This is a genomic window from Streptomyces camelliae, assembly GCF_027625935.1.
Lineage (GTDB): Bacteria > Actinomycetota > Actinomycetes > Streptomycetales > Streptomycetaceae > Streptomyces > Streptomyces camelliae.
In genome coordinates this window covers 1,944,184-2,405,556 of record NZ_CP115300.1, presented here as the reverse complement: position 1 = coordinate 2,405,556, position 461,373 = coordinate 1,944,184, and the positions used below count along the sequence as shown (strand labels likewise).

Genomic DNA, 461,373 nt, shown 5'->3' with positions numbered 1-461,373 from the left:
AGGAGTCGACGAAGCAGCCGACGCCCACCCGGTCGCCGACCTGGTACTTCGTGACACCGGGGCCGACCTCGGAGACGACACCGGCGATCTCGTGACCGGGGACCATCGGGAAGATGGCGGTACCCCAGCCCTCCTGGACCTGGTGGATGTCGGAGTGACAGATGCCGGCGAACTTGATGTCGATCAGCACGTCGAATTCGCCGACCGGGCGCCGCTCGATGGTGGTGCGCTCCAGCGGAGCCTTGGCGGCGGGCGCGGCGTAAGCAGCAACGGTGGTCATGAGGGGGGTCTCCTAGCAGTGCTCTCGTGCCCGGCTGCCTTCGGACCGGGCACGGTGACGAGCCTGCCTCGCCGCCGGGAAATGACCCAGGGCAGGAATGTGCCTACGTTCGCGGTTCCTACGACTGTCAGAGTCAGGCTCTTGCCCGGCGGCGCGCGAAATGTGCCATGTCCTCAAGAATCATGCGCTCAAGAATTCGGTTCGCTCACCGCCTCCTCATCATGGGGAAGACCACGAGAAGGCAAAGGGGGGATAAAAGTCTCCCTGTCGCGAGTGTGGCCGGTGATGCAAGACTTCCGGCGTGACCGGCCGCCGCTGCCAAGGTGCGCGCGGTTGCCCTTTCCCCGCGGCGGCGTTGATCCCGCGCCTGCTGCCCCGCTGTTGTTCACGACTGTCCCGTCCGTGATGCGAAGGCGTGCGTATGTCTGCTGACCTCTCTGAATCCGCTGTTCCACCCTCGACCGAATCGGGTGAGTCCTCCTCGGGACCCAGCCGGCGTACCGTCATCGCCACTGGTGTCGTGGTGGGCGGTGCCGTGGTGGCCGGAGGGACGTTCCTCGCCGGCTCCGAGGAGGCCACCGCCGCGGAAGCAGCGCGCTCCAGCCGGGTGTCCCTGACGGTCAACGGCACCCGCCGTACCGTGACGGTGGACAACCGCACCTCGCTGCTGGACCTGCTGCGCGAGCACCTCGACCTGACCGGCTCCAAGAAGGGCTGCAACGCCGGGGCCTGCGGGGCGTGCACGGTGCTGGTCGACGGACAGCGGGTCAACTCCTGCCTGACGCTGGCCGTGCGGCTGGAGGGCGCCGAGGTCACCACGATCGAGGGCCTGGCCAAGGGCGACGAACTGCACCCGCTGCAGCAGGCGTTCATCGACGAGGACGCCTACCAATGCGGTTACTGCACTCCAGGGCAGATCCTCTCCGGCGTCGGCTGCATCCAGGAGGGCCACACCGGTTCGCCGGAGGAGATCCGGGAGTGGATGAGCGGCAACATCTGCCGCTGCGGCTGCTACGTCAAGATCGTGCGCGCGGTCGAACAGACCGCGGGCCGGAAGTGAGGAGCGGCCACCATGCATCCCTTCTCCTACACCCGCGTCTCCGACACCCGTGAAGCGCTCAAGGCCGGTCGCGCAGGCGGTCGTTACATCGCCGGGGGGACCACGCTGGTCGACCTGATGCGGGAGACCGTCGAGCGCCCCGAGGCGCTGGTCGACATCTCCGGCCTGCCGCTCCGCGAAGTCACCGTCACCGAGCGCGGCGGCTTGCGCATCGGAGCGCTGGTGCGGATGGCCGAGGCCGCCGCGCACCCCAAGGTACGCACGCTGTATCCCGTCATTTCCCAGGCCCTGGAACTGAGCGCGTCCGCCCAGCTGCGGAACATGGCCACCATCGGTGGCAACATCATGCAGCGCACCCGGTGCACCTACTTCCGTGATGTGACCGCCGCCTGCAACAAGCGTGAGCCCGGCTCCGGTTGTGCGGCGCGGGAGGGCTTCAACCGGATGCACGCGATCCTCGGCACCTCCGACGCCTGCGTGGCCACCCACCCTTCCGACGTGGCCGTCGCCTTCGCTGCCCTGGAGGCAACGGTGCATCTCCTCGGCGCGGAGGGCGTGCGCACCCTGCCGTTCGCCGACTTCCTGCTACGGCCCGGCACGACCCCGAACCGTGAACAAGCTCTCAGAAAAGGCGAGTTGATCACGGCTGTGGAGATCCCAGCGCTTCCGCGTCCGCTCAAGTCCGGATACCTGAAGGTGCGCGACCGGCAGTCCTACGAGTTCGCCCTGACCTCGGCGGCGGTCGCGTTGCACGTCCGGCGCGGGGTCATCCAGGAGGCGAAGGTCGCCGCCGGTGGCGTGGGGACCGTGCCGTGGAAACTGCCCGCCGTCGAGCGGCACCTCGTCGGTGAGCGTCCCTCGGAGTCCCTGTGGACGTCCGCTGCCGCGAAGGCGGCGGACGGCGCCCGTCCCCTTCAGCACAACGGCTTCAAGGTCGAGCTGCTGAAACGGACCGTCGCACGCCAGCTGCGCATCGTAGGAGGTACGAAGTGAGCCCCCAGCCACAGGCAGCCGTGGGCGCGCCATTGTCCCGCGTGGACGGCCGCCTCAAGGTCACCGGAAAGGCGCTGTACGCCGCCGAACACGACCTCGAAGGTGTGGTGCATGCCGTCATCGTCGACGCGAGCATCGGACGCGGCCGTATCACCTCGATCGACACCGGTGACGCCGAGAAACAAACCGGTGTGCTGCGGGTGATCCATCACAGCAACGCGCCGACGCTGCCGTACCGCGACAACGCCGGATCCAACAACCCGCCCGGCCGCAGGCTCAGGGTCTTCCAGGACGATCGAGTGCTCTTCCACGGCCAGCCGGTCGCGGTCGTGGTGGCGAGCACGTTGGAGGCCGCGCAGCACGGGGCGAGCCTGGTGAAGGTCCGCTACGACGCCGAGCGGCCCTCGACCGACCTGCACGAGGCCGAGCCGGGCGCGCCGACGGACTACGCGCGCGGCGACGCGGAAGCCGGCCTGCGTTCCTCAGCCGTACGGCTGGACCTGACGTACGAGCTGGCCCGCAACCACCACAACCCGATGGAGCCGCACGCCACCATCGCCCGCTGGGACGGCGACAAGCTGACCGTCTGGGACAAGACCCAGTGGGTGATGGGCACACACGACGAGCTCGCCGCCGTGTTCGACCTGCCCGCGGACTCGGTGCGCGTGATCTCGCCGTTCGTCGGCGGCGGTTTCGGCAGCGGACTGCGCTGCTGGCCGCACACGGTCGTCGCCGCGCTGGCCGCGCGGGTGGCGCGACGCCCGGTCAAACTGGTGCTCAGCCGCAGGCAGATGTACTTCAGCACCGGCTTCAGGCCGTCATACGAGTACCGGCTGCGGCTCGGCAGCGACCGGCGAGGCCGGCTGAACGCCGCGATCCACGACATCGACGCCGAGACCTCGTCGTACGAGACGTTCTTCGAGGCCGTCATGCCGGCAGGCCAGATGCTCTACAGCATGCCCAACGTCCGTCAGGCGTACCGGCGGGTGCCCCTCGACGTGAACACCCCTATCTGGATGCGCGGCCCCGGCTTCGCCTCGGCCTCATTCGTGATCGAGTCCGCGATGGACGAACTCGCACACGAACTCGACCTCGACCCGATCGAGTTGCGCCGGCGCAACGAGCCGAGCGAGGACGAGTCGACGAACGAGCCGTTCTCCACCCGACGGCTCAGTGAGTGCTACACGGTCGGCGCGCGTGAGTTCGGCTGGGACCGCCGTAACCCGAGGCCGCGCTCGACGCGGGACGGGGACTGGCTGGTCGGCCTGGGCATGGCCGCAGGTGTGTACGACCCGGGGCGGTATCCCGCGCAGGCGCGGGCCCGTCTGGACGCCGACGGCACCGCGGTGGTCGAAGCGGCCACCAGTGACATGGGGCCCGGCACCTACACCTCCCAGACCCAAGTGGCCGCGGACGCACTCGGGTTGACGATGCGCACGGTGACCTTCCGGCTGGGGGACTCCCTGTATCCGCCGACCTCGCCGCACGGCGGCTCGGCGACCATGGCCAGCGTCGGCTCGGCCGTCGTCGACGCCTGCAACAAGGTGCGGCAGCAGGCGATCCGGCTGGCCGTCGAGGACCGGGAGTCGCCGCTGTACGGCGTGAACGCGGACGACGTGGTGGTGCGGAACGGCCGACTGCACGTGCAGGCCAGCCCGGCGCGCGGGGAGACGTACAAGAGTCTGCTGGCCCGCAACGACCGCTCCCACCTGGAATCGAACGGCTCCTACGACGGGCCGGGCAGCGACCGGTCTGCCTACTTCGCCTACAACGCCACCTTCGCCGAGGTCGCCGTGGACGCGAACCTGGGTCTGGTGCGGGTGCGGCGGATGCTCGGCGTGTACGACGCGGGGCGGATCATCAGCCCCAAGCTGGCCGAGAGCCAGGCGTTCGGCGGCATCGTGGGCGGCATCGGCACGGCCCTGCTGGAGCACACGGTCACCGACCACCGGGACGGTCGGATCGTGAATGCCAGCCTGGCCGACTACCTCGTGCCCGTGAACGCCGACGTGCCCGAGATCAAGGCGATCTACCTGGACGGCGAGGACAACGCCGGCAACCTGCTGGGCGTCAAGGGACTCGGCGAGGTCGTCCAAGTGGGTGTGGCGGCCGCGATCGGCAACGCGGTCTTCAACGCCACCGGCCGACGGATCCGCCAACTACCCATCACCGCCGAGGCGTTGCTCTGACGACACCGCCTCCATGGGCGGGTCCGGCAGCCGAACTCCCCGTACGGCTGCCGGACCTCCCCGGGCCGCCGCCGCGCATGCGCCCCCGTGGACGCGGCGGCGGCCCTATCCACCTTCTGCGACAGCGACGTCTGTTCTGGAGCCCCCCATGCTGAACATCGCGGACACACTGCACCGCTGGTGCCGCGAGGAACGCCCCTTCGCCCTGGCCACGGTCGTCGACGTCACCGGCAGCGCACCCCTGCCCATCGGTACGTCGGTGGCGGTGCACGAGGACGGCAAGGTCATCGGCAGCATCTCCGGCGGCTGCGTCGAGGGCGCGGTGTACGAGCTGTGCCGGCAGGTGCTGGATGAGCAAGATGCGCCCCGGCGGGCCTGGTTCGGCTACTCCGACAACGACGCCTTTGCCGTGGGCCTGACCTGTGGCGGCGAGCTCGACGTCCTTGTCCAGCGCATCGACCCCGCCGCCCAGCCGCATCTCGGCGCGGCGCTCGCCGAGGCGGTCGAGGGTCGGCCTGCTGCCGTGGCACAGGTCGTGGACGGGCCCGAGGGATTGCTCGGCACCACTTTGAGCGTGCTCGGCGACAGTTGGATCGCCGACAGCACGCTCGGCGACGGGCCGACCGGGCGGGCGGTGGCGGACCGGGCCACCGCCCAACTGCGTACCGGACGCACCGCACTCCTCACCCTCGGCGGAGACGCCGACACCTGCCCCGAGAAGCTCTCCGTCCTCGTCCACGCGGCCGCCACCCGCCCCCGCATGCTGATCTTCGGCGCGATCGACTTCGCCGCCGCCCTCGCCCAGGCCGGCCGGTTCCTCGGCTACCACGTCACCGTGTGCGACGCCCGCCCCGTCTTCGCCACCGAAGCCCGCTTCCCGCACGCCGACGAGGTGGTCGTCGACTGGCCCCACCGCTACCTGGCCCAGACGGCCGTGGACGCCCGTACCGCCGTCTGCGTGCTGACCCACGACGCCAAGTTCGACATCCCCCTGCTCCAGCTCGCCCTCGATCTGCCCGTCGGCTACGTCGGCGCCATGGGCTCCCGCCGCACCCACGATGAACGTCTGCGCCGCCTGCGTGACGTCGGGGTCACTGATGGACAGTTGGATCGGCTGCACTCCCCGATCGGCCTCGACCTCGGTGCCCGCACCCCCGAGGAGACGGCCATCTCCATCACCGCCGAGATCATCGCCCACGCAAACCAGAGCACCGGCCTGCCTCTGGCAGGGGTCACCGGTCCGATCCACCGCGTTTCCGGTGCAGCTTCAGACAGTCATGCGGTGTGCGATCTTCTGTGAAACTCCTTTGACGGCGTGAGCGGAGCAGGAAGCACGGGGGCCTTGAGTGAGGTGCGGCGAGCGGGCGGCGGCATCGACCGGGTTGCGGCACGGCGAGGACGTCACCCTGGCTGACGAATCCGTGGCCCATCACCGTCGTTCGCTGCCGCTGGTTCATGCCGTCGCAGGGAAGAGGCGCTGGACGGCGGCGACGATGGCTGCCCGGCGGGCCGCCATGAAGGCGTCGCGTTCCTCGCCGAGGGGACCGAGGTTGTTCTGGGCCGCCCACGACAGAGCCAGCTGACTGACGAACACGAAGATGTCCTCCGCCTCCCACGCGGGATCGAGGTGGCCGGCCTCCTGCGCCTTGCGTACCAGCTCGATCTTGCGGCGCAGGGACTCCTGCACCGGGTCGTCGGAGGGAGCCTCCCCGGCCGGCAGCTCCAGCTGGCCCCACATCATCAGCCGGTGGCGTTCGGGATGACGGATGGCGTGGTCATGCATGCGGCCGGCGTAGCCCGGAAGGTCGGTGGGATCCAGGGGCACCGCTTCGGCCATGGCCGCGAGCTCCCGGCCGGCGACGAACCGGTAGAGCGCCTCCTTGCTGCGGAAGTACGCATAGACGCGTTCCTTGCTGGTGCGCGCCGCCTTTGCGATCCGCTCGACCCGCGCTCCCGCGATGCCATGACGGGCGAATTCGGCGGTGGCCGCGGAAATGATGCGGTCACTGGTGGCGTCGGTGACGCTGCTGCGGGAGGCCATGAGGCTCAGCTTACCCAACCGAACCGTTCGGTTTGGCGGCGGTGGCCGACGGCTGTATAGTCAAACCGAACCGTTTGGTTTGACTTATGGGAGTAGACCATGCAGCAGCGCAATCTGGGCCGCCAGGGCCTGACCGTCTCCGAGATCGGCTACGGCGCGATGGGCACCGCAGTCGGCTACGGCCCCTCGGACGACACTGGGTCGATCGCCGCGATCCGCCGCGCTCACGAGCTCGGCGTTACCCACTTCGACACCGCGGAGATGTACGGCTGGGGAGAGGGCGAGAAGCTGCTCGGCCACGCTCTGGCCCCCATCCGCGACGAGGTGACGATCGCGACGAAGTTCGGCCTCACGCCGACCTTCGCTCCGAACTCGAAGCCGGAGCACATCCGGGAGGTCGTCGAGAACAGCCTCCGCAACCTGAACATCGACGTGATCGACGTGCTCTACCAGCACGGCCCCGACCCGAGCGTCCCGATCGAGGACGTGGTCGGTGTGATGAAGGAGTTCGTCGACGCTGGCAAGGTCAAGTACCTCGGCCTGTCCAACACCGACACCGACGCCATCCGCCGCGCCCACGCCGTGCACCCGATCTCGGTCCTGCAGCACGAGTACTCGATCTTCGCCCACGACTCCGAGCGGTTCTTCCCCGTACTGGAGGAGCTCGGCATCGGGCTGGTCGCCTACTCCCCGCTCGCCCGCGGTTTCCTCAGCGGCGCGGTCAAGCCCCGTGAGCACTACGACGCGAGCGACTTCCGCCAGATGATTCCCTGGTGGGCCCCGGAGAACTTCGACCAGAATCTCTCCATCGCCAGCGAGCTCATTAAGCTCGCGGAGAGCAAGGGCGTCACCCTGTCCCAGCTCGCACTGGCCTGGCTGCTCGCGAAGAAGGACTACATCGTCCCGATCCCCGGCTCGCGCAACCCCGAGCGCGTCGCGCAGAACATCGCCGCCGCCGACCTCAGGCTGACCGCCGACGACCTCGCCCGCATCGACGAGATCGCGCCGGACGGCGGCATCGGCGGACGAGGTATGTAAACCCGCACCCGCACACCGGAGCCCGGCTGACCGCTGCGGGCAGGTAATCCGCACACGGCATGGGCCCAGCCCCTCTCGAGAGGACTGCGACGGCTTCGTTGCCCGGCAGGGCACATCCCGCCTGCTGTCTGCTGTTCGACAGGCGTGGTTCCCGTGGTCAGGCGACAGGAGGAGAGGCCGGCAGGTTCTGGTCGGCGGCCCAGGAGGCGAGGATGCGCAGTCGCTCGTGGGTGGGGGAGCCGGGTGCGGCCGTCCAGACGGTGAGGTGCTGGTCGGGGTCGGTGTTGGCGGTCAGGGTGTCCCAGTCCAGGACGAGTTCGTCGACCACCGGGTGGTTGAGGGTCTTCGTGCCCACGGTGCGGGCGGCGACGCGGTGGTCGCCCCACCACTGCGCGAACTGCTTGTCGCGTAGGGACAGTTCACCGACCAGCTCGATGAGGCGGGGGTCCTCGGGATACTGCGCGGCTTCCATCCGCAGCTGTGCCACGGCGAGCCGCGCGGAGGTCTGCCAGTCGGCGTACAGGGTGCGCATGGCCGGATCCGTGAAGATGATCCGCGGGTAGTTGCGGTGCTTCTCCGGGATCCGGGAGAAGTCGGTGACCAGCGCGGCCGCCAGCGCGTTCCAGGCCAGGATGTCCCCGCGCCGGCCCTGCACGATGGCCGGGGTGGCGGTGAGATCGTCCAGTACGCGCTGCAACTGCGGCTGGACCTTCTGCCGCCCCCGGCTGCGGGTGCGTGTGGTGATCTTGCCGGCGAGCTGGAAGAGATAGCCGCGTTCGTCGTCGTCGAGACGGAGCACCCGGGCGAGCGTGTCCAGCACGGGCGCGGACGCCTGCATACGGCCCTGTTCGAGACGTGTGTAGTAGTCGGTGCTGATGCTGGCGAGCTGGGCGACCTCTTCGCGGCGCAGCCCGGCGACCCGGCGCGGGCCGCCGTTGTCGGGCAGGCCGACAGTGCGCGGGCTCAGCTCGGCACGGCGCTTCTTGAGGAATTCTCCCAGCTCGTTGAGGGGGACATTGCCGGTCATGCCGGTCAGCATGACACCGAGCGCACCTGAGGAAGGAGGGAGAGTTTTCACCCAGGATGTATCCCTCCCCGGATGTCTTTCTCCGCTTTTCGCTCTCGCCTCGGCGTGTGAGGCTCGACATAGAACAGCTTGCGCGGTGATCCCGAGCGCCGTGCCGGCAAGGTCCTCCCAAGCCTGAGCGAAGCCCCTCCACCCGCAAGGACTCACCATGACGACCTTCGCCCTCGTCGGCGCCGGCCCCGGACTCGGGCTCGCCACCGCACGCCGATTCGGAGGCGTCGGACACGCCGTCGCCCTCATCTCCCGCAGTGCCGAGAAGCTGGACGCACTGACCGCCGAACTGGCCCGCGACGGCATCCAGGCGGGGGGCTTCACCGCCGACGTCCTCGACACCGAGTCACTGGACGCGGCCTTGTACGCGGCGGCAGCCGCCCTGGGTCCCATCGAGATCCTGCGGTACAGCCCCGTGCCCCGCGCCGACTTCATGAAGCCCGTCCTCGGGGCGACCGCCGACGACCTCGACGCACCCCTCGCCTTCTCCGTCAGGGGGCCGGTCACCGCGGTGAACGCCGTCCTGCCCGGCATGCGCCGACTCGGCCGCGGCACCCTGCTGTTCGTCAACGGCGGCAGCGCCGTACGCCCCCACCCGGACCGGGCCGGCACCTCGATCGCCTTCGCCGCCGAGAGCGCCTACGCGCGTATGCTCCACGACGCCCTCGCCGCGGAGAACATCCACGCCGCCCAGTTGATCATCCCGGGAGCCATCCGCCCCGACGCCGAGCACAGCAGCCCTGAGGTGCTGGCCGGCCGCCTGTACGACATCCACCTCAAGCGCGACGGCTTCCGCCACTACGCCGAGCCCCTGCCCGACTGATGCCCCTGGAGGATGCCGTGAGCCCGACCACCTGTTCCAGCCTTGCCCGCGCCGTCCCGACCGCCATACTGCTTGCAGTGACCGCCTGTACCGACGAGGCGCCCCCGTCCCCGTCTTCCCCGTCCTCGCCCTCCGCCTCCGCGTCACAGCGAACGCCGACGGCCACGGCACCAGCCTCACCGTCCGATGACAAGGGCACCGCCATGAACATCCGGGTCACCATCGAGGGCCACCGGGTCGACGCCACCCTGAACGACAGCGCCACGGCCCGCGACTTCGCCGCCCTGCTCCCGCTCGCGCTGAACCTGAGCGACTTCCACGAGACCGAGAAGATCGCTGACCTGCCCCGTCGGCTGTTCACCTCCGGCGCCCCGGACGCCGCCGAAGCCAAGCCCGGCGACCTGACGTACTACGCCCCCTGGGGCAACCTGGCCCTCTTCTACCGGGGCAGCGGCTCCAGCGACGCCGGCCTGATCATCCTCGGCAGCGTGCACGGCGACACCGAACGCCTCGCCACCGCCACCAAGGTCACCATCGAAACCGCCTCCTGACCCGGCTCACTCTCAACGGGAGAGAGACACGTGAACCCCGTCTACGACTTCACCGGCCAGGTCGCCCTCGTCACCGGCGCAGGCTCCGGCATGGGCCTGGCGACCGCCCGCGCCTTCGCCGAGGCCGGAGCCGCCGTCGCCCTCACCGACATCGACGAAGCCGCCCTGAACGCAGCCGTCAAGGAACTCACCGACTACGGCCACCGAGCACTCGCCCTCACCTGCGACGTCAGCGACGAGGACCAGGTGGCGGCTGCGGTCGACCGCACTGTCGAGACCTTCGGCCGTCTCGACATGGCCTACAACAACGCCGGCATCCAGATCCCGCCCAGCGACGCCGCCGACGAACCCGCCGAACGCTTCGACCGCGTCAACGCCATCAACCTCCGCGGTGTGTGGGCCTGTATGAAGCACGAGCTGCGGCATATGCGCGCCCAGGGCAGCGGCGCCATCGTCAACTGCTCCTCGCTCGGCGGCCTGGTCGGTCTCCCCGGCCGCGCCTCCTACCACGCCTCCAAACACGGCGTGATCGGCCTGACGACCAGTGCGGCCCTGGAGTACGCCCCGCGCGGCATCCGTATCAACGCCGTCTGCCCCGGCACCATCGATACCCCGATGGTCAGCGACATGATCGCCAAAGGGGAGCTGGATCGAGCCGAGGCCGAGGCCAACCAGCCCATCAATCGCCTCGGTACGGCCGATGAGATCGCCCAGGCGGTCCTGTGGCTGTGCAGTCCCGGCGCCGGCTTCGTGGTCGGTGTGGCGCTTCCTGTCGACGGCGGCTATGTCGCCCGATAGCAGCGTGGGAGCCGCCGTCACGCAACCGACGACGGCTCCCACGGCGGCATCAGACATCAGTAGACGGTAGAGCGGTCGAGGGGTGGAGGCTGACCAGTGCGGCAGTGCCCGGGTCGCAGGCGTTCCGTGCGGGGCGAACGAGGCGACGCCATCTTCGCGGACTGGGCCCGTGCCGTCGGGAGGTCGAAACCGATGGACAGGGCCCGCCGCCGCACCGTGTGGCGGCGGGCGTCTTCCACTACCGCCGCTGTCGCCCTGATGGCCCCGCGCCGCATGGTCACCACGTCATCCTCTCCGGACAAGCGGAGGAGGCCTGGCGGGACTGTTGTCGCCTTCAACATGCGCAGCGCCTTATCCGACCTTGGTGACCCAGAGTCTGGGGTCGGGGCACCGCCCCTCTCGGCAGAGCCCCCCCGCGCCGCCACTCGAAGGCGGCTGATGGCCGCCATGACGGGGAGTGCCTCCGGCCGCACACGACGCATTGACCTGTTGTCATGGGGCGCGAGCGTGCGTCCGCAGTGAGCGGGATCGGGCTGGTACAGGGTGTCTGTGCGTGGCGGCCTGTTCCGCCCGAGGAGGGGGGATGGACTGAAGGCCATGACGCTCGTTTGACGCTCTGGGCGTCCGTACGCAGGACGATGAGCCGAGAAACCGGCTGTGACCTGGGTCTTTCTGGGATCTGTTCGGGCCGACATCTTTCCGATGACGTCGCACGTGGAGTGCGTGGCGATTCTGGAGCCCGCAGCAAAGGGCCTCTGACCTGACCGAACAGCGTGATGTCCGCGAGATCGAGCTGGTCCAGCCAGGCACCGGTCCAGGCGACGTGAGACTCGTAGGTGTACGCCGCCGGGTCGACCGGCTTGTCCGAGCGGCCGAAACCGATCAGGCCGGGAACCAGGACGCGTCGGTCGGCTGCCACCAGGCCGGGAATCATCTTGCGGTAGAGATAACCCCACGTGGGCTCACTGTGAGCGAGGACCACCACCGGGCCGTCGGGCGGCCCCTCGTCGACGTAGTGCATGTCGATCGAGGCGGCTGGCCGGAGGGGGCAAGGGCGACCTCGTCGGCCTTCCAGGCTCTGCCGCCTCGCGGTAGTGCCGGCAACACCTACCGGGGTCTCCGGACTGTCACGCCACCGCGTTCAGCAGGTCGGCCAGGACGTCGGGCTTTTCCAGGGCGATGAAGTGGCCCGCTCCCGGCACCTGCGTGAAATCGGCGGCCGGCAGCAGTTCCCTGTTGGCTTCCCGGTCCGACCGCCGGGACCAGTCCTTCTCCCCGTAGACGAGGTGGATGGGTGCCTTGACCTCGGGGTAGCGCGAGCGGGCCGCGATGAGGCTGGGCAGGTTCTGGTACACGCCCCGGGCGACGGTCGGGTAGCCGGGGCGGCCGCCCACCCGGAGGAGCTCGTCCACATAGTCCTCCCGTAGAGCGGTCTTGTCGCCCAGGCCACCCTGCAGAATCCTGCGGAGGGCGGCCCTGGGTTCTACCCCGGCAATGACCGGGCCCACCCCCGGAGTGAGAACACCACTGATCACCACACGGGCGAGGAGGCCGGACCGGGCGATTCCGCCGCGGAAGTCGTAGGCATTCACCGCGACGACGCGCCGTACCCGCTCCGGCAGGTCGGCCGCGGCGGTCAGGGCGAGCACCGCCCCCATGGACTCCCCGGCCAACGTCACGTCACGGAGGTCGAGTTCGGTGAGGAGCCGTTCGACGCCGGCGCGCATCGCCAGCTCCTCGTACGACGCGCCGGGCACGATCTCGGAGTAGCCCATCCCCGGCAGATCAAGAGCGTACACGGTGTACTGGTCCGCGATCAGTGGGATGAGGTGGCGGAAGTGCTCGGCCTGTGTGCGCACGGTGTGCAGCAGGACCAGAGGGGCACCGGTACCCGCCTTGAGGTAGCGCAGGGTTCCCTCGCGGCCGTGGCGTCCTGCGCGCGGGGCGATGGTGTAGCTGTCGGTTCCGGGAAGGTGAAGCGTGGGACGTGGCTCTTGGGCGGGCATCTCGCCGACTCCTTGGGTGTGAACTGCGGATGGGTGACTCATAGTTCGGCCAGCAGTAACGGTGTGACGCCGATGGCACTCGGCTGGTGGCCACTGCTTCGGTGACTGCCGCCACGAGAGAAACCGATCGGTTTCCATTAAGGTAAACCGATCGGTTTCCATGCGCAAGCTCCAGGCGGGACGACCACCGAGCGCGTGACACCGTCGCGGTCCGGTGTCGTCATTCATGACCACGACCGGCCGCAGCCGCTTGCGCCCCGCTTCAGTGTGGCGTTCCGTACCCGTGAATCCCCGGGACGGTGAGTTCTCCGCCTGTCTGTCCGGTCTGGTCGATGTCGGCGTCGTTCAGGCTGAGTTGGAGCGTGGGACCGAGTTGCCCGATCGTGTCGTAGAGCCACTCCGGCACGGTGTCGGGGGTGAGGTGCAGGCGGAGGAGGGGCGGTGTGGGGATGTTTTCGACGCTGGAGAGGGTGCCCGTCAGGCTTTCGACATACATCGTGATGTCGTCGCCCCGGAGGGTGGATGTGGAGCCGGGCGCTGCGTCGATGTGCTGGATCTGCGGGCCGATGGGTACCGACATCTTCAGATCACGGATCCTGACCGCCGTTGCGGAGAACTTGAGCACCCGCTTGGGTCCGGCGGCCGTATCCACCGTCACCACGCCGTGGAAGACGAGGTCGTGCAGTTCGAGCCAGCTCCCCTTCATCTTCCATGGCTCGGCGGAGAATCGTCCCGCCCGCTTGTCCTCGGGGGCCTTGAGATCGCTGATGTCGCAGGTGCGAGCTGTTCCCCGGGCGGACTCCGGCCGGGGTGAGGGCTCGGCGGTCCGATGGCCGGGGGCAGGGGATGCGTGTGCCGTGGGAAACCGTGGGTCGGACGATGCTGTGGCCTTGGGTGTCCGAGTAGCCGGGCTCGGCGAGGGATTCCCGTGGGGTGACGGACTCTGTTGCTGAGTGCTGTCGTGGAGGAGGCCGCCCAGGACGTCCGCAAGGCCGGTGGTGGCGGAGGGCGTGCTCGGTGAGGGGGTGGGGACGGTGGTCGGTGCCGGAGCAGGCCCCATAGTGGACCGGACGGTTGAGCGTGAGGGAGCGCATGAGGATTTCAGAGCTCAGTAGCCGGTCCGGGGTGCCGGTGGCGACCATCAAGTACTACCGGCGGGAAGGGCTGCTCCCCGAGGGGCGCGCGCTGAACCCGACGGCGGTCGAGTACGGCGAGGAACACGTCCGGCGGCCCCGTCTGATCCGCTCCCTCGTCCAGCTCGGCGGGCTGTCCGTCGCCCGCACCCGCGAAGTGCTCGATGCCGTCGACCGTCCGCTGGGTGCGTTCGAGACCCTGGGTGTCGTCCACCATGCACTGCCCGTCCCCTCCGTGGACGGGAACGGGAAGAGCGGCAAGGGTCACGCCGGGCCGGATACCGATCGTGACGAGGCGGCGCCGGGCGAAGGAGCCGCCGCGAGGGTCGAGGCCCTCATCGAGAGCATGGGCTGGCAGATCTCCGACGAGTCGCCGCACCGACCGGCGCTCGCCGCAAGTCTCGCGGCGCTGAGGCGCGTTGGCGCCGACTACACCGCCGACGACCTCCTCCCTTACGCACGGCTCGCCACATCGACCGCGGACCTGGATTTCGCGCAGCTCGACGGAATCGAAGACCGCATCGCCCTCGCAGAGCGGGCGGTGGTTCTCACCGTGCTGTTCGAGCCGGTGGTCCGGCTTCTGCGGCGACTGGCCCAGGAGGACGCGAACCACCGTCGCCATCACCGCCGTGCGTGCAGTCGGAGCGGGCCGCCGGCGGGGTGACCGAGGCGCGGGCAGGCCGGTGCCGGTACCCCGCTCGCCGTATCCTCGCGCCTCGCGGCAGCCCGGTGCCGACCGGGCCCTTCGCGAGTGTGATCGGCCGAGCTGCGCGTCGTATCCACGTCTGCCCCGTTGCGGCACCGGACGGGGGGCGGGTTGGTGGGTGGCCCCGCTTGGCTGGCCTTGCGTGTGAAAACTGATCGACCGTGAGTTCATGAGCGTTCACCGACTGGGCGCAGACCGTGGCCGACAGCCAGGACGCCGCCGACTACCGCTCTAGGGTCACCGATTCCGAGAGCGCCTCCATGTGGCAGAGCATGATCTCTCTGCCCGGCTACAAGTCCGGCTACTGCGTGGCCGTCTGCCCCGCCGGCGAGGACGTCCTGGGCGAGTACCTGGACATCTTCGAGTTTGAATATGGAAACCGATCGGTTTACGATGAGTGTGAAACCGACCGGTTTCCTGTGTCGGTGATGGTCTGAACGTCATCCGGGAGCCGTCGCCGGCGGCAGACGGTCAGGAGCGCACCGTCCTCGGTCGGCCGTGTGTGCCGGTGGTTTCCGAGGGGCGCCGGCCTGCGATGGCACTGTCCGGTCTCCTCTCGATATGGCTGTGCTGTCGAGACCGGAGTAAGTCATGAGTGGGATTCATCCCTTCCGCGTACTGCGTGCCAAACCTCTGTGGATCACCAATGGCGTCATCACGGGCCTTCTCGCGCTGCTGTTCACTGTGTTCTACGTCGGCGCCAACATCGATCCGGTCGACCACATGAAGAAGCTGCCCGTCGGGCTGGTCAACGCCGACAACGGAGCCGGCGCCGGTGGCAAGCAGGTCAATCTGGGGGTGCAGATCACCGAGTCGATCAAGAAGTCCACCGCGAGCGGGGACGAGATCGACTGGAAGGTGATGGGCGAGAAGAAGGTGAAGGAGGAACTCGGAGAGGGCAAGCTGTACGGCGCCCTCGTCGTCCCCGCTGGCTTCACGGCCTCCACCTTTGCGCTGACCGGCACCGCGACCACCGGGACCCCGGCCCGCCCGACCCTGACGGTGCTGACCAATCAGTCCGCCGGCAGCCTGGGCTCCAGCCTGGCCCGGTCGGCGACGACGCGGGCGGCCGAGAGTGCCTCGCTCCAGGTGGGCAAGGAACTCGCCGCACGAACCGGGCAGGCGAAGCTGCCCGCCGCGGCGCGCGTCCTGCTGGCCGACCCGGCCGCCGTCACGGTCGAGGACGGCCATCCCCTCGCCCCGCGCAGCGGCCTGGGGCTGACGGCGTTCTACTACGCGCTCGTCCTGGTGGTCTGCGGCATGCTCTCCGCCAACGTCATCAGCGGGCAGGTGGACCATGCCCTCGGTTACACCCACAACGACATGGGCCCGCTGCGCCGGCACCGCCCGCTGATCCGGGCGACCCGGGTGCAGACCCTCGCCATCGGCAGCACCCTCATGGTCGGCCTGTCCCTGCTGATGGGCACCCTGGTCGCCGTGGGCGCGGTCGGCATCATGGGGATGGCCGCCTCACACCTGCCGCTGCTGTGGCTGTACTCGGTGTGCGCCATCGCGGTCTCCGGGATCGGCGCGCTCGCCCTCCTTGCGGCCTTCGGCACCCCCGGCATGCTGGTGGTCACGCTCGTCTTCATCGGTATGGCGGTGCCGACGGCCGGCGCCACCACCCCCATCGAAGCGCTGCCCGGCTTCTACCGCTTCCTGGCGGAGTTCGAGCCCCTGCGGCAGATCACCGGCGGCGTCCGCTCGATCCTGTACTACGACGCCCAGGCCGACGCCGGTCTGGGCCGGGGTTGGGTGATGATGGCCGCCGGCCTCGCGGCGGCCGCACTGTTCGGCTTCGGTGTGACGGGCTGGTACGACCGCAGGGGGCTGCACCGCATCCCCGCCGAGGCGAGGCCCGAGAAGACCGCCGCCCTGGCGTAGCGACGCCACGGCCCACCCCGGACGGGGCCACGGTGCGGAGTGGCCCCGGTGTGCGTCACCCTGCGGGACGGCAGGCGCGCACACCATCAGGGCTCGGCGACGGTACCTTTCCCCCGGGGGCCGTCGCCGAGCCTCTGTGCGGCCTTCAGGTGTCCGCTCCGTCGCGTGGGCAGCACCAGTCGTCCCGGTCAACCGCGTAAACCGATCGGTTTATATTTCGCCCGAATCGAGTTAACCTCACACTATGAGCACCGAAGTGAAGGCAAGTCCCCGAGAGCGGCTCCTGGAGGCGGCGGCCACACTCACCTACCGAGACGGCGTCGGCATCGGCATCGAGGCGCTGTGCAAGGCGGCGGGGGTGTCGAAGCGCTCCATGTACCAGCTGTTCGAGAGCAAGGACGAACTGCTGGCGGCGAGCCTGGAGCAACGCGCTTCCGCCTTCGTGGCGACACTGCTGCCCGCGGCGGACGACGGCCGCTCACCCCGCGAGCGGATCCTGCACGTCTTCGAACAGGTGGAACTACAGGCGGGTGCGCCCGAGTTCCGAGGTTGCCAGTACCTGGCCGTCCAGATCGAACTCAAGGACCAGAGCCACCCCGCGAGCCGGGTGGCCCACCGGGTCAAGGGAAACCTGACGGCCTTCTTCCGGGCCGAGGCCGAACAGGGCGGAGCGAGCGATCCGGACCTGCTGGCCCGACAGCTCAGCCTGGTCTTCGACGGCGCCAGCGCCCGCGCGGGGATCGGAGCCGACAACCTCACCGGGCTCATCGCCCCCACGGTGGCCACCCTGCTCGATGCGGCAGGCGTGCGCTGACGCACCACCTTTTCGAGCAGGCCCGGCGACCGATGCGCTCTCAGGGCTGACGCCTGTCTCCGGCAGTCGGAGCAGCTCCGACGGATCACGGCTTTGCTTTCCGGCAGTCGGGGGGAAGCCCGATGGCCGTAAGGGTGTTGATCAGCATGCCGTGCGCGAGGAAGGCCGTGGCCTCGTCGGTGTCTGCGCCCAGCGGCAGGCGCACGGTTTCCCAGAGCTTCATCCAGCCGACCCGGACGAGGTCGCCGATCTGGTCATCGCCCTGCGCCTCGGCGGCTGCCACGAGGGCGTATCCCTGCATCTGTATCAGCAGCGTTTCCGGGTGCGCGGAGATCAGTCGCGCGTAGGCGTTCGCCATGGCGCGGAGGGCCTGCTCGCCGCCCTCCACCCCTTCGGCTGCGCGCTCGAAAGCCAGCCGGGTGTCTTCCATGCTCCGCGTCAAGGCGGCGACGAATATCGCCCGCTTGCCCGGAAAGAGCCGGAAGAGGTACGGCTGCGTGACACCGGCGCGCTTGGCGATCACCTCGGTGGAGGTGCCGTAGTAACCCCTGAGGGCGAACTCGGCGATGGCTGCACGGATGACGCTCTGACGTCTCTCCTGCGCGCTGATCCTGCCCATGCCGCCATTCCTGCCTGGTGCCGGTCGGGTGGCTTCCTGGACTTGCAGTTGGAAACCGATCGGTTTACGGTAGCAGAAACCGATCGGTTTCTAGTGAGTCCGGGAGTCCATGATGAGCACGCATCGGCCGGTGGCACTCGTGACGGGTGCTTCATCCGGCATCGGGAAGGCAGCCGCGCTCGCGCTGGTCGAAGCGGGGTTCGACGTGGTCGGCACAAGTCGTGACACCTCCCGCGTCACCGCCCTCGACGTCGTGAACTTCCTTGACCTCGACGTGACCAGCGACGCGTCGGCCACCGCCGTGGTCCAGCGGGTGGTCGACCGGTTCGGGCGGATCGATGTCCTGGTCAACAACGCCGGCGTGGGCTTGATGGGGGCGGCCGAGGAGAACTCCGTCGCGCAGGCCCAGGTCGTCTTCGACGTCAACGTCTTCGGCGTGATGCGCATGGTGCAGGCGGTCCTGCCGCACATGCGCGACCGTGGACGCGGACGCATCATCAACCTCTCCTCCGTAGTCGGCTTCCTTCCTTCGCCGTACATGGCCGTCTACGCCGCGTCCAAGCACGCGATCGAGGGGTACTCCGAGTCCCTGGACCATGAGATCCGCGGGCACGGCGTACGGGCGCTTCTCGTCGAACCCGCCTACACCAGCACCGGATTCGAGGCCAACAGCCCGCGGCCCGACACGCCCCTGCAGGTGTACGCGGACCAGCGGCGCGCCTTCGACCGCATGATGGAAACAGCGATCAAGGACGGCGACGACCCCGCCGTCGTCGCCAAGGTGATCGTCGCGGCAGCGACCGACTCGAAGCCGAAGCTGCGCTACACCGCCGGTCCCCTGGCCGGACGCGCCAGCACACTGCGCCGCATCGCCCCTGCCGGGGTCTTCGACAAGCAGATCCGCAAGCTCAACCGGCTGGCCGGCTGACGCCTGCCCGCACCCAGTACACCCGCGAGAAAGAGACGTACAGGGAGCGGCACATGGCGCAGATCGAGATCGACTTCGATGTTCCGGCGCAGATGCGTGACGGCGTGGTGCCGCGTGCGGACGTCTACCGGCCCAGCGGCAGCGGACCGTGGCCGGTGCTGCTCAGTCGGCTGCCGTAGGGCAAGCACACGCCCATGATGGCCATGATGCTCGATCCCCTGGCGGCGGCCAGGCGCGGCTTCATGGTCGTCATCCAGGACACCCGCGGCCGGTTCGCCTCCGAGGGGGAGTGGGAGCCGTTCACCTACGAGGGGAGCGACGGCTACGACACCGTACGGTGGGCCGCTGCCCTCCCCGGCTCCAACGGCTCGGTCGGCATGATCGGTGGCAGCTAGTGGCTCGTCACGCAGCCTTGGCCTGGTAATCGATCCGTTGCTCGTCGGCCAGCAGACTGTCTCCAAGACCTGATCTTGGAGGTGGTCGTGGGACGTCGACCGAGTGTGTTCGTCCGGCCGGTCACGATGGACGAGGGCCGGAAGCTGCAGCGGATCAGCCGGACCGCGAAGGACCCGGTGAAACTCCGCCGGGCGATCGTGGTGCTGATGTCCGCCCAGGGCCAGACGGTCAAGGACATCTCCACGCTGATGCAGGTCGGCGAGGACTACGTCCGCGATGTCATCCACGCCTTCAACGAGCGGGGGTTCGACGCGCTGGACCCAAAATGGAGCGGGGGACGCCCCAAGACGATCAGTGACCAGGTGCGTGAGCACATCTGCCTGATCGCCCGGACATCCCCCGCCGACTGGAAGATCACCGCGTTCTCCACCTGGAGCCTGAGCAAGCTCGCCGAGCACCTCGTCAAGTATCAGGTGACCGCAGCCATCAGTCGGGAGACCCTGCGCCGGATCCTGCGCGCCGGCAAGGTCTCCTGGAAGACCACCACTACGTGGAAGGCGTCCACCGACCCGGAGTTCATCGCCAAGATGCACCGCATCCTGGCGCTCTACGACACCCCGCCGACGGACGGGCGGGTGATATGCGTCGACGAGTTCGGGCCGCTGAACCTGATGCCCCGCAAGGGCAAGGCCTGGGGGCTGGTGAGGCGTCCGCGCAGGCTGCGGGCCACCTACAACCGCTATGGCGGCGTGCGGCACATGCTCGCCGCCCTCGATCTGGCCACCGGCAAGCTGTACTACCGCATCCGCCCGCGCAAGCGCTGGCGCGAGTTCCTCGGCCTGCTCAAGACCCTGCGTGCGCGCTGGCCTGGGGAGAAGCTGTATGTGGTGCTGGACAACTTCTCCCCGCACAAGCATGCCCAAGTGCGGGCCTGGACCACGGACAACGACGTCGAATTGGTCTTCCTGCCGACCTACGGCTCCTGGCTGAACTGGATCGAGGCCGAGTTCGCGGCCCTGCGCTACTTCGCCCTGAACGGCACTGACCATCGCAGCCACGGCGAACAGAACGCGGCCATTGCAGCCTACGTCCGCTGGCGCAGTGCCCGCGCCGAGCCGAAGACGGCGTTCGCGCCCGACTCACCGATCAGGTCCTGGACCGATTACCCGACCAAGACTGCGTGACGAGCCACTAGTTCGGCAACACCCAGTGGATGGCGGCGCTCTCGAAGCCGCCGGAGCTCAAGGCGATCGCGCCGGTGATCACGTGGTCCGATCCGGACGACGGACTGTGGATGCGCGGCGGCGCGATCGAACTCGGCATCACCGCTCCCTGGTCCCTCATGCACGGCGCCGACACCCTGATGCGTCGCACCGGGCTCGACGGGCTCGTGAGCAGCATATCCGGGCTCGTGCAGGACCTCGACGGCCTCGCGACCGCCGGTTACGGGGAGCTGCCCGCCGGGCGGTTTCCCGCGTTCGCCCGCCACGACCTCCCCGAGCTGGGCTACGAGCGCTCCCGGCGGGAGCCCGACTGGGCGCGGTCCTGCCGCGTCGCGGGCCGGTACGACGAGGTCGACCTGCCCACCTTCCAGGTCGGCGGCTGGTACGACATCTTCAGTCAGGCCACGCTCGACTGGGCGCGGTCCTGCCGCGTCGCGGGCCGGTACGACGAGGTCGACCTGCCCACCTTCCAGGTCGGCGGCTGGTACGACATCTTCAGTCAGGCCACGCTCGATAACTTCACCGCCATGCGCAGGGCCGGCCGGTCCGGCACGCTGATCATGGGACCCTGGGCCCACACCAACTGGCGGCAGTTGGTCGGTGACGTCAGCTTCGGGTTCGGCGCGAACTCCGATTTCATGGGCATGCGGGGGCGCATGCATGACATGCAGTTCGACTGGTTCCAGCGCACGATCGGCGACGGTCAGGCTCTGGAGCCGGACACGGGCCAGGTGCCGCTGTTCGTCATGGGCATCAACCAGTGGCGCGAGGAGACCGAATGGCCCCTGTCACGGGCGGTGGACACCGACTTCCACCTGCGCGCGGACGGACGCCTGACCCCTGAGTCACCGTCCACCGCCGAGCAGCCCGAGGAGTTCACCTACGACCCCATGGATCCGGTGCCCACCACCGGCGGCGCGCTCCTGATGTCCGACGAGTTCCGCCCCGGGCCGCTCGACCAGACGGCCGTGGAAGCGCGCGAGGACGTCCTGGTCTTCACCACCGAACCGCTCGCCGAGGACGTCGAGGTGACCGGTCGCGTCCGGGTGGTGCTCTTCGCCGCCACGGACGGGCCCTCGACCGACTGGGTCCCGCGCCTGTGCGACGTCGATGAACACGGCGTCTCCCGGAATGTGGCCGACGGCGTCCTGCGGGGTACGGGCGGCGACACCGGGCGAGGTGGCCGAGCACGTCGTGGATCTGTGGTCGACCAGCATCGTCTTCCGGGCGGGTCACCGCATACGGGTCCAGGTCACCTCCAGCAACTTCCCGCGCTGGGACCGCAATCTCAACACGGGTGAACCCGAGGAGAGCGCGACCACGGCCCGAGTGGCCTGGCAGCACATCTTCCACGACTCCACCCGGCCGTCCCGCATCGTCCTGCCGGTGGTTCCGGCCCGGTGACAAGCGCTGCAGGTCCCATGGGCGAGGTGGCCGACGTCGTCTCGCCCGGACCTGCCTTCGCCAGGCCGCGGCCTCATTCGTGGACGGGGCCGCACGGGGACCTCGACGTGGCCGAGTGCTGCGTCCGTCGAGCCGCCCCATGTGGGCTGATCGTCTCCCGGCAGCTCCCCGGGCGCGGGCCGGGACACACGGAGGGTGCGGCCTGGCCGCACATGTCCTGCCCGTTGGGCCCTGCGGACGGGACGACGGCCTGGGACACACGGCTACTTCACTGATCAGTCACCTGAGGCGGTCAACCAACCGGCGAACCGATCGCAGCAGTGACCTCACACCCCGAGTCCCCGTCGCTGCCGAGGCCGTCAGCGGCCGCCCGAGTAGCTGCCGCCCCTGACTTCCCCGTGCCGTCGGAAGCCGGTCGCCCCTGATCGCCGCCCGGGTGAGCCCGTAAAGCCGTTGCGGGGCATCCATGCGACGCCGAGTCGTAGGGCAGCTACCCCTCATTCGCCGCCGGACTCCGGACCAGGTCATCGCTCCCCGTGGCTGCTGACGAGACACAACCATGACCCGACTTGCGCAAGGAAACCGATCGGTTTACGGTGAGCTGAAACCGATCGGTTTCCAACTCTTGGAGGTAGTCGTGACAGCAATCGAAGGCGCCACTGTCCTTGTCACCGGAGGCGGCCGGGGTATCGGCAAGATGCTGGTCGAGGAGCTCTATGGGCGCGGGGCCGGCAAGGTCTACGCCACGGCCCGTGACCCGCGCACGGTGACGCACCCCGGTGCCGTTCCGCTGGCTCTTGAGGTGACCGACCCCGCATCCGTGACGGCCGCCGCCGAGCAGGCCCAGGACGTCACCATCCTGATCAACAACGCCGGCGCCTCGGTCCGCGCCTCGTACCTCGACTCCCCGATGGAGGAGGTGCGCCGCGACCTGGAGACCAACTTCTACGGGCCGCTGCTGGTCACCCGGGCCTTCGTGCCGATCATCGAGCGCAACGGCGGGGGCCACATCCTCAACGTCCACTCCGCCCTGTCCTGGCTGGCCGACGGCACGCCCTACGGTGCCTCCAAGGCCGCCCTGTGGTCGCAGACGAACTCCCTGCGTCTGGAGTTGCAGCCGCGCGGCATCGCGGTGACCGGGCTCCACGTGGCCTACGTGGACACCGACATGACGTCGGGTCTCGACGCACCCAAGGCCGACCCCCGCGACGTCGCAGTGGCCGCCCTCGACGGCATGGAGGCGGGGGCGCACGAGGTGCTGGCCGACGACACCACCCGCTGGGTCAAGTCGCAGCTGTCCGCCGATCTGGCAGCCCTGTACCCGCAGTTGAACAACTAGTACGCACTTACCGATTTCAAGGTGATTCTCATGGAAAGTCCGCTCACCCACCGCTTTGTCAATGTGAACGGGGTCAGACTGCACATCGCCGAGCAGGGGCAGGGGCCGCTGGTCCTGCTGCTGCACGGCTGGCCGGAGAGCTGGTACTCCTGGCGTCACCAGTTCGGGGCGCTGGCAGCGGCCGGGTACCGGGTCGTCGCCCCGGACCAGCGCGGTTATGCCCGCAGCGAGCAGCCGTCGGACGTCACTTCGTACACCCTGCTTCACCTCGTCGGCGACGTCATCGCCCTGATCGAGGAACTCGGCGAGGAACAGGCGGTCGTCGTGGGTCACGACTGGGGCGCACCCGTCGCCTGGACCGCGGCGATGCTGCGCCCCGACAAGGTCCGTGCGGTGGCCGGGCTCAGCATTCCGCCGATCCTGCCCGGCGGGATGGTCCCGCCGTCGATCACCCGCACCCAGTACGGCGAGGGCTTCTACCAGGTCTACTTCCAGCAGCCGGGAGTCGCCGACGCCGAGTTCGCCAAGGACGTCCCGGAATCCTTCCGCCGCCTCCTGGTCGGTGCCTCGGGCGACAACCCGCTCGGCATGGAGCCCCGCCCGTTGGTCATACCCGACGGTCTGGGCCTGCTGGACACCATGCCGGTCTCGCCCGGCCTCCCGGCCTGGCTGACCGAGGAGGACATCCAGGCGTACGCCGAGGACTTCGCCCTCCACGGCGAGCAGGCGTTCACCGGAGCCTTCAACTGGTACCGGAACATCGAGCGCAACAACGAACTGCTCACTGCTTTCAGGGGGCGCGGGATCGACGTCCCCGCACTGTACGTGGTGGGAGACCGCGACATGGTCACCTCACTGCGCGGCCCGGACGGGGGCAGCTCGCTGAGCGAGATCCTCCGAGGCGAGGGCGGGCCGGGCAACCCACTGAACGCTGTCCCGCAACTGCACGACGTGGTGGTGCTACCGGGCTGTGGGCACTGGACGCAGCAGGAGCGTCCCGCGGAGACCAACGCCGCACTCCTGGACTTCCTCGCCCACATCGACGGCCCCGCGCCCCGATGACACTGCACAGAATCCGCCTGCCCGGCACGGTTCGGCGGGAGGAGGGCCCAAGGCCCGCGTGGCGGCCATCGAGCCAGGCGGCTTCGCCGTCATCGACCGCTTCCGGCGGGCATGGTCACCTCCGCGAGTCCGACCGAGACCCTGGCCAGCCACCGCGCCGAGCGGCGGCATAGACGCCCAAGCGACCGAAGCGGCCCAAGACGGTCGCCGGCCACTTCCTGTGGCTTTCCGTACAGCCGACTCACCCCAACCAGTCGAAGGAACCATTGATGTCAGAGCGCAGTCCCATCCTGATCACCGGAGCCGCCGGCCATATCGGTGGTGTGAGCCGAACGATCGTCGACAAGCTGCTGGAACAAGGGCACCCGGTGCGCGCGTTCGTGCGGCAGGACGACGACCGCGCGCAGGCACTCCGCCAGGCCGGCGCCGAGGTCTTCGTCGGAGACCTGCTCACCATCGCCGACGTGACAGCCGCGCTCAAGGGCTGCCGGCGCGTCTACTTCAGCATGAGCCTGTCGCCGTACTACACCGACGCCGTCAGCCTGATGGCCGCGGCGGCGCGGGCCCAGGGCGACATCGAGGTCTTCGTCAACATGTCCGAGTACGAGCAGTCGTTCATGACGTTCGAGAAGATGACCGCACCGGAGCAAGAACGGCGTGCATGGCTCGGCGGACTCGTCGCGGACTGGTCGCCGCAGCAGCGCGCCCACTGGGTCGCCGAGCGGGTGCTGGAGTGGTCCGGCCTCCCGACCGTCAACGTGCGGGCGGCCATGTTCGTCGAGAACCCCCTGATGACCTGGCTGGCCCTGGGCCCGCTGGGCAACGGTGAACTGCGCCTGCCCTTCGGCCACCACCGGCTCGCACCCATCGCGGGTTACGACGTCGCGGAGGCGTGCGCGAAGATCCTGGCCGACCCGGCGCCGCACATCTCCAAGTCCTACGAGCTCAACGGTCCGGAACTGAAGGACATGCACGGGTTCGCGGAGGACTTCGGGGCTGTGCTGGGACGTCAGGTCACCTACGTTCCCGAAGAGGTCGAGACCTGGAACGAGACCTATGTGGACCCTGCCCTGGCCGAGTTTCCGCACACCGCGGAGCACATGAAGACGCTCACCCGGCTGATCGGCGGCGGCGGGTACCGCGGCGTCACCGACCAGTTGCGAACCCTGCTCGGGCGCTCTCCGAAGACCGTGCGGGGGGCGCTGGAGAACCATCCGCGCATCCAGAAGCTGGCGACTGGCTGAGTCGCCGAGCGGTCGAACTGCGGTCATGAGCGAGGAGACGAGCGGTGATGTTGCCGGGATCTGTGGAGGAACAACCTTCACACTGGCGGTTGGAACGCGTCGACTTGGGAGAAGTACCCTACGCCGCGGCGCAGGCGGACATGGCCCGCTGGGTCGAGGAGCGCAAACAGGGACTCGCCGCGAACCGGCTCTTCCTGCTCACGCACCCTGCGGTGATCACCTACACCGCCCGGACGCCGAACGACCAACTGCCCGACGCCGCCTCGCCCATCGCCCTGGTGCAGACCAACCGCGGCGGACATGCCACCTACCACGGTCCCGGCCAGCTCATCGGCTACCTCGTGCTCAACGTGCGCGAGCTCGGTCCCCGTGGACTGATCCGCCGTGTCGAGCAGGCACTGATCGACGCACTGGACAGCCTCGGCTTCCCAGCGGTCCGCCGCGAGACGCCGCCGGGGTCGGAGAGCCTGGCGGGCGTGTGGACCCCCGATCACCGCAAACTCGCCTCGATCGGCATGCGCATCAGCGGGAGCGTCTCCAGCCACGGCTTCGCCCTCAACATCGACCCCGACCTGAGCGTCTACACGACCTTCACCGCCTGTGCCCTGCCCGGCGTCCGGATGACCTCCCTGGCCGAACTCGCCGCCGAACGGGGCCTGCCGATCCCCACCCATACCGAGGTGCGCGACACCGTCGCACGAGCAGTCACCGCACACCTGACACCAGGTTAGAAAACAGGAAAGGATGCCCGATGGCCGGCAAGAACAAGCTCGACGACCATCCCACCGTCGTCAAAGTCCGCCAGCGGCACGACCGCGGCCTCACCCGGCCCGCCGAGCCACTGGATGTGTCCTGGCTGCGGCAGCTGTGTCTCGACGCGGGTGCGGACGACGTCGGTTTCGTCGAGATCGACCGACCGGAGATCGGCGACCAGCGAGCGGACCTGGAAGCCGCGCTGCCGGGTGTCCGAGTGCTGATCAGCTTCGTGACCCGGATGAACCGGGAGAACATCCGCACTCCCTCACGCTCGGTCGCCAACCTGGAATTCCATCACACCGGCGACCACTCCAACGAGGTCGGCCGGCAAGTGGTGGGCAAGCTGGAGGCGATGGGCGTGCGCGCCCTCAACCCTGCGATGGGTTTTCCGATGGAGATGGACAAATTCCCCAGGAAAGCGTGGGTCGTCTCGCACAAGCCGGTTGCCGTGGCGGCCGGGCTCGGCAAGATGGGAATCCACCGCAACGTCATCCATCCCAAATTCGGCAACTTCATCCTGCTGGGCACCGTCCTCATCGACGCCGAGGTCAGCGAATACACCAGGCCCATCGAGTACAACCCCTGCCTGGAATGCAAGCTGTGCGTGACGGCCTGCCCGACCGGGGCGATCGCCTCCGACGGTCACTTCAACTTCTCGGCCTGCTACACGCACAACTACCGTGAGTTCATGGGTGGCTTCGGCGACTGGGCCGAACAGGTCGCCGAAAGCCGTAACGCCCATGACTACCGTTCGCGAGTGAGCGACAGTGAGAGCGCGTCCATGTGGCAAAGCCTCTCCTTCGGCGCCAACTACAAAGCCGCCTACTGCATGTCGGTCTGCCCGGCCGGCGAGGACGTCATCGGCCCCTGGCTGGACGATCGCAAGGCACATCTGACCCAGGTCGTGCGCCCGCTGCTGGACAAGGAGGAGACCGTCTACGTCGTCCCGGGTTCCGACGCCGAGCAGCACGTGGCGGACCGGTTCCCCAACAAGCGCACGAAGCATGTCGCGATGAGCTTGCGCGCGAACAGCATCGACGGTCTGGTGGAGGGCCTGCCGCTGATCTTTCAGCGCGAACAGGCCAGGGGCATGTCCGCCACCTATCACTTCACCTTCACCGGCGACGAGTCCCGGCAGATCACCGTGACCGTCCGCGACCGTGAACTCGACGTCGCCGACGGACATCACGGTGAGCCGGATCTCAGGATCACCGCCGACACGCGCACCTGGCTGCGTTTCCTCGCCAAGCCGTCGCTGTTGGCGTGGGCACTGGTGCGCAGGCAGATCAAGCTCCAGGGCCCGCCCCGACTGCTGCGCGACTTCGGCCGCTGCTTCCCGTCCTGATCGGTCAGAAAAGGACGCATCACCGAATCATCACTGTAAGAAATGGAAGGCCGATCATGAGCACACTCAGCACCGAAGTCGAACTCGACCTCGTGTTGGAACGTAAGGAAACGATGGCCGAAGGTGTCGTGCTGCTGACATTGCGCGACCCGGAAGACCGTACACTGCCGGAATGGCAGCCGGGAGCCCACATCGATCTGGTACTGCGAGCCGACTTGGTCCGGCAGTATTCACTGTGCGGGGACCCCGGGGATCGGCACCGCCTTCAGGTCGCGGTGCTGCGTGAACCGGAAAGCCGGGGCGGGTCGAGCTACGTGCACGACGTGCTCAAGGAAGGTGAGTCGGTACGCATCCGCGGGCCACGCAACCACTTTCCGCTCGTGAAGGCCAAAAACTACCTGTTCATCGCAGGCGGAATCGGGATCACCCCCATCCTGCCCATGGTGGCAGCCGTCAACGCGACCCGCGCCGACTGGCGCCTCGTCTACGGGGGCCGCACCCGAGCTTCGATGGCATTCGGTGAGACTCTGCAGCGGGCCTACGGAGAGCGGGTGAGCCTGCGGCCGCAGGATGAATACGGGCTGCTGGACCTGCCTTCGCTCCTCGGCAAGCCGCAACGGAAGACAGCCGTCTACGCCTGCGGTCCGGAACCGCTGCTCGCGGCGGTCGAGGCCGGCTGCGAGAAGTGGCCGAGCGGGTCTCTGCACCTGGAGCGCTTCGCCCCGAAGCAGGACGTCACAGCCGGGCCGCAGAGCAGCTTCGAGGTCGAGCTGGCCCGGTCCGGCAGGACGCTGGTGGTCTCTGAGGACATGTCCGTTCTTGAGGCCGTCGAAGCTGCCGGTGTGCCGGTGATGACCTCCTGCGAGGAGGGAATCTGCGGAACCTGCGAGACGAAGGTGTTGTCCGGGGAGATCGACCACCGCGACTCGGTCCTGGACGACCAGGAGCGCGCCGCAGGCGACACCATGATGATCTGCGTCTCCCGAGCCAAGGGCGACCGCCTGGTCCTCGACCTCTGAAACTCCTTGTCCCCCGATCGTGACGCTCGTTTGACGCTCCGAGGGCCTGAGTGCCCGCCAGAAGAGCCGGAAAATGCGGTCTGAGCTGGGATTTCTTCCCCCCTCGTGTCTCATGTGACATGTTTTCGATGACGCATCATGTGGAGTGCGTGGCGATTCTGGAGCCTACTGCAAAGGGCATCTGACCTGCTGTTTTGTATTCCAGATGGTCAGTTCGACTTGTTTTCGTTCGTAGATGGCGTCGACTGAGGTGCTGTTGTGCAGAACTGTCCGAACTGCAGCTTCAAGGGCCGGCGCGGGTCTCGCGGGCGGAGTGGTGATGCGGAATCCACAATCTTGACGCTCGGATGACGCTCGAATATTGGAAGTCCCAACCTCGCGGACCTCTCCGGCCCCGCGCCGTGAGGCCGGGGCCGTCGGCACGGCGCGAGGACTTCGGTTCGGGGGCGACTGCGCCTCGCCGGCGGCGGTGCGTGCCACTACCTCGTCGCACGCACCTTGGAACGAGAGCGCTGCCCCGATGCTCGTGACGAGAACGAGCCCCCCGCGCTCGTACGGCTCGCCGTACATGACTGCCTGACGCAGGCGCGTGTCGGTGGCGGAGACGGCCTCGCCGAGGTCAGCTTTGCCGGCGTCGTGCCTGCTGCTTGCCCTGACGGGCGGTTCGACCAGCGGGGCGGGCTCGCAGAAGCAGGAGAACAGCGGCGACCCCCCCTGCTGTCGTCGGCCGCTAGATCCAGCTACGGCCTCGGTGGTCGAAACGGAGCAGCACCCGAAGCGGGGGCACCCCACGGCGCAGCCGCACCGTGTCTGCGGCGCCGAGCGGAGCCAGTCGAGGCAGAGATTGGTGACGATCTTGGTCAGCCACGCTTCCGGGACCTCAACCCCTTCGCGGTCTGCGGCCTGCCAGCACAGGAGGGTGTCCTGCACGGCGTCCTCGGGGTCGGCGGCCGAGCCGAGCAGACGATACGCGAGTGAGGTCAGCCGCCCCCGGCCGGCCTTGAAGCGATCAGTGTCCGGGCTGTCCCTGCGAAGCAGCTGACGCAGCGCCCCTTACACCGGCCCGGTCAGGCGCGGTGGCCAGGCGGTGCTTGTGCTTCGGCATGCCGAAGGTCGGGCGATGCCCCACCGTGTCCTTGCGGAACCGCTTGCGTCGCTGGACGGCGAGCGCAGGTCCGAGGTGGTCGATGATGCGGTCGGCTGCGGACTTGGACACCCTGAACAGCGGCGCCAGCCGGCGCAGGGTCAGGTCAGTCCGCCAGTACGCGGCGACCAGCAGCACGCGGCCCTCGAGCGGCAGGCTCCACGGCCGGCCCTTGCGCACCGGATCCGCACCCTCGCGCCGCAACGCGGTGATCAGCTTGCCGAACTGACGCAGGCTCAGCCCGGTGAACGGGACAGGTTCTCGGAGTCAGCGGCGATGCCACGGCAGGGCCGCCGGGTAGGCGTCCTCCTCGCCGGCCTGCTTGAGGGAGGCGACCACGGTGGCGGTGATGGTGGCGAGTTGCTCCACCTGTTCGGGGCTGAGGGCGTCGAACACCACGCGGCGTACGGCAGCAACATGGCCGGGGGCGGCCTTGGTCATCAACTCCATGCCGGCATCGGTGAGTTCGGCCAGCTGTCCGCGTCCGTCGGCCGGATCCTCCCGGCGCCGCACGTAGCCCGACTCCTCCAGGCGGATCACCGCGCGCGTGAGGCGGCTGCGGGTGAACTTCAACTGCTCGGCGAGCAAGGACATCCCCAGGGCGCGGTCGGGTGCCACGGACAGGCGGGCCAGGAGGCTGTAGTCCGCGTGCGTCATGGCCGCGTCGCGCCGCAACTGCTGATCGAGGTAGTCGTTCAGCAGCGTCGAGCAGTCGAGGTAGTTGATCCAGGCTCGCAGCTCTTCGGGAGTGAGCCACCGGGGGGATGTCATGGTGGCCACTCTAACCGAGGTGTTTGCCTGATCAAACACTTCGGGGTAGCGTCCCATATGTTTGAGGAATCAAACGTCTGTCTTTCCGGCGCTGCACCTGTCGTTCTTGAGCTCTCCGCAGGAGGTCCCCATGCCCGGTTCCGTCCCCGAAGTCGTATCGTCCGCCCCGTCCGCCCCGCCCGCGCCGCGCTCCCGCCGCCTGACCGTGGTCGTGGGGCTTCTCGCGGCGGCTGTCGCGGCCGTCCTCGGAGACGTGGTGGTCGCGTTGCTCGCCCGCGCGGCGGGGGCGTCGGGCGATTTCGCTCCGCTGCACCCCGCCGCGTACGGGCCGCTGACGGCGTTCGGCGTCGTCCTCGGCGCCATGGGCTGGGCGGTCGTCCGTCGTGTCGCCAAGAACCCGGCGGGGCTGCTGCGGTGGCTGGTGCCCGTGTTCGTGGTCGTGTCGTTCGGGCCCGACCTGTCCCTCCTCGGTGGCGGTACGCCCGGCAGTGGGCCGCTGGCCGTCGCCGCGCTGATGGTGATGCATGTGGTGGTCGCGGTCGTCGCCGTCGCCGCCTATCGGCGCGTCCTGCCGCTGCCTGTCCGCTGACGCTGCCCGGCATGCGCGACGTGCCGGCTGCTGGCTGCCGACAGCCGACGGCCGCGGGTCCCGGAGGCCGGGACGACCGAGCTCCGGGACACCGCTGTTCGCGCCCAGGAACGGTCATGCACGTCTTCCGTCTGCGTGACGGTTGCCCGTCCCATCCACAGCGTGGATAACCCGGATACGGGATTCGGATCGCGCAGGGGATGGCACCGGCGCTTTGGTGCCCCCATAGTCGTCGCTACCGCACGCCGCTGTCCGGATGCCGCCGGCGTGCGAGCTTCCCCGGCATGCCGTGCGCCGTCGGCGCCGTGAGGCATGCCCACTCCCTTACGCCGCCCCCTGGAGTCGCCATGCCCGGTTCCGTGCCCCCGCCGCCTCACGCGGCGGTCGATGCCACCACTCCGTCAGCCGTCGCCGTCTCGGGCCCGGCCCATCTGCTGCGGGTGACCCTTCTGATGGCGGGCAGCTGTCTGCCGATCCTGGGGGCGGTGCTGATCGCCCCGGTACTGCCGAAGATGCAGGACCACTTCGCGTCGGTCCCGGGGGCCAAGGCGCTGGTGCCCCTCGCACTGACCGTCCCGGCGCTGGCGCTGGCGCTGCTGGCCCCGTTCGCCGGGGTGATCGTGGACCGGCTCGGCCGCAAGCGCCTGCTGGTCGTGGCGACCGTCCTGTACGCGCTGTTCGGCACGGCACCGCTGTGGCTGGACTCGCTGGGCGCCATCATCGCCAGCCGCGCCCTGGTCGGAGTCGCCGAGGCCGCGATCATGACCTGCTGCACGACTCTGATCGGCGACTACTACAGCGGTCACCGACGGGTGAAGTACCTCGCCCTGCAGACCATGTGCGCCTCCGCGTCGGCCACCGTCTTCTTCGTGCTCGGCGGCGCCGCCGGATCGGCGGGCTGGCGCGTGCCCTTCTGGGTCTACGCCGTGAGCCTGGCGCTCGCCCCGCTGATGGCAACCGCCCTGCCCAACCCGGCGGCCCGTGCGGACGGCGAGGAGACTCCGGCCGAGACGGAGGCCCGCCGCTCGTTCCCCTGGCGGCAGTTGGGCGGCATCTGTGCCCTCACCTTCTTCGGGGCGATGGTCTTCTACACCGTCCCGGTGGAGATGTCGTACCTGCTCGACGACCTCGGGGTGGAGAACACCGGCGTGATCGGACTGGCCACCGCGATCGCCAGTGCCGCGACCGTGGGCGGAGCGGTCGCCTTCGCCCGGCTCAAGCGTTCTCCCGACCCGATGCTGCCCGCCGTCTTCGCGGTCTGCGCGGTCGGCTTCGGGGTGATGTTCCTCGCGGGCAATGCCCCGCTGCTGGTCATCGGGGCGGTCGTCAACTGTGTGGGCACCGGCATGCTGCTGCCCGCCCTTCTCACCAGTGCCATGTCCCGCCTGGCGTTCGAGGACCGCGGCCGTGGGACGGGGTTGTGGATGACGGCCTTCTTCGGCGGTGAGTTCATCTGCCCGCTGGTGCTGCTCGCCGGGGAGTCCGCGGTCGGCAGTCTCGCCGGTGCGGTGGGCGTGCTGGGGCTGGCCGCCGCCCTCGTCGCCGCGGGGCTGTGGGCGGCCCGCCGCCGGGTGGGCGCCGTCGATCCCCGGCCGTTGCCGGAGCAGTTGGCCTGAGGGCGTGCGGGAAGACCACCGAGAGCGCGTCGATCACGGGCTGCCGCCGGGCCCGGTCAGAGCCGGCCCGGTCAGAGCCGGCCCGGCGGCAGCCCCGCGCTCTGGTCGACGGGCACGGCCTTCCCTGGGCCCTTGCCATGGCTGTAGCCGTTGCCCGCCAGCGTCGCGCCCACTTCCGCGGCCTTCTGCCGCAGCCAGATGTGGCCCGCGTCCTGAGCGTGCACCGGGTGCCACCACATCGCCTCCCGCACCGGTACCGCCTCGAAGGGGCAGGGCAGGACGCGCACCGCGGCCGATCGGACCGCCTTGCGTGCCAGGCGCTCCTGGATCATCGCGATCCGGCGGGTGCCCTCGACCATGAGGGGCAGCAGCTGAAAGGTCTGCACGGACACCTCCACCTGGGGACTGATCCCAATCATGCTGAGCTGGCGGGCGGCCGGGGCGTCGTAGGGACGCTGGTAGACGGCCCAGGGCAGACGCCCCAGCTGGTCCAGGGAGAGTTCGTCACCGATCTCGGGGTGATCGTCGGCGACCAGGAACAGCCAGCGGTCCTGGTGGAGGTCGACGGCGGGCAAGCCGTCGATGACGCCGTGCGGCATCAGCAGTCCGTCGACGGTGCTCAGCACCGCGGCGGTGTTCTCCACGATGGACGGTGCCGGGTGCTGGAAGGTGAGCCGGATGCCGGGCGCTTCCTCGTGCACGGTGCGGGCGAGTGCGGCACCGAACACGGCCGCCCCGTAGTCGGAGGCGAGCAGGGTGAACTCACGTGACTCCGCCGCCGGGTCGAAGTCGGCCTGGCTGGAGAAGACCCGCTCCAGCAGGTCGCACGCGGTGGCGCTGCGGTCGCGCAGGGCGGCGCCGAGCGGAGTCAGCTCGTAGGCGTTGCCGGTGCGGGCGAGCAATTCGTCGTCGAAATGGCGGCGCAGCCGGGACAGCGCGGCGCTCATGGCCGGCTGGCTGAGGCCGATGCGCTCGCCGGCCCGGGTGACATTGCGCTCCTCCAGCAGCGCGCGAAGGGCGAGGACCAGATTGAGGTCGAGTCGGGACAGGTTCACCGGCAACCACCTAGCAACGAGAGCCATCCATGACGTGGATTCGACACATCCACAGGATTAATTTCCGTGATTGGCCGATCGGGGTCAGAGTAGACCCCAACCCCGCAGGAGGAAATCAGATGGCAACGCTCGCGCAACCTGCCGGCCCGTTCGCGCTCGGCACGTTCTCCACTCAGGACGGGGAGCCGTTTCCCGGCCTCCTGGCCAATGACCGGGTACTCGATCTGCGCAGCGCCCTGGACTGGGCGCCGTCGGATCTGCGCGCAGTCCTGGAGCGGTGGGAGGAGACCCTCCCCGTCCTGCGCACCCTGGCGGACGACGACTCCCTCGGCCGGCGGCCACTGGAGGGCCTGCGCGTGCACGCCCCCATCGAGCCGCGGCAGATCTTCCAGTCCGGCGCCAACTACCGGCAGCACGTGATCGACCTGGAGGTCGCCCACCGCTCCCCGGACGACCCACGCACGGTCGAGGAGGCACGAGCGGAGATCGCCGCGGTCATGGACCGCCGGGCCGCCGAGGACCTGCCCTACGTGTTCATCGGCCTGCCCAGCGCGATCACGGGCCCCTACGACGACGTGGTCCTGCCCGCCTGGGCCGAAAAGCCGGACTGGGAGCTGGAGTTGGCGGCCGTCGTCGCCAAGCCCGCCTACCGGGTGACGGTCGAGGAGGCCCTGGAATACGTCGCCGGGTACACCATCGCCAACGACCTCACCGACCGCGCCACCGTGTTCCGCCGGGACATGCCCGCCATCGGCACCGACTGGCTGCGCTGCAAGAACGCTCCCGGTTTCACGCCGCTCGGCCCGTGGCTCGTACCTGCGGAGTCGATCGCGGACACCGGTGACCTGCGGGTCACGCTCAAGCTGAACGGCGAGACCATGCAGGACGAGTCCACCAAGGACATGCTCTTCGGAGTCGCCCGGCTGGTGTCGTACGCCTCGCAGACGGCTCAACTCCTGCCCGGTGACCTGGTGTTGACCGGCAGCCCGGCCGGCAACGGCATCCACTGGGGACGCCTGCTGCGCGACGGCGACGTCATGGAGGGTTCCATCACCGGTCTGGGCGTGCAGCGCACCCGCTGTGTCGCGGAGGGAACGGCATGAGCCTGGACCGCCGCGACCCGGAGGGCGCGATAGCCGAGGCCGCCAAGGCGTACTCCAACTGGGGGCGTTGGGGTGAGGACGACGTGCTCGGCACACTGAACTTCCTCGACGAGGCCAAGCGGCGCGAGGGCGCGGCGCTCGTGCGCCGCGGCGTGAGCTTCTCGCTGTCGCAGCGGTTCGACATGAACGGCCCGCAGAAGGGCTGGCGCCGGCGGACCAACCCGGTGCACACCATGCTCGACACGGGGACCGACGCGGCCCTCGGCAACCAGGGTTTCCCGCACGGCATCGGCGGCGCGGACGACGTGATCGCGATGCCGCTGCAGTGCTCCACCCAGTGGGACGGCCTCGGGCACATCTTCGACCACGGCAAGGCGTGGAACGGACGGGCCGCCGAGCAGGTGGTCACCTCCGACGGAGACCTTGTCACCGGCATCGAGCACATGGCGCCGTACGTCGCGGGACGCGGCGTGCTGCTCGACGTGGGCCTGGTCGTCGGCACGGGTGGGGGCACCTCCCGCTCCAGCGGAGCCGAGAGTGGGGGAGAGCTGCCCGACGGGTTCGCCATCACCGAGGAGCACCTGGAGCAGACCGCTGAAGCCCATGGGGTGACCGTCGGCCGCGGCGACATCGTGCTCGTCCGTACCGGACGTCTCGCCCGCGCCCGCCGCGACGGCTGGGGCGACTACGCGGGCGGCCCCGCGCCCGGCCTGTCGTTCACCACCGCCGGCTGGCTGCACGGCACCGAGATCGCCGCCATCGCCACCGACACCTGGGGTTTCGAGGTCCGCCCCAACGAGTTCGACAACGCCTTCCAGCCGCTGCACCAGGTCGTCATCCCCAACATGGGCCTGCTGATCGGCGAGATGTGGGACCTCGACGCACTCGCCGCCGACTGCGCCGACGACGGCGTGTACGAGTTCTGGCTCACCGCCGCTCCCCTCCTCATCACCGGAGCCGTCGGCTCCCCGGTCAATCCGATCGCCGTCAAGTAACCCGCACCACTGCCGGATGCGCCGTTCCCCGGACAGCAGCGGCGCATCCGGCCCCCACCGCTCCACCCGCTTCGCCGGGTGACCCGTCCCCACCTCTGGCCCGCACGCGCAGCGGGCGAGCCGCAGCCCCCGCCGCCCGAAGTCGCGCGGCCCAACCCCGGGAGGAATCCCCGACATGGCTGACAACCGCACTCTCTCCCAGCCTCCGGCCGGGGGCACACCCACCGTCCTGGTCATCGGCGGGGGCGCCTCAGGCAACGCCCTCACCATCCTGCTGCGCCGCGCCGGCATCGCCGTCGACCTGATCGAGGCCAAGCCGGACTGGAACGCCACCACCGGCTCCGGCATCACCCTCCAGGGCAACGCCCTGCGGGTCCTGCGCGAACTGGGCGTGTGGGAACAGGTGAAAGCCTCCGGATACGCCTTCGGCTCGCTGGGCGTGACCACCCCCGACGGCACCGTCCTGTTCGTCGCCGAAGACATCCAGACCGGCGGCGAGGACCTGCCCGCCACCCTCGGCATGCAGCGCCCCCAGCTGCAGCAGATCCTCATCGACACGGTCCGCGCCTCCGGCGCCGACGTTCGCCTTGGCACCACCGCCGAAGCGCTGGAGCAGGACGCCGACGGCGTGTCGGTGCGCTTCAGCGACGGCAGCGAGGGCCGCTACGACCTGGTGATCGGCGCCGACGGAGTCAACTCCGCCACCCGCGCCGCGATCGGCATCACGGACAAACCCGAGCCGACCGGCATGGCCATCTGGCGCATCGCCGCCCCGCGGCCCGAGAGCGTGACGCGCACCGACCTCGCCTACGGCGGCCCCGCCTACATCGCCGGCTACTGCCCCACCAGCGAGAACACCATCTACGCGTACGTCGTCGAAGGGTGCCGCGACCGCGCCTCCATCGACCCGGCCACCTACGCCGACGAGATGCGCCGCCTGGTGCAGAGCTACGGCGGGGTCTGGCCGGAGATCACCGAGCACATCACCGACCCGAAGAAGGTCAACTACACCTGGTTCGACCGCCTGCTGGTCGAGGACTCCTGGCACCGGGGCCGGGTCGTGCTCATCGGCGACGCCGCCCACTGCTGCCCGCCCACCATGGCCCAGGGCGCGGCCATGTCCCTGGAGGACGCCCTCGTCCTCGCCGAGCTGCTCAGCGGGGCCGTGGCCGACGGCCGGGACTGGGACGACGAGCTGCTCCAGGCCTATCACGACCGCCGCATTCCCCGGGTGCGCACCGTCGTCGAGGCGTCCATGCAGATCGGCCAGTGGCAGCTGGACGGTGTGCGCGACGCCGACATGGCCGGGCTGGTCGGCCGCACCATGAACCTCCTCAAGGTGCGCCCGTGACCACCACCGCATCCTCCGCGCCGACCATCGACGTCCACGCCCACCTCCTGCTCCCGGAGGTCGAGGAGGCCGTCGCCGGTCATCCCGGTCTCGCCGAGGCCCGCGCCCTCGACGCGCGCCGCAACGGCCCGGCGGCCCTGGCAGTGAACGGTCCGATGGTCGGCGCGCGCGTGCCGAAGCTGACGGACGCCGCGGTGCGCCTGACGGCCATGGACGCGCAGGGCGTGGACATCCAGCTGGTCAGCCCCTCGCCGTCCCACTACCACTACTGGGCCGAGCCCCAACTGGCCGAGAAGGTCTGCCGACTGGCCAACGAGGGCACCGCCGCACACTGTGCGAAGGCTCCCGACCGCCTGCACGGCCTGGGCCTGGTCCCGCTCCAGCATCCCGACCTCGCGGTCGGCCTGCTCGACCACGCCCTGGACCAAGGGCTGAGTGGGGTGGAGATCTCCTCCCACGCGCCCGGCCACGAACTGTCGGACCCGGCGTACGAAGCCTTCTGGTCCCGTGCGGAGGAGACAGGCGCCCTGGTCTTCCTGCACCCGTTCGGCTGCTCCCTCGACGAGCGCCTGGACCAGTGGTACCTGTCCAACACCGTCGGCCAGCCCACCGAGAACGCGGTCGCCCTCTCCCACCTGATCTTCTCCGGCGTCCTGGACCGTCATCCGGGCCTGAAGCTGATCGCGGCGCACGGCGGCGGCTACCTGCCCACCCACATCGGCCGCTCCGACCACGCCTGGCGGGCCCGTCCCGACGCCCGGGGCTGTGAGCGGGAACCGAGCAGCTATCTGAAGCAGCTGTACTTCGACTCCCTCGTCCACGACCCTCAGGTGCTGCGGGAGTTGCTGCGAGCGGTCGGCCCGGAACGGGTCCTGCTCGGCTCCGACTTCCCCTTCGACATGGGCACCGACGACCCGCTCGGCGCGCTGCGCGCCGCAGACCTGCCCGACACCGACTTCCACTCCGTCCGCGGCGGAAACGCCGCCGCTCTGCTCAACCTCGTCTGAGGAGCCCCCCCATGAGTAACCGCCTGCTCACCCACCTCCGCCACGTCGACCTCGCCGTGCCGGACTACGACAAGCAACTCGACTTCTACGCCGGAGTCTGGGGCCTGACCAAGGTCGCCGAGGACTCCGGCATCTCCTTCCTGGCCGCCGAGGGCAGCCCGGAGCAGTACGTCGTCCGGCTGCGCAAGGCCGAGGAGAAGCGCCTCGACCTCGTGTCCTACGGTGCCGCGAGCCCGGCCGACGTGGACACGCTCGCCGAGCAACTCCTCGCCGGGGGCGTCCAGCTGATCCACCAGCCGGGCAAGGTGGAAACACCCGGCGGCGGTTATGGCTTCCGCTTCTTCGACGTCGACGGGCGCACCATCGAGGTCTCGGCCGACGTCGAGGTGCGGCAGCACCGCAAGATCGAGGAGAAGGAGTCGATCCCGGTCAAGCTGTCGCACGTCGTCCTCAACTCGCCGGATCTGGACAAGACCAAGGCGTGGTACGAGAAGCACCTCGGCTTCCGGCTGTCCGACACGCTCGGCCATCCGCACATAGGCGACGTCATGCACTTCATGCGGATCAGCAACCAGCACCACTCCATGGCCATCGCCAAGGGCCCGCACACCTCGCTGCACCACATCTCCTTCGAGATGCGCGGAATCGACGAGTACATGCGCGGCTCCGGCCGTGTGATGCGCGCCGGCTTCCGGAAGATCTGGGGGCCGGGCCGGCACATGGCGGGCGACAACACGTTCACCTACTTCCTCGACCCGCACGGCAACACGGTGGAGTACACGACGGAGTTGGAGCTGCTGGACGAGGACACCTGGCACCCGCACGTCTACGACTTCTCGAAGCCCGAGGTCACCGACCAGTGGGGCACCGCCAACCCCATGAACGAACTGGTCACCAAGGAGTCCTTCAACGACGTCGACCGCGGCGTCTTCGTCGCTCCGCCGGTCTGATCGGCGGAGCCTTCAGTCCCCGGGGGTGCGGTTGCCCTGTCAACTGCCCTGACTCCCCTGCCGCACCCCCGGCCTTCGTGCCACCCCTCACACCGACAGCCGACAGGAAACTGCCATGCGTTTCGCCGCGTACGAGTACCGCAACCGACGCCACGTGGCCGTCGTCGCAGAGGACGGCACTCTCCACCCCCTGCCCGGCGTCAGCTCACTGACCGGCCTGCTCGCCGAGGGCGGCGGCCTGCCCGAACTGCTCGACGCGGGCTCCGCGATCCTCGACGTCCCGGCCGGCCCCCACATCTCCGACGTACGACTGCTGGCGCCGCTCCAGCCGCCCACCGTGCGGGACTTCGTCACCTTCGAGGAACACGTCGAGGGCGTACGGCGGTCCGTGGACGGGGCTGCCGGGGTACCGGAACGGTGGTACGCGGCCCCGACGTTCTACTTCGGCAACCCCTACGCGATGTACGGGCCGCACGACGACATCCCCATGCCGCCGGGGTCGAGCGTGCTCGACTTCGAGCTGGAGGTCGCCGCCGTGATCGGAAAGGAGGGCCGCGACCTCACGCCCGAGCAGGCCCGCGACCACATCGTCGGCTACACCGTCTTCAACGACTGGTCGGCACGGGACCTGCAGTCCGCCGAGATGAAGGTGGGCCTCGGCCCCTGCAAGGGCAAGGACACCGCCACCACGCTGGGTCCTTACCTGGTCACCGCCGACGAGCTGGGGAAGTACCGCGATGCGGACGGCTTCCTGCGCCTGGCGCTCACCGCCGAGATCAACGGCGAGGTCGTGGGCAAGGATCTGCTGTCCAACATGAGCTGGACCTTCGAGGAGATGGCCGCCTACGCCTCACGCGGCACGGTCGTCCGCCCCGGTGACGTCCTCGGTTCCGGGACCTGCGGAAACGGCGGCTGCCTCGCCGAGCTGTGGGGTGTACGGGGTGAGCAGTCCCCGCCTCCCCTGAAGCCCGGCGACACGGTCACCCTCACCGTCGAGGGCATCGGCTCCGTCTCCAACACCGTGGTGGCCGGCCCGGACCCCGTGACCGTTCCCGTCGCCCGACGCCGCACGAGGGAGCGGCCGTGACCGATCTCCATCCCAAACGGCTGCTCGGCAGGGTCGTCGTGGTCACGGGCGCGGCCGGTGGCCAGGGCGCCGCGGAGGCCGAGGCGCTGACCCGCGAGGGCGCCCGGGTGATCGCCACCGACGTCTCGGAGTCACCCGGCTGCCGCCGTCTCGACGTCACGAGCGAGAAGGGCTGGGCGGAACTCGCCGCCGACCTGCGTGAGGCGTACGGGCAGGTGCACGGTCTGGTCAACAACGCGGGCGTCACCTGGCGGGCCCGGATCGACGACGTACGCCCCGAGGACATGGCCCGCGTCCACGCGGTCAACGTCACCGGCCCGCTGCTGGGCATCCAGCACCTTGCCCCGCTGATGCCGCCCGGCTCCTCGATCGTGAACGTCGGCTCGTCCGCCGCGCTCACCGGCCACTACCCGGTCGCCTACACGGCCAGCAAGTGGGCGCTGCGAGGCCTGTCGAAGACCGCTGCCATGGAACTGGGGCCCCGCGGCATCCGCGTGAACACGATCCACCCCGGCTTCATCGAAACGGACATGACCGCCTCCGCGGCGCCCGGCTTCCGAGAGGCGAACGTCCGCGAGACACCGCTCGGCCGCACCGGAACCGTCGACGAGATCACCCCGCTCGTCGTCTTCCTTCTCTCCGGCGAGGCGTCCTTCATCACGGGGGCCGAGATACCGGTCGACGGCGGGCTCACCGTGCACGGCGGCGCCAAGTCGATCTCTGACGCCCTGCGCGCGGACGCCTGAACCGGCGACCACGCAGGACAGCCACGACAGAAAGGCCCTCTCTCTCATGGACAAGGTCCGCGCGAGCGCCGCCGAGGCGGTCGTCGACATCCCCGACGGCGCGTCGCTGGCCGTCGGCGGCTTCGGCCTCAGCGGCATCCCCGGCGTGCTCATCCAGGCACTCCACGCCCAGGGCACCACCGGCCTGGAGGTCGTGTCGAACAACTGCGGTGTGGACGGGCGCGGACTGGGAGTCCTGCTGGCCGACGGCCGGATCGCCCGTGTCACGGGCAGTTACGTGGGCGAGAACAAGGAGTTCGCCCGTCAGTACCTGTCGGGCGAGCTGGAGGTGGAGCTGGTGCCGCAGGGCACGCTGGCCGAACGGCTGCGCGCCGGGGGAGCGGGCATCCCCGCCTTCTACACCCCGGCAGGGGTGGGCACCCAGGTGGCCAGGGGAGGGCTGCCCTGGCGTTACCGGCCCGACGGCACGGTCGCGGTGGCCTCCCCGCCCAAGGAGACCCGCGACTTCGCGGGCCGCCGTCACGTCCTGGAGCACGGCATCACCACCGACTTCGCCCTCGTACGGGCCTGGCGCGGCGACCGCCACGGGAACCTGGTCTTCCGTAAGTCCGCCGCCAACTTCAACCCGCTGGCCGCGATGGCGGGCAGCATCACCGTCGCCGAGGTGGAGGAGCTCGTCGAGCCGGGCGCGCTGAGCCCGGACGAAATCCACCTGCCGGGCATCTTCGTCCAGCGGATCGTGGTCCTCACCCCGACCGAGGCCGCCGACAAGCAGATCGAGCACCTTTCCATTTCCGCGTCTTCGACACGAGGGGCCGTACGCGCATGAGCACCACCCTGGGAACGCGGCTGGGCTGGACACGGGACCAGATGGCCGCCCGCGCCGCCGCCGAACTCACCGACGGCTCCTACGTCAACCTCGGCATCGGCCTGCCCACCCTCATCCCCGGCCACTTGCCCCCGGACGTCCATGTGGTCCTGCACTCCGAGAACGGCATCCTGGGCACAGGCCCGTACCCGACCGAGGCCGAGGCCGACCCCGACCTGATCAACGCGGGCAAGGAGACCGTCACGGTGCTGCCCGGGGCCTCCTTCTTCGACTCGGCCCTGTCCTTCGGCATGATCCGGGGCGGCCACATCGACACTGCCGTGCTCGGCGCGATGCAGGTCTCCGCCGCAGGCGACCTGGCCAACTGGATGATCCCGGGCAAGATGGTCAAGGGCATGGGCGGCGCGATGGACCTCGTCCACGGCGCCCGCCGCGTCATCGTCCTGATGGAACACACCGCCAAGGACGGCAGCCCGAAGATCCTCACCGAATGCACCCTGCCGCTCACCGGCGAACAGTGCGTCCACCGCATCATCACCGACCTCGGCGTCCTCGACGTCACACCCGAGGGCCTCGCACTCGTGGAATGCGCACCGGATGTCACCGCCGAGGACATCGCCGCCCGCACCGATGCACCTCTGATCCGGAAGTCGTGAACCATGGACGCGTCGGCCGGGCAGGGATCACGGTTACTGCCCGCCCGACGTTCTGCGTCCTGTTCTCACCACCCCTGTCGCTGTTCTTCGCTCAGGGCGCGGGCCACCAGGGCACTGCCCGCCGGATCGTGGTGGGTCAGTACCTCGGTTTCGCCGCCATCCTCGCCGTCGCGGTAGCCGGGGCGTTCGGGGTGACGTTCCTGCCCGAGGCGGCCATCCCGTACCTGGGCCTGCTGCCCCTCGCCCTCGGCATGAAGGCGGCCTGGCGGACAGGGCGGCACGGCGACGACGGTGCCTGGTGGCGCGTCGTCGATCTGCCTGCGGAGGCGGAGCAGGAGGGTGACGCAGAGCAGGCCGGTGCCGTCGACGGTCAGGTCGGCTTCGAGGGGCGGGAACGGCTGATTCATCGGCTGTTCGCCGTCGGCGCGGTGCCGGGGCGCAGGGCCGGGTCCGAGGCCAGGTCCAGGCCGCGGGAGGCCACCAACCGGGCGGTGCCCTCGGCCAGCCGGTAGCACAGGCCCACGACTGCCGTGCGTTCGGCGGCGACCTGGTCGGCCAGTTCCCGGGAGCGTTCCATGAGGAAGTCGACGGTGTGCCGGACATGTGCGGCGATGTAGCCGTCGTCGTCGTTCACGCCGGCGGCCTGAGCGGCCAGTACGCTCGGCGTCACGCGCTCTATCACGTCCCGCAGGTATCCGCGGGCGGTCGTGCCGTCCGCCACGGCGGCGCGGGTTGCCGCGACCGCGCCGCAGGCGTCGTGGCCGAGGACCACGACCAGGGGGCAGCCGAGCACGCTCACCCCGTATTCGATGCTGCCCAGGACCTCTGGTCCCGCCGCGTGGCCGGCGGTGCGGACGACGAACAGGTCGCCCAGCCCCTGGTCGAAGATGATCTCGGCGGCCAGCCGGGAGTCGGAGCAGCCGAGCAGCACCGCGAACGGGCGCTGGGCCGAGGCCAGGTCGGCACGGCGGGCGGCGTCCTGGTGAGGGTGCTGGGACGTACCGGCGGCGAAGCGACGGTTGCCGGCCAGGAGATGGTCGAAGGCGTCGCGCGGGGTTGCCGGGGTGGTGTGACTCATGGCCGCAGGGTACGGCCGGACAAGGCTCGCTGATGCGGTAAGGCTCATTGCGGGCGCGGTGGGTTTTACGTCGTCGGAAGTATCGGCCGCCTTCAGGGATCTGGCCCAGGCCATGATCGCCGTCGGCGCGGTCTCGGCGGTCGCCGCGAAGGCGGCCCGCCGCCGGTGTCGTGTGCCTGAGCAGTTACGACGCGCCGGTGAGGAAGTCGGACGGCTGCAGTCTCGGCAACCGGGCGCTTCTCAACCGGGTTGGCGGGCCGCTTCCTGGCGGAGAGTGCGGATGATCTCGGTGGCGGCTGGTGGGCACGGTCCGGGAAGGCGGGCGAGGACCACCCGCCGGCGTTCAGCGGGGCCGCCCCGGACCTCGACCAGTCGCACGCCGGGTGGGACGGCGTCGGCCAGGCCGGGCGGCACGGTGGTGATACCGCATCCGGCCGCGACCAGTTGCAGCTTGGTCAGCCAATCACGGGCGGTGTGGACGATCCGGGGCCGCCCTGGCGCGCCGGGCCAGACGCCCATTGTCGGCTCGGCGGCGTTCGAGGGACCGGCGATCCAGTCCTGGTCGGCCAGCGCCTCCAACTCCACGGCGTCCTCGGCCGCGAGGGTGCTGCCGGCCGGCACCGCGAGCAGCAGCGTCGTCTCGCTGAGGGTCAGGTGTTCCAGGGGCGGAGCCTGGTCGTCCAGCGGCCGATACGGTGGCCGGGAGGAGAGGATTGCCAGGTCGACGGTGCGCGCCCGTAGCGCCCGAACCAGCGCCGGGGTCGTGGCTTCTCGTGTGGTGACTCTGATACGGGGATGCGTGCGGCGCAGCGTGGCCAGGGCCCGTGGCAGGATCAGCACCCCGGCGCTGGGGAAGGTGCCCAGGCGCACGGTGCCGCGCTCGGGCGGAAGGCCCTTGAGTTCGCGGTCTGCTGCGGCGACTGCGTCAAGCGCCACCACGGCGTGTCGCAGCAGGGTGAGCCCGGCGGCGGTCAGCGTGACACCGCCGGCCTGGCGGTCGAACAGTCGCTGTCCTGTGGCGCGTTCCAGCGCGGCGGCCTGCCGTGAGACGGCGGACTGCGTATAGCCGAGCTCGGTAGCCGCGGCGGTGAAGCTGCCGCGTTCAGCGATCTCGCGCAGCACCCGTAGGCCGGTGAGTGAGGGCTCCATGACGGTCAGGCATACCAGCCATGCCGGACTTTCGCTGGCCGCATGGAGTTGTCCGGACCTAGCGTTGCCGGTGCCGGCCGCGCAGATGAGTGCGACGGCGGATCCCGATACCCGAGGAGACCTGCCATGCCGTTCGTCGAGATCTACCTCCGCAAGGGCAAGACGCCGGAATTCCGCAAGGCCCTGTCCGAGGCAGTGCACGAGTCGATGCGGCAGGTGTTCCAGATCCCCGAGGACGACCTCTTCCACGTCGTGCACGACATGGAGCCCGGCGACATGCTGCAGGCGCCGACGTTCTTCGGTGTCGAGCGCAGCGCCGACTCGGTGATCATCCGGATGACGTTCAACCACCGGCCGCCCGCGCAGAAGGCCGAGCTGTTCGAAGCCGTCGCCGACCGCCTCGTCGAGGCTGTGGGGATGCGCCGCGAGGACGTCCTGCTGACCGTCCTGGAGACCGCCGCGGAGAACTGGTGGGTACAAGGACGGACCATCGATGCTGAGACCGGATTCGACACCCGGATGAGCCCCGAGGCCATGGCCGCCGGCCGGGTCGACTGACGCCGGCACCACTGCCGGGCCGGCACGGGTACGGCGAGGCACTCGGCGCCGGGAGCCCCTGCCCGCCTCGCCCCGGGCGACACGGCCCGGGCCCGCGCCTCGGCCATGGCGCCCACGACGCCTGCCTGGCCACCTTCGGCTCCGACCGCTACCGCGCCGCCGAGGCCCGGGGCTCCTCGACGGCATCGACGGCGCTTGATCGAGCACCTGGCCGCACGCCGCAGGGTTGGTCAAGCAGTCGGCGTGACGCCGACGAACGCGCCGTGGTCCCGGTTCCCCGCGCGGGGGACTGGGACCACGGCGTCCATGCTCTCGTCCGGTCACGCGGGCGGCCGGTTCGGTCCCGGACCTCTGAGGTCAGGCCGTGGCCTCGACCAGCCGCTTCATGCCGGGCTGGTCGGTCACGCAGCCCACCAGGCCGAGTGTCCGGGCCAGCGTCAGGTCGCGCTCGTCGTTGACGGTCCAGGCCATCACGTCGATGCCGGCGGCGCCGCACTTCTCCACGATGGCCCGGTTCACGTGGCGCAGGTCCACGCTGACCAGGGTGGAACCGACCTTCTGAGCGCGGCCGACGAAGGTGTCGCGGTGCGCGCTGGGGCCTGCCACCAGCACGGTGCGGGCCTGTGGCAGCAGGTTGTGGATCTCGGTCAGCGCCACGTCGTGGAACGACAGCACCGAGACCCGGTCCAGCAGGTCGCGGTCGGTGAGCACCTTGGCCAGTGACCGGGCGGCGGCCACGTCCTTGATCTCCGCCTGGATCGGCAGCGTCGGCCCGACGGCGTCCAGCACCTCCCCGAACGTGGGGATGCGCTCGCCGAGGCCGGCGTCGAGCTTCTTGAGCTTCCGCAGCTTCTGGTCGGCGATCGGACCGGAGCCGTTCGTCGTGCGGTCCAGGGTCTCGTCGTGCATGACGACCAGCTCGCCGTCCTTGCTCAGGTGCAGGTCCAGTTCGATGCCGTCCAGCCCCTCGCGTTCGGCCCGCAGGAAGGAGCGCAGGGTGTTCTCCGGCTCGGCGGCCATGACACCGCGGTGGCCGATGGTGAAGAAAGACACTCGGTTGCCGTCCTTGGGTGTGGTGGTCCGGGGCAGCCGCACGAGCGCCGTCCCGCCCGCCGAGCGGCGGGCGACCGCCCGTGGGACGCCCCAGCCTAATGGGCCCGTCCGGCCGCGCGCTCCGGGCCGCCTGGACCCGCACCGGAGCACAGCGCGAGTTGAGGGGGCGAGGCGCTAGGGGGTCGATGTCGAGCAGCTCGGGCGGCGACTACGGGCACGGCATGGCACGGCACTGCCGAGTGTCTTCAAGCACGAACGGCTACGCCGTGCCGCCTGGGCGGGGGACGGATGACAGCCGCCGGAGGGCTCCGCATCGTTCTCGTCGGCGTCGAGTACCGTTCTGGCGTGTCCATGCCTCCGGCGCCGCAGTCGCCGTATCAGACGCCCCTCTCCCCCTGGGGCGCCCCGCTCCCGGCCCCTCCGGAGAAGAGCCGGGTCGGCCTCATGGTCGGGATCATCGGCGGGGTCTTCCTCCTGATCGTGGCTCTCCTGACGACGCTGGTACTGGTCGGAAAGAAGATCGAGAGCGGCTTTCCGCGGGCCGAGTACGCCTTGACCGTGCCCAGGACAGTGCTCGACGGCGATGACGAGCTGACCAGGGACGAGTCCGCGACCCTGGGCAGGGCGATGGAGAGGAGTTGGAGGCACAGCTGGGATGCCGAGGCCGTCCACGGTCTCGTCGCGAGGTACCGCCCGGTCAGCGGCGACCGGGGCGAGCTCACCGTGACCGCCATGTACGGCCGGTTCAGGAACACCGCCGGGGTGCGCGCCCGCGTGCTGGCGGCCAACCGCGCCCGCGCCACCCAGGTGAAGGTGCTCGTGCCCCCGCAGGACGTCACCCCGTCCGGCTCCCGTGTCAGGGTCGACTGCGAGGTGCTGACCCGGACCTGGGGCGACGGGACGAAGCTCACCTACCCGGTCTGCGTCTGGGTGGACGGCAACACCTGGGCCCGGGTGGCGTACATGACCCTCGACACCGCGATGAACGTCGACCTGAAGAACGAGGCCAGGACCACGCTCCGGATCCGCTCCGAGATGGTGAGGCCGATCAGGTGACCGTTCCCGCCGCCCGTGTCCAGCCGCAGCAGGTCAGTGCGGGGGCCGGCGACAGAAACAATCGTCAATTACAAGTTGACGCCGAGGGGTCGTCAATTTACGATTGACGCATGAGCCCACTCGACATCAACCTCGCAGATCTGATCGCCCGTCTCGACGAGGAACTTCCCGGCGCCGACGAACTGGCCCGCATCAGCGAGGCGCGACTTCGCGCCCAGACGCTGTCCGACCTCGGTGACCAGCTCATCGATCACTACGTCAGCAAGGCCAAGCGGAGCGGCGCGTCATGGACCGAGATCGGCGACGCCATCGGGGTGTCCAAACAGGCCGCCCAGCAACGCCACGCGCCCGCCGCGTTCGAGCGGTTCACCAACCTGAACCGGCACAGCATCGTGCTGGCGCAGGAGGCCGCCCGAACCCACAAGCACGACTTCATCGGCACCGAACACATGCTGCTCGGCCTGCTCGGCGAACCGCGGGGCCTGGCGTACGAGGTGCTGGTGGCGAAAGCCGAGTCGGAGCAACGCGTCCGTGACGCGATCGAGGAAGCGATGCCGCCGGCCGGGGAGAAGGCGCTGCGGGGTCACATCGCGTTCCGTCCGGAGAGCAAGGAGGCCATCGAGCTGGCGCGCCGCGCGTCGGCCGACCTCGGTCACGACTGGGTCGGCACGGAACACACGCTGCTGGGTCTGATCCGGGTCGAGGAAAGCCCGGCCGCGCAGATCCTGCGCAACCTCGGCTTCACGTCGGACGAGCTGCATGAGACGGTCAAGACCGCGATCGCCGAACGGCTCGCCGTGCGCGACGAGCAGTAACGAAACGATCAGTCGCCGCGCAGGACCGAACCGCCACAGGCTTGCCACCCGCCATCGCCAAAAGCCTTGCGGTGCCCGGTGATGGCCGACGAACGTCAGGCCGGTGCACCGGGCAGGGCGCCCTGTCCGGTGACCGCGTTGCGGTTCAGCAGTGCTGCGCACCACCCCGTCGATCGCGACGACCGGCGCGCCTGAGCGCGCCAGGTGACGGGAGAAGAGGGCCGACAGGGTCGTCTTGCCGCCCACTTCCTGTATTGAAAATGGGTGCCATGAGCATTAGGTTGGGGCTGCGGCCGGACGCTGTCAAATCGGCAGAGCCTCAACTCGTCGACTGCTACAGCGTTTTGGGATGCCCATACGGAGGGGGAGCGGAGATGAGCGATGCCGCAGCCGCGCTCCTGGAAGGATCAGGTCAGTCCCACTGCTGGTCGGCGAGAGAGCTGACCGGCTGCGGCTTGCCGATGACGGCCAGGGCGATGAAGAAGCTGATCTGGCCGATCGCGATGGTGAGGGTGGCCAGCGCCTTCTCGTCGTAGTGCTTCGCGACCTCGGCGTACAGTTCGTCGGAGACGCGCTCCTTGCCCTGCGGCGCGGGCTGGAGGGTGGCCTCCACCAAGGCCAGGGCGGCACGTTCGGCGTCGCTGAAGTACGAGGCGTCCTGCCAGGACGAGACGGCGGTGATGCGCTCCTCGGACACCCCGGCCTTTCGCAGGAAGCCGGTGTTCAGGATCGTCAGATAGGTGTTGCCGACGATCTGCCCAGCACGCAGGTGGACAAGGCTCATCGTGGTGCGCGGCACCGAGCGGTTGCCGGTGGCCCTGAACAGAGCGGCGCTGATGTCGTTCAGCTCGGGTACGAACTCGGCCGGGTTCGGCATCCGGGAGATCGAGGTGTCCGTCACGACTGCACTCCTTCGCATCAACCTGATCAACAACTTCACCGCACTGACGAACCGGCTCACCAGGATGTGACAGGCACCCGGAAAAATTCTTTCCCGGCACGCTCCGGGCCTGGTCAGGGCGGTGCGTTCCGGGACAAGAGGGCGGCACGAACTCCGGCGCAGGCCTGAGGCCGTGATCTCGGCCGTACGACGGGCGGCGCCGCCGGAGTCCGTCAACGGCGGCGGCACCGGTCGTCTGGAGACCACGGCCTCCGAACCGCCGTCACCGACCTCGGCGCGGGCTCGGGCCTCTACGGGCCCGTCCTCTTCGACACCTGCCGAGGCTTCCTGCCCCGGCCGCCATGTTCTTGCGGTTCACCCGCCTCGAAGGCGCCGGCGAGGTCCAGACCCCGCTCACGGCCCTGACGCCGCGCACCTCACCGACGGACCATCGCCGGTCCGCCGGCACGTCGACCACGGCCGCTACGCGTTCGGGTCCGTGCTCCAGGTCGGCCATCACGGCGTCGATGGTGTCGACGAGCGGGGCGATGCCGACGTGTTCGGCGTCCATCGCGTCCAGCAGGGCCGGATCCCATGACGTCCTCAGGAGTTCGCCGATCCCGCCGATCCCGCCGATCCCGCCGATCCCGCCGAACCCTCCGTACCCCCCTCGAACGCGGCCAGGATCCGTTCCGCCGCCAGGGTTGCCGTCAACGTGCCCTCCCTGACCCGCTGTTCCAGGCCCGGCGCAGCCGCCCGTACCGCCGGAGCCGCGTGCAGGCGGCCGAGGAGTTCGTCGCGGACCATCGACCAGGTCCACTCCACCTGCTGGTCGCGGCGCTTGGCGGTGAGGCGGCCGGTGGAGTCCAGCAGGGTCCGGTGCTGCTCCAGGCGTTCCCACACCGTGTCCAGACCCGTGGACTCGCGGGCGCTGCAGTGCAGGACCGGCGGGGTCCAGAAAGCGTCCTTGCCGTGCATCAGGCGCAGGGCGCCGGTCAACTCCCGCGCGGCTGCCCGCGCGTCCCGCTCGTGGGGTCCGTCCGCCTTGTTGACGGCGATGACGTCGGCCAGTTCCAGGACGCCCTTCTTGATGCCCTGGAGCTGGTCGCCGGTGCGGGCGAGGGTCAGGAGCAGGAAGGTGTCGACCATGTCCGCGACCGTGGTCTCCGACTGGCCCACACCCACCGTCTCCACGAGGATCACGTCGTAGCCGGCCGCCTCCATCACGACCATCGACTCCCGGGTGGCCTTCGCGACCCCGCCCAGTGTGCCCGCGCTGGGGGAGGGGCGGACGAAGGCTGCCGGGTCCACCGACAGGCGCTCCATTCTGGTCTTGTCCCCCAGGATGGAGCCGCCCGTGCGGGTCGAGGAAGGGTCGACCGCGAGGACCGCGACCCGGTGGCCCAGTGACGTCAGCATCGTGCCGAACGCGTCGATGAACGTCGACTTGCCGACACCCGGCACCCCGCTCACACCGATCCGGCGTGCCCGGCCGCTGTGCGGCAGGAGCTGCGTCAGCAACTGCTGTGCCAGGACGCGGTGTTGGGGGCGAGTGGACTCCACCAGGGTGATGGCGCGGGCCACCAGTGCCCGCCTGCCGTCCAGCACGCCCTTCACATACGTGTCGAGATCGATCGATGCCACCCCGAGAGCCTCCGCTACAGCTCGTGGCCCAGGTCGGCCGACAGCCGCTTCACCAGGTCGTACGCCGCGTCCGGGATCACCGTCCCGGGCCCGAATACGGCCGCCGCGCCCATCTCCAGCAGCGTCGGCACGTCCTGCGGCGGGATCACTCCGCCGACGACGACCGTGATGTCCTCGCGGCCTTCCTCCGCCAGCTTCTCCCGCAGCGCCGGGACCAGGGTCAGGTGGCCGGCCGCCAGGGAGGACACCCCGACCACGTGGACGTCGGCCTCGACCGCCTGGCGGGCGACCTCCTCCGGCGTCTGGAACAGCGGGCCGACGTCGACGTCGAAGCCGAGGTCGGCGAAGGCGGTCGCGATCACCTTCTGGCCGCGGTCGTGGCCGTCCTGGCCCATCTTGGCGACCAGGATGCGCGGCCGCCGCCCCTCGGCCTCCTCGAAGGCGTCCACCAGGGCACGGGTGCGGTCGACGTTCGGGGACTCGCCTGCTTCGTTGCGGTACACCCCGGAGATCGTACGGATCTGGCTCGCGTGCCGGCCGTACACCTTCTCCAGAGCGTCCGAGATCTCGCCGACCGTCGCCTTGGCGCGGGCCGCGCGCACGGCCAGTTCCAGCAGGTTTCCGGTGCCCTCGGCGGCCCGGGTGAGGGCGTCGAGCGCGTCCTGGCAGGCCGTCTCGTCCCGTTCCGCCCGCAGCCGGCGCAGCTTCTCGATCTGCTGGGCGCGTACGGCCGAGTTGTCGACCTTGAGGACCTCGATCTGCTCGTCGTTCGCGACCCGGTACTTGTTCACGCCGATCACCGGCTGGCGGCCGGAGTCGATGCGGGCCTGGGTGCGGGCCGCGGCCTCCTCGACGCGGAGCTTCGGGATGCCCGCGTCGATGGCCTGGGCCATGCCGCCCGCCTGCTCGACCTCCTGGATGTGCTGCCAGGCCTTGCGGGCGAGGTCGTAGGTGAGCCGTTCGACGTACGCGCTGCCGCCCCAGGGGTCGATGACCCGGGTCGTGCCCGACTCCTGCTGGATGAGCAGCTGGGTGTTGCGGGCGATGCGCGCGGAGAAGTCCGTCGGCAGGGCGAGGGCCTCGTCCAGGGCGTTGGTGTGCAGCGACTGGGTGTGACCCTGGGTCGCCGCCATCGCCTCCACGGCCGTACGCGTGACGTTGTTGAACACGTCCTGCGCGGTCAGCGACCAGCCCGAGGTCTGGGAATGGGTGCGCAGCGAGAGGGACTTGGTGTTCTTCGGGTCGAACTGCGACACCAGCTTGGCCCACAGCAGCCGGGCCGCGCGGAGCTTGGCGATCTCCATGAAGAAGTTCATGCCGATCGCCCAGAAGAAGGACAGGCGCGGGGCGAACGCGTCCACGTCCAGGCCCGCCTCACGTCCCGCGCGGATGTACTCCACGCCGTCCGCGAGGGTGTACGCCAGCTCCAGGTCGGCCGTCGCGCCCGCCTCCTGGATGTGGTAGCCGGAGATGGAGATGGAGTTGTAGCGGGGCATCCGCTGCGAGGTGTACGCGAAGATGTCGGAGATGATCCGCATCGACGGCTTCGGCGGATAGATGTAGGTGTTGCGGACCATGAACTCCTTGAGGATGTCGTTCTGGATGGTCCCGGCCAGCTTCTCGGGCGGTACGCCCTGTTCCTCCGCCGCCACGATGTACAGCGCCAGCACCGGCAGCACGGCGCCGTTCATCGTCATCGACACCGTCATCCGGTCCAGCGGGATGCCGTCGAAGAGCCGGCGCATGTCGAGAATCGAGTCGATGGCCACGCCCGCCATGCCGACGTCACCGGTCACGCGCGGGTGGTCGCTGTCGTAACCCCGGTGCGTGGGCAGGTCGAAGGCGACGGACAGGCCCTTCTGACCGGCCGCCAGGTTGCGCCGGTAGAACGCGTTGGACTCCTCGGCGGTGGAGAAGCCCGCGTACTGGCGGATCGTCCAGGGCTGGTTGACGTACATCGTCGGGTACGGGCCGCGCAGATACGGCGCCATGCCCGGGTAGGTGCCCAGGAAGTCCAGGCCCTCCAGGTCACGGCCGGTGTAGAGCGGCTTGACCCCGATGCCCTCCGGGGTCTCCCACAGCGGCGCTTCGCCGCCGGCCGCCCGCTCGACGGCCGCCTGCCACTCCTCGGCGCTGCCGTCGGCGGCCGGGGTGCCCAGCTCGATGCCGGAGAAGTCGGGGATTCCCATCAGGACACTCCCATGCGGTCGAGGGTCGAGGACAGGATGTCCACGGCGTCGCAGCCCGTGAAGACATACGCGTCGATGCCGGCGTAGTCGCCCCGGCCGGCGAGGAACACCTGCCGGGCGCCGGCCGCGCGCAGCGACGCGGCGGTCTGCTCGGCCTGTTCGGCGTACCGGCCGTCGCCGGCGCACAGTACGGCCTCGGTGGCGCCGCTCTCCTCGAAGCTTCCCTCGGTGACCGGCTCGATGCCGCCCGCCTGGAAGAGGTTGGCGGCGAAGGTCGCGCGCGCGGTGTACTCGGCGGCCGGGCCGAGGGTGGCGAGGTAGATCCGGGGGCGGGCGCCGGTCGTCGCGAAGTGGGCGTCGGAGCGGGCGCGCAGCTCCTCGTACGCCTCGTCGCGGCGCACCCGGGGCAGTCCGCCGGACGGCGGCTCGGGCGCGGGCGCGCGCTCCACGGGCTTCTCCGACAGCAGCGGGAACTCACTGACGCCGGTGATGGGTTCGCGGCGCCTGGCGAGCTTCTTGGAACGCTCCGCCCAGGTCGTCGCGAGGTCGGTGCGCAGCCGGCCGGAGCGCAGCACGGCCGCCTGGCCGCCGTCGCGCTCGATCGACCGGAAGAACTCCCAGGCGGACCGGGCGAGTTCGTCGGTCAGCGTCTCGACGTACCAGGAACCGCCCGCCGGGTCGATGACCCGGGCCAGATGCGACTCCTCCACCAGGATGGTCGACGTGTTGCGGGCGATACGGCGGGCGAACGCGTCGGGCAGGCCGAGCGCGTGGTCGAACGGCAGCACGGTGACGGAGTCGGCGCCGCCCACCCCGGCGGCCAGTGTCGCGACCGTCGTGCGGAGCATGTTCACCCAGGGGTCGCGGCGGCTCATCATCACCGGCGAGGTCACCACGTGCTGCACCTGGGCGCCGGGCGCGCCGCAGACTTCCGCGACCCGGGCCCACAGCCGGCGCGCGGCGCGCAGCTTGGCGATGGTCAGGAACTGGTCGGCGGTGGCCGCGTAGCGGAACTCCAGCTGGGCGGCGGCCTGTTCGACGCCGAGGCCGGCCTCGGTCAGCTCGCGGAGGTAGGCCACGCCGGTGGCGAGGGAGGTGCCCAGCTCCTGCGCGGCCGAGCCGCCCGCCTCGTGGTACGGGAGCGCGTCGACGGTGAGGGCGCGCAGGCCCGGGTACCGCTCGGCGCAGCGCGCGGCCAGGGCGGCGTACGGCGCGAAGCCGAGGGCGGTACCGGTGCGGGCCTCGTAGCCGAGCGGGTCGCCGCCCAGGTTGCCGCGTACGGCCTCGCAGGCCACGCCCTTCTCGGCGTACAGCGCCAGCAGTGCCTCGGCGGCGGCCTCGGTGTCGCGGCCCGCGTCGAGGACGACCGGCGCCAGGTCGAGGTAGACACCGTCGAGGGCGCGGGGCAGGTCGGCGACCGGGAAGCCGCCCTCGCCGAGCACCAGCCACAGGGAGGTGCCGCCGTTCTCCAGGTCGGTCAGCACGGCGGCCGCTGTGTCGACGGGTGCCGCGTGCCGCTGCCGTACGTCCCAGCCGCCGGCGATGCTGCCCTCGGGGCGGCCGCCGCGCACATACGGGGCGAAGCCGGGCAGGCCGGCGTCGGGCGCGGCATCGCGCGCGGTGTAGAGGGGCCGGGTGCGCAGCCCGTCCTCCAGCGTCGTGGACAGGGCGTCCTCAGCTGCCGTGCCCGAGACTTCCTTGCCCGACTTGCGCAGTACGCCCTCGACCAGGCGTTGCCACTGCTCGTGCGTCGCGTCAGGGAACTCGGCGGCCAGTGAGAGCCCGTCGTCAGGCAGGACCGTCATGCTCGGATGCTAGGGCAGGGGGCTCAAGTGAGGGTGAAGTGCGGGCTGTGAGGTTTCCCTCCTTAGACCTGTGACCTGCGCCTCTCGTTCGGCAGTCGACGACTTTTCAGTCCTCTGTGTCCGCTACGTCCGGTACGAGCGCGCACATCGCCGCGCGCTGCTCGGTGCCCATCGAGTCGGCGAGGGCCTGCCGGACGGTCCCGGCGAGCAGGGTGGACGTCTCGCGCAGCAGCTCGCGCGCCTTGTCGGTGAGGGCGACCTCCACGCCCCGCTTGTCGCCGCACACGGAGCGGCGGCTGACCAGACCGGACCGCTGGAGGCAGGCGATCTGGTAGGTGAGCCGGGTCTTGGGGCGGCCGAGGAGGTCGGCGACCTGGGTCATGCGCAGTCCGGTGCGCGGCCGTTCGGCCAGCAGGCACAGGATCAGGAACTCGTCGTGGGAGACGTCGAGGGTCTCCTTCACGACCGTACGCATCCGCTGCTCCACCGCGCCGGTCGCCGCCAGCAGCACCATCCACGCGCGCAGCTCGTCCGGGAGCAGCCGCTCACCGCTCTCGGCCGAGGGACATGCGGGCTGGTCGGAGAGGGGTGCGTCGCCGGCTGTCATGGAGGAAGTCTACCTGTTGTGCAAATTTGGACGACTGGGTTGTTCAAAATTGGATGAGCGGCTAGCGTGGGGTTCGGCAGTTGTCCAAATTTGAATCACAAGTCGGGAGCACGATCATGACCGTCGCCGTGGAAACCGGTACCTGGCAGCTCGACCCCAGCGCGTCCACCGTGGCGCTGCGGCACAAAACCATGTGGGGCCTGGTCACCGTGAAGGGCGCGTTCACCGCGATCAGCGGCGGGGGCGAGGTGCACCCCGACGGCTCGGCCAGCGGCACCGTGACCCTGGACGCCGCCTCCCTGGACACCAAGCACACCAAGCGGGACACCCACCTGCGCTCGGCGGACTTCTTCGACACCGACCGGCACCCGGAGATCACCTTCGCCGTCCGCGGCGCCGACCGCCTCGACGCCGACGGCGTGCGGGTCACCGGTCAGCTGACCGTACGGGGCATCAGCCGGCCGCAGACCTTCACCGCGCGCCTGGCCTCGGCGGCGGGCGACGGGGTCACCCTGGAGGCCGAGTTCGCCGTGGACCGCGAGCAGTTCGGCATGGGCTGGAACCAGCTCGGCATGATGCGCGGCCTGACCACGGTGACGGCCACGCTGCGCTTCACGCGGACGCCGGCCTGAGGCTCCCGGGAAGCCCGACTCAGCCCTTCAGGCCCAGCTCGGCCCGTGTCACGTCCTTGGTGGAGAGCGTCTGCGGAGTCGCCGTGAAGGCGCGCAGCCGGAAGCGGGTGCTGTCCTTCGGGGGCAGCGGGAAGCTGCCGTCGGGCGCCCGCAGGACGACGGTCGCCGTGCTGTGCGCGGGGATCGTGGCCGGGCCGTGCGTGAGCGACCACCACTTGCTCATGCCCTGGCCCGTCGTGAGCATGTAGTGCGGAGTGAGCGCGCTGCCGCCGGAGTTGGTGACCTGCAGGGTCAGCGCCGACAGCGAGTGCGCCGAGTCGTGCCGGGCCTTCGCGATGCCCATGCGCAGCGGCGGCCTGCCGGTCACCGCCAGGGTCGCGCTGACCAGCGCGGGCAGCACCAGCACGACCACGGCCGCGGCCAGGGCCTGCTTGCGGCGCGGGCCCGTCAGCCACCGCGGCCGCGGCTGCCACGCGCCCGAGAACTCCGCCAGGGGCGTGGTGATCGCCGCCGCGAGCCACAGCGGCGTCATCAACAGGTAGTAGCCGTCCTGCGAGCGGGTCGCCAGGTAGAAGGCCAGCCAGGGCAGCACGGTCGCGGCCGGGCCGAGCCGCCGCACGAACAGCACGAACAGCGCCAGCAGAGCCGCGGCGAGCAGCATGCTCGCGTGGCCGTACCAGTCGAGCCGGTCGCTGCCGTGGGTGAAATACAGGGAGATGCCGACCAGGCCCTGCCCGTGCAGCACCGCGCCCTGGGTCAGCGGCAGGGCGATGCCCCGGATCCAGGGACCGGGCTCCGTCACGATCAAGTACGCGTTGATCAGCAGCCAGGTGAGGACCGCGATCCCCGTGATCCGCAGCACCACACGCGCCGCCTCCCGCCCGCCCAGCTCGCCCCGGCGCACGGCGTAGATGCCGGCCAGCAGGAACGGGGTCACGAACCACGGCAGTTGCTGAGCCGCGCACGCCGCGCCGAGACACGCGGCCCGGGCGATCCCCGAGGCGCCCAGCCGGCCCCCGGCGCCGAGCCGTGGCCAGCGCACGACCACCGGCACCAGCAGGACCAGGCCGACGATCGCGGGATAGCCCTGGCGGGCGTACATCGGCAGGAAGCCGAACCCCAGGAGGACCATCGTGGCCGCCGAGCGCCACGGCACCGGCAGCAGCCGCCACATCAGGACCGCGCCCACGACCAGCACGACGGTCACCGCCGCTGTCGCCGGGATGCCGCCGTGGCCCACCCAGAGGAACGGCAGGATGAGCAGCGGGGTCAGCGGCGGATAGCCGTACGTGAAGTCGTACCCGCCGTCTGTCGTCGGCGTCAGCGCGACGCTCGGGTCGCGGAACAGCCACGGCCAGGGGTTGTCGTACACCTGATGGCCGTTCATGATCTCGCGCGCGGCCTGGGTGCTCAGGACCGCCTCGTCGCCGCCGGCGTGGTTGAGCGCCCATGTGCACAGGACGAGTGCGATCGCCGTCACCAGGACCACCAGGTCGAGGCGGGCGAGCGAGCGCGCCCGGCGGACCGTGAGCGCGAGCACGCCGGTCACCAGGATCGCGGCGTAGCAGACGGAGATGACGGCCGCGAGGACCAGCCGGTGCGTGGCTGCCTGGGTCCACACCGTCCGGGTGCCGATGAACAGGCTGACGTCGGCGAGCAGGGTCAGTACGCGATGCCACTGCGCGGGCGCCCCGGGGGCATCGGCGCGTGGTCCCGGAGCGGCGGACACCGCCGACTGCGTCCGCCAGCCGGGTGTCACCTGCGGTGTTTCTGCCAAGTGCACGGGCCGGACGGTACCGGCGGCACATGAGCGCCAGATGGACGCATGTGAAAACTTCGATGAGGCAGAGGTGATCGGCGGGCGTAATCGCACATACAGCCCAGGTCGGGCAGTCGTGGGTCACCGGATCGGTCGCAGACCGTGTCGTTGTTGGGCCGAACGGGTGACTTGGCGTAAGAATTGACCGGTGCAGGCATTGAGTGCGAGTCAGGTCGGGGGGAGCCGGTGAGCCGTTACGACGTCACCGATGAACAGTGGGAAGGGCTCGCCCAGGTCGTGCCGCTGCGGGGCCGGGACGCCTGGCCGTCCGCGGTGGACCACCGCGCGCTGCCGGACGCCGAGACCGAGACCCGGCGCCGGTTCGTGGTCCTGCGTGTCAACGTCTTCGCGGACGCCCGCGAGGTCGCCGAGACCCTGATGGCCGGTGCGCCGGTCCTGCTCGACCTGTCCGGCGCGGAGACCGAGGTCGCCAAGCGCGTCCTCGACTTCAGCACGGGCGTCGTCTTCGGCCTGGGCAGCGGCATGCACCGCGTCGACCGGAACGTGTTCCTGCTCACCCCGCCCGGAACCGAGGTCAGCGGGCTGATGGAAGGGGCGGGGGTCTCGGAGGGCTGAGCCCCGCCGAGACCCCGCCCGCACGCCGAGTCCCCCGGCCGACGGCACGTCACCCGGCGGACGTCCCCCGATCGTAGGAAGGTCCGCAGGGCAAAACGGTTCGGCGGGGCGGCGGAGTTCTACCGTCCGCACATGGCCGTGTCTTCCGTCTCCGCCGAGCCTCCGGCGGCCGCCGCGTCCGGCGGGACCGTCCCCGCGCAGTCCCGTGTGTCCGGCGACGCCCGTGCGCCCGGCGGCGGCCTCGATGTGCGGGCCCGGATCACCGAGTTACGGCTGTCGGCGTTCGCCGGGCACCGGCGGGCCGGGTTCCCGCTCGGGCCCGTCACCCTGTTCGCGGGACCCAGCGGCACGGGGAAGACGACCGCGCTCATGGCGTACGAGGCGCTCGCCCGGCTCGGCAGCGGCGCCCCGCTCGCCCAGGCGTTCCCGGACCCGCTCGCCTGTGTGCCGCAGCGGGCGCGCCCCGACGCCGGAGGCCGGCGCGGCTTCCGGATCGGCTGTACGGCCGACGGCGTCGAGGGACCCGTCCGGCTCGACATCGCCGTACAGGCCGAACCCGCCCTCAGGATCGCGGGGGAGCGGCTGACCGCGGGCGGTGTCGTCCTGCTGCAGACCGCTCTGCGCGACCCGTCCCGCCGGACCGTCCAGGCCGCCTGGCACACCGCGGGCTCCGCCCCGGTGACCCGCGCCCCGCTGCCCGACGACCGCCTCGGCACCGCCCTGCTGCCCCTGCGCGTGGCCGGCAAGACGGACGGGCAGCGGCAGGTACTCGCCGCGGCCGAGCAGATGGTGGTCGCCCTGCGCTCCGTCTTCCCCTGCGATCCCCGCCCCGAGTACATGCGCACCCCCGTCCCCACCGGCTCCGGCCGGCTGCTGCAGGGCTGCGACAACCTCGCCGACGTGCTGTGGCGCACCCGCGCCGAGTGCGCCCGCCGGCACGGCCTGCTGGTCGAGGCGCTGCGCGCGGGCTGCGCCGGTCCGGTGACCGATCTGGTCGCCGAGCCGCTGTCCGACGGCACGGTACGGGCGCTGCTCGACCACGGAGACGGCTTCCGCACCGAGCTCGCCCGGCTCGGCGACGGCGAACTGCGCTATCTGGCCCTGACGTTGGTGCTGCTGACCGGCCCCGGCGTGCTGGACCTGGACGCCCCCGGCGAAGTGCCCGACGCGCTGCGCAGCCTCACCGTCCTCGCCGACGGCTTCGACCGCGGCCTGGACCCGGCACAGCGTCTCGCACTGCTGCGGACGGCGGCGCGGATGGGCGAGCGCGGGCACATCCGGTGCCTGGGCGCGGTGAGCGACGGCTCATGGGCCACCGGGGCCGACGGGGTGACCGTGGTGCACCTGGACCGGGAGAGCCGCGGTGATACACCTGGACCGTGACACAACCCCCTGACCTCGCCCGGCTCCAGCGCAGGCTCGCCGAGTTCGCCGCCGCGCGGAACTGGCAGCCCTACCACACCCCCAAGAACCTCGTCGCCGCCCTCTCGGTGGAGGCCTCCGAACTGGTCGAGATCTTCCAGTGGCTGACCCCGGAGGAGTCGGCACGGGTGATGGACGACCCCGGCACCGCGCACCGCGTCGAGGACGAGGTCGCCGATGTCCTCGCCTATCTGCTGCAGTTCTGCCAGACCCTCGGCATCGACCCCCTGGCGGCGCTGGACGCCAAGATCGACCGCAACGAGCGGCGGTTTCCGGTCGCCGGGGAGAAGAGTGGGCGGGAGCGGGGTCAACTGCCGGAATCCTGAACTCCGTTATCACGTTCCGTAGCAAAATCACCTGTCGAATCCGAATTGTTGTCCACAAATTTCCGTGTAGCACTGGCTTTTCGCCTCACACACCCTCACTCTGGGTAGTGGATACGGTAGTTCACGCGGACGTGCGAGAAAGCATGTGGAGGGACGGGGGCGACGTATGGATGCGATACGGCTCATCCTCGCGAGCAGGCGAGCCCTGGCGAACAGCGCGGACGCAGGCGAAATCATGGCGGAGGTCTGGCAGGCCCAGTCCCTGGCCCAGGCGATCGGCAGCCGGCTCGCGGTCTCCGGCCCGCCGGAGCTGCGCGGCGAGGCGCTCGGCCTGACGGAGCTGGCGGGCCGGGGCTGCGGCGTCCTCGACCCGCCCGAACTCGACCCCGGCGATCTGCGCGCCGCCCAGCTCACCGAGCTGGACGACGCCCGCGAGACCCTGCTCTGCCTCGGGGGTCTGCTCGGCGAGGTCGGCATCGCCCTGGTCGGTGTCGCGAGTTCCGCCGCCGACGAGACGACGTACTGGCAGTGCATGGAGGCCATCGACGCGGCCGACGAGTCCCGCGACCGCGTCCTGGAGATGCTGCGCAAACTGGCCGCGCGGGAGGAGGTGTTACGGGAGAGCGGGAACGAGAACAGCCCTTCCGGCGTGTGAGGACGAGAGGCGTAAGGCTCGAAGCGGGGTCTGGGGGCGGCCGCCCCCAGTACGGTGCCTCAGCCGAGGTCGGCTTCCTCGGTGCCGCTCTGACCGGCGTGCAGATCCGCCAGCTCCGACAGATCCGCGTTCAGCGCGGCCATCAGCTCTTCCATCTGCTCCAGCAGCCCCTTCGGCTGACCGGCGGAGCCACTCTCTTCGGACACTACGGCCTCCTCGGCCTCCGGCCCGGCAGGCCGGCGCGGTGACGCGCGACGGCGGCCACCGTCCGGCGCGGGTGCCGGACGGTCCGGCTCCGACGTCCCAACGATCATCACCGGGGCCGGTCACTGGCCCGCGCGGCGCCCACGGCGCCCCACCCCGATTTTCACCCGACCGGGGACCGCCGCACCTGGCGGTACCGGCGAGGTTGACGCGGGTCGCGGCAGGCAGGATGGGTGTATGGACCTTCGAATCTTCACCGAGCCCCAGCAGGGGGCCACCTACGACACCTTGCTCACCGTGGCGAAGGCCACCGAAGACCTCGGCTTCGACGCCTTCTTCCGCTCCGACCACTACCTCCGCATGGGCAGCACGGACGGCCTGCCCGGCCCCACGGACGCCTGGATCACCCTGGCCGGCCTCGCCCGTGAGACCCAGCGGATCCGCCTCGGCACACTGATGACGGCCGGCACCTTCCGGCTGCCCGGTGTGCTCGCCATCCAGGTCGCCCAGGTCGACCAGATGTCCGGCGGCCGGGTGGAGCTGGGCCTCGGCGCCGGCTGGTTCGAGGAGGAGCACAAGGCGTACGGCATCCCGTTCCCGAAGGAGAAGTTCGCCCGGCTGGAAGAGCAGCTCGCCATCGTCACCGGGCTGTGGGCCACCGAGGTCGGCAAGACCTTCGACTTCCACGGCACCTACTACGACCTGACCGAGTCGCCCGCGCTGCCCAAGCCCGCCCAGGGCAAGGTCCCGGTGCTCATCGGCGGCCACGGTGCGACGCGCACGCCGCGGCTGGCCGCGAAGTACGCCGACGAGTTCAACATCCCGTTCGCCTCCGTCGAGGACAGCGAGCGGCAGTTCGGCCGGGTGCGGGCCGCTGCCGAGGAGGCCGGCCGCCGCGCGGACGAGCTGACGTACTCCAACGCACTCGTGGTCTGCGTCGGCAAGGACGACCAGGAGGTCGCCCGGCGCGCCGCGGCGATCGGCCGTGAGGTGGAGGAGCTGAAGGCCAACGGCCTGGCGGGCTCCCCGGCCGAGGTCGTCGACAAGATCGGCCGGTACGCCGCGATCGGCTCCCGGCGGATCTACCTGCAGATCCTGGACCTGGCCGACCTGGACCACCTGGAACTGATCTCCGCCCAGGTGCAGTCGCAGCTGCCGTAAGGAGCCGGAGGGCATCCCGGTGTCCGGCACCGGTCCCGGGGATGCCCTCCTGGTGGCGGTATGTGATGGAGTATCGGCATGGGATCGGGCATCTACGTCCACGCGTTCCGTGACGGCGCCATCGTGCCGATGGACGCCGCGGCCGTCCGCGAGGTGCTGGCGCCGTACGCGCCGTACGACGTCCCGGACGGCGAGCCGGTCGAATGGGTGCGGGCCGCCGACGGCAGCGACGCCGACGTCTATCTGCACCACGGGGTGTCGTTCGACCGGCCGGGCCCCGGCGTGCTGGACATCGTCGCCGAACTGGCCCGCCGCACCGGCGCGGCGATCGTGCTGCCGACGGATCCCACGGTGATCGTGACCAGCGCGGCGGACGTACGGCATCTACCGCAGGAGCTGCGCGCGCGGGCGGTCGTGGTGCCGCCCGCCGCGCTGACCGGGCAGGCGATCGAACAGGTCGTCAGACCACGGCCGGAACCCCGGCGCCGGCCGATGCTGCCGCCGTTCCCCTACCACCCGGACCCGGTGGCCACCGGCTCGGTCACCGCCGCCGACGAGCCGTGCGTGTGCTGCGGACACGACCAGGGCTGGATCTACACCGGCCCGGTGCACGGCGAGGACGTACCGGACGGGCGCCTGTGCCCGTACTGCGTCGCGTACGGCACCGCGGCCAAGCGGCTCGGGGTGTTCTTCAACGACGTCGAGGCGGGCCGGATGCCGGACGAGGCGGCCCGGCAGATCTGCGAGCGCACCCCCGGCTTCGCCACCTGGCAGGACTGGGGCTGGCCGGCGCACTGCGGCGACGGCGCGGTGTTCCTCGGCACGGCGGGCGCCCGGGAACTGCGGCCCTACCCGGACGCGCTCGACGAGCTGCGCGGGCAGTGCGCCGAGTGGGGCTGGGCGGCCGGCCCCACCGAGGAGTTCCTCGCGGCGCTCGACCAGGACGGTCAGCCGACCGCGTACCTCTTCCGCTGCCGCATCTGCGGGACGCATCTCGCCCGGGCCGACTTCACCTGAGGCCGGACGCCCGGATGTGGGACCGCTGTGCACGACGTAGGGCGGAACTGTGGGCTCCATCACAGCGCCCAAGATCCGGGCCTGATCGGATGACCCCGTGCGCAAAGTCCTGCCTCTCGCCCTCGCCGGCCTCTTCGCCGTGTCGGCCTGCCAGTTCGCCGGTGGCGACGACGACCCCGCCGGCGAGGCCCGCCGTCTCAACACCAGGGCGGCTTTCCCGCTGCACGCGTACGTCCGGGACTCGGCCTCGCCCGGCGCCGAGGACGTCGACAGGGCCCAGTGGATCCTCGCCAAGACGTGCATGGTCCGGCTCGGCTTCACCGGCTTCGCGGTGCTCGACACCAAGAGCGTCGAGTCGACCTACCCGGAACGGCCGGGCACACTCGACCTCACCGCGTTCGGCGACGACAGCCCGTACGGAGTGGACGACCCCGACCTGGCGTCCGAGCACGGTTACCACGGCCGCAAGGCGGCGGACGCCCCCCAGAGCCGGCAGTGGCCCGTCGATCAATTCCTCGCCCTCACCGGCGAGTTCCAGCCCGGGGACAGCCGGCTCACACACGGACACCGCATCCCCGAGGGCGGCTGCCTGGGACAGGCGATGCGGACGATCTACGACGCTCCGCCCAAGGCGGCGAAGGTCGGCATCGTGAACCTCAGGAGTTACGACTCCCTGGCCATGCAGCTCTGGTACCAGTCCCACCAGGAGGCCCAGAAGGACCCGGCCTGGAAGAAGGCCGACCGCGCCTGGGCGGACTGCATGAAGAAGCAGGGTCTCCACTACTCCGACCCGGACAAGGCGGCCGCGGACTTCGCCTGGTACAGGACGGAGCAGCCCTCCGCCAAGGAGAAGAAGACGGCCGCCGCCGACGCGAGGTGCAAGCTCGACACCGGGTACATCCCGGCCGCCCACGCCCTCGACACGCGCACCCAGAAGGCCGCCATCGACAGGAACAAGCAGAAACTGGACGACCTGCGGGCCACACAGGAGCGGGCTCTGCGCAACGCCCGGACGATCATCGCCAAGGAGTCGTGACGAACGGGAAAACCGGTGGTCGCCGGGGTGGGAGCCCGGAACAATCGGACGCGTGTTCCTGACGATCTCGACGCGCGGCGACGCCGCCCACCCGGCCACCGACCTGGGATACCTGCTGCACAAGCACCCCGGCAAGGCGCAGAAGTTCTCCACGTCCTACGGCATCGCCCATGTCTTCTACCCGGAGGCGGACGATCAGCGCTGCACGGCCGCGCTGCTGCTGGAGATCGACACGGTCGCGCTGGTCCGGCGCGGCAAGGGCAAGGGCCGTGGCGGCGCGCCCGACGCGGCGCTCGCGCAGTACGTCAACGACCGCCCCTACGCGGCCTCCTCGCTGCTCGCGGTCGCGCTGAGCGGTGTCTTCTCCAGCGCCGTGCGCGGGGTGTGCGCCGCCCGTCCCGAACTCCCTGGTCAGACACGGCACTTGCGCATCGAGGTGCCCGCCCTGCCCGCACGGGGCGGTCCGGGTCTCGTGCACCGGCTCTTCGAGCCCCTCGGCTGGACGGTGTCCGCCGAGCCGGTGCCGCTCGACACCGAGTTCCCCGAGTGGGGCGACTCGCGCTACGTCCGGCTCGTCCTGGAGTCGGAGAAGCTGACCCTTGCCGAGGCGCTGCGCCATCTGTACGTGCTGCTGCCGGTCCTCGACGACGCCAAGCACTACTGGGTCGCCTCCGACGAGGTCGACAAACTGCTGCGCGCGGGCGAGGGCTGGCTGCCCGGACACCCCGAACAGCGGCTCATCACCACCCGGTATCTCACCCGCCGCTGGTCGCTGGCCCGGCAGGCGACCGAGCGGCTGGAGCTGGTCCGGCTCGCCGAGGCCGACGACAGCGAGGTCGAGGAGATCGACAACGCGGTCGCCGAGGAGACGGAGACCGAGGAGAAGCCGACCCCGCTCGCCGTCCAGCGCCGGGCGGCGATCCTCGCAGCGCTGCGCGCCCACGGCGCCGCCCGGGTGCTCGATCTCGGCTGCGGACAGGGCGAGTTGGTGCGGGAGCTGCTGAAGGACCCGCGGTTCACGGAGATCGTCGGACTCGACGTGTCCGCGCGGGCCCTCACGATCGCCGCGCGCCGGCTGAAGCTGGACCGCATGGGGGAGCGGCAGGCCTCCCGGGTCCGGCTCCTGCAGGGCTCCCTCGCCTACACCGACAAGCGTCTGAAGGGCTACGACGCGGCCGTGCTCAGCGAGGTGATCGAGCACCTCGACCTGCCCCGGCTGCCCGCCCTGGAGTACGCGGTGTTCGGCGCGGCCCGCCCCCGCACGGTCCTCGTGACCACCCCGAACGTCGAGTACAACGTCCGCTGGGAGACCCTGCCGGCCGGCCATGTCCGGCACGGCGACCACCGCTTCGAGTGGACCCGCGAGGAGTTCCGCGCCTGGGCCGGCCGCATCGCCGGACTCCACGGCTACGAGGTCGAGTTCGTCGCCGTGGGACCGGACGACCCCGAGGTCGGACCGCCCACCCAGATGGCCGTATTCGAAATGATCACACCCACGCTCGGCGCGAAGGAGGCGAAGGCGGCATGACCGGCAAGACCGACGGACGGGTCCTCCCCGTCACCGACCTCTCCCTCGTCGTCCTCGTCGGCGCCTCCGGCTCCGGCAAGTCCACCTTCGCCCGACGGCACTTCAAGCCCACCGAGGTGATCTCCTCCGACTTCTGCCGCGGCCTCGTCTCCGACGACGAGAACGACCAGAGCGCGACCCGGGACGCCTTCGACGTGCTGCACTACATCGCCGGCAAGCGGCTGGCCGCCGGCCGCCGCACGGTCGTGGACGCCACCAGCGTGCAGCAGGACAGCCGGCGGCAGCTGATCGAGCTGGCGCGGACGTACGACGTGCTGCCCATCGCCATCGTGCTCGACGTGCCCGAGGAGGTGTGTGCCGAGCGCAACGCGGCCCGCACCGACCGCGCCGACATGCCCCGCCGGGTCATCCAGCGGCACATCCGCGAACTGCGCCGCTCCGTCCGGCACTTGGAGCGCGAGGGCTTCCGCAAGGTGCACGTCCTGCGCGGAGTCGCGGAGGTCGACGCCGCCACCGTCGTCACCGAGAAGCGCTTCAACGACCTCACGCACCTCACCGGCCCGTTCGACATCATCGGCGACATCCACGGCTGCGCCGCCGAACTGGAGTCCCTGCTGGCCAAGTTGGGCTACGCGGACGGCGTGCACCCCGAGGGCCGTACCGCCGTCTTCGTCGGCGACCTGGTCGACCGTGGCCCCGACTCCCCGGGCGTGCTGCGCCGGGTGATGTCGATGGTCGGCTCCGGCAACGCGCTGTGCGTGCCGGGCAACCACGAGAACAAGTACGGCCGTCATCTCAAGGGCCGCAAGGTCCAGCACACCCACGGGCTCGCCGAGACCATCGCCCAGATGGAGGGCGAGAGCGAGGAGTTCCGGGCCGAGGTGCGCCGTTTCCTGGACGGGCTGGTCAGCCACTACGTCCTCGACGGCGGCAAGCTGGTCGTCTGCCACGCCGGCCTGCCCGAGAAGTACCACGGCCGCACCTCCGGCCGGGTCCGCTCGCACGCTCTGTACGGCGACACCACCGGCGAGACCGACGAGTTCGGACTGCCGGTGCGCTATCCCTGGGCGGAGGACTACCGGGGCCGCGCGGCCGTCGTCTACGGGCACACCCCGGTGCCGGAGGCGACCTGGCTCAACAACACCATCTGCCTGGACACCGGCGCCGTCTTCGGCGGCAAGCTCACCGCGCTGCGCTGGCCGGAGCGCGAGCTGGTGGACGTACCGGCCGAGCGGGTCTGGTACGAGCCGACGAGGCCGCTGCGCTCCGAGGCGCCCGGCGGGCACGACGGCCGGCCGCTGGACCTGGCCGACGTGTACGGCCGCAGGGCCGTGGAGACCCGGCACGCGGGCAGGGTCGCGGTGCGCGAGGAGAACGCGGCGGCGGCCCTGGAGGTCATGAGCCGGTTCGCGATCGACCCGCGACTGCTGCCGTATCTGCCGCCGACCATGGCGCCTACGGCGACATCGCAGATCGAGGGGTACCTGGAGCATCCGGCGGAGGCCTTCGCGCAGTACGCGCGGGACGGGGTCGAGCGGGTCGTGTGCGAGGAGAAGCACATGGGCTCGCGGGCCGTGGCCCTCGTGTGCCGGGACGCGGCGGCTGCCGCGCGGCGGTTCGGGGTGGATGGACCCACGGGTTTCCTCTACACCCGCACCGGGCGGCCGTTCTTCGACGACGAGCGGATGACCGAGGAGATCCTCGGCCGGCTGCGCTCGGCGATCGGGGGCGCCGGGCTCTGGGACGAACTGGCCACGGACTGGCTGCTGTTGGACGCCGAGCTGATGCCGTGGTCGCTGAAGGCCTCGGGTCTGCTGCGCGGTCAGTACGCGGCCGTGGGCGCGGCCGCGGGCGCGGTGTTCCCGGGCGCGCTGGCCGCCCTGGAGGCCGCCGCGGCGCGCGGCACCGACCTGGGCGGCCTGCTGGACCGCCAGCGCGAACGCGCCGCCGACGCGGCCGCGTTCACCGGCGCCTACCGCCGCTACTGCTGGACCACCGACGGCCTGGACGGCGTACGCCTGGCCCCCTTCCAGCTGCTGGCCGTCCAGGGCCGCAGCCTCGCCACGCTGCCGCACGACGAGCAACTGGCCCTGCTCGACAGGCTGGTGGAGCACGACGGCACCGGACTGCTGCAGACCACCAGAAGGCTGTACGTCGACACCGGCGAGGCGGAGTCGGTCCGCGCGGGCGTCGACTGGTGGCTGGAGATGACCGGCCGCGGCGGCGAGGGCATGGTGGTCAAGCCGCTCGGCGCGCTCGTCCGGGACGGCGACGGCAGGCTGGTCCAGCCCGGCATCAAGTGCCGGGGCCGGGAGTACCTGCGGATCATCTACGGCCCCGAGTACACCCGGCCGGACAACCTGGCCCGGCTGCGGGGGCGGTTCCTGAACCACAAGCGGTCCCTCGCCCTGCGCGAGTACGCCCTCGGCCTGGAGGCGCTGGACCGGCTCGCCGACGGGGAGCCGCTGTGGCGGGTGCACGAGGCCGTGTTCGGGGTGCTGGCCCTGGAGTCGGAGCCGGTGGACCCGCGGCTGTAGCCCGCGCGGGGGCGGCTACCCCACCAGCCGCAGCCGCTGCTCGCACACCCCGACGCGGACCGTCTGCCCCCAGGTCAGCTGGAGCGCGTCCGTCTCGATGCCGTCGCCGAAGGCGATGAGGCGGTCGGACTCGACGGTGACCGTCAGCCCCGCCGAGGCCGCGAGTTCGCCGGCCACCAGGCTCGTCCCGGTGGCCGGTGACGGCCAGGCCTCGCGGACGAACCACACCAGCCGGTCCTCGGTGGGGGAGGGCAGCGCGATCCGGCTGCCCCGCTCCTGCCACACGGAGCGGAGCCAGCCGGTCGCGCCGGTGCCGGTTCCCACCAGCACCCCGGAGGAAGCCTGGGCCTCGACGACACCCCCGTCGTCCTCCAGGCCCAGGCGGTATCGGGCGGTCTGATGACCGGCCGTGCCCAGGAAGATCTCGTTGAGCGCCAGGAGCCGCTGGGTGTCGTCGGCGACGGCCTCCACCATGGTGAGTTCGTCCACCGAAGAGCCCGAACCGCCCGCGGAGGCCAGCACCCTGGCCGCGTCGCCGGGCCGGTGCCGTACCAGCACACCCGGGTTGCGGCCGGGGTCGGTGTCGATGCCGATCACCGGCTGGCCGGTCAGGTACTTGGCGGCGTTCGCGACCAGCCCGTCCTGCCCGATCACCACGACCACGTCCTCGGGTGCGAACAGGAACCGGTCCAGGTCGCCCCGTTCCACCCGTGCCTGACGCCACGTCAACGGCACCGCCGAGGTCACCTCGGCCAGCGCGGCGCGGGCCCGGCGGTGGCGCGCGGCGACCTCCTCGATGTCCCGGCCCCGGGAGGCGAGGAAGAACGCGGCCTGGCCGTGCGTGCCGTGCCGGGCGACCAGCTCCTCGTACTCCGTGGTGCGGTGGACCAGCACGGCACGCGGGGCGAGGCTCATCGGGTTGCTCCGGGGGTGGGCCCGGGCCTGCTCGGGGCTGTGCTGCGGGGAATGGTGCGTGCCGAAGCGGAGTCTGCCGCCGGGGGACGTGAGCGAGGCGTCGAGGTCGAGGCAGAACCGCAGCGGGTGACCGCCCGGGTGAGCGAGGCGACGGCCACCGGGCCGGCCCCGGGCCGCGGCGGGGTGCCGGGCGTACGGCCGCCCCCCGGGGCCCGCCCGGTGGGTGGTGGCGGGGTGTCGGGCGTCTGGCCTGTTCTCGGGGCGTGCCGGGTGGGTGGTGGCGGGGTGTCGGGCGTCTGGCCTGTTCTCGGGGCGTGCCCGGCGGGCGGCGGCGGGGTACCGGGCGTCCGGCCGGCCCGCGGGGCGCGCCCGGCGCCCGGCGGCGGAGTGCGGATCATGCCGGCTCTCCGGGCGTGAGCCGGGTGAGCAGCCCGGTCAGCACGTCCGGTGCGACGGTCACGCTGTCGATGCGCGGCAGGTTCTCCGCCAGCCGGTCGGCGGTCAGCGCGCGCAGGGTCGTCGCCCCGTCGATCCCGGCCTCGGTGTGCACCCGCAGCCAGGCCGCCTGGGCCTCGGCCCGTGCCGCCCCGACCTCTCGCGCCGCGTCGGCCTCCACCCGCGCCAGCCGGACGGCCTTCGCCGCCTCGGCCTCGGCGAGCGCCACCGTACGCGCGGCCTCGGCCTGGCCCAGCCGCTCGGTACGCCGTGCTTCGGCCTCGGCCAGTTCGACCGCCCGGGCGGCCTCCGCCCGGGCCAGCCGTTCCGTCCGCTGTGCCTCGGCGTCGGCCAGCCGGACCTTCCGGGACGCCTCCGCCTGCGCGTGTACCGCGTCCGCCGCGGCCTGCTCCTCGGCCTCGCGCCGGGCGTTGGTGCCCCGCTGTTCGACCAACTGCTCTTCGCGGCGGGCGAGTTCGATGCGGCTGGCCAGCTCGTTCTCGGCGATGGTCCGCTCCCGCTCGACGGCCACGGCCCGGCGCTCGTAGGTCGCCCGGTCGGCCTCCTGCTGGATCTGCTCCCGGGCCGGTGTGCGCAGGGCGCGCTCCACCTCCGGCTCCGGTCTGAGCGCCATCACGCGGACGGCGACCACCTCGATGCCGGTGGCGGGCAGCCGCGGCTCGGCACCGAGTCCGGCCGCGACCCGCTCGCGCACCGCCGTGACGCCGTCGGCCAGCGCGGCCGCGAGCGGCGTACGCGCCAGGACGTCCAGCGCGTGCTGCTGCGCGGTCTCGGTCAGGAGGGTGCCCAGCTGCTCCAGCGGTGTGCCGCGCCAGGCGCCGGTGTCCGGGTCGACGGAGAAGTCCAGGCGGGCGGCGGCCACGGCCGGATCGGCGACGCGGTAGGTGACGGTCGCCTGCACGGACACGTCCTGGAAGTCGGCCGTACGGGCATGGAAGGTCATCGCCAACTCCCGGTCGTCGACCGGGACTTCGGAGATCGCCGCGGTGAGCGCACGGAACCAGAAGCTGAGCCCCGGCCCGTCGTGCAGCAGCGTCCCGCGCCGGTGGTGCCGGATGTGCGCCGTGGGCGCCCCGCGCAGATGACGCCAGCCCAGGCGCCGGGTGATGTCGGCCATGGAACCCCCTCTTTTTTCGTCATCGCGACGATAAGCGGAGACTCTGCTTCTCGTCAATAGGACGAGAAAAGCTGGGCGAACAAGAAGCGGCAGAAACCGGCGACAAGGGCGTGAACCCGGTCGGCTGCGGCCAGGATGGAGGCATGACCTACCGTGTCGACTCCGAGGCCGGGCGGCTGCGCCGCGTGATCCTGCACCGGCCCGACCTGGAGCTCAAAAGGCTCACCCCGAGCAACAAGGACGCCCTTCTCTTCGACGACGTGCTGTGGGTGCGCCGGGCGCGTGCCGAGCACGACGGGTTCGCCGACGTCCTGCGGGACCGCGGAGTCGCGGTCCACCTCTTCGGCGACCTGCTCACCGAGACCCTCCAGCTGCCCGAGGCCCGCGCGCTCGTCCTCGACCGGGTCTTCCATGAGAAGGAGTACGGCCCCCTCGCCACCGACCATCTGCGCGCCGCGTTCGCCGCCCTGCCCGCGCGGGAGCTGGCCGAGGCGCTCGTGGGCGGCATGACCAAGCGGGAGTTCCTTGCGGCGCACCCGGAGCCGACGTCCGTCCGCTTCCATGTGATGGACCTCGACGACTTCCTCCTCGGCCCCCTGCCCAACCACCTCTTCACCCGTGACACCTCCGCCTGGATCTACGACGGGGTCGCCATCAACGCCATGCGGCTGCCCGCCCGGCAGCGCGAGACCGTCCACTTCGAGGCGATCTACCGGCATCACCCGCTGTTCCGTGACGAAACGTTCCATGTCTGGTCGCAGGGCCAGGCCGACCACCCCTCCACCATCGAGGGCGGTGACGTCCTGGTGATCGGCAACGGCGCCGTCCTGGTCGGCATGAGCGAGCGCACCACCCCGCAGGCCGTGGAGATGCTGGCCCACCAGCTGTTCGCGGCCGGCTCCGCGCGCACCATCGTCGCGCTCGACATGCCCAAGCGGCGCGCCTTCATGCACCTGGACACCGTGATGACCATGGTCGACGGCGACACCTTCACCCAGTACGCGGGCCTCGGCATGCTGCGCTCGTACACCATCGAGCCGGGCGTCGGCGAGCGGGAGCTGAAGGTGACCGATCATCCCCCGGAGCACATGCACCGCGCCATCGCCGCCGCCCTCGGCCTCGGTGAGATCCGGGTATTGACCGCCACCCAGGACGTGCACGCAGCCGAACGCGAGCAGTGGGACGACGGTTGCAACGTGCTCGCCGTCGAACCCGGCGTCGTCATCGCCTACGAGCGCAACGCCACCACCAACACCCATCTGCGCAAGCAGGGTGTCGAGGTGATCGAGATCCCGGGCAGTGAGCTGGGGCGGGGCCGCGGCGGCCCCCGGTGCATGAGCTGCCCGGTGCAGCGGGACCCGGTCTGACCGGTGTGATGAAGCGGACGCCAGGAGGCTGTATAGAAATTCAGGAGGTCGTATAGAATTCCAGAGTCCTGTCCGCTCGTACCCCCGGAGCCCCCACCATGGCGACAGTCCCGACCGTCTTCACCGGCCGTCACTTCCTCAAGGAGCTCGACTTCACCGAGGAGGAGTTCCGCGGCCTGGTCGAGCTGGCGGCCGAGCTGAAGGCGGCCAAGAAGGCGGGGACCGAGACGCAGTACCTGACCGGCAAGAACATCGCGCTCGTCTTCGAGAAGACCTCGACGCGTACCCGCTGTGCGTTCGAGGTCGCCGCCGCCGACCAGGGCGCCCGCACGACCTACCTCGACCCGGCCGGCTCGCAGATCGGGCACAAGGAGTCCGTGAAGGACACCGCCCGCGTCCTCGGCCGGATGTTCGACGCCATCGAGTACCGCGGGCACGGCCAGGGGGTCGTCGAGGAGCTGGCCGCCCACGCCGGGGTCCCCGTCTACAACGGCCTCACCGACGAGTGGCACCCCACCCAGATGCTCGCCGACGTGCTCACCGTGACCGAGCACACCGACAAGCCGCTGAACGAGGTCGTCTTCGCCTACCTCGGTGACGCCCGCTACAACATGGGCAACTCCTACCTCGTCACCGGCGCCCTGCTCGGCATGGACGTCCGGATCGTCGCGCCCCGGGTGCTGTGGCCGGACGAGACGATCGTGCAGGTGGCCCGGCAGCTCGCCACCGCCTCCGGCGCCCGGGTCACGCTCACCGAGGACGTGAAGGAGGGCGTGCGCGGTGCCGACTTCCTCGCGACCGACGTCTGGGTGTCGATGGGCGAGCCCAAGGAGGTCTGGGACGAGCGCATCGCCCTGCTGGGCCCGTACGCCGTGACCATGGACGTCCTCGCCGCCACCGGCAACCCCGACGTGAAGTTCCTGCACTGCCTGCCGGCCTTCCATGACCTCGGCACCAAGGTCGGCCGCGAGATCCACGAGCGGTACGGACTGTCCGAGCTGGAGGTCACCGACGAGGTCTTCGAGTCCGAGCACTCGGTCGTCTTCGACGAGGCGGAGAACCGGATGCACACGATCAAGGCGGTCCTCGTGGCCACCCTGGCGGGTACGTCACAGGGCCTTGCCTGACCCTCCTCACCAGGCCTTGTCCTGATCGGCGGCCCGAAGCCACCCCTTTCGCGCCGCCGCCGCGACCTCACCCGGTCGCCCGCACCACCGAGAAGCGAGCACCGCCCGTATACCCGCTCCCCGTATCAAGCCGGACCTGGGTCCAGTTCGCCGTGTTCTTCGTGGTGGGCCTGGCGATCTACGCCGGCTACGGCCGCCGGCGCTCCACGCTCGCCGGGACGGCCCCCGAGATCACGCCGACGGCCGCCGCTGAGCGGGAACCACGGGCAGTGTGAACCACACCGCCTTGCCCGACGGGGTGGGGTGGTGACCGCAGGACGAGCTGAGGGTGCGGATCAGCAGCAGCCCGCGCCCGCCCTCCTGCCAGACGTCGGGCTGCTCGACCACCGGCGCGGTCAGCCGGCCCGGCGGCGCCGGGTCCGGGTCGTGCACCTCGACCTGGCAGCCGGTCGGCAGCAGTTGCACCACCAGCTCTATCGGGCCGCGCCCGGCGGTGTGCTCCACCGCGTTGGCCACCAGCTCGGCCGTGAGCAGCTCCGCGGTGTCACTGTCGGCCGTGTGCTCCACCTCGGCCAGGGCCGTACGCACCAGAGCGCGGGCCACGGGCACCGCGGCGGCGGTGTGCGGCAGCGCGATGCGCCAGGAGGCCGATTCGGTGGGGCGTTCGTGCAAGGCGAGTCCGTTCATGGAGCAGGTTGTCCTGCTTTCGACTGTAGGAATGGTACGGGCCCGGCCACTTCAGCCGATCGGCGGGCTTCGCCCGGGGCGTTCGGCCCCGGTACCGGGCGGCCTACCCAGCCGAACGGCCCGCCTCGCCCGCCCGTGCCCGCTGTTACGGCCCTGTCGCCGACCGGTGACGCACGTGACCGGGCTGGGCCGATCGGCGGACGGCGGACCTGCGTCTGTCGCGCACTCATGACGACAGTCACAAACAGGTGATAACTTCGTGGGACAGAGCAACGTACGGCACCGCCGCCCTAGGAGGCCGCACGTCATGAGTCCCTTCACCGGCTCCGCCGCCCGCACCTCCGACTGGGAGCATCTGCGGGTCCACCGCGCCGACGGGGTCGCCACCGTCACCCTCGCCCGCCCCGAGAAACTCAACGCGCTCACCTTCGGCGGCTACGCCGACCTGCGCGATCTGCTCGCCGAGCTGTCCCGGGAGCGCTCGGTGCGCGCCCTGGTGCTGGCCGGCGAGGGCCGCGGCTTCTGCTCCGGCGGAGACGTGGACGAGATCATCGGCGCCACCCTCTCGATGGACACCGCCCAGCTGCTCGACTTCAACCGGATGACCGGCCAGGTGGTGCGCGCGATCCGCGAATGCCCCTTCCCGGTGATCGCCGCGGTGCACGGGGTGGCGGCGGGCGCCGGAGCGGTGCTCGCCCTCGCGGCCGACTTCCGGGTGGCGGACCCCTCGGCCCGCTTCGCCTTCCTCTTCACCCGCGTCGGCCTGTCCGGCGGCGACATGGGCGCGGCCTATCTGCTGCCCCGGATCGTCGGCCTCGGCCACGCCACCCGGCTGCTCATGCTGGGCGAGCCGGTCCGCGCCCCCGAGGCGGAGCGCATCGGCCTGATCAGCGAGCTGACCGACGAGGGCCACGCCGACGCGGCGGCCCAGGACCTGGCCCGCCGCCTGGCCGACGGCCCAGCCCTGGCGCACGCCCAGACGAAGGCCCTGCTCACCGCCGAACTGGACATGCCGCTCGCCGCCTCGGTCGAACTGGACGCCTCGACCCAGGCGCTGCTGATGAACGGCGAGGACTACGCGGAGTTCCACGCGGCCTTCACGGAGAAGCGTCCGCCGAAGTGGCGGGGGAGGTGAGCCGTCGTGCGTGTGGCGATCATCGGCGGCGGGCCCGGAGGGTTGTACGCGGCCGCGTTGCTGAAGCGGCTCGACCCCGCCCGTGACATCACCCTCTGGGAGCGCAACGCCCCGGACGTCACCTTCGGCTTCGGAGTCGTCCTCTCCGACGAGACCCTCGGCGGCATCGAACACGCCGACCCGGTGGTCTACGAGGCCCTACGGCGGGACTTCGTGCGCTGGGACGACATCGACATCGTGCACCGGGGCACGACACACCGCTCCGGGGGACACGGTTTCGCCGCCCTCGGCAGGCACCGCCTCCTGGAGATCCTCCACGACCGCTGCCGCTCCCTCGGTGTGGACCTGCGCTTTCGCACCGAGGCGCCGCCCCCGGACGTGCTGTCGGCCGAGTACGACCTCGTCATCGCCGCCGACGGTGTGCACAGCGCCACCCGCGAGGCCTACGCCCCGGTGTTCCGCCCCCATGTGGCGACACACCACTGCCGCTATGTCTGGCTCGCCGCCGACTTCGCCTTCGACGCCTTCCGCTTCGACATCGCCGAGACCGAGCACGGCGTGATGCAGCTGCACGGCTACCCCTTCTCGGCCGCTGCCTCCACCGTCATCGTGGAGATGCGCGAGGAGGTGTGGCGGGCGGCGGGATTCGACGAGCTCGACACGGCGGAGTCCATCGGACGCTGCGCCAAGATCTTCTCCGAGGCGCTGCGCGGCCGCCCCCTGCGCTCCAACAACTCGGCCTGGACGACGTTCCGTACGGTGGTCAACGACCGCTGGTCGCACGGCAATGTCGTCCTGCTCGGTGACGCCGCCCACACCGCTCACTTCTCCATCGGCTCCGGCACCAAGCTCGCCGTCGAGGACGCGCTGGCCCTCGCCGCCTGCCTGGCGGAACAGCCCGACGTACCCAGGGCGTTGGCGGCGTACGAGGAGGAGCGCAGGCCCGTCGTCGCCTCCACCCAGCGGGCCGCCCGGGCCAGCCTGGAGTGGTTCGAGAACCTTCACCTGTACCGCGACCAGCCGCCCCGCCGCTTCGCGTTCAACCTGCTCACCCGCAGCCGCCGGGTCACCCACGACAACCTCCGGCTGCGCGACGCCCGCTTCACCGACGCCGTGGAGCGCGAGTTCGGCTGCCCGCCCGGCACGCCCCCGATGTTCACCCCGTTCCGGCTGCGCGGGCTGACCCTGCGCAACCGGGTCGTGGTGTCGCCGATGGACATGTACTCCGCCACCGACGGCGTACCCGGCGACTTCCACCTCGTCCACCTCGGCGCCCGCGCCCTCGGCGGGGCCGGGCTCGTCATGACCGAGATGGTGTGCGTGAGCGAGGAGGGCCGGATCACCCCGGGCTGTGCCGGTCTCTACACCGGCCGGCAGGCCGAGGCGTGGCGGCGGGTCACCGACTTCGTGCACACCCAGGCGCCGGGCACGGCGATCGGGGTGCAGCTCGGGCACTCCGGCCGCAAGGGCTCCACGAAGCTGATGTGGGAGGGCATCGACGAGCCGCTGCCCGAGGGCAACTGGCCGCTCGTCGCCGCCTCCCCGCTGCCGTACAAGCCGGGCAGCCAGACCCCGCGCCGGCTGTCGAGGGCCCAACTGACCGACATCCGCGAGCAGTTCGTGGCAGCCGCCTCGCGGGCCGCGCGGGCCGGGTTCGATCTGCTCGAACTGCACTGCGCCCACGGCTACCTGCTCTCCGGCTTCCTCTCCCCGCTCACCAACCACCGCACCGACGCCTACGGCGGCTCGGCGGAGAAGCGGCTGCGGTTCCCGCTGGAGGTCTTCGACGCCGTCCGCGCGGTGTGGCCGGCCGAGCGGCCGATGACGGTCCGTATCTCCGCCACCGACTGGGCCGAGGGCGGCACGAGTGCCGAGGACGCGGTCGGGATCGCCCGTGCCTTCGCCGCGCACGGCGCCGACGCGATCGACGTCTCCACCGGGCAGGTCGTCGCCGGGGAACGGCCGGAGTTCGGACGGTCGTACCAGACGCCGTTCGCCGACCGCATCCGGCACGAGGCACGCGTCCCGGTGATCGCGGTCGGCGCGATCTCCTCGTGGGACGACGTGAACTCCCTGATCCTCGCCGGCCGCACGGACCTGTGCGCGCTGGCCCGCCCGCATCTGTACGACCCGCACTGGACCCTGCACGCGGCGGCCGAGCAGGGCTACGACGGCCCGGGTGTCGTCTGGCCCGCGCCCTACCGGGCGGGCAGCCGCCGCCCCCAGACCGGCCGCACGGACGCCCCCAAGCCCCGGCTGACCCTGGACGGTTGATCAGGCGCGCACCGTCGGGTCTGCGCCCGACCCGCCTCACACCCCGGCGAACCGCGCCCCCGCGTCCCGCAGCCGCGCATGCAGCCCCCGGAAGACCTCCGCCGAACGCACGCCGGGCCAGCCCGTGGGCAGCAGGCGGGTGGGCAGGCCGGGGTCGGTGTAGGGCAGGTGGCGCCAGGAGTCGAGGGCGAGGAGGTAGTCGTGGTAGGCCTCCTCGGGCGGGGTGTCCGTGCGGCGCTCCCAGGCGCGCAGCACCGGGGCGTGCGCGTCCAGGAAGCGCTCGTGCTCCTTGGCGATCGCGGCCAGGTCCCACCAGCGGGCGACCGCCTCGGCCGTCGCCGCGAAGCCCAGGTGCTCGCCGCGGAAGAAGTCCACGTACGCGTCCAGGTGGAGCCGGCGCAGGGTGTGTTCCGTCTCCTCGTAGAGCCGGGCCGGGGCGATCCACACCCCGGGGGCGGCCGTGCCGAAGCCCAGGCCCGACAGCCGGGAGCGCAGCACATGCCGCTTCTGCCGCTCCGACTCGGGCACGGAGAAGACCGCCAGCACCCAGCCCTCGTCCTCGGGGGGCGCCGTCGCGTAGATACGGCGGTCGCCGTCGTCCAGCAACTGGCGTGCCTCGGGGGAGAGTTCGTAGCCGGCGGCGCCGCTGTCCGTGCGGGCCGGCAGCAGCAGCCCGCGCCGTTTGAGCCGGGACACGGAGGAGCGGACGGACGGCGCGTCCACGCCGACCGCGGCCAGCAGCCGGATCAGCTCGGCGACGGGCACGGGGCCGGGCATGAAGCGGCCGTACGCGCCGTAGAGCGTGACGATGAGGGACCGGGGGGCGTGCTGCTCGGACACGTTGATCATTTTAGGTCGTCGTCGTCACTGCTGGTCACCATCGATGCGCAGCCGGAACCGCTGGAGCTTGCCGGTGGCCGTGCGGGGCAGCGCGTCCAGGAAGACGAATGCGCGCGGGCATTTGTAGGGCGCCAGTTCGGCCAGCAGGAAGCGGCGCAGGGCCTCCGCGTCGCGCGGTGCCCCCGGGCGCAGCACCGTGTAGGCCACGGCGACCTGTCCGCGTGTCTCGTCCGGGCGGCCCACGACCGCCGTCTCCAGTACGTCCGGATGGCGCAGGAGCGCGTCCTCCACCTCCGGCCCGGCGATGTTGTACCCGGCGGAGATGATCATGTCGTCGGCGCGGGCCACATAGCGGAAGTAGCCGTCGGGCTCGCGGACATAGGTGTCGCCGGTGACGTTCCAGCCGCCGCGCACGTACACCCGCTGGCGCGGGTCGGCCAGATAACGGCAGCCCACCGGGCCGCGCACGGCCAGCAGACCGGGCTCGCCGTCGGGCACCGGGCGCCCCTCCGCGTCCTGCACCCGCGCCTGCCAGCCCGGCACCGGCACCCCCGTGGTCCCGGGTCTGATGTCCTCGTCGGCGGCGGAGACGAAGATGTGCAGCAGCTCGGTCGCGCCGATGCCGTTGATGAGCCTGAGGCCGGTGCGCTCGTGCCAGGCCCGCCAGGTGGCCGCGGGCAGGTTCTCGCCGGCCGACACGCAGCGCCGCAGAGATGAGATGTCGTGGCCGTCCAGCTCGTCCAGCATGGCGCGGTAGGCCGTCGGGGCGGTGAACAGCACCGAGACCCGGTGTCCGGCGAGCGCGGGCAGCAGGTGCCTGGGGCCGGCCTGCTCCAGCAGGAGGCTGCTGGCACCGGCCCGCATCGGGAAGACCACCAGCCCGCCGAGGCCGAAGGTGAAGCCGAGCGGGGGACTGCCGGCGAACACGTCGTCGGCGTGGGGGCGCAGCACATGCCGGGAGAAGGTGTCCGCTATGGCCAGCACATCCCGGTGGAAGTGCATGCACCCTTTCGGGCGACCCGTGGTCCCGGAGGTGAACGCGATCAGGGCGACGTCGTCGGCCGCGGTGTCCACCGCCGGGAAGGGCGTGCCGGGTACGGGACGGCGCAGGAGGTCGTCGGGGCCGTCACCGCCGTACGTCGTGATCCGCAGCCCGGGTATGTCGGCCTTCGCCAGGTCGTCCACCGACCGGATGTCGCACAACGCGTGCCGCACCAGGGCGATCTCGCACATGGTCGCCAGCTCGTGCGGGCGCTGCCGGTCCAGCACGGTGACCGCGACGGCGCCCGCCTTCAGCACGGCCAGCCAGCAGGCGGCGAGCCAGGGCGTGGTGGGGCCGCGCAACAGCACCCGGTTGCCGGGGACCACGCCGAGGTCGCCGGTGAGCACGTGCGCGACCCGGTCGACGTGCGCGCGCAGCTCGCCGTACGTCCAGCTGGGGCCCGCCGGGGTGTGGAAGACCGGGCGGTCCGGGTCGGTGTGGTCCAGGAGTTCGGCGGCGCAGTTCAGCCGGTCGGGGTAGCGCAGCTCCGGCAGGTCGAAGCGCAGCTCGGGCCACTCGTCCGGCGGGGGCAGATGGTCGCGCGCGAAGGTGTCGACGTGGGCCGAGACATGCATGGCGGTTCGCCCCCTTGCCGTGCCACGGGTACGTACGGGCTTTCCGGTGGGCTCGCGCATCGAGCGTATCGTCTTGGTGACGGCAGTCAAGCACACGCGATAACGTCGGGGAGACGGAGTACGGGCCGGGTGGTCCGAAGAGCGACGGGACCGGCCGTGCCGGCCGCTCCGGAAGCACGACGGGTGGGCCATGGCGGCCCGGCCCGGGAAGAAGGCGGGACGGGTCGTCGCGGCCCCTCCCGCACGGCGACGGGACGGGCCGTGACGGTCCGCCCCGGAGGGAGGACGGCGTGCCCGCATTCTCGCTCGAACCGGAACAGACCGCCTGGTGCGCCGAGCTGCGCGCGCTGGCCGGGCAGCTGCTGCGCCCCCTCGCCGACAAGGGCGAGCCGGGCCGCGTCAACCGGCCGCTCCTCACCGAACTCGGCCGACTCGGGCTGCTGGAGCGGCTGTTCACCTCCGGCGCGCTCGATCTGTGCCTGATGCGCGAGTCCCTCGCCCAGGCCTGCACCGAGGCCGAGACCGCCCTCGCCCTCCAGGGCCTCGGCGCCCATCCGGTGCACGCCCACGGCAGCCCGGCCCAGCGCGCGCGCTGGCTGCCCGGGGTCGCCGACGGCAGCGCGGTCGCCGCCTTCGCGCTGAGCGAGCCCGGGGCCGGTTCGGACGCGGCCGCGCGGTCCCTCGCGGCCGCGTCCGACGGCGCCGGCGGCTGGCGGCTGACCGGCGAGAAGTGCTGGATCTCCAACGCCCCCGAGGCCGACTTCTACACCGTCTTCGCCCGCACCACCCCGGGCGCCGGAGCCCGGGGCGTGACCGCGTTCCTGGTCCCGGCCGACCGGCCCGGACTCACCGGCAGCGCCCTGGAGATGCTCTCCCCGCACCCCGTCGGCGCCCTCGCCTTCGACGCCGTACCCGTCACCGCCGCCGACGTCCTCGGCGCGGTGGACCGCGGCTTCGCCGTCGCCATGGGCACCCTCAACCTCTTCCGGCCCAGCGTCGGCGCGTTCGCCGTCGGCATGGCCCAGGCCGCGCTCGACGCGACGGTCCGGCACACCCGCCGGCGCGAGGCCTTCCAAGGCCGGCTGATGGACCTTCAGGCGGTCGCCCACCAGGTCGCCGAGATGGCGCTGCGCACGGAGGCGGCCCGGCTGATGGTGTACGCGGCGGCCACGGCGTACGACCAGGGCGCGCCCGGCGTCCCCGGGCGGGCCGCGATGGCCAAGCTGCTCGCCACCGAGACCGCGCAGTACGTCGTCGACACCGCCGTCCAGCTGCACGGCGCCCGCGCCCTGCGCCGCGGCCACCTCCTCGAACACCTCTACCGCGAGGTGCGCGCACCCCGGGTCTACGAAGGGGCGAGCGAGGTCCAACGGGGCATCATCGCCAAGGAGTTGTACACCACCGCCGACGACCGGGAGGTCCGGTGAGCACCGAGCGCGTCAACCCGCCCGAGCTGTCCCCGCCCACGGGTTTCTCGCACGCCGTCGTCGCCGCCGGCTCCCGTGTGGTGTTCCTCGCGGGCCAGACCGCCCTCGACACCGACGGCAAGGTCACCGGCGACACGCTGCCCGAGCAGTTCGAGCAGGCGCTCGGCAACCTCCTGACCGCCCTGCGCGCGGCCGGCGGCACCCCCGCCGACCTCGCCCGGGTCACGGTCTACGCCACGGACGTCGCCGCGTACCGCGCCCACGCCGGCCGTCTGGGCCGCATCTGGCGGGACCTGGCGGGCCGCCACTATCCGGCGATGGCCGTCGTGGAGGTCGTACGGCTGTGGGACGAGCGGGCGATGGTGGAGCTGGACGGGTTCGCCGTACTGCCGTGACCGCGGCCGGCCTGTGCCGGGCCGCCGCCGCGGGGTGTACGGCGCCGGCGGGCGGGCGCGGAGCCGGGGCCGCGCCGTACGCGGATCAGACCGCCGCGGCGAGCCGGTCCGCCGGCACCCGGTGCGGCGGGACCACGCTGCCGTCCGGGTGCAGTTCGCCGGTGTCGTCGAAGACGATCGAGCCGTCGCACAGCAGGGTCCAGCCCTGTTCGGGACGGGCGGCCACCGCGTGGCGCAGGGTGGGGTCGGACGCGGGACGCGAGGACCGGCAGGAGCACATGGCGCACCTCCACAGCGACGTGTGAGGGGGCCGGCGGGATCGCCCGCCGCCCGTCATGCATAGACCATGCGCCCGTTGTGAACGCGCCGGAACCGCTCGCCGTGAAGCGTGACAACACCCGGACAACTCCCGGACGGTCCCATGACGCGCCACCGTTGGAGTGACGGTCACGCCGCTCGGTGCGGCCGCCCGGTATCCAGTGGATCCCTCTGCCCCAGGAAACCTCGACCCCCATGGAACCGGGAGGTACCCCATGCCCGTCCGTCCCGCCCTCGCCGCGGCCCTCGGCGCCGCCGCCCTGCTGTGCGCCGCCGCGGTCCCGGCCGGCGCCGACCCGGCCGAGACCGTCACCGTCGACCCCACCGGCTCGATCGCGGCCGACGGTACCGTCACGCTCTCCGGCACCTACCGCTGCCTTTCCGGCACCGGGCCGGTGCTCGTCAGCTCCTCGGTCAGCCAGAGCGACCCGCGCGTCAAGCACGGCATCGGCGGCAGCGCCGCCCGGTGCGACGGCGCCGAGCACCGCTGGCAGAACTCCGGCAAGGTCTCCCTGGAGACCCTCAAGGCCGGTGCCGCCCATGTGCAGGCCACGCTCCTGGAGATGCGGCCCGCGGGCATCGCCCTCATGCCCGTCTTCCACGCGATCGACGACCTGGACATCGCGCTCGTGAACCGGTGAGCGCCGGCGATGCGACGGGCGGCCCGCGGGGGAGCGGGCCGCCCGCGGCGTGACCGGGCCCGCCGCTCCCGCCCGGCGCGGCCGGGGAGGTGTCACATGCCGTGCATCTGCGCCTCGTCGCTGCAGGTGACGTGGAGGGTCAGATCGGCCGGACCGGCGTCGTGCCGCTCCTCGCTGCCGCCGTCCGGGCGGTGCTGCTCGTGCTGTTCATGCTGCGGCTTCGGCTTCGGCTTCTGCGGCTGCTGCGGCTGCTGCAACCACGTGGTCTTGCGCACGGTGACGATCCAGCCGCTGGCGTTGTCGTTCGGCCGGTTCTCCCACACGTCGGCGGGGGAGTCCTCGGACAGCCGGGTGCCCGTGCGGGCGCTCAGGGCGTAGCCACCGCCGTAGGCGTGCTGCTGTGGCGGGCAGAGCACCTCGTGGCGGGTGCCGTCGGCACCGCCAGGGATGAGCTGGCCGGTGATCTCGTGCGGCGGCTGCGGCGGGTCGGCGAGCGCGGTGGCCGGTGCGACGGCGCAGCCGAGCAGAGCGAGGGCTCCCGCCGCGGCGAGGGGGACACGGACACGGGTGGCGGTCATGCTGTTGGCTCCTCGGGACGTTCTCGGGAAAGGGGGACTGGCTCGCTCATTGGAGCCCGCCGGTCCGGCCCTCCTCAGACGGACACGCAGCGTTACCACCCATCGGGGTAAAACGGTCAATCTTTCGAGCAGATCGATCACGATCGCTACCGTGTGTGATTAACTGCGCATGTTCCGTCACTCTACGTGGTCGCCTCGTGCTGCTCCGTGCCAGCACGGCGTCCCGTGTTCCCCCGAGGAGCCCCATGTCCCGCAGAGGGATCCACCGCAGCCGGAGATGGACGTTCGCGGCCGGCTGCGCCGTGGTCGTCCTGTCCGTCACCGCCCCCGCCGCACTCGGCTCGACCCCGTCCGCCCGGCACGGTTTCGACCCCCATCCGGGCGGCGTACGCATCACCCGCGAGCAGATCGCGAAGGAGATCCGCCCCGAGGAGGTCAAGGCCCTCGGCCGGCCCCGTGCCGAGCAGCTGGCCCGCGACCGCATCGGCCTGCGCGCCGTCGACGCCGGTTATCCGCAGCCGATCCGCAACCGCAGCCTGAAGGAGCACACCGGCTCGCAGGCCGAGGCGAACGCGGCGTTCTCGGCCGCCCAGTCGGGCGAGTTCAAGCAGTACATCAAGAGCCCGGACTACGGCGACCACGTCGCCCTGCTGCCCACCGGCAAGGTGCTGCTGTTCTCCTTCGAGGCCGTCGAGGACAACCCGAACAAGGAGACCGCGCCCACCCAGGTCATCGGCCGTCAGAACGCGGGCCGCGCCTACGTCTGGACCCCGCCCGCACCCGACGACGACACGGGCACCGGCACCTTCAAGGCCGTACCGCCGCCGACGGTGGACATGGACGACGGCCTGAACGAACCGCGCCCCGCCCCGATCTTCTGCGCCGGACACGCCTACCTGCCCAACGGCATGGTCGGCATCTTCGGCGGCAACCTCGGCGGCAACCACGGCACCGGCGCCCACCTCGCCTTCGTCTTCGACCCCTGGACCGAGACCTGGCACCGGCAGCAGGACATGGCCGAGGGCCGCTGGTACCCCTCGGTCGTCACGGGCGCGGACGGCCGGCAGTTCATCACCTCCGGCCACGGGGACGTCGGCTGGGGCAAGCTCTCCAAGACGATCGAGCGCTTCCCGGCCAAGAACACCGCCGTGTCGTTCGACAAGTCGAGCGTCCCGGACAACCAGCAGCTCGACAAGTGGCAGATCAAGGCCGACTACGCCACCGACTACCCGCAGCTGTTCTCCCTGCGGGACGGCAGGATCTACGGCTTCGGGCGCGACTACAACCAGCAGTACGTCTTCGACCCGGCCACCGAGACCAGCCAGAAGCTGCCCGACCGCCCCGACGAGGAAGGGCGCAAGTACGGCTCCGCGGTGCCCCTGCCCAACCCCACCCCCGGCAACGGCCCCGACTCGGCGCTGATCCTCGGCGGCGACCGCAACAACCCGAAGACGTACCGGTTCTCGAACGGCAGCTGGACCCAGGACAGCTCACGCGCCTTCGGCCGCACCATGGACGACACGCTGATCTTCCCCGACGGCCGGCTGTGGACCGTCAACGGCGCCTTCGACATCCGCGACTACGGCAATGGCGAGTACAACCCCACCGCCGACGACAAGTGGCGCCAGACCGAGCTGCGCGGCACCGACGGCACCTGGAAGCTCGGCCCGCAGCAGCGGCTGCCGCGCGGCTACCACTCCAACGCGGTCATCCTGCCCGACGGCCGCATCATGATCACCGGCGACGAGCTCCAGGAGATCGCCAACAACCCGGACATCAAGTCCGGCATGAACGGCTCCATCGAGATCTTCAAGCCGCCGTATCTGAACCAGGGCGGCGAGCGGCCCGGACTGCGCACCGTGCCGGACGGGCCGATCGGGTACGACACCGACTTCCAGGTCGACACCACCAATCCCAGGCTGGCCCGCAAGGTCGTGCTGATGGCGCCCATCACCTCCACCCACTCGGTGGACACCAGCCAGCGCCGCATCGAGCTGCGGATCAACGCGCGGGCCGGCAACACGCTGGACCTGCAGAGCCCGCTGTCCGCCAAGGACGCCCCGCCCGGCTACTACCTGCTCTACGTCCTCGACGACCGAGGCGTGCCCAGCATCGGCAAGTGGGTGCAGCTGCGCCCCGGCGCCTGACCGCCCGAACCGTCCCCTGCCGCCGGACTCCCGGGCGCCCCGCCCACGGGCCGCCCGGGGACTTCCGGCCACCGAAGCACGTCCCCGTCCCCACACCACCAAGGGAGACCCCATGGCGCTGCGCGACAGCACCGAGATCCAGGGCGACATCCTCGCCGGGTTCAAGAAAGACAACATGACCCTGCTCTTCCTCCGCTTCGGCGACGCGGCCGCCGCCCGGAGCTGGCTGAAGGACCTGGTTCCGCAACTGGCGACGACCCAGCAGGTCGCCGCCTTCAACGAGAAGTTCAGCGAGGCCCGCCGCAACTCGATGGGCTCCGACCCGGCCATGAAAGCCACCTGGCTGGGCCTCAGCCTCACCTATCCCGGACTGACGGTCCTCACCGGCAAGCAGGACCTGCTGCCGGAGAACGACGGCATCGACACGGTCGGCGCCTTCGTCCAGGGTGCCGCCCGCCGTGCCAAGCCCCTGGGCGACGTCGACAACAACGCGCCCGACAAGTGGCTGTTCGGCGCCACCCAGAACCAGGTCACGCACGCCGTGCTCACCGTCGCCGCCGACGACAAGGGCGACCACGACAGGCAGCTCACGCGCCAGACGGATGCCGCCACCCGGGCCGGCATCGTGATCGTCCACGCGCAGCCCGGCGCCACCCTGCCCGAACCCCGGCGCGGCAAGGAGCACTTCGGCTTCAAGGACGGCGTCAGCGAACCGAACGTGGAGGGCATCGAGGAGAAGCCCGAGCCGGGCGCCCGGCTCCTCTCCGCCGACTTCTTCGTCCTCGGTGCCACCGGCAGTGCCCTGCCCGAGGGCGTGCCCGAGTGGATGCGCAACGGCTCCTTCCAGGTGGTACGGCGGCTCGGCCAGGACGTGCCCGGCTGGTGGGCGCAGGTCGGCACGGAGCTGAAGAAGCTGAAGGACGCCAAGGTGGTGGGGGAGAAGACGTCGACGGAATGGCTCGCCTCCCGCCTGGTCGGCCGCTGGCGGTGCGGCGCGTCGGTCCACAACCACCCCGGCGCCACCCGGGACCCGCTCCTCGACGACCCGAGCATCAAGCCGGACAACGTCATCAGCTACAAGAACGACCCCGACGGCGTGATCACCCCGCTCTTCTCCCACCTGCGCAAGACCAACCCGCGCGACGGGCTGATCGACGAGGGACCGGTGGACGAGCAGAAGTTCCTCGACCGCCGCCGCATCATCCGCCGCGGCATCCCCTACGGCGCCCCGTTCGACCCCACCTCCCCGGGCGGCGGCCCCGACGAGGAGCGCGGCCTGGTCTTCGTCTGCTATCAGGCCGACCTGGTCGAGCAGTTCGAGTTCATGCAGCGGAACTGGGTCAACACCCCCAACTTCCCGCCGGGCCGCAACCCCAAGCCCGGCCCGGACACGATGATCAGCGGGGTGCTCAGCAAGATCGGGAACGGTGACGTCGCCTTCGAGACCGAGACCGGCGGCGCACACAAGATCACCATGCTGAACTTCCGGCCCTTCGTGAACACCGAGGGCTCCCTCTACGCCTTCACCCCCTCGCTCTCCACCCTGCGCAAGCTCGGTGAGGGCCGGCTGGACGGTGCGGAGGGCGGACAGCGGCCGCAGCCGAAGGTCCAGCCCGGCCCGGTCGACGAGATCCTGCCCTGGATGGACGTCGAGGGCCGGTACTGGGTCTTCTCCGGCAACCAGGTCCGGGTCGTCGGCACCGGCGCCGAGGACGTGGACCAGCTCACCACCGGCTCGGACGACGCCACGGGGATCGTCTTCGGCGACCCTGTGGACCTGTCCACCTGGCCCGCGCTCCAGGGCGTGGAGCGGGTCGACGCGATCTGGCCGGTGCCGGACGAGCAGAGACTGAACGGCGAGAGCAGCTACTGGCTCTTCCACACCGTGAACGGCACCCAGGTCTACCGGCGGATCTGGATCGCTCTCAACAGCCGCCACAACAGCCGTACCAGCGGCGGCGACATGCCGCTCACCAACTGGCGGACGGCCTTCGGCGGAACCACCCGTGTCACCCATGTCGACGCGGTTCTCCCGGTGCCCGACATGCAGCACGTCAACGGCAAGTCGCAGTACTGGCTCTTCCACACCACCTCCGCGGGCCAGCGCTACCGGCTCGTCTCCGTCGCCGAGGAGCCGTACCACACGGACAGCCTCGACCGGGACGACCGTGAACCGTCCAAGTGGCAGTCCCTGAGCGGCATCGCCAAGGTGGACGCCTTCGGGTTCGTCCTCGGCAAGTACCGGGCCGGCGGCAAGACCTGGTGCTGGGTCCAGCACGACGGCGGCCAGTACCGCACGATCTCGATCGCCGACGGCTTCGGCCACCAGGACGAGCAGGTCCGCGGCTCGCGCCCGAACACCCCCTGGTTCCGTCGCGGCTGAGCCTTCCCCGCAGGTCAGTGGCCGCCCGGCCGGCGCAGGGCGGCCACGAACTTGTACCGGGACCCCCGGTACACCGAGCGCACCCACTCCACCGGGGTGCCCTCCGCGTCCCGCGAGTGGCGGGACAGCAGCAGCATCGGCAGCCCCACGTCGGTGCCGAGCAACTGCGCCTCGCGCGGGGTGGACAGCGAGGTCTCGATGGTCTCGTCGGCCTCCGCGAGATGGACGCCGTAGACCTCGGCGAGCGCGGTGTACAGCGAGGGCCGGGTCGTGAGCTCCCCGCGCAGGCCGGGGAAGCGGCGGGCCGACAGATGGGTCGCCTCGATCGCCATCGGCTCGCCGCCGGCCAGCCGCAGCCGCTCGATGCGCAGCACCCGTTCGCCGAGCCCGATGCCGAGCAGGCCCGAGAGCTTCTCGTCCGCCGGTATCTCCCCGATGTCCAGCACCTGCGAGGCCGGGGTGAGGCCCTGGGCGCGCATGTCCTCGGTGTGCGAGGTCAGCTGGAGCGTGCGGTACAGCTTGGGCTGGGCGACGAAGGTGCCCCTGCCCTGGATCCGGTCGAGGCGGCCCTCGCCCACGAGTTCGGTGAGCGCCTGCCGGATCGTGGTCCGTGAGGTGTCGAACCGGACCGCGAGCAGCCGCTCGGCGGGCACGGCCGAACCGGGCTGCAGAGCCTCGGTCATCGCGAGCAACTGCTGCTTGATCCGGTAGTACTTCGGCACGCGCGCGCTGCTGACGTCAGGGGTCATGCCTGCCTTCCCGGCTGTGTGAGTGGTCTCCCGTTATAGCGACCCGTCACGCATTGGTCTAGTCCAACCGGGAAAGCCCGGCAAAAGGGGGCGGAGTCCCTCCGGTGACGTTCTCGTAACGGCCTCCAGCGGCTTCTGGAGCCACCCTTGACACCCCGAAAGGTCTAGGCCAAGCTCCACCGTACTGGTCTACACCATTAGTGGCCAGGTCCCGAGCCCTACGTGCAACAGCGTCGTACGCAGGTCACCGCCGAGGGCGTGGGGGGTAAGCAGCATCCCTGAGGAGGGTGGCGTGAAGCGCAAGCTCGCTGCCGCGATCTCGATCGCGGGCATGATGGTCTCCGTTGCGGCGTGTGGCGGGAACGGCAAGGACAGCTCCAAGGACGCGGGACCGGACAGCTGGAAGGGCCAGACGCTCACGGTCTGGACCATGGACGGCTCCGCGCCCCCGCAGTGGTCCAAGGACGTCCAGGCCGCCTTCGAGAAGAAGACCGGCGCCAAGCTCAAGTTCGAGATCCAGAAGTGGGACGGGATCCAGCAGAAGATCACCACCGCCCTCTCCGAGGACAACCCGCCGGACGTCCTGGAGGTCGGCAACACCCAGACCCCCGCCTACGCGGCCACCGGCGGCCTCGCCGACCTCTCCGACGTCAAGACGGCGGTCGGCGCCGACTGGACGCCGTCGGTCTCGCAGTCCTCCGTCTACGACGGCAAGCAGTACGCCGCCCCCTGGTACTTCGCCAACCGTGTCGTCATCTACAACAAGGCGATCTGGGCGAAGGCCGGCATCACGAGCACCCCGAAGACCCGGGACGAGTTCCTCAAGGACCTGGACGCCATCGGCAAGAAGACCGACGCCGAGCCGCTCTACCTGCCGGGCCAGAACTGGTACTTCCTCGACGGCCTCATCATCGGCCAGGGCGGTGACCTGGTGAAGAAGCAGGGCAGCAAGTACGTCTCCAACCTCGCCGACCCCAAGGTCGCCGCGGCCATGGAGATCTACAAGAAGTACGCCTCCTACTCCAAGGCCCCCAAGGACAAGGACGAGGCCACCCCGCAGCAGGCCACCATCTTCGCCAAGGGCAAGACGGGTGCCTTCATCGGCATGGGCTGGGAGGCCGCCACCGCCATCCAGACCGACAAGGCCATCGAGAAGCAGATCGGCTACTTCACCATCCCGGGTGCCACGGCCGACAAGCCCGAGGGCGTCTTCCTCGGCGGCTCCAACCTCGCCGTCGCCCAGAACAGCAAGCACCAGTCCCTGGCCAAGGAGTTCCTGAAGATCGCCCTGTCCGACCCGTACGAGGGCGAACTGGCCAAGCTCAACGGGGTCATCCCGAACAAGACGGCCCTGCAGAGCAACCTCAAGGGCAACGGCGCCGCCGAGGCCGCCGCGCCCGCCGCAGCCGCCGGCGGCACCACCCCGCTGATCCCCGAGTGGGCCGCGGTGGAGAACACCCCGAACCCGATCAAGTCGTACATGACCGCGGTCCTGAACGGCAAGGACCCCGCGGCGGCCGCCAAGGACGTCGAGGGCGAGATCGACAAGCGACTGGCCCAGCAGAACTGATGACCCGCGCCGGGGGCGCCAGGGCCTGTCCGGCGGATCAGGCCGGCTTGAGGCAAGGGTGCCTCATAAGCACCGGTGAGCGGGGGCTGGTGCGTGCAGCTGCAAGGCGGAGGAGGGAGTCGACGCGTGGGGGTCCCCCCGCGCGAACCCCATTCGAGCGTGGGGGAGTCGGCGACCGACGGCAACGCCGCAGATGGGCGTGCCAGACCTCGCGATTCCGGCAGGATCCGCCGGACAGGCCCTAAGTGCCCCCGGCTCAGTCGTCCGTACGGCCGGTTCGGCCATGGAAGAGATGGCAACTCATGTCAGTGCAGACCCAGGGCACGGACACGGCCGGGGAGCCCGCTGTCCGCAAGGCCCGGATACCGAGGCCGCCACGGGGTGCGGATCGTGACCCCGCCTCCCCCGCCCGCCGCGGTGCCGGCGCCCCCTACCTGCTCGTCCTGCCCGCGCTGCTGGCCACGGTGGTCCTGCTCGGCTGGCCCCTGGTCAAGAACGGCATGCTGTCGTTCCAGAACCTCAACCCGCGGCAGCTCATCCAGCACCTCACCGAGTGGAACGGCGTCGAGAACTACCGGAGCGTCCTGAGTGAGCCGGAGTTCTGGCACGTCGTCGAGCGCTCGGTCTTCTTCACCGCCGTCAACGTCGTCCTCATCGTGGGGATCGGCACCCTGATCGGCCTGCTGCTGGCCCGGCTCGGCAAGAGGATGCGGCTGCTCCTCATGATCGGCCTCGTCCTCGCCTGGGCGATGCCCTACGTCGCGGCCACCACCGTCTACCAGTGGCTGTTCGCCCAGCGCTTCGGCGTCGTCAACTGGGTCCTCGACAGGCTCGGCTGGCACTCCATGGCCGACCACAACTGGCTGGGCAGCCAGTTCTCCACCTTCTTCGTGGTCATCGTGCTCATCGTGTGGCAGTCGGTCCCCTTCGTGGCGATCAACCTGTACGCCGCCACCACCACGATCCCCAAGGAGCTGTACGAGGCCGCCGCCCTGGACGGCGCCGGAGCCTGGCAGAGCTTCACCTCGGTCACCCTGCCCTTCCTGCGGCCGTTCCTGTACTCCACGACCTTCCTGGAGGTCATCTGGGTCTTCAAGTCGTTCACGCAGCTCTTCGCGATGAACGAGGGCGGACCCGACCGCCTCACCGAGACCCTGCCGATCTACGCCTATGTCGAGGGCGTCGGCAACCAGCACTTCGGGGTCGGCGCGGCGATCTCCTTCCTGACCATCGTGGCCCTGCTCGTCATCACCTCGTACTACCTGCGCATGGTGCTCAAGCAAGAGGAGGACGAGCTGTGAAGCGCTCGCTCTTCGGCCGTCTGTGGCCCAATGCGACCGCCGTCGTCCTGTTCGCCGGCTTCGTGTTCCCCGTCTACTGGATGTTCGCGACGGCCTTCAAGCCGACGGGCGACATCATCTCCGAGAACCCGGTGTGGTTCCCGACGAACATCACCCTCAGCCACTTCAAGAAGGCGGTCGACGCCGACCACTTCTGGACGCTGGTCGTCAACTCCGTGACGGTCACGGTCCTTTCGGTCGTCTTCTCCCTCGTCATCGCCCTGTTCGCGGCCTTCGCCCTGGCCCGGCTGCGGTTCAAGGGCCGGCGCGGTCTCATCGTGACGTTCATGCTGGCGCAGATGGCCCCCTGGGAGGTCATGATCATCGCCATCTACATGATCGTCCGCGACAACGACATGCTGAACAGCCTCGTCCCGCTCACCGTCTTCTACACGATGATGGTGCTCCCGCTGACCGTCCTGACGCTGCGCGGCTACGTCGCCGCCGTGCCCAAGGAGCTCGAAGAGTCCGCGATGGTCGACGGCTGCACCCGGGTCCAGGCCTTCCGCCGGGTGATCTTCCCGCTGCTCGCGCCCGGTCTGATGGCGACCTCGCTGTTCGGGTTCATCACCGCCTGGAACGAGTTCCCGCTCGTCCTGATCCTGAACAAGGACGTCGAGAAGCAGACCCTGCCGCTGTGGCTGTCGCAGTTCCAGACCGCGTTCGGCGACGACTGGGGCGCCACCATGGCCGCCTCGTCCCTGTTCGCGCTGCCCATCCTGATCCTCTTCATCTTCCTGCAACGCAAGGCTGTCAGCGGTCTCACCGACGGCGCCGTGAAGGGATGACCCCGCCGATGACCACACTCGCCACCGGCCCTGACACCCTGACGCGGGACGCCCTCGCGGTGCTGCAACCGGGGTTCGACGGCACCACCGCGCCGGACTGGGTGCGCCGCCGCCTCGGTGAGGGCCTCGCCTCCGTCGCCCTGTTCGGCCGCAACGTCGTCACCGAGAGCCAAGTCACCGCGCTCACCGCCCAGTTGCGCGCCGAACGGGACGATCTGCTGGTCGCCATCGACGAGGAGAGCGGCGACGTCACCCGCCTGGACGTGCGCACCGGCTCCGCCTTCCCCGGCAACCACGCCCTCGGCGCCGTCGACGACCCCGGCCTCACCCGGGCCGTCGCCCGCGAGCTGGGCCGGCGCCTGGCCGCCTGCGGCGTCACCTTCGACTGGGCGCCCTCCGCCGACGTCAACGCCAACCCCGACAACCCCGTGATCGGGGTGCGCTCCTTCGGCGCGAGCACCGACCTGGTCGCCCGGCACACCGCCGCCTGGGTCGAGGGCCTGCAGTCCACCGGCGTCGCCGCCTGCACCAAGCACTTCCCCGGCCACGGCGACACCAACGTCGACTCCCATCACGCCGTACCCCGCATCGACGTCGACGCCGACACCCTGTACGAGCGCGAACTGCCCCCGTTCCGCGCGGCGATCGCCGCCGGCACCCGGGCGATCATGAGCGCGCACATCCTCGTCCCGGCCCTCGACCCCGACCGGCCGGGCACCCTCTCCTCCCGCATCCTCACCGAACTGCTGCGCGGCGAACTCGGCTACCAAGGCCTGATCGTCACCGACGGCATGGAGATGCGTGCGATCTCCGGCACCTACGGCCTGGAACACGGCGTGGTCCTCGCCATCGCGGCCGGCGCCGACGCCATCTGCGTCGGCGGCGGACTGTGCGACGAGGGTACGGTCCTGGGGCTCCGGGACGCACTGGTGGCCGCCGTACGCTCCGGCGAACTGCCCGAGGAACGCCTCGCCGACGCGGCCGCCCGGGTGCGCGACCTCGCCCGGTGGACGGCCGAGGCCCGCGGCGCCGGCACGGACACCGCGCCCCACCCCGAGATCGGCCTGATCGCGGCCCGCCGCGCCCTGCGCGTGACCCGCACCGGCGCCGCATCGCCTCTCAACTCACCTTTGTACGTTGCCCAGTTCGAGCCCGTCCGCAACATCGCCGTCGGCGACCAGACCCCGTGGGGCGTGGCCGCCGAGCTGGAGCGACTGCTGCCCGGCACCACCGCCGGCTCCTTCACCGGCGACGGCGCCGCCTCGCAGGTGCTCGCCGCCGCCGACGGCCGCCGGATCGTCGCCGTGGTCCGCGACGAACATCGGCACCCCTGGATGGGCGCCGCCCTCGACACCCTGCTCGCCGCCCGCCCCGACACCGTCGTCGTCGAGATGGGCCTGCCGCAGGCCGCCCCGCGCGGCGCCCTGCACATCGCCACCTACGGTGCCGCCCGCGTCTGCGGTGTGGCGGCGGCCGAGGCCGTCGTCGCCGGCTGACCGAAGCGGCCCCCGCCGGCCGCCCGCGACGAAACGCGGGCGGCCCGCCCGATCTTGCTCTTTCGCCTTGCTCTTTTCCCGGATCGCAACCGCACTCGCTCGCCCTTGTTTTCCAGAGGAGTCGCATGCAGACGCCCCACCGTTCCTAGAGGCTGAGCGGGAGTGGGTCCTGTTGCCAGGACTCGTGCTCAGCCGGGCGCCCCGAACGGTGTTGGGCGTCCTGGTCCACCGCGTTCGCTCCGCGTCCGGCGCGCACGGATCGTGTCCGTGGTCCGGGGGTGCGGGGGCGGTTTTCCTCACGCCCGGGGAAACCCGGTGCGGCCTGGACGGTCCGATGCCCGCGCCCATCGCTCTGGTGGGTGCGGGGCGGTGCCGTCCGTCGCCGGATCGGGTGTCCCAGGGCGCGCCTGCCGATCGCCACGGCGGTCGCGTCGTGGCGAGTGGTCTTGCGGTTCTTGATGGTGAGGGTTTCTGCCAGTGCTGGGCGCCCCATGTGCTGGTGTAGGCGGGGTCGACCGCGATGACCGAGATGCCGAGTTCGGCCGCCATGCTGACCAGTCGGGCCCGGAGCCTGGACACCGGCATGCCGGAGATGAGCTTGCGGAAGACATTACGGCGGCCCTGTTTCTCACGGGTCTTCTCGGTGCTGAAGTCGAGGTCCTCGACCGCAATCGCGAGGCCGTGGCGCTTGGCCCAGTGCAGCAGGCGGATGAGCGCGTGGCGGACCTGGGCGTCGCGATGGGCTGCTGTGCCAGACAGTTCGAAGTAGAACCGGTGGGGTTCGCCGACGGGGTTGCCGTGCGGGTCGAGGCGCCAGGCGGCGAGGTGGTCGGCGTTGGTGTCCACGCCGACCAGCCCGTTCGCGCGGGCCGCCGCGAGGGGCACGGTCTTGACCGGCGGGTTCGTCCACGATGCGGTCAGGTACCAGCGGCCGCGGGCTGTGTCTTCATGGATGCGGTAGGCGACCGCCCGGTTCGCGGTGACGCGGTCGGCCCACTGCTCACCCCGGTGCGCGAACGCCACCCTCGCGGCCAGCACGTACCGGCCGTGCGAGGCGTTGGCCAGGTGCGCCAAAGGGGCGGGGAGCTTGATGCTCACCTAGCCGTCAGGGGTGACGCGGATGGTCTCGTTCCCGTGACGTTTCCCGGACTCGCCGTCCGCCGCGAGGAACCGGCGCTCGGCCTGCCACCGCGCACGCCACCGCTCCTCGCTGAGATCGGCGGCCTCCAGGTGGTGGCGGGTGTTCAGCAGCCGTTTCCCGCCGCGCACCACGCGCACGACACCGGCCTGCCACTCCGCCCGCGCGGCAGCCAGCCGGTCGGCCAGCACGTGCAGGCGGCGCGCCTTCGCATGCCACTCCCGCCTGCTGCGGTAACCGCCCGGCGCCCGCTTGCCGCCCTTCTCACCGAGCGGCAGGGACAGCCGGTGCCCGATCGTCGCGATCCCGGCTTCCAGGCTGTGAATGTGTGCGAGTTGACCGCGCCGGGCCAGCGCCCACTGATCGTGAGAGACCTTCGTGATCGACCCGGCCCACCGGGAGGAGCGCTCCTGCGTCAGCACGCGCTTGCGCTCGGCCCACTGTCTGCTGTCATGGTCCAGCCCCGCCGCGCACCCGCGCTTTGAGGTCACGGCAGGCGAGACTGCCGAGCAGATCACCGACCAGTCGCAGCACCTCCTCGTCCCCGGCACTCAGGTGCTTGATCCGGGCGCGGACCGCCACACCGGACGGCCTCAGGGCGACGAACGGCGCCGCCAACTCCCGCAACCCGCCCACGCCCTCCTCACCCCCCGTCCTCATGTCAGCCGAACATCCCGTCACCACACCCAACGACCACCACCGGAAAAGGTCACACATTCGATGAACGAACACACATTTTTACCTTCAAGGCTCGCCAGTCCCGTGGCCGAGACACTCACTCGTGCACGCCAGAACACACTCATCCGCAGCCCGTAGACAACAGTCCCGTCTCCGGTCTGACCCGCCGCGGACAGCCGGACGGCGGGGACGCGTACTGGCTCTACCTGAGCTGCGACCAGTTCAACGGCCCTTATGACTTGGACCAGTTGACGTACCAATTGGTCTTCTCTGGCCACGTGGACGAGCGCGAGTACGTGCCCGCGATCGTCGCCGGGCCCAGCTGCGACAGCGACGACGCCTACGGCGACGGCCGGCACCCGGTACTCGTTCCCGCGTCCCTCGCCTCCGGCGACCCGGTGTGGATCCTGTCCGACGGCGCCTACGCCACCAACTACATGACCCAGGGCTTCAACGGCATCCGCCCGCTGCCCTGCTCCTGCGTCCGAGGCCAGGAAGGACACCACTGACATGCGAGACCTCATACGGGGCATCACCGAAGCCGACTGGCCCCAGGTCGCGGCCCTGGAGGCCGGGGCGTACGCGGGCACCTCGCTGACGGAGGGCGAGGCCGGGCTGCGGTCCCGGGCCTCGCCGGGCACCAGCTTCGTCCTGGACCAGGGCGGCCGGATCGCGGGCTACGTGCTGGCCCTGCCCTACCCGATGTTCCACTACCCCGACCTGAACCGGCCCGAGCCGGCGGTCCACCCCTCCTCCAACCTCCACCTGCACGACCTCGTCGTCTCAACACCCCTGCGTCGCAGGGGACTTGGCACCCGTCTGGTCCGCCATCTCACGGACGTGGCCCGCACCCGCGGCTTCGCGACCATCTCGCTGATCGCGGTCACCGGCAAGGAGCCCTTCTGGCGCGCCCAGGGCTACCGCGCCCACCCCGAGGCGAGCCTGACCCTGGGCATGGCAACGGCCGTGGCCTCCGCCCTGATCGTGACCCTGACGGCGATCTGGATTCCCTGGCGCGCCCGGGAATCCACCGGCCCGCGGACGGGGGACCGTGCGTCCCTTCCGGCCCACGAGAACGCGTGGGGCACCCATGGCCCTCCGGTCGTAGGGATCAAGGCCGGCGGCTTCCGGCCGGCACCTCCGAGGCCGCCGCCGAGACCAGCATGTCGAGCGTGCCGGCGATGTCGGGGCGCCGGCCCATGCCCATGTGGTACACGGCCTGGACGCTGCGCCGTACCGGGGTGGTCAGGGTGTGGACGCTCAGCTCCGGGGAGGGGGCCGGCAGTGCCGGCCGGGGGATGAGGGCCACTCCCGCGCGGCGGGTGATCAGCGCCGTCAGCACCGTGAAGTCGTTCGCCACGGCCACCGGCCGGGGCACGAATCCGGCTGCCCCGCAGGCGCGTTGGGCCATCTCGTGACAGGCCGTCTCGGGGCCCGGCAGCAGCCACGGGGCGTCGGCGAAGTGCCCGAGTTCGGCGGGGGCATCCGCGGACAGGCCGTGGCGGGCGGCGTCGGCCGGATGGAGGACGAGCAGCACGGGCTCCTCGAACAGCGCGCGCTGCTCGCAGCCCGGGGGAAGCGGGCGGGGCACCAGGCTGTAGGTGTGCGTGACGGCGATGTCGACCTGGTGCTTGCGCAGCGCGGCCTCGGCGGCGTGCGGTTCGTGCTCCACGACCTGGATGACCGGGGCGTCGGGCGGGGGCACCTGGCCGGGGTCGGGCCAGAGCCGGGGGAGCAGCGCGCGGGCGGCGGTGGGGAACGCCGCGATGCGCACGCTGCCGCGCTCGCCGCGCCGCATCGCCGCCAGGTCGGACTCGGCGGCGGCCAGGTTGCCCAGCACCACATGGGCGTGATCGACGAGGCGCTGCCCCTCCGCCGTGAGTTCCAGCCTGCGCCCGCGCTTGAGCAGCAGCGGTACGCCGGCCTCCTTCTCCAGGGCGGCCAGCTGCTGGGACACCGCCGAACCGGTGAGATGCAGCGCCTCCGCGGTGGCCGCCACCGTGCCCCGCGCGGCGAACTCGGCGAGCAGACGCAGTCGACGCATGTCCAACAAGTAGCTCGGCGGGCACCGCCGCCCTGATCGTCGCCACGGTCCCGGCGATCAGCGCGCTGCTGGCCGCGGCCTTCCTCGGCGAGCGGCTCGGCCCGGCCAAGATCGCCGGATCCCGCTGCGCCCTCGCCGGTACGGCCCTCATCGCCCTGACGGGCGGCGAGAGCGGCCACACCGCGGCGGCCTGGACCGTCCTCGCGGCCGCCGTGGCGCAGGGCGTGTACCACTTCGCCATCAAGCCGCTGCTGCGCCGCTACAGCGGCTTCGAGGTCGCCGCCTACGCGATGGTGGCCGGAACCGTCCTGCTGCTCCCGCTCGCTCCCGCCACGGCGCGTGCCGTGCCGGCCGCCCCGGCCGGCGCCACCCTGGCGGCGCTGTACCTCGGGGTCCTGAAGCCGGCCGCCGGATTCGTGGTCTGGGGCTACGCCATCGCCCGGCTCACGGTCACCGCCGCCACCGCGGCGCTGTACCTGGTGCCCGTGACCGCCCTCGTCGTCGCGTACGTGTGGCTCGGTGAGACGCCCGGACCCGTGGAGTACCTCGGCGGAGCCGTCACCCTCGCCGGTGTCGCGCTGCTCCACAGCAGACCCCGGGCCGGCGGGTCCGGCGGCGATCGGACCGCCGCCCGGCTGAGGTGTCCCCGCCCCCGCTCGCCGCCCGGTCGAGGCAGAGGACGATCCACTCCGCCGCCTGCCGGGCCGGCAGTGCCTGGCGCACCTGCCGGCGGAGCATGTTCCGCGACCGGCCCTGGAGCAACGGAGAGCGAGCGGGCCGAACTTGTCGGTCATCCGGCAAGGGGCCGTTCGACAATCCGGCCTTCATCGAGGTTCCTGGCAATGGCTGACGAGACCTACCCGTTCTGCAAGATCTTTCCAACGCAGCGTGCACTGGCTGAGGACCTTGGGGCTGCCGTCCTCGGCGAAGTGTTCCCCCGAGACGATCAGCGTGGCGGGTGGGGTCAGGAGAGTCCCGACGCCCGGAGGACCGCCTGCAGCGCCTCGTCGTCGATACGGTGGCCGAGCCGTTCCAGAACCTCGGCTCCCTGACGCAAGGTGCCGCTTTCCATGGAGCGGCGGACGCCCGTGTCGAGTTCGTGCCAGAGCAGCGGGTTGGCGGTGAGGACGCGGGGGTCGAGTTCCAGCCGGTTGCCGTGGACGTCCCGCAGGACCAGGTGCGAGGAGACGCCGTCGTATTGCCGTACGGCCGTCAGCGCGTCCGTGCGGACCAGGCGCCGGCGCCAGGGCGTGCGGACCGCCAGCCAGCCGGGGCCCGCACTCACCCGCTGGGGAAGCAGGACGGCGCACACCGCGGCCGACAGGGTGAGCCAGAGCAGGGCGCGCAGGGGCGTCAGGCTTCCGGCGTCCCAGTCGACCAGGAGGCTCAGGGCGCAGAACAGCAGGGCGCAGCTCACCGCGAGCCGGGCGCTGCCACGCCAGTGGCGGTCGCCGGCCGAGCCTGGCGGTCCGCTCCGTCGCATGACGCCGACGCTAGGCGCCCGTACCGGGTCCGGCGACCGCTGCTGACGCGGTCCTAGCGCCTACGGGGCGAATCTTGACGGGATCCTGACGCCCGTAACGGAGGTCGGTCCTCAGCCGGTGTGGACGCGGGGGCGCAGGGCCCGGTTCGGTTCCGCCTCGCGCAGGACCTCTCGGGTGACCGGGGCGACCTCGCCCTGGCCGAAGAGGAAGAAGCGCAGGAAGTTGGCGAAGGGGTTGCCCTCGGTCCACTCGAAGTAGATGTGCGGGGTGCAGCCGGTCAGGTCCCGGGCGTGCAGCACGAGGGCCGCCAGGGCGTTGGATATGGAGGAGGACTCCATGGTCAGGACGCGGTAGCGGTCGTGCAGGACCTCACCGCGGACGGTCAGGCTCTCCTCCTCGAACTCGGAGGGGTCGGTGACCGTGACCTCGACGAAGACGAAGTCCTCCTGCTCGGGCATGTCGTTGTCGGCGCGGATCTGCTCGACCTTGTCGTGGTACTCGGCCTTGTCGCGCCGGCCCGGCTCGTTGGCGATGAAGCGGAGCTTGCGGCTGGCCATGTCCCGGATGAATCGTTCCGCCATGGGGTCCAGTTCGACCTGCGTGACACGCAGCTCGAAGGCGCGGGCCAGCCGGGACAGCAGCGAGACCAGGATGATGGCGACGATGAAGCAGGCACCGATCTTCACACCGTCCGGGCGCTCGACGATGTTGGCACCGGTGACATAGAGCAGGACCGCGGTCACCACCGAGAAGCCGATGAGCCACCCGCGCTCCTTGGCCCGGTGGGCGGCGATGGCCACCGCGATCGAGGCCGAGGACATCAGGACCAGCACACCCGTGGCGTAGGCGCCGCCCTGCGCATCGACACTGGCGTCGAAGAGCCAGGTGATCAGGAAGGAGATCAGGGTGAAGACGATCACCATGGGGCGCACGGCGCGCGCCCACTGCGGCGCCATGCCGTAGCGCGGCAGGTAGCGGGGCATGAGGTTGAGCAGGCCGGCCATGGCGGAGGCGCCGGCGAACCACAGGATCGCGATGGTCGACAGGTCGTAGATCGTGCCGAAGGTGCCGCCGAGGTATTCGTGCGCCATGTAGGCGAGCGCACGGCCGTTGGCCTGGCCGCCCGTCTTGAACTCCTTCGCCGGGATCAGCACCGTGGTGATGAAGCTGGTGGCGATCAGGTAGATGCTCATGATCACAGCAGCGGTGGTCAGCAGCTTCCTGGTGTCCCGGATCCGGCCCTTGGGGTTCTCCTCGGTGTCGTCCTGGTCTCCCTGGATGTGCGGCATGACCGCGACGCCGGTCTCGAAGCCGGACACACCGAGCGCCAGCTTCGGGAAGACCAGCAGAGACACGCCGATCATGGCGAAGATGTTTCCGTGCTCGGCGGTCAGACCGTGGGTCCAGTCGGTGACCACATGGCCCGCCGTGGCCACGTGCCACAGACCGACGGCCACCACGACCGCGTTCAGGCCCAGGTAGACCACCACCAGGACGACCGCGACACCGATCGCCTCCGTGAAGCCCTTGAGGAACACCGCTCCCAGCAAGGCGACGAGGAACAGCGTGACCAGCATCTGCTGGTTGTGCAGCAGGCTGTTCACATGTGGGTTCTCCACCAGGTGGGTGGAGGCGTCGGCCGCGGACAGGGTGATGGTGATGATGAAGTCGGTGGCGGCGAAACCGAGCAGCGCCAGGACGAACAGCTTGCCCTTCCAGAAGGACAGCAGCCTCTCCAGCATCGCGATCGAGCCCTCACCCCGGGGGCTCTCCACGGCCACCCGGCGGTAGACCGGGAGAACACCGAGGAGGGTGACCACGACGAGCACGACGGTGGCCACCGGAGACAGCAATCCGGCCGCCAGCGCTGCGATGCCCGGCTGGTAGCCGAGGGTGGAGAAGTAGTCCACGCCGGTCAGGCACATCACCCGCCACCAGCGCTGTCCCTTGTGCGGGGACCCCGCCTCGGCGTACGGCCCCTGCTGGTGTCCCGCCCGGTCGGACTGACCCTCCAGCATCCACGTCCGCAGTCGGCTCGGCGGCGGGTGTTCGGTGGTGGCCATCGACGTGCTCTCCAGGTGTGCGGCTCAGCGGCTCAGTTGGGGTCCGGCCATCCCACGGACGGCGGCATCAGCTAAGCAGAGAGTGGCCCATGGGCACATGAGCGATCTCACCGAGCGCGTCAAGCTTCCGTTAAGACCCGGTCGCACCACAACTGGCGGCACATCAGGATCAAGAGACAACCATTGCGCAGGCGCAGGCGCAGGCGCAGGCGCAGGCGCAGGCTGGGCGGCCGCCGTCAAAGTGCCGTCAAACAAAGCTGATTCGCCATCAGGGAGCCTCAAGACGGGACAGGAGTTCAGGCGGTGGACGCCGCCCTTGCGCTGCACGACCGCGGACAGCGCCGCGAGCCACGGCATCCGCACGGCGATGAGCGTGGCCGCGACGGCGATGGCGACGGCGTACAGCGGCCAGGTGCGGTCGCCCGTCGGCCAGCGCCCGCACCTCGGCCGGGAGGGCCGGCCCGATGAGGCCGAACACCACGCTCTCCAGGAGGAACACGACCGTGCCGTGCACGGCGTGCAGCTGGAGTCTCATGCGGGCGTTGGTGAGCCGGTCGCCCCGGCCTCCCAGGTTCACCCCGGCGACCACGCACGAGGTCACTCCGGAGGGGGCGGCAATGCGCCACCCGCGCGCGAAGGCTGCCGACCGGACTTCCCGGCACGCCGCCTTCACCCTGTCGGTCCAGGTCACGTCAGACCGGTGTCAAGGTGACCGGGTTCGGCGCCAAGGAAGCGCTAAGACGTGTCCCGCACGGTTCTGGGAGGGGCTTCCTCAGGAGCAGCCCCTTTCATCATGGGGGAGTTGATCCAGTGAGCGGAGCGCATCGGCGGCGATGAGTGACGTACGGCCCGGACGACTGAAGGTCTACCTCGGCGCGGCCCCAGGGGTCGGCAAGACCTACCGGATGCTCGACGAGGGGCGCCGCCGTGCCGCGCGCGGGGCAGACGTGGTGGTCGGCTTCGTGGAGTGCCACGGACGGCCGCACACGGAGGCGATGCTCGACGGCCTTGAGGCCGTCCCGCGTGCCTCCTGCAGGTACCGCGGCGGCGGCTTCGAGGAGATGGACCTGGCCGCGGTGCTCGCCCGGCGCCCCCAGGTGGCGATCGTCGACGAGTTCGCGCACACCAACGTCCCCGGGGACGGACGCAACGCCAAGCGGTGGCAGGACATCGACGCCCTGCTCGCCGTCGGCATCGATGTGATCACCGCGCTGAACATCCAGCACCTGGAGTCACTCAACGACGTCGTCGAGAAGATCACCGACGTCCCGCAGCACGAGACGGTCCCCGACGAGGTCGTACGCCGGGCCTGGCAGATCGAGCTGGTGGACATGCCCCCCGAGGGGCTGCGCCGCCGCATGGCGCACGGCAACATCTACCCGCCCGAGAAGGTCGACGCGGCTCTCGCCAACTACTTCCGGCCGGGCAATCTCACCGCTCTGCGACAGCTGGCCCTGCTGTGGGTGGCCGACCGGGTGGACGAGGCGCTGCAGGAGTACCGCTCGCAGCACGGCATCGGCGGGGTGTGGGAGACCCGGGAACGGGTGGTCGTCGCCCTGACCGGAGGGCCCGAGGGCGACACGCTGATCCGGCGGGCGGCGCGGATCGCCGCCCGGTCGGCCGGCGGGGACCTGCTCGCGGTGCACGTGGCCCGCAGCGACGGCCTGGCCGACGGGGTCTCGGCTGCCTCCCTCGCCCGGCAGCGCCGGCTGGTGGAGGACCTCGGCGGCAGCTACCACTCGGTCATCGGCGAGGATGTGTCCGCCACCCTGGTGGAGTTCGCCCGTGCCGGGAACGCCACCCAGCTCGTCCTCGGCACCAGCCGCCGCGGCCGGCTGCAGCGTTTCCTGACCGGACCCGGCACGGGCGAGACCGTGACCGAGCTGTCCGGCGACATCGACGTCCACCGTGTCACCCACGAACGGGCCGGACGCGGCACCCTCCTGCCCTCCCGGCGCCGCACCTTGTCCAGGGCCCGGCTGATCGCCGGCCCCGTGGCCGGGCTGGTGCTGCCCGTGCTGCTCACGGCCGTGCTCGCCCAGGTGCGCGGCACGCTGGACCTGACCAGCGAGGCGCTGTTGTTCCTGCTGGCCGTGGTCGGTGTGGCGTGCATAGGTGGGGTCGCCTCCGCAGTGGTCGCCTCGGTGACGGCGTCACTGCTGCTGAACTACTGGTTCATCCCGCCCATCGGCTCCTTCGCCCTGAAGGACGCCAACGCCGTTCTGGCGCCTTCCGTGTTCGCGGTCGTCGCGGCGACCGTGGCCGGGGTCGTGGACCGCTCGCTGCGGCTGTCCCGGCGCTCGGCCCGTGCCACCGCCGAGGCCGAGACCATGTCCTCGCTGGCCGGCACCATCGTGCGCGGCGAGGCGACCATTCCAGCCCTGCTGGAGCGGACCCGCGAGACCTTCGGCATGGAGTCGGCGGAACTGGCGGACGAGCCACCGGACACCGACGGCGCCACCTTCGTACCGGCCGGTCCGGGTGCGTACCTGGTGTTGCGCGGCCGTACCCTCTCCTCCTCCGAGCGGCGGGTGCTGGCCGCGTTCGCCGCGCACGTCGGCTCGGCGGTGGAGCGGGCCCGGCTGGCCGAGGCGGCGGCCGAGGTGGAGCCGGTGAAGGCCGCCGACCGGCTGCGCACAGCTCTGCTGCGGGCCGTCGGCCACGACCTGCGCACCCCGCTGGCCGCCGGCTGGGCCGCCGTCGGCTCGCTGCGCAGCCGCGACGTCGAGTTCTCGCCCGAGGACCGCGACGAGCTTCTCGCCACGGCCGACGAGTCCATGGCCAAGCTGAACCGCCTGGTGGAGAACCTGCTCGACCTCAGCCGTCTGGAGGCCGGCGCCCTCACCCTGAACCTGCGCCCGACCTCCCTGGACGAGGTCCTGCCCACGGCGCTCACCGACATCCCGGGGGTCGAGGTGACGGACGTGGAGGACATCCCGGCCGTGCTGGCCGACCCGCCGCTGCTGGAGCGGGTGATCGCCAACCTGGTCGGCAACGCCGCCCGCCACACCCCGCCGGGACAGAAGGTCGTGGTCACTGCCAGTGCCCTGGCGGGCCGGGTGGAGCTGCGGGTCGTGGACCGGGGGCCGGGACTGCCGCAGACCGATCGGGAGCGGATCTTCGAGCCGTTCCAGCGGCTCGGTGACAGCGACAACACCACCGGACTCGGTCTCGGCCTGGCCCTCGCCCGGGGCCTGACCGAGGCGATGAACGGCAGCCTCGGCCCCGAGGACACCCCTGGCGGCGGCCTGACCATGGTCGTCTCGCTGCCGTTCGCGGAGCAGGCCGTAGGGGTCGAGCCTGGCCCCTCAGGGCCCGGCCGGCCCTGACGGCCGGCCCGGCCGCCCCTTCGACATCAATGCCTCGGCGGACATCGAGACCGCGGTGCTGCTGCCGGTCGTCGGCGTGATCGTGTCGCGGCTCGCGGCTCGCGCCCGCAGGTCCGCACGGAGTTGACCGACCTGCTCGGCCTGCGCGCCTGCCGCTTCGAGTACGGCACCCGCATGGGACGCCCGCCGGACCCTGGCCGACCAGACGGAGGCCGCGCTGGACACCGGGCGGCTGGACATCCTCATGACGCGGACTGCGGTCACCGACCGGTATGGATCACCAGCCGTAAGAGTTCCGTCAAAGCCGTGGGCGCGGCCGTAAGGGGGCCGTCAACGGGTGACCGGATCCGGCCAGAGAGGCGGTTTCCTCTAAGCGTCCATGTTCCACAACCGAACCTCTTCAGGAGTCAACGATGGCCGATCTGGCCTTCGTCGCCATCATGGTCGCGGTCTTCGCGCTGGTGGCTCTCGTCGCCCGGGGGGTGACGAAGCTGTGACCGCCGAGAACATCGTCGGCCTGGTCGTGGCCGTCGCCCTGCTGGGTTACCTCGTCCTCGCCCTGATCTTCCCGGAGAGGTTCTGAGCGCAGACATGGGTCCCGTACTTGCTGACGTGCTCTTCGTGACCGCGCTGATCGGCGCGCTCGCGTTGGTGCACCGTCCCCTCGGCGACTACATGGCCGCCGTCTTCCAGTCCAAGAAGCACCTGCGCGTCGAGCGGTGGATATACCACTCCGTGGGAGCCGACCCCGATGCCGAGATGCGCTGGCCGGCCTATCTGCGCGGGGTGCTCTTCTTCTCCGCCGTCAGCGTGCTGTTCCTGTACCTGCTCCAGCGGGTGCAGGACAAGCTGCCGCTGTCGCTCGGTTTCAAGCCGATCAGCCCGGACCAGGCGTTCAACACGGCCGCCTCCTTCGTGTCCAACACGAACTGGCAGTCGTACTCGGGCGAGGTGGCGATGAGCCACGTCACCCAGACGATGGGTCTGGCCGTGCAGAACTTCGTGTCGGCGGCCGTCGGTATCGCGGTCGCGGTCGCGCTGGTGCGCGGCTTCGCCCGGTCCCGCACCGGCGACCTGGGCAACTTCTGGGCCGACCTGGTGCGCTGCATCATCCGGATCCTGGTCCCGCTCTCCGTGATCGCGGCCGTGGTCCTGATCGCCTGCGGTGCCATCCAGAACTTCGGCGACATCCACCACGTCACCACCCTCACCGGTCAGAAGCAGGCCATCAGCCCCGGCGCGGTGGCGTCGCAGGAGGCCATCAAGGACCTGGGCACCAACGGCGGTGGCTTCTTCAACGCCAACAGCGCGCACCCCTTCGAGAACCCCAACGGCTTCACCAACTGGCTGGAGATCTTCCTGCTGTTGGTGATCCCGTTCTCGCTGCCGCGCACCTTCGGCAAGATGGTCGGCTCGGTCAAGCAGGGCTACGCGATCCTCGCCGCGATGGGCATCATCTGGTTCCTCGCCGTGGTCGCCGTGACCTGGCTGGAGTACGCCCACCCGGGCACCGCCTCGCAGCTGGCGGGCGGCGCGATGGAGGGCAAGGAGCAGCGGTTCGGCGAGGGCAACTCATCGGCCTTCGCCGTGTCGACCACGATGACCTCCACCGGTTCGGTGGACGCCTTCCACGACTCCTTCGGCGGACTGTCCGGCGGTGTGCTGCTGCTCGGCATGATGCTGGGCGAGATCGCGCCCGGCGGCACCGGCTCCGGCCTCTACGGCATGCTGATCATGGCGATCATCGCCGTGTTCATCGCCGGTCTGATGGTGGGTCGTACGCCCGAATACCTGGGCAAGAAGATCGGCGCCCGCGAGATGAAGCTGGCCGCCGCCTACATCCTGGTCACTCCGGCCCTGGTGCTGATCGGCACGGCGCTGGCGATGGCACTGGGCAAGGGGCAGTCGGCGATGCTGAACTCCGGCGCGCACGGCTTCTCCGAGGTGCTGTACGCCTACACGTCCGCGTCCAACAACAACGGCTCCGCGTTCGCCGGATTCGCCGCGAACACCGAGTACCACAACACGATGCTCGGCCTGTGCATGCTGCTCGGCCGGTTCGTGCCCATGGTGTTCGTGCTGGCGCTGGCCGGCTCGCTCGCCGAGCAGCAGCCGATCCCGGCCACCGCGGGCACCCTGCGTACCGAGAAGCCGCTGTTCACCGGCCTGCTGGTGGGCGCGATCCTGATCATCACCGGTCTGACGTTCTTCCCGGCCCTCGCGCTGGGCCCGCTGGCCGAAGGGTTGGCGTGATGACCACCAACACCTCGAAGACAGAGACCGAGAAGCAGGACTCCATGTCCACACCCACCCTCGCGCCCCACCAGGACGCGCCGACCGGGCACAAGGCTCCCGAAGGCCGTGTCGGCGGCGGCCTGTTCGACCCCAAGCAACTGGTCACGTCACTGCCCGACGCCTTCCGCAAGCTCGACCCACGGGTGATGGTCAAGTCCCCCGTGATGTTCGTGGTCCTCGTCGGCTCCGTCCTGACCACGGTGTTCTCCTTCCAGCACCCGGGCGACTGGTTCGGCTGGACGATCAGCGCCTGGCTGTGGCTGACGGTGATCTTCGCCAATCTGGCGGAGGCGGTCGCCGAGGGCCGCGGCAAGGCGCAGGCCGACACTCTGCGCAAGGCCAAGACCGATACCGTCGCGCGCAGGCTGCTCGCGGACGGCACCTCCGAGGAGGAGGTGCCCGGCACCGAGCTGACCATCGGTGACCTGGTGGTCTGCGAGGCCGGCGACATCATCCCCGGTGACGGCGATGTCGTCGAGGGTGTCGCCTCGGTGGACGAGTCGGCCATCACCGGCGAGTCCGCTCCGGTCATCCGGGAGTCCGGCGGTGACCGGTCCGCGGTCACCGGCGGTACGAAGGTGCTGTCCGACCGGATCGTCATCAAGATCACGACGAAGCCCGGCGAGACCTTCATCGACCGGATGATCAACCTGGTCGAGGGCGCCGCCCGGCAGAAGACGCCCAACGAGATCGCGCTGAACATCCTGCTCGCCTCGCTGACGATCGTCTTCCTGCTCGCGGTGGCCACCCTGCCGCCGTTCGCCGACTACGCGCACTCCAAGCTGAGCATGGTCGTGCTGGTGGCCCTGCTGGTCTGTCTGATCCCGACCACGATCGGCGCCCTGTTGTCCGCGATCGGCATCGCGGGCATGGACCGGCTGGTGCAGCGCAATGTGCTCGCCATGTCGGGGCGTGCGGTCGAGGCCGCCGGTGACGTGTCGACCCTGCTGCTGGACAAGACCGGCACCATCACCCTCGGCAACCGTCAGGCCGCCGAGTTCGTGCCGGTGCGCGGGACGGCGGAGGCCGAGCTCGCGGACGCGGCCCAGCTGTCCTCGCTGGCCGACGAGACCCCCGAGGGCCGCTCCGTCGTCGTACTGGCGAAGGAGAAGTACGGGCTGCGCGAGCGGCACCAGGGCGAGCTGGCCGGTGCCGAGTGGATCGAGTTCACCGCCCAGACCCGCATGTCGGGCGTGGACGTGGACGGCCGGAAGATCCGCAAGGGTGCGACCGCCTCGGTCGTGGCCTGGGTGCGGGAGCAGGGTGGCGAAGTCGCCCAGGATGCCCAGGAGTTGACCGACCGCATCGCTCAGGCCGGTGGCACTCCGCTGCTGGTCGCGGTCGAGGATGCCGACGGCGCCCGCGTCCTGGGTGTCATCCACCTGAAGGACGTCGTCAAGGAGGGCATGCGGGAGCGGTTCGAGGAGCTGCGCCGCATGGGCATCAAGACGGTCATGATCACGGGTGACAACCCGCTGACCGCCAAGGCGATCGCCGAGGAGGCCGGCGTCGACGACTTCCTCGCCGAGGCCACCCCCGAGGACAAGATGGCCCTCATCAAGCGGGAGCAGGCCGGCGGCAAGCTGGTCGCGATGACCGGTGACGGTACGAACGACGCGCCCGCGCTCGCCCAGGCGGACGTCGGCGTGGCGATGAACACCGGTACGTCGGCCGCCAAGGAGGCCGGCAACATGGTCGACCTCGACTCCAACCCGACCAAGCTGATCGAGATCGTGGAGATCGGCAAGCAACTCCTCATCACGCGCGGCGCGTTGACGACGTTCTCCATCGCCAACGACGTCGCGAAGTACTTCGCGATCATCCCGGCGCTGTTCGCGGCGGTCTACCCGGGCCTGGACAAGCTGAACATCATGCACCTGGCCTCGCCCAACTCCGCGATCCTCTCCGCGGTCATCTTCAACGCGCTGATCATCGTCGCGCTGGTGCCGCTGTCCCTGAAGGGCGTGCAGTACAAGCCGGTCAGCGCCGACAAGATGCTCCGCAGGAACCTCGGCATCTACGGTCTGGGCGGCCTGATCGCGCCGTTCATCGGCATCAAGATCATCGACCTGCTCATCTCGCTCATCCCCGGGATCGGGTGAAGGACATGAACAACTCCTTTGTGAACTTCGGCCGTATGACGTGGGCCGCCCTGCGCATGCTGCTCGTCCTCACCGTCGTGACCGGCATCGTCTATCCCCTCGTCGTCACCGGCATCGGTCAGGCGGCCTTCCACACCAAGGCCGACGGTTCGATGGTCAAGGTCGACGGCAAGGAGGTCGGCTCCTCGCTGATCGGCCAGAGCTGGAACATCAAGGGCACCGACAAGCCGGACCCGAAGTGGTTCCAGGGACGGCCGTCCAACAGCAACTACGATCCGTTGGCCACCGGTTCCGGCCAGCTCAGCGCCAGTAACCCCAAGCTGGTGCAGATGGTGAAGGACGCGAAGAAGCAGGTCGCCGAGTTCAACGGCGTACCCCAGTCCGAGGTGCCCAAGGACGCGGTGACCGGCTCCGCCTCCGCGATCGACCCGGACATCTCCCCGGCCTATGCCGACATCCAGGTGGGCCGCGTGGCCAAGGCGAACGGCCTGCCCGTCGCCCAGGTGCAGAAGCTGGTCAAGGAGCACACCGACGGCCGCACTCTCGGATTCATGGGTGAGCCGCACGTCAACGTCCTGGCGCTCAACATCGCGCTCAAGGACCTTCTGGCGAAGCAGTGACGGGATGACGCGACATGCGCGGGAGTCGGCGGCCGCGGGGAAACCCCGGGTCCGTCGACTCCCGCTGTCATGACGACAGGAGAGGCACACACCCATGACCAGGGTGCTCGTGGTGGAGGACGACCCGCAGCTCGTACGGGCCCTCGTGATCAACCTTCAGGCACGCCAGTACGGCGTCGACGCCGCCTCCGACGGTGCCACCGCGCTCCGGCTGGCGGCGGCCCGCCAACCGGACGTGGTCCTGCTCGACCTCGGCCTGCCCGACATGGACGGCGTCGACGTCATCAGGGCCCTGCGCGGCTGGACCCGCGTCCCGATCATGGTCCTGTCCGCACGTCAGTCGTCCGACGAGAAGGTGGCGGCCCTCGACGCGGGCGCCGACGACTACGTCACCAAGCCGTTCAACATGAACGAGCTGCTGGCCCGGCTGCGAGCGGCCGTCCGCCGCACCGGGGACACCCCGCTCGTCCCGGAGACGACGCTGGTCGAGACGGCGGACTTCACTCTCGACCTGCTGGCCAAGAAGGCCGCACGGGACGGGCGGGACGTCCGGCTGACCCCGACCGAGTGGCATCTGCTGGAGATACTGGTGACGAACCCCGGCCGGCTCATCACCCAGAAGCAGCTGCTCCAGGAGGTGTGGGGCGTCTCCCAGAGCAGCAAGACCAACTACCTGCGCGTCTACATGGCCCAGCTGCGGCGCAAGCTGGAGTCGGACCCCTCCCACCCCCGCTATCTCATCACCGAGCCCGGCATGGGCTACCGCTTCGAAGGGTGAACATGGCACGCGGCAAGCTCCGGATCTACCTCGGCGCGGCACCCGGCGTCGGCAAGACCTACGCGATGCTGTCCGAGGCGCACCGCCGAGTGGAGCGGGGCACCGACTGTGTCGTGGCCTTCGTGGAGCACCACGGCCGGTCGCGCACCGAGGTGATGCTGCACGGCCTGGAGCAGGTGCCGCGCAAGGAGATCGAGTACCGGGGCGGCGTCTTCACCGAGATGGACGTGGACGCCGTTCTCGCCCGCCGTCCGCAGGTGGCCCTCGTGGACGAGCTGCCGCACACCAACGTCCCCGGCTCGCGCAACGCCAAGCGCTGGCAGGACGTGGAGGAACTGCTCGCCGCCGGGATCGACGTCATCTCCACGGTCAACATCCAGCACCTGGAGTCACTCGGCGATGTCGTGGAGTCGATCACCGGGGTGCGGCAGCAGGAGACCGTCCCGGACGAGGTCGTACGGCGGGCCGACCAGATCGAGCTGGTCGACATGTCCCCGCAGGCCCTGCGCCGCCGGATGGCGCACGGCAATATCTACCAGCCGGACAAGGTCGACGCGGCCCTGTCCAACTACTTCCGCCCCGGAAACCTCACCGCGCTGCGGGAGTTGGCGCTGCTGTGGGTGGCCGACCGGGTCGACGAGTACCTCAACGCCTACCGCAGCGAGCACCGGGTCTCCAAGATCTGGGGTTCGCGCGAGCGGATCGTGGTCGGGCTCACCGGCGGCCCCGAGGGCCGCACCCTCATCCGCCGGGCCGCACGCCTGGCCGAGAAGGGCGCGGGCGGCGAGGTCCTGGCCGTCTACATATCTCGCAGCGACGGCCTGACCTCCGCCTCACCGAAGGAACTCGCCGTCCAGCGCACCTTGGTGGAGGATCTGGGCGGCACCTTCCACCACGTGGTCGGTGACGACATACCGGCCGCTCTGCTGGACTTCGCGCGCGGTGTGAACGCCACCCAGATCGTCCTCGGCGTCTCCCGCCGCAGGAGCTGGCAGTACGTCTTCGGTCCCGGCGTCGGCGCCACGGTCGCCCGGGACTCCGGCCCCGACCTCGACGTCCACCTCATCACGCACGACGAGGTGGGCAAGGGCCGTGGACTACCCGTCGCCGCCAGGGGCGCGCGGCTCGGCCGGGCCCGGCTCATCTGGGGATGGCTGGCCGGAATCGCCGGACCGCCGCTGCTGACCTGGCTGCTGAGCAGTGTCGTCCCCGACATCGGGCTCGCCAACGACATGCTGCTGTTCCTGACGATGACGGTGGCGGCGGCGCTGCTCGGCGGGCTCTTCCCCGCGCTGGCCTCCGCGGTGGTCGGATCCGCCCTGCTGAACTGGTACTTCACCCCGCCGGTCCACACCTGGACGATCGCCGATCCGAAGAACATCGTCGCCATCGCCGTCTTCTTCGGCGTCGCGGTGTCGGTGGCCTCGGTGGTGGACCTGGCGGCCCGGCGCACCCACCAGGCGGCCCGGCTGCGCGCCGAGTCGGAGATCCTCTCCTTCCTCGCCGGAAACGTCCTGCGCGGCGAGACCACCCTGGAAGCACTCCTGGACCGGGTCCGCGAGACCTTCGGGATGGAGTCGGCGGCCCTGCTGGAACGCGAGAACGACGTCGCTCCCTGGACGTGCGCCGGCAGCGTCGGCCCCCGCCCCTGCGCCACCCCCGACGCGGCCGACGTGGACGTCCCGGTCGGTGACCACCTGACTCTGGCCCTCTCCGGACGCGTTCTGCCCGCCGAGGACCGCCGTGTGCTGGCCGCTTTCGCGGCTCAGGCCGCCGTCGTGCTGGACCGCCAGCGGCTGCAGCAGAAGGCCGGCGAGGCGAAGGCCCTGGCCGAGGGCAACCGCATCCGCACCGCCCTGCTCGCCGCCGTCAGCCACGACCTGCGCACCCCGCTCGCCGGCATCAAGGCCGCCGTCACGTCCCTGCGCACGGACGACGTGGAATGGTCCGAGGCGGATCAGGCGGAGTTCCTGGCGGCCATCGAGGAGGGCGCCGACCGCCTGGACCACCTCGTCGGCAACCTGCTCGACATGTCCCGCCTCCAGACCGGCACCGTCACACCGATCATCCGCGAGACCGACCTCGACGAGGTGATCCCCATGGCGCTCGGCGGCGTACCCGAGGACAGCGTCGACCTCGACATCCCGGAGACGCTGCCCATGGTCGACGTGGACCGCGGCCTGCTGGAACGCTCGGTCGCCAACGTCGTGGAGAACGCGGTCAAGTACAGCCCGCCGGGCGAGCCGGTGCTGGTCTCGGCCAGTGCCATGGCCGACCGCGTGGAAGTCCGGGTCGTGGACCGCGGCCCCGGCGTCCCGGACGAGGCCAAGTCCCGCATCTTCGAGCCCTTCCAGCGTTACGGCGACTCACCGCGCGGCGCCGGCGTCGGCCTCGGCCTCGCGGTGGCCCGCGGCTTCGCGGAGGCCATCGGCGGCACCCTCAACGCCGAGGACACCCCCGGCGGCGGCCTCACCATGGTCCTCACGCTGCCCACGGCACCCGGGCGCCGCCCGGAGGAGCCCGAGCGCACGTCCGCCGTCACGGCATGAGCGGCCGGGCCCCGCAGGAGTGCCGGCATGCCCACCTGCGGGGCACCGAGGGCTGCTCGGCCTACTTGCCGACCCGAGACATGTGGTACTCGTTGTAGCGATCCCCCTGGACCCCGACCGAGTGGGCACGGCGGATGGTCTCCGCACCGGCCTCCGAGAGCCTGAAGCAGCGGACCTTGCCCTCCTGCACGAGCTCGCCCACCGTGCCGGCGACGTCCTCGATGGGCACCCCCGGATCGACGCGGTGCTGGTAGAACAGGTCGAGCCGCTCCACCCCGAGCCGTTTGAGGGAGGCCGCGGCGACCGCGCGGATCTGCTCGGGCCGGCTGTCGAGTCCGACAGGGGCACCGTTCTCGATGCGGAATCCGAACTTGGTGGCGATCACGACCTGGTCGCGCACGGGAGCAAGGGCCTCATCGACAAGCTCCTCGTTGACATAGGGGTCGTACACCTCCGCCGTGTCGAAGAAGGTGCCCCCGCGGTCGACGGCACCCCGGAGCACATCGATCATGTCGCTCCGGTCACCAGGATTCGGGCCGTAACTCTGGGACATTCCCATGGCGCCGAGGCCGATGGCAGAGACGCGCAGGTCGCGTCCGAGCGTACGTGTGTGCATGGTTTCTCCATGCGTGGAGCCGGCGGACGAGGGCGATGCTCGGGGAGTCGGACGGCTTCTCGAAGGTCATGCTCACCGCGTGATCAAGCATCGCATCGGAAGGACGCGTTGTGAGGGGGGAAGGAGATGTCCCAGGCACGCCATCAACCGGGTATCCGGTTCAGCCCTCAGCGGCGTTCCACAGCTCCCTGAGTTCCGCCCAGTTCGGTGCCGGGCCGCGCAGCGCGGTGGGCCCATCGGCGGCCGGGGTGCACAGCCCGGCGAGGACCAGGTCCAGGTACCGCAGGTGGAGCGCGGTGGCGCGCTTGTCGGTGACGGGGATCCGCGCGGTGAGGTGTTCGAGCAGCAACGGAACGTCGGCGGAGGTGAAGTCGGCGCGCAGCACTCCTGCTCGGTGGGCGCCGTCCACCAGGTCGTCGAGGGCGGCCCGGAGGTGGGCGGCGGCGGCCACGATCTCGTCCGTGGCCGGCAGCCGGCCACCGACCAGGGGGAGCAGCGGACCGCCGGCTCCCTGGGCCGAGAGCGCGTCGCGCAGGAAGCGGGTGAAGGCCGCCCAGGGGTCGGGCTCCTCGGTGAGCGCCGTGCGTGCCTGGGCGACGAGCTGTTCCATCCCCACGATGCGCATCCGCTGAGCCAGCAGTTCCTTGCTGGGATAACGGCGGTAGAGGCTGCCCATGCCGATGCCGGCCCGGCGGGCGATCTCCGAGACGGGGGCGTCCCAGCCGAGCTCGGCGAAGACCTCGCGTGCGGCCTGCAGGAGGCGGGCGTCGTTGCGGTCCGCCTCCCGCCGCCGGCCGCGTGGTCTGCCCGTCTGCGTGTCACCCATGGCAGGCATTCTCCTCTACGGCCGTGCCACGCCGTGCCCGCCGTCGACGGTGAGCACCTCGCCCGTGACGAAGCCCGCTTCCTCGCCGACGAGCATGGCGATCGCCCGGGCCACGTCCTCCGGTTCGGCGACTCGCCCCAGAGGGGTGTTCGCCGCCAGCCGCCGCTGGAACTCCTGCGGCATGCGTGCGCTGCTCTCCGTGCGGACGTAGCCGGGTGCCACGACGTTGACGGTGATGCCCAGGGGACCGGCCTCGTAGGCGACGAAGCGGGCGAAGGTGTTCAGGGCGGCCTTGGCCGTGCCGTGGGCGGCCATGCCCGGGGCGGGCGGACCGTCGGCCACGGCACTGGAGACATACACGATCCGGCCCTGCCCCTGGGCGCCCATGAGCCCCAGTGCCCGCTGGGTGAGCGTGTAGACGGATGCCAACTCGTCCGTCACCTTGGTCCGGAAGTCGTCCCAGGCGAGGGTCCGCACCGGGGTGGGGGTGAAGCGGGCACCGGCGTTGCAGACCAGGACGTCCAGGCGCCCCTCGGGCGCGGAGCGCTCCAGCAGGTCGGCCGCCTGACCGGGGTCGTACACGTCGGCCTGCACGGCGAAGGCCTCACCGCCGTCGGCCTCGATGAGCTTGACCACCTGGTCGGCCGCCGCACGGTTCGAGAAGTAGTTGACGGCTACGCGGTAGCCGCGAGCCGCGAGTTCCCGGGAGGTGGCCGCGCCGATTCCCCGGCTGCCGCCGGTCACCAGGGCTGTCGGCTTGGTCGTGGCGTTCATGTGTCCTCCCGCGTCGGTGTGATCCGTCGCTCCAACCTATCGGAGCGGAGCGCTCCGCTCAAAATTTGCCCGCGAGGGGGAATCGGTCCTCCCGGCACCGCGTTGTCCGCAGACATGAGCGAAGCAGTAGTAGCGCGTGCCTACGGCGGTCCGGACGTGCTGTCGGTGATCGAAGTCGCCGTACCGGAGCCCGGTCCGGGCCAGGTGCGCATCGAGGTCCGTGCCGTCGGCGTCAACCCCGTCGACCACAAGGTGTACAGCGGTGCCTTCGGGACCGATCCGGCGAACCTGCCGATGCGGCTCGGTGCCGAGGCGGCCGGTGTGGTGACCGCGGTCGGCGCGGGCGCGACCGGACCCGCCGGCCCGATAGCGGTCGGCGACGAGGTGATCGTGTACCGAGCGCCCGGCGCGTACGCCACCGAACTCGTCGTGCCGGCCTCGTCAGTGGTGCCCAAGCCCGCCGGTCTCTCCTGGGAGCAGGCCGGCGGGCTGATGGTCGCCGGCGTCACGGCCGTACACGTCCTCGAAGCGATCGGCCTGCGCGAGAACGACTCGGTGCTGATCCACGGCGCCGCCGGAGGAGTCGGCCTGATGGCCGTGCAGCTGGCCGTGGAGCGCGGTGCCACGGTGCTGGGCACGGCGAGCCCGGCCAAGCACGAGGTGCTGCGTGAGCTGGGCGCGATTCCGGTCGCGTACGGGCCGGGTCTGGCCGACCGGGTACGTGCGGCAGCGCCGGCGGGCGTCCAGGCGGCGGCCGACCTGGTGGGCACCGACGAGGCGGTGGACGTCTCGGTGGAGCTCGTGGCGGACCGGTCCCGCATCGCGACGATCGCGGCGTTCGAGCGCGGCGCCGGAGCCGGGATCAAGCTCCTGGGCGGTGGGCCCGGCGCGGACCCCGGCGCGGAGATCCGCGCCGCCGCGCGCCTGCGGCTCACCGAAGCCGCGGCGGCCGGGCGGCTGCGCGTCCTGATCGCCGGCAGCCACCCGCTCCGCGAAGCCGCTGCCGCCCATCGGCGGATCATGGCCGGGCACACGACAGGGAAGATCGTCCTCGTCCCGTGACCCAGCCGTCTCAGGAGAGGAGACGGGGGAGCGTCCGCAACGCAAGCGGTACGCGGTGAAGCGCTGCCTTCGCTCGCGGTGGTCGGAGCGGCCGGGAGCTGCGGCACACACCTGCCTCGGGCGGCCCGGCGGGCGCCCTTCAGAGCCCGTGCCGTGGTGCACGGGCCGACCGGGCGTCGACGCGTCGCCGGCCTGGGCGTGCACGAGGTCTCCGAGGCCGATCTCGCGGATCCCGACGCCGTCCGTCAGGCGCTGGAGAACGCCGACTTCGTGTACATGATCCCTCCGGCGTTCCATCCGGAGGAGGACCTCTTCACCCTGCTCACCCTCCACGCCGTCGCCCCCGTCCAACTGGTCCGCGCAGCGCTGCCCGGGATGCTCTCGGCAGAGGAAGGAGCCGTCGTCACCGTCGCCTCACTCCTCGCGTTCAACGCGGGCGGCGCGGACCCGCGCTTGCCCCGGCGCACCCTGTACCTCGCCGCCGAGGCCGCCACCCTGGGGTTCACCCGCACGCTCGCCGGTGAACTCGCCGGCACCCCGGTCCGCGTCCAGGTGGTCTGCCCCGGCGTCGTGGCCACGGACTGGAACAACGGCGCCGGCCGCGACCTGCCCTGGGCCATGTCACCCGAAGACGTGGCCTCGGCCGGCCTGGCCGGGCTCCGCCTCGGCGAGGCCGTGTGCGTGCCGGGGCTGGAGGGCCAGGCCGCGGCCTTGGACGCCCTGCTCGCGGCGGGGACCGCGCTGCTCGCCGGCGGCAACCGGCCGGCCCTCGCGGCTCGTTACACGGACTCCCGGGCATAGAGTCTCAGGCTGTGATCATCTGACCCCCCCGGAGGTTGCGCCTCCGGGGGATGAGATCGCAGGGCAAGAGCCCGCCTCGGCCCGAGTCCCAGAGAAGTCCCAGGGGAGCCGCCGCACTTCCCTCTGCCTTGCGTTTCCGCAGGTCAAAGCTGCTGCGGCGACTCGTTCCTGGCGGGCACTCAGATATCCCGGAAGGTCTCGATCTGCGCCCCGATCGAGTTCAGCCGCTCGGCGAGGTCCTCGTAACCCCGGTTGATGACGTACACGTTGCGCAGCACCGACGTACCCTCGGCCGCCATCATCGCCAGCAGGACGACCACGGCGGGGCGCAGGGCGGGCGGGCACATCATCTCGGCGGCGCGCCAGCGGGTCGGGCCCTCGACCAGGACGCGGTGCGGGTCGAGGAGCTGCAGGCGGCCGCCGAGGCGGTTGAGGTCGGTCAGGTAGATCGCGCGGTTGTCGTAGACCCAGTCGTGGATGAGGGTCTTGCCCTGCGCGACCGCCGCGATGGCCGCGAAGAACGGGACGTTGTCGATGTTCAGGCCCGGGAAGGGCATGGGGTGGATCTTGTCGATCGGCGCCTCCAGCTTGGAGGGGCGGACCGTGAGGTCGACCAGGCGGGTACGGCCGTTGTCCGCGCAGTACTCGGGGCTGCGGTCGTGGTCGAGGCCCATCTCCTCCAGGACCGCCAGCTCGATCTCCAGGAACTCGATGGGCACGCGGCGCACCGTCAGCTCCGACTCGGTCACCACGGCGGCGGCCAGCAGGCTCATCGCCTCGACCGGGTCCTCGGAGGGGGAGTAGTCCACGTCGACGTCGATGTTCGGCACGCCGTGCACGGTCAGCGTGGTCGTGCCGATGCCCTCGACCTTGACCCCGAGGGCCTCCAGGAAGAAGCACAGGTCCTGGACCATGTAGTTGGAGGAGGCGTTGCGGATGACCGTGACGCCGTCGTGCCGGGCGGCGGCCAGCAGCGCGTTCTCGGTCACCGTGTCGCCGCGCTCGGTCAGCACGATCGGGCGGTCGGGGCGGACCGCGCGGTCGACCCGCGCGTGGTACTGCCCCTCGGTGGCGGCGATGTCCAGGCCGAACCGGCGCAGCGCGATCATGTGCGGCTCGATGGTCCGTGTACCGAGGTCGCAGCCCCCGGCGTAGGGCAGCTTGAAGGCGTCCATGCGGTGCAGCAGCGGGCCGAAGAACATGATGATCGAGCGGGTGCGTACGGCGGCCTCCGCGTCGATCGCCGCCATCTCCAGCTGCGCCGGCGGCACCAGCTCCAGGTCGACGCCGTCGTTGATCCAGCGGGTGCGCACGCCGATGGAGTTCAGCACCTCCAGCAGGCGGTACACCTCCTCGATGCGCGCGACCCGGCGCAGCACCGTGCGCCCCTTGTTGAGCAGCGAGGCGCACAGCAGCGCCACGCAGGCGTTCTTGCTCGTCTTCACATCGATGGAGCCGGACAGCCGGCGCCCGCCGACCACGCGCAGATGCATCGGACCCGCGTACCCCAGCGACACGATCTCACTGTCCAGGGCCTCACCGATGCGGGCGATCATCTCAAGGCTGATGTTCTGGTTCCCCCGCTCGATCCGGTTGACCGCACTCTGGCTGGTGCCGAGCGCCTCCGCGAGCTGCGTCTGTGTCCAGCCCCGGTGTTGCCGGGCGTCACGGATGAGCTTGCCGATGCGCATGAGGTAGTCGTCTGCCATGAGGTTGAGGCTATCTCAGATATGAGATGGCGCCCGTCAGGGGGGTCCATTCGGGTGACGGCACGTCAGTGACCAGCGAAAGTGCGGAGGATGTCCGGCGTCCGGGTGATTCGTCCGTAGAACTGTGATAGTTCCGGACGTGTGGGACATGTCGGGTGCCGTTCGCCGAAAAGCGGCAGGGCGCGGCGGGGTCCGGCATGACCATCCGGCGGCCATGTACTAGAGTTATCTCGACATCGAGATATCTGCCAGGCGCACCGCACCCGCCACCCGCTAAGGGTTACCTAACTTAGTCGTACCTTAGTGGATCGGTCCAGCCGGCGTGGCGGCACGATTGACGGTGGTACGCGCACATCAATGAAGGAGACTGTCGTGTCGGCGAACAGCTTCGACGCCCGCAGCACGCTGCAGGTGGGCGACGAGTCGTACGAGATCTTCCGGCTGGACAAGGTGGAGGGCTCGGCCCGCCTGCCGTACAGCCTCAAGGTCCTGCTGGAGAACCTGCTCCGCACGGAGGACGGCGCGAACATCACCGCCGACCACATCCGTGCCCTCGGCGGCTGGGACTCCCAGGCCCAGCCCAGCCAGGAGATCCAGTTCACGCCGGCTCGCGTGATCATGCAGGACTTCACCGGCGTTCCCTGCGTCGTGGACCTCGCCACCATGCGTGAGGCCGTCAAGGAGCTCGGCGGCGACCCCGCCAAGATCAACCCGCTGGCCCCGGCCGAGCTGGTCATCGACCACTCCGTCATCGCCGACAAGTTCGGCACCAACGACGCCTTCAAGCAGAACGTCGAGCTGGAGTACGGCCGCAACAAGGAGCGCTACCAGTTCCTGCGCTGGGGCCAGACCGCCTTCGACGAGTTCAAGGTCGTCCCCCCGGGCACCGGCATCGTCCACCAGGTGAACATCGAGCACCTGGCCCGCGTCGTCATGGTCCGCGACGGCAAGGCCTACCCGGACACCCTGGTCGGCACCGACTCGCACACCACGATGGTCAACGGCCTCGGCGTCCTCGGCTGGGGCGTCGGCGGCATCGAGGCCGAGGCCGCCATGCTCGGCCAGCCGGTCTCCATGCTCATCCCGCGCGTCGTCGGCTTCAAGCTCACCGGCGAGCTCCAGCCCGGCACCACCGCCACCGACCTCGTGCTCACCATCACCGAGATGCTCCGCAAGCACGGTGTGGTCGGCAAGTTCGTCGAGTTCTACGGCGAGGGTGTGGCGGCCACGAGCCTCGCCAACCGCGCCACCATCGGCAACATGTCGCCGGAGTTCGGCTCCACCGCTGCGATCTTCCCCGTGGACGACGAGACCCTGAACTACCTGCGCCTGACCGGCCGCACCGAGCAGCAGGTCGCCCTCGTCGAGGCCTACGCCAAGGAGCAGGGCCTCTGGCTGGACCCGAAGGCCGAGCCCGACTTCTCCGAGAAGCTGGAGCTGGACCTCTCCACGGTCGTCCCGTCCATCGCCGGCCCGAAGCGCCCGCAGGACCGCATCGTCCTCGCGAACGCCGCCGAGCAGTTCAAGCTGGACGTCCGCAACTACGTGGACGACGCCGACGAGGCGGGCAAGGAGTCCTTCCCGGCCTCCGACGCCCCGGCCGTCCACCCGAACGGCTTCCCGTCCAACCCGGTCCCGGTGACCGCCCCCGACGGCACCACCTACGAGCTGGACCACGGTGCGGTGACCGTCGCGGCCATCACCTCCTGCACCAACACGTCCAACCCGTACGTCATGATCGGCGCCGCCCTGGTCGCCAAGAAGGCGGTCGAGAAGGGCCTGACCCGCAAGCCGTGGGTCAAGTCCACCCTCGCCCCGGGCTCGAAGGTCGTCACCGACTACTTCGAGAAGGCCGGCCTCACCCCGTACCTGGACAAGCTCGGCTTCAACCTCGTCGGCTACGGCTGCACCACCTGCATCGGCAACTCCGGCCCGCTGCCGGAGGAGGTCTCCAAGGCCGTCAACGACCACGACCTCGCCGTCACCTCGGTCCTGTCCGGCAACCGCAACTTCGAGGGCCGGATCAACCCCGACGTCAAGATGAACTACCTGGCGTCCCCGCCGCTGGTCGTCGCCTACGCCATCGCGGGCTCCATGAAGGTGGACATCACCCGTGACGCCCTGGGCATCGACCAGGACGGCAACCCGGTTTACCTGAAGGACATCTGGCCGACCGAGGCCGAGGTCAACGAGGTCGTCGCGGCCGCCATCGGCGAGGACATGTTCGAGAAGTCCTACGCGGACGTCTTCGCGGGCGACGCCCAGTGGCAGTCCCTCCCGGTCCCGACCGGCAACACCTTCGAGTGGGACCCGCAGTCCACCTACGTCCGCAAGCCCCCGTACTTCGAGGGCATGGGCATGGAGCCGGCCCCGGTCGAGGACATCGCCGGCGCCCGGGTCCTCGCCAAGCTGGGCGACTCGGTCACCACCGACCACATCTCCCCGGCCGGTGCCATCAAGGCCGACACCCCGGCCGGCCAGTACCTCACGGAGCACGGCGTCGAGCGCCGCGACTTCAACAGCTACGGCTCCCGCCGCGGCAACCACGAGGTCATGATCCGCGGTACGTTCGCCAACATCCGCCTGCGCAACCAGATCGCGCCGGGCACCGAGGGCGGCTACACGCGTGACTTCACGCGGGCCGCCGAAGGTGAAGGAGGTGCCCCGGTCTCCTTCATCTACGACGCCTCGCAGAACTACCAGGCCGCCGGCATCCCGCTGGTCGTCCTGGCCGGCAAGGAGTACGGCTCCGGCTCGTCCCGCGACTGGGCCGCCAAGGGCACCGCGCTCCTCGGCGTCAAGGCCGTCATCGCCGAGTCGTACGAGCGCATCCACCGCTCGAACCTCATCGGCATGGGCGTGCTCCCGCTCCAGTTCCCGGAGGGTGCCTCCGCCGAGTCCCTCGGCCTGACCGGCGAGGAGACCTTCTCCGTCTCCGGCGTCACCGAGCTGAACAACGGCACCACCCCGCGCACGGTCAAGGTCACCACCGACACGGGCGTCGAGTTCGACGCGGTCGTCCGCATCGACACCCCCGGTGAGGCCGACTACTACCGCAACGGCGGCATCATGCAGTACGTGCTGCGCAACCTGATCCGCAAGTGATCGCCAGGTAGCAGCCGACCGGCACAGCCGTGGAGGGCCGCATCCCCGGAACACCGGGGGTGCGGCCCTTGGGCGTATCCGGGGTGTGGCCCTTCGTCGTATCCGGACGCGTGGCCTTCCCGCCGCACCCATCGCCCTTCCCCAGACGGAGCACAGGCTTCCCTCAGCCGACCGGCACAGAATCGCTCCATGCCAGGCACCCCTGGGCCGCACGCCCGACGTACCCGCAGCAGCCGCCGTCACCGGATCCGGCCGCTGCGCACCCGCCTGCCGCTTCTCGTCGGCGCGACCCTCGTCGCCGTCTGCGCCGCCCTCGCCCTCATCACCGTCCTCTCCCAACGCGCCTTCCTCATGGGCGCGTTGGACGACCGGGTCGCCGACGCCGCCGCACACGGCGTGGCCGGTGCCGCCCGCGACCCCGCCCGCCCCGCCGACCTCGCCTTCCTCGGTGCCGGCGGCCACCCGGACGGGCTGCTCGCCGCCCGGTTCGACACCGGCGGAGCCATCCTGTCCGCCGCCGTCGTCCGCGGCGACGACGGCCCGCTCCCGCTCACCGTGGCCCAGCGCGCCGCCCTCACCGGCGTCCCCGACGACGGCTCGGCCCACACCCGCACCGTCCCCGGGCTCGGCACCTACCGTCTCACCGCCCTCGACGCGAGCGGCATCCGCGTCCTGGCCGGCCTGCCCCAGGACGACGTACGGCACACCCTCGCCCAGCTGACACGCATCGAAGCCGCGGCCACCGCCGCCGTCCTGCTCCTCGCGGGCGGCGGCTGCGCCCTCGCCGTCCGGCGCCAACTGCGCCCCCTCGGCCGGGTCGCCGCCACCGCGGCCCAGGTCACCCGGGTACCGCTCACTCCCGGCCGGCCCCTCCCGCTCGCCCGGATTCCCGCGCCCGACACCGACCCCGGTACCGAGACCGGCCAGGTCGGCGCCGCCCTCAACCGCATGATCGACCAGGTCGAGGCCGCCCTCGCCGAACGCCGGCGCGACGAGGAACGCATGCGCCGCTTCATCGCCGACGCCGGCCACGAACTGCGCACCCCGCTCGCCTCCATCGCCGGCTACGCCGAACTGATGAACCGCGCCCCCGGACCGGGCGCCGCGGCCGACCTCGCCTGGCGCCGGATCGGCACCGAGTCCGCCCGGATGACCGGCCTGGTCGAGAACCTGCTGCTGCTCGCCCGCCTCGCCGAGGACTGGTCCCCGCGGACGGCCGAGGTGGACCTCGCGGTCCTGGTCGCGGAGGCGGTACGGCATGCCCGTACGGCCGCCCCGGACCACGTCTGGCACCTCGAACTCCCCCTGGAATCCCAGGCGTTGATCACCGGTGACGCGCCCCGCCTGCACCAGGCCGTGGCCGCCCTGCTGACCAACGCCCGCATCCACACCCCGCCCGGCACGACGGTCACCGTCCGCGTCGAGACCGCCGCCGGCCACCACACGGTCCACGTCGGAGACAACGGCCCCGGCATCCCGCCCGTCCTGCTGCCCACGGTCTTCGACCCCTTCACCCGCGCCGACACCTCCCGCACGCGCCAGGGCCTCGCCGAGGGCGGCTCGGGACTCGGGCTGGCAGTCGCGGCGGCGATCATCCGCGCACATGGCGGCACGGCCCGCGTGGCCAGCACCCCCGGCCGGACCGAGTTCACGGTCGAGTTCCCGGCGGCCGGTCCGCCGTGCCCGCCCGGACAGCCCGCGCGGGACCGCCTGCCCGCCGCCGGGCGCGAGACCTCCCGGCCGCTCGGCAGCTCCGCCTGACCCCGGTCCGGCTCACTCCGCGAAAAGCGCGCCGAGATCCGGCACCGCCAGCTCGGCCCAGATCACCTTGCCCTGCGGGGTGTACCGGGTCCCCCAGCGCTCGGACAGCTGCGAGACCAGGAACAAGCCGCGTCCGCCCTCGTCGGTCGCCGCCGCGTACCGCAGATGCGGCGAGGTGCTGCTGCCGTCGGCCACCTCACAGATCAGCGAACGGTCATGGATCAGCCGCACATGGACCGGGTCGGAGCCGTAGCGGATGGCATTGGTGATCAGCTCACTGAGCACCAGTTCCATCCCGAAGCCCAGCTCGGACAGGTTCCATTGGGCCAGCTTCTCGGACACGGCGGCACGCATCCCCGACACGGCGGCCGGCTCGCGCGGTACGTCCCACTCGGCGACGCGGTCGTCCGGCAGTGCCCGGGTGCGCGCGATGAGCAGGGCGACATCGTCCCCGGGACGCTCGGGCAGCAGCTCCTCCAGCACCGCCCGGCAGCTCTCCTCGGGCGGCCGGTCGGGATGGCCCGCCAGTGACCGGCGCAGCAGCTCCATCCCCACGTCCAGGTCGCGCGAGCGGTCCTCGACCAGGCCGTCGGTGTACAGCACCAGCCCGCTGCCCTCCGCGAGCTCGAACTCCGCCGCCTGGAACGGCATGCCCCCCAGGCCCAGCGGCGGCCCGGCCGGCAGATCGAGGAAGGAGACGCTGCCGTCGGGTGAGACCAGCGCGGGCGCGAGATGCCCGGCACGGGCCATCTCACAGCGGCGCGTCACCGGGTCGTAGATCGCGTACACGCAGGTGGCTCCCACGATCTCGCCGGGCGTCTGTGAGCAGGCCTCGTCCTGGTCGATCCGGCCGACCAGGTCGTCCAGGTGACCGAGCAGTTCGTCGGGCGGCAGGTCGAGGGTGGAGAAGTTGTGCACCGCGGTCCGCAGCCGGCCCATCGTCGCCGCGGCGTGCAGACCGTGACCGACGACGTCGCCGACGGCCAGCGCCACCCGGCTGCCCGGCAGCGGGATCACATCGAACCAGTCGCCGCTCACACCCGACTGGGCGGGGAGATAGCGATAGGCCACATCGAGGGCGCTCTGCACGGGCAGCGCCCTCGGCAGCAGGCTGCGCTGCAGGGTCACGGCCATGGCGTGCTCGCGGGTGTAGCGGCGGGCGTTGTCGATGCTCACCGCGGCGCGGGCCACCAGCTCCTCCGCCAGCGACAGCTCCTCCGCGTCGAAGGGCTCCCGCTTGGAACGCCAGAAGTTGACCACGCCCAGCACGCTGCCGCGGGCCTGAACAGGGGCGGAGATGAGCGAGTGGATGCCGTAGTCCAGGATCTGCCGGGCACGCTGCGGATCCTGCACGGTCCAGCCCTCGGTGTCCGACAGATCGGTCACCAGCTCGGAGCGGCCGGCGCGGTAGCCGCGGGCCGGCGGGGTGGCGGGCAGGAAGTCGATCAGCTGCCCCTTCTCGTAGAGCGGGTGATCGTTGCGGATACCGCCCACCGCGACCCGCCGCATGTCCGTCGCCGTCGGGGCCGCTTCCTCGCCCCGCAGCACGGCGTCGGCCACGTCCACGGTGACGAAGTCGGCGAAGCGGGGGACGGCGACCCGTACCAGTTCGTCGGCCGTCCGGACCACGTCGAGGCTGCTGCCGATGCCCAGGCCCGCGTCGTACAGCAGCTCCAGCCGCGCCCGCGTCACCTCCGCACGGCCGGATATGGCCTGCAGTTCGGTGCAGTCGCGGAGCGTCACCACCGTCGCGCAGGGACCGCCCGCGCGGGTCGTGGGACGCTGGTTCACCGCCAGCAGCCGGCCCCCGGCGAAGTGCACCTCGTCGGAGGCCTCGCGCCCGGAGACGAGCAGGTCCACCGTCTCGGCGTCGAGCCCCGGCAGCTCCCGCAGCGCGCGCCCCTCGGCGTCGGAGGGCAGTTCCAGCAGCCGGGCGGCCTCGTCGTTGACCAGCAGCAGCCGCCCGTCGCCACCGACGATGAGCACGCCCTCGCGCACCGAGTGCAGCACCGTGTCGTGGTGCTCGTACATCCGGGTCATCTCGTCCGGGGCCAGGCTGTGCGTCTGCCGCCGCAGCCGCCTGCCCACCAGTGCCGTACCGCCCGTCGACACCACCAGCGCGCCGGCTCCGGTGGCCAGGATGATCGGCAGCTGCCGGTACACCTCGCCGGTCACGTTCTTCACCTTGAGCCCGGCGGAGACGAGGGCGACGACCCTGCCATGCGTGTCGTCGACCGGAACGGTCGCCTGTTCCTCGTGGCCGAGCGGCCCGTGGACCGTCTCGGTGTAGACCTTCCCGGCCAGTGACGGCCCGATCGTGCCCACGAACCGGTGCCCGATCTTGCTCGGGATGGGATGGGTGTAGCGGATGCCCTTGGTGTCCATGACCACGATGAAGTCGACGCCCGCTGCCTTGCGTGTCGCCTCGGTGAGGGGCTGGAGCACCTTGGACGGCGCCGGAGTGCGCAGGGCCTGCAGGATGCCGGGGGAGTGCGCGAAGGTCTGCGCGACGGCGACGGACCGGCGCCTGGCCTCACTGCTGGTGTCACGTTCCGACTGCACGACGAGAGCGATGACGCCGCAGACCACGAGCAGTGCCACCAGCGCCACTTGCAGAAGGAAGACCTGCCCGGCGACGCTGCGCGGGCTCCGGCCGGCTGTGAAGCGCCGGAAGTGACGCCTGAATCGGGCGAATGCGTCCGACATGCGGCATTTGTAGCACCCATATGCCCGGCTGCCTATGGCCGGTCCGCGAAGCGGAGGGGTTTTCTGCACCTCATGCGTCACGCCAGAAGACTCCCGCCCCTCAGGTCACGGTGGTGCACGACGGTGTGTCTGTCCGCGCGGGTCGCTCTGGGCGGACCCGGTGGCGGTGCTCACCGGGTCCGCGAGCCGGGCGGGTGAGGGGGGTGGACATCCGCCCGGGTGGTGCCGGTTCGTGAGGTCGGGCTGTGGGATCGCCTGAGACCGACTGGGATGCGACAACGTTGTCTATGGCCTGTGCATGACTCTACCGCCTCAACCGACAACGATGTCAACCCATTTGAGGTAGCCCGACCGGGTGATCCACCGCGGCGCCTGCCGGGGCGCACGTGCTCTTCTGTGGTACGGGTGGCGCACGTTACCCTCCCTGCGGCTTGTGCGACCTGTGGTGCTTGAGGGAGAGCACGTCGATCCCGCCAGGCCCTCGCAGGCCGGACCAAGCACCCCTCTTCACCCTGGCCACGAGCCGACCGGACACCGAAAAAAAGGGGCGGACCCGGACGGGCCCGCCCCCTCCACCTGACCGCGTCAGGCCAGCAGCTCCACCTCCGCCAGCGTCGACTCGCGGTCCAGGACCAGCCGGTACCTGCTGTACGTGCCGGGTCTGGCGATGGTGAACGCGCGGGTCTGGTGGTCCCAGGCGAACGTCTCGCCCGTGCGGTGGTCCAGGGTCGTCCACGTGGCGCCGTCCGCGGAGCCCTGGAGGGTCCAGCCGGTCGGCGCCTTCGAGTGATCGGCCGGGGACGTCAGCGTGTACTGGGCGGGCCGCACCGCGTGGCCGACCGGGAGGTCCGCCGAGGTGAACGTCGCCTCCGTCGCCGAGGTGTTGTCGAACAGCGGGCCGTCGCCCTTCAGGACGTCCGCCCGGGGCGTGGGCACCTTGTCGTCCTGGGTGACGGAGACCGGCGCCGCGTCCTTGCCCGTGCCCCACGTCGACGGCTCGGCGCCCATGGAGAACTCCAGGACCCCGCCCCTGGACAGCAGCGAGTGGGGGAGCGAAGTCGATGTCCAGGGGCGGCCGTCGAACGTCACGCCCTGGACGTAGACGTTCTTCGCGCTGTTCGCCGGCGCCTTGATCACCAGGTCCCGGCCGTTCTCCAGGTGGACGGTGACCTGCTTGAACAGCGGGGAGCCGATGGAGTAGTCGCCGCTGCCCATGACGAGCGGGTAGAAGCCGAGCGCGGAGAAGAGGTACCAGCCCGACTGCTCGCCGTTGTCCTCGTCACCGTGGTAGCCCTGCCCGATCTCGCTGCCGAGGTAGAGCCGGGAGAGGATCTCGCGGACCGCCGCCTGGGTCTTCCAGGGCCGGCTGGCCGCGTCGTACAGGTACGGGATGTGGTGCGCGGGCTGGTTGGACTGGCCGAGCATGCCCATGCGGACGTCCCGCGCCTCCGTCATCTCGTGGATGACACCGCCGTAGGAGCCGACGAAGTCCGGGGAGGCCGTCTCCGGGGTGGCGAAGAACGTGTCCAGCTTGTCCGCGAGCCCCTGCCGGCCGCCGTAGAGGTTGGCCAGGCCCCGGGTGTCCTGCGGGACGGTGAAGGCGTCGCCCCAGCCGTTGGTCTCCGTGTAGTCGTACCCCCAGACCCGCGGGTCGTACTCCGAGGGGTCCAGCCGCCAGTTCCCGTCCGCGTCCCGGCCCTGGAAGAAGCCGGCCTTGGGGTCGAACAGGTTCACATAGTCCAGGGCACGGTTGAGGAAGTACTCCGACTCCTCGTTGTAGTGCTTCTCGCCCGTCTTCCTGTACAGCGCCGCGCCCATCCGGGCGATGCCGTAGTCGTTGACGTATCCCTCCATCGCCCAGGACAGGCCCTCGGTGGTGGCGGTGCTGGTGTAGCCGAGGAACGGGGACGTCGTCATGCCCTTGCGGCCCACGCCCGCCATCGGCGGGACCACGGTCGCGTTCTTCAGCGCCGCCTGGTACGCCGCCTGCGCGTCGAACCGCACGCCCTTGACGTACGCGTCGGCGAACGCCACGTCCGAGGAGGTGCCGGTCATCAGGTCGGCGTAACCGGGGGAGGACCAGCGGGAGGTCCAGCCGCCGTCCTTGTACTGCTGTATGAACCCGTCGGCCATCTCGCCCGCCTGACTGGGCGTCAGCAACGAGTACGCCGGCCAGGTGGTCCGGTAGGTGTCCCAGAAGCCGTTGTTGACGTACACCTTGCCGTCGACGATCTTCGCGCCGGTGTGCGTCGGCGTGTCCTGGCTCGGCATGGGGGAGAAGGGGGAGGCGTACTGGTCCTTGCCGTCGACCTTCTCGAAGCCGGAGTTCGGATACAGGTACAGCCGGTACATGCTGGAGTACAGCGTGGTCAGCTGGTCCGGGGTCGCACCTCGCACCTCGACCTTGCCCAGCAGCTGGTCCCAGGCACGCCGGGCCCGCTCCCTGACCGTGTCGAAGGAGGTGCCGTCGGGGATCTCCTGGCGCAGGTTGTCCTTCGCCTGGTCGACACTGATGAGCGAGGTCGCCAGGCGCAGCGTGACCGTGTGGTCCGCGCCCGCGTCGAACCGCAGATAGCCCTTCACACCGGTCGAACCGCCGTCCGTCACCGGCTTGTCGAACACGCCGTACACGAACAGCCGGGTCGCGCCCGTGGACAGGCCCGACTTCACGTCCGAGTACCCGGTGACGATCCCGTTCTCCTTGTCGAGGGTCAGCCCGGCCTGCTCGGTGACGTTGTCGAAGAGCACGCTCGCGTCGTTGCCCGGGTAGGTGAAGCGCAGCACCGCCGCATGGTCGGCCGGGGTCATCTCGGCCTTGACGCCGTTCTCGAAGCGGACCCCGTAGAAGTACGGCCGCGCGGTCTCGTTCTCGTGCCGGAACGGCAGGGCGCGCGCCTTGCGGCCGGTGTCCGGGGTGCCGGTCACGGCCGACGGCATCACCTGGAAGGTCTGCCGGTCGCCCATCCACGGGCTCGGTTCGTGGCTCGCGCTGAACGCCTGGATCGTGGGCAGGTTGTCGGCGTTGTTCGCGCGCGCGTACTCGTACAGCCAGCTCAGCGAGGACGCGTTGGTCACCGGGGTCCAGAAGTTGAAACCGTGCGGCAGCGCGGTCGCGGGGAAGTCGTTGCCGCGCGAGAAACTCCCGCTGGAGTTGGTGCCCCGGGTGGTGAGGGCGTAGTCGGACAGATGTGCCTTCGGCTTCTCGGGCGCGACCCGCCTCAGCGCCACGTCGTCGATCCAGCCCCGGAACTTCGCCGGTCCGGCGGGGGAGTCGTACGCCACCAGGATCCGGTCGACCGTCTTGCCGGCCGCGACCGAGCCGATCCGCGCGACCACGTTGTTCCACTGGTTGACGTACAGCGACTTCGACGCGCCCTGCCCGCGCGGCGACAGCGGGAATCCGTGCTGGTCCACTGCGCCCAGGTCGCTGAGATAGGTGCCGTCGGTGAAGGCCAGGTCCACGGCGACGTTCGTGGCGTCGTAGTCACGTTCGCCGTCCGCCATCTGCGGGAAGACGCGGTACGACAGCTGGGTGCCGGCGTCGACCTTCACGTGCGCGTCGAAGACCTTGTTGTACGAGTACGCCCGGCCGGGCGCCGTGTGCCGGCCGGCGTAGCGCAGTGCCCTCTTTCCGGTGAAACCGGCCCGCGCCTTGGCCGTCGGCGAGCCGGTCGGGCCGTTGTCGACCAGCGTCAGCATGTCCTGCGGCACCGGTCCGCCCCCGCCGCCGGTGGAGAACTGCACATCGGCGAGCTGCAGGATGCCCAGGGCGCCGTTGTTCCCGGTGATCGCCAGCCGGAAGTGCTGGTACTCGGCCGGCTGGGCCAGGTCGTACGACCTCGTCTGGAACCGCTCCGAGAAGGTCTCGTCCGAGCGGGTGTCGACGGTCTTCCAGGTGCTGCCGTCGGCGGAGCCGAGCAGGGTCCAGGCCCTGGGGTCGCGTTCGGCGTGGTCGTTGGCCGAGGTGAGCGCGTACGTCGCCAGCTTCACGGGTTTGTCGAGGTCGAACTCCACCCAGCCGGTGGGCTCGAACGTCAGCCACTTGGTGCTGGGTTCGCCGTCGACGAGGTTCTCCTTCACCTCGCCCGCGCTCGCGTTCTCGCCGCTCGCCCGGACATCGGTGACATGGTCGGTCACATTGCCCGGGATGCCGGTGCTGTACCCGCCGTCGACGCCCGAGGCGCGCTTGCCGCCGTCGGGTGCGGTGTCGACGGTGTCGATCCAGGTCGGTGCCGGATCGCCCGTCTCGAACGAGGATGCGAACTCACCTACGGCGGCCGGAGCCTTGGCGGGCAGGGCGACCGCCGCGCCCTGTGCGCCGACGGCCATGACAAAGGCGGCCGTGAGGACGGCCGCCGGACCCCATCTGTGCAGAGTTCTCCGCTGCATCTACGGATTCCCCTCCTGCACCCCCTTCGGACAACGTTGTCAAACTCGGGGCGCAGGGACCAGTAGGACGTCAAGTGACCGGTGATGTCAAGGGTGTTGGGTGTGGCATTCAGGGACTTGTGCCAAGAATTCCGCTGCCCGCCCGCCTGTGAGGGCTCACGTTTCCCCGAGGTCTCAACTAGGAAAAGACCCATCGCGAACCCTGCATTCGATCTTGCTCAGGCGGCCGGAAGTGGACTATACCTGTCGGCACTTCCAGCGTGACCCTGCACCACCCAGCTTGACCCGACAGCGGTGCCGGGGAGGATCCGGTTCACCGCCTGAGTCCTGGAGAAGGCGAGGACTTGAGCATGGGATCCACCTCGAACAACAGTGCCGAAGGCGTCGGCCGGCGTGATCTGATCAAGCGGTCCGCGGCGCTCGGCCTGGTCGCGGCCCCGGGCATGGGATTGCTGTCCGCCTGTGCGAGCAGCGGCGGGGGCGGCCAGAAGAAGGACAAGGCGGGAAAGAAGACCGCCAAGAACCCGCTCGGGGTCAATGACACCGCGAAGATGGAATTCGTCCTCTTCGACGGAGGCTTCGGCAAGGAGTACGCCGAGGACGCGGTGAAGATCTACGAGGGGAACTTCCCCAAGGCCACGGTGAAGTTCTCCGCCACCCAGAAGATCCAGTCCACCCTGCAGCCCCGATTCAACCAGGGCAACCCGCCGGACCTCATCGACAACTCCGGTGCCGAGCAGATGGACATGGGTGTGCTCGTCGGCAAGAACCAGCTCGCCGACCTCACCCCGCTGCTGGACGCGCCGTCGTACGACGACCCGGGCAAGAAGGTCCGCGACACGCTGCGCCCCGGCATCGTGGAGATGGGCCAGTTCGACGGCGCCCCGGTGTGGATCCTGTACTACGCCTACACGGTCTACGGCGTCTGGTACTCGCAGAAGGCCCTGGACTCGCTCGACGCCGAGTACCCGAAGACCTGGGACGAGATGCTCGCGGTCTGCGAGAAGGCCAAGAAGAAGGGCATGGCGGGCTGGACGTACGCGGGCAAGTACCCGTACTACCTCCCCTTCTCGCTCTACCCGATGATCGGCAAGGTCGGCGGCCGTGAGGTGCTCGACGCCATCGACAACCTGGAGCCGAACGCCTGGAAGCACCCGGCCGTCAAGGCCTGTTTCGAGGCGTACTACGAGCTCTACCAGAAGGGCTACATCCTCAAGGGCACCCCGGGCCTGGACCACATCCAGTCGCAGACCGCCTGGGCCAAGGGTGAGGCGCTGTTCATCCCGAACGGTTCCTGGGTGGAGAACGAGTCGGCGAACGTCATCCCGAAGGACTTCGACCTCGCGGTCTCCGCACCGTCCGGCATCGACGGCAGCGACAAGATGCCGTTCGGCACCATCTGGGCCTCCGGCGGCGAGCCCTTCGTCGTGCCGGCCAAGGCGGCGAACCCCGAGGGCGGCATGGAGCAGCTGCGCATCATGCTCTCCGAGGCCTCCTCGAAGAACTTCACCGCCAAGGTGAAGTCGCTGACCGCCTACAACGGCGGTACGACCGGCATCACGCTCACCCCGGGTCTGAAGTCGGGTGTGGCCGCACTCCAATTGGCCGGATCCAACGTGGTGAATCCGCGGCTTCAGGACTGGTATGTGCAGCTGCAGAAGGAGAAGATCGGGGTGTCCGGTCTCGGCGAGATGATGGCCGGCCGGCTCACCCCGGCCGAGGCCGTCAAGAAGATCCAGGGTTTCGCCGACGAAGCGGCCAAGGACAACACCATCAAGCACTACAAGCACCAGTAATCAGCAGCCCCTGACCGCACCGGAGTGGCGATGCAGCACGGCAAGTACCGGTTCATTGTGGGGTTTCTGGCATTGCCCCTGGGACTGTACGCGCTCTTCGTTGTCTGGCCGTTCATCCAGTCCATCTACTATTCGTTCACGGACTGGACCGGCCTGAGCCCCGAATTCAAGATGGTCGGCTTCGACAATTACACGAGGATGTTGCACGACGACATCTTCTGGAAGTCGCTGGAGCACAGTCTGCTGTTCGCTCTGGTGCTGCCACTGGTGACGATCAGTCTGGCGCTGTTCTTCGCCTTCATGATCAATGTGGGCGGACGGCGGAGAAGGGGCGGCCCGGTGATCTCGGGTGTCCGGGGCTCCTCCTTCTACAAGATCGTCTATTTCTTCCCGCAGGTGCTGTCCATCGCGATCGTCGCGCTGCTGTTCCAGTTCGCGTACAACCCGGACAGCGGCGCGGTCAACTCGATCCTGCGCGGCATCGGCCTCGACAGCGTCCAGCCGCTGTGGCTGGGCGACCCGAACCTCGCGCTGTGGTGCGTGATGGCCGTGCTCGTCTGGTCCACGGTCGGCTTCTTCGTGGTCCTGTTCTCGGCGGGCATGGCCTCGATCCCGGCCGAGCTGTACGAGGCGGCGCTGCTCGACGGCGCGAGCCGGGCCACCACCTTCTTCCGGGTCACCCTGCCGCTGCTGTGGGACACCGTGCAGTCCGGCTGGGTCTACATGGGCATCCTCGCGCTCGGCGCCGAGTCGTTCGCGGTCGTACAGATCATGACGACCGGCCCGGGCGGGCCCGACTACTCGACCACGGTGCTGGTCCTGTACGTGTACCAGAAGGCGTTCCGGGACGGTCAGGCCGCCTACGCCACCACGATCGGTGTCGCCCTCCTCGTCGTCACGCTCGCGTTCGCAGCGATCGTGATGCGGCTGGGGCGGCGCGAGCGGCTGGAGTACTGAGAAGCGATGAAGACGACCGAGACCCCCGCACCGCTGCCGGCCGAGTCCGGCGCGACCGTCTCCACGATCGACGTACCGGCGCCCGAGCCCGCCCGGAGGAAGAGGGAGGGCGGTGTCCTCAACGTCTTCTCCCACGGCGTGCTGGTCATCTGGGCGATCATGGTGGTCACGCCGCTGCTGTGGGCGGTGATGACGTCCTTCAAGAGCGACAGCTCCATCTTCAGCTCGCCCTGGTCGCTGCCGGACAAGCTGCACTTCGACAACTGGTCGCGGGCCTGGACCGACGCCAACATGAGCGACTACTTCCTCAACACGATCCTGGTGGTCGGCGGCTCGCTCATCGGCACCCTGGTCCTCGGCTCCATGGCCGCCTACGTCCTCGCCCGCTTCGACTTCCCGGGCAACCGCTTCATCTACTACCTGTTCGTCGGCGGCATGAGCTTCCCGATCATGCTCGCGCTGGTCCCGCTGTTCTACGTCGTGAACAACATGGGCCTGCTGAACACGATCCACGGCCTGATCCTGGTCTACATCGCGTACTCGCTGCCGTTCACGGTCTTCTTCCTGACCGCGTTCTTCCGTACTCTGCCCACCTCGGTGGCGGAGGCGGCCTTCGTGGACGGCGCCTCGCACACGCGTACGTTCTTCCAGATCATGCTGCCCATGGCCAAGCCGGGCCTGATCAGCGTCGGCATCTTCAACTTCCTGGGCCAGTGGAACCAGTACATGCTGCCCACGGTCCTCAACACCGACCCGGACAAGAAGGTCCTCACCCAGGGCCTGGTCCAGCTGGCGGTCAGCCAGGGGTACAAGGGCGACTGGTCCGGTCTCTTCGCGGGCCTGGTGATGGCCATGCTGCCGGTGCTCGGGGCGTACGTCGTCTTCCAGCGCCAGGTCGTCCAGGGCCTGACCGCGGGGGCGCTGAAGTAGGCCGGAGAAGCCCGCGGGATCACCGTCCGTCACCGTCCGCAAGCACGCCGTCCCGGCTCCGGGGCGGCGTGCGCCGCTGTGTCCGGGATCCGGAAGGTCACCCGGAAACGGTTCAACCTCTTGACGTATGTCGCCCCGAACGGCTCAGCTTAGAGTTCACTAGTTGGACATACGCGGGGCCTCGCTGAAGCGGCCCCGCGCTCAGGAGGTCGTCGTGGAGACTCCAGGGTCGCAGTCGTCGCTGCACCGAGCCAACCTGGAGCGGGTCGTCCGGGCCGTACGCCTGGCCGGGTCCCTCACGCAGGCGGAGATCGCGCGGACGACCGGTCTGTCCGCCGCGACCGTCTCCAACATCGTGCGGGAGCTGAAGGACGGCGGAACCGTCGAGGTCACGCCCACGTCGGCGGGTGGCCGGCGGGCCCGCAGCGTCAGCTTGAGCGGGGACGCCGGCATCGTGATCGGCGTCGACTTCGGGCACACCCATCTGCGGGTCGCGATCGGGAACCTCGCCCATCAGGTGCTCGCCGAGGAGTCCGAGCCGCTGGACGTCGACGCCTCCGCCGCGCAGGGCTTCGACCGGGCCGAACAGCTGGTCAGCCGCCTGATCGCGGCCACCGGCGTGAACCGGTCCAAGGTCGCCGGGGTGGGCCTCGGCGTGCCGGGTCCGATCGACGTCGAGTCGGGGACGCTGGGGTCGACCTCGATCCTGCCGGGCTGGGGCGGCACCAAACCCGCCGAGGAACTGCGCGAGCGGCTCGGCGTGCCCGTGCACGTGGACAACGACGCCAACCTCGGCGCCCTCGGCGAGCTGGTCTGGGGCAGCGGGAAGGGCGTGCGGGACCTCGCGTACATCAAGGTCGCGAGCGGTGTCGGCGCCGGTCTGGTGATCGACGGGAAGATCTACCGGGGGCCGGGCGGCACCGCGGGTGAAATCGGGCATATTACCCTGGATGAATCCGGCCCGGTCTGCCGTTGCGGCAACCGGGGCTGCCTGGAGACCTTCGCGGCCGCGCGCTATGTGCTGCCGCTGCTCCAGCCCAGCCACGGCCCCGATCTCACGCTGGAGGGCGTCGTACGGCTGGCCAGGGAGGGTGACCCGGGCTGCCGTCGGGTGATCGCCGACGTCGGCCGACACATCGGCAGTGGAGTGGCCAATCTCTGCAATCTGCTGAACCCCAGCCGGGTCGTCCTCGGCGGTGATCTCGCCGAGGCCGGTGAGCTGGTCCTCGGCCCGATCAGGGAGTCCGTCGGGCGCTACGCCATCCCCAGCGCGGCACGCCAACTGTCCGTGCTTCCCGGGGCACTTGGGGGCCGTGCGGAGGTGCTGGGGGCGCTCGCCCTCGCCCTCAGCGAGATGGGCGATTCGACCCTTTTGGAGGGTAGTGTCGCCACCGCTCTGCCCTCGGTGGCGCCTGCCTTCACTTAGAGAACGGATGGCACCGTTGCCATCTCGTTAAGGATTTACTTCTTGACGTCGAACTCGCGGCCGAGTTGACTTCCAGCCACCTCGGCCGCAACGACGCGGCCTCGTCAGGGAGGTTTCTGAAGTGAACGCACGTATGCGTCGTGCCGCCGTTGTCGTTGCCGCCGGTGCGATGGCCGTCACGCTGGCCGCATGTGGCAGCGCCAAGGAGTCGAAGAGCGGCAGCTCCTCCTCCTCGTCCTCCGCCAAGAAGGGCGACAACATCAAGGTCGGTCTCCTGCTTCCGGAGAACAAGACCGCGCGTTACGAGAAGTTCGACCGGCCGCTGATCGAGAAGAAGATCAAGGAGCTGACGAACGGCAAGGCGACCCTGGAGTACAACAACGCCCGCCAGGACGCGAACCTGCAGGCCCAGCAGGTCGACACCATGATCACCAACAAGGTGGACGTCCTGATCCTGGACGCGGTGGACGCCAAGGCCATCCAGAACTCCGTGCAGAAGGCCGTGGACGCCGGCATTAAGGTCGTCGCCTACGACCGCCTCGCCGAGGGCCCGATCAGCGCCTACACCTCGTTCGACAACGAGGAGGTCGGCAAGACCCAGGGCCAGGCCCTGCTGAAGGCGCTGGGCAGCAAGGCCAACAAGTCCTCCAAGATCGTCATGGTCAACGGCTCGGTCACCGACCCGAACGCCGCCCAGTTCAAGAAGGGCGCCCACGAGGTCCTCGAAGGCAAGGTCACGATCGCCAAGGAGTACGACACCAAGGAGTGGTCGCCGGACAACGCCAACTCCGAGATGGAGGCGGCGATCTCCGCGGTCGGCAAGAACAACATCGCGGGTGTCTACTCCGCCAACGACGGCATGGCCGGCGGTATCATCACCGCCCTGAGCGGGGCCGGCATCAAGGTCCCGGTCACCGGCCAGGACGCCGAGCTCGCCGGTGTGCAGCGCATCGTCGCCGGTACGCAGTACATGAGCGTCTTCAAGTCCTACCCGCAGGAGGCGAACGTCGCCGCCGAGCTGGCGGTCGCCGTCGCCAAGGGCCAGGACCTGAGCTCCGTCGCCAAGGACAAGGTCTCCAGCGGCAGCGCCAAGGACGTCCCGTCGGTCATCGTCCCGGTCGTCTCGCTGACCCAGGACAACATCAACGACACGGTCATCAAGCAGGGCTACTACACCGTCGCCGACATCTGCACCGCCGACTACAAGGCGGCCTGCGACAAGATCGGCCTCAAGTAAGCCGCGTCAAGTCCCTTCCCGTACACGGGCGTTCGTCCTTGAATGCCCGTAGGGAAGCCGACTGACCGCCCCAGGCTCCTCCGGCGTCCCGCGTACACACAGCCCCGCAAGCTCGGCGCGGGGCGCCGGACGGAATTCCCCCCAAAAACTTCTGCACAACCTCCCGCCGGGTCAGGCGGCGAAGGAGATGGTTCACGTGTCCGCTACGCCCGTGCTGGCGTTGCGCGGGGTCTCCAAGCGATTCGGTGCCGTTCAGGCGCTCACCGACGTAGAGCTTGAGGTCCACGCCGGTGAGGTGGTCGCCCTGGTGGGCGACAACGGCGCCGGAAAGTCCACCCTGGTCAAGACGATCGCCGGCGTGCACCCGATCGACGAGGGTGCCATCGAGTGGGACGGCAAGGCCGTCACCATCAGCCGGCCGCACGACGCCCAGGCCCTGGGCATCGCGACGGTCTACCAGGACCTCGCGCTGTGCGACAACATCGACGTCGTCGGCAACCTGTTCCTCGGCCGTGAGCTGAGGAAGTGGGGCGTCCTGGACGAGGTCGAGATGGAGCGCCGCTCCCGCGAGCTGCTCACCACGCTGTCGATCCGCATCCCCAGCGTCCGCATCCCGATCGCCTCGCTCTCCGGCGGTCAGCGCCAGACCGTGGCCATCGCCCGCTCCATGCTCGGCGACCCCAAGCTGGTCATCCTCGACGAGCCCACCGCCGCCCTCGGCGTCGAGCAGACCGCCCAGGTCCTCGACCTGGTGGAGCGCCTGCGCGAGCGCGGCCACGCCGTCATCCTCATCAGCCACAACATGGCGGACGTGAAGGCGGTGGCCGACAAGGTCGCCGTCCTGCGCCTCGGCCGCAACAACGGCGTCTTCGAGGTCAAGACGACCTCGCAGGAGGAGATCATCTCCGCCATCACCGGCGCCACCGACAACGCCGTGACCCGCCGTGCGGCGCGCACGAACGGGGAGGTTTCCAAGTGAGCATCGACAAGACCTCCGCGAGCGAGCAGACCCCGGCGCAGGACGACCCGCCCGTCGTGGAGAACCCCGAGGCCGCGGCCGCCGCGGTCACCGCGGTCGACCCGCGCCTGCTGGTCCAGGAAGAGGGCCTGCTCGGCTACTGGCACGAGTTCAAGCGCAAGATGAAGGCCGGCGAGCTGGGCTCCATCCCGGTCGTCCTGGGCCTCGCGATCATCTGCATCATCTTCCAGGTCCTGAACTCGAACTTCCTGTCCGCGCAGAACATCAACGACATCACGATCACGATGGTCGGCACGGGCATGATCTCGGTCGGCATCGTCTTCGTGCTGCTGCTCGGCGAGATCGACCTGTCCGTCGGCTCCGTCAGCGGCGCGGCCAGCGCCCTCGCCGGTGTCCTCGCGGTCAACCAGGGCTGGCCCGAGTGGGCGGCCGTGCTCCTCGCCGTCGTCGCCGGTATCGCCATCGGCGCGCTGCACGGCTTCTTCTTCGCGGTGCTCGGCGCCCCCGCCTTCGCCGTCACGCTGGCCGGTCTGCTGTTCTGGCTGGGCTTCATGCTGAAGGTGCTGGGCGCCGACGGCACGATCAACCTGGACCCGAACGGTCTGGTCGGCAAGCTGACCACGTACTACTTCTCGGACGTGGCCGCCGCCTACGGGCTCGCCGTGGCCGTGGTCGCCGTGTTCTTCCTCTCCTCCTTCCTGGGCAACCGCCGCCGGGAGGCCGCGGGCGTGCCGTCCCGGCCGCTCAGCGACACGATCCTGCGCACGGCGCTGCTGGCCGTGATCTCCTTCGCCGCGGCCTACATGTACAACCAGTACAAGGGTCTGCCGCTGGCCACGGTGATCTTCCTGGCCTTCCTGATCGGCACGGACTTCGTGCTGCGCCGTACGTCGTACGGCCGCAAGATCTTCGCGCTCGGCGGCAGCGTGGAGGCGTCCCGGCGTGCAGGCATCAACGTCACCGCCGTACGGATCTCCGTGTTCGCCATCTCCGGCGGTTTCGCGGCCATCGGCGGCCTGTTCCTGGCGTCGAAGATCGCTTCGGCCAACCAGAGCGCCGGCACGGGTGACCTGCTGATGAACGCGATCGCCGCGGCCGTCATCGGTGGCACGTCGCTGTTCGGCGGCCGGGGCCGCACCTGGAACGCGCTGCTCGGTGTGCTGGTGATCGTCTCGATCCAGTACGGCCTCCAGCTGGAGTCCATCGCGGAGCCGGTGAAGTACATGATCACCGCGGCTGTGCTGCTCACCACGGTCGTGATCGACTCGATCACCCGGAAGACGCAGAAGACCGCAGGTCGTGCGTAACGCCGTCGGCTAGGACCAGTGCCCGGCACGTCGAAACGTGCCGGGCACTGTCATGTCTGGCAAAGCAAGAACATTAGACTCGGGCGAGCCCGGCAAAGCTCGATCAGCTCAACGCAAGGAGGCACGGGTGCCGCTGCTGACCCGCATCAGGGGACCGCGCGATCTGGACCGACTCAGCCTGGAGGAGCTGGACCAGCTGGCAGGGGAGATCCGGACCTTCCTCGTCGACGCCGTCTCCAAGACCGGCGGCCACCTCGGCCCCAACCTCGGTGTGGTGGAACTGACCATCGCCCTGCACCGGGTCTTCGACTCGCCGAAGGACAAGGTGCTCTGGGACACCGGCCACCAGTCCTATGTGCACAAGCTGCTCACCGGCCGGCAGGACTTCGCCGGGCTGAGGCAGAAGGGCGGCCTGTCCGGCTACCCCTCGCAGGCCGAGTCCGACCACGACGTCATCGAGAACAGCCACGCCTCCACGGTCCTCGGCTGGGCCGACGGCATCGCCAAGGCCAACCAGCTGAAGAAGCGGGACAGCCATGTCGTCGCCGTCATCGGTGACGGCGCGCTCACCGGCGGCATGGCCTGGGAGGCGCTGAACAACATCGCCGACGCCAAGGACCGCCCGCTGGTCATCGTCGTCAACGACAACGAGCGGTCGTACGCCCCCACCATCGGCGGACTCGCCAACCACCTGGCCACGCTGCGCACGACGGACGGCTACGAGCGGTTCCTGGCCCGCGGGAAGGACCTGCTGGAGCGCACGCCGGTCGTCGGCAAGCCGCTCTACGAGACCCTGCACGGCGCCAAGAAGGGGCTGAAGGACTTCATCGCCCCGCAGGGCATGTTCGAGGACCTGGGCCTGAAGTACGTCGGCCCCATCGACGGGCACGACATCGAGGCGCTGGAGTCCGCCCTCGCGCGGGCCAAGCGGTTCGGCGGCCCGGTGCTCGTGCACTGCCTGACCGAGAAGGGCCGCGGCTACCAGCCCGCCCTCCAGGACGAGGCCGACCGCTTCCACGGCATCAGCCCCATCCACCCCGACACCGGCCTGCCGGTCAAGGCGACGGGCGTCGACTGGACCTCCGTCTTCGGTGACGAGATGGTGCAGCTCGGCAAGGAGCGCGACGACATCGTGGCGATCACGGCCGCCATGCTCCAGCCGGTCGGCCTGAAGAAGTTCGCGGACACCTTCCCGGACCGGATCTACGACGTCGGCATCGCCGAGCAGCACGCCGCCGTCTCCGCCGCGGGCCTCGCGTACGCCGGGCTGCACCCCGTCTTCGCCGTGTACGCCACCTTCCTCAACCGCGCCTTCGACCAGGTCCTGATGGACGTGGCCCTGCACAAGTGCGGGGTGACGTTCGTACTGGACCGGGCCGGTGTCACCGGCACCGACGGCGCCTCGCACAACGGCATGTGGGACATGTCGATCCTGCAGGTCGTGCCGGGGCTGCGGCTCGCCGCGCCGCGTGACGCCGAGCAGGTGCGGGCCCAGCTGCGCGAGGCCGTCGCCGTCGACGACGCGCCGACCGTGGTCCGCTTCTCCAAGGGCGCCGTCGGGCCCGCCGTACCGGCCGTGGGCCGCGTCGGCGGCATGGACGTGCTGCGCGAGCCCGGCACCGACAGGCCGGACGTGCTGCTGGTCTCCGTGGGCGCCCTCGCCCCGATGTGCCTGGATATCGCCGGCCTGCTCGACAAGCAGGGCATCTCCACCACCGTGGTCGACCCGCGCTGGGTCAAGCCCGTCGACGAGGCCATGGCCCCGCTGGCCGAGCGGCACCGGGTCGTCGTCACGGTCGAGGACAACAGCCGCGTCGGCGGTGTCGGCTCCGCGATCGCCCAGGCCCTGCGTGACGCGGGCGTGGACGTACCCCTGCGCGACTTCGGCATCCCGCCGCGTTTCCTCGACCACGCCTCCCGCGCCGAGGTCCTCACCGAGATCGGTCTGACCGCACCCGACATCGCCCGCCAGGTCACCGGTCTGGTCGCCAAGCTGGACGGCCGGTTCGAGGGTACGGCCGCCGAGGTGGACTCGGTGGAGCCGGCGCGCGACTGACGCGCGACGCGCCCCTACGGGCCGGTCACGCCACTCCTTGCGGTGGCGGAACCGGCCCGTTTGCGTGAACCTGCCCATACCGGGTCATACGCTTCCCGACCCTCTCGATCATTTCGGGCATGCCGGGTCATGTCGGGAACCCATGGGCGTGGGAGGTAGGCACGTGAGCAGCGCGCTGTTCAGGACGAAGAACGTCGAGCAGTCCCTCCAGGACACCGAGGAGCCGGAGCACTCGCTCAGGAAGTCCCTCTCCGCGCTCGACCTGACCGTCTTCGGCGTCGGTGTCATCATCGGCACCGGCATCTTCGTCCTCACCGGACAGGTCGCCAAGAACAACGCCGGACCTGCCGTGTCCCTCGCCTTCGTGGTCGCCGGTGTGGTGTGTGCGCTCGCCGCCCTGTGCTACGCCGAGTTCGCGTCCACGGTCCCTGTGGCGGGCTCGGCGTACACGTTCAGTTACGCCTCCCTGGGTGAGCTGCCCGCCTGGATCATCGGCTGGGACCTCGTCCTGGAGTTCGCGCTCGGCACGGCGGTGGTGGCGGTCGGCTGGTCCGGCTACATCCGCTCGCTGCTGGACAACGCGGGCTGGCATCTGCCGGACTACCTGGCCGGCCGGGACAACGCCACCGGCTTCGGCTTCGACGTCCTCGCCGCCGCGCTGGTGCTCGTGCTCACCGGCATCCTCGTCCTCGGCATGAAGCTGTCGGCCCGGATCACCTCGCTCGTCGTCGCCGTCAAGGTGGTCGTCGTGCTCATCGTGATCATCGCCGGCGCGTTCTTCATCAACGGCGGCAACTACAAGCCGTTCATCCCGCCGTCCCAGCCGGTGCCGGCGGGCGGCAACCTGAAGGCGCCGCTGATCCAGCTGATGTTCGGCTGGGCGCCGGCCAACTTCGGCGTGATGGGCATCTTCACGGCCGCCTCGGTGGTGTTCTTCGCCTTCATCGGCTTCGACATCGTGGCCACGGCCGCGGAGGAGACCCGTAACCCGCAGCGGGACATGCCGCGCGGAATCCTGGGCTCGCTCTTCATCTGCACCGTGCTCTACGTCGCCGTGTCGATCGTCGTCACCGGCATGCAGAAGTACACCATGCTGTCCGTGGCGGCCCCGCTCGCCGACGCCTTCAAGGCCATCGGGCACCCCTGGTACGCGGGCGTGATCAGCTTCGGCGCGGCGATCGGCCTGACCACGGTCTGCATGATCCTGCTCCTCGGCCAGACCCGCGTCTTCTTCGCGATGAGCCGCGACGGCCTGCTGCCGCGCTTCTTCTCCCACGTCCACCCCCGCTTCAAGACCCCGCACCGGCCGACCATCCTGCTCGGCGTGATCATCGCGATCGTCGCCGGCTTCACCAGCCTGAGCGCACTGGCCGAGCTGGTGAACATCGGCACGCTGTTCGCGTTCGTGGTCGTGGCGATCAGCGTGATCATCCTGCGCCGGACCCGCCCGGACCTCCCCCGCGCCTTCCGCACCCCGTGGGTCCCGGTCATCCCGGTCCTGTCGGTGTGCGCCTCCCTGTGGCTGATGCTCAACCTGCCGGCCGAGACCTGGCTGCGGTTCGCCATCTGGATGGTGATCGGTTTCTTCGTCTACTTCCTCTACGGCCGCACCCACAGCAGGCTGGCCCTGCGCGAGCGGGAGGGCGCCGGCCAGGCACCGCGACGGTGAGGGCCGGTTCAGCTCAGGACGGCGCGCGGGCCGGTGACCCGGGCGCCGAGTTCCTCGACCCGGCGGCGCAGTCCACGGTCGGCGGTGACGACCAGGCAGGGGCGCTCGCCGGCCGTCGCCGCGACCTCCACGATGCGGTCGTCCCCACTGCCGGGCGCGTCCTCGACCCGCACCCCGGGCACAGAGGCCACGCCACGGGCCGCGCCCTCCACCACCAGGACCAGCTCGACCGGCCCGGCGAGGCCACCCGCGCCGGACAGCGCGAACGGCACCAGCCGGTCCCGCAGCCGCTCCGCGGCCCCTCGGCGGTCACGCCACCAGCCGTCGGGCACCGAACCGACGACGTTCGCCCCGTCGACGACGATCAGGGGAACCCCCGCACGCGCCATGCCTGCCGCCCCGACCGGGTCCACTGGGTCCGTCATGGTGGTAACAGCCTCGCTCCGCCGGGGTGGTGACGCTCGCAGTCTGCCACGGGCCGGGCGCGGAGCATGCGAAAGGGCCCCCGCCGCCGCGGGGGCCCTTCGTCATGTACCCGGTGTTACGCGGGGACGCTGGCCACGCCCTGGGCCAGGAACTTCTTGCCGTTCACGCGCTCGGAGACACCCTCGCGGTCCAGGTACGGCGTGATGCCGCCCAGGTGGAAGGGCCAGCCGGCGCCCGTGATCAGGCACAGGTCGATGTCCTGGGCCTCGGCGACGACACCCTCGTCGAGCATGAGCCCGATCTCCTGCGCCACCGCGTCGAGCACCCGCGCCCGCACCTGCTCCTCGGTCAGGACGACGTCGCCCTGCTTGAGCAGCGCGGCGACCTCCGGGTCCAGCTCCGGCTTGCCGCTGTCGTAGACGTAGAAGCCGCGCTTGCCCGCCTTGACGACGGCCGCGAGGTTCGGCGAGACCGTGAAGCGCTCCGGGAAGGCCCGGTTGAGGGTCTCCGAGACGTGCAGGCCGATCGCGGGACCGACCAGCTCCAGCAGCACCAGCGGGGACATCGGCAGACCGAGCGGCTCGACGGCCTTCTCGGCGACGTCGACCGGGGTGCCCTCGTCGATGACGTTCTGGATCTCGCCCATGAAGCGGGTCAGGATGCGGTTCACGACGAACGCCGGGGCGTCCTTGACCAGCACCGCGGTCTTCTTCAGCTTCTTGGCGACGGCGAACGCCGTGGCCAGCGAGGCGTCGTCGGTCTGCTCGCCGCGGACGATCTCCAGCAGCGGCAGGATCGCGACCGGGTTGAAGAAGTGGAAGCCGACGACCCGCTCGGGGTGCTTCAGCTTCGACGCCATCTCCGTCACCGACAGCGAGGAGGTGTTGGTCGCGAGGATCGCGTGCGCCGGGGCGACCGCCTCGACCTCCGCGAACACCTGCTGCTTGACGCCGATCTCCTCGAAGACGGCCTCGATGATGAAGTCCGCGTCCGCGAAGCCCTCGGCCTTGTCCAGCACACCGGTGACCAGCGCCTTGAGGCGGTTGGCCTTGTCCTGGTTGATCCGGCCCTTGCCGAGCAGCTTGTCGATCTCGGTGTGGACGTAGCCCACACCCTTGTCGACGCGCTCCTGGTCGATGTCGGTCAGCACGACCGGCACCTCCAGGCGGCGCAGGAAGAGGAGCGCCAGCTGCGAGGCCATGAGGCCCGCGCCGACCACGCCCACCTTGGTGACCGGACGCGCCAGGTTCTTGTCCGGGGCACCGGCGGGACGCTTGCCGCGCTTCTGGACGAGGTTGAACGCGTAGATGCCGGCGCGCAGTTCGCCACCCATGATGAGGTCGGCGAGTGCCTGGTCCTCGGCGTCGTAGCCCTGCTGCAGGTCGCCGTTCTTGGCGGCGGCGATGATGTCCAGGGCGCGGTAGGCGGCCGGGGCCGCGCCGTGCACCTTGGAGTCCGCGATGAACCGGCCCTTGGCGACGGCCTGGTCCCAGGCCTCACCACGGTCGATCACCGGACGGTCGACCTGGACGTCGCCCTTGAGGACCTGCGCGGTCCAGATCAGCGACTGCTCCAGGAAGTCGGCGCCCTCGAAGATCGCGTCCGCGATACCGAGGTCGAAGACCTGCTGGCCCTTGAGCTGCTTGTTCTGGTTGAGGCTGTTCTCGATGATGACCGAGACGGCCTTGTCGGCGCCGATCAGGTTCGGCAGCAGCGTGCAGCCGCCCCAGCCGGGGACCAGACCGAGGAAGACCTCGGGGAGCGAGAACGCCGGGATCGCCTTGGAGACGGTCCGGTAGGAGCAGTGCAGACCGACCTCGACGCCGCCGCCCATCGCGGCACCGTTGTAGTACGCGAAGGTCGGCACGGCCAGCTTGGCCAGGCGCTTGAAGACCTCGTGGCCGCCCTTGCCGATGGCGAGCGCGTGCTCGTGCTCCTTGAGGATCTCCACGCCCTTGAGGTCGGCGCCGACCGCGAAGATGAACGGCTTGCCGGTGATGCCGACGCCGACGATCTCGCCGTCCGCCGCCTCCTTCTCGACCTGGTCGATCGCGGCGTCGAGGTTCGCCAGCGAGGCCGGGCCGAAGGTGGTCGGCTTGGTGTGGTCCAGGCCGTTGTCCAGCGTGATCAGCGCGAAGCGGCCCGCGCCGGACGGGAGGTCGAAGTGGCGTACGTGCGCCTGCGTCACGACCTCGTCGGGGAACAGCTCGGAGGCCTGCTTCAGAAGCTCGGCGGTGGTGCTCACTTGTCCCCCTCGAAGTGCGGGTTCTCCCAGATGACCGTCGCGCCCATGCCGAAGCCGACGCACATGGTGGTCAGGCCGTAGCGGACCTGCGGCTGCTCCTCGAACTGGCGGGCCAGCTGCGTCATCAGGCGGACACCGGAGGAGGCCAGCGGGTGACCGAAGGCGATGGCGCCGCCGTACTGGTTGACGCGCGCGTCGTCGTCCGCGATGCCGTAGTGCTCCAGGAAGGCCAGCACCTGCACGGCGAAGGCCTCGTTGATCTCGAACAGGCCGATGTCGGAGATGGACAGGCCCGCCTTGGCGAGGGCCTTCTCCGTGGCCGGGATCGGGCCGTAGCCCATGACCTCCGGCTCGACGCCCGCGAAGGCGTACGAGACGAGGCGCATCTTGACCGGCAGGTTGTTCTCGCGGGCGAAGTCCTCGGACGCGATGATCGACGCGGTGGCACCGTCGTTCAGACCGGCCGCGTTGCCGGCGGTGACCCGGCCGTGCACGCGGAACGGCGTCTTCAGGCCCGCCAGGTTCTCCAGGGTGGTGCCCGGACGCATCGGCTCGTCGGCCGTGACCAGACCCCAGCCGGTCTCGCCGGCCTCCGGGCTGGTCCGGCGCACCGAGATCGGCACCAGGTCCTGCTGGATCTTGCCGTCGGCGTACGCCTTGGCGGCCTTCTCCTGCGAGCGCACCGCGTACTCGTCGGCACGCTGCTTGGTGATGGTCGGGTAGCGGTCGTGCAGGTTCTCCGCGGTCATGCCCATGAACAGGGCCGACTCGTCGACGAGCTTCTCGCTCACGAAGCGCGGGTTCGGGTCGACGCCCTCGCCCATCGGGTGGCGGCCCATGTGCTCGACGCCACCGGCGATGACGGCGTCGTAGGCACCGAAGGCGATCGAACCGGCGGTGGTCGTCACGGCGGTCAGGGCGCCGGCGCACATGCGGTCGATCGAGTAGCCCGGCACCGACTGCGGCAGGCCCGCGAGGATGCCGGCCGTACGGCCGAGGGTCAGGCCCTGGTCACCGATCTGCGTGGTCGCGGCGATGGCGACCTCGTCGATCTGCTTCGGGTCCAGACCGGGGTTGCGGCGCAGCAGCTCCCGGATCGCCTTCACGACAAGGTCGTCGGCGCGGGTCTCGTGGTAGATGCCCTTCGGGCCCGCCTTGCCGAACGGGGTGCGGACGCCGTCGACGAAGACGACGTCCCTGACGGTACGAGGCACGATGGCTCTCCTCCAGAATGGGACGCTGAGCGCTTGCTCACAACCATGCTACTTGTGAGTAATGTAGCTGCCCAGTCCCCCCGCCCGTAGCGGTGAACGTCACACATCCGGAGGCGCCGTCGACCCTCTCGGCGTCAGCACCGGCGTCGGCACCGGATGAGACCCCGCACCCTCCCCGGCGATCACTCCGAACAGCGTCCGGGCCACCTCCGCCCCGAAGCCGTGCACATCGTGGCTCATCGCCGACAGCATCGGATGCGTCAGCCGGCACAGCTGCGAGTCGTCCCACGCCAGCAACGACACATCGCCCGGCACCGACAGGCCCATCTCGGCCGCCACCGACAGCCCCGCCACCGCCATGATGTCGTTGTCGTACACGATCGCCGTCGGCCGGTCCCGCGGCGCGGCCGCCAGCAGGGAGCGGGTCGCCCGCGCCCCGGACTCGCCGGAGAAGTCGGTCGCCACCTGCCACGCCCCGGCCAGCTCCAGCGCCCGCGCGACCTCGTCGAAGGCCGCCGCGCGGATGCCGGTGTGGCCGAGGGCCGCCGCCCCGCCGACCCGGGCGATCCGCCGGTGCCCGAGCGCCGCGAGATAGCGCACCGCCTCGGTGACGGCCGTGGTGTCGTCGGTCCACACGGAGGTGAGTCCGCCGGTGAGGGAGGGATGCCCCACGGCGACGACGGGCAGCCCGAGCCGCCGGGCGGCCGGCACCCGGGGGTCGTCGGCGCGCAGGTCGACCAGGATCGAGCCGCCGATGTGCCGCCCCCGCCACCACGACTCCAGCAGCCCGGCCTCCTCCTGCGGACTGCGCACCAGCCGCAGCAGCAGCGAGCAGGAGTGCTCGCTCAGCACGCTCTCCACGCCCGACACGAACTCCATGTAGAACGGCTCCAGGCCGAGCAGCCGGGCCGGCCGGCAGATCGCCAGCCCCACCACGTCCACCCGCGCCCCGGCCAGCGACCGCGCGGTGCTGCTCGGTGCCCAGCCCAGCTCCCGGGCCGCCGCGAAGATCCGGTCCCGAGTGGCCTCCGACAGCCCCGGCTTGTGGTTGAAGGCCAGCGACACGGCCCCCTTGGACACCCCGGCACGCGCGGCGACGTCCTTGATCGTCACGCGGTCGGGCGGCGGCGAGGTCATCAGGCGGGCTCCGTACGATCCATCGGGTCGGGCTCCATGCAGTACAGGGCGCGGCGGGCGGCGGACGGATCGGGAGTCCGCCATCCGGTCACCCCGATCGTGACCCGTTCGCCCGGCAGCAGCGTGACCAGCCCTCGATCGGCCCGTGCGGCCGGGTCCAGCCGGTCGGCCTGGAGCAGCAGATCGCGCACCAGCGTACGAGCCGTGACCGTCACCGCCCCCGGGGCCATCGCCACATCGAACTCCGGCCGCACATAAGGGATTTCGCGGTCCGGTACCGGAAAGTGCAGGGCCCGCAGCCCTCCCCACGCGTCGGCGACCAGGAACTCCTTGGGCCCGTCGGGCCGCAGTTCGGGCGGTACGACGAGGTCCGTGACCGCCCGCGCGGCGACCTCCAGCGCCATGCTCGCCCCGCCCAGCACCTGCCCGTCGACGGTCATCCGGCGCAGCGTCACCGACCCGGACCAGGCGTCGGCGGACTGGTTGACGGCGGCCAGGACCAGCTTCCCGCTGCGCACGTGGAGCGTGAGCAGCCGGTCGGCGTAGAGCCGTTTCAGTTCGTGGTACAGCGGTTTCTCGCGTCCGTCCCCGTCGACCGCCGCCCACGAGGTCACCGGCCAGCAGTCGTTGAGCTGCCAGACGACCGTGCCCGCGCACACCGGCCAGTGCGCCCGCCAGTGCTCGATCCCGGCGGCCACCGCCCGCGCCTGGTTGACCTGGGTGAGGTAGTGCCAGCGGTCGAAGTCTCCTGCCGGCACGGCGAAATGCCGGGCGAGCCCGCGCTCCAGCTTGCCGTTGCCGTCGTCGGCCTTCTGGTGGTGCAGCATGCCGGGGGAGTCCGGAGCGAGCTCCTCGGCGGGCAGCGCGCGGCGCAGGGTGGCGTACGCGGGCGGCGCCTGCCAGCCGAACTCGGCCACGAAACGCGGGACTTCGCTCCGGTAGGCCGCGTAGTCCTCCCGGTTCCACACCTCCCACGAATGATGCGTGCCGTGCGCCGGGTCGTTGGGGTGACGGTCCCAGGAGCCGGACCAGGGACTGCCCGCCGTGTACGGCCGCGTGGGATCCAGCTCGGCCACCACACGCGGCAGCAGCCCCAGGTAGTACCCCTCGCCCCAGGACTCCCCGGCCAGCCGCCGCTCCCAGTCCCAGTCCCGGAAACCCCACAGGTTCTCGTTGTTGCCGTTCCACAGCACCAGTGAGGGATGCGGCATCAGCCGTACGACGTTCTCGCGGGCCTCCGCCTCGACCTCGCCGCGCAGCGGCTGCTCCTCCGGGTAGGCGGCGCAGGCGAACGGGAAATCCTGCCAGACCAGCAGGCCGAGGTCGTCGCAGGCGTCGTAGAAGTCCTCGCTCTCGTAGATCCCGCCGCCCCACACCCGGACCAGGTCCACGTTTGCGGCGGCCGCCTGCCCCAGCCGCTCCCGGTACCGCTCGCGTGTCACCCGGGACGGGAACACGTCGTCCGGGATCCAGTTGACGCCCCGCGCGAACAGCCGCTCCCCGTTGACGACCAGCGTGAACCCGGTGCCGTGCGCGTCCGGGCGCCGGTCCAGCTCCACCGTGCGGAAGCCGACGCGCCGCCGCCACACGTCCAGCGGCACCTCTTCGCTCGACAGGGTCAACTCGACGTCGTACAGCGGCTGTTCTCCGTAGCCGCGCGGCCACCACAGCCGTACGTCCGGCACCCGCAGCCGTACCGCCCCGGCGCTGCCCGTCAGCCGTGTCCGCGCCACCTGCCCGCCCACCCGCGCCTCGACGATGAGCCGCGCCGCGGCGTCCGAGCGCTCCACCTCGACGCGCAACTCCACGACACCCGCGCCCTGGTGCACGGTGACGAGCGGCCGCACCCGGCTGATCCGGGCCGTCGACCAGTGCTCCAGCCGCACCGGCCGCCAGATCCCGGCCGTCACCAGGGTCGGCCCCCAGTCCCAGCCGAAGGAACACGCCATCTTGCGCAGGTACTGATAGGGCTCGGCATAGGCGGCGGGCCGCTCACCCAGCCGGTCGCGCACCGCCTCCGCCTCGCTGTAGGCGGACGCGAACCGTACCGCCAGCCGGCCCGCCGACCCGGTCACGGGGAAGCGGTAGGACCGGTGCATGTTCCTCGTGCGGCCCAGGAGCCGACCGTCGAGCGTGATCTCGGCGGCGGTGTCGAGCCCGTCGAAGACGAGGTCGGTCCGCTCCTGCCCGTTCGCCGCGCTCAGCTCGGTCGTGTACGTCCATTCGCGCCGCCCGACCCAGGCCGCCCCGGTCTCGTTGCGCCCGAGAAAAGGGTCCGGGATCACCCCGGCGGCGAGCAGATCGGTGTGCACGCATCCCGGCACGGCGGCGGGCAGCTCCCGCCCCTCGTACTCCAGGACCCATCCCTCGCCGAACGGCGTGACCTCCAGCATGCGCACTCCCTAAACCGGTCTACTCCAGCACTGGGCGTACTCTCCGCATCCTTGGCGGGATTGGGACTTTACCGGTTGAGGAAAGCGCTGTCAGAGTGCCGAATCAGCCAACCCGTACGTGCTCTTCCGTCTCCTCAGAACGGAGTGGATGCACATGAACCGCCGTACGACCGCACTCGCCACGGCCCTGGGGGCCGCCGCTCTCCTGCTCGCGGGCTGCACCGGCACCGGGGGCACCACCAAGGCCGAGGACGCCAAGGCGCCCACCGACCCGGCGACGGTGAGCGGGACCATCACCGTCCTCACCCAGCGCACCGACCTCGTGGCGGACGGGACGATGGACCGCTACGCGGCCGCGTTCAACCGGACGTACCCGAAGGTGAAGGTGAAGTTCCAGGCCCTCACCAACTACGAGTCCGAGGTCAAGATCCGGATGAACACCGACAACTACGGTGACGTCCTGCTGATCCCCGGCGTCGTCAAGAAGAGCGACTACCCGAAGTTCTTCGCGTCCCTCGGCACCCGGGCCGAGCGGTCGAAGAAGTACCGGTTCACCGACTTCACCACCGTCGACGGCAAGGTGTACGGCCAGAGTCCCATCGGCGTGATGCCGGGCTTCGTCTACAACAAGCGCGTCTGGAAACAGGCGGGCGTCGGCCAATGGCCGACCACCCCGGCCGAGTTCCTCGCCGACCTCAAGGCGATCAAGCAGAAGACCGGCGCGATCCCGTACTACACCAACTTCGCCGCCCAGTGGCCGCTCACCTCCTGGACGTTCGTCAACGGCTCGGTGCACTGCGACACCGGCGCCACCACCAAGCTCGCCGACGGCAATCCGTGGGCCCAGGGCGCAGACCTGCGCGTCGGCGACACCCTGCTCTACGACATCGTCCACCAGGGCCTCGCGGAGAAGGACCCGACGACCACCAACTGGGAGGCGTCCAAGGGGCAGTTGGCCCAGGGAAAGATCGCCACGCAGTGGCTGGGCACCTGGGCGATCATCCAGTTCCAGGACGCGGCGAAGAAGGCCGGCGTGAACCCCGACGACATCGGCTTCATGCCCTTCCCGACCCAAGTGGGCGGAAAATTCTGTGCCGTTGTCGGCCCCGACTACAACCAGGCCGTCAACATCCACTCGAAGCACAAGGAGGCGGCGCGCGCCTGGATCGACTGGTTCACCGACAACTCCGGCTACGACAAGGACAACCTGGCGATCTCCCCGCTCAAGAACGCACCCCTTCCGGTGGTCCTGAAGCCGTACGAGGACGCGGGCGTGAAGCTGATCGAGCTGGACGACACCGACGGCGCCAAGGTCAAGCTGATCGACTCCGAGTCCGAGGTCGGCATCAACACCCCCGACTACCGGCAGAAGCTCGTGGACCTCGCCCGGGGCGTCGGCTCCGGCAGCCTCGACGACTTCCTCACCGGCCTCGGCACGAAGTGGACCGAGGCCGAGAAGCGGGTGGGCTCCTGATGCCGGGCGCCCCCGGGCAGGCGCGCCGCCGCGGTCAGGGGTGGCGCGCCCTCACCCCCTGGCTGTTCCTCCTCGTGCCCCTGGCCCTGCTGATCACCTTCACCTACGCGCCGATCGCCGACATGGTCGCGTACAGCTTCACCGACTGGGACGGCGTCAGCCCCGAACTCCACTACACCGGCGGCCACAACTACGCCGAGATCTTCACCCGCCAGGACCTCTTCGAGGTGTTCTTCGTCAGCGGCTACTACCTGGCCGCCTCCGCCGTCCAGATCGTCGCCGCGCTGTACTTCGCGACGATCCTCAGCTTCAAGGTCCGCTTCCGGAACTTCTTCAAGGGCGTGCTGTTCTTCCCGTCCCTGATCAACGGGGTCGCCATCGGTTTCGTCTTCCTCTACTTCTTCCAGGACGGCGGCACCCTCGACACCGTGCTCGGCCTGTTCGGCGTCCACACCGGCCACGCCTGGCTCGGTACCCCGGTCTCCGCGAACATCTCCCTCGCCGGTGTCTCGGTGTGGCGCTACACGGGCCTGAACTTCGTGCTCTTCCTCGGCGCGATCCAGTCCATCCCGGGCGAGCTGTACGAGGCGGCCGAGCTGGACGGCGCGAGCCGCTGGCAGCAGTTCCGGTACATCATCGCGCCCGGTATCAAGCCGGTGGTCACGCTCACCGTGATCCTCTCCGTCTCCGGCTCGCTGTCGGTCTTCGAGGTGCCGTACATCATGACCGGCGGCGCGACCGGCACCGAGACGTTCGTGACGCAGACGGTGAAGCTGGCCTTCCAGTACAACAAGACGGGGCTCGCCTCGGCCGCCGCCGTGGTCCTGCTGCTGATCGTCCTGGCGGTGACCTGGGTGCAGCGCCGCCTCGTCCCCGACGACCGGGCGGACCTCGTATGAGCCGCCGCCGCGCCCTCCGTGCCCTCGTCTACGCCACCCTGATCGCGGCCACGCTCGTGGTCCTGCTCCCGCTCGGCGTGGTCCTGCTCACGTCCCTGAAGTCGTCGAAGGAGATGACGGACGGCAGCGGAGCCCTGACCCCGCCCGACGACCCGCTCGACGTCCACAACTACGTCGAGGCGTTCCAGGACGGGCGGATGCTCCAGGCGTTCGGCAACACGCTCTTCATCTGCGCCTTCGCCATCGCCGGCACGGTGCTGATCGGCTCGATGACGGCCTACGCCATCGACCGCTTCACCTTCCGCCTCAAGAAACTCGTCGTGGCCCTCTTCCTGCTGGCCGCGCTGGTCCCCGGGGTGACCACCCAGGTGGCCACCTTCCAGATCGTCAACAGCTTCGGCCTCTTCGACACCCGCTGGGCGCCGATCGTGCTCTACATGGGCACCGACATCGTCTCGATCTACATCTTCCTGCAGTTCATCCGCTCGATCCCGGTCTCCCTGGACGAGGCGGCCCGTCTCGACGGCGCGAACGCGTTCACCATCTACTGGCGGATCATCCTGCCGCTGCTGAAACCGGCGATCGCCACGGTGGTGATCGTGAAGGGGATAGCCGTCTACAACGACTTCTACATCCCTTTCCTCTACATGCCGTCCCAGGATCTTGGCGTGATCTCGACGTCCCTGTTCCGCTTCCGCGGCCCCTACGGCGCCCACTGGGAGATCATCTCGGCGGGCACGATCCTGGTGATCCTGCCGACGCTGATCGTCTTCCTGGCGCTGCAGAGATTCATCTACAACGGCTTCATGCGGGGAGCGACGAGGTGAGGTCAGCTTTCCTTGGCGGACAGCGCCTTCACCAGCACCGGCGTGACCAGTTCCACCTGCCACGGCCGCGCACCGAATCCCACCAGTGCGGCAGCCACGGCCTCCCCGTCGGCCGCCTTCGGCGGCTCCCAGCAGATACGCCGCACCGTGTCCGGGGACACCAGGTTCTCCTGGGGCAGGTTGAGCTGCTCGGCAAGAGCGGTGACCCCCGCGCGGGCGGCGGACAGCCGGGCCGCGGCGGCCGGATCCTTGTCGGCCCAGGCCCGCGGCGGCGGAGGCCCCGTGACCGGCTGCCCTGGCTGAGGCAGCGCGGAATCCGGCAGGGCCTTGGCCCGGTCGACGGCCGCCTGCCACTGCTCCAGCTGCCGTCGCCCCATCCGATGCCCGAACCCGTTCAGTGCCGCGAGCGCATGGACGTTGGCCGGAAGAGAGAGCGCCGCCTCCACGATGGCGGCGTCACCGAGCACCTTGCCGGGCGAGACGTCCCGGCGCTGGGCGATGCGGTCCCGCGTCTCCCACAGCTCCCGTACGACCCCGAGCTGCCGGCGTCTGCGCACCTTGTGCATGCCGGACGTACGACGCCAGGGATCCTTGCGCGGCTCGGCGGGCGGCGCCGCCGCGATCGCGTCGAACTCCTGCAGGGCCCACTCCAGCTTGCCCTGCCGGTCCAGCTCCTTCTCCAGGGCGTCGCGCAGGTCGACGAGCAGTTCCACGTCGAGGGCGGCGTACCGCAGCCACGGCTCGGGCAGCGGGCGGGTCGACCAGTCGACGGCGGAGTGGCCCTTCTCCAGGACGAACCCGAGGACGCTCTCGACCATGGCGCCGAGGCCGACCCGGGGGAAGCCGGCGAGCCGGCCGGCCAGCTCGGTGTCGAACAGCCGGGACGGGACCATGCCTATCTCACGCAGGCACGGCAGGTCCTGGGTGGCGGCGTGCAGCACCCACTCGGTCCCGGCGAGGGCCTGGCCGAGCCCGGACAGGCCGCCGCCGACCGCCACCGGGTCGATCAGCGCGGTCCCCGCACCCTCGCGGCGCAGCTGCACCAGGTAGGCCCGCTGGCCGTAGCGGTAGCCGGAGGCGCGCTCGGCGTCGACGGCTACGGGGCCGGAGCCGGCGGCGAAGGCGGAGATCACCTCGGCGAGGGCGGCCTCGTCGGCGATCACCGGCGGAATGCCCTCGCGGGGTTCGAGCAGCGGTGTCGGCGCCCCCATGACAGAAGATCCGGCGTCGTCCGGAGGAGTGCCTCCGGTGATGCGCAGGGAGCTGTCTGCTGCGGTGTCTTGGGCGTCGGTCACCTGTCAAGGGTATCCGTGTATGGACGGCGCCCGTCGACGTAACGTTCCGTCGACGGGCGCCGGAGGGTCGTAAACCGGTCAGCTCGGGGACACATGCACCTCGCGTGAGTGAACCGTCCACTGCTCCGAACGGCTCAGTGGATGATCCCGGTGCGCAGGGCCACGGCGACCATGCCGGCCCGGTCACCGGTGCCCAGTTTGCGGGCGATGCGGGCGAGGTGGCTCTTCACGGTCAGGGCGGACAGGCCCATCGAGACGCCGATGGCCTTGTTGGACTGGCCCTCCGCGACGAGGCGGAGCACCTCGACCTCGCGGCCGGACAGTTCGCGGTAGCCGCCCGGGTGGCTCGGGGCACCCGGGGGGCGGCGGTGCATCCGGGCGGCGCCGAGGGGAGCGGCGCCGGGCCGGGCGGGAAGTCCGATGTTGGTGCGGGTACCGGTGACGACATAGCCCTTGACCCCGCCGGCCAGCGCGTTGCGGACCGCGCCGATGTCGTCGGCGGCGGAGAGCGCCAGCCCGTTGGGCCAGCCCGCCGCGCGGGTCTCGGACAGCAGGGTCAGGCCGGAGCCGTCGGGCAGGTGGACGTCGGCGACGCAGATGTCGCGGGGGTTGCCGATGCGGGGACGAGCCTCCGCGACGGACGAGGCCTCGATGACATCGCGCACGCCCAGCGCCCACAGATGGCGGGTGACGGTGGAGCGGACGCGCGGGTCGGCCACGACCACCATGGCGGTCGGCTTGTTCGGGCGGTAGGCGACCAGGCTTGCGGGCTGCTCTAGGAGAACGGACACCAGGCCTCCTGGGTGGGGGGACGGGGCCGGCTTGTGGGGATTCAGCCGGGACGAACCGTGCTTTCAAGGTCACAGTCGTCTTCGGCAGCAAACTCATCCGCCTTTAGAGAATGATCACGATCTAGTGAGTAACAATCTGTGCAATTCGGACACGCGATCGATCATCCGAAGATCGAGTCGGTTCAAGCGGATGTCATTCGGGGTTCGAAAGTGGCCGTATCGACAAAGAGATGGTCAATGGGGCCGCCATGAGAGGGACACCCCCGGAGAACCGGCGGGATCGTGTGATCATCTCAGCGCGACTGCGGACCCCTGCGCTGCGGCAGCGTCACCACCGAGGCATCGCCCGGACCGGCCGGCGGCAGCCCCGCGACCTGGGCCAGCAGATCGCACCAGGAGGCCAGATGGGAGGCCGTGTCCGGGACGCCGCCCAGGCCCTCGCGGGGCGTCCAGGAGGCCCGGATCTCGATCTGTGAGGCGGCGGGCCGCTCGGCCAGCCCGCCGAAGTAGTGCGAACTCGCGCGCGTGATCGTCCCGCTCGGCTCGCCGTAACCCAGCCCGCGCGCCTGCAGCGCCCCGGTCAGCCACGACCAGCACACCTCCGGAAGCAGCGGATCCGCCGCCATCTCCGGCTCCAGCTCCGCGCGCACCAGCGTCACCAGCCGGAACGTCCCCTGCCAGGCGTCGTGCCCGGCGGGGTCGTGCAGCAGCACCAGCCGCCCGTCGGCCAGCTCCTGCTCACCGTCGACCACCACGGCCTCCAGCGCGTACGCGTACGGCGCCAGCCGCTGCGGCGCGGGCGTCGGTTCCACCTCGACCTGCGGCCGCAGCCGGCAGCCGCGCAGCGCCTCCACCGCGGCCCGGAACGCCGGCGGGCCCGACGCAGGGGAGTGCCGGTCCGCCTCCTCGGTGTCCTTCACGTCGCCCATTCCGTCAGCGCTGTCCGACATTCGTCCCTGAGCCCCAGCCATGCGGGGAAGAGTAAGGGGAAGCGCGGCTCCGTGCAGGGCAAGACACCCCCTGAGGGCTGCGGCACTTCTCTCCTCGCGGCCGTGCGAGACTTGCCGTCGTGAGTGCCAACGGAAGCCCCTCGGGCCAGCAGCCGACCGCGACGTACGACAGCGCTTTCCTCAGGGCGTGCCGGCGTGAAGCCGTGCCGCACACGCCCGTGTGGTTCATGCGGCAGGCCGGCCGCTCGCTGCCGGAGTACCGCAAGGTGCGCGAGGGCGTCCCCATGCTGGAGTCGTGCACGCGGCCCGAGCTGGTCACCGAGATCACACTCCAGCCCGTGCGCCGGCACAACGTGGACGCGGCGATCTACTACAGCGACATCGTCGTCCCTCTCAAGGCCATCGGTATCGACCTCGACATCAAGCCCGGCGTCGGCCCGGTCGTCGAGCGCCCGATCCGCACGCGCGCCGACCTCGGCCAGCTCCGTGACCTCACCCCCGAGGACGTCTCCTACGTCACCGAGGCCATCGGCCTGCTGACCCGTGAGCTGGGCGCCACCCCGCTGATCGGTTTCGCGGGCGCGCCTTTCACCCTCGCGAGCTACCTCGTCGAGGGCGGCCCGTCGCGCACGTACGAGAACGCCAAGGCGATGATGTACGCCGACCCCGAGCTGTGGGCCGACCTGCTCGACCGGCTCGCGGACATCACGTCCGCGTTCCTGAAGGTCCAGATCGAGGCCGGCGCGAGCGCGGTCCAGCTCTTCGACTCCTGGGCCGGCGCGCTCGCCCCCGCCGACTACCGGAAGTCGGTCATGCCCGCCTCGGCGAAGGTCTTCGACGCCGTCGCCGGATACCGCGTCCCGCGCATCCACTTCGGTGTCGGCACCGGTGAGCTGCTGCAGCTCATGGGCGAGGCCGGCGCGGATGTCGTCGGCGTCGACTGGCGCGTCCCGCTGGACGAGGCCGCCCGCCGCGTCGGCCCCGGCAAGGCGCTCCAGGGCAATCTCGACCCGACGGTGCTGTTCACCGACAAGAACACCGTCGAGGCCAAGGCCCGCGAGGTGCTGGACGCGGCCGCCGGTCTGGAGGGCCACGTCTTCAACCTCGGCCACGGCGTCATGCCGAACACCGACCCGGACGCGCTGACCCGGCTCGTGGACTACGTCCACACCGCCACCGCACGCTGACTCACCAGGTCGAGCGGGGCCGCGCCCGTCTGCCGAACAGCAGACCGCGTGGCTCCGGCGGCGGCGGGGTGCCCGGCTTGAGCGGCCAGGCGAGCAGCATGCCCGCCACGAAGCCGACCACGTGCGCCGCGTACGCCACCGTGCCCGCCCCGGAGACACCGTGCCCGGACGAGTACACCGCCTGGAGTCCGAACCAGAAGCCCAGCACCAGCCAGGCGGGCAGCCGGAGCGGCAGGAAGACCAGGAACGGCACGAGAACCCAGACCCGCGCCCTCGGCCACAGCACGATGTAGGCGCCGAGCACCCCGGCGATCGCGCCGGACGCGCCGATCAGCGGATCGGACGAGGAGGCGTTGAGCAGCGCGAAGCCGTATCCCGCCGCATAGCCGCAGACGACGTAGAAGAAGAAGTACCGGACATGGCCCATCCGGTCCTCGACGTTGTTGCCGAAGATCAGCAGGAAGAGCATGTTCCCCAGCAGGTGCAGCCAGCTGCCGTGCAGGAACATCGCCGTGAACACCGACAGCGGCGGGGACTTGGCGTAGGACGGCGGCCCCACGACACACCCCGGGCCGTGCGGGCCGACACCCACCTGCCCCGTCGGCACCAGCCGCGGCAACTGATGGTGGATCAGTTCTCTCGGCACGGCCGCGTAGTGGTCCATGAAGGCCTGGAGATGGCACAGCTGTGCGAGATCACTGCCGCCGGCCACGGAACCCGCTATCCCGGGCGTGGTGACGAACACGAGGACGTTGGCGGCGATCAGCGCGTACGTCACCCAGGGGGTGCGGCGCACCGGGTTCACGTCATGGACGGGGATGACCACACAGGACTACTGCCCGGGATACGGCGGGCGAACCGGTGAACGGGGCCGGGCGGGTGTGCGTATCTGTTCTCAACCGACGTGAGGACACAGGCGATGACGAACGCTCCGCAGGTTCAGCCGATGCAGGCGCTGCCCGACGGTGAGGCCGAGCTGGCCCTGGTGGTACGGATCCCCTGGGAGGATGTCGCGCGGCTCGGTCAGGAGGCCGGGCGGCTCGCTTCGCAGATGGGGCGGCCGGTGACGCTGGACGAGGCCGTGAGCTACCGGCTGCGGTCCGCCCGGCCGACGGCGTCGCACGCGAAGACGCCGGGGGAGCAGCCCGCGGCCGTCTCCGCGTTGCCGAGGATCAGCGGTACGGCCTAGGACGCGGCTAGGCCTAGGAAGCCCGTACCTTCGCCGTCGCCTTTCTCGCCGCCACCAGCACCGGGTCCCACACCGGGGAGAACGGCGGGGCGTAGCCCAGGTCCAGGGCCGTCATCTGTTCCACCGTCATCTGCGCGGTCAGGGCCACTGCCGCGATGTCGACCCGTTTCGCCGCGCCCTCCCTGCCGACGATCTGCACGCCGAGCAGGCGGCCCGTGCGGCGTTCGGCGAGCATCTTGACCGTCATGGGGGAGGCGCCGGGGTAGTAGCCGGCGCGGCTGGTGGACTCGATGGTGACCGTCTCGTACCGCAGGCCCACCCGGTCGGCGTCCTTCTCGCGCAGGCCGGTGCGGGCGATCTCCAGGTCGCAGACCTTGCTGACCGCCGTGCCGACCACGCCCGGGAACGTGGCGTAACCGCCTGCGGCGTTGGTGCCGATGACCTGGCCGTGCTTGTTGGCGTGGGTGCCGAGCGGGACGTACTGCTCCTGGCCCGAGACCAGGTTCAGCACCTCCACGCAGTCGCCGCCCGCCCAGATGCTCTCGTGCCCGCGCACCCGCATCGCGAGGTCGGTGAGCAGGCCGCCGTGGGTGCCGAGGGGGAGGCCGGCGGCCTCGGCGAGCGCGGTTTCCGGGCGGACGCCGATACCGAGGATCACCACGTCCGCGGGGTACTCGGCGTGCTGCGTGGCGACCGCGCGGGCCGTGCCGTCGGCCGCGGTGAGGATCTTGGTGACCTCGGCGCCGTTCACCATCGTGATGCCGAGGCCCTCCATGGCCCGGTGCACCAGTCGGCCCATGTCCGGGTCGAGCGTCGACATGGGCTCCTCGCCACGGTTGACGACCGTCACCTCGAAGCCGCGGTTGATCAACGCCTCGGCCATCTCGACGCCGATGTAGCCCGCGCCGACGACCACCGCGCGCCGGCCACGCGCGCGTGCCAGCGTCCCCAGCAGGGCCTGGCCGTCGTCCAGCGTCTGCACCCCGTGCACCCCGGGAGCGTCCGTGCCGGGCAGCTCCGGGCGGACCGGGCGGGCCCCGGTGGCGATCACGAGCTTGTCGTACGACGTCCAGGACTCGGCGCCGGAATCGACGTCACGCGCGCGTACCCGCTGCCCGGCCACGTCGATCTCGGTGACCTCCGTGCGCAGCCGCAGATCGATGTCCCGCGCGCGGTGCTCCTCGGGGGTGCGGGCGATCAGGTCGTCCCGCTCGGGGACGTCGCCGCCCACCCAGTACGGGATGCCGCACGCCGAGAAGGAGGTGAAGTGTCCGCGTTCGAAGGCCACGATCTCCAGCTCGCCGGGCCCCTTCAGCCGGCGCGCCTGTGACGCCGCGGACATGCCCGCGGCGTCGCCGCCGATCACGACCAGCCGTTCCGTCCCGCCCCGTCCACCGCTCATGGTCATGGGAACACGCTACGGGGCCACGGCATTTCAGTCCCGGTCCGCCTCCCCGGAGGACTCCGGCACCGGGCGCGCCGACGGCAGCGGGCCGAGGGCCGTCATCGCGGGCGCCGGCTCCCGTCGGCGCGGCAGCCGGGGCCGTACGACCCGCAGCCACACCAGCGCCGACAGGGCCGCGAAGGCCGCGAACGGCAGGGCGGCGCCGAGCGCCAGGGCGATCCAGCGCAGCAGCGTGACGAACACGTGCCAGCCGCCCGCGAGCGCGTCCCCGAGGCCCGGCGAGCCGTTCCCGGCGGCCTTGTGCACGGGTTTCTCGGACAGCGACAGGGTGATGGTCGCGAGACTCGTGCGGTCCTTCAGGGACGCCTGCTGGGCCAGCAGGGACTCCAGATCGGCCTCGCGGCTGCTCAACTCCCCCTCCAGGGACACGACATCGCTCAGCTTCGCCGCCCGGTCCATCAGCGCGCGGATCCGGTCCACGCTGGCCCGCTGGGACTTCACCCGGCTGTCCACGTCCACGACCTGGTCGGTGACGTCCTCCGCCTTCGCGGTGCGCTCGACGAGCCGGCCGGTGCCCTGGAGGCCGGCGAGCACCTCGTCGTACCGCGCGCTGGGCACGCGCAGCACGACCCGGGTCCGCTCGTGGCCGTCGGCGTCCCGGCTGGTGGTCTCCTCGCCGACGTAACCGCCCGCGCTCTCGGCGGTGGTACGGGCCTCGGCCAGGGCCTTGTCGGCGTCCTTGACCTCGATGGTCAGGGAGGCGGTGCGGATGACCGCGTTCGGGGCGAGCCTGGGTGTCTGCCGGGGGGACTTGGCGGAGTCCTCCGTGCCGCTGCCGCCCGCGCCCGGCTGCCGCGCCCCGGTGTCCGCGGCGGACTTCGCCGAGGCACCGCCGCCCGAGTCGGCCGCGCCGCCGCATCCGGCGAGCGCGAGGGAGGCGGCGAGCAGCAGGCCGGCCAGCGGACGGACGGATCGGTGCGCGGAGCGCGCGTGGCCTGTGGGCCGTGCGGGTCGTGCGGAACGTTGTGGGCGCATGGGCGGTACCCCCCGGGGCCGGTAGCGGTGACGGTTCTTCGACGGCGGGGCGGGCGGGAACGTTTGTGCCGCCCTGGTCCCGATGCGGTCACGGTCCGGACTCGTCGCGATCACCGGGCCGCGAGGCGAGGGACCTGCGGGCCCTGGCCGGAGTGTCGGCGGGGTCTGAGAGAGTGGGGGCATGAGCGCAACGGGTACGCGTACAGGGCATGTCGTCGTCATCGGAGCCGGGATCGCCGGGCTGGCCGCCGCCCACCGGCTGCTCGGGCGGGGCGCGCGCGTGACCGTGCTGGAGGCCGCGGACCGGGTCGGCGGCAAGCTGCTGCCCGGTGAGATCGCGGGCGTGCGGGTCGACCTGGGCGCCGAGTCGCTGCTCGCCCGCCGCCCCGAGGCGGTGACCCTCGCGCGCGAGGTCGGTCTGGCCGGCCGTCTCCAGCCGCCGGCCACCGCGACCGCCTCGATCTGGACCCGGGGCGCCCTGCGGCCCATGCCCAAGGGCCATGTGATGGGCGTGCCCGGCACCGCCGCCGCACTCTCCGGCGTCCTGTCCGACGAGGGCCTCGCCCGCATCGACCGCGACGCCGACCTGCCGCGCACCGAGGTCGGGGACGACGTGGCCGTGGGGGAGTACGTGGCCGCCCGGCTCGGCCGCGAGGTCGTCGACCGGCTGGTCGAGCCCCTGCTCGGAGGGGTCTACGCGGGCGACGCGTACCGCATCTCGATGCGCTCGGCCGTTCCCCAGCTCTTCCAGGCCGCCCGCGCCCACGCCTCCCTCACCGAGGGGGTCCGCGAGATCCAGGCCAGGGCGGCGGCGAGCGGGCAGAGCGGGCCGGTCTTCATGGGCATCGAGGGCGGCGTGGGCACGCTGCCGCTCGCGGTCGCCGACTCCGTCCGCGCGCGCGGCGGCGAGATCCTCACCGGGACGCCCGTGCGCGAGCTGCGGCGGGCGGCCGACGGCGGCTGGCGGGTGGTCGCCGGGGAGCGGGTGCTGCACGCCGATGCGGTGATCGTCGCCGTACCCGCCCCGGCCGCCGCCGAGCTGCTCGGCGCCGAGTCCCCGGCGGCCGCCGCCGAACTGCGAGCGGTCGAATACGCCTCGATGGCCCTGGTCACCCTCGCCTACCGCCGCGCGGACGCGACGCTCCCCGAGGGCAGCGGCTTCCTGGTCCCGCCGGTCGACGGCCGCACGATCAAGGCGTCCACGTTCGCCTCCCGCAAGTGGGGCTGGATCGCCGAGGAGGACCCGGAGGTGGTCGTGCTGCGCACCTCCGTGGGGCGCTACGGCGAGACGGAGATCCTCCAGCGGGACGACGCCGCCCTCGTCGAGGTCTCCCGGCACGACCTGCGCGAGGCGACCGGCCTGGCCGCCGAACCCCTGCGGACCCGGGTCACCCGCTGGACCGACGGCCTGCCGCAGTACCCGGTCGGGCACCACGCGCGCGTGGCCCGCATCCGCGAGCACGTCGCCAAGCTGCCCGGGCTCGCGGTGTGCGGCGCGCAGTACGACGGCGTCGGCGTCCCGGCGTGCATCGCGAGCGCCTACGCGGCGGCGGACCAGCTGGACGGCGACCTGAGCGGAATCCGGGAGCTCACGGCCAACCCGGTGCAGAGCCTCCACGGCGGGGCGGGAGAATAGGGATTATGAGTGACGACGCCCCCACCACCGAGGCCGGCAGGATCCCGAACAAGGGCAAGCTGGCCAAGGACCTCAACGAGGTCATCCGCTACACCCTGTGGTCCGTCTTCAAGCTGAAGGACGTGCTCCCCGAGGACCGCGCGGGTTACGCCGACGAGGTCCAGGAGCTGTTCGACCAGCTCGCCGCCAAGGACGTGACGATCCGCGGCACCTACGACGTCTCCGGCCTGCGCGCCGACGCCGACCTCATGATCTGGTGGCACGCCGAGACCAGCGACCAGCTCCAGGACGCGTACAACCTCTTCCGCCGCACGAAGCTGGGCCGCGCCCTTGAGCCCGTGTGGTCCAACATGGCGCTGCACCGCCCGGCCGAGTTCAACCGCTCGCACATCCCGGCGTTCCTCGCCGACGAGACGCCCCGCAACTACGTGAGCGTCTACCCCTTCGTGCGCTCCTACGACTGGTACCTGCTGCCCGACGAGGACCGCCGCCGCATGCTCGCCGACCACGGCAAGATGGCCCGCGGTTACCCCGACGTGCGCGCCAACACGGTCGCCTCGTTCTCGCTCGGCGACTACGAGTGGATCCTCGCCTTCGAGGCCGACGAGCTCTACCGCATCGTCGACCTCATGCGCCACCTGCGCGGCTCCGAGGCCCGCAGGCACGTCCGCGAGGAGATCCCGTTCTTCACGGGCCGCAGGAAGGACATCGCGGACCTGGTGGCGGGCCTGGCCTAAGGCGCCCCGTCCGGCTTGGGTTCCTGACGCGGTGCACACGCCGCGCGCCGCCCAGGAACCCGCCCCTGCAGCAGGTACGCCTCGAAATGCCCGTTGACGCACGCGTTCGCGCCGCCCCCGATGCCGTGCGTCCCCGCGTCCCGCTCGGTCACCAGTACCGAGCCGGCCAGCCGCCGGTTCATCTCCAGCGCGCCCGCGTACGGCGCCGCCGCGTCCCGCTCGGCGGACAGGATCAGCACCGGCGGCAGTTCACCCGGCCCGGTCCGCACGTCCAGCGGCTGCTGCCGGGGCGCCGGCCAGGAGGCGCACGGCAGGTTCATCCACGCGTTCTCCCAGGTCTCGAAGGGCGCGACCCGGGCGATCCGGGTGTTGTCCCGGTCCCACGTCGTCCAGTCCGTCGGCCAGGACGCGTCGTTGCACTCCACGGCCGTGTACACCGCGCTGGTGTTCTCCGCCTCCGCCTCCGCCGCCGAGTCCGTGACCGGCGCGGCCAGCCGGACCAGCGGCTTCGGGTCGCCCTTCAGATAGGCCGACAGCGCGGCGGCCCGGCTCGCCCAGAAGTCGTCGTAGTACCCGGCCGTCAGGAACGCGTTCTGCAACTGGCCGGGACCGACCTTGCCGCCCGCCGCCTTCCCGGCCAGGCGCTCGCGCGCGGTGTCGTAGCTGCGCTGCACCTTCGCGGCCGTGTTCCCCAGTCTGTAGACGTCGTCGTGGCGGGCGATCCAGTCCTTGAAGTCCCCCCAGCGCTCCTCGAACGCGGCCGACTGGTCCAGGTTGTCGCGGTACCAGATCTTCGCCGGGTCCGGGTTCACCGCCGAGTCCAGCACCATGCGCCGTACGTGCGTGGGGAACATCGTGGCGTACAGCGCCCCGAAGTAGGTGCCGTACGACGCCCCCACGAAGGTCAGCCGGTCCTCGCCGAGCGCGGCCCGCAGGACGTCCAGGTCGCGGGCGTTGTTCAGGGAGGTGTAGAAGCGCAGTCTGCTCCCGGAGCGCAGGCCGCAGCCCCGCGCGTACGCCTTCGCCTGCGCGACGCGCTGCCGCTTGTACGCCTCCGACGGGTGCTCGGGGGCGGCCGTGGGCGCCTTGAAGAAGCGCTTCGGGTCCTCGCACGACAGTGGCGCCGAACGGCCCACCCCGCGCGGGGCGTAGCCGACGAGGTCGTAGGCGCCGGCGATCCGCTTCCACTGCGGGACCGTGCCGATCAGAGGGAAGTACATGCCGGAGGCGCCGGGGCCGCCCGGGTTGTAGACGAGGGCGCCCTGCCGGGGCACTCGCCGCTTGCTGTTGTGCGGGTCCTTCCGGGTCGCCCGGGCCCGGCTGACGGTCAGCCTGATCTGGGTGCCGTCCGGGCGGGCGTAGTCCAGCGGGACGGTCACCGTGCCGCACCGCACGCTGCTCGGCGCCCCCGGGACGTCGGCCGGGGAGCACGCGCCGAAGTCGATGCCGGCCGCGCGGGCGCGGGCCGCGGCCACCAGGGTGCCGCGCAGCTCGGCCGCGCCGGGCGCACCGGGCGCGGCGCCGAGAGCCTGTCCCGCCGGGGCGGCGGCCAGGGTGGTCAGGAGCAAGGACCCGGCGGCCGAGTACACGGCGGCAGCTCTCATCGCGTATCCCTTCGGTGCGGCGACGACAGAAGGGATGTTTCGTTCGGGCGGACAAGAAGACAAGCACCACCCGGCCGGTGTCGCGCCAATGCCCCCGATGCGCCCCTCCGACCGCTCCGAAGCCGCCCTCACTCCCGCCAGGGCTGGTCGCGGTGGGTGAAGGCCGCGCGGAGCTCCGGTTCGCCGATCGCGCGGATCCCGCGGACGGCGACGGAGGTGAGGAACGACCGCTCGTCCCCGGCGGGCTTGCGGGTGAGCGCGCCCAGCAGCCGCAGCCCGGCGGGCGAGGCCCAGCGGGAGTACGGATGCACCTCGAACCGGGCGATGACCAGGCAGCTCAGACAGAGCGTGAGCGGCAGGGCGAACCACAGGCCGACCAGCAGCCGCGGGGTCCCGGTGGGGACGGGCAGCAGCAGCGCGGTCACCCCGAGCGCCGCCACGGCGAGACCGGCGGCGCACACCTGGCGGACGGCCGCCGCCACGGTCGTACCGGCACCGTCGGGCACGGCGAGACCGGCGCGCTCCAGCCGGTGGGCGAGCCGCCGTACGGCCTCCGCGCCGGCCGCGCGCGCCCGCACGGGCTGGATCCGCGACTGGCCGTCCGGCCCTATGGCCCCTATGACGGACTGCTCGATCTCGTCGTGCCCCTGCGGGTCCACGACCGTGGCCCAGCCGGTGTGCGCGAGCAGCAGGCGCCGCTGACGGGCCATCGAGACCATCGTCACGTCGGCGACCCGGACGGGGCCGCCGGAGAGGAAGGCCGCCTCGTACAGCGTCAGACCGTGAGCCTGCTCCCGGTCCACCGTGGCGGCAGCCACGTCCAGTGCTGCCGCGCGCACGGCCGCCAGGCACAGCCGGGTGCACGCCGTACCGGCGAAAGCCCAGGCCAGAAACAGGAGAAGGACCCAGAACATGATCTGTTTTCTATGCCAGGGATCCGGGTGGACGCCATGCCCTGTTCACTATCCGGACGCAGTGTGGCCGGTATGTGACGTTCCGTTCGGCCGCTCGGCTACGGCGTCACCGGGACGGCGGCGCTCGGGGCGACCGCCGGCGGGGTCGGCACGGGAGTGGGGGAGGCGGCCAGCTCCCGCGCGAGCGAGGCGAAGTCGACGTACCCCGTCGCCTCCAGGACCTTGATGTGGTCCAGGACGGTCGCGTTGGCGTCGTCGGCGAGATCGCGGACCAAAGAGTTCTGGGTGTCGGCCCGGACCTGGGCCACCAGCGTGAACACCCGGCCGTGCGCGAGCCGCAGGATCGCGGCGAACTGACGGTCGAAGTCCACTCCCTGCGCCGCGTTCAGGGTGGCGAGCCACTGCTTCTGCTGCTCGTTCGGCTCGTTCGGCAGCGGTGTGCCGAGCTGGCCGGCGACGGTGCGCACGTGCGCGTCCAGGGAGGTGTGTCCGTCGACCAGGTGCTGGCCCGCGGTGCGTACGGCCACCGTGGTGCCCTTGCGCTCCGCCAGCTCGCCGGCGGGCAGCTCCCAGAGCCCCGCGAGGCGGACCTTGGTGATGAAGTCCTGGTCCTGTGCGGACAGCGGGCCGTAGGGGGTGGTGACGGTCTGCGTGCTCAGCGTGCTCGCGTTCGCCGTGTCCTGCCGGTCGGCGTAGGACCAGAGCGGGTACAGCAGCGCCGCCGCGGTCGCCGCGAGGGCCGCGATGACGAGTCCGGTGCCGCTGAATATGCCTCGGCCCTTGATCGGCGGGCGCGGTCGCATGGTGCCTCCTGTGCCGCACCGCACGCGCGTGTGCATGGGGGGTGTGGTGCGGCTTGGCATATTACTGGGGGCGGAACCCTGCGGGGCTCGGCGTGTGCGCGTTGTCGCCGTTCGGGTGCGGAGCGTTGGCGGGTGCGGGTGCGGGTGCGGGTGCGGGTGCGGTGTGGCTCTGGCTGCGGGCAGTCGTGCCGCTGAGGCGGCACGGGTGGGCGCTGGGGGCACCCCCTGCTCGAAGAGCTCGGGGGAGGCACCCTGCTCGCTCCGGCAAGCGACCCGACGCCCAGCTCAGCCCCGACGTCCCGGCAACACCCTCCGCGCCACCCGGGCCACCCGTCCCCCGGACTGCCTCGGCGCCGGTCCCACCCGCTCCAGCCACCACTCCCGCAGCTCCCGCCGGGACCCCGCCTCCTCCGGCCGTCCGGCACGCAGCAGGTGAGCGGCGAAATTCAGGGCGTCCCGGCGGTACCCCCCGCTCATCGGCCGCTCCCGGGCGTACTCCAGGAACGTCTCCCGGTACCCCGTGCCGAGGATCACCGGCAGTTCCGGGGCCACCTTCGCCACCACGTCCGCCCGCTTCGCGGCGAGAGCCCGGGCCTGGACCCGCATCCGGGTCCGGTCGAAGCCCTCCGGCACCGGTGTGCCGGCGACCAGGGAGGACAGTACGGCGGCCTGGGCGACGGCGACCCGCTCGCGTGCGTCCACCGCGGGCCGCGCGAGTACGGCGACGCCTCCGCCCGCCGGCCCGGCAGCGATGGCGGCCCCCGTACCGCCACCGGTGCCGGCTCCCTCCCGGGCGGCGGCCGTCACCGCCTCCCGGATCAGGGTCAGCTCCCGCTCCAGTTCCGCCGGTTCGGGGAAGTTCTCGTCCCGTTCCAGCAGGACCCCGGGCGGGGTGGTGCGGGCGGCGAGGTCGGTCAGGATGTCCAGGACCGGGCGCGGTACCGGATGGGCGTGGCTGTCGTGCCAGACCCCGTCGCGCTCGAAGCCGCCCGCGACATGGACGTAGGCCAGCGCCTCCAGCGGCAGCTCGGCCAGCGCGCGGGCCGGGTCCTCGCCCCGGTTGACGTGGTTGGTGTGCAGGTTGGCCACGTCGATCAGCAGCCGCACGCCGGTGCGCTCGACCAGCTCGGCCAGGAACTGCCCCTCGGTGAGCTCCTCGCCCGGCCAGGAGAACAGCGCGGCGATGTTCTCCAGGGCCAGCGGCACGGGCAGGGCGTCCTGCGCGATGCGGACGTTCTCGCAGAGCACGTCCAGGGCGTCCCGGGTGCGCGGCACCGGCAGCAGATGCCCGGCCTCCAGCGGCGGGGACACGGTGAGCGCGCCGCCCGCGCGGACGAACGCGATGTGCTCGGTGACCAGGGGGGAGCCGAGGGCCTCCGCGCGCTCCGCCAGCGCCGTGAGGCGGCCCGCGTCGGGGCGGTCGGCGCCGCCCAGGCCGAGGGAGACGCCGTGCGGGATCACGGTCACCCCGCGCTCGCGCAGCCGCAGCAGGGACTCCGGGAGGTGGCCCGGGCAGACGTTCTCCGCCACGACCTCCACCCAGTCGATCCCCGGCATCCGCTCCACGGCGTCCGCGATCTCCGGCCGCCAGCCGATCCCCGTACCCAACCGCGGCACGGCCTCTCCCCGCATGGCCCCTTCCCCCATGACCCCTCCCCTCGTGCGAATGACGGAGGTATCGCCCCGGCGGGCGGCCCCGAACCCCCTCCTTGTCGCGTTCAGAGCAACATTTGAGGTTCAGCCCCGCACCGGCCACCGCTCGGGGCTGCGGCCCAGCAGCCGCAGCGCCTCCTGAAGCGGGCCGGAGCCCTCGGGCACCTCCAGCGCCGGGGCGAAGGAGAAGCCCGGGCCGCGCCCGGCGGGATCGGTGGGTACCGCGCGGGCCACGGCGAGCGCGGCGCCGAGCACGTGCTCGGGCAGGTGCACCGTGGTGCCGAGGGTGGCGGCGACGTCCCAGGCGTGCACCACGTAGTCCACGAAATGGAAGCCGACGGCCCGGCCGCCCGGAATGCCGCCCAGGTTCGGCAGCGCGAACTCCCGTTCCGTCACGCCCGGTTCGGCGAAGGCCGCGAGCACCTCGGCGGCGGCCGACCGGTGGGCCCGGGCGGGCTCGCTCACGTCCTCGGCCTCCCGCCAGTGCTCCGGCTCCCGGCCCGCACCGCGCGCCGCCGCGGCGAACCCGAAGTGCTGTGCGGTCATGTGCGCGACGAGCCGGCGCAGGGTCCAGCCCGCGCAGGGGGTGTCCCGCGTCCAGTCCGCGGCCGTGGCCAGGTCCACTAGGCGTACGGCCTCCTGGACGGCGATCCGGTCGAGTTCCACGACGTTCATTCCGGTCACAGTCATGGTCCGAGCCTATAAAACAAAGCGAACGGTCGTGCTCATTTTTCTGGAAGCCGGGCCGATCCCCAACCGGACCGCGGATCAGGTGACGTGGGGGAGCGGGACCCCGTCCACGGCCACGTCCCGCAGGCGCGCCGCGATGCCCACCCGAGCCCTGCGGTACGCGCTCTCCTCGTCGTGCAGCACCGACAGGGCGTTCGCCGTCTCCAGCAACGCCACCACCTCGAAGGCGAGTTGGCCGACATCCGTGCCGGCGCGCAGCTCGCCCGCCGCGCGGGCCTCGTCGATCGTGCGCTCCACATGCGCCGACCAGTCGCGCTGCGCGCGGACCACGGCGTCGTGCACCGGCCCGGTCCGGGCGTCGTACTCGGCCATGGCGCCGTAGAAGAAGCAGCCGCCCGGGAACACCCGGCCGCGCGAGTACTCCAGCCACAGCTCGCACAGCCGCCACACCCGGCCGAGGCCGGGCGGGGTCTGGGCCGCGGGCCGGAGCACCCGCTCGGTGTAGATCCGCGCGGCCTCCCGGATGGTGGCCAGCTGCAGCTCCTGCTTGGAGCCGAAGAGCGCGAACACCCCGCTCTTGCTCAGCTCCAGCTCGGCGGCGAGCCGGCCGACGGTGAGCGCCTCCAGGCCCTCGACCGAGGCGATGTCCACCGTGCGCCGCAGTACCAGCTGCCGGGTGCGGTTGCCCCGTTCGACCCGGCCGTCGACCCGCGTCATCCCCGCCCCTGGCGCAGCGCGGGATGATCGGCGACGACCGTGCAGCTGCCCGGTGCGATCTCCGTGAAACCGGCGTCCCGGACGACCGGCAGCCCACTGCCGGTCAGCCGGACCCAGTCGGCGGGGTCGGCCGTACGGACCGCCAGCGCGCAGCCCGCGTCCCGCCAGGTCGCGCGCTCCGCCTCCGGCAGCGCCCACCAGGCCAGTTGGGCGCCGTGCCCCGCCTGGGCCATGGCCTTGCCGGCCGACATCTCCAGCTCCGGGTTCAGCCACAGCACGGGCTGCGCCGGGTCGGCCGCCACGGGCGGTTCCGGGTCGTCCAGTTCGGTGCCGGACACCTGGAGCTTCGCCAGGTCCTTGGGCCAGCCGTCGAGCGGGATCGGCGGGAAGACCCGTACCTGCGCGGCCTTGCCGGTCACCGTGATCCCGGGCAGCGCCTCGGCCCGCCGCCACTCGGCCCCCCGGGCCCGCCGCACGACCTTCCGGATCCGCGCGTCCTCCCAGTTGCGCACCGCCTCGGCCCACGCCCCGTATCCGTTCGCCCGCTCGTCCCCGAGCAGCACGAGCACGGCCCGCGCGGCCGTCTCCAGCGCGTCGGTACGGGCCGGGGGTGCGCCGCGTTCTATCCGTACGACGAGGGGCAGGACGAACTGGGGCGCTTCGTCGCGCCTGTCACGCGGGGGTGTGGAATCAGGGCTCACACCAGCCAACTTTAAGGGCGCGAAACCGATCACAATGGCCCCATGCAACGTGACCTACGACTGATCGCCGTAGGCCGCCGGTACGGCATCCGCGGCCCCTGGGTGTTACGAGGCGTCGACCTCACCATCGCCCCCGGCACCCTCACCCGCGTGGAAGGAGCGAACGGCACCGGCAAATCCACCCTCCTGCGCCTTCTCGCCCGGCTCGACGCGCCGACGGAGGGCCGGGTCACCGGCCGCCCGCGCACGGCGTACGTCCCCGAGCGGTTCCCTGCGGCGCTGCCCTTCACCCCCCTCGGCTATCTCACCCATCTCGGTACGGTGCACGGCCTGAGCCGCCCGAGCGCGACGCGCGCGGCCGGCACCTGGCTGGAGCGGTTCGGCGTGGCCGCCCACGCCGGCACCCCGATGGCCCGGCTGTCCAAGGGCAGCAGCCAGAAGGTCGCCGTGGCCCAGGCGCTGCTCGGCGAACCGGAGCTGCTGGTGCTGGACGAGGCCTGGACCGGTCTGGACGCGGCGGCGCGGGCCGAGCTGGAGCGGGCAGTGGCCGAGCGGACCGCCGCCGGGGGTGCCGTGGTGTTCGTCGACCACGACCCGCGTCGGCTGGCCGGGGCGCCGGACGCGACGTACACCGTGCTCGACAGAGGGCTCAAGCACCGTACGGAGGACGGGAGTCCACCGGCCGGGCCGCTCGCCCTGGTCGCCGTGCGGGGCCCGGCCGGGGGCGGGCTGCCGCCCGACGCGGCACGGACCGTCACCTCCGTGCAGGAGACCGGCCCCGGCAGCTACCGACTCGCCGTCCCCGTCTCCCACTCGGACGTCCTCCTGCGCGTCCTGCTCACGGCCCGCCCGCCCTGGCACGTCGTCAGCGTGACCCCGCCCCCCGAACCCCCCGACCCCGAAAGCCGCCCATGACCGCACTCCTGCGCTACCAGGCCGACCTGCTGGTGCGCTCCCAGCGCTGGCTGCCGCCGGTGATCCTGTACGCCGCGTTCCTCGGGATCGGCGTGCAGAGCGGCCAGCCCGTCCTCGACTCGCTCGGCTACACGGCCGCCGGTGTGCTCCCGGTGGCCGCCTGGCTGGTGCGGATCTGCGTCACCGGCGAGGCGGACGCGGCCCGCGCCTGCGTCGCCGCCGCACGCGGCCCGGCCCGGGCGCACCTCGCCTGTCTGCTGACCGCGCTGTGCGCGGCGGCCGCGCTCGGCGTGGTGGCGACCGTCGTGGTGACGCTGATCAGCGCCCCGGCGAGCAACGACCACCAGATCCACGTACCCGCGCTCAAGGCCGGCGCGGCCGGGCTGCCGGCCACGCTCGCGTGCGCGCTGCTCGGCGCGGCCGTCGGCGCGCTCACCAACCGGCCGGTGCTGCGCTCCACCGGCCGCGCGGTGCCCGCGATGCTGCTGGGCGCGCTGCTCGCGGTGGTGCTCACCGGATCTCCGGCCGAGGCCGCGGTCCGCGGACTGGTCACCGGTTCGCAGACCGGCCGGGTACCGGTGCCGGTGCTGCCGCTGGCCGGAGCGGCCCTGCTCACGGCAGCCGCCTTCGCCGTGGCCGCTAGGCTCACCGACCGCCGCTCACCCTGAGCACGCGGTGCGCTGCGCCTCCTGCCACTCGCACACCGGGCAGAGCGTGATCCCCTTGTACGACTCCGGGTACTCCGTCGGCTCCCGGCACAGCACACACTCGGCGTACGGCGGCCCGTCGGCCTTCGGGGGTTTCGCCGTCCCGACGATCGTGCAGTACGTCGTGTCGTCCTCGTCGCTCATGCTCCCAGCGTAGGGCGACGGTCACCTGACTAGCGGCCGTATCGGCCGGTGAGGGTGCCGGTGGCCAGGGTGTGGCCTGCCAGGGCCTGCAGGAGGTCGTCCGGGGCGGCGTTCGCCGTGAGCTTCGGCCGGCTGTCGGCCGCGTACACCGTCAGGACGTAGTGGTGCGGCCGGTCGCCGTGCGGCGGGCACGGGCCGCCGTAGCCCGGTCTGCCGAAGTCGTTGCGGCCCTCGGTCGTGCCCGGCGGGTGTGCTCCCGCCGACAGGTGTGCGGTGTGTGCGTCGATGTCCCACACCAGCCAGTGCGTGAACCTGCCGTGCGGGGTGTCGGCGTCCCGCAGCAGCAGGGCCAGGGACACCGTTCGCGCGGGTACGCCGGAGAAGGCGAGCGGCGGCGAGAGATCCGCTCCGTCGCAGGTGTGGCGGCGCGGGATCGTGCCGCCCTGGGCGTACGCGGTGCTCGTGACCGTGATGCGGGCGGTGGCCGTCGGGGAGGCGGAGCTGTCCCCCTTGACGGCCGCGCCCTGGTCCCCGCCACCGCCCCCGCATGCGGCGACGCCGGCCAGCACGGCCGTCAGGACCGCCAAGCTCTTGCGCATGTCCGGCACGCTAGCCGGAACGCGTCTCTCCGTCACCGTCCGGCGCGAGCTGCGGCGTGCCGCCGTCGTCCAGCGCGAGCGGGGGTGACGGGGCACTGTCGTCCAGCGTGAGCGCAGGCGGTGTTCCGGTGTCGTCCGGTGCGAGCGGGGGTGGCGGGGCGCTGTCGTCCAGCGTGAGCGGGGGTGCGGCCCTGTCCGGCGCCTGCTGCGGGCTGCCGCCGTTCGGTGTCTGCTGGTGAGTACCGCCGTTCGGTGTCTGCTGCGGGTTGCCCCGTTCCAGGAAGTGCAGCAGCTCCACCGGGATCGGCAGGACCAGCGTGGAGTTCTTCTCGGCCGACACCGCCATGACGGTCTGGAGCAGCCGCAGCTGGAGCGCGGCGGGCGTGTCGGCCATCTGCTGGGCGGCCTCGGCGAGCTTCTTGGAGGCCTGGAACTCGGCGTCGGCGTTGATGATCCGGGCCCGGCGTTCCCGGTCGGCCTCGGCCTGGCGGGCCATGGAGCGCTTCATGGTGTCCGGCAGGGACACGTCCTTGATCTCGACCCGGTCGACCTGGATGCCCCAGCCGACGGCCGGGCTGTCGATCATCAGCTCCAGGCCCTGGTTGAGCTTCTCGCGGTTGGACAGCAGATCGTCCAGGTCGCTCTTGCCGATGATCGACCGCAGCGACGTCTGGGCCATCTGCGACACCGCGAACTTGTAGTCCTCGACCTTCACCAGGGCGCTCTCCGCGTCGACCACCTTGAAGTAGACGACGGCGTCCACGCGGACGGTGACGTTGTCCCGGGTGATGCCCTCCTGGGCCGGGATCGGCATCGTGACGATCTGCATGTTGACCTTCTGCAGCCGGTCCACGAAGGGGATGATCAGCGTGAAGCCCGGCGACCGTGGGTCTCCGGCGACGCGCCCGAGCCGGAAGAGCACGCCCCGTTCGTACTGTTTGACGATCCGTGCCGCCATCGCCAGATAGATCACACCGGCGGATCCCGCCGCCGCGATGGCGCCCAGCAACTCCGAGAGCATGGTGACCTCCTCACGGAGAGGTCCGCTTTTGTCCCCTTCCTGTAACCATAAGCCGGTCCGGCCGGTCTGCCGAGGGGCGCGGGCGGACCGGGCCGGGGTGCCGAGGGGCGTCGGCACCCCGACCCGGAGACAGAGGCCGTCAGACGGCCTGTGCCGTGACCTTCACCGGTTCCGTCCCGGCCGCGCTGTGCCGTTCGGCCCAGTTCTCCAGGGCCGTGCGGCAGGCGTGGTCCAGGTGGTGCAGGCCGGTCAGGTCGAGGCGGACCGGGCGGTCCTGCGGGAGGGACTCCAGGCTGTCGAGGATCTTCGGCAGGCGCAGGAAGGTCGCGTTGCCCGAGAGGTACGCGTCGACCGGACCCGCCCCCTTGTCGATGACCTCCAGCTTGACGTGCGAGGCCTCCCAGGCCGTCTTGACCACCGCGAGCGCCAGGCCGATCAGCACGCCCTCGAACATGCTGACCGCCACGATCGAGACGGCCGTCACGGCCAGGATCAGCGCCTCGCCCCGGTGCTCGCGCCACAGCCCCGCGAGCGCCCGGACCGGCACCAGCTTGGCGCCCGAGTGGATCAGGATGCCCGCGAGCGCCGGGATGGGGATGTAGGCCAGCACATCGGGCAGCAGCGCGGCGAACAGCAGCAGCCACACGCCGTGCAGGACCCGGGAGGCCTTCGTACGGGCGCCCGCCTGGACGTTGGCCGCGCTGCGCACGATCACCGCGGTCATCGGCAGGGCGCCCAGCAGCCCGCACACCGCGTTGCCGGTGCCCTGGGCGACGAGCTCCTTGTCGTACTCGGTGCGCGGCCCGGAGTGCAGCCGGTCCACGGCCGCCGCGCTGAACAGCGACTCGGCGGACGCGATCAGCGTGAAGGCGACGACCGTGCCGAGGACCCCGACCCCCGCCAGCTCGCCGAACGCGCTCAGCGGAGGCGGCTGGACGGCGCCGAGCAGGCCCTGCACCTCGACGGTGGCCACCCGCAGGTCCAGCGCGAACGCGGCCAGGGTGGCCAGACCGACCGCGGCCAGCGGGCCGGGGAGCGTGCGCACCTTCGCCGGGGCGTGCTTCCACAGCAGCAGGACCGCGATCGTGCCCGCGGCCACGGCGAGCGAGGACAGGGCCGCACCGTCGCCCAGGGCGTCCCAGAACGCCCCGGGCAGCCCGGCGATCTTGCCCAGGCCAGAGTCGGGGGCCTTGGCCGCGAGCGCCGGATACAGCTGCCCGGCGACCAGGACCAGACCGATTCCGGCCAGCATGCCCTCGACGACGGAGACTGAGATGGCGCGGAAGTAGCGGCCGAGCCTCAGCAGGCCCATGGCCACCTGGATCACTCCGGCGGCGAGCACGATCACGCCGAGCACCGGCAGGCCGTACTCCTTGACCGCCTCGAAGACGAGCACGGTCATGCCGGCGGCCGGCCCCGACACCTGCAGGCTGCTGCCGCGCATCAGCCCGGTGACGAGGCCGCCCACGATGCCGGTGACCAGGCCGAGCTCGGCCGGGACCCCGGAGGCGACGGCCACGCCGACGCACAGCGGCAGCGCGACCAGGAAGACGACGAGAGAGGCGGCGAAGTCCTGCCGCGCGTACGGGAAACGGGATATGAAGGGGTTCTTGCTGGTGTTTTCGCTGGTCATCGCACGCTCACAGGGACTCGAAGGTGTCGGTCTGCGGGCGGTGCGCCCGTACGGCGCCGGTGTGCACCTCGTAGTACCAGGCATGCAGGCCGAGTTGACCCTCCGCCAGCTTCCGCTCGACGCACGGGTACGAGCGCAGCCGCAGCAGCTGGGTCAGGACGTGCGCCTGCACGCCCATGGCGACCTCCGGGTCCTCGGCCTGGCCGGCCGGGCGCGGGGTGGCGTGCGCGAGCCAGTCGCGCACGGCCGGTACGGCGGTCAGGTCGTCGCCGCGCACCAGCGCGCCGACGGCCCCGCAGTGCGAGTGGCCACAGACGACGATGTCGCGGACGCCGAGCACCTCCACGGCGTACTCGATGGTCGCGGCCTCGCTGGTCGGGTGCTGCGAGGTGTGGGGCGGGACGATGTTGCCCGCGGTGCGCAGCTCGAAGAGCTGGCCGGGGCGGGCGCCCGTGATCAGGGCCGGGACGACCCGGGAATCGGAGCAGGTGATGAACAGGACCTGCGGGGACTGGCCTTCGGCGAGCCTGGCGAACTCCTCAGGGCGCTGTCCGAAGGTACGGGCGTTGTCGATGAGGGGCTGCATGTGTATGGGTTCCTCCTGGCGCGCCTGCACGGACGCGTCGGTGTTGAACGGGGGATGTGGGGGAAAGGGCCCGGTGACCGGGCCGGCTCTGGCCGGCTGTCAGCAGCGGAAGACCTGAAGTGCCGCCGGGGTGTGGGCTCTGGAGGGTCTCGGGGCGCGCGGCTCGACGGCGCCGGGGGTGCCCGGCGTGTCGGCGCCGGCGGCCCGGCCGGCTATGAGCGGGTCCTCCTGCGCGCAGCAGGAGGTCGAGCAGCGCTGTCTGTCGCGCAGATGCGGGACGCCCACGGCGTCGCCCGCGCAGCCCGGAACGCCGGGCGAGCTCACGCGGTCGCGCGCCGGCTTGGCGGGGGAGGTGATTCCGGCCCCTGCTTTGGCCTTTGCGTCACTGAGCGTGTGCGCGGTCGCGAAGGGCCCGGTGGGTGCGAAGAACAGCGCGGCGAGCAGGGCGGCGGTAAAGAGGGCGCATACGGCCCGGGCCTTCGTACCTCGGAACATGCGCCCCCCTTCCGGAAGTCCACGCCTCTTGCTCGCGCCAAGCATTGGTCAATGGATGGTCAAGAAACACAGTAACCCTGCAAAGTCCTTTGCAGGGTTAACTGCGCGTTACGCGCGCAAGAGAGCGTGAAAAGTGCCGGTCGCGTGGCGTGATCCGGCTCTTGACTAGGAGCCGACGAGCCCCTTGGCGTCGCGGGCCAGGGCGGTGAGCCGGGATATCGCGCGGAAGTACTTCTTGCGGTAGCCGCCGTTCAGCATCTCCTCGCTGAACAGCTTGTCGAAGGGCAGGCCCGAGGCCAGCACCGGGACCTCGCGGTCGTAGAGCCGGTCCGCGAGCACCACGAGCCGCAGTGCCGTCGACTGGTCCGGCACCGGCTGCACACCGGTCAGGCACACGGCCGTGACCCCGTCGGTCAGCGCGCCGTACCGGCTCGGGTGGACCCGGGCCAGGTGCTCCAGGAGGTGCGGGAAGTCGTCCAGCGAGGCGCCCTCGGTGGCGTACGCCGCCTTCGTCACCTGTTCGTCGGTGAACGGCTGGGGTGCCTCGGGCAGCCCGCGGTGCCGGTAGTCCTCGCCGTCGATGCGCAGGGTGCGGAAGTGCGCCGACAGCCCCTGTATCTCGCGCAGGAAGTCGGCGGCCGCGAACCGGCCCTCGCCGAGCTTGCCGGGCAGCGTGTTGGAGGTGGCGGCGAGCGCGACGCCCGCGTCGACCAGCTTGCCGAGCAGGGTCGACACCAGCACCGTGTCGCCCGGGTCGTCCAGCTCGAACTCGTCGATGCACAGCAGGCTGTGGCCGGAGAGGGTCTGCACCGTCTGCTGGAAGCCGAGGGCGCCGACCAGGTTCGTCAGCTCCACGAACGTGCCGAACGCCTTGCGGGACGGCTCGGCGGGCGTCGCGTGCCACAGGGAGGCGAGCAGATGGGTCTTGCCGACGCCGTAGCCGCCGTCCAGGTAGACCCCGCGCGGGCCGGCCGGGGTCTTGGGCGCCTTGGCCCTGCCGAGGCCGAAGAAGCCGCGCTTGCCGGCGCCGGAGGCGTGCGCCCCGCCGAGCCCGGCCGCGAAGCCCTCCAGCACCTTCACCGCCTCGGTCTGGCTGGGCTGGTTCGGGTCCGGGATGTACGTCGAGAAGCGGACCGAGTCGAAGCGCGGCGGCGGCACCATCTCGGCGACCAGCCGGTCCGCGGGGACGCGCGGCTCACGAGCGCACAGGGAGAGGGGGCCCGCATCGGTCAGGGGGCTGGAACCGGGGGCGGCGGTGGAGGACGACACGGTTACCCATGCTAAGCGCCGTGTCACACTGCACGACATGCGACGCCTGTTCCCTGTGACCTACGAAACAGCAGCCCAGGCCCCCGGGGCCCGTGGTGGAGGCGCGGGGGGTGAGGGCAGCGGGGGGCCTGGCGGGGCGCTCGCCGACCGGGAGTGGAGTCTGGCCGAGCTGGCCGCCGCCTACGCCTACCCCGAGCCCGGGCCGGGGGAGCCGCAGCCGTGGCTGCGGGCCAACATGGTCTCCACCCTGGACGGCGCCGCCCAGCACGACGGGCGCTCGCAGCCCATCTCCTGCGCCGCCGACATGCGTATCTTCGGCACGCTGCGGGCACTGGCGGACGTCGTCGTGGTGGGCGCGGAAACGGTACGCCAGGAGGGGTACCGCCCTGCACGCGCGCGTGCCGAGTTCGCCCCCGCCCGCGAGGCCGCCGGACAGGGTCCCGCACCGGCGATCGCGGTCGTCACCGCGAGCCTGGACCTGGACTTCTCGCTCCCGCTGTTCACCTCGCCCCTGGTGCCCACGCTGATCCTGACCGGAGCCGGGGCCGCCCCGGACCGCGTCGCCGCCGCCGAGCGGGCCGGCGCCCGGGTGGTGGTCGCGGGGGACGGTCTGGGTATCGACCCGGCCCGCGCGGTGCGCGCCCTCGCCGGGCTCGGCCACACCCGGCTGCTCACCGAGGGCGGACCCCGGCTGCTCGGCCAGCTGATCGCCGCGGAGGTGCTGGACGAGATGTGCCTGACCCTCTCGCCCATGCTCACGGCGGGCACCGCGCAGCGCATCGCCGGGGGTCCGTCGGTCGCCGTACCGCGCCGCTTCGAACTCGTGTCCCTCCTTGAGGAGGCCGGATTTCTGTTCGGCCGTTACGGTCGGTCCTGAAAACACGGTCGGTCCCGAAAACAGCGGAATCTTCCGTTCCGTTTAGCTTCCGAGGGGCAGACTTAGTCCGGCAGAACCCGTGCCGTCACGGGGCAGGATGGTTTCCGCAGCGGCCTTGTCGGGCCCACGGAGGAGAAGAGGCGTTTGGTGTTCACAAGCGTTCTGATGATCGAGAAGGCCTTGACGTCCGCCGACGTGGAGTTCGTCACCACTTTGCACGGGGACGAGCCGGTCAGCTTCCACGTTCTCCTCCAGCCCCGCGGCGACCAGGCGGACCGCCTGCTGCGGGCCATCGACGACATCGCGCTCGGCGAGATCGACGAGGCGGTGCGCGAGGGCGAGACACCGGAGGGCGCGGCGGCGCAGGACGTCGGACGGCAGGCCCTCGACGTCTCGGTGCAGGCCTTGCGGGCCGCCGGCAGCCGGGCCGAGGGACGGCTGGTGGAGGATCATCCGCTGGACGCACTGAAGTCCCTGGTCGCGGAGGCGTCCGCCGACGAGGTGATCGTGCTGACGGATCCGCACTACGTGGAGGAGTTCTTCCACCGGGACTGGGCCTCCCGGGCGCGGCACAAGGTCGGTGTGCCGGTGCTGAAGCTGTTCTCGCACAGCAAGGCGTAGCGGACGCCCCTTGCACGGCGGGCCGTGCTTCAGCGCATAGGCTAGGCCCGCTCCAGTACGCACCGTCCTCATGGGGAGAACCACATGGCACCCGGCCTTCCTGCCGCCATGGACCGACCGCACTTCATCGGCATCGGCGGCGCCGGGATGTCGGGGATCGCCAAGATCCTCGCCCAGCGCGGGGCGAAGGTGGCCGGCAGCGACGCCAAGGAGTCGGCGACCGTCGAGGCGCTGCGGGCGGCCGGGGCCACCGTGCACATCGGGCACGCGGCCGAGCACCTCGCCGACGACGCCAGCTGTGTCGTCGTGTCGTCGGCGATCCGCAAGGACAACCCCGAGCTGGCCCGCGCCGCCGAGCTGGGCATCCCGGTGGTGCACCGCTCCGACGCGCTCGCCGCGCTGATGGAGGGCCTGCGGCCGATCGCCGTGGCCGGCACCCACGGCAAGACCACCACCACCTCCATGCTGGCGGTCTCCCTCGGCGAGCTGGGCCTGAAGCCGTCGTACGCCATCGGCGGCGACCTGGACGCGCCCGGCTCCAACGCGCTGCACGGTGAGGGTGACATCTTCGTCGCCGAGGCCGACGAGTCGGACCGCAGCTTCCACACGTACGCGCCCGAGGTCGCCATCGTCCTCAACGTCGAGCTGGACCACCACGCCAACTACGCCTCGATGGACGAGATCTACGAGTCCTTCGAGACCTTCGCCGGGAAGATCGTGCCCGGCGGCACGCTGGTGATCTCCGCCGACCACGAGGGCGCGCGCGAGCTGACCCGCCGGCTGGCCGGGAAGGTCAAGACGGTGACGTACGGCGCGGCCGAGGACGCCGACGTACGGGTGACGGCCGTCGTACCGCAGGGGCTGAAGAGCGAGGTCACCGTCCTGCTCGACGGGCAGGAGCTGACCTTCACGGTGTCCGTGCCCGGCCGGCACTACGCCCTGAACGCCGTCGCCGCGCTCACCGCCGGCGCCGCACTCGGCATCCCGGCGGCCGAGCTCGCGCCGGCGCTCGCCGCCTACACCGGGGTCAAGCGGCGCCTGCAGCTCAAGGGCGAGGCGGCCGGGGTGCAGGTGATCGACTCCTACGCCCACCACCCGACCGAGATGACCGCCGACCTGGAGGCCATGCGCGCCGCCGGCGGCGACTCCCGGATCCTCGTCGTCTTCCAGCCGCACCTGTTCTCCCGCACCCAGGAACTGGGCAAGGAGATGGGCCAGGCGCTCGCCCTCGCCGACGCCTCGGTGGTCCTCGACATCTACCCGGCCCGTGAGGACCCGATCCCGGGCGTGACCAGCGAGCTGATCATCGAGGCCGCGCGCGCCGCCGGCGCCGACGTCACCGCCGTCCACGACAAGGCGGAGATCCCCGCCGTGATCGCGGGAATGGCGAAGCCCGGTGATCTCGTTCTCACCATGGGCGCGGGCGACGTGACCGACCTGGGCCCGCTGATCCTGGACCGCCTGTCGCAGTGAAGGGGCTGAGGCTCATGTCGTACGACGTCGAGAAGCCGGACGAGCAGTGGCGGGCGGAGCTGAACCCGGCCGAGTACGCCGTGCTGCGCCAGGCCGCCACCGAGCCGGCCTTCACCGGTGAGTACACGGACACCAAGACCAAGGGCGTCTACTCCTGCCGGGCCTGCGGCGCCGAACTGTTCACCTCGCAGACCAAGTTCGAGTCGCACTGCGGCTGGCCGAGCTTCTACGATGCGCGCGACTCGGATGCGGTGGAACTGGTGTCCGATCATTCGCACGGGATGGTGCGGACCGAGGTGCGGTGTGCTCGGTGCGGGTCGCATCTTGGGCATGTGTTCGAGGGGGAGGGGTATCCCACTCCGACGGACCAGCGGTACTGCATCAACTCGATCTCCTTGCGCCTGATCCCTGACGAGGGCTGACCACAGGGAGCGGGACGCCTGGCGCATGGGCCGTGCCGATCCTGTCCGGGCGGGGCGCGCGACGGAGTCGCCCCCCGCCCCCGTCGCAGGCGTCCCGCTCCGCCATGGTCGCCCCGCCGGAGGTGTTCGAGTCCACCGGCTGTGTCCGTGAAGAGCGGCCCCCCGAGTCCCCTAGGCTGGCGGAGTATCAACCGCACTACCGCAGTCGGGCGGATGAGGCTTGTGCGTGGTCTGACCGAGGCGAAGCTCAAGAAGCTGGCCGGTGCGCGTTCCTTCGAACGCGGCCTCGGCTACCTCGACGCGGTGTCCGGGATCGAGGTCGGTGACGGCTGGGTCACCGCGACCGTTCACGGCACTGAACGGTACGAGGTGGAGCTGACCCTGGACGGGCCCGGAGGGCTGGTCGGGGAGTGCGACTGCCCGTTCGGTCTGGAGGGCAACTTCTGTAAGCACGTCGTCGCCCTCGGTCTGAAGGTGCTCGCCCAGCGGGAGAGCCTGCCGCGGCAGCGGAAGGCGGCCCGGGAGCGGGCGCAGGACCTCGACGGATGGCTGTCCGCCCTGTCCAAGGACGAGTTGCTCGCCGTACTGCGGGAACAGATCGACGAGGACCGGCAGTTGCGGCGGCGCCTGGAACTGCGGGCCGCGAGCGCGCGCGGGGACCTTGCCTCGGTCCGGGACCGTATCCGTGATCTGCTCGACATCGGCCCCTTCGCTCGGTACGGGTACGTCGAGTACGCCGATGCCCGCGCCTACGCCGACCAGGCCGGGCAGGCGGTCTCCGCGATCAGGGCGCTGACCGGTTCCGGCCGGGCCGCCGATGCGATCACCCTGGCGCGGGAGGCGATGCGGCTGCTGGCCGAGGCGGTGGAGAGCGTCGACGACTCGGACGGCCGGCTCGGGCAGATCGGTGCGGACCTCGCCGACGCCCACCTCGAAGCGTGCCGTGCCGCACGCCCGGACCCCGAAGAGCTCGCGCGCTGGCTGGTCGGCCATGCGCTCGGCGACATCGACGACGGCCTGACCGACATCGATCCGCTCGCTTACGCGGATGCCCTCGGCGAAGAGGGAATGGCCGTCCTGCGGAAGTCGGCCGTCGAGGCGTGGCGGGCCAATCGGCGCGGCTGGGCGGAGAAGTACCTGATGGAGCGCGTGGCCAAGGCGGGAGGCGATGTCGACACGGTGATCGCCGTGCACGCGGCCGACCTCGCGCCGAGCGGCCACACGCACCTGGTCATCGCCCGCGAGCTGGACACCGCCCGGCGCTGTGACGAGGCCCTGCGCTGGGCGGAACGCGGCATCCGGGAATCCCGGGACCTCTCCGCCGTCGACACCGCCCTCGTCGACTACCTCTGCGACCGCTACACCCGGGCGGACCGCCTGTCGGACGTCGTCGCGCTGCGCCGCGACCACTTCGGTGCCCGCCGCTCCCTGCTCGCGTACCAGCAGCTACGGGCCGCCGCACAGGCCGCCGACCGCTGGCCGGCGGAGCGTGAAGGGGCGCTGGACCTGCTGCGCGCCGACGCGGCGCGGCAAGAGGGCTGGTACGGCGGCCCTGTTCTGATCGACGCTCTGCTCGACGACAAGGACGTCGACGCCGCCTGGCAGGCCGCCACCCGATCCGGTGCCCACGACCGGCAGTGGCTCACCCTCGCCGACCAGGCACGTGCCGGCCGTCCGGCCGACGCGCTCGGCGTCTACCTGCGCCTGGCCGAGCCACTGACCAAGCAGACCGGCAACACGGTCTACGAGCAGCTCGTCGCCCTGCTGCTGAGCATCCGCGACTGTCACCGCCGCCTGGGCTCCGAGGGCGAGTTCGCCGCGTACGTCACGGCCCTGCGCACCGCTCAGAAACGGAAACGGAACCTGATGCGCCTGATGGACGAACACGGTCTGTGAGCCGGTACGGCGGCACCTCTGCTTGATCGCGTTGTCAGTCCCCTCTGCCATCATCTCGCCATGCTCGACGACGACTTGGTGGCCGAATCCCGTAGGAACGACTTGGACCTCGCAGCCCGGCTGATGCGCGCGCTGACCGACCCGGACTTCGCACTTGAGGAGCGGGACGGGCACCCGGATCTGTCGCGGGTCTCCGACGAGGAGCTCGGCAGCCTCCTTGTGGCGGCCTACCGGGTGGACGCCTCGGCCCCGCGTGCGATGGCGATGGTCCGCTTCGCGGTCGAGCGCGCGGCCGAGGGGCGGCGGCCGCTATATACGCCCGAGGCGTGCCGCCGGATGTTCGAGGCGCTCGTCGAAAAGTGCGAGGCGCATGGCTGGGCAGACCTCATCCGGGGCCTGGACGTGCTGGAGCGCTGTACGGGGCCGCTGCCCGACGTGTCCGGACCGGCCCGCACCCTGGTCGGGTTGTGGCTGGAGAAGGACACCGTGCGTCAGCCGTACGCGCTGCTGGCGGTCGCGGGGCTCGCCGGCGACGGGACACTGCGCGCGGCCGCGGAGCGCCTTTCCCGCGATGTGGGCCCCATCGTGGCGGACGAGATCGCCGTCATCGCCGCTCTCGCCCCGGCCGAACAGGAGCTGCTGTCCCGGATCGACCGGGGTCACAGGTTCGCCTCACCGCTCGCGCATGTATGGCACAGGTCGGCCGGCAACCCCGCTTACGTGGCGTTCGCCCGCCGCGCGTTGGAAGCGGCGGCCGACCGCACCGACGCGATCCGGGCGGGCGAGATTCCCTACCGGGCGGACAAGGCGTTCACCGACCGTGAGATCACCACGCTCGGACAGGCCCTGCGGGTGGCGTTGCTGCGCGACGAGCCCTGGCTGCCGGAGCTGTTCGAGCGACTGCTGCCCGGCGTCGCCATCGCCCCGACGACGGCGAAGACGCTTCCGTCGCAGGCCTTGCTGTACGAGGTGGTCCGCGCTGCGCAGGACTTCCCGACGCCCGAGCTGGTGTCCGCGATCCGCACCGTGCGCCGGACCGTCCGGCACGCCGGGGTGCCCAGACAACTCGACAAGATGCTCAAGAAGGTCGACGCGGCCCTGGCCGAGCGCGCCGAGGTGGCGCTACGGCTGCCGAGGCTGGATTTCGACACCGCACCCATCGGCGGCTCCGCCGCGGGCGGCGTCCTGCGCCGGCCGGTCGGGGACTACCGAGCCGTCGTCACGGTCACCGACACCGCCACATTGACCTGGGAGAAGGACGGCCGCCCGCTGCGCAGTGTCCCGGCGCCGGTCCGCCGCGACCACGCCGCCCCGGTCAAGGAGCTGCGCGACCTTGTGAAGCGGGTGAACGCCCAACTCGTCACCCTCGTACGCGCGCTGGAGGGAGGCTTCACCGTCGACGCCGTCCATCCCTACGGCAGGTGGCGCACCGAGTTGGCCGGGCACCCTCTCGCCCGGACCCTCGTACGCCGGCTGATCTGGGAGATCGAGGTCGCCCCCGGCGAGTGGCGGGCCGTACTGCCCGAATCGGACGAAGACCTTCCCGACGCGCCCGACGACGCCTCCATACGGCTCTGGCACCCCATCCGCTCCGGGCCGGACACCGTGCGGGCCTGGCGGGACCTGCTCCTCGAACGGCGGATCCGGCAGCCGTTCAAGCAGGCGTTCCGCGAGATCTACCTCCTCACCCCCGCCGAGGAGCAGACCCGCGTCTACTCCAACCGCTTCGCCGCGCACCTCGTCCACTATCGCAGGATGTTCGCCCTGTTCCGGGCCCGGGGCTGGAAGAGCGACCTACTCGGTCCCTGGGACGGCGGGGACGGCGATGCGGCCGAGCGCACCCTGGCGGCCGGGGAGTGGCGGGTCCGCTTCTTCCACACCTGGGCCGACTGGGCCGGCGACGACGAACTGGCCTCGACCGATCAGGTGCGCTTCGACCGCCGGGTCCAGGACGCCTGGCAGGAGGCGCCGCTCGCCGACGTGCCGCCGCTGGTGTTCAGCGAGGCGATGCGCGACGTGGACCTTTTCGTCGGCGTGAGCTCGATCGCCGCCGACCCCGACTGGACCGACGGCGGCCCCGAGCGCACCTACTGGGAGCGGGCCTCCTTCGCCGAGCTGACCGAGAGCGCCGAGGCACGCCGCGACGCCCTGGAGCGGATCCTGCCTCGCCTGAAGGTCGCCGACCGGTGCACGCTCGACGGCCGCTTCCTGATCGTCCGCGGCGATCTGCGCACATACAAGATTCACTTGGGCTCGGCCAACATCCTGATGGAACCCGATGACAGCTACCTGTGCATCGTCCCGGCACGGAGCTCGGGGGACGGCAAGGTCTTCCTGCCGTTCGAGGACGACCGGCTGTCGCTGATCCTCAGCAAGGCGTTGCTGCTCGCAGCCGACAGCAAGATCACCGACGAGACCATCCTCGTACAGATCGAGCGAGGTGCCTGATGGCCACCGTGACGTTCCGGGACGAGACCGCGACGGGCAAGCCCGTCAGCGAGTGGGAGGTCGCCGGGCTGCCCGAACGGATGACCGTGGGGGAGCTGATCAGGATCCGGGTCCGCGAGGAGGTCACCCGGTACAACGCCCGCCCGAGCAACCACTTCAACGGCCTCGTACGCCCCGACGACGCCGAGACGGAGCTGAACGGCTACCGACTCCGTGAACCCCGCCGCATCGACTGGGAGCGCCAGGCCGAGATCGCTGAGCGCGCCTTCCTGTCCAACGGCTTCTTCGTGCTGGCCGGGAACCGCCAGGTCGAGGACCTCGACGACGTCGTGGATCTCACCGCCGACCCCGACCTGGTCTTCATCAAGCTCGTCGCGCTCGTCGGCGGCTGAAAGACGTGCCCGCGAGGAAGCCGGAGCAGGGCGGCTGAGGAGGGGCTCATTCGCACGGGACGGTGCGGACCGAGGTGCGGTGTGCTCGGTGCGGGTCGCATCTTGGGCATGTGTTCGAGGGGGAGGGGCATCCCACTCCGACGGATCAGCGGTACTGCATCAACTCGATCTCCTTGCGATTGGTGCCGGACGAGGAGTGAGGTGCGAGCCGTAGTCGAGCATCCGCCCCGCAGCCGTGCTTCGGTTTCCGGACCAGCCTCTGGCCGGTGCCGTCCCGCCCCGGGGGCGCATCTGTCGGTGTCCGTGTCGGACGGAGCTGTTGCGTCGACGGAGTCGGATTCCAGACGCTGCGGCCAGGCGTGTGGGTGCCTGGCGCGGTGGACGAGCAGCGATCACCAGTCGGACCAGGGCAGTGTCTTCCTGATCCACACGGCCGCCTGCTGCGGGGCTGCGTGGGTGTCGATGCCGAGGACGTGGATGCTTCCGAGTGTGCCCCGCGGTCCAGCGATCTGCAGTACTCGGTGCGTGTGTCCGCCGAGACCGGGGTGGATGATCACGGCGTGCGGAGCGGTACCCGGGGTGTAGCCGGCGCTGTAGGTGAGGAGCTGGTGGATGTCGCCGGCGCCGACGCCGTAGCGGTCGTAGCGCTTGTACTTGGCGTCCACCGGTAGCAATGTGCGCACCGTGGAGTCCCGTTCGGGGAGGCTGAGCAGGACGTCCGGCCGGAAGGTCGAGGTGTTGCCGAGGTCGCCCCGGACGGTGATGCCCGTCGCGCCACTGCTGGGGACGGCGTGCCCGCCCTGCGGGGCGGCGGCCTCGGCGGCCAGGCGCCGGACGACGGCTTCCCAGAGGGCGGGCATGGCCAGCAGGAGTCCGTCCGCTGTGGTGCCCTGGTCGGTGAGGAGGTCGGTCACGCCTCCGCCGCGCAGGAGCAGCCGGGCCCAGGTGTGGGCGGCGTGGTAGCGGGCGTTCAGGCGTGTGTACCGGGCGCGGTCCAGGGCCCGCAGGGCGGCGTCGGGGGTCGGGGCCTGCGGGAACGCGTCGGCGATGGCGTGGAGGGCGCGGGCCAGGTCGGGATGCGTGGCCAGGGTGTGGGCCACGCGTAGCGCGGTCCCCAGCACTCGGTTGTCCCAGATGTCCGCCTCCCGGTCGAAGGTGCGGACGTGCAGTTGGTCGAGTTGTCCGTAGCGGCGGGACACCTGGGCCGCGACGTCGAGGCGTCCTCGCAGGACCGGTGCCAGGCTCTGCCTGCGTACGTAGTCTCTGCGCAGCCCCTCCCGTACCAGTTGCTCGCACTGCTCCAGCAGGGCGGCGGCCACGAGGTCGGCGTAGCCCTCCGGGCCGGTGTGCCAGCGCCGTGCCGTGGCGGGGAGCGGCGTGGGCGCGCCGAGGGCGTAGGCGAGCCAGCTCATGAGCTGCTCGCCCGGGATGGCGAACTTGGGCTCGATGACCAGGCGGACGCGGTCGAGCACGAGGATGCCGACGGTCGCGTCGGCCTTCAGCCGCCATCCGGTCGGGACCTGGTCGAGGCTGAGGCAGCCGCGCGACTGGAGGGCGCGCAGACGCTCGACGTCCCGGGGGGTGAGCTGCTCGGCCCCCAGCGGGGCGGATCCGTACTCTGCGAGCCGGACCTCAGTGCGATCAGGCATCAGGGCCCGGCGCGCCGCTGGTGAACTCGGTCGCGAGTGCGGCGGCGAGGTCCTGGGGCGACATGAACGCGGGGCGCCCCGACTGTTCGTCGACCAGGCTGCCGAGGATGCGGTGCAGCAGGTCGGCGCGGCCGAGGCAGTAGTCCTCCAGGAGCGGGATCACTTCGTGGTGGAAGGCGGCCGCCAGGTCGTCCTCGCCGGCGATCGGCTCGCCGTCGCGCAGAAGGTAGGCGTGCCCTATCTGATGGTCGGCGTCGAGGTGACGGGCGATGCGGGTGTTGAGAGACTCGAAGAACTGTGCCAGGTCCAGAGGGCCTACGGTGCCGGACACGGCGTCCGGGTCGGGGCCGACCGGGAGGAAGGCGAAGCGGCGGCGTACGGCGGCGTCCAGGTGGCTGATGCTGCGGTCGGCCGTGTTCATGGTGCCGATGATGTGCACGTTCTTCGGCACGGAGAAGGTGCGCCTGCTGACGGACAGGGCGAGGGGCAGACCGCGCTTGTCGAGTTCGAGCAGTGTGACCAACTCGCCGAAGATACGCGGCAGGTCGCCCCGGTTGATCTCGTCGATGATCAGCAGGTATTTCCCGTCCGGGTCGGCGGAGGCCTGGGCGCACAGGGTGTGGAACACGCCGTCGGTGAGCGCCAGGGTCAGGCCGGGGCCCGTGGCGCTCAGGTCCGGTTTGAAGCCCTCCACGAAGTCCTCGTATCCGTAGGAAGGATGGAAGGTCACCATGTGGATCCGGCCGTCCCGGAGCATCTCGGCCTGAGCCGCAGCTCGCTGGTCCGGCGTCGAGTTGAGCGCGTCCGCCCGGCCGGCGAGGGCGAGGGCGGCACCGAGCGCGAGCCGGGTCTTGCCTGTGCCGGGAGGCCCGTGCAGGATCACCTGGCCCTTCCGCTTCAGCGCCTCAAGTACGCCGGCTACATCCTCGGGCAGCGTGACGGGGCCGCCGGCGTAAGGCTCCGCTGACTCCGCGCCCGACTCGGCGACACTTGAGGTGATGCGGGCGAAGAGTGTCGGCTGGACCTTGGCGAAGGTGGACCGCCAGCCGTGCTGGGGCTGCGGCAGTTTCCGCGCGTGGGAGACGTCCCAGGACACCGGGACGACGTGCCGGTACTCGGACTGGTCGGTTTCGAAGCGGTAACTCCCGCTGACGGTACCGGTGGCCAGAACCTCGTCCGTCCCGCGGTTGGCCACGATCCGGTCCCCCGTCTCCAGGTCCCGGAAGGCCAGCAGTCGTCGGGCGAGCGTCAGGCTGCCATCGCTGCCGCGCGGCCAGTGTGCGTCGAGGGCCTGCTTCAGCTCGGTGTCGCTCTGGTACTGGCCAAGGTCGCCGAGTTCGTCCCACCCGACGCGGATCACTCCGCCGTTGCGGCACTCGTCCCACAACCGTCCGCGCTCACCGGGAGCGATCTTCCAGATGCTGCGCTGCTGCGGACGCGGATCGAACCTCTCGTACAGGAAGCTCATGACTTCCAGCCCGCTCCATCCGGCGAACTCCGCACGGGCGCGTACCAGTTCCAGCAACCGCCGGTTGCTGTGCCACGCGGGTGCACCGGCCTGCACCGAGCCGCCCAGCAGAGTGACGAACCTGCGCAGGTGTTCGCCGGCGTAGACGGGCAGGAAGTGGTCAGGGAAGTAGGTGGCCAGGGACTTGGTCACCAGAGTCGGACCGAACCGCAGCACTTCCAGGTCGTCCACGGCCTCGAAGTCCCCTGCGGCCACGCCCTCGAAGGCCCGCACGAACTGCCCGCGCAGCTCCGCCCATGCTTCCTGCGGCTCCATCCCGCGGAGCGGAGCGGCCACCCGCCACTCGCCGGAATTGTGGTGGTACATGATGTGCTTCGCCGCGCTGCCGCCCTTGATGCTGCCGAGGTTCGGGGTACCGAACTCCATCAGCCGGCAGTACGCCGGTCCGCTCCCGGAGGGCGCGGCCTGCCCCAGGGCGTAGCGCGAAAGCGGCAGCGTTCCCCACTCCTCCAGGGGGAACTGCGACAGCACCTGCTTGCGCTCGTCCTCGGCGGCTGTCTCGGTCGCCGCCACGGCACTTCGGTCGAATGCCGCTGCTGCCGTGCGCAAGTCCATCTGGTCCGTCATGAAGGTCATCATGCCGGATCATCCGCGTTCCGCATGCTTGTATCCGGGCAGCCCGGGGCGACCTCAGGAGGCGCTCGCGCTTTCGGGACGGCTGGTCGGAGCCCGTCCCCGCCCGACCCAGCCGTCACCAGGGTTCCACCTCCCGCGCGCCAGGCGCCTCGGTGGGCAGAAGTGCCTCGGGAGCCCGGGAGTTGAGGGCTGTCAGCCGGCCTGTCGCCCGGTCGAGGCGGAAGGTGTAAGCCCTGGCCTTGTCGGCGAAGTCCGCCGCCGGCCGCGTGAGACCGGCGCCCGTGATGACGATCAGGCGCTTGGGCCAGCCTCACCGGCCGCCGCGGCCAGGCCGTTCAGCCGCTGCATCTCGGAGGCCGACAGATCTTTGGTTCTGCAACTCTCCAGCCATGGGCTGGCTTCAGTTTCAGCGTGGGGCAAAGAAATTCGGGCGGGGACTACTACACGTTTGGATGGGCTGGGGGCATGGGAATCGCATTGCGAGGACCCACAACAATGGGCGGCAGCTGCACCCATGGAGAAGACTGGAGCGGGAGTTGGTAGGAGCTTGCCCGCCCACGGGTTGCAGGCTACTGTCTGTCCCTTGAGGGCTCTGCTGAAGACAAAGCGGGTGCCCATGCGACCGTTTTCCGACCGAGCGTGGGGCACTCTCTTTTCTGCCCGTACAGATGCCTGAGAGAAGCATCTCCTCTTTCATTGCCGATGATCGAGCGAGATAATCTCGCAAGTCTTGATGTCCTCCCAAATCATTCGTTTGCCCAGACTGGTTTCAAATGTCTAATTATTGCAGGGCAGCTGGGGATCCCCGATGAGTTTGATTGTTGCGGCCCTCCTTGCGGGCATGATCATGAGCTTTGGAGTGGCCCTCCTGTTTAATGTGCGGGGTTTTCGTGATCTGCTTGCCAGGAGGTCGGGTGAGCCTCGATTCGGATCCGCGCGAAATACCTTGATCATCATCGGTGTCTTTTGTGTAGCGATGCCTCTCTACTTTTACATCAATGTAATCTAGGTATACCTTTTGGGCTAGTGTCATTGATGGGCCTTCAGGAGCGTGGGAGCTGAGTGCTCGATGCTGGATGCTTATTGCGCCGCGCTCATCGCGACGTGCGTCGCAATTGGCGCTCGGATGGTGTATCTGAAACTCTGATGGAAGGCGGCGGCCACTCTTCTGTTAGGCCTTGGCTTTGTCGTCTCTTTTGTCGCAGTTCTGGTGGTCGCTGGTTGGGTTTGGCGGCAACCGTGATTATTACTGGTTCTGCGCTTGCCGTGTTCACGGGGCTTGCGGCACTCGACTGCTCTCACGGTAAAAACGCTGAAGACGTCATCAGTGGACGGGTGATGCACCATCACGGACGTCGACTGCAGCCGCAGCCGGCAGCCGAAAGCGGTCCCGGCTACGGGCAGAGCTTGCCCGCACCGTCCCCTATGGGGGCCGATCTGGCGCTTGACGTGGTGACAGTCTGAGATCTCTACCGAACCCGGGGCGGTTCAAGGTCAGCCGCAGCGGCAGTCGGCTGAGGCAAGCGGTGCAGCTGGGCCGCTCCAGCACTGTCCCGGTCGGTCACGGTTTTGCGACAACACTTTGAACCGGCCATTGGCTGCTTGAGGATCGGGTGGATCTCGGGGAGGGACTTGTGATCAGTAAAAGGTTGGCCCGGTTCGCTGTGGCTGTGTCATGCACTGGCAGTCTTGCCGCGTGTGCGTCATCGGCCACCGACACCAGGAGTCCATCGGACGGGCCGAGACCCACTGCCACGGCATCGGCTGCAGGTGCTCCGGCATCAGGGACGGCGACGCGGTCGCTGTCCCTGGCTCAACTCAAGACGGCGCTCCTCAGCGGTGCTGACCTGCCACACGGACGGTTCACGGTAGATGACCAGGGGGGCACCAACCCTGGTGGTGTATCCGGTGCCCTTCACAGTGTGGTCAGCGACGAGCCTCCAGTCGACGGTCCGTTTGGAATGATCAAGAACGGGGACTCGCAGCCGTGTGCCGGCCTGCTCAACGCGATCGGTTACGGGAAGAAGGCGCCCACTGCGGAGGCCTGGGCCGAGGTCGGCCTGGTTGGGCACGAGGGAACGACCTTGATCACTGAGAGGGTGGCCAGCTTTGCGCCAGGTGTCGCCACTAAGGTCGTGTCGAGCGTGGCGACCGCCGGTTCGACGTGCCGGACTGTCTACAGCAGGCGGGCGAACGGCGCGACAGCATCCGAACTCCGTTCCCTCGTCGCTCCGAGGCTGGGTGATGCGAGCGCCGGAATGGAATGGCCCATGAGCGCGGCGATCGGCACATCCGACAACGTGCTGGTCGTGGTTCAGGTCGGAAACAGCATGGTTGAGATCGAGGGGTCGTTGCTCGGCTCGACCAGCACGATCAAGTTCGATCAGAGCGTGCTGAACCAAGCGCTGACCAAGGCCGTTGCCAAACTCCAAGCCGTAAAAGCTTGACCTGCCGGATGTCGGGCGGGTCGAGCAGGCTGCGGCAGCGTGAAGAGGCCGGGCTCGGGTTCGGTAAGGACGCCGCGGCTGACCACGCGTTTGAGCTTGTCCCGGATGCCTTCGACGTGACGGGCTCTGAACCGTCCAGGACCTGGCAGACCTCCTTCGCGCGGAGCGTCTGGTCTGCGTTCTCGACGACGGCCAGGATTACGTGGTACCTGGGCGGGAGCGGCTCGGCCCGTGCCCGTCTGCGATTCTGTGAGGGTGTTGGGCATGGCGCGCTGGATCCCGTCTCGTCGCCGGCACCTGCCCGCCGACGGCGAGGCGGTGCCACCGACGACGCGGGCCACGGAGGCCGCGGAGGCCGCGCCGGCCGGCGACGCCGCCGGTGCGCGGCTCACCGTGCTGCGTGACGCGCTGGCCGGGATCGGCACCACCCTCGACGAGCCCACCACCTGCGCCGAACTGACCCGGGCCGCCGTACGGCTCGCGGGCGGAACCGCCGCCGTACTGCGCCGCACCGGGCAGACGATCTCCGGCTACGAGGAGATCACCGGGGACGCCGATGTGCTGCCCGACGTCCGCTGGGCCACTGCGGTGACCCGCGAGGCGAGTACCCCGGCGCTCGACGCGGCGAGCGTGCCCTGGCGGGAGTACGCGGGCGCCCCTCGCACCCGGGCCGCCCTGTGCGCGCCGCTGACCAGCGGGGAGGACGTGTACGGCGCCCTGGTGTGGGCCCGCTCGGGAGAGCCGCTGCACCCCGGCGAGGCCGAGCTGCTCAGTGTGCTCGCCGAGCGCGCCGCCTCCCACATCCGGCATGCGCGCGCCTACGAACAGGTCAACCGCACCGCCGGCGATCTCCAGCGCGCCCTGCTCGCCGAGCCGGGACGACCGCACCCGAACCTCGACATCGCCGTCCGCTACCTCCCGGCCGGCCGGCAGACGGTGGTCGGCGGCGACTGGTGCGAGACCGTGCGGCTGCACTTCGGGCGGACCCTGCTGGTCGTCGGCGACGTCATGGGGCACGGCCTGGAGGCCGCCGTCGACATGAACGCCTACCGCTCCTCGCTGCGCTACATCGCCTCCGCCGATCTGCCCCCGCACCGGGTGCTGCGGCAGATGGACGAGATCTCCGCCCGCGAGGCCGACCGCCGGCCCGCGACCTGTCTGCTGGCCAGCGTCGACCCCGGCCGGCGCCAGGTCACGCTGGCCAGCGCCGGCCATCTGCCGCCGCTGCTCATCGCCCCGGACGGCGAGGCCACGCTGCTGCCCCTGCCGGTGGGGCCGCCGCTGGGCACGGGGCTCGGCGGGTACGAGTCGGCCACGCATCCGCTGGCCGTGGGGGAGACGCTGGTGCTGTTCACCGACGGGCTGGTGGAGCGGCGGGGGGAGGACATCGACGACTCGCTGGCCCGGCTGGCCGCCGTCCGCTTTCCCACGGGGGACGGGCTGGACGAGGTGCTGGACACCATCCTCGGGCGGCTGGACGCGCGGTACGCGGAGGACGATGTGGCTGTGCTCGCGGCGCGGCCGTACAGCCGGTGATGGGTTTCGCCGTTGCTCGCTCCCCCCAGTTCTCGGCTTCGCTCGAACAGGGGGACCCCCATCGCGGCGGAGCCGCATGCCGATACAGTCCCGCGCCCCTCAGGCCGGCAGCCGCACCGTAAATATCGTCATACCGAACTCCCGCCCCAGCCCCAGCGTGCCCCCATGCGCCTCCACCAGTGCCTTCGCCACCGACAGCCCCAGCCCGCTGCCGCCCCGGTCCCTGCTGCGGGCCTTGTCGACGCGGTAGAAGCGGTCGAAGATCCGTTCCCGGTCGGCGTCGGGGACGCCGGGGCCCGCGTCGGCGATCCGTACGCACGCCCCGCTCGCCTCGGCCGAGACCGTCACCGACACCTTCGTCCCGGGCGGGGTATGGACGGCCGCGTTGGTCAGCAGGTTGTCCAGGACCTGGCGGATCCGTACCGGGTCCAGGCACAGCCGCAGCGGGCCGGTGCCGGTGCCGACGGTCAGGGGGTGGCCGGGGTGGCCCGCGCGGAAGGCGTCCGCGGCCTCGCGGACCAGTTCCGTCAGGTCGGTGTCCGCGCACCGCAGCGGGGTCTCGACCTCGGCCGCGTCCAGCCGGGCGAGCAGCAGCAGGTCGTCCAGGAGGACGCCCATGCGGGCGGCCTCGGCGCGCAGGCGGGCCAGATGACGGTCGCGTTCGGCGGGCTCGTTGGCGGCCGCGTACTGGAACAGGTCGGCGTAGCCGCGCACCGACATCAGCGGGGTGCGCAGCTCGTGCGAGGCGTCCGCGACGAACCGGCGCAGCCGCTGCTCGGCCTCCGCGCGCACCGCGAGGGAGGCGTCGATGTGCTCCAGCATCGTGTTGAAGGCCGTGCGCAGCTCCTCCACCTCCGGGCCGCCGCCCTTGCGGTCGGCGCGCAGCGGCAGCCGGGCCGCCGGGTCGGTCAGATCGTGCGAGGCGATCCCGTGGGCGGTGTGCGCCATGTCGCTGAGCGGTGTGAGACCGCGCCTGAGCGTCCTGCGGCCGAACACCACGAGCGCCAGCAGCGCGAGCCCGAACGCGATCACCTGGACCGTGACCAGCCGCCGTACCGTGTTGTCGATGTCGTCCATGGGCGCGCCGCTGACCAGGACCACACCGGGCTCGACCTCGCAGGCACGCAGCCGGTACTCGCCCTCGCCCGCGAGGTGTTCGGTGCGCAGTACCTCGGTGCCCGTGACGATCTGCGCCTTCGCCAGGGCGGTGAGGCCGGCGACGTCCCCAGGCAGGTCGGAGGCCTCCTCGGGCTTGCGGAGCACAGGGGTGCCGTTCGACACGTCGTAGACGGCGTAGTACCAGCGGTAGTACTTCTTGCCCTGGAGTGTGCCCTGTTGCGCGATGCTCTTGGACTGGGCGACCTGGGCGAGCCCCAACTGGGCGTCGAGCTGGTCCGACAGGTAGTCCCGCATGTACGTGGTCAGGGCCGTGCCGACCACCGCGAACACCACCAGGGACAGCGCGCCGAGGCCCAGCGCCAGCCGGGTTCCGAGCCGGAGCCTGCCGTACGTCCGGCGCAGCCGGCCGATCACCTGGCCGCCTGCCGGACCACGTACCCGAAACCGCGCACGGTGTGCAGCAGCGGCTCCTCGTCCGGCCCGTCCAGCTTGCGGCGCAGCCGGCTGACCACCAGCTCCACCACGTTCGAGCGGCCGCCGAAGCCGTACTCCCAGACATGGTCGAGGATCTGCGCCTTGGTGAGGACCGATGGGGACTTGCGCATCAGATAGCGCAGCACCTCGAACTCGGTGGGCGTCAGAGCCAGCAGCCGTTCGCCGCGCCGTACCTCGCGGGTGTCCTCGTCCAGGGTCAGGTCGGCGACCCGCAGTACCGATCGCCGGAAGCCGGGACCCGCGCTGCGGCGCAGCACCGTGCGCAGCCGGGCCATCAGCTCCTCCACCGCGAACGGCTTGACCAGATAGTCGTCCCCGCCCCGGGTCAGGCCCGCGACCCGGTCGGCGACACCGTCGCGCGCGGTCAGGAAGACCACCGGCACCATCGTCCCGGAGCGGCGCAGCCGGTCCAGGACACCGAAGCCGTCCACATCGGGCAGCATCAGGTCCAGGACGACGATGTCCGGCCGGAACTCGGCGGCCCGGCGCAGCGCCTCCTCGCCCGAGTAGGCGGTGGCCGCCTCCCAGCCCTCGTACCGGGCGACCGTGGCCACCAGGTCGGCGATCGGCGGGTCGTCGTCCACGACCAGCAGGCGTACTTTCTCCACCCGCCCATCCTGCGCCACCCGTTCGGCCCCGTCTGCGGTGCCCGCCCCCGCCGGCCACATCGATACTCAAGTGAAAGTCGTCCGACAGGAAAACGACAGCATCCGCGGGCGAAGCTCGTCACCCAGGACCCGATCAAGGAGCTGTTGTCCGTGACGACCCTCCAGACCCGTCCCGCGCCCCCCACGGCGATACGCCCCCGGCTCGTGGCCCGGACCGGGCTCTACACCCTGCTGGCCGCGAACGCGGCGGTGGTCGCCTGGTTCTTCGTCCAGGCCGGCTTCGCCTCGAACACGCTGATCGTGCTGGGCCGCCTCTGCGGCCTGTACGGCGCCCTGCTCATGGCCTTCCAGCTGCTCCTGGTGGCCCGGCTGCCCTGGCTGGACCGCCGGATCGGCATGGACCGGCTGACCGCCTGGCACCGCTGGACCGGCTTCGGCGTGCTGTGGACCCTGCTCACCCACGTCGTGTTCATCACCTTCGGCTACGCCCAGGCGTCCTCGATGGACCCGGTGAACCAGCTGGTGAACCTCGCCGAGACCACCGAGGGCGTGCTGCGGGCCGTCGTCGCGCTGTCGCTGATCGTCGTGATCGGCGCGGTGTCCGCCCGCTGGGCCCGCCGCCGGCTCGCCTACGAGACCTGGCACTTCATCCACCTGTACACCTACGTCGCGGTGGTCCTCGCCTTCACCCACCAGGTCGCGGCCGGTACGACCTTCACCTCCTCGCCCGCCGCGACGGCGTACTGGTACACGCTGTGGGGCGCGGCCCTCGGCGCGGTGGCGCTGGGCCGGCTGGTGCTGCCGCTGTGGCGCAACCTGCGGCACCAGCTGCGCGTCTCGGCGGTCGTGCCCGAAGCCGACGACGTGGTCTCCGTGTATGTCACCGGCCGCGACCTGGACCGGCTGCCCGCCCGCGCCGGCCAGTTCTTCCTGTGGCGGTTCCTCACCAAGGACCGCTGGTGGCAGGCCAACCCGTTCTCCCTGTCGGCCGCCCCCGACGGCCGCACCCTGCGCCTGACCGCCAAGGCCGCCGGTGCCGGCAGCGCCGCCCTACGGCACCTGAAGCCCGGCACGCGCGTCTTCGCCGAGGGCCCCTACGGCGCCTTCACGACCCTGCACCGCACCCGCCCGGACGCCGTCCTCATCGGCGGCGGCGTGGGCGTCACGCCGATCCGGGCGCTGCTGGAGGACGTGACGGGGCACACCGTGGTGATCTACCGGGTGGCCGTCGACCGGGACGCCGTCCTCTACGACGAGCTGCGCGACCTCGCCCTCGCCAAGGGTGCCGAACTGCACCTGGTGACCGGACCGGTCGTCCCCGACCGGCTCGCCCCGCGCGAACTGGCCCGGCTGGTCCCGGACATCGCCGACCGGGACGTCTTCCTGTGCGGGCCTCCCGGGATGATGACCGCCGTGCTGGGCAGCCTGGGCGACCTGGAGGTGCCGGGGCGGCAGATCCACTTCGAGCGTTTCAGCCTCGCGGGCTGAGAGAGGGCACGACCGTCGTGAAGCGAGCCATCCCCGTCCTCGTCCTGACCGCCCTGGGCCTGGTCCCCGTGTGGCGGTACCACCCGTCGACCGGAGCCGTCGACACCGCACAGCCCGCGTCGACGCCGACTTCCCCACCCTCTTCTTCGGCCTCGTCATCGTCCTCGTCGGCGTCGAAAGTCGTCCAGGGCACCGCGGTGAGCACCTCGAAGGGTGTCTTCCAGGTGGAGGTGACCTTCCGGGGCGACCGGATCGCCTCCGTGCGGATGCTCCAGGCGCCCCACCATCCGCAGACCCGGTGGGCCGTACCGGAATTGATCGCGGAGACGCTCAAGGCGCAGAGCGCCCGCATCGACGCGGTGTCCGGGGCCACGATCACGAGCCAGGGATACAAGGAGTCCCTCCAGGCCGCGCTCGACGCCAAGGGAGCGTGAGGTGCGGCGCGTCGAGCACGTCATGGGCTTCCCGGTCTCGCTGCGCGTCGACGACGAGGGCGAGTTCACCGAGGCCGCCGACGCCGTCTACGCGTGGCTGCGGGCGGTGGACGCCCGGTTCAGCCCGTTCATCCCCGGCAGCGAGGTGTCCCGGTACGGGCGCGGGGAGCTGGCCGACGACGAGCTGAGCGCGGATCTGACGGAGGTGCTCGGCCTGTGCGAGCAGTACCGGGCCGCGACCGGCGGCGCCTTCGACGTACGGCTGCCCGGCCGGGGGTTCGACCCGTGCGCGGTGGTCAAGGGCTGGTCGGTGCAGCGGGCGGCCGGGCTGCTGGCGGCGGCCGGGGCACGCCGGTTCTGCCTCAACGCCGGCGGTGACGTGGTCGTCTCCGGCGGGCCGTGGCGGGTGGGGATACGGCATCCGGAGCGGGCCGACCAGGTCGCCGCCGTGCTGGAGGTGACGGACGCGGCGGTGGCGACCTCCGGGCGGTACGAGCGCGGCGACCACATCCTCGACGGCCGCACCGGGCGCCCAGCGACCGGCCTGCTCAGCCTCACCGTGCTGGCGCCGACACTGACCGAGGCGGACGCGACCGCCACGGCCGCCTTCGCGCTCGGCGCCGACGGCCCGGCGTGGGCCGCCGCCCGCCCCGGCTGCGAGGTGTTCGCGGTCGACGCCGGCCGGAGCGTCCTGCGCACTCCGGGGATCCCGGTGGTCTGACCGGTCGTTCGCCCGCCAAAGCGCTGAAACACTCGCGGTCTAGACTCTCCCCGCAGCGGCCTGCGCACCGACGAGCTTGGCCGAAAGCGGGCGGAAATCTGCCAAACCCGAAGGGTGTTCGGCGTTTTGATACGGATAGATTCAGTCACGAAGCGGTATCCGGACGGCACGGTCGCGGTCGACCGGCTGTCCCTGGAGATACCGGACCGCGCGATCACCGTCCTCGTCGGGCCCTCGGGCTGCGGCAAGACGACCACCCTGCGGATGATCAACCGGATGGTCGAGCCCACCGAGGGCAGCATCCTCCTCGACGGCACCGACATCCGGCAGCAGCCGGTCAACACCCTGCGCCGCTCCATGGGTTACGTCATCCAGAACGCCGGACTCTTCCAGCACCGCACCATCCTCGACAACATCGCCACCGTGCCCCGCCTGCTCGGCACCCCCAAGCAGCAGGCCCGCGCCCGCGCCGCCGAACTGATGGCACGGGTCGGCCTCGACGCCTCGCTCGCCAAGCGGTACCCGTACCAGCTCTCCGGCGGCCAGCAGCAGCGCGTCGGTGTGGCCCGGGCGCTCGCCGCCGATCCGCCGGTGCTGCTGATGGACGAGCCGTTCTCCGCCGTCGACCCCGTGGTACGCAAGGGACTCCAGGACGAACTGCTGCGTATCCAGGACGAGTTGGGCAAGACCATCGTCTTCGTCACGCACGACATCGACGAGGCGATCAAGCTCGGCACGATGGTCGCCGTGCTGCGCACCGGCGGCCGGCTCGCCCAGTTCGCCCCGCCCGCCGAGCTGCTCAGCGCGCCCGCCGACGCCTTCGTGGAGGACTTCCTCGGCGCCGACCGGGGCATCCGTCGGCTGTCCTTCTTCCCGTCCGCCGGGCTGGAGTTGGAGACCGACCCGATCGTCGGCATCGACGCCGACGCGGCCGAGTTCACCGCCCGCGCCTGTGCGCCGTACCTCCTCGTCACCGACGAGGGTGGCAGGCCGCTCGGCTGGGGCGAGCCGGACCGGCTCACCGCCGGGGCCGTCGACCGGGCTCAACTCCTCGACCACGGACGCCCGTTCGTGCCCGGCACCGACTCGCTGCGCGCGGCGCTCGACGGTGCCGTGCTCTCGCCGACCGGCTGGGCCGTCGCGGTGGACGGCGAGGGGCGCGCCGTCGGTGTGGTGTCCCAACAGGTCATCGGGGAGGCGATCCGGGCGGCCCATGGCCGGGTCGCGGAGCAGACCGAGAAGGCCGGGCGATGAGCGGCTTCTTCGACCTGCCGAGCGACCTCCAGCACAGCTACCTCGGGCTCGTCGGCCTGCATCTGCGCGAGGCCCTGCTGCCGGTGCTGGCCGGACTGATCGTCTCGCTGCCCGTCGCCCAGGTGTGCGTGCGCTTCCGCTGGATCTACCCGCCGGTCCTGGGCCTCACCAGCGTCCTCTACTCCATTCCGTCACTGGCCTTCTTCGTCGTCCTCATCGACTACTTCGGCCAGAGCGAGACCACGATCATGATCCCGCTCGCGCTCTACAGCCTGGTGGTGCTGGTCCCGGCGATCGTGGACGGCGTCCGCTCGGTGCCGCCGGAGACCCTGGCCGCCGCCCAGGCCATGGGCTTCGGCCCCGTACGCCGTTATCTCCAGGTCCAACTGCCCATCGCCGTACCCGCGATCATCGCGGGCCTCAGGGTGGCCACCGTGTCCAGCATCTCCCTGGTCAGCGTCGGCATGCTCATCGGTAACCAGGGCGCCCTCGGCAACATGCTCTGGGACGCCCAGACCTACCACCGGCCCGCCCTGGCCGTGACGGCGGTCGTGACCATCGGCGTGCTGGGCATCCTCGCCGACGCGGCTCTGGTCCTCGTCCGCCGTCTGCTCACTCCCTGGATGCCGAGGAAGGGTGCCGCCCGATGAACGTCCTGAACTTCGCGCACGCCTTCCTCAGCGACAGCGCCCACTGGCACGGCTACGACGGCATCCCCACCCGGTTCGCCGAACACGTCAAGTACTCCCTGGAGGCATTGCTGTTGGCCGCCCTGATCGGACTGCCCGTCGGCCTGGTCACCGGCCACTACGGCCGTGGCGGCAACGCGCTCGCGATGATCGCCACGGCGGGCCGGGCCCTGCCCAGCTTCGGACTCCTGATCCTGATGGTCATCTGGCTCGGCTTCGGACTGATGCCGGTGATGGTGCCCCTGGTCGTGCTCGCCGTACCGCCGATCCTCGTCACCACCTACGAGGCGATCCGCTCCGTCGACCCCTCGCCCGTGGACGCCGCCCGGGGCATGGGCATGCCCGAGGCGCGAGTACTGTTCCAGGTGGAGGTGCCGGTCGCGCTCCCGCTCGTCCTGAGTGGCCTGCGCACGGCGGCCATCCAGATCATCTCCACCGCCACCATCGCTGCCTATCCCGGCTTCGGCGGACTCGGCCGCTACATCATCGACGGCCTCGCCCAGAAGAGCTACGAGAAGGTCATCGGCGGTGCCTCCCTGGTCGCCGGACTCGCCCTCGTCACCCTGGTGGTGTTCTGGGCGGCGTCCCGGCTCACCGTCTCGCCGGGGGTACGGCGGAGCAGCTGACCGCTACAACTCGGTGCGGGCCAGCGCCAGTTCCAGTACGACGAGCAGCGCGTCCCGCACCGAGCCCCGCTCCCGGGCGTCGAACACCACCACCGGCACGCCGTCGGAGACGTCCAGCGCCCAGCGGACCTCCTCCAGGGAGTGCTCCACCTTCCCGTCGAAGGCGTTGACCGCGACGGCGAACGGGATGTCCTTGTGCTCGAAGTAGTCGACGGCCGCGTAGCAGTCGTCCAGCCGGCGGGTGTCGACGATGACGAGCCCACCCACCGCGCCCTCCACGATGTCGTCCCACATGAACCCGAACCGCTCCTGCCCGGGCGTGCCGAACAGATACAGCTTCAGCGTCGGGTCGACGGTGATGCATCCGAAGTCCATCGCCACGGTGGTGGTCGTCTTGCGCGGCGTGTGCGTGAGGTCGTCCACGCCCGCCGCGACCTCGGTGATCGACGCCTCGGTGGTCAGCGGCTCGATCTCGGAGATCGCGCCGACCGCGGTGGTCTTGCCCACGCCGAAGCCGCCCGCGATCACCATCTTCACCGGCAGCGGCGGCCGTACGGCGGCGGGTGCGGCCGCGCCGCGCGCGAGCGGTTCAGTCGGTGTCACTCGGTACCCCTCGGGAGTCGGGAATGGCCCGCAGGCCGTCGATGAGCCTGCGCAGGACGGACGCGTCACGGGTGGCGCCCGCGTCGGGCACGTACACCGCCAACTGCCCCGCCTCGCGCAGGTCTTCGGCCAGGACGCGGACCACGTTCAGATGCAGCCGCAGCCGGGCCGCGAGCTCCGCGAGGGACTGCGGCAGCCGGCAGGCGGCGACGATGTCGTGCTGCTCGAAGGAGAGCCCGGCGAGCGCGTCGAGCCCCTCGGCGGTGGCCACCACCTGGGTCTCCAGGGGCAGCGCCCGGCCGGAACCGGCGTCCGCGACCCGGCCTGCGGTGACCAGGAACGGCCGTACGGCGGGGGCGGGGCCGACGGAGTCGGGGCCCGGGATGCCGTCCGCCATGTGGGGAGCCTGCGCTTTCTCTGCGGGACGGTGCGTCAGCGGGCCGACGCGGTGCCGACGCTGTTCTTCAGCTCCAGCACCAGCTGCGGGCTGAGCGCGGCACCGGCGCGGTTGGCGAACAGGGTCATCTCGTAGGCGATGTTGCCGAGCTTGGCCTCCTTGTCGGTGACGACACCGAGCACGGCGCCGCTGCCGATCGCGGAGACGATCACATGGCCGCCCTCCAGATCGATGATGACCTTGTTGAGACCGCCCAGGCCGTAGTTCCCGGACGCACCCGCGGCGAGGCTGGTGATACCGGACACGATGGCCGCGAGCCGCTCGGAGTCGGCGTGCTCCCGCAGCTCCGACACCGCGATCAGCAGGCCGTCGGAGGACACGGCGATCGCGTCCACCACGCCGGCGGTCTCGGTCGCGAAGCGGTTCAGCAGCCAGGTGAAGTCGGCCGCGGCCGCCTGCAGATCGGCCGGCGCGCCGCCGCCCGTAGGGGTGTCACCAGTCGACGTGCTCAACTCTCGGCTCCTTCGGGGAGGGGGGTGTGCGGGGGACGGGGGTGGTTGCCGGTGTCGCGGTGGGCTCGGGCGACGGCCGCCTCGAACTCCTCCAGTGCGGTGCGCTCGGCCTCCGCGTCGCGGCTGCGGGCCGCCTGGGGCATGGCGTGCGCCGCGCCGGTGGTCGTCGCGAGCGTGGCACCGCGGACGCGGCGGCGCAGGGGGCGGGAGGCGCCGCGAGCGGTCGGGCCGGTCGGGGCCGGTTCGGTGTGGGTGCCGGTGTCCGCTGCCGCTGCCGTTGCTGGGGTGCGCGGGCCGGCCTCCGACGGCGGCTGATCGGACGGCGCCTGATCCGACGGCGGCTCGCGGCGTGGGACCCGGCGGGGGAGCGGGGTGTCGGGGTCCGGGGAGGTGACGGTGTGCGGAGCGGGGACCGAGGGCAGGGGGTTCGTGGCGGGGTCGGAGCGGTCCGGCGTGTCTGCGGCGGGTGCCGTCCGTGCGGGGGTCGGTCCGCCCGGTGTCGCCGAGTCGGCCGGGGCCACGGTGACCGGTGTACCGGGCAACGGGCTCAGGGTCAGCAGGAGCGCGGCCGGCAGGGTCACCTCCGCCGTGACGCCGCCGCCCGGCGTCCGGGTCAGTTCGACGCCGATCTCCCAGCGGCGGGCCAGCGCGCCCACCACGAACAGGCCGAGCACCTTGGTCGGCACCAGGTCCAGCCGCTCGCGGCGGATCAGCCGGGCGTTCTCCTCGGCGAGCCGCTCGGCGCTCATCCCGAGTCCGTGGTCGGTGACGACGACGTGGGCGCCGTCGCCGCCCGAGCGGACGGTCACCTCCACCGGGCTGCCTTCGGGCGAGAACGACACGGCGTTCTCCAGGAGTTCGGCCAGCATCAGCGTGAGGTCGCCGATGATGTCCGGCTCGACCATGGCGTCGGAGGCTGCGTACAGCCGTACCCGCTGATACCCCTCGATCTGCCCGAGTGCGGCCCGGACCACGTTGGACAGCGCGGTCGGCTCCCCGTCCAGCACGGTCTCGCGGATGCCGGCCAGCAGCATCATGCTGTCGGCGTTGCGGCGCAGTCGTACGGCGATGTGGTCGATGGAGTACAGGCGTTCCAGCAGGGCCGGATCCGTCTCACCGCGCTCCACCGCGTCGATCAGGGCAAGTTGACGTATCGTCAGGTTGCTGACGCGACGCCCCACGTTGCCGAACATCTCGGCGGTGTTGCGGCGGCTGAGCACCTGCCGCTCCAGCAGCGCGCCGGCGGTGGTCTGCACCCGGTTGAACGCCTCGGCCAGCTCGCCGATCTCGTCGCGCGCCGTGACCGGCACGTCCCGCAGCCGGGGCGGCCCCTCGTCCTCCGCGTCGTCGTCGGCGACCCGCGCCAGCTCGCGCCCGGCCACCTCGGCGACCTCCCGCGCGGCCCCGGTGAGCGCCTGCACGGGCCGGACCACCGAGCGGCGCACCAGCACGGCGAAGGCGATCCACAGCGCGAACGCGAGCAGCGCGCCACTCAGCAGCAGCTCGGCCCGCCATCGCGCGGAACCGGCCGTTTCCTCGGCTCGGTCGGCGATCTCACCGATCAGCCCGGTGGTGATCTTCAGCCGGGCGGCGGCCTGTTCGGGATAGGTCGGGTAGTTGCCCAGCGCGGTCTGCACCGCCTGCCGGATCTCCCCCTGGCCGTTGGCCTGGAGCTGTCCGACGTCCACCTGCAACTCGGCGTAGGACTGGGCGATGGCGCGCTGCGCCGGGGTGTGCTCGATGCCGGCGAGCCGCCCGGCCTGTGCGTCGCCGGCGAACCGGGCGAAGCGGTCGGCCTGGTGGCTGTAGAGGTCGTAGGCGCCGACCGCGTTGGTGAACTCGATCAGCGCGTTGGTGTCACCCGTCGTCGCGGCGAACACGTTGGTCTCGAAGGCGCCGTGGGCCGCGTCCGCGCGCAGCAGCGAGTCCAGCAGGTTGCCCGTGAAAGTGTCGGCGAGGTCCGCGTTGCGGTCGAGACCGAGCCCGTCGATCACGCCTTGGGCGGCCTGGGCGTAAGCCGGGTCGATGTTGTCGGCGGGCATGTACGACTGCTCGACCGAGAGGCGCAGGCTGGACAGGCCCTCGACCTGGCGCAGCGCTTGCGCCTCACCGGCGGGCAGCCGGTCGCCGAAGACCTCGCGGACCGTGGCCACCTGGGCGTCGACCGCCTCCTGGGCCGCGTCGTAGGCCGACGTCGAGGACTGGGTGTATCCGGCCTCGTAGTTCACCGAGAGCAGGACGGCCTGCTGGTGTTCGGCCTCCACCCGGTCCACCAGCCGCGCCACCTGGGCACTGTCCCGCACCAGTCGGGCCGCCGCGGACGCGCTGTTCCACTGCTGCACCAGGTCGGTGAAGACGTACGACAGCAGGACCGCGATGACCGCCAGCGGGATGCCGACCAGCAGGTTCAGCTTGCGTCTGAAGGGCCAGCGGTCCGCGAAATCGCTTGCTCCGCCCCGTGCGGGGGCGTGCCCGGCGGGCGCGTCCACCTCGTTCGTGGACACACGGGCCTCCTTCTCAGGCGTGTTTCCGAACACCGAAGCGGGCCCCGTGCACCGCCGTGGCCGAATACCAACGGTCCCGAGACTATCGTCTTCTTGAAGGATCAATCAGCGCGCCGTGCATCACGAATCCATGACGAAGACAGCGCTCTCTGTTCACAACTGACGGAAGATCGAGTCCAATCGGTGATCTGTTTCCCTTGACTGACCGAGAACAGGCTGGATTGGATCGGCGGGTGACTTACACCCACCGCATCAGCAGGTCCATCCGAAGGAACCGAGGCGCGGCGGCCGTCGCGCTCGTGGCGGCCACGGCTCTGCTGGCGGGCTGTGCTTCCAAGGACGACAAGTCGGGCAGCAACCCCCTCACGGACGACGGCAAGGCGAGCGGCGACACCGTCGTCGTCGGCTCCAACAACTTCCCGGAGAGCACTCTGCTCGCCGACATCTACGGCGAGGCGCTCAAGGCCAAGGGCGTCAAGGTCACGTACAAGCCGAACATCGGCAGCCGCGAGACCACCTACGGGCTGATCAAGAACGGCGCCATCAAGGTGCTGCCCGAGTACAACGGCGCACTGCTGGCCTACCTCGACCCGAAGGCCGGGCCGACCACGGCCGAGGCCACCACGACGGCCATCGAGGCCAAGCTGGCCTCCACGCTGACCCTGCTCAAGCCCGCGGCCGCGCAGTCCAAGGACTCAGTCACGCTCAACGCGGCCACCGCGAAGAAGTACAACCTGACCGAGAAGTCCACCATCGCCGATCTGAAGGGCATCGCGCCGGACCTGGTCCTCGGCGCCTCGCCGGAGTTCCAGACCCGGCAGCAGGGACTGGTGGGCCTGAAGTCCGTCTACGGCCTGCAGTTCAAGTCCTTCCGGGCGCTGGACGCCGGCGGTCCGCTCACCCAGGCGGCGCTGCAGAAGGACGCCGTGCAGGCCGCGGACATCTTCACCACGGACCCGACCATCTCCAAGGAGAACTTCGTCGTCCTGCAGGACCCGAAGAACCTCTTCGGCTTCGAGAACGTCCAGCCGCTCGTCTACAAGGGCGCCCTGTCCCAGAAGGGCGTCGACGCGCTCAACGCGGTCTCGGCCAAGCTCGACACCGCGACCCTGCTGGAGCTGGACACCCAGGTGCAGGCCCAGAACAAGGACCCGCTGGACGTCGCCAAGGCCTGGTTGCAGTCCGCCGGTCTCGTCTGACGCCGGGCATGGGCGAGGGCACGGCCGAGGCCGTCGGGCGTGCCCCCGCCCTCGCCCGTCCGGTACGGCTCAGAGGTCGAACTCGTGCGGCGGCAGATCCAGCGTGAAGCATGCCTCGCGCACCACGGCCTGCTCGGTCTTGTCGAAGTCGCCGTCCGCGCCGCCGATCACGATGCCGATCTGGATGACGGCCCGTGCCTCGGCCGGCTTCTTCTTCGCCTTGGCGATCTCCTGCAGGACGCTCACCTTGCCGAAGGCGAAGTCGGCCGTCAGCTTGTTCAGATTCTCCTCGAAGCGGCGCCGCAGGTCGTCCGCGGGGAAGTTCTGCAACACCTCGTTCGTCGCGATGAGCTGAGCAACCCGCTGCCGCTCCGACGGGTCGACAGTCCCGTCCGCCGCGGCCACGAGCGCGCACATCGCCATGCTCGCGTCCCGGAAGGCACCGCTCTTCAGGTCGTTCTTCTTCGCCACCAACTGGGTCTGCATCTGCGACGCCGACTCCTTGATGCGGTCCCACAGGGCCATGCGTACTCCTCGTGTCCGACCGCCGGGCGCCACGGCACACCGGCGACAACTTCTACAACACCGTAGAAACTCGTGGGACGGCCGGGAAGTTCCTGCCCGCCTAAACTGAATCCCGGTACCTAGACTGAATCCCCGTACGGGGGGACCGAACCCAGGACGACGCAGCGGACAGCGGAGGAAGGCGACAGTGGCTTCAGCGCCCGGCACCGGCTACCAGGACCCCTCCGCCGAGGTGCTCACCGAGGCGGCCGCCGCCTTCGGGCTGCTCGCCTCGCCCGCCCGGCTGCACATCGTGTGGGCGCTGACGCAGGGCGAGAGCGATGTCACGGGGCTCGCCGAGCGCGTCGGCGGGGCGTTGCCCGCGGTCAGCCAGCACCTCACCAAGCTCAAGCTCGCCGGACTCGTCCGCTCCCGCCGCGAGGGGCGCCGCCAGGTGTACTTCGTCGACACCGCCGGACAGGCCGCCGTGGTGGAGGTCGTACGGCTTCTCGTCGGCCGCCTCGCCGAACGGGACACGGCGGCCCCGGCCCGCCGCCTGCGCGGTCTGTGAGCTCGGCCGGTTTCTCAACCGACGTACGCGGAAAGGGAGTCGGGCAAGCTGATGCGCACCCCAAGGGTGCCACGTGCGGGGACGATGAAGGGGGCCGGCCGCGTACGGCCGGCCCCGTGCTCTCAGGCCGTTCCCTCCGCGCCCTCCGCCATCGCATGCGCGGCGGCGCGGGCCTGCTTGCGGCGCTTGCGGCGGCTGATCCGCGGCTCCTGGTCGGGCAGCCAGCCGAAGCTGAGGCAGCTGCCGACGGCGCCGAGGAGGAGGCCGATGAAGAAGCCGCCCAGGTTGGACGTGAGCCAGGTGCCCAGGGAGATCAGGATGCCGATGATGGAGTAGAAGAGCCGCTGGGAGGGGTTGAAGAGGATCAGCAGGCCCAGGATCACCATCACCGTCGGCAGCAGATAGCCGGCCACGCCCTGCATGCCGACATGCATCACGACCTTCAGCGAGGCCTTCTCGGTGAGCAGGATCCAGCCGCCGCCCAGGGCGAGCAGCAGCCCGCCCCAGAACGGCCGACGGGCCCGCCAGCCACGGAAGGCCGCCCTCGTGCCCTGACGTGGACGGTCCGGCAATGCCATCAGCAACCCGAGCTGCTGAAGCTGAGATGGAGACCCGGCAGCTTGAACACCCCTGCGGTCGTCGCGTAGTTGGTCTGCCGCAGGTTGTCGATGTGCACGTGGTCGGCCTGCTGGCTGAAGACCCCGATCGGACCCTTCACGCCCGCCTTGGTCAGCGTGCTCGCGTCGTTGCCGATCTCGATGTTGTTGAACGCCGCGTCGCCCGACAGCTGGGTGGAGTCGGTGGTGAGGTCGGTCGCGGTCACCGGCGTCTTGCCGCCGCCCGCGGTGATCAGCAGGTTGATGCCGCCGAGGTCGACGCTCTGGCACAGCTTGGTGAGCGTGGCGTCCTTGATCGCGGAGGTGACGATGAGCTCCTGCCCGCCGCTGTCCCCGGCGTTCGGGCTGCCGTCCGCCATGTTGTCGAGCCCGCCGAACTGCTCGAAGCCGTTGCCGTCGAGGCTGGTCGCGGTGACCGTGAACGGCATGCCGGAGATCGCGAACTGCACACCCAGCGCGCCCTGCGCGGTGAACACGGCGAGGCCGGCGGCGACGAGGGTGGCGGGCACCGCCATCACCGCGGCCCGGCGAGCACGGACCCGCCCTCGTCTCTCACCGCCGGCGGCGGCCCGGTCTGTCTGTGGTGCTTCGGACGGTGAACCGTTTCCCGGGTTCTCGGGGGTGTTGCCGTCGGACGGGACGTCCGGGGACGAGGCCATGTCTGCTCCCATGGGCATGGATCAAGTGCGGGGTCGGGCATCAGGTGGCGCGGTGTCCTGGCGCGGACAGCGACCGCCGCGCACGCCTCCTCGCACTCCCGGTGGGCAAGGGCTTTCTCGTTACGCGGCAGTAGCCTGCGAGGAAGTTACTGCCGGTTACTTTGAGGGGTCAAGGGAGATGTGAAAAAAGGGTGTCGGATCTGTTCGAGCCTCGGTCACATGCCACAACTCCCCTTGCAGAGCTTGACGTTGATGGTTGATCAGGTCTACAACTTCCCCTGTTTCACGGATCCGTGGCGCCGGATCCGCCGAGTGGCAGCGGCCGTGTCTTCGGCCCTTTCCCGGCAGCCGCTCATGTCCGCTCACGGCAACCGCTCACGCCGGTGCGGCACACGGCCCCTTCCCCCCAGGCCGTGTGCCCGGCCGTCCCTGTCCGGTCCGGCCGGAGGCCTCCCCGAGGTCCCCGGCCGGTCCCGGCCCGCCTCCGTCGCCGGTCCGTCGCGTAGGGAGAAGGCGCGACGGCCCGCGCCGGCGGCACCACGTTCCCCATGTGTCGCGCTCACCAGGTCCCGCGTGTGTCGCGCTCACCGGGGTCCCGCGTGTGTCGCGCTCACCGGGTCCCGTGTGTGCCGTGCTCACCGGGTCCCGCGTGTGTCGCGCCACGACGTCACGCACCCTCCGCGCCGCCGCCACCGGCGCACCCGCGCCACCCGCGTGACGCACCGCCACGCGCACCACCCCTGTGCACCACCTGGAACGACCCGCACCGCACGCGCTTCCGCGTGACGCACCACCCGATCGGCCCACCACCCCGCAGGGCGTCGCCACCCCCCCAGGGCGTCGCCGCCCCTCACCTCGACCGACCCCCACACAGGAAAGAGACACCCGCATGCGTACGCGATCCGTCCTCGCCCTCGCCGGTACCGCCACCGCCTTCACGCTCGCCCTCGCGGTGGCCACCCCGGCCTCCGCCGACAGTGTCGTCCTCACCACCGGCGGCGCGGGCGGCACTGCCGTCGCCGTCGGCGACACCCTCACCGCCCCCCTCGCTTCCGGCACGTCCGCCACGCTGTACTCCAGCGCGACCGGCACCAGCGGCGTCTCGTGCACGTCCTCCCAGTTCACCGCCAACGTCACGGCCAACCCGTCCGCCCCCGGCACGGCCACCGAGTCCGTCACCGGCCACACCTTCGACGCGAGCTCCTGCACCAGCAACGTCCTCGGTGTCACCGGCGTCAGCAGCATCACGGTCGACAACCTGCCCTACACGGCGTCGGTCGGCTCCGACGGCACCCTCACCGTCGCCCCGGCCAGTGGCTCGGTCATCCAGACCACGGTCAAGCTGAAGACCCTGCTCGGCAGCATCACCTGCGTGTACCAGGCCGCCGGACTGACGGGCAAGACCGACAACGCCGACAGCAGCATCTCCTTCACCAACCAGCAGTTCACCAAGTCCTCCGGTTCCTCGCTGTGCTTCGCGAATGGCTACTTCACGGCGAAGTACGCGCCCGTGACAGACGGCGGAGCCCCGGTCTACGTCAACTAGCGGCAGACTCAAGCACATTCATCAAGTGGCCCGAGCCGGCATCAGCCGGCTCGGGCCTTTGGTATGCCGTACGGACGGTTCATCCGGGATCAGGGGGCGCAAAGCACCGACCGGTTCGGCTGTTTCGCGCCTCTTGCGAGCCCCCGTTGAGAGGCCGGCCGTCGGCCTCGTATCGTGGCGATCATGGGTGCGGCACGCGTCGTCACACGACTGCTCGGAATCGGCGGGCGAGGAAGGGGGAAACCATTCTGATCTCGCCTGATCACGGACTGCTGAAGCGTCGTTCGGTGCGGGAGTCGCGGATGACACGTGTCGCCTCGTCGACCCGCACACCCGACTCCCGATACCGCTCGGTGAGTTATCGTGTGCAGGGTGTGAGAAACAAACCGCATGCCCCGTTCATTGAAGTCGCGAGAAGAGGTCCCCACGATGGCGAGGCAGTTACGCGCCGAGCAGACCCGGGCAACGATCATCACGGCGGCCGCCGATCTGTTCGACCGGCAGGGCTACGAGTCCACCAGCCTCAGCGACATCGTCGCACACGCGAAGGTGACCAAGGGCGCCCTGTACTTCCACTTCGCTGCCAAGGAGGACCTGGCCCAGGTCATCCTCGAACTCAACGCGGCCGCCGCGCGGCAGCTCGTCGCCGAGGTCGAGAGCCGGGGCTACTCCTCGCTGGAGGTCCTGATGCGCACCACGTTCGGCATCGCCCGGCTCGCCGTGGAGGACCCGGTGCCGCGCGCCGCGCTGCGCCTCGCCACCGCCGACGTCGCCGTACGGCCGCCGCTCAGGCACCCGTTCACCGAGTGGCTGGAGTTCGCCACGCGCAAGTTCACCGGGGCCGTCAGGGAGGCCGACGTGCACAGCGAACTCGACGTCGGCACGCTCGCGCACTCACTCGTCTCCTTCTTCGTCGGCACCCGGATCGCCGCCCGCCGGCTCGAACCGGTGGGCCGGCTGCCGCGCCGGGTCGCCGAGATGTGGCACCTCATGATCCGGGGCCTGGTCCCGGTGCACCGCCGCCCCCGCTACGTCACCCTCGCCACGCAGCTGGAGCGGGAGATCAGAACCGCCTGACCCGCGCGCTACCGTGACGGACATGCCCGACACCCCGTTCGCACCCGTGATCCTCGGCAACGAACCCGGCTCGTTCCCGCACAGCGTGCTGGCCGAACGGCATCCCGCGATCATCCGGCAGGTCCGGGACGCCTTCCCCTACGGCCCCGGACAGCACCGGGCGCTGGACGAGCTGCTGGAGAGCTGCACCGAGGGCACGGTCGAGCCGCTGCCCGCCCATGCCCCGGACCGGGATCTGTGGGACGCCTGGGGCCTGACCGCCCACGTCGGCCGGTCCTGGTACGACGTGCCCTGGCTGTGGTCCGAGAGCTGGTTCTACCGCCGGCTGCTCGACGCCGTCGGCTTCTTCGGCCCCGGCGCCTGGCGGGGCATCGACCCCTTCCGCCCGTTCAAGCACGCCGAACTCGACGCCCCGGAGACCGACGCCGAACTCGCCGCGCTGGACGACCTGCCCGGCCTGCCGGAGGAGGAGCGGGCGCGCGCCCTGCTGCACGGCTCGCTCTGGGGCAACCGCGCCGACCTCGGCTTCCGGCTCTCCGCCGAAGGCGCCGAGGACCGGGACCCGGCCCGCGCTCTGGTCGCCGACGAGAGCGACACCCTGTGGTCGCTGCTGCCGCCCACCGGAGCCGGCACCCTCGTCCTGGTCGCGGACAACGCGGGCCGCGAACTCGTCCCGGATCTGCTGCTGCTCGCCCACCTCCTCGCCGAGGGCCGGGCCGCGCGGGCGGTGCTGCACGTCAAGCCGTACCCGTACTACGTCTCGGACGCCACCACCGCCGACGTCGTCGACGCGCTGCGGCGGCTGCGCGCCGCCTCCGGCGCGGCCGCCGAGTACGGGCGCGTGCTCTGGTCGGCCCTGGCCGACGGCCGTCTCACCGTGCGGGTCCACCCGTTCTCGTGCGCCCCGCTGCCGTACCCGGACATGCCGGACGATCTGCGCGCCGAGTTCGCCGCGGCCACCCTGACCGTTTTCAAGGGCGACCTCAACTACCGCCGGCTGGTGGGTGACCGGCTGTGGCCCCCGACCACGCCCTTCGCGGAGGCGACCGGATACTTCCCGGGCCCGGTCGCCGCCCTGCGCACCCTGAAGTCCGACGTCGTCACCGGCCTGTCCGCGGCGACGGAGGCCGCGCTCGCCGCCGCGGAGGGCCGGCGCTGGCGCACCAGCGGCACGCATGCGCTGATCCAGGTCGCCCGGCCGGTCACGTGACGTTCAGCCGAAGCGACTTGATGCCGTTGATGAAGTTCGACACGAGCCGGGCGGGCGGTGCCGCGAGCCGGAGCTCCGGCAGGGCGCGCAGCACCTCCTCGTGGAGCAGTCGTAGTTGCAGCCGCGCGAAGTGGGCGCCCAGGCACACGTGCGGGCCGTCCCCGAAGGACACGTGCGGATTGGGGGAGCGGGCGAGGTCGAGCCGGCCGGGCTCGGCGAAGACGCGCTCGTCCCGGTTGGCCGAGGCGTGGAAGACGACGACCTTCTCACCCGCCCGGATCCGCCGCCCCGCCAGCTCGGTGTCGTGTGCGGCGGTCCGGCGGAAGGACAGCACCGGCGGATGCCAGCGGAGCAACTCCTCGACTGCTTGGGCGACTTGGACCTTTCCTGAGCGCAACGCCTCGTACGCCTCAGGGTGTTCCGCCAGCGCCAGCAGTCCTCCCGGGGCCGCACTGCGCACTGTGTCGTTGCCCGCGACCGTGAGCAGGAAGAAGAACATCTCCAGCTCGGCCGAGGCGAGTTCGGCGGTGGGGGTACCGCCCGGTTCGAGCGAAGCCGAGAACTGGGGGAGTGCGAGCGTGGTCATCACGTCGTCCGCCGGGTAGCGCCGCTTGTACGCGGCGAGCTGCTGGGCGTAGCCGAACATGTCCTTCAGCATCGCCGGGGAGCGCGGGTCGACCGGCTTGCCGGTCTCGTCCAGCACCGGGGAACCGGCCTCGTCCGGGTCCTGGTAGCCGATGACCCGCTGGGTCCAGTGCAGCAGCAGGCCCCGGTCGCTCTCCGGGACGCCCAGCAGGTCCGCCAGGTTCAGCAGGGCGTACTCGTCGGTGACGGCGGCCACCAGATCGACCGTGCCGTCCCCCTCCCGCGCCTTCTGCAGCGCCCCGGCGAGCAGCGTGCCCGCCCGCTCCCGGGCGACCGCCGCGAACCGCTCGATCCGGCCGGGCGTGAAGGCCCGGCTCACCAGCCGCCGCAACCGACCGTGTTGCGGCGGATCCTGATTGAGCATCATCCGCCGGATGAACGGCAGATCCGCCGGATCGGGGTCCCGGATCTGCGTGGCGCCGATGTACGAGGAGTACGTCGCCCCGTCCTTCAGCACCCGCACCACGTCCGCGTGCCGGGTCACCGCCCAGAACCCGGGCCCGGCCGGCCAGCCCAGCAGCTCCGGCTCCTCCTGCCAGGCGACCGGGTGACGGTCGCGCAGCAGACGGTAGTCGTCGTGGGGGACAGCGACACCGTACCGCCGGGGATCGAACACATCGGGCACCGGAGAGACGGGCTCGCTCACGCCGACTCCCTTGTCTCTCCCGGGACTTCGGTGTCCGCCCGCAGGAAGTCCTCGACGGCACGGATCAGTTCGAGCGGCGTCTCGTCCATGGCGTAGTGCCCCGCACCGGGCAGCGTGACGAGTTCGGCGCGCGGGAACCAGGACATCCAGGTCTGCCGCATGACCGCGGGCGACAGCGCAGGGTCCAGTTCGCCGGCCACCGCGAGGGCGGGCACCGCGCAGCCCTCGACGTCGGCGTGGAAGTCCTCGCCCGCCCAGGAGTCCAGCCAGGCCCGGAACGCCTTCGCGTCACTGCGCTCCAGCGAGCGGGCGACCATCCGGTCCAGCCAGGCGGCCGGGCGCAGGCCCCCGGTGGTGACGTCGATGATCGCCCGCCGGTTCGCCGGCTGCTCCGCCGCGTCCGTGAACAGCGCGGCCTGCTCACCGGCCAGCGGCAGCCCCGAGGCGGGCACCGGGGAGACACCGACGATCCGGCGCAGCCGGTCCGGAGCGAGGGCCGCCAGCCGCTGTGCCACCGCGCCGCCCATGGAGTGCCCGAGCACCGAGAACCGCTCCCAGCCCAGCCGTTCGGCCAGTGCCAGCAGATCCGAGGCCGCCTCGGCCGTCGTGTACGGGCTGGCCGCGTCCCGGGCCTCGCCGTAGCCGCGCAGGTCCACCAGCGCGTAGGTGAAGGCGGACCGGTCGAGGTCCGGCAGGACGGCGGCGTAGGCGGACCGGTCGGCGAACCAGCCGTGCACGGCGAACACCTGGTGGGCGCCGTCGCCGTGCACCTCATGGGGCAGCACGAAGGAGGTCATGCGCCTACCGTCTCCCGCGCGCGAGGGCACGGCAAGGGTGCGCACGCGGGCATACGGGTGGGCGCGCCGCTGTTGCCGTACGACAGTGACGGTTCCGGACCCGAGGAGAGGCGACCGCGTGCGCATCGGAGTGGCACCCCACCGGCTGTGGCCCGGCTCGGCGGACGAGACCGACGACGCCGTCGAGACCGCCCGCACGGCCGAGGACCTGGGTTTCGACCATGTCATCGCGAGCGGCCACCTGCTGGCCGGGGACGTCGGGGTGACCCCGGATCCGCTGGTCCTGCTGTCCGCCGTGGCCGGCGCGACCCGGCGCATCCGGCTGGTCACCAGCGTCCTGGTGCTGCCCCTGTACGACCCGGTCGTCCTCGCCCACCAGACCGCGACCCTCGACCGGCTCTCGCGCGGCCGCTTCGTCCTCGGCGTCGGCACCGGCTGGGACACCGCGGAGTTCGCGGCCGTCGGCGCCTCCTTCGCCGGGCGGGGCCGCCGCAGCGACCAACAGCTCGCTGTCGTACGGCGGTTGTGGCGCGGTGAGGCCGACGCACCCCGGCTCGGTGTGCCGCCGCGCACCGCGGGCGGCCCACCCGTCTGGATCGGCGGTCACAGCGACGCGGCCCTGCGCCGCACCCTGCGGCACGGGGACGCGTGGCACGGCGCGGGCGTCGACGCCGCACAACTGGCGTCGGTGCGGGCACGGTTGACGGAGCTGGCCGAAACGACGGAGCGGGCGGAGACGACGGAGCGGGATCCGGCCGCCGTCCCGCTGACCGCCGGCGCGTACCTGCTGCCCCCGGGCTTCGCCGCCGCCGCCGACCTCCCGGCCCGGCCCCTGGGCGGCACGCGCGCGAGTGCCGAGAGCGTGCGGGAGGAGCTGGGACGTCTGGCGGAGGCGGGGTTGTCGGCCGTGTCGCTGTGGCTGCCGGTCGACGCACGCGCGCTGCCGGACGCGCTGGCCTGGACCGCCGAGGAGGTGCTGCGGCACCAGCCCTGAACCCGCCCACACCGAGCGCCCCGAAGTCAGGGTTTCGGAGGCGGTTCACGCGATGGTGTGATCATGTGCTGTGCGGTGGATGGGTGCCAGGGGCCACGGGTAGAGCCCCGGCCATGACGCAGCCGTTCGAACTCCCGCACTTCTACATGCCGTATCCCGCGCGGCTCAATCCGCACCTCGACGAGGCGCGCGCCCACTCGACCGAGTGGGCCCGCGAGATGGGCATGCTGGAAGGTTCCGGCATCTGGGAACAGGCCGATCTGGAGGCGCACGACTACGGACTCCTGTGCGCCTACACCCACCCCGACTGCGACGGCCCGGCTCTCTCCCTGATCACCGACTGGTACGTGTGGGTCTTCTTCTTCGACGACCACTTCCTGGACATGTACAAGCGCACCCCGGACCGCGCCGCGGGCAAGGCCCACCTGGACCGCCTGCCGCTGTTCATGCCGCTCGACCTGTCGACTCCCGTGCCCGAGCCGGAGAATCCCGTCGAGGCGGGCCTGAAGGATCTCTGGGCGCGCACGGTGCCGGCGATGTCCGTGGACTGGCGCCGCCGTTTCGCCCTCGCCACCGAGCATCTGCTCAACGAGTCGATGTGGGAGCTGTCGAACATCAACGAGGGCCGGATCGCCAACCCCGTCGAGTACATCGAGATGCGCCGCAAGGTGGGCGGCGCGCCCTGGTCGGCGGGGCTCGTGGAGTACGCGACCGCCGAGGTGCCCGCCGCCGTCGCCGGAACACGTCCCCTGCGTGTGCTGATGGAGACGTTCTCGGACGCCGTGCACCTGCGCAACGACCTGTTCTCCTACCAGCGCGAGGTCGAGGACGAGGGCGAGAACAGCAACGGCGTACTGGTCCTGGAGAAGTTCTTCGACTGCACCACCCAGGAGGCCGCCGACACCGTCAACGACATCCTCACCTCACGCCTGCACCAGTTCGAGCACACCGCGCTCACCGAGGTCCCCGCCGTGGCCCTGGAGAAGGGACTGAACCCGGCCGAGGTGGCCGCGATCGCCGCCTACACCAAGGGACTTCAGGACTGGCAGTCCGGCGGCCACGAATGGCACCTGCGCTCCAGCCGCTACATGAACAAGGGTGCGGTGTCGCATTCGCCCTGGCAGCTCCCGAGCGGCCCCGGCATGGCCGCCGCCGACGTCGGCGCCCTGCTGGCCTCGGCCGCCCAGCAGCGCCTGCGCCGCCACACCCATGTGCCGTACCAGAAGGTCGGCCCGTCCCTGCTGCCCGACTTCCACATGCCGTACGAGCTGAGCCTGAGCCCCCATCTCGACAGCGCCCGAGGCAACCTCGTCACCTGGGCGCACCGCATGGGCATCCTGGAGGAGGGCGTCTGGGACGAGGACAAGCTCGCCGCCTACGACCTCGCGCTCTGCTCGGCGGGCCTGGACCCCGATGCCACCCCCGAGGCCCTCGACCTCAGCGCCCAGTGGCTCGCCTGGGGGACGTACGGCGACGACTACTACCCGCTGGTCCACGGCCACCGCCGGGACCTCGCCGCCGCCCGGCTGGCCACGGCCCGGCTGTCGCGGTGCATGCCCGTCGACGGGGAGCCGGCCCTCGTCCCCGCCGACGCCATGGAGCGGGGCCTGACCGACCTGTGGGCGCGGACGACGGCCCGGATGACCGCCGACCAGAAGCGCACCCTGAAGGACTCCGTGGACTCCATGACCGAGAGCTGGGTGTGGGAGCTGTCCAACCAGCTCCAGAACCGCGTCCCCGATCCGGTCGACTACCTGGAGATGCGGCGCGCCACGTTCGGCTCCGACCTCACCCTGAGCCTGTGCCGCATGGGACAGGGCCCCGCGATCCCGCCGGAGGTCTACCGCAGCGGCCCGGTCCGGGCCCTGGAGAACGCGGCGATCGACTACGCCTGCCTCCTCAACGACATCTTCTCGTACCAGAAGGAGATCGAGTACGACGGCGAGATCCACAACGCCGTCCTGGTCGTGCAGAACTTCTTCGGCGTGGACTACCCGACCGCGCTCCGCGTCGTACATGACCTGACGACCCAGCGGATGGAGCAGTTCCAGCACGTCGTCGCGCAGGAACTGCCCGTTCTCTACGACGACTTGGAGCTGTCCGCCGAGGCCCGCGCCGCCATGGGCGCCTACGTCCTCGATCTGCAGAACTGGATGTCCGGGATCCTGAACTGGCACCGCGAGGTCGACCGGTACAAGGCCGAGTGGCTGGGCCGCCGTGCGCACCGCTTCCTGCCCGACCGCGCGCCCGCCGCACCGTCACTGCCGTCCATGGCGCCGGCCCTGGCGTTCGGCTGACCGGGCATTGCGGGAACTTCGGTGCGCCTTCGGGGAGATCGGGCGCGGCCGGCGGACGGTGCGCGTCAGACCGGCCGGCTGCGTTCGGCCGCCGCGTGCTCGACCGCGGCCCGGGCCAGCGCGCGGATCATCGGGTGCGGGCGCGAGCCGTCGCCGGCCAGCTCCGGCTGGAACAGGGACGCCAGGAAGAAGGGGTGGCCGGGCAGTTCGGCGACCCGTACGTGACCGTCCTCGTCGTACCCGGAGAACCTCAGGCCGTGGGCGGTCAGCGTGTCGAGGTGGCGGGTGGGGCCGTAGCCGCAGAAATACCGCTCGACCGTGTGCCCGGCGCCGATCACCGACTCCGCCAGTGTGCCCGGCTCGATCGTCACCGCCGCCTCGTGCCCCACCAGCGAGCAGGCCAGCGGCTCGATGAGCGGATCCACGGCGTCCGGGTCGTTCTCGGCGTGCGCCACGCCGGTCAGCCCGCACACGTTCCGCGCGTACTCCAGCAGCGCGTGCTGGAAGCCGCCGCACGTGCCCAGGAACGGGATGCCCTCCTCACGTGCGGTGCACACGGCGGCGAGCACGCCCGCCTCGCTGCGGTACGGGCTGCCCGGCAGCACCCACACGGCGTCGAACCCCCGGACCGCCCCCTCGGCCTCCGCGTCCTGGGAGGGGATCCAGTACGCGTCCAGCACCAGCCGGTCGCGCTCGGCGAGCGCCTCCAGCAGGAGGGGGACGCGGGTGTGCGAGACGACGTTGGGGGAGCGGTCGCCGACGAGGGCGATGGTGGCTGTGTTGTCCATGAACGTCATTTTTCGCGCGCACGGTCGTTCACGTCCAACGATGATTCCTGGTCGCTCGATAAGCGATGCTGATGGAGTGGGATGCTGGGCCCATGGACCCGCATCTGCTGCGCACGTTCGTCACCGTGGCGCGCCTCGCCTCCTTCTCGGAGGCCGCCCGCGAGCTGGGCTACACCCAGTCCGCCGTCTCCCAGCACATCGCCGCGCTCGAACAGGACCTGGGCGCGCCCCTGTTGACCCGACGGCCCGTCACGCCCACCACGGCCGGCGAACGGCTCCTGGAACACGCGGGCCCGCTGCTGCTGCGGCTGGACGCGGCCCGGGCCGACGTCGCCCGGATGGCCGCCGCACCGCAGCACGGCCTGACCCTCGCCACCACCCCGACCGGGCTCGGTCCGGCCGTCCTCGCCGCGCTTCCGCCGGCCGGGGTCACGGTGCGTGTCCTCGCCCGCGCGGAGATCCCGGCCGCCGTCGCCACGGGCACCGCCGACCTCGGCCTCGTCGACGGGCCGGCCGCGCCGAGCGATCCGCTGCGGCTGCCCGACGTGGCCCCGCTGACCACGCACGGCGTCGCCGAGGAACCCGTCAGCGTCCTGCTGCCCACCGGGCACCCCCTCGCCGGCCGGGCCGGCCTGCGCCTCGGCGACCTCGCCGACGCCCGCTGGCTCGACGCGCCCGACGCGGCGCTCCCGCTCGCCGCCCTGCGCGCCGCGAACGGCGGCGGCGCCCTCCGCTCCGCGCTGCGCTACGAGGGCACCGACCTGCACACCGTGACCGCCCTCGCGGCCGCCGGCCACGGCCTCGTCCTGCTGCCCCGCTCGGCCGCCATCGCCGTCCCCGGCACGACCGCCGTCCCCCTCACCGCACCCCGCCTCGTACACCGCACGGAACTCCTCCACGGCGGTGCCCCGGGGCCGGCGGCGGCGGAGCTCGTACGGAGGCTGGTGGGCGGGGGCGAGGGGGTTTCGAGCGGGCCTCCGGGGGAGCGGTGAGCCTCTCGGCAGTGCGGTGGGGTGCCGCCTCGGAGGGGGAGTGGCGGCGGAGGTATAGGGGGCTGGTGGGCGGGCGGTCAGCGGGCCTCCGGGGGAGCGGTGAGCCTCTCGGCAGTGCGGTGGGGCGCCGCCTCGGAGGGGGAGTGGCGGCGGGTGTGGGGGAGCCTCGACGGGAGCGGGGGAGCCTCGACGGGGTCACGGGGTGAGCCTGGGGCGATGGCGGGGCGGGGGTGCGCCGGGCCGCGGTGGCCGGGGCGCAATGGCTACCCCGCGATGCCCCCTGCGCAGTCTCACTCGTTCGTGTCTCGTCGCCGCCCGGCGCCCCGGGTAGAGCACCAGCCGGAGGCGAGCGAATCATGGAACAGACTGCGTTGCGGCCCAAGCCGATGCCGGGCCAGGACCCTCGGGACGGCACCGGCACCGGCACCGGCACTGCTCACCGCCCGCACGCCGCGCGCCGGCGCGGGCGGCGGCTGCGGACCCTGCTGTTCGGCCTGTGCGCCGGCACCCTGCTGGTGCTGTCCGGCGTCGGCATCGGGACGGTCGGTGCCACGGTGATCGGCATGAGCAAGCTCGCCGAACTGCGGCACCTGACCACGCCGTCCGCCCCCTCGGCGACGCCCGCCCCGGCCGCCACTCCGAGCTCCGCCGCGGGCCCGGCCGGTGCCACTCTGGGCGTGGAGGCCGTGGACGCCGAGAAGGCGGGCGCGCTGGTCGTGGGCGTGCACGTGCCCGGACCCGGCTACGCGGCCGGCCTGGTCCGCGGCGACGTCCTGCTCCAGTTCGGCCCCGTGCGCGTGGACAGTGCCGCCGACCTCGCCCGAGCCGTCGCCCACGCCCGCCCCGGCGAGGAGGTGCTCCTCACCGTCCGTCACCGCGGCGGGGGCTACCAGCAGTTGACGGCCGTACCGGGCGTGGTGACCTGAACGCGGTCCGCGGTCGGCCCGTACGCGTCGGCCGCCACGGCATCCCACAACGGGCACCCCGGGAAGCTCACATCGGTCACGCAGGGAAGCCCGCACCGGTCACCCCGTGACACCCCCTTGTGCCGCCCCGGGACGCCTCCCTCGGTCACCCCGGGCACCCACCGCGGCCCACCCCGCCGGTCACCCCGGGAACCTCACGTCGGTCACGCAGGGAAGCCCGCACCGGTCACCCCGTGACACCCCCTAGTGCCGCCCCGGGACGCCTCCCTCAGTCGCCCCGGGCACTTCCTCGGTCACCCCGGCCCCCCTCCGGTCGCCCCGGGAAACCCACTGGTCGCTGTCCGTCCCGCGCGCCATGATGGCCCCATGCCGAGCCCTTTCTCCCGCGACCGCGCCCCGCGGGGCGCACGGGCGATCGTGTCGGCGAGCGCACCGGCGACCGGCTCGCGTGACCCCGGTCGGCCGGGCAGGATGCTGCACGAGACGCCATCGCCCCGTACCCTCACCCGCGCCCGGAGGACCGGATGACCGGTAGCACGACCCCGCCCTTCACCGCCGACGACTACCGGGCCCGGATGGAGCGCGCCGCGCGCTCCGCCGCCGACGCCGGTCTCGCGGGGCTGCTCGTGGCGCCGGGACCCGACATGGTCTGGCTCACCGGCTACACGCCCACCGCCGTCACCGAACGGCTCACCGTGCTGGTCCTCACCCCCGGCCAGGACCCCGTGCTCGTCGTACCCACCCTGGAGGCGCCGGACGCCGAGCACGCGGCCGGGGCGACCGCGCTCACCCTGCGCGACTGGACCGACGGCAAGGATCCTTACGCCGTCACCGCCGCCCTCCTCGACGGCCACGGCCGGTTCGGCATCAGCGACAACACCTGGGCGATGCATCTGCTCGGTCTCCAGCGGACCCTGCCCGACACCTCGTACGCCTCGCTCACCGACGCCCTCCCCATGCTGCGCGCCGTCAAGGACGCGGCCGAACTCGAACTCCTCGCGGCGGCCGGAGCCGCTGCCGACGCAACGTTCGAGGAGATCCGGAAGGTTCCCTTCGCCGGCCGCCGCGAGTCCGACGTCGGCCACGACCTCGCGGACCTGCTGCGCCGCTTCGGCCACTCGCAGGTCGACTTCACCATCGTCGGCTCCGGACCCAACGGCGCCAACCCGCACCACGAGGTCGGCGACCGCGTCATCCAGGACGGCGACATGGTCGTCCTGGACTTCGGCGGCCTGAAGGACGGCTACGGCTCCGACACCACCCGCACGGTCCACGTGGGCGAGCCGAGCAAGGAGGAACGCCGGGTGCACGACATCGTGCGCGAGGCCCAGGAGGCGGGCTACCGGGCCGTGCGGCCGGGCGTGGCCTGCCAGGAGGTCGACCGGGCCGCCCGCGCGGTGATCAGCGACGCCGGGTACGGCGAGTACTTCATCCACCGCACCGGGCACGGCATCGGCGTCACCACGCACGAGCCGCCGTACATGATCGAGGGCGAGGAACAGCCCCTGGTGCCCGGCATGTGCTTCTCCGTCGAGCCAGGCATCTACCTGCCCGGCCGTTTCGGTGTGCGCATCGAGGACATCGTCACGGTGACCGAGGAGGGCGGCCGTCGTTTCAACAACACCACCCGCGAGCTGGTCGTCGTGGGCTGACCGGCCCAGGGAGATCCCTCGCGACCCCATCCCCGAACGGCAACGGCGCGATCCATGACCCAGGCACCGACACCCACCGCGGACACCGTCCGCCGACTGGTCCGCTCGCTCCTCAAGGAGAGCGCGGCCGGTACCGCAGGCGGCGCGGGACCGGACGTCCGGCCCGTCACGGAGGGCGGCGAGCACTCCACGTGGTGGGTCGGCACCCGCCATGTGCTGCGGCTCGCCCCCGACCGCGAGGCCGCCGTGCGCCAGCGCCGTGAGCTGCGCCTGCGCGACCTGGTGCGGCCCCATCTCCCCGTCGCCGTCCCGGCCGGCGTGGCGCACGGCGAGTGGGCGCCGGGCCTCACCTACACGCTGGACACCCTGATTCCCGGCGGCACCGCGGAGGAGCACGACGTCTCGGCCGTCGGCGAGGCCGACCTGGCCGGGCTGCTCACCGGGCTGCGCACGGTGCCCGTACGGCAGGCCGAGACGCTCGGGGTGCCGCGGCTCGCCCCGCGTTCCCTGGAGGCGCTGCGCCGCATGGCCGTGCACGCGGCCGAACGCCTCGCCGCCGCCGACGAGTTCGACCCCACGCGCCTGCACCAGCTCACCCCGCCCGGCGCGGCCCAGCTCGCGGCCCAGCCCGGCAGCGCCGTGCTCGTCCACCACGACCTCAAGGGCGAGCATCTGGTGGTCAGCGCCGACGGCAGGGTGCGCGGCGTCCTCGACTGGACCGACGCGGCCGTCGCCGACCCCGCCGAGGACATCGCCGGGCTCGTCCTCGCCGTCGGCTCCGGCGCGGCGGTCCGCGCGGCCACCCTCGCCGGCTACGGCGCCCGCCCTTGCCTGCGCGGCCTGTGGCTGGCCCGCTGCGACACGGTCATCCGCCTCACCGACCGCCTCGATGGCCGCGACGACAGCCCCCTGCCCCTCCTGCGCACCCAACTGCGCCGCGCCTGGGAACCCATCCTCCTGGAACGGGTGACGGACCTGAAAGAAGGCGATCCGGACGCCTAGACCGCCGTACGGCGGGGCGGGACCCCCTGGGCTCAGGGCTGGGACAGCACCACGCAGGACTCGCCCGGCAGCTCCAGCAGGCCGTTCGGGTCCGGGGCGTCGACCGGGTCCCAGGCGGCGAGGAGCAGGGCGGGCCGGGTGCCCAGGGGGATGAACGCCGGTTCCTTGCCCAGGTTCACCACCACCCGTACGTCGCCGCGTCGGAAGGCGAGCCAGCGGGACCCCTCGTCGTACGCCACCTTCGTGTCGGCCAGGTCGGGGTCGGTGAGGTCCGGCTGCTCGTGCCGGAGCGCGATCAGGCGGCGGTACCAGGCCAGCACGCGCGCGTGCGGCTCGCGCTGCGGTTCCGACCAGTCCAGGACGGAGCGGTCCCGCGTCGCCGGGTCCTGCGGGTCCGGTACGTCCTCCTCGGCCCAGCCGTGCGCCGCGAACTCCCGTCGCCTGCCCCGCCGTACCGCCTCGGCCAGCTCCGGATCGGTGTGGTCGGTGAAGAACTGCCAGGGCGTGCCCGCCGCCCACTCCTCGCCCATGAACAGCATCGGCGTGAACGGCGAGGTCAGCGTGAGCGCCGCCGCGCAGGCCAGCAGGCCGGGGGGAAGCTGGGCGGAGAGCCGGTCGCCCTGGGCGCGGTTGCCGACCTGGTCGTGGGTCTGGCCGTAGCCGAGCAGGCGGTGCGCGGCCACACGCGAGCGGTCCAGCGGGCGGCCGTGGTGCCGGCCCCGGAAGCTGGAGTACGTGCCGTCGTGGAAGAAGCCGCCGGTCAGCGTCTTGGCGAGCGCGGCGAACGGGTCGCGCGCGAAGTCCGCGTAGTAGCCCTGCGCCTCGCCGGTCAGCGCGGTGTGCAGGGCGTGGTGGAAGTCGTCGTTCCACTGCGCGTGCAGTCCGAGCCCGTGCTCCGCGCGCGGGGTGATGTACCGCGGGTCGTTCAGGTCGGACTCGGCGATCAGCGTGAGCGGCCGGTCCAGCTCCGCGGCGAGCGCGTCCACGGCCGCCGACAGCTCCTCCAGGAACGGGTACGCGCGCGTGTCGCGCAGCGCGTGCACCGCGTCCAGGCGCAGCCCGTCGATCCGGTAGTCCCGCAGCCACGCCAGCGCGCTGCCGATCAGGAACGCGCGCACCTCGTCCGAGCCGGGCGCGTCCAGGTTCACCGCCGAGCCCCACGGCGTGTGGTGCGCGTCGGTGAAGTACGGCCCGAACCGAGGGAGATAGTTGCCCGAGGGGCCCAAGTGGTTGTGCACGACGTCCAGTACCACCCCGAGACCGAGTTCGTGCGCCCGGTCCACGAACCGCTTCAGCGCCTCGGGGCCGCCGTACGGCTCGTGCACCGCCCAGAGCGACACGCCCTCGTACCCCCACCCGTGCCGCCCCGGGAACGGGCACAGCGGCATCAACTCGACATGGGTGACGCCCAGTTCGGCCAGGTGCTCCAGCCGTCCGGCGGCCGCGTCCAGGGTGCCCTCCGGGGTGTACGTGCCCACGTGCAGCTCGTAGAGCACCGCCCCCGGCAGCCCGCGCCCCCGCCAGCGTGCCTGCCACGCGTACCGCCCGTGGTCCACGACCGCGCTCAGCCCGTCCGGGCCGTCCGGCTGGCGGCGCGAGCGCGGGTCGGGCAGGACGGGACCGTCGTCCAGCGCGAACCCGTACCGGGCGCCGTCGCCCGCCTCCGCCTCCCCGGTCCACCAGCCCGCGCGGTCGGGATCGCGCGCCAACGCGCGCGTGGCGCCCTCGCACTGGAGCGTCACTCGGTCTGCCTGCGGTGCCCACACCTCGAACTGCACGGACGGTTCCCCTTCGTCTGCTCACCGTGATGACGTCCCGCGGCCCCCCATCGTGCCGTCCGGACGCCCCATACGCGCTCGAATGCGGCCTTCCCCCGCCGGTGTCGCGGAATCCACACGCGCGTGACCGGCGATTCCCGGTTTTCTGGACACCCGGGGTTCGCTGACCGACAATCACCTCCGTGACGTCGTCTTTCGAGTTCTCCACGTACCCCGCGCGGCTGTCCGACGCGGAGCGCGACAAGGCGCTTCAGGTGCTGCGCGACGGCGTCGCCAAGGGCCGGCTGTCGCACGACACGTTCGTACGCCGCATGGAGCTGGCGCTCTCCGCCCGCCACGCCGACGAGCTGGCCGCCCTCGTCGCCGACCTGCCCCGTGAGAACCGTCTCTCCCGCGCGGTGTTCGGCACCGTCGAGGCCGTCTCCGGGTTCACCGTACGGCTGCGCCGCGCCTGGCAGGCCGAGCGGCTGCCCAAGCTGCTGCTGCCGCACCCCGGGCAGACCCACCCGCTGCGCATAGGCCGCGACCCCGCCAACGGGCTGCGCCTGAACCACGAGACCGTCTCGCGCGTGCACGCCGAGCTGCACCGCCAGGGGGACATGTGGGTCCTGAGGGACCTCGGCTCCACCAACGGCACCACCGTCAACGGCCGCCGGGTGACCGGTGCGGTCGTGGTCCGTGAGGGTGATCTGGTCGCCTTCGGCAGGATGGGGTTCCGGCTCTCGGTGAGCTGAGACCGTACGGCTGTGGCGGTCGGCCGGGTTCGAACTGGTGCTCTTTCCCGCGCGTGTGCCCTCCCGTTCGGGTGAGCCGGGCCGAGCCGGCCGGGGAACCCGGGCCGGCGTGCCGATGCTGGGGGCATGACGTACCTCACCAGAGTGACAGCGGCGGCCGGCGCCCTGCTGTCGGCCGCCGGGCTCCTCGCCGCGAGCCCGGCCCACGCGGCGCCCCGCGACGACCTCCCCCGCAACTGGCTCTCCCTGATCGTCACCCGGGGCGACGCTCCGACGGGCACCACGCGCGGCGCGCTGCTGCTGTGCGACCCGCCGCAGGCCCACCCGCGGGCCGCCGAGGCCTGCGCGGAACTCGCCGCCGCCGACGGTGACATCGCCCGCATGCCGGCCGACAACGTCTTCTGTCCGATGATCTACGCCCCGGTGACGGCCTACGCGCGCGGGCAGTGGAACGGCCGGCCGGTCGACTTCCGGCAGACCTACCCCAACGCCTGCGTCATGAACGCGCGCACCGGAGCGGTGTTCGCGCTCGACGGGTGAGATCTGCTCCCGGCGACCGCCTGAGCTCTGCTCACAGCGCCCGCTCCCGGGCCTGCTGCGCCGCCACCAGCACCGTCCTGGACTGATGCTCCACCTGGTGCTCCAACGGCACCCAGCGGGCCCGGAAACGCACCGCGAACGCGTCGCACCAGTCGGCGACGAGCCGCTCCAGCCGCGGCGCCGCCCGGTCGTCCGTCTCCCGCAGCACGCGCAGCAGCATCGCCGCCGCGCGCAGCGGCAGCCGCCGCCCGAAGGCGTCCACACTGCCGACGTACGCCATCGTGGTGCCTGCCGGCGGGGTGTGGATCCAGTCCTCGGCCAGGCCCGGGATCAGCCCCAGCACCCAGCGCGCGGCCCGCAGCAGCGGACCGTCCATGCCGTCGAGGCGGGGCAGGGCCTCGGCGAGTATCCGCTCCACCTCGCCCGCGTCCCCCGTCAGCCGCCGCGCCAGCCTCCGCATCGCCGCCGCCGGTGCCGGGTGCGGCGCCCGGTCGTCCACCAGGTCGCTGGCCCACATCGGCACCTCCACGACGGCCGTCAGGCCGCCGTACCGGTGCGCGTGGTACCACGTGCTGTGCCGCGCGTCGTCCGGCATGCTCGGGTAGGCGACGCCCGTCTCCGGGCCGGGCATGACATGCACCCCCGGGCCGGCGGCCGGCCAGCCGGCGGCGTCCGAGGCACCCGTCTCCACCGGGATGTGCAGCTGCGCCGCGGACTTGGCGAACGGCTCCGCGAGCCCCGGCACGTCCCTGGTCAGCTGCACCCAGCTGCCGCCCAGATCGGTGCCGTGCAGCGTCACCTGGAGGTACGGGCGCAGCTCGTCGATCAGCCCGGTCAGCGTGCGGGTCTCGGGCGGCAGCCGGTCCGGCGGCAGCACCGACGGCGACCACTCCGGCTGCTCCGCGCCCGTCGGCCGGTAGAAGCCGAGGTGGTAGTCGAGCAGGCTGCGCGGCGCCGGGGTCACATGCAGACTCGCGCCGTCCGGATCGGCGCAGAGCAGGAAGTGCCAGGACGTATCCGCCCGCAACTCCCGCTCGGCCAGAACGCGTTCGGCCAGCACCCGCAGGGTGGAGCCCCCCGTCGGCTCGTTGGCGTGCGCGCCGGCCACCACCAGCACCGCCCGCCGGGCATGCCCCACCGACAGCAGGTGCAGGGGTCTTCCCGCGCGCGAGACGCCCACCTGTCTGAGCGCGCACAGCCCGGGCTCCTGAGCGGCCAACGCCTGTGCGGAGGCGATCAGTTCGGGAACGCTGGGATAGCGCAGCTCCGGCAGGAAACTCACCCCCGACTCGTCCGCCCGGCTTCGCCCTCCCAGTCCCGCACGGGATGGGTGAACTGTCAAGTACCCGACGGGGGAGGCTCCAGGGGCGCCCGGGCGCAGTTCCCGGGACGCGGTCCGGGCACTGTGGGGCGTGGGCTCACTGCTGGTGAAGGCCGCGTCCCGCGAGCGTCCGAAACACCTCGCACGCCGCCTCCGACAGCGTCGGATGCCCGTGTACATGGCGGGCCACGTCCGCCGGCTCGGCGTCCCGGCCGACGATCAGCCGGCCCTCGGCGATCATCTTCGACACGTGCGGCCCGACCAGATGCACGCCCCAGCACCTGTCCACCGGCCCGCCCGGCACCGTCGTACCGGTCGGCGAGGAGGAACTCGTCCTGGTGACACCGCTCGACGACCGGCTCGCGGGCCGTACGACGGTGCGGCTGCCGGAACTCGCCGACCGCGCCCGGGTCCGCTGCGCCCTGGAACCCGTGGTGCACGGCGAGCGCTTCCTCGACCGGGCGTGCGCGCAGGCCGGGTTCCGTGCGCAGAGCGCCGCACGGACGGAGCACACCTCGACAGCCGTGCGCAGGGCCGCCACCGGCGTCGGTGTGTGCGTGGCCTCGGCCGACATTGTGCGTGGCGTCGGCGGTGAGGACTGCGCGATCCTCACCCCGACCCGCCCTGGAAGCGCCCCCTGGTCGTCTCGCGCGCGTGCCTCCCGCCGGCGCCGTCGGTGTGTGCGTGGCTTCGGCCGACGTCGTGGGTGGCGTCGGCGGTGAGGACTGCGCGATCCTCACCCCGACCCGCCCTGGAAGCGCCCCCTGGTCGTCTCGCGCGCGTGCCTCTCACCGGAGCCGCCGAGGCCTTCACCGGCCTCCTGCGCACCACCTGGCCGGCCACGGGCCCCGGCCGGCCGACCCGCAGCCTGCCGCGACGCCCCTCACCCCTCGTCCGTCCGCTCCAGCAGCACCACCGGCAGCCGCTCGAAAAGATCCGCCACACGCGCGTGCCCCGCGAACTCCCGCCCCGGGGTGAGCACATCCGCCCACCGGCCGGGCGGCAGCGCCAGCCGGGTCCCGCGCCAGCCGCCCGCCTCCGCGAGCCGCAGGGACAGCCGGGTCACCGCCGTGACCACCGCTGCGGAGCGGACGAAGGCCACGCAGTGCGGGGCCGCCGGTCCCTCGGCGGCCAGCGGGGTGTACGTCGCGGTGGTACCGAAGGCGCCGGGGCGCCGGGCGCGCAGCCGGAGCGCCGCCGCCGTCACCGCGTCCTTCTCGCCGGGCGCCCCGGGCGGGAACGGCACCGGCCTCCGGTTGTCCGGGTCGACCAGCGCCCGGTACTCGCCCTCCGTGCCCTGGTACACGTCCGGCACCCCGGGCATCGTCAGATGGACCAGCGCGGTGCCGAGGACGTTGGCCCGCACATGCGGCTCCAGCGCCTTGCGGAACGCGGCCACGCGCTCGCCGGGCGGCCCGCACGGCCCGGCCGCGACGAACGCGGCCACCGCCTCCTCGTACGGCGGCTCCTGCTCCGTCCAGCTGGTGTACAGGCCCGCCTCGCGCACATGCTTCAACAGCGCCCCCTGGACCCGCTCCTCGGCACGCTCCTCGTCCGCGGGACCCAGCCCGAACACCGTCTGCCAGGCCGCCCAGGCCAGCTGCCCGTCCGGCACGCCCTCCTCCGGCAGCGTCACCTCGGCCAGCAACTGTGCCCACCGCGCGGGACACTCGGTGAGCACGGCCAGCGCCGCGCGGACGTCGGCACTGCGCTTGGTGTCGTGCGTGGAGACAACCGTGCCGGTGGCCGGCCAGTCCCGCTGCACGCGCGCGCAGTACGCGTGGAAGTCCTCCGGAGACACCCCGGGCCGGCCCGGATCGCCGCCCACCTCGGTCGCCGACAGCAGCGGGACGTAGCGGTAGAACGCCGTGTCCTCCACCGACTTGGCGCGCAGCGCCGACGCGGTCTGCGCGAACCGCGCGCGCAGTTCCCCGGCCGCCGCCCCGGCCACCTCCCCGTCCGCGTCCACCAGCAGCCGCCGTACGACGTCCACCGCGCCGGCCTCCTCGGGCACGACGAAGGCGTGCCGGGCCTCGGCGGCGGCCTCCTCGGTGACGACGGCGGCCGCGTCACCCGAGGCGTACGGCCGGTACACCCGCATCCGGACCAGCAGCTCCACCAGGGCCGTGCGCAGCGCCCAGGGCGCCCGGTCGCGCAGTGCGAGATCCGGCGACGACGCGCACAGCCGGGCGGCCGTCCGGGTGAGCCGGTCCGTCTCGGCGGCCAGCTCGTGCGTGAGCACGTTGTAGGCGGCCCGGCGCACCGTGGCCTCCCAGTCGCCGCCCCGGTCGGTCTGCGGGGCCGCGAACCGGCGGTACCCGGCGAGGAGTTCACCGGCCCCGGCGCGGTCCGTGAACAGACCGTCGACCTGGCGCAGGGCGTCGTACCCCGTGGTGCCCGCGACGGGCCAGGACGGCGGCAGGCGCTCGCCGTCGGCGAGAATCTTCTCCACCACCGTCCAGCGTCCGCCACTCGCCTCGTGCAGCCGCGCGAGATAGCCGTCGGGGTCGGCCAGCCCGTCGGGATGGTCGACGCGCAGCCCGTCGACCACGCCCTCCGCCAGCAGCTGGAGGATCTTGGCGTGGGTGGCGTCGAACACCTCCGGGTCCTCCACGCGCACCCCGATCAGCTCCGAGATGCTGAAGAAACGGCGGTAGTTGACCTCGGTGCGGGCGAGCCGCCACCACACCGGGCGGTACCACTGGGCGTCCAGCAGCTCGGGCAGCGGCAGGTGCCCGGTGCCCGAGCGGAGCGGAAAGGCGTGCTCGTGGTAGCGCAGCACGTCGCCGTCGACCACGAGGTGCTCGCGTTCCGCGCCGACCGGGCCGCCGAGCACCGGCAGCAGCACCCGCCCGCCCTGCGCCTCCCAGTCGATGTCGAACCAGCGCGCGTACGGCGAGGCGGGCCCCTCGCGCAGCACCTCCCACAGAGCGTGGTTGTGCCGGGGCGCCATCGCCATGTGGTTGGGCACGATGTCCACCACCAGGCCCAGACCGTGCTCCCGCGCGGTTTCCGCCAGCGCGCGCAGGCCCCCCTCGCCGCCCAGCTCCTCGCGCACGCGCGCGTGGTCCACCACGTCGTAGCCGTGCGTGGAGCCGGGCACGGCCTCCAGGACGGGGGACAGGTGCAGATGCGAGACGCCGAGCGACGCCAGGTACGGCACGGCCGCCGCGGCGGCGGCGAACGGGAAGGCGGGCTGGAGCTGGAGGCGGTAGGTGGCCGTGGGCACCCGTGGCCCGGGTCGCACAGGAGTCATGGAAACCTACGTACCCAGACCGCCCGGTTTCGTGTCATCGGTCCCTGCACGCGCTCACGCGCGCGTGCCTAGCTTCGAGCGATGGGGACAACGGGGAGACCGGACCGGCGCCGTACTCGGGACACCTACCGTCAGGTGATCGCCCTGACCGGGCCGCTGCTGCCGTGCGTGTCCTTCCTGGGACGGCTGCCGACGGCGACCGTCCAGTTCGGCAGCGTCCTGCTCGTCGCCCGGACGAGCGGCTCCCTGTCCGCGGCCGGGCTGACCGGCGGGGCGCTCGCGCTCGGCCAGGTGGTCTGCGGACCGGTGGTGGGGCGGCTCGCGGACCGGCACGGTCAGCGCAGGGTCGTCCTCGCCTTCTCGCTCGCCAACGCGCTCGCGGTGGCCTCCCTGGTCGCCGGCGCCCTGGCGGCCCTGCCCACGGCCGTCCTGACCCTCCTGGGCGCCGCAGCGGGCGGCACCATGCCGCTCGTGGGCCCGCTGGCCCGCGCCCGCCTGGTCGCGCTCGCCCGCCGCTCCGGCGCTCCCGAGTCCACCGTCGGCGCCGCGCTGTCCGTCGAGAGCACCCTGGACGAGATGTCCTTCGTCCTGGGCCCGGCCCTCGTCGGGCTGGCCTCGGTCCTCGCCCACCCGGCGTACGCGATGGCCGGCGCGGCCCTGCTGGTGGCCGTCTGCGGCACCGCCTTCGCCCTCCACCCGACCGCCCTGACCATCGCCCCCGCCCCGGAGAACCAGCACCCGGCACACGCGCCGGCCGGCACCGAGCCGCCCGAGGACCGTGCCTCCGCCCGCCTGCCCGACGCCCCCGCCTCCGAGGACTCCGCCCCCACCCGCGCGCGTGCCGCTGCCGCTGCCGAGGCCGGGGCTCGGGAACGCGCACGCGTGCCTGCCGCGGCCGTGACCGCGCTCGCCCCCATGCCCCGCTGCGTCCACGCCCTGCGGGCCTCCCTCGCCCTTCAGGGCGCCATGTTCGGTGCCTGCCAGGCCGGTATCACCGCGCTCACGGCCCGGCTCGGGCAGGAGGAACAGGCGGGGCTCGTGTACGCCGCCATGGGTGTGACGAGTGCCGCGGCGGGGCTCGCCATGGCCGCCGTACCCGCCCGCTTCGGGCTGCCCGCGCGCCGGCGGCTGGCCACGGCGGCCGCGTTCGTCCTGTCGCTGCCGCTGCTGCGCACGCACGGCCTGGCCGGTCTGTACGCCGTGGTCACCGTGCTCGGGGTCGCCTACGCGCCGCATCTGATCACGGTGTTCGGGCTCACCGAGCGCGCGGTGCCGCCGGCCCGGCTCGCCGAGGCGATGGCGTTCGCGACCAGCGCCCTCGTCGGCGGCCAGGCCCTCTCGGTCGCCGTGACCGGCCGCCTCACCGACTCCTACGGCCCACGAGCGGCCTTCGCGGTCGCGAGCACGGCGGCCGCACTCACCTTCGTCATCGCCCTGACGGCCCGCCCGACGGCCCACTCCGGACGGGCCGCACCGGCTCCGCACGCGCGCGTGGACGACGATCCGACAGAGTCTTTCCGCCGTGGGTGATCGCCACCGGCTCCGCGCGCGCGTGGACGACGAACCGGCCCGCACCACCCCCTGACGTCAGGCGGGGCGCTGCAGCACCGTCAGGCTGCGGTCCGGCAGGGTGATCCGGTCGCCCGCCCCGACCTTCGCCCCGCCGCCCGGCGGCACCCCCACCGGGCGGGCCGTGTCGACCACCACCTGCCACTGCCGGCCGTGGTCGACCGGCACCAGGAACTCCAGCGGACCCGGCGAGGCGTTGAACATCAGCAGGAACGAGTCGTCGGTGACGCGCTCCCCGCGCGGGCCGGGCTCGGAGATGGCGTTGCCGTTGAGGAACACCGTCAGCGCGGACGCCCGCGCCGAGTCCCAGTCCCGCTGGGTCATCTCGCCGCCCTCCGGGGTGAACCAGGCGATGTCGGACAGCGCGTCGTGCGTGCCCTCCACCGGCCGCCCATGGAAGAAGCGCCGCCGCCGGAGGACCGGATGCTCCTTGCGCAGCCGTGCCATCGCGCGCGTGAAGGCGAGCAGCTCACCGTCGTCCTCGTCGGAGGGCCAGCGCACCCAGGCCAGCTCGTTGTCCTGGCAGTAGGCGTTGTTGTTGCCCTGCTGGGTGCGGGCGAACTCGTCGCCGTGGCTGATCATCGGCACACCCTGGGACAGCATCAGCGTGGCGACGAAGTTCCGCATCTGCCGGGCGCGCAGCCCGAGCACACCCGGGTCGTCGGTCTCGCCCTCGATCCCGCAGTTCCACGACCGGTTGTGGCTCTCGCCGTCGCGGCCGTCCTCGCCGTTGGCCTGGTTGTGCTTGTCGTTGTACGACACGAGGTCGTGCAGCGTGAAGCCGTCGTGGCAGGTGACGAAGTTGATGGAGGCGAGCGGGCGGCGGCCGTCGTCCTGGTACAGGTCGGAGGAGCCGGTCAGCCGGGAGGCGAACTCGGCCAGCGCCCGCGGCTCGCCCCGCCACAGGTCCCGTACCGTGTCGCGGTACTTGCCGTTCCACTCGGTCCACAGCGGCGGGAAGTTGCCCACCTGATAGCCGCCCTCGCCCACGTCCCACGGCTCGGCGATCAGCTTCACCTGCGAGACCACCGGATCCTGCTGCACCAGGTCGAAGAACGACGACAGCCGGTCCACCTCGTGGAACTGCCGAGCCAGCGTCGCCGCGAGGTCGAAGCGGAAGCCGTCGACGTGCATCTCGGTCACCCAGTACCGCAGCGAGTCCATGATCAGCTGAAGCACGTGCGGGGACCGCATGAGCAGCGAGTTCCCGGTGCCCGTGGTGTCCATGTAGTAGCGGCGGTCGTCCGTGAGCCGGTAGTACGACGGGTTGTCGATGCCCTTGAAGGACAGCGTCGGACCCAGATGGTTGCCCTCGGCCGTGTGGTTGTAGACGACGTCCAGGATGACCTCGATCCCGGCCTGGTGCAGCGCCCGGACCGCCGACTTGAACTCCAGGACCTGCTGGCCGCGGTCGCCCCAGGAGGCGTAGGCGTTGTGCGGGGCGAAGAAGCCGATGGTGTTGTAACCCCAGTAGTTGTTCAGGCCCAGGTCGGCCAGCCGGTGGTCGTGGACGAACTGGTGGACGGGCATCAGCTCCAGGGCGGTCACCCCGAGCGTGGTCAGGTGTTCGAGGATCGCCGGGTGGGCGAGCGCCGCGTACGTGCCGCGCAGCTCCTCCGGCAGCCCCGGGTGACGCATGGTCAGGCCCTTGACGTGGGCCTCGTAGATGACGGTGTGGTGGTACCCGGTGCGCGGCGGCCGGTCGTCGCCCCAGTCGAAGTACGGGTTGATCACCACCGAGGTCATGGTGTGCGGCGCCGAGTCCAGGTCGTTGCGCCGTTCGGGGGCGCCGAAGTGGTAGCCGTACACCTCCTCGCCCCACCGCACGGTCCCGCTGACCGCCTTCGCGTACGGGTCGAGCAGCAGCTTCGCGGAGTTGCAGCGCAGCCCGCGCCCGGGGTCGTACGGGCCGTGCACCCGGAATCCGTAGCGCTGTCCCGGCATCACGCCCGGCACGTACGCGTGCCGCACGAACGCGTCGCTCTCGCGCAGTTCCACCGCCGTCTCCGAGCCGTCGTCGTGCAGCAGACACAGCTCTACTCGGTCAGCGGCCTCCGTGAAGACCGCGAAGTTGGTTCCGGCGCCGTCATAGGTGGCGCCGAGCGGATACGCCTCTCCAGGCCAGACCTGCATGGTGACGACTCTGACAGGTGTGCCGCCCGCCCGGGGGGCGCCTCGGCCCCGAGTCTCCCGAAAGTGACGAAACCTTCCGCGCCCCGGGGCCGGTCCCCGGGCCCTACGGCACCTGCCCCGGCGGCCATGACCAGCGTGGACGGTACGGCGGCGGGGGCCCGTCGGCACCCCGCGGAACGCCGGCGCTATGAATCCGCTCACTCCGCGTGACGCGGCTTCGGAGAAGTGCCGTCGGCACAGGCAGTGTTGAGGAAAACAGTTGGACAACCGACCTGTCCATCCGGCTGCACCGCCGACCGGTCCCGGAGTACCCTTCCTTGATCGTTGAGACGGGAAAGGCCCCGGGGGCGGAAGGCGGTGCACGGGTGGGCTCGGGAGGGCTGGAGCTGCCCCCTGGTGACGAGGGTCACGAGGGGAACTCCGCAGACGTCCCGCCCGGCGCGGTGTCCCTGGCCCGGCCGATGGACGCGGGGTCCATCGGGCCGGAACTGGACTGGGACGCCGACGCCTGGCGCGAGGTGCGCACCCGCGCCCAGCGGGCCGGCCGGGCCTACATCTGGCTGAACCTCGTCGAGCAGCGGCTGCGCGCGGTCGTGGCCGCCGTCCTGCGGCCCATCTACGAACCCGTCCACGCGGACGACTGGGTGGTCGCCGCGGCCGGGCCGGCCGGGCAGGAGTGGGTGCAGCGCGCGGTCGCCGTCCGTGAAGTCAGCCGCCGCAAGGGCTACTTGCTCGACCCCGCCGACGACAACGTGCTCAGCTTCCTGACGTTGCCGCAGCTGCGCGAGCTGATGGTGCAGCACTGGCCGTGCTTCGAGCCGTACTTCGACGAGCGCCGGGACCTCGAACTCGCCCTGGACGAGCTGGAGGTGACCCGCAACGTCGTCTCCCGCAACCGGGCCCTGTCCGAGGCGGTCCTCAGCCAGGCCGAGCGCGCCTCGGCGCGGCTGCTGGAGATGCTCGGCGCGGGCGGGGACGTCCCCTCCGCACGCCGGCTGCCCGTCGACGCGGTCGAGGACCTGGTCGGCGACCGGTACGCCGACGTGGTCGCCGTCCACTCCGACCGGGTGCGACTGATGCGCCAGTTCCCGGCCGAGGACCTCTTCGCCGGCGCCCGCCGCCTCGACGCCATCGGCATCGGCCTCAACCTGCTCGTGCAGAACTTCTCCGGGCGCCGCCTGATCCGCCTCGCCGAGTCCGGCTGCCGGGTGCGGCTGCTGTTCCTCAACCCGGCCTCCAGCGCGGTCAAGCGCCGTGAGCGGGAACTGGGCATGAAGCGGGGCGAGCTGAGCCGCTCGGTGGAGATGAACATCCTGCACATGCGCCGGGTCCGCTCCCGGCTGCGCGACCCGGGCGCCTTCGAGATCCAGGTGTACGACGAGACACCCCGCTTCACCGCCTACCTGGTGGACGGCGACGGCGCCGACGGCATCGCCGTGGTGCAGTCCTATCTGCGCGGCGCGCGGGGCATGGAGTCGCCGGTACTCGTGCTGCGCAACGGCAGCAAGCTGGTCAAGGCGGACGATGTCAGCGAAGCCGGGCTCTTCCCGACATACCGTGAGGAATTCGAGCTGGCTTGGGCGGATTCGCGCCCCGTGTCCTGAACTGTCCACCGGCGTAAGCGGAATGCTGTCCTCGGATTGTCAGTGCCGCGTGCGAGGGTGGAGGCCACTGGGGGAAAGCACCACCGAGAAGGGGGGCCGCCATGGGCTGGCACCGTGAGCTGCTGATCGGCTTCGACCTGGAGACGACCGGCACGGATCCGCGCGAGGCGCGCATCGTCACCGGCGCGGTGATCGAGGTCAGGGCCGGTGAGCCCGTGGGACGCCGGGAGTGGCTGGCCGATCCGGGCGTGGAGATCCCGGCCGACGCGGTGGCGGTGCACGGCATCAGCACCGCACGCGCGGCGGCCGAGGGCCGGCCCGCCGACCAGGTGGCCGACGCCCTCGCCGAGGTCCTCACCGGGTACTGGCGGGCGGGCGTCCCGGTCGTCGCCTACAACGCGGCCTTCGACCTCACCCTGCTCTCCGCCGAGCTGCGCCGGCACGGCCTGCCGTCCCTCGCCGACCGCCTGGCCGGCGCCGACCCGGCCCCGGTCATCGACCCCTACACCATCGACCGCTGGGCCGACCGCTACCGCCGGGGCAAGCGGAACCTGGAAGCGGTCTGCGCTGAGTACGGCATAGTCCTCGACCGAGCCCACGACGCCTCGGCCGACGCCCTCGCCGCGGCCCGCCTGGCCGGCGCGATAGCCGACCGCCACCCCAAGATCGCGTCCCTGTCTCCGGCGGAACTGCACCGCCGCCAGATCCAGTGGTACGCCGAGTGGGCGGCGGACTTCCAGGCGTTCCTGCGGCGCAAGGGGGATGCGGGAGCGGTGGTGGACGGGGCGTGGCCCGTGCGGGAGCCGGCCGAGAGCCAGCCCGCCTAGGGGGTGTCGTTTGGATCATCCCGGCGTCGCGGGCTCTGGCACGCACATCTGCGGCGTTGTCGTCGGTCGCCGACTCCCCCGCGCGGGAGGGACCCCATCGCGTCGCCCGCCGCGGCAGCGGCTGATGTCACGGCCTCCTCCACCGTGCAGCTGCATGCACCAGAGCCCGCTCGGGTCGGCCGGTCCGCACCGTTCGTCACGGCCGGCCTGATCCGAACGACACCCCCTGGCGGTCGCCCCTACGCGGCGCTCAGAACGGGTACCACCGCACCGTTTCGTCCCCGTCCCGCAACGACCCCACCCGCCGCCGGAATTCGTCCCGCGCCCTCGGATTGCCCGGCGCGTGCTGGGCCACCCAGGCGCAGCTGGCCGTCTCGCGGGCCCCGCGCAGTACCGCACAGCCGGTCCACTCCCGTACGTCCCACCCGTACGCCTCGGTGAAGGAGTCGTACGCCTCGGCGGGCAGCCCGTACCGGTCGCGGGAGAGGGCCATGACCACCAGGTCGTGCTCGCGCAGGTCGGCCGAGAAGGTCTCCAGGTCGACCAGGACCGGCCCGTCCGGCCCGATGTGCACATTGCGGGGCAGTGCGTCGCCGTGGATCGGCCCCGGCGGCAGATGGGGCGTCAGCGCGGCCGCGGCCGCCGTGAAACCATCCCGACGCGCGCGGAGGTAGGCCGCGTCCTCGGGGTCGATCGCGTCGCCCGCGAGCCGCAGCCAGCGCTCGACGCCGCCCAGCAGGTCGCGGGGCGGCAAGGTGAAGGGAGGAGAGGGCAGCGCGTGCACCGTGCGCAGCAGTTCCGCCAGATCGCGCGGCTCGGCGGGGCGTACCGGCTCCGGCAGCCGGTGCCACACGGTCACCGGATGACCGTCGGCCAGCCACGGCTTCGGCTCGGCCGCCCGCACCGCCGGCACGCCCGCCTCGGCCAGCCAGCCGGCGATGTCCAGCTCACGCCGGGCCCGCTCCAGCAGCTCGGCGTCCCGGCCCACCTTCACCACCAGGTCCCCGGCGGCGAACACCGCGTTCTCCCCGAGGGCGAGCAGCCGTGCGTCCCCGGCCGGTCCCGGCAGCACCCCCGCTGCGGCCAGTACGTCCCGTGCCCGTGCCTCGTCCATCGTGCCTCCGTGCGGTCGGATCTCCGCGGCCAGTCTCGCATTCGTACATCGCGCGAAAGAAACAGCTTGGACGAGACGTCTCGTCTCGTCTAGCCTCGGGTGCATGACCAGTCCCGCACACATCGCCATGTTCTCCATCGCCCAGCACGGCCACGTGAACCCCAGCCTGGAGGTGATCCGTGAACTCGTCGCCCGGGGACACCGGGTCACGTACGCCATCCCGCCGGTGTTCGCCGAGAAGGTGGCCGAGACCGGGGCGCGGCCCGTGCCGTACACCTCGACGCTGCCCGGACCCGGCGCCGACCCGGAAGCGTGGGGGACCACCCTCCTGGACAACGTCGAGCCGTTCCTGGCCGACGCCATCCAGGCGCTTCCGCAGCTCGTCGAGGCCTACGACGGCGACGAGCCCGACCTCGTGCTGCACGACATCGCCTCCTACCCGGCCCGCGTCCTCGCCCACCGCTGGGGCGTCCCGGCGATCTCCCTCTCACCGAACCTGGTCGCCTGGGAGGGGTACGAGGAGGAGGTCGCCGAGCCGATGTGGGCCGAGCCGAGGAAAACCGCGCGCGGGCAGGCGTACTACGCCCGGTTCGAGGCATGGCTGGCGGAGAACGGGATCACTCGGCATCCCGACCCGTTCGCCGGCCGCCCGAGCCGCTCGATCGTCCTCATCCCCAAGGCCCTCCAGCCGCACGCCGACCGGGTCGACGAACGGGTGTACAGCTTCGTCGGCCCCTGCCAGGGCGACCGTGCCGAACAGGGCGACTGGCAGCGCCCGGCCGGCGCCGACAAGGTCGTGCTGGTGTCCCTGGGCTCGGCCTTCACCAAACAGCCCGCCTTCTACCGCGCGTGCGTCCGCGCCTTCGGCGACCTGCCCGGCTGGCACATGGTCCTCCAGACCGGCCGCCATGTGTCCGCCGCCGACCTGGGCGACGTCCCGGCCAACGTCGAAGTGCACAGCTGGGTACCGCAGTTGGCGATCCTCCGAAAGGCCGACCTGTTCGTCACGCACGCGGGCGCCGGCGGCAGCCAAGAGGGCCTCGCCACCGGCACACCGATGATCGCCGTACCGCAGGCCGCGGACCAGTTCGGCAACGCCGACATGCTGGTGTCCCTCGGCGTCGCCCGGCGGCTGGACACCGAGGAGGCCACCGCCGACCGCCTCCGCGAGGCCGCCCTCGCCCTGGTGGACGACCCCGAGGTGGACCGGCGCCTGAAGTCCCTCCAGGCCGAGACGGCCCAGGAGGGCGGCACCCGCCGGGCGGCCGACCTCATCGAGGCCGAGCTGCACCGACTCGGCCGCGGGTGAGGAGGGCCGGCGGATCCCTGTCAGTGATGGCCCGGCAGCACCGGCGGCCCGTACTGGGGGCGCACCACCAGGGAGAGCAGCCCGGTGACGGAGGGCGGCAGGACCGGGGCGACGAAGGCCGGGTTGGACTCGTCCATCCTGGCCTCCGGATGGTCCCACTCGTACAGGAGCGCGGTCCGCAGCTCCTCCGCCGTGTCGTCCTCCCGAGGAGCGCCCCGGTAGAGGGCGAACATCTCCCGGGCCCGTTCGAGATTGCCGCCGTGCAGGGCGATGAGCGACACCAGCCAGGTCTTGCCCTCGTGCGGCTTGGGGCGGGGGCTGTTCGGGATGCCTTCGGGGAAGGAGTCCAGCGCCGCCTGCGCCCGTACGGGGTCGCCGGCCCCCAGCCAGCCGATGGCCTCGTAGAGCGCGAGGTTGATGACTTTCGGGTGGGCCGGCCGGTAACGCTGTGCGGTCCGGGCCGAGTCCAGCCACTGCCCGCGGCGCTGCAGGAGCAGCACCTCCGCGAGGTAGGTCTGCGCGGTCAGGGCCGGGATCTCCCCCAGCCACCGGGCCGTTCGCACCAACGGTTCCTCGGTCGGTTCGGCGGCCGCGTACGGGACGGCGTGATCGGCGAGCCGGTAGGCGTCCTTGTACTTCACCTGCTCGCACCCCTCGCGGAGCGTCTCCAGCGCCTGCGGCACGCGGCCGAGCTGGACCTCGCACTTGGCGATCTCGTCGTAGATGGCGAACTTCTGCTCCCTGACCTTCGCCAGCGCGATCCGGCCCTCGCGCACGGTGGCTTCGGGACCCTCCACGTCCCGCACCAGCTTCAGCAGCAGGCTCCACGGATACATCTCGGAGCGCCCCCGTGTCGCCTCGCGCGCGTGGACCAGCGCCTTCTTCAGATCACCGGGTGCGTCGCGCAGCCGTAGCAGCATGGCCAGATGATGGTGGGTGTACGGCGAGCCGCCGTCGGTGAGATAGGCCTCCATCAGCTCGATACGGGCACTCAGCTCCGCCGGGGACTCGGGCAGGGAGTGGTGGTAGCGCCCCCTGCCGTACTTCCGCTCCAGGTAGCCGCCGATCGTCCGCGCCATGCGGGCCAGCTCGTCGTCCAGCTTCCCCTCGGAGAAGTGCAGCCGGGCCGCCGACAGGGCGAGTGCCAGCCGGTGGTCGCCGGACCGTGACGGGTCCTGCGCGTAGAGCGGGCGGGCGTACCAGAGTCCGGCGCGGCGATGGGCGGCCTTCCAGGCCTTCTCGTCCTCGCGCATGCGGACGCAGACGACCTCGCGCACGGCGGGGTGCACCTGGAAGTGGGTGCTACGGGTGTGCGTCGTCTCGTTGTCGACCGTACGGACCTGGAGCAGGAACCGCTTCTGGAGCTGTTTGCGCAGCTCGGAGAAGTCGCCGAGGTCCCTGGTCATCGCCTTCACCAGGTCCTGGCCGGCCCAGTCCGCGAGCACCGACAGATTGCGCAGTGCGGCCCGGGCCGACGGCGTGAGCCGCTCGGTCGCCTTGGCGACCAGCTCCTTCTCGATCGTCTCGACCAGACTGAGGTCGTACGGTGCCTGGGGCACCTCGCTGGGCGGTCCCAGCAGCTCCTCCAGCGTCCAGTCGTACGGGCCCACCAGGCTGTGCAGCAGGCGCAGCACGAACGGGTTGCGGCCCAGCCGCTCCACGACCTCCTCGCGCCGCTCCGGCGGGAACCACTCCTCCGCCTCGTCCCGCTCCCGGGTGCCGACGAGGATCCGCACGGCGTCCTCGACCGGAGGCGGCGGCAGCTCCACGGGGCTGAAGTCCTGGGCCCAGACCGGGTCGGCCTTCTGGTTGGAGACCAGCCACAGACAGCCGTCCCCATGCCGCCCCGGCGCCACGACGGTCTTCAGATCGTCCGCGATCGGCTGCACCGGGCGGCCGCGCTCGTCCAGCAGCCGCTGGAACTCGTCGAAGACCACCAGCACCCCGCGGTTCAGCAGAGTGGTCAGTGCCCGGTCGAGCCGCCGTTCCGGCGCGAGGGCGTCCGCCAGCTCGTAGTGGCCCGTGTGTTCCAACTGCTCGTGCAGCCGCGCGAGAAGCTCCTTGGTGGCGTCGACGGGATGTTCCGGCACATCGACGAGCACGGTGGTGCGGCCGTGCATCAGCCGGGCCTCGTCCATCAGGGGGCGTACGACACGGTCGGTCTTGCCCACCCCCGAGAAGCCGTGCAGCAGGGCCGCGCTCCGGCGCTGCTTCGTCCAGCGCTCCCACAGCTGGAGCGCGGCCTTGCGGCGCTGCTCCCCGTCGATGCCCTGCAACAGGGGCGGTTCGGCGTCGGTGAAGAGAGGGCCGGCGCCGGACTGACGGGCCGCACTGAGCGGTGTGGCCGGCGTGGCGGGCCGGGGCGGGGGCGCGGCGGCCGGCAGGGCCAGGAACGGGGGGACGTCACCGTTCAGGCCCACGGGATGCCAGTTGATGCGCTGGTAGCCGGGCCGGTTCTCGCTGGACTGCATCTGCTGCACGAGCCTGCCCAGGGGCAGCACACCGCCGGCGCCGGCGAGGGCGTCCACGGCCTCCCGCAGCAGGGCCGGAAAGGCCCCGGACTCGGCGGACTCGTTCTTCTGCGCGGAGGAGAGAACGACGAAGCCCGATTCGGTGTCCTCCGCGCCCCAGTCGAGCGCCATCTGCCCTACGGCGGAGGCGGCGAGCTGGTCTCCGCCCCGGCCGGAGAAACAGGTGTCCAGGATGAGCAGGAACCGCCGTACCGGGGTTTCGAGCAGTGCGGCTCTGGCCAGGTCGTCGGTCGGCAGGGCGGCGGCGAGATCCGTGGGCCGGTATTCCGAGGTGAGCAGGACGTGCCTGTTGTTGATCTCGATGACCTCGCCGTGGGCGGCGATGTACAGGACCACGAGATCGTCGGGTCTGCGGTCGGGGGAGACGCAGAAGTCCCGCACGGCCTGCGTGAGCTGGACGGCGGTGGGGTTCAGGCCGAGGGTCGTGACGTGCTCGTAGCCGAAGCGTTTCGTGAAGAGCTCGATGACGTCGTCGCGGGCCTGCGCCAGTTCAGGGCGGTCGAGTTGTGGGTCGTTGTGATAGCGCGGCACCGCCGTCGCGAGCAGGTACCGGCGCGCGCCGTCCTCAGCGGGCATCCAGCCCTCCCGTGATCGCCTTGCCGGTGAGCCGGTCGGTCAGATACGCGGTGGCGTCGTGGGCGTGCGCGCCGTTGTGCACGATCACCGAGGTCATCCGTTCCCCGAAGCGCGGCCGCAGATCCTTGACCAGGGCGACGACGTCACCCTCGTCGGCGATGTTCGTCCAGGCCAGCGACGGGCCACCGGGCCAGGCACCGGTCGGTTCCGGCGCGGGCGACAGCCGGTCGAAGACCATCCGCATCCCGAGCGGCGACCCCAGCGTCACCAGGGCCCGGACCCCGTGCCCGTTCAGCGCGCACAGCGCCTCGTAGGCCACGACCGAACCCAGGGAGTGCGCCACGACCACCCGGGTGTCGGCGCCGATCGCGTCGGTCACCCGCTGCCGGGCCTCCCGGCGCACGTCGGGGTCCAGCAGGTAGCGGGTGGTCTGCTTCAGGTCGGACACCAGAAGCCGCAGGGTGAGGCCGGAGAAGAACCGGGACGCCGACAGCGCCCGCAGCGCGGTCTGCACCGAACGCGGCGTACGCGCCAGGGTGTTGGCGTCCGGCGGCACGACCCGGTCGTCCACCGCGGCCGCGGCCTCCCACCACGCGTACAGCAGCTCGGTCTCCGGCCCCTGAGCCACGTCGGCCGCCGTGTACAGCGGATCTCCGACGGCGAGGGTGCGGCCGGGCGGGCGGAACAGGTCGCCGTAGAAGGCCATGGAAAGGTCGCCGGGGCCGAGTTCGGGACCGTCGGCCCGCCGCAGCCCGTCCAGCAGCGCCGGCCGCCAGTCCTTCAGCAGGCCGTCCTCGCCCAGCAGTTGCTTGCCCACCCCGTGCACGGCGACCACGGATGCCATCCGTGCCCTCCTTCATCACCAGACAACCGAAATGTCGATCGGCCCACTTTAGATGAACTCGCCCGTCCCTTCCCGCAGTTCACCGGTGGAGCTCCGGCAACGACACGAAGAGAGGGCCCGTTGGTTCCCCCGGAGACCAACGGACCCTCATACGGGTGGAAGGGTCAGACCCGCACCGTCTCACCCTCGTCCGGCACCGCCGGCGCGGCCGGCTCCGGCGCCTCGTCGTGCGTGAGGTCGGGCAGCCGGTGCAGCCACTTCGGCAGATACCAGTTGCGCTCGCCGAGCAGGGCCATCACGGCCGGCAGCAGCACCCCGCGGATCACCGTCGCGTCGATGAGGACCGCCGCGGCCAGACCCACGCCCATCTGCTTCATCGACTGCATGGACAGCGTGCCGAAGATCGCGAACACGGCGACCATGATGACCGCGGCGCTGGTGACGACACCCGCGGTGGTCACCACGCCGTGCCGGATCGCCTCCCGCGTCTGAAGTCCCCTGGCCCGTGCCTCGCGGATCCGGGAGACGACGAACACGTGGTAGTCCATCGACAGCCCGAACAGGATCACGAAGAGGAACAGCGGCAGCCAGGTCACGATCGCGCCGACCCCCACCGCGCCCACCAGCGAGGCACCCCAGCCGTGCTGGAAGACGGCGACGAGGATGCCGTAGGCGGCGCACACCGACAGCAGGTTGAGCACGATCGACGTGATCGCGACGGTCAGCGAGCGGAACGACAGCAGCATCAGCAGGAAGGCGAAGACGACCACGAACACGAAGACCGGGACGACGGAGCCGAGCAGCTGGTCGTTGAAGTCGTGGTTGCCGGCGACCTGTCCGGTGACCGGTGCCTGCAGGCCGGGCACCTTGCCGAGCGTGGCGGGCCGCACCTCGTCGCGCAGCTTCTCCAGGCTCTTGACCGCCTGGTCCATGTCGGAGCCGCCGACCAGCGGTACGGAGATCACGGCGATGTTCTGCGCGTCGTGCAGCCGGATGTCGACCGGGCCGCGCGAGGCGCCCGAGGCGATCGCCCGCTGCTTGAAGTCGGCCAGCGCCTGCCGTACCTCGGGCGCGTTGATGTCCTTGGCCTTGACCATGACCTGGGCCGGCTCGCTGCCGCCGGGGAAGGCGTCGTTGACCCGGTTGTAGGTCTGCACGATCGGCAGTGACGTGCCGAACTCCTGGTCCAGGGTGAGCTGCTGGGTCTTCATGCCGAGCGCGGGCGCGGCGATCGCCAGCAGCGCGCCGGCCGCCACGGCGACGGAGACCAGCGGCCTGGCCAGGACGATCCGCAGCACGGCCGTCCAGAACCTGCTCTCCGAGGCGCCCTTGCGGCGTCGGCTCAGGAACGGGAGGCGGCCCTTCTCGACGCGCTCGCCGAGCAGCGACAGCAGCGCGGGCAGCACGGTCACCGAGCCGACCATGGCGACCGCCACCACCATCAGCGAGGCCAGACCCATCGCCTCGAACTCGGCGAGCCCGGTGAACAGCATGCCCGCCATCGCCACGCACACCGTGACCCCGGAGACGATGACCGCCCGCCCGCTGGTGGCGGCGGCGATCCTCAGCGCGGTGCCGGCGTCTCGCCCGGCGGCCCGCTCCTCGCGCTCCCGGCGCAGATAGAACAGGCAGTAGTCGACCCCGACGGCCATGCCGACCAGCAGCATCACGGAGTTGGCGGTGTCGCTCATCGGCTGCAGATGGCTGACGACGCCCATCAGACCCATCGTCGCCATGATCGCCGTGATCGCGAGGGCCACCGGCAGCAGCGCGGCCACCAGCGCGCCGAACGCGATCAGCAGGATGCCGAGGGCCACCGGCACCGCCGAGTACTCGGCCTGCTTGAAGTCGTCACCGAAGGCGTCCTTGTACTGCTTCTGCATGCTGGCGCCGCCGATCTCCTCGATCCGCAGTCCGCTGTGCTGCTTCTGTACCCCGGCGACGGCGTTCAGCACCGGCTCGATCCGGTCGACGGCCGTCTTGGCGTCGCCGCGCACGTCGAACTGGACCAGCGCGCTGTGCCCGTCCCGGGAGATCGTGTGCGTGTCGTACGGCGAGGTCACCCCGGTGACCTTCCCGGTGGCCTCGACGGCCTTCACCACATCGGCGACGGCGGCCCGGAACTCGCTCCCGGTCGCCTGCTGGGCACTGTCCTTCGACTGGATCAGGACGGTCTCGCCGGCCGGCTGCTTGATCCCCGCGTCGTCGATGATCCGCGCGGCGGTGTGCGTCTCGCCGCTCAGCTGGTCGCCCTCGTTCACGTCGACCCGGCCTGCCGCCGAGCCGAGTCCCAGCGCCAGGACGACGAACAGCACCCATATGCCGACAGCCGCCCAGCGGTGCCGGGCGCTCCAGCCGCCCGCGCGGGCGGCCAGCCCCCGCGCCCGCACCTGTGTGTTCCCCATGACGGGTCTGCCCCCCTCGTGTGCCGTGACGGCCCCCTGCCGCCCCGTCTTCCTTGCTCCGCATTGACCGTATGGGGCGGATAAAGGCGTCTCGTCGTGCTGTTCGGTGAAGTGCGGGACCGGTTTCTCCGCACTGGGAAGGACGACGGCCCCTTACACCTATCGGGGGTTCTCGGGGACGCGTCTCGGGGTCGGAACCGGCCACGCGGCAGGGCCGCCGCGCCGACGGGGTTCCCGCGCCGGGAGGAGGGATGTCCGTTCCGCCGTCCGCGCGCCGGTTTGTGATTGCGAAAGCTTGTTGAACAAGTCACAGCTGCGTGGAGAGGTTGCTCCGGCCCCCGGCGATCGGCGAGAGTTTCGCGCAGCCCGCCCCACGCGGGCCCGGCCGTCGTGCCCACCCCCACGGGGCACGGCGGCCCCTCTAGGCTGGCCGGATGACGACCTACGCGGCGCTCCTGCGCGGAATCAACGTCGGCGGCGGCAAGAAGGTGCCCATGGCCGATCTGCGCGCCCTTCTGACCGGCCTCGGCCACACCGGCGTACGGACCTATCTGCAGAGCGGTCAGGCCGTTTTCACCACCGCGCGTGGTGACGAGGAGGCGCTGGCCGCGGAGTTGGGCCGGGCGGTCGAGGAACGCTTCGGCTTCCCGGTCGACGTGCTCGTGCGCGACCACGCCTATCTCAAGGCCGTGGCGGAGAACTGCCCCTTCCCCGCTGCCGAGTTGGCGGCCCGGCAGTTGCACGTCACGTACTACTCGGCGCCCGTCACCCCCGACCGCTTCGCGCACATCGACCAAGTCGCCTTCCTCCCCGAGGAGTTCCGGCTCGGCGATCGCTGCTTGTACCTCTACGCCCCCGACGGCCTCGGCCGCTCCAAGCTCGCCGAGGTGCTGGGCCGCCGGCCGGCCAAGGGGCTGATCGCCACCAGCCGGAACTGGAACACGGTGCTCAAACTGGTGGAGTTGACGGCTCCGCAAGCATGACGGAAGCCTGCCGGGAGCGGGGCGGGGCGGGGCGGGGCGGGGCGGGGCGGGAGCGGGTACGGGTGTGCGAGGCTCGCCGCATGCGCTACATCATCATCGGGGCGGGAGCGGTCGGCGGGACCGTCGGCGGACGGCTCGCCCAGGCCGGGCGCGAGGTCGTCCTCGTGGCACGCGGCAAGCATCTGACGGAACTCGACGCACACGGCCTGCGACTACGGGTCCCGGAAGGGGAGTTGACGTACCGGCTGCCCGCCGTCGACAGACCCGGCCCGCTCGGCGAGCTGCGCGCCGACGACGTCCTCGTCCTCGCCGTGAAGACCCAGGACACCGTCTCCGCACTGGACGCCTGGGCCGGGACGCCGGTCGAGGGCGGCGGTACGGCGGCCGAGCGCCTGCCACTGGTGTGCCTGCAGAACGGCGTGGAGAGCGGCCGGCTGGCCCTGCGTCGCTTCCGGCACGTGTACGGCGTCTGCGTCTGGCTGCCCGCGACCTTCGTGGAACCCGGCGTCGTCTCCGCCGCGGGCACCCCGCTCACCGGCATCCTGCACCTCGGCCGGCTGCCGTACGGGACCGACGACACCGCCCGCCGGATCGCCGCCGACCTGGCCGACGCCCGCTTCGAGGCGCCCGTCGTCCCCGACGTGGCCCGCTGGCAGCACGCCAAGCTGCTCGCCAACCTGAGCAACGCCATCGAGGCGCTGACCGGAACCCGTGACACCGAGGCCGCCCAGGCGCTGCTCGCCCGCGTGCGTGCCGAGGGCGAGGCCGTGCTGGACGCCGCCGGGATCGCGTACACGAGCGACGCGGAGCAGCGCGCGGCCCGTGGCGACAAGGTGACCCTGGTGCCGCTGGACGGCACCCCGCGCGGCGGCGGCTCCTCCTGGCAGTCCCTGGCCCGGGGCACCGGGACCATCGAGGCCGACTACCTCAACGGCGAGATCGCCCTGCTCGGCCGGCTGCACGGCGTACCGGCCCCGCTGAACGAACTGCTCCAGCACCTCGCCAACCGGTTCGCCCGCGAGCGCCGGGCCGCCGGGTCCATGCCGGTCGCGGAGCTCGTCCGTAGGGCCGACGCGGCGGAACAGCCGTAGAACAGGGGTTGGAATCAAGCCAATTGGACCAAGAAGACGAGCGACGAATGGGCCGGGATTGCGCACCAATGACCGAGTACCGTCAAGGGTATGAACCGCAGTGAGACCGCCACCGAGACCGTTGCCGCCACCGGCGCCGAGCTCCACCGTACCCGCGTCGACTTCTTCTTCGACCCGGCCTGCCCCTTCGCCTGGATCACCTCCCGCTGGATGCTGGAGGTCGAGCGGCAGCGCCCGCTCGACCTCCGGTTCCGGCCCATGAGCCTGTACCTGCACAACATCGGCAACGAACTCCCGGACTGGTACCGGGACTTGGTGGACCGCTCGATCGGCCCCGTACGGGTCGCCGTGGCCGCCGCCGAGCAGCACGGCGACGAGGTGCTGCGCGACCTCTACACCGCCTTCGGCACCCGCATCCACGAGCGTGAGATCAAGGACTTCGACGAGGTGATCGCCGACTCGCTGGCCGAACTCGGCCTCCCCGCGGGTCTCGCGGCCGCCGCCCACGACCCGGCGTACGACGACGCCGTACGGCGCAGCCACGAGGCGGGGGCCGAGCCGGAGACGGGCGCCTACGTCGGCACCCCGACCCTCCACGTCGACGGCACGGTGTGGTTCGGGCCGGTGCTGCGCGCCGTACCGCGCGGCGCCGAGGCGGCCGAACTCTTCGACAGCTTCCGGGTGCTGGCCCGCCACCCCGACCTGTTCGAGCTCAAGCGGACCCGCACCGGCGGCCTCCGCTTCGACTGACCCGCGAACCGATTGGCCGATAAACGTCCCTGAGGCGCCCGCGGTCCGCCTCACCTGTGACACACGGGCGGTGCCCGGCGCAGAACGAAGAAGCGCCGGGTCCGACGTCACAGGGGAGCGCCGGACCCGGCGGCCTTGTACCACGTCCCCGCCTCCCGATGGCCCCCCTCGCCGAACCTCGCGACAAATTCGTCCGCTTGTCCCTAGGGTCAGGAGCGCGAACGGCCGAGGCGGAACGGTCCGAGGGACGGGTGGATGAGCGGGACGGGCAGCACGGGCACAGCGGCACCGACGGTGCCGCCGTACCTCTCGCGGCGCCGGTCTCCAGGGCCCGGTCAACGGACGCCGATCACCCAGATGGGTGAGGATTTCCGGCCCGCTCCGCGCCATCGTGACCGTCCGGGCCCTCGTCCGCCCGGCGGACGCCCGCGACAGCGCCGTACGACCGCACACGCGCCCCCGCGAGATCGGTAACGTCAGCGGCCCTGAACCCCCCACACACCACTCCCCCCCATGGCTCCTTCGGGTCAGATGCGAGGACAGGACATGAGCACCTACGACTTCGGCGACCACGGTCGCATGGACCTCAGCGACGGCCCGCCCGACCTGCGGACCCTCATGGCTGCGGCGGACCGCCTCACCGAGGCGCTGCGGGCCGAGTATCCCGGGCTCGCCGGGTGGGGCGAGAGCGTCCAGCGCGAGCTGGCGCTGTCCGCCGAGGACGGACTGCCGCCCAACCGGGGCCGGATCCGCACGGCACTGGAGGAGGTCGCCATCGTGGCGAGCGCCGGCACCGGCAGCCTCAGCTTCACCCGGCAGCTCCTGCACGCGCTCGGCCTGTGACCGGCCGCCGGTGACCAGGCGGGGCCGCGCCGCCACGCGGCCCCGGACACCGCCCGCTGCGGGCCGGTGCGCTCAGGCGCCCAGCGCCGCCAGCGCCGGCCGGCGGGCCGCGTCGTAGCGCTCCAGCAGCACCCGCGCCACCTCGGGCGCCGGGCCCAGCACGTCCGCCCGTACGTCCGCCCCGGCCGCGCCCCGCGCGATGCGGTCCGGCAGAAAGCCGGGGGCCAGGACGTACGGCGCGACGGCGACCCGCTCGCAGCCGAGCGCACGCAGCTCGGCCACGGCGTCCTCGGTGCGCGGAAGGGATGCGGAGGCGAACGCAGGCCGCACGGCGCACCAACCGGTGTGCCACCACTCCCGCGCGATATCGGCGATCACTGCGATCGCCTCCGGGTCGGAGGACCCCGCCGAGGCCAGCACGACCCCGGTCGAGGGCTTGTCGGCGGGGCTCAGCCCCGCTTCGTACAGCCGCCGCTCCAGCGCGTCCAGCAGCAGCGGCGACGGACCGAGCACGTCCGTCTGCCGGATCCTGAGGCGCGGCGGGGCGTCCCGCAGGACGGCCGGGATGTCGGCCTTGGCGTGGAAGGCGCGCGTCAGCAGCAGGGGCAGCGCGACGACGTCCCGCACTCCCTCCGCCGCGAGTGACTCCAGCACCCCGTGCACGGACGGCACGTTGAAGTCGAGGAACCCGGTCTCCACGCGCAGCCCCGGCCGCTGCGACCGCACCCGCTCCACCAGGGCGTGCACGGTCGCCGCGTGCCGCGGATCGCGGCTGCCGTGGGCGATGACGAGCAGGACCGGGGCGCTCATGTCAGCCCTTCACCAGCAGGCCGCGGCTGCGCAGCACCCACCGCTCCAGCGGACTGAAGATCAGCAGGTCGATCGCGATACCGACGAACAGGATCAGGAAGATCGCCTCGAACACCATGGACATGGAGCTGGCGTTGCGGCCGTTCTCCAGCAGCGCGCCCAGACCGATGCCCAGGTCGGGGGAGGACGCGATGATCTCCGCGGCCATCAGCGAACGCCAGGAGAACGCCCAGCCCTGCTTGAGCCCGGCCAGATAGCCCGGCAGCGCGGCCGGCAGCACGATGTGCCAGGCGCCCTTCAGCCCGGTCGCGCCCATCGTGCGGCCCGCCCGCAGGAACAGCGGGGGCACCTGGTCGATGCCGGACACCAGGCCGTTGGCGATGGACGGCACCGCCCCGAGCAGGATCACCGCGTACATCATCGAGTTGTTCAGGCCCAGCCAGATCACCGCCGGCGGCACCCACGCCACCGACGGCAGCGACTGCAGACCGGACAGCACCGGTCCGACGGCCGCGCGCAGGAACTTCACCCGGGCCACCAGCAGCCCCAGCGGGGTGCCGATGGCCAGCGCGAACAGGAAGCCCAGCAGACCTCGCGAGACGGATGTCCAGATGTAGCCGAGCAGGTTGCCCTGCAGCCAGGCCTGCTTGAACTCGTTGCCCACGTCGGCGGGCGACGGCAGCTTCGTCGGATCGTCGACGATCTTGAAGGAGATCAGCGCCTGCCACACCGCCAGCACCACCACGGTGGCGACCAGCGGGGGCAGGATCTTGTTGACGAAGGTCTGCCGGAACGACGTCCGGGAGGTGACGGTGGTCTCCAGGGCGTCCAGGCCGGCCTCGACGCTTCCCGCGTCCGTGGCGGTCGTCGTCTCAGTGCTGGCCATGGCGGCGGATCTCCCCACGCAGTACTTCGGTGATCTCAAGGGACAGTTCGGCGACCGGCGCGTCCTCGATGCGCCGCGGCTGCGGGATGTCCACGCGCCACTCGCGGGCCACCCGGCCCGGCCGGGACGACAGCAGCACGACCCGCTGCGCGAGCCGCACCGCCTCGCGCACGTTGTGCGTGACGAACAGCACCGACAGCCCCGTCTCCGCCCAGATCCGGGTCAGCTCGTCGTGCAGCAGGTCACGGGTGATCGCGTCCAGCGCGGCGAACGGCTCGTCCATCAGCAGCAGTTGGCTGTCCTGGGCGAGCGCGCGGGCCATGGCCACGCGCTGGCGCATACCGCCGGACAGCTCGTGCACCCGCTTGCCGTACGCGCCCTGCAGCCGGACGAGTTCGAGCAGTTCCTCGGCCCGCTCGCGCCGCTCGTTCTTCGCGACGCCCCTGAGCTTCAGGGCGAGTTCGATGTTCTTGCCCGCGGTCAGCCACGGGAACAGGGCGTGCTCCTGGAACATCAGAGCCGGCCGCCCGTTGGTCGTGATGCTGCCGGCGGAGGGCCGGTCGAGCCCCGCCACCAGGTTCAGCAGGGTCGACTTGCCGCAGCCCGAGGCGCCCAGGAGGGTGACGAACTCGCCCGGCGCGACATCGAGGCTGATGTCGTCCAGGACGAGCTGCTGCCCGCCGGGGTTCGCAAAGGACTTCGAGACGTGCTCGATGCGCGCCGCGTGCTCTACGGACTCGGCGGCCTTGGCGAAGGTCGTGGCCATGGTCGTCACCTCCTGGGAACTCATCGGCTACGGGGGTTACTTGACGCCGAGACCGGCGTCGCCGACAGCGGGCTCGCCCTCGGCCTTGAGGACCTTGTTCAGCAGGGTGAGGTCATAGATGCCGGCCAGCTGGGGGTTCTTCAGCAGACCGGCCTTCACCGCGTGCTGCGCCTCGGTGTCGAGGGTGGAGGCCAGCGGGTCGTCGGTGAACCGGATCGACGTCCAGGCCGGGTCCAGCACCTTCGCCGGCAGCGCCTTGCCCGAGTCCGCCGCCAGCTGCTGGTTCGCCGCCGCCTTGGCCTGGTCCGGGTTGGCGTTGATCCACTTGTTGGTCTCGACCGAGGCCTTCAGCACCGCCTCGACCGCCTTCGGGTGCTCCTTCAGGAAGGCCTGCCGCACGATGATGTTGGTGATCACGAACTTCTTGTCCGGCCACAGCGACGCCTCGTCCAGCAGCACCTTGCCGCCCTCGGCGACCAGCTTCGACGCGGTCGGCTCCGGCACCCACGCGCCGTCGATGGAGCCGGACTTGAAGGCGTCCGGGGTCACCTTGTTGTCGGTGCGGACGACCGACACATCGCCCTTGCCGCTCTGCGCGTCGACCGTCCAGCCCTGCGAGGCGATCCAGTTGAGGAACGCCACGTCCTGGGTGTTGCCCAGCTGCGGGGTCGCGATCTTCTTGCCCTTGACGTCCTGCAGGGACGTGATCTTCTTGGGGTTCACGACCAGCTTCACCCCGCCGGACGCCGAACCGCCGATGATCCTCAGGCTCTTGCCGTTCGACTTGGTGTAGCCGTTGATCGCGGGGGAGGGGCCGATCCAGCCGATGTCGATGGAGCCCGAGTTGAGGGCCTCGATCTCGGACGGGCCGGCGTTGAACACCTGGTATTCGGCCTTGGTGGCGCCCAGCTCCTTCTGGAAGAAGCCCTTCTGGTTGCCGACCAGCGCGGTGGCGTGCGTCAGATTGCCGAAGTAACCGATCTTCACGGAGTCGAGACCGTCGATCTTCTCCGCTCCGGCGGCGATCTTGGCGGTGTCGTCCTTCTTGGCCTCGGAGCCGTAACCGCAGGCGGCGAGGGTGAGCAGGGGAAGTGCGGCGATCACCGCGAGGCTGCGGCGGAATGCGGTCGGTGCAGGCACGGGAGGTGTTCCTCTCGGAGGCCCGGCGGTCACGGTCTCTCAGGTCGTGGCCGGGAGGTCGGCAGGTCTTCGTCTACGGCGGTGGGGGGTGAGGGCGCGCGAGCAGTGCGCGTACGTCAGCGCACACATCGGGCCACTCCGCCCTGCCCGCTGCCGAGGGCGCCGCTGCCGATGCGGCCGCCCTCCTTCGCGAACGTCGAGTAGATGTCCAGGGCCTTCATGCTCAGAAGTCCCAACCGTCCTCGTCGGCCTGGTCCTTGACCGGCTCCGGGGACGCGAACGACTCGCCGACCATGCCCGCGGTCAGCGTGGTGCCGTCCGACGGGTCGATCAGGATGAAGGAGCCGGTGCGGCGCGAGTCGGCGTAGGAGTCGACCGGCAGCGGCTCGGCGGTACGGATCTTCACCCGGCCGATGTCGTTGGCGACGAGCTGTCCCGGGTGCGGGTGCAGGGACAGGTCGTCCAGCGTGAGGCGGGACGGGATGTCCTTCACGATCGCCTTGACCGTGCGGGTGCCGTGCTTGAGCAGCACCCGGTGGCCGACCCGCAGCGGTTCGTCGGCCACATGGCAGACGGTCGCCTCCACGTCCTGGGTGGTGGCCGGCGCGTCCTTGGTCGGCACGATCAGATCGCCGCGCGAGATGTCGATGTCGTCGGCCAGCCGGATTGTCACCGACTGCGTGGTCCAGGCGATGTCGACCGGCTTGCCCAGCAGATCGATGCCGGAGATGGTCGAGGTGCGGCCCGACGGCAGCACGGTGACCGACTCGCCGACCCGGAAGGAACCGGCGGCGATCTGGCCCGCGTAGCCCCGGTAGTCCGGGTGCTCGGAGGTCTGCGGCCGGATCACGTACTGCACGGGCAGCCGGGCGTGGCAGTGCGCCAGGTCGTGGCTGACCGGCACGGTCTCCAGGTGCTCCAGCACCGTCGGACCGCCGTACCAGTCCATGTTCGCCGACGGCTCCACCACGTTGTCACCGGCGAGCGCCGAGATCGGGATCGCGGTGACCTCGGGCACGCCCAGCTCGGTCGCGTACGCCGTGAACTCCTCGGCGATCGCGGCGAACACCTTCTCCGCGTACCCGACGAGGTCCATCTTGTTGACCGCGAGGACGACGTGCGGGACGCGCAGCAGGGCTGCGATGGCCGCGTGCCGCCGGGTCTGCTCGACCACGCCGTTGCGGGCATCCACCAGGATCACCGTCAGCTCGGCCGTGGAGGCACCCGTCACCATGTTGCGGGTGTACTGCACGTGTCCGGGCGTGTCGGCCAGGATGAAGCGGCGCCGGGGCGTGGCGAAGTAGCGGTAGGCCACGTCGATGGTGATGCCCTGCTCGCGCTCGGCGCGCAGGCCGTCGGTGAGCAGCGCGAGGTCGGGGGCGTCCTGGCCGCGGCTGGCGGAGGCGCGCTCCACGGCCTCCAACTGGTCGACGAGGACCGACTTGGAGTCGTGCAGCAGCCGCCCGACGAGCGTGGACTTGCCGTCGTCGACCGAGCCGGCGGTGGCGAACCGCAGCAGGGTGGTGGCCGAGAGTGCCTCGGTCGTGGTCGTGCTCATGGCTAGAAGTACCCCTCGCGCTTGCGGTCTTCCATCGCGGCCTCGGACAGCTTGTCGTCGGCGCGGGTCGCGCCCCGCTCGGTGAGCCGGGAGGCGGCGATCTCGGCGATCACGGCGTCCAGCGTGGCCGCGTCGGAGTCGACGGCACCCGTGCAGGACATGTCGCCCACGGTCCGGTAGCGGACCTGGCGCTTCTCCACCGTCTCGCCGTCCTTCGGGCCGCCCCACTCGCCGGCGGTCAGCCACATGCCGTTACGGGCGAACACCTCACGCTCGTGCGCGAAGTAGATCTGCGGCAGCTCGATGCCCTCCCGGGCGATGTACTGCCACACGTCCAGCTCGGTCCAGTTGGACAGCGGGAAGACCCGCACGTGCTCGCCGGGCGCGTGCCGGCCGTTGTACAGGTTCCACAGCTCGGGGCGCTGACGGCGCGGGTCCCACTGGGAGAACTCGTCGCGCAGGCTGAACACCCGCTCCTTGGCGCGGGCCTTCTCCTCGTCCCGGCGTCCGCCGCCGAAGACCGCGTCGAACTTCTCGCTCTGGATCTTCTCCGTCAGCGGCAGCGTCTGCAGCGGGTTACGCGTGCCGTCGGGACGCTCCTTCAGCACACCGCGGTCGATGTAGTCCTGCACGGAGGCCACATGCAGGCGCAGCCCATGGGCGGCCACCACACGGTCCCGGTACTCAAGAACCTCGGGGAAGTTGTGTCCCGTGTCCACATGCAGCAGCGAGAACGGGACCGCGGCCGGCGCGAACGCCTTCAGCGCCAGGTGCAGCATGACGATGGAGTCCTTGCCACCGGAGAACAGGATCACCGGGTTCTCGAACTCGCCCGCCACCTCACGGAAGATGTGCACGGCCTCGGACTCCAGCGCGTCCAGGTGGGACAGGGCGTACGGCGTGGCCGTACCCTCCCCACCGGTCGCGGCCTCGGCGACGGTCGTCATGCCAGTCCCCTCTCGCTCAGCAGGGCATAGACGGACGCGGCCGACTCCTGCACGGTCTGGTTCTGCGACTCGATCCGCAGATCAGGCGTCTGAGGCTCCTCGTACGGGTCGTCGACCCCCGTCAGCCCGCTCAGCTCGCCCGCGGCCTGCTTGGCGTACAGCCCCTTCACATCGCGCACGCTGCACACCTCGACCGGGGTCGCCACATGGATCTCCAGGTACGGCGTGGCGTTCTCGTCGTGCCGCTTGCGGACCGCCTCCCGGCTGTCCGTGTACGGCGCGATCACCGGCACCAGCGCCTTGACGCCGTTGCGGGCGAGCAGTTCGGCGACGAAGCCGATGCGCTGCACATTGGTGTGCCGGTCCGCACGGCTGAAGCCGAGGCCCGCCGAGATGAACTCGCGGATCTCGTCGCCGTCGAGCACCTCGACGCGGTGGCCCTCGGCGCGCAGCAGGCCGGCCAGCTCGTACGCGATGGTGGTCTTGCCGGCGCTCGGCAGACCCGTGAGCCAGACGGTGGCTCCGGTGGTCACGTCGTTCTCCTGAAGAGTCTGATGGTTCGTCATCCGTGCAGTCCGCACTCGGTCTTGGCGCGGCCCGCCCAGCGGCCGGCGCGCGCGTCCTCGCCCTCAAGGACCCGGCGGGTGCACGGGGCGCAGCCGATGGAGGCATAGCCGTCCATCAGCAACGGGTTGGTCAGGACGCCGTGTTCGGCGACGTAGGCGTCCACGTCGTCCTGCGTCCAGCGGGCGATCGGGGAGATCTTGACCTTCTGTCGCTTCTCGTCCCAGCCGACGACCGGGGTGTTCGCCCGGGTCGGGGACTCGTCGCGGCGCAGCCCGGTCGCCCAGGCCTGGTAGCCCTTGAGGCCCTCTTCCAGCGGCTGCACCTTGCGCAGCTTGCAGCACAGGTCGGGATCGCGGTCGTGCAGCTTCGGGCCGTACTCGGCGTCCTGCTCGGCGACCGTCTGCCGCGGGGTGAGGGTGATGACGTTGACGTCCATCACGGCCTCGACGGCGTCCCGGGTGCCGATGGTCTCCGGGAAGTGGTAACCGGTGTCGAGGAAGACGACGTCCACGCCGGGCATCGCGCGGGACGCGAGGTGTGCCACCACCGCGTCCTCCATCGAGGAGGTCACGCAGAAGCGCTTGCCGAACGTCTCCGCCGCCCACTGGAGGATCTCCAGCGCGGAGGCGTCCTCCAGATCGCGGCCCGCCTGCTCGGCGAGCGCCTTCAACTCCTCGGCCGTACGCTGCTGTTCCTGAGCCGTCGTCATATCAGCTCGTCCCCTCCGTTGTCGGCTCGCCGAAGCCCCCGGGCGAGCAGCCCGAGGAACTTCAGCTGGAATGCGCGGTTGCACGCCCCGCATTCCCAGGCGCCGTGACCCTCTTCGCTCGGACGCAGGTCCTCGTCGCCGCAGTAGGGGCAGTAGAACGGCGCGGCACGCTCGCTCACGACAGGGCCTCCTCGGAAGCCCGCGCGGCCCAGGTGGCGAACCGCTCACCGTCCGCGCGCTCCGCCCGGAACCGCTTCAGCACCCGCTCGACGTAGTCGGGCAGTTCCTCCGCGGTGACCTTCAGACCGCGCACCTTGCGGCCGAAGCCCGCCTCCAGACCGAGCGCGCCGCCGAGGTGCACCTGGTAACCCTCGACCTGCTCGCCCTGGTCGTTCAGGACCAGCTGGCCCTTGAGACCGATGTCCGCGACCTGGATACGGGCGCAGGCGTTCGGGCAGCCGTTGAGATTGATCGTGATCGGCTCGTCGAAGTCCGGCAGACGGCGCTCCAGTTCGTCGATGAGCTGCGCGCCGCGCTGCTTGGTCTCGACGATGGCGAGCTTGCAGAACTCGATGCCGGTGCACGCCATGGTGCCGCGCCGGAAGGAGGACGGCCGGGCGGTGAGGTCCAGCGCCTCCAGGCCGTCGACCAGCGAGTCCACCTTGTCCTGCTCGACGTCGAGGACGATCATCTTCTGCTCGACGGTGGTCCGGACCCGCCCGGAGCCGTGCGCCTCCGCCAGATCGGCGATCTTCGTGAGCGTGGCGCCGTCGACGCGGCCGACCCGCGGCGCGAAACCGACGTAGAACCTGCCGTCCTTCTGCCGGTGCACACCGATGTGGTCGCGCCACTGCTGCACGGGCTGCTCGGGCGCGGGCCCGTCGGTCAGCGTGCGCCCCAGGTACTCGTCCTCCAGCACCTGCCGGAACTTCTCCGCGCCCCAGTCGGCGACGAGGAACTTCAGGCGGGCGCGGTTGCGCAGCCGGCGGTAACCGTAGTCACGGAAGATCGAGATGACGCCCTCGTAGACGTCCGGAACCTCGTCGATCGACACCCAGGCACCGAGCCGCACACCGAGCTTGGGGTTGGTGGACAGCCCGCCGCCGACCCACACGTCGAAGCCGGGGCCGTGCTCGGGGTGCCGTACGCCGACGAACGCGATGTCGTTGATCTCGTGCACCACGTCCAGCAGCGGCGAGCCCGAGATCGCGGTCTTGAACTTGCGGGGGAGGTTCGAGTACGCCTTGTTGTTCAGGACCCGGCGCTTCATCTCCTCCAGCGCCGGGGTGGCGTCGATGACCTCGTCCTCGGCGATGCCCGCCACCGGGGAGCCGATCATCACACGAGGGGTGTCACCGCAGGCGGTGACCGTGGAGAGGCCGACGCCCTCCAGCCGCTCCCAGATCTCGGGCATGTCCTCGATCCGGATCCAGTGGTACTGGATGTTCTGCCGGTCGGTGATGTCCGCGGTGCCGCGCGCGAACTCCTGCGAGATCTCGCCGATCACCCGCAGCTGCGCCGTGGTGAGCGCACCGCCGTCGATGCGCACGCGCAGCATGAAGTAGCTGTCGTCCAGCTCCTCCGGCTCCAGGACCGCGGTCTTGCCGCCGTCGATCCCGGGCTTGCGCTGGGTGTAGAGGCCCCACCAGCGCATACGGCCGCGCAGGTCGCTCGGGTCGATGGAGTCGAAACCGCGCTTGGAGTAGATCGTCTCAATGCGCGTCCGCACATTGAGACCGTCATCGTCCTTCTTGACCTGCTCGTTGCCGTTGAGCGGGGTGAAGTGCCCCGCGGCCCACTGACCCTCACCGCGGTGACGACTCACCTTGCGGCGGGGCGCTGAGGCGGCGGGGTTCTGTGGGCTGGCGGCCATGGTTCTACGTCCTTCAAGACAGGCGGGAAGGGGCTCTGACCTGCGCACGGGCGCGCATGCGGGCATGGTCGCGCATCATTGCGCGGCAGAAATCAGGTACGGGGAGTGCGGCGGTGCTGGTGGGCTCAGCTCGCCGGACAGATGGCGCTGGACATGCGGCCGAGGTCGACGTGCCGCCGACTCACCAAGGCAATTCCAGTTCCAGACATGACGGAAGCGTGTCACGGCGATCTGGACACAGTCCAGCTTTATCCATCATGTGGACATCCTTGTCCCGAAATGTGGACGGAGGGTGTCGTCGCTCACATGTGCCGCCGGAAGGCTTGTCCTGGCAGGTCGCGCGGGGTATGCGGGGGATGCGGGGGCATCGGCCGGGCTCAGGCGGGGTACGCCCCCGGCCACGGTCCCGGCGCCGCGACCTCCCGCTCCAGCTCGACCTTGGTGTCGAACAGCCGGAAGCCGCGCCGCTGGTAGTTGTCCATCGCGAACTCGCCGTCCTTGCTGCACGTGTGCAGCCACACCCGCTTCGTCGGCGCCCGCCCCGGCCACCGCTCGGCCAGGTCCCAGGCGCGGGCCGTGCCGTACGACAGCAGATGGCCGCCGATCCGCCGGCCGCGGAAGGCGGGGAGCAGTCCGAAGTAGACGATCTCCACCACGCCCTCGTCCTGCGCCTCCAGCTCCACATAGCCGGCCGGCGTGCCCCGGTCGTAGGCCACCCAGGTCTCCACGCCCGGCCGCGTCAGGTACTCCTGCCACCGGGCGTACGTCCAGCCCAGCCGGTCGGTCCAGCGGAGGTCGCCGCCGACCGACGCGTACAGGAAGCGGCTGAGCTCGGGGGAGGGGACCTCGGCGCGGACGATCCGTACATCGCCCTCGGGTGCGGCGGCGGGCAGAAGGTCGACCGGGGAGGTCTGCTCCAGGGACCAGGTGGTGACGGGGACGCTGCTCATGCGGGCCAGGGAATCATCCCGCCGCCCGGTCTGTCGATCGACCGGGTCACGCCGGATGCGGCCCGGTGTACGGGCTCAGCCCAGTGAGCGGTCCAGCTCGGCCAGCGGGAGCGAGAACAGCATCCGGTCCGACAGCGACCACACCTCGCCGGTCGCCTGCCAGTACGACAGGGAGCCCGCGTCCTCGGCCCAGCAGCGGTGCGAGGCGTCCGCACCGCAGTGGGCCGCCTTCGCCGCCGTGACGTCCTGGCGCCACAGACCGCCGTGTCCGTCCCGAGAACCGGGCAGGTGTCCCACATACCAGGACGGATGGTCGGCGCCGGGCCGCCGGTACGACAGCACGCCCCGGATCCCGGCCGCCCGGGTCCGGTACGCCTCCACCGCCGGGACCTGCCCGGAGGCGTCCGCGGCGAGCGGTCCGCCGCGCTCGGGGTCCGCGCCGAACGCGTACCGCCACAGCCGGGCCGTACGGTCCGCGCCGGGCGCGGTCCACTCCGCCGCCACCAGGCTGTCGGGCACGGTGCTCCGGTCCAGGGCGAGTGCGCCGGGACAGGGCGGGCCGGCGGCGGAGCAGCGGCCGGCGGTGAAGCGGTAGGAGCCGACGGCGGGCATCACGTACCGGTAGCCGTCCGCGGACCAGCCGCCGGGGACCCGTCCGATCGCGGGCCCGTCGACCGTGGTGCGCTGGATGCGGTCGAGGTCGTAGACATAGAGCGCTTCGGCGCCGCCGGCCCCGGCGGTGACCAGCAGCTTGTCCTGGTACCAGACCATGCCCGAGATGCCGGAGGCCAGGCCACGGTAGTCCTGGCCGTCCCGCACCGGCAGCACCAGCAGCACCCAGCGGTAGGTGAGGCGGGCGGGGTCGTCGGCGTTCACGAAGGCGACCCGGGCGAGGCCCCGCTCGGCGGCGCGTCCGGTGGAGGCGCTGTGGGTCCAGCCGGCCAGGACCACCCGGTGTGTGCCCCACAGGCCGTCGTCGTCGGCGTCCCCGGAGGTGGTCACCGACGCCGGCCGCCAGTCCGTGGCCGAGGCGTCCGCCGGGTCCCAGCAGTAGGCGCGGTCGGCGGACGGGGAGACGGGCAGGGACGCGCGGTCGCCCGAGGAGCAGCCGGCGGCCTCGCTCATGTCGCGGTCCGCGCTCGCCAGTACGTCGTCCACGCCGACCGGGGTGCCCATCGCCGAGGACAGCCGGTCCAGGGCGCGGGCGGGGACGAGCTGCTCCTGGAGCCGCAGCCGGGAGGTGTCCGCCGGGGACGAGAGGGACTTGAGCGCACCGGGGCTGTCGGTGACATCGGCCTGGGACGCGCTGATCAGGGTGGCGGTCGCGGTGAGCGCCAGCGCGGTGCCGGTCAGGACCGCGCGCAGCACGGCGCCCCGTCTGCGCCGCCGGTGTCTGCCGCGATGCTTCATCTCGTCCCCTCTTCCAGGGCTCCTTCGCCGCCGAGCCGGCCCGGGGCCGAGGCGGTCCAACTGTGCCTGCTGGTTTGTAGGTTGACGCGTGCAACAGCCGGGGAGCCCTGAAGGGATGCTACGGCAGTAACGGCCCGCGCAGGGCGAATACCCCGCACTTGTGCCGAAGACTCCGCTCAGAGAACGGGGGACCCGGTGCCCTCCGGAGCCGTCCGGCGGCGGGCGATCGCCGGCGCCGTAGAAGAAGGCAGCAGGTCACGCGGGTCGTCGGGGAGCAGGACGTCGATCTCCACGTCCTCGCAGAAACGATACGGCCGATGCTGGAGGAGTTCCCCGAGGTACCGCCGGATCCGCGACATCTCGGCCCGTACCGTCACCGTGCGTGAAGAATCCCCGAACAGATCCCCGGCGAGCGCCGCCGCGCTCCGGCCGGCGCGGTGCTCGGCGAGCAGAAAGATCAACTCGGCGTGCCGGGGACTGAGTTCACGCGACCAGGCACCCGCGGACCCGGTCACCGTCAGCGTGCTGCGCCCCGCCTTCGCCAGATCCAGCACGATCCGCGCGGCCGTGGCCGGCGGTTCCTGCGCCGCCCGCAGCAACCAGCCACCGGCCAGCGGCTCCACCGCGCACGAACCCAGCGACGGCAGCCACCGCAGGCCCGGCGACAGCGACTTGGGCAGCGCGACGCGCCGTACGTACGGCATCCCCGACACCGCCGCCGACCAGCCGTCCCGGTCCACCACCAGCGCCTGTCCCTCCAGCCGGGCCAGCACCGGCGCCGCCACCGACCGCAGCCGCTCCAGCGAGTCCAGATGCAGCTCCCGCAGCCGTGCCTCCGCCAGCTTCGCCACCGCGTCCACCCAGGCCAGCGTCGCCGGATGCATCGTCTCCAGCGGGCCGCTGACATCCACCACACCGATCAGCCGGCCGTCCCTGGGATCGGTGATCGGCGCACCCGTACAGGTCCAGGAGACGTGCGAGCGGACGAAGTGCTCGCCGGCGAACACCTGCACGGGCCGCCGTACGACCGCCGGGGTGCCCACCCCGTTGGTGCCGACGACGTCTTCCCGCCAGTCCGCGCCGAGTTCGAAGCCGAGACCGTCGGCCTTGCGCAGCACCTGCGTGGCCCCCTCCCGCCACAGCACGCGGCCGTCGGCGTCCGCGACGACCATGATGTGCTGGGCGATGTCCGCGACCGAGAGCAGACCGTCGCGCAGCACCGACAGGACGTGCCGCAGCGGTGACTCCTCACGTCGGCGCCGGATCTCGTCCGACGGCAGCAGCCCCGACCGGAAGTCGTGGTCCGGGTCCACGCCGCTGCGCAGCATGCGCCCCCAGGACTGCTCGATCACCGGCCGCGGCGCGATCCGCGCACGGTGACCGGCGAGCGTGGCCTCGCGCACCTCGCTCAGCACCCGCGCCGCCTGCGCCACGTCCACGGCGGCCAGGCGCGCCACGTTCATCGGCGGGTTCACCACTGGGTCCTCCCGGAACGGCCCGGAAAAGGGCTTCGAACATGCTTGTCAAGCCGTACCGGCGGCGGTTTCCGGCCCGGCTGTGCCACACATACTGCCGTTCCAGGCCGGGCGGAGGCAGACAATCCGCACACGTGGGCCGACAAGTTGCAACCCCTTGCAACCCTGGTGAACTTATCGGGGGTGGCCGAGACTTGACCCCCGGGGTGGTGCCGTGTCGGCGCAGCACCACCCCGCCCAGGGGTTTGGCCGGGTTCGCCTTCCGGGCTGCCGGGTTCTGTGCGCCGGCGGGTGCGGGTGCGTTGTGGTTTCTCGCTCCCCCCAGTTCTCGGCTTCGCTCGAACAGGAGGGGACTCCCATAGCGGCGGTAGCCGCATATCGATACAGCCTCGCGCCCCTTGGGTACGTCGCGCCAGTCCCTCCTTCAAAGCACCGGGCGTGCCCGGTCCACGATCGACTCCAAGTCCAGGCCCGCCGGCAGCGTGCCGAAGCTCGCTCCGTGGTCGCCGCCCAGGCGGGAGGCGCAGAAGGCGTCGGCCACCTCCGGCGGGGCGTGGCGGACCAGGAGGGAGCCCTGCAGGACCAGAGCGAGGCGTTCCACCAGGCGGCGGGCGCGGGCCTCGATGCCGTTCAGGTCGGCGAGCTCGGTGAACAGGTCCTTCACCGCCCGGTCCAGGCGGTGGTCGGCGCCATGGGCGCGGCCGATCTCGGTCAGGCAGGCGTCCAGCGCGCCCGGCTCGCGTTGCAGCGCCCGGAGCACGTCGAGCGCCTGGACATTCCCGGCGCCCTCCCAGACGGAGTTCAGCGGCGACTCCCGGACCAGCCGGGGCAGTCCGGACTCCTCGACGTAGCCGTTGCCGCCGAGGCACTCCGCAGCCTCCACCGCGACGGGCGCGCAGCGCTTGGTGATCCAGTACTTGGCGGCGGGCACCGCGAGCCGCAGGAAGGCGCGCTCCTGCTCGCCGCCCTCGTCGTACGCGGCGGCCAGCCGCAGCGTGAGCGCGGTCGCGGCCTCGGACTCCAGGGCGAGGTCGGCGAGGACGTTGCGCATCAGCGGCTGGTCGATCAGCCGTGCGCCGAACGCCTCCCGGTGCGCGCAGTGGTGCACGGCCTGCGCCACCGCCTGCCGCATCAGGCCCGCCGAGCCGAGCGCGCAGTCCAGCCGGGTCGCCGCGACCATCTCGATGATGGTCCGCACCCCGCGCCCCTCCTCGCCGACCCGGCGCGCCCAGGTCCCGGCGAACTCCACCTCCGCGGAGGCGTTGGACCGGTTGCCGAGCTTGTCCTTGAGCCGCTGGAGCAGGAACACGTTACGGGTGCCGTCCGCGAGGACCCGCGGCACGAGGAAACAGGTGAGCCCGCCGGGGGCCTGGGCGAGCACCAGGAAGGCGTCGGACATCGGTGCCGAGCAGAACCACTTGTGCCCGGTCAGCGCGTACGTCCCGGACTCGGCCAGCGGCCGGGCCTCGGTCGTGTTCGCCCGTACGTCGCTGCCGCCCTGCTTCTCCGTCATGGCCATGCCCATGAGGGCGCCGGCCTTCCGCGCGGCGGGCCGCAGCTCACGGTCGTACACCGTGGACGTCAGCAGCGGCTCCCACGCGGCGGCCAGCTCCGGGTCGGTCCGCAGCGCGGGCACGGCCGCGTGGGTCATCGACAGCGGGCAGCAGTTGCCCGCCTCGACCTGGGTCCAGATCAGGAACCCGGCCGCCCGGCGCACATGCCCGGCGGGCCGCGTCCAGGCGCCGGTCAGCCCCGCCCCGACCCCCTTGCCGAGCAGCCGGTGCCAGGCCGGGTCGAAATCGACCTCGTCGATCCGGTGGCCGTAGCGGTCGTGGGTGCGCAGCCGGGGCGGGTGCTCGTTCGCCTGCGCCCCCCACTCCTGCACCTGCGCCGAACCCGAGGAGCGTCCCAGCACGGACAGCTCCGCGCGCACCTCGTCCAGCACGTCCGGGTCGGTGTACCGCTCGACGGCCGCCACGAGGGCCCGGTCGGCGGTGAACAGGTCGTAGCCGACCAGGGGCGGCGGCTGGTTCGTCACGGTGTGGGTGGAGGTGCCTGCCATGATTGCGAACCTACCCGGGACTGGTGGAGGTGATGGCCTCCAGCGTGGCACAACGGCACGTGCCGGGGCGCCGGGGACCCGCTGACCCGGCCCGGAAGGTGAGGGCGGTCCGGTGCTGCGGCTACCGTTGGGTCGTGCAGCCAGCAAGTGAACCCCCCGAGCGGCCCCCCGGCCGTCTCCACCGGGCCAGAGCCCTCTACCGGAACGTCTCCAAGCGCAGGACGGCCTGGCTGCTGCTCAAGGACACCGTCAACTCCTGCATGGAGTACCGCATCCTGGGCCTGGCCGCCGAGGCGGCGTTCTTCACGCTGCTGTCCGTGCCGCCCCTGCTGCTCTGTCTCATCGGGCTGCTCGCCTACGTCGACACCTGGACCGGCGCCCACACCATCCAGAGCCTGGAGACCAACATCCTCGACGCCTCGCGGACGGTCCTGTCCGACAAGGGCGTGAAGGAGATCGCCGAGCCGATCCTGCACGACGTGCTGAAGACCCGGCCCGACGTCATCTCCATCGGGTTCGTCTTCGCGCTGTGGTCGGGATCGCGCGCGGTGAACGTCTTCATCGACACCATCACCGTCATGTACGGCCTCGACGGCGTCCGCGGCATCGTCAAGACGAGGGTGATGTCGTTCCTGCTCTTCATCGTCGCCCTGCTGATCGGCTCGGTGGCGCTGCCGCTGATGGTGGCGGGCCCGGACGCGGTGGTACGGGTGGTGCCCTGGTCGGCGACGGTCGTGCAGGTCCTGTACTGGCCGGTCGTCATGGTCCTGTCCATCGCCTTCCTGACGACCCTGTACCACGTGTCCGTGCCGGTCCGCTCCCCGTGGATCGAGGACGTCCCCGGCGCCCTCGTCGCGCTGGCCATGTGGGTCTTCGGCAGTTTCCTGCTGCGGATCTACCTCGTGCACACCATCGAGGGCGCCACGATCTACGGCTCCCTGGCCGCCTCCGTCGCGGTCCTGCTGTGGATCGGCGTGTCGGCCTTCGCGGTCCTGGTCGGCGCGGCCGTGAACGCGGCCATCGACCGGGTCTGGCCCGCCGCCGCCACGGCCGCCGCCCGCGAGGCGAACGAGCGGATGCGTGAGGCGCAGGTCGCCGAGTACGTCGCCTGGGCGGCGGCGTCCCGCGAGGCCGACCCCGACGACCCGGACATGCCCTCAGAATTCCCTGAGCGCTGGTCCCGCTTCCTGCCCCCGGAGGACGTCACGGCCCGCCTGCGCACCCACGCCAAGAACCCGCACCACCACCCTCACGCCCACAACGGCACCGGGGACACACACAAGAATCCTCACGGGGGCACACCGCCGCAGGGCCAGTGAGCGGTGACTCTCCACCCCTGGGTGCGGATCAGCGGTGGATGACGGCGCCGGGTGTTTCCACCTGCTTTCCACCCGTCTCTCCACCCGTGCTCCGATCCGCCCGGTAACGCCATGGACCTAGCGTTTTCCACGGGCCGGCGGTGGCTTCCCGACCGGCGAAGAGGCGGAGGTCGATATGACGGAGACGGAGACCGGGGCGGAAACGGGCACGGGGGCGGAAACGGAAACCGGGGCGGAGACCGGGGCGGAGGCGGGCACGGGAGCGAGGAACGGTGGGCTGGGCCACGGCCCGCTGCTCGGGATCGCCGCCGACATCCTCCTGCCGCTCCTCGTCTACTACGCCGCCCGCGTACTCGGCGCGCACCAGGGACCGGCGCTCCTGCTCAGCGGGGCGCCTCCCGCTCTGCGGCTGCTGTACGGCGCGCTGCGGCACCGCAGGATCGACGGCGTGGACCTGTTCTTCACGGTGCTGCTGGCCGGCGCCGCGCTGGCGTCCCTGATCGGCGGCGGTCCCCGTGTCCTGCTGTTCAAGGACGCGGCGCTGTCCCTCGTGGTCGGCACCTGGGTGGCCGGCACCGGGTTCACTCGCAGGCCGTTGGCCTTCCAGCTGGGGCAGCGGCTGCACCGGGGGCCGGCCGCCCGGGCGCGCGCCGGGCTCTGGCGGGACTCCGCCGAGTTCCGCCGGGCCCTGCGCGCCCTCACCCTGGCCTGGGGCGCCGAGCAACTGCTCGACGGCGGCCTCGGCACACTCGCCGCGGCCACACTGCCGTCCGACACCGTGCCGCTGCTCACCCGCGTCGTGTCCCTGTCCCTGCTCGTCCTGACGGCCGCGGCCACCGCCGGGTACGCCCGCCGCTTCCGCACCCGCCACGGCCTCCCGTTGCTCGGCACCCCCGGCACGGAGCACGCCGACCGCACGAACGGCACCCTGTTCCTGTCCTTCCCCTCTTTCCCGTCCGCTCCGGCGCCCGCTGCGACCCTGGTGACGGCGGACCCCGGCATACGCACCCTGCTGCCGCCGGGTTCTCCGGCCCGGCGTCCGGGCTGACCGTCACTGCGGCACCGGCACCGGACAGCCTGGGTGCCGTCGGCGACGTAGGCTGGCGCTTGTGTACGCGGAGCGGGCGTCCCGGCTGGCCGGTGCCGTCGTGTGGACGAACACCCCGACCGGGGCCGGTGGCCGGGCCGTGCTGCCCGACGGCTGCATGGACCTGCTGTGGAGCGAGGGCCGGCTGCTGGTCGCGGGCCCCGACACCCGCCCCTACGCCCCCGAGGGTCCGGACCGTTCCTGGGCTGGTGTCCGTTTCTTCCCCGGCACCGCGCCCGCCCTGCTCGGCGTGCCGGCGCACGAACTGCGCGATCGGCGTGTGGCGTTGGCCGACCTGTGGCCCGCCGCCCGAGTCCGCCGGCTGTGCGACCGGATCGAGGCGGCCACCGATCCGGCGACGGCACTGGAGGACGTCGCCCTGGACGCGGCAGCGCGCGTGGCGGCCCCCGATCCGCTGCTGCGCCGGCTGGTGGAGCGCCTGGACGAGGGCCGGCCGGTGTCCGAGACGGCCGCCGAACTCGGCATCGCCGCCCGCACGTTGCACCGCCGCAGCCTGAACGCGTTCGGCTACGGCCCCAAGACGCTCGCCCGCATCCTGCGTCTGCAACGGGCGCTGACGCTGGCCCGCTCCGGGGTGACGTACGCCGAGACGGCGGTCCGCGCGGGCTACGCGGACCAGGCCCATCTCGCCCGGGAGGTTCGGGAGCTGGCCGGTATGCCGCTCGGGGAGCTACTCGGCGCCGGGTAGCGGGGCGAACAGGTCGACGCCGTTGCCGTCCGGGTCGTGCACGGTGGCGTACCGCTGGCCCCAGAAGGCGTCCCACGGCTTCAGCTCGCCGTGGTACCCGGCGCCCACGAGTTCCTCGTACCGGGCGTCGACCTCGGCGGGTGAGCCGCAGCGGAAGGCGAGCCCGATGCGCCCACCACCCTCGGGCGGGCGCCAGCCGGGGTGGAAGGAGCGGACGGTTTCCTCGGTGTCCAGCGCGAGCACCAGCCCGCCGGGCAGCTCGGCCTCGACATGCGGCTGTTCCTCGGCCCCGTCGGGGAAGACCAGCCCGAGGCGGCGGTAGAAGGCGAGCGAGGCGGCCAGATCGGAGGCCACCACGCCGATCACGGCGAATCGTGCAGTCATGGGGCCACCGTAGGAGGGCGGTGGCGGGAGGGTCTTGAAGAAATCGGCCACCCTGCGGGTGCGATGACAGCTTCCGGTCTCAGCCGAAGGTCACCGGCCCCTTCGGGGTGTCCACGGTGAAGGTGAGCGCCGCCGGACCGGTGGTGAGGGCCAGCTCGGTGTCCAGGGCTGCCAGCGGTCCGCGTACGGCCTCCGGGTCGGGGACCGTGGCCCTCAGCTCCAGCAGCGGGGTGACCGGCAGACCCGAGTCCGCCGGGTGGCGCGAGTCGCCCCAGTCGATCAGGAAGGGCACCAGGCCGGAGGGGTCCCCTGAGGTGCCGTCGGTCAGCCGCCAGCGCAGCAGGGTGCCGTCGGGGGTGCGGCGGCTCATCGGGCGGACGGGGCCGGGGTCGTAGCCCCGCGCGCGGGCCGCCGTGATCGCCGTGTCGAGGTCGGGCGGGCTGATCGCCCAGGTCAGCGTGCGCGGCTCGGTCAGCCGGTCGACGCCGAACGGCCGCGGCCCGGCGGGCTCCGGCTGCTCCGGGTCGGGGCCGAGGATCTCCAGGTACCTGCGGCCGCCCAGTCCCACCAGATGGTTGCGGGTGCCGAGACCGAGGTGCACACCGCCGGGCTCGGGTGTCACCCCGGTGCGCCGGGTGAAGTCGGCGACGGTCGCGGCCAGATCCGGCGTGGCGAGGACGAGGTGGTCCAGGAGCGGGGGAACGGCGTTCATGCCCGGCGAGGCTACGGTCACCGGCCGTACGACACAAGGAAGTTGGACCGAGCCCGAGCCTTCGGTGACGTCTGCTCGGTGAAACCGTTCCCCCATTGGAGTGAGTAAAGCACGCGCACATGGAAAGTCACGTGAATATCTAGAGATGCTCTTGTTTTGGTAAAGAGATCCATGGGAGGAGCCGGACCTTGACTTACGGAAAACAGCTGCGCGAACGCATCGCCGGGCCCGGGACCACGCCGCTGATCGGCGTGTACGACATGTACTCGGCGTCGATCGCGGCCCAGCACTACGACGGCATGTTCGTCTCGGGCTTCGGATTCGCGGCCTCGTACTACGGGCTGCCGGACATCGGTTTCATCGCCTGGCCCGACATGGTGGCCTTCGTCCAGCGGCTGCGGGGCGCGTTCCCGCACCACCACCTGCTGGTCGACATCGACGACGGTTACGTCGATCCCGAGGTCGCCTGCCATGTCGTCGAAGGGCTGGAGCGCATCGGGGCCTCCGGCGTGATCCTGGAGGACCAGAAGCGGCCCCGCCGCTGCGGACACGCCGACGGCAAGCAGGTGCTGCCGCTGGAGGAGTACCTGGAGAAGCTGGACAAGGTCCTCCAGACCCGCAAGGACCTGGTCGTCGTGGCCCGGACGGACGCCACGGAGGAGCACGACATCCTGCACCGCGCCCAGCGGCTGGCCGCCACCGACGCCGACGTCGTGCTGGTCGACGGGGTGCGCAGCGTCGAGTGGATCCAGCGCATCCGCAAGGTCGTGGGCGACAAGCCGCTGCTGTTCAACCAGATCGCCGGGGGCAAGTCGCCCCGCCTCTCCCTCGGCGAACTGACCGGCCTCGGCGTGGACGTCGCCATCTACAGCACGCCGTGTCTGTTCGCCGCGCACGAGGCGATGGACTCCGCGCTCGCCGGTCTGAAGGCCGCCGACGGCCGGCTGCCCGAGGTCGATCCTGCGAGCGGCATCGGTGTGAAGGCCGCCACCAGCCTGCTGGAGCGCAACATCGCCCGGGAGCGGCTCACCCCCGAGGGCGTGGGCGTGTGAGGCGTGCCGTACCCCGGCTCGGGACGGCGGCGGCCCTCGCCGCCGCGGCGCTCGGCGCCGGCGCGGCACCCGCGGCACCCGCCCCCGCGCCCGGCAGCCTGATCACCGTCATCGACAACTCCCACGCCGACTCCTGGCTGGAGGTCGACCGCACCGCCAACGTCCAGACCGGCAGGGGCACGGCCGGCAGCGACCACGACGGCAGTGCCGTGGACGCGATCGAGGCCCTCGTCGGCGCCCCCCACCACCACAGGGACTACTGAGGGCAACGACTCAGGCCGCGCACGGCGGCGGCCGGGCACCCCGTGCGGGAGGTGCCCGGCCGCCACCGTGCTCCGGCTTCACCCACGCCGGGCCCGACTCGGTCTTCCCCGGGCCCGACTCGGTCTTCCCCGGGCCCGACTCGGTCTTCCCCGGGCCCGACTCGGTCTTCCCCGGGCCGACTCGGGCTTCGCCGGGTCGGCTCAGCGCTCACCGGGTCGGCTCGGTTCTCGCAGCCGCCGCACCCCACGGGGTGCGGCGGAGGTCGGCTCAGTCATCGGCGAGGTCGGCTCAGCCCTCGGCGAGATCGGGGCGGCCGTTCTCGTCGAGTTCGACGTCGGCCTTCGGGTCGTGCTCGTCGCCGGGCGTGGCCACGGTGGCGCGGTGCTGTCCGGGGGCGAGGGTGCGGCAGGCGGCGTGGGCCGTACCGAAGGCGGTGACCAGAGCGACTGCGGCCACGGCGAGGGCCGCTGCGGTGCGCGAGGTGAGGTCCATGCCCGGGAAACGATCCCGGGTACGGTGCGGTCACCGCCCCGCGTCCGGCCGGGCGTGCCGCATCACGCGGTCGGCCGCGCCAGGGGCGGCGCCGCCGTGCTCGCGCGGGGCACCAGCCGGGTCGACAGCTCGGTACGGGTGCCCTCCGGGCGCTCGCCCTGCATCATCCGCACCAGCAGCCGGAGCGCGGTCGCCGCCATCTCCCCGAGCGGCTGGCGCACGGTGGTCAGGGCCGGCGCGATCCAGCGGGCCTCGGGCAGGTCGTCGAAGCCCACGACGCTCATGTCGTCCGGCACCCTCAACCCCCGTTCCGCGAGCGCCGCGTACACCCCGAGGGCCATCCGGTCCGAGCACACGAACACCGCGGTCGGTGGCTCGTGCAGGTCCAGCAGTTCGTGCGTGCGCAGCCGGGCGGTGGCCTCGTCGAAACCGGCGTACCGCACGTACTCGGCGCGGTGCGGCACCCCTGCGGAGGCGAGCGCGGAACGGTGACCGGCCACCCGGGCGCTGCTGCCCATCGTGCGCCGGTGCCCGGCGATCACCGCGATCCGCCGGTGGCCGAGCCCCAGCAGATGCTCGGTCGCGCTGACCCCGCCCTGCCAGTTGGCCGCCCCGACCGACACCACCCCGGCCGGCGGTTCGTGCGCGGGGTCGATCAGCACGTAGGGGATGCGGTGGTGATCCAGCCACGCGTACTGCGACGGGGACAGTTCGGCGAGGTCGAACAGCACCCCCGAGGAGCCGCGGGCGGTCAGCTTGTCCAGCCAGTCGCGCTCCGGCCGGCCGCCGCGGGCCCGGTTCGGCCCGGCCGAGACCACCACCTCCAGGCCCGCCTCGTGCGCCGCCGCCTCGACTCCGTGCAGGACCGCTCCCGACCAGGAGCTCTCCAGCGAGTGCACCACCAGGTCGACCAGGCCCGGCGCCTTCGCCGCGTCGAAGCGGGGCCGGCGCACATAGCCGAGCCGGTCCAGTGCCTCGGTGACCCGGCGGCGGGTCTCCGGTGCCACGTCCTCGCGGCCGTTGACCACCTTCGACGCGGTGGGCACCGACACCCCCGCCTCACGTGCCACCACCGCCAGCGTCGGCCCGGCCGTCACGCTCGCACTCCCCGCACGGACCACAGGAAACCGCCTCTCCGGCCCGCCTTTGGGCCTCGAAAGTTGCGACCAACGCTGCTTCCGCGGCCTGCTCACCGACCATGCAGAAAGCGCTTCCTACGATAGATGCGCGTCAACACGGCGTGAAGACATGGGAATTCGCGGGATGGCGCCGGTCGGAGCTTTCGAAACTCCGAACATCCCCTTCGGTGGGTGAGGTCAGTCCGGGGTGCAGTCGAGCCGGAAGCCGGTGAAGTCCGCGGTGAAGGAGGCGTCGACGAGGTCCACCGCGTGGATCGCGGCCATGGCGCCGGTGAAGCGCAGCCGGGAGCCGTGGTCGTCGGAGAGCAGGGTGAAGTCCAGCGGCGGACCGACGGAGCGGCGGGCGCCGGCCGCGGCGTACCAGAACTCGGCCTCCCCGCGCTCGACGCGGACCCCCAGGGTGAGCGGGCCGCTCGCGTCCACGTCGGCCACCGCCACCAGGCGCGTCTCGTCCTCGTCGCGCGCCGTCAGCGCGAGCACGCTCCGGCCGGCGCCCCGCCACTGCTGCCCGCACTGCTCCTCGCCCGCGTCCTCCGCCCAGGTCAGGTCGAGGGCGAGGTAAGCCGCCGTGTTGTACCAGAGCAGCAGTCCGGCCGCCTGGGTGAATGTCGTCGGCCGCGCCTCGACGGTCACCCGCACCTCGGCCCGGTGCTCGGTGATCCGCCGGGCGAGCAGACTGTGCGCCCACAACGACTCGGGCCCGTGCCGGCCACGCAGCCGGATCCAGCCCGCACGGCTGGTCAGGTCGATCCAGGACGGATCGGCGGGCGAGCGCAACGTGTACCAGGAGGGCTCCGACCGTCCGGGCGCGAGGGACTCTCCGGGGCGCCTCGGCCGGCCCGGTGCCAGAGGGTCCCCGGCACCGGCGGTCTCGGGCTCCCGGCCGCTCGCGCAGCGGTCCGGCCGGCCCGGCGTCAGGGCATACCCGGAGGTGATCATCTCCGGCTCCGGGCCGTTTCCGGTGGGCTCCGACACGCCTGGCGGCAGGAAAGCCCCAGCGGGCTCCGGCGCAGTCGGTGCGGGGGTGTCTTCGCTGCCGGCCGGTTCCGGCTTCCCGCCCCGCCCTCGTGGCATCGGCACCCTGAGCGCCGGTCGGCAGTCCCCGTGCCGCAGGCGGGGCCAGCCGGCCTCGTCCCAGGTCACCGCCTGGATCGCGGTCTCCCGGCCGAGGGGGCAGCGGGGGCCGACGGGGGTGGCCAGGGGGCGGGAGGTGAGGTGGCTCAGGTGCCACTCGTCGTCCGGGGTGCGCACCAACTCCGCGTGACCCGCCTTCTGCAACGGCCAGGCCGGGTCGTCCCGGGAGGTCAGGAGCGGGCGCGGGTCCAGGTCGTACGGGCCGGTCAGCCGGCGGGAGCGGGCCACTCGTACGCCGTGCTCGAAGCCCGTGCCGCCCTCGGCGAGCAGCAGGACGTACCAGCCGTCCCGTTTCAGGAGTTTCGGGCCCTCGATCAGCCGGTCGTGCTGGAGCAGGAGATGGGTGCCGTCGACAGGGGAGAGCGTCGACGGGTTCAGCTCGGTGGCGACGATGCCGCAGAAGCGGCGGCCGCCGGGGCGGTGGTCGTTCTGCAGGTTGAGGAGCCAGAGACGGCCCTCCTCGTGGAACAGGGCCGGGTCGAAACCGTGGGACGGGACCCGGCGCGGGGGCGTCCACGGACCCGCGACGTCGGGGGCCGTGCTGATGTAGGTGTCCAGGTCGAAGTACGGCGTGCCGACCGAGCGCACCACCGTGTACGTCACCCAGAACCGCGTACCGTCCCAGCTCAGCGAGGGCGCCCAGATCCCACCGGAGTCCGGCACCCCGGCGAGCGTTCCGCCCGGGGCCGCCCCCTCGACATGGCCGGCGTACTCCCAGCGGGCCAGGGCGCGGGAGCGGTGGATCGGGATCGTCGGGAACCACTCGAAGGAGCTGGTCGCCACGTAGTACCAGTCCCCGGCGCGGACCAGGGACGGGTCCGGGGCGAAGCCCCGGATCACCGGGTTGACCAACTCGGTTTCGGAATCGGTCACTTGAGGGCTCCCAGGGTCACCCCGGTGCGCCAGTAGCGCCGCATCGCCACCATCATCACCGCCATCGGCACGATGGACAGCAGCGCGCCGGTCAGCACGAGCCCCGTCAGGTCGACGCCGGACTCCATGCGGGTGCCGGACCAGTTGTACAGGCCGATGTTGAGGGTCCAGTTCTCCTTGCCGCGCAGCACGGTCAGCGGGAGGAAGAAGGCGTTCCACGTGTTGACGAAGGCGAGCAGGAAGACCGTCGCGCCGCCCGTCGTCATCATCCGCAGCACGATGCTGACGAAGATGCGCACCTCCCCGGCGCCGTCGAGCCGGGCCGCCTCCAGCAGTTCGTAGGGGATCGTGGCCTCGGTGTACACCTTGGCCAGATACACGCTGAACGGGTTGATCAGGCACGGGATCAGCATCGCCCAGGGGGTGTCCACCAGGCCGATCGAGGAGAACAGCAGATACAGCGGGAGGGTCAGCAGCGCGATCGGGATCAGGAACGAGCCCACCACACACGCGAAGATCACATTGCGGCCCGGGAAGTCGAAGCGGGCCAGACCGTAGCCGGCGGCGAGCGCCACCACCGTGCCGCCGAGGGAGCCGACGCCGGCGTACAGCAGCGAGTTGGCCGTCCAGCGCAGGAAGATGCCGTCCTGGTAGGTGAACACCTCGCGCAGGTTGTCCCACAGGTGCCAGCCGGAGAACCACAGGCCGTTGCTCTGGTACAGCGCCGTGCGGTTCTTCGTCGCGCTGACCAGCAGCCACCACAGCGGGAACAGGCTGTAGGCGCTGGCCAGGGTCAGCCCGACGAGCAGGAAACGCTGGCCGCCCCGCCCGCGCGAGGCGGCGTCCGGGCGCGTGATGCGCCGCACCCCCCGGGCGGAGGGCCGCTCGGTGGGGGCTTCGGTGACCGCCATCAGTCGGCCTCCTTCGAGGTGAACCGGTAGAAGAGGAAGGAGGCCACGCCCAGGATCAGGGCGAGCAGCACCGAAAGAGCCGCGGCGTAGTGGTAGTTGCCGGCGTTGAACGCCTGGTTGTAGATGATCATGATCGGGGTGAAGCTGTCGCTGACGGTCTGCGGGGTGACGTTCCGGAACAGCGCGGGCTCGTTGAAGATCTGCAGCATCTGGATGATCGACAGCAGCCCGGTGAGGACCAGCGCCCCGCGCACGTACGGGACCTTGATGCTTCGCGCGATCCGGATCTCCGAGGCGCCGTCGAGCCGGGCCGCCTCGAACAGCTCGCGGGGCACGCCCTGGAGCGCCGAGTAGATGATCACCATGTTGTAGCCGATGCCGTGCCAGGTCAGCAGGTTGCCGATGGACGGCCACACCATCGACGGCGCGAAGAAGTTCCAGTGGAAGCCGAACACCTTGCCGAGCGGGGTCAGCGGACCGACGTCCGGGCTGTACAGGTTGACCCACATGATCGCCGCGACCACGCCGGGGATCATGTACGGCACCAGCAACAGGATCCGGAACCGGCCGGCCACGCGCGAGGTGAGCGCGTCCAGGCACAGCGCCAGCACCAGGCTGACGAACAGCATCACCGGGATCTGCACGCAGGCGAACAGCACCACTCGCAGGATGGAGTTCAGGAACGCCGAGTCGGTCAGGCCCTGGGTGTAGTTGCCGAGCCCGGCGAACTCCGTGGTCGCTCCGCCGAGTCCGAGCCCGGACTGGTGCTCGCGGTACAGGGACTCATGGACGGCGTAGCCGATCGGGAGCAGATAGAGGAAGACGAAGCCGAGCTGGAAGGGCAGGGTGAACGCGGCGCCCTTCCAGCGCAGGGAGCGGATCATCGAAACGTCCCTCAGCCCTTGACGCTGATGCCGCGCGACTTCAGGTCGTTCACGGTCCACTGCTGCATGTGCGCGAGCAGATCGGTGACCTTCTCCTGCCCCGCCACCACCTTGGCCCAGCCGGCCTGCATCTCGGTGAACATCGCGGTCCAGTCAGGGCCGAAGGCCCAGTCGGTGGTGACGGTGCCCAGGCTGTCGGTGACCACCTTCTGCGCCGGCGCGTAGTTCGTGCCGAGCAGTTTCTGCGAGACCGACTCGGCGACGTACGCGTTGCTGTCCTTCAGTGCCGGCATCACACCGTTGCCGGTCTCCGGGCTCGCCATCGTCTTGACCGCACCCGCGTCGGTGGACATCCACAGGGCCGCCTGGGCCGCCTGCTCCTGGTGGCCGCACCCCTTGGTCACCAGGGTCACGCCACCGGTCAGGTTCGTGCCGGCCGGCGTCTTCGGCGCCTCGCCCGGGTACGTCGGCCACGGGGCCAGCGCCCACTTGCCGAACGACTTGGTGAAGTTCTGCACCATGCCGGCCATCTGCCAGGTGGAGATCTGCCGGGTGGCGGTGCCGCCGTTGTCGTAGTTGCGCTGCACGGCCGCGTAGTCGGCGAAGGACAGCTTGGAGTTCAGGTCGTTGTCGATGATCTCCTGGATCACCTTCGCGGCCTTCAGGGTGCCCGGGTCCTGGAAGTCCACCTTCCAGGAGTTGCCGTCGATGGCGTACCAGTGCGCCCCGGCCTGCATGGAGAGCACCTCCAGGGTGCTCGGGTCCTCACCGGCGTAGTTGGTGATCTTGATGCCGTGCCGCTTCAGCACCTTGCCGGCGGTGATGAAGTCGTCCCAGGTGGCGGGCGGCTTCAGACCGTACTTCTGGAAGATGTCGGTGCGGTAGATCGTGAAGTTCGGCGCGGAGCCGGTGGGAACGCCGTACAGCTTGCCCTGTACCTGCGCGCTCGCCCAGGAGCCCGGGTTGAACTTGTCGGCGTCGCCCTTGACGTACTGCGTGATGTCCGCGAGTGCGCCCTGCGACACCCAGCTCGTGACGTACTCGGCGGTGTTCTGCACCAGGCAGGGGGTGTTGCCCGCCTTCACCGCGTTCGTCAGCTGCTTCTGCATGGTCAACTGGTCGGTGACCTTGGTGTACTTCAGCTGCACGTCCTTGTGGGAGGCGTTGAACGCCTTCACGACGGCTTCCTGGCCGTTCGCCCAGCCCCAGTAGTCCAGGGTGACGGGGCCGGACGACTTCGACGACGTGTCGCCCGAGCCGGAACCGCCGCAGGCGGCGAGCAGACCGGTGAGCGCGATTCCCGCGACGGCGGCGGTGGCGAACCTTCTGCGGGAGCTGGTGACGTTCATCTGACCGTGATCCTTCGAAAGTAGGCGTTCTCGGCAGTGGGCGGAACGCGAGGACGGCGGCTCGGTGGTGCAGGCCGGGAACAGCGGACCCGACAGCGGGGCCGGAAACCGCCGGCACGCGGTTGCGGCGGAGGATGGCCAAGCGGAAGCTGTAGTAAGCGGTTGCTGGGACGGTAGGCGACCAAGTTCGCCCATAGCAAGAGGGGTGGGGCGATTTGTTACGGCGACGAGTCCGGCGGGTTGCCTCCGGCCCGCGCCAACTGCTCGCATCGCACGGAGCATTCGAGCAGGTCAACGCCGTATGGCAGGGCGGAGCCCGGGTTTCGGCGAGCGGCCCGAGAGTCGCCACCGAAGTCGTGAAGCACGAGAAACCGTTTACGTAACTCTCTCGCCGAGCTCCTTGCGCACGGCGAGCTATCCGCGCGGCGCCGGCGGCCGCACGGAGTTGCGTACGACGACATGGGTGCCCAGCACCAGATGCTCGCCGTCGGCGCCCTTGCGGCGGCCCGTGCCGCCCTCGCGCCGGTCGGCCACCGCGCGCAGCGCCACCCGGCCCATCTCCTCGTACGGCACGTGCACGGTGGTCAGCTGGGGTGTCAGCTGGGAGGCGAGCGGGATGTCGTCGTAGCCCACGATCGACACGTCCTCCGGCACCCGCCGCCCGGCCGCGCGCAGCGCCTGCATGGCGCCCGCGGCCACCACGTCGGTCCCGGCGAGCACGGCGGTGAAGTCCGGCGTCTCGCGCAGAGCGGCCTCGACCGCGGTGTAGCCGTGCGTGTCGTCGTACGGGCCGTGGCGGATCATCCCCGGGTCGAACGGTATCCCGTACGCCTCGAAGGCCCGCCGGGCGCCCCGCAACCGGCCCTGGGCGGTGGTGAGTCCGGCCGGTCCCGGCAGGACGAGGACGCGCCGGTGCCCGGCCGACAGCAGATGGCTGGCCATGGCGTAGGCGCCGCCCTCGTTGTCGTAGTCGACCGTCGTGGCCGGGACGTCGCCCTCCAGGGGCGGCCTGCCCACGAGGACGAGATGGGAGCCGGCCGCGTCCAGGGAGCGCGCGAAGCGGGCCATGCGCAGCTGGTACTCGTCGTAGTCGTACGCGCCGCCGAGCAGCACCACGGCGGCCACGCCCTGCTGCCGCATCAGGTTGACCAGCGCCAGTTCCCGCTCGGGGTCGTCGCCGGTCGTGCCGACCAGCGACAGCCAGCCGCGCAGGGTGGCGGCGCCCTCGACGCCCTTGGCCACATGGGCGAACGCGGCGCCGGTGATGTTGTTGATGAGGATCGCCACGGTCGGCGTGCCGCCGCCGGCGAGCGAGCGGGCGTGGGCGTTGGTGACGTAGTCCAGGTCCCGGACCACCTTCATCACCCGCCGGCGCAGCTCGTCCGAGACCGGATAGTTGCCCGACAGCACCCGCGAGACGCTCGCCACGGAGACACCGGCGTGCTCCGCGACGTCGCGGATGGTCGCCCGGCCGGCCTCACTTGGCGCCTTGCGCTGACTCACCGCTTAAGGCTCCTTCGACGTCGTGGCGCGTTTCCCACCCGCTCGGGTACCGCCCGCGCCGGTGCGGAAACCGTATCCCATGCCGGCTCTGGGCCGGCGGGCCTGTGGACGGCGGTCCCCGGTGCCCATCAGGCGACCCGGGCCAGGTCCGCGTGCCGCACCTCGTACAGCGGCGGCAGCCCCGCGGCCAGCCGCTCCAGCTCCTCGACGACGATCGCGCCGAGCCGCTCCAGCTCATTGCCGAGCGAGCCCGCGATGTGCGGGGTGAGGAAGACGTTGGGCAGCCGGTACAGCGGCGAACCGGCGGGCAGCGGCTCGGGCTCGGTGACGTCCAGGACCGCGCGCAGCCGTCCCGAGACCAGCTCGTCGGTCAGCGCCTCGTGGTCGACCAGCGCACCGCGCGCGGTGTTGATCAGCACGCCGCCGTCCCGGACGAGGGCGAGCCGGCCGCGGTCGAGCATGTGGTGGGTCTCGGGGATGTCGGGGGCATGCAGGCTGACGATGTCGCTGTGGCGCAACAGGTCCTCCAGCGGCAGCAGTTCGGCCCCGAGGGCGGCGGCCTCGGCGGGGCTGACGTAGGGGTCGTGCAGCAGGACCGTGAGGTCGAACGGCCGCAGCAGCTCCAGGAGCCGGCGGCCCACCCGGGAGGCCCCGATCACCCCGATGCGGCGGCCGAGATTGCCGGTGGCCGCGGTCTCGGCGGGGCCCGGATAGGTGTGGGTGCGCCGGTAGCGCTCGCGGTGCTCGAAGGTGTCCTTTCCGACGAGCAGGATCATCGCGAGCGTGTACTCCGCCACCGGCAGGGCGTTGCCGGTGACCGCGCTGGACACGGTGACCCCGTGGCTCCACAGGGCCTCGCCGACCAGGGAGCGGACCGAGCCCGCGGCGTGCAGCACGGCCCGCAGCCCGGGGGCGGCGGCCAAGGCACCGGCGTCGAGGTGCGGGCAGCCCCAGCCGGTGATCAGTACGTCGGCCGAGGCGAGGGCGCCGGCGGCCGCCGGGTCGGTGAAGTCCCGTACGACGAGAGCCGGTTCGATGTCGGCCGCGCGTGTCAGCCGGGTCATGAGCGGCGGCGGGAAGAGCAACGGAAGATGCACCGGATCCATCGCGAACACGGCTCGCGGCGGCTGGAGGCTGGGGGGCATGGCTCTCCTGACGAACGGCGGTAGAAACGTTTTCAGAAAGCGCCTTCTACCGTATGTCTGACGGGAACGGACGGTCAACGGTCGGGGGTGGAAGCCGGGTCGCGGCGGGCCGGGAACGGGCCAGGCCTGGGGCGGCACTGGGCGGAGACCGGTCGAGGACGGTGCGCCGGCCTCCACGCGCGTGCCTCGGTGTGCCAGGTTGCACCGATGACGTGCGGCCCTGATCGCAGACCGCATCGAAATCGGTTACCGGATTTTTCGGAGTCACTCCGGTCTCTACGGAGGGCGGTCGGATTCCGGTGGGCCCGGGCGGCACAGGCTCGGGCGGCACAGGGCTGTGCGTCCGCCGGACGGCCGCGCGCCGAGGTGTGCGCCGTACGACGTCGCGTGGGGGAGTCCGCCGCAGGGCTCAGCCGGCTGTTCCACCGCGCCAAGCCGGGGTGAGGCCCGCGGCCAGCGGTGCCACGGGTGTCTCCGGGGCGCAGGTCAGCCGGCCGCCCTGCACCTCCAGCCGGGTGGCGCGGACGACCGACCGGCGGCCGGCGGGATCGTCCTCGTCCGCCGTGAAGTACCACAGCACCGCCGCCGCATCGCCCTGCTCCAAGGCCATGGCGTGGTGGCCCTCGGGCTCCTCCGCGAGCAGCTGGTACGGCTCCCGTGTCCAGGTGTCCAGGTCGGCGGAGCGGTAGACCGACAGGCCCTTCCAGTTGTCGGTCACCATCCAGTACACCCCGGCCGGCCGGAACACCGTCGGTCCCTCCTGCGACTGGTCGGTGGCGGCCGGAGCGGTACGCGTCCAGGTGTACAGGTCGCGGGAGTGCGCGGTGTGCAGATGGGAGTCGTCACGCTCGTCCTTGAACCACATGCGCCAGCCGGCCCCGCCGGGCAGCGGATGCACGGCCGCGTCGATCACCCGGTCGCTGCCCAGGTCGAGCACCGAGCGGAACTCCCAGCGCAGCAGGTCGGCCGAGGCGTAGTGCCGCACCTGCGCGTCGCCGACCCAGGAACTGCGCACGCCGGCGAGGCACGTGACGTACATGTGGTAGCCGCCGGCACCGTCCGCGAGCACCTCGGGCGCCCAGTACGTCATACGGCCCGGCCGGTGCTCCAGCCCCTCCGCGATGCCGCGATGACCCCAGGTGCGACCCTCGTCCGCGCTGACGGCGATGCCGATGTCCGTGCCGTGCACCCACTCCGCGCCCGAGCAGTCCAGGCCGGCTCGGCGCTGGGTGTAGTACATCCACCACTCGCCGGTCGCGCGGTGGCGGATCACGGTCGGATCGGTGGGACCGGCATGCACCGGATCGCGCACGACGAGTGGCATGTCAGGGCTCCTTGAACGGGTGAAAACGGGCAGGTGGAGTGGCATCTGCTGTAGAAACCGGTTGCCGTGATCCAGCGCAGCGTACGGGTCGTTCCGGCGGTCCGCCGCTTCCTCTCAGGGTTTTCGAAAGTTCGTCATGCCTCTTGACGCGCGGTGTCTTCCGGAAGAAGCTCCCTGGCACCGCCTGTAGAAACCGGTTCCCGAAATTTCGCACACCGGGCCTCCGCCACCCCCCAGCCCCCGGTGCACGTTCGTTCATCCCAGCGAAGAGAGTGGGTAGTTCATGCACACCCAGGCCGGCGCTCGTGTGAGCCGCCGTCGTTTCCTCGCCCTCTCAGCGGGCGGTGCCGCGGCAGGGGCGGCGGCACTGAGCGGATGCGCTCTGCAGGTGTCGTCCGGGGTGAGCGGCTCGGGAGAGACCGTCACCGTGATGGTCAACTCCGGCGACATCACCACGGATCAGGTCCAGCAGGCGAAGAAGAAGCTCGGCATCAAGATCAACCTGGTGAAGTACGACATCACCAAGCTCATCGCCATGCTCACCAGTGGCAACCCGCCCGACCTGGTGCGCGGCGTCGGCGCCGTGGAGGCGGCGTACTTCGCGGCACGCGACGTGGCCGAGGAACTGGACCCCTACTTCGCCCGGAGCAGCGTCCTCAAGCCCGACGACCTGGACCCGGTCAACGACCTGTGGCGGTTCGACGGCCGGACCCAGGGCAGGGGCCCGCGCTACGGCATGGCGAAGGACTACTCCCAGGACTCCATGTACTGGTACAACACCTCGGCCTTCGACCACGCGGGCGTCGACTACCCGCCGGAGACCGAACCCATCACCTACGAGGCGTGGCTGGAGAACGCGAAGCGCCTCGTCCAGCGCAAGAACGGCCAGACCACCGTCTTCGGCGGCAGCTACAGCGGCCTGTACCGGTGCACCCTCCTGGCGACCATGGCGGCGTCGGCCGGAGGCAGCCTCTTCAACGAGGACTTCTCCCGGGCCGACTTCACCACCCCCGAGGTCCGCAAGGCGCTGGCCTGGTACATCGACTACTGCAAGACCAAGGTCGGGCCCAGCCTCATCCAGCCCGACCCCAACGGCTGGGACGGACCCACCTACCAGGCCGGGCGGATGGCCATGTCGAACTCCGGCTACTGGCTGGGCGGCATGATCAACACCGACAAGAAGCTGGCTTCGATGTCCCGCCTGGCTCCCGCCCCGATCATGGCGGGCGGCCGGCGGATCAGCGCCTGCCAGGGCGGCACCGGCCTGTGGATGCCCCGCAAGGCGAAGAACAAGGACGCCGCATGGCGGGTCTTCGAGTGGTTCTTCGGTGAGGAGCCCGCCAAGGACCGCGCCTCCGGAGGCTGGGGCATCCCCACTCTGAAGTCCCTGAGGCCGCTGATGCCGGCCCAGACGGACTCCCAGAAGCGCGTGCTGAAGGCGCAGGAGAACGAGCTGAAGCACTTCTCGGTGGTCTCCTTCACCCCCTACGCCAGGGCGGACGCGCTCGACGCCCTCTTCAACCAGGCCGCCCCGGCCGCGATGAACGGCGAGATCTCCGCCGACACCCTTGCGGGACACCTGAACTCGGTCATCAACGAGCAGCTGAAGCGCGGTAAGGAGCAGGTGGGATGACAGCCGACCAGATCGCCTCCGTCACGGACCGGCCCCGCCCCCTCGCGAGCACCGGCCGGTCCCGGGCCGGCGGCCGGCCGCGGACCTCCGTGACCGGCCGCAGGCACCGGGCGTTCTACCTGTTCACCTCACCCTGGATCATCGGGTTCCTGCTGCTGACAGTCGTCCCCATGGCGTACGCGCTGTGGTTGAGTTTCACCACCTTCGACGGCATATCACCGCACTGGCGGTACGTCGGACTCGGGAACTACCGCGAGCTGTTCTCGGACTCGGTGACCTGGCAGGCCCTGGGGCGCGCCGGACTGTTCGCCGCGACGTCCGTGCCGCTGTCGATCATCGCGGGACTCGCGCTCGCGCTCCTGGTCAACCGGCCGGTCAAGGGCCGCGGCGTGTTCCGCACCCTGCTCTACCTGCCGGCTGTGGTGCCGCCGGTCGGCGCGGGCATCGCCTTCAAGCAGCTCTTCGACCAGAACTCCGGCGCCGCCAACGGCATTCTGACCTCACTCGGCTTCGACGCCATCGGCTGGCTCGCCGACCCCTACGCCCGCTACGTGCTGCTGATGACGTTGCTCTGGGCCGCCGGAAACATCATGATCATCTCGTTGGCCGGGCTTCAGGACGTACCCCGCGAGCTCCACGAGGCGGCCCGCATCGACGGGGCGAGCGCGTGGCGGACCTTCCGCAGCATCACCGTGCCGCTGCTGTCACCCGTCCTGCTCTTCCAGACGGTCACCGGGATGATCGCCTCGGTGCAGACCATCATGCCGCTGCTGCTGGCCCCCCTCGGTGACACGAGCGGCATCACCACGGTCCCGCAGTCCAACTACCTCTACATGATGCACGTGTTCGCGCAGTACTTCGCGCTCGGCCGCTACGGCTACGCCTCCGCACTGCTGTGGGTGCTCTTCGTCCTGATCCTCGTCACGACCGGACTCGTTTTTAAGTTCACGTCCGGCGTGGTGTTCTACAACGTCGACCCGGAGGCGAAGAAGTGACCGCCACCAGCCTGCCCACGAAGCCGACCGTGTCCTCCGCGTCCTCGGGGTCTCGCGCCACCGACGTCCGTGTCCGGGTACGCGTCAACCGCCTCGTCCTCTACACCGCCCTGGTCGTCGTCACCGGCCTCTTCCTCGGCCCCTTCGGCTGGCTGGTCCTCACCGGGCTGAAGACCCAGGGCGAACTGGCCGCCTCACCCGTGCACTGGCTGCCCGCACACGTCCAATGGCACAATTTCGCCGACGCCTTCACCCAGATCGACTTCCTCGGCTACGCCCGGAACTCGCTGATCATCTCCCTCATCTATGCCACGCTGGTCACCCTCAGCTCGGCCTGGGTCGGCTTCGGATTCGCCCGGCTGACCGCGCCCGGTAAGAAGACGCTGTTCGGCATCCTCCTCGGCTCGATGATGCTGCCGCAGATGGTCACCCTGCTGCCGACCTACCTGATCTTCGCCAAGCTCGGCATGGTCGACACCTACTGGCCCTGGGTCCTGTGGGGCCTGTCCTCAGCGCCGTACCTGGTCTTCCTCTTCCGGCAGTTCTTCGCCGGTCTGCCACGCGAGCTGGAAGAGGCCGCGATCGTCGACGGCTGCGGCTACACGGGGATCTTCTGGCGGATCTTCCTGCCGCAGTCCTGGCCGGTACTGGCAGCGAGCTTCATCATCGCCTTCACCTGGACCTGGGGCGACTACATCGCCCCGCAGCTGCTGCTGTCCACCGACCGCACCACGCTCGCCGTCGCCGTGATGACCACCTACGTCACCGACGCCGGCACACCCGTCCCCCAACTCCAGGCCGCCGCCTCGGTGATGTACGTCGTCCCCATCCTCCTCATCTTCCTCGTCGCCCAGCGCGGCTTCGTCGCCGGCATGTCCACCTCCGGCCTCAAGTAACTCCCCTGCAACTCCGGTCTTTTGTAAGGAGCCCCGCATGAACCCGTCCCTGTCCCGCCGCACCGCCCTCCAAGCGGCCGGCGCCACCGTGCTCGCCGCCGGCCTGTCCGGACTCGCGACCACCGCGGCCCGGGCGGACAGTGCCGACTCGGCCCCGAAGCTGGTCACCTACCCGCTCCCGTCGGGCATGCCGACCAACACCAGCTTCAAGGTGCGGGTGCGCACCGCCCCCGACGGCGACTGGCAGACCCTCGACATCTGGCGGCCGCAGCTGGAGGAGATCAACCCGGCCACCGGCTCGGGCAAGGTCTACAACTCCTCCATGGTGTACTTCGACTTCCGGGGCTCCGCCGAGATCGAGGTCACCTACCTCAAGGGCGGCACCACCAAGGCCCGGATCAGACCCGACTCCCTCGGGATCACGCCCGACCTCCTCGGCGACACCCTGCGCTTCACCCTCGACGAGCCGCGTGACGTCGTCGTCCAGATCAACGACGAGATCTTCGACTGCCTGCACATCGTCACCAATCACATCGACCCGAACCCGCCCTCCGCCGACGACCCCGACATCCTCTACTTCGGCCCCGGCGTGCACTCCGTCACCGGCAACGTCCTCACCGTCCCCAGCGGCAAGACCGTCTACCTGGCAGGCGGCGCCGTCCTGACCGCGCAGGTCTACTTCAAGGACGTGGAGAAGGCCGCCGTCACCGGCCGCGGCGTGATCGCCAGCCCGACCAACGGCATACTCTGCGAGGGCAGCAAGAACATCCGCATCGAGGACGTCATCGTCCTCAACCCCCGCGGCGGCTACGTCACCACCCTCGGCGAGAGCCAGAACGTCCACATCAACAAGCTGCGCGGATTCAGCTCCCGCGGCAACGGCGACGGCATCGACATCTTCTCCTCCAGCGACGTCGTCCTCGACGGCTGCTTCCTGCGCAACTCCGACGACTGCATCGCCATCTACGCCCACCGCTGGAACTACTACGGCGACACCCGCGACATCACCGTCCAGAACTGCACCCTGTGGGCCGACGTCGCCCACCCCGTCAACATCGGCACCCACGGCAACACCGACGCCCCCGAGGTCATCGAGAACCTCGTCATCAAGAACCTCGACATCCTCGACCACCGCGAACCCCAGATGAACTACCAGGGCTGCATCGCCCTCAATCCGGGCGACTCCAACCTGATCCAGAACGTGCGCATCGAGGACATCCGCATCGAGGACTTCCGCTGGGGCCAGGTGCTCAACATGCGGGTGATGTACAACACCAAGTACAACACCTCGGTCGGCCGCGGCATCGAGAACGTCTACATCAAGAACCTCAGCTACACCGGCACCCACGCCAACCCGTCGATCTTCGTCGGCTACGACGCCGACCACGCCATCAAGAACGTCACGTTCGAGAACCTCGTGATCAACGGCCAGGTCATCGCCGACTCGATGAAGAAGCCCAAGTGGTACCTGACCACGGACACGATCCAGTGGTACTACAACGAGCACGTCCAGAACCTGACGTTCCTCACCACCGCCGAGGCCGAGGCGGCTCAGACGTCATGACGAACCCCGCACCGAGCCGCCGGGGCTTCCTCGGCGGCGCGGCCGCCCTGCTGCTGGCGTCCGGCACGAGCGGCCTCCTCGTCCCCGGCACCGCCCAGGCCGCCGACCGGAACGGCACCACCCCGGCCGCGCCCTTCACCCACCCCGGACTGCTGCACAGCACCGCCGACCTCGCCCGCATGAAGGCAGCGGTCGCCGCGCAGCAATCCCCCGTCCACGACGGCTACCTGGCGTTCGCCGCCCACGCCCGCTCGCAGTCCACGTACACCGTCCAGAACACCGGTCAGATCACCTCCTGGGGCCGCGGACCCGCCAACTACCAGAACCAGGCCGTCGCCGACTCGGCCGCCGCCTACCAGAACGCCCTGATGTGGTGCGTCACCGGCGACCGCGCCCACGCCGACAAGGCCCGCGACATCCTGAACGCCTGGTCGTCGTCCCTGACGACGGTCACCGGCGCCGACGGCCCGCTCGGCGCGGGACTGCAGGCCTTCAAGTTCGTCAACGCCGCCGAACTGCTACGGCACAGCGACTACGACGGATGGGCCGACGCCGACATCAGCCGCTGCGAACGGTCCTTCCTGGACGTCTGGTATCCGGCGATCTCCGGCTACATGCTCTACGCCAACGGCAACTGGGACCTGACGTCCATTCAATCCACCTTGGCCATCGGCGTGTTCTGCGAGCAGCGCACGCTCTTCGAGGACGCGCTGCGCTTCGCCGCAGCCGGCGCCGGCAACGGCAGCGTCCGCCACCGCGTCGTCACCGACGCCGGCCAGGGCCAGGAGTCCGGCCGCGACCAGGGCCACGAGCAACTGGCGGTCGGCCTCATGGGCGACGCCGCCCAGGTCGCCTGGAACCAGGGCGTCGACCTGTGGGGATACGCCGGAAACCGCATTCTCGCCAACGCCGAGTACGCGGCCCGGTACAACCTCGGCGGCGACGTCCCCTTCACCCCCGACCTCGACCGCACCGGCAAGTACATCAAGACGTCCGTGTCCGCCGTCTCCCGAGGCAACCTCCCACCGATCTACGAGATGTACTACGCCCACTACGCCGGCGTCCGCGGCCTCGACACCCCGAACACCAAGGCGGCCGTCTTCCGCGGCACCGGCGGCACACGCGCCGTCGAGGGCAGCAACGACGACCTGCCCGGCTTCGGCACCTTCGCCTACGCCGGCACCGAGGCCCCGGCGCCGACCGCGCCGACGCCCCCCGCAGGGGTCACGGCGGTGGGCGACGGCACCGGCATCACCGTGGCATGGCTGCCGTCCGCGTGGGCGACGACCTACGCCGTCCACCGGGCCACCCGGCCCGAGGGACCGTACGAGGAGATCGCGTCGGCCGTCGACGGCACGACCTACACCGACGACGCCCACGGCGCCCGCACCCGCTACTACACCGTCACCGCCGCCAACTCCCAGGGCGGCAGCGCCGAATCGAGCCCCGTCGCCGCCTGCGCCGGACTCCCCGAACCCTGGTCCACCCAGGACCTCGGCGAGGTGCGGATCCCCGGCTCCGCCGCCTTCGACGGCGAACGGTTCGTCCTGGAGGCCTCCGGCACCGCCGACACCTACCGCCTCGTCCACCTCCCGATGCCGGGCGACGGGTCGATCACCGCGAGGATCGTGTTCCCGCTCAGCTCGCAGTACTCCAAGATCGGCGTGACTCTCCGCGACACCCTCGACCCGGGCGCCGCACACGCCTCGATGCTGATCCAGGGGCTGCCCCTGCACACCTGGAGCGGCGTGTGGAGCGTACGCCCCGAACCGGGCGCCCCGATCTCGGCGACCGGCAGCACCCCCGTACCGCCCACCCAGCAGCAGACGATCACCGAGACCGCCGCCTTCCCCCTCTCCGACCTCGGCGCCCTCCCCGAATCGGCCACCCCGCTCCAGGCGCCCTACGTCGAAGGCGCCGGCGACGGCTACCGGCTGCGCGCACCGTACTGGGTACGGGTCACCCGCAGGGGCCGCCGCTGCACCGGCGCCATCTCCCCGGACGGCATCCGCTGGACCGAAGTCGGCTCCACCGACGTCGAGTTGGGCCACACCGCATACGCGGGCCTCGTCCTCACCTCCTGCCTCGGCGTCGACCAGGCCTACGCCGAGACCGGCACCGGCGCCTTCGACAACGTCACCGTCGGCTCCGCGACCACGGGCGAGATCTGGTCCGTACCACGCCCCGCCCGCACCACCACCGACCTGACCGCGACCACCGGCCCCGACGCCGTGGAGCTGGCCTGGACCGACCCGGACCTCTCCGCCCGCTGCAAGGTGCTGCGCGCCACCGGCGCCGACGGCCCGTACGAGACCATCGCGACCGGTGTCGCACCCGTCGGCTTCGGCACCCGCCTGCGGTACACCGACGCCACCGGCACACCCGGGACGACGTACCACTACGTCGTCACGAAGACGAACTGCGGCGGCCGCGGACCCCTGTCACAGCCCGCCTCCGCCATGATGCCCACCCCTTCCGTACCCCAACTCACCTCAGCCACCGCCGCGTTCGCCAACAGAGGCGTCTTCTTCAGCCACCTCCTGCGCGGCTCCCACGAGCCCGTCCGCTTCACCGCCGACGGACTGCCCGACGGACTCCGCCTGGACCAGCGCACCGGCCTGATCTCCGGAACCCCCACCCGGACCGGCGAGTTCACGGTCACGACCGGCGCCGGCAACGCGGCGGGCACCGGCACCGGCACCCTGACCCTCACCGTCGGCACACCACCACCCGCCCCCTGGACGTACGGCGACCTCGGCGACCCCGTGCTCGACGACCGCGCCTTCGGGACCCTCGGCGTGGTCGCCATCCGCACCCCGGGCAGCACCTCCCACGCCGACGGCACCTTCACCGTCCGCGGCGCCGGCACCGACCTGAACGTCAACAACCAGGCGATGACAGGTCAGTTCGTACGGCAGTACGTCACCGGCGACTGCGAGATCACCGCCCGGCTCGTCTCCCGCACGGGCGCGGGCGCCGACCGGGTCGGCCTGCTCATGGCCAAGTCGCTGTCCCCCTTCGACCAGGCCGCCGGTGCCATCGTCTCCGGCGGCACCACCGCACAGCTCATGCTGCGCACCACCGTCGCCGGAAAGTCCGCCTTCACCGGCAACGGCACCGCCGTCCTCCCCGGCCTGCTGCGCCTGAGGCGCAGCGGAACCACCTTCACCGCCGCCCTCTCCACCGATGACGGCGCCACCTGGACCACCCTCGCCACCGGCGAGATCCCCGGCTTCGGTGACGCCCCCTATCACGTGGGCCTCGTGGTCTGCTCCCGCGACCCGCTGGCCCGCTGCACCACCGAGTTCGACGAGGTGACCATCACCACCAACTGAATCCCCCCACGGATGGGAGATGCCCCACCATGAGCCGCACATCCCCCCACCGCTCCATCCCCACCGGTGAGTTGAGCCGTCGCGGTCTGCTGAAGACCGCCGGCGGCCTCACCGCGGCCGTCGCACTGGGTGCCGCGTCCGCCACCACCACGGCGAACGCGGCCCCCGCGACCTTCACCCACCCCGGCATGCTGCACAACGCCGGAGACATCAACCGCGCCAAGGTCAGGGTCGCCGCGGGCGACGACCCCTGGCTGTCCGGCTGGAACCGGCTGACCGCCAACTCCCACTCCCAGTCCACCTGGACACCCAACCCGCAGGCCACCGTCTACCGAGGCTCGGGCTACCCCGAGAACTACGGCATCCTCTACAACGACATCGCCGCCGCCTACCAGAACGCCCTGCGCTGGGTCGTCGGCGGCACCAGCGCCAACGCGGACTGCGCCGTCCGCATCCTCAACGCCTGGGCGAACACCCTGACCTCCATCCAGGGCACCGCCGACCGCTTCCTCGCCGCCGGCATCTACGGCTGGGAGTTCTGCCAGGCCGCCGAACTCATGCGCGGCTACGCCGGGTTCGACCTGACGGCGTTCCAGCAGATGATGCTGAACGTCTTCTACCCGATGAACAACGACTTCCTGACCCACCACAACGGCGCCTGCATCACCAACTACTGGGCGAACTGGGACCTGTGCAACATGGCCTCCGTCCTGGCCATCGGGATCCTCACCGACGACGCCGCCACGTACGACCAGGCCGTCACCTACTTCAAGACCGGTGCCGGAAACGGCTCCATCCAGCACGCGGTCCCGTTCCTCTACCCGAACGTCGAGGGCTACGACCTCGGCCAGTGGCAGGAGTCCGGCCGCGACCAGGGCCACACCGTCATGGGCATGGGCCAGATGGGCGCCATCTGCGAAATGGCCTGGAACCAGGGCGACGACCTCTACTCCTACGACAGCCGGAGGTTCTTCAAAGCCGCCCAGTACGTCGCCAAGTACAACCTGGGCAACGACGTCCCGTTCACCACCTACACCTGGGGCAGCGGCACGAACTGCGCCCAGAACTCGCAGTCCGTGATCTCCTCCGCCTCCCGCGGCCAGATCCGCCCGGTCTGGGCCATGCTCCACTTCCACTACAACCGCCGTCTGTACCTCGACGACAAGTACATCTCCGCCATGTACTACAACCTCGTCGCCCCCGAGGGCGGCGGCGGCGACTACGGCTCCACCAGCGGCGGCTACGACCAGCTCGGCTTCGGCACCCTGATGTACGCCAAGTGATGATCCTGTCACTGTCCGTCTCCGGATAGCCCGAACGGCCCTCCCGCGCGCCCGTGCACCGGAATACCGGACGCTTCTGTGGTGCTCTGTATGCACGGTGCACGAGTGCGCGGCGAAGGGCTGGTGGGCGATGACGGCAGACCAGGCGAACCCCGAGTTCAGGCCCGAGGCCACCACGCCGTACGGGGCCGTGCGTGGCCGGTACGAGCACGGCGTCGCGGTGTTCCGGGGCATCCCCTACGCCGCCCCGCCCTTCGGCCCCCGCCGGTTCCGCCCGCCCCAGCCGCCCGAACCCTGGGACGGGGTGCGCGACGCCGGCGCCTTCGGCCCGACCGCGCCGAAACCGCCGTACTCCGAGGCGTTCGCCCAGTACCTGTCCGACCCCGACATCCCCGGCGACGACTGCCTCAACCTCAACATCTGGACCCCCGCCCCCGACCCGGGCGCCCGCCTCCCCGTCCTGCTCTGGCTCCACGGCGGCGCCCTGACGAGAGGATCCTCGGCCGTCCCCGTCTACGGCGGCGCCTCCTTCGCCCGCGACGGAGTCGTCTGCGTCTCGGTCAACTACCGCCTGGGCGTGGAAGGTTACGGACTGTTCCCCGACGCACCCCCCAACCCCGGCCTGCGCGACCAGCTCGCCGCCCTGCACTGGGTGCACGACGCCATCGGCGCCTTCGGCGGCGACCCGGACCGGATCACCCTGTGCGGGCAGTCGGCCGGCGCCATCAGTGCCGGCGCCCTGCTCGCCGCACCCGCGGCCCAGGGCCTCGTCCGGCGGGCGGTCCTGCAGAGCGGCCCACCCGAGGCGTCCGACCGGGAAAAGGTACGGCGCATGGTGCGCCGCATGGCGGGCCGGCTGAAGATCCCCGCCACCGCCGAGGCCTTCGCCGCCGTCGACCGCGACCTGCTGCTGCGCACCCAGGCCGAAGCCGGCCGACTCAGCAGCCCCGTCCTCGGCGGACCCGCCTTCGGCATCGTCGTGGACGGCGACCTCGTGCCCCGCGACCCGCTCCAGGCCCTGATCGACGGCGACGCCGCCCAGGGCGTCGACCTGCTGATGGGCTGGACCCGCGACGAGTACCGGCTCTGGCTCGTCCCCGGCGGCCTGCTGGAGCGCGTCGACCGGCTCGGCCCGGTCGCCCTCGCCGGCGCCATGGCCCGCTGCCACACCGGCCACGAGGTGCCCCGCGGCTACCGCGCCCTGCACCCCGACGCCGGCGCCGCCGAGACCGTCGGCCAGATGGTCACCGACCACCTGCTGCGCGTCCCGCTGCACCGCCTCGCCGACGCCCGCCCCGGCACCTCCCACCTCTACGAGTTCGCCTGGCCCTCCCGCCTCCCCGGCCTCGGCGCCTGCCACGCCCTGGAACTGGGCTTCGTCTTCGACACCGGCGACGTCCCCGAATCGAAGAAACTCGCCGGCGAGGGCGCCCCGCGGGACCTGTGCGAGGCGATGCACACGGCCTGGGTGCGCTTCGCGGCAACCGGAAACCCCGGCTGGCAGGCCTGGGACGCCTCCCATCCGGTGCGGATCTTCGGCGATGGTGACCCGTATACCGCATACGGTCCACGGGATGCGGAGATCAACCTCTGGTCGACCGCCCCCACCGTCCCGGAACCCACCCCCGCCCCGGACATCCGGGCCCCGGGAGCGGAGTGGGCAGCGGCGGTACGACGCCTGCGGCGGTCGGTGGGGACGCGACGGCGGTGATTGTCTACGGTCGACTGTCGCCAGAAGGCAGCAGACGGCAGACAGACGACCGAGGCAGATCGTCGTCGGTCGACTGTCGCCGGTACACAGTAGACAGACGACCAACCACGTGCCGGATCGTCGTAGGTCGACCGTCGACGATCCGCCCCCTCACCCCCCAACCGCCCTCACCGACCCCCGCACCACCACATGCGTGCCCAGCAGCAGATGCTCGCCGGCGGAAGCGGGGGAGGCAGCGGAGTCCGAGGAGTGGCCGAGGGCGGTACGGACGGCGAGGCGGCCCAGTTCCTCGTACGGCACGTGCACGGTGGTCAGCGCCGGATGCAGGTCGCGGGCGAACGGTATGTCGTCGTACCCGGCCAGCGACACGTCCCCCGGGACGTCCAGCCCGGCCTCGTGGAGCGCGGTCAGGGCGCCCGCCGCGACCATGTCGGTCGCGGCCACCACGGCCGTGAAGTCCAGCTCCTGCTCCAGCGCCCGGCGCATCAGCCGGTGCCCGGAGTCGCGGGTGAAGTCGCCGTGCAGCAGCAGGTCCGGGTCGGGTTCCAGACCGCGGGCGCGATGCGCACCGAGGTAACCGCGCTCGCGGCCCTGCGCCGTGGTGTGGTCCGGCTTGCCGCCGAGGAACAGCACCCGCCGGTGGCCCTGGGCGAGGACGTGCGCCACCAGCGCATACGCCCCGCCCTCGTTGTCGTACTCGATGACCGTCACCGGCGCGCCCGGACCGAGCGGTGGCCGCCCGCACAGCACCAGCCGGGAACCGGCCGAGGCCAGCGAGTCGGCGATGCGGCGCGTGCGCTCGCGGTACTCGGGCGTGTCCGCCGTACCGCCGACCAGGATCACCGCCGCCGCCCGCTGGGCGCGCATCGTCTCGATGAAGTCCAGTTCCTGCCGCAGGTCTCCGTCCGTGCTGCACACCAGGCACAGATGCCCGAGCCGCGCGGCCTCGCGCTCCACTCCCCGCGCCATGTGCGCGAACGACGGCCCGGTGATGTCCTCCAGCACGAACGCCAGGGTCGGCGTACCGACCCCGGCGACGGCCTTCGCGCGGGCGTCGGCCACGTAGTCCATCTCGTGCACGGCCCGCATCACCCGGCTCCGGGTCGCCGTGCTCACCGGATACACCCCGCCCAGCACCCGGGACACGGTCGACGCGGACACCCCGGCCCGCGCGGCGACATCCCGGATCGTGCTCCGCCCGGCGGCCTCGCTCTTCCTGGTCATCCCCAGCCCTCCGCACCGTCGGGAACTGCGGCAACATGGGCAGCAACCGGTTCCCATGCGCGAGGCTAGCGGCCGGAAGGGGGCACGGACCAGAGCCGCTACGGCCGTCGCCGGCATCGGGTTCAGGCCGTGGCCAACGTCTCCCTGATCGACGTGATCGCCTCCGGCCCCACCCGGCAGCAGCCCCCGATGAGCCGCGCACCCGCGTCCCGCCAGGTCTTCACCTGCTCGGCACCGAACCGCGACCGCCCCGTCCAGGCCCGCGCCTCCGCGTCCCAGGCCTCCCCGCTGTTGGGGTAGACCACGACCGGCTTGCCGGTGACCCGCGCCGCGATCTCCACCGCGGGCTCGACATCCTGCGGAGCGCAGCAGTTCACGCCCACCGCGATCACCTCGTCCACGTCGGCGGCCGGCGCGAACGCCTCCTCCAGGGGCTGGCCGGCCCGTGTGTGCATACCGTCGACCGTGTACGAAAGCCACGCCGGCACCCCGAGGCCTCGCACCACCCGGAGCAGCGCGGCGGCCTCGCCGGCGTCCGGAACCGTCTCCAGCGCGAGGACGTCCGGCCCGGCGGCGGCCAGTACCTCCATGCGCGGCCGGTGAAAACGCTCCAGCTCGTCCACGCTCAGCCCGTACCGGCCCCGGTACTCGGAGCCGTCCGCGAGCATCGCCCCGTACGGGCCGACCGAGGCCGCCACCCACAGCGGCCGCCCGACGCCCGTGTCCCCGGCCCGGCGGGCGGCCGTACGAGCGAGGCCGACGCTCAGCGCGAGGAGCCGCGCCGCCTCCTCGTGGCCGATGCCGCGCCGGGCGAAGCCCTCGAAGGTGGCCTGGTAGCTGGCGGTGATCGCGACGTCCGCGCCCGCCAGGAAGTAGGCGAGATGCGCCTCGGCAATTGCTTCCGGCTGCTCGGCCAGCAGCCGCGCCGACCACAGTTCGTCGCTCAGGTCGTGCCCGGCCGACTCCAGCTGATTGGACATGCCGCCGTCGAGGACGACCGTCCCGGCGGCGAGGGTGTCGGCGAGGCTGGGGGAGATGCTGCTGTTCATGTCACGACGCTAGTCGAAGCGGAGCCGGGACGGGCCACGGTGTCCAGCAGGTGAGCATCCCCGGCGTTGGGTCCAACCTGCGAAAACCCTGTACGCACCGAGTTTGTGTCCAGTGTGTGAACAGATCGCCCAGCATATGGACCACGGGGTTACGATCACGCTCCTCCCCGCTCCTGCTCCCTCCCCGGAACCGCCATGACTGCCCCCGACTCCACCGTCTCCGACTCCACCGAGTCCACCGAAGCCGCTCCGCTCACCGGGACCCCCGCTGCCCCCCGGCGCCGCTCCTTCGGCCTCGTCGCCGCGACCGCCCTGGTCATGGGCAACATCATCGGCGGCGGCATCTTCGCCCTGCCCTCCGCCGTCGCCCCGTACGGCACCGTCAGCCTGCTCGCGTTCGCCGTGCTGTCCGTCGCCGCCGTCCTGCTCGCCCTGCTCTTCGGGAAGCTGGCCCGGCGCAGCCCGGTCACCGGTGGGCTGTACGTCTACCCGCGCGACGCGTTCGGCCCGTTCGCGGGGTTCCTGTCGGCGTGGTCGTACTGGACGATGTGCTGGGTCAGCATCGCCGCGCTCGCGGTCGCCGTCGTCGGGTACACCGACGTTCTCATACCGCTGCACGGCAACCACCTGCTCGAAGGCCTGGTCGCGCTCGCCGCGCTGTGGCTGCCGGCCGCCGCGAACTTCGCCGGCACCCGCTGGGTCGGCGCGGTGCAGATCGTCTCCACCGTGCTGAAGTTCGTCCCCCTCCTCCTGGTGGCCACCGTCGGCCTGTTCTTCGTCCATGCCGACAACTTCGGCCCGTTCAACGCCACGAGCGACAGTGTCCCGGGTGCCGTCGCCGCCTCGGCCGCGCTGCTCCTCTACAGCTTCCTCGGAGTGGAGTCGGCCGCGGTGAGCGCGGGCGAGGTGGACGACCCCGAGCGCACGGTCGGCCGCGCGAGCGTCCTCGGCACTCTGGGCTCCGCCCTCGTCTACCTGCTCGGCACGGTGGCCGTCTTCGGCCTGGTGCCGCACGAGCAACTGGCCAAGTCGGGCGCGCCCTTCGCCGACGCGGTGAACGCGATCACCGGCGGCCACTGGGGCGGCACCGCGATCGCGCTGGTCGCCGTCGTCTCGATCGTCGGCTGCCTCAACGGCTGGATCCTGATGGCCGCGCAGATGCCGTACGCCGCCGCCCGCGACGGGCTCTTCCCGGCGCCGTTCGCCAAGGTGGGCAAGGGCGGTGTGCCGGGCTTCGGAGTGTGGGCCTGCGCGGTGCTCGGCACGGTCCTGATCGCCCTCAATTACACGGCGGGCCCCGACACCACCTTCCGGATCCTCGTCCTGATCACCACCTTCACCGGCTGCGTGCCCTATCTGCTGTCGGCGGCCGCGCAGTTGTACTGGCTGGCCCGGGGTTCGCGCGCCCAGGTCCGGCCGGCCGGGCTGGCCCGGGACCTGATCGTCGCCGCCCTGTCCTTCGCCTTCTCCTTCTGGCTGATCGCGGGCGCCGGCTACGCGGCCGTCTACCAGGGCGTGCTGTTCCTCTTCGCGGGCATCCCGGTGTACGTGTGGCTGCGCGGCCGCCAGGACCCGGCCGAGGCGCCCGCCTAGCCTGGGGAGGTGACCACACCTCTCCCCGGCGCGCCGGGCTCCCCGGCACTGCCCCGAGGCGAACTGCGTGCCGTCTTCGGTGAGTTCACCGGTCCGCCGGAGTGCACGCCGCTGGTCCACAATCCGCGCAACGGTGTCACGGCGGGCGTCTGGCGGGTCCGGGCGGGCGACCGCTCGCCGGTCCTCAAGGTGCTGACCCGGTCGAAGCGGACGAAAGCGGGCTGGGCGGCCTCGGCGGATCCGCGGCACTGGAACTACTGGCGCCGTGAGGCCGAGGTGTACGCCTCCGGGCTCACCGGGGTGTGGCGGTCGTCCGGGCTGCGCGGCCCCCGGCTGCTGACTGCGGCCGAACGGCCTGGCGGGGACGTGGCGTTGTGGCTTGAGGACGTGCCGGGCGAGCCGGCCACCGGCTGGCCGCTCGACCGCCACATCGAGCACGCCCGCCGCCTGGGTGCAGCCCAGGGCGCGGCCTGCGTCGCGGACCGGCCATGGCTCTCCCGGCGCTTCCTGCGCGACTACATCGGTGCCAAGACCCTCGGCGAGGAACTGCTGGACAGCGACGAGGCCTGGCAGCAGCCCCTGGTGCGCGACCACTTCCCGCCCGGACTGCGGCGGGACATGGTCCGGCTGCGGCACGACCGGGAGTGGTTCCTGCGGGTGCTGGAGGCGCTGCCGCGCGCCTTCTGCCATCTCGACCTGTGGCCGGCGAACGTCATCGACGCCGGACCGGACACGGTGCTGCTCGACTGGGCCTTCGCCGGTGACGGCGCCCTCGGCGAGGACCTCGGCAACTACCTCCCCGACTCGGTCTTCGACCTGTTCGTGCCGGCCGCCCGGCTGCCCCGGTACGCGGCCGCCGCCTACGACGCCTGTCTGCACGGCCTGCGAGACAGCGGCCACAGTGGTGACGAGCGGCTGGTCCGGCTGGCCGTGTGCGCGTCCGCGGTGAAGTACGACTGGCTCACCGCCCAGATGCTCGCCCGCGCGGGGGAGGAGCAGCTGGACTACGGCGGCGGACGCACCGTCTCCGCCGAACTCCACTGCCGCGAACGGGGCTTGGTGCTCGCCTTCCTCGCGGACCGGGCCCGCGAGGCCCGCACGCTCGCCCCGCTCCTGGGCTTCCCGGAGGCGCCGAGCGGCCGCTGAGCCGTACCCGGAGGGCGTACGCGGACGACGCGGGAGAAAGGGCTTTCCCCTCCGCGTGTCGAACCCATTGACCCCTCGGATGCTCACCCGTACCTTTTCGGCGTTCGGCATTACAGATGATGTACGACATCTCGAACCTCCCGTTTCCCCACCGAGAGGCAGCCCGCATGAGCCGCGAACCCGACCTGTCCCAAGTGCCCAGCCGCAGACTGATGTTGAAGGGCGCCGCGCTCGCCGCAGGAGCACTGGCCACCGTCCCCGGCACGGCCCAGGCCGCCCCCGCCGACGCCACCGAGAAAGCCGGCCCCTACGTGAACCCCCTCGTCCTCCAGCGCGCCGACCCCCACATCACCCGCCACACCGACGGCCTCTACTACTTCACGGCCACCGTCCCCGAGTACGACCGCATCATCCTGCGCCGCTCGCGCACCCTGAACGGCCTCTCCACCGCCGCCGAGTCCGTGATCTGGCGGGCCCACGCCACCGGCCCGATGGGCGCGCACATCTGGGCGCCCGAGCTGCACCGCATCGGCGGCAAGTGGTACATCTACTTCGCGTCGGCCCCCGCCGAGGATGTGTGGGCGATCCGCATCTGGGTGCTGGAGAACTCCAACCCCGACCCGTTCAAGGGGAGTTGGGTGGAGCGCGGCCAGATCCGCACCGCCTGGGAGACGTTCTCCCTCGACGCCACCACCTTCAAGCACCGCGGCACCCGCTACCTGGTCTGGGCGCAGCACGAACCCGGCATGGACAACAACACCGCGCTGTGGATCTCGAAGATGGCCAGCCCCTGGACTCTCACCGGACCCCAAGTGCGCCTCTCCACCCCGGAGTTCGACTGGGAGTGCGTCGGCTACAAGGTCAACGAGGGCCCGTACGCCCTGCAGCGGGGCGGCCGGGTCTTCCTCACCTACTCGGCCAGCGCCACCGACTACCACTACTGCGTCGGCCTGCTGACCGCCGACGCCGACAGCGACCTGATGGACGCCCGGAGCTGGACCAAGTCACCCGTGCCGGTCTTCACCAGCAACGACACCACCCACCAGTACGGCCCCGGCCACAACTGCTTCACCGTCGCCGAGGACGGCCGCAGCGACGTCCTCGTCTACCACGCCCGCCAGTACAAGGAGATCACCGGCGACCCCCTGCACGACCCCAACCGCCATACCCGGATCCAGAAGCTCGGCTGGAAGCCCGACGGCACTCCGGACTTCGGCGTGCCCGTCGCCGACACCGTGAAGGAGCGTGTGTGAGATGAGACGCGTCTACGCCCTCCTGCTCGCCCTGTGCTGCGCCCTCGCCGCCGCGCTGACGGCGGCCGGACCCGCCCAGGCGGCACCGCAGACGATCACCAACGGCACGCAGTTCACGGACACTTCGGGCAACGCCGTACACGCCCACGGCGGCGGTGTCATCAAGGTCGGCTCCTACTACTACTGGTTCGGCGAGGACCGCAACAGCGACAACACCTTCCGCTACGTCGACGCCTACCGCTCGACCGACCTGAAGAACTGGGAGTTCCGCGCCCACGTCCTGTCCCAGTCCTCCGCCGCCGAGCTGTCCACCGCCTACATCGAGCGCCCGAAGGTCATCTACAACGCAGCCACCGGCAAGTTCGTGATGTGGATGCACAAGGAGAACGGCGTCGACTACACCCAGGCCCGCGCCGCCGTCGCCGTCTCCGACACGGTCGACGGCAGCTACTCGTACCAGGGCAGCTTCCAGCCGCTCGGCCAGTACCAGTCCCGCGACATGACCACGTTCGTCGACACCGACGGCACCGCATACATGGTCTCGTCCGCCAACAACAACTACGACCTGAACATCTACAAGCTCACCGCCGACTACACCGGCATCGCCGGCCTGGTCGCCAACCCCTGGCCCGGCGGACACCGCGAGGCCCCGGCCCTGTTCAAGCGGGGCGGCGTCTACTTCATGCTGACGTCGGCTGCCACGGGCTGGAGCCCCAACCAGCAGCAGTACGCCACCGCCACCTCCCCGGCCGGCCCCTGGACCTCCTGGAAGAACGTCGGCGACTCCACCGCGTACGGTTCCCAGACCGCCTACGTCCTTGCCGTGCAGGGCAGTTCGGGCACCTCGTACCTCTACATGGGCGACCGCTGGGGCAACTCCTTCGGCGGGACGGTCGACGACTCCCGGTACGTGTGGCTGCCGCTGACCTTCCCGGCCGCCACGTCGATGTCGATGTCCTGGTCCCCCGAGATCACCGTCGACACCACCGCCGGCACGATCAGCGGCACCAGTGCCACGTACAACACCCTGATCGCCCGGCACAGTTCCAAGTGCGCCGACGTACCGAACCAGTCCCTGTGGCAGGGTGTCGCGATCAGCCAGTACACCTGCAACGGCGGCACCAACCAGAAATGGTGGTTCAAGGACCTCGGCAACGGTTACTACGAGCTGATGGGCCGGGGCAGCTCGCTGTGCCTCCAGGAGAACGCGAGCGACGTGACGCAGGAGAACTGCACCGCTGCCACCGCCCAGCAGTGGGCGGTCGCCGCCTCGGGCTCCTACGTGAACATCAAGGCCCGTACGACCGGAGAGTGCCTGGACGTGTCCGGCGCGTCCACCGCCGACTCCGCCGCGATCATCACCTACACCTGCAACGGCGGCACGAACCAGCAGTGGACGCGTGGAACATGACGGTTGTTCAGGCAAGCAGGTCGATCGCGTCGATCGCCGTGCCGGCGCTGAGATAGCCCGTCGTCCCCGAACCGCTCACGATGTCGATCTTCAGCACGTTGTACTGGCTGGTGTCCGTGAGCCACGCGGTGGCCGGGACGCTGTAGGAGAACGTGTAGTTGTTGCCCCGGTACGAGCCGACCGTCAGGGACCGGGTGCTCGGCTGGGTGGGCGGGGAGGGGATCGCCGAGGTCCAGTTGCCGTTGACCGTGATCTGCGGCCGGCCGTTGGCGTAGGCGGTGGTCACGCCGATCCGCAGGGTGTGCGCGGCGGCGGCCTGGGCGGCGGTGAGCCTGAAGTAGACGAGCAGGCCGCCGTTGACGTCCTTCCACAGGTAGCACGGGAAGGCGGAGGTCTCGGAACCGCTTCCGATCACCACGTTCCCGGTCCAGGAGGAGGCCCGCACGTCCGAGGGGTGCGCGTACGTCATCAGATCCGCGTTCTTGAACCCGCTCGGTGTGCCGTCCCAGTTGCCGATGCGCCAGATGGCGCTCGCGTTCGACGGGTCGTTGGACGACGGGACGGTGATCGTGTTGAGGGTGGTCGTCGCGCCCGCGGATACGGTCACCTGTGTACTGTATACAGCCAACTCGCCCTTGTAGACCGTCAGCGTGTATGCACCCGGCAGGATCCTGGACACCGAGAACCAGCCGTCCGACGCCCGCGCCGTACCCCAGTACTGCGCCGCCGAGTTGGCCAGCCCGACCGTGTACGTGTACGCCGTGTCCCGTCCGCTGATGCCGACGCCGGCCACCCGGCCCCGGCCGCCGTCGGCGACGTACCCGGAGATGCCGAGCGAGTCGGCCCAGGGCGTGGTGAGGGTGCCGTGGTACAGCGAGGACGAGGGTGCCCCGCCGTCGGTGAAGGCGATGACGTACGGGCCCTGGAGGCCGAAGCGCTCGGCCTCTGTCTGGTTCTCGCCGTAGTAGAGGATCTCGTACAGTCCGCCGCCGTCGGCGCTCTGGTGGCGCAGCAGCGAGCGGTAGAAGGGGCCGCCGGAGGCCTTCTCGTGGTTGCTGCGGACGATCCACAGGCCGACGCTGCCGGTGGTCCAGCCGATGTAGTCGTAGTCGATGACCCGGTGGCGGGAGTAGTGCTTGGAGCGGGTCTGCCCGTCGGACTTGGCGAAGACGTCCGAGGCCTCGACGGTGCTGGTGGTGTAGGTGTAGGAGTCCGGTTCGTCGTTGAGGAACAGGCCCGCCTTCACGCGCACGATGTACCGGGTGGCGGTGACCGAGGAGTCGGCCTTGTTGGTCCACAGGTAGATGTTGTTCTCGCCGCTGCGGGCCGCGTAGTAATGCCGCAGTGTGCCGTAGGCGACGGAGATCAGGATGGTCGAGCCGGACTGGGCCAGGGTGACGGTGGAGGTGCCGAGGCCGGACTCGACGTGGGAGTTCTTGCCGCCGTAGCCCTGGTACTCGGTGCCCTTGTACACCAGCGAGGTCAGGTCGCCGTTGGTCTTGCTGACCTTGAAGACGAGGCTCGCGCCGGTGTCGACGACGTAGTTGGAGCCGTCGTCGCTCCAGCCGAAGCTCGCCGCCGACGCGGTGGCCGCGAGCGGGCCGGCGAGGGCGGCCGTACCGGTGGCGGCCGCGGCGGTGACGACGAAGGCGCGGCGCGTGACCGCGCTGTTCGAGGATCCGGACATGGGGGTGCCTCCTTCGGGAGGTCCGGGAGTGCGGGTGTGAGGCAGAGTGACAGTTGAATCGATTTCGCGAAAGGGCTTTCGCCGCTTTGCAGTTGGTGATCGTATGAATTCGACGAGAGGCCTAGAAAGCGCTTGCGGAGAGCGGTACGGTCCACCGGCCGGACCTTGTGAATCGCCGAGGAGTCACGAGTGAGACGTTTCAACGCTGTGCGCGGCACCGTCCTGACCGCCGTCACCGTCACCCTGTGCGCGACCCTGACGGCCACCCCCGCCCAGGCCCACCCCGGACCGCGGCCGCTCGGCCTGGAGAACTGCACCGCCACCGGCTGCCACTTCGACGTCCCGCCGGGCACCTACGACGTCACGGTCCGGCTCGGCGGCGCGGCGGCCTCCAGCACCGCCATCACCGGCGAGACGCGGCGCTCGCTGCTCCCGGAGACCGCCGTCGCCGCCGGCGAGCGCGCCACCCGCGCCTTCACCGTGAACGTCCGCACCCCCGAGGGCGAGCCGACCGGACCCGACGGCACCCCCGGCCTGGACCTCATCCTCGGCGGCTCCGCCCCCGCCCTGGCCGGCATCAGCGTCACCCCCGCCCACCATGCCCGCCAGATCATCCTCATCGGCGACTCCACCGTCTGCGACCAGCCCGCCGCCCCCTACTCCGGCTGGGGCCAGCAGCTCCCGCAGTACCTGCGCAAGGGCCTGTCCGTCGCCAACTACGCCGACTCCGGCGAGAGCACGGTCACCTACCTGGCCAACCCGCAGCTCTGGGACACCGTCCAGCCTCTGATCCGCCCCGGCGACCTCGTCCTCGTCCAGCTCGCCCACAACGACAAGACCACCGACGAGGCCACCTACCGGGCCAACCTGGAGACCCTCGTCGCCGGCATCCGGGACAAGGGCGGCGAACCGGTGCTCGTCACCCCCATCGTGCGCCGCTGGTTCAACGCCGACGGCACCCTGAACAACAACACCGCCCTGCTGGTCAACGGCCTCGGTGTCGACCTCCCGGCGGTCATGCGGTCCGTCGCCGCCGGCGAGGACGTCCCCCTGATCGACCTCACGGCGAAGACCAAGACGCTGGTGGAGTCCCTCGGTGTGACGGGCTCCAAGGCGATCTACCTCTACAACGAGAAGCGCGACAACACCCACACCTCCGTGCACGGAGCGACCGTCTTCGCGGGCCTCGTCCGCGACGCGCTCGTCGCCCAGCACCTGGTGCCCGAGGGCCTGGTGCGGGTGGGATGAACTCCTGGGGCGCTCCGACCGGAACCGGGGCGCCCCAGGACCCGCCAGGAAGGCCGCGTGCAGCGCGATGCCCTCGTTGTGGCTGCATCCCCAGCTCCAGCCGCCGCTCAGCTTGGCGCCCTTGGCATGTAACCGGCCGAAAGATAGGGGTACTTGGCGGGCAGGGAGACGGTCGTGGACGTGACGGTCGGGGCCGGGGTGGTGACATGGGCCGCCCCGGCCGTGGCGTACCACGCGCCCGCGAGCAGCCCGGCGGCGGCGAGTGCGCCGATCACGGGCTTGCGGGCCTTGCGGACGCGACGGTGACTGGTGGTGCGTGGTGCTTGAGTCGTGCCCGGGGGTTGCCACCAGGCGCGGAAAAGTTGCCGAAGTTGTTTCCGGTGCCTCTGTTACGCATGGGGTGGTGGGGTGATCGGGAGGCCGGCAGTCCATCGTCCGTAGGGATGATCGGCGGGCCTGCCGTCCATCGTTCGGTGCGCGCCGAACCGTGCGGCGCCTAGCGTGGCCGTATGACCGCAGAGCCCACCGCCACCACATTCGCCGGACTGCACCGCCCGGGCGAGCCGCTGCTGCTCCCCAACGCCTGGGACCATGCCTCGGCCGCCGCCCTCGCCGCCCGGGGGTTCGCGGCGATCGGCACGACCAGCCTGGCCGTCGCGGCGGCGGCCGGGCTGCCCGACGGCCAGGGAGTGACCCGCGAGCAGACCCTCTGCCTCGCCCGCACGCTCGGCCCGGAGCCCTACCTGCTCTCTGTGGACGCGGAGGACGGCTTCTCCGACGATCCGCAGGAAGTCGCCGAGCTGGCCGTTGAGTTGTGGTCCGCCGGGGTCGTCGGCGTCAACCTGGAGGACGGCCTCGGACCGGTCGGCCGGCACGCGGCGAAGATCGCCGCGGTGAAGGCCGCCGTGCCCGGCCTGTTCGTCAACGCCCGCACGGACACCCACTGGTCGGGCGACGGCGACGAGACGGAGACCCTCCGCCGCCTGGAGGCTTATCAACAGGCGGGAGCCGACGGGGTGTTCGTGCCCGGCCTGACCGACCCGGACCGGATCGCCGCCCTCGTCCGGCGCGTCGACACCCCGCTCAACATCCTCTACTCGCCCACGGGCCCCACCGTGTCCCGGCTCGCCGAACTCGGTGTCGCCCGGATCAGCCTCGGCTCGCTGCTCTACCGGCGGGCGCTCGGCGCGGCGCTGGACGCGGTGGCCGACATCGTGGCCGGACGGGTGCCGGGCGGTACGACACCGTCCTACGCCGAGGTGTGCGCGCCGGACAGGAACGTCTCGGTGAGCAGGCCGGCGAACTCCTCGGGGTGATCCAGGGTGCCGAGATGCCCGCCCGGGAACTCCGCGAAGCGGCCGCCCAGTCGGTTGGCGAGGAACTCGGCGGTGCGGTAAAGGAGTTGGCCGCGAGAATCGGCGCCGGCGGCGAGCGTGAGGCGGTGCCCGGCCGGCGTGACGGAGGGGACGTACGCCGTGAAGGGGTGCAGGACGTGGGCGAGGAAGACGCCCATCGGGGTCGCCGACGCGCCCTCGGCGGGCGGCCGCTCCGGCCCGTCCAGCTGCCCGATCAGCTCGGCTCGCCGCTCCGCCCCGTCCGGCAGCACCGTCACACACGGCGGCTCGTGCGCCACCACACCCGCCAGCCGCCCGGGGTGCCGGGCGAGCAGGTCGAGGACGGCGATCCCGCCGGAGCTGGTCCCGAACACATACGCCCGCTCGCCCGGCGGCAGCACCGCCTCCAGCACCCGGTGCGCCCCGTCGCTCCAGTCCGCCGGCCGCTGGTCCGGGACCGGCAGCCCGAGCCGCCCGTGGGCGAGCCCCAGCGGGTCGTACGTCACGACCGTGAAGCTCCGAGCCAGGCGTTCCGTCAGCGGCCCGAGCCCCATGGGGTGCCCGGCACCGCCCGGGAGGATCAGCAGTACGGGACCGCTGCCGGTCACGTCGCGGTGAAGCGGTTCAGTCATGTTCCTTCGTCTCCCGGGGCCAGTGGGTGAGGGCGAGGTGCAGGGCGTCGACCGCCTTGTCCCAGGAGGCCTGGACGTCCCGGGCCGCGCCGAAGCCGCCCGCGGACTCCAGGGCGCAGTAACCGTGGAACGTGCTGCGCAACAGCCGTACGGCGTCCGTCAGATCGGGTTCGTCGAGGCCGTAGGCACGCAGCATCCCGTGGGTGATCTCGGCCGTGCGGCGCAGGGCGGGGGAGTCGGCGATCAGGGACTGGTCGATGCGGATCTGGGTGGCCGCGTACCGGCCCGGGTGCTCCAGGGCGTACGCGCGGTACGCCCCGGCGAAAGCGGCCAGCGCGTCCTTGCCCGCGCGGCCCGCCACGGCCGGCGCGATCCGGTCGATCAGCTCGCCGCCCGCATGCAGCGCGAGCCGGGTGCGCAGGTCCTCCAGGCCCCGGACGTGTGAGTACAGGCTCGCGTCCTTCACTCCGAAGCGGCGGGCGAGTGCGGACAGGGTGACGTGCTCGAAGCCCGCCTCGTCGGCGAGGTCGGCTGCCGCCGCGATCAGCCGGTCGACGGTGAGTCCCGCACGGGCCACCCGACACCTCCTCCTTGGATACCTAGGGATAATCCTAGGACATCTAGGTTGTGAACCGCTGTCGGGGGACACCAGGGCTTGCCGCTCTGGCCGGTTGAAGCGATTCAATGGCGGCGCGTGTGATCGCGTCGTCAGCCCAGGACCGGACGTTGCAGCCAACGTGCCCGGAAAGAAGCGGCAATTGCTGCGATGCCGACGAGTGATACAGCTGTTCCGTCGACCCTTGCCTTCGGCCCTGGTCACGCGGTCCTCGACCCTGTCACCGGCGCACCCGTGCAATTCGTGGACGGGGAGAACCGGGCTCGTCGGTTCCTGCTCGATGGCGCTGTCACCGTCTGGCACTCGGTCGAACACCAGTGGGGCTCGGGTCACCCGGTCACGGACCGGGGAGCGGCCCGCTGGCACACTCCCGCCGCCCACACCCTGACCGGCGATCCGGCTTTCCATGACGCGGCGGAGGAACGGCTGCCGTGGCTGCCGGCCTTCGGCGGCCGCCCCGCGCACACGGCCGATCCCCTTGCCAACGACCAGGACTGGCACCTGGTGCTGTGACTGCACACACAGCAGGAGGCCAAGCAGACCGATGCCGAGAGGTCCCTCAACAGGTGACCCGGCGGGCCTCGCCGACCGCATGCGTGCCCGGTGGATGTGGTGACGGGAGGTGAGTACGCGGGCCCGCTGCTGGGTGCCGGCTGCGGTCAGGCTCCCTTCCGTGCCCGTTCCGGTCGCGGTCATCCGCCCACCCCCGTGTAGTGCGCGAGACTGCGCCGCCACAGCAGACGGGCCGCGAGATAGGCCAGCACGCCGAGCGCGGGGGACAGCGCCGCCAGCCAGTACGGCGCCCCGGTGTCGTGCCCGTGCCCGGTCAGCACGGCCGCCGGGAAGTACGCGACGAACGCGAGCGGCAGGCCGTAGGTCAGGAAGCCGCCCACCGCTCTCGGCAGCACGTTCAGCGGATAGCTGCCGAACGTGCCGAGCAGCTCCTCCAGCCAGTTCCCCCAGTAGTCGGCCGCCGGGAACCGCAGCGAGGCCGCCGCCACCACCGTGAACAGCGCGGCCTCCAGCAGCATCCCGCCCAGCACGGCCGCGACCAGGTACGCCGTCCGGCCCGCCGTCCACTGCAGATGGCTCCGGCTCAGCGCGCCCGCCATCAGGCCCACCGCCACCGTCAGGTCGCCGATCGCGTTGGTCGGGAAGAACTGCAGCTGGATCTGCCGGTACACCGGCATCGGACGCAGCAGATACGCCTCGATCCTGCCCTCCTGGATGCTGCGGCCCAGCCCGTGCACCCGGCCCAGGAACAGCACGAACAGCCCGTGCGCGAGCATCCGCGTCGCCGGGATCAGCAGCACGTCGGAGCTGTCCCAGCCGCCCATCCCGGTGAACCGGGCCAGCAGCACCGTCGCGAACACGACCACCGAGACCTGCCAGATCGCACCGATCGCGATGTTCATCAGGAACTCGGCCCGGTACTCCAGCTGGGCCCGGAAGTTCAGACGCGTGATGCGCCACATGATCCGTACGGCGTCCACGGCTCAGCCTCCCTGCGAGATCACGCGGCGCCCCGCCCGCTGCCACAGAAACCGGGTCAGCAGCGCCAGCGCGGCCACCCAGCCCGCCTGCACGGCGAGCTGGAAGCCCGCGTCCGTCACCGGGATCCGGCCCACGTACAGCGACAACGGCACGTTCAGCGTTGCCTGGAACGGCAGGAAGGAGCTGAGCGTCACGAACCAGTGCGGGAAGAACCACAGCGGCGCGTACACCCCGGACAGCAGGTTCTGCGCGAACATCAGGATCAGCAGCGCGGAGGTGTTGCGCAGCGTCCAGAAGCACAACTGGTCGATGAGCAGCATCAGATAGTGCAGCACCCACTGGCCCAGCAGCAGACTCAGCGCGAACACCCCGCCCGCGGCAGCCGACTCGGGCGGCTCGACCACCCCGGCGGCCAGACACACCGCGTAGCCGGTCACCGCCCACGCCAGCCCGTACAGCTGCTCGCCCAGGGCCCGCAGCGCGTAGTAGCGGTGAGGCGGCAGCGGGCGCAGATACCAGTAGACGATCGTGCCGTAGTGCAGGTGCTGCTGCACGGTGTCCCGGCCGGCGTACTGGTCCAACTCCCTGAGGCGAGAGGCGAGTACGGCCAGCACGGCGTACGTGACCGCCTGCCCGCGGCCGAGGCCCGCCGTCGTCCCCGTGTGCGCGTACAGCCCGTGCCACAGCGAGGCGACCAGCACGATCCGCACCGTCAGCCGCAGCAGCGCGGCCGTGATCCGGGGCGGGGTGTACAGCTCGCCGAGCGGGGTGACGCGAGCGGCCCGCCAGGCGTACCCGGCCGTCATGTCACACCGCCCCCGCCTGGGCGTAGGCCGCCCGCATCACGTCCTCAAGGTCCGCCTCGTCCACGGCGACCCCCGTCACCTCGTACCGCTCGATGACCAGCTTCAGCGCCTGGTGCACCGTGGGCGCGTCCGGCCCGTCGGGTCCGAAGACCACCTGCGGGCCCTCCCGGCCGAGCAGCGCGATGCCCGGCAGCGGCCCGGCCGGGGCGTGCGGGTCGGCGAGCGTGGCCCGCACCTGCCAGGTCGAGCCGAACGTACGGCGGATCTCCTCCAGGGTGCCGTCCACCACCAGCCGCCCGTGATTGACCAGCACCACACGCTCGGCCAGCCGCTCCACCTCCGTCATGTCATGGGTAGTCAGCAGCACGGTACGGCCGCGCTCGGCCACCTGGTGCCGCAGGAACTCCCGCACCTGCTCCTTGACCACCACGTCCATGCCGATGGTCGGCTCGTCCAGGAAGACCACCGGCGGATCGTGCAGCAGCGCGGCCGCGAGATCGCTGCGCACCCGCTGCCCGAGGGACAGGTGCCGCACCCGGGTGTCCCAGAAGGCCGACAGGTCCAGCAGGTCGTCGAACTCCCGCAGCCGGGCCGCGTGTTCGGCCGCCGGGACGCCGTAGATGTCCTTCAGGATCGCGAACGACTCCCGCACCGGAAGGTCCCACCACAACTGCGTCCGCTGCCCGAACACCGCCCCGATGTTGCGGGCGTTGCGCTCCCGTTCCCGGTACGGCACCACACCCGCGACCCGCGCCTCGCCGGAGGTGGGAGTGAGGATGCCGGTGAGCATCTTGATGGTGGTGGACTTGCCGGCGCCGTTCGGACCGAGCAGTGCGAGCAGTTCACCCGGGGCGACGTCGAAGGAGACGTCCCGCACGGCATGCTTGGCCACCCGCTGAGGGTTGACCAGTGAGCGCAGCGCGCCGACGGTACCGGGGCGGCGGACGGTCGTGTGGAAGGTGCGGGAAAGCCCGCGCACCTCGATGCGGCCGTCCGCCCGGGGCGTTCGGGTCACTCGGGTCACTGCACGTCCCTTCTCGTCAAGACGTCGTCGGCGGTGACATGGCCGCGGCCGGCCGGGGGGAGGGCCGGCCGGCCGCGGTGGGCGTCAGGAAGCGCCCGTCAACTCGATCGCGGATCCTGGACGGTGGAGAACACGAAGGAGAACTCCGCCGGCTCGGCCCGCAGGTGATACGGGGGCAGCGGGCCCGGACCGCAGGACTGGGAGCCGATGCCGTGCTGGCCGTGGTCCAGGTTCACCCACACGGTGTCGCCGGGCGTGAGATCCGTGCGGTGCGTGGCCGCGTCCAGCTGCTCGGTGGTCCAGCGGCGGGCGGTGAGGGAGAACACCGGGTCGCCCTCGATGCGCAGCCCGCCCAGCTCCGCCCAGCGGACGTCGATCCGGGCGCCGTTCTCCTGCGGACGGACGTACGGCGTCTGCATATCGTCTACTGTCGACTGCCAACGGCCGACTGCAGACGCCATCCTGGTGTCTGCGTACGCCTCCCCGGGACCCCCGCCGAACCACCGCACGCGGTCGGCCGCGGACAGTCCGAAGCGGATGCCGAGCCGGGGCAGCGGCACGGTCCACTCACCTTCCGGGGTGGTGCATACGGTCAACCGCAGACTGTCTCCGTCAGACGTCCAGCGATATACCGTCGACAGTCCCACCTCCCGGGCGGCCGGTGCCACCCGGGTGCGGACCGTCAGCGCATTCTCGCCGGCCTCCACCGCGTCCAGCCGGTGCCGCATCCGGTGCAGGCCGAGGGTGCGCCACAGCAGGCCGTAGCGGGTGTCGTCCTGCCAGGCGGCGCCGTCGTCGTTGTCGGTGGTGGCCCGCCACACGTCCAGGCGCAGACCGGTGACCGGTACGTCGCCGATCGCGGTCAGGGCACCGGTGCGGGCGTCGAAGGTGCCGGGGCCGAGGGTGATCACCCCGTCGCCGGGCACCGGGCGAGCCGTCGGCGCGGCCGACGGCACCTGACGCTGCGCCGCCTGGACCTGGCCCCAGGCCACGACGTGGTCCTTCGGCGCCCACGGGGTGTCGGCCGCGAGCACCGCACGGACCGTCCAGTGGGCCTCCCCGGCCGGGGCCGCGGCCGGCGGTGCGGGCAGCTTGACGTCGGCGGACTCGCCGGGCGCCAGCGCGGGCACCGCAAGGGTGCCGGACTCCACTGGCTCGCCCTCGACGTCGTACGACCAGGAGAACGCGAGCGCCGACAGACCGGCGAAGTCCTGCTTGTTGGTGATCCGGACCATGCCGTCGCCGGCGGTGGCGTCGATGCCGACCGGTTCGATCACCTTCTTGTACTCGACCAGCCCGGGGGAGGGCCGCCGGTCCGGGAAGAGCAGGCCGTCGCAGACGAAGTTGCCGTCGTGCAGCTCCTCACCGAAGTCGCCGCCGTAGGCGTAGCCCAGCTCCGGGTGCGTGATGCCGTGGTCGATCCACTCCCAGACGAAGGCGCCCTGGAGCCGGTCGTACGACTCGAACAGCCGCTGGTAGTCGGCGAGGCCGCCGGGGCCGTTGCCCATGGCGTGGGCGTACTCGCACAGGATGAAGGGGAGCCCGCGCCGCTTGTGGGTGCCGCCGTCCAGGTCCTGGCCGATTCTCTCGACCTCGGCGTGGGAGGCGTACATCCGGGAGTACATGTCGGTGTCACGGCAGTCGATGTCGCCCTCGTAGTGGAGCAGGCGGGAGGAGTCCCGGCCCGTGATCCACTCGGCCATCGCGGTGAGGCCGCGTCCGGTGCCGGCCTCGTTGCCGAGGGACCAGATGACGATCGAGGGGTGGTTCTTGTCCCGCTCGACCATGCGGGAGGCGCGGTCCAGCAGCGCCGGGGTCCAGCGGTCGTCGTCGACGGGGTTGTCCCGCCAGCCCTGCTCGGTGAAGCCGTGGGTCTCCAGGTCGCACTCGTCGATCACCCACAGGCCCAGCTCGTCGCACAGGTCGAGGAAGGCCGGGTGGGGCGGGTAGTGGGAGGTGCGGACGGCGTTGACGTTGTGCCGCTTCATCAGCAGCACGTCCTCGCGCATCGTCTCCAGGTCCAGCGCCCGGCCCTTCTCCGGGTGCCACTCGTGCCGGTTGACGCCCTTGAACAGGACCGGCCTGCCGTTGACCTTGATCAGACCGTCCGACAGCTCGACGGTGCGGAAACCGATGCGCAGCGGCACCCGCTCGCCCTCGGTGACCAGCTCGCCCGTGTACAGCCGGGGCACCTCCGCCGACCAGGGCTCGACCGGCACGGTCACGCTCTCGCCGGTCGCGATGTCGATGCCCAGCTCGGCGACGGTGACCCGGCCGTCCACATCGGAGTCGACCTTCAGGGTGCCGGTGCCGGCGAGGTGGTCGTAGGAGGCGTGCACGAAGAAGTCGGCGGCGGCGCCGGCCGGACGGTGCAGCAGAGTGACGTCACGGAAGACGCCCGGCAGCCACCACTGGTCCTGGTCCTCCAGGTAGGAGCCGGCCGACCACTGGTGGACACGGACCGCCAGTACATTGTCCGCGGTCTTCAGCAGATGGCCGACGGCGAACTCGTGCGGCAGCCGCGAGCCCTTGAACTCGCCGATCTCGGTGCCGTTCAGCCACACCCGCGCGCACGACTCCACCCCGTCGAAGCGCAAGCTGGCGTCGCCCTCGGCGAGGTCCGGCCAGTCGGCCGGCAGGTCGAAGACCCGCAGGTGGTCGCCGGTCGGGTTCTCGGTCGGCACATGCGGCGGGTCGACCGGGAACGGGTAGAGGTGGTTGGTGTAGATCGGGGAGCCGTGGCCCTGGAGGACCCAGTGGCCGGGGACCGAGACCTCCGCCCAGTCACCGGCGTCGTACCCCTCGGCGGCGAAGGAGTCGTCCTCGGCGTCGGCCGTCTGCGCCAGCCGGAAGCGCCAGCTGCCGTTCAGGGACAGGGTCCGGGCGTCGGAGGACGCGTACCAGGCGCGGGGCGGCAGCGCGCCGGAGCCCGGGGAGACGTCCTCGACGTAGGCGGTTTCTGTGGTGGTGCGGAAAGACATCGGTCTCCTAGCTCAGCCCTTGATACCGGTCTGCGCGATCCCCTGCACCAGCCAGCGCTGGAGGAAGAGGAACACGAACACCAAAGGCAGGATCGAGATGGCGGTGGCCATGAAGATCAGGTGGTAATTGACGGTCTGATTGGTCATGTACGAAGACAGGGCGACCTGGACGGTCCAGGAGCTGGGGTCCTGGCCGATGACCAGCGGCCACAGGAAGGAGTTCCAGCCGCTGATGAAGGTGATCGTGGCCATCGCCGTGAAGAAGTTCAGCGAGTTCGGTACGACGACACGCCAGTACGCACCCCAGTAGCCGAGCCCGTCCACGCGCGCCGCCTCCTCCAGCTCTTTGGGGAACCCGAGGAAGTACTGCCGGAACAGGAAACAGGTGAAACCACTGAACAGGCCCGGGATGATGAGACCGCGGTAGGAGTCCACCCAGCCGAGTGACGACACCAGCACGAAGCTCGGCACGAAGGTGACGGCCGTGGGGACCATCAGGGTGGCGAGGACGGCGTAGAACACCTTGTTGGCGTGCTTGTACGGGATGCGGGCCAGGCCGTAGGCGGCCAGCGAGCACACCAGCAGGGTGCCGGCCGTCGTCAGGACGGCGACGATCGCGGAATTGATCAGCGAGCGGCCGAAGTCGACGCTGGCGTCGTGGAACGGCTCGGTGATGTTGCCCCACTGGATGTGGCTGGGGAACCACTTCCAGTTCTCACCGGTGATCTCCGGGTCCTGCATGAGGGAGTTGCGGACGATCAGATAGAAGGGGAGCAGGAAGAGCAGGGCGGCGATCCCGACGGCGATGTAGAGACCGGCATTGCCGATGACGCTCCCGCGCCTGGCACGGCGCGGCCTGTCGACCGGAGGTGTGCTGGTGGTCACTTGGACTCCTCACCCCTTCCGAAGCCCATGATTTTGCCCTGGAACAGAGTCACGATGCAGATCAGCAGGGTCAGGATGACCGCGCCCGCGCTGCCCTGGCCGTAGTCCTGGTTCACGCCGATGGCCGTCTTGTAGAGGATCACGAGGGGCGGCTGGCCCCACGTGGCCTTGCCCATCAGGTTGAAGAACTCGTCGAAGGCCTGGTAGGCCGCGACGAGCAGCAGCAGGATCACCGCGGTGGACGTGGCCCGCAGCTGCGGCAGCGTGATGTACCGGAAGGTCTGCCAGCCCGGCTTGGCGCCGTCGATGGCGGCGGCTTCGTACAGCTCCGACGGGATGTTCTGGAGCGCCGCCAGGAACAGGATCATGTAGAAACCGGCCTGCAGCCACAGGCGCAGCGTCACGATGACCAGCCAGTACCAGGGCGGGCTGGGATCGGCGAGCCAGGCCACTTGGTCGACACCGAACCAGCCGAGGACGGTGTTGGCCAGACCGAAGCGGACACCGTTGAAGATGGACATCTTCCAGATGAGCGAGGCGGCCACGTAGCTGCATGCGGTCGGCAGGAAGAACACGGACCGGAAGAACGCCCGCATGAACGTGAGGCGGTGCACGAGCAGCGCCAGGCCCAGCGAGAGGGCCCAGGTCGTCGGGACGATGAACGCGGCGAACACGGTGAACGTCACCAGCGAACCGGTGAAGTTGGGGTCGGAAAGGACCGTCTTGTAGTTGTCGAAACCGATGAAGTTGCTCGGCGTGACGGTGAACCGGGCGTCGAAGAAGCTGAGCCAGAGGCTCCAGCCGATCGGCACGAAGACGAAGATCACCAGGCCGATGAGGAACGGGCCTGTGAAGAGCCAGAAGTTGAGTGTGGCGTTGCCCCGCAGGCCCCGCCGCGGCCTGGCCTGGGAGGCCTTGGCCGGGGCGGGGCTCGTGAGGTCCCGGGCGGTCGTGGTCGACATGTCGCAGTCCGTCCGCCGGCCTATCCGAACAGCTTCTTGAGCTCGCGGTTGACCTTCGTGTCACACGTGTCGAGCGCGGACTTCGGGTCGCCGTTCTTGCGGACGGTGTTGGCGATGACGTCGTTGAACGCCGTGATCATGGCCTGGGTCCAGCCGATGTTGTCGAAGTGTCCGTAGGTGTTGAACAGCTTGACGCCGTCAGCGGCCGCACCGGACTTGAGCTTGGTGGCCTGCGCGGCGATCGAGGCGCGCGGCGGAATGTGGAAGCCGTAGGAGGTGGCGAAGTCCTCCTGGTACTGCTTCTGGTCGATCCACAGCCACTTCACGTACTCCTTGGCCGCCTCGACGTTGTCGCCCTTGGCGTTGACGAACATCGACCAGCCGCCGTTGTAGACGGACTGCTTGCCGCTGGAACCGATCTTCGGGAAGGGGAAGACGCCGAAGTCGTCGCCGAGCGCCGCTTGGGTGGCGGGCATCCCCCACATGCCGCCCCACTGGATGGCGCACAGGCCCTGGTTGAGCGCGGAGGGGTCCCAGAAGTCGGCCGGCGCGTCCAGCAGCAGATTGCCGCTGGTGAACAGCTTGCGGAGCTTGGTGAGGCCCTCGATGACGCCGTCGGTGTGGTAGGCGATCTGGTTCTTCTCGTCGAGGGTGTCGGCGCCGGCCGACCAGATGAGGTTGTTCTGGATCGCGGTCAGGTCGTTGCCGAGGAAGAGGCCCTTGACCTTGCTGGTGGTGAGCTTGGCCGCGGCCTCGATCAGCTCGTCGAGGGTCGTCGGTACGGCGACGTTCGCCTTCTCCAGCATCGACTTGCGGTAGAAGAAGAACTGCGGGTCGTCGATCATGCGGACGCCGTATATCTTCCCGTCGACCGTGTGCGACTTGATGTCGGCCGGGTTGAAGTCGTCCTTGACCGGGTCGATGATGTCGGTCAGGTCGGCCACCTGACCGCTCTTGATGAGCTGGATCTGCGGGTGGAACTCGAAGACGTCGGGCGCCTGCTTCGTGAGCAGGGCCGGAAAGAGCTTGTTCTCGAAGTTGCTGCCGGTGATCCACTGCGTGGACACGTTGGCCTTGGTGTACGCCTTCGCGTACCGCTTGACGGCCTGCTCCACACCGGCCTCGCCGTACGCGTGGAAGTACTGGACGAGCTGCTTGCCCGAACCCGATCCGCCCCCGCGGCCGTTGTTGCTGCCGCACGCGGCGAGCGGGGCGGCGACGGCCAGACCGGCGGCGGCCCGGAGTATCGAACGGCGGTTCCAGCTGGTGTTGCTCTGTGCCGACATGCTGACGTCCTTGTCTGTGGAGTGCGGCTCTAACGGCTCTGGCGGCTTTACGGCTCTACGGCTCTGCGGCTTGGTTCCGCGCCCGGTGGCCGGATGGCCGAGTGGCGTGAAAGAGAGGGTGCGGACGGGGACGTTAACCTTCGGCTAAGGCTTCGGCAAGGGGTTGGACGAAGTCTGTACGAAGCGTTGTATTCGGTTCGGAATCACGAACAGGGCGCCGGGGCAAGGGAGATGAGGGCCGCCGGGTCAGGGGTGTGGCCGGCGGCCCTCGGTCAGGGGAGCGGGGCTGCGGGGGCTCTCGGGGGAGCGGGGACTACTGCCTGGCCCACGCCTCGTTGGCGCCGCCGTTGCAGCTGTAGAGGATGACCTCGCTGCCGTCGGCCGTCGCCTGCCCGCTGACGTCGAGGCACTTGCCCGACGCCTCGTTCACGATCTGCCCGTTGCCGTTCAGCAGCCAGCGCTGGGTCCCGTCACCGGTGGCCGTGGCACTCGCCGTCAGGCCCGAACTCCCGGCCGTCAGATAGCCGCCCGCGCCCTTCAGAGTGCCCTGCGCGTCGTACGACCAGGACTGGTCCGCCGCGCCCGTGCACGAGGCGATCGCGGCCCCCGAGGCGCCGGCGGTCAGGCACTTGCCGGACTGCTTGCCGGCCAGGGCGCCGGTGATCGCCGAACTGCCGTGCCCCGTCTGGTCGAAGACGTACGTCGTGATCGAGCGGGCGGCGAGCGTGGTGGACACGGTGCCGCCGCTGACCGAGGGTTTCGCGACCTTCGCCCAGTCCTCGTCCGCCGAGGTCCGCACCGCCTGCGTCGCCCGCACCGGCGTCTTGCTGTTGAAGTGCAGGTTCAGGGGTGTGTCGGAGGTGTTGTGGTTGTTCACCACGACCACCCACCGGCCGTTCCGGTCGTACGACGACACCTCCACGCCGGCCGGCGCCCCGGTCACGTTGTGCGCGACCGAGCCCGGCCGGACGAACTTGCTGTACTGGCCCAGCGCGTAGTACCGCTTGGTGAAGTACAGCGTCTGGTTGCCGTTCGTCGCGTAGTCGGGGTCGTAGTAGATCAGGCCGTCGTTCCAGCCCTGGTCGTTCTTCGCGGTCGGGCTGGTGCCGTAGCCGCTCGCGAGCGCCACCCACCACTGGAACGCCGAGTCGTGGGAGCTCGCGAAGTCCTTGTAGATGATGCGCGACATCAGCAGCGCGTTGTCGATCGTGGGGTCGTACTCCTGGTTCCAGCCCGTGGTGCCCTTGCCGAAGCAGCAGATCTCGGTGGCCCAGGACGTCTTGCCGACCGACTTCGACGTCTCGTACACATTGCCGAGCTGGCCGTCGTCGGGGTTGTTGTACGTGTGATGCGCGAGCTTGGCGACGTAACTCGCGGTGCCCGGCTGGGCGATCCACTGCGGGACCTCGCTGGTGAACTGTGTGGTCTTGCTGGACTCGTCCGCGATGATCGATGTCTTCTGGTGCCGGGCCCGCTGCTCGGCGCCGAGTGCGCGCACGATGTCGTCGCGCTGGTCGACCGGGACCGGCATGCCCTCCTGGCCGCAGTCGGCGAAGCTGTTGTCCGGTTCGTTGAACGGGCTGATGTAGTCCAGCCGTACGCCCTGCCGCGCGAAGTGGCCGGTGACGTCCGCGACGTACTTCGCGAAGTCGGTCTCGTTCTCCGGCTTCAACTGCCCGCCGCAGCTCTTGCCGTTGGTGGTCCACCGCGCGGGCGCGCTGTTGACGAAGCCGATCAGGTCCTTCACGCCGTACTGCGCGGCGTACTTCAGGAACGTCCGGCCGCCCTTGTCCTTGCTCCAGTCGTAGGAGCCGTCGGGCTTGAGGAAGTCCTCGGCGGCGCGGGCCGGGGTGGTGACCGCGGTGCCGCCGCCACCGATGTTGTAGCGGTACGAGCTGAGGTCCAACCCCTGCTCGGAGAAGAGGAGTCGGGCGACCTTCGCCTGCACCTTCGGGTCGAAGTGCTGGAGGTCGTTGACCCACCAGGCGCCGGACGCGCCGATGTCGTCGATGGTCTGGGCGGCGTGCGGGGAGACCTCGGCGGCCGGGGCGGTGGTGGCGCTCGCGGGCGGGGAGGTGAGGAGGGCAGCGCCGGCGGCCAGCGCGGCCGAGGCTGCGAGCAGCAGGGATCTCTTACGGGGGTGAGACACGTGCATCCCTTCCGTCGTCACGAAGGCGGTGCGGTACGGCTCCTGGCGAGGGTGGTGGTGCGCTGGGTGGTGCCTTTGGGCGCGACCTTGGTGGGGCCCTTGGCGGGGCCCTTGGCGGGGCCTTTGTGGGCGCCCTGCCTCTGCCCGACGGACTGCAGCGCCCCTTCCAGCGCGAACGTGGCCGCGCCGAGGGACACCGGGTCGGTGGGGATCGGGGAGAGGACGATCTCGGTGGCCGCGAGCGGCCGGCGCAGCGTGTGCCGGGCGACGGCCTGGCGGACCTCGTCGAGCAGCGGCTCGCCCAGCCGGGCGGCGACCCAGCTGCTGAGTACGACCAGTTCGGGGTTGAGCAGGTTGATCAGATCGGAGATCCCGGCGCCGAGGTAGCGGGCGGTGTCCCGGACCACCTTGAGCGCCACCGGATCACCCGAGGCGAGCGCGCCGGCCAGCGCCTCGATGGTCGCCGTCTGGTCCTCGGGGTGCAACAGCGGGGAGCGCGGGCTCAGTTCGCGCAGATTCTGCATGATGCCGGGTGCGCCGACGTACGTCTCGACGCAGCCGTGGTTGCCGCAGTGGCACAGCCGCCCGTCCAGCACGAGTGTGGTGTGGCCCCATTCGCCGGCGCTGTTGCTCACGCCCCGGTGCAGTCCGCCACCGAGGGCCAGACCGGCACCGACGCCCGTGCCCAGATTGACGACCACGGCGTCCCCGCGGCCCCGCGCGGCCCCGAACCACAGCTCCGCCACCGCGCAGGCGCGCAGCGGATTGTCCAGGTAGAGGGGGTACGCGATGTGTTCGGCGAGCAGATCGAGGAACGGCACGTCGTGCCAGTCCCAGTTGGGCGCGTACTCGGCGACGCCGCTGTCCCGGTCCACCTGGCCCGGCACGCTCACTCCGACCCCGAGCACCCGGGCCGCCTCGACCCCGGCCTGCGCCACCACGGAGCCGACAGCGGCGGCGACCTGGCCGACCACCTGCTCCGGGCGGCTCTCGCCGGGCCGCATGTCCTCGTCGGCGCGGGCCAGCACGTTGAGCCCCAGGTCGAACAGCTCGACATGGACGTACGTCTCCGCGATGTCCACGCCGATCAGCGCGCCCCCCGACGCGTTGACGGCCACCAGGCCCCGGGGCCGGCCGCCGGCCGAGTCCTCGAACCCGACCTCGGTGATCATGCGGAGGTCCAGCAACTCGCCGACCAGCGTGGCGACCGTGGCCAGGCTCAGACCGGTGGCGGCCGCCAGCTCCTGCCGGGAGGTGGGAGACTCGGCGATGATCTGGCGCAGCACCTCGTAGCGGTTCGCGGTGCGGATGTCACGCGATGTGCGCTTCACGCGGCGGCTCCTCCCATCCCGTCCAGACCAGGCCGGAGCGGCATCGGCACCGGCGCGGGCGTCAGGTTATGGGCTGGGAGGGACTTTCGACAAGGGGTTAGGAAAGGGGCTGGAGAAAGTCCGCCGGATCCGGGCCGGCAGCCCGGGCCGGGAACCGTTGCCCGCTGACTGCGGATGAGCATGTTCCGGCGTGCGTGAGTGAGCACTTCGGCTAGGGGACGCGCGGGCCCTGAAGGATCGGACGGGTGATCGGACGCGGTCGGCTGTCCGGGGAGTTCGACGACCGGCTCCCCGTCGACTGGCTGGTCGCGTCGACCATCGGACTCGGCCATGCCGCGAGCGAGGAGCAGGCCGCGGGCCGGCTGTCCGCCCCCCGCACGGGCCGCCCCGCGCATCAGCCTGTTCCGCCTCCTCGGCGCCGCCGGGCGAGCGGACGCCGCCGGGCCTCGGTGAGGCGAGGGCGTGCGTCCTCGGCCGAGGCGGGGCGAGTGCGTCCTCAGTCGTCCAGGAGATCCTGTACGAAGGCGTTGGTGAACTTTCCGGCCGGATCCAGGGAGCGGGCCAGGGCCCGGAAGTCGGCGAGGTGTGCATACAGTCCACGGACGACCGTCGACGGGATCTCGTAGACCTTCCCCCAGTGCGGACGCGGATCGAACGGAGCCAGCACCGCCTCCAGCCGGCGGACCACCGGCAGGACGGCCGCCTCGTCCCGCACCCACGTGAAGTGCAGCGCCACCGAGTCCCGCCCGTGGGCCGGGCTGAGCCACTGCGGGTCGGCGGCGATCGTACGCACCTCGCATGTCTGCAATACACCGGCGACTGGCGACCGAATACCGTCGATTGCATCCAGCGCGTCGACCGCTGCCGACCGCGGCAGCAGGTACTCCGACTGGATTTCCTCCCCGTTGCTCGGCGTGAACTCCGCCCGGAAGTGCGGCAGCCGCTCGTGCCACGGTCCCGGCACCCCCAGCTGTTCGGTGCAGTAGGTCGCGGGCATGCCCGGCACCGGGTGCATCGGCTCGGTCGCGGGAGCCGCCCAGGGGAAGCTGACGGCCGGCTGGTCGGTGCGGCGCTTGACCCACACCTGCCGGAAGCCGGGCTCGCGCCAGTCGGTGAACAGGCTCACGCTGTACCCGGCGGCGGCCACAGCGGCGAAGTCCAGCCCCTCCAGCGGGAGTTCGGTGAAGACGCGCTGCTCCACCTCGTACGCCGGCTCCAGGTCGAGGGTGAGCGCGGTGACGACGCCCAGCGCGCCCAGCGAGGTCACGGCGCCGGCGAAGCGGGAGTCGTCCCGGCCGATGGTCACCGTCGAGCCGTCGGCGACGATCAGCTCCACCTCCCGTACGGCCGCGGCGAGCGGTCCGTTGGCGACGCCCGAGCCATGGGTGCCGGTCGCCACCGAGCCGGCCACCGAGATGTGCGGCAGGGACGCCATGTTGGGCAGGGCGAGACCGTGCGCGTGGACGGCGTGGGCCAGTTCGGCGTAGCGGACACCGCCCGACACGCGGACGGTACGGGCCGCCGTGTCGATCTCGGTCTCCGGTGGCAGGCCCACGGTCGACACCAGGACTCCGTCCGGGCCGGGGTCGGCGATCCGGTTGAAGGAGTGTCCGCTGCCCAGCACCCGGATCCGCGCGCTGCCCGCCACCAGCGCCGCGAGCGCGTCCGCCGTCCGCGGCCGGTGGAACTCCCGCGCCTGGTAGGTGATGGTGCGCGCCCAGTTGGTGACCGTCCCGGCGGTCTCGGTCGTGCCTGTCATGCTGTGCGTCCCTCCCGGAGAGTGCGTGTGCGCCGACCCTCTCATCCGGCGCGGCCCGACCGGGAGGCGTGATGCGGATTTCGTAGTCAGAACGGACTCTGATTGACGTATCCGCATAATCGCTGGCTCGCTGGATGCGATATCGGTACCTTCTGCTCCATGACTCAGGAACCGCTTCCCGCCCGGCTGCCCGTCACCGACCGTACCCGGCATCGCCGGCTGCGCGAGCAGGGCAGCCTGGAGCGGGCGGAGCTGGAGGCGGTCCTCGACGCAGGGTTCGTCTGTCATCTGGGGGTGGTGGTCGAGGGCCGGCCGGTCGTCGTGCCGACCGTGTACGGGCGGGACGAGCGGTGGCTGTATCTGCACGGGTCCGTGGCCAGCCGCAGCCTGGCCGGGGACACCCCGGTGTGCGTGACCGTCACGCACGTCGACGGGCTGGTGCTCGCCCGGTCCGTCTTCGAGCACGGCGTCAACTACCGCAGCGCCATGATCCACGGCACCGCCCGCAAGGTCACCGACGCCGAGGAGAAGCTGGCGGGCCTGCGCCTGCTCACCGAGCACTCCGCGCCCGGCCAGTGGTCGTACGCCCGCAGCCCCAGCCGCAAGGAACTCGCGGCCACCACCCTCCTCGCGCTCTCCCTGGAGGAGGCCTCCGTCAAGATCCGCACCGGTGCCCCGGAGGACGGCGACGGACCTGACGCGGCGCTCGGGCTGTGGGCTGGCGTGCTGCCGCTGACCCCGGTCTGGGGCACCCCGGAGCCCGACCCGGCACTGCCGCCCGGCATCGCCGTACCGGAACACATCGCGCGCCGTGCGGGGACCCGGCACGGCTGAGCCGCGGGCGGGGGCATACGGTGAGACACGTATGCCTGAACCGGGAGGAGACAGACGGATGGGCAGTCGTACCGCGCTGGTCGAGGATCTGATGGAGCGCTTCCCGCACGTGCCACGGGAAGCCGTCTTCAAGGAGGACCTGCTCCGCGGCGGCGTCGCCTTCGACCCGTCCGCGCTCAGCGACAACGAGAGCGGCGAGGTCAAGCCGAAGTCGTACTTCATCTTCTCGTTCGACCACGGCACCCTGCCCGAACTCGGTGAGGCGGCCCTGCGGCGCCCGCCGGAGGAGATCATCCTCACCGGCGGCCCGTACGACCTGCGCCGCACGGTCGTCTCCGTGCGGGTGAACCCGGCCTCGCCGTACCGGGTCGCCGCCGACGACGAAGGGGTGCTCGGGCTCTACCTCGACGGCAAGCGGATCGCGGACGTCGGGGTGCCGCCCATGCCGGAGTACTACCGGCACACCCTCTCCAACGGGAAGTCCGTGATGGAGGTGGCCCCGACCATCCAGTGGGGCTATCTGATCTACCTCACCGTCTTCCGGGTCTGCCAGTACTTCGGCGCCAAGGAGGAGTGCCAGTACTGCGACATCAACCACAACTGGCGCCAGCACAAGGCGGCCGGGCGGCCGTACACCGGTGTCAAGGACGTGGAGGAGGTCCTGGAGGCGCTGGAGATCATCGACCGGTACGACACCCAGAAGGCCTCCACCGCCTACACGCTGACCGGCGGCGCGATCACGAAGACGGTCGCCGGACGCGACGAGGCAGACTTCTACGGCCACTACGCCAAGGCCATCGAGGAGCGCTTCCCGGGCCGCTGGATCGGCAAGGTCGTGGCGCAGGCGCTGCCCAGGGCGGACGTGCAGCGGTTCAAGGACTACGGCGTGCAGATCTACCACCCCAACTTCGAGGTGTGGGACCGCCGGCTGTTCGAGCTGTACTGCCCCGGCAAGGAGCGCTACGTCGGCCGCGACGAATGGCACCGGCGGATCCTGGACTCGGCCGAGGTGTTCGGCGCGCGCAATGTGATCCCGAACTTCGTGGCGGGCGTGGAGATGGCCGAGCCCTTCGGCTTCACCACCGTCGACGAGGCGATCGCGTCGACCACCGAGGGCCTGCGCTTCTTCATGTCACACGGCATCACGCCCCGCTTCACCACCTGGTGCCCGGAGCCCACCACCCCGCTCGGCAAGGCCAATCCGCAGGGCGCGCCGCTGGAGTACCACATCCGGCTGCTCCAGGCCTACCGGCAGACGATGGACGACTTCGGCCTGTCCTCCCCGCCCGGCTACGGCCCGCCCGGACCCGGCCGCGCGGTCTTCTCGGTCAGCTCCTTCATGGACAGCCTGCCCGCCGCCGAACCGGAACAGGAACAGGCGCCCGCCGAGGTGTGACCCGTGTGACGCATTCGGTCGGCGGGACGGTGAGCGAAACGGCGCCGGCGTCCGTATCGGAGGACGGAGTCGGGGGTTCGTCGCGACACGCATCCGTCCCGCCACCTTGCGTCACCGGATGTGAACAGGCCGCTTGTCAGTTGTGTCAAGGTCGTGAAAAGCTCGGTGCCCTGCCGCGAGGTTCCCGGTAACTCCCTTTCCCGTATGGAGAGTTGACCTCGCTCGTGGATGCAGGAGTCCCATGCCCGACCTGCCGACCCCCCAGGACCCCACCGAGGCCGCGCTGTTCTCGGAGGGCTGGGACGCGGTGCTCAGTTACGCGGACCTGTGCACCGCCGGATCCCTGACGGCCCATCAACTGGCGAACGAGGCCTTCACCCTCGGCGTGCGCGAGGTCCGTGCCGCCGAGAGCACCCATGTGCGCGGCGCCCGCCGGCGTACCGCACGGCTGCCGGCCATCCCGGCGCTGCTCACCGCCGTACGCGACACGGCCGCCGGCTGGGAGGCCGACGGCCGGGGGCACAAGCTCGACCCCGATCTGCGGCTGTGGCTCAACTCCGGCAAGGCGGCCCGGTTCTCGGGCCCGCCGCTGGAGCGCCCGATCGCGCTGCGCGGCCTCAGGGACATGCAGGAGGCCGACGCCTCGCTGCTGTGGCTGGCCGAGGTGGAGGCGCTGCCGCTGCCCGTGGTGGCCCGCCGGCTGGGCCTGGACCCGGCCACCGTCGGCGACGAACTCGACCAGGTCCGCACCCTGTTCCGGGACCGCTGCCACCGCGCCCATCTCGACACCCCGATGGACGCGCAGTGCCGCTCCTACGCCCGCCTGCTGGACGCCGTCACCCGCTCGCCGGCCGCCGACACCCCCGAGGACCTCTCCCGGCATCTCGCCACCTGTGTGCGCTGCGCCGAGGCCGCCGCCTGCCTGCGCCTGCACGGCGGCGGACTGCCCGCCGCGCTGGCCGGCGGGGTGATCGGCTGGGGCGGCCTCGCCTACCTGGAGCGCCGCCGGCGGGCCGCGGAGGTCCGCCTCGGCGCGGGCCGGCCCGGCGCCGACCCGGACAGCGGCGACCCCGAGGAAGGCGGCGGACGCAGCCGGATGCTCCGTGGCGGCCTGCTGGCCGCTGCCGTGCTGCTCTCCGCGCTGGCGCTCGGCGTGTCGATGATGCCGTTCGGCGGCTCCGGCGACGACGCGGCGGCCGCCCGCGACGACCGGCAGCCGGTCGCCGACCCCAGCGTCGCCCGCTCCGCCGGCCGGCCGGGCTCCCCGTCGGCCACCACCGCCGGCACCCCGTCCGCGACGCCCTCGGCGACCGGTACGACGGCCGGCCCCGGCGGCACGAAGCCCGATCCCGAACCGCAGGGCAGCACCTCCACGGCCGCACCCCAGCCCGGCGACGGCAGTACCTCCGCCACCGCCTGCCGGGTCGTCTACGACCTCGTCAACCAGTGGCCCGGCGGCTTCCAGGCCATGGTCACCGTCACCACCGACCGGCCCCTCACCGACTGGAACGTGTCCTGGGCGTTCCACGACGGCCAGCAGGTCGGCCAGATGTGGGACGCCACCGTCCACCAGGACGGCTCCCGCGTCACCGCCACCGCCGCCGACTACAACAAGTCCGTCACCGCCCACGGCACCCTCTCCTTCGGCTTCCTCGCCTCCTGGCGGGACGCGAACCGGGAACCGAACGGCTTCACGCTCAACGGGGTTGCCTGCGCGGCCGGTTGAGTGGCACATGAATGTGCTCCGACGTGTCCTGGAATCGCGGCCGGGCGCGGCCTACGGCCCGGTCGAACCGGCCGCATTGCGAAGGGTCACCCACGGCCGAACGGCGCAGGCGCGAGGCCGAACGCGGGACGGAAGAGGAGCGACTGCCGCGCATCGGGTGCAAGCGCAAGGACATGCTCGCCCTCGCCTTGGAGGACTACGTACGCTTCTCGCCGTCCGTCATCGACGGGTTCAAGGCGGCGGCCAAGTTCCTGCACCAGCAGTTTCTCTTCGATACGAAGTTCCTGCCTTACGGTACACAGCTGATACCGCTTGCCGCGATCCTGGTATTTCGACGAGTCCATCGACATCCACCACATCTTCCCCAAGACATGGTGCGAGAAAGCCGGATACGCCCCCGTCGACTACAACTCGATCATCAACAAGACACCGCTGACCGCCCGCACCAACCGAATAATCGGAGGGGCAGCTCCCTCCGACTACCTGGGTCGTCTGGTCAAGACCGCGCAGACCCCTCACGAAAGCGTCGCCGAACGCATTCGCTCCCACCTGGCCCAGCCGGAACTCATGGCCATCGACGACTTCGACGGATTCTTCGCCGCCCGTAGAGCGGCGCTGCTCCGCAGCATCTCGGACGTGATGGGCAAGCCGATCCTGGACGACGAGTCGAGCGCCGAGGATCCGGGGATCAGCCTCGACACAGCGGATGACACCGACGACCTGTGATCAACGAGATCCACGTACGCACAGTGATCAACTCGGTGATGCAAATGTCATGATTCAGGCATGCAGGGGAGTGAATCAGCCGAATGCGGCTGCAAGTAGAGCGATGAGCTCCTCTGCCCGGTGACGATGGCTTCGAGGGGGCCACCTTAGACCGGACAGGGGAGGACACATGGGTAAGCAGGTCAAGTGCGGGTCGACCAAGACCAAGACCGGCAAACGATGCCAGAACCCGGCGATGATCGGCTACTCCCGTTGCCAGTTGCACCGAGGCGACTGGACCCCGCCGCAAAAGAAGAAGACCAAGAAGCGCTGATCCTTGGGGCCGCCGAGCGGGGAAAGCACAGTGGGCAGGCTGGACCTCGTCGCGGTCCGCATCCGGTTCGCCGGCCGCCGTTCCCCGGTCGCGTGCCGGCAGTTGTGTACGGCGGCACAGACGGCCGGGTGCCGGCAGGCCGAGCGGGAGCCGGCCCTCGTGCTGTGCGCGCCGACGCCGGGCAGCGGCAGCGGTCCCGGTACCTGTGACCCTGTCGGAAAATCGGTGGGCCGAGTGTGCGCGCATCCAGGGCGGAAGTTCATCCACTCCACCTCCGCGGTCTCCGGCCGGCCTTCCTGCCTGCCGCGCGCTGTGAGCGCAGCAATGGCTGCTGCGCCATCGTGACCATCAGGTGGCGGTGACAACCAGTGCGGCCCGGTCGTCGAGGGCGGCATTGCCTGCGAACGTGGTGACTGCGGCGGTGAGCGACTCGATGAGGGTGGCGGCGGTGGGCGTCACGGTCCGGTCGGCGACGAGCGCGTCGGCCAAGCGGTCCTCGCCGAAGAATTCGCCCTCGGCGGAACGAGCCTCGGTGATGCCGTCGGTGACCAGGACCAGACTGTCGCCGGGACGCAGGTCGATGTCGCACGGGCAGAAGCCGGGGTCGGGACGGATGCCCAACAGGAGTCCCGGTTGCGTGAGTTCTTCGACCGTGCCGTCGGCTCGGCGCACGAGGGGCGGTACGTGGCCTGCTCGAATCACGTTGAGCGCGAGGTGGGACGCGGAGTGCCGCAGTTCGCCGTAAACGAGTGACACGAACTGGTCCTCTTCGACGGTGCCTGCCGTCAACGCGTCGTTGATGGCGGCGACCACTGCCGCCGGGTTGTTCAGGAGGCGGGCGGCGGCGCGTGCGGTGTGGCGGACCATTGCGGTGGTGGTGGCCGCCAGCGCGCCGCGCCCCGACACATCGCCGATCATGAACGCCCAGCGGTCGCCGGACAGTGGGAAGACATCGTAGAAGTCACCGCCGACGTCGAGTCCTTCACCGGCCGGACGGTACGAGGCGGCCAAGGTCGCGCCGGGAATCCTGGGCAACTCGGGAGGCAGCAGGCCTGCCTGCAGATCGTGGGCCAGCCGGACGCGGTCGGTGAACTGGTGGGCGTTGTCGGCACTCGAAGCGGCCCGGCGGGCCAGCTCCTGGGCCAGGGCGATCGTGTGGCCGTCCAGAGTCAGGGAGGTGGCCAGGAGAGTCAGCGTGCCGAAGGTACGGCCCCGGGTGGCCAGCGGCACGCACACGTAACCCGTGACGCCGAACTGCGCGCAGGGGCTGCCCGTGTGGGCCGTCTCGATGGCGCCGGAGGCCAGCACGCGGGCGACGGCGGCGTCCACGTCGTCGCACAGCGCGGGGGAGGAGAGGAGCTGTTCCCCCTCCCGGGTCGAGGCGGCGACGGCGATGCGGCGGGTCCGGCCGCGCTCGACCACATGGACGGCACACAGCGGGGCCAGGGCCGGAACGGTCAGCCTGGCCAGGCACTGCAGGCTCTCCGCATAGTGTGTCTCGCTCGTGATGGCGGTGCTCGCTTCCAGCAGGAAGGCCAGATCCTCACGGACCGCCGTCTCACGCTCCTGGGCGACGCGCCTCGCCTCCACCGCACGGTGGCGTTCGATGGCCAGCGCGGCTATGCGCGCGAACGCAACGCTGAGCGTCACATCCCTGTCCGCGGGAGCCTTCGGGGTGCGGTGGTACATCGCGAAGGTGCCCAGCAGGCGGCCGTCCGCGTCCTGGATCGGCGTGGACCAGCACGCCGCGACCCCGGCCCGCAGGGCCAGGTCGCGGTAGTCCTTCCACAGGGGATCGGTGGCGATGTCCGTGACGATCACCGGTTCGTGCCGGAAGGCGGCCGTGCCGCACGAGCCGGCACCATCGGCGATGGGTGTCCCGTCGATCGCCTCGTTGTAGAAGCCGGGCAGGCGGGGTGCGGTGCCGTGCCGCAGGCGCTGTCCGTCGGGATCGACGAGCAGCACCGAGACGATCATGTCCGGGGAGAACTCCTCGATCGCCGTGGCCATGCCGTCCAGGATCTCGGCGAGAGGGGCGTCGCGTGCGATCTGCTCCAGCAACACGCGCTGCTCCGAGGCCAGGAGATGCGCGTCGTGGTACGCGGTGGTCTCGACCGCGATCACCACGACCCCGTCGATGCGGCCGGCCTCGTCCCGACGGGGCTCGTAGGTGAAGTCGAAGAACCCCTCCCGCTGCCTGCCCGGCTCGCCCAGCATCAGCCGCCCGTCCCGGGCCTGGTATGCGAGGCCGGTGCGGTAGACCTCGTCGAGCCGGTCGAGGACGCCCTGCGGAGCCAATTCCGGAATCACCTCTCCGACCGGCTCGCCGACGCGCCCGCGGTCGCACCCCAAGGCCTCGAAAAATGCCGAGTTCGCTGCTTCCAGCAGGTGGTTCGGGCCACTGAGCGCAGCGAAGATCACCGGGGCCTGCCCGAAGAGGTCCGTGTACTCCTCGCTCCGCCGGTCGACGGGGACGGAGCGGGCCATGGCCGAACTGTGGGGATCGAAATATATGGACATGACAGGCCGCCCTCTCCTGTCTCCTCCGTCCCCGGACGACATCGTCTCGCCCCTCCACTCTGACACATGTCTTCGCTGTTTCCAGGCCGTGGCCGAGCCGGTCACAGCGGCGCTTCATGACCGGGGGTGCCCGACGGCTCGCCCTCGCGGGGGAAATTCCGTGGTGCCGCAGAGCGAGCCCCTCTAGGGTGGGACCTGCTCCTCGCGGTGGCCGTCGGCTGCCGCGGTCAGTCGTGTGGAGAACGGGAGGTGTGACCGATGGCTGTCGTTGAGACGGGCGCTGCCCGCATCCGGAAGTTCATCCATTCCACCTCCGTGGTCTCCGGCTGACCTCACTCTTCTCCCGCGCCAGTGAGCGCGGTGCCGGGGCCACCCTTGTGAAGGGTCACCCCTTGTCTTTCTCCTCTCTCGTGGGTTCGTCCTCGTCTTCCTCGCATCCGCTCGTGCCGTACGGCTGGGATGCGGACTGGGAGGCCGAGTTCGCCCCCCATGCCGAGCAGGGTCTCCTGCCCGGCCGTGTCGTACGGGTCGACCGCGGCCAGTGCGATGTCGTCACCGCCGGCGGAGTCGTCCGCGCGGACACCGCCTTCGTCACACCGCACGACCCCCTGCGGGTCGTGTGCACCGGCGACTGGGTGGCCGTCGAGCCCGGCGGCAACCCCCGCTACGTCCGCGCGTATCTGCCGCGACGCACCTCCTTCGTGCGCTCCACCTCCTCCAAGCGGTCCGAGGGACAGATCCTCGCCGCCAACGTCGACCACGCCGTCATCGCCCTCTCCCTCGCCGTCGAACTCGACCTCGGGCGCGTCGAACGCTTCCTCGCGCTCGCCTGGGAGTCCGGCGCCCAGCCCGTCGTCGTCCTCACCAAGGCCGACCTCGTGCCCGACCCGGTCACCCTCGCCCACCTCGTCCACGACGTCGAGACGAGCGCGCCCGGCGTGCCCGTGCTCACCGTCAGCGCCCTGCACGGCGAGGGGCTGGACGTCCTCGTCGCGCTCGTCGGCTCCGGTACCTCCGTGCTGCTCGGCCAGTCCGGCGCGGGCAAGTCCACGCTGGCCAACGCCCTCGTCGGCGAGGACGTCATGGACGTACGGGCCGCGCGGGACGTCGACGGCAAGGGCCGGCACACCACGACCACCCGCAATCTGCTCGCCCTGCCGGCCGGCGGGGTCCTCATCGACACGCCCGGACTTCGGGGGGTCGGGCTGTTCGACGCCGGGAGCGGGGTCGGGCAGGTCTTCACCGAGATCGAGGAACTGGCCGAGCGGTGCCGCTTCCACGACTGCGCCCATGAGACCGAGCCGGGCTGCGCGGTGCGCTCCGCCGTGGAGAGCGGGGAGCTGTCCGAGCGGCGGCTGGAGAGCTACCGCAAGCTCATGCGGGAGAACCAGTGGATCGTCGCCAAGACCGATGCGCGGGTCCGTGCGGAGCTTCGGCGGGACTGGAAGCGGAAGGGCGCGGAGGGGAGGGCGGCGATGGAGATCAAGCGGGGGCGGTTCCAGTAGTGCCCCGCGCCCCTTCGGGGCACCGGTGAACGCCACGTCCGATTTCCGCCAGCCGTTCCCCCTGCGCTGTCCGACACTGGAACCTGTGAGGGACGAAGACAGCAGGTACGAGGCCGTGCGCAGTCGGGACGGGCGGTTCGACGGGGCGTTCTTCTTCGCCGTCGAGACCACCGGGATCTACTGCCGGCCGAGCTGCCCGGCGGTGACGCCGAAGCGGCACAACGTGCGGTTCTTCGCGACGGCCGCCGCCGCTCAGGGGGCCGGGTTCCGGGCCTGCCGGCGGTGCCGGCCGGACGCGGTGCCGGGGTCGGCGGAGTGGAACGTGCGCGCGGACGTCGTCGGCCGGGCCATGCGGCTGATCGCCGACGGGGTCGTGGACCGCGAGGGTGTCTCGGGGCTCGCCGCCCGGCTCGGCTACAGCGCCCGGCAGGTGCAGCGGCAGCTGACCGCCGAGCTCGGCGCCGGGCCCGTGGCGCTCGCCCGGGCCCAGCGGGCGCACACCGCGCGCGTGCTGCTGCAGACCACCGACCTGCCGGTCACCGAGATCGCGTTCGCCTCCGGTTTCGCCAGCGTGCGGCAGTTCAACGACACCGTGCGGGAGATCTACGCCGCGACACCGACCGAGGTACGCGCCGCGGCCCCCCGGGGCCGCGGCGCCCGCCGGGCCACCCCGGGCGCCGGCATCCCGCTGCGCCTCGCCCACCGTGGCCCGTACCAGGCCGCCGCCGTCTTCGACCAGCTGGCGAGGGAGGCGGTGACCGGCGTCGAGGAGGTGTCCGGCCCGCGGGGCGGCCGTACCTACCGGCGCACCCTGCGGCTGCCGTACGGCACCGGGATCGTCGCGGTCGAGGAGCGCACCCGGGCGCCGCGCACCGGCACCGGTACCCATCCGGGCGGCTGGCTCGACGCGCGGCTGCGCCTCACCGACCCCCGGGACCTGACCACCGCGGTGCAGCGGCTGCGGCGGCTGTTCGACCTCGACGCCGACCCGTACGCCGTCGACGAACGGCTCGGCGCCGACCCGCGGCTCGCCCCGCTGGTCGCGGCCCGGCCCGGACTGCGCTCGCCCGGCGCCGTGGACCCGCTGGAGCCCGCCGTGCGCGCACTGGTGGGCAGCGCGGGCGCCGAGCCGCTGGTCCACCGGTACGGCAAGGCGCTCGACGCCCCCTGCGGCGGCCTCACCCATCTCTTCCCGGAGCCCGCCGTGCTCGCCGAGGCCGAGCCCGCCGGACCGCTGGGCGCGCTCGCCGCGGCCCTCGCCGACGGCACGGTACGGCTGGACGCGGGCGCCGACCGCGACGACGCCGAGGCGGCCCTGCTCGCCCTGCCCGGCATGGACCCGGCCGCCGTCGCCACGGTCCGCGTGCGCGCCCTCGGCGATCCGGACGTCGCCCCGCCCGGCACGGACGTACCCGACGCCTGGCGGCCCTGGCGGTCGTACGCCGTCCAACACCTGTGCGTCGCAGGGGAGTTGAACTGATGACGGGCATGTACTGGACGCGGCTGGACTCCCCGGTCGGAGAAGGGCGGACGGAGTGTCGAGGAGGGACGGCGGTGCGACACCGGGCCGTTCCGCGCCGCCCGTGATCAGCTCGCCGCGTACTTCGCCGGTGAACTCACCTATTTCCGGCTGCCGTTGGCCCCGCACGGGGACGTAGTTCCGGTGGGGGTACTCCCTGCTTGAGCGAAGCCGAGAGCTTGGGGGAGGGTGTGGGACGCGCTGGACGAGGTGCCGTACGGCACCACCGTCACCTGCGGCGAGATCGCCGCGCGTATCGGCGCCTCCCGCGCGGCCGTTCGCGCCGTTGGCGGGGCGATCGGCGCCAACCCCCTGCTGATCGTGCGCCCTTGCCACCGGGCGATCGGCGCCGACGGCTCGATGACCGGGTACGCGGGCGGAGTCGAGCGCAAGGTCCGGCTGCTGACTCTGGAGGGTGCGGTCGACGGCTGGGCGGGGCCGGGGCGAGTCCGGATGCGGGGGGTGGGGTGTGCCGTGTCCGGGCGCCGGCCACGGACCCCGTCCCTGTTACGCCGAGCGGGTGGACCACCGTCGACGCTGCGCCGGTGCGGCCCGGCCGTGTGGCACGGTCGCCTCCGACGAGCCACGGGGAAGGGCGGGCGGACACATGGCCAAGGTCGGACGGATTCTCGCGGTGCTGCTGCCGGCGATGCTGCCCGGCCTGACGGCGTCCGCCGTCGCCCGGTCGGAACCGTGGCCGGTCTCGGATCCGCCTGCCTGGACCGGGAGTTGGGAAGCCGCGCCGTCGGGCGCCGTCGCCGCCCGGCCCGGCGCCGCCATCCGCAACGTGGTCCACCTCAGCATCGGCGGCGACGCCGTGCGCGTGCGGCTCAGCAACCGGCTCGGCACCGCACCGCTGCGCCTCGGCGCGGTCACCGTCGCGCTGCGCGGGGCCGCCGGCCCGGACGCCCTGCCCGGCACCGTGCACACCACCACCTTCCAGGGCGGCCCCGCCGTCACCGTCCCGGCGGGCCAGGACACGGTCACCGACCCGGTGCCGCTGCGCGTGCCGGCCGCCGCCGATCTGCTCGTCACCGTGTACACGCCGGACGACAACGGCCCCGCGACCTCGCACCAGGTGGCCCTGCAGACCAGCTATGTCGCCCCGTCCGGCGCGGGCCGGGCCGGCGACGAGGACGGCACCGCCTACACGGCCACCGTCAACCGCTGGTACTACGTCACCGGCGTCGACGTCCTCGGTGACGGCGCCGGCAGCGTCGTGGCGTTCGGCGACTCCCTCACCGACGGCAACGGTTCCACCCCCGACACCAACCGCCGCTGGCCCGACCGGCTCGCCGCGTATCTGCGCGCGGACCGGTTCGGCGTCCTCAACGCGGGGATCTCCGGAAACCGCCTGCTGCGCGCCGGCGCCGGGCCGAGCGGCCTCACCCGCCTCGACACCGACGCCCTGGACCGGGCGGGCGTACGGGTCCTGGTGGTCCTGGAGGGCATCAACGACATCAAGGGCACCCCCACGGCCGACGACGCCACCGCGTACGCCGACGCCTACCGCACGCTCGTCGCCCGCGCCCACGCCAGGGGCGTGGCGGTCGTCGGCGTCACCCTCACCCCGTTCCGTGGTTACACCGCCTACACGGACACCCGCGAGGCGGTACGGCAGCAGGTGAACGCGTTCATCCGCACCGGCGGCGCGTTCGACGCGGTCGCCGACGCCGACGCCGCCGTGCGCGACCCCGCCGACCCGACCCGCATCCTTCCCGCCTACGACCCCGGCGACCACCTGCACTTCGACGACACGGGCATGACCGCCGTCGCCGACACCGTCCGCCAGGCCCTGGCGGGGTGGGCGGGGTGGCCGGCTGAAGGGGATACGGGTGTGCGGGTGGTCGGGGCGAGGGGCTGAAACGTCGGTTCGGCGGCGGCACTGTGGCACTGCGGTCCGCCCGTCACCCCCACAGCACCGCCCCCAGCCACGCCCCCGCGATCAGCAGGCAGGCGAACAGTTCGGCCAGCACGCTGGAGCCGCCCGAGCGCATCGCCGTGCGCAGGGCGGCCATCGCCTCCCCGCGGCGGCCCAGCCGCAGCCGCTCGTGCACATAGATCCCGGCCATGAAGCCGGGCAGCGCGCCCAGTACCGGAAGCAGTACGAAGCCGAGGAAGGCCCCGGCGCCCGCGTACACCGCCATCCGGGGCGTGGCGCCGCTCTGCCGCAGCCGGCGCGGCGGCAGCGCCCAGCGCACCGCGAGCGACAGCAGCAGCACCGCCGTGGCGCCCACCAGGACGCCCCAGGCCACCGGCTGGGGATCCGACAGTGCCCACCAGAGCACGGCGGCCCACACCAGCCACGACCCCGGCACCCCGGGCACCAGCACTCCGCACAGGCCGAGCACGACGACCACGCCGACCAGCAGGAGTTGCGACACTCCCATCTGCCCAGAGTGCCGGAGAAGCCACGGAACGGCAGGCCGCCGGCCGGCCGGAGCGGACGAGAGCGCACGAGCAGCCGGGCGGGAGCCCCCGAGAAGCCGGGCACGAGCGTTCGAGGCGCCGCTACGGCCGGCGGGCGGGAGCCTTGCGGGACGCCGGCCGGGAGCCCACGGGGCGTCGGCGGGCCCCGCGAGAAGCCGCGCAGCAGTGTTCGAGACGCCGACCGGAGCTCACGAGACACCGATCGCTCACGAGACGCCGACAAGTCCCCCGACAGCCGAGCAGGGCTCGTGACGCCGACCGGAGAGCCCCCGAGAAGCCCGCGGATGCCTACGAGCGGGTCACCCAGCCCCGCTCGTACGCGTGCCAGCCCAGTTGCAGCCGGGTCGTCACCCCGGCCAGTTCCATCAGTCGCCGTACCCGGCGCTGCACGGTCCGCAGGCCCAGGTCGAGCTGTTTGGCCACGCTCACGTCGGTCAGCCCGGCCAGCAGCAGTGACAGCACCTCCAGATCGGTGCCGTCCGGGCCGTCCGGCTGTTCCTCGGTCACCCCCGACGTGCCCAGCCGCAGCGGCAGCGCCTCCCGCCACACCGACTCGAACAACCCGCTCAGCAGCTCCAGCAGGCCGCTGGCATGCACCACCACCGCGGCCGGCTCGGCCGTCGTCGAGGTCAGCGGCACCATCGCCAGGGAGCGGTCGGCCACCACGAGCTTCGTCGGCACCCGGTCCACCACCCGCACCCGCTCGTCCCGGCCCAGCGCGGCCGTCAGCTCGGTCAGCGCGTGCGGCAGGTCCAGCACAGCGCGCTCCACGACCACCCGGTAGTGCACCCCGCGCGCGGCCGCCTGCTCCTCCGCCTCGTTCTCCATGCCGGACACCACGACCGGATCGGCGGTGACCAGCGCACACACCTCCTGCGCCGCGCCCAGCTGCAACTGCAGAAAGCGCTGGGCGACCGCCGCCGCGCCGGTCACCACCTCCACCAGGTCGTGCACCGCCGGCTGGGCCGCCGCCGCCCGGTACTCCTGCGCGAGCAGCGCCGCCGCCAGCTCCGCCTGCTCCAGCTCGTGCCGCTGCTGGGTGAGCAGCGCCCCGAGGGCCACCCCCGGCGGCGCCGCCACCCAGCGGCCCGGCCGGGCGGGGGACTGCGCGGCAAGCCCCTGCCGCTCCAGCCGGCGCAGCGCCCGCTCGGTGTCCGGCTCGGCCAGCGTCAGGCGGCGCGCCAGATCGCTCACATCGGCCGCGCCGACGGACACCAGTGCCCGGTACGCCGCCTCGTGCGTGTCGTCCAGCCCTATCGCTGCCAGCATCGGCCTCCGCCCCTCCCACACGCCACCGACAAGACCTGCCTGGGCGGGCGCGGCCTGGCGGGAACCGGCCACGGCGCAAACCCGCCGCGGAACATCATCGCCGCAGCGCGGGTGACTCTGCCAAGGTGGCAGCACCCGGGACGCGTGGTCGCGATGGCGATGCACAGCTCAGTCCCAGGAAACCAAGCCACGATCCGGCCATCCGACCGGTGCCGCCCGCGGCGGCCCGGTCGCACGGACCGTGGCCCGGGCCCGTGCGCGTGCGAGACATGCGAAGGGGATGCGGGGCCGGGCCACGACCAGGCGTCGCCGGGCGGTCCTCCCGTGGGGGGTGGGGCCGCCCGGCGGCCATCAGCGGTTGCCCGTACGGCTGTTCACTCTGTCACCCGACCGCGCCGTTCGAGATGCCCGGGTGCGCCGGATTTTCCCGATGCCCCGTTTTCCCGCGGCCCGTGCGGTGGACAATCAGGAACATGAGCCAGCAGGGGGGAAGGCCCGCCCGTCCCGAGGACGACTGGTGGGGACAGCTGTACGACGACTCCACCGAGGACACGGGCCCCACGCCCGCGCCCGATTCCCTGGACGACCGCTTCGCCTCCGCGAAGAGCACCGTCACGGGACCGCCGGACACGGCACCCCCGGAGGCCGTCCTGCCGGCACAGCGCACGACCGAGCCTCCACCCACCACCCCCGAGGCCGAGCCGCTGGAACCGGCCCCGGCGGCCCCACCGGCCGCCCCGCCCCCGGCCCCGGCTGCTCCCCCGGTCCCGGCCCCACCCCCCTCCGCCCTCGACTACGTGGGCTCCGGACCCCCCACCTACGACCCCGAGCCCACCGCGCTGCCCGCGGCCGAGCCCGACGGGCTGGCCGAGCTGGTCGCGGACACCGTGCTGGACGGGGCCCGGTACGGGGCGTGCACGGTGCGGGCGGTGTCGTTGCGGGGGGACTCGGCGCGGTACCGGGGTGAGCCGCGGCGGGACGCCTTGCTGACCGCGCGGTTCGGGGCGGGGGAGCAGGCGCTGGTGCTCGTCGCCGTGGCGACCGGCGTACGGGCCACAGCGGGGGCTCATCTGGCCGCTGCCGAGGCGTGCCGGTGGATCGGGCGCGCCGTGGGCCGGAGCCATCTGCGGCTGGTGGAGGACATCCGGGCCGCCCGGCGCGGCGAATTGAAGTCGGGGCTGCACCGGCTGACCGACCGCAGCCTGGGCCGGCTCCGGGCGAGCGCGGCCGAGCAGGGCGTCGACCCGGAGGAGTACACGGCGAGCCTGCGCTGTCTGCTGCTGCCGGCCGATCCCGACTGCCGTACGCGCGTGTTCTTCGGCGTCGGCGACGGCGGGCTGTTCCGGTTGCGGGACGGCGTCTGGCAGGACATCGAGCCGCAGGTCGCGCCCGAGGACACCACCGGCGCGGCCGCCGTCGGCTTCGGTGCGCAGGCCGCGGGGACGCCCGCCGAGACCCCCGAGGGCGACCGGCTCACCATGGACCTCGGCATCCCGGCCCCGCCGAGCCCGTACGAGCCCGCGCCGGCGCCGGAGCCGCCGCGCGAGCCGTTCCGGTTCCGTGCCTCGCTCGCCCGCCCGGGTGACGCGCTGGTGATGTGCAGCGCCGGCCTGGCCGATCCGCTGCGCGGGGAGCCCGCCCTCTGCGCCTACCTGGCACGGCGCTGGTCCTGCCGTACCCCGCCGGGCCTTGCCGCGTTCCTCGCGGACGCCCAGGTACGGGTGAAGGGTTACGCCGACGACCGTACGGCGGCGGCAGTGTGGGAGGCGTGAGGGCCGCCCCTGTGCATCCATGGGTGCATGGCCAAACAGAATGTAGCCGAGCAGTTCGTCGACATCCTCGTCCGCGCCGGCGTACGCCGTCTGTACGGGGTCGTCGGCGACAGCCTCAACCCGGTCGTGGACGCCGTGCGCCGCAACTCCGCCATCGACTGGATCCACGTCCGCCACGAGGAGACCGCCGCGTTCGCGGCCGGTGCCGAGGCCCAGATCACCGGGAAGCTGGCCGCGTGCGCCGGTTCCTGCGGTCCGGGCAACCTCCACCTGATCAACGGCCTGCACGACGCGCACCGCTCGATGGCCCCGGTGCTCGCGCTCGCTTCGCACATCCCCTCCAGCGAGATCGGTCTCGGCTACTTCCAGGAGACCCACCCCGACCGGCTCTTCACAGAGTGCAGCCACTACAGCGAACTGATCTCCCACCCGAAGCAGATGCCCCGGCTGCTGCAGACCGCGATCCAGCACGCGGTCGGGCAGAGCGGTGTCAGCGTCGTCTCGCTGCCCGGCGACATCGCCGCGCAGCCCGCCCCGGAGAAGGCCGCGCAGAGCGCCCTCGTCACCTCCCGGCCCACCGTCCGGCCCGGCGACGCCGAGATTGACGCGCTCGTGAAGATGATCGACGAGGCGAGGCGGGTGACCCTGTTCTGCGGCAGCGGCACGGCCGGCGCGCACGCCGAGGTCATGGAGTTCGCGGAGAGGATCAAGTCTCCGGTCGGGCACGCCCTGCGCGGGAAGGAATTCATCCAGTACGACAACCCGTACGACGTGGGCATGTCCGGTCTGCTCGGCTACGGCGCCGCCTACGAGGCCACCCACGAGTGCGACCTGCTGATCCTGCTCGGCACCGACTTCCCGTACAACGCCTTCCTGCCCGACGACGTGACGATCGCGCAGATCGACGTACGGCCCGAGGTGCTCGGCCGCCGCTCCCGGCTCGACCTCGCCGTGTGGGGCGACGTGCGTGAGACGCTGCGCTGTCTGATCCCGCGGGTGACGGAGAAGACCGACCGGCGCTTCCTGGACAAGATGCTGAAGAAGCACGCCGACGCGCTGGAGGGCGTGGTCAGGGCGTACACGCGCAAGGTCGACAAGCACGTCCCGATCCACCCCGAGTACGTGGCCGCCGTACTCGACGAAGTCGCCGACGACGACGCGGTGTTCACGGTCGACACCGGCATGTGCAATGTCTGGGCGGCCCGTTACATCTCGCCCAACGGGCGCCGCAGGATCATCGGTTCGTTCTCCCACGGGTCGATGGCGAACGCGCTGCCCATGGCCATCGGCGCCCAGTTCACCGACCGGGGCCGGCAGGTGGTGTCGATGTCGGGCGACGGCGGCTTCTCGATGCTGATGGGAGACTTCCTGACGCTCGTGCAGCACGACCTTCCGGTCAAGGTGGTGCTGTTCAACAATTCGTCCCTCGGCATGGTCGAGTTGGAGATGCTGGTCGCCGGACTGCCCTCGTACGGCACCGCCAACGCCAACCCCGACTTCGCCGCCGTGGCACGGGCCTGCGGCGCCTACGGGGTGCGGGTGGAGAAGCCCAGGCAGCTCGCCGCGTCTCTCAAGGACGCCTTCCGGCACAAGGGGCCGGCGCTGGTGGACATCGTCACCGATCCCAACGCGCTGTCGATCCCGCCGAAGATCAGCGCCGAGATGGTCACCGGGTTCGCGCTGTCCGCGTCCAGGATCGTGCTGGACGGCGGAGTCGGCCGGATGCTCCAGATGGCCCGCTCCAACCTGCGCAACGTGCCGCGCCCTTGAGGAAAATCTGAGCCTGGAGGAGCGGATTTCGGCCAGTTTCACGGGGCGTGACGGTGTGCCGACGGCCGGTGCCGGGCGCATCTGCCCGGCCGTCGCGGGACGTCCGTGGCGCCCAGCGCGGTCCCGGGAGGCGATGAGGCGGGTGCGGCCCGCTCCGGCGGGCGCCCCGCACCCCGCCGGGTGGTGGCCGAACAGCGGTCCTCGCGTGGGTGCCAGGACTGCCCTGGTTTCTGCTGGGCAAGCATCCCCCGTGAACGTGTTCGACCAGGAGGGGCAGGGTCAGGCATCGTGCGGGCGGGGGTCATGAAGAGGCAGGCACGAGGGGGAGGTCCCATGGTCGTCGGGGCTGTCACGGACACGACGGGGGAAGAGACCGGTACCGGCACGGACCACGCGCACCGGCTCCGGCGCAAGCTGGGGCGGGCGGATCTCAGGGCGGTGCCCGAGGCCCGCCGGGAGCTGCGCGAACTGCTGCGGCACTGGGGCAAACCGGGCCGCTCGGAGATCGCCGAACTGCTCACCAGCGAACTGGTCACCAATGCCCTCGTCCACACCGACGACGACGCGGTCCTCACGGCCGTCGTGGAGCCGGGCGGACTGCGCGTGGAGGTACGGGACTTCGTGACCCGTAGACCCGAGCTGAGAGCGCCGGACACGGACGACGACACCCATGGACGGGGCCTGGTGCTGGTGCAGTCCCTCGCGGACGCCTGGGGCGTACGGCCGCACGGGGTGGGCAAGTCGGTGTGGTTCGAGCTGGGCGCCGAGGCGGCGTGAGGGCGAGTCGCCACGCAGTGGGCGGTATGCGGTTGACCGTATGCGGTTGACCTTATGCAGCGGGCCGCACACCGCAGATGGTTCGCAGACGCTACGCAACGGGCCGGGGACGTGACCCGTGCGGTCACGTCCCCGGCCCGTAGCGGACAGCGGATCCGGCATCAGCCGAACTGCTGCTCCAGGTCCTTCAGTTTGCGCTCCAGGGAGTCCAGGCGCGGCAGCGCCATGGTGTCGTCCTCCGCGGTGAGGTCGACGGTCACCGGCTCAGCGGACGGCTTGCGGACCGGCTGAAGGGAGGGACGGGCGCGGACGGGCAGCTGCTCCGCGGTCGATATGGCAGGCTCCGCGGTCACCTCGGCGGGGCCGCGCTCCACCGCCTGCACCTCGACCTGCCGGCCGCCCCGGCCCACGAAACCGCGGTGGCCCCGGCTGATGGCCTTCAACTGGGCGCGCTCGATGCGCTGCTGGTCGCGCCGGCGCTGGCGGGTCTCCTCCTTCTGCCGCTTGTCCTCGCGGACCTCCTCGACCGCCTCGTCCAGGCTGCGCACGCCCTCCAGGAGCATCAGCGACCAGGCCCGGTAGGTCTCGCGGGGAGCCCGCAGCCAGCGCACGATCCGGATCTGCGGCAGCGGACGCGGCACCAGGCCCTGCTCGCGCAGCGCGGCCCGGCGGGTCTGCTTCAGCGCCCGGTCGAACAGGACGGCCGCCGACAGCGACATGCCGGAGAAGAACTGCGGAGCACCCGCGTGCCCGGCACCCCGGGGCGCGTGCACCCAGTTGAACCAGGCCGCCGCCGCGGCGAACATCCACACGAGTATCCGGGAGCCGAGGGCCGCGTCACCGTGGCTGGCCTCACGCACGGCGAGCACGGAGCAGAACATCGCCGCGCCGTCCAGGCCGAACGGCACCAGGTACTGCCAGCCGTCGGTCAGCCCCAGGTTCTGTTCGCCGAAGCCGACGAGGCCGTGGAAGGACAGGGCGGCCGCGACGGCCGCACAGCAGAACAGGAGCACGTAGGAGGCCGTGCCGTAGATGGCCTCCTTGCGCCGCCGGCGCTCCTCGCTGCGCTCCCACGAGTCGTCCGCGCTCGCGTTCTCCCCGGAGGAGCGCTTGCCGCGCGCGAGCACCGCCACCGCCGCCAGCATGCCCAGGAGCAGTACGGCGCCCGGAAGCAGCCAGTTCAGCGATATGTCGGTCAGTCTCATCAGGGGTCCCTTGCATTGGGATAGGGCGTAACGCCCGCCATAGTGGCCCACTCCCGACGGCCCTCAGGGGGTTTCGGGGCAAGAGGCCGCCAAGAAAGTGCAAGGGGATGCCCAGGACGGCGTTCTGCTCGAACTGCCGCATGAGGGGCGGGAGTTGAGTTCGAATAAGACTACCCGTACGGGTGGTTCCTCGGAAAGTTCCTGCGGCACGTGAGGAAGTTGTGAATTCTCTGTCCGGGAGCCGGTCCGCGGCCGGGTGGTCCGCCGGTGATGATCTTAGTGGACGCGCGGTGAGACATGCGCCACGGGAGGGCGGGTGAATTTGCACCGCCGGGTTGTGCGCCTAAGGTGCTTGACGGACAAGTAACAACTCGTCGTTAATGACCCAAGTGCCGACAAGCCGCCAGGAGGATCCCGTGGACCCCGTGAAGCAGGTCACGCAGGGCTCCGCGCGGGTTCCCGCACAGACGCGCGCCGTCGCGGCCCCGGACGGCACGCGGGAGCGGGAGACCGCCCTGCCCGGTGCCCGGGGCGAGCACACGCACAGTGAGCGGCTGGTTCCGCAGCCGCGGGTGGCGGTGCAGCGCTCCTCGGTGCGCGGGCAGATCCTGGACGCGCTGCGGACGGCGCTGGTCACCGGCGAGCTGCGGCCGGGTGAGGTGTACTCGGCACCGGTGCTCGGCGACCGCTTCGGGGTCTCGGCGACGCCCGTGCGGGAGGCCATGCAGCAGCTCGCCCTGGAGGGCGCCGTCGAGGTCGTGCCCAACCGGGGCTTCAGGGTCGTCCAGCGGGGCGCGCGCGAGCTGGCCGAGCTGGCGGAGGTGCGCGCGCTCATCGAGGTGCCGGTGATGCTGCGGCTCGCCCGTACGGTGCCGGCCGAGCGGTGGGCCGAACTGCGTCCGCTGGCGGAGGAGACGGTACGGGCGGCGGCAGCCGGCTGTCCGGCGACGTACGCGGAGTCCGACCGGGCCTTCCACGGGGCGCTCCTCTCCCTGTCCGGCAACGAGCAGCTGGTCCGCACCGCGACCGACCTGCACCGCCGCTCCCAGTGGCCGCCGGTGCGCAGGGCGCGGGGGTACCTGGTCGCCGACGCGGCGGAGCACATGGCGCTGCTGGAGGCGTTGATCGCCGGGGACGTGGATGTGGTGCGGGGGCTGGTGGGGGAGCACTTCGCGGGCGCGAGCTGAATGGTTGCCGGTACCGAGGCCGGCCGGGGGTCGGGTCGCTTGCCGGCGCGTGCCGGGTGCCTCCCCCAAGCTCTTCGAGCAGGGGGTACCCCCAGCGCCCACCCTCCCCCAGTCTCGGCTTTGCTCGACCGGGGGTACCCCCATCGCCCCAGTGGCACGACTGCCCGCAGCTGCGAGCGCCCCGAACCGGCCCCTACGCCGTAGCCACCCCCGGAGCCGGTGGAGTCAGTTGCCTCGCCAGCCAGGTCGGGACACCCCCCAGCAGCCGGAACAGCCGCCGTGCCTCCTCCCGCAGCCGGGACGCCTCCGGCTCGGACTCCGTGTCGGCCAGGGAGGCCAGTGCCGGGGCCGTGCCGACCAGGTAGCCCAGCTCCTCCCTGATGCGCAGGGACTCGGCGAAACCGTGCCGCGCCTCCGCCAACTCGCCGTCGCGCAGGGCGAGTCCGGCGAGGTGGCGCCAGGTGAAGGACAGCAGCAGCGGGTCGGCGTGCGCGGTGGCGCCGGCGTGGGCCCGCCGGTAGGCCGCGCGGGCCGCCTGCGGGGAGCGGGTGAGGTTCTCCGCCAGCAGGCCCCGGCGGAAGTCAAGCAGGGCCCGGCCCGCCGAACCCGGAGGGATCAGCGCCGCCGCCCGGCCCAGTGCCGCCCGCGCCTCGTCCGCCCGGTCCCGCACCCCGTGCAGCGTCGCCGCGTAGGCGAGCTGCCCGCGTTCGCAGGCCGCGGCGCCCCGTTCCTCGTCGGTGTGCGCGACCGCCTCCGCCGTCCGCAGGGCGTCCTCCGCCTCCGCCCAGCCGCGCTCGGTGTACAGACACCGTTCGACCAGCAGCGCGACCCGCTGCAGGGCCGCCCCGGGGGTGTCCGGCGGCAGCAGGGCCGCCGCGTCCGCCCAGCAGGCCCGCGAGCGCAACCGCCACACCGCGGTCTGGAGCGGATCGTCACCGGCGGTCGTTCCGTTGCCAGACATGGCGGAGTGCGCCACGTTGCCCTCCCCGAGCACGCCATCGAGCTTTGAGTGGTGGCGGCATTCCAGCACCGATCGCCCGGCCGGGCCAAGGGGCTGGGTGAAACTTTTCACAAAGTAGTGGGGTGCGGGCGTGACCGGGTTCGGCCCCGCGCCCCCCGCTGACCTCAGCTCATGCGCAGGGCGAGGAAGAAGTCGAGCTTGTCCTCCAGGCGCGAGAGGTCCCGTCCCGTCAACTGCTCGATCCGGCCCACCCGGTAGCGCAGCGTGTTGACGTGCAGGTGGAGCCGGGTGGCGCAGCGGGTCCAGGAGCCGTCGCAGTCGAGGAACGCCTCCAGGGTGGGGATCAGCTCGGCGCGGTGGCGGCGGTCGTAGTCCGTCAGCGGGTCCAGCAGACGGGCCGTGAACGCGCGGCGGACGTCGTCCGGGACGAAGGGCAGCAGCAGGACGTGCGACGCCAGTTCCTGGTGGCCGGCCGCGCAGACTCGCCCTGGGCGGGCGGCTGCCACCCGGCGGGCGTGCCGGGCCTCCTCCAGCGCGCCGCGCAGCCCCTCCGCGGAGTGCACGGCCGCGCTGACACCCAGGGTGAGCCGGCCGTCGTCGTCCAGGCCCGCCGACAGCGGCTCGCGCACCGAGCGCAGCAGGGCGTCGGCCAGCAGTCCGGTCTCCGAGCCGTCGTGCTCGGAGGAGACGGCGGGCAGCGGGACCAGGGCGATCGCCTCGTCGCCGGTGTGCGCGACCGCGATCCGGTCCGAGGGTTCCGGGCCCGTCGCCAGCGGGTCGACCAGCACTTCCTCCAGCAGCGACTGGGCGACCGGCCCACCCTCGATCCCTTCGCCGTCCCACTCCACCCGGGCGACGACGACCTGCCAGTGCGGGGCCGCGCCGAGGCCGGGCAGCAGCACCGGGGCGGCCACGCGCAGCCGGGCCGCGATCTCGGCGGGCGCGGCGCCCGTCTGGACCAGCTCCAGCACCTCCTGGGCGAGCCGGCGCCGCACCGTGCGGGCCGCCTCCCGGCGGTCCCGCTCCACGGCGATCAGCTGGGTGACGCCCTGGAGCAGGTCCATGCGCTCCTCGGGCCAGTCGCCGGCGTCCGCCTCGACGGCCAGCAGCCAGTCCGACAGGACCGTCTCGCGTACGTCGCGGGCGGCCTGCGGGGAGCGGCCGGAGGAGCGGATCGGGAACAGCGAGTACGTCGTACCGGCCAACTGGACGCGGTAGGGGCCGCGCCGGCCGGTGCGGGTGGCGGCGAGGTGCTCGGCGGCCAGCTTCGCGCAGGTCTCCGCGGGCAGCTCGGGGCCCGCCTCCTTGGAGCCGGCGATCATCCGGCCGGTGGGGGAAAGCACCCAGGCGCGCAGGTCCAGGTCGGTGCCGAGCAGGTCCAGGACCACGTCCGGGCCGCCGCCCGCCGGGCCCGAGGTCATCATCCGCCGGTGCCGGTCCACCACGGCGGCCAGGTCCCCGGCGCGCTCGCCGGAGACCTGCCGGACGACGTATTCGGTGATCGTCGCGAAGGCCACCGACTCGTGCACCGCGAACAGCGGCAGCCGGTGCCGGGCACAGGCCAGCACCAGGTCGTCCGGCACATCGCCCAGCTCGGCCTCGCCGGCCGCGAGCCCGGCCACGCCGGCCTGCACCAGGATGCGGACGAAGGGCTCGGAGTCCGCGGCGTCCCGGCGCCAGGCCAGGCCCGTCAGCACCAGTTCGCCGCCCGAGAGGTAGCGGCTCGGGTCGCGCAGGTCGGTGGTCATGACACCGCGGACCTGGCGGTCCAGCTCGTCCTCGCCACCGAGCAGCCGCAGGCCCAGCGCATCGGTGTCCAGAAGTGCGCGCAGCCGCATCTCGTCGCCGCCGTTCTTTGTCTCGAAACCTACGATGGATCTTGGAGGGTGACGTGGGAAGGGCCCGGCACGGGGCCGCACAGGGCGCTCTCCAGGGTCTCGTCGCCGTTTCCTGCGTTTCTCCAGGAAATCGGTGAGGTAACCGATGGCCTCCGTTCATACGAATCTACAAGATGACCTCCGTGGCCAGCCAACTCCTTCATGGTTTCGGTGACTGACCCCGCCGGAGTACGGGGCGGTGTACTGAGTCCACTGCGCGTTAACAGGACATGAACGAGCCGGGCCCGCCGCACACGGATTGGCTCAATCTGAACGACCCACGAGACGAAGAAGAGAGCCGGTCATGGACTTCCTTCGCCCCGCCAGCTGGGAGGAGGCGCTCGCCGCGAAGGCCGAGCACCCCACCGCTGTGCCGATTGCGGGTGGCACCGATGTGATGGTCGAGATCAACTTCGACCACCGCCGGCCCGAGTACCTGCTCGACCTCAACCGCATCGGCGACCTCTACGAGTGGGAGGTCGGCGAGGAGAGCGTACGGCTGGGTGCCTCCGTCCCGTACACGAAGATCATGCAGAATCTCCGTGCCGAGCTGCCCGGCCTCGCGCTCGCCTCGCACACGGTCGCCTCCCCGCAGATCCGCAACCGCGGCGGCGTCGGCGGCAACCTCGGCACGGCCTCGCCCGCCGGTGACGCCCACCCCGCCCTCCTCGCGGCCGGCGCCGAGGTCGAGGTGGCCTCGGCGGCCCGCGGCACCCGGCTCATCCCGATCGACGCGTTCTACACGGGCGTCAAGCGCAACGCGCTCCAGCCCGACGAGCTGATCCGCGCCGTGCACGTGAAGAAGGCCGACGGCCCGCAGCAGTACTCCAAGGTCGGCACCCGCAACGCCATGGTCATCGCCGTGTGCGCCTTCGGTCTCGCGCTGCACCCCGAGACCCGCACCGTGCGCACCGGCATCGGCTCGGCCGCGCCCACGCCGGTGCGGGCCAAGGCCGCCGAGGAGTTCCTGAACGCGGCGCTCGACGAGGGCGGCTTCTGGGACAACGGAAAGATCATCACCCCGTCGGTCGCCAAGCAGTTCGCGGACCTGTGCTCCGCCGCCTGCAACCCGATCGACGACGTCCGGGGCACCGCGAGCTACCGCCGCCACGCGGTCGGCGTGATGGCTCGCCGGATGCTGACCTGGACCTGGGAGTCGTACCGCGGCGCCCGCCGCGCATCTGAGGGAGCTGCGTAATGCGCGTCAACTTCACCGTCAACGGACGTCCGCAGGAGGCCGACGACGTCTGGGAGGGCGAGTCCCTGCTGTACGTCCTGCGCGAGCGCCTCGGCCTGCCGGGCTCCAAGAACGCCTGTGAGCAGGGCGAGTGCGGCTCCTGCACCGTCCGCCTGGACGGCGTGCCGGTCTGTTCCTGCCTGGTCGCGGCCGGCCAGGTCGAGGGCCGCGACGTCGTGACCGTCGAGGGCCTCGCGGACTTCGCCCAGCAGCGCGCGTGCGGCGATTCCTGTGGCTCCAAGGGCACCTCGCTGGACGAGGCCAAGCAGTGGGCGGCCAAGGGCACCGACTCGCAGACCGGCGAGGGCACCGAACTGAGCCCCATCCAGCAGGCGTTCATCGACGCCGGTGCCGTCCAGTGCGGCTTCTGCACCCCGGGTCTGCTCGTCGCTTCCGACGAACTCCTGGAGCGCAACCCGAACCCGTCCGACGCGGACATCCGCGAGGCGCTGTCGGGCAACCTGTGCCGCTGCACGGGCTACGAGAAGATCATGGACGCGGTCCGCCTCGCGGCCGCCCGGCAGGGAGAGGCGGTCTGAGCGACATGCCCACCAACGGCGCTCCCACGAAGATCACCCAGGGTTCCCAGACCAAGGGCGGCATCGGCGAGTCCACGCTCCGCCCGGACGGCACCCTCAAGGTCACCGGCGAGTTCGCGTACTCGTCCGACATGTGGCACGAGGACATGCTCTGGGGCCAGATCCTGCGCTCCACCGTCGCCCACGCCGAGATCCTCTCGATCGACACCGGCGAGGCCCTGGCCACCCCCGGGGTCTACGCGGTCCTGACGTACGACGACCTGCCCACCGAGGTGAAGAACTACGGCCTGGAGATCCAGGACACCCCGGTCCTCGCGCACGGCAAGGTACGCCACCACGGCGAGCCGGTCGCGCTCGTCGCCGCCGACCACCCGGAGACGGCCCGCCGCGCCGCCGCCAAGATCAAGGTCGAGTACAAGGAGCTGCCCGTCATCACCGACGAGGCCTCCGCGACCGCGCCGGACGCGATCCTCGTCCACGAGAACCGCGACGACCACCACTCGGGCCATGTCCCGCACCCGAACATCGTGCACCGCCAGCCGATCGTCCGCGGCAACGTCGAGGAGGCGCGCGAGCGGGCCGACGTGATCGTCGAGGGCGAGTACACCTTCGGCATGCAGGACCAGGCCTTCCTCGGCCCCGAGTCCGGTCTCGCCGTGCCTGAGGAGGACGGCGGCGTCCACCTCTACATCGCCACCCAGTGGCTCCACTCCGACCTGCGCCAGATCGCGCCTGTCCTCGGCCTGCCCGAGGAGAAGGTGCGCATGACGCTGGCCGGCGTCGGCGGCGCGTTCGGCGGCCGCGAGGACCTGTCGATGCAGATCCACGCCTGCCTGCTGGCGCTGCGCACCGGCAAGCCGGTGAAGATCGTCTACAACCGGTTCGAGTCCTTCTTCGGGCACGTCCACCGGCACCCGGCGAAGCTCTACTACGAGCACGGCGCCACCAAGGACGGCAAGCTCACGCACATGAAGTGCAAGATCGTCCTGGACGGCGGCGCCTACGCCTCCGCCTCCCCGGCGGTCGTCGGCAACGCCTCGTCCCTCTCGGTCGGCCCGTACGTGATCGACGACGTCGACATCGAGGCCATCGCCCTCTACACCAACAACCCGCCCTGCGGCGCCATGCGCGGCTTCGGCGCGGTCCAGGCGTGCTTCGCCTACGAGGCGCAGATGGACAAGCTGGCGAAGAAGCTCGGCATGGACCCGGTGGAGTTCCGGCAGCTCAACGCCATGGAGCAGGGGACCATCATGCCGACCGGGCAGCCGGTCGACTCCCCGGCCCCGGTCGCCGAACTCCTGCGCCGCGTCAAGGCGATGCCCCTGCCGCCGGAGCGCCAGTGGGAGTCCAGCGAGGGCGCCGACGTACGGCAGCTGCCCGGCGGTCTGTCCAACACCACGCACGGCGAGGGCGTCGTACGCGGCATCGGCTACGCGGTCGGCATCAAGAACGTCGGCTTCTCCGAGGGCTTCGACGACTACTCCACCGCCAAGGTCCGCATGGAGGTCATCGGCGGCGAGCCGGTCGCGACCGTGCACACCGCGATGGCGGAGGTCGGCCAGGGCGGTGTCACCGTCCACGCGCAGATCGCCCGCACCGAGCTCGGCGTCACCCAGGTGACCATCCACCCGGCCGACACCCAGGTGGGCTCGGCGGGTTCGACCTCGGCCTCCCGGCAGACGTACGTCACCGGCGGCGCCGTGAAGAACGCCTGCGAGCTGGTCCGCGAGCGGGTGCTGGAGATCGGCCGGCGCAAGTTCGGCTCCTACCACCCCGCCTGGGCCACCGCCGAACTCCTGCTGGAGGGCGGCAAGGTCGTCACCGACGGCGGCGAGGTCCTCGGCGACCTGGCCGACGTCCTGGAGGACGAGAGCGTCGAGATCGAGGCGGAGTGGCGGCACCGGCCGACCGAGGCCTTCGACCTGCGCACCGGCCAGGGCAACGGCCACGTCCAGTACTCCTTCGCCGCCCACCGCGCGGTCGTCGAGGTCGACACCGAGCTCGGCCTGGTCAAGGTCATCGAACTGGCCTGCGCCCAGGACGTCGGCAAGGCGCTCAACCCGCTCTCCGTCGTCGGCCAGATCCAGGGCGGTACGACCCAGGGCCTGGGCGTGGCGGTGATGGAGGAGATCATCGTCGACCCGAAGACCGCCAAGGTCAGGAACCCCTCCTTCACGGACTACCTGATCCCCACGATCCTCGACACGCCGACCATCCCGGTCGACGTGCTCGAACTCGCCGACGAGCACGCCCCCTACGGGCTGCGCGGCATCGGCGAGGCCCCGACCCTGTCGTCCACCCCGGCCGTCCTCGCGGCGATCCGGAACGCGACCGGGCTGGAGCTCAACCGCACTCCGGTACGGCCCGAGCACCTCACGGGAACCGCGTAACACCGAAAGCTCTCCGGGCGGCGCAGGGAACGTCACACACTCCGCCGCGCCGCCCGGAGGAACCCCCTTTGAGTTCCGCTCCGCTCGCGGTCCTTGAAGTACCAGGAAATTCGTTCGTCTCGGGCCGTCCCCCGGGTCGTCCATTCCCAAATCCCGTACCTGTCAGGGCAGTTGTACGGGTGCCCCTGTGAACCTTGGGAGATGGCACCATGACCCAGCAGTCAGTGGAGCCCAGGACCGCAGCCGACGACGCGGGCGATGGCAGCCGCGTCCCGGCAGGGCGGTCCTGGCTCGACCGGTACTTCCACATATCCAGAAGAGGATCCTCGATCGCGCGTGAGGTGCGCGGCGGCATCACCACCTTCATGGCGATGGCGTACATCCTCCTGCTCAACCCGCTCATCCTGTCCGGCAAGGACGTCCACGGCGACACGCTCGGCCAGAAGGCGCTGATCACCGCGACCGCGCTCGCCGCCGCGTTCACCACGCTGCTGATGGGCTTCGTCGGCAAGGTGCCGCTCGCGCTCGCCGCCGGCCTGTCCGTCTCGGGCGTGCTGTCCTCGCAGGTCGCCCCCAACATGACCTGGCCGCAGGCCATGGGCATGTGCGTGATGTACGGCGTGGTCATCATGCTGCTGGTCGTCACCGGCCTGCGCGAGATGATCATGAACGCGATCCCGCTCGCGCTCAAGCACGGCATCACCATGGGCATCGGCCTGTTCATCGCGCTCATCGGTCTCTACAAGTCCGGCTTCGTGCACAAGGGCGAGGCCACCCCGCTCAGCCTCGGCCCGGCGGGCCAGCTCACAGGCTGGCCGGTGCTGCTCTTCGCCGGCACCCTGCTGCTGATCTTCATGCTCCAGGCCCGGAACATCCCCGGCGCCATCCTCATCGGCATCGTCTCCGGCACGATCGTCGCCGCGGTCCTCAACGGCCTCGGCGTCATCGACCCCAAGCAGTGGGCCAACGGCGCGCCCGAACTGCACGGCAGCGCCGTGTCGATGCCCGACTTCTCACTCCTCGGGCACGTCGAGTTCGGCGGCTGGGGCAAGGTCGGCGCGATGACGATCGCCATGATCGTCTTCACCCTCGTCCTCGCCGGTTTCTTCGACGCGATGGCCACCATCATCGGCGTCGGCACCGAGGCCGAGCTGGCCGACGACAAGGGCCGGATGCCCGGCCTGTCCAAGGCGCTGTTCATCGACGGCATGGGCGGTGCGATCGGCGGTGTGGCGGGCGGCTCCGGCCAGACCGTCTTCATCGAGTCGGCGACCGGCGTCGGTGAAGGCGCCCGCACCGGCCTCGCGTCCGTGGTGACGGGCCTGTTCTTCGCGGCCTGCCTGTTCTTCACCCCGGTCACCGCGATCGTCCCGCCGGAGGTCGCCTCCGCCGCCCTGGTCGTCATCGGCGCCATGATGCTGATGAACGCCCGGCACGTGGACTGGGCCGACCGCGCCACCGCGATCCCGGTCTTCCTGACCGTCGTCCTGATGCCGTTCACGTACACCATCACCACCGGTGTCGCGGCGGGCGTCATCTCCTACGTCGCCATCAAGACCGCCCAGGGCAAGGCCCGCGAGATCGGCGCCTTCATGTGGGGCCTGACGGTCGTCTTCCTGATCTACTTCGCCCTCCATCCCATCGAGGCCTGGCTCGGCGTCCACTAGCCGCCGAGGCCCCGTCATCCGCAACCCGTGAGGAGACCGACAGATGCTGGACATCGCCGAAGAGCTGAACCGGTGGGTCGAGCAGGGCCGTGACTTCGCCGTCGCCACCGTGGTGGCCGTCGGCGGCAGCGCGCCGCGCCAGCCCGGCGCCGCCCTCGCGGTGGACGCCGACGGCACGGCCATCGGGTCGGTCTCCGGCGGGTGCGTGGAGGGCGCCGTGTACGAGCTGTGCCAACAGGCGCTCGACGACGGGGAAACCGTCCTCGAACGCTTCGGCTACAGCGACGAGGATGCCTTCGCCGTCGGCCTGACCTGCGGCGGAATCATCGACATCCTCGTCACACCGGTCCGGGCGGACGGTCCCGCCCGGCCGGTGGTCGCCGCCGCGCTGGCCGCCGCCGCCCGTGGGGAGGCGGCGGCGGTCGCGCGGATCACGGACGGCCCGGCCGAGCTGCGGGGCCGGGCCCTCCTGGTCCGCCCCGACGGCTCCTACGACGGCGGTTTCGGCGCCCACCCCGAACTGGACCGCACCGTCGCCGCCGAGGCCGGCGCCTTCCTGGACGCGGGCCGCACCGGCACCCTGGAGATCGGTGAACAGGGCTCGCGCTGCGGCGCCCCGCTCACGGTCCTGGTGGAGTCCTCCGTCCCCGCCCCCCGCATGATCGTCTTCGGTGCGATCGACTTCGCCTCGGCGCTGGTCCGCGTCGGCAAGTTCCTCGGCTACCACGTCACCGTGTGCGACGCCCGCCCGGTGTTCGCTACCAGGACCCGCTTCCCGGACGCCGACGAGATCGTCGTCGAGTGGCCGCACACGTACCTGGAGCGCACGGAGACCGACGGCCGCACGGTCCTCTGCGTCCTCACCCACGACGCCAAGTTCGACGTACCGCTGCTTCAGCTGGCCCTGCGGCTGCCCGTCGCCTACGTCGGCGCCATGGGCTCGCGCCGCACCCACCTCGACCGCAACCGGCGCCTGCGCGACATCGGCGTCACCGAGCTGGAACTGGCCCGCCTGCGCTCGCCCATCGGCCTCGATCTCGGCGCCCGTACGCCGGAGGAGACGGCCCTGTCGATCGGCGCGGAGATCGTCGCGAACCGGCGCGGCGGCAGCGGGGCCTCGCTGACCGGCGCGCACACCCCGATCCACCACGACACGGCGTCCCGGCCGGACGGGCTGATCGGATCGGTGGCCTGAGAGAGCGCAGGAAAACGGTTTGCGGGGCGATGCCGGGCCCGGTTTGCATGAAGGCATGGTGTCCTCCGACCGGCTGACGGCCTTCGCGCTGCTGTCCCTCCTCCTCATCGTGGTGCCCGGCCCCAGCGTGCTGTTCGTGGTGGGCCGCGCCCTGGCCCACGGCCGCCGGGCCGCGCTGATCACCGTCGCCGGAAACACGCTCGGCGCGTACGTGCTCGTCGCGGTCGTCGCGCTCGGCATCGGCTCGATCGTGGAGCGCTCGCTGCTCGTCTTCACCGCGCTGAAGCTCGCGGGCGCCGCCTACCTCGTGTATCTCGGCGTGCGCGCCTGGCGGCAACGCGGCTCATTGCGGGCCGCGTTCGCGGAGACGAGCGGTCCCGGGCACGGTGCTGTGCGCACCTTCCGGGAAGGTTTCACGGTCGGTGTGGCCAACCCCAAGACGACGGTCTTCTTCGGCGCGGCGCTGCCGCAGTTCGTGGACCGCGGGCAGGGGCACGTCCCCGCGCAGATGCTGCTGCTCGGGCTCGTCTTCAACGCCATCGCGCTGGCCTCCGACAGCGTCTGGGGGCTGGCCGCCTCCGCCGCGCGCGACTGGTTCGCCCGCTCACCGCGCAGGCTGTCCGCCGTGGGCGGGGCCGGCGGGCTGACCATGATCGGGCTGGGGGTGACGGTGGCGGTGACGGGGCGCAAGGACTAGCGATGCGTGTCCCCGCGTAGCGCTGCATGTCCCCGCGCCCCTCCGGGGTGCTCACGCCCGCCGAAGCAGATGGTTCACCGCGCGCCCGAACATCACCCGCGCCGTTCGCTCCAGCACGCCGTCGAAGCCACGCGGCAGCCACCGCACCCGCAACTCCTCCCGCCACACCACCCGGGTACGGCCCCCGGGCCCCGGCCGGACCTCGATCTCGGCCCAGCCCAGGACCGTACGGCCCCGCTTCTCCAGGCGGCACAGGCCTGCCTCCCCGTCGGCGGGCGGGCACCAGAGCGTGACCTCCATGACGTCGTCGAAGGCCAGCGGGCCGATGCCGGAGCGGGCCACGAAGCGTGTGCCCACCTGGGTCGGCGGGGGCGTGAGCACCCTGATCCGGGTCAGCGGGACCGCGTCGGCGTGGCGGGGCCACTCGGTGAGCCGGCGCCACGCCTCGTCGAGCGGGAGCGGGGCCGTGCGGGTGAAGGAGAAGGTCGGCACGGCATGATCGTAGGGGCCCGTGGCGGGCGTCAGGGACGGTACACCTTGCCCGGTTCCGCCTTGCCGGGCGCCAGCAGCTGAGGCACCGTCACGAAGACGTAGCCGCGCTCCTTCAGCGCGTCGATGATGCCGGGCACGGCGGGCACGGTGCCGGGGTAGATGTCGTGCAGCAGGATGATCCCGTCCCGGGACGACTGCTCCAGGACCCGCTTCTTGATGAGCGCCGAGTCGTTGGTCGTGTAGTCCTTGGCCGTCACGCTCCACAGCACCTCCGCCAGGCCCTCCTCCTTGGCGATCCTGTGCACGTCGGAGTCCGTACGGCCCTGCGGCGGGCGCATCAGCGTGGGCCGGTGCCCGGTGAGCCGCTCGATCGCGTCGTCGGGTCGCTTGAGCTCGTCGCGTATCTGCGCGTCCGAGATCTTCGTCAGGATCTTGTGGTCCCAGGTGTGGCTCGCCACCTCGTGGCCCTCGGCCGCCATCCGCTTGACCAGCTCGGGGTACTTCTCGATGTGGTTCTTGCCGAGCAGGAAGAAGGTGGCCGGGACCTTCTTCTCCTTGAGGATGTCGAGCAGTCGCGCCGAGTTCTCGCTGGGCCCCGCGTCGAAGGTGAGCGCGATGCACGTGGCCTTGCGGCAGTCGACGGTCCCGAATGTCGCCGGTGTCCCCTTCGCCGCCGCGGCCCGTGCGGTGCTCGGTGCGGTCGTGTCGACCTGGGCGCAGCCGGAGAGCGTGAGCGCGAGGCATACGGCGGCGGAGGCGAGCGCGGCCGGACGCAACCTTCGGGTGGTCTCGCGCATCTTCCTCGGCGCACGCTTCGGGTTCGGGATCTTGCCGGTCCACAGAGACATGCCTGGACTATACACGCAGTGTATAGATCTGGTGTGTGCATGCCTCCGGTGGTGTCGGCCGGAGGAGCACCATGGAAGGAGGGGCTCCGTGGAGGAGGACCAGCCATGCGTTACCGGGACCGTGCCGAGGCCGGGCGGGCACTGGCCGGACTGCTGGTCGACCTGTGCGAACGGGAGGGGCTCGCCGATCCGCTCGTGCTCGCGCTGCCGCGGGGCGGCATCGCCGTCGCCGAACCGGTGGCCCGGGCCCTCGACGCCCCGCTCGACGTGCTGGTCGTCCGCAAGATCGGCGCCCCGCACCATCAGGAGTTCGCCGTCGGCGCGCTCGCCGCGGACGACCCGCCCCTCTTCGACGCCGGCACCCTCGACATGCTCGGCCTGACCGAGGAGTCGATGGCGCCGGCGGTCGAGCGTGAGCGGCAGGAGCTGCGCCGCCGCGAGGAGCGCTACCGCGGCGACCGTCCGCCCCCGGACCCGGCCGGGCGTACGGTGATCGTGGTCGACGACGGGCTGGCCACCGGGGCCACCGCCCGCGCGGCCCTGCGCCACGTCCGGCGCCGCCGGCCCGCACACCTCGTGCTCGCCGTACCCGTCGGCGCCCCCGACTCACTGGACCGGCTCGCGGCCGAGGCCGACACGGTCGTGTGCCCGTACCGGCCGGCCGGCTTCGCCGCCGTGGGCCAGTGGTACGAGGACTTCGAGCAACTCACCGACGCCCAGGTACTCGAAGCACTCCACGCCCAGCACTGAGGCGCACCCGCCGGCCGGCTGTGCGGGGCACCGGCACGGAGCCGGCTCCCGTCGTGACCGGCACCGGCAGGACGTTCGGTGCCGCCGTTTCGCGGGTGGGGTCACCGGTTCGCGGTGCGGGCTGGGGGCGCCCGTGCCGAGCCCGCCCTCGCGGCTCGTGGGTGGCGCTCGCGCCGAGTCGGCTCCTGCCATGGGCAGCACCGTTACGGAGCCCGCTGCCGTTCGGTTCGCGGGCGGCACCGGTGTCGAGGCCGCTCCCGGCGGTGTGCGGGTACAGCAGTCGTCCCTTGTACGTCCCGGTTCCCGCGTCTCGGCAACGCCCCCGTGCACACCAGTAGTACCGGGCCGGTACGCGGAGTAACTTGGTGGCCATGACGCGCACGGGGGAGCGAGCCGTCACAACGCGGTTACGGATGCCGTCCTGGATCGCCCGCATCGAGGCGCCGGACGGGCGGGTGCTCGGTGCGGGGGTGCTGCTCGCCCGCGACCGGGTGCTCACCGCCGCCCATGTCGTGGCTCCCGGCCGCCGTTACACCGTCCGCCTGGTCGCAGTGCGCGGCCTGGACCCCGTACCCGCCACCGTCCACGCGGACGAGCATGTGCCGCAGCGCGAGGACAGCCTCGGCAGCAGCAGCGGCGACCTGGCCCTGCTGCGCCTGGACCGGCCCCTGCCCGACGGCCATGCCACCCGGCTCCACCGACTCGCCGTGCCGTACGGCGAGGTGAGCATGTACGGCTTCCCGGACGGCGACGACGGCGGCCGCTGGCACGGTGCCACGCTGGAAGCCGCCCGTGGCCGGGACAGCCAGGTGCAGTTGCGCCCGCTGAGCCCCGGCGAACTGGCCGCTCCCGGCTTCAGCGGCGGCCCCGTGGTCGACCACGCGACCGGCCGGGTCATCGGCATCGTGCTCAGCGTGGACGAGGGAACCCCCTCCGCCTTCAGCTACATGAGCCCCACCGAGACCATCCTCAGCCATCTGCCGCAGGTCGCCGCCTGGACCGACGGCGCCGAGGCCGTCGACCCCCGGCTGCGCACCGGTGCCCGGGCCGCGTCCGGCGCGCTCGACGTGCGGTTCGCCACCGAACTCGCCTCCTGGTTCCGGGGCGAGGGCTGGCCGGTCCTCGTCACCGTCGTCCCCGACCGCAGCGACCGCGCCTGGACCCTGAACCGGGCCGTCACACTCGCCGACCGGGAGCTGCGCACCGACCGCAACGCCAGTGTCTTCAGCCACGACCCGCCCGAGACCGTGCCCCCGGCCGGCGCGCACGATCTCGCGCTGGACGTCAAGGAGCTCACCGCGGCCGACGTCATGGACCGCGTCGCCGCCCGCCTGGGCATCGGCGACGACCCCCGGCCCGAACGGCTCGGCGCGCTGCGCGTCCCGCTCGCCGCCGTGCTGGTCGGCGTCGACGAGGCCGCCGAACCCGGTGCGCTGCTCGGCCTGCTGGACCGGCTCGCCCGCCAGGGCGCCCGGCTGCTGCTGGTCTTCCGCCGCCAGGGGGAACGCGCCGACCAGGCGGCCGAGCTGCTCGTGGGCCGGCCGCTGTACGACCGCTGGGTCCGGCTGCACGCCGAACTGGACCGGATCGTCGAGGAGTTGGGCCCGGCCCTGGATCGGCTGCGGGACCGGGTGCTGCCCGGCCCCGGCTCCCGGCAGCTGGTCGAACAGGCCGAGGGCGGGGTACGGCGCACCCGGATGCTGCGCGCCTGGGTCGCCCACACCCCGGAACGCGAACGCGAACCCGCCCGCGCCGGCCTGCTGTTCACCTTCGAACAGGCCGCCGACCGCCGCCGGCAGCGTCTGGAGCAGGCGATCGGCCTGCTCGACACCCGCCTGCACCGCCGCGAGGAACTCCTCGGCCGGGTCAGCGCGGAGTGGCCCCTGTGCCGACAGCGGGCGGCGGAGGCGCCGGGCCGGCCGGGGGAGCCGATGCCGTACGGCTCGTCGGAGGCGCCGGGCCGGGAAGCGCCTGGAGACCCGGGCCGTACCGGCCCGCCCTCGCCCGGCGACCGGATCATGGAGGCGTACCAGCTCTACGAACACGCGCTGGCCCTCCTCCGGCACACCCCCTGCGACCTCGAACGAGCCGAGGCGGCCGTCAACCGCTTCATCACCTTCTGCTCGGGCACGGCACCGACATCCGGGAACCCGGCCGGGACAGCGGAGGACAGGGGTACGACGCCGGCCGCCTCGCCCCCCGAAAACCGGGGCAGGGAAGCCGGCCACCAGGCCCCCGGACGCCCGGCACCCCCGGATCACCCGGCACCCCCGGATCACCCGGCACCCCCGGATCACCCGCCCCGGGCCCTGGATCACCCGACTCCGCCCCCAGACCCCCCAAGCACCACTCCACCCCCACCCCACCGAACACCGGCCCGCGGTCACCCCGCCCCCGGACACCCGGCGCCATCACCCCGTAGCCCCCGCCCAGGAGAGGAGAGCCCGTCGTGACCTCATGCATCCGGCCCGGGTGTGCGGGCCACATCATGGCGACCGGTTACTGCGACACCTGTGGGCACCGGCACATCGAGCCGCGTGCCGTGCCGGCCGTGCGGGCGCCGCGGGCCGACCCGTCGGTCCCCGCCGGCGGGACCGGGGGTGAGGAGAGCCCCGGGCCGCCGGCCGTGCACGCCGTCGCCGGGGTCGGGGAACTCGATCAGCACGGGCTCGTCGTACTCCCCGAGGTACCCGTTCCCGATCACGTGCTGGTGGCCGATCCGCGCCCGCCGACGGGCGGCCGCCGCTGCGGGGCGAACGGCTGCACCATGACCGTCGGGATCGGTTACGGAGGGCAGCCCACCCGCGCCACCGGCCGGTGCCCGCGCTGCGGTACGGAGTACTCGTTCCTGCCGCAGCTGGACAAGGGCGACGTGGTCGCGGATCACTACCGCGTCCTCGGCTGCCTCGCCCGCGGCGGCCTCGGCTGGATCCATCTCGCCGAGGACACCCGCGCCGACGGCCACCGGGTCGTCCTCAAGGGCCAGATCAACGTCCACGACGCCCTCGCCCGCCTGGGCGCCGTCGAGGAGCGCCGCTCCCTGACCGATCTGCACCACCCGGACATCGTCCGCATCATCACCTACGCCGACCACCGCGCCCCCGGGCGCACCCCCACCGGCTACCTCGTCATGGACTACATCGGCGGCCGCTCCCTGCAGCAGCTCTTCGACGCCGACGACGCCGAGCGGATCTTCCACGGCCGCCCCCGCCTCGACCACGTCCTCACCTACGGCTGCAAGATCCTCGGCGCCCTTCAGTACATGCACGAACGCGGGCTGCTGTACTGCGACATGAAGCCCGCCAACGTCATCCACTTCGGCCGGGCGGTGAAGGTCATCGACCTCGGCGCGGTCCGCGCGATCGGCGACCGCACCTCCGCCTACGTCTACACGGCCACGTTCGCCCCGCCGAAGCAGGAGATCGACCGGCGCGGCTGGCACGTCGACAGCGACCTCTACACGGTCGGCATGACCCTCCAGGCCCTGGCCCGCGGCACCGAACCGGCCCGCGGGCTCGCCCCCGACTCCTTCCGCCGGATCGTCGACCGCGCCACCCACGCCGAGCCCGCCGCCCGGTTCCGTACGGCGGCCGAGATGTCCCGCCAACTGTGGGAAGTGCTGCGGGAGTTCCGCTCGCTGCAGTTCGGCGAGCAGCTGCCGGAGAGCTCCACCCGGTTCCGTGCCACCGGCGCCAGCCTCGATGCCGGCCTCGGCGCGATCCCGGGCCTGGACCACTGGACCCGCCGGCCCGGCGAGCGGCCGCTCGGCCTCGACGTCTCCCCGCCGTCCGCCGCCGAGGTCGCCGGCGCCCTGCCGGAACCGGTCCCCGACCCCGCCGACGGCGCCGCCCTGCTGCTGGACACCTTCCCGCCCGACGCCCCCGACCGGGTCGCCCGGCAGTGGCCCCGCGAGTCCCGCCTCGGCACCCCCGAGACCGCGCTGTGGCTGTGCCGCGCCTACCTCCGACGCGGCGAACAGCAGCAGGCCGTCGGCTGGCTCGCCGAGGCCGAGACCCAGCTCGGCGAACGGGCCGCCGCCCACGACTGGCGGATCGCCTGGCACCGCGGCGTCCTCCACCTCAGCAAGGGCGAAGTCCCCCAGGCCGGCGCCCACTTCGACACCGTCCACCGGGCCCTGCCCGGCGAGTACGTCCCCAAGCTGGCCCTCGGCTACTGCGCCGAGCAGGCGGCCGGCAGCGGGGGAGACCCCGACGCCGCGTACGCCCGCGCCATGCGGTTCTACGAGGCCGTGTGGAAGCGGGACTTCGCGCACACCGCCGCCGCGTTCGGGCTGGCCCGGGGCCATCTGGCCGGCGGCGACCGGGACGCGGCCGTACGCGTCCTGGACGACGTCCCCGCCACCTCCCGCCATCACGACGCCGCCCGGATCGCCGCCGTACGCGTCCGCGCCGGCCTGCTGCACGGGCGCCCGCCCGCACCGGCCGACCTGCGCGACGCGGCCCGGCGGCTGCCCGAGCTGCGCCTGGACGGCGGCGCCGCCGACGGCGAGTCCCGGGCCCGGCTGGCCGCCGAGGTCCGCGAGAACGCCCTGCACGGCCGGCCAGGTCCGGGCTGGGGACCGGAGTTCCCGGCCGGGGACCTGCTCGGGCCCGGAGACGAGGACAGCCTGCGGGGTCTGCTGGAGCACTCCTTCCGGCAACTGGCCGCACAGGCCCGCACCGCCGCCGAACACGGCCGGCTGCTCGACCTGGCCCACGCGGTCCGGCCGATGACCACCTTCTGACGACCGACTGTCCGTGCAACGCCCGTGACGACCTGGGGGACGACGATGACCGGGGCCCGGCAGATCGAGGTGACCCTCGCGGTCGGCCAGCAGAAGGAACTGCCCGTCGCGCCGCCCCCGGCGGGAGGGGCCGGCCGGGAGATGCACGCCATCCTGGAGATCGGCGTCCGCAGCCACGGCGGCCCGGGACTCGCCGCCACCGCCCCCGGCGGGGCCGCGGGGCCCGCGCTCGCCGAGGTGCTGATCGTCGACACCTCCCGCTCCATGCTCCATCCCGCCGCCAAGCTGCACGCCGCGAAGGACGCCACCGTCGCCGCGGTCCGGCTGCTGCCCGAGGGCACCGCCTTCGCCGTGCTCTCCGGGCGGTTCGACGCCACCGTGGTCCACCCCGGCCCCGGCGGCGCGCCGATGGCCGTCGCCGGGCCCGCCGAACGGGACGCCGCCGAGCGGGCCGTACGGATCCTGGACGCGGACGGCGGCACCGCCATCGGCATGTGGCTCGACCTGGCCCGGAGGCTGCTGAAGCAGCAGTCCGCCCCCGTCAAGCACGTCCTGCTGCTCACCGACGGACGCAACGAGCACGACCACCGGGCCGACATGACCCTCCAGACCGCCCTGGACGCCTGCGAGGGCCGGTTCGTCTGCGATGCCTGGGGCATCGGCGACGACTGGGACGCCGAACTGCTGCTGCGTATCACCCGGCGGCTGCACGGCCGCGCCGGAGCGGTCCGCGACGAGTCCGAACTGACCGCCGCCTACGAGGAGTTGATGCAGGGTCTGTTCGGTACCGCGGTGCCCGAGCTGCGCATCAGACTCACCCCCACCCCCGGCACGGTGATCCGCCGTGTCACCCAGGTGGTGCCCGGCGAGCAGGAACTGACCGCCGTCCGGGCCGGTTCCGCCGGGCGCGGCATCGAGTACGTCACCCGGGCCTGGGGCGACGAGGTACGGCACTTCCAGGTCGTGCTGAGCGCCGACCCGACCGGCCGGGAGACCGGCGAGGACCTGCAGCTGGCCGCCGTCGAGGTCGTCGTACCCGACTTCGGCCGCCCGGTACGGCTGCCCCCGCCGCGGCCGATCCTGGTGCGCTGGACCGACAACCCGCTCGACGCCTCCCGGCGGCATCCCGGGGTGCGCCGGCACGAGCTGTACCAGCAGGCGAGCGCCGCCGTCGCCGAGGCCTACCGGGCCTGGCTGCGCGGCGCCGACGGCCGGGCGGCGGCGGACCGCGCGCTGACCCGGGCGCTGGCCCTGGCCGGCGAGCTGGACGACGCCCAACTCCTCGGCGCGCTGCGGCGCATCGAGGACAAGGGGGAGAGCGGGGGCGGCGCCGGGAAGGGCGGGAGCGACGGACGCGGCACGGGACGGGTGCGTGCCGGTCTGAAGGACGTCGACTGGCAGCACCTGATCCTCTCCAGCGCCATGACCACCCCGCCCCAGCCGCCCGCCTCCGGCCCGCCACCCGCGACCCCGCCCGGCGCCGATCCGGCGCAGGAGGGCGGCCCCGACCCCGGCGGCCTGGTCGAGTGCCCCGAGTGCGGCTGGCTCGGCCCGGCCGACTCGCTCTACTGCGGAGGCGACTGCGGCCGCCCCCTGAGGGGATCACCCACATGACCCCCGACCCCACCGCCCCACGCCCCGGCGGACCCTACGGCACTCCGGCCTCCGGTCCGCCGCCCACCACGCGCGCGACGGACCCGCACGGCACACCGGCCCCCGACACCCCTGCCCCCGGCACCCCGGCCGCCGACCCGCGGACCGGTCCGCACCGCGCCGGCCACCTCCGCGCGTCCGCCCCCGCCCGCCCGCTCCGCCCCCAGGGACCCCTGGACCGTAGCGCCCGCCCGCTCCACCCCCTCCGCCCCGGCCGGCGTCCGCCCGCCGGGGCCGGTCCCGGCGCCAGTACCACCGCCCACGACCTCTCCGTACGCCACCGTCTGCTGCTGGTCCTGTCGGCACTGCTGACGCTGTCCCTGTTCCTGTCGTACGAAGGGGTGCACGGCGACGCCGACCCGCTGCGTACCTCCAGCGCGCCGGCCGTGCTGTCCATCGACACCGCGCTGTACGCACTGGACCAGGCGCAGCGGGACGCCGGGGCGGCGGCGCCGACCAGTGACTTCCAGAAGCAGATCTCGGTGGCCGCGCAGAGTCTCGCGGCCGCCGCCGGGGACGGTGTCGGCGGGCCGGCGGGCCGGCAGGCGCTGCAGACCGTCGCCGGGCTGATCACGGTGTACGCCGTCAAGGTCCAGCAGGCCCAACTGCAGCCCGCGGACAGCGTGTTGCGTGAGGCCTACCTCAGCTACGCCACCAGCGTGCTGACCGACCAGGGCTCCGGGATCCAGGCCCGGCTGACCGGCCTGCGGGCTGAAGCGCGGGCCGCGGTGCACGGTCAGAGCTCGTTCGGGGCGTGGCTGTGGTGCGGCTGGACCGTGACGCTGCTGCTCGCCGTCGCCCTCGCCGCGGCCCTGCTGGAGACCCAGCTCTTCCTGCGCCGCCGCTTCCGCCGCCGGTACAACCGCGCCCTGCTCGCGGCGGGCACCCTCCTCACGGCCTGGGTGGTCACCGCGCTGCTGTTCACGGTGTGGACGCACCGGGGCATGGCGCGCACCCGCACGCTGCTCGACCGCCCGCTGACCGGGCCGCTCATCACCGACGCGGGGCGGAACACCGCCTCGTACCTCGCCCACACCGGCTTCCGCGCGTCGGCCGCGGTGTGGATCCTGATCGGAGGCATCCTGCTCATGGCCCTCGCCGAGACCGGACTGCGGCGGCACATCGACGACTACCGGTTCAGGCCCCGGTGAGCGCCCCGACCGGCGGCCCCGCGCAGGCCGCGCCCGCCCCGCGCCGCAGTCGGCCCCGCATCCGCGTCCGCACCCGTACCGTCACCGTGCTGGCCGGCTGCCTGATCCTGCTGGCCGCCGCCCTCGTCGCCGGGGTGCGCACCCTCCGGCAGGAGCCGACCGTCACCCTGCTGGCCAACTGGACCGGCACCGACGAGCAGGACTTCCGGGACGCGGTGCTGAAGCCGTTCGAGCGCAGGCACCACATCCACGTCGACTACCAGGGCAGCTCCGCCGAGAGCGAGGTGCTCGGCGCCGATGTCGAGGCCGGGACCCCGCCCGACGTGGTGGTGCTGACCGGGCCCGGCGAACTCGCGGCCTACGCCCGGCAGGGGCAGCTGAAACAGGTCGACGATCTGCTGCCCCGCTCCGGGTTCGGCGCGTCCTGGACCACACCGCTGGACGGGCACGTGTACTGGTTCCCGTTCAAGGCCGACCTGAAGAGCCTCGTCTGGTACCCGGCCGGCACCAGCGCACAGCAACTGGCCGCGGCCGCGACTCGACCCGGGCAGTGGTGCCTCGGCATGGGCTCCGGGGCGACCAGCGGCTGGCCCGGCACCGACTGGATCGAGGACATCCTGCTCCAGCGGTCCGGCCCGGACGTCTACCAGCGTTGGGCGCGCGGTGAACTGCCCTGGCAGTCCAGGGAGGTGAAGGAGGCCTGGACGACCTGGGGCCGCATGGTGGGCGCGGGAGGCGACCCGGCCCTGGTGCGCCGGGCGCTGAAGACGCCGTACCAGGACGCGTCCGAGCCGGTCACCCGGACCCCGCGCGGCTGCACACTGGAGCACCAGGCGTCGTTCATCCGCAACCAGGACGCCTGGAAGCGGGTGGACGGCCGGTACGTGCCCTCCGCCCGGCTGATCCCGGGGGCGAGGGCCGACGACGCCTGGCTGGTCTCCGGCGACCTGGTCGCCCTGCTGCACGACACCTCACCGGCCCGGACCCTGATCCGCTACCTCGCCTCGGCCGACGCCCAACGGGCCTGGAGCACCCGGGAGTTCAGCTTCTCGGTCAGCCCCGAGGCGCAGCCGGCCCCCGGCGCCGGCGGCACCGCCTGGCATCACGCCCTCGCCACGACCCTCCTCGACGACCGCGCGGTGCACTGCTTCGACGGCTCCGACGCGATGCCGCCCTCGGTGCGCGACGCCTTCGCCGAGGCGACGATCGAGTACCTCGCCCACCCCGACCACCTCGACGCCCTGCTGAAGAACCTCGACTCCCTGCGCCAGACCCACGGCCTGACCTGGCTCCAGTCGGTGTGCGACCGCACGTCGTGACCCGCGCCGCACCCGGCCGAAGTAGGACACAATCTGTCCTCATGCCGGGCTAGCGTGCGGGCATGACGAAGAGCGGCGCCCCTGTCCTCAGCATCCGCGCGCTGAACCGCGCGACCCTGGCCCGGCAGCTTCTGCTGCGCCGCTCGGCGCTGTCCGCCCGGGACGCGGTGCGTCATCTGGTCGGACTCCAGGCGCAGAACACCGAGCCCCCGTACTACGCGCTCGCCGCCCGCCTCGACGGATGCGCGCCCGAGGAGCTGTCCGGGCTCATGGCCCGGCGCGCGGTCGCCCGCATCGTCACGCTGCGCTCCACGCTGCACACCCACACCGCCGAGGACTGCCTCGCCCTCGGGCCGTTCGTCCAGCCCGCCCGGGACCGGGAACTGGGCGTCTTCCGCGCGGGGCTCGCCGGAGTCGACCTCGGCCGGCTGGCCGCGCTCGCCCGCGAACTGGTCGAGGCCGAACCACGGACCATGGCCCAGCTGCGCGCGGCCCTCGGCGCCGAGTGGCCCGGCGCCGAGCCGCGCGCCCTCGCGATCGCCGCCCGCTGCACGCTGCCCCTGGTCCAGGTCACCCCGCGCGGGCTGTGGGGCCGCGGCGGGCAGGTGGCCCTCACCACCGCCGAGCACTGGCTGGGCCGCCCCGCCGGGCCCGCCGCCGACCCGGACACGGTCGTGCGGCGCTATCTGGCCGCCTTCGGCCCGGCCTCGGTGAAGGACATGCAGACCTGGGCCGGACTCACCCGGCTGCGCCCCGCCTTCGAGCGGCTGCGCCCGGACCTGCTCACCTTCCGGGACCCGAACGGGGTCGAGCTGTTCGACCTGCCCGAGGCACCGCGCCCCGATGCGGACACCCCGGCCCCGCCCCGTTTCCTGCCCGAGTACGACAACCTGCTGCTCTCCCACGCCGACCGCACCCGCGTCGTACCGCCGGAGCACCGGGGCCGCACCGCGCGGGGCAACCAGGCCTTCCGCACCCTCCTGGTGGACGGATTCCTGGCCGGGCTGTGGAAGCTTCGAGGCGACACCCTCGTCGTCGAGCCCTTCGGGGACCTGACGAAGGCCCAGCGGGAGGACATAAGCGCCGAGGGCGCCCGGATGGCGGCGGTGCTGCGCCCGGGGACGCCGTACGACGTCCGGTTCGGCTCCGTCGTACGGCGCTGAGCGGCCCCCCGGCGGCTCAGCCACCGTACGACGTGGAGAGGGGGGCGTTGCGGGCCGCTCGTGGTGGCCCGCAACGCCCCCCTGGCATCTACCTGAGGGATGCTCAGGTGTTCTCTTTCCCGGTCACGAGGTGACCTGCGTGGTCACCAGGTCCGAGAAGGTGGTCAGCCGGGTGTAGACACCCGGGTAACCGGCCTCCGCGCACCCCTCGCCCCAGGAAGTGATCCCTGCCAGGACGCCCCCGATGAGCAGGGGACCGCCGCTGTCGCCCTGGCAGGTGTCAACGCCACCGGACGTGTATCCGGCGCAGACCATGTCGGACTGGACGAAGTCCGAACCGTAGGAGCTCTTGCAGCCGGCGTCGGCCACGACCGGGACGGTCGCGGTCCGCAGCTGGTTGGAGGAGCCGCCGTTCTCCGAGGTGGTGCCCCAGCCCAGGATGCGGGCCGTGGCGCCGGCCGCGTACACCCCGGTGTCCGAGGCGGAGACGTACTTCGCCGGCGTGTACGGCATCGCCGTCGACAGGGTCAGCACCGCCACGTCGTTGCCGCTGGTGGCGTCCGTGTACTTCGGGTTCACCCAGATCTTGCTGACCTTGCCCACCGTGCCGTCGGTGCCGTTCAGATAGGTCCGGCCGCCGACCACCCGGACGCTGCCGGCCGACTCGCCGACCATGCAGTGCGCGGCCGTCACGACCTTCGTGGCGGCCACCAGGGTGCCGCCGCAGAACTGGCTGCCGGAGGCATCCGTGATCTGCATGACGAACGGGTACGCCGTCGTCGTGGTGGTCGTACCGCCGACGATGGGCTGCGGGGCCGCGCTCGCCGTGGGGGAGGCGATGACCGCGGTCGCCGCGGCGGCGGCACAGGCCACCAGCGTCGCGGCGGTCCGTCTGGCACGTGTGAGGCCGAACATGTGGCTCCTCAGGGGGTTGCACCGGTGGGGGGTTCGCACGGGCGTGGGGGGTGTGCACGAGGGTGGGGGTCCCCCCTGGTCGAGCGAAGTCGAGAGCTCGGGGGAGGGACCGACCCCCGTGTGCCCGGGCGAGCGGCACGCCCCTTACGCTAGGACCCGGAACCCTCGGCTCCCAATGAGGGAACCCCCTAGGGGGGCGGGTGAGGGAAAACCCTCGGTCCGGTTCAGTTAACCGGCCGCGCTGTCACTTCGCGCGGCGAGCCGCCGCCAATCGGACGATGTCCACCCGCGATCGGATCCCCAGTTTGCGGTAGACCCGGGTCAGGGTCGCCTCCACCGTCTTGACGCTGATGAACAGCCGGGCGGCGATCTCCCGGTTGGTGGCGCCCTCCATGACCAGCGCCGCGACCTGACGCTCCATCGCGGCCAGCACAGCGAGCGCGTCCAGGGCGTCCGCCGCGGCCGGCACCGGCTCCCGCTCGGGGGCGGTGAGGGCCTCGTCCACCTGGCGCAGCCAGGGCAGTGCCCGGCAGCGGCGGAACATCCGGGTGGCCTCGTCGTACGCCGGTGATCCGGGCCGTCTGCCGCGCAGCCGGGCCAGCGCGAACGCGGCCCGTGCCTCTTCCAGTCCGTAGCCGAGCTTGCCGAGCCGGTCCTGAGCGGACGTCAGCTGGGCCACCGCCGCCTCCAGCTCGCCCTGCGCGGCCCGCACCAGCGCCTCGGACCGGTCGAGCACGGCGAGGACGCTCTCCCGGCCCAGCCGCAGCGCGTGCTCCCGGCTCACGTCGATGACGTCCTGCGCCTCCGCCGGTTCACCGATCCGGACCAGCGCCTCGGCCAGATCGCCCTGCCAGCGGCCGCGCGCCGGGTCGGTGATGCCGAGCCCCAGCTCCAGCCGGCGCACCCGGCGCAGCGAGCGCACCGTGCCCGCCGGGTCCCCGGCCACCAGCTGGGCGTACCCGAGGGCGCCCAGGGCCCGGGAGAGATACATCTGGTCGCCGTCCTCCTCGGCGTGCTGCACCGCCTCCTGGGCCAGTGCCAGGGCCCGGACCACGTCACCGCCGGAGGCCTCCGCGAGCGAGGTCAGCATCGCCGAGGCGGTCTCGCCGATCCCCGAGTCCCGGGCGAGCCGCAGGCTGTCGCGGGCCAGCTCCAGGGCGCGCCCGCAGTGCCCGGCGCGCAGTTCGGTCTCGGCGAGGCCGCGCAGGAAGTGCACCTCGCTCTCCACCGAGCCGCGCCGGCGCACCTCGCGCAGCAGCCCGGTGACCGTCGCTCTCGCCTCCGTCAGCTGGTCGCCCATGACCAGCCAGCGGAACCGGGCGCTGAGCGCCCCGTTGTGATGCCAGGCCACCCGGGGGTCCTGAGGCTCCTTCAGGGCCCGCTTGATGGTGCGGGGCGCCTCCGGATGGCCCATCAGGGTCTCGGTCTGCGCCTGGAAGGCGAGCGAGAGCAGTTCGGTGCGCCGCTCGCCGCCGCGCGCGGCCAGCTCGGCGGCGTGCGCGGCGGCCTGCCGGGCCTCGGTGAAGTCGCCCGACACGATGAGTGCTCGCCAGGCCAGCTGGTAGTGGACCAGGGCCAGCAGCCGGGGATCGTCACCGGCGTCCGCGAGGGCCTGCGGGAAGACGGCGTCCACCTCGGCCATGGTGTGCCCGGCGCTGTCGATCACGATCATCCAGGCCCGCACCCGGTCGGCCGGCACCGCCGTCCTGCTCAGCACCTCCCGGGCGATGTCCCGGGCCAGGTCCAGCTCGCCCGCGGTGATGGCGTCCTCGGCGGCCTGCAGCCGGCGCTCCCCCTGGCTCGGTGTGCCGTCGGCCGGGGTGTGCCGGGCGGCGAGCAGTCCCAGCTGGGCCGCGACCGAGGGGGCGCCCCGGTCCCGGGCCAGGGCGGCGGCCTCGGCGAGCCGGGCGGCCACCTCCGGATCGGCGCCGGTGCTCGCCAGGGCCAGATGCCGGGCCCGCTCGATCGGGTCGGAGGCGGCCGTGGAGAGCGCCGCGTGCGCGGCGCGCCGCTCGGGGGCGGGCGCCTCGGCGTACAGCGCGGCGGAGATCAGCGGATGAGCGAACCGTACGGCGGGGGCGTCGGACTCGGTGGCCAGCAGCCCGAGTTCGGCGGCCTGGGCACACTCGGCCTCGGCGTTGGTCCGGCCGGCCGCGTGCAGCAGCGCCGGGGTGGGTCTGGCGCCGGCGCTGGCCACCAGCAGGGTGCGGCGGGCCTCGACGGACAGCATGTCCAGGCGGCTGAGCACCAGGGCGCGCAGGCTGGTCGGCACCGGCAGCGGCTCGCCCGGCCGGGGCGGGGTGGGGCTCTCGGCGAGGGCGCGGCCGAGCTCCAGGGCGAACAGCGGGTTGCCGGCGGAGGTGCGGTGGATCTCGCGGACCGTGGAGCGGGGCAGGCCACCGTGGCCGCGGTGGTCGAGCAACTGGGCGACCTGGGTGCGGGTCAGCGCGCCGAGCCGGACCGCGAGGGTGCCCGGCGGGCAGGCGCGCAGGTGCCGGTCGTACTCCTGGCTCTCGGTGCCCTCGGTGCGCACCGCGCACAGCAGCTGCACCGGGGTGCCCTCCAGGCGCCGGGCGGCGAAACCGAGCAGTTCGGCGCTGGCCGGGTCCAGCCACTGCAGGTCGTCGGCGACGACGAGGACACCGCCCCGCTCGGCCAGCGCGCGCAGCGCGGAGAGCACGGCGAGGCGCAGCGCGAGCCCGTCGCGCTGGAGGCTGGACTCGCCGCGGCCGGTGAGCGCCGACTCCAGGGCGGTGCGCTGGGCGGCGGGCAGCCGCGGGGAGACCTCGTCGAGGACCAGACCGAGGAGGTCCGCGAGCGCCAGGAAGGGAAGGTGGGATTCCGACTCGGTGGCCGAGCAGCGCAGCACGGTGTGCGCGGCGGCGCCGTATTCCTCGGCCAATGCCCGCAGCACCGTCGATTTCCCTATTCCGGCGGGACCGTGGAGCAGCACACTGCCGCCCGAGGCGAGCTGGTCCCGGGCGCCGGTGAACAGCTCCTCGCGGCCGATGACCAGGTCGGGGCGGCACCTGGCAGGCTCCTGGAAGTCCCGTCGCACGGTCACCGCTCCCCTCGTGTGTCGTGTTCTGGCCAAATTCTAGGCAACGATCCCTGAAATTCAGACGGGCGCCATGGTGAGGGAAATAACAGAAGGACAGGCACGGGAAAATACAAGGCGTGCCCGCTTGAATAGGCAGGTTTCTTGACTGCTGTCGCGGCCGGCCCGGAGCGGCTACGGCAGCAGCCCCGCCCTGCGGGCCGCGGTCACCGCCTCCCCTCGGGTGTGGGCGCCCAGCTTCCGCATCGCCGAACGCAGATAGCCCTTGACCGTCTCCGGCCGCAGACCCAGCCGGTCGGCCACCGCGGCGTTGGTGGCTCCGGCCGCCACCCAGGACAGCACGTCGAGTTCACGCGGCGCCAGACTCGCACCGGCCGTCGGGCGGGGCGCGGTCAGCAGCCCACACGCGGCCAGCAGTTCCGCCCGCAGCTCCGGGTCCGCGATCCGGGGCGCGAGCGAGCGCAGCGCCGCGTGCGCCTCGCGCACCTGCTCCCAGGCCGCGCCCCGGTCGGCTACGGCCGGCTCCGGCCGCGCCGACGCCAGCAGTTCCCGCGCCTCGTCCCGCACCACCAGCGTCTGCTCCACGTCCCGGGCGACGGCCATGGCCGCGCCCAGCGTGCGGTCGCCGAGCGGCTGGACCGAGCGCAGCGCGCCGTACAGCACCCCCCGCACCCGGCGCCGCACCACCACCGGCACCGCGAGCACCGAGCGGATGCCCTCCGCCGCCACCTGGACGTCGTACTCGTGGCTGATCTCCCGCGAGACCGAGTAGTCCGTCACCGCGCACGGCCGGGCCAGTGCCACCGCCTTGCCGCCGAGCCCGTTGCCGGAGGTCACCGCGAGCGCGCGCAGCGAGGACGTGCGCGTGCCGCTCAGCTCGCTGATCCGGATCTGCGGCCGGCCGGGCTCCAGCAGTCCGCCGAAGGCGACCGGGAGCCCGGTCGCCCGTCGCAGCCGGGCAAGCGCGCCGCTGATCTCCACTGCCCCCGCCACGTCTGCTGTCACCTGGTTCGCCCTTTCGGTCGTCCACACCCCCGTTCGGGGGTAGTGAGACCTGCATCACGGATTAGACGATGCCAGAGAGCCGCCCGGCAATGGTCCGGAACAGCAAGGAGTTGTGCGATGACGACGGTGACTGAGGCGTTCCGTGCCGCCCGGGACTTCCTGTTGGAACACCGCGAGGACTATGCCACCGCCTACGCGGGCTTCACCTGGCCGCGGCCCGCGCACTTCAACTGGGCGCTGGACTGGTTCGACGCGATCGCCGCCGGCAACGACCGGACCGCGCTGCACATCGTCGAGGAAGACGGCGGCGAGACCAAGCTGTCCTTCGCGGAGCTGGCCGAACGCTCGAACCGGGTCGCGAACCACCTGCGCGCCCGGGGTGTCCGCGCCGAGGACCGCGTCCTGGTCATGCTCGGCAACCAGGCCGAGCTGTGGGAGACCGCGCTGGCCGCGATGAAGCTGCGCGCGGTCGTCATCCCGGCCACCCCGCTGCTCGGCCCGGCCGACCTGCGCGACCGCGTCGACCGGGGCCGGGTCAGGCACGTGATCGTACGGGCCGAGGACACCGCCAAGTTCGCCGAGGTGCCCGGCCGCTACACACGGATCAGTGTCGGAGGCCCGGCGCAGGGCTGGGAGGCGTACGAGGACGCGTACACCGCGCCCGCCGCGTTCGCGCCCGACGGCCCGACCCTGGCCGACGACCCGCTGATGCTCTACTTCACCTCCGGTACGACCGCCCGCCCCAAGCTGGTCGAGCACACCCACACCTCGTACCCCATCGGGCATCTGGCGACCATGTACTGGATCGGCCTGAAACCCGGCGACGTCCACCTGAACATCTCCTCGCCCGGCTGGGCCAAGCACGCCTGGTCCAACCTGTTCGCGCCGTGGAACGCCGAGGCGACCGTCTTCATCCACAACTACACGCGCTTCGACGCGGGCCGGCTGATGGCCGAGATGGACCGGCACAAGGTGACCTCCTTCTGCGCTCCGCCGACGGTGTGGCGGATGCTGATCCAGGCCGACCTCGCCCAGCTGCGCACCCCGCCCCGGGAGGTCGTCGCCGCCGGGGAACCGCTGAACCCCGAGGTGATCGAGCAGGTCCGGCGGGCCTGGGGCGTCACCATCCGGGACGGCTTCGGGCAGACCGAGACCGCCGTGCAGGTCTCCAACAGCCCCGGACAGCTGCTCAAGACCGGTTCCATGGGCCGGCCGAGCCCCGGCTACCGCGTCGAACTCCTCGACCCGGTCTCCGGCGCGCCCGGCGCCACCGAGGGCGAGCTCGCCCTCGACCTGTCCGAGCGCCCGGTCGGCCTGATGACCGGCTACCACGGCGACCCGGACCGTACGGCGGAGGCGATGGCCGGCGGCTACTACCGCACCGGCGACATCGCCGCCCGCGACGCGGACGGCTATCTGACCTACGTCGGCCGCGCGGACGACGTCTTCAAGGCCTCCGACTACAAGATCAGCCCGTTCGAGCTGGAGAGCGCGCTGCTGGAGCACGCGGCGGTCGCCGAGGCGGCCGTCGTGCCCGCGCCGGACGAGCTGCGGCTCGCGGTGCCGAAGGCGTACGTCGTCCTCGCCGAGGGCTACGAGCCCGGCCCGGACACCGCGAAGGTCCTCTTCGAGCACTCCCGCCAGGTGCTCGCCCCCTACAAGCGCATCCGCCGGCTGGAGTTCGGCGCCCTGCCCAAGACCGTCTCCGGCAAGATCCGCCGCATCGAGCTGCGCGAGGCCACGGCCGAGGGCTCCGCGAACGAGTACCGCGAGGAGGACTTCCGGTGACCGCTGAGCTGTCGTACACGCACGGAACCGGTTCCACCGCCCTGCTCGGCGACACCATCGGCGCCAACCTGGACCGGGCCGTGGCCACCTGGCCGGACCGTGAGGCGCTGGTCGACGTCCCCTCGGGGCGGCGCTGGACGTACGCCGAATTCGGTGCGGCCGTCGAGGAGTTGGCGCAGGCGCTGGCCGCGAGCGGAGTCGGCAAGGGCGACCGGGTGGGCATCTGGGCGGTCAACTGCCCGGAGTGGGTGCTGGTGCAGTACGCCACCGCCCGCATCGGCGCGATCATGGTGAACATCAACCCGGCCTACCGCACCCACGAGGTCGAGTACGTCCTGAAACAGGCGGGGATCTCCCTGCTGTTCGCCTCCCTCAGCCACAAGACCAGCGACTACCGGGCGATGGTGCAGGAGGTGCGGGGCCGGTGCCCCGAGCTGCGCGAGGTCGTGTACATCGGCGACCCGAGCTGGGAGGCGCTGCTGAGGCGGGGGACCGGCGACGCCCCGTACCCGGAACTGTCCTGCGACGACCCCATCAACATCCAGTACACCTCGGGGACCACCGGCTTCCCCAAGGGCGCCACCCTGTCCCACCACAACATCCTCAACAACGGCTACTTCGTGGGGGAGCTGGTCTCCTACACGGAGCAGGACCGGATCTGCGTGCCCGTCCCCTTCTACCACTGCTTCGGCATGGTGATGGGCAATCTGGCGGCCACCTCGCACGGCGCCTGCGTGGTCATCCCGGCCCCCTCCTTCGAGCCGGCGGCCACCCTTGAGGCGGTGCAGCGGGAGCGCTGTACGTCCCTGTACGGCGTGCCGACGATGTTCATCGCGGAGCTGAACCTCCCCGACTTCGCCTCCTACGACCTGTCGACCCTGCGCACCGGCATCATGGCGGGCTCGCCCTGCCCGGTGGAGGTGATGAAACGGGTCGTCGCCGAGATGCACATGGCGGAGGTCTCCATCTGCTACGGCATGACCGAGACCTCGCCGGTGTCCCTCCAGACCCGGGTCGACGACGACCTGGAGCACCGCACCGCCACCGTCGGCCGGGTGCTGCCGCACCTGGAGGTCAAGGTCGTCGACCCGGCCACCGGGGTCACCCGGCCCCGGGGCACGGCGGGGGAGCTGTGCACCCGCGGCTACAGCGTGATGCTCGGCTACTGGAACGAGCCCGGGAAAACCGCCGAGGCGGTCGACGCGGGCCGCTGGATGCACACCGGGGACCTGGCGGTGATGCGGGAGGACGGGTATGTCGAGATCGTCGGCCGGATCAAGGACATGATCATCCGGGGCGGCGAGAACATCTACCCGCGCGAGATCGAGGAGTTCCTCTACGCCCACCCCAAGATCAAGGACGTCCAGGTCGTCGGGGTGCCGCACGAGACGTACGGCGAGGAGGTCCTCGCCTGTGTCATCCCGCGCGACCCCGACGCCCCGCCCACCCTGGAGGAGGTGCGCGCCTTCTGCGAGGGCCGGCTCGCGCACTACAAGGTCCCGGCCCGGCTGCGGATTCTGGAGGCCTTCCCGATGACGGTGAGCGGAAAGGTCCGCAAGATCGAACTGCGGGAGGGGTACGCCGACGTTCCTTGACCGCTGCTGAGCGCTCCGCTGGAAGTGCCGCGACGTGTAGTGGGTCGTCTGCGGCTCCATCGTGGCTGGTCGCTCCCCCAAGCTCTCAACTTCGTTCGAGCAGGGAGGTACCCCCATCGCGGCGGTAGCCGCAAATCAGGTACAGCCCCGCGCCCCTTTGGGGCGCGACCGAACCGCAGTCGACTTTGCCCGACTTGCTTAAGCAATGGTGCGCTTGCTCGCGGCATGCGCATGCGTGTTGACCGGTCGGGGTGTCCCTGAGGGGTCCAGGACGAACAGGGGGACGCGCAGGCGGTCCGCCCTGCTGCGGGCGTCGTCCGTGTAGCCGGCCAGGGAGAAGTACACGCAGTCGGTGGACTCCGTCATCGCCGTCAGCCACAGGCACTCCACGTCGCGTGGCGCCGCCGGGCGGACGGTCGGGTCCACCTGGGCGAGCAGCCCGGGCGCGGCGAGGCCGATGCCCTGCGGCGGCCGCTGGTCGGCCCGGCGGATGTCGCGATAGCCGAGCCAGCGCAGATAGAGCGCGGCGGCGGTGACGGCGTCCCGGGCGGTGTGGATGGGGCGGGGCCTGAAGCGCGGGCGGGCGGTACGGGCCTCGGGGCCGGCCGCGGCCGGGGGGACACCGCTGTCCGCCGAAGGCGTCGTCGTCACCGCGATGCGCAGGACCGTGCCGCACGGGCAGCCCAGTTCCGGGTGGGGCCACTGATTGCCGCGTCCGCAGGCCGCGCAGGGCACGGTGAGCCACTCGTCGTCCCAGGCACGGTGGGCCGTCACGGCCGGTTCGGCGGCCGGGTCCAGCCGTGGGGCGGTGGGGGCGCCGCACGCGCACGGATAGGACGGCGCGCGGTAGACGTGGTCGCGCCGGCAGGCCGGACAGCGCACCGGCACGCTCTCGGGCATGGTCCCACCCACTCCCACGGTGTCATCTCGGGACCGCCCCATCGTCCTCCTGCCGCACCCCGCCTGTCCGGCACTTGGCCTCTCTTGACGGCACACGCGCACCCCCCTACATTGCTTCCAGATAGTAGAAATTAAATTCCGCATTGCGAAAGTAATGCGGAGGTCGACTCTGGAGACTGTGCTCACCGCGGGGCGCGACGGGAGTACGCATCCGACAGCCGAAGCAGGAGTACTCGATGGCTCGTATGACCGCTGCCCGAGCGGCAGTTGAGATCCTCAAGCGCGAGGGCGTCACCGACGCCTTCGGTGTGCCGGGCGCGGCGATCAACCCCTTCTACAAGGCGCTCAAGGAGGGTGGCGGCATCACCCACACCCTCGCCCGCCATGTCGAGGGCGCCTCCCACATGGCCGAGGGCTACACCCGTACCGAGCCGGGCAACATCGGCGTCTGCATCGGTACCTCCGGCCCGGCCGGCACCGACATGATCACCGGTCTCTACTCGGCCATCGGTGACTCCATCCCGATCCTGTGCATCACGGGCCAGGCGCCCACCAGCGTGATCCACAAGGAGGACTTCCAGGCCGTCGACATCGCCTCGATCGCCAAGCCGGTCACGAAAATGGCGGTCACCGTCCTGGAGGCCGCGCAGGTCCCCGGCGTCTTCCAGCAGGCCTTCCACCTGATGCGCTCCGGCCGTCCCGGCCCGGTCCTGATCGACCTGCCGATCGACGTCCAGCTGACCGAGATCGAGTTCGACCCGGAGACGTACGAGCCGCTGCCGGTCTACAAGCCGGCCGCGACCCGCGCCCAGATCGAGAAGGCGATCTCCTTCCTGCTGGCCTCCGAGCGCCCGGTCATCGTCGCCGGCGGCGGCATCATCGGCGCCGACGCGGCCGAGCTGCTGGTGGAGTTCGCCGAGCTGACGCAGACGCCGGTCATCCCGACCCTGATGGGCTGGGGCACGCTGTCCGACGACCACGAGCTGAACGCCGGCATGGTCGGCGTCCAGACCTCGCACCGGTACGGCAACGCCAACTTCCTGGAGTCGGACTTCGTCCTCGGCATCGGCAACCGCTGGGCCAACCGCCACACCGGCTACAAGCTCGACGTCTACCGGGGCGAGCGAAAGTTCGTCCACGTCGACATCGAGCCCACCCAGATCGGCAAGATCTTCCCGCCTGACTACGGTGTCGTCTCCGACGCCAAGGCCGCGCTGGAGCTGTTCATCGAGGTCGCCAAGGAGCTGAAGGCCGAGGGCAAGCTCCCCGACCGCTCCGCGTGGGTGGCCTCCACCCAGGAGCGCAAGGCCACGCTGCTGCGCCGTACGCACTTCGACAACGTGCCGATGAAGCCGCAGCGTGTGTACGAGGAGATGAACAAGGCCTTCGGCCCGGACACCCGTTACGTCACCACCATCGGCCTCTCCCAGATCGCCGGCGCGCAGATGCTGCACGTCTACAAGCCGCGCCACTGGATCAACTGCGGCCAGGCCGGCCCGCTCGGCTGGACCATCCCGGCCGCGATCGGCGTCGCCAAGGCCGACCCGGACTCCCCGGTCGTCGCCCTGTCCGGTGACTACGACTTCCAGTTCCTGATCGAGGAGCTGGCGGTCGCCGCCCAGCACCGGATCCCCTACGTCCACGTGCTGGTGAACAACGCCTACCTGGGCCTGATCCGCCAGGCGCAGATCGGCCTGGACATCAACTTCCAGGTCAACCTGGAGTTCGAGAACATCAACACGCCGGAGATCGGCGTCTACGGCGTGGACCACGTCAAGGTCGCCGAGGGCCTGGGCTGCAAGGCGATCCGGGTCACCGAGCCGGACCAGCTGGGCGCGGCCTTCGAGCAGGCGAAGAAGCTGGCCGCCGAGTACCGGGTGCCGGTCGTCGTCGAGGCGATCCTGGAGCGGATCACGAACATCTCGATGAGCCGCACCATGGACATCAGCGACATCTCCGAGTTCGAGGACCTGGCCACCGAGCCGGGTCACGCACCGACGTCGATCAAGCCGCTGAAGGTCTGACGGCCGTAGCGCACCGGCCGAGGGCGGCCCGTCCGGAAGGACGGGCCGCCCTTCGGTGTTCCCGCATGCCTGAACACCCCCCTGCGGCCGCTCCAGGGCGCCCTGCGCCTCTCGCCCTGTGCCTCTTGTGTGCCTCTTCCCGTACCTCCCCTATACCTCGTGTTCCGACAGCCCCGGCCAGTCGTCGGGGCCGCCGCCCTGCCACTCGATCAGGTCGCTCTCCTCGACCTCGATCCGGTCCAGGTCGGCCAGCCGCAGGATCTCGACGACGTCGTCCAGATGGGAGGCGATCCCCAGGGTCACGTCCCCTTCTGTGACCCGCCGGGAGCCGTCCAGGGCCGGGGAGTGGACCACGATGTGCGGATACTGCGTCGGATTGCCCATGCCTTCAGCGTCCTGCGGGCAACGCGGATGCGCACGCCGAGCCCGGGCAGTCCGTGCTCGGGCAACGCGAAAGCGCCCCCTGGGTCAGGGGGCGCTTCGTCGGTGTCATGTGGCCGTCCGGCGGCGCGAGGCTGGGCGCGACAGGTCGTTCGCGCCGCCGGACGGAGTCCGTGTTTGGCTGGGACCGCGGCGGATGCAACGGTCCGGGGCACCTTCCCCTCAGGTCGAAGAAGGAGGCCCAGGACCTTCACCACCGCACTGGCTCGCACGCCGCCGCGGTCCTCGCCTCGCCCGCGAGCTGTTCCGACCAGCCACCCCTCATCCGGGCCGTTCGGCTGCCGCGGGCTGTCCGTGGCCTCAGTCCTCGCGCAGGGCGCGGACCGCCTCCTCCACCCGCTTGCCGTACTCCGGGTCGGCGGCGTGGAAGTGGGCCAGGTTCTTCTCGATCACGTCGTCGCGGGTGACCTGCGACAGGCCGCCGGCGATGTTCGCGATCAGGCGGGACTTCTCGTCCTCGGACATCAGCCGGTACAGCTCACCGGCCTGGTAGAAGTCGTCGTCCTTGGTGTGCAGGGGAGCGGTGTGGTTGCCGGTGTGGCCCGAGACCGCCAGCGGGGCGGACAGCGGGCGGCCGGTCTCCACCGGGCCGTCGTAGGAGTTCGGCTCGTAGTTCTTGGCGTGACGGCCCTGGCCGTTGACCGCCATGAAGCCGTCGCGGCCGTAGTTCTGCGCGGTCGTCGCCTTCGGGGCGTTGACGGCCAGCAGGGTGTGGTTGACGCCCAGGCGGTAGCGGTGCGCGTCCGCGTAGGCGAACAGGCGGCCCTGGAGCATCTTGTCGGGGGAGGGACCGATGCCCGGAACGAAGTTGTTCGGGGAGAACGCGGCCTGCTCGACCTCGGCGAAGACGTTGTCCGGGTTGCGGTCGAGGACCAGGCGGCCCACGCGCTGCAGCGGGTAGTCCTTGTGCGGCCAGACCTTGGTCAGGTCGAACGGGTTGAAGCGGTAGTCGGCCGCCTCGGCCGCCGGCATGATCTGCACGTACAGGGTCCAGGACGGGTGCACCCCGCGCTCGATGGCCTGGAGCAGGTCCGTCTGGTGCGAATTGGGGTCCTTGCCCGCCAGCTCCGCGGCCTGCTCGCTGCTCAAGGACCGGATGCCCTGGTTGGTCTTGAAGTGGTACTTGACGAAGAAGGCCTCGCCTTCCGCGTTCGTCCACTGGTAGGTGTGCGAGCCGTAGCCGTTCATGTGGCGGTACGACGCCGGGATGCCGCGGTCGCCCATCAGCCAGGTCACCTGGTGCGTGGCCTCGGGGGCGTGTGCCCAGAAGTCCCAGACGTTGTCCGGCTCCTGACGGCCCGTGAACGGGTCGCGCTTCTGCGAGTGGATGAAGTCGGGGAACTTGATCGGGTCCTTGATGAAGAACACCGGGGTGTTGTTGCCGACGAGGTCGTAGTTGCCCTCCGCGGTGTAGAACTTCACCGCGAAGCCGCGCGGGTCACGTACCGCGTCCGCGCCGCCGAGGGAGTCGGCGACCGTCGAGAAGCGCAGGAACACCTCGGTGCGCTTGCCGATCTCGCTCAGGAAGTCGGCGTGCGTGTACCCGGTGACGTCGTCCGTCACCTCGAAGTGACCGTAGGCGCCGGAGCCACGGGCGTGCACCACGCGCTCCGGGATGCGCTCGCGGTTGAAGCGCGCGAGCTTCTCCAGGAGGTGCTGGTCCTGGAGCAGGAGCGGGCCGCCGGCACCGGCGGAGGCGGAGTTCTGGTTGTCTGCGACCGGGGCGCCGGACTCCGTGGTGAGAGTTCGCGCCGTGAGCACGCGCTTCGACATCAGGGACCTTCCGTACGAGGGGCAGCGGAAAACTGTTTCCGCTTTGTGGAGCCTAAGTTCGGGCCTTCCGGGCGTCAACAGTTTGTTGAAGTTCGGGGCCGGGGGATGTGTTCCGGGCCGCGGCGGCGCCTGGGCGCGACAGGACAGGTGTCAGCGCCGCCGCGGCCCGGAAGTCTCGGGGTGGGTCAGACCTGGGCGCCGGACAGGCGCTCCACGGCCCGCAGCAGGGCCGAGTGGTCCAGGCCGCCGTCGCCCTGGGCGCGCAGCGAGGCGACCAGCTGGGCGACCACGGCGCCGACCGGCAGGGCCGCGCCGACGTTGCGGGCGGCGTCGGTGACGATGCCCATGTCCTTGTGGTGCAGGTCGATGCGGAAGCCCGGCTTGAAGTCGCGGTTCAGGAAGTTGTCCTTCTTCCGCGTCAGCACGGTCGAGCCGGCCAGGCCGCCGTTGAGGACGTCCAGCGCGGCCGCGAGGTCCACGCCCGACTTCTCCAGGAAGACCACGGCCTCGGCGCACGCCTGGATGTTCACGGCGACGATCAGCTGGTTGGCCGCCTTCACGGTCTGGCCGGAGCCGTGCGGGCCGCACAGCACGATGGTCTTGCCGAGCGCCTCGAAGAGGGGCTTCGCGATGCCGAAGTCGGCCTGCTCGCCGCCGACCATGATCGACAGCACGGCCTCGATGGCACCGGCCTCGCCGCCGGACACCGGGGCGTCGAGCACCCGGATGCCCTTGTCCTTCGCGGCCTTCGCCAGGTCCACGGAGGTCTGCGGGGTGATCGAGGACATGTCGATCAGCAGGGCGCCCTGCCGCGCGTTCTCCAGGATGCCGTCGGGGCCGTAGGAGATGGCCTCGACCTGCGGGGACGCGGGCACCATCGTGATGATCACGTCGGCGTCCCGCACGGCCTCGGCGATCGAGGAGGCGGCCGTGCCGCCGGCGGCGGCCAGGCGGTCCAGCTTGTCCTGCTCCAGGGTGAAGCCGGTGACCTGGTAACCCGCCTTGATCAGGTTCTCGGACATGGGGGAGCCCATGATGCCGAGGCCGATCCAGGCGATCTTGGGAAGGGCGTTGCTCATGATTGCGGGTACCTCTCTCAACTGCTGTGCAAAGTCGGGGGGTTCAGCGGGCGGCGCGGGCCTCGCGCGGGAGCCAGTCGAAGGCCTCGGCGCTCGGGCGGTCACCGGGCTTGTACTCCAGGCCCACCCGGCCGTCGTAACCCGCCTTCCTCAGCCGGCCGAGCAGCTCCTCCAGCGGGAGCGAGCCGGTGCCGGGGGCGCCGCGGCCGGGGTTGTCGGCGATCTGGACGTGGCCGGTCTTCGCGGCGTAACTCTCGATGACCGACGGCAGGTCCTCGCCGTTCATGGACAGGTGGTACAGGTCCATCAGGAACTTCGCGTTCCCGAGGCCCGTCGCCTCGTTGACCTTGTCCACCACCGCGACGGCGGCGGGCGCGCTCACCAGGGGGTAGCGCGGGGACTCGGGCTGGTTCAGCGCCTCGATCAGCAGGATCGCGCCGATCCGGTCGGCCGCGCGGGCCGCGAGGACCAGGTTCTCCAGGGCGAGCGCGTCCTGCTCGGCCGGGTCCACGCCCTCGACGCGGTTGCCGTAGAGCGCGTTCAGGGCCGTGCAGCCGAGGGAGGCGGCGAAGTCCGCCGCCACGTCGATGTTGGCGCGGAACCTCTCCGACTCCGCACCGGGGATGGACAGGGCGCCGCGGTCCGGGCCCGGCAGCTGTCCGGCGTAGAAGTTCAGGCCCGTGAGCTGGACGCCCGCGTCCTCGATCGCCTTCTTCAGAGCGTCGAGCTCGGACTGCTCGGGGGTGGGGGAGTCGACCCAGGGCCACCACAGCTCGACCGCCGTGAAGCCCGCCGCGGCGGCGGCCGCGGGGCGCTCCAGGAGCGGGAGTTCCGTGAAGAGGATCGACAGGTTGACGTTGAAGCGCTGGTCTGCGGCTGTGCTCCATCCAAAACCTGGCATCGGGGGCCGCGCTCCCTTCCGTGTCGAGATTCCGTATTGCGGAAGTTTGTTTCTGCGTAATGGAAGATTGCCTGTGACCGGGGGCGACTGTCAAGGGCGGGCACGAAAAAGTGACCCTGCGGGCCGCGCCCCTGGCACCCCTGAGTGCCCCCGTGGATCGGTGTGCCGTCAGGGTGTGTCGACCGGAGCGGCCCCGAACTCGACGAAGCTGACCACCCAGTAGGCGACGTAGAGAGCGAGCAGCGTGAGACCGTGCCAGCGCCTCAGCCGCCCCGTGGAGACGAAATACGCTGCGAGCCCGTTCACCACGACGAGTGCGGGCACATGCCAGGTCAGTACGTTCGGGCCGAGGAGAACGCTGCCTGCCAGGAGAACGATGCCGAGTTTCCCCGTGACCGAGAAGACGACACTTCCGATGACGTTTCCGACCCCGATCTCCGGCGCTCCCTTACGGGCGGGCTCCACCGTCAGGAAGACGTCCTCGATGGTCAGCACGACGGTCGTGATCGTCGCCCCGAAGACGGTTCCCTGGAGTCCGTAGGTCTGCAGGACGCCCTTGGTCCCGATGCCCGTGACCGCGGAGCCGATGACGAGACCCGCGAGTGCCGGCACCGCCGACCCGAGCCCGGTCCAGCCGGACCTTCGGCCCACTTCGGCGAGGAGCGTGCCCGTGGCGGAGCGCTGCCGCATTCCCCCACCCGCCCGTGCTCCTCCGCCGGTCCATTCGGCCGCGCTCGCGCAGGTGTCCCCCTCCCGCGGGGCCGGTGCGCCGTCGCCGGATCCTCGGACGACGGCGTAGGCCTCGTACATCTCCGCATCACGGAAGACCGGTGTGTCGTCCCTCGTCTCCCGGACCGCGATGTAGGCGATGAACAGTCCGAACAGCCCCAGGAGCGCGATGCCGTCGACAGCGGTGAGCCGTGCGGCCGACGCGCACACGATCATCACGAGGGGCGCGCCGGCGAAGATGAGGACGTAATCGCGCGGAACGTCGACGCGGGTGGGCGTGAGGATCGCGGCCAGCGCGAGTACGACTCCTGTCATCGAGAGCGCGGTCCCGATCACCATGCCCAGGGCGACCCCGCCGAGGTCTTCGAGGTTGAGCGTGACACCGAGGACCACGTCGTCGAACTCGATGCCCGTGAAGACGACGGAGATCAGGAAGAGGGAGATGCCGAAGCCGCTCGCGATCCCGACGAGGTGGCGGATCAGCTTTTCCGCGCTGTACACCAGCAGCGCGGCCCCGACGGCGAACAGCAGGATCGAGGGCACCGCGGACTCACACCGAGCGGCCCGGATGCGGTCGGGGAGCGAGTACGGCGTCATGTGCGTGGTCCGCCTCGTCGGCGGCCCGCACCGCCGCTGCCACGATCCCGTGATCGGGGGACAGGTGGCAGACCGGATCGGTGCGGGCGGCGTCGCCGGTCAGCAGGAACGCCTGGCAGCGGCACCCGCCGAAGTCGACCTCGCGGCGCTCGCAGCTACGGCAGGGTTCCGGCATCCAGTCCGTTCCGCGAAAGCGCTGGAACAGCGGTGACCGCTCCCAGATCCAGGCCAGGGAGTGCTCGCGTACGCCGGCGCGGGGGAGGGGCAGTGCGTGGGCGGGCGGACAGGGGAGGACGTCACCGCCCGGTTCCACGGTGAGCTGCCGCCGGCCCCAGCCGCCCATGCAGGGTTTCGGGTACAGGTTGTGGTAGTCGGGGATGACGTAGACGACCTCCATCCGTCCCCTGAGGCGTTCGCGGGCCGCGCGCACCACCGGCTCGGCGCGCTCCAGCTGGGCCCTGCTCGGCAGGAGCCCGTCGCGGTTGTGCCAGGCCCAGCCGTAGTACTGGGTGTTGGCCAGCTCGATGCGGTCGGCCGCCAGCTCCTCGGCCAGGCCGAGGATGCGCTCGACGCGGTCGATGGTGTGCCGGTGGAGGACCACGTTCAGCGTGAGGGGCCAGCCCAGCTCCTTCACCAGCCGGGCCGCCGCTGTCTTGCGCGCGAAGGACGGCGTGCCGGCGATGCGGTCGGAGAGCGCCGGCTCGTCGGCCTGGATGCTGATCTGCACGTGGTCGAGGCCCGCGGCGCGCAGCTGCTCGGCGCGGCGCGGCGAGAGACCGACCGCGCTCGTGATGAGGTTGGTGTACAGCCCCAGCTCGTGGGCGCCGTGCACGATCTCGACGAGATCGCGGCGCCGCAGCGGCTCACCGCCCGAGAGGTGCAGGTGCAGCACCCCCAGCTCGGCCGCCTCGGCCACCACCCTCCTCCACTCCCGGGTCGTCAACTCCGTGCGGGGGTCGGCGAGGTCCAGCGGGTTGGAGCAGTACGGGCAGTGCAGCGGGCAGGCATGGGTGAGCTCGGCCAGCAGTCCGAAGGGCCTATCCATCGCCGACCTCCACACATCGTCGAGCGGCCAGGCGGGCGAGGAAGAACCGGACCTCGTCGCCGGCCACGCGGTCGTACCGTCCGCTCAGCTCCGCCACGATGCCGGCGACGGTCCGCTCTCCGTCGCACAGTCCCAGGACCGCCGCTCCGGTGCCGTTGAGGACGGTGACCGCCTCCGGCGCCAGCAGGACGTGCCGTTCCCGCGTCGGGTCGAACATCAGTCGGACATGCGGCGCCAGCCGGGGGCGGTCCGCATCACCGACCGTCCGCACAGGATCGTTCGATGGCATCCAGCACACTCCACAGGACGTCGCATTTGAAGGACAGTGCGGCCAGGGCTCCTGCCTGCTCGTCCGCGCTCCGGCAGTACTCCGTCACCACCCGCAGGGCGTGCTCGCAGTCGCGGGGAGCCTGGGTCAGACGGGCCCGGAAGTAGGCGAGTCCCTGACGGTCGATCCAGGGGTAGTGGCGTTCGAACGCGGCGAGGCGTTCGGCCATCAGGTCCGGCGCGAACAACTCGGTCAGCGACGAGGCCACCGCCTCGGTCCACGGCCGGGTGCGGGCGAAGGTGACATAGGCGTCGACGGCGAACCGCACCCCGGGGACGACGTGCCGCTCGTCCTCCATCTCCTCCCGCGTCAGCCCCAGGGCTTCGCCCAGCCGCAGCCAGGCCTCGATGCCACCCTCCCCCTCCGCCGTACCGTCGTGGTCGATGATGCGCTGGATCCAGCGGCGGCGGACCTCTCGATGCGGGCAGTTGGCGAGGATGGCCGCGTCCTTGTGGGGCAGGTTCTTCTGGTAGTAGAAGCGGTTGGCGGCCCAGCCCTGGAGCTGCTGCCGGCTGAGCCCTCCCTCGTTCATCCTGCGGTGGAAGGGATGACGGTCGTGGTAGCGGCGAGAGTGCCCGCGCAGCGCCGCCACGAAGCCCTCGGTGTCCGTTGTCGTCACCAGTCACCACCCGCCCTCAGATCCGCAGCTCCAGCCCGTCCGCGGCGACTTCCATGCCGTGCCGCTCGAGGGTGCGCCGCTGCGGCGAGTCCTCAAGCAGGATCGGGTTGGTGTTGTTGATGTGGATGTAGATCTTGCGCTCGACGGGGAGCGGTGACAGCTGCTCCAGGCTGCCACCGGGACCGTCGATGGGCAGATGCCCCATCTCCCGCGCGGTCCTGCCCGCCCTGCCGAGCCGGATCAACTCGTCGTCGTACCAGCACGTTCCGTCGACGAGCAGACAGGCGCAGTCGGCGAACTGGCCATGCACCCGAGGCGTGAACTCCTGCACACCGGGCAGGTAGACCAGGGCCCGGCCGCTGCGCTCGTCGGTCAGGCGGTAGCCCACGACCCGCCCCTGCCCGTTCCCCCCGCCCGAGCCGAAGCGTGCCCTCTTCGTCGTGGGAACGTCGAACGCCCGGTACGACAGCCCGTTCCCCAGGGGTACGTCGGCCTGCGGTTCGACCGGGTGCCACGTGACGGGGCAGTAGGCGACCAGCGTCCTCAGCAGCGAGGTTCCGTCGTACAGCGTGTCGTGCACCGCCTTGGTGGCGTGGAGCTCGATGCCGCCGCCCGATTCCCGCAGCAGCAGCAGACCGAGCGTGTGATCGAGCTCGGCATCGGTGAGCACCACGACCTGCGGGGGTACCGCCCTGCCACCGCCCAGGCCGCCGGTGGGGTGCAGGGCGGGGAAGGACTCGATCTGGGCCCGGACGTCCGGGGAGGCGTTGAACAGGAACCATCTCCGCCCGTCGGGGCTCACGGCGATCGACGACTGGGTGCGCGCTCGGCAGGGCCGGGAACCGTCCCGCACCGCGCGGCAGGGGGGACAGGCGCAGTTCCACTGCGGGAATCCGCCCCCGGCCGCCGAACCCAGCACCCGCACCCACATGTCGATCCGCCGTCCTTTCGCGGCCCGGGCCGTCACTGGTCGTCGGACTCCCAGACGCCCATGTAGGCGGTCACCTCGGCCGACACCCTGATCTCCTCGAAGGCAGGGGCCTCCCACTCGTCCCGGTGGGCCTGGTCGACAACGCTTTCCTGGTCCATGGCTGTCACCTCCTCACTGATGACGTGGAGTCTGCGGCACCCTCAGGGCAGGGCGAACGCGAACACGGCGTCGCCGTGGGAGGCTCCCAGCAGCCCGGGTGCGAACCCGTCGACCCAGCCTCCCCAGCCCACCGGCACGGCGATGAACTGCCGTCCGTCGACGCTGTAGGCCGTCGGGCTGCTGTGGTGGCCGCTGCCCGTCTGGAACTGCCACAGCAGCTCCCCGGTGCGTGCGTCGAACGCGTCGAACTCTCCCGACGGCTCCCCGGCGAACACCAGGTCGCCGCCCGTGGCCAGTACCGAGGCGCACATCGGCAACTCGGCGCGCCACCGCCACACCTCCTCGCCCGTGGCGGCGGAGACTGCCTTCACGAATCCCTGCATGTCCCTCGCGTCCACGGTGACGCTCGCCCCCCAGTAGGCGATGCTCTCCTTGAACTCCCGGGGCCGCAGCGTCACTTCGGCGCCGACGTCCTGTACCGGCACGTAGAACAGGCCCGTCCGCGGGCTGTAGGCGGCGTGCGTCCATTCCTTGGCCCCCGCCGGCCCCGGCCAGAAGCGGACGGGCTCGCCCTCCTTCTCGGGGAACACCTTGCGCGTCACGTTGCCCGCGGTGTCGATCTCGCCCCAGGTGATGCGTTCGCCGAAGGGCGTCGCGCGGACCAGTTCGCCGTTCGTCCGGTTCAGCGTGAAGAGGTATCCGTTCTTGTCGAAGTGGGCCAGCAGTTTCTGCCCGTCCAGGTCGTAGAGGATGCTCTCCATGTTGCTGTCGTAGTCCCACACGTCGTGCGGGGTGCACTGGTAGTGCCAGCGTATGGAGCCGTCGTCCGGATCCACGGCGAGGACGCTGTCGGTGTGGAGGTTGTCGCCCTCACGGACGCTTCCGTCGAAGTCGGGTGCCGGATTGCCGGTTCCCCAGTACAGGAGGTTCAGCTCCGGGTCGTAGGTGCCGGTGACCCAGGTGTTGCCGCCGCCCCGCGCCCAGGCCGGGCCGTCCGGCCAGGTCTCCGACCCCGGCTCGCCGGGCTTGGGCACGGTGTAGGTGCGCCAGGCGCGCTCTCCGCTGTCGAGGAAGAAGGCGTCCAGGTGGCCGCGTACCCCGAATTCGCCACCGGAACTGCCCACGATGACTTTGTCCTTCACCACGAGGGGAGCGACGGTGGCGCTCTCGCCCGCCCGCACATCACCGTTCGTCACGTTCCATACGCGCTCGCCGGTGGTGGCGTCGAGGGCGATCAGATGGGCGTTGGGGGTGACGAAGAAGACCTTTCCGTCCGCCACGGCGACCCCGCGGTTGACGTTGCCGCAGCACAGAGACACGTCGAAGGGGACCGCGTGTTTGTACTGCCACAGCGCCCGGCCCGTCGCGGCGTCGAGGGCCCAGACCCAGCCGTCCCAGCCCGAGATGTACATGACCCCGTCCACGACGATCGGCGAGGCCTCGAACGCGTAGGTCGACGGGCCCGCGTGCGGGCCGGCCGAGCCGAACTGGAACACCCACGCGGGAACGAGGTGCTTGACGTTCTCCGGGGTGATCCGGTCCAGCGGGCTGTACCGCTGCCCGTCGTACGCACCGTAGTAGGTCAGCCAGTTCTGCGGTTCCGAGCGGGCCCGGAGAATGCGCTCGTAGGTGACGTCCTGCGCCACCGGAGGCGCGGTCCCGACCATGGTGCTCAGTTCGGCGAAATTCACGGCCTGTGGTGCCTGAATGTATTCCACGGGAACCACCTTCCCGGGTGGCGTGTGCTGGGCGGCCTTTCCCCGGTCCTGCTAGGGCCGTGGCTGCTGCGGGCGGTCGAGGCGGGCCTCCTGCGGAACGTCCCCCAGTACGGCGATCACTCCCACGAGACCGCGGCCCTCGTCGTTGCCGATGTTGGAGCCGAACCAGTAGTAGCCCGGGCCGTCGAGGTTGATCACGGTCGTTCCCCGTGCGTAGACCGGGAGCCCCATCCATTTGCTGTCGCCGTTGCTCGGCAGGAGCGCACAGTGCGTGTTCGTGTCGTCGTTGACGAGCTCGATCTCCAGGTCGCCGCCATGCGGCATGACGATGATCGAGGGCTCCCACGCCAGTTCGTCCGGCGGTATGCGGACCCGGGCGTGCAGACGGCCGTCGGGGCCCTCCTCGGCGTGCCCGAGGCCTCCGTGGACGATCAGCCGGCCCAGTATCGCCTTGTTCTGTCCGTACAAATCCGGCAGTTCCTGCTCCGCTCCGGTCGTCATCGGCTCGACCTCCTGTCCCCCTACGGCATCCCGCCGGGGTATGAGAATCAGTTGGCGCCGGGTTCGTGCACGACCCTGGGAAGCATGGTCGCGGTGCTCTTCGAAGCCCGCGACCCACTCAACGACAGATATCACGTCCCGGTGGCACTCTCAATTTTTACGAGGTGACCACTCACCTTCCCGAGACACTTCACGGCTCTTGGAAATCGGCGTCCAGGTCGTGCCGGGAGCGCCAACCACCTTTTTCATAAAGGAGTTTGACGGCATATCAATGTTCATTTCTTTTCCGAACGATGTCCCGCCGGCCCGCCGAACGAGGCTGCCGTCCCGCGCTCCGCCGGAGGCTCGGCGATGCCCGGCGGTGCCTGGGCCGGGCGACCTCGTGATCATGCGACCGGCGGCGTGACCGCCGTGGCCGTCCGCGCGTCGGCGGCTCCCGGGGACCTCTTCCGAGCGCCCACCGGGACCGGGCCCGACGGAGCGGCACTGCCGGTTCGCGAGGGTCCCCGGCCTCTGCGCATTTGGTTGTGAACCGCGCCATAATGGGCTGTGCGCGGAGGGTTCCCTGAAACGGCCCGAAAGGCGGTCCGTGACGGGACCTCCAGGCGAGGGAAGTGAGCGGGGTGTCGGTCGCCTGGGACGACATCGGCGGACTCGCCGATGCCCATGACCGTTTTCTGGCTGGTGCACGAGTCGAAACAGACGTACGGAGTCCGGTCCTTGAGTCCTGGAAGCGGTCCAGGTCCGAAGGGGTGGAGCCGCACCGGGTGCTGCTGCCGTATGCCTCTGGACTCGTGTTGGACGACCGTCTCATGCGCGCGATCGACCCGGTGCTGAAGGACCTGACCGCGTCACTCGCCGACGTGAACATGGTGGTCGCGCTCTGCGACGCGCAGGCCCGCATGGTGGGGCGGTACGGCGGTGGCCGACAGCTGCTCGAACGCCTCGACAACATCAACTTCGCCCCCGGTTTCGACGCCTCGGAGCGGGCCGCGGGCACCAATGGCGTCGGTACGGCACTGGCCGGGCGGGGCCCGATCTATCTCGCCGGCCGTGAGCACTTCGCCGACTGCCTGCAGCCGTTCACCTGCGCGGGCGCACCCGTCCGCGACCCCCTCAGCGGGCGCATCGAGGCCGTCCTCGACCTCACCTGCCTGCGTGGCGACGGCGACCCCGCCATGCTGCGACTGGTGCGGCAGGCTGCCCGCGACATCGAGGCGCGGCTGCTGGAACAGGCCACGGAGCGGGAACGGGCGCTGCTCGCCGCGTACCAGCGGGCCTGCGGCGAGGCGGGCGGCGCCGGTGGCCGGCCGCAGCGGTCCCAGGTACTCCCAGGTCGCGGCCCCGAGGGCGGCAGCCTCGGCCGGATCGACCTGGCCGTACTGCGGGAGAAGGCCGAGGAGCTCCTCGCCTCGCCTCAGCGCACCCTCGACGAAGTGGTCCTGCCCGGAGGGAGGGTCGTCGCGCTGCTGCGTCGCCAGGTCATGGGAGCGGCGGGTGAGACGGGTGCGGTCGTCGAGGCCAGGGTCATCGGCGGCCCGAGCCTGCGCCATGCCGGACTCACCGTGCCGGCCGAGTCGGCGCCCCTGACCGTCCCCCTGGCGCCGCCCTCCACGGTGACCAGGCGGGCCGGAACACCCCCGGCCCCCCCACATGCCGGACCGCCGTCCCTGCCGACGGCAGCGGCGTCGCCCGCACCCACCGTGGTCGGCCCGCAACCCCGGACCCGGGCCGGAACCGACGGGAACGGCAGCGGCCCCGGCTCGGCCGACGGCTGGGTGCTGCTCGTCGGCGAGCCCGGCGTCGGCCGGCTGGCCGTACTGGCCCGCAAGCGCCTGGAACTGCTGCACGACGCCAGCGTGCACATCGGCACCACCCTGGACGTCACCCGCACCGCGGAGGAACTGGTGGAGGTGGCCGTACCCCGGTTCGCCGACTTCGTGGTCGTCGATCTGCCCGACTCCGTGCTGCTCGGCGAGGAGCCGGGGCCGCTCGGCGGCGACACCCAGCTGCGCCGGGTCGCGGCGGGCACCGTGCGTGAGGAACTGCCCGTGTACGGCGTCGGCGACCCCGTACGGTACGTTCGGTCCACCCCACAGGTCCGCTGCCTGGAGACCGGGACGCCCGTGCTCGAACCCGTCCTGGCCGACGCCGAGGGCTGGATCGCCCAGGATCCGGCACGGTTCGGGCAGGCGATCGCGAAGGGTATCCACTCCCTGATCACGGTGCCCCTGCGGGCCCGCGGCACGATCCTCGGCGTGGCGAGCTTCTACCGCTCCGAGAAGCCCGCCCCCTTCGAGGACGACGACCTGTCCCTCGCCCATGAACTGGCCGGCCGCGCAGCGATCTGCATCGACAACGCCCGCCGCTACACGCGCGAGCACAACACCGCCCTCGCCCTGCAGCGCAGCCTCCTGCCCCGGGGGCGGCCCGAGCCGACCGCCGTCGAGGTCGCCTGCCGCTACCTGCCCGCACAGGCCGGGGTGGGCGGCGACTGGTTCGACGTCATCCCGCTGTCCGGTGCCCGGGTGGCGCTGGTGGTCGGCGACGTGGTCGGGCACGGGCTGCACGCCGCGGCCACCATGGGCCGGCTGCGCACCGCGGTGCACAACTTCTGCGCCCTGGACCTGCAGCCGGACGAACTGCTCACGCAGCTGGACGACCTGGTCGGGGGCCTCGACCGAGGTGAGGGCTGGGCGATGGAGCCCAGTTACCCGGACTCCGGAATCGCCGGCGCGACCTGCCTGTACGCCGTGTACGACCCGGTGTCCCGGCGGTGCACCCTCACCCGTGCCGGACACCCCCAGCCCGCGGTGGTCGGGCCCGACGGCACGGCGGAGTTCGTCGACCTGCCGCCGGGGCCGCCGCTCGGACTCGGCGGCATGCCCTTCGAGACCGTCGAGCTGGAGCTGGCCGAGGGCAGTCAACTGGTGCTGTACACCGACGGCCTGGTCGAGGACCGGGTCCGTGACATCGATATCGGCCTGGACAAGCTCCGCGCCGTCCTGGCCTGCGCCGACCGGGCGCCGGAAGACACCTGCGAGGCCGTCCTGGACGCGCTGCTCCCGGCCCGCCCGAAGGACGACGTGGCCCTGCTGGTCGCCCGCACGCACGCCCTGGCGCCGGAGCGGGTCGCCGAGTGGGAGTGGCCGCGCGACCCGGCGATCGTCTCCAGCTGCCGCGCGGCGGTCACCGAGCAGCTGGCCGCCTGGGGCCTGGACGAACTGGCCTTCACCACCGAACTGATCGCCAGCGAGCTGGTCACCAACGCCATCCGGCACGCGAGCGGTCCGGTCCGCCTGCGCCTGCTTCGCGACCGGGCGCTGATCTGCGAGGTCTCCGACGGAAGCAGCACGTCGCCCAGGCTGCGCCGCGCCCGGAGCACGGACGAGGGCGGCCGTGGACTCTTCCTCGTCGCCCAGCTCACCGAGCGCTGGGGAACCCGCTACACCATGGACGGCAAGGTCATCTGGACCGAACAGCCCCTGCCGTGACCGAGGTGATGGGTCCCGGTCCCGCGGGCAGCAGGAGCCCCGGGTCGGTTAGAGTCGCTGCTGGGCGGTGCCCCGCAATGGTCCGTCCAGACAAAAGCGCAGGTCAGGACGGCTTTGGGGGCAGTATGCGATTGCGAGTGGAGTTCACGACCGAACCCTTCGATCTCGACGAGGCGCCCGCGCACGCGCTGGTGGCCCGACAGGTCATCGAGGCGGCGGACCTGGACGCGGTGGACGTCGGCCCGTTCGGCAACACCGCCGAAGGGAGCGCCGACAGCGTGCTCACCGCCGTGGACGCGCTGCTGCGCAAGACCCTGGAGGCCGGTGCCACCCGGGTGTCGCTGCAGGTCAACGTGATCGAGGAGAGCGACAGGTGACCGGCGCCGGGGACGAGCCCTTCATCACGGCGGTGAAGCCGCTGGTCGACGCCATGGGCGGGGAGCTGATCCCGCCCGACGCGGCCGGCCCCGAGGACGTCGTGCTCGCCTGGCAGGGCGCCGACGTCGTCGCCGTACGCCTGCCTCAGCTCGCCGACTCTCTCGACCACATCCTCGCCGCCATGGAGCGCCGGCAGGGCAGGCCGCTGGCCGACCTGGACCGCAAGGCCAAGCAGGAGGTCGTACGGATACTGGAGGCGCGGGGCGCGTTCGCCGTGCGGCACGGTGTGGAGACCGTGGCGAGCGCGCTGGGCGTCAGCCGCTTCACTGTCTACAACTACCTCAACCGGGACAAGGGGGCATAGCGGCCCGAGGCGGCGCGGGGCTGTATGGATGTGCGGCTCCGCCGCGATGGGGGTACCTCCCTGCTCGAACGAAGTTGAGAGCTTGGGGGAGCGACCGGCCACGACGGCGCAGCAGGTGCATGACGGTGGTCGGCAGCCCCCGGTGGGCGCCCGGCCACCCCGGGGAGCGGCCTCACTTGTTACGCCGATTTTTCAACAAAGTGTTGACGTGGCGTTTCCGGGGGCGTTCACTATCGGCAGCCCGCTCAAGCACGAAGGCCGTTTCCGGCCACGGAGGCTCCCGTGACGACTTCCACGCCCCTGGGCCTGGCCCGGTTCAATGAACTGGAGGAACGCGACGCCGTCGCCGCCCTCCACGAGGCGTGTGCCTCCGCCGAGTGGGGCCGGCGGATCGCCGCCGCCCGCCCGTACGCCACCACCGACGACCTCTACGCCGCCAGCGACGCCGCCATGGCCGAGCTGACCACGGCCGACCTGGAAGAGGCGATGGCGGGGCACCCGCCGATCGGGCGCCCCAAGCCCGGTGACCCGACCTCCGCGCGGGAGCAGGCCGGCATGTCCGGCGCCGCGGCGGAACTCAAGGCCGAGATGCTCGACCTCAACCTGGCCTACCAGGAGAAGTTCGGCCATGTGTTCCTCATCTGCGCCACCGGCCGGACCGGCGAGCAGATGCGCGACGCCGTGAAGGAGCGGATCGGGAACGCGCCGGAGCAGGAACGGGAGATCGTCCGCGCCGAGCTGGGCAAGATCAACCGTATCCGCCTGGCCCGACTCGTCGAAGAGGACGCCTGACACCATGAGCACCAGCACCACCGCCTCCGTGTCCACGCACATCCTGGACACCTCCGTGGGCCGCCCCGCCGAGGGCGTCGCCGTCCAGCTCTCCGCCCGCTCCGGGCGCGATGCGGACTGGCAGACGCTCGGTGGCTCCGCGACCGACGCCGACGGCCGGTGCAAAGACCTGCCGGCACTGCCGGAGGGGACCACACATGTACGGCTCGACTTCGCGGTGGAGCCGTACTTCGAGAAGAAGCAAGCCGATGCGCAGCAGGACGCCCCCGCGAATCGGGACAGCGGACGCGGCGTGTTCTTCCCGGAGGTGGCGATCACGTTCGCCGTCGTACCGGGCGAGCACTACCACGTGCCGCTGCTGCTCAACCCGTTCGGCTACTCCGTTTACCGAGGGAGCTAGCAGACACCATGCCCACGATTCTTGGACAGAACCAGTACGGCAAAGCCGAGAACCGAGTCGTCAAGATCACGCGGGACGGCGCCACTCACCACATCAAGGACCTCAACGTCTCCGCCGCGCTGAGCGGTGACATGGAGGAGGTCCACTACTCCGGCTCCAACGCCAACGTCCTGCCGACCGACACCACCAAGAACACGGTGTTCGCGTTCGCCAAGGAACACGGCATCGAGTCCGCCGAGCAGTTCGGCATCCACCTCGCCCGCCACTTCGTCACCTCGCAGCCGGCGATCCACCGCGCCCGGATCCGGATCGAGGAGTACGCCTGGGAGCGGATCGAGACCTCCGACGCCAACTCCAAGTTCATCGGCGCGGACGAGGTCAAGCACTCGTTCGTCCGCAAGGGCCAGGAGATCCGCGTCACCCAGGTCACCTACGACGGCTCGTCGTGGGAGGTCGTCTCCGGCCTGAAGGACCTGGTCGTGATGAACTCGACGAACTCCGAGTTCTGGGGGTACGTCAAGGACAAGTACACGACCCTGCAGGAGGCGTACGACCGCATCCTCGCCACCCAGGTCTCCGCCCGCTGGCGGTTCAACTGGACCGACGACGAGCAGAAGATGCCGAACTGGGAGAAGTCCTACGAGCAGGTCAAGAAGCACATGCTTCAGGCCTTCGCCGAGACCTACTCCCTCTCCCTGCAGCAGACGCTGTACCAGATGGGTGCGCGCATCATCAACAACCGCAGCGAGATCGACGAGGTCCGCTTCTCGCTGCCGAACAAGCACCACTTCCTGGTCGACCTGGAGCCGTTCGGGCTCAAGAACGACAACGAGGTCTACTTCGCCGCCGACCGGCCCTACGGCCTGATCGAGGCGACGATCCTCCGGGACGGCTGCGAGCCGAAGATCCCGGTCGACATGACCAACCTCTGACGCGGGACGCGCGCCCCCGACCCCGCCACCCGGCGCGGGGGCGCGCCACACCGGAGGGAACGAAATGGCACTGCCTGCGAAGGGGCCCGACACAGCCCCGTGTTCCACCCCGCCGGTGCACTCCGAGAACGCCGTCACGTCCGACGCCGTCACATCCGTGCACCCGGTGGACGAAAAGCTCCACCCCTCGCGGCTCGTCCCCGCCGCGCTCCAGCACATCGCGGCGATGTACGCGGGCGTTGTCACTCCTCCGCTCATCATCGGCCAGGCCTGCGGACTCGACATCGCGGCCCGCACCCGGCTGATCGCCGCGAGCCTGATCGTCGCGGGCGTCGCGACCATCCTGCAGACCCTCGGCGTCAAAGGCTTCGTCGGCAACCGGCTGCCCTTCGTCAACGCCGCCTCCTCCGCCGGCATCGCCCCCATCCTGGCGATCGCCGAGACCAACGCCAAGGGCCACCAACTCCCCGCCATCTACGGCGCGGTGATGGTCGCCGGGGCCTTCTGCCTGGCCGTCGGCCCGTTCTTCGGACGGCTGCTGCGCTTCTTCCCGCCCCTGGTCACCGGCGTGGTCATCACGCTGATCGGGGTCACGCTGATGCCGGTCCCGGTGAGCTGGGCGCAGGGCGGCGACAAGACGGCCGCCGACTTCGGCTCCGTGCGGCACCTCGCGCTGGCCGGATTCACCCTCGCCGTCATCCTGCTGATCCAGCGCTTCTGCCGCGGCTTCGTCAAGCAGATCGCCCTGCTGTCCGGCCTGCTCATCGGCACCCTGGCCGCGATCCCGTTCGGCATGGCCGACTTCAGTGCCCTGAGGTCCGCGCCCGTCGCCGCGCTGCCCGCGCCGTTCGCCTTCGGCCCGCCGGAGTTCCAGCCCGCGGCCGTCCTGTCGCTGTGCATCGTGATGCTGGTCCTGATGACGGAGTCCAGCGCCGGCATGCTGGCCCTCGGCGAGATCTGTGAGCGCCGTACCGACGCGAGGACCATCACCCGGGGCCTGCGCACCGACGGCATCGCCACCCTGCTCGGCCCGGTCTTCGGCTCCTTCCCCACCTCGGCCTTCGCGCAGAACGTGGGCGTGGTCTCGCTGACCCGGGTGCGCAGCCGCTACGTCGTCGCCGTGGCCGGCGGCGCCCTGCTGGTCCTCGGCGCCTTCCCGGTGCTCGGCGCGGTCGTCTCCCTGGTCCCCATGCCGGTCCTCGGCGGCGCGGGCATCGTCCTGTTCGGCTCGATCGCGGTCAGCGGCATCCGTACGCTGTCGGAGGCGGGACTGGACGACAGCTCCAACATCATCCTGGTCGCCGTGGCGCTCGGCGCGGGCATCATCCCGCTGGCCGCACCGACGTTCTACGCCGACTTCCCGGCGTGGGCGCAGACCGTGCTCGGCTCCGGCATCAGCGCGGGCGCGCTCGTCGCGGTCCTGCTCAACCTGTTCTTCCATCATCTCGGCACCCGGAGCGGCGGAGCCGCTCCGGCACTCAAATCCTCCTAGGGTCCTGCCGTGCCCTCCCCGCGGACACTCCCTCCCCGTCCCGGGGCCGCCACCGAAAGACAAGGAAGCACGATGGCACCATCGGCAGACCAGCGCATCGTCATCGAGAACTGCGCGATCGCGACCGTGGACGCGGGCGACACCGAGTACGCCTCCGGGTACCTGGTCCTCACCGGCAACCGCATCGAGGCGGTCGGCGCGGGCCGGGCCCCCGAAGGCCTGCAGAACGTGGTGCGCCGGATCGACGCGAGCGGCCATCTGGCCACGCCCGGTCTGGTCAACACCCACCACCACTTCTACCAGTGGATCACCCGGGGCCTGGCCACCGACCACAACCTGTTCAACTGGCTCGTCGCGCTCTACCCCATCTGGGCGCGCATCGACGAGCGGATGACGTACGCGGCCGCGCAGGGCTCCCTCGCCATGATGGCCCGCGGCGGTGTCACCACCGCCATGGACCACCACTACGTCTTCCCGCAGGGCTCCGGCGACCTGTCCGGGTCGATCATCCGGGCCGCCGCCGAGATGGGCGTCCGCTTCACGCTGGCCCGGGGCTCGATGGACCGCAGCGAGAAGGACGGCGGCCTGCCGCCGGACTTCGCCGTCGAGACGCTGGAAGGCGCCCTCGCCGCGACCGAGGAGACCGTCAAGCAGCACCACGACGCCTCCTTCGACGCCATGACCCAGGTGGCCGTGGCGCCCTGCTCGCCGTTCTCGGTGTCGACCGAACTCCTGCGTGAAGGTGCCGAGCTGGCTCGCCGCCTCGGCGTACGGCTGCACACCCACGGTTCGGAGACCGTGGAGGAGGAGAAGTTCTGCCACGAGCTGTTCGGCATGGGCCCGACCGACTACTTCGAGTCCACCGGCTGGCTCGGCGAGGACGTGTGGATGGCGCACTGCGTCCACATGAACGACTCCGACATCGCCGCCTTCGCCCGTACGAAGACCGGTGTCGCCCACTGCCCGTCCTCCAACGCCCGCCTCGCGGCCGGTATCGCGCGGGTCCCGGACATGCTGGCGGCCGGCGTCCCGGTCGGCCTCGGCGTCGACGGCACCGCCTCCAACGAGTCCGGCGAGCTGCACACCGAGCTGCGCAACGCCCTGCTGATCAACCGCCTCGGCGCCCACCGCGAGGCCGCCCTGAGCGCCCGTCAGGCACTCCGGCTCGGTACCTACGGCGGCGCCCAGGTGCTCGGCCGCGCCGACCAGATCGGCTCGCTGGAGCCGGGCAAGCTGGCCGACGTCGTGCTGTGGAAGATGGACACCCTCGCCCACGCCTCCATCGCCGACCCGGTGACCGCGCTGGTCTTCGGCGCGGCGGCCCCGGTCACCGCGTCCTTCGTCAACGGTGAGCAGATCGTGACGGACGGCCGCCTGGTCACCGTCGACGAGGACGCCATCGCCCGCTCCACCCGCGAGGAGGCCCAGCGCCTCGCCCGGATCGCCGCCCAGGCCTGATCCACCGCACACTCCGGCGAGCCGGCTGCGCACCGGTCCGGCTCACCGGGAAACCCGGCACCTCGGCTGCCCGGCCCGCGTGGACGACGCGAGCGAAGCAGGCGAAGTACCGGAGGATTCCGGGCGGTCTCCCCGTAAGGGCGGACCACCGGACGGCGTACCGGTCCCCCCGGGACCGCTACGCCCGCAGACTCCGGCCGGGAGGGACGGCTCCCGGCCGGGAACCGTGGACCCGAGCGGGGTTCACGGCAGCCGTTCCGGGGCGCGTGCGGACGCACCCGCCCCGGAACGGTCACCCCACCGCTCACCGCTCACCGCTCGACGAGCATCCGTCCCGGTCTCGCACGACCACACACGCACCACCTCCATGAAACCCACGTCGACGCCGACGTGTTACCCGCCCGGAGGAGCCGCCGTGGCCGCCCATCCTGTTGACGAGAAACTCCCCGCCCTCAAAATGGCGACCAGTGGCCTGCAGCATGTGGCCGCCATGTATGCGGGAGTCGTCGCACCACCCCTGATCGTCGGCGCGGCCGTAGGCCTGTCCGCCACCGACCTGACCTTCCTCACCGGAGCCTGTCTGTTCACCGCCGGGCTCGCCACCTTCCTGCAGACCCTCGGGTTCTGGAAGATCGGCGCCCGGCTGCCGTTCGTCAACGGCGTCACCTTCGCCGGTGTCGCGCCGATGACGGCCATCGTCGCCTCGGCCAAGGACAAGTCCGACGCCCTGCCGATGATCTTCGGCGCGGTGATCGTCGCCGGTCTCCTCGGCTTCTTGGCGGCGCCCTTCTTCAGCAAGGCCGTCCGCTTCTTCCCGCCCGTCGTCACCGGCTCGGTCATCACCCTGATCGGCGTCTCCCTGCTCCCGGTCGCGTTCGGCTGGGCCCAGGGGCCGAACCCCGCCGCGCACGACTACGGCTCGACGACCAACCTCACCCTGGCCGGCCTCACCCTGCTGATCGTGCTGCTGCTGCGCCGCTTCACCCGCGGCTTCGTCAAGCAGATCGCGGTCCTGCTCGGCCTGATCACCGGCACCCTCCTCGCGATACCCTTCGGCGCCACGGACTTCAGCCCCGTCGCGCACGCCGACGTCGTCGGCTTCCCCACCCCGTTCCACTTCGGCACCCCCACCTTCCACATCGCCGCGATCCTGTCGATGTGCGTGGTGATGGTCGTCTCCATGACCGAGTCCACCGCCGACATGCTCGCCCTCGGCGAGATCGTCGAACGCCCCTCGGACGAGAAGACGATCGCGGCCGGCCTGCGCGCCGACACCCTCGGCTCCGCGCTCAGCCCGCTCTTCAACGGCTTCATGTGCAGCGCCTTCGCCCAGAACATCGGCCTCGTCGCCATGACGCGGATCCGCAGCCGTTTCGTCGTCGCCGTCGGCGGCGGCTTCCTGGTCCTGATGGGCCTGTGCCCGATGGCCGCCTCGCTCATCGCGGTCGTCCCCCGCCCGGTCCTCGGCGGCGCCGGCGTCGTCCTGTTCGGCTCGGTCGCCGCGAGCGGCATCCAGACCCTGGTCCGGGCCGGCCTGGAGAAGGACAACAACGTCCTGATCGTCGCCGTCTCCCTCGCCGTCGGCATCATCCCGATCACCGCGCCGGACTTCTACCACGCCTTCCCCGAGACCGCGCGGATCGTCCTGGACTCGGGCATCTCCACCGGCTGTGTGATGGCCGTCCTGCTCAACCTGGTCTTCAACCACCTCGGCCGCACCCGCGAGGCCGAGGACGTCACCCATCCCATGGAGTCGGGCGAGGAGCTGGCGCCGGCGCACTGAGTCGCGTGCGGGGTACGGCGCCGGGGGGGGGGGGGGGGGGCGGCCCCCCGCCGCCCCCCCCACGCTTGTCTGCGGCAGTCTTGGACCATGAACGAGTCCGGCCGCGTGGAGGCCTTCAGCGACGGCGTGTTCGCCATCGCCATCACCCTGCTCATCCTGGACATCAAGGTGCCCAAGGCGGGCGAACACGGCGGTCTCTGGGAGGCGTTGGGCGCGCAGTGGCCGTCGTACGCGGCCTATGTGGTCAGCTTCCTGGTCATCGGCATCATGTGGGTCAACCATCACCAGCTGTTCAGCTACGTCACCCGTGTCGACCGGACGCTGATGTTCCTGAACCTGCTGGTGCTGATGGTCGTGGCGGCGGTGCCCTGGCCGACGTCGCTGCTCGCGGAGTACCTGCGCGAGGGCGCCGAGGCCTCGCACGCCGCTGCCGCCGTGTACAGCCTGGTGATGGTCGCGATGGCCCTCACCTTCCAGGCCCTGTGGTGGCATCTCACCCGCACCGGTCACCTCTTCGACGCCCGCGTGGACCCGGCGGCGGCCCGCGCCACCCGGGCACGCTTCGCCCTCGGCTCCCTCGGCTACCCCCTGACGGTGGCGCTCGCCTTCGTCTCCGCACCCCTCACCCTCGCCGCCCACGGCCTGCTCGCCCTGTACTACGGCTTCAACCAGGTACCGGTCCCGCTCCGCCGGGACACCCCGTGAGCCGAACCGGTCAGAAACGCGGCATGCCCTGACAAGGCGTCAGGGCGGGCAGCCGGCCGATGAAGTACGAGCGGGGCGGGACCCCCATCAGGGCGCGGAAGTCGGAGGTCATGTGTGACTGGTCGAAGTAGCCGGTCACGGTGGCCAGTTGGGACCAGGGGGCGTGCCCGGCCCGGGTGACGATCGTACGGACGCGGTCGATGCGGGCGTAGTGCTTGGGGGAGACCCCGACGCCCTCGGCGAACAGGTTGCGCAACTGGCGTTCGCTGACCGCAAGTTCGCGGGCCACCTCCCGCACCTGTGCCGGTGCCCGGTCCGGGCGGACCGACAGCGCGTCGACGCCCGCACGCAGCAGCGCCGTACGGGCCGGGTCCACGGCGGACGACAGGAGCTCCGGGAGCGTCTCGACGAGGTACGGCACCGCCTCCCGCGGGTCCAGCCGGCGCAGCCCGGCCGCGAGCCGGCGGGGCGTGTCGCCCGGCAGGTCCTCCAGCCGCGCGGTTCTGCCGACCAGTTCGGTCGCCGATACGCCCAGCAGCGGTCGGGTCATGCCGGGTGCGAGACGCAGTTCGACGCAGCGGACGTGAGCCTTGCTCTCGTGGTACGACGCCCGCACCCGCGGCCCGGAGACCAGCACATCGCGCCGCCCGTCCGCCCCCACCCGCAGAATCACCTTGGTGACCGCGGCGGGCAGTCGTACGAAGGGCTCCTCGGCGGGCTCGGTGCGGGACACGGACAGCGTGCGCACCCCGGAGATCCAGGGGCGCAGCACCTCGGGTGTGGTCAGGTCCTGCTCGGCGACGGCGTTCGGCATCACTCCACGGTAAGCGCGCCCGACCGCTTCCGGGCCGGTGAACCGTGCCGGAATTTCCAAGAGTCCGGCATCGCTCCCGGCCCATCGTGGACCGCATGATTCTGGTGACGGGTGCCACGGGCACCACCGGCAGTGAAGTCGTACGACAGCTCACGGCGCGCGGCGAGAAGGTGCGCGCGCTGACCCGCGACCCGCAGCGGGCCCGGATGCCCGCCGGGGTGGAGGTGGCCGGCGGGGACTACGCCGACCCGGACTCGCTGGCGGCGGCGATGACGGGGGTGACGGCCGCGTACCTGGTGTGCCCGCCCGGCCCCGGCGCCGCCCACGACACGGCGCTGGTCGCGGCGGCCCGGGCGGCGGGCGTACGGCGGCTGGTGAAGCTCTCCGCCATCGGCAGCGACGATCCCGCCACGGGGCCGACCGTCGCCTGGCACGGGGCGGGGGAGCGGGCGGTCCGGGACAGCGGGGCCGAGTGGACGGTCCTGCGGCCCTCGTCGTTCGCCACGAACACGCTGGCCTGGGCGGCGGCGGTCCGCCGGGGCGAGCCCGTGCCGAACATGACCGCCGACGGGGCGTCCGGGGTGATCGACCCGCGCGACATCGCCGAGGTGGCGGTACGGGCCCTGCTCGACGCCGGGCACGCGGGGCGGACGTACACCCTGACCGGACCGGCGGCGATCAGCGTCCCGGACCAGGTCGCCGTCCTCGCCGCGGTCCTCGGCCGCCCGCTCACCGTGCGGAACCTGTCGCAGGACGAGACCCGCGGCTTCCTGCGCACCGCCTACGGCATCGACGAGAGCGGGATGGAGGACGTCCTGACCGGCATCGCCTACGTCCGCGACGGCCGCAACGCGACGGTCACCGAGGACGCGCCGCGGGTGCTGGGCCGGCCGGCCAGGACGTTCCAGGAGTGGGCCGAGGACCACAAGGAGGCCTTCCTGACCGGGTGAACCGGCCTCACCGGCGCGGCAGCCGGCGGCGCGGCCCGGCCGGGGCCCCGCCGCCGGGGTGCCTCACCGGCTCCCCGGCCGCAGCACCGCCCCGGCCGCCACCAGGGCCGCCACCGCGATCCCCGTCGCCACCCGGAACGCCAGCCGGTAGCCCTCCGCCGTCGCCGGGATCAGCTCCGCGCCCCGGTCGAGCAGACCGCCGGTGCGGCTCGCCGCCAGTGTGCTCAGCACCGCGAGGCCCAGTGAACCGCCCACCACCTGCGTGGTGTTGAACAGCCCCGACGCCAGGCCCGCGTCCTCCTCGCGCGCACCGGACATCGCGAGCCCGGTCAGCGCGGGCATCGCCGCCGCGAACCCGGCCGAGAGCAGCAGCAGCGGCGGCAGCACATCGGCGGCGTAGGAGGCGTGCACCGGAACACGGCTCAGCAGCGCCATGCCGGCGGCGATCAGCACCAGGCCGGCCAGCAGCACCCGGTAGCCGCCGTACCGGGCGACCGTGCGCGCGGACAGGCCCAGCATCAGCAGCCCGATGGCGACCGGTGCCGGCAGGAACGCGGTGCCGGTCGCCAACGCGCCGTAGCCCAGTACCCTTTGCAGATACAGCGCGCCGATGAACTGGAAGCCGTACATCGTCGCGATCATCAGCATCTGCACCGCGTTGGCGCCGGTCAGTACCCGGGAGCGGAACAGGCGCAGCCGCAGCAGCGGGCGGGCGGTCCGCGCCTGGCGCAGGGTGAACGCCGTGAACAGGGCGAGGGCGAGGGCCGCGAGCAGCGCGGTGGCGGCCGGAGTACGGCCGCCGGCGCCGACGATGACGTACACCGTGAGCATCAGCGCGCCCGTGACCAGTGCGGCGCCCGGATAGTCGGCGCCCTTGCCGAGTCCGGCGCCGCGCTCCGGCGCGAGGACCCGCACCGCGGCCAGCCACGCGGCCACGCCGATCGGCAGGTTGATCAGGAAGATCCAGTGCCAGTTCAGCGCCTGGGTCAGCGCACCGCCGAGGAAGGTGCCGAGCGCTCCGCCGGCCGAGCCGACCGCGCTGAACGCCGCGATGGCGCGGGCCTGTTCACGCGGCTGCGGGAAGAGTGCCACCAGCATGCCGAGCACCACCGCCGAGGCCATCGCCCCGCCGGCCCCCTGCAGCGCCCGCGCCGCGATCAGCAGCCCCTGGGTGGTGGCCACCCCGGCCAGCACCGAGGCCGCGGTGAACACGGCCAGCCCGGCGGTGAACATCCGCTTGCGGCCCACCAGATCGCCGAGCCGGCCCACCAGCAACAGCAGCCCGCCGAAGGCGATGAGATAGGCGTTGACGACCCAGGCGAGACCCGGCCCGCTGAAACCGAGGTCGCTCTGGATGGCGGGCATCGCCACCGTGACGATGTTGCCGTCCAGGACCGTCATCAGCGTGCCCGCGCACAGCACGGCGAGCGACGCCCGACGGTTGTACGCTCGCGACGGTGTCACCGCCACCGGTGACGGGCTGTTCTCGATGATGGCCGACATGGCTCCCCTGTTCTTCATGCTTACCTCGGTGCACGACTTGTAACGGGGAACATCGTCAGTGACCATGGAGGCCGGCGTAAGGAGGCAGTCCGATGTCCCAGAGGAACACCGGTGTTACCGTCCAGGCAGTGAACGCGCACGCCTGCCCCATCCGGGAAGTTCTTGACAGGGTGGCCGGCAAATGGAGCGTGCAGATCCTCGTCGCCGCCGCGCACGGACCCATCCGCTTCACCGAACTGGAGCGCGGCATCGAGGGCATCAGCCGCCGGATGCTCACCCTCACCCTGCGCAACCTGGAACGCGACGGCCTGGTGACCCGCACCGTGCATCCGACGGTGCCGCCGAAGGTGGAGTACGAACTCACCCCCGTCGCCCATGAGTTGAACGACACCCTGCTCCGGCTGACCGAATGGGCCGAGCACAACCGGGAGTACATCGCCGGGGCGCGGGCGGCCTACGACGCCGAGCACCGGCCGGAGCTGCTCGACGCGTAGGCCCGCAGAGCCTACAGACCGAACAGGGCGAGGTCCGTCGTCAGCTCCTTGAACACCTCCCGCGGGTCGGCGACCAGCTTGCGCTCCTCAAGATCCAGCAGGCCGCCCACCGCGCTGACCTCGGCCGCCAGGGTGCCGTCGGTCTTGCGTATCTCCTGCACGATCCGGAAGGTCTTGCCACCGCCCCACTCGAACGCGCACGTCACATCGACCTCGTCGCCGGCGAGCAGTTCGCGCCGGAAACGGATCGTCGTCTCCAGCGCCACCGGGCCCACGCCCCGCCCCACGAGCCGTGTCTGGCTGATGCCGGCCGCCTGGAGCAGTGACCAGCGGGCATGCTCAGCGTAGTTGAGGTACACGGACTGGTTCAGGTGTCCCTGCGTGTCGGTCTCATAGCCGCGGACGGTCACGCGCACGGAAAACGGCTCGCTCACGATGTCCCCTTCTCGTGTATGGCACACTGACCCCCCGATCCTGGCATGCCGCTCACACCCGGCGTGGCGAGGCCAGCAGATACCGCGCTCTCGTCCGCGGCTCGGTGTACTCACCCGCCTGCCAGCCCGCGCGCTCCAGCGTGGCCGCGCAGGCCGCCAGGGCCGCGGTATCCGGCGCGTACACCGCCACGGCCTCCGGCTGCGGCGTCGCCCGCACCCGGTAACCGTCCCTGTCCCCGCTCGCCGGACGGTGCCCGGCCGCCTCCAGGGCGAGCGCCGCGGCCCGCACCAGATGCGCCCGCTCCCAGTCGCACGGCCGGTCCACGGCGCCGTCGGCATGGGTCATCCGGCGCAGCTCCAGCAGCCCCTGCCAGGCACTGTGCACCTCGCGCGCCCGCGCCGGCCCGTCCCCGGCCGGCTCCACCTCGCCGCCGACCCGCGCCGCGAACACCCCCGCGTCGGGCACCGGCTCCGGCGCCGCCTCGGGCACCTCCTCCCGTATCCGGTGCCCCGCCGGCGTCAGGAAGTGATCGTGCGGCGGCCGGGGATGCCGAAAGGCCAGGCCCCGCTTCACCAGCGCCGCGAGCTGTGCCTCCGTACCCCGCAACCGCCCGGTGACCGGGTCGGCGCCCTCGACCACCCGCCGCTGCGCGGCACTCAGCGCTCGGGTCACAGCCGTACTCCTTCCATCCTTCTCGCAGAGTACGGCGCGGGTCTGACATCGGTCCCCGGCGGCCAGGGCGGCCCGCTACTGCCCCGGCCGGATGTTCCACCCCGCCACCACCGGCCGCTCGTGCTCCGTCCCGAGGCGGCACAGGGTGCCCGTGGCCAGCTGGAACAGGGCCCCCTGCTCGGGCGGCAGGCCCAGCCGGCGGGCGGTGAGGACGCGGAGGAAGTGGCCGTGGGCGATGAGGACGACGACGCCCTCGGTGTTGCAGAGGGCCGCGTCGGCCTTGGCGAGCATCCGGTCGGCGCGCTCGCCGACCTGTTCCGCGGTCTCGCCCGGGTGCTCCGGCGGGCCCGGCGCGACCCCGTCCGTGAACAGGAACCAGCCGGGCCGGGTGCGCCGGATCTCCGGGGTGGTCACGCCCTCGTAGCCGCCGTAGTCCCATTCGCGCAGGTCGGCGTCGATCCGGGCGTCCGGGATCCCGATGAGCTCGGCGGTCTCCCGGGCCCGCTGCAGGGGGCTGACGAACGCGGCCCCGATCCGGTGCGAGCGGATCAGCGGCACCAGCCGGCGCGCCTCCTCCCGCCCGTGCTCGGTGAGGGGTACGTCGGTCCAGCCGGTGTGCCGTCCGGACCGTGACCACTCGGTCTCACCGTGCCGGACGAGAAAGAGGTCACCCACGTCAGCGCCCTTCCCGCTCGCCTGTCAGCACGGTGTCACAGGGAGGCGGACGCCCGCAGGACGGACTCGGCCAGACGGCCGTTCTCCAGGGCGGCGCCCACCCCGGAGGGGAAGGAGAACCGGCGCCGGGTGTAGGCGTACGCGATGCCGTGCGCCGGGTCGGCGAAGCCCAGCGAGCCGGTCGCGCCGCTGTGCCCGAAGGTGCCGGGGTCGAGGAACGGGTAGAGCGCCGGGGTGTGCTCGAAGCCGCGCGCGAAGTGGTCCTCGCTGCCGACGACCAGGTCCGGCCCGCCCGGGGTGCGCAGCTCGGCGAACAGGGCCGCGGTCGCGGGCGTGAGCAGCGGCGGCCTGCCGTCCACGGTGCTGATGGCGGCCGCGAACATTCCGGCGACCCCGCGCGCGTTGCCCACGCCGCCCGAGGACGCCGGCCCGAGCGCCTTCACCCGGGGGTGATTGCCGAACGCCACCAGGTCCAGCGGCTCCGGGGCGTGCGCGTTGAAGGCGATGCCCCGGATGCTGTCCGGGGCCGCCGCCCGCTCCTTCAGCAGTACGGCCTCCTCCGGGGTCGGCACCAGCGGCTGCACGTCCACCCAGCGCGGCTCCGCCTCCGCCGGCATACCCAGGTGGTAGTCGAGCCCGTACGGCGCCCGGACCCGCTCCTCGTACAGTTCCTGGATCGACCGGCCGGTCACCCGGCGCACCACCTCGCCGGTGAGGGCGCCGATGACGAAGGCGTGGTAGCCCCAGGCGGTACCCGGCTCCCACAGCGGCCGGCGCCCCGCCAGTCGGGCCGCGATGATCCGGTCGTCGGCCAACTCCTCGACCGTGAAGGGCTGTTCGGCGTCCCCGACAAGACCGGCCCGGTGTTCCAGCAGCTCGCCCAGCGTCAGCCGGTCCTTGCCGTGGACGCCGAACTCGGGCCAGTACGCGGCGACTTCGCGGTCCAGGTCGAGCACCCCGTCCTGCACCAGGAGTGCGACGACGAGATGCGCGGCGCCCTTGGCGATGGAGTACAGGGTCGTCAGCGAGTCCCCGTCGATGCCGTCGCCGCCCCACAGGTCCACCACGCGCCGACCGTGCCGGTACACGACGAGCTGTGCGCCCGGATCGTCCCGTTCCCCGGCGAGCACCGCCGCGAACTCCGCGCGTACGCCCTCGAATCCCTCCGCCACCGTTCCGTGCACATCGATCGGCATATGTCGTCCCCCCTGTTCGTAGATCAGCGACGCAGGTCGTCAACGTGGGGCCGCCGCCGGGCATTCCCCGCTCCCGTGCCGCCGCTCAGCGCCCCTGCGCGACGCGCCGCGGGGGTGCCATGGGCACCGTCGCGCCGCAGGCGTCGATCGTGGCGGCCCTGAGGTGCGCGTCCGTGACGGGCACGACGGCCGGGCGGGAGTCGTGCGGTGCCCGCACCACCGCCTCGGTCTGCAGCACGCACCAGCTGCCCGCGCCGGGCGTGCCGGCGGGGGTGTAGCGGAGGTCCACGGCGATCGCCGCCCTCACGGGCAGGGTGACGGCGGCCGGGTGTCCGTGCCCGGCGCCGTCGATGCTGTCCGCCTTGCCGTTGTGGATCTCCAGTCCCGGGTAGCCGCCGAACACACAGGTTCCCGGGCCGTCGTTGCGGGCGGTCAGCCGTGCGTGGCCGACACCCTTCGCCGTGCCGAGCCGGGCCAGTGTCCAGCTCAGCGCGGCGGTACGGCACGGCGGCGCGGCCGTGGTCGTGGCTGCGGGCGGGGCCTTGGCCGTGGCGGTGGCCGGCGGGGCCTCGGTGGTGGTGCGGTTCGTCGTGCCGCAGGCCGCGAGGGCCAGGGCGGCGGTGAGAGCGGCGAGGCCGCCGGTGGTCAGCCGGGTCGTCGCGCGCATCGGTCCCCCTTCTTTCCTCCGGAGTCGTGGATGCGTCAGGTGCCGGGGTGGACCAGCGTGTTCTCGGTGCCGACGGACTTGGTGCCGTTGTCGGCGTACAGCGTGGTCTCGCCGTCGGACCAGCGCACGATCAGGTCGTTGCGGGTGTGGTCGGCGGTGAAGTCGCCGGACGTCATGGCCTGGGCGTGGGTCCATGTGCCGTTCGGACCGAGCACCCGGGAGCGGGTGCCGGGCCCCGCGGCCGAGGTGCCGGCGTAGGAGTCGAGCGAGCCGTCCCCCCAGCGGGCCAGGAAGCCGGGGGTGCCGCCGAAGTCTCCGCCGGTCAGCTGGGCGGCCTTGGTCCAGGTGCCGTTCGCCGCGAGGAGCTGTCTGGTGGGACCGAAGCCGCCCGTGCCGACCCCGGTGTGCAGGGTCAGCCGGCCGTCGGACCAGCGCACCAGCAGATCGTTCGCGCCCTTGCCGTCGAACTGCCCGGACGTGATCTGTACGGCGTTCTTCCAGGCGGAGCGGGGGGCGGCCATCCGGACCTCCCGGCCCAGGCCCGCGCTGCCGATGGCCGGGTACAGCGTGGCCTCGCCGTCGGACCAGCGCACCAGCAGATCGCTGCGGCCGTCGCCGGTGAAGTCCCCGCCGGTGAGCGTACGGGCGTACGTCCAGGTGGAGTTGGCGTTCGCCAGGCGCTTCTCGGACCCGAACCCGCCCTTGCCGTCCCCGGGATACAGGGTGATCCCGCCGTCGGACCAGACGACGAGCAGGTCGCCGAGGCGGTCGCCGGTGTAGTCGCCGGAGGCCAGCAGCGAGGCTCCCCGCCAGCGGGCGGCGCCGCCCGGCAGGGCGTTGATTCCCTTGTAGGGCGGCAGATCGGCGGGCGGGTCCTGGTTCGCGACCGCGTCGGCCAGGAGGTTCGCGGCGTCGGAGCCGAACGCCGGGGCATAGCTGATGTAGTCGACGTCCGCGTCGTTGCCGCCGCCGTTGTAGCCGCCGAGGTTGCCTATGACATGGCCGGTCGTGGCGCCGTCCTGGTAGTCGGTGATCCAGGGGCTGCCGGACACCCCGCCGTAGTAGCCGCCGCAGGTCATCGACATCTGCCGGTAGCCGGGCAACTGCGTGGTCGGCACGGTGCACTTGAGAGCGCTGCCGGTGTTGTTGTGCCCGTAGGACGGATAGCCGACGACGGTGACGTTCTTGTTGGCGTAGCCGGACGGCCGGGTGAAGGTCAGACCGCCGCCGACCGCGTCCTGAAGGCTCTGGCCGCGCTGGTTGGCCGACACCCGGGCGAAGGCGGTGTCCAGGTCGGACGCGGCCGTCTTGGTGGTGCTCGATCCCTTGTCGGGCACGTATCGGGGGTCGGTGAACATCCGCTGGATGTGGAAGATCCCGTACGGCTGCTGGTCGGGGCCCGCGCCCTTCACGAACTTCGGGACGAAGATGTAGTCGGCGTTCATGTTCAGCCCGCAGTGGGCCGCGGTGAGGACGATGTTCCGCGCCGTCGTGTCGATCACGCTGCCGGTGCAGTGCCAGGTGGTGCCGCTCGGCCCGTCCGACCCGAAGAACGTCCCCACCAGGCGGGTCCCCGGGAACGCCGTGCCCTGCGGCCCTCCCGCCGCCGCGACCGACGGTCCCGGACCGCTCGGAGCGGTGCGCCCGCCGTCCAGCGGCCGCGCGTCGGCCATGCGCCCGGCGGTCCAGAACCGGGCCGCGTCCCGCGCCTCCCGCCCCGCGGGGGACGGCGCGGGCGTGCGGTCACCGGCCTGTGCCGCGGGAGCCGCGAGCAGAGGCGTCGCGAGGCCGAGGGCCGCCGCGCACAGTATGGCGACGGCGGTCCGGCGGTTTCCGTACGTAAGCAAAGATGCCCCCCTGGTCTGATCGAACCGGACCAGGAGGAGCGGACGGTGCGGCGCGGGTCTGGCGCCCACCGAGAGCCTGTGGTGTCAGCCGTGTATGGACGCCCCCCGGTCGCACAGGTGATCTTCGCACATTTTCGCGAAATCCGGGGATCGGGTAGCGCACGTCCCCCGGTCCGTCAAGTGACGAACAGTCGGGGCTGGGGCGCCCGGCCGCTCACGGGGACGGTGGAGTCGATCCGCCCGTACGACCCGCTGGAGCGGACGCGCACCGGAAAGGAGGCCGGATGTACCGCCGGCTCGGCGCCTTCGCCACCCGTCGCCCCCGCTGCGTGCTGCTCGCCGCGCTCGGCTTCCTCGTCCTGTCCCTGGTCGCCGGCCCCTCCGCGACGGGCCGGCTGAAGACACAGGGGTACGACGACCCGGCCTCCGACTCCAGCTACGCGGCCCGGACGACCGCCCCGTACCACGGCACGGCCCCGAACCTGGTCGTCGTCGCGCGGGCCCGGCACGGCGGCGTCGACGATCCCGCCGCGCGCGACGCGGGACACACCCTGACCCGGCGCCTGGCCGCCCAGCCCCACGTGAGCGGCGTGTCCTCCTACTGGAGCGGCGGGGCGGCCGGGCTGCGCGGCCGCGACGGCCGCTCGGCGCTGCTGCTCGCGCACGTCGACGGCACCGGAGAACAGCTCGGCCCCCGAGCCGAACGCGTCCGCGCGGCACTGTCCGGCAGGCCGGGACTCACGGTGCGCGTGGGCGGCTCGGCCCTGGCCGACGCCGAGCTGAGGGACCTCGCCGGCGCCGACCTGAGACGGGCCGAGGGCGTGGTCCTGCCCGGCACCCTCGTCCTGCTGCTGCTGGTGTTCGGCAGCGTGCCGGCCGCCATCCTGCCCCTGCTGATCGGTGTCCTGGCGATCGGCGGGACCCTGCTGGCCCTGAACCTCCTCGGCGCCGTCACCGATGTGTCGGTGTTCGCGCTGAACCTGACCACCGCGCTCGGCCTCGGCCTCGGCATCGACTACGGGCTGCTGATCGTCTCCCGGTTCCGGGAGGAGCTCACCGCCGGACACGAGCCCCGCGAGGCCGCCCGGCGCACGGCGTGCGCCGCGGGCCACACCGTCTTCTTCAGCGCCGCCACGGTCTGCGCGGCGCTGGCGGCCCTGCTGCTCTTCCCGCCGTACTTCCTGCGTTCCTTCGCCTACGCCGGCATCGCCGTGGTGGCCGTCGCCGCGGTCGCGGCCACCACCGTGCTGCCGGCGCTGCTCGCGTTGCTCGGCCGGCGGGTGAACGCGTGGGCGGTGCCCTGGCGCCGTGGGGCGCGGGCCGGTTCCGCGTCGCGGTTCTGGGAGCGGCTGGCCCGGGTCGTCGTACGCCGCCCGCTGCTCGCCGCACTGCCGGTGCTGGGGCTGCTGGCGCTGCTCGCCGCCCCCCTCACCCAGGCGCGGTTCGCGACCCCCGACGACCGGGCGCTGCCCCCGACCACATCCAGCCGGCAGGCCGGTGACCTGCTGCGCGGCGACTTCGACCCCGGGAGCGCGGGCGCCCTCACGGTGTTCCTGACGAGCCACACGCCCCGGGTCGCGCTCGACTACGCGCCCCGGCTGTCCGCGCTGCCCGGCGTGGCCGAGGCCGTCGGACCGTCCGGGGTGTGGCGGGCGGGCGCGCGGGTGGCCCCGCCGGGCTCCGCGGCGACCCGCCTGCTGCCCTCCGGTCCCGGCGCTCCCGCGCTGTTCTCGGTGGTGCCGTCGGCCGACCCGCGCTCGGCGGCCGCCCAGCACCTGGTCCGCGCCCTGCGCAGAACGCCGACGCCGGCGGACACCCGGATCCACGTCGGCGGTCCGAGCGCGGTGCTCGTCGACGCCAAGGACACCATCGCCCGGCGGCTGCCGGTCGCCGCCGCCGTGATCGCCGCCAGTACGTCCGTGCTGCTGTTCCGCTTCTCCCGCAGCCTCGTCCTGCCGCTGAAGGCGATCGCGCTGAACTGCCTGAGCCTCGCCGCGGTCCTCGGCGCCATGGTGTGGCTCTTCCAGGCCGGACACCTGCGGACCCTGCTCGGATGCACGCCCGGGCCGCTCAGCACGACCATGCCGGTGCTGCTGTTCTGCATCGTCTTCGGGCTCTCGGTCGACTACGAGGTCTTCGTGCTGGCCCGCATCAAGGAGGCGCACGACGCCGGGCAGCGCACCGCCGACGCGATCGTGAACGGCGTCGCCCGCACCGGCGGCATCGTCACCACCGCGGGCGCCCTGCTCGCCTTCACGCTCCTCGCCTTCGGCACGTCCCGGGTGGCCCTCCTGAAGTTCTTCGGCATCGGCGCGGGCCTCGGCGTCCTGCTCGACGCGACCCTCGTGCGCGGCGTCCTCGTACCGGCGTTCATGCGACTCGCCGGCGGACTGAACTGGTGGGCGCCGTGGCACCGGCAGTACCCCCCTCATCCCCTCCCCACTCGAAGGAACCAGGTCTCCCCATGAACGACACGCACGACATGCACGGCACGCACGGCATCGACGACATCGCCATCGTCGGCCTCGGCTGCCGCTTCCCCGGCGCCCGCGGCACCCACGCGTACTGGCGGCTTCTCCTCGGCGCGCAGCGGCAGTTCGCCCCGGTCCCCGAGGACCGCTGGAACCACGCCACGTTCCACGAACCCGGCGACCGCTGCGCCCCCGACACCGCCTACACCGACCGGGTCGCCTTCCTCGACGCGGTGGACCGCTTCGACGCCCCGCACTACGGCCTTCCGCCCCGCCGCGTCGAGGCCATGGACCCGCAGCACCGGCTGATGCTCGACGTCACCCGCGAAGCCCTCGACGACGCGGGGCTCGGCCGGGGCGGCTTCGACCGGGAGACCACCGGCGTCTTCTTCGGCTTGTCCGTGTCCGACTACAAGGATCTGATGACGGCCCGCCTCAGAGCGCTCTGCCTGGCCGACGGATCCCTCGGCGGCCCGGCCGATCCCGCACTGCTGCGGGCGCTCAGGGACCGGGCCCTCGAACACCTCGGCCCCGTCGAGGCGTTCACCCTTCCGGGCAGCCTGCTCAACATGGCGCCCGCCGCGGTGAGCCGGCACTTCGGCCTCGGCGGCCCCAGCTTCGCCGTCGACGCCGCCTGCTCCAGCTCCCTGACCGCCCTCGGCCAGGCGGTGCTCCACCTGCGCCAGGGCAGCTGCACGACGGCCGTCGTCGGCGGTGTCCACCTCAGTCTCACCCCGGACGGCCTCGTGGGCTTCTCCCGCCTCGGCGCGCTCTCCGCCGAGGGGGTGTGCCGACCGTTCGACGCACGAGCCGACGGCTTCGTGCTGGGCGAGGGGGCCGGCGCGGTCGTCGTACGGCCGCTGAAGGACGCGCTCGCCGCCGGTGACCGTGTCTACGCCGTCGTCAAGGGCATCGGCTCGGCCAACGACGCCGCCACCGACGGCCCCCTGAGCCCGGCTCCCGAAGGACAGCTGCGGGCCATGCGCCGCGCCTACGCCGACGCGGGCCTGCCGCCCTCCGCCGTGGGGTTCATCGAGGCCCACGGCACCGGCACCACGGTCGGCGACCGCGTCGAGGTGGAGGCGCTGCGCCGGCTGCGGACCGAGCACCCGGACGCGGACCCCGGCGTGAGCTACCTGTCCTCGGGCAAGGCGCTGATCGGGCACTCGCTGTCCGCGGCGGGCATCGCGGGGCTGATCAAGACCGCCCTGGTCGTGCACCACCGTACGGTCGTGCCCCAGCCGGACATCACCCCCCACCCCGGCCTCGGACTCGACGCCGCCGGCCTGCGCATCGCCGACACCGTCCGGCCGTGGCCGGCCGGCGACACCCCGCGGTGCGCCGCCGTCAGCTCGTTCGGCTTCGGCGGCACGAACGTCCACGTGGTCCTCCAGGAGGCACCCGCCCCCGCTCCCGTACGACGCCCGGCAGGCGCCCGGTCCGCGCCCGAACCCCAGCTCGCCCTGATCTCGGCGGGCAGCCCGGAACTGCTCCAGGAGCACATCGGCGAGCTGCTCGACACCCTGGAGCACACGCCCGACGCGTCGATGGCGGCGCTGGCCCACACCCTGGGCGGGCGCGCACCGCTGCCCAGCAGGCTCGCGATCGTGGCCGCCGACCCCGCCGCGTTCACGCAGCGGCTGCGCCGGGCCCGCCGCCAACTGGCCGACGGCGCCCGGGGGGATCTCGGCGACGGTGCCTTCGCCGCCGACACGCCCCTGCCGCCCGCCGGGCGCCGTGTCGCCTTCGTCTTCCCCGGCCAGGGCAGTCAGCGGCCGGGCATGCTGCGAGACCTCCACCAGAGGTTTCCCGAGTTCCGCCACACCGTCGACGAGCTGGGCGCCGTGGCCGGGACCGACGTGGCCGGTCTGCTCTACGGCGCCCGTGCGGACGGCCCGGAGGCGGGACGGCGGCTCGCCGCCACCGAGGTGTGCCAGCCCGTGCTCGGCACCGTGCAGATCGCCGCCACCCGGCTGCTGGCCGCGTGCGGCGCGGCACCCGACCTCGTACTCGGCCACAGCGTCGGGGAGTTCGCCGCGGCTGCGGCGGCCGGCTTCCTCACCGACGAGGAGACCGTACGGCTGCTCGCCCACCGGGGTGCGGTGGTGCGGGCGGCCGGGTCCTCCTCCCGCGGCGGGATGCTCGCCGTACAGGCCGACAAGGAGACCTGCCGGCGGCTCGTGCGGAACATCGACGGCGTATGGCTCGCGTGTTTCAACCACGCGCGCCAGACCGTGGTGAGCGGCACCGAGGAAGGGCTCGGCACGCTGCGCCGGGTCTGCGCCGAGGCGGGAGTCGCGACCTGTGTCCTCGACACGTCCCACGCCTTCCACTCGCCGCGACTGGCCGGGGCCGACGAGGCCATGCGCACGGATCTCGTCCACCGCCCGCTCACCACGCCCCGCCTGCCGTTCGTCTCCGCCGTGAGCGGGACGGTGTGCGGCGAGCCCGGACTCCTGCGCGAGCTGTGGTCCCGGCACGCCTCCGCGCCGGTCCGCTTCGGCGACGCCGTGCGCGGCGCCTACGACGCGGGCGCCCGCGTCTTCCTCCAGGTGACGGGGGGCGGTTCGCTCCTCGCCTCGGTACGCCGCAACCTCACCGGCCACGACGACGTCCACGCCGTCGCCGGTACGGCGCCGGACGACCCGTCCGGTCTGCCGCGGGCCCTGGCCCGGCTGGCGGTCCTGGGCGTCCCGGTCGATCCCCGGGCCCTCGTGCGGGAGGACGACCGCCGGGTCCTGGACCTGCCGGTGGCCCGGCTGGCGGAGCGGTCCTACTGGATGCGCCGTCCGGGCCCCGGAGAAACGCCCCGCAAGCCCCGCAGGCCCCACGAGTCCCGCAAGCCGCACACGACCGACACCCCGACCGACACCCCGACCGACACCCCGATCAGCAGCCAAGCCGACAACTCGACCATGGAGACCCCGATGCGCGAACTGCTCGACCTCGTCCAGCAGCAGGTGACGATCCTCCGGCAGCTGAGCGACACGCTGCCCACCGCGGACACCGCTCCTGCTCCTGCTCCTGCTCCTGCCACCGCCCAACCGCAGCCTGCAGCCGATGCCGCAGAGGCCGAGGACGCCGTACGCGAGCACATAGCCCGCGTCAGCGCCTACCCGGTGGATCACCTGCGGTCCGATCAACGACTCGTCGACGACCTCGGCTTCGACTCGCTGATGCTGACCGATCTGTTCACCTCGCTCAAGGCCCGCTGGCCCGCGCTGACGATCGACGAGCGATGCGCCCGGCCGACCGTCGGCGGCATCACGGCGCTGATCACGGGGGACGCCGAGCGGACCGGCACCCGGCCCCCGGAGGAACAGCGGCGCATCGAGTGCTTCCCCGAGGTGACCGCACACCGGGAGCGGATCGGCGTACTCGGCGAACTCCGGGTGCCGAACCCCTACTTCCTGGTCCACGAGGGCGCCATGAGCGACCGGACGGTCGTCGAGGGCCGGGAACTGGTCTCCTTCTCCGGCTACAACTACCTGGACCTGGCCACGCATCCCGGCGTGAGCGAGGCCGTCAAGGAGGCCGTGGACCGGTACGGCACATCGGCTTCCGCCAGCCGGCTGCTGTCCGGCACCCGTCCGCTCCACCTGGACCTGGAGAGTGAACTCGCCCGCACCCTGGGGACCGAGGACGCGATCACCCTGACCAGCGGTCACGCCACCAACGTCACGGTGATCGGGCACCTCGTCGGGCCGGGTGACCTGATCGTCCACGACGCGCTCGCCCACGACAGCATCCTCCAGGGCTGCACACTTTCGGGCGCGACCCGGCGGCCCTTCCCGCACAACGACGCGGCCGCCCTGGACACACTCCTCGGCACGATCCGCCACCAGTACCGACGGGTGCTGGTCGTGGCCGAGGGCGTGTACAGCATGGACGGTGACATCGCCGACCTGCCCGCCCTGGTCGCGGTCAAGCGCCGGCACGGCGCGCTGCTGATGGTCGACGAGGCGCACAGCATCGGAGTGCTCGGCGCCACCGGGCGCGGGGTCGGCGAGCACTTCGGCGTCGAGCGCCCGGACGTCGACCTGTGGATGGGCACCCTGTCCAAGTCGCTGGCCGGGTGCGGCGGTTACGTCGCGGCGAGCCGATCCGTGGTCGACTACCTGCGCTACACCGCGCCCGGCTTCGTGTACAGCGCAGGCATGACCCCCGCCAACGCGGCCGCCTCGCTGGCCGCGCTGCGGCTGATGCGGGCCGAACCGGAGCGCCTCGCCCGGCTCAGGGAGAACGCGGCGCTGTTCGTGCGTCTGGCCCGCCGGGCGGGCCTCGACACGGGGAGCAGCGAGGGCACGCCGATCGTGCCGTGCGTCGTGGGGGACTCGGCGAAGACGCTGCGGCTGGCCCGGGCGCTCTTCGAGGAGGGCATCAGCGTCAACCCGATCCTGCATCCGGCGGTGCCCGAGGAGCTGGCCCGGCTGCGGTTCTTCCTCACCTGCGCGCACACGCCGGAGCAGATCACATACACGGTCACGGCGCTGGCACGGCAGCTGTGCCGGACCGGCGGCGCGGACACCGCCCCCGCGGCGTGAAGACCGGAGCCCCGTCATGCCGCACGCAGCGTTCCCCTTCCCCTTCCCCGCGATCACGCCGGGCCGAGTCCACCGCTGGGGCGGAGCGGCTCTCCTCATGGCCCGGCGCGATGCCCCCGGCCGGACACCTTCAGGGTCGCCGCCGCCGTTACCGACCCCCGCCGATCGGCGCGTGTTCCTCGGCCTGACCCCGCCCCGGCGGCTACTGCCGATACCCGCCGAGGAACCGTCCGATGCGCCCGATCGCCGCCTCCAGATCCTCCGCGTGCGGCAGGGTGAGGATGCGGAAGTGGTCGGGGGAGGGCCAGTTGAAGCCGGTGCCCTGGACCACCTGGATCTTCTCGCGCAGCAGCAGGTCGAGGACGAACCTCTCGTCGTCGTGGATCTTGTGCACCTTGGGGTCGAGGCGCGGGAACGCGTACAGGGCGCCCTTGGGCTTCACGCACGAGACACCGGGGATCTCGTTGAGCTTCTCCCAGGCGGTGTTCCGCTGCTCGTACAACCGGCCGCCGGGCAGCGTCAGTTCGCGGACGGACTGGCGGCCGCCGAGCGCGGCCTGGATGGCGTACTGCGCGGGCGCATTGGCGCACAGCCGCATGGAGGCCAGCATCGTCAGGCCCTCCAGATAGTCCTTCGCGTGCTGCCGCGGGCCGGTCACGACCAGCCAGCCGGAGCGGAAGCCCGCCACCCGGTACGTCTTCGACAGCCCGCAGAAGGTGAGGACGACCAGATCGGGGGCGAGGGCCGCGGCCGAGTGGTGCACGGCGTCGTCGTACAGGATCTGGTCGTAGATCTCGTCGGCGAACACCATCAGGCCGTGCCGGCGGGCGAGATCGAGGATGCCCTCGACGACCTCCTTGGGGTAGACCGCGCCGGTCGGGTTGTTCGGGTTGATGATCACGACCGCCTTGGTGCGGTCCGTGATCTTCGACGCCATGTCGGCCAGGTCCGGGTTCCAGTCGGCCTGTTCGTCGCACAGGTAGTGCACCGCCTTGCCACCGGCCAGGGTCGTCACGGCCGTCCACAGCGGGAAGTCCGGGGCCGGGATGAGGATCTCGTCGCCGTCCTCGACCAGCGCGGTCACGGCCATGGAGACCAGCTCGGAGACGCCGTTGCCGAGGAAGACGTCGTCCACGCCGACGTCGAGGCCCAGGTTCTGGTAGCGCTGGGCGACCGCTCGGCGGGCGGAGAGGATGCCGCGCGAGTCGGTGTAGCCGTGCGCCTGCGGCAGCATCCGGATCATGTCCTGGAGGATCTCCTCCGGCGCCTCGAAGCCGAAGGCCGCGGGGTTGCCGGTGTTCAGGCGCAGCACGCTGTGCCCCGCCTTCTCCAGCGCGTTGGCGTGCTCGATCACCGGGCCGCGGATCTCGTAACAGACCTCGCTGAGCTTGTTCGACTGCCGGAACTCCATGCGCCCCTCCGGAAACTCGTGTTGCTTGGTTTTACCAAGTAGGCGCTTGGAAAGTCCAACATCTTGTCTAGACTGCGTCGCATGCCACCTCGCCGAAGCTACGACCAGTACTGTTCCGCAGCCCGCGCCCTCGACCTCGTCGGCGACCGCTGGACCCTGCTGATCGTCCGGGAGCTGCTGGCCGGGCCCCGCCGCTACACGGACCTGCACGCGGACCTGCCCGGCGTGAGCACGGACGTCCTCGCCTCACGGCTGAAGGACATGGAGCGCGACGGACTCACCACCCGCCGCAAGCTGCCCCCGCCCGGCGCGGCGTACGTGTACGAACTCACCGCCCGTGGCCACGAGTTGCTGCCCGTCCTCCAGGCGCTGGGCAGCTGGGGCGCGGCCGAGCTGGGGGAGCGGCGCCCGACGGACGCGGTCCGCGCCCACTGGTTCGCGCTCCCGCTGCTGCGGGCCCTGGAGGGTGAGGGACTGGTCGAAGTCCGCCTGGAGGAGGGTGAGTTCCACTTGCGCGTCGGCGGGCAGGAGGGCCCGGTCTACGGCGACGGCCCGGCGCCCGGCGAGGCCGACGCCCGCCTCGTGCTGGACGCGGCGACCTGCGAGGCCGTGGCGCGCGGGGAGCTGAGCCTGCCGGACGCGGTGCGGGCGGGGCGGGTGACGGTGACGGGCGAGGGCACGCTCGCGAAGGCGCTGCGGGAGGCGTGAGGAAGCACGAAGGCCTGCCGAAGCGGCAGGCCTTCAGGGGTGATTGAGGTGCGACAGCGGCTCAGACGCCCGGCGGCACCCGGGACGGCCGTCCCGACCCCCGCGTCAGCGCATAGCCCCCGATCCCGGCGAGCGCCGCGAGCACGGCACCGATCCCGGTCCACACCCAGCGGTCGGACCACCAGCCGGAGGACCAGCCGTCGTTCCGGCCGAAGCTGGACAGCACCGCCGCCTTCGAACCGCCCTGGTCCGCCGCGGACTTGACGGCGATACCGGGCACGAGCGGCTTGCCCAGCGAGCCGTCCACGGCCGAGGCGCCGCCGATGTCCTTGGAGTCGACACGCACCTCGGCGCTCACCGGCTGACCGAGGTCGGCGGCGCCGAGGTCCACCACGGTCAGCCGGACGTAATAGGTGCCCGGCAGCGGGTCGTCGGACCACGGCTCGGCCCAGCCGCGCACCGTGCGCAGCACACAGGCCAGCTCGACCTGGGAGGCGTCCTGCGCGACCGGGCGGGGGTCGGCGCCGTACTGGCAGGCCTGCCGACGCCGCAGCCCGTCGTACACGTCGAGCTGCCAGGTCTGCGCGCCGTGCGTCCGCGGGAGCTTCACGGTCGCCCTGACGGTGGGCCGCTGCCCGACGTCGGCAGGGAACGACCAGTACAGGTAGTCACCGGTCGAGCCCGACGCGGTCGCCGACTGGCCCTGCTGGAGCTCCGTCGCCGTACGGAAGGAGGTGCCCGCCCGGGTGGGCGCCGAGCCGTCGGCGGAGGCGCTCGCCGAAGGGCTCGGGGTGTCGGCGGCGGCCGGCCCGGCGGCCAGCCCCACCGCCAGCAGCGCAGCACTCAACGCAACGGTGAAACGCATCAGTTCGTCCTCCAGACGGCGACCCGCCAGCGCGACAGCCAGCCCCACAGCAGACCGGCCAGGAACCCGATCACGACGAGTGCGCCCAGCAGCCACCAGCCGCGCCCGAGGCCGAAGGAGGCCACGTCGTGATGGCCGGACGGCCCGGCCACGACGTCGACGGTCAGCTCGATCGGCAGACCGGGTGTCGTCTTGACCCCCGAGGCGGCCGAGAAGGAGTGGCTGACCTGCAGACACACGGTCTCCGCGGGCGCGTTGTCGTCGTCGCTCGCCGGCTTCGGATAGCGCAGCCCGGTGGAGACGACGTCCGTACGGCCGGTGCCGGCGGCCTCACCGCGCACGATCTCCCGCCCATGCACGGTCACCGCCCGCAGCAGCACGCCGTAACCGGGGTTCACGGCGCGGTCGTCGGCCACGCTGACCGAGGTGCGCAGTTCCTGGCCCGGTTCGACGGAGACCTTGTACCAGCGCTGCTGCCCGAACGCGGCCCGGTCCGTGTACAGCCCGGACTTCAGCTCCGGCGCGTCGGTGCACTGCGCGGCGCCCTCGGTGGCCACCGGCGTCACCACCGGATCGGCGGCCCGGTCGACCAACTGCCCGACACGGCTGCTCAGTTGCTCCTTGTGCCGTACGTCGGTGTAGGTGCCGCCGGTCGCGTCCGCGATGCAGCTGAGCTGGTCACGGGTCTTGGCGTCCGGGACCAGGCCGAGGGTGTCGATGGTCAGCCCGACGCCCTTGGCCGCTATCTCGCGGGCCACCTCGCACGGGTCGAGCGGCTGGCAGGTGTCCTCGCCGTCGGTGATCAGGACGATACGGCGGGTTCCGCCGCCACCGTTCAGGTCGTCCGCCGCCTTCAGCAGCGCCGGCCCGATCGGCGTCCAGCCGGTGGGCTGCAGCGTGGCCACCGCCGTCTTGGCGTCGGTCCGGTTCAGCGTGCCGACGGGGTAGAGCTGCGCGGTGTCCTTGCAGCCCTCCTTGCGGTCGTTTCCGGGGTAGTTGGCGCCCAGCGTGCGGATGCCGAGCTGGACCTCCTGCGGGGTCGCGTCCAGCACCTCGTCGAACGCCTGCTTCGCCGCGGCCATCCGGGAGCCGCCGTCGATGTCCCGGGTACGCATGGAACCGCTGACGTCCAGCACGAGTTCGACCTTCGGGGCGGCCGCCTGTGTCTCGTCGGCGACGGCCCCGCCGGGGAACGCGATCCCGGCCGCCAGGGCGGCGAGCAGAGCACACACGCCCGCCGCCAGCCGTTGTCTTCTGATCATCGCAGGATCCTATGGAGCAGATGCGCCGGCCTCCAAAACGAGCGGGTTCGGCAGCGACGCCCACTGGTCGCCCGGGGTCCGCGGGGACAGTCGCATCAGGGTCAACGCCTTGACCGGGACGGGCGATGCACGCAGGGCCGACAGGTCGGGGGTGGCCGGGAGGTGGGGGAGCGCGGTGGCCAGGGCCGCTCCCAGGGGGGCGGCCGAGCCTGCGGTGGCCGCCAGGGATCCGGCCACCAGGGAGCCGAACAGCTTGCGGCGCAGGGCGGTTTCGTCGTCCGTGATCAGACGGCCGGTCAGCGGGGGCGGGGTGAGACCGTGGCGGGCCAGGCGGACGGGGCTGATGCGGATGTCGGCCAGGTCGCGGTAGACCAGCCGCCGGGGAGCGCCGTCGGCCGACAGGATCACCAGCAGGTTCTGCCCGTGCGCCTCCAGGGCCACGCCGAGGTCGAGCAGCTGCAGGCCCACGGTGAGCGCCAGCCGGGCGAACGCGGCCGTCCAGCCGGGGGAGTCGGGCAGACCGGTCAAGGGCAGCGCGGCCACCGGCAGCACCCGCTCGTCCGATGCCGCGTACATGTCGGGCGACTCCCGCAGCAGCGCCGCGAGATCGGGTGAACCGGCCGTGACCGCACCCAGCGTGCGCGTGATGTGCAACAGGCCCTCGGTGCGCGCCGTCAGCTGCTCGGCGAGGTCGTTGAGAGGCCCGGCGGACCTGATCGAGTAGGGCGAGATGTCCCGCACCGACGAGGTCAGCCGTGCGCTCAGCGCGGTCTTCACATGCGGCCCGCCGTCCGGCAGCGCGAGGGTGCGCAGGGAGAGCAGGGGGTGGGCCGAGCGCCAGGGATCGGACGAACGGTTCAGCCGGTGGGCGGTCTGCCACGGATGCACGGGGACCAGCAGCCGCTCCCCGTCCCGGAGTTCCGCCGGCCAGTCTCCCGTCAGCAGACACTCGTCCGCCGGTACCGGCACCGTACCCAGCCCCACCACCGGCCGGTGCTCGGGGCCGTACGCCAGCTGCTCCGCGACCGAGAACCCGGGCCGCGAACGGCAGTTGGGATGGTACGGATGCCCGTCGGTCACCCGCTGCTCCCACTCCCAGGCCTCCCTCCCCCGGCCTTCGGACGGGGGGACTCCCACCGGCCACTGCTCGGGGTGGGCCGCGTCCGCCCGGGACAGCGCCAACGAGGCCGCGCTGTCCGCCAGTTCCGCCGCGAACGCCGCGCCGTGCGGCACGGCCAGGGCGGCCATCAGGCCCGCCGGATCCACGTGAAGTTCCTGGCCGAGGCGGACCTCCGTGACGTACGCGCTCGTGGCATACGGATCCGCGTGCGGCCCGTACAGCGTCCTGCCGTCGGCCAGCCGCAGCGCCAGACCGTGCGCCCCGCGCACCCGCCCGGTGATCCACGGCAACGGCTCATGCGCCAACGCCCGCCACAGACGGCTCAGCACGGCAGAACGGGCACCCGGCAGCTCCGCCGTGTACCGGGTCAGCAGGGCAGGCCGCACGGCGGCCAACTCCGCGGCGATCTCGGCCTCGGCGGCGGGGGGACGGTGCACGGTCGGCTCCTTGGGGAGGGGAGGGGCGGGCGCCCGGTACGGGGACCGGGGACGGGAAGGGGGCGGTTCGGTGGCGCCGGGACGGGAACGGGATGCGGATGGGGTGTGGCGACGGGGAAGGGGGACGAGTAGAGGAACGGGACGGGGAGACGGTGGGGACGGGAGGAGGGGGGACGGGGGGAGACTCGGGTGGGCCCGGGATCCGGGCTCGGGCACGATTGTGAAGGACGACGGACATACTGATCGCGACCGGCTCCCGGATGCGCTCCGCACGAGACCGGCGGCGTACACGTCTCACGGCGTCCCCGGCCGGCGGCCCGCCGGGTGGGCGCACCGCGACGCCGGGCGCGCCTCGGACACGGGACGACCTGTCCGGCCACAGGACGAAGAACGAACGAATGGATCGCGTGGACCTCACACCCCCCGCCGGTGCCGTCGGCCGTCGCGCCGACGCGTACGCGGCCGCGCCCCTGCTCAACTGCCTGCTGCGCGAAGTGGCCGAGCCCCTCCCGGACCCGGACATGGTCCTGGAGGCGCCCCCGAACCCAGTCGCGGCCCCGCAACCGACTCCGCAACCGACCCCGGACACACTCCCCGGTGACCGCCGGATCCACCGGCTGCCCAGTGGTCGGCTGTTGCGGGTGCGTCTCGGGCGGCGTCCCGGTGAGCCCGAGGTGTGCGCCGCCGGTGTCTGGCGTCCCGTCGGTCACACCGAGCTGGTCAAACTGGTCGCCGAGGAATTGCGCCGGCACACCGGCCAGTCCGGCGGCGACCTGCCCGCCGAGATGGTCGACAGCCGGGACGCGGTCGCCGCGCTGCTCACCGCCCGCGCCGGCGCGACCGCGCCCGCCGACCCCTACCTGCGCTCCGAGCAGTCCCTGATCACCGGCCACCCCTACCATCCGGCCCCCAAGGCCCGCGGCGGCGGCCCGGTCGCGTCCTGGCTGCCGTACGCCCCCGAGGCACACGCCCGCTTTCCGCTGGTGTTGCTCGGCGTCCGCGAGGACCAGGTGGCCGAGGAGGGCGACACCCGCGCCCTCGACGCCCTCGGCACCGCCCCGCCCGGCTACCGGCTGCTGCCCGCCCACCCCTGGCAGCTGGACCTGGTGGGCCGTGAGCTGGCGGCGGCCTTCGCCGACGGCCGCCTGCTCCACCTCGGCACGACCGACTTCGACACCTGGCCGACGGCGGCGGTCCGCACGGTGTACGCGCCCCGCCGCGACCTGTTCCTGAAGTTCTCCCTGGACGTCCGCATCACCAACGACATCCGCCGCCTCTGGCGCCACGACCTGCGCCGCCTGCGCCGCACCGACACGGCCGCCGCACACGCCTTCGCGGTCGTGCGCCCGCCCGCGGCCTGGCTGAGCGACCGCGGCTACCGTACGGCCGCCTTCGCCTTCGAGGAACTCGCGGTGCTCGTCCGCGACGGGCTGCGCGACCACCTCCCGCCCGGTGCCGTCCCGCTGCTCGCGGCCGGGCTCGCCGAGGGCTTCGAGGGCAGCCCGCTGGCCGCCACCGCCGACCCGGAGGCCTGGTGGGAGGCGTATCTGCGGCAGGTCGTACCACCCGTTCTGACGGCGTTCGACAAGCACGGGGTCGTCGTGGAGGCCCATCTGCAGAACACGCTCGTCGCTGTCGACGCGGCCGGCACGCCGGTGCGGGCGCTGTTCCGGGACGCCGAGGGCGTCAAGCTGCTGCCGGACGTGACCCGGGCCGCGGGCTGGGAACGGCTCGTGTACTGCCTGGTGGTGAACCACCTCACCGAGATCGCCGCCGCCCTCGCCGAGCACCACCCCGGCCTCGACCCCTGGCCCGCCGCCCGCCGCGAACTCGCCCGGCACGACCTGCCGGAGATCCCCGCCCTGCTCACCGCGCCCACGCTGCCCGGCAAGACCAACCTGCTGCTGCGCTGGACCGGCGCGGACGGCGCGGACGCCCGCTATCTGCCCCTGCCCAACCCGCTGGCCGGCGCCTGACCCGCCGCGCCGCGGCTCTACCCGGACTCCAGCGGCTGACGTTATGCTCTGCGCATGCATCTTTCGTCATGTCGTAGCTGGTGGCGCTCCCCGTAGGAGCGGCCGACACGCACGCATGATCCGGGCCGTTCGGAAGGACGGCCCTTTCGTGTCCCCTCGGACCAGGGTCCGTGCCGTTCCGGCGGCGAGACCGACCCCACGAGGAGACGCTGTGACCACCACGCCCCAGACCGCCGGCCCCGACACCATCGCCCCGGCTCCCTCCGCCGACACGCTCGGGACGTCCGCCGCCCGGGCCCGCAGTGCGGTGCTGGAAGAACAGATCCGCGAGGACCCAGGACGGTTCCGCATGCTGACGGGCGACCGCCCCACCGGCCGCCTGCACCTGGGCCACTACTTCGGCACGCTGCACAACCGCGTACGGCTGCAGGACCTCGGCGTCGAGACGTACGTGATCATCGCGGACTACCAGGTGCTGACCGACCGGGACGTGGCGGACACCCTGACCGAGCACGTCGAGGAGCTCGTCCTGGACTACCTGGCCATCGGCGTCGACCCGGAGCGCAGCACGATCTTCACGCACAGCGCGATCCCCGCCCTCAACCAGCTGATGCTGCCCTTCCTCAGCCTCGTCTCCGTCGCCGAACTCAGCCGCAACCCCACGGTCAAGGACGAGATCGCCCACTCGCGCCAGTCCGCCGTCAGCGGCCTGATGTTCACCTATCCCGTCCACCAGGCCGCCGACATCCTCTTCTGCAAGGGCAATCTGGTGCCGGTCGGCCAGGACCAGCTCCCGCACCTGGAGATCACCCGCACCATCGCCCGCCGCTTCAACGACCGCTACGGCAACGGCGGTACGGTCTTCCCGGAACCCGACGCCCTGCTCTCCCGCGCACCGCTGCTGCTCGGCACGGACGGCACCAAGATGAGCAAGAGCCGCCGCAACGCCGTCGCGCTGGCCGCCGACGCCGACGAGACCGCCCGCCTGCTCAAGGCGGCCAAGACGGACTCCGAGCGGCACATCACCTACGACCCGGCGGGCCGCCCCGAGGTGTCCTCCCTCCTGCTGCTCGCGGCCCTGTGCCAGAACCGGACCCCCGAGGAGGTGGCCGACGACATCGGCTCGGCGGGCGCCGCCGCACTGAAGAAGACCGTGACCGAGGCGGTCAACGAGTACCTGGCACCGCTCAGGGCCCGCCGCGCCGAGTACGCCCAGGACCGCGCCTACCTCCACCGCACCCTGCGCGAGGGCAACGAGCGCGCCCGCGCGGTGGCCGAGACCACGCTCGCGCAGGTGCGCACGGCGATGAAGAACCACTACTGAGCGCCCCAGGGGCTGGGTGTCGGCACGCAACGTCGGCGGCCATGGGAGCAGTTGCCCGGCCCAGGCGTCGGCCTCCGCCGGCGTGACGCCTGGCAGCCGGTCACCGACGGAACCGAGCAGCCGGCGTGGCCGTCAGCTCCTGACGGATCGCACTGGCTCCGGAGCCGGGCTGCGCGTGCCCGCCCGGTCGGTGTCACCGGGGAAGACCAGATCCGTCGCCGTCAGGGGCGCTCGGGCGTCCAGGTGGGGGCGGGGAAGGGCGGTGGGCGGGTCGGCACCCAGGCGCTCGCAGGTCAGCGCGGAGACGAGGACCGCGTCGTCCACGGCGATCCTGAGCACGCCCGGATCGGCCGCGGCCAGCTTCTGCGGGATGTGCAGTCCGTGGCGGGCCAGCGCGCCGAGCAGCCCGGCGGTGAACGCGTCGCCCGCGCCGACGGTGTCCACCACCGCGACCTTCCGCCCGGGACGGCTCAGGCTTCCCGCACGGGCGTGAAAGGCGTGCGCGCCGTCGGGACCGTCGGTGATGACGACGAGGAGCGCGCCCAGCTCCAGCCAGTGAGCGGCGATCCGCTCGATCGGCGTGTCCGGGTAGAGCCACTCGACGTCCTCACGGCTGGCCTTGACCAGGTGGGCGGTGCCGACGCTGCCTTCGACGGCCCGCCTGCCACGCTCCGGGTCGCCCAGCAGGGCGGGGCGCACGTTGGGGTCGTAGCTGATCAGCGCCGTGCCCTCGGCGCGCAGGCGCCGGACGGCGGAGTGGATGCGCTCGGCGGCAGGCGAGGTCCAGGAGGCGACCGAGCCGAAGTGCAGTACGGCGGTGTCCCGCGGGACGAGGGCGGTCTCCGCCTCGGTCCACTGCCAGTCCGCGGTGCCGTCCAGGTAGAAGTCGTAACTCGCCCTTCCCGCCGCGTCCATGGAGACCACGGCGAGCGTGGTGGGCTCGGCGGCCGCCGGGGCGTACGTCAGGTCGACGCCCTCGGCGGCGGCGTGCGTGCGCAGCATCCGGCCGAAGGTGTTGTCGGCCAGGCGTGCCATGAGCGCGGTGCGGTGTCCGAGCCGGGCCAGGCCGACGGCGACGTTGAACGGGCTGCCGCCGGGCCGGGCACGGTAGTCGCCCGGTGCGTCGAGCTGGACCATGTCGATGAGTGCTTCGCCGATCACGGTCACGGCCGGGATATATGTGGCGGTTTGTGCGGTTTCAGTCATGGCGGGGCCCTTCGGCTGGGATCTCGCCGGAGCCCCGCTCGATCAGCCGGGTCGGCACGGTGACGGTGCGGGTGGGCGACTCGTCGCCGTCCAGCCTGCGGAAGAGCATCTCGGCGGCTGTCCTGCCCACCTGTTCGACGTCCTGGGCGATGACGGAGATGCCCGGGCTGAGGATGTCGGCCAGGGGGAAGTCGTCGAAGCCCACCTGGGCGACGGTGTCCTGCAGGCCCATGGCGCGCAGTGCGCGGACGGCGCCTATGGTCACGAAGTTCTGGCTGGTGAACAGCGCCGTCGGCGGATCGGGCAGGGACAGGACCTGCTCGGTCGCGGCGATGGCCGCCTCCTCGCTGGACCCGACGTGGCGGACGATTTCCTCGTCGTATGCGATGTGCGCGACTTCCAGGGCGTGCCGGTAGCCGTCGAAGCGCTGGGCGGCGGTGGGGATGGAGGTGCGGTCGCCGAGGTAGGCGATGCGGCGGTGGCCGGCCTTCAGCAGGTGCTTGACTGCGGTGAGGGCGCCCTGCCGGTTCTCGGAGACGACGGCGTCCGCGTCGAGCAGGCCGGCCTCGCGGTCGACGAAGACCATGCGGGTACCGGTGTGCTGCTCGTTGATGAGGTAGCTCTGGTCGCGTCCCGCGGGGACGATCACCAGCCCGTCGACCCGGCGGTCGACGAGCGCCTGGGCCAACTCCCGTTCGCGCGCCGGGTCTTCGTCGAGGCTGCCGACCAGTACCAGCACTCCGCGTTCCCGGGCCACGTTCTCCACGGTGCGGGTCAGGACGGCCGAGAAGGGGTTGGCCGCGTCCTCGACGAGCATGCCGATGGTGGCGGTGCGGCCGTCGCCGCGGCGCAGGCTGCTGGCGGTGAGGTTGGGCCGGTAGCCCAGTTTGTCGGCGGCCTCGCGGACCCTGGCGACGATCGCCGGATCGACGGTGGGGACGCCGTTGAAGACGCGCGAGACGGTCTTGATGGCCACTCCGGCCAGCGCCGCGACCTCACGCATGGTGGGGCGGCTGCGGGTGGACCGGGGCGCGGCCTCGCCCTGAGTCATCGTTGTCTCCAACCGGTTGTGCGTTACCTACTCGTTGCCCGCGCATGTCTATCAGCGTCTTGACGAGCTCGTCCATACGGGCCCAGTATCTCGCCCAGTCAACGTTGTCTCAGCGTCGGCCAAGGGACGGCTCCGAAAGGGAACAAGCGATGAACATCTCCTCCAGCCAGGCGTCGAGCCGCCGCAGTCGGCGTACCGGAGTGGCCGCGATCGGCGTCAGCGTCTGCCTCGGCGCCACGCTCGCGGCCTGCGGTTCCTCGAACGGAAGCTCCTCTTCGTCCGCGTCGGGCGGCGGCGGCAAGGTGGGTGTGTCGCTGATCCTGAAGACGCTCACCAACCCCTACTTCGTGAGCATGGAGAAGGACGCCAAGACCCAGGCCGCCAAGGACAACGTGAGTCTCACGGTGGCCGCGGGCAACAGCGACGGCGACACCCAGACCCAGATCACCGCCATCGACAACGCCATATCCCGCGGCGACAAGGGCATCCTGATCACCACCAACGGCGACGCCGTGAACGCCGCCCTGAACCGGGCCAAGCAGGCCGGCCTCTTCGTGATCGCCCTGGACACCGCACCCAACCCGGCGAGCATCGCGAACATCACCTACGCCACCGACAACGAGCAGGCGGGCAAGCTCGACGGCCAGTACGCCGCGGCCGCCCTGAACGGCAAGCCCGCGGTCATCGCCATGCTCGACCTGTTCAACAACCAGGTCGTCTCCGTCGACATCAACCGCGACCACGGCTTCCTGGAGGGCATGGGCATCGACCCGGGCAGCAAGACCGAGAACGGCAAGGAAGCCAAGTCCGGCAAGTACACCGGCGGCAAGGGCGGCAGCTACACGGTCGCCTGCCACCAGCCCACCCAGGGTGCCATCGACGGCGGCCGCACCGCGATGGAGAACTGCCTGTCGGCCAACCCGGACATCAACGTCGTCTACGCGATCAACGAACCCGCGGGCGAGGGCGCGTACAACGCGCTGAAGGCGGCCGGCAAGGAGAAGAACGTCGCGATCTACGCGATCGACGGCAGCTGCGCCGGCCTGAAGAACGTCACCAGCGGCGAGTTCGCGGCCGATGCGGTGCAGTACCCGGGCAAGATGGCGGCCCTCGGCGTCGACTCGATCGCCAAGCTGGCCCGCGGCGGCAGCAAGCCCAGCGTGACCGGCGGCAAGTCCTTCTACGACACCGGCACCGCTCTCGCCGCCGCGAAGCCGCTCGGCGGCCTGACCGTGCAGTCCCCGTCGCAGGCCGCCTCCGCCTGCTGGGGCAACTGACACCCCGAGCGGCTGCGACCGCCCCTCGACCGGGCGACTGCCCCCGAGCCGGGTGCGGCGCCGGAAGCCACCGTGATGGCGCCGGCGTCGCACCCGCACCACACGAGCCCATGAGCCCGTACCAGGGAAGACACCGGAAGGACCCCCTGTGACCACCCACGTGGACCCTCAAGCCACACCGGCACCGGCGGAGGAGCTCCTCAACCGGCCCGCCACCCCTGCCCAGCGCATCCACTCGGTGCTGCACCGCCAGCCCGCACTCAGCCCGGCGATCGTCCTGGTACTCGCCGCTGTGGTGTTCTCCCTGGTCAACGACCGCTTCTACGCGCTGCAGAACCTCTCGCTCGTCATCCAGCAGGTGGCCGTCATCGGCTCACTGGCCGTCGGGCAGACGGTCATCATCCTCACCGCCGGCATCGACCTGTCCATCGGCGCGGTCATGGTGCTCGCCTCGCTGCTGATGTCGAAGCTCGTCGCGGACAACCACTGGCCGGGCGGGGTGGCCCTGCTCGCCGGGGCGGTCGTCGCCATCGCCGCGCAGGCTCTGAACGGGCTGCTGGTCACCAAGATCAAGCTGCCGCCGTTCATCGTCACCCTCGGCACCCTCAGCATCTTCACCGCGATCACCCTCATCTACGCCAAGGGCCAGACCATCGCCCTGCAGCCGGGCAACATCCTGATGTGGACCGCCAACACGGTCTCCCTCGGGCAGCTGAACCTGACCAACGGCGTCCTGATCATGATCGCCCTGTACGCGGTGATCGGCTACGCCCTGCGCTACACCGCCTGGGGCCGGCACCTGTACGCCGTGGGCGACGACGTCGAGGCGGCCCGCCTGGCAGGCATCTCCGTCAACCGGGTACTGCTCAGCGCCTACATGGTCGGCGGCTTCGCCATCGCCGTGGGCGCCTGGATCCTGGTCGGCCGCGTCGGCGGCGGCGACCCCAACAGCGGCCTCAACGCCAACCTGCAGTCCATCACGGCGGTCGTCATCGGCGGCACCAGCCTGTTCGGCGGACGCGGCGTGGTGCTCGGCTCGCTGATCGGCGCGCTCATCGTCCAGGTCTTCGTCAACGGCCTCGCGCTGGCCGGCATCGACCCCAACTACCAAGTCCTCGCAGTCGGCATCCTGGTGATCGCGGCTGTCTCCGTCGACCAGTGGATCCGGAGTGTGAAGTCGTGACCACCGCCACCGCCCCCGTCCTCGAAGCCAAGGGCCTGGTCAAGCTCTTCGGCAAGGTCGTCGGCCTGAACGACGTCGACCTCACCCTGCACCCCGGCGAGGTCCTCGCCGTCATCGGCGACAACGGCGCCGGCAAGTCCACCCTGATCAAGTGCCTGTCCGGAGCCCTCGTCCCCGACCAGGGCAGCCTCTTCGTCAATGGCGAGGAGGTCCACTTCAAGCGGCCCCAGGACGCCCGCGAAGCCGGCATCGAGACCGTCTACCAGACCCTGGCCGTCGCTCCCGCGCTGGACATCGCCAGCAACCTGTTCCTCGCCCGCGAAGTCCGCCGCAAGGGTGTGCTGGGCTCGGTGTTCCGCATGCTCGACACCAGCGAGATGAAGCGTCAGGCCGCCGACCACATCAAGCGGCTCGGCATCGGCACCCTGCAGAACATCAACCAGGCCGTGGAAACCCTCTCCGGTGGCCAGCGGCAGTGCGTGGCCGTCGCCCGCACGGCAGCCTTCGGCGGCCGTGTCGTCATCCTCGACGAGCCGACCGCCGCCCTCGGCGTCCGCGAGACCGGGCAGGTCCTCAAACTCGTCCGCGACCTGCGCGACCAGGGCCTCGGCATCATCCTCATCAGCCACAACATGCCCAACGTCTTCGAGGTCGCCGACCGCATCCACATCCAGCGACTCGGCGGCTGCGCGGGCGTCATCACCCCGCAGTCGCACTCCATGGAGGACGCGGTGGCCATCATGACGGGCGCGAAGAAGCTCGCCCCCGACGCGAGCTGAAGGGAACACCAGGGGACATGTCCGCCGAGTACCGGATCGCCGAGGACCGTCTCGGCGGCGAACCCACCCTTGTCGTCTCCGCGCCGGACGAATCGGCCCGCGCCGTCCTCGCCCTGCGCGGAGCGACGCTGCTGAGCTGGCAGGTCAGGCATGGGGCGACAGGCCGGCTGAAGGAGCTGACGGACGGCTACCGCGACGAGAAGGAACTCCTCTCCCAGGACGGCGTACGCGCCGGCCTGATGGCTCCCTTCACCAACCGCATAGCGGACGGCCGCTACCGCTACGACGGACAGGACCACGACCTGCTCCCCGGCCACCACGGAGACCGGCTGATCTACCACGGCTTCGCCCGCGAGACACCGTTCGAACTCGTCCACGCCACCACGACGGCCGACTCCGCCCGCCTGCTCCTGCGCACCACGGGCATCCGACCGGGCCGGTACCCCGGCTACCCGTTCGCCCTCGACCTCGAAGCCGAATTCACCGTCACGGCACAGGAGCTGAGCATCGAGGTCCGCGCGACGAACGTGGGCGACACCACCGCCCCCTACGCGGCGGGCTGGCACCCGTACTTCACTCTGTCGCAGTCCATCGACGACCTGCTCCTGCACATCCCCGCCCACACCCTGATCCGCACCGACGCCTCCCTCATCCCCCTGCCCGGCGAGGACGCCCTGCTTCCCCTGGACGACTGCCCCGACATGGACTTCCGGGTACCGAAACGACTGGGCGACGCGGTCATCGACGCCTGCTACGCGGACCTCAGCGGCTCCGGCAGCCGGTTCGAAACGGTGCTGACCGACGCGGCGACCGGCGAGGAACTGCGGGTCTGGCAGTACGGCGGATACATGCACGTCTTCACCGGAGACACCCTGGCCCGCGACCGGCGCGCCTCCATCGCACTCGAACCCGTCGAGACGATGACCAACGCCTTCAACCGCCCCGAACACGCCGCCCTCCTGGCCCTGGAACCCGGCCGGAGCCGCGCATTCGGCTTCGGCGTCGGGTACGGCTGCCGGAGCCGCGGGCCTGGAGATTCCTGAGCCGGTGGAACGGCTGAGTCCCCAGGCGACGGCCACGGCTGGGGCGAGCGGCCCGGCGTGGCTGGTCAGGCGGGGCGGACCAGTCCGACGTCGTAGGCGAAGATCACGGCCTGGACGCGGTCGCGGGCGCCGATCTTGGTGAGGACGCGGCTGACGTGGGACTTGACGGTGGATTCAAGCGCCACGTCGCCGGCCTGGTTGAACGCGGCGGGACGCACGGTGGCGATATCGGACAGTGTCCCGAGCATGGCGTACGCATCGTGGGCGGCCGTTTTCGGATCATCGCCGGTCCGGGCGTCGACGAGCGTGACGAACCGCCCCCAGCGCACACCCGTCGTCTCGCGCTCACCGCGCTCCTCGGCACGATGACGCTCGGTCGTGAGCCTCCCTTTCATGATCCGCGGACGGCGGAGCCGAGGACGGCGGGCAGCAGCGCTGTCAGCCGAGGTTGTTGCCCCACAGGGACCTGTCGGTGCTCTTGAGGCTGGGGACGCCGCCGTACCTGCCGCCGTCGGCGGTGACGAGCGGGGCGGAGAGCTGGTCTTCCAGAAGTCCGTCGCGGACCCGCACGATGGTGCTCTCGTGGTCGGTCTTGCCGGGCTTGAACGTCTTCCCGTCGATCGCGGCCTTCAGGTAGTACAGGGCGTACTTGGCGTAAAGGTCGACCGGCTGGGAGACGGTGGCGTCGATGGTGCCGGCGGAGATGTCCTTGAGTTCCCTGGGGATGCCGTCGTTCGAGACGACGAACACGTGTTTCTTGTCCTTCGGGCCGGCCAACAGCCCCTCCTGCCTGAGCACGTGGAGCGTGCCGGACAGGGCCAGGCTGGCCTGCATGTAGATGCCCTTGATGTCCGGGTGGGCTGTCAGGTCGGTCTGGAGCTTCTGCGCGGCGACGGCGCCGTCCCAGTTGGTGGCCTCGCCGAACACCTTGATGCGCGGGTAGTTCTTCCTCATGCAGTCGTTGAATCCGTCGGTGCGGTCACGGCCGTTGATCGATGCGAGGTCGCCCTGGAGCATCACGACCTTGCCCTTGCCGCCCAGCTTGGTGCCCAGGTACCTGCATGCCTTCTCGCCGTAGGCGCGGTTGTCGGCACGGACCACCATGTAGACCTTGCCGGTGTCGGGGCGGGTGTCGATGGTGACGACCGGGATCTTCGCCGTCTGCAACTGCGCCAGGATCGGCGCGATGGCAAAGGTGCTCTGCGGGGCCATCGCGATGCCCTTGACACCCTGGAGGATGAGGCTCTGCGCGTTGGCGTCGAGTTTGGCGACATCGTTCTGCGAGTTGGTGGTCTTGAGCGAGAGGCCGAGCTGCTTGGCATACTCCGGCGTGTACTTGATGAACGCGCTCCAGAAGTCGGTGTCGGAGCGTGGGTAGTCGACGCCGACCAGCGGCTTGCCGCCGCTCGACGTGGCCGTGATGCCGGAGCCGCCGCTGCAGGCGTTGAGCAGCACCAGTGCGCAGAGGGCGGACGCAGTGGAGCAGAGGACGGATCTGAGCCTCATCGGTACTTCCTAGCGCCGGGTCCCGAAGCGCCTGCCGTTTACCCCTCGGAAGGGCCGGCTGTGCCTCTTTTTCCAACATACATGCGTAAGGCTCCCATCATGTCCAGGTCGCTGCGGCCTCACCGCCGCCGCTCGTGGACGTGTCAGGCGCGCCCGTGCGCCTGCTGCGTATGCCGGGACAGTGAGTCGATGACCACCGCGGCGAAGAGCACCCCGCCCGTGATCACCAGCTGGACGGCGGTGGGCGTGTCGGTGAGGGCCATGCCCGAGGCGATCGACTGGATGACCAGGATGCCGAGCACTGCGGACCAGGTCGTACCGCGTCCTCCGAACAGGCTGGTGCCGCCGATGACGGCGGCGGCGATGGCGTTGAGCAGCAGGACGCCGGAGCCGGAGTTCTGGCTCACCGACGTGATGCGCGAGGCCAGGAACAGGCCGCCGGTCGCCGCCAGGGTGCCGGAGACCGCGAGCACGGCCGTCTGTACGCCGGTCACGCTGAGGCTGGCACGACGGGCCGCCTCGATGCTGCTCCCCAGTGCGTAGACCTGCCGTCCATAGGGCGTGCGCCGGAGCATGATGTCGAGGCCCGCCACCACCGTGAGGAAGATCAGCAGAGCCAGCGGCAGGCCCTGGAACTGGTTCAGCAGATAGGCGGAGGCGAACGCGATCACCGCCACCACTCCTGTGCGCACCCCGATGGTGTGCAGCGGGCGGTGTGGCATGCCGACGGCCCTGCGGCGGCGCCTGTCCAGGTAGGAGGCGAGGAAGACCAGAGCCGTGGCGAGTGCCGCCACCGCGTAGGCGACGGCGGCGTTGGTGAAGTAGTAGCTGGTCAGGTGGGCGATGAGCCCGTTCTCGTCGAGGTTGACGGTGCCGCTGGTGCCGAGGATGGCGAGCATGAGGCCGTTCCACGTCAGCAGCCCGGCGAGGGTGACCACGAAGGCCGGCACCCGGGTCCTGGCGACGGAGTACCCCTGGACGGTTCCTGCCGCGGTGCCCGTCAGCACGGCGGCGATCAGGGCGAGCCACTCCGGCACGCCGTTGTTGACGTTGAGCACCGCGAAGACCGCGGCGGCGAGCCCGCTGATCGAGCCGACCGACAGGTCGAGTTCACCGAGCAGCAGCACGAAGACGATGCCGACCGCGATGAGGCCCGTGCCCACGATGTCCACGCTGAGGTTGGACAGGTTGCGGGGCGAGAGGAAGGTGGAGTTGATGCACTGGAAGATGATCCAGACCGCGGCGAGGACGAGGGTGACGGGCAGGGAGCCCAGCTCACCGGCGCGCAGCCTGCGCCGCCGGACGGCGATCCAGCCCGCCACGGCGCGAGTGACGGCCCGCCCGGCGTGGCGCTGACGGGCTTTCGCGGTGGCTGCCGCGGGATCGGCCCGCGTCTCGTCCGGCATGTCACGCATCCCTTTCACCACTCGGCCTCGCGGTGGGCCGGCCGGCGGGGCGCGTTGTCCGTGGCGCCCGTGATCGAGGAGACGATCTGCTCCTGGGAGGTGGTACTCACGTCGAAGAAGCCGTTGTTGCGGCCGAGCCGCAGCACGGCGGCCCGGTCCGCGAGGGCCTTCACATCGCCCATGTTGTGGCTGATGAGCAGGATTCCCAGGCCGTGGTCGCGGAGACGGTCGACGAGGTCGAGGACCTCGGTGGTCTGCTCGAACCCCAGCGCCGCGGTCGGTTCGTCCAGAAGAAGGACGCGCGGGTCGCCGAGAAGCGAGCGGGCGATGGCGACGGTCTGCCGCTGGCCGCTGGACAGTGACACCAGCGGACCGCGCAGATCGAGGACGCTGCGGGTCAGGCGCTCCAGCAGCTGCCGGGTGCGGCGCTCCATCTCCACCTCGTCGAGGAAGCCGAACCTGCGGATCTCCCGTCCGAGGAAGAGGTTGCCCACGACGTCGAGGTTTCCGCACAGCGCCAGGTCCTGGTAGACGGTGGAGATGCCGAGGTCCCGGGCTTCTTGGGGACGCCGTATGTGAACGGGCCGGCCCTCCCACTCGATGCTCCCCTTGTCCGCGGGAGCGACCCCGGAGATCACCTTGACCAGGGTGGACTTGCCGGCTCCGTTGTCGCCGAGCAGGGCGAGGACCTGGCCGGCGTGGATCTCCAGCTCGATGTCCTGGAGGACCTCGACGACGCCGAAGCGCTTGCACACACCGTGCAGGGCGAGCAAGGGAGGCGGCAAGAGAATCATCTCCTTCCCGGACCTGGGGCCGGCCGGTCCCGCCTGTCAGGTCAGCCCGGCCTTGTGGCAGTCGCCCGCGAGTGGCGGGGTGCAGATCTGTTCGAGCGTGTACACGCCCGCCTTCACCAAGGTGTTCTTGATGGTGGCAAGGGTCACGGGCACCGGGGTGAGCAGCACGGCCGGAACCTCCGCGCCGCTGCGGGTTTTCACCCGCCTGGTGGCCACCCCGTCGAGGCGCTGACCACGCGCGGCGGCCACGGCCATGGCGCCGCCGGCGGCAGCCTCGGGTCCGAACGGCTTGTAGACCGTCATGTACTGATCGCCGCCGACAATGCGCCGTACGGCTGCGAGCTCGGCGTCCTGCCCGGTGACGGGGGGCAGCGGGCTGACCTTGTTGGCCTTGAGGGCGGCGATACTGCCGGAGGCGAGGCCGTCGTTGGCGGCGTAGACGCCGTTGATGCTGCCGGCGCCCAGGGCGGCGATGGCTCCGGACATGTTCCGGTTCGCCGCCTCCGCGCTCCACTGGGGTGTGTCGTACTCCTTGGCGATCGTCACCTTCCCCCGGAGTTCGGACAGTGCGCCCTGCTTGAACGAATGCGCGTTGGGGTCACCGGGGTCGCCGTTCATCATCACGATCCGGCCGCCGTGCGCCTTGGCGCCCATGGCCGTCAGCAGCGCCTTGCCCTGGAGCCTGCCGACCTCCTGGCCGTCGAAGGAGACGTAGCCCGAGATCGGACCCTCGGCGAGGCGGTCGTAGGCGATGACCGGGATGTGCGCGGCAGCCGCTCTGTCGACCGAGGGGCGCATGGCCCTGGCGTCGACGGCCGTCAGCACGATGGCATTGACCCCGTCGGCGATCGACGAGTCCATCTGTTCCTGCTGGATGGCCACGTCACCTTTGGCGTTGGCGTGCTCGATCGTGCAGTCCCCGCACAGCTGCCGGATCCTCTGCTCCAGCAGCGGCCTGTCCTGCGTCTCCCAACGGGCGGTGGTGGAGTCGGGCAGCAGCACGCCGATCTTCCGCGCGCCCCTTGGGCCGGAGGTGTTCCCGGCGCCCGATCCGCAGGCGGCGAGGGACACGGCCGTCGAGACCGCGGCCAGGGCAAGGGCGGTGTCCCGGACGCAGGCCTTCATGCGCGAGGCCTCCCTCCTCCCTGAAGCCACGCGGCTGCAACCGCGGTGCGGCAGCATGGCCCACCGGGGCGAGGCGGGGTCTCGGCCCACACCCGCCTGGACCGGGCGAAAGCGGCAAAACGACCATGTCGTCAGTGTGGCACCGGCCGCGGTGAACTGCGAACCCGGTGCCGCGGAGCCGACATCACGTCGATCTGTCTGGTTCGTCCCTCTATGCGATTCTGGTAGGGGAGTGCCCAAGCGGTAGCCGGTCGGCACCCCGGCACGGACGGGAGGTAGATGCGGACATGCCTCACGACGGCAGTGCCCGGGCCGGACTCTCGCAGCCGGGGACAGCCGAGGCCGGCGTCGCGGACAGCGGCTCACCTCCGGAGCCGGAGACCCCTCTGAGCGTCCGCGCCCTGACGTTCGCCGGAGCGGAGCTGGCAGTGCTCTATGTGCCCGGCGCAGGTTCCGACGACCTTCGGTCGGTGGACACGGCCGGCTGCGCCCCTGCCGAGTACGGGCTGCCGGAGCGCCTGGCCCTGTCCGGCGGCTCGCCTGCGGCCCGCGCCTGCCGCACCTCCCACCCCGTGTGGCTGACCCCTGCGGCACTCGCCTCCTACCCCGAGGGACGTCCGGCGCCGCCGCGGGCCCGGACATCGCTCGGTGCGTTGCCCCTCGGCACCGAGAGCGGACGGCTCGGCTGCCTCGTCGTCGTGGGCGCCGGTGAGAACGGCTTCGACGCCGAGCAGCAGCGCTTCCTGGAGCGCTACGCCGACGCGGTCGCCGGCGTGCTGGAGGCCGGGGCCGGGGGAGAGCCGCCGCCGGCACCCTTGAGTTCCGCACTGCGCCGCATGCGTGTCGGCTCCTTCGTCCTGGTGCCGGAAACCGGCGTGATCGACGCGGACGAGACGCTGCGCGAACTGGTCGGCATCAGGCCGGACGACTTCGACGGCAAGGCGGACTCCCTGCTCGCACACGCACTGCCGGAAGACTTGCACGCGCTGATGTCGGTGCTGGAGCCGTCCACCCAGACCGCCGGCCGACGGGAACTGGACTTCCGCGTCCGCTGCCCCACCGGTGAGATGCGCTGGCTGAGCCTGAGGTGCCGCGTGGCGGCGGGTGCCGACGACCGGCCGGAGCAGGTGCTGGGTGTGGTGACGGCGACCTCGGTCCTGCACCCGGGCGCCGACGACGTCTCCCGGATCCAGTGGCTGACCGCCGCACTCGACAAGGCCACCACCGTGCGCGACGTCAGCCAGGTGGTGGTCACCGCCCTGCGCGACCCCCTGAGCGCCGACCGGGTGGCGTTCGCCGAGCTGCATCACGAACGGCTCCAGGTCACCCTGCTCGACCCGCCGCAGCCCGCTGCCTGGCCGCAGACATGGCGTCTTCAGTGGCGTTCGGAGTGGCCGGACGCACCCCTCAGCGCCCTGCCCACCCTGCAGATGGCTCTGCGAGACGGACGTATGGACCTGTGGCCGACCGGCACCGCCTTCGAACCGGGACTCGACGGCATCGGCCCCGGAGGCCTTGCCGTTCTGCCGCTGCCCGCCAGGGGCCGGGTCGCCGGCGTGTGCCTGATCGGCTGGGACCGGCCGCACGAGTTCGTCCCCGAGGAACGTTCGCTGCTGACCGCCACCGCCTCACTGGCCGGCCAGGCGCTCACCCGCGCCCACGCCTATGACACCGAACAGGAACTCGCGACGATGCTGCAGCGCAGCCTGCTGCCGCGACGCCTGCCCGAGCTTCCCGGCGGGATCGCCGTCGCCCGCTATCTGCCCGCGCGGCGAGGACTGCAGGTGGGCGGCGACTGGTACGACGTGATCGCCCTCTCCGAGGACCGGGTGGCGCTGGTCATCGGCGACGTGCAGGGCCACAGCGCCGCAGCCGCGACGATCATGGGCCAGATGCGCACCGCGGTCAGGGCGTACGCGGTGGAGGGCCACCCGCCCGACGTGGTCGTCTCGCACGCCAACCGCCTCCTCGTCGGCATGGAGACGGATCTCTTCGCCACCTGCTGCTACGCCGAACTGAACCTGGACGAGGGCGACGTTCTGTTCGTCCGGGCCGGGCACGTCGCACCGCTGCTGCGCCATCCCGACGGCGCCACCGAGGAGGTCGAGGTCGAGGGCGGCCTTCCGCTGGGCATCTCCATGGAGGCGGACTTCCCGATGACCGCGGTGGCACTGGCGCCCGGAACGATGCTCGCCCTGGTCACCGACGGACTGATCGAGGCCGCCGACCTGTCCCTGGACGAGGGCATGCGCCGCACGCGCGCCACCCTCGCCGCGGCCGACCCCTCGGATCTCGGGCGGGTGGCCGACGACCTGCTGGGCGACATCGGCCGTCGCGAGGACGACGTGGCGCTGTTGCTGCTGCGCTACGACGGCATGAAGACCCGGCCGATCCGGGCGGGCTGGGTGGTGTGGCGGCTGCCCGACGCGGTCATGCACGCCCGCCGGTTCACCGCGCGCACACTGCGCAGCTGGAAGGTCGAAGAAGCTACCGACCCGGTGCTGCTGGTGGTGTCCGAGCTCGTCACCAACGCCCTGGTGCACACCCAGGGCCCGGTCCGTCTCGACCTGATGCTCCGCGGGGACCGGGTGCGTGTCTGCGTGAGCGACTCCTCTCCGCGGGCGCCCGCCAAGCCCGTGATCGTGGACTGGGAGTCGACCGGCGGCCGGGGCCTGCTCCTGGTCGAGGCGATGTCGGAGTCCTTCGGCACGGTGCCGGTGGCCGGCGGCAAGCAGGTGTGCAGCGAGATAGCGGTACCGCGTCGTGAACCGGCTTCGGTCGGCGCAGGCCCGGGCGCCGAGGACGGGGACCGATCATGACGTATCGCCGGCAAAGTGTGACGCCCCGTACGCGGTATGTCGTCGGCGCGCTGGTCGCGGGCCTGCTGATCATGCCCTCGGCCGCCTGTACAGGAGGCGGAACAGCCACCACGGACAGCTTCACCGTCGGCCTGCTGCTGCCGAGCCGGGTGGTGCCACGCTGGGAGCACTCCGACAGGCCGCTGATCGAGCGACGGGTGAAACAGCTCTGCCCGCACTGCAACGTCACCTATGCCAACGCCGACGACGACTCGACAGTCCAGCGGCAACAGATGGTCGCCATGATCACCAAGGGGGTCAGGGTCCTCATCCTCGGCGCCACCGACAACAGGGCGCAGCGCTCCACCGTCGAGGCGGCGCGCAACGCGGGCGTCTCCGTCGTCTCCTACGACAGGCTCGCCGACGGGCCGATCTCGGGCTACGTCAGCTTCGACGGCGTACAGGTCGGCAGGCTGCAGGGCCAGGCTCTCCTCAAGGCCATGCACGCCCCGGCCGAGGACGGGACCATCGTCATGATGAACGGCGACCCGACCAGCTCCAACGCCGCGTCGTACAAGAGGGGTGCACTGTCCGTCCTGCGGGGCAAGGTGAGGATCGGCCGTTCCTACGACACCCTGGGCTGGAGCACGAACAACGCGAACGCCAACATGTCAGCCGCCATCTCGGCCCTGGGCCCGGGCCGGATCGACGGCGTCCTGGCCGCCAACGACGCCATGGCCGCAGGCGTCATCTCCGCACTCAAGACCGCCCACGTCACGCGCCTGCCACCGGTCACCGGCCAGGACGCCGACCTCGACGCGGTGCAGCGCATCGTGGGCGGCGAGCAGTCCATGACGGTGTACAAGTCCTTCCGCGCGGAAGCCGAAGCAGCCGCTGCCATGGCCGTCGCCCTGGGCCGCGGGGAGAAGCTGCGCACCATCGCCACGACGACGACCGACAGCCCCACCACCCACCACATCCCGTCCGTGCTCCTCACCCCGGTCGCCGTGACCGCCGCCAACATCAAGCAGACCCTCGTCAAGGACGGTGTGTACACCGTCGCCCAGATCTGCACACCGCAGCTGCGGGCCGCTTGTGCGAAGGCAGGGCTGACTCCGTAGAGGGCGATCAGCTCCTTGCCCACGCATCGATCATGCCGGAGGCAGGGGTCTATGCTCACTTCATGCCCGAGGCCGGAAGCAAAGGGGCGCACCGCGTGGGGGCTGGCCGTGGAATGTAAGGCAAATGAGCTATGGGGCCTGGGTAGATGTTGAGAGAGGTCGCTGCAACCCGTTACATCGAACCCCTCCGCTCCGGCGGCTCCGTCCCAGGAGTCGTCGAGGCCGACGACCTCGGCATGTACGTGGTGAAGTTCACCGGCTCGGCGCAGGGGCACAAGGCGCTGGTGGCCGAGGTGATCGTCGGGGAACTCGCCCGTGCGCTGGGCCTGCGCTTCCCGGAGCTGGTGTTCGTCCACTTCGATCCGGCGATCGCGGCGGAGGAGCCCCATCAGGAGGTCCGGGACCTGCACGGCGCGAGCGCGGGGGTGAACCTCGGCATGGACTATCTGCCGGGCGCCGCCGACTTCACCCCGAAGGTCGCGAAGAGCTTCCCCGTGGACCCGCTGGAGGCGGGCCGGATCGTCTGGCTGGACGCGCTCACGGTCAACGTGGACCGCACGGTGCACAGCTCCAACCTCATGGTCTGGCCCACGCTCGGCACCGTACCGCCGCGCCTGTGGCTCATCGACCACGGCGCCGCGCTCGTCTTCCACCACCGCTGGGACACCACGGCCCCGGGCAAGAGGTACGACTTCCGGCACCACGCCCTCGGCCACTACGGACCCGACGTCCGGGCGGCCGACGCCGAACTGGCCCCCAGGGTCACCGAGGAACTGCTGCGGGGCATCGTCGCCGAGGTGCCGGACGCGTGGCTGGCCGAGGACGCCGGCTTCGCGACCCCGGACGACGTCCGCGCGGCCTACGTCGACTACCTGCTGGCCCGGGTCCGCCTGTCACGGGAGTGGCTGCCCACCGACTTCCCGAGCCGTGAGCAGCTCGCCGCCGAGGACGCCGCCCGCGCGGCGCGGACCCAGGCGGGCCGCCCGGCCTGGCTCAAACGCGTCCCCGACCTGCACGGCAAGCCGGCCGCGGAGCAGGACTGGTCGGCCCACCTGGGCTGAACACGCGCGAGCGGCCCCGGGACGTGAACTCCCGGGGCCGCTCACCCGCGTCAGGTTCAGCCCTTGAGCTGCTCGTACGCCGGCAGGGTGAGGAAGTCGGCGTAGTTCTCGTCCAGGGAGACCGTCAGCAGCAGGTCATGGGCCTCCTGCCAGTGGCCGGCGGCGAAGGCCTCCTCGCCGATCTCCTGGCGGATGGCGGACAGTTCCTCGGCGGCGACCTTGCGGGCCAGCTCGGGCGTGGCCGTGTCGCCGTTCTCGAACTCGACGCCCGCGTTGATCCACTGCCAGATCTGGGAGCGGGAGATCTCGGCGGTGGCCGCGTCCTCCATCAGGTTGAAGATGGCGACCGCGCCGAGACCGCGCAGCCAGGCCTCGATGTAGCGGATGCCGACCTGGACGGCGTTGACGAGACCGCTGTACGTCGGCTTCGCGTCCAGCGAGTCGATCGCGATCAGGTCGGCCGCCTCGACATGGACGTCCTCGCGCAGCCGGTCCTTCTGGTTCGGCTTGTCGCCGAGGACCTTGTCGAAGGACTCCATGGCGATCGGCACGAGGTCGGGGTGCGCGACCCAGGAGCCGTCGAACCCGTCGCCGGCCTCTCGGTCCTTGTCGGCGCGGACCTTCTCGAAGGCCACCTTGTTGACCTCGGCGTCCTTGCGGGACGGGATGAAGGCCGCCATGCCGCCGATCGCGTGCGCGCCGCGCTTGTGGCAGGTGCGCACGAGGAGTTCGGTGTAGGCCCGCATGAACGGGGCGGTCATCGTCACCGCGTTGCGGTCCGGCAGGACGAACCTGGCGCCGCCGTCGCGGAAGTTCTTCACGATGGAGAACAGGTAGTCCCAGCGCCCGGCGTTCAGCCCGGAGGCGTGGTCGCGGAGTTCGTAGAGGATCTCCTCCATCTCGTACGCGGCCGTGATCGTCTCGATCAGGACGGTGGCGCGGATGGTGCCCTGCGGGATGCCGACGTAGTCCTGTGCGAAGACGAACACGTCGTTCCAGAGGCGGGCCTCCAGGTGCGACTCGGTCTTCGGCAGGTAGAAGTACGGTCCCTTGCCGAGGTCCAGCAGCCGCTGGGCGTTGTGGAAGAAGTACAGGCCGAAGTCGACGAAGGCGCCCGGGACGGCGCGGCCGTCGGCGTCGACCAGGTGCCGCTCGGTCAGGTGCCAGCCGCGCGGGCGCATGACGACGGTCGCCAGCTCCTCGTTCGGGCGCAGGGCGTAGGACTTGCCCGACTTCGGGTCGGTGAAGTCGATGTTCCGGGTGTAGGCGTCGGCCAGGTTGACCTGACCGAGGACGACGTTCTCCCAGGTGGGAGCGGAGGCGTCCTCGAAGTCGGCGAGCCAGACCTTCGCGCCGGAATTGAGCGCGTTGATGGTCATCTTGCGGTCGGTGGGGCCGGTGATCTCGACGCGCCGGTCGTTCAGCGCGGCCGGGGCCGGGGCGACCTTCCAGGAGTCGTCCGCGCGGATGGCGGCGGTCTCCGGAAGGAAGTCGAGGGTGGAGGTGCGGGCGATCTCGGCGCGGCGCTCGGCCCGGCGGGCGAGGAGTTCGTCACGGCGCGGGGTGAACCGCCGGTGCAGCTCCGCCACGAAGGCGAGCGCCGCGTCCGTGAGGATCTCTTCCTGCCGGGGCAGGGGCTCGGCGTCGACGATGGCCAGCGGGGACGGCGCTGGTGCGGACATGAGCTGTCACTTCCTTCAGCGGTGGCACCAAGTGCCAAGAGGCACGAATAGGGCGAACAGCGCCGACTGTGCGGGCAGGCGCTTCTGAACAGTGGATAGTAGTTTCCTCATCGTGGAACTTCAATGGTTTGTTGACGTCGAGATTCTCTGAGTCGAGGGAAGGTGGCGCCCAGTGCCACCGTGCTCACTCCAAGTGGCGCAGGTCGGCCTCGGTGTCGATGTCGTACGGCTCCGCCACGTCGGCGCACTCCACGAGCCGTATCTCACTCTCGTGATCCTTCAGATAGGCGCGCGCCCCGCGGTCCCCGGTGGCGGTCGCCGCGATGCCCGCCCAGTGGGCGGCACCGAACAGCACGGGATGCCCGCGGACGCCGTTGTAGGCGGCCGAGGCCAGTGACTTCTCGTCCTCGTACGCGCCGAGTACCCGCGCCACGGCCGCCGCCCCGATGCCCGGCTGGTCGACCAGGCTCACCAGGGCCGCGCGCGCCCCCGTACCGCCGAGCGAGACCAGCCCGGCCCGCAACGAGGAGCCCATCCCGTCGGCCCAGCCGGGGTTGTCCACGAGCACGCAGCCGCCCAGTTCGGCACGCGCGCGTACCTCGTCCGCCGACGCGCCCAGGACCACATGGATCCGCCCGCACCCGGCCGCGCGCAGCACGCCGACGGCATGCTCGACCAGCGGTCGTCCCCGGTGCTCCAGCAGCGCCTTGGGCCGACCGCCGAGCCGCCGTCCCCCGCCGGCGGCGAGCAGCAGCCCGGCGACCTCCTCGCGATGTCTGTCCGTCATGCGTCCTGCATACCCGACGCGGCGGCCGACGGCCGGTTCCCTGGGGCTGAATTTCGGTCCGCGCGGTGGCGCGCACGGACGCGGTGGCGTTTACTGACCCGCGCACGACGGCGTGTGAGGGGGAGGCCTGTGTTTCGGAGCTTGGGGCAGAGACCGGTGACCGGCAGGGACGAGGACCCGAGAGTGGCGGAACTGCGGACCGCGGTGTCCCGGCTGCGCCGCGAACTCGCCGCGCTGCCCTCCGAGTTCCCCGACCGGGCGATCGCCGAGGACGAACTGGCGGCTCTGGCGGCGATGGCCGCGGGCGGCGCACCCGAGACCCCGCGCCTGCGCGGCTCCCTGTTACTGATCGCGGGGGCGATCGGCTCGGTGAGCGCGCTGGCGAGGGGTCTGAAGGAGGTCAGGGACGCGGTGGATCTTTTCGGGGAACCTACGCAGAGGGGTTAGCGGTGCCCGCCTGAGGGGCGCGGGCGGCGGCCCCGTCAGGCGCCCGAACTCGCCAAAGCCTGAGACAGCTCAAGGGCGATCTGCTGCAGCACCGGCACGATCTTGTCGGTCGCGGCCTCCGTCACGCGCCCGGCCGGCCCGGAGATGGAGATCGCCGCGGCCGTGGGGGAGTCGGGAACGGACACCGCGAGACACCGCACCCCGATCTCCTGCTCGTTGTCGTCGACGGCGTACCCCGACCGCCGTACGTCCTCCAGCGCGGCCAGGAAGCCCTCGGGCGTGGTGATGGTCTTCTCGGTGGCCGCGGGCATCCCGGTACGCGCCAGCAACGCCCTCACCTCGTCGTCCGGCACCCCGGCGAGCAGCGCCTTGCCCACGCCGGTCGAGTGCGGCAGCACCCGTCGGCCCACCTCGGTGAACATCCGCATCGAGTGCTTCGACGGCACCTGCGCCACGTACACGATCTCGTCGCCGTCCAGCAGCGCCATGTTCGCCGTCTCGCCGGTCTCCTCGACCAGCCGGGCGAGATACGGCCGCGCCCACGTGCCGAGCAGCCGGGACGCCGACTCGCCGAGCCGGATGAGACGGGGGCCGAGGGCGTAGCGCCGGTTCGGCTGCTGGCGTACGTACCCGCAGGCGACCAGTGTGCGCATCAGCCGGTGGATGGTCGGCAGCGGCAGCCCGCTGGTCGCGGACAGTTCGCTCAGGCCCACCTCGCCGCCCGCGTCCGCCATCCGCTCCAGCAGATCGAAGGCGCGCTCAAGGGACTGGACACCGCCGCCGGCGGAGGGCTTGGCGGAGTCGGTGGTGCTGGCGCTGGACGTCGGCACGGCGCGTTCCTTTCGGGGCTGACAGGAGGGCAGAAGCCTACCCGGCAGTCGGTTGACTCCCCGCTTGTACGTAGCTACGTTCTGCTTAGTGAAATTCTAATTCCGCTTTGTGGAAACGTCCAGAGTGGGCGCGGTCGACGTGCTGCTCAGAAGTGTGCCTCTTGACGGCGCGGAAGTGGGAGTGAAGACTCCTTCAACAGAACGTTGAAATCCGTTACGTGGGTGTAAATCCCGTTTCCTGGGCGTAAAACGGCGGTACAGAGAGGGGTTCGGGTGTCCGACGCTGAACTGGTCCTGCGCTCGACGCGCGTCATCACTCCGGAGGGGACGCGGGCCGCGACGGTCACCGTGTCCGCCGGGAAGATCACGGCCGTCCTGCCGTACGACGCCGAGGTCCCGGCCGGGGCCCGGCTGGAGGACGTCGGCGACCATGTCCTGCTGCCCGGCCTGGTCGACACCCACGTGCACGTCAACGACCCCGGCCGCACCGAGTGGGAGGGCTTCTGGACCGCCACGCGCGCGGCGGCGGCCGGCGGCATCACCACGCTGATCGACATGCCGCTCAACTCCCTCCCGCCGACCACCACGGTCGAGAACCTGCGGGTGAAGCGGCAGGTGGCCGCCGACAAGGCGCACATCGACGTCGGTTTCTGGGGCGGCGCCCTGCCCGACAACGTCAAGGACCTGCGCCCGCTGCACGACGCCGGTGTCTTCGGCTTCAAGGCCTTCCTGTCCCCGTCCGGCGTGGACGAGTTCCCGCACCTCGACCAGGACGGGCTCGCCCGGTCCATGGCCGAGATCGCCGGCTTCGACGGCCTGCTGATCGTGCACGCCGAGGACCCGCATCACCTCGCCGCCGCCCCGCAGCACGGCGGCCCCAAGTACGCCGACTTCCTCGCCTCCCGCCCGCGCGACGCCGAGGACACGGCCATCGCGTCCCTGATAGCGCAGGCCAAGCGGCTGCACGCGCGCGTGCACGTCCTGCACCTGTCCTCCAGCGACGCGCTGCCGCTGATCCGCGCGGCCCGCGCGGAGGGCGTCCGGATCACCGTGGAGACCTGCCCGCACTACCTCACCCTGACCGCCGAGGAAGTCCCGGACGGCGCCAGCGAGTTCAAGTGCTGCCCGCCCATCCGCGAGGCCGCCAACCAGGACCTGCTGTGGGAGGCGCTGGCCGACGGCACCATCGACTGCGTCGTCACCGACCACTCGCCCTCCACCGCCGACCTGAAGACCGACGACTTCGCCACCGCCTGGGGCGGCATCTCCGGCCTCCAGCTCAGCCTGGCCGCCGTGTGGACCGAGGCCCGTGAGCGCGGCCACGGCCTGGAGGACGTCGTGCGCTGGATGTCCACGCGGACCGCGGCGCTCGTGGGTCTGGACGGCAAGGGCGCCATCGAGGCCGGCCGGGACGCCGACTTCGCCGTCCTCGCCCCCGACGAGACCTTCACCGTCGACCCGGCCGCCCTCCAGCACCGCAACCGGGTCACCGCGTACGCCGGCAAGACCCTGTACGGCGTCGTGAAGTCCACCTGGCTGCGCGGCGAACGCATCGTCCACGACGGCGAGTTCACCGAGCCGAAGGGCACGCTGCTCGCCCGCCCCCAGTAGTCCCCCCGCACCCGCAATCGGCCGACTCCAGAAAGGACCCCCTGATCACCGTGACGGCGATACCCAGCTTCACCGGCGACGCGAACCCCTACGGAGGCGGCGACCCGTACGCGGACTACCGCACCGCCGACTTCCCCTTCACCCAGTACGCCAACCTCGCCGACCGGCAGCTCGGCGCCGGTGTCATCGCCGCCAACGACGAGTTCTTCGCCCAGCGCGAGAACCTGCTGGTGCCCGAGCGGGCCGAGTTCGACCCCGAGCACTTCGGGCACAAGGGCAAGATCATGGACGGCTGGGAGACCCGCCGCCGGCGCGGTGTCTCCGCCGAGCACCCGTGGCCCACCGCCGAGGACCACGACTGGGCGCTGGTCCGCCTCGGGGCGCCCGGCGTGATCCGCGGGATCGTCGTCGACACCGCCCACTTCCGCGGCAACTACCCGCAGGCCGTGTCGATCGAGGCCGCGTCCGTCCCCGGCTCGCCGTCCCCGCAGGAGCTGCTGGGCGACGACGTGAAGTGGACGACGATCGTCCCGCGCACCCCGGTCGGCGGCCACGCGGCGAACGGTTTCGCCGTCTCGGCGGAGCAGCGCTTCACGCACCTGCGCGTCAACCAGCACCCCGACGGCGGCATCGCGCGCCTGCGCGTGCACGGCGAGGTCGTTCCGGACCCCGAGTGGCTGTCGGTTCTGGGCACCTTCGACGTCGTCGCCCTGGAGAACGGCGGCCAGGTCGAGGACGCCTCCAACCTCTTCTACTCCCCGGCCACCAACACCATCCAGCCGGGCCGCTCCCGCAAGATGGACGACGGCTGGGAGACCCGCCGCCGCCGTGACCAGGGCAACGACTGGATCCGCTACCAGCTGGCCGCCCAGGCGCAGATCCGCGCCGTCGAGATCGACACCGCCTATCTGAAGGGCAACAGCGCCGGCTGGGCGTCGGTCTCGGTGAAGGACGGTGAGGAGGGCGACTGGACGGAGATCCTGCCGCGCACCCGCCTCCAGCCCGACACCAACCACCGCTTCGTCCTCCCGGCCCCGGCCGTCGGCACGCACGCGCGTGTCGACATCTTCCCCGACGGCGGCATCTCCCGCCTCAGGCTGTTCGGTTCCCTGACCGAGGACGGCGCGGCCCGGCTCGCCGCCCGCCACCAGGAGCTGGGCGGCTGACCCACCCCGCACGCGCGCGCGGGGCGCCCCGGCCTGGACAGCACCGGGCGCCCCGCGTGTCACCCACACGGATTCGATTCCGGCCTCCTGGAACTCTCCGGTCCGTCTCCCGCGTTCTTCCCGCGTGACCCTTCAGCAAGAGATCGTCGGCAACGCCATGCAGATGGCGGTCGTCAACCTGCAGCCCGGCCAGACCGTGTACTGCGAGGCCGGGAAGTTCCTGTTCAAGACGACGAACGTGACCATGGAGACGCGTCTGTCCGGCCCGTCCGCGAACGGCAGCGGCGGCCAGCAGGGGCAGAGCGGCGGCATGGGCGGCCTGCTGCGCCAGGCCATGGGCACCGCCATGCAGGTCGGCCAGCGCATGCTCGCGGGCGAGTCGCTGGCGTTCCAGTACTTCACCTCCCAGGGCGGCCAGGGCACGGTCGGCTTCGCGGGCGTGCTCCCCGGAGAGATGCGCGCGCTGGAACTCGACGGCACGCGCGCGTGGTTCGCGGAGAAGGACGCCTTCGTGGCCGCCGAGTCCACCGTCGACTTCGGCATCGCCTTCGCCGGCGGCCGCACGGGCATGAGCGGCGGCGAGGGCTTCATTCTGGAGAAGTTCACCGGGTACGGCACGGTGATCATCGCCGGCGCGGGCAACTTCATCGACCTCGACCCCGCCGACTTCGGCGGCCGGATCGAGGTGGACACCGGCTGTGTGGTGGCCTTCGAGGAGGGCATCCAGTACGGCGTCCAGCGCGTCGGCGGCCTCAACCGTCAGGGGATCATGAACGCCGTCTTCGGCGGCGAGGGCCTGTCCCTGGCCACGCTGGAGGGCAACGGCCGGGTGATCCTCCAGTCCATGACCATCGAGAGCCTCGCCAACGCCCTGAAGAAGGCCCAGGGCGGCGACAAGCAGGGCCCGACCGGCGGACTGTTCTCGACGCACGCGGGCTGAACCGGGCCGCACCGATGAGTTCCGGGTCACGGAGGGGTCTGAGCTGATGACAACAGACCCCGCACCCGGAAGAAGGCACCCCTCATGGGCAAGCTCGTCTCCACCCTCTTCGTCACCCTCGACGGTGTCTACCAGGCCCCGGGCGGCCCCCAGGAGGACACCAGGGGCGGCTTCACCCACGGCGGCTGGAGCTTCACCTACGGCGACGAGGACTTCGGCCGCTTCGTCACCGAGGTCTTCGACCGCGTCGGCGCCTTCCTGCTCGGCCGCCGTACGTACGACATCTTCGCCGCCTACTGGCCGAAGGTGACCGACCCGGCCAACCCCATCGCGTCCCGGCTCAACGCCCTCCCCAAGTACGTCGTCTCGTCCACCCTCCAGGCGCCCGAGTGGTCCGGCACCACCGTGCTCGCCGGCGACCTCGCCAAGGAGGTGCAGGCCCTCAAGGAGCGCACGGACGGCGAACTCCAGGTCCACGGCAGCGGCGCCCTGGTCCGCTCCCTGATCGACCTCCGCCTCCTCGACACCCTGCACCTGCTGACCTTCCCGGTCGTCCTCGGCACCGGCCACCGTCTGTTCCCGGACGGCACGGTCCCCACCCGCTTCCGGCACACCGGCGGCCGCGTCACCCGCTCGGGCATCTCCATCCAGAGCTACGACCTGGCGGGCGACCCGGAGTACGGCTCGTACGACCTCCCCGAGGAGGCCTGAGACCCGGACAAACCCCTGGCTGAACATCGTCGCCGCCGGTACGGTGATCACGCCCCGCGCGAGCCGCCGACGTCTCCGCACCCCTCGGAGACCGGGAGAGCCGCCCGCATGTCCTCGATCGCCGTACCGGGCGCCGCCGTCGCCCCCCGTCGCGCCTGGCACACCGACCTGCCGGTCCTGCTCGTCGCCGTCTGCTGGGGCGCCAGTTACCTCGCCGCGAAGGACATCACCACCGCCCGTACCGTCCTGGCCGTCCTCGTGCTGCGATTCGCCCTCGCCGTGCCCGTCCTGGCCGTCGCCGGCCGCCGTGCCCTGCGCTCCCTGACCGGCGCCCAGTGGCGCGGCGCCGCCCTGCTGGGGCTGATCCTCAGCGGGATCTTCCTGCTGGAGACCTACGGCGTCGTCCACACCTCGGCGACCAACGCCGGCCTGATCATCAGCCTCACCATGATCTTCACCCCGCTCGCCGAGGCCGCCGTCACCCGCACCCGGCCCGCCCCGGCCTTCCTCGGCGCGGCGCTGCTGTCGGTGCTCGGCGTCGTCCTGCTCACCCAGGGCGGCGGCTTCACCCGGCCCTCGCTCGGCGACCTGCTGATGCTGCTCGCCGCGCTCGCCCGTACCGTGCACGTCCTTGCCATGTCCCGGATCAGGGCCGTCCAGGGCGCCGACGCGCTGCCGCTCACCACGGTCCAGCTCGGCGCGGCCGTCGCCGTCTTCACCCTGCTGTCCGCCGTCTGCGGCGGCCCGGCGCCCTGGACGGTCGCGGCGGACCTCGGCGCCCGGAACTGGGCCGGGCTGCTGTTCCTCGCCGTGCTGTGCACGGTGTTCGCGTTCTTCGTGCAGATGTGGGCGGTACGCCGTACCTCGCCGTCCCGGGTCGGTCTGCTCCTCGGCACCGAACCGCTGTGGGCCGCCGCGGCCGGGATCACGCTGGGCGGCGAACGGCTCGGAGCGCTCGGTCTCGCGGGCGGCGTGCTGGTGCTCGCGGGGACCGCGTGGGGGCGCAGGACCGCAGGTTGACTTCCCGAAGCCGCCCGCAGGTCAGAGGCGCTCACCCTCAAGCATGGCCGTGACAGCGGGCAGCCGGCCGAGCGAGTGGGCGATTCTGAGGCCGTCCATGTAGTCACGGACCTGGGTGATCAGCCCGCCGCGGACGCGGATCACCAGCACGTTGGAGAAGGCGAAGGGCGCACCGCTGCCGGTCACCGTGCCGACGACGGTCTGCTCGGCGATGACGACCTCCGGATCGGAGGTGGTGTGAACGGTCACGTCACGCAACGCGCCTGCCCGCGCCGTGCTGTGCTCCCAGGCCGCCCGGTAAGTGGCCCGTACCTCCTCCCGGCCCTTGAGACAGGCAGGCATTCCGGGGAAGAGGAACGGCAGCTCGTGCACCGCATCCACCTCGTACAGGTCAGCCAGGTCGTCGGCGGACATGGCAAGCATCGCCTGGTGGTAACGCTCCAGCACCTCGTGGGGCGAGCGGTCGGCGGGCTGCGCGGCGGACATGGTGCTCACGGCTCCGTTCGTCTGCTTCCGGGATGTGTTCCGGGAGCCGAGTCTGCCGAAGTCGCCGTGGTGCGGGCGGTGATGGTCCTCATCCTGGGCCTGCTTCACCCCTGCGAGTGGACCGGACGGACCGAGCCGTCCGGACAGTCGTGTCCGCCTCGCGCTGGTGTCCGGTCGCGTGCTCGGGGAGAGGCGGCCGGGCCCGGACGTCCCGGTCAGCGGGGCACGGGGAGCGGGCCGGGCCGGAAGGTGCCGTAACGGCCGCCGTGGAAGAGCAACGGGGCGTCGCTCTCGCCGACTGCCAAGTGGTGAACATGGCACAGTGCGATCACATGGTCGCCGGCCCAGTACTCGTCCCGCAGGGAACATTCGAGCCAGCCGGTCGCGCCCGCCACGAGCAGCGCTCCGCCGGGGGAGAGGTGCCACTCCGTGCCGTGCAGCTTGTCCGGACCGCTGGCGGCGAGCCGATCGCACACGGGCCGCTGGCGGTCGGCGAGGATGCTTATCCCTATCCGCTCGGCCGGCCGGATCCGCGGCCAGCTCCTGCTCGTCTCCGCCACGCAGAAGGAGACCAACGGAGGCCGCAGGGAGACCGAGGCGAAGGAGTTCACCGCCAGTGCGGCGGGCCGGCCGACGGCGTCCAGGGCCGCGACGGCGACGATGCCCGTGGCGAACCTGCCGAGAACCCGACGGAATTCCTCGGACGTGACGGTTTCTGCCTCACGCGACGTCGGTATCGGGTCGGTCACCTGGGGCGCCTCGCTTCCTGCTCGGAACCGGGTGCCCGGAGCGGCCTCCTGGGCCGCGCCGGGCACCCTGGTCGCGTCGACGGTCAGAGCGTGACCTCAAGGAGCAGCCGACGGCGCGCGCTGCTGCTGCGGGTGATCTGGTGACGGTTCACCAGCTCCCGCTGGGCGACCAGCTTCAGGCCCTCGGCCGCCAGCTCCTTCTCCAGGGAGCCGAGCGGCGCCAGATGCGTCCAGGCGGTGTACAGGGCGGTGTCGACCACCTCGCCGTCCTGTACGCGGTTGGCGAGGATGCTGGTGGAGCGCAGGCCGTCCGGTTCGATCCGGTCGATGAAGGTGCACAGCACCGGCGAACGGTCGTCCTTCGTCGGGAAGACCGAGGTGTACTCGAAGGCGGCGGGCGCGCTCTCGAACCCTGCGATGTCCAGCACGGTCAGCAGGAAGCGGCCGTCCTCGGCGAGGTGCTCGCGCACACAGCGGAACAGCTGCGCGCGCTGCTCCTGAGTGAGGTTCCACACCGCCGTCGCGCCGAGCACGATCAGGCCGAATGTGCGGTCCAGCGAGAAGTCCGTCATGTCGCCCTCGACGGTGCTCAGCCGGTCCGCGTACTCCTGGTGCTCCGGCTCCCGCATCCGTTCGTCGAGGATCTCCAGCATCGACGGCGAGTTGTCGAGCCCGACCACCTCGAATCCGCTCTTGAGAAGCGGCAGCGTCAGCCGGCCGGAGCCGCAGCACAGCTCCAGCACCGGGCCGGGCCGCCCCTCGCCGGCGCTCAGCAGCTCCTCCACCTCTGCGTTGTCCCGCACCGTGAACGCGTGGTAGAAGGCGGCGCCCTCCGAGTCGTACATGCCGTGCTGGTGGATCTTCCCGGCGAACAGCTCCACCAGAGCCGCGGCGGTGCCCTTGAGCTGGTATTCGGTCATGCTTTCCTCCGGTCGCCCATCGTTGATCGAGACCCTAGGCCGGGGCTCTTACAGACGGCTTGGGCCTCGCTTAAGCCGCCCGGGCCAGGGGATTCAGAGCCGGGAACGGGCCGGCAGCAGACGCGGATCCATGCTCAGCAGGACACCCCGGCTGCCCCCGTCGACAGGGAGCGAGACCCCGGTGGTCGAGCCCGCGGCCGGGCCGGCGAGATAGCAGATCGCGGTGGCCACCTCCTCCGGTGTGACCAGCCGACCGTTCGGCTGCCGCCCACTGACCGCGGCGAAGGCGGCCTCCGGGTCGGGCGCGGCGTCCACGAGCCGGCGTACCCACGGCGTGTCGACCGGGGCCGGGGTCACACAGTTGACCCTGATGCCCTCGTGCAGATGGTCGGCGGCCATGGCCGTGGTCAGGGCGAGCACCGCTCCCTTCGAGGAGCAGTACACCGCCGCGTTGGGCAGCCCGACGGTGGCACCCAGCGAGCACATGTTCACGATGGACGCGTGCTCCGAGCGCCGCAGATACGGCAGCGCGGCACGGGCGACCCGCACCATGCCGAACACGTTGACGTCGAAGACCCGCTTCCACTCGTCGAGACCACCCGACTCCACGGTTCCCCGGCCGAGGATGCCCGCGTTGTTCACCAGGATGTCCAGACCGCCCAGCCGTTCGGCGGCCTCCGCCACCGCCGCGTCCACCGAGGCGTCGTCCGCGACGTCGCCGTACACCCCGATCAGCGGCTCGGGAACGGCCGACTTCCCGTCCGTGTCCAGCGCGTTGAGGTCCAGGCAGGCCACCGCCGCGCCCCGGGCCGCCAGCATGCGGGCGGTGGCCAGCCCGATGCCAGAGGCACCGCCGGTCACCAGGGCGGTCAGCCCGGTCAGTTCACCGCTGCTCATCACGGTCCTCCCCATGGTCGTCGGCGCACCGCTCGCGCAGCGTGTTCAAGGAGTGCAGGCCCTCCAGCACCCGGTCCTCGGGCACCCCGAAGTCGATCAGGCAGGCGACCTCGTCGACCCCCGCCGCACGCAGCCGCCGTACGGTCTCCACGCCGTCCTCGACCGTGCCGAACAGCCCGCCCGTGTCGAAGTAGCGGTCGAACGACCGCGCCACGAGGAACTCGCGGTCCTGCGGCGACAGCCGCTCCAGGTCGATGCCGCCGGGCAGTGCCGCCGCGGCTGTCTTCATGATCAGTCCGATCGAGCTGCGCAGATAGTTGCTGAACGGCTCTCGGACCTCTTCACGGACCTTCTCGCGGTCGGTGCCCAGCAGGGTGTGCAGCATCAGCGCCACATGACCGCGCGCCCCGGGGCCGTGCGCGGCCGCCAGTTCCGCGCGATAGGCGGCGATGTTGTGCTCCAGATCGGAGATCTCCTGGCCGATCAGATGCGTCAGCACACCCGTGCCGAGCCGGCCGGCCGTACGGAACGTCTCGGCGGAGCCGGCGCTCGTCAGCCACATCGGCAACTCCGGCTGGACCGGCGGCGGGAAGATCCGCACCGTCGACTCCTGGCCCGCGCCGTCCGGGAACGCCACCTCCTCCCGCGCCCACAGCCGGCGCAGGGTCTCCACGGTGCGCACCAGGACCTCCTTGCGGTCCCGGTAGTTCTCCGGCCGCAGGACGAAGTCCACCGCGTGCCAGCCCGACGCCAGCGACACGCCCACCCGGCCCCGGGAGAGGTTGTCCACCACGGACCACTCCTCCGCGATCCGCGCCGGATGGTGCAGAGGCGCGACGACACTGCCCGCGCGGATGGCGATCCGCTCGGTCGCCACCGCCAGCGCCGCGCCGGTGACGGCCGCGTTGGGATATTGGCCGCCGAATTCATGGAAATGGCGCTCCGGCGTCCAGACCGCCGCGAATCCGTGGGTGTCCGCGAATTTCGCGCTGTCCAGCAGAAGACGGTAGCGGTCATCGGCCGCGGCCCCGTAGTCCGCGAAATAGAAGAGACTGAAGTCCACGAAACTCCTCCCACCTGGCGCGGCTGGTCCTGCAGGACCGTAGCCGCGACCTCGGCACGCAGGGAACTCGCCTTTAGAGCGCGCCAAGGAGGCCTTTGGCGGAGGCGGTGACACTGACCCGACGATCTGCGATCGGCCCCAGAGGGAGCAGTGAGCCACCGTGGCGAAGAAGGAAGTTTCCGGCGGTTTCCCGACGGATCAGGTGGGCCCGGCCGAACAGGAGGCGATTGCGGTGGTCGGCCTCTCCTGCCGGCTCCCGCAGGCCCCCGATCCGGCCGCGTTCTGGAACCTGCTGCGGACCGGCCGCGACGCCATCAGCCCGCCGCCGCCCGGCCGTTGGCAGGCCGACGCTCCCGGGGACCTCGCGCCGGACGCCGTCACCGGAGCCGCCCGCGGCGGTTTCCTCGACCAGGTCGACGCCTTCGACGCCGAGTTCTTCGGCATGTCCCCGCGCGAGGCCGCCTCCGTCGACCCGCAGCAGCGCCTGGTCCTCGAACTCGCCTGGGAGGCACTGGAGGACGCCGGCATCCTGCCCGCCGGCCTGGCCGGCAGCCGCACCGGCGTCTTCATCGGCGCGATGCACGACGACTACGCCGCACTGCTCCAACGCCGCGGCACCGGCGCCGTCACCCCGCACTCCGCGACCGGCCTGAACCGGGGAGTGCTCGCCAACCGGGTCTCCTACGCGCTCGGCCTGCACGGGCCCAGCCTGGCCGTCGACACGGCACAGTCCTCCGCCCTGGTCGCCGTCCACCTGGCCTGTGAGAGCCTGCGCCGCACCGAATGCGACCTCGCGATCGCGGGCGGCGTCAATCTCAACCTCACCCTGGCCGGCACGGTCGAGGCGTCCCGCTTCGGCGGCCTCTCCCCGAACGGACGCTGCGCCACCTTCGACGCCGACGCCGACGGCTACGTGCGAGGCGAGGGCGGCGGCCTCGTCCTGCTCAAGCCGCTGGCCCGTGCCCTCGCCGACGGCGACGAGATCCACGGTGTCCTGCTGGGCAGCGCCGTGAACAACGACGGCGCCACTCCCGGACTGACCGTGCCCGACCAGGCGGCCCAGCAGCGCGTCGTGGAGGCGGCCCAAAGGCGGGCCGGAATCCGCCCCGAGCACGTCCAGTACGTCGAACTGCACGGCACCGGCACCAAGGTCGGCGACCCGATCGAGGCAGCCGCCCTCGGCGCGGCCCTGGGCCGGGGCCGCACGGTTCCGCTGGCGGTCGGTTCGGTCAAGACCAACGTCGGCCACCTCGAAGGCGCCGCGGGCATCGCCGGCCTGCTCAAGACACTCCTGAGCATCCGGCACCGCCAGCTGCCCCCCAGCCTCCACTTCCACACCCCCAACCCGCGCATCCCGCTCACCGAACTCGGCCTCACCGTCCAGCGCGAGCTGAGCGACTGGCCCCGCCCGGACGCGCCCCTCGTCGCCGGCGTCAGCTCCTTCGGAATGGGCGGCACCAACTGCCATGTGGTGGTGTCGGAGGCACCTGCGCGGACGAAGGCGGCGCAGCTGAGCGACGTACACGAGACGGACAGGGAGGCCGGCGACGGGCGGCCGGTGGTGTGGCCGCTGGCCGGGCGCGGGCCCGAGGCGCTGCGGGAGCAGGCGGCCAGGCTGCACACGCGGCTGACCGCCGAGGCCACGATGCCCGATCCGGCCGACGTCGGTTACTCCCTGGCCACCACCCGCACCCAGTTCGCACACCGGGCCGCCGTGGTCGGCTCCGAGCCCGAGCGACTGCTCGGCGGCCTCGCGGCCCTGGCCCGGGGCGAGGCCGCCCCCGGCACCGTCACCGGAACCACCGCGCAAACCGGGGATCTCGCCTTCCTCTTCTCCGGACAGGGCAGCCAACGAGCGGCCGCGGGAGCCGAGTTGTACGGCACCCATCCCGCCTTCGCCGAAGCGCTCGACCGCGCCTGCGCCGAACTCGACCGGCACCTGGCACGACCCCTCCAGGAGGTGCTGTTCGCGCCCGACGGCACCCCCGAGGCCGCCCTGCTGGACCGCACCGGCTACACCCAGCCCGCCCTGTTCGCCGTGGAGGTGGCGCTGTTCCGCCTGCTGGAGACCTGGGGCATCACCCCCGGCCGCCTGCTCGGCCACTCAGTCGGCGAACTGGCCGCCGCCCACGTGTCCGGCGTCCTGGACCTCACCGACGCGGCGACCCTGGTGACCGCCCGCGGACGGCTGATGGAGACGCTGCCCGGCGGAGCCATGGCCGCGCTGGAAGCCTCCGAGCAGGAGGTACTGCCGCTGCTGGAGGGCCGGGAGGGACAGGCCGGCATCGCCGCCGTCAACGGCCCGCGCGCCGTCGTCGTATCGGGCGACGAGGCCGCCGTCGAGGAGATCGCCGCAGCCGTGGCCGCACTCGGCCGCCGGACGCGACGGCTGCGCGTCAGCCACGCCTTCCACTCCCCGCACATGGACGCCATGCTGGAGGAGTTCCGCGCCGTCGCCGCCGGACTGACCTACGCCCCGCCGCGCATCCCCGTCGTCTCCGACGTCACCGGCCTGCCCGCGACCCCCGAGCAGCTGTGCTCGCCCGACTACTGGGTACGGCACGTACGGTCCGCGGTGCGCTTCGAGACCGGCATGGTCACCCTCCTTGAGGGCGGTACCACCGCCTTCCTGGAGATCGGCCCCGACGGTGTCCTCACCGCCATGGGCCGCGAGTGCGTACGGGGCCGGCGGGCCGTCCTGCTGCCGACCATGCGCCGGTCGTCCGCGTCCGAGCCGGACGCCCTGCTCACCGCCGTCGCCGGACTTCACGTCCACGGCCACGCCCCGGACTGGGAGAATCTGTTCGAGGGCACGGGAGCCCGGCGTCTCCCCCTGCCGGGCTACGCGTTCCAGCGCCGGCGGCACTGGTACAGCGACGACGCGGCCCATCCGCTCGGGCAGCCTGCCCAGGGCGCGAACGCGACGACGGTGCCCGCCCCGGAGCCGGCGCGGGCCGATCCGGCCGCCGGGCAGGATCATGCCGACTCCGCCTCCGAGGCGTCGGCAGAGCCCCGGACCGATGGGGCGGACCAGGAGCGCGCCATGCTCGATCTGGTGCGCTCGTGGTCCGCCATCGTCCTCGGCCACGGCACGGCCGCCTCCGTCGACCCCACCCGGCCGTTCCGCGACCTCGGCTTCGATTCGCTCCTCGCCGTCGAGCTCCGGGACCGGCTGAGCGAGGCCACCGGCCTCCCCCTGGAGTCCGGGCTGCTGTTCAACCATCCCACGCCTGCCGGGCTGGCCCACCGGCTGGCGCAGGATCTGTCGGACCCCGCCGACCGGGCCGATCCGCACGGTGCGGAACCGGGCACGGCCACCACCGCGAACGATCCTGTGGTCATCGTCGGAATCGGCTGCCGCCTCCCCGGTGGCGTGCACAGCCCCGAGGACCTGTGGCAGCTGGTCGCCGACGGCCGGGACGTCATCGGCCCCTTTCCCACCGACCGCGGCTGGGACCTGGACGCCCTCCACCACCCGGACCCCGAGCGCCCCGGCACCACCTCCACCAGGGAAGGCGGCTTCCTGGCCGAGGCCGGCCACTTCGACGCCGCGTTCTTCGGCATCTCGCCCCGCGAGGCCGCGGCCATGGATCCCCAGCAGCGGCTGCTGCTGGAAACCGCCTGGGAGTCGCTCGAACGCGCGGGCATCGTCCCCGAGAAGCTGCGTGGCACCCGCACCGGCGTGTTCATCGGCGGCACCGCCCTGGACTACGGCCCCCGCCTGCACGAGGCGGACGAGGAAACGGGCGGCTACCTGCTGACCGGCAGCACCGCCAGCGTGATGTCCGGCCGTATCGCCTACACCTTCGGTCTGGAGGGCCCGGCGGTGACGGTGGACACGGCGTGCTCCTCCTCCCTCGTGGCGATCCACCTGGCGGTGCAGGCGCTGCGGCGCGGCGAGTGCACCCTCGCCCTCGCCGGCGGTGTGACAGTGATGGCCACCCCGGGCATGCTCGTGGAGTTCAGCCGCCAGCGGGGCCTTGCTGCGGACGGCCGCTGCAAGGCGTTCGCGGCCGGCGCGGACGGCACGGCGTGGGCCGAGGGGGCCGGGGTCCTGGTCCTGGAGCGCCTGTCGGACGCGCGGCGCAACCGGCACAAGGTGCTGGCGGTGATCAAGGGGAGTGCGGTCAATCAGGATGGTGCGTCGAACGGGTTGACGGCGCCGAACGGTCCGTCGCAGCAGCGGGTGATCCGGCGGGCGTTGGCGGATGCGGGCCTGTCGGCGGCCGAGGTGGATGCCGTGGAGGCACACGGTACCGGTACGGCGCTGGGTGATCCGATCGAGGCGGAGGCGTTGATCGCGACCTATGGTGCCGCGCGTTCCGCGGATCGGCCGTTGTGGCTGGGTTCGTTGAAGTCGAACATCGGGCATGCGCAGGCCGCGGCCGGTGTCGGTGGTGTGGTCAAGATGGTGGAGGCGATCCGCCACGGCGAGCTGCCGCGGACGCTTCACGTCGATGAGCCTTCGCCGCATGTGGACTGGTCTGCGGGTACGGTCCGGCTGCTGACGGAGTCCCGGGAGTGGTCCTCGTCCGGTCCGCGCCGGGCGGGGGTGTCCTCCTTCGGTATCAGCGGCACCAACGCCCATCTGATCCTGGAACAGGCCCCCGAGGAGGCCTCGCCCGTCGCCGTCGACGGGGTTGCGCCGCTGGTGTTGTCGGCGAGGTCGCCGGAGGCGGTGCGGGAGCAGGCGGTCCGGCTGCATGCGTACCTGGCGGCACGGCCCGGGATCGGGGTCGGGGATGTGGCGTACACGCTGGCCACCGCCCGAACCGCATTCAAGCACCGTGCTGTTGTTCTGGGTGCGGATCGTGGTGAGTTGTTGGCTGGTCTTGAGGCGGTTGCTGGTGGGCGGGATGTGTCGGGTGTGGTGGTGGGTGGTGGGGTGGGGGTTGCTCGGGTGGGGTTGGTGTTTACGGGTCAGGGTGCGCAGCGGGTTGGTATGGGGCGGGAGTTGTATGGGGTGTTTCCGGTGTTCGCGGCTGCGTTGGATGAGGTGTGTGGGTGGGTGGATCCGTTGTTGGGTCGGTCGTTGCGGGAGGTGATGTTCGAGGGTCCGGGGGAGGTTTTGGATCGGACGGAGGTGACGCAGCCGGCGTTGTTCGCGTTCGAGGTGGCGTTGTTCCGGTTGGTGGAGTCTTTTGGGGTGCGGGTGGATGGGGTGGTGGGGCATTCGGTGGGTGAGTTGGCTGCTGCGTGTGTGGCGGGTGTGGTGTCTTTGGCGGATGCGTGTCGGGTGGTGGTGGCTCGTGGTCGTGTGATGGGGGCGGCGCGGGAGGGGGGTGTGATGGTTGCGGTGGAGGCGTCGGAGGCTGAGGTGTTGGAGGTGTTGGGGGTGGTGGGTGAGGGTGTGTGGGTGGCGGGGGTGAATGGGCCTGCGGCTGTGGTGATCTCGGGGGACGGGCCGGCGGTGGTGGCGGCTGCGGGGGTGTTGGAGGAGCGGGGGCATCGGACGCGTCGGCTGCGGGTGAGTCACGCGTTCCACTCGGCGCACATGGATGGTGTGCTGGAGGAGTTCGCTGCTGTGGTGGGGCAGGTGCGCTGGGGGACGCCGTCGTTGGCGGTGGCGTCCACTGTCTCGGGGCGGGTGGATGCGGGGCAGTGGTCGGATCCGGGGTATTGGGTGCGGCAGATTCGTGAGCCGGTTCGTTTCCTTGATGGTGTGCGGGCGTTGGAGGCGGAGGGTGTCACGGCCTACCTGGAACTGGGTCCGGATGCGGCGTTGACGGGAGCGGTTCTGGCGTGTGTGTCGGAGTCGGAGGTTTTGGCGGTGGCGGCGGCTCGTCGTGACCGTGGTGAGGTGGCCACGGTGCTCGCCGCGCTGGCCGCGCTGCACACGCACGGTGTGACCGTGGACTGGTCGGCGCAGCTGGCGGGTGCGCGTGTCGTGGACGTTCCGACGTATGCGTTCCAGCGGCGTCGTTACTGGCTGGATGCTTCTCAAGGGGCGGGCGGGGCCGACCGGTTCGGGCTCGATGCCACCGGGCATCCCCTCCTCGGCGCCGCCGTCGAACCGGCCGAGGACGGGGGCCTGTTGCTGACGGGCCGGCTCGGTCTCGGCACGCACGGCTGGCTGGCCGACCACACCATCGCCGGTGCCGTGCTGCTGCCCGGGACCGTCTTCCTGGAGTTCGCGCTGGCCGCGGCCGACCACGCGGGCTGTGACAGCGTGGCCGAGCTGACCATCGAGAGCCCGCTGGTGATGCCGGACCAGGCTGCCGTCCGTCTCCAGGCCGCCGTGAGCCGGCCCGACGCGGAGGGCCGCCGCACCGTCGGCGTGTACTCCGCCACCGGGTCCGGCGAGTGGACCCGGCACGCCACGGGCCTGCTGGAGACCGCGCGACCCACCGCTGTCACCGGGCTCACCGACTGGCCGCCGCCCGGCGCGACCCCCGTACCGACGGATCGCGCCTACGCCGAACTGGAGTCGCGCGGATACTCGTACGGGCCGGCGTTCCAGGGCCTGCACGCGCTGTGGCGACAGGGTGAGGAGCTGTACGCGGAGGTACGTCTGCCCGCTGGCCCGGACAGTGAGGCCAGGCGGCTCGGCATCCACCCCGCGCTGCTCGACGCCGCGCTGCATCCCGTCGTACTGACCCAGCCCGAGGACAGGATGCTGATCCCGTTCTCCTGGAACGGCGTGCGGCTGCACGCCACCGGGGCCACCACCCTGCGGGTGCGCTGGTCGCCGGCCGGAGCGGACACCGTGTCCCTCGCCGCGGCCGACAGCACCGGCGCGCCGGTGCTGAGCGTCGACTCGCTGGTGCTGCGCCCCTCGACACCGGTCCGCCACCGGACCGCCGGAGTCGACGACTCGCTGCACCTCGTCCGCTGGTCGCCGGCGTCCACGGGGCAGCCGCGGACCGGCGGATGGGTGGTGCTCGAAGCGGAAGCCGGCCGAGGTGGTGAGCGGCCCGCCGGGGCCGTGCTGTTGCCGGATCTGCCCAGGTGTGACGGGCTCGGTGCGCTGACCGCCGACGCAGGACCGGTGCCGGACACGGTCGTCGTCGTGCGCGGACCGGTCGGCGGTGAGGAACCGGCGGTCGACGCCGCCCTCGGTGTGAGCCGGGTGCTGGAACTGGTCCAGGACTGGCTGGCCGAGGAGCGGTTCGCCGATGCCCGGCTCGTCGTGGTGACGCGGGGCGCGATCGGTGCCCTGCCCGAGGACACCGTTCCCGATCCGGCGGGCGCCGCGCTCTGGGGCCTGCTGCGTACGGCACAGACGGAACACCCGGGTCGGTTCGTCCTGGTGGACGTCGACGACACCGACGCCTCGGCACAGGCCCTGCCCGCCGCCGTGGCGGGTGGCGAACCGCAGCTTGCGATACGCGCCGGCGTGCCCCACGCGCCCCACCTGACCACTGCCCGCGCCGACAGTGCACCGACGGTGTTCGACAGCGACGGCACGGTTCTGGTCACCGGCGGTACGGGTGGGCTGGGCGCGCTGTTCGCCCGGCATCTGGTCGCCGAGTACGGCGTACGGCGTCTGCTGCTGACCAGCAGGCGGGGTGCGCAGGCTCCGGGGGCGGAGGAACTGGCCGCGGAGTTGCGTGCGTCGGGTGCCGAGGTGACCGTCGTCGCCTGTGATGTGGCGGACCGGGCGGCGCTGGCCGCGCTGCTGGAGACGGTTCCCGCCGAGCATCCGCTGACCGCCGTCGTGCACGCGGCCGGCGTCCTCGACGACGGAACCCTGGAGACGCTGACTCCTGAACGCTGTGCCGCCGTCCTGCGGCCCAAGGCGGAAGCCGCCTGGAACCTCCATCTGCTGACCCGGGAGGCTCCGCTCACCGCCTTCGTCCTGTTCTCCTCGATCGTCGGCCAGATCGGCAACGCCGGCCAGGCCAACTACGCCGCCGCCAACACCTTCCTGGACGCGCTCGCCCACCACCGACGGGGCCTTGGGCTGCCCGGCGTCTCCCTGGCGTGGAGTCTGTGGAACACCGCCGACGGCATGGGCGCGGGCCTGACGGACACCGAGCTGTCCCGTTGGCGCCGGAACGGGCTGGAACCGCTCGACGCCGAGCTGGGCCTCGCACTGTTCGACGCGGCGCTCGCCACCGACCAGGCGCTGCTCGTGCCCGCACGGCTGGACGCGGTGGCCCTGCGCGCCCGGTCCGAGGCCGGACTCCTGCCCCCGATGCTCCGGCCGGCCGTGCGCCGCCCGGCCCGGCAGCAGGCCGGCAACACGGCCGCCGGGGAGAGCTCCTGGCTGCAGCGGCTCG

Annotated in this window: 380 protein-coding genes and 11 pseudogenes (2 of these 391 cut by a window edge); 209 read left to right on the top strand and 182 right to left on the bottom strand. The window is 71.4% G+C overall.

Annotation, left to right across the window (positions count from 1 at the left end):
* Nucleotides 1-280, bottom strand: partial view of an NAD(P)-dependent alcohol dehydrogenase gene (locus O1G22_RS10850; protein WP_270081171.1) — the start only. 764 nt of this gene lie to the left of the window's left edge; 280 of the gene's 1,044 nt are visible here — the first part of the coding sequence; its start codon is at nt 278-280; its stop codon lies off the left edge, out of view.
* A 421-nt stretch (nt 281-701) separates the two neighbouring features.
* On the opposite strand from O1G22_RS10850, the gene O1G22_RS10845 reads away from it, so the two are divergent.
* From O1G22_RS10845 to O1G22_RS10830, 4 genes are all read left to right on the top strand, one after another.
* Nucleotides 702-1,340 (top strand): (2Fe-2S)-binding protein, encoded by a 639-nt coding sequence (locus O1G22_RS10845; protein ID WP_270081170.1) that lies wholly within the window; start codon nt 702-704, stop codon nt 1,338-1,340.
* Nucleotides 1,341-1,352: 12 nt separating this feature from the next.
* Nucleotides 1,353-2,333 carry an FAD binding domain-containing protein gene (locus O1G22_RS10840; protein WP_270081169.1) on the top strand — a complete coding sequence of 327 codons (981 nt, stop codon included), beginning with the start codon at nt 1,353-1,355 and terminating at the stop codon, nt 2,331-2,333.
* A complete protein-coding gene (locus tag O1G22_RS10835; protein ID WP_270081168.1) occupies nt 2,330-4,522 on the top strand; it encodes a xanthine dehydrogenase family protein molybdopterin-binding subunit in 2,193 nt (730 codons plus the stop codon). The genes O1G22_RS10840 and O1G22_RS10835 overlap by 4 nt, the downstream gene beginning before the upstream one ends.
* A 148-nt stretch (nt 4,523-4,670) precedes the next feature.
* Nucleotides 4,671-5,822: an XdhC family protein gene (locus O1G22_RS10830; protein WP_270081167.1), complete on the top strand. Its 1,152-nt coding sequence runs from the start codon at nt 4,671-4,673 to the stop codon at nt 5,820-5,822.
* A 153-nt stretch (nt 5,823-5,975) separates the two neighbouring features.
* Here the strand turns inward: O1G22_RS10830 and O1G22_RS10825 are convergent, their stop codons facing one another.
* The gene (locus O1G22_RS10825; RefSeq protein WP_270081166.1) at nt 5,976-6,563 is read right to left on the bottom strand and encodes a TetR/AcrR family transcriptional regulator; all 588 of its coding nucleotides are present in this window, start codon (nt 6,561-6,563) and stop codon (nt 5,976-5,978) included.
* A gap of 99 nt (nt 6,564-6,662) precedes the next feature.
* On the opposite strand from O1G22_RS10825, the gene O1G22_RS10820 reads away from it, so the two are divergent.
* Nucleotides 6,663-7,601, top strand: coding sequence for an aldo/keto reductase (locus O1G22_RS10820; protein ID WP_270081165.1), 939 nt, complete (start codon nt 6,663-6,665; stop codon nt 7,599-7,601).
* Between the two features lie 157 nt (nt 7,602-7,758).
* Here O1G22_RS10820 and O1G22_RS10815 read toward each other — a convergent pair whose 3' ends face one another.
* The gene (locus tag O1G22_RS10815) at nt 7,759-8,640 is read right to left on the bottom strand and encodes a helix-turn-helix domain-containing protein (RefSeq protein WP_270081164.1); all 882 of its coding nucleotides are present in this window, start codon (nt 8,638-8,640) and stop codon (nt 7,759-7,761) included.
* 196 nt (nt 8,641-8,836) lie between these two features.
* Between O1G22_RS10815 and O1G22_RS10810 the strand changes: the two genes are divergently transcribed.
* The 3 genes from O1G22_RS10810 to O1G22_RS10800 all read left to right on the top strand — a co-directional run bounded on the left by O1G22_RS10810 (nt 8,837) and on the right by O1G22_RS10800 (nt 10,851).
* On the top strand, nt 8,837-9,502 hold the full coding sequence (locus O1G22_RS10810) for an SDR family NAD(P)-dependent oxidoreductase (protein WP_270081163.1): 666 nt from the start codon (nt 8,837-8,839) through the stop codon (nt 9,500-9,502).
* Between the two features lie 203 nt (nt 9,503-9,705).
* Nucleotides 9,706-10,053 carry a cyclophilin-like fold protein gene (locus tag O1G22_RS10805; protein ID WP_270081162.1) on the top strand — a complete coding sequence of 116 codons (348 nt, stop codon included), beginning with the start codon at nt 9,706-9,708 and terminating at the stop codon, nt 10,051-10,053.
* Between the two features lie 30 nt (nt 10,054-10,083).
* A complete protein-coding gene (locus O1G22_RS10800; RefSeq protein WP_270081161.1) occupies nt 10,084-10,851 on the top strand; it encodes a glucose 1-dehydrogenase in 768 nt (255 codons plus the stop codon).
* 772 nt (nt 10,852-11,623) lie between these two features.
* On the opposite strand, the pseudogene O1G22_RS44840 reads toward O1G22_RS10800, so the two are convergent.
* The 3 genes and pseudogenes from O1G22_RS44840 to O1G22_RS10790 form a co-directional block, all read right to left on the bottom strand.
* A pseudogene (locus O1G22_RS44840) lies at nt 11,624-11,872 on the bottom strand (alpha/beta fold hydrolase); the annotation flags it as partial.
* A gap of 106 nt (nt 11,873-11,978) precedes the next feature.
* Nucleotides 11,979-12,857: an alpha/beta fold hydrolase gene (locus tag O1G22_RS10795; protein WP_270081160.1), complete on the bottom strand. Its 879-nt coding sequence runs from the start codon at nt 12,855-12,857 to the stop codon at nt 11,979-11,981.
* 262 nt (nt 12,858-13,119) lie between these two features.
* Nucleotides 13,120-13,563 (bottom strand): hypothetical protein, encoded by a 444-nt coding sequence (locus O1G22_RS10790; RefSeq protein ID WP_270081159.1) that lies wholly within the window; start codon nt 13,561-13,563, stop codon nt 13,120-13,122.
* A gap of 374 nt (nt 13,564-13,937) precedes the next feature.
* Between O1G22_RS10790 and O1G22_RS10785 the strand changes: the two genes are divergently transcribed.
* The 4 genes from O1G22_RS10785 to O1G22_RS10770 all read left to right on the top strand — a co-directional run bounded on the left by O1G22_RS10785 (nt 13,938) and on the right by O1G22_RS10770 (nt 17,394).
* Entirely contained in the window at nt 13,938-14,654 is a 717-nt protein-coding gene (locus O1G22_RS10785) for a MerR family transcriptional regulator (RefSeq protein ID WP_333492226.1), read from the top strand.
* 239 nt (nt 14,655-14,893) lie between these two features.
* Nucleotides 14,894-15,133, top strand: a complete 240-nt coding sequence (locus O1G22_RS10780) for a hypothetical protein (protein WP_428986346.1) — start codon at nt 14,894-14,896, stop codon at nt 15,131-15,133.
* A gap of 154 nt (nt 15,134-15,287) precedes the next feature.
* Nucleotides 15,288-16,580, top strand: a complete 1,293-nt coding sequence (locus O1G22_RS10775; RefSeq protein ID WP_270081158.1) for an SNG1 family protein — start codon at nt 15,288-15,290, stop codon at nt 16,578-16,580.
* A gap of 244 nt (nt 16,581-16,824) precedes the next feature.
* Nucleotides 16,825-17,394, top strand: coding sequence for a TetR/AcrR family transcriptional regulator (locus O1G22_RS10770; protein ID WP_270081157.1), 570 nt, complete (start codon nt 16,825-16,827; stop codon nt 17,392-17,394).
* Between the two features lie 85 nt (nt 17,395-17,479).
* Here the strand turns inward: O1G22_RS10770 and O1G22_RS10765 are convergent, their stop codons facing one another.
* Nucleotides 17,480-18,013: a TetR/AcrR family transcriptional regulator gene (locus O1G22_RS10765; protein WP_270081156.1), complete on the bottom strand. Its 534-nt coding sequence runs from the start codon at nt 18,011-18,013 to the stop codon at nt 17,480-17,482.
* A gap of 112 nt (nt 18,014-18,125) precedes the next feature.
* Here O1G22_RS10765 and O1G22_RS10760 point away from each other — a divergent pair, with 112 nt between their 5' ends.
* From O1G22_RS10760 to O1G22_RS10710, 11 genes and pseudogenes are all read left to right on the top strand, one after another.
* Entirely contained in the window at nt 18,126-18,941 is an 816-nt protein-coding gene (locus tag O1G22_RS10760; protein ID WP_270081155.1) for an oxidoreductase, read from the top strand.
* Nucleotides 18,942-18,994: 53 nt separating this feature from the next.
* Nucleotides 18,995-19,120 carry a hypothetical protein gene (locus O1G22_RS10755; RefSeq protein ID WP_270081154.1) on the top strand — a complete coding sequence of 42 codons (126 nt, stop codon included), beginning with the start codon at nt 18,995-18,997 and terminating at the stop codon, nt 19,118-19,120.
* A 24-nt stretch (nt 19,121-19,144) separates the two neighbouring features.
* Nucleotides 19,145-19,336 (top strand): CocE/NonD family hydrolase, encoded by a 192-nt coding sequence (locus O1G22_RS10750; RefSeq protein WP_270081153.1) that lies wholly within the window; start codon nt 19,145-19,147, stop codon nt 19,334-19,336.
* A gap of 87 nt (nt 19,337-19,423) precedes the next feature.
* Nucleotides 19,424-20,521 carry an IS630 family transposase gene (locus tag O1G22_RS10745; RefSeq protein ID WP_270081152.1) on the top strand — a complete coding sequence of 366 codons (1,098 nt, stop codon included), beginning with the start codon at nt 19,424-19,426 and terminating at the stop codon, nt 20,519-20,521.
* A gap of 29 nt (nt 20,522-20,550) precedes the next feature.
* Nucleotides 20,551-21,964: pseudogene (locus O1G22_RS10740) on the top strand (CocE/NonD family hydrolase).
* Nucleotides 21,965-22,601: 637 nt separating this feature from the next.
* Nucleotides 22,602-23,303, top strand: coding sequence for an SDR family oxidoreductase (locus O1G22_RS10735; RefSeq protein ID WP_270081151.1), 702 nt, complete (start codon nt 22,602-22,604; stop codon nt 23,301-23,303).
* A gap of 30 nt (nt 23,304-23,333) precedes the next feature.
* Complete coding sequence (locus O1G22_RS10730; protein WP_270081150.1) at nt 23,334-24,365, top strand: alpha/beta fold hydrolase; 1,032 nt, start codon at nt 23,334-23,336, stop codon at nt 24,363-24,365.
* A 269-nt stretch (nt 24,366-24,634) separates the two neighbouring features.
* Entirely contained in the window at nt 24,635-25,609 is a 975-nt protein-coding gene (locus O1G22_RS10725; protein WP_270081149.1) for an NmrA family NAD(P)-binding protein, read from the top strand.
* Between the two features lie 104 nt (nt 25,610-25,713).
* Nucleotides 25,714-26,340 carry a lipoyl(octanoyl) transferase LipB gene (lipB, locus tag O1G22_RS10720; protein WP_270081148.1) on the top strand — a complete coding sequence of 209 codons (627 nt, stop codon included), beginning with the start codon at nt 25,714-25,716 and terminating at the stop codon, nt 26,338-26,340.
* 20 nt (nt 26,341-26,360) lie between these two features.
* The gene (locus tag O1G22_RS10715) at nt 26,361-27,710 is read left to right on the top strand and encodes an SCP2 sterol-binding domain-containing protein (protein ID WP_270081147.1); all 1,350 of its coding nucleotides are present in this window, start codon (nt 26,361-26,363) and stop codon (nt 27,708-27,710) included.
* 56 nt (nt 27,711-27,766) lie between these two features.
* Entirely contained in the window at nt 27,767-28,729 is a 963-nt protein-coding gene (locus tag O1G22_RS10710; RefSeq protein ID WP_270081146.1) for a PDR/VanB family oxidoreductase, read from the top strand.
* An 816-nt stretch (nt 28,730-29,545) separates the two neighbouring features.
* Here O1G22_RS10710 and O1G22_RS10705 read toward each other — a convergent pair.
* The 3 genes and pseudogenes from O1G22_RS10705 to O1G22_RS10695 form a co-directional block, all read right to left on the bottom strand.
* Nucleotides 29,546-29,767: pseudogene (locus O1G22_RS10705) on the bottom strand (sigma factor); the annotation flags it as partial.
* 88 nt (nt 29,768-29,855) lie between these two features.
* Nucleotides 29,856-30,113, bottom strand: a pseudogene (locus O1G22_RS10700) (helix-turn-helix domain-containing protein); the annotation flags it as partial.
* 27 nt (nt 30,114-30,140) lie between these two features.
* A complete protein-coding gene (locus O1G22_RS10695) occupies nt 30,141-30,644 on the bottom strand; it encodes a MarR family winged helix-turn-helix transcriptional regulator (RefSeq protein ID WP_270081145.1) in 504 nt (167 codons plus the stop codon).
* 130 nt (nt 30,645-30,774) lie between these two features.
* Between O1G22_RS10695 and O1G22_RS10690 the strand changes: the two genes are divergently transcribed.
* The gene (locus O1G22_RS10690) at nt 30,775-31,233 is read left to right on the top strand and encodes a DUF6069 family protein (RefSeq protein ID WP_270081144.1); all 459 of its coding nucleotides are present in this window, start codon (nt 30,775-30,777) and stop codon (nt 31,231-31,233) included.
* Nucleotides 31,234-31,580: 347 nt separating this feature from the next.
* A complete protein-coding gene (locus tag O1G22_RS10685; RefSeq protein ID WP_270081143.1) occupies nt 31,581-32,849 on the top strand; it encodes an MFS transporter in 1,269 nt (422 codons plus the stop codon).
* A 71-nt stretch (nt 32,850-32,920) separates the two neighbouring features.
* On the opposite strand, the gene O1G22_RS10680 is transcribed toward O1G22_RS10685, so the two are convergent.
* Nucleotides 32,921-33,904, bottom strand: a complete 984-nt coding sequence (locus O1G22_RS10680; RefSeq protein ID WP_270081142.1) for a LysR family transcriptional regulator — start codon at nt 33,902-33,904, stop codon at nt 32,921-32,923.
* 119 nt (nt 33,905-34,023) lie between these two features.
* Between O1G22_RS10680 and O1G22_RS10675 the strand changes: the two genes are divergently transcribed.
* The 9 genes from O1G22_RS10675 to O1G22_RS10635 all read left to right on the top strand — a co-directional run bounded on the left by O1G22_RS10675 (nt 34,024) and on the right by O1G22_RS10635 (nt 42,628).
* Entirely contained in the window at nt 34,024-35,007 is a 984-nt protein-coding gene (locus O1G22_RS10675) for a fumarylacetoacetate hydrolase family protein (RefSeq protein ID WP_270081141.1), read from the top strand.
* Nucleotides 35,004-36,002 (top strand): cyclase family protein, encoded by a 999-nt coding sequence (locus O1G22_RS10670; RefSeq protein ID WP_270081140.1) that lies wholly within the window; start codon nt 35,004-35,006, stop codon nt 36,000-36,002. The genes O1G22_RS10675 and O1G22_RS10670 overlap by 4 nt, the downstream gene beginning before the upstream one ends.
* A 175-nt stretch (nt 36,003-36,177) precedes the next feature.
* Nucleotides 36,178-37,353, top strand: a complete 1,176-nt coding sequence (locus tag O1G22_RS10665; protein ID WP_270081139.1) for an FAD-dependent oxidoreductase — start codon at nt 36,178-36,180, stop codon at nt 37,351-37,353.
* Nucleotides 37,350-38,360 carry an amidohydrolase family protein gene (locus O1G22_RS10660; protein ID WP_270081138.1) on the top strand — a complete coding sequence of 337 codons (1,011 nt, stop codon included), beginning with the start codon at nt 37,350-37,352 and terminating at the stop codon, nt 38,358-38,360. Before O1G22_RS10665 ends, O1G22_RS10660 begins: the two co-directional genes overlap by 4 nt.
* Nucleotides 38,361-38,371: 11 nt before the next feature.
* Nucleotides 38,372-39,310, top strand: a complete 939-nt coding sequence (locus tag O1G22_RS10655; RefSeq protein ID WP_270081137.1) for a VOC family protein — start codon at nt 38,372-38,374, stop codon at nt 39,308-39,310.
* 115 nt (nt 39,311-39,425) lie between these two features.
* Nucleotides 39,426-40,397, top strand: coding sequence for a fumarylacetoacetate hydrolase family protein (locus O1G22_RS10650; RefSeq protein ID WP_270081136.1), 972 nt, complete (start codon nt 39,426-39,428; stop codon nt 40,395-40,397).
* On the top strand, nt 40,394-41,143 hold the full coding sequence (locus O1G22_RS10645) for an SDR family NAD(P)-dependent oxidoreductase (protein ID WP_270081135.1): 750 nt from the start codon (nt 40,394-40,396) through the stop codon (nt 41,141-41,143). The genes O1G22_RS10650 and O1G22_RS10645 overlap by 4 nt, the downstream gene beginning before the upstream one ends.
* Nucleotides 41,144-41,189: 46 nt before the next feature.
* Nucleotides 41,190-41,972 (top strand): CoA transferase subunit A, encoded by a 783-nt coding sequence (locus tag O1G22_RS10640; protein WP_270081134.1) that lies wholly within the window; start codon nt 41,190-41,192, stop codon nt 41,970-41,972.
* Between the two features lie 20 nt (nt 41,973-41,992).
* Nucleotides 41,993-42,628 carry a CoA transferase subunit B gene (locus tag O1G22_RS10635; protein WP_270086385.1) on the top strand — a complete coding sequence of 212 codons (636 nt, stop codon included), beginning with the start codon at nt 41,993-41,995 and terminating at the stop codon, nt 42,626-42,628.
* Between the two features lie 65 nt (nt 42,629-42,693).
* Here O1G22_RS10635 and O1G22_RS44835 read toward each other — a convergent pair whose 3' ends face one another.
* From O1G22_RS44835 to O1G22_RS10620, 3 genes are all read right to left on the bottom strand, one after another.
* Nucleotides 42,694-43,035: a hypothetical protein gene (locus O1G22_RS44835; protein ID WP_428986345.1), complete on the bottom strand. Its 342-nt coding sequence runs from the start codon at nt 43,033-43,035 to the stop codon at nt 42,694-42,696.
* Nucleotides 43,032-43,706 (bottom strand): carbonic anhydrase, encoded by a 675-nt coding sequence (locus O1G22_RS10625; protein ID WP_270081132.1) that lies wholly within the window; start codon nt 43,704-43,706, stop codon nt 43,032-43,034. The genes O1G22_RS44835 and O1G22_RS10625 overlap by 4 nt, the downstream gene beginning before the upstream one ends.
* 240 nt (nt 43,707-43,946) lie before the next feature.
* Nucleotides 43,947-44,855, bottom strand: coding sequence for a LysR family transcriptional regulator (locus O1G22_RS10620; RefSeq protein WP_270081131.1), 909 nt, complete (start codon nt 44,853-44,855; stop codon nt 43,947-43,949).
* Between the two features lie 126 nt (nt 44,856-44,981).
* On the opposite strand from O1G22_RS10620, the gene O1G22_RS10615 reads away from it, so the two are divergent.
* Nucleotides 44,982-45,413: a tautomerase family protein gene (locus tag O1G22_RS10615; protein WP_270081130.1), complete on the top strand. Its 432-nt coding sequence runs from the start codon at nt 44,982-44,984 to the stop codon at nt 45,411-45,413.
* 357 nt (nt 45,414-45,770) lie between these two features.
* On the opposite strand, the gene O1G22_RS10610 is transcribed toward O1G22_RS10615, so the two are convergent.
* The gene (locus O1G22_RS10610) at nt 45,771-46,466 is read right to left on the bottom strand and encodes a glycerophosphodiester phosphodiesterase (protein ID WP_270081129.1); all 696 of its coding nucleotides are present in this window, start codon (nt 46,464-46,466) and stop codon (nt 45,771-45,773) included.
* A gap of 345 nt (nt 46,467-46,811) precedes the next feature.
* On the opposite strand from O1G22_RS10610, the gene O1G22_RS10605 reads away from it, so the two are divergent.
* Both O1G22_RS10605 and O1G22_RS10600 read left to right on the top strand, forming a co-directional pair.
* On the top strand, nt 46,812-47,522 hold the full coding sequence (locus O1G22_RS10605) for a hypothetical protein (protein WP_270081128.1): 711 nt from the start codon (nt 46,812-46,814) through the stop codon (nt 47,520-47,522).
* Between the two features lie 110 nt (nt 47,523-47,632).
* Nucleotides 47,633-48,337 carry a Clp protease N-terminal domain-containing protein gene (locus tag O1G22_RS10600; protein WP_270081127.1) on the top strand — a complete coding sequence of 235 codons (705 nt, stop codon included), beginning with the start codon at nt 47,633-47,635 and terminating at the stop codon, nt 48,335-48,337.
* Between the two features lie 412 nt (nt 48,338-48,749).
* Here the strand turns inward: O1G22_RS10600 and O1G22_RS10595 are convergent, their stop codons facing one another.
* From O1G22_RS10595 to O1G22_RS10570, 5 genes are all read right to left on the bottom strand, one after another.
* Nucleotides 48,750-49,256, bottom strand: coding sequence for a carboxymuconolactone decarboxylase family protein (locus O1G22_RS10595; RefSeq protein WP_270081126.1), 507 nt, complete (start codon nt 49,254-49,256; stop codon nt 48,750-48,752).
* A gap of 564 nt (nt 49,257-49,820) precedes the next feature.
* Nucleotides 49,821-50,861: a methylmalonyl Co-A mutase-associated GTPase MeaB gene (meaB, locus tag O1G22_RS10585; RefSeq protein ID WP_270081125.1), complete on the bottom strand. Its 1,041-nt coding sequence runs from the start codon at nt 50,859-50,861 to the stop codon at nt 49,821-49,823.
* A 14-nt stretch (nt 50,862-50,875) separates the two neighbouring features.
* Nucleotides 50,876-53,050 (bottom strand): methylmalonyl-CoA mutase, encoded by a 2,175-nt coding sequence (gene scpA, locus O1G22_RS10580; RefSeq protein WP_270081124.1) that lies wholly within the window; start codon nt 53,048-53,050, stop codon nt 50,876-50,878.
* Nucleotides 53,050-54,855: a methylmalonyl-CoA mutase family protein gene (locus tag O1G22_RS10575; RefSeq protein ID WP_270081123.1), complete on the bottom strand. Its 1,806-nt coding sequence runs from the start codon at nt 54,853-54,855 to the stop codon at nt 53,050-53,052. Before O1G22_RS10575 ends, scpA begins: the two co-directional genes overlap by 1 nt.
* 106 nt (nt 54,856-54,961) lie before the next feature.
* Complete coding sequence (locus tag O1G22_RS10570; RefSeq protein WP_270081122.1) at nt 54,962-55,462, bottom strand: MarR family winged helix-turn-helix transcriptional regulator; 501 nt, start codon at nt 55,460-55,462, stop codon at nt 54,962-54,964.
* Between the two features lie 116 nt (nt 55,463-55,578).
* On the opposite strand from O1G22_RS10570, the gene O1G22_RS10565 reads away from it, so the two are divergent.
* On the top strand, nt 55,579-56,094 hold the full coding sequence (locus O1G22_RS10565; RefSeq protein ID WP_270081121.1) for a YceI family protein: 516 nt from the start codon (nt 55,579-55,581) through the stop codon (nt 56,092-56,094).
* A 19-nt stretch (nt 56,095-56,113) separates the two neighbouring features.
* On the opposite strand, the gene O1G22_RS10560 is transcribed toward O1G22_RS10565, so the two are convergent.
* Nucleotides 56,114-57,877, bottom strand: a complete 1,764-nt coding sequence (locus O1G22_RS10560; RefSeq protein ID WP_428986344.1) for a hypothetical protein — start codon at nt 57,875-57,877, stop codon at nt 56,114-56,116.
* A 222-nt stretch (nt 57,878-58,099) separates the two neighbouring features.
* Here O1G22_RS10560 and O1G22_RS10555 point away from each other — a divergent pair, with 222 nt between their 5' ends.
* The 4 genes from O1G22_RS10555 to O1G22_RS10540 all read left to right on the top strand — a co-directional run bounded on the left by O1G22_RS10555 (nt 58,100) and on the right by O1G22_RS10540 (nt 60,892).
* Nucleotides 58,100-58,489 (top strand): cell division protein SepF, encoded by a 390-nt coding sequence (locus tag O1G22_RS10555; RefSeq protein ID WP_225095502.1) that lies wholly within the window; start codon nt 58,100-58,102, stop codon nt 58,487-58,489.
* Between the two features lie 132 nt (nt 58,490-58,621).
* The gene (locus O1G22_RS10550; protein ID WP_270081120.1) at nt 58,622-59,872 is read left to right on the top strand and encodes an AAA family ATPase; all 1,251 of its coding nucleotides are present in this window, start codon (nt 58,622-58,624) and stop codon (nt 59,870-59,872) included.
* Nucleotides 59,869-60,237, top strand: coding sequence for a nucleotide pyrophosphohydrolase (locus tag O1G22_RS10545; protein WP_270081119.1), 369 nt, complete (start codon nt 59,869-59,871; stop codon nt 60,235-60,237). The genes O1G22_RS10550 and O1G22_RS10545 overlap by 4 nt, the downstream gene beginning before the upstream one ends.
* 166 nt (nt 60,238-60,403) lie before the next feature.
* On the top strand, nt 60,404-60,892 hold the full coding sequence (locus O1G22_RS10540; protein WP_225095505.1) for a DUF6099 family protein: 489 nt from the start codon (nt 60,404-60,406) through the stop codon (nt 60,890-60,892).
* Between the two features lie 59 nt (nt 60,893-60,951).
* Here the strand turns inward: O1G22_RS10540 and O1G22_RS10535 are convergent, their stop codons facing one another.
* A complete protein-coding gene (locus O1G22_RS10535) occupies nt 60,952-61,098 on the bottom strand; it encodes a hypothetical protein (RefSeq protein ID WP_270081118.1) in 147 nt (48 codons plus the stop codon).
* 235 nt (nt 61,099-61,333) lie between these two features.
* Here O1G22_RS10535 and O1G22_RS10530 point away from each other — a divergent pair, with 235 nt between their 5' ends.
* From O1G22_RS10530 to O1G22_RS10510, 5 genes are all read left to right on the top strand, one after another.
* Complete coding sequence (locus tag O1G22_RS10530) at nt 61,334-62,257, top strand: LLM class F420-dependent oxidoreductase (protein ID WP_270081117.1); 924 nt, start codon at nt 61,334-61,336, stop codon at nt 62,255-62,257.
* Nucleotides 62,258-62,335: 78 nt separating this feature from the next.
* A complete protein-coding gene (locus tag O1G22_RS10525; RefSeq protein ID WP_270081116.1) occupies nt 62,336-63,274 on the top strand; it encodes a CbrC family protein in 939 nt (312 codons plus the stop codon).
* 97 nt (nt 63,275-63,371) lie between these two features.
* Nucleotides 63,372-64,310, top strand: a complete 939-nt coding sequence (locus O1G22_RS10520) for a hypothetical protein (RefSeq protein WP_270081115.1) — start codon at nt 63,372-63,374, stop codon at nt 64,308-64,310.
* A 52-nt stretch (nt 64,311-64,362) separates the two neighbouring features.
* Nucleotides 64,363-65,838 (top strand): 3' terminal RNA ribose 2'-O-methyltransferase Hen1, encoded by a 1,476-nt coding sequence (locus O1G22_RS10515; protein ID WP_270081114.1) that lies wholly within the window; start codon nt 64,363-64,365, stop codon nt 65,836-65,838.
* Nucleotides 65,835-68,375 carry a polynucleotide kinase-phosphatase gene (locus O1G22_RS10510; protein WP_270081113.1) on the top strand — a complete coding sequence of 847 codons (2,541 nt, stop codon included), beginning with the start codon at nt 65,835-65,837 and terminating at the stop codon, nt 68,373-68,375. The genes O1G22_RS10515 and O1G22_RS10510 overlap by 4 nt, the downstream gene beginning before the upstream one ends.
* Before the next feature lie 15 nt (nt 68,376-68,390).
* On the opposite strand, the gene O1G22_RS10505 is transcribed toward O1G22_RS10510, so the two are convergent.
* Both O1G22_RS10505 and O1G22_RS10500 read right to left on the bottom strand, forming a co-directional pair.
* Complete coding sequence (locus O1G22_RS10505) at nt 68,391-69,290, bottom strand: NAD(+)/NADH kinase (RefSeq protein WP_270081112.1); 900 nt, start codon at nt 69,288-69,290, stop codon at nt 68,391-68,393.
* 394 nt (nt 69,291-69,684) lie between these two features.
* A complete protein-coding gene (locus O1G22_RS10500; protein ID WP_270081111.1) occupies nt 69,685-70,863 on the bottom strand; it encodes an SPFH domain-containing protein in 1,179 nt (392 codons plus the stop codon).
* 143 nt (nt 70,864-71,006) lie between these two features.
* On the opposite strand from O1G22_RS10500, the gene O1G22_RS10495 reads away from it, so the two are divergent.
* Both O1G22_RS10495 and argF read left to right on the top strand, forming a co-directional pair.
* Entirely contained in the window at nt 71,007-72,230 is a 1,224-nt protein-coding gene (locus O1G22_RS10495; RefSeq protein WP_270081110.1) for an arginine deiminase, read from the top strand.
* A gap of 98 nt (nt 72,231-72,328) precedes the next feature.
* Nucleotides 72,329-73,357 (top strand): ornithine carbamoyltransferase, encoded by a 1,029-nt coding sequence (gene argF, locus O1G22_RS10490; protein ID WP_270081109.1) that lies wholly within the window; start codon nt 72,329-72,331, stop codon nt 73,355-73,357.
* A 231-nt stretch (nt 73,358-73,588) separates the two neighbouring features.
* On the opposite strand, the gene O1G22_RS10485 is transcribed toward argF, so the two are convergent.
* On the bottom strand, nt 73,589-74,044 hold the full coding sequence (locus O1G22_RS10485) for an ATP-binding protein (protein ID WP_270081108.1): 456 nt from the start codon (nt 74,042-74,044) through the stop codon (nt 73,589-73,591).
* Between the two features lie 307 nt (nt 74,045-74,351).
* On the opposite strand from O1G22_RS10485, the gene O1G22_RS10480 reads away from it, so the two are divergent.
* Together O1G22_RS10480 and O1G22_RS10475 are read left to right on the top strand one after the other, a co-directional pair.
* The gene (locus O1G22_RS10480; protein WP_270081107.1) at nt 74,352-75,179 is read left to right on the top strand and encodes an enoyl-CoA hydratase family protein; all 828 of its coding nucleotides are present in this window, start codon (nt 74,352-74,354) and stop codon (nt 75,177-75,179) included.
* 6 nt (nt 75,180-75,185) lie between these two features.
* Complete coding sequence (locus O1G22_RS10475; protein ID WP_270081106.1) at nt 75,186-77,453, top strand: bifunctional salicylyl-CoA 5-hydroxylase/oxidoreductase; 2,268 nt, start codon at nt 75,186-75,188, stop codon at nt 77,451-77,453.
* 36 nt (nt 77,454-77,489) lie between these two features.
* On the opposite strand, the gene O1G22_RS10470 is transcribed toward O1G22_RS10475, so the two are convergent.
* Both O1G22_RS10470 and O1G22_RS10465 read right to left on the bottom strand, forming a co-directional pair.
* Complete coding sequence (locus tag O1G22_RS10470) at nt 77,490-78,302, bottom strand: PaaX family transcriptional regulator (RefSeq protein ID WP_270081105.1); 813 nt, start codon at nt 78,300-78,302, stop codon at nt 77,490-77,492.
* A gap of 15 nt (nt 78,303-78,317) precedes the next feature.
* The gene (locus O1G22_RS10465) at nt 78,318-79,910 is read right to left on the bottom strand and encodes an AMP-binding protein (protein ID WP_270081104.1); all 1,593 of its coding nucleotides are present in this window, start codon (nt 79,908-79,910) and stop codon (nt 78,318-78,320) included.
* A gap of 290 nt (nt 79,911-80,200) precedes the next feature.
* On the opposite strand from O1G22_RS10465, the gene O1G22_RS10460 reads away from it, so the two are divergent.
* Together O1G22_RS10460 and O1G22_RS10455 are read left to right on the top strand one after the other, a co-directional pair.
* On the top strand, nt 80,201-81,337 hold the full coding sequence (locus O1G22_RS10460; protein WP_270081103.1) for an acyl-CoA dehydrogenase family protein: 1,137 nt from the start codon (nt 80,201-80,203) through the stop codon (nt 81,335-81,337).
* Nucleotides 81,334-81,732, top strand: coding sequence for a RidA family protein (locus O1G22_RS10455; protein WP_225095522.1), 399 nt, complete (start codon nt 81,334-81,336; stop codon nt 81,730-81,732). Before O1G22_RS10460 ends, O1G22_RS10455 begins: the two co-directional genes overlap by 4 nt.
* Before the next feature lie 85 nt (nt 81,733-81,817).
* Here the strand turns inward: O1G22_RS10455 and O1G22_RS10450 are convergent, their stop codons facing one another.
* Entirely contained in the window at nt 81,818-82,012 is a 195-nt protein-coding gene (locus tag O1G22_RS10450) for a DUF5999 family protein (protein WP_270081102.1), read from the bottom strand.
* A 253-nt stretch (nt 82,013-82,265) separates the two neighbouring features.
* Between O1G22_RS10450 and O1G22_RS10445 the strand changes: the two genes are divergently transcribed.
* Complete coding sequence (locus tag O1G22_RS10445) at nt 82,266-82,691, top strand: DUF6299 family protein (RefSeq protein WP_270081101.1); 426 nt, start codon at nt 82,266-82,268, stop codon at nt 82,689-82,691.
* A 92-nt stretch (nt 82,692-82,783) separates the two neighbouring features.
* Here the strand turns inward: O1G22_RS10445 and O1G22_RS10440 are convergent, their stop codons facing one another.
* Nucleotides 82,784-83,269 (bottom strand): hypothetical protein, encoded by a 486-nt coding sequence (locus tag O1G22_RS10440; protein ID WP_270081100.1) that lies wholly within the window; start codon nt 83,267-83,269, stop codon nt 82,784-82,786.
* A gap of 245 nt (nt 83,270-83,514) precedes the next feature.
* Between O1G22_RS10440 and O1G22_RS10435 the strand changes: the two genes are divergently transcribed.
* Nucleotides 83,515-85,416, top strand: coding sequence for a galactose oxidase early set domain-containing protein (locus O1G22_RS10435; RefSeq protein WP_270081099.1), 1,902 nt, complete (start codon nt 83,515-83,517; stop codon nt 85,414-85,416).
* 112 nt (nt 85,417-85,528) lie between these two features.
* The gene (locus O1G22_RS10430) at nt 85,529-87,799 is read left to right on the top strand and encodes a Dyp-type peroxidase (RefSeq protein WP_270081098.1); all 2,271 of its coding nucleotides are present in this window, start codon (nt 85,529-85,531) and stop codon (nt 87,797-87,799) included.
* A 14-nt stretch (nt 87,800-87,813) separates the two neighbouring features.
* On the opposite strand, the gene O1G22_RS10425 is transcribed toward O1G22_RS10430, so the two are convergent.
* Nucleotides 87,814-88,548 carry a GntR family transcriptional regulator gene (locus tag O1G22_RS10425; protein WP_270081097.1) on the bottom strand — a complete coding sequence of 245 codons (735 nt, stop codon included), beginning with the start codon at nt 88,546-88,548 and terminating at the stop codon, nt 87,814-87,816.
* A 292-nt stretch (nt 88,549-88,840) separates the two neighbouring features.
* Here O1G22_RS10425 and O1G22_RS10420 point away from each other — a divergent pair, with 292 nt between their 5' ends.
* The 4 genes from O1G22_RS10420 (at nt 88,841) to O1G22_RS10405 (ending at nt 93,742) form a co-directional block, all read left to right on the top strand.
* Complete coding sequence (locus tag O1G22_RS10420) at nt 88,841-90,118, top strand: extracellular solute-binding protein (protein WP_270081096.1); 1,278 nt, start codon at nt 88,841-88,843, stop codon at nt 90,116-90,118.
* A 302-nt stretch (nt 90,119-90,420) separates the two neighbouring features.
* Nucleotides 90,421-91,419 carry a carbohydrate ABC transporter permease gene (locus O1G22_RS10415; RefSeq protein ID WP_270081095.1) on the top strand — a complete coding sequence of 333 codons (999 nt, stop codon included), beginning with the start codon at nt 90,421-90,423 and terminating at the stop codon, nt 91,417-91,419.
* Entirely contained in the window at nt 91,416-92,246 is an 831-nt protein-coding gene (locus O1G22_RS10410; protein ID WP_225095531.1) for a carbohydrate ABC transporter permease, read from the top strand. The genes O1G22_RS10415 and O1G22_RS10410 overlap by 4 nt, the downstream gene beginning before the upstream one ends.
* Before the next feature lie 8 nt (nt 92,247-92,254).
* The gene (locus O1G22_RS10405) at nt 92,255-93,742 is read left to right on the top strand and encodes a glycoside hydrolase family 3 protein (protein WP_270081094.1); all 1,488 of its coding nucleotides are present in this window, start codon (nt 92,255-92,257) and stop codon (nt 93,740-93,742) included.
* 145 nt (nt 93,743-93,887) lie between these two features.
* Here O1G22_RS10405 and O1G22_RS10400 read toward each other — a convergent pair.
* Nucleotides 93,888-95,516: pseudogene (locus O1G22_RS10400) on the bottom strand (IS200/IS605 family accessory protein TnpB-related protein).
* A gap of 320 nt (nt 95,517-95,836) precedes the next feature.
* On the opposite strand from O1G22_RS10400, the gene O1G22_RS10395 reads away from it, so the two are divergent.
* Together O1G22_RS10395 and O1G22_RS10390 are read left to right on the top strand one after the other, a co-directional pair.
* Nucleotides 95,837-96,067: a hypothetical protein gene (locus O1G22_RS10395; protein ID WP_428986343.1), complete on the top strand. Its 231-nt coding sequence runs from the start codon at nt 95,837-95,839 to the stop codon at nt 96,065-96,067.
* Between the two features lies 1 nt (nt 96,068).
* Nucleotides 96,069-96,476 (top strand): annotated as a pseudogene (locus tag O1G22_RS10390) (GNAT family N-acetyltransferase); the annotation flags it as partial.
* A gap of 193 nt (nt 96,477-96,669) precedes the next feature.
* Here the strand turns inward: O1G22_RS10390 and O1G22_RS10385 are convergent.
* Complete coding sequence (locus O1G22_RS10385) at nt 96,670-97,602, bottom strand: LysR family transcriptional regulator (protein WP_270081093.1); 933 nt, start codon at nt 97,600-97,602, stop codon at nt 96,670-96,672.
* A gap of 32 nt (nt 97,603-97,634) precedes the next feature.
* Between O1G22_RS10385 and O1G22_RS10375 the strand changes: the two genes are divergently transcribed.
* On the top strand, nt 97,635-98,654 hold the full coding sequence (locus O1G22_RS10375) for a DMT family transporter (RefSeq protein ID WP_333492479.1): 1,020 nt from the start codon (nt 97,635-97,637) through the stop codon (nt 98,652-98,654).
* On the opposite strand, the gene O1G22_RS10370 is transcribed toward O1G22_RS10375, so the two are convergent.
* On the bottom strand, nt 98,567-99,085 hold the full coding sequence (locus O1G22_RS10370) for a hypothetical protein (protein ID WP_270081092.1): 519 nt from the start codon (nt 99,083-99,085) through the stop codon (nt 98,567-98,569). The two genes, O1G22_RS10375 and O1G22_RS10370, sit on opposite strands and share 88 nt — an antisense overlap.
* Nucleotides 99,086-99,196: 111 nt before the next feature.
* Entirely contained in the window at nt 99,197-101,149 is a 1,953-nt protein-coding gene (locus O1G22_RS10365; protein ID WP_270081091.1) for an APC family permease, read from the bottom strand.
* A gap of 833 nt (nt 101,150-101,982) precedes the next feature.
* On the opposite strand from O1G22_RS10365, the gene O1G22_RS10360 reads away from it, so the two are divergent.
* Nucleotides 101,983-104,478 carry a sensor histidine kinase gene (locus O1G22_RS10360; protein ID WP_270081090.1) on the top strand — a complete coding sequence of 832 codons (2,496 nt, stop codon included), beginning with the start codon at nt 101,983-101,985 and terminating at the stop codon, nt 104,476-104,478.
* Here the strand turns inward: O1G22_RS10360 and O1G22_RS10355 are convergent.
* Complete coding sequence (locus O1G22_RS10355) at nt 104,458-104,724, bottom strand: hypothetical protein (RefSeq protein WP_270081089.1); 267 nt, start codon at nt 104,722-104,724, stop codon at nt 104,458-104,460. The two genes, O1G22_RS10360 and O1G22_RS10355, sit on opposite strands and share 21 nt — an antisense overlap.
* 247 nt (nt 104,725-104,971) lie before the next feature.
* Between O1G22_RS10355 and kdpF the strand changes: the two genes are divergently transcribed.
* The 6 genes from kdpF to O1G22_RS10325 all read left to right on the top strand — a co-directional run bounded on the left by kdpF (nt 104,972) and on the right by O1G22_RS10325 (nt 112,822).
* Nucleotides 104,972-105,061, top strand: a complete 90-nt coding sequence (kdpF, locus tag O1G22_RS10350; RefSeq protein WP_016434100.1) for a K(+)-transporting ATPase subunit F — start codon at nt 104,972-104,974, stop codon at nt 105,059-105,061.
* Between the two features lie 8 nt (nt 105,062-105,069).
* On the top strand, nt 105,070-106,731 hold the full coding sequence (gene kdpA, locus O1G22_RS10345) for a potassium-transporting ATPase subunit KdpA (RefSeq protein ID WP_270081088.1): 1,662 nt from the start codon (nt 105,070-105,072) through the stop codon (nt 106,729-106,731).
* Nucleotides 106,731-108,875, top strand: a complete 2,145-nt coding sequence (gene kdpB / locus O1G22_RS10340; protein WP_270081087.1) for a potassium-transporting ATPase subunit KdpB — start codon at nt 106,731-106,733, stop codon at nt 108,873-108,875. The genes kdpA and kdpB overlap by 1 nt, the downstream gene beginning before the upstream one ends.
* A gap of 5 nt (nt 108,876-108,880) precedes the next feature.
* Nucleotides 108,881-109,495, top strand: a complete 615-nt coding sequence (gene kdpC / locus O1G22_RS10335) for a potassium-transporting ATPase subunit KdpC (RefSeq protein ID WP_270081086.1) — start codon at nt 108,881-108,883, stop codon at nt 109,493-109,495.
* Between the two features lie 94 nt (nt 109,496-109,589).
* Nucleotides 109,590-110,273 carry a response regulator gene (locus tag O1G22_RS10330; RefSeq protein ID WP_270081085.1) on the top strand — a complete coding sequence of 228 codons (684 nt, stop codon included), beginning with the start codon at nt 109,590-109,592 and terminating at the stop codon, nt 110,271-110,273.
* Between the two features lie 2 nt (nt 110,274-110,275).
* Nucleotides 110,276-112,822 (top strand): sensor histidine kinase, encoded by a 2,547-nt coding sequence (locus O1G22_RS10325; RefSeq protein ID WP_270081084.1) that lies wholly within the window; start codon nt 110,276-110,278, stop codon nt 112,820-112,822.
* A 61-nt stretch (nt 112,823-112,883) separates the two neighbouring features.
* On the opposite strand, the gene O1G22_RS10320 is transcribed toward O1G22_RS10325, so the two are convergent.
* The 3 genes from O1G22_RS10320 to O1G22_RS10310 form a co-directional block, all read right to left on the bottom strand.
* The gene (locus tag O1G22_RS10320; protein ID WP_270081083.1) at nt 112,884-113,438 is read right to left on the bottom strand and encodes an aldo/keto reductase; all 555 of its coding nucleotides are present in this window, start codon (nt 113,436-113,438) and stop codon (nt 112,884-112,886) included.
* A 160-nt stretch (nt 113,439-113,598) separates the two neighbouring features.
* Nucleotides 113,599-114,264 carry a TetR/AcrR family transcriptional regulator gene (locus tag O1G22_RS10315; protein ID WP_270081082.1) on the bottom strand — a complete coding sequence of 222 codons (666 nt, stop codon included), beginning with the start codon at nt 114,262-114,264 and terminating at the stop codon, nt 113,599-113,601.
* Nucleotides 114,265-114,279: 15 nt separating this feature from the next.
* On the bottom strand, nt 114,280-115,038 hold the full coding sequence (locus tag O1G22_RS10310) for an SDR family oxidoreductase (protein ID WP_270081081.1): 759 nt from the start codon (nt 115,036-115,038) through the stop codon (nt 114,280-114,282).
* Nucleotides 115,039-115,152: 114 nt separating this feature from the next.
* Here O1G22_RS10310 and O1G22_RS10305 point away from each other — a divergent pair, with 114 nt between their 5' ends.
* On the top strand, nt 115,153-116,100 hold the full coding sequence (locus O1G22_RS10305; protein ID WP_270081080.1) for a quinone oxidoreductase family protein: 948 nt from the start codon (nt 115,153-115,155) through the stop codon (nt 116,098-116,100).
* Between the two features lie 78 nt (nt 116,101-116,178).
* Nucleotides 116,179-116,901 carry an SDR family NAD(P)-dependent oxidoreductase gene (locus O1G22_RS10300; protein WP_270081079.1) on the top strand — a complete coding sequence of 241 codons (723 nt, stop codon included), beginning with the start codon at nt 116,179-116,181 and terminating at the stop codon, nt 116,899-116,901.
* 179 nt (nt 116,902-117,080) lie between these two features.
* Here the strand turns inward: O1G22_RS10300 and O1G22_RS10295 are convergent, their stop codons facing one another.
* Nucleotides 117,081-118,610, bottom strand: coding sequence for a helix-turn-helix domain-containing protein (locus O1G22_RS10295; RefSeq protein ID WP_225095545.1), 1,530 nt, complete (start codon nt 118,608-118,610; stop codon nt 117,081-117,083).
* Between the two features lie 357 nt (nt 118,611-118,967).
* On the opposite strand from O1G22_RS10295, the gene acnA reads away from it, so the two are divergent.
* Both acnA and O1G22_RS10285 read left to right on the top strand, forming a co-directional pair.
* Nucleotides 118,968-121,715: an aconitate hydratase AcnA gene (acnA, locus tag O1G22_RS10290; RefSeq protein ID WP_270081078.1), complete on the top strand. Its 2,748-nt coding sequence runs from the start codon at nt 118,968-118,970 to the stop codon at nt 121,713-121,715.
* Between the two features lie 189 nt (nt 121,716-121,904).
* A complete protein-coding gene (locus O1G22_RS10285; protein WP_270081077.1) occupies nt 121,905-123,476 on the top strand; it encodes a sensor histidine kinase in 1,572 nt (523 codons plus the stop codon).
* Between the two features lie 12 nt (nt 123,477-123,488).
* Here O1G22_RS10285 and O1G22_RS10280 read toward each other — a convergent pair whose 3' ends face one another.
* Both O1G22_RS10280 and O1G22_RS10275 read right to left on the bottom strand, forming a co-directional pair.
* Entirely contained in the window at nt 123,489-126,182 is a 2,694-nt protein-coding gene (locus O1G22_RS10280; RefSeq protein WP_270081076.1) for a SpoIIE family protein phosphatase, read from the bottom strand.
* Between the two features lie 585 nt (nt 126,183-126,767).
* On the bottom strand, nt 126,768-130,571 hold the full coding sequence (locus O1G22_RS10275; protein WP_270081075.1) for a GH92 family glycosyl hydrolase: 3,804 nt from the start codon (nt 130,569-130,571) through the stop codon (nt 126,768-126,770).
* A 350-nt stretch (nt 130,572-130,921) separates the two neighbouring features.
* Here O1G22_RS10275 and ngcE point away from each other — a divergent pair, with 350 nt between their 5' ends.
* The 9 genes from ngcE (at nt 130,922) to O1G22_RS10230 (ending at nt 142,928) form a co-directional block, all read left to right on the top strand.
* Nucleotides 130,922-132,367: an N-acetylglucosamine/diacetylchitobiose ABC transporter substrate-binding protein gene (ngcE, locus tag O1G22_RS10270; RefSeq protein ID WP_270081074.1), complete on the top strand. Its 1,446-nt coding sequence runs from the start codon at nt 130,922-130,924 to the stop codon at nt 132,365-132,367.
* A 30-nt stretch (nt 132,368-132,397) separates the two neighbouring features.
* Nucleotides 132,398-133,324 carry a carbohydrate ABC transporter permease gene (locus O1G22_RS10265; RefSeq protein WP_270081073.1) on the top strand — a complete coding sequence of 309 codons (927 nt, stop codon included), beginning with the start codon at nt 132,398-132,400 and terminating at the stop codon, nt 133,322-133,324.
* Between the two features lie 6 nt (nt 133,325-133,330).
* Nucleotides 133,331-134,254 (top strand): carbohydrate ABC transporter permease, encoded by a 924-nt coding sequence (locus O1G22_RS10260; protein WP_270081072.1) that lies wholly within the window; start codon nt 133,331-133,333, stop codon nt 134,252-134,254.
* Between the two features lie 214 nt (nt 134,255-134,468).
* Entirely contained in the window at nt 134,469-135,680 is a 1,212-nt protein-coding gene (locus tag O1G22_RS10255; protein WP_225095781.1) for an ROK family transcriptional regulator, read from the top strand.
* A 121-nt stretch (nt 135,681-135,801) separates the two neighbouring features.
* On the top strand, nt 135,802-136,917 hold the full coding sequence (locus O1G22_RS10250; protein WP_270081071.1) for a substrate-binding domain-containing protein: 1,116 nt from the start codon (nt 135,802-135,804) through the stop codon (nt 136,915-136,917).
* Between the two features lie 187 nt (nt 136,918-137,104).
* Nucleotides 137,105-137,896 (top strand): ATP-binding cassette domain-containing protein, encoded by a 792-nt coding sequence (locus O1G22_RS10245; protein WP_270081070.1) that lies wholly within the window; start codon nt 137,105-137,107, stop codon nt 137,894-137,896.
* Nucleotides 137,893-139,203 (top strand): sugar ABC transporter permease, encoded by a 1,311-nt coding sequence (locus O1G22_RS10240; RefSeq protein WP_270081069.1) that lies wholly within the window; start codon nt 137,893-137,895, stop codon nt 139,201-139,203. The genes O1G22_RS10245 and O1G22_RS10240 overlap by 4 nt, the downstream gene beginning before the upstream one ends.
* Nucleotides 139,204-139,330: 127 nt before the next feature.
* Nucleotides 139,331-141,259, top strand: a complete 1,929-nt coding sequence (dxs, locus tag O1G22_RS10235) for a 1-deoxy-D-xylulose-5-phosphate synthase (protein ID WP_270081068.1) — start codon at nt 139,331-139,333, stop codon at nt 141,257-141,259.
* A 163-nt stretch (nt 141,260-141,422) separates the two neighbouring features.
* On the top strand, nt 141,423-142,928 hold the full coding sequence (locus O1G22_RS10230) for an amino acid permease (RefSeq protein ID WP_270081067.1): 1,506 nt from the start codon (nt 141,423-141,425) through the stop codon (nt 142,926-142,928).
* A gap of 8 nt (nt 142,929-142,936) precedes the next feature.
* Here the strand turns inward: O1G22_RS10230 and O1G22_RS10225 are convergent, their stop codons facing one another.
* The 5 genes from O1G22_RS10225 to O1G22_RS10205 all read right to left on the bottom strand — a co-directional run bounded on the left by O1G22_RS10225 (nt 142,937) and on the right by O1G22_RS10205 (nt 150,343).
* On the bottom strand, nt 142,937-143,353 hold the full coding sequence (locus O1G22_RS10225; RefSeq protein WP_270081066.1) for a PIN domain-containing protein: 417 nt from the start codon (nt 143,351-143,353) through the stop codon (nt 142,937-142,939).
* A 116-nt stretch (nt 143,354-143,469) separates the two neighbouring features.
* Nucleotides 143,470-145,599: a 3-hydroxyacyl-CoA dehydrogenase NAD-binding domain-containing protein gene (locus O1G22_RS10220; protein ID WP_270081065.1), complete on the bottom strand. Its 2,130-nt coding sequence runs from the start codon at nt 145,597-145,599 to the stop codon at nt 143,470-143,472.
* On the bottom strand, nt 145,596-146,813 hold the full coding sequence (locus O1G22_RS10215; protein WP_270081064.1) for a thiolase family protein: 1,218 nt from the start codon (nt 146,811-146,813) through the stop codon (nt 145,596-145,598). Before O1G22_RS10215 ends, O1G22_RS10220 begins: the two co-directional genes overlap by 4 nt.
* 99 nt (nt 146,814-146,912) lie before the next feature.
* Entirely contained in the window at nt 146,913-147,950 is a 1,038-nt protein-coding gene (locus O1G22_RS10210) for a LacI family DNA-binding transcriptional regulator (protein ID WP_270081063.1), read from the bottom strand.
* On the bottom strand, nt 147,950-150,343 hold the full coding sequence (locus O1G22_RS10205; RefSeq protein ID WP_270081062.1) for a glycoside hydrolase family 2 protein: 2,394 nt from the start codon (nt 150,341-150,343) through the stop codon (nt 147,950-147,952). Before O1G22_RS10205 ends, O1G22_RS10210 begins: the two co-directional genes overlap by 1 nt.
* Before the next feature lie 154 nt (nt 150,344-150,497).
* On the opposite strand from O1G22_RS10205, the gene O1G22_RS10200 reads away from it, so the two are divergent.
* Genes O1G22_RS10200 through O1G22_RS10190 form a run of 3 tightly spaced genes read left to right on the top strand, consistent with a single transcriptional unit; the run spans nt 150,498 to nt 153,543 of the window.
* Complete coding sequence (locus O1G22_RS10200; RefSeq protein WP_270081061.1) at nt 150,498-151,817, top strand: ABC transporter substrate-binding protein; 1,320 nt, start codon at nt 150,498-150,500, stop codon at nt 151,815-151,817.
* Nucleotides 151,817-152,716, top strand: coding sequence for a carbohydrate ABC transporter permease (locus O1G22_RS10195; RefSeq protein WP_270081060.1), 900 nt, complete (start codon nt 151,817-151,819; stop codon nt 152,714-152,716). The genes O1G22_RS10200 and O1G22_RS10195 overlap by 1 nt, the downstream gene beginning before the upstream one ends.
* Nucleotides 152,713-153,543 carry a carbohydrate ABC transporter permease gene (locus tag O1G22_RS10190; protein ID WP_270081059.1) on the top strand — a complete coding sequence of 277 codons (831 nt, stop codon included), beginning with the start codon at nt 152,713-152,715 and terminating at the stop codon, nt 153,541-153,543. Before O1G22_RS10195 ends, O1G22_RS10190 begins: the two co-directional genes overlap by 4 nt.
* Nucleotides 153,544-153,545: 2 nt before the next feature.
* Here O1G22_RS10190 and O1G22_RS10185 read toward each other — a convergent pair whose 3' ends face one another.
* The 3 genes from O1G22_RS10185 to O1G22_RS10175 all read right to left on the bottom strand — a co-directional run bounded on the left by O1G22_RS10185 (nt 153,546) and on the right by O1G22_RS10175 (nt 156,600).
* Entirely contained in the window at nt 153,546-154,838 is a 1,293-nt protein-coding gene (locus O1G22_RS10185) for a ribonuclease D (protein ID WP_270081058.1), read from the bottom strand.
* Nucleotides 154,839-154,972: 134 nt separating this feature from the next.
* Nucleotides 154,973-155,629 (bottom strand): response regulator transcription factor, encoded by a 657-nt coding sequence (locus O1G22_RS10180; protein WP_031169226.1) that lies wholly within the window; start codon nt 155,627-155,629, stop codon nt 154,973-154,975.
* Between the two features lie 293 nt (nt 155,630-155,922).
* Nucleotides 155,923-156,600, bottom strand: coding sequence for a DUF3000 domain-containing protein (locus tag O1G22_RS10175; protein ID WP_225095566.1), 678 nt, complete (start codon nt 156,598-156,600; stop codon nt 155,923-155,925).
* A gap of 98 nt (nt 156,601-156,698) precedes the next feature.
* Between O1G22_RS10175 and hemE the strand changes: the two genes are divergently transcribed.
* Nucleotides 156,699-157,766, top strand: coding sequence for a uroporphyrinogen decarboxylase (gene hemE / locus O1G22_RS10170; RefSeq protein ID WP_270081057.1), 1,068 nt, complete (start codon nt 156,699-156,701; stop codon nt 157,764-157,766).
* A gap of 1 nt (nt 157,767) precedes the next feature.
* Here the strand turns inward: hemE and O1G22_RS10165 are convergent, their stop codons facing one another.
* Nucleotides 157,768-158,592, bottom strand: coding sequence for a rhomboid family intramembrane serine protease (locus tag O1G22_RS10165; protein ID WP_270081056.1), 825 nt, complete (start codon nt 158,590-158,592; stop codon nt 157,768-157,770).
* Between the two features lie 93 nt (nt 158,593-158,685).
* On the opposite strand from O1G22_RS10165, the gene O1G22_RS10160 reads away from it, so the two are divergent.
* Entirely contained in the window at nt 158,686-158,955 is a 270-nt protein-coding gene (locus tag O1G22_RS10160) for an SMP domain-containing protein (protein ID WP_270081055.1), read from the top strand.
* Between the two features lie 13 nt (nt 158,956-158,968).
* Here O1G22_RS10160 and O1G22_RS10155 read toward each other — a convergent pair whose 3' ends face one another.
* Nucleotides 158,969-160,363: an FAD-dependent oxidoreductase gene (locus O1G22_RS10155; protein WP_270081054.1), complete on the bottom strand. Its 1,395-nt coding sequence runs from the start codon at nt 160,361-160,363 to the stop codon at nt 158,969-158,971.
* Between the two features lie 27 nt (nt 160,364-160,390).
* Nucleotides 160,391-161,395 (bottom strand): DUF4349 domain-containing protein, encoded by a 1,005-nt coding sequence (locus O1G22_RS10150; protein WP_270081053.1) that lies wholly within the window; start codon nt 161,393-161,395, stop codon nt 160,391-160,393.
* Between the two features lie 181 nt (nt 161,396-161,576).
* Between O1G22_RS10150 and hemG the strand changes: the two genes are divergently transcribed.
* Together hemG and hemQ are read left to right on the top strand one after the other, a co-directional pair.
* Nucleotides 161,577-163,031, top strand: a complete 1,455-nt coding sequence (gene hemG, locus O1G22_RS10145; protein WP_270081052.1) for a protoporphyrinogen oxidase — start codon at nt 161,577-161,579, stop codon at nt 163,029-163,031.
* 5 nt (nt 163,032-163,036) lie between these two features.
* Nucleotides 163,037-163,768 carry a hydrogen peroxide-dependent heme synthase gene (gene hemQ / locus O1G22_RS10140; RefSeq protein ID WP_225095573.1) on the top strand — a complete coding sequence of 244 codons (732 nt, stop codon included), beginning with the start codon at nt 163,037-163,039 and terminating at the stop codon, nt 163,766-163,768.
* Here hemQ and O1G22_RS10135 read toward each other — a convergent pair.
* From O1G22_RS10135 to O1G22_RS10105, 7 genes are all read right to left on the bottom strand, one after another.
* Nucleotides 163,765-165,372, bottom strand: a complete 1,608-nt coding sequence (locus O1G22_RS10135; protein WP_270081051.1) for an alpha/beta hydrolase — start codon at nt 165,370-165,372, stop codon at nt 163,765-163,767. The two genes, hemQ and O1G22_RS10135, sit on opposite strands and share 4 nt — an antisense overlap.
* A 128-nt stretch (nt 165,373-165,500) precedes the next feature.
* Nucleotides 165,501-166,286, bottom strand: coding sequence for a TIGR04222 domain-containing membrane protein (locus tag O1G22_RS10130; protein WP_270081050.1), 786 nt, complete (start codon nt 166,284-166,286; stop codon nt 165,501-165,503).
* 98 nt (nt 166,287-166,384) lie between these two features.
* Nucleotides 166,385-167,089, bottom strand: coding sequence for a DUF4142 domain-containing protein (locus O1G22_RS10125; RefSeq protein ID WP_225095576.1), 705 nt, complete (start codon nt 167,087-167,089; stop codon nt 166,385-166,387).
* A gap of 285 nt (nt 167,090-167,374) precedes the next feature.
* A complete protein-coding gene (locus O1G22_RS10120; protein WP_428986342.1) occupies nt 167,375-168,736 on the bottom strand; it encodes an MbnB/TglH/ChrH family RiPP precursor modification enzyme in 1,362 nt (453 codons plus the stop codon).
* A gap of 90 nt (nt 168,737-168,826) precedes the next feature.
* Nucleotides 168,827-169,432, bottom strand: coding sequence for a TIGR03086 family metal-binding protein (locus tag O1G22_RS10115; RefSeq protein WP_270081049.1), 606 nt, complete (start codon nt 169,430-169,432; stop codon nt 168,827-168,829).
* A 78-nt stretch (nt 169,433-169,510) separates the two neighbouring features.
* On the bottom strand, nt 169,511-170,149 hold the full coding sequence (locus O1G22_RS10110; RefSeq protein ID WP_270081048.1) for a TetR/AcrR family transcriptional regulator: 639 nt from the start codon (nt 170,147-170,149) through the stop codon (nt 169,511-169,513).
* A complete protein-coding gene (locus O1G22_RS10105) occupies nt 170,146-170,850 on the bottom strand; it encodes a peptidyl-tRNA hydrolase (RefSeq protein WP_270081047.1) in 705 nt (234 codons plus the stop codon). Before O1G22_RS10105 ends, O1G22_RS10110 begins: the two co-directional genes overlap by 4 nt.
* 42 nt (nt 170,851-170,892) lie before the next feature.
* Here O1G22_RS10105 and O1G22_RS10100 point away from each other — a divergent pair, with 42 nt between their 5' ends.
* Both O1G22_RS10100 and O1G22_RS10095 read left to right on the top strand, forming a co-directional pair.
* The gene (locus O1G22_RS10100; protein ID WP_270081046.1) at nt 170,893-171,765 is read left to right on the top strand and encodes an ABC transporter ATP-binding protein; all 873 of its coding nucleotides are present in this window, start codon (nt 170,893-170,895) and stop codon (nt 171,763-171,765) included.
* On the top strand, nt 171,762-172,433 hold the full coding sequence (locus O1G22_RS10095) for an ABC transporter (RefSeq protein ID WP_270081045.1): 672 nt from the start codon (nt 171,762-171,764) through the stop codon (nt 172,431-172,433). Before O1G22_RS10100 ends, O1G22_RS10095 begins: the two co-directional genes overlap by 4 nt.
* Here O1G22_RS10095 and O1G22_RS10090 read toward each other — a convergent pair.
* The 7 genes from O1G22_RS10090 to zapE all read right to left on the bottom strand — a co-directional run bounded on the left by O1G22_RS10090 (nt 172,425) and on the right by zapE (nt 178,219).
* Nucleotides 172,425-172,616: a hypothetical protein gene (locus tag O1G22_RS10090; RefSeq protein WP_270081044.1), complete on the bottom strand. Its 192-nt coding sequence runs from the start codon at nt 172,614-172,616 to the stop codon at nt 172,425-172,427. The two genes, O1G22_RS10095 and O1G22_RS10090, sit on opposite strands and share 9 nt — an antisense overlap.
* 29 nt (nt 172,617-172,645) lie before the next feature.
* Entirely contained in the window at nt 172,646-173,215 is a 570-nt protein-coding gene (locus tag O1G22_RS10085) for a YbhB/YbcL family Raf kinase inhibitor-like protein (RefSeq protein ID WP_270081043.1), read from the bottom strand.
* 10 nt (nt 173,216-173,225) lie between these two features.
* Nucleotides 173,226-174,236, bottom strand: a complete 1,011-nt coding sequence (locus O1G22_RS10080; protein ID WP_270081042.1) for a slipin family protein — start codon at nt 174,234-174,236, stop codon at nt 173,226-173,228.
* Between the two features lie 139 nt (nt 174,237-174,375).
* Nucleotides 174,376-175,869 (bottom strand): SulP family inorganic anion transporter, encoded by a 1,494-nt coding sequence (locus O1G22_RS10075; RefSeq protein WP_270081041.1) that lies wholly within the window; start codon nt 175,867-175,869, stop codon nt 174,376-174,378.
* A 7-nt stretch (nt 175,870-175,876) separates the two neighbouring features.
* Nucleotides 175,877-176,455, bottom strand: a complete 579-nt coding sequence (locus O1G22_RS10070; RefSeq protein ID WP_270081040.1) for a carbonic anhydrase — start codon at nt 176,453-176,455, stop codon at nt 175,877-175,879.
* Between the two features lie 99 nt (nt 176,456-176,554).
* Nucleotides 176,555-176,950, bottom strand: a complete 396-nt coding sequence (locus O1G22_RS10065; RefSeq protein ID WP_270081039.1) for a hypothetical protein — start codon at nt 176,948-176,950, stop codon at nt 176,555-176,557.
* 165 nt (nt 176,951-177,115) lie between these two features.
* Nucleotides 177,116-178,219, bottom strand: a complete 1,104-nt coding sequence (gene zapE, locus O1G22_RS10060; RefSeq protein ID WP_270081038.1) for a cell division protein ZapE — start codon at nt 178,217-178,219, stop codon at nt 177,116-177,118.
* A 37-nt stretch (nt 178,220-178,256) separates the two neighbouring features.
* Between zapE and O1G22_RS10055 the strand changes: the two genes are divergently transcribed.
* From O1G22_RS10055 to O1G22_RS10020, 8 genes and pseudogenes are all read left to right on the top strand, one after another.
* Nucleotides 178,257-179,096 (top strand): pyrimidine reductase family protein, encoded by an 840-nt coding sequence (locus O1G22_RS10055; protein WP_270081037.1) that lies wholly within the window; start codon nt 178,257-178,259, stop codon nt 179,094-179,096.
* Nucleotides 179,097-179,243: 147 nt separating this feature from the next.
* Entirely contained in the window at nt 179,244-179,717 is a 474-nt protein-coding gene (locus tag O1G22_RS10050; protein WP_270081036.1) for an indole-3-glycerol phosphate synthase, read from the top strand.
* Between the two features lie 84 nt (nt 179,718-179,801).
* The gene (gene murC, locus O1G22_RS10045; protein WP_270081035.1) at nt 179,802-181,190 is read left to right on the top strand and encodes a UDP-N-acetylmuramate--L-alanine ligase; all 1,389 of its coding nucleotides are present in this window, start codon (nt 179,802-179,804) and stop codon (nt 181,188-181,190) included.
* 14 nt (nt 181,191-181,204) lie between these two features.
* Nucleotides 181,205-181,612 carry a peptide-methionine (R)-S-oxide reductase MsrB gene (msrB, locus tag O1G22_RS10040; RefSeq protein ID WP_270081034.1) on the top strand — a complete coding sequence of 136 codons (408 nt, stop codon included), beginning with the start codon at nt 181,205-181,207 and terminating at the stop codon, nt 181,610-181,612.
* 213 nt (nt 181,613-181,825) lie between these two features.
* On the top strand, nt 181,826-183,508 hold the full coding sequence (locus tag O1G22_RS10035) for an SWIM zinc finger family protein (protein ID WP_428986341.1): 1,683 nt from the start codon (nt 181,826-181,828) through the stop codon (nt 183,506-183,508).
* Between the two features lie 60 nt (nt 183,509-183,568).
* A complete protein-coding gene (locus tag O1G22_RS10030; RefSeq protein ID WP_270081033.1) occupies nt 183,569-185,956 on the top strand; it encodes a DUF4132 domain-containing protein in 2,388 nt (795 codons plus the stop codon).
* Nucleotides 185,956-186,348 carry a hypothetical protein gene (locus tag O1G22_RS10025; protein WP_270081032.1) on the top strand — a complete coding sequence of 131 codons (393 nt, stop codon included), beginning with the start codon at nt 185,956-185,958 and terminating at the stop codon, nt 186,346-186,348. Before O1G22_RS10030 ends, O1G22_RS10025 begins: the two co-directional genes overlap by 1 nt.
* Before the next feature lie 50 nt (nt 186,349-186,398).
* Nucleotides 186,399-186,548 (top strand): annotated as a pseudogene (locus O1G22_RS10020) (peptide-methionine (R)-S-oxide reductase); the annotation flags it as partial.
* Between the two features lie 192 nt (nt 186,549-186,740).
* Here O1G22_RS10020 and O1G22_RS10015 read toward each other — a convergent pair.
* Together O1G22_RS10015 and O1G22_RS10010 are read right to left on the bottom strand one after the other, a co-directional pair.
* Nucleotides 186,741-187,997 (bottom strand): McrC family protein, encoded by a 1,257-nt coding sequence (locus O1G22_RS10015; RefSeq protein WP_270081031.1) that lies wholly within the window; start codon nt 187,995-187,997, stop codon nt 186,741-186,743.
* Nucleotides 187,990-190,092: an AAA family ATPase gene (locus tag O1G22_RS10010; protein WP_270081030.1), complete on the bottom strand. Its 2,103-nt coding sequence runs from the start codon at nt 190,090-190,092 to the stop codon at nt 187,990-187,992. Before O1G22_RS10010 ends, O1G22_RS10015 begins: the two co-directional genes overlap by 8 nt.
* 1,931 nt (nt 190,093-192,023) lie before the next feature.
* Between O1G22_RS10010 and O1G22_RS10005 the strand changes: the two genes are divergently transcribed.
* The gene (locus O1G22_RS10005; RefSeq protein WP_270081029.1) at nt 192,024-192,548 is read left to right on the top strand and encodes a hypothetical protein; all 525 of its coding nucleotides are present in this window, start codon (nt 192,024-192,026) and stop codon (nt 192,546-192,548) included.
* Between the two features lie 264 nt (nt 192,549-192,812).
* Entirely contained in the window at nt 192,813-194,084 is a 1,272-nt protein-coding gene (locus O1G22_RS10000) for a PP2C family protein-serine/threonine phosphatase (RefSeq protein WP_270081028.1), read from the top strand.
* Nucleotides 194,085-194,183: 99 nt separating this feature from the next.
* On the opposite strand, the gene O1G22_RS09995 is transcribed toward O1G22_RS10000, so the two are convergent.
* A complete protein-coding gene (locus O1G22_RS09995; RefSeq protein ID WP_270081027.1) occupies nt 194,184-195,617 on the bottom strand; it encodes a sensor histidine kinase in 1,434 nt (477 codons plus the stop codon).
* Complete coding sequence (locus tag O1G22_RS09990; protein WP_428986340.1) at nt 195,614-196,366, bottom strand: response regulator transcription factor; 753 nt, start codon at nt 196,364-196,366, stop codon at nt 195,614-195,616. The genes O1G22_RS09995 and O1G22_RS09990 overlap by 4 nt, the downstream gene beginning before the upstream one ends.
* A 90-nt stretch (nt 196,367-196,456) precedes the next feature.
* Between O1G22_RS09990 and O1G22_RS09985 the strand changes: the two genes are divergently transcribed.
* The 6 genes from O1G22_RS09985 to O1G22_RS09960 all read left to right on the top strand — a co-directional run bounded on the left by O1G22_RS09985 (nt 196,457) and on the right by O1G22_RS09960 (nt 201,518).
* Nucleotides 196,457-197,794, top strand: a complete 1,338-nt coding sequence (locus O1G22_RS09985; protein ID WP_270081025.1) for a ferredoxin reductase family protein — start codon at nt 196,457-196,459, stop codon at nt 197,792-197,794.
* A 17-nt stretch (nt 197,795-197,811) separates the two neighbouring features.
* On the top strand, nt 197,812-198,228 hold the full coding sequence (locus O1G22_RS09980; RefSeq protein ID WP_270081024.1) for an FMN-binding protein: 417 nt from the start codon (nt 197,812-197,814) through the stop codon (nt 198,226-198,228).
* Between the two features lies 1 nt (nt 198,229).
* Entirely contained in the window at nt 198,230-198,949 is a 720-nt protein-coding gene (locus tag O1G22_RS09975; protein ID WP_270081023.1) for an FAD:protein FMN transferase, read from the top strand.
* Between the two features lie 126 nt (nt 198,950-199,075).
* Nucleotides 199,076-200,203: an ABC transporter ATP-binding protein gene (locus O1G22_RS09970; protein ID WP_270086380.1), complete on the top strand. Its 1,128-nt coding sequence runs from the start codon at nt 199,076-199,078 to the stop codon at nt 200,201-200,203.
* Complete coding sequence (locus tag O1G22_RS09965; protein WP_270081022.1) at nt 200,200-200,853, top strand: ABC transporter permease; 654 nt, start codon at nt 200,200-200,202, stop codon at nt 200,851-200,853. The genes O1G22_RS09970 and O1G22_RS09965 overlap by 4 nt, the downstream gene beginning before the upstream one ends.
* Complete coding sequence (locus O1G22_RS09960) at nt 200,850-201,518, top strand: ABC transporter permease (protein WP_270081021.1); 669 nt, start codon at nt 200,850-200,852, stop codon at nt 201,516-201,518. The genes O1G22_RS09965 and O1G22_RS09960 overlap by 4 nt, the downstream gene beginning before the upstream one ends.
* A 3-nt stretch (nt 201,519-201,521) precedes the next feature.
* On the opposite strand, the gene O1G22_RS09955 is transcribed toward O1G22_RS09960, so the two are convergent.
* Genes O1G22_RS09955 through O1G22_RS09940 form a run of 4 tightly spaced genes read right to left on the bottom strand, consistent with a single transcriptional unit; the run spans nt 201,522 to nt 205,534 of the window.
* Nucleotides 201,522-202,121, bottom strand: coding sequence for a GTP-binding protein (locus O1G22_RS09955; protein ID WP_270081020.1), 600 nt, complete (start codon nt 202,119-202,121; stop codon nt 201,522-201,524).
* Nucleotides 202,108-202,518, bottom strand: coding sequence for a DUF742 domain-containing protein (locus O1G22_RS09950; protein ID WP_270081019.1), 411 nt, complete (start codon nt 202,516-202,518; stop codon nt 202,108-202,110). The genes O1G22_RS09955 and O1G22_RS09950 overlap by 14 nt, the downstream gene beginning before the upstream one ends.
* 35 nt (nt 202,519-202,553) lie before the next feature.
* Entirely contained in the window at nt 202,554-203,030 is a 477-nt protein-coding gene (locus O1G22_RS09945) for a roadblock/LC7 domain-containing protein (RefSeq protein WP_270081018.1), read from the bottom strand.
* Nucleotides 203,027-205,534: an ATP-binding protein gene (locus O1G22_RS09940; protein WP_270081017.1), complete on the bottom strand. Its 2,508-nt coding sequence runs from the start codon at nt 205,532-205,534 to the stop codon at nt 203,027-203,029. The genes O1G22_RS09945 and O1G22_RS09940 overlap by 4 nt, the downstream gene beginning before the upstream one ends.
* A 233-nt stretch (nt 205,535-205,767) precedes the next feature.
* Here O1G22_RS09940 and O1G22_RS09935 point away from each other — a divergent pair, with 233 nt between their 5' ends.
* Nucleotides 205,768-206,733: an ABC transporter substrate-binding protein gene (locus tag O1G22_RS09935; protein ID WP_270081016.1), complete on the top strand. Its 966-nt coding sequence runs from the start codon at nt 205,768-205,770 to the stop codon at nt 206,731-206,733.
* 69 nt (nt 206,734-206,802) lie between these two features.
* Here the strand turns inward: O1G22_RS09935 and O1G22_RS09930 are convergent, their stop codons facing one another.
* Nucleotides 206,803-207,258, bottom strand: coding sequence for a tellurite resistance TerB family protein (locus O1G22_RS09930; RefSeq protein ID WP_270081015.1), 456 nt, complete (start codon nt 207,256-207,258; stop codon nt 206,803-206,805).
* Nucleotides 207,259-207,445: 187 nt separating this feature from the next.
* Here O1G22_RS09930 and O1G22_RS09925 point away from each other — a divergent pair, with 187 nt between their 5' ends.
* Nucleotides 207,446-207,808 (top strand): ArsR/SmtB family transcription factor, encoded by a 363-nt coding sequence (locus tag O1G22_RS09925; RefSeq protein WP_270081014.1) that lies wholly within the window; start codon nt 207,446-207,448, stop codon nt 207,806-207,808.
* Between the two features lie 122 nt (nt 207,809-207,930).
* Here O1G22_RS09925 and O1G22_RS09920 read toward each other — a convergent pair whose 3' ends face one another.
* The gene (locus O1G22_RS09920) at nt 207,931-208,386 is read right to left on the bottom strand and encodes a DUF6114 domain-containing protein (RefSeq protein WP_270081013.1); all 456 of its coding nucleotides are present in this window, start codon (nt 208,384-208,386) and stop codon (nt 207,931-207,933) included.
* Nucleotides 208,386-209,084, bottom strand: a complete 699-nt coding sequence (locus O1G22_RS09915; protein ID WP_270081012.1) for a DUF6230 family protein — start codon at nt 209,082-209,084, stop codon at nt 208,386-208,388. The genes O1G22_RS09920 and O1G22_RS09915 overlap by 1 nt, the downstream gene beginning before the upstream one ends.
* An 889-nt stretch (nt 209,085-209,973) precedes the next feature.
* Between O1G22_RS09915 and O1G22_RS09910 the strand changes: the two genes are divergently transcribed.
* From O1G22_RS09910 to O1G22_RS09900, 3 genes are all read left to right on the top strand, one after another.
* Nucleotides 209,974-210,630, top strand: coding sequence for a Tat pathway signal sequence domain protein (locus O1G22_RS09910; protein WP_270081011.1), 657 nt, complete (start codon nt 209,974-209,976; stop codon nt 210,628-210,630).
* A 429-nt stretch (nt 210,631-211,059) separates the two neighbouring features.
* The gene (locus O1G22_RS09905; RefSeq protein ID WP_270081010.1) at nt 211,060-211,707 is read left to right on the top strand and encodes a ScbR family autoregulator-binding transcription factor; all 648 of its coding nucleotides are present in this window, start codon (nt 211,060-211,062) and stop codon (nt 211,705-211,707) included.
* 22 nt (nt 211,708-211,729) lie between these two features.
* The gene (locus tag O1G22_RS09900; RefSeq protein WP_270081009.1) at nt 211,730-212,917 is read left to right on the top strand and encodes a damage-control phosphatase ARMT1 family protein; all 1,188 of its coding nucleotides are present in this window, start codon (nt 211,730-211,732) and stop codon (nt 212,915-212,917) included.
* Here O1G22_RS09900 and O1G22_RS09895 read toward each other — a convergent pair.
* Nucleotides 212,910-214,208 (bottom strand): cytochrome P450, encoded by a 1,299-nt coding sequence (locus tag O1G22_RS09895; RefSeq protein WP_270081008.1) that lies wholly within the window; start codon nt 214,206-214,208, stop codon nt 212,910-212,912. The genes O1G22_RS09900 and O1G22_RS09895 overlap by 8 nt on opposite strands.
* The gene (locus tag O1G22_RS09890) at nt 214,205-215,005 is read right to left on the bottom strand and encodes an alpha/beta fold hydrolase (RefSeq protein WP_270081007.1); all 801 of its coding nucleotides are present in this window, start codon (nt 215,003-215,005) and stop codon (nt 214,205-214,207) included. The genes O1G22_RS09895 and O1G22_RS09890 overlap by 4 nt, the downstream gene beginning before the upstream one ends.
* Nucleotides 215,006-215,123: 118 nt before the next feature.
* Here O1G22_RS09890 and O1G22_RS09885 point away from each other — a divergent pair, with 118 nt between their 5' ends.
* Together O1G22_RS09885 and cyc2 are read left to right on the top strand one after the other, a co-directional pair.
* The gene (locus O1G22_RS09885; protein ID WP_270081006.1) at nt 215,124-215,999 is read left to right on the top strand and encodes a TIGR03619 family F420-dependent LLM class oxidoreductase; all 876 of its coding nucleotides are present in this window, start codon (nt 215,124-215,126) and stop codon (nt 215,997-215,999) included.
* 113 nt (nt 216,000-216,112) lie between these two features.
* A complete protein-coding gene (gene cyc2, locus O1G22_RS09880) occupies nt 216,113-218,296 on the top strand; it encodes a germacradienol/geosmin synthase Cyc2 (RefSeq protein ID WP_270081005.1) in 2,184 nt (727 codons plus the stop codon).
* A 65-nt stretch (nt 218,297-218,361) separates the two neighbouring features.
* Here the strand turns inward: cyc2 and O1G22_RS09875 are convergent, their stop codons facing one another.
* On the bottom strand, nt 218,362-219,084 hold the full coding sequence (locus O1G22_RS09875) for a CTP synthase C-terminal region-related (seleno)protein (protein WP_270081004.1): 723 nt from the start codon (nt 219,082-219,084) through the stop codon (nt 218,362-218,364).
* A 92-nt stretch (nt 219,085-219,176) separates the two neighbouring features.
* Between O1G22_RS09875 and O1G22_RS09870 the strand changes: the two genes are divergently transcribed.
* The 4 genes from O1G22_RS09870 (at nt 219,177) to O1G22_RS09855 (ending at nt 223,656) form a co-directional block, all read left to right on the top strand.
* Nucleotides 219,177-220,076: a LysR family transcriptional regulator gene (locus tag O1G22_RS09870; protein WP_270081003.1), complete on the top strand. Its 900-nt coding sequence runs from the start codon at nt 219,177-219,179 to the stop codon at nt 220,074-220,076.
* A gap of 356 nt (nt 220,077-220,432) precedes the next feature.
* Nucleotides 220,433-221,002: a PDZ domain-containing protein gene (locus O1G22_RS09865; RefSeq protein ID WP_270081002.1), complete on the top strand. Its 570-nt coding sequence runs from the start codon at nt 220,433-220,435 to the stop codon at nt 221,000-221,002.
* A 524-nt stretch (nt 221,003-221,526) separates the two neighbouring features.
* Entirely contained in the window at nt 221,527-222,654 is a 1,128-nt protein-coding gene (locus tag O1G22_RS09860; RefSeq protein WP_270081001.1) for an aminopeptidase P family protein, read from the top strand.
* Nucleotides 222,655-222,708: 54 nt separating this feature from the next.
* Nucleotides 222,709-223,656 (top strand): aminoglycoside phosphotransferase family protein, encoded by a 948-nt coding sequence (locus O1G22_RS09855; RefSeq protein WP_270081000.1) that lies wholly within the window; start codon nt 222,709-222,711, stop codon nt 223,654-223,656.
* A 32-nt stretch (nt 223,657-223,688) separates the two neighbouring features.
* On the opposite strand, the gene treZ is transcribed toward O1G22_RS09855, so the two are convergent.
* A complete protein-coding gene (gene treZ / locus O1G22_RS09850) occupies nt 223,689-225,434 on the bottom strand; it encodes a malto-oligosyltrehalose trehalohydrolase (RefSeq protein ID WP_270080999.1) in 1,746 nt (581 codons plus the stop codon).
* A 182-nt stretch (nt 225,435-225,616) separates the two neighbouring features.
* On the opposite strand from treZ, the gene O1G22_RS09845 reads away from it, so the two are divergent.
* Complete coding sequence (locus O1G22_RS09845; protein WP_225095624.1) at nt 225,617-226,168, top strand: FHA domain-containing protein; 552 nt, start codon at nt 225,617-225,619, stop codon at nt 226,166-226,168.
* A 126-nt stretch (nt 226,169-226,294) separates the two neighbouring features.
* Nucleotides 226,295-226,708, top strand: a complete 414-nt coding sequence (locus tag O1G22_RS09840) for an SSI family serine proteinase inhibitor (protein WP_270080998.1) — start codon at nt 226,295-226,297, stop codon at nt 226,706-226,708.
* Nucleotides 226,709-226,739: 31 nt separating this feature from the next.
* Here the strand turns inward: O1G22_RS09840 and O1G22_RS09835 are convergent, their stop codons facing one another.
* Nucleotides 226,740-227,990 carry a M14 family zinc carboxypeptidase gene (locus O1G22_RS09835; protein ID WP_270080997.1) on the bottom strand — a complete coding sequence of 417 codons (1,251 nt, stop codon included), beginning with the start codon at nt 227,988-227,990 and terminating at the stop codon, nt 226,740-226,742.
* 136 nt (nt 227,991-228,126) lie between these two features.
* A pseudogene (locus O1G22_RS09830) lies at nt 228,127-228,312 on the bottom strand (dihydrolipoyl dehydrogenase); the annotation flags it as partial.
* 55 nt (nt 228,313-228,367) lie between these two features.
* Between O1G22_RS09830 and O1G22_RS09825 the strand changes: the two are divergent.
* Nucleotides 228,368-228,751 (top strand): LysR family transcriptional regulator substrate-binding protein, encoded by a 384-nt coding sequence (locus O1G22_RS09825; protein WP_333492225.1) that lies wholly within the window; start codon nt 228,368-228,370, stop codon nt 228,749-228,751.
* Between the two features lie 161 nt (nt 228,752-228,912).
* Here the strand turns inward: O1G22_RS09825 and treY are convergent, their stop codons facing one another.
* Nucleotides 228,913-231,285 carry a malto-oligosyltrehalose synthase gene (gene treY, locus O1G22_RS09820; protein WP_270080996.1) on the bottom strand — a complete coding sequence of 791 codons (2,373 nt, stop codon included), beginning with the start codon at nt 231,283-231,285 and terminating at the stop codon, nt 228,913-228,915.
* Nucleotides 231,286-231,366: 81 nt separating this feature from the next.
* On the opposite strand from treY, the gene O1G22_RS09815 reads away from it, so the two are divergent.
* The gene (locus tag O1G22_RS09815; protein WP_270080995.1) at nt 231,367-232,815 is read left to right on the top strand and encodes an MFS transporter; all 1,449 of its coding nucleotides are present in this window, start codon (nt 231,367-231,369) and stop codon (nt 232,813-232,815) included.
* 57 nt (nt 232,816-232,872) lie between these two features.
* Here the strand turns inward: O1G22_RS09815 and glgX are convergent, their stop codons facing one another.
* Nucleotides 232,873-234,987, bottom strand: coding sequence for a glycogen debranching protein GlgX (glgX, locus tag O1G22_RS09810; protein WP_270080994.1), 2,115 nt, complete (start codon nt 234,985-234,987; stop codon nt 232,873-232,875).
* Between the two features lie 365 nt (nt 234,988-235,352).
* Between glgX and O1G22_RS09805 the strand changes: the two genes are divergently transcribed.
* The gene (locus O1G22_RS09805) at nt 235,353-236,591 is read left to right on the top strand and encodes a DUF5919 domain-containing protein (protein ID WP_270080993.1); all 1,239 of its coding nucleotides are present in this window, start codon (nt 235,353-235,355) and stop codon (nt 236,589-236,591) included.
* 101 nt (nt 236,592-236,692) lie between these two features.
* Nucleotides 236,693-237,418: a 3'-5' exonuclease gene (locus O1G22_RS09800; RefSeq protein ID WP_270080992.1), complete on the top strand. Its 726-nt coding sequence runs from the start codon at nt 236,693-236,695 to the stop codon at nt 237,416-237,418.
* A gap of 250 nt (nt 237,419-237,668) precedes the next feature.
* Here the strand turns inward: O1G22_RS09800 and O1G22_RS09795 are convergent, their stop codons facing one another.
* Nucleotides 237,669-238,532, bottom strand: coding sequence for a phosphotransferase enzyme family protein (locus tag O1G22_RS09795; protein ID WP_270080991.1), 864 nt, complete (start codon nt 238,530-238,532; stop codon nt 237,669-237,671).
* A 39-nt stretch (nt 238,533-238,571) separates the two neighbouring features.
* Between O1G22_RS09795 and mgt the strand changes: the two are divergent.
* A pseudogene (gene mgt / locus O1G22_RS09790) lies at nt 238,572-239,841 on the top strand (macrolide-inactivating glycosyltransferase).
* 20 nt (nt 239,842-239,861) lie between these two features.
* On the opposite strand, the gene O1G22_RS09785 reads toward mgt, so the two are convergent.
* The 3 genes from O1G22_RS09785 to O1G22_RS09775 form a co-directional block, all read right to left on the bottom strand.
* Complete coding sequence (locus tag O1G22_RS09785) at nt 239,862-242,948, bottom strand: caspase family protein (RefSeq protein WP_270080989.1); 3,087 nt, start codon at nt 242,946-242,948, stop codon at nt 239,862-239,864.
* Complete coding sequence (locus O1G22_RS09780; RefSeq protein ID WP_270080988.1) at nt 242,938-243,792, bottom strand: lipase family protein; 855 nt, start codon at nt 243,790-243,792, stop codon at nt 242,938-242,940. The genes O1G22_RS09785 and O1G22_RS09780 overlap by 11 nt, the downstream gene beginning before the upstream one ends.
* Nucleotides 243,793-243,956: 164 nt before the next feature.
* On the bottom strand, nt 243,957-246,197 hold the full coding sequence (locus O1G22_RS09775) for an MMPL family transporter (RefSeq protein ID WP_270080987.1): 2,241 nt from the start codon (nt 246,195-246,197) through the stop codon (nt 243,957-243,959).
* Nucleotides 246,198-246,631: 434 nt separating this feature from the next.
* Here O1G22_RS09775 and O1G22_RS09770 point away from each other — a divergent pair, with 434 nt between their 5' ends.
* The 4 genes from O1G22_RS09770 to O1G22_RS09755 all read left to right on the top strand — a co-directional run bounded on the left by O1G22_RS09770 (nt 246,632) and on the right by O1G22_RS09755 (nt 249,864).
* Nucleotides 246,632-247,180 carry a DUF1697 domain-containing protein gene (locus tag O1G22_RS09770; RefSeq protein ID WP_270080986.1) on the top strand — a complete coding sequence of 183 codons (549 nt, stop codon included), beginning with the start codon at nt 246,632-246,634 and terminating at the stop codon, nt 247,178-247,180.
* A gap of 80 nt (nt 247,181-247,260) precedes the next feature.
* Nucleotides 247,261-248,271, top strand: a complete 1,011-nt coding sequence (locus O1G22_RS09765) for a ketopantoate reductase family protein (RefSeq protein WP_270080985.1) — start codon at nt 247,261-247,263, stop codon at nt 248,269-248,271.
* Between the two features lie 90 nt (nt 248,272-248,361).
* A complete protein-coding gene (locus O1G22_RS09760) occupies nt 248,362-249,021 on the top strand; it encodes a mycothiol-dependent nitroreductase Rv2466c family protein (protein ID WP_270080984.1) in 660 nt (219 codons plus the stop codon).
* 546 nt (nt 249,022-249,567) lie between these two features.
* Nucleotides 249,568-249,864, top strand: a complete 297-nt coding sequence (locus O1G22_RS09755) for a hypothetical protein (RefSeq protein ID WP_270080983.1) — start codon at nt 249,568-249,570, stop codon at nt 249,862-249,864.
* A gap of 72 nt (nt 249,865-249,936) precedes the next feature.
* Here the strand turns inward: O1G22_RS09755 and O1G22_RS09750 are convergent, their stop codons facing one another.
* The 15 genes from O1G22_RS09750 to O1G22_RS09685 form a co-directional block, all read right to left on the bottom strand.
* Nucleotides 249,937-250,674, bottom strand: coding sequence for a sirohydrochlorin chelatase (locus tag O1G22_RS09750; protein ID WP_270080982.1), 738 nt, complete (start codon nt 250,672-250,674; stop codon nt 249,937-249,939).
* Nucleotide 250,675: 1 nt separating this feature from the next.
* On the bottom strand, nt 250,676-251,560 hold the full coding sequence (locus O1G22_RS09745) for an ABC transporter permease (protein ID WP_270080981.1): 885 nt from the start codon (nt 251,558-251,560) through the stop codon (nt 250,676-250,678).
* On the bottom strand, nt 251,547-252,350 hold the full coding sequence (locus O1G22_RS09740) for an ABC transporter ATP-binding protein (protein WP_225095642.1): 804 nt from the start codon (nt 252,348-252,350) through the stop codon (nt 251,547-251,549). The genes O1G22_RS09745 and O1G22_RS09740 overlap by 14 nt, the downstream gene beginning before the upstream one ends.
* 12 nt (nt 252,351-252,362) lie before the next feature.
* On the bottom strand, nt 252,363-253,466 hold the full coding sequence (locus O1G22_RS09735; RefSeq protein WP_270080980.1) for an aliphatic sulfonate ABC transporter substrate-binding protein: 1,104 nt from the start codon (nt 253,464-253,466) through the stop codon (nt 252,363-252,365).
* Nucleotides 253,467-253,689: 223 nt separating this feature from the next.
* The gene (locus O1G22_RS09730) at nt 253,690-255,024 is read right to left on the bottom strand and encodes a sulfate adenylyltransferase subunit 1 (protein ID WP_270080979.1); all 1,335 of its coding nucleotides are present in this window, start codon (nt 255,022-255,024) and stop codon (nt 253,690-253,692) included.
* Between the two features lie 2 nt (nt 255,025-255,026).
* A complete protein-coding gene (cysD, locus tag O1G22_RS09725) occupies nt 255,027-255,971 on the bottom strand; it encodes a sulfate adenylyltransferase subunit CysD (RefSeq protein WP_270080978.1) in 945 nt (314 codons plus the stop codon).
* Complete coding sequence (gene cysC, locus O1G22_RS09720) at nt 255,968-256,504, bottom strand: adenylyl-sulfate kinase (protein ID WP_428986339.1); 537 nt, start codon at nt 256,502-256,504, stop codon at nt 255,968-255,970. The genes cysD and cysC overlap by 4 nt, the downstream gene beginning before the upstream one ends.
* A 29-nt stretch (nt 256,505-256,533) precedes the next feature.
* On the bottom strand, nt 256,534-257,247 hold the full coding sequence (locus O1G22_RS09715; RefSeq protein WP_270080976.1) for a phosphoadenylyl-sulfate reductase: 714 nt from the start codon (nt 257,245-257,247) through the stop codon (nt 256,534-256,536).
* Entirely contained in the window at nt 257,244-257,426 is a 183-nt protein-coding gene (locus tag O1G22_RS09710) for a hypothetical protein (RefSeq protein WP_270080975.1), read from the bottom strand. Before O1G22_RS09710 ends, O1G22_RS09715 begins: the two co-directional genes overlap by 4 nt.
* A complete protein-coding gene (locus O1G22_RS09705; protein WP_270080974.1) occupies nt 257,423-259,120 on the bottom strand; it encodes a nitrite/sulfite reductase in 1,698 nt (565 codons plus the stop codon). The genes O1G22_RS09710 and O1G22_RS09705 overlap by 4 nt, the downstream gene beginning before the upstream one ends.
* A 125-nt stretch (nt 259,121-259,245) precedes the next feature.
* Nucleotides 259,246-259,329 (bottom strand): putative leader peptide, encoded by an 84-nt coding sequence (locus O1G22_RS44525; RefSeq protein WP_309486338.1) that lies wholly within the window; start codon nt 259,327-259,329, stop codon nt 259,246-259,248.
* A 168-nt stretch (nt 259,330-259,497) separates the two neighbouring features.
* Entirely contained in the window at nt 259,498-260,070 is a 573-nt protein-coding gene (locus tag O1G22_RS09700) for a GNAT family N-acetyltransferase (protein WP_270080973.1), read from the bottom strand.
* A gap of 75 nt (nt 260,071-260,145) precedes the next feature.
* Nucleotides 260,146-261,480, bottom strand: coding sequence for a hypothetical protein (locus O1G22_RS09695; protein WP_270080972.1), 1,335 nt, complete (start codon nt 261,478-261,480; stop codon nt 260,146-260,148).
* A 176-nt stretch (nt 261,481-261,656) separates the two neighbouring features.
* Nucleotides 261,657-262,943: a GAF domain-containing protein gene (locus O1G22_RS09690; RefSeq protein WP_270080971.1), complete on the bottom strand. Its 1,287-nt coding sequence runs from the start codon at nt 262,941-262,943 to the stop codon at nt 261,657-261,659.
* Between the two features lie 436 nt (nt 262,944-263,379).
* Nucleotides 263,380-265,017 (bottom strand): acyl-CoA dehydrogenase family protein, encoded by a 1,638-nt coding sequence (locus O1G22_RS09685; protein WP_270080970.1) that lies wholly within the window; start codon nt 265,015-265,017, stop codon nt 263,380-263,382.
* A 134-nt stretch (nt 265,018-265,151) separates the two neighbouring features.
* Here O1G22_RS09685 and O1G22_RS09680 point away from each other — a divergent pair, with 134 nt between their 5' ends.
* The 3 genes from O1G22_RS09680 to O1G22_RS09670 all read left to right on the top strand — a co-directional run bounded on the left by O1G22_RS09680 (nt 265,152) and on the right by O1G22_RS09670 (nt 268,132).
* Nucleotides 265,152-266,336 (top strand): YihY/virulence factor BrkB family protein, encoded by a 1,185-nt coding sequence (locus O1G22_RS09680; RefSeq protein ID WP_270080969.1) that lies wholly within the window; start codon nt 265,152-265,154, stop codon nt 266,334-266,336.
* Between the two features lie 175 nt (nt 266,337-266,511).
* Nucleotides 266,512-267,384, top strand: coding sequence for a VC0807 family protein (locus O1G22_RS09675; RefSeq protein ID WP_270080968.1), 873 nt, complete (start codon nt 266,512-266,514; stop codon nt 267,382-267,384).
* Between the two features lie 61 nt (nt 267,385-267,445).
* Nucleotides 267,446-268,132, top strand: coding sequence for a helix-turn-helix domain-containing protein (locus O1G22_RS09670; RefSeq protein WP_270080967.1), 687 nt, complete (start codon nt 267,446-267,448; stop codon nt 268,130-268,132).
* On the opposite strand, the gene O1G22_RS09665 is transcribed toward O1G22_RS09670, so the two are convergent.
* Together O1G22_RS09665 and O1G22_RS09660 are read right to left on the bottom strand one after the other, a co-directional pair.
* Nucleotides 268,115-268,516: a VOC family protein gene (locus O1G22_RS09665; protein WP_270080966.1), complete on the bottom strand. Its 402-nt coding sequence runs from the start codon at nt 268,514-268,516 to the stop codon at nt 268,115-268,117. The two genes, O1G22_RS09670 and O1G22_RS09665, sit on opposite strands and share 18 nt — an antisense overlap.
* A gap of 79 nt (nt 268,517-268,595) precedes the next feature.
* The gene (locus O1G22_RS09660) at nt 268,596-269,228 is read right to left on the bottom strand and encodes a VOC family protein (protein ID WP_270080965.1); all 633 of its coding nucleotides are present in this window, start codon (nt 269,226-269,228) and stop codon (nt 268,596-268,598) included.
* 188 nt (nt 269,229-269,416) lie between these two features.
* On the opposite strand from O1G22_RS09660, the gene O1G22_RS09655 reads away from it, so the two are divergent.
* The gene (locus tag O1G22_RS09655) at nt 269,417-270,280 is read left to right on the top strand and encodes an isocitrate lyase/PEP mutase family protein (RefSeq protein ID WP_225095659.1); all 864 of its coding nucleotides are present in this window, start codon (nt 269,417-269,419) and stop codon (nt 270,278-270,280) included.
* Nucleotides 270,277-270,543, top strand: coding sequence for a hypothetical protein (locus tag O1G22_RS09650; protein ID WP_270080964.1), 267 nt, complete (start codon nt 270,277-270,279; stop codon nt 270,541-270,543). The genes O1G22_RS09655 and O1G22_RS09650 overlap by 4 nt, the downstream gene beginning before the upstream one ends.
* 289 nt (nt 270,544-270,832) lie before the next feature.
* Here O1G22_RS09650 and O1G22_RS09645 read toward each other — a convergent pair whose 3' ends face one another.
* The 9 genes from O1G22_RS09645 to O1G22_RS09605 form a co-directional block, all read right to left on the bottom strand.
* A complete protein-coding gene (locus O1G22_RS09645; RefSeq protein WP_270080963.1) occupies nt 270,833-271,036 on the bottom strand; it encodes a hypothetical protein in 204 nt (67 codons plus the stop codon).
* Between the two features lie 62 nt (nt 271,037-271,098).
* Complete coding sequence (locus tag O1G22_RS09640; RefSeq protein ID WP_270080962.1) at nt 271,099-272,157, bottom strand: LacI family DNA-binding transcriptional regulator; 1,059 nt, start codon at nt 272,155-272,157, stop codon at nt 271,099-271,101.
* A 195-nt stretch (nt 272,158-272,352) separates the two neighbouring features.
* A complete protein-coding gene (locus tag O1G22_RS09635) occupies nt 272,353-274,182 on the bottom strand; it encodes a glycoside hydrolase family 43 protein (RefSeq protein ID WP_270080961.1) in 1,830 nt (609 codons plus the stop codon).
* Nucleotides 274,179-275,093, bottom strand: a complete 915-nt coding sequence (locus tag O1G22_RS09630) for a carbohydrate ABC transporter permease (protein WP_270080960.1) — start codon at nt 275,091-275,093, stop codon at nt 274,179-274,181. The genes O1G22_RS09635 and O1G22_RS09630 overlap by 4 nt, the downstream gene beginning before the upstream one ends.
* Nucleotides 275,093-275,977: a carbohydrate ABC transporter permease gene (locus tag O1G22_RS09625; RefSeq protein WP_270080959.1), complete on the bottom strand. Its 885-nt coding sequence runs from the start codon at nt 275,975-275,977 to the stop codon at nt 275,093-275,095. The genes O1G22_RS09630 and O1G22_RS09625 overlap by 1 nt, the downstream gene beginning before the upstream one ends.
* 11 nt (nt 275,978-275,988) lie before the next feature.
* Complete coding sequence (locus O1G22_RS09620) at nt 275,989-277,326, bottom strand: ABC transporter substrate-binding protein (RefSeq protein WP_270080958.1); 1,338 nt, start codon at nt 277,324-277,326, stop codon at nt 275,989-275,991.
* 414 nt (nt 277,327-277,740) lie between these two features.
* On the bottom strand, nt 277,741-278,829 hold the full coding sequence (locus O1G22_RS09615; RefSeq protein WP_270080957.1) for a LacI family DNA-binding transcriptional regulator: 1,089 nt from the start codon (nt 278,827-278,829) through the stop codon (nt 277,741-277,743).
* Between the two features lie 128 nt (nt 278,830-278,957).
* Nucleotides 278,958-279,974, bottom strand: coding sequence for a hydroxyacid dehydrogenase (locus O1G22_RS09610; RefSeq protein WP_270080956.1), 1,017 nt, complete (start codon nt 279,972-279,974; stop codon nt 278,958-278,960).
* Between the two features lie 409 nt (nt 279,975-280,383).
* Entirely contained in the window at nt 280,384-281,298 is a 915-nt protein-coding gene (locus O1G22_RS09605; RefSeq protein WP_270080955.1) for a glycoside hydrolase family protein, read from the bottom strand.
* A 283-nt stretch (nt 281,299-281,581) separates the two neighbouring features.
* Between O1G22_RS09605 and O1G22_RS09600 the strand changes: the two genes are divergently transcribed.
* From O1G22_RS09600 to O1G22_RS09570, 7 genes are all read left to right on the top strand, one after another.
* Nucleotides 281,582-282,931: an extracellular solute-binding protein gene (locus O1G22_RS09600; RefSeq protein WP_270080954.1), complete on the top strand. Its 1,350-nt coding sequence runs from the start codon at nt 281,582-281,584 to the stop codon at nt 282,929-282,931.
* Nucleotides 282,928-283,926 (top strand): carbohydrate ABC transporter permease, encoded by a 999-nt coding sequence (locus O1G22_RS09595; protein ID WP_270080953.1) that lies wholly within the window; start codon nt 282,928-282,930, stop codon nt 283,924-283,926. Before O1G22_RS09600 ends, O1G22_RS09595 begins: the two co-directional genes overlap by 4 nt.
* A 29-nt stretch (nt 283,927-283,955) precedes the next feature.
* On the top strand, nt 283,956-284,822 hold the full coding sequence (locus O1G22_RS09590; RefSeq protein WP_270086379.1) for a carbohydrate ABC transporter permease: 867 nt from the start codon (nt 283,956-283,958) through the stop codon (nt 284,820-284,822).
* 37 nt (nt 284,823-284,859) lie between these two features.
* A complete protein-coding gene (locus O1G22_RS09585) occupies nt 284,860-286,386 on the top strand; it encodes a glycosyl hydrolase family 28 protein (RefSeq protein ID WP_270080952.1) in 1,527 nt (508 codons plus the stop codon).
* A complete protein-coding gene (locus tag O1G22_RS09580; RefSeq protein WP_270080951.1) occupies nt 286,383-289,721 on the top strand; it encodes an alginate lyase family protein in 3,339 nt (1,112 codons plus the stop codon). Before O1G22_RS09585 ends, O1G22_RS09580 begins: the two co-directional genes overlap by 4 nt.
* 29 nt (nt 289,722-289,750) lie before the next feature.
* Nucleotides 289,751-291,004, top strand: a complete 1,254-nt coding sequence (locus O1G22_RS09575) for an alginate lyase family protein (protein ID WP_270080950.1) — start codon at nt 289,751-289,753, stop codon at nt 291,002-291,004.
* A gap of 130 nt (nt 291,005-291,134) precedes the next feature.
* Nucleotides 291,135-292,715, top strand: a complete 1,581-nt coding sequence (locus O1G22_RS09570) for a carboxylesterase/lipase family protein (RefSeq protein WP_270080949.1) — start codon at nt 291,135-291,137, stop codon at nt 292,713-292,715.
* Nucleotides 292,716-292,865: 150 nt separating this feature from the next.
* Here the strand turns inward: O1G22_RS09570 and O1G22_RS09565 are convergent, their stop codons facing one another.
* Entirely contained in the window at nt 292,866-293,939 is a 1,074-nt protein-coding gene (locus O1G22_RS09565) for a LacI family DNA-binding transcriptional regulator (RefSeq protein WP_270080948.1), read from the bottom strand.
* A gap of 122 nt (nt 293,940-294,061) precedes the next feature.
* Nucleotides 294,062-294,988, bottom strand: a complete 927-nt coding sequence (mmuM, locus tag O1G22_RS09560) for a homocysteine S-methyltransferase (protein ID WP_270080947.1) — start codon at nt 294,986-294,988, stop codon at nt 294,062-294,064.
* A 195-nt stretch (nt 294,989-295,183) separates the two neighbouring features.
* On the opposite strand from mmuM, the gene O1G22_RS09555 reads away from it, so the two are divergent.
* The 4 genes from O1G22_RS09555 to O1G22_RS09540 all read left to right on the top strand — a co-directional run bounded on the left by O1G22_RS09555 (nt 295,184) and on the right by O1G22_RS09540 (nt 300,391).
* Nucleotides 295,184-296,581 carry an amino acid permease gene (locus tag O1G22_RS09555; protein ID WP_270080946.1) on the top strand — a complete coding sequence of 466 codons (1,398 nt, stop codon included), beginning with the start codon at nt 295,184-295,186 and terminating at the stop codon, nt 296,579-296,581.
* Nucleotides 296,582-296,590: 9 nt separating this feature from the next.
* Complete coding sequence (locus tag O1G22_RS09550; protein ID WP_270080945.1) at nt 296,591-297,727, top strand: aminoglycoside phosphotransferase family protein; 1,137 nt, start codon at nt 296,591-296,593, stop codon at nt 297,725-297,727.
* Nucleotides 297,728-297,894: 167 nt separating this feature from the next.
* Entirely contained in the window at nt 297,895-298,980 is a 1,086-nt protein-coding gene (locus O1G22_RS09545) for a glycoside hydrolase family 43 protein (protein WP_270080944.1), read from the top strand.
* A 1-nt stretch (nt 298,981) separates the two neighbouring features.
* Nucleotides 298,982-300,391, top strand: a complete 1,410-nt coding sequence (locus tag O1G22_RS09540) for a family 43 glycosylhydrolase (RefSeq protein WP_270080943.1) — start codon at nt 298,982-298,984, stop codon at nt 300,389-300,391.
* Nucleotides 300,392-300,398: 7 nt separating this feature from the next.
* Here the strand turns inward: O1G22_RS09540 and O1G22_RS09535 are convergent, their stop codons facing one another.
* Complete coding sequence (locus O1G22_RS09535) at nt 300,399-302,078, bottom strand: rhamnogalacturonan lyase B N-terminal domain-containing protein (protein ID WP_270080942.1); 1,680 nt, start codon at nt 302,076-302,078, stop codon at nt 300,399-300,401.
* Nucleotides 302,079-302,267: 189 nt separating this feature from the next.
* Between O1G22_RS09535 and O1G22_RS09530 the strand changes: the two genes are divergently transcribed.
* Nucleotides 302,268-303,326, top strand: coding sequence for a rhamnogalacturonan acetylesterase (locus O1G22_RS09530; RefSeq protein ID WP_270080941.1), 1,059 nt, complete (start codon nt 302,268-302,270; stop codon nt 303,324-303,326).
* Nucleotides 303,327-303,433: 107 nt separating this feature from the next.
* Here O1G22_RS09530 and O1G22_RS09525 read toward each other — a convergent pair whose 3' ends face one another.
* Nucleotides 303,434-303,601, bottom strand: coding sequence for a hypothetical protein (locus tag O1G22_RS09525; protein ID WP_270080940.1), 168 nt, complete (start codon nt 303,599-303,601; stop codon nt 303,434-303,436).
* Nucleotides 303,602-303,835: 234 nt separating this feature from the next.
* On the opposite strand from O1G22_RS09525, the gene O1G22_RS09520 reads away from it, so the two are divergent.
* On the top strand, nt 303,836-304,642 hold the full coding sequence (locus O1G22_RS09520; protein WP_270080939.1) for an isocitrate lyase/PEP mutase family protein: 807 nt from the start codon (nt 303,836-303,838) through the stop codon (nt 304,640-304,642).
* On the opposite strand, the gene O1G22_RS09515 is transcribed toward O1G22_RS09520, so the two are convergent.
* Entirely contained in the window at nt 304,576-305,292 is a 717-nt protein-coding gene (locus tag O1G22_RS09515; RefSeq protein ID WP_270080938.1) for an alpha/beta fold hydrolase, read from the bottom strand. The genes O1G22_RS09520 and O1G22_RS09515 overlap by 67 nt on opposite strands.
* Nucleotides 305,285-305,869, bottom strand: a complete 585-nt coding sequence (locus tag O1G22_RS09510) for a TetR/AcrR family transcriptional regulator (RefSeq protein ID WP_270080937.1) — start codon at nt 305,867-305,869, stop codon at nt 305,285-305,287. The genes O1G22_RS09515 and O1G22_RS09510 overlap by 8 nt, the downstream gene beginning before the upstream one ends.
* A 273-nt stretch (nt 305,870-306,142) precedes the next feature.
* Here O1G22_RS09510 and O1G22_RS09505 point away from each other — a divergent pair, with 273 nt between their 5' ends.
* Nucleotides 306,143-306,421 (top strand): hypothetical protein, encoded by a 279-nt coding sequence (locus tag O1G22_RS09505; protein WP_270080936.1) that lies wholly within the window; start codon nt 306,143-306,145, stop codon nt 306,419-306,421.
* 179 nt (nt 306,422-306,600) lie between these two features.
* Here the strand turns inward: O1G22_RS09505 and O1G22_RS09500 are convergent, their stop codons facing one another.
* From O1G22_RS09500 to O1G22_RS09455, 10 genes are all read right to left on the bottom strand, one after another.
* Nucleotides 306,601-307,383 (bottom strand): ABC transporter permease, encoded by a 783-nt coding sequence (locus tag O1G22_RS09500; protein WP_428986485.1) that lies wholly within the window; start codon nt 307,381-307,383, stop codon nt 306,601-306,603.
* A 21-nt stretch (nt 307,384-307,404) separates the two neighbouring features.
* The gene (locus O1G22_RS09495) at nt 307,405-308,208 is read right to left on the bottom strand and encodes an ABC transporter permease (protein ID WP_270080934.1); all 804 of its coding nucleotides are present in this window, start codon (nt 308,206-308,208) and stop codon (nt 307,405-307,407) included.
* A 1-nt stretch (nt 308,209) separates the two neighbouring features.
* Entirely contained in the window at nt 308,210-309,223 is a 1,014-nt protein-coding gene (locus O1G22_RS09490) for an ABC transporter ATP-binding protein (RefSeq protein ID WP_270080933.1), read from the bottom strand.
* A 107-nt stretch (nt 309,224-309,330) separates the two neighbouring features.
* Nucleotides 309,331-312,213 (bottom strand): glycoside hydrolase family 2 TIM barrel-domain containing protein, encoded by a 2,883-nt coding sequence (locus tag O1G22_RS09485; RefSeq protein WP_270080932.1) that lies wholly within the window; start codon nt 312,211-312,213, stop codon nt 309,331-309,333.
* Nucleotides 312,214-312,225: 12 nt separating this feature from the next.
* Nucleotides 312,226-313,098 carry a carbohydrate ABC transporter permease gene (locus tag O1G22_RS09480; protein ID WP_270080931.1) on the bottom strand — a complete coding sequence of 291 codons (873 nt, stop codon included), beginning with the start codon at nt 313,096-313,098 and terminating at the stop codon, nt 312,226-312,228.
* Nucleotides 313,095-314,060 (bottom strand): carbohydrate ABC transporter permease, encoded by a 966-nt coding sequence (locus O1G22_RS09475; RefSeq protein WP_270080930.1) that lies wholly within the window; start codon nt 314,058-314,060, stop codon nt 313,095-313,097. The genes O1G22_RS09480 and O1G22_RS09475 overlap by 4 nt, the downstream gene beginning before the upstream one ends.
* A 20-nt stretch (nt 314,061-314,080) precedes the next feature.
* A complete protein-coding gene (locus O1G22_RS09470) occupies nt 314,081-315,346 on the bottom strand; it encodes an ABC transporter substrate-binding protein (RefSeq protein ID WP_270080929.1) in 1,266 nt (421 codons plus the stop codon).
* Nucleotides 315,347-315,659: 313 nt separating this feature from the next.
* Complete coding sequence (locus tag O1G22_RS09465) at nt 315,660-317,501, bottom strand: glycoside hydrolase (protein ID WP_270080928.1); 1,842 nt, start codon at nt 317,499-317,501, stop codon at nt 315,660-315,662.
* An 11-nt stretch (nt 317,502-317,512) separates the two neighbouring features.
* Nucleotides 317,513-318,826 (bottom strand): ROK family transcriptional regulator, encoded by a 1,314-nt coding sequence (locus O1G22_RS09460; RefSeq protein WP_270080927.1) that lies wholly within the window; start codon nt 318,824-318,826, stop codon nt 317,513-317,515.
* A 496-nt stretch (nt 318,827-319,322) separates the two neighbouring features.
* Nucleotides 319,323-320,585: an FAD-binding protein gene (locus O1G22_RS09455; protein WP_270080926.1), complete on the bottom strand. Its 1,263-nt coding sequence runs from the start codon at nt 320,583-320,585 to the stop codon at nt 319,323-319,325.
* A 159-nt stretch (nt 320,586-320,744) separates the two neighbouring features.
* Between O1G22_RS09455 and O1G22_RS09450 the strand changes: the two genes are divergently transcribed.
* The 5 genes from O1G22_RS09450 to O1G22_RS09430 all read left to right on the top strand — a co-directional run bounded on the left by O1G22_RS09450 (nt 320,745) and on the right by O1G22_RS09430 (nt 325,580).
* Complete coding sequence (locus tag O1G22_RS09450; RefSeq protein WP_270080925.1) at nt 320,745-321,419, top strand: pyridoxamine 5'-phosphate oxidase family protein; 675 nt, start codon at nt 320,745-320,747, stop codon at nt 321,417-321,419.
* Nucleotides 321,420-321,477: 58 nt separating this feature from the next.
* Nucleotides 321,478-322,815 carry a radical SAM protein gene (locus O1G22_RS09445; protein ID WP_270080924.1) on the top strand — a complete coding sequence of 446 codons (1,338 nt, stop codon included), beginning with the start codon at nt 321,478-321,480 and terminating at the stop codon, nt 322,813-322,815.
* A gap of 241 nt (nt 322,816-323,056) precedes the next feature.
* Nucleotides 323,057-324,541 (top strand): cellulose-binding domain-containing protein, encoded by a 1,485-nt coding sequence (locus O1G22_RS09440; RefSeq protein ID WP_270080923.1) that lies wholly within the window; start codon nt 323,057-323,059, stop codon nt 324,539-324,541.
* Nucleotides 324,542-324,853: 312 nt separating this feature from the next.
* The gene (locus tag O1G22_RS09435) at nt 324,854-325,267 is read left to right on the top strand and encodes a hypothetical protein (protein ID WP_428986338.1); all 414 of its coding nucleotides are present in this window, start codon (nt 324,854-324,856) and stop codon (nt 325,265-325,267) included.
* Nucleotides 325,268-325,436: 169 nt separating this feature from the next.
* Nucleotides 325,437-325,580 (top strand): hypothetical protein, encoded by a 144-nt coding sequence (locus O1G22_RS09430; protein ID WP_270080922.1) that lies wholly within the window; start codon nt 325,437-325,439, stop codon nt 325,578-325,580.
* A 348-nt stretch (nt 325,581-325,928) separates the two neighbouring features.
* Here the strand turns inward: O1G22_RS09430 and O1G22_RS09425 are convergent, their stop codons facing one another.
* Nucleotides 325,929-328,067, bottom strand: a complete 2,139-nt coding sequence (locus O1G22_RS09425) for a SpoIIE family protein phosphatase (RefSeq protein WP_270080921.1) — start codon at nt 328,065-328,067, stop codon at nt 325,929-325,931.
* Nucleotides 328,068-328,492: 425 nt separating this feature from the next.
* On the opposite strand from O1G22_RS09425, the gene rsgA reads away from it, so the two are divergent.
* The 4 genes and pseudogenes from rsgA (at nt 328,493) to O1G22_RS09405 (ending at nt 332,988) form a co-directional block, all read left to right on the top strand.
* The gene (gene rsgA / locus O1G22_RS09420) at nt 328,493-329,605 is read left to right on the top strand and encodes a ribosome small subunit-dependent GTPase A (protein ID WP_270080920.1); all 1,113 of its coding nucleotides are present in this window, start codon (nt 328,493-328,495) and stop codon (nt 329,603-329,605) included.
* Between the two features lie 85 nt (nt 329,606-329,690).
* On the top strand, nt 329,691-331,085 hold the full coding sequence (locus O1G22_RS09415; RefSeq protein ID WP_270080919.1) for a DNA-3-methyladenine glycosylase 2 family protein: 1,395 nt from the start codon (nt 329,691-329,693) through the stop codon (nt 331,083-331,085).
* Between the two features lie 39 nt (nt 331,086-331,124).
* Nucleotides 331,125-331,547, top strand: a pseudogene (locus O1G22_RS09410) (methylated-DNA--[protein]-cysteine S-methyltransferase); the annotation flags it as partial.
* A 184-nt stretch (nt 331,548-331,731) separates the two neighbouring features.
* Entirely contained in the window at nt 331,732-332,988 is a 1,257-nt protein-coding gene (locus tag O1G22_RS09405; protein WP_270080918.1) for a GDSL-type esterase/lipase family protein, read from the top strand.
* A gap of 43 nt (nt 332,989-333,031) precedes the next feature.
* On the opposite strand, the gene O1G22_RS09400 is transcribed toward O1G22_RS09405, so the two are convergent.
* Both O1G22_RS09400 and O1G22_RS09395 read right to left on the bottom strand, forming a co-directional pair.
* The gene (locus O1G22_RS09400; protein ID WP_270080917.1) at nt 333,032-333,514 is read right to left on the bottom strand and encodes a DUF456 domain-containing protein; all 483 of its coding nucleotides are present in this window, start codon (nt 333,512-333,514) and stop codon (nt 333,032-333,034) included.
* 328 nt (nt 333,515-333,842) lie between these two features.
* The gene (locus tag O1G22_RS09395; protein ID WP_270080916.1) at nt 333,843-334,823 is read right to left on the bottom strand and encodes a helix-turn-helix transcriptional regulator; all 981 of its coding nucleotides are present in this window, start codon (nt 334,821-334,823) and stop codon (nt 333,843-333,845) included.
* Nucleotides 334,824-335,296: 473 nt separating this feature from the next.
* Here O1G22_RS09395 and O1G22_RS09390 point away from each other — a divergent pair, with 473 nt between their 5' ends.
* From O1G22_RS09390 to O1G22_RS09380, 3 genes are all read left to right on the top strand, one after another.
* A complete protein-coding gene (locus O1G22_RS09390) occupies nt 335,297-336,595 on the top strand; it encodes a protein phosphatase 2C domain-containing protein (protein WP_270080915.1) in 1,299 nt (432 codons plus the stop codon).
* Between the two features lie 27 nt (nt 336,596-336,622).
* Nucleotides 336,623-338,365, top strand: a complete 1,743-nt coding sequence (locus tag O1G22_RS09385) for a pyruvate dehydrogenase (RefSeq protein ID WP_270080914.1) — start codon at nt 336,623-336,625, stop codon at nt 338,363-338,365.
* A 333-nt stretch (nt 338,366-338,698) separates the two neighbouring features.
* Nucleotides 338,699-339,142, top strand: a complete 444-nt coding sequence (locus tag O1G22_RS09380; protein WP_270080913.1) for an ATP-binding protein — start codon at nt 338,699-338,701, stop codon at nt 339,140-339,142.
* Nucleotides 339,143-339,303: 161 nt separating this feature from the next.
* Here the strand turns inward: O1G22_RS09380 and O1G22_RS09375 are convergent, their stop codons facing one another.
* Nucleotides 339,304-340,347: a DUF2637 domain-containing protein gene (locus O1G22_RS09375; protein WP_270080912.1), complete on the bottom strand. Its 1,044-nt coding sequence runs from the start codon at nt 340,345-340,347 to the stop codon at nt 339,304-339,306.
* A gap of 425 nt (nt 340,348-340,772) precedes the next feature.
* Between O1G22_RS09375 and O1G22_RS09370 the strand changes: the two genes are divergently transcribed.
* Nucleotides 340,773-341,534 (top strand): GntR family transcriptional regulator, encoded by a 762-nt coding sequence (locus O1G22_RS09370; RefSeq protein ID WP_428986484.1) that lies wholly within the window; start codon nt 340,773-340,775, stop codon nt 341,532-341,534.
* Between the two features lie 193 nt (nt 341,535-341,727).
* On the opposite strand, the gene O1G22_RS09365 is transcribed toward O1G22_RS09370, so the two are convergent.
* Entirely contained in the window at nt 341,728-342,495 is a 768-nt protein-coding gene (locus O1G22_RS09365; protein WP_225095704.1) for a hypothetical protein, read from the bottom strand.
* 164 nt (nt 342,496-342,659) lie between these two features.
* Nucleotides 342,660-344,333 (bottom strand): PucR family transcriptional regulator, encoded by a 1,674-nt coding sequence (locus tag O1G22_RS09360; protein ID WP_270080910.1) that lies wholly within the window; start codon nt 344,331-344,333, stop codon nt 342,660-342,662.
* A gap of 343 nt (nt 344,334-344,676) precedes the next feature.
* Here O1G22_RS09360 and O1G22_RS09355 point away from each other — a divergent pair, with 343 nt between their 5' ends.
* From O1G22_RS09355 to O1G22_RS09330, 6 genes are all read left to right on the top strand, one after another.
* Nucleotides 344,677-345,570, top strand: coding sequence for an FAD binding domain-containing protein (locus O1G22_RS09355; protein ID WP_270080909.1), 894 nt, complete (start codon nt 344,677-344,679; stop codon nt 345,568-345,570).
* A complete protein-coding gene (locus O1G22_RS09350; protein ID WP_270080908.1) occupies nt 345,570-346,148 on the top strand; it encodes a (2Fe-2S)-binding protein in 579 nt (192 codons plus the stop codon). Before O1G22_RS09355 ends, O1G22_RS09350 begins: the two co-directional genes overlap by 1 nt.
* Nucleotides 346,149-346,153: 5 nt before the next feature.
* Nucleotides 346,154-348,538 carry a xanthine dehydrogenase family protein molybdopterin-binding subunit gene (locus O1G22_RS09345; protein ID WP_270080907.1) on the top strand — a complete coding sequence of 795 codons (2,385 nt, stop codon included), beginning with the start codon at nt 346,154-346,156 and terminating at the stop codon, nt 348,536-348,538.
* Nucleotides 348,539-348,747: 209 nt separating this feature from the next.
* Complete coding sequence (locus O1G22_RS09340; protein WP_270080906.1) at nt 348,748-350,205, top strand: NCS2 family permease; 1,458 nt, start codon at nt 348,748-348,750, stop codon at nt 350,203-350,205.
* Between the two features lie 43 nt (nt 350,206-350,248).
* Nucleotides 350,249-351,400 (top strand): XdhC family protein, encoded by a 1,152-nt coding sequence (locus O1G22_RS09335; protein ID WP_270080905.1) that lies wholly within the window; start codon nt 350,249-350,251, stop codon nt 351,398-351,400.
* A gap of 55 nt (nt 351,401-351,455) precedes the next feature.
* A complete protein-coding gene (locus O1G22_RS09330; protein WP_270080904.1) occupies nt 351,456-352,097 on the top strand; it encodes a LysE family translocator in 642 nt (213 codons plus the stop codon).
* 51 nt (nt 352,098-352,148) lie between these two features.
* Here O1G22_RS09330 and O1G22_RS09325 read toward each other — a convergent pair whose 3' ends face one another.
* Nucleotides 352,149-352,589 (bottom strand): SRPBCC family protein, encoded by a 441-nt coding sequence (locus tag O1G22_RS09325; RefSeq protein ID WP_225095712.1) that lies wholly within the window; start codon nt 352,587-352,589, stop codon nt 352,149-352,151.
* A gap of 29 nt (nt 352,590-352,618) precedes the next feature.
* Nucleotides 352,619-353,386, bottom strand: a complete 768-nt coding sequence (locus O1G22_RS09320; RefSeq protein ID WP_270086378.1) for a polysaccharide deacetylase family protein — start codon at nt 353,384-353,386, stop codon at nt 352,619-352,621.
* A gap of 156 nt (nt 353,387-353,542) precedes the next feature.
* Between O1G22_RS09320 and O1G22_RS09315 the strand changes: the two genes are divergently transcribed.
* From O1G22_RS09315 to O1G22_RS09285, 7 genes are all read left to right on the top strand, one after another.
* Nucleotides 353,543-354,187 (top strand): phosphoribosyltransferase, encoded by a 645-nt coding sequence (locus tag O1G22_RS09315; RefSeq protein WP_270080903.1) that lies wholly within the window; start codon nt 353,543-353,545, stop codon nt 354,185-354,187.
* 413 nt (nt 354,188-354,600) lie between these two features.
* Nucleotides 354,601-356,640, top strand: a complete 2,040-nt coding sequence (locus O1G22_RS09310; protein WP_270080902.1) for a trypsin-like peptidase domain-containing protein — start codon at nt 354,601-354,603, stop codon at nt 356,638-356,640.
* Nucleotides 356,637-358,931 carry a serine/threonine-protein kinase gene (locus tag O1G22_RS09305; RefSeq protein WP_270080901.1) on the top strand — a complete coding sequence of 765 codons (2,295 nt, stop codon included), beginning with the start codon at nt 356,637-356,639 and terminating at the stop codon, nt 358,929-358,931. Before O1G22_RS09310 ends, O1G22_RS09305 begins: the two co-directional genes overlap by 4 nt.
* A gap of 45 nt (nt 358,932-358,976) precedes the next feature.
* Complete coding sequence (locus O1G22_RS09300; protein ID WP_270080900.1) at nt 358,977-360,545, top strand: VWA domain-containing protein; 1,569 nt, start codon at nt 358,977-358,979, stop codon at nt 360,543-360,545.
* A complete protein-coding gene (locus O1G22_RS09295; protein ID WP_270080899.1) occupies nt 360,542-361,735 on the top strand; it encodes a hypothetical protein in 1,194 nt (397 codons plus the stop codon). The genes O1G22_RS09300 and O1G22_RS09295 overlap by 4 nt, the downstream gene beginning before the upstream one ends.
* Nucleotides 361,732-363,054: an ABC transporter substrate-binding protein gene (locus O1G22_RS09290; RefSeq protein WP_270080898.1), complete on the top strand. Its 1,323-nt coding sequence runs from the start codon at nt 361,732-361,734 to the stop codon at nt 363,052-363,054. Before O1G22_RS09295 ends, O1G22_RS09290 begins: the two co-directional genes overlap by 4 nt.
* Nucleotides 363,055-363,116: 62 nt before the next feature.
* Nucleotides 363,117-364,217, top strand: coding sequence for a winged helix DNA-binding domain-containing protein (locus tag O1G22_RS09285; protein ID WP_270080897.1), 1,101 nt, complete (start codon nt 363,117-363,119; stop codon nt 364,215-364,217).
* 123 nt (nt 364,218-364,340) lie between these two features.
* On the opposite strand, the gene O1G22_RS09280 is transcribed toward O1G22_RS09285, so the two are convergent.
* The 3 genes from O1G22_RS09280 to O1G22_RS09270 form a co-directional block, all read right to left on the bottom strand.
* Nucleotides 364,341-365,132 (bottom strand): S1 family peptidase, encoded by a 792-nt coding sequence (locus tag O1G22_RS09280; RefSeq protein ID WP_270080896.1) that lies wholly within the window; start codon nt 365,130-365,132, stop codon nt 364,341-364,343.
* Nucleotides 365,133-365,376: 244 nt separating this feature from the next.
* Complete coding sequence (locus O1G22_RS09275; protein WP_270080895.1) at nt 365,377-368,196, bottom strand: ATP-binding protein; 2,820 nt, start codon at nt 368,194-368,196, stop codon at nt 365,377-365,379.
* Between the two features lie 168 nt (nt 368,197-368,364).
* Entirely contained in the window at nt 368,365-369,195 is an 831-nt protein-coding gene (locus O1G22_RS09270) for a helix-turn-helix transcriptional regulator (RefSeq protein WP_270080894.1), read from the bottom strand.
* Nucleotides 369,196-369,312: 117 nt separating this feature from the next.
* Between O1G22_RS09270 and O1G22_RS09265 the strand changes: the two genes are divergently transcribed.
* A complete protein-coding gene (locus O1G22_RS09265; protein ID WP_270080893.1) occupies nt 369,313-370,983 on the top strand; it encodes an AMP-binding protein in 1,671 nt (556 codons plus the stop codon).
* On the top strand, nt 370,980-372,578 hold the full coding sequence (locus tag O1G22_RS09260) for an AMP-binding protein (RefSeq protein ID WP_270080892.1): 1,599 nt from the start codon (nt 370,980-370,982) through the stop codon (nt 372,576-372,578). The genes O1G22_RS09265 and O1G22_RS09260 overlap by 4 nt, the downstream gene beginning before the upstream one ends.
* Before the next feature lie 198 nt (nt 372,579-372,776).
* Here the strand turns inward: O1G22_RS09260 and O1G22_RS09255 are convergent, their stop codons facing one another.
* Nucleotides 372,777-373,478: a hypothetical protein gene (locus tag O1G22_RS09255; protein ID WP_270080891.1), complete on the bottom strand. Its 702-nt coding sequence runs from the start codon at nt 373,476-373,478 to the stop codon at nt 372,777-372,779.
* A gap of 236 nt (nt 373,479-373,714) precedes the next feature.
* On the opposite strand from O1G22_RS09255, the gene gcl reads away from it, so the two are divergent.
* On the top strand, nt 373,715-375,502 hold the full coding sequence (gcl, locus tag O1G22_RS09250; RefSeq protein ID WP_270080890.1) for a glyoxylate carboligase: 1,788 nt from the start codon (nt 373,715-373,717) through the stop codon (nt 375,500-375,502).
* A 150-nt stretch (nt 375,503-375,652) separates the two neighbouring features.
* Here the strand turns inward: gcl and O1G22_RS09245 are convergent, their stop codons facing one another.
* The 12 genes from O1G22_RS09245 to O1G22_RS09190 form a co-directional block, all read right to left on the bottom strand.
* Nucleotides 375,653-375,886: a hypothetical protein gene (locus tag O1G22_RS09245; protein WP_158926183.1), complete on the bottom strand. Its 234-nt coding sequence runs from the start codon at nt 375,884-375,886 to the stop codon at nt 375,653-375,655.
* 357 nt (nt 375,887-376,243) lie between these two features.
* Nucleotides 376,244-377,716, bottom strand: coding sequence for a catalase (locus O1G22_RS09240; protein WP_270080889.1), 1,473 nt, complete (start codon nt 377,714-377,716; stop codon nt 376,244-376,246).
* Nucleotides 377,717-377,901: 185 nt separating this feature from the next.
* A complete protein-coding gene (locus O1G22_RS09235) occupies nt 377,902-378,795 on the bottom strand; it encodes a 2-hydroxy-3-oxopropionate reductase (protein WP_270080888.1) in 894 nt (297 codons plus the stop codon).
* A 43-nt stretch (nt 378,796-378,838) separates the two neighbouring features.
* Nucleotides 378,839-379,696 (bottom strand): TIM barrel protein, encoded by an 858-nt coding sequence (locus O1G22_RS09230; RefSeq protein ID WP_270080887.1) that lies wholly within the window; start codon nt 379,694-379,696, stop codon nt 378,839-378,841.
* 168 nt (nt 379,697-379,864) lie between these two features.
* Entirely contained in the window at nt 379,865-381,022 is a 1,158-nt protein-coding gene (locus O1G22_RS09225) for a sodium:calcium antiporter (RefSeq protein ID WP_270080886.1), read from the bottom strand.
* On the bottom strand, nt 380,976-382,067 hold the full coding sequence (gene pqqE, locus O1G22_RS09220) for a pyrroloquinoline quinone biosynthesis protein PqqE (protein WP_270080885.1): 1,092 nt from the start codon (nt 382,065-382,067) through the stop codon (nt 380,976-380,978). The genes O1G22_RS09225 and pqqE overlap by 47 nt, the downstream gene beginning before the upstream one ends.
* Nucleotides 382,060-382,356 carry a pyrroloquinoline quinone biosynthesis peptide chaperone PqqD gene (pqqD, locus tag O1G22_RS09215; RefSeq protein ID WP_270080884.1) on the bottom strand — a complete coding sequence of 99 codons (297 nt, stop codon included), beginning with the start codon at nt 382,354-382,356 and terminating at the stop codon, nt 382,060-382,062. Before pqqD ends, pqqE begins: the two co-directional genes overlap by 8 nt.
* Nucleotides 382,322-383,014: a pyrroloquinoline-quinone synthase PqqC gene (gene pqqC, locus O1G22_RS09210; RefSeq protein ID WP_270080883.1), complete on the bottom strand. Its 693-nt coding sequence runs from the start codon at nt 383,012-383,014 to the stop codon at nt 382,322-382,324. The genes pqqD and pqqC overlap by 35 nt, the downstream gene beginning before the upstream one ends.
* A gap of 16 nt (nt 383,015-383,030) precedes the next feature.
* Entirely contained in the window at nt 383,031-383,981 is a 951-nt protein-coding gene (pqqB, locus tag O1G22_RS09205) for a pyrroloquinoline quinone biosynthesis protein PqqB (protein ID WP_270080882.1), read from the bottom strand.
* Nucleotides 383,978-384,103, bottom strand: a complete 126-nt coding sequence (gene pqqA, locus O1G22_RS09200; RefSeq protein ID WP_270080881.1) for a pyrroloquinoline quinone precursor peptide PqqA — start codon at nt 384,101-384,103, stop codon at nt 383,978-383,980. The genes pqqB and pqqA overlap by 4 nt, the downstream gene beginning before the upstream one ends.
* Nucleotides 384,104-384,145: 42 nt before the next feature.
* Nucleotides 384,146-385,822 carry a PQQ-dependent dehydrogenase, methanol/ethanol family gene (locus tag O1G22_RS09195; RefSeq protein ID WP_270080880.1) on the bottom strand — a complete coding sequence of 559 codons (1,677 nt, stop codon included), beginning with the start codon at nt 385,820-385,822 and terminating at the stop codon, nt 384,146-384,148.
* A 51-nt stretch (nt 385,823-385,873) separates the two neighbouring features.
* Nucleotides 385,874-386,323 carry an MSMEG_3727 family PQQ-associated protein gene (locus O1G22_RS09190; RefSeq protein ID WP_270080879.1) on the bottom strand — a complete coding sequence of 150 codons (450 nt, stop codon included), beginning with the start codon at nt 386,321-386,323 and terminating at the stop codon, nt 385,874-385,876.
* Nucleotides 386,324-386,946: 623 nt separating this feature from the next.
* On the opposite strand from O1G22_RS09190, the gene O1G22_RS09185 reads away from it, so the two are divergent.
* The 10 genes from O1G22_RS09185 to O1G22_RS09140 all read left to right on the top strand — a co-directional run bounded on the left by O1G22_RS09185 (nt 386,947) and on the right by O1G22_RS09140 (nt 398,121).
* Complete coding sequence (locus tag O1G22_RS09185) at nt 386,947-389,817, top strand: SpoIIE family protein phosphatase (RefSeq protein WP_487416689.1); 2,871 nt, start codon at nt 386,947-386,949, stop codon at nt 389,815-389,817.
* A 125-nt stretch (nt 389,818-389,942) separates the two neighbouring features.
* Nucleotides 389,943-390,194 carry a thiamine-binding protein gene (locus tag O1G22_RS09180; RefSeq protein WP_270080877.1) on the top strand — a complete coding sequence of 84 codons (252 nt, stop codon included), beginning with the start codon at nt 389,943-389,945 and terminating at the stop codon, nt 390,192-390,194.
* Nucleotides 390,191-390,559, top strand: a complete 369-nt coding sequence (locus tag O1G22_RS09175; RefSeq protein WP_270080876.1) for a helix-turn-helix domain-containing protein — start codon at nt 390,191-390,193, stop codon at nt 390,557-390,559. The genes O1G22_RS09180 and O1G22_RS09175 overlap by 4 nt, the downstream gene beginning before the upstream one ends.
* Nucleotides 390,560-390,841: 282 nt before the next feature.
* A complete protein-coding gene (gene uraD / locus O1G22_RS09170; RefSeq protein WP_270080875.1) occupies nt 390,842-391,351 on the top strand; it encodes a 2-oxo-4-hydroxy-4-carboxy-5-ureidoimidazoline decarboxylase in 510 nt (169 codons plus the stop codon).
* A gap of 4 nt (nt 391,352-391,355) precedes the next feature.
* Nucleotides 391,356-391,751: a hydroxyisourate hydrolase gene (gene uraH, locus O1G22_RS09165; protein ID WP_270080874.1), complete on the top strand. Its 396-nt coding sequence runs from the start codon at nt 391,356-391,358 to the stop codon at nt 391,749-391,751.
* A gap of 8 nt (nt 391,752-391,759) precedes the next feature.
* Complete coding sequence (pucL, locus tag O1G22_RS09160) at nt 391,760-392,683, top strand: factor-independent urate hydroxylase (RefSeq protein ID WP_270080873.1); 924 nt, start codon at nt 391,760-391,762, stop codon at nt 392,681-392,683.
* Between the two features lie 64 nt (nt 392,684-392,747).
* Nucleotides 392,748-394,175, top strand: coding sequence for a nucleobase:cation symporter-2 family protein (locus O1G22_RS09155; RefSeq protein WP_270080872.1), 1,428 nt, complete (start codon nt 392,748-392,750; stop codon nt 394,173-394,175).
* A 72-nt stretch (nt 394,176-394,247) separates the two neighbouring features.
* Nucleotides 394,248-395,633 (top strand): 8-oxoguanine deaminase, encoded by a 1,386-nt coding sequence (locus O1G22_RS09150; protein WP_270080871.1) that lies wholly within the window; start codon nt 394,248-394,250, stop codon nt 395,631-395,633.
* 415 nt (nt 395,634-396,048) lie between these two features.
* Nucleotides 396,049-397,416 (top strand): nucleobase:cation symporter-2 family protein, encoded by a 1,368-nt coding sequence (locus O1G22_RS09145; RefSeq protein ID WP_270080870.1) that lies wholly within the window; start codon nt 396,049-396,051, stop codon nt 397,414-397,416.
* An 87-nt stretch (nt 397,417-397,503) separates the two neighbouring features.
* Nucleotides 397,504-398,121, top strand: a complete 618-nt coding sequence (locus tag O1G22_RS09140; protein WP_270080869.1) for a TMEM175 family protein — start codon at nt 397,504-397,506, stop codon at nt 398,119-398,121.
* A 10-nt stretch (nt 398,122-398,131) separates the two neighbouring features.
* Here the strand turns inward: O1G22_RS09140 and O1G22_RS09135 are convergent, their stop codons facing one another.
* The gene (locus O1G22_RS09135; protein ID WP_270080868.1) at nt 398,132-398,935 is read right to left on the bottom strand and encodes an AraC family transcriptional regulator; all 804 of its coding nucleotides are present in this window, start codon (nt 398,933-398,935) and stop codon (nt 398,132-398,134) included.
* 95 nt (nt 398,936-399,030) lie between these two features.
* On the opposite strand from O1G22_RS09135, the gene O1G22_RS09130 reads away from it, so the two are divergent.
* On the top strand, nt 399,031-399,885 hold the full coding sequence (locus tag O1G22_RS09130; protein ID WP_428986337.1) for an NAD(P)H-binding protein: 855 nt from the start codon (nt 399,031-399,033) through the stop codon (nt 399,883-399,885).
* A 63-nt stretch (nt 399,886-399,948) separates the two neighbouring features.
* On the opposite strand, the gene O1G22_RS09125 is transcribed toward O1G22_RS09130, so the two are convergent.
* A complete protein-coding gene (locus O1G22_RS09125; RefSeq protein ID WP_270086377.1) occupies nt 399,949-401,388 on the bottom strand; it encodes an MFS transporter in 1,440 nt (479 codons plus the stop codon).
* A gap of 92 nt (nt 401,389-401,480) precedes the next feature.
* Between O1G22_RS09125 and O1G22_RS09120 the strand changes: the two genes are divergently transcribed.
* Complete coding sequence (locus O1G22_RS09120; RefSeq protein ID WP_270080866.1) at nt 401,481-401,882, top strand: winged helix-turn-helix transcriptional regulator; 402 nt, start codon at nt 401,481-401,483, stop codon at nt 401,880-401,882.
* Between the two features lie 11 nt (nt 401,883-401,893).
* Here the strand turns inward: O1G22_RS09120 and O1G22_RS09115 are convergent, their stop codons facing one another.
* From O1G22_RS09115 to O1G22_RS09090, 6 genes are all read right to left on the bottom strand, one after another.
* Nucleotides 401,894-402,316 carry an acyl-CoA thioesterase gene (locus tag O1G22_RS09115; RefSeq protein ID WP_270080865.1) on the bottom strand — a complete coding sequence of 141 codons (423 nt, stop codon included), beginning with the start codon at nt 402,314-402,316 and terminating at the stop codon, nt 401,894-401,896.
* A 52-nt stretch (nt 402,317-402,368) separates the two neighbouring features.
* Nucleotides 402,369-402,989, bottom strand: coding sequence for a hypothetical protein (locus O1G22_RS09110; RefSeq protein ID WP_270080864.1), 621 nt, complete (start codon nt 402,987-402,989; stop codon nt 402,369-402,371).
* 75 nt (nt 402,990-403,064) lie between these two features.
* Nucleotides 403,065-403,664, bottom strand: a complete 600-nt coding sequence (locus O1G22_RS09105; protein ID WP_270080863.1) for a histidine phosphatase family protein — start codon at nt 403,662-403,664, stop codon at nt 403,065-403,067.
* A gap of 35 nt (nt 403,665-403,699) precedes the next feature.
* Entirely contained in the window at nt 403,700-404,860 is a 1,161-nt protein-coding gene (locus O1G22_RS09100; protein ID WP_270080862.1) for a serine hydrolase domain-containing protein, read from the bottom strand.
* Nucleotides 404,861-404,945: 85 nt separating this feature from the next.
* Nucleotides 404,946-405,527, bottom strand: coding sequence for a DUF4232 domain-containing protein (locus O1G22_RS09095; RefSeq protein ID WP_270080861.1), 582 nt, complete (start codon nt 405,525-405,527; stop codon nt 404,946-404,948).
* A 35-nt stretch (nt 405,528-405,562) separates the two neighbouring features.
* Entirely contained in the window at nt 405,563-407,374 is a 1,812-nt protein-coding gene (locus O1G22_RS09090; protein WP_270080860.1) for an FG-GAP-like repeat-containing protein, read from the bottom strand.
* 284 nt (nt 407,375-407,658) lie between these two features.
* On the opposite strand from O1G22_RS09090, the gene O1G22_RS09085 reads away from it, so the two are divergent.
* Nucleotides 407,659-409,842 carry an MMPL family transporter gene (locus O1G22_RS09085; protein WP_270080859.1) on the top strand — a complete coding sequence of 728 codons (2,184 nt, stop codon included), beginning with the start codon at nt 407,659-407,661 and terminating at the stop codon, nt 409,840-409,842.
* Complete coding sequence (locus O1G22_RS09080; RefSeq protein ID WP_270080858.1) at nt 409,839-414,389, top strand: type I polyketide synthase; 4,551 nt, start codon at nt 409,839-409,841, stop codon at nt 414,387-414,389. The genes O1G22_RS09085 and O1G22_RS09080 overlap by 4 nt, the downstream gene beginning before the upstream one ends.
* A 202-nt stretch (nt 414,390-414,591) precedes the next feature.
* Here O1G22_RS09080 and O1G22_RS09075 read toward each other — a convergent pair whose 3' ends face one another.
* Complete coding sequence (locus O1G22_RS09075) at nt 414,592-415,800, bottom strand: pyridoxal phosphate-dependent aminotransferase (protein ID WP_270080857.1); 1,209 nt, start codon at nt 415,798-415,800, stop codon at nt 414,592-414,594.
* 81 nt (nt 415,801-415,881) lie between these two features.
* Here O1G22_RS09075 and O1G22_RS09070 point away from each other — a divergent pair, with 81 nt between their 5' ends.
* On the top strand, nt 415,882-416,508 hold the full coding sequence (locus O1G22_RS09070; protein ID WP_270080856.1) for a winged helix-turn-helix transcriptional regulator: 627 nt from the start codon (nt 415,882-415,884) through the stop codon (nt 416,506-416,508).
* Between the two features lie 61 nt (nt 416,509-416,569).
* On the opposite strand, the gene O1G22_RS09065 is transcribed toward O1G22_RS09070, so the two are convergent.
* The 3 genes from O1G22_RS09065 to O1G22_RS09055 are packed head-to-tail and all read right to left on the bottom strand — an operon-like array spanning nt 416,570 to nt 420,192.
* Nucleotides 416,570-417,373: a hypothetical protein gene (locus O1G22_RS09065; RefSeq protein ID WP_270080855.1), complete on the bottom strand. Its 804-nt coding sequence runs from the start codon at nt 417,371-417,373 to the stop codon at nt 416,570-416,572.
* Nucleotides 417,373-418,635, bottom strand: coding sequence for a VWA domain-containing protein (locus tag O1G22_RS09060; RefSeq protein WP_270080854.1), 1,263 nt, complete (start codon nt 418,633-418,635; stop codon nt 417,373-417,375). Before O1G22_RS09060 ends, O1G22_RS09065 begins: the two co-directional genes overlap by 1 nt.
* Before the next feature lie 9 nt (nt 418,636-418,644).
* Nucleotides 418,645-420,192, bottom strand: coding sequence for an IucA/IucC family siderophore biosynthesis protein (locus tag O1G22_RS09055; RefSeq protein ID WP_270080853.1), 1,548 nt, complete (start codon nt 420,190-420,192; stop codon nt 418,645-418,647).
* Between the two features lie 398 nt (nt 420,193-420,590).
* Between O1G22_RS09055 and O1G22_RS09050 the strand changes: the two genes are divergently transcribed.
* Entirely contained in the window at nt 420,591-422,168 is a 1,578-nt protein-coding gene (locus O1G22_RS09050) for an IucA/IucC family protein (RefSeq protein WP_270080852.1), read from the top strand.
* A gap of 211 nt (nt 422,169-422,379) precedes the next feature.
* Nucleotides 422,380-423,492: a tryptophan--tRNA ligase gene (gene trpS, locus O1G22_RS09045; protein ID WP_428986336.1), complete on the top strand. Its 1,113-nt coding sequence runs from the start codon at nt 422,380-422,382 to the stop codon at nt 423,490-423,492.
* A 132-nt stretch (nt 423,493-423,624) separates the two neighbouring features.
* Here trpS and O1G22_RS09040 read toward each other — a convergent pair whose 3' ends face one another.
* Nucleotides 423,625-424,659 (bottom strand): carbohydrate kinase family protein, encoded by a 1,035-nt coding sequence (locus tag O1G22_RS09040; RefSeq protein WP_270080851.1) that lies wholly within the window; start codon nt 424,657-424,659, stop codon nt 423,625-423,627.
* 31 nt (nt 424,660-424,690) lie between these two features.
* Complete coding sequence (locus O1G22_RS09035) at nt 424,691-425,749, bottom strand: LacI family DNA-binding transcriptional regulator (RefSeq protein ID WP_270080850.1); 1,059 nt, start codon at nt 425,747-425,749, stop codon at nt 424,691-424,693.
* Nucleotides 425,750-425,898: 149 nt separating this feature from the next.
* On the opposite strand from O1G22_RS09035, the gene O1G22_RS09030 reads away from it, so the two are divergent.
* The 4 genes from O1G22_RS09030 to O1G22_RS09015 all read left to right on the top strand — a co-directional run bounded on the left by O1G22_RS09030 (nt 425,899) and on the right by O1G22_RS09015 (nt 430,031).
* Nucleotides 425,899-427,026, top strand: coding sequence for a substrate-binding domain-containing protein (locus O1G22_RS09030; protein ID WP_270080849.1), 1,128 nt, complete (start codon nt 425,899-425,901; stop codon nt 427,024-427,026).
* Nucleotides 427,027-427,174: 148 nt separating this feature from the next.
* Nucleotides 427,175-428,209 (top strand): ABC transporter permease, encoded by a 1,035-nt coding sequence (locus O1G22_RS09025; protein ID WP_270080848.1) that lies wholly within the window; start codon nt 427,175-427,177, stop codon nt 428,207-428,209.
* Nucleotides 428,206-428,988, top strand: coding sequence for an ATP-binding cassette domain-containing protein (locus O1G22_RS09020; RefSeq protein ID WP_270080847.1), 783 nt, complete (start codon nt 428,206-428,208; stop codon nt 428,986-428,988). Before O1G22_RS09025 ends, O1G22_RS09020 begins: the two co-directional genes overlap by 4 nt.
* A 17-nt stretch (nt 428,989-429,005) precedes the next feature.
* Nucleotides 429,006-430,031 carry an aldose 1-epimerase gene (locus O1G22_RS09015; protein WP_270080846.1) on the top strand — a complete coding sequence of 342 codons (1,026 nt, stop codon included), beginning with the start codon at nt 429,006-429,008 and terminating at the stop codon, nt 430,029-430,031.
* Nucleotides 430,032-430,096: 65 nt separating this feature from the next.
* Here the strand turns inward: O1G22_RS09015 and O1G22_RS09010 are convergent.
* The 5 genes and pseudogenes from O1G22_RS09010 to O1G22_RS08990 form a co-directional block, all read right to left on the bottom strand.
* Nucleotides 430,097-430,207 (bottom strand): annotated as a pseudogene (locus O1G22_RS09010) (LuxR C-terminal-related transcriptional regulator); the annotation flags it as partial.
* Nucleotides 430,208-430,469: 262 nt separating this feature from the next.
* Entirely contained in the window at nt 430,470-431,537 is a 1,068-nt protein-coding gene (locus O1G22_RS09005) for a sugar ABC transporter substrate-binding protein (protein WP_270080845.1), read from the bottom strand.
* 143 nt (nt 431,538-431,680) lie between these two features.
* Nucleotides 431,681-432,952: a sugar ABC transporter permease gene (locus O1G22_RS09000; protein WP_270080844.1), complete on the bottom strand. Its 1,272-nt coding sequence runs from the start codon at nt 432,950-432,952 to the stop codon at nt 431,681-431,683.
* A gap of 5 nt (nt 432,953-432,957) precedes the next feature.
* Nucleotides 432,958-433,737: an ATP-binding cassette domain-containing protein gene (locus tag O1G22_RS08995; protein WP_225095761.1), complete on the bottom strand. Its 780-nt coding sequence runs from the start codon at nt 433,735-433,737 to the stop codon at nt 432,958-432,960.
* A 36-nt stretch (nt 433,738-433,773) separates the two neighbouring features.
* Nucleotides 433,774-434,862, bottom strand: coding sequence for a substrate-binding domain-containing protein (locus O1G22_RS08990; RefSeq protein WP_270080843.1), 1,089 nt, complete (start codon nt 434,860-434,862; stop codon nt 433,774-433,776).
* Nucleotides 434,863-435,149: 287 nt separating this feature from the next.
* Here O1G22_RS08990 and O1G22_RS08985 point away from each other — a divergent pair, with 287 nt between their 5' ends.
* The 3 genes from O1G22_RS08985 to O1G22_RS08975 all read left to right on the top strand — a co-directional run bounded on the left by O1G22_RS08985 (nt 435,150) and on the right by O1G22_RS08975 (nt 439,842).
* Nucleotides 435,150-437,681, top strand: coding sequence for a SpoIIE family protein phosphatase (locus O1G22_RS08985; protein ID WP_270080842.1), 2,532 nt, complete (start codon nt 435,150-435,152; stop codon nt 437,679-437,681).
* The gene (locus tag O1G22_RS08980) at nt 437,678-438,781 is read left to right on the top strand and encodes a sugar ABC transporter substrate-binding protein (RefSeq protein WP_270080841.1); all 1,104 of its coding nucleotides are present in this window, start codon (nt 437,678-437,680) and stop codon (nt 438,779-438,781) included. The genes O1G22_RS08985 and O1G22_RS08980 overlap by 4 nt, the downstream gene beginning before the upstream one ends.
* Nucleotides 438,782-438,927: 146 nt before the next feature.
* Entirely contained in the window at nt 438,928-439,842 is a 915-nt protein-coding gene (locus tag O1G22_RS08975; RefSeq protein ID WP_270080840.1) for a HipA family kinase, read from the top strand.
* A gap of 56 nt (nt 439,843-439,898) precedes the next feature.
* On the opposite strand, the gene aceB is transcribed toward O1G22_RS08975, so the two are convergent.
* Both aceB and O1G22_RS08965 read right to left on the bottom strand, forming a co-directional pair.
* Nucleotides 439,899-441,524: a malate synthase A gene (gene aceB / locus O1G22_RS08970; RefSeq protein ID WP_270080839.1), complete on the bottom strand. Its 1,626-nt coding sequence runs from the start codon at nt 441,522-441,524 to the stop codon at nt 439,899-439,901.
* Nucleotides 441,525-441,708: 184 nt separating this feature from the next.
* Entirely contained in the window at nt 441,709-442,311 is a 603-nt protein-coding gene (locus O1G22_RS08965) for a nucleotidyltransferase family protein (protein ID WP_270080838.1), read from the bottom strand.
* Nucleotides 442,312-442,440: 129 nt separating this feature from the next.
* Between O1G22_RS08965 and O1G22_RS08960 the strand changes: the two genes are divergently transcribed.
* Complete coding sequence (locus tag O1G22_RS08960) at nt 442,441-442,758, top strand: DUF5955 family protein (protein WP_270080837.1); 318 nt, start codon at nt 442,441-442,443, stop codon at nt 442,756-442,758.
* Nucleotides 442,759-442,793: 35 nt separating this feature from the next.
* On the opposite strand, the gene O1G22_RS08955 is transcribed toward O1G22_RS08960, so the two are convergent.
* Nucleotides 442,794-443,588, bottom strand: coding sequence for an IclR family transcriptional regulator (locus tag O1G22_RS08955; protein WP_225095769.1), 795 nt, complete (start codon nt 443,586-443,588; stop codon nt 442,794-442,796).
* 273 nt (nt 443,589-443,861) lie between these two features.
* Here O1G22_RS08955 and allB point away from each other — a divergent pair, with 273 nt between their 5' ends.
* From allB to O1G22_RS08930, 5 genes are all read left to right on the top strand, one after another.
* Complete coding sequence (allB, locus tag O1G22_RS08950; RefSeq protein WP_270080836.1) at nt 443,862-445,199, top strand: allantoinase AllB; 1,338 nt, start codon at nt 443,862-443,864, stop codon at nt 445,197-445,199.
* 50 nt (nt 445,200-445,249) lie between these two features.
* Nucleotides 445,250-446,365, top strand: a complete 1,116-nt coding sequence (alc, locus tag O1G22_RS08945; RefSeq protein WP_270080835.1) for an allantoicase — start codon at nt 445,250-445,252, stop codon at nt 446,363-446,365.
* A 124-nt stretch (nt 446,366-446,489) separates the two neighbouring features.
* Complete coding sequence (locus O1G22_RS08940) at nt 446,490-447,305, top strand: AIM24 family protein (RefSeq protein WP_270080834.1); 816 nt, start codon at nt 446,490-446,492, stop codon at nt 447,303-447,305.
* Between the two features lie 84 nt (nt 447,306-447,389).
* The gene (locus O1G22_RS08935) at nt 447,390-448,016 is read left to right on the top strand and encodes a dihydrofolate reductase family protein (protein WP_270080833.1); all 627 of its coding nucleotides are present in this window, start codon (nt 447,390-447,392) and stop codon (nt 448,014-448,016) included.
* A gap of 108 nt (nt 448,017-448,124) precedes the next feature.
* On the top strand, nt 448,125-449,036 hold the full coding sequence (locus O1G22_RS08930; RefSeq protein WP_270080832.1) for a DMT family transporter: 912 nt from the start codon (nt 448,125-448,127) through the stop codon (nt 449,034-449,036).
* Nucleotides 449,037-449,057: 21 nt separating this feature from the next.
* Here O1G22_RS08930 and O1G22_RS08925 read toward each other — a convergent pair whose 3' ends face one another.
* From O1G22_RS08925 to O1G22_RS08905, 5 genes are all read right to left on the bottom strand, one after another.
* Nucleotides 449,058-449,522, bottom strand: coding sequence for a nuclear transport factor 2 family protein (locus O1G22_RS08925; RefSeq protein WP_270086375.1), 465 nt, complete (start codon nt 449,520-449,522; stop codon nt 449,058-449,060).
* 215 nt (nt 449,523-449,737) lie between these two features.
* On the bottom strand, nt 449,738-450,271 hold the full coding sequence (locus tag O1G22_RS08920) for a flavin reductase family protein (RefSeq protein WP_270080831.1): 534 nt from the start codon (nt 450,269-450,271) through the stop codon (nt 449,738-449,740).
* 83 nt (nt 450,272-450,354) lie between these two features.
* Nucleotides 450,355-451,191, bottom strand: a complete 837-nt coding sequence (gene mpaM, locus O1G22_RS08915) for a daptide-type RiPP biosynthesis methyltransferase (protein ID WP_270080830.1) — start codon at nt 451,189-451,191, stop codon at nt 450,355-450,357.
* 93 nt (nt 451,192-451,284) lie between these two features.
* Complete coding sequence (locus tag O1G22_RS08910) at nt 451,285-452,088, bottom strand: SDR family NAD(P)-dependent oxidoreductase (protein WP_270080829.1); 804 nt, start codon at nt 452,086-452,088, stop codon at nt 451,285-451,287.
* A complete protein-coding gene (locus tag O1G22_RS08905) occupies nt 452,075-453,151 on the bottom strand; it encodes a MupA/Atu3671 family FMN-dependent luciferase-like monooxygenase (protein ID WP_270080828.1) in 1,077 nt (358 codons plus the stop codon). Before O1G22_RS08905 ends, O1G22_RS08910 begins: the two co-directional genes overlap by 14 nt.
* A gap of 160 nt (nt 453,152-453,311) precedes the next feature.
* Here O1G22_RS08905 and O1G22_RS08900 point away from each other — a divergent pair, with 160 nt between their 5' ends.
* Nucleotides 453,312-461,373: the 5' portion of a type I polyketide synthase gene (locus O1G22_RS08900; RefSeq protein WP_270080827.1), read on the top strand. Its footprint extends 5,777 nt past the window's final position; 8,062 of the gene's 13,839 nt are visible here — the first part of the coding sequence; its start codon is at nt 453,312-453,314; its stop codon lies off the right edge, out of view.

What these genes read in the sequence shown, in the direction of transcription:
- O1G22_RS10845 (WP_270081170.1), top strand. Translation starts at nt 702, where the DNA reads ATGTCTGCTGACCTCTCTGAATCCGCTGTTCCACCCTCGACCGAATCG.
- O1G22_RS10840 (WP_270081169.1), top strand. Translation starts at nt 1,353, where the DNA reads ATGCATCCCTTCTCCTACACCCGCGTCTCCGACACCCGTGAAGCGCTC.
- O1G22_RS10830 (WP_270081167.1), top strand. Translation starts at nt 4,671, where the DNA reads ATGCTGAACATCGCGGACACACTGCACCGCTGGTGCCGCGAGGAACGC.
- O1G22_RS10825 (WP_270081166.1), bottom strand. Translation starts at nt 6,563, where the DNA reads ATGGCCTCCCGCAGCAGCGTCACCGACGCCACCAGTGACCGCATCATT.
- O1G22_RS10820 (WP_270081165.1), top strand. Translation starts at nt 6,663, where the DNA reads ATGCAGCAGCGCAATCTGGGCCGCCAGGGCCTGACCGTCTCCGAGATC.
- O1G22_RS10815 (WP_270081164.1), bottom strand. Translation starts at nt 8,640, where the DNA reads ATGCTGACCGGCATGACCGGCAATGTCCCCCTCAACGAGCTGGGAGAA.
- O1G22_RS10810 (WP_270081163.1), top strand. Translation starts at nt 8,837, where the DNA reads ATGACGACCTTCGCCCTCGTCGGCGCCGGCCCCGGACTCGGGCTCGCC.
- O1G22_RS10805 (WP_270081162.1), top strand. Translation starts at nt 9,706, where the DNA reads ATGAACATCCGGGTCACCATCGAGGGCCACCGGGTCGACGCCACCCTG.
- O1G22_RS10795 (WP_270081160.1), bottom strand. Translation starts at nt 12,857, where the DNA reads ATGCCCGCCCAAGAGCCACGTCCCACGCTTCACCTTCCCGGAACCGAC.
- O1G22_RS10790 (WP_270081159.1), bottom strand. Translation starts at nt 13,563, where the DNA reads ATGAAGGGGAGCTGGCTCGAACTGCACGACCTCGTCTTCCACGGCGTG.
- O1G22_RS10775 (WP_270081158.1), top strand. Translation starts at nt 15,288, where the DNA reads ATGAGTGGGATTCATCCCTTCCGCGTACTGCGTGCCAAACCTCTGTGG.
- O1G22_RS10770 (WP_270081157.1), top strand. Translation starts at nt 16,825, where the DNA reads ATGAGCACCGAAGTGAAGGCAAGTCCCCGAGAGCGGCTCCTGGAGGCG.
- O1G22_RS10765 (WP_270081156.1), bottom strand. Translation starts at nt 18,013, where the DNA reads ATGGGCAGGATCAGCGCGCAGGAGAGACGTCAGAGCGTCATCCGTGCA.
- O1G22_RS10760 (WP_270081155.1), top strand. Translation starts at nt 18,126, where the DNA reads ATGAGCACGCATCGGCCGGTGGCACTCGTGACGGGTGCTTCATCCGGC.
- O1G22_RS10755 (WP_270081154.1), top strand. Translation starts at nt 18,995, where the DNA reads ATGGCGCAGATCGAGATCGACTTCGATGTTCCGGCGCAGATGCGTGAC.
- O1G22_RS10750 (WP_270081153.1), top strand. Translation starts at nt 19,145, where the DNA reads ATGATGCTCGATCCCCTGGCGGCGGCCAGGCGCGGCTTCATGGTCGTC.
- O1G22_RS10730 (WP_270081150.1), top strand. Translation starts at nt 23,334, where the DNA reads ATGGAAAGTCCGCTCACCCACCGCTTTGTCAATGTGAACGGGGTCAGA.
- O1G22_RS10725 (WP_270081149.1), top strand. Translation starts at nt 24,635, where the DNA reads ATGTCAGAGCGCAGTCCCATCCTGATCACCGGAGCCGCCGGCCATATC.
- O1G22_RS10715 (WP_270081147.1), top strand. Translation starts at nt 26,361, where the DNA reads ATGGCCGGCAAGAACAAGCTCGACGACCATCCCACCGTCGTCAAAGTC.
- O1G22_RS10710 (WP_270081146.1), top strand. Translation starts at nt 27,767, where the DNA reads ATGAGCACACTCAGCACCGAAGTCGAACTCGACCTCGTGTTGGAACGT.
- O1G22_RS10695 (WP_270081145.1), bottom strand. Translation starts at nt 30,644, where the DNA reads ATGACATCCCCCCGGTGGCTCACTCCCGAAGAGCTGCGAGCCTGGATC.
- O1G22_RS10690 (WP_270081144.1), top strand. Translation starts at nt 30,775, where the DNA reads ATGCCCGGTTCCGTCCCCGAAGTCGTATCGTCCGCCCCGTCCGCCCCG.
- O1G22_RS10685 (WP_270081143.1), top strand. Translation starts at nt 31,581, where the DNA reads ATGCCCGGTTCCGTGCCCCCGCCGCCTCACGCGGCGGTCGATGCCACC.
- O1G22_RS10675 (WP_270081141.1), top strand. Translation starts at nt 34,024, where the DNA reads ATGGCAACGCTCGCGCAACCTGCCGGCCCGTTCGCGCTCGGCACGTTC.
- O1G22_RS10670 (WP_270081140.1), top strand. Translation starts at nt 35,004, where the DNA reads ATGAGCCTGGACCGCCGCGACCCGGAGGGCGCGATAGCCGAGGCCGCC.
- O1G22_RS10665 (WP_270081139.1), top strand. Translation starts at nt 36,178, where the DNA reads ATGGCTGACAACCGCACTCTCTCCCAGCCTCCGGCCGGGGGCACACCC.
- O1G22_RS10655 (WP_270081137.1), top strand. Translation starts at nt 38,372, where the DNA reads ATGAGTAACCGCCTGCTCACCCACCTCCGCCACGTCGACCTCGCCGTG.
- O1G22_RS10650 (WP_270081136.1), top strand. Translation starts at nt 39,426, where the DNA reads ATGCGTTTCGCCGCGTACGAGTACCGCAACCGACGCCACGTGGCCGTC.
- O1G22_RS10640 (WP_270081134.1), top strand. Translation starts at nt 41,190, where the DNA reads ATGGACAAGGTCCGCGCGAGCGCCGCCGAGGCGGTCGTCGACATCCCC.
- O1G22_RS44835 (WP_428986345.1), bottom strand. Translation starts at nt 43,035, where the DNA reads ATGAATCAGCCGTTCCCGCCCCTCGAAGCCGACCTGACCGTCGACGGC.
- O1G22_RS10625 (WP_270081132.1), bottom strand. Translation starts at nt 43,706, where the DNA reads ATGAGTCACACCACCCCGGCAACCCCGCGCGACGCCTTCGACCATCTC.
- O1G22_RS10620 (WP_270081131.1), bottom strand. Translation starts at nt 44,855, where the DNA reads ATGGAGCCCTCACTCACCGGCCTACGGGTGCTGCGCGAGATCGCTGAA.
- O1G22_RS10615 (WP_270081130.1), top strand. Translation starts at nt 44,982, where the DNA reads ATGCCGTTCGTCGAGATCTACCTCCGCAAGGGCAAGACGCCGGAATTC.
- O1G22_RS10600 (WP_270081127.1), top strand. Translation starts at nt 47,633, where the DNA reads ATGAGCCCACTCGACATCAACCTCGCAGATCTGATCGCCCGTCTCGAC.
- O1G22_RS10595 (WP_270081126.1), bottom strand. Translation starts at nt 49,256, where the DNA reads ATGCGAAGGAGTGCAGTCGTGACGGACACCTCGATCTCCCGGATGCCG.
- scpA (WP_270081124.1), bottom strand. Translation starts at nt 53,050, where the DNA reads ATGGGAATCCCCGACTTCTCCGGCATCGAGCTGGGCACCCCGGCCGCC.
- O1G22_RS10575 (WP_270081123.1), bottom strand. Translation starts at nt 54,855, where the DNA reads ATGACGGTCCTGCCTGACGACGGGCTCTCACTGGCCGCCGAGTTCCCT.
- O1G22_RS10570 (WP_270081122.1), bottom strand. Translation starts at nt 55,462, where the DNA reads ATGACAGCCGGCGACGCACCCCTCTCCGACCAGCCCGCATGTCCCTCG.
- O1G22_RS10565 (WP_270081121.1), top strand. Translation starts at nt 55,579, where the DNA reads ATGACCGTCGCCGTGGAAACCGGTACCTGGCAGCTCGACCCCAGCGCG.
- O1G22_RS10550 (WP_270081120.1), top strand. Translation starts at nt 58,622, where the DNA reads ATGGCCGTGTCTTCCGTCTCCGCCGAGCCTCCGGCGGCCGCCGCGTCC.
- O1G22_RS10540 (WP_225095505.1), top strand. Translation starts at nt 60,404, where the DNA reads ATGGATGCGATACGGCTCATCCTCGCGAGCAGGCGAGCCCTGGCGAAC.
- O1G22_RS10530 (WP_270081117.1), top strand. Translation starts at nt 61,334, where the DNA reads ATGGACCTTCGAATCTTCACCGAGCCCCAGCAGGGGGCCACCTACGAC.
- O1G22_RS10525 (WP_270081116.1), top strand. Translation starts at nt 62,336, where the DNA reads ATGGGATCGGGCATCTACGTCCACGCGTTCCGTGACGGCGCCATCGTG.
- O1G22_RS10510 (WP_270081113.1), top strand. Translation starts at nt 65,835, where the DNA reads ATGACCGGCAAGACCGACGGACGGGTCCTCCCCGTCACCGACCTCTCC.
- O1G22_RS10505 (WP_270081112.1), bottom strand. Translation starts at nt 69,290, where the DNA reads ATGAGCCTCGCCCCGCGTGCCGTGCTGGTCCACCGCACCACGGAGTAC.
- O1G22_RS10500 (WP_270081111.1), bottom strand. Translation starts at nt 70,863, where the DNA reads ATGGCCGACATCACCCGGCGCCTGGGCTGGCGTCATCTGCGCGGGGCG.
- O1G22_RS10495 (WP_270081110.1), top strand. Translation starts at nt 71,007, where the DNA reads ATGACCTACCGTGTCGACTCCGAGGCCGGGCGGCTGCGCCGCGTGATC.
- argF (WP_270081109.1), top strand. Translation starts at nt 72,329, where the DNA reads ATGGCGACAGTCCCGACCGTCTTCACCGGCCGTCACTTCCTCAAGGAG.
- O1G22_RS10485 (WP_270081108.1), bottom strand. Translation starts at nt 74,044, where the DNA reads ATGAACGGACTCGCCTTGCACGAACGCCCCACCGAATCGGCCTCCTGG.
- O1G22_RS10480 (WP_270081107.1), top strand. Translation starts at nt 74,352, where the DNA reads ATGAGTCCCTTCACCGGCTCCGCCGCCCGCACCTCCGACTGGGAGCAT.
- O1G22_RS10470 (WP_270081105.1), bottom strand. Translation starts at nt 78,302, where the DNA reads ATGATCAACGTGTCCGAGCAGCACGCCCCCCGGTCCCTCATCGTCACG.
- O1G22_RS10465 (WP_270081104.1), bottom strand. Translation starts at nt 79,910, where the DNA reads ATGCATGTCTCGGCCCACGTCGACACCTTCGCGCGCGACCATCTGCCC.
- O1G22_RS10450 (WP_270081102.1), bottom strand. Translation starts at nt 82,012, where the DNA reads ATGTGCTCCTGCCGGTCCTCGCGTCCCGCGTCCGACCCCACCCTGCGC.
- O1G22_RS10445 (WP_270081101.1), top strand. Translation starts at nt 82,266, where the DNA reads ATGCCCGTCCGTCCCGCCCTCGCCGCGGCCCTCGGCGCCGCCGCCCTG.
- O1G22_RS10440 (WP_270081100.1), bottom strand. Translation starts at nt 83,269, where the DNA reads ATGACCGCCACCCGTGTCCGTGTCCCCCTCGCCGCGGCGGGAGCCCTC.
- O1G22_RS10435 (WP_270081099.1), top strand. Translation starts at nt 83,515, where the DNA reads ATGTCCCGCAGAGGGATCCACCGCAGCCGGAGATGGACGTTCGCGGCC.
- O1G22_RS10430 (WP_270081098.1), top strand. Translation starts at nt 85,529, where the DNA reads ATGGCGCTGCGCGACAGCACCGAGATCCAGGGCGACATCCTCGCCGGG.
- O1G22_RS10425 (WP_270081097.1), bottom strand. Translation starts at nt 88,548, where the DNA reads ATGACCCCTGACGTCAGCAGCGCGCGCGTGCCGAAGTACTACCGGATC.
- O1G22_RS10415 (WP_270081095.1), top strand. Translation starts at nt 90,421, where the DNA reads ATGTCAGTGCAGACCCAGGGCACGGACACGGCCGGGGAGCCCGCTGTC.
- O1G22_RS10405 (WP_270081094.1), top strand. Translation starts at nt 92,255, where the DNA reads ATGACCACACTCGCCACCGGCCCTGACACCCTGACGCGGGACGCCCTC.
- O1G22_RS10385 (WP_270081093.1), bottom strand. Translation starts at nt 97,602, where the DNA reads ATGCGTCGACTGCGTCTGCTCGCCGAGTTCGCCGCGCGGGGCACGGTG.
- O1G22_RS10370 (WP_270081092.1), bottom strand. Translation starts at nt 99,085, where the DNA reads ATGCGACGGAGCGGACCGCCAGGCTCGGCCGGCGACCGCCACTGGCGT.
- O1G22_RS10365 (WP_270081091.1), bottom strand. Translation starts at nt 101,149, where the DNA reads ATGGCCACCACCGAACACCCGCCGCCGAGCCGACTGCGGACGTGGATG.
- O1G22_RS10360 (WP_270081090.1), top strand. Translation starts at nt 101,983, where the DNA reads ATGAGTGACGTACGGCCCGGACGACTGAAGGTCTACCTCGGCGCGGCC.
- O1G22_RS10355 (WP_270081089.1), bottom strand. Translation starts at nt 104,724, where the DNA reads ATGAGGATGTCCAGCCGCCCGGTGTCCAGCGCGGCCTCCGTCTGGTCG.
- kdpA (WP_270081088.1), top strand. Translation starts at nt 105,070, where the DNA reads ATGGGTCCCGTACTTGCTGACGTGCTCTTCGTGACCGCGCTGATCGGC.
- kdpB (WP_270081087.1), top strand. Translation starts at nt 106,731, where the DNA reads ATGACCACCAACACCTCGAAGACAGAGACCGAGAAGCAGGACTCCATG.
- kdpC (WP_270081086.1), top strand. Translation starts at nt 108,881, where the DNA reads ATGAACAACTCCTTTGTGAACTTCGGCCGTATGACGTGGGCCGCCCTG.
- O1G22_RS10330 (WP_270081085.1), top strand. Translation starts at nt 109,590, where the DNA reads ATGACCAGGGTGCTCGTGGTGGAGGACGACCCGCAGCTCGTACGGGCC.
- O1G22_RS10325 (WP_270081084.1), top strand. Translation starts at nt 110,276, where the DNA reads ATGGCACGCGGCAAGCTCCGGATCTACCTCGGCGCGGCACCCGGCGTC.
- O1G22_RS10320 (WP_270081083.1), bottom strand. Translation starts at nt 113,438, where the DNA reads ATGCACACACGTACGCTCGGACGCGACCTGCGCGTCTCTGCCATCGGC.
- O1G22_RS10315 (WP_270081082.1), bottom strand. Translation starts at nt 114,264, where the DNA reads ATGGGTGACACGCAGACGGGCAGACCACGCGGCCGGCGGCGGGAGGCG.
- O1G22_RS10310 (WP_270081081.1), bottom strand. Translation starts at nt 115,038, where the DNA reads ATGAACGCCACGACCAAGCCGACAGCCCTGGTGACCGGCGGCAGCCGG.
- O1G22_RS10305 (WP_270081080.1), top strand. Translation starts at nt 115,153, where the DNA reads ATGAGCGAAGCAGTAGTAGCGCGTGCCTACGGCGGTCCGGACGTGCTG.
- O1G22_RS10295 (WP_225095545.1), bottom strand. Translation starts at nt 118,610, where the DNA reads ATGGCAGACGACTACCTCATGCGCATCGGCAAGCTCATCCGTGACGCC.
- acnA (WP_270081078.1), top strand. Translation starts at nt 118,968, where the DNA reads ATGAAGGAGACTGTCGTGTCGGCGAACAGCTTCGACGCCCGCAGCACG.
- O1G22_RS10285 (WP_270081077.1), top strand. Translation starts at nt 121,905, where the DNA reads ATGCCAGGCACCCCTGGGCCGCACGCCCGACGTACCCGCAGCAGCCGC.
- O1G22_RS10280 (WP_270081076.1), bottom strand. Translation starts at nt 126,182, where the DNA reads ATGTCGGACGCATTCGCCCGATTCAGGCGTCACTTCCGGCGCTTCACA.
- O1G22_RS10275 (WP_270081075.1), bottom strand. Translation starts at nt 130,571, where the DNA reads ATGCAGCGGAGAACTCTGCACAGATGGGGTCCGGCGGCCGTCCTCACG.
- ngcE (WP_270081074.1), top strand. Translation starts at nt 130,922, where the DNA reads ATGGGATCCACCTCGAACAACAGTGCCGAAGGCGTCGGCCGGCGTGAT.
- O1G22_RS10265 (WP_270081073.1), top strand. Translation starts at nt 132,398, where the DNA reads ATGCAGCACGGCAAGTACCGGTTCATTGTGGGGTTTCTGGCATTGCCC.
- O1G22_RS10260 (WP_270081072.1), top strand. Translation starts at nt 133,331, where the DNA reads ATGAAGACGACCGAGACCCCCGCACCGCTGCCGGCCGAGTCCGGCGCG.
- O1G22_RS10245 (WP_270081070.1), top strand. Translation starts at nt 137,105, where the DNA reads ATGGTTCACGTGTCCGCTACGCCCGTGCTGGCGTTGCGCGGGGTCTCC.
- O1G22_RS10225 (WP_270081066.1), bottom strand. Translation starts at nt 143,353, where the DNA reads ATGACGGACCCAGTGGACCCGGTCGGGGCGGCAGGCATGGCGCGTGCG.
- O1G22_RS10210 (WP_270081063.1), bottom strand. Translation starts at nt 147,950, where the DNA reads ATGACCTCGCCGCCGCCCGACCGCGTGACGATCAAGGACGTCGCCGCG.
- O1G22_RS10205 (WP_270081062.1), bottom strand. Translation starts at nt 150,343, where the DNA reads ATGCTGGAGGTCACGCCGTTCGGCGAGGGATGGGTCCTGGAGTACGAG.
- O1G22_RS10200 (WP_270081061.1), top strand. Translation starts at nt 150,498, where the DNA reads ATGAACCGCCGTACGACCGCACTCGCCACGGCCCTGGGGGCCGCCGCT.
- O1G22_RS10195 (WP_270081060.1), top strand. Translation starts at nt 151,817, where the DNA reads ATGCCGGGCGCCCCCGGGCAGGCGCGCCGCCGCGGTCAGGGGTGGCGC.
- O1G22_RS10190 (WP_270081059.1), top strand. Translation starts at nt 152,713, where the DNA reads ATGAGCCGCCGCCGCGCCCTCCGTGCCCTCGTCTACGCCACCCTGATC.
- O1G22_RS10175 (WP_225095566.1), bottom strand. Translation starts at nt 156,600, where the DNA reads ATGGCTGGGGCTCAGGGACGAATGTCGGACAGCGCTGACGGAATGGGC.
- O1G22_RS10160 (WP_270081055.1), top strand. Translation starts at nt 158,686, where the DNA reads ATGACGAACGCTCCGCAGGTTCAGCCGATGCAGGCGCTGCCCGACGGT.
- O1G22_RS10155 (WP_270081054.1), bottom strand. Translation starts at nt 160,363, where the DNA reads ATGACCATGAGCGGTGGACGGGGCGGGACGGAACGGCTGGTCGTGATC.
- O1G22_RS10150 (WP_270081053.1), bottom strand. Translation starts at nt 161,395, where the DNA reads ATGCGCCCACAACGTTCCGCACGACCCGCACGGCCCACAGGCCACGCG.
- hemG (WP_270081052.1), top strand. Translation starts at nt 161,577, where the DNA reads ATGAGCGCAACGGGTACGCGTACAGGGCATGTCGTCGTCATCGGAGCC.
- hemQ (WP_225095573.1), top strand. Translation starts at nt 163,037, where the DNA reads ATGAGTGACGACGCCCCCACCACCGAGGCCGGCAGGATCCCGAACAAG.
- O1G22_RS10135 (WP_270081051.1), bottom strand. Translation starts at nt 165,372, where the DNA reads ATGAGAGCTGCCGCCGTGTACTCGGCCGCCGGGTCCTTGCTCCTGACC.
- O1G22_RS10130 (WP_270081050.1), bottom strand. Translation starts at nt 166,286, where the DNA reads ATGTTCTGGGTCCTTCTCCTGTTTCTGGCCTGGGCTTTCGCCGGTACG.
- O1G22_RS10125 (WP_225095576.1), bottom strand. Translation starts at nt 167,089, where the DNA reads ATGCGACCGCGCCCGCCGATCAAGGGCCGAGGCATATTCAGCGGCACC.
- O1G22_RS10120 (WP_428986342.1), bottom strand. Translation starts at nt 168,736, where the DNA reads ATGGGGGAAGGGGCCATGCGGGGAGAGGCCGTGCCGCGGTTGGGTACG.
- O1G22_RS10115 (WP_270081049.1), bottom strand. Translation starts at nt 169,432, where the DNA reads ATGACTGTGACCGGAATGAACGTCGTGGAACTCGACCGGATCGCCGTC.
- O1G22_RS10110 (WP_270081048.1), bottom strand. Translation starts at nt 170,149, where the DNA reads ATGACGCGGGTCGACGGCCGGGTCGAACGGGGCAACCGCACCCGGCAG.
- O1G22_RS10100 (WP_270081046.1), top strand. Translation starts at nt 170,893, where the DNA reads ATGCAACGTGACCTACGACTGATCGCCGTAGGCCGCCGGTACGGCATC.
- O1G22_RS10095 (WP_270081045.1), top strand. Translation starts at nt 171,762, where the DNA reads ATGACCGCACTCCTGCGCTACCAGGCCGACCTGCTGGTGCGCTCCCAG.
- O1G22_RS10090 (WP_270081044.1), bottom strand. Translation starts at nt 172,616, where the DNA reads ATGAGCGACGAGGACGACACGACGTACTGCACGATCGTCGGGACGGCG.
- O1G22_RS10085 (WP_270081043.1), bottom strand. Translation starts at nt 173,215, where the DNA reads ATGCGCAAGAGCTTGGCGGTCCTGACGGCCGTGCTGGCCGGCGTCGCC.
- O1G22_RS10080 (WP_270081042.1), bottom strand. Translation starts at nt 174,236, where the DNA reads ATGCTCTCGGAGTTGCTGGGCGCCATCGCGGCGGCGGGATCCGCCGGT.
- O1G22_RS10075 (WP_270081041.1), bottom strand. Translation starts at nt 175,869, where the DNA reads ATGACCAGCGAAAACACCAGCAAGAACCCCTTCATATCCCGTTTCCCG.
- O1G22_RS10070 (WP_270081040.1), bottom strand. Translation starts at nt 176,455, where the DNA reads ATGCAGCCCCTCATCGACAACGCCCGTACCTTCGGACAGCGCCCTGAG.
- O1G22_RS10065 (WP_270081039.1), bottom strand. Translation starts at nt 176,950, where the DNA reads ATGTTCCGAGGTACGAAGGCCCGGGCCGTATGCGCCCTCTTTACCGCC.
- O1G22_RS10055 (WP_270081037.1), top strand. Translation starts at nt 178,257, where the DNA reads ATGCGACGCCTGTTCCCTGTGACCTACGAAACAGCAGCCCAGGCCCCC.
- murC (WP_270081035.1), top strand. Translation starts at nt 179,802, where the DNA reads ATGGCACCCGGCCTTCCTGCCGCCATGGACCGACCGCACTTCATCGGC.
- msrB (WP_270081034.1), top strand. Translation starts at nt 181,205, where the DNA reads ATGTCGTACGACGTCGAGAAGCCGGACGAGCAGTGGCGGGCGGAGCTG.
- O1G22_RS10035 (WP_428986341.1), top strand. Translation starts at nt 181,826, where the DNA reads ATGAGGCTTGTGCGTGGTCTGACCGAGGCGAAGCTCAAGAAGCTGGCC.
- O1G22_RS10030 (WP_270081033.1), top strand. Translation starts at nt 183,569, where the DNA reads ATGCTCGACGACGACTTGGTGGCCGAATCCCGTAGGAACGACTTGGAC.
- O1G22_RS10025 (WP_270081032.1), top strand. Translation starts at nt 185,956, where the DNA reads ATGGCCACCGTGACGTTCCGGGACGAGACCGCGACGGGCAAGCCCGTC.
- O1G22_RS10015 (WP_270081031.1), bottom strand. Translation starts at nt 187,997, where the DNA reads ATGCCTGATCGCACTGAGGTCCGGCTCGCAGAGTACGGATCCGCCCCG.
- O1G22_RS10010 (WP_270081030.1), bottom strand. Translation starts at nt 190,092, where the DNA reads ATGACGGACCAGATGGACTTGCGCACGGCAGCAGCGGCATTCGACCGA.
- O1G22_RS10000 (WP_270081028.1), top strand. Translation starts at nt 192,813, where the DNA reads ATGGCGCGCTGGATCCCGTCTCGTCGCCGGCACCTGCCCGCCGACGGC.
- O1G22_RS09990 (WP_428986340.1), bottom strand. Translation starts at nt 196,366, where the DNA reads ATGTGGCCGGCGGGGGCGGGCACCGCAGACGGGGCCGAACGGGTGGCG.
- O1G22_RS09965 (WP_270081022.1), top strand. Translation starts at nt 200,200, where the DNA reads ATGAGCGGCTTCTTCGACCTGCCGAGCGACCTCCAGCACAGCTACCTC.
- O1G22_RS09960 (WP_270081021.1), top strand. Translation starts at nt 200,850, where the DNA reads ATGAACGTCCTGAACTTCGCGCACGCCTTCCTCAGCGACAGCGCCCAC.
- O1G22_RS09950 (WP_270081019.1), bottom strand. Translation starts at nt 202,518, where the DNA reads ATGGCGGACGGCATCCCGGGCCCCGACTCCGTCGGCCCCGCCCCCGCC.
- O1G22_RS09930 (WP_270081015.1), bottom strand. Translation starts at nt 207,258, where the DNA reads ATGGCCCTGTGGGACCGCATCAAGGAGTCGGCGTCGCAGATGCAGACC.
- O1G22_RS09920 (WP_270081013.1), bottom strand. Translation starts at nt 208,386, where the DNA reads ATGGCATTGCCGGACCGTCCACGTCAGGGCACGAGGGCGGCCTTCCGT.
- O1G22_RS09915 (WP_270081012.1), bottom strand. Translation starts at nt 209,084, where the DNA reads ATGGCCTCGTCCCCGGACGTCCCGTCCGACGGCAACACCCCCGAGAAC.
- O1G22_RS09910 (WP_270081011.1), top strand. Translation starts at nt 209,974, where the DNA reads ATGCGTACGCGATCCGTCCTCGCCCTCGCCGGTACCGCCACCGCCTTC.
- O1G22_RS09905 (WP_270081010.1), top strand. Translation starts at nt 211,060, where the DNA reads ATGGCGAGGCAGTTACGCGCCGAGCAGACCCGGGCAACGATCATCACG.
- O1G22_RS09900 (WP_270081009.1), top strand. Translation starts at nt 211,730, where the DNA reads ATGCCCGACACCCCGTTCGCACCCGTGATCCTCGGCAACGAACCCGGC.
- O1G22_RS09890 (WP_270081007.1), bottom strand. Translation starts at nt 215,005, where the DNA reads ATGACCTCCTTCGTGCTGCCCCATGAGGTGCACGGCGACGGCGCCCAC.
- cyc2 (WP_270081005.1), top strand. Translation starts at nt 216,113, where the DNA reads ATGACGCAGCCGTTCGAACTCCCGCACTTCTACATGCCGTATCCCGCG.
- O1G22_RS09875 (WP_270081004.1), bottom strand. Translation starts at nt 219,084, where the DNA reads ATGGACAACACAGCCACCATCGCCCTCGTCGGCGACCGCTCCCCCAAC.
- O1G22_RS09870 (WP_270081003.1), top strand. Translation starts at nt 219,177, where the DNA reads ATGGACCCGCATCTGCTGCGCACGTTCGTCACCGTGGCGCGCCTCGCC.
- O1G22_RS09865 (WP_270081002.1), top strand. Translation starts at nt 220,433, where the DNA reads ATGGAACAGACTGCGTTGCGGCCCAAGCCGATGCCGGGCCAGGACCCT.
- O1G22_RS09860 (WP_270081001.1), top strand. Translation starts at nt 221,527, where the DNA reads ATGACCGGTAGCACGACCCCGCCCTTCACCGCCGACGACTACCGGGCC.
- O1G22_RS09855 (WP_270081000.1), top strand. Translation starts at nt 222,709, where the DNA reads ATGACCCAGGCACCGACACCCACCGCGGACACCGTCCGCCGACTGGTC.
- O1G22_RS09840 (WP_270080998.1), top strand. Translation starts at nt 226,295, where the DNA reads ATGACGTACCTCACCAGAGTGACAGCGGCGGCCGGCGCCCTGCTGTCG.
- treY (WP_270080996.1), bottom strand. Translation starts at nt 231,285, where the DNA reads ATGACTCCTGTGCGACCCGGGCCACGGGTGCCCACGGCCACCTACCGC.
- O1G22_RS09815 (WP_270080995.1), top strand. Translation starts at nt 231,367, where the DNA reads ATGGGGACAACGGGGAGACCGGACCGGCGCCGTACTCGGGACACCTAC.
- glgX (WP_270080994.1), bottom strand. Translation starts at nt 234,987, where the DNA reads ATGCAGGTCTGGCCTGGAGAGGCGTATCCGCTCGGCGCCACCTATGAC.
- O1G22_RS09800 (WP_270080992.1), top strand. Translation starts at nt 236,693, where the DNA reads ATGGGCTGGCACCGTGAGCTGCTGATCGGCTTCGACCTGGAGACGACC.
- O1G22_RS09795 (WP_270080991.1), bottom strand. Translation starts at nt 238,532, where the DNA reads ATGGACGAGGCACGGGCACGGGACGTACTGGCCGCAGCGGGGGTGCTG.
- O1G22_RS09785 (WP_270080989.1), bottom strand. Translation starts at nt 242,948, where the DNA reads ATGCCCGCTGAGGACGGCGCGCGCCGGTACCTGCTCGCGACGGCGGTG.
- O1G22_RS09780 (WP_270080988.1), bottom strand. Translation starts at nt 243,792, where the DNA reads ATGGCATCCGTGGTCGCCGTGCACGGGGTGGGCAAGCAACTGCTGGGC.
- O1G22_RS09775 (WP_270080987.1), bottom strand. Translation starts at nt 246,197, where the DNA reads ATGGGGAACACACAGGTGCGGGCGCGGGGGCTGGCCGCCCGCGCGGGC.
- O1G22_RS09770 (WP_270080986.1), top strand. Translation starts at nt 246,632, where the DNA reads ATGACGACCTACGCGGCGCTCCTGCGCGGAATCAACGTCGGCGGCGGC.
- O1G22_RS09765 (WP_270080985.1), top strand. Translation starts at nt 247,261, where the DNA reads ATGCGCTACATCATCATCGGGGCGGGAGCGGTCGGCGGGACCGTCGGC.
- O1G22_RS09760 (WP_270080984.1), top strand. Translation starts at nt 248,362, where the DNA reads ATGAACCGCAGTGAGACCGCCACCGAGACCGTTGCCGCCACCGGCGCC.
- O1G22_RS09755 (WP_270080983.1), top strand. Translation starts at nt 249,568, where the DNA reads ATGAGCACCTACGACTTCGGCGACCACGGTCGCATGGACCTCAGCGAC.
- O1G22_RS09750 (WP_270080982.1), bottom strand. Translation starts at nt 250,674, where the DNA reads ATGAGCGCCCCGGTCCTGCTCGTCATCGCCCACGGCAGCCGCGATCCG.
- O1G22_RS09745 (WP_270080981.1), bottom strand. Translation starts at nt 251,560, where the DNA reads ATGGCCAGCACTGAGACGACGACCGCCACGGACGCGGGAAGCGTCGAG.
- O1G22_RS09740 (WP_225095642.1), bottom strand. Translation starts at nt 252,350, where the DNA reads ATGAGTTCCCAGGAGGTGACGACCATGGCCACGACCTTCGCCAAGGCC.
- O1G22_RS09730 (WP_270080979.1), bottom strand. Translation starts at nt 255,024, where the DNA reads ATGAGCACGACCACGACCGAGGCACTCTCGGCCACCACCCTGCTGCGG.
- cysD (WP_270080978.1), bottom strand. Translation starts at nt 255,971, where the DNA reads ATGACGACCGTCGCCGAGGCCGCGACCGGTGGGGAGGGTACGGCCACG.
- O1G22_RS09715 (WP_270080976.1), bottom strand. Translation starts at nt 257,247, where the DNA reads ATGACGACGGCTCAGGAACAGCAGCGTACGGCCGAGGAGTTGAAGGCG.
- O1G22_RS09705 (WP_270080974.1), bottom strand. Translation starts at nt 259,120, where the DNA reads ATGGCCGCCAGCCCACAGAACCCCGCCGCCTCAGCGCCCCGCCGCAAG.
- O1G22_RS44525 (WP_309486338.1), bottom strand. Translation starts at nt 259,329, where the DNA reads ATGTCTGGAACTGGAATTGCCTTGGTGAGTCGGCGGCACGTCGACCTC.
- O1G22_RS09700 (WP_270080973.1), bottom strand. Translation starts at nt 260,070, where the DNA reads ATGAGCAGCGTCCCCGTCACCACCTGGTCCCTGGAGCAGACCTCCCCG.
- O1G22_RS09695 (WP_270080972.1), bottom strand. Translation starts at nt 261,480, where the DNA reads ATGAAGCATCGCGGCAGACACCGGCGGCGCAGACGGGGCGCCGTGCTG.
- O1G22_RS09690 (WP_270080971.1), bottom strand. Translation starts at nt 262,943, where the DNA reads ATGAACGTGGCGCGCCTGGCCGCCGTGGACGTGGCGCAGGCGGCGCGG.
- O1G22_RS09685 (WP_270080970.1), bottom strand. Translation starts at nt 265,017, where the DNA reads ATGGCAGGCACCTCCACCCACACCGTGACGAACCAGCCGCCGCCCCTG.
- O1G22_RS09675 (WP_270080968.1), top strand. Translation starts at nt 266,512, where the DNA reads ATGACGGAGACGGAGACCGGGGCGGAAACGGGCACGGGGGCGGAAACG.
- O1G22_RS09665 (WP_270080966.1), bottom strand. Translation starts at nt 268,516, where the DNA reads ATGACTGCACGATTCGCCGTGATCGGCGTGGTGGCCTCCGATCTGGCC.
- O1G22_RS09660 (WP_270080965.1), bottom strand. Translation starts at nt 269,228, where the DNA reads ATGAACGCCGTTCCCCCGCTCCTGGACCACCTCGTCCTCGCCACGCCG.
- O1G22_RS09645 (WP_270080963.1), bottom strand. Translation starts at nt 271,036, where the DNA reads ATGGACCTCACCTCGCGCACCGCAGCGGCCCTCGCCGTGGCCGCAGTC.
- O1G22_RS09630 (WP_270080960.1), bottom strand. Translation starts at nt 275,093, where the DNA reads ATGGCGGTCACCGAAGCCCCCACCGAGCGGCCCTCCGCCCGGGGGGTG.
- O1G22_RS09625 (WP_270080959.1), bottom strand. Translation starts at nt 275,977, where the DNA reads ATGATCCGCTCCCTGCGCTGGAAGGGCGCCGCGTTCACCCTGCCCTTC.
- O1G22_RS09620 (WP_270080958.1), bottom strand. Translation starts at nt 277,326, where the DNA reads ATGAACGTCACCAGCTCCCGCAGAAGGTTCGCCACCGCCGCCGTCGCG.
- O1G22_RS09610 (WP_270080956.1), bottom strand. Translation starts at nt 279,974, where the DNA reads ATGCCCCCCAGCCTCCAGCCGCCGCGAGCCGTGTTCGCGATGGATCCG.
- O1G22_RS09605 (WP_270080955.1), bottom strand. Translation starts at nt 281,298, where the DNA reads ATGCCACTCGTCGTGCGCGATCCGGTGCATGCCGGTCCCACCGATCCG.
- O1G22_RS09600 (WP_270080954.1), top strand. Translation starts at nt 281,582, where the DNA reads ATGCACACCCAGGCCGGCGCTCGTGTGAGCCGCCGTCGTTTCCTCGCC.
- O1G22_RS09595 (WP_270080953.1), top strand. Translation starts at nt 282,928, where the DNA reads ATGACAGCCGACCAGATCGCCTCCGTCACGGACCGGCCCCGCCCCCTC.
- O1G22_RS09585 (WP_270080952.1), top strand. Translation starts at nt 284,860, where the DNA reads ATGAACCCGTCCCTGTCCCGCCGCACCGCCCTCCAAGCGGCCGGCGCC.
- O1G22_RS09580 (WP_270080951.1), top strand. Translation starts at nt 286,383, where the DNA reads ATGACGAACCCCGCACCGAGCCGCCGGGGCTTCCTCGGCGGCGCGGCC.
- O1G22_RS09575 (WP_270080950.1), top strand. Translation starts at nt 289,751, where the DNA reads ATGAGCCGCACATCCCCCCACCGCTCCATCCCCACCGGTGAGTTGAGC.
- O1G22_RS09570 (WP_270080949.1), top strand. Translation starts at nt 291,135, where the DNA reads ATGACGGCAGACCAGGCGAACCCCGAGTTCAGGCCCGAGGCCACCACG.
- O1G22_RS09565 (WP_270080948.1), bottom strand. Translation starts at nt 293,939, where the DNA reads ATGACCAGGAAGAGCGAGGCCGCCGGGCGGAGCACGATCCGGGATGTC.
- mmuM (WP_270080947.1), bottom strand. Translation starts at nt 294,988, where the DNA reads ATGAACAGCAGCATCTCCCCCAGCCTCGCCGACACCCTCGCCGCCGGG.
- O1G22_RS09555 (WP_270080946.1), top strand. Translation starts at nt 295,184, where the DNA reads ATGACTGCCCCCGACTCCACCGTCTCCGACTCCACCGAGTCCACCGAA.
- O1G22_RS09545 (WP_270080944.1), top strand. Translation starts at nt 297,895, where the DNA reads ATGAGCCGCGAACCCGACCTGTCCCAAGTGCCCAGCCGCAGACTGATG.
- O1G22_RS09540 (WP_270080943.1), top strand. Translation starts at nt 298,982, where the DNA reads ATGAGACGCGTCTACGCCCTCCTGCTCGCCCTGTGCTGCGCCCTCGCC.
- O1G22_RS09535 (WP_270080942.1), bottom strand. Translation starts at nt 302,078, where the DNA reads ATGTCCGGATCCTCGAACAGCGCGGTCACGCGCCGCGCCTTCGTCGTC.
- O1G22_RS09520 (WP_270080939.1), top strand. Translation starts at nt 303,836, where the DNA reads ATGACCGCAGAGCCCACCGCCACCACATTCGCCGGACTGCACCGCCCG.
- O1G22_RS09515 (WP_270080938.1), bottom strand. Translation starts at nt 305,292, where the DNA reads ATGACTGAACCGCTTCACCGCGACGTGACCGGCAGCGGTCCCGTACTG.
- O1G22_RS09500 (WP_428986485.1), bottom strand. Translation starts at nt 307,383, where the DNA reads ATGTGGCGCATCACGCGTCTGAACTTCCGGGCCCAGCTGGAGTACCGG.
- O1G22_RS09495 (WP_270080934.1), bottom strand. Translation starts at nt 308,208, where the DNA reads ATGACGGCCGGGTACGCCTGGCGGGCCGCTCGCGTCACCCCGCTCGGC.
- O1G22_RS09485 (WP_270080932.1), bottom strand. Translation starts at nt 312,213, where the DNA reads ATGTCTTTCCGCACCACCACAGAAACCGCCTACGTCGAGGACGTCTCC.
- O1G22_RS09475 (WP_270080930.1), bottom strand. Translation starts at nt 314,060, where the DNA reads ATGTCGACCACGACCGCCCGGGACCTCACGAGCCCCGCCCCGGCCAAG.
- O1G22_RS09470 (WP_270080929.1), bottom strand. Translation starts at nt 315,346, where the DNA reads ATGTCGGCACAGAGCAACACCAGCTGGAACCGCCGTTCGATACTCCGG.
- O1G22_RS09465 (WP_270080928.1), bottom strand. Translation starts at nt 317,501, where the DNA reads ATGCACGTGTCTCACCCCCGTAAGAGATCCCTGCTGCTCGCAGCCTCG.
- O1G22_RS09455 (WP_270080926.1), bottom strand. Translation starts at nt 320,585, where the DNA reads ATGACAGGCACGACCGAGACCGCCGGGACGGTCACCAACTGGGCGCGC.
- O1G22_RS09450 (WP_270080925.1), top strand. Translation starts at nt 320,745, where the DNA reads ATGACTCAGGAACCGCTTCCCGCCCGGCTGCCCGTCACCGACCGTACC.
- O1G22_RS09445 (WP_270080924.1), top strand. Translation starts at nt 321,478, where the DNA reads ATGGGCAGTCGTACCGCGCTGGTCGAGGATCTGATGGAGCGCTTCCCG.
- O1G22_RS09440 (WP_270080923.1), top strand. Translation starts at nt 323,057, where the DNA reads ATGCCCGACCTGCCGACCCCCCAGGACCCCACCGAGGCCGCGCTGTTC.
- O1G22_RS09430 (WP_270080922.1), top strand. Translation starts at nt 325,437, where the DNA reads ATGGGTAAGCAGGTCAAGTGCGGGTCGACCAAGACCAAGACCGGCAAA.
- O1G22_RS09425 (WP_270080921.1), bottom strand. Translation starts at nt 328,067, where the DNA reads ATGGCCCGCTCCGTCCCCGTCGACCGGCGGAGCGAGGAGTACACGGAC.
- O1G22_RS09405 (WP_270080918.1), top strand. Translation starts at nt 331,732, where the DNA reads ATGGCCAAGGTCGGACGGATTCTCGCGGTGCTGCTGCCGGCGATGCTG.
- O1G22_RS09400 (WP_270080917.1), bottom strand. Translation starts at nt 333,514, where the DNA reads ATGGGAGTGTCGCAACTCCTGCTGGTCGGCGTGGTCGTCGTGCTCGGC.
- O1G22_RS09395 (WP_270080916.1), bottom strand. Translation starts at nt 334,823, where the DNA reads ATGCTGGCAGCGATAGGGCTGGACGACACGCACGAGGCGGCGTACCGG.
- O1G22_RS09390 (WP_270080915.1), top strand. Translation starts at nt 335,297, where the DNA reads ATGAGCCAGCAGGGGGGAAGGCCCGCCCGTCCCGAGGACGACTGGTGG.
- O1G22_RS09385 (WP_270080914.1), top strand. Translation starts at nt 336,623, where the DNA reads ATGGCCAAACAGAATGTAGCCGAGCAGTTCGTCGACATCCTCGTCCGC.
- O1G22_RS09380 (WP_270080913.1), top strand. Translation starts at nt 338,699, where the DNA reads ATGGTCGTCGGGGCTGTCACGGACACGACGGGGGAAGAGACCGGTACC.
- O1G22_RS09375 (WP_270080912.1), bottom strand. Translation starts at nt 340,347, where the DNA reads ATGAGACTGACCGACATATCGCTGAACTGGCTGCTTCCGGGCGCCGTA.
- O1G22_RS09365 (WP_225095704.1), bottom strand. Translation starts at nt 342,495, where the DNA reads ATGTCTGGCAACGGAACGACCGCCGGTGACGATCCGCTCCAGACCGCG.
- O1G22_RS09360 (WP_270080910.1), bottom strand. Translation starts at nt 344,333, where the DNA reads ATGCGGCTGCGCGCACTTCTGGACACCGATGCGCTGGGCCTGCGGCTG.
- O1G22_RS09355 (WP_270080909.1), top strand. Translation starts at nt 344,677, where the DNA reads ATGGACTTCCTTCGCCCCGCCAGCTGGGAGGAGGCGCTCGCCGCGAAG.
- O1G22_RS09350 (WP_270080908.1), top strand. Translation starts at nt 345,570, where the DNA reads ATGCGCGTCAACTTCACCGTCAACGGACGTCCGCAGGAGGCCGACGAC.
- O1G22_RS09345 (WP_270080907.1), top strand. Translation starts at nt 346,154, where the DNA reads ATGCCCACCAACGGCGCTCCCACGAAGATCACCCAGGGTTCCCAGACC.
- O1G22_RS09340 (WP_270080906.1), top strand. Translation starts at nt 348,748, where the DNA reads ATGACCCAGCAGTCAGTGGAGCCCAGGACCGCAGCCGACGACGCGGGC.
- O1G22_RS09335 (WP_270080905.1), top strand. Translation starts at nt 350,249, where the DNA reads ATGCTGGACATCGCCGAAGAGCTGAACCGGTGGGTCGAGCAGGGCCGT.
- O1G22_RS09330 (WP_270080904.1), top strand. Translation starts at nt 351,456, where the DNA reads ATGGTGTCCTCCGACCGGCTGACGGCCTTCGCGCTGCTGTCCCTCCTC.
- O1G22_RS09320 (WP_270086378.1), bottom strand. Translation starts at nt 353,386, where the DNA reads ATGCGCGAGACCACCCGAAGGTTGCGTCCGGCCGCGCTCGCCTCCGCC.
- O1G22_RS09315 (WP_270080903.1), top strand. Translation starts at nt 353,543, where the DNA reads ATGCGTTACCGGGACCGTGCCGAGGCCGGGCGGGCACTGGCCGGACTG.
- O1G22_RS09310 (WP_270080902.1), top strand. Translation starts at nt 354,601, where the DNA reads ATGCCGTCCTGGATCGCCCGCATCGAGGCGCCGGACGGGCGGGTGCTC.
- O1G22_RS09300 (WP_270080900.1), top strand. Translation starts at nt 358,977, where the DNA reads ATGACCGGGGCCCGGCAGATCGAGGTGACCCTCGCGGTCGGCCAGCAG.
- O1G22_RS09295 (WP_270080899.1), top strand. Translation starts at nt 360,542, where the DNA reads ATGACCCCCGACCCCACCGCCCCACGCCCCGGCGGACCCTACGGCACT.
- O1G22_RS09285 (WP_270080897.1), top strand. Translation starts at nt 363,117, where the DNA reads ATGACGAAGAGCGGCGCCCCTGTCCTCAGCATCCGCGCGCTGAACCGC.
- O1G22_RS09280 (WP_270080896.1), bottom strand. Translation starts at nt 365,132, where the DNA reads ATGTTCGGCCTCACACGTGCCAGACGGACCGCCGCGACGCTGGTGGCC.
- O1G22_RS09265 (WP_270080893.1), top strand. Translation starts at nt 369,313, where the DNA reads ATGACGACGGTGACTGAGGCGTTCCGTGCCGCCCGGGACTTCCTGTTG.
- O1G22_RS09255 (WP_270080891.1), bottom strand. Translation starts at nt 373,478, where the DNA reads ATGCCCGAGAGCGTGCCGGTGCGCTGTCCGGCCTGCCGGCGCGACCAC.
- gcl (WP_270080890.1), top strand. Translation starts at nt 373,715, where the DNA reads ATGGCTCGTATGACCGCTGCCCGAGCGGCAGTTGAGATCCTCAAGCGC.
- O1G22_RS09245 (WP_158926183.1), bottom strand. Translation starts at nt 375,886, where the DNA reads ATGGGCAATCCGACGCAGTATCCGCACATCGTGGTCCACTCCCCGGCC.
- O1G22_RS09240 (WP_270080889.1), bottom strand. Translation starts at nt 377,716, where the DNA reads ATGTCGAAGCGCGTGCTCACGGCGCGAACTCTCACCACGGAGTCCGGC.
- O1G22_RS09235 (WP_270080888.1), bottom strand. Translation starts at nt 378,795, where the DNA reads ATGAGCAACGCCCTTCCCAAGATCGCCTGGATCGGCCTCGGCATCATG.
- O1G22_RS09230 (WP_270080887.1), bottom strand. Translation starts at nt 379,696, where the DNA reads ATGCCAGGTTTTGGATGGAGCACAGCCGCAGACCAGCGCTTCAACGTC.
- O1G22_RS09225 (WP_270080886.1), bottom strand. Translation starts at nt 381,022, where the DNA reads ATGACGCCGTACTCGCTCCCCGACCGCATCCGGGCCGCTCGGTGTGAG.
- pqqE (WP_270080885.1), bottom strand. Translation starts at nt 382,067, where the DNA reads ATGGATAGGCCCTTCGGACTGCTGGCCGAGCTCACCCATGCCTGCCCG.
- pqqD (WP_270080884.1), bottom strand. Translation starts at nt 382,356, where the DNA reads ATGCCATCGAACGATCCTGTGCGGACGGTCGGTGATGCGGACCGCCCC.
- pqqA (WP_270080881.1), bottom strand. Translation starts at nt 384,103, where the DNA reads ATGGACCAGGAAAGCGTTGTCGACCAGGCCCACCGGGACGAGTGGGAG.
- O1G22_RS09190 (WP_270080879.1), bottom strand. Translation starts at nt 386,323, where the DNA reads ATGACGACCGGAGCGGAGCAGGAACTGCCGGATTTGTACGGACAGAAC.
- O1G22_RS09180 (WP_270080877.1), top strand. Translation starts at nt 389,943, where the DNA reads ATGCGATTGCGAGTGGAGTTCACGACCGAACCCTTCGATCTCGACGAG.
- uraH (WP_270080874.1), top strand. Translation starts at nt 391,356, where the DNA reads ATGAGCACCAGCACCACCGCCTCCGTGTCCACGCACATCCTGGACACC.
- pucL (WP_270080873.1), top strand. Translation starts at nt 391,760, where the DNA reads ATGCCCACGATTCTTGGACAGAACCAGTACGGCAAAGCCGAGAACCGA.
- O1G22_RS09155 (WP_270080872.1), top strand. Translation starts at nt 392,748, where the DNA reads ATGGCACTGCCTGCGAAGGGGCCCGACACAGCCCCGTGTTCCACCCCG.
- O1G22_RS09150 (WP_270080871.1), top strand. Translation starts at nt 394,248, where the DNA reads ATGGCACCATCGGCAGACCAGCGCATCGTCATCGAGAACTGCGCGATC.
- O1G22_RS09140 (WP_270080869.1), top strand. Translation starts at nt 397,504, where the DNA reads ATGAACGAGTCCGGCCGCGTGGAGGCCTTCAGCGACGGCGTGTTCGCC.
- O1G22_RS09135 (WP_270080868.1), bottom strand. Translation starts at nt 398,935, where the DNA reads ATGCCGAACGCCGTCGCCGAGCAGGACCTGACCACACCCGAGGTGCTG.
- O1G22_RS09130 (WP_428986337.1), top strand. Translation starts at nt 399,031, where the DNA reads ATGATTCTGGTGACGGGTGCCACGGGCACCACCGGCAGTGAAGTCGTA.
- O1G22_RS09125 (WP_270086377.1), bottom strand. Translation starts at nt 401,388, where the DNA reads ATGTCGGCCATCATCGAGAACAGCCCGTCACCGGTGGCGGTGACACCG.
- O1G22_RS09120 (WP_270080866.1), top strand. Translation starts at nt 401,481, where the DNA reads ATGTCCCAGAGGAACACCGGTGTTACCGTCCAGGCAGTGAACGCGCAC.
- O1G22_RS09100 (WP_270080862.1), bottom strand. Translation starts at nt 404,860, where the DNA reads ATGCCGATCGATGTGCACGGAACGGTGGCGGAGGGATTCGAGGGCGTA.
- O1G22_RS09095 (WP_270080861.1), bottom strand. Translation starts at nt 405,527, where the DNA reads ATGCGCGCGACGACCCGGCTGACCACCGGCGGCCTCGCCGCTCTCACC.
- O1G22_RS09085 (WP_270080859.1), top strand. Translation starts at nt 407,659, where the DNA reads ATGTACCGCCGGCTCGGCGCCTTCGCCACCCGTCGCCCCCGCTGCGTG.
- O1G22_RS09080 (WP_270080858.1), top strand. Translation starts at nt 409,839, where the DNA reads ATGAACGACACGCACGACATGCACGGCACGCACGGCATCGACGACATC.
- O1G22_RS09075 (WP_270080857.1), bottom strand. Translation starts at nt 415,800, where the DNA reads ATGGAGTTCCGGCAGTCGAACAAGCTCAGCGAGGTCTGTTACGAGATC.
- O1G22_RS09070 (WP_270080856.1), top strand. Translation starts at nt 415,882, where the DNA reads ATGCCACCTCGCCGAAGCTACGACCAGTACTGTTCCGCAGCCCGCGCC.
- O1G22_RS09065 (WP_270080855.1), bottom strand. Translation starts at nt 417,373, where the DNA reads ATGCGTTTCACCGTTGCGTTGAGTGCTGCGCTGCTGGCGGTGGGGCTG.
- O1G22_RS09060 (WP_270080854.1), bottom strand. Translation starts at nt 418,635, where the DNA reads ATGATCAGAAGACAACGGCTGGCGGCGGGCGTGTGTGCTCTGCTCGCC.
- O1G22_RS09050 (WP_270080852.1), top strand. Translation starts at nt 420,591, where the DNA reads ATGGATCGCGTGGACCTCACACCCCCCGCCGGTGCCGTCGGCCGTCGC.
- O1G22_RS09035 (WP_270080850.1), bottom strand. Translation starts at nt 425,749, where the DNA reads ATGACTCAGGGCGAGGCCGCGCCCCGGTCCACCCGCAGCCGCCCCACC.
- O1G22_RS09030 (WP_270080849.1), top strand. Translation starts at nt 425,899, where the DNA reads ATGAACATCTCCTCCAGCCAGGCGTCGAGCCGCCGCAGTCGGCGTACC.
- O1G22_RS09015 (WP_270080846.1), top strand. Translation starts at nt 429,006, where the DNA reads ATGTCCGCCGAGTACCGGATCGCCGAGGACCGTCTCGGCGGCGAACCC.
- O1G22_RS09005 (WP_270080845.1), bottom strand. Translation starts at nt 431,537, where the DNA reads ATGAGGCTCAGATCCGTCCTCTGCTCCACTGCGTCCGCCCTCTGCGCA.
- O1G22_RS09000 (WP_270080844.1), bottom strand. Translation starts at nt 432,952, where the DNA reads ATGCGTGACATGCCGGACGAGACGCGGGCCGATCCCGCGGCAGCCACC.
- O1G22_RS08995 (WP_225095761.1), bottom strand. Translation starts at nt 433,737, where the DNA reads ATGATTCTCTTGCCGCCTCCCTTGCTCGCCCTGCACGGTGTGTGCAAG.
- O1G22_RS08990 (WP_270080843.1), bottom strand. Translation starts at nt 434,862, where the DNA reads ATGAAGGCCTGCGTCCGGGACACCGCCCTTGCCCTGGCCGCGGTCTCG.
- O1G22_RS08985 (WP_270080842.1), top strand. Translation starts at nt 435,150, where the DNA reads ATGCCTCACGACGGCAGTGCCCGGGCCGGACTCTCGCAGCCGGGGACA.
- O1G22_RS08980 (WP_270080841.1), top strand. Translation starts at nt 437,678, where the DNA reads ATGACGTATCGCCGGCAAAGTGTGACGCCCCGTACGCGGTATGTCGTC.
- O1G22_RS08975 (WP_270080840.1), top strand. Translation starts at nt 438,928, where the DNA reads ATGTTGAGAGAGGTCGCTGCAACCCGTTACATCGAACCCCTCCGCTCC.
- aceB (WP_270080839.1), bottom strand. Translation starts at nt 441,524, where the DNA reads ATGTCCGCACCAGCGCCGTCCCCGCTGGCCATCGTCGACGCCGAGCCC.
- O1G22_RS08965 (WP_270080838.1), bottom strand. Translation starts at nt 442,311, where the DNA reads ATGACGGACAGACATCGCGAGGAGGTCGCCGGGCTGCTGCTCGCCGCC.
- O1G22_RS08935 (WP_270080833.1), top strand. Translation starts at nt 447,390, where the DNA reads ATGGGCAAGCTCGTCTCCACCCTCTTCGTCACCCTCGACGGTGTCTAC.
- O1G22_RS08930 (WP_270080832.1), top strand. Translation starts at nt 448,125, where the DNA reads ATGTCCTCGATCGCCGTACCGGGCGCCGCCGTCGCCCCCCGTCGCGCC.
- O1G22_RS08925 (WP_270086375.1), bottom strand. Translation starts at nt 449,522, where the DNA reads ATGTCCGCCGCGCAGCCCGCCGACCGCTCGCCCCACGAGGTGCTGGAG.
- mpaM (WP_270080830.1), bottom strand. Translation starts at nt 451,191, where the DNA reads ATGACCGAATACCAGCTCAAGGGCACCGCCGCGGCTCTGGTGGAGCTG.
- O1G22_RS08910 (WP_270080829.1), bottom strand. Translation starts at nt 452,088, where the DNA reads ATGAGCAGCGGTGAACTGACCGGGCTGACCGCCCTGGTGACCGGCGGT.